The sequence below is a fragment of the Magnetovibrio sp. genome, assembly GCF_036568125.1.
Lineage (GTDB): Bacteria > Pseudomonadota > Alphaproteobacteria > Rhodospirillales > Magnetovibrionaceae > Magnetovibrio.
Genome location: NZ_DATCTF010000010.1, coordinates 286301 through 747673, shown reverse-complemented (window position 1 = coordinate 747673; position 461373 = coordinate 286301). Strand labels below are relative to the sequence as shown.

Genomic DNA, 461373 nt, shown 5'->3' with positions numbered 1-461373 from the left:
TCGAACGACGGACCGTCATCCAACGGTGCGGTGGTGAGGTCGATTGTGTGACCGCCCTCAAGCGCGAACTTCACCGCCGTGGACAGCACCGTCAGGGTTTTTAGGCCCAAGAAGTCGAACTTCACCAGCCCCGCTTGTTCGACGAACTTCATGTTGAAGCCGGTTACCGGCATGTCGGAACGTGGATCGCGATAGAGCGGCACCAACTGATCGAGCGGCCGGTCGCCGATCACCACGCCTGCCGCGTGGGTCGAGGCGTGGCGGAAGAGCCCTTCCAGCGGCTTGGCGATCTCGATCAGGCGCGCGACTTCGTGTTCTTCACGGATCATGCGCTTGAGTTCGGGTTCGGCCTCGACCGCTTCGGGCACCGTCATCGCCTTGCCGGGGTCGTTGGGCACCATTTTGCAGATGCGGTCCACTTGGCCGTAGGGCATTTCCAACACCCGGCCGACGTCACGCAACACCGCGCGGGCCTGTAACTTACCGAAGGTGATGATCTGGGCCACGTGATCGCGGCCGTATTTGTCTTGCACGTAGCGGATCACCTCGTCGCGGCGATCTTGGCAAAAGTCGATGTCGAAGTCGGGCATGGACACGCGTTCGGGGTTCAAGAAGCGTTCGAACAGCAGACCGAAGCGCAACGGGTCCAAATCGGTGATGGTCAGCACCCACGCCACCACCGAACCCGCGCCCGAACCACGGCCGGGACCGACGGGAATGCCGTGATCCTTGGCCCATTTGATGAAGTCGGCCACGATCAGGAAGTAACCGGGAAAGCCCATCTGCACGATCACGCCAAGCTCGAATTCCAAGCGTTCGCGGTATTCGCGGTCCTTGGCCTTCTTGTCAGCTTCGGACATCTCGGGGGTGAAGACCTGGGTTTGCAGACGCATGTCCAAACCTTCGTGGGCCTGGGCGCGCAGTTCGTCTTCTTCGCTGCGCCCTTCGCCGCAATCGAACGGCGGCAAGATCGGGTCGACCCGCGGCACCTTGAAGGCGCAGCGCTGGGCGATGACCAATGTGTTGGCTATGGCCTCGGGCACGTCGGCGAACAGCACCTTCATTTCCTCGGGCGACTTGAAATAATGGTCCGGGGTCAGGCGGCGGCGCTGGTCTTGGCTGACATACGCGCTTTCGGCGATGCAAATCAGCGCGTCATGAGCCTCGAACATATCGCGGCCGGGAAAGAACGCTTCGTTGGTGGCGACCAACGGCAGGTTCTTTTCATAGGCCCAATCGATCAGGCGCGCCTCGATCTGCGCTTCCTCCTTGAGGCCGTGGCGTTGCAATTCGACATAAAGGCGCCCCGGGTACGCTTTGGCGAGACGGTCCAAGCATGCCTCGGCGTGATCGAATTGGCCGCCCACCATCAAGCGCCCCACCGGGCCGTGAACACCGCCGGTCAGCAGGATCAAACCGTCGGAATACGTTTCCAAATCGTCCAGGGTGACCTGCGGATCTTCGACGTTGTCGCTTTCCATATAGGCGGTGGACAGCAATTTCAGGATATTGCGATAGCCGGTGTCGTTTTGCACCAGCAGCACCACCTTGTCGGGTTGCTGGACGCTGACGGTGCGTCCCATGGACGGATTTTCGCCGCCTTCGCGACTGACCGCGATTTGTCCGCCGATGATCGGCTGCACCCCGCTGTCGCCGGCATACAGCGAAAATTCCAACGCGCCGAAAAGGTTGTTGGTGTCGGTCACGGCGACGGCGGGCATCTTGTGGTCTTTGCACAAGCCCATCAGATCCTTGATGCGGATTGCACCTTCGGACAGGGAATACGCGCTGTGAACGCGCAAATGGACGAAATCGGCGTGAGACATGGGACAAATCAAACCACACCCGCGCCGATTCTGCCCACTTAAAAGTTATCCCCAACGCCACTTGAATCATACGCCAAACCGTCGGCCCAGTAACATCGCGTTACACATGAATGATTCATTCTGTAACGCCCAGAGCGATACGCTGACTTCGCTATCTCAACCAACGCCTGACGGAGCTTCACCCCATCGACGCGCTTCGCCACGAATAACCTCCTCATCCCTTTTGGATAAGTACGCCTTTCATTTCACAACGGCTTGCGCGCGCCGTCATAAAAGGGAGCTATTAAGAGGGGGTGCTCATGCCTGAAACGATGCCACAGCAAACGCCGCCCGTATCGCCTGCCCCAACGCCACCCCCATCACCAACCGTGCCACCAAGCGCTGCCCCTGCACCGGCGCCCGAGCAGGCGTCGCACAACGAACCGCAAACGGAATCTGACACCAAGAACGGCCAACGACTGCGTGACGCCATCGCGGACGCCCACGCCTTGTTGGATTTCGCAGCACGCCATGGCATGCATCTCGAACACGCCATCACCGGTCCGATCATCGCCTCGCACGACAAGATGGCGCGGGGCATCCCCCTCGACGCCCCGGAACAAGAGCAACTGTGGAACGCCTTTTCCGCCATCATGGACCGGGTCAAGCCGGTGACGGTCGAAAGCATCCGTTTCTCCAAGCCCGGCAATGGCGTTGACGCGCAGCTAAGTTGGTTGAGCCGGATGTTCGCCAGCAGCACCCCGGCTGAGCGCGTCTTGCGGCGATACCTGACGGTGGCCGTGATTTCGCTGCTGTCACTATTGTCGTTGCAGGTCGAATGGGCCATCGGCATGGCCATTTACAACGACGCCTACGAGGTCCACAGAGGCTATCTGAGCAGCACCGACCAATTGCTGGATGCCCGACAAATCAGTTCATCTCTCAAGGACACGAAAACAGTCGCTGCAGCAGATGCATTGGCCAAACTGGAAAAGATCGAAAGACGTCATGCGCAAAGTGGCTCATGGGACGATGTTTCGTACGTGCGCCTGTGGTGGTGGAACCGTCAGGTTGCCGCCTTGTTTCCGCCCTACGATCTGAAAATCAACGCAAAGGGACCGCGTACCGAGGCCGGTGACGTCAAACTCGACACTGTGGGCGAGCGGCGCATCGAATTCACCCGCGCCCAGCTGACTTTGGAAGTCATAGCCAACTATGTTTTGGTGGCGCTGTTTGCGTTGCTGGGCTCCATGACCCAGGCACTGCGCAGCCTGTCGGCGGACATAGATACGGTGTCGTTGACCGCCAACCGGCTCTACGCCATCCGCACACAGATCATTCTGGGCGTGATCTCCGGTGTGTGCATGGGATGGTTGGTGATCATATCGGCGGGTGACGGTTCGTTGACGCCCCCGGCGGAACAATTCACCCCGCTGACCTCCATCAGCTTCCTCGGCGCGTTCACGCCCTGGGCGCTGGCGTTCATTTCCGGCTACAGCGTCGAGATCTTTTTCACCGCGCTGGAACGCATCATCAACGTGATCACACGCCGCATCGAAACACCGACCGACGACCAGCCTTCACTGAGCCCTTCGCCCGACGCCACCGCGAACCAACACGACGACGAGGCAGGCAGCAAACAGCCGCCATCCGCCAAGCCGATACAACAGCCGCAACAGGTGGCGTCTGCCTCCCCTGCTTCACCCGCCACACCTACCGTGCCGACGACTTAGAAATCGCCCTTTTCAATGCGCGCCTGCTCAGCCTGCAGGCGGTCTAGCAATGTGGTGGCGTAGGTGTCGTCGGCGCTTTCGCCAAAAGCTTCGAAATGGGTCAACTCGTGGGCGGGCAAGCGTTTGCGCCAGCCAGATGTTTCCAGTTCCGGTTTGTCGTTGAAATGTGACACATGGCCCAGGCACAAATACGCCACCGGCTGAACATTTTCAGGGATCGCCAAAACCTCTTTCAAGCGCTGTTGGTCTAAGATGCTCACCCAGCCCATGCCCAGCCCTTCTGAGCGCGCCGCCAGCCACAAGTTTTGAACCGCGCACACCGTGCTGTAGAGGTCCATTTCCGGGATGTGGGTGCGGCCCAATACTACCGGACCGGCGCGGTCCTTGTCGCAGGTGATGCACAGGTTGATGGGCGCTTCGAGAATGCCTTGAAGCTTGAGATTGCGATACGTTTCGCGCTTTTCACCTTCGAACATCAGGGTCGCCTCGGCATGGGCCTTTTCGAACAGAGCATGGACCTTACGCTTGGTTTCCTCGGCGCGCACAACGATGAAGCTCCACGGCTGCATGAAGCCCACCGACGGCGCGTGGTGTGCAGCCATCAAGATCCGCGCGAGCAGATCTTCGTCGATGGGTTCCGACGTGAACTGACCGCGTACGTCGCGGCGCGAATAAATGGTGCGGTACAAGGCATGGCGCTCCGCATCGCTGAATACGTGATCGTTGGATTGGCTCATGGTGTCCCAGGGGTGTTGGGGTGGGCAAAAGATATGGCGTCGGTGGTCAGCCCACCGACGCCAGAGATACCTTAAGCCCGAGTGCGGCGAAGAATCAATCTTCGACCACGCATATGCGGTTGCGCAACATTGCTTCGATGGTGCGCGCCGCCAGCAGCGCCAAAACCATATTCAGGATGATGAACAGTCCCACAGCCACAACCTGGAACCAGTCCTTACCCGTCGCCTCTGCCATGACGAATGCCGCGACGGTCATCGCCGCCAGCGGGAACGAATAGGCCCACCACGACAAGAAGAATTGCAACCGCGCGAATTTCATCATCTGGGTTGAGATCATCAGCGTCAAAAACAGTGCGGTGTGGAACAAAACCGTCGCGAACGCATCGATCCCGCCGCTCAATTTGACGTACGACAGGAAACCCACCGCCGGCGGCGCGATCAAAATAAAGAACGTCGGCAGCAGTTTGTCGGGCAACGGATTGTGAAAGATGATGCGGTAGAACACGATCACCTTCAGCACCAGCCAAAACACCAAGCCGACGGAAAAGAAGAACCACGAGGCATCGATAAACCCGTGCTGAACGCCGCCGAGCGGCGCGACGATATTGCCCACGATGGGAATGAACCAAGACGGGTTCATGTGCTGGATTTCAAAATGGGTGTGGTTGATCCACGACGCCAAGACGAACAGCGTTAGCAGCAGATGCAAACCGGCCCCCACCAGCCACAGAATTTTGGAGATTTGCGGGTCGAACGGATAGGCGACCACGGAGATCAATAGCAAGCTGATCGAAATGGCGGGAAAGAAGCTCAACCGCACCGGATGGCGTAGTTCCTTGAACACCGCATCGCGATGCAAAACGTACTTGGCGAGGTAACCACCCAACAGCAAAACGAACACCACTGCTGTAATCGCGGCGTGATAGGGGCTGACCATGAACGGCATGATCATCACCTGCTCGGCCTTTTCCCACGCCAAGGTCAGGCCGCACAGGCCCATCACCACGGCAAAAAACGAGATCGGCATGTTTTCAAGGCGGGTCGTGGTCGCGGGCACTTGCGGTTCGGGGTTCATTGCGTCAGTCCTTCTCGTAACCTCAGACAAATCAAGGCGTTGTCACGTTTGAAAACGTGGGAAAGGCAAAGCAACATATCAAGGATTGTGTGACGCGCAGATGAATTTAGACCTCGCGCAGATGACCGTCATCGACACGTACGGTGCGGTCCATGCGTGCGGCCAGATCGGGGTTGTGGGTCGCGATCAGCGCGGTCAAACCGGTCTGGCGGGTGAGGTTCAACAACATGTTGAAGACGTCGTTTGCCGTTTCGGGGTCTAGGTTTCCGGTCGGCTCGTCCGCCAGCAGCAACGTCGGCGCGTTGGCCAACGCCCGGCCGATGGCGACGCGTTGCTGCTCGCCGCCCGAAAGCTTGGCCGGGCGATGGCTGGCGCGATCCTTCAGGCCCAACATCTCCAGCAATTGCGCGGCGCGTTGGCGGGCCTCGCTTTTGCTGAGACCGGCGATGATTTGCGGAATGACGATGTTTTCCAAGGCCGAAAATTCCGGCAGCAAGTGGTGATACTGATAGACGAAACCCAAATGCTTGCGGCGGATTTCCGTGCGCCGGTCGTCGCCCAGTTGCGAACACGCCTCGCCGGCAATGTGAATTTCGCCCGAGTTGGGTTTTTCCAGCAATCCGGCGATTTGCAGCAAGGTCGATTTGCCGGAACCGCTGGGCCCGACCAGAGCGACGATTTCGCCCGCATTGACCGTCAATTCCGCACCTTTGAGGACGTGAAGCGCGGTGTGCCCGGAACCGAAATGACGCTTGATATCGTTCAGGTGCAGGACCGGGTTTTGCGGCTTATTCATAGCGCAGCGCCTCCGCCGGGTCCAAACGCGCGGCGCGCCAGGATGGATAAATGGTGGCGAGGAACGACAAGCCCAGCCCCATCAACACCGTGGACAGAACTTCCGTCGGATCGACCTTGGCGGGCAATTGGGACAGGAAATAGATTTCAGCGGCGAACAGCTCGGTTCCGGTCACAGATTGGATCCACTGGCGGATGCTTTCGATGTTGAGTGAAAACCACAGCCCCAACGCAAAGCCGCCCAGTGTGCCTATCACGCCGATGCTGGCGCCGGCGAGGAAGAACACCCGCATGATCATGCCGCGCGTCGCCCCCATGGTGCGCAAGATGGCGATGTCGCGCCCCTTATCCTTGACCAACATGATCAGGCTGGAAATGATGTTGAACGCCGCGACCACGATGATCAGGGTCAAAATCAAAAACATCACATTGCGTTCGACCTGAATGGCGTTGAAAAAGCTGGCGTTGGTCTTTTGCCAATCGAACACCCGCGCCTGATCGTCGAGCGCGCGCTTGATGTCGTTGCCGATACCGCGGGTGTCGCCGGGATCGTTAACGAACACTTCGAGATTGTTGACGCTGTCCTTCATCTGGAAATACACCTGCGCGGCGTGCAGCGGTATGTAAGCGAAGCCGCTGTCGTATTCGAACATGCCGATGGAGAACGTCGCCACCACCTCGAACGCACGCATGCGCGGTACGGTGCCGAACGCGGTGGCTTGGCCGTTGGGCGAAATGATGGTGACCTTGTCGCCCACCCGCACGCCCAGGCGCTGCGCCAATTGCGCGCCGAGAATGATGCTGTCGTCGGGGCCGAACGCATCGAGGCTGCCCGCTTGGATATTGCCGGCGATGATGTCGCGCGCCATCAGGTCGGTGGATTTGATGCCGCGCAGCACCAGACCGCGCGCTTGGCCGTTGTGGGTGGCCATGACCTGACCTTCGATCAACGGCGTGGCGCTGACCACCCCCGGCACTTTGGCGACCAGAACGGCCTTGGCGTCGTAGTCGGTCATCTGGCCGATCGGGGCGTAGATATTGACGTGCCCATTGAGGCCCAAAATGCGGTTCATCAACTCGGCGCGAAAACCGTTCATGACGCTCATCACGATGATCAGGGTGGCGACGCCGATGGCTATGCCCAACAAGGAAAACCAGGCGATCACGGAAACGAAACCCTCTTGCCTGCGGGCACGGAGGTATCGCACGGCCATCATCCACTCGAACGCGGAAAACATCGGTATCACAATTCCTTATTGGGTCTAGCCTTGAAATGTCCCGCGACTTTAGGGGAAGCCCCAAAGCGAGGCAAGACGCGGCGCAACGGTGAAAAGGTATAATCGCAAAATGAGGCCCTATTGTGCCCCATCGTCGTTTTGTAGGCGCAATTTACAGGCGCGCTCGATGGCGCGTTGATCGTCTTGCAGCAGTTCCTTGCCGTTGAACGTCAACGTACCGCTGGCCAGATCGTATTGAATGGTGGCGATGCCCGCTGTGACGTCGAACAACGCCGCCGCACCGAAGCCATAGCGCCCCGCCAGATCGAGACCGAAATCGATGACGATTTCATCGGGAACCTTGATCGCGCCGAGCGGTTGAATGTCGGCGGGTGCGACCGCGTTGCCGTGAACATCGACACCGGCCTTGTAAGTCACGTCGTCGCGAGCCTCATGGCGCAGCAAACGCCGACAATCGTCCAAACTGACCGACATGTGGGTAACGGTCTTGGCCTCTTGCGGCTCGCCTTGCTGGGCCAACGCGGGCGCACAACTAATGACGAGAATGGCGGCGGTCAATAAACGGTTCATATCAATCTAAGTTATTGTTTAATCGGAACTCTTCGCTTGCAGCCAGGGTGGATTTCTGTTCAGAACGGCCCGATAAACCGGGCAGTCCTCGGCATGTGCCCCATCAAGATAGCCGGTGCTCATGAGAAATTCGTTAACCACTTCTGGTCCGGTGAATTTGAAGGTCTTTTTAAACAACTTCACCCACGCGCCCAAATCCTGCGGGTGATGCGCCGCCAGCCAATTGGCGAAGCCATCGTGCGTGGCGCGCAGGCCTTGCACCACGCCGGCATTGTGAATGATCGAGGTGATTTTGAGCCGGTTGCGAATGATCCCGGCATCATTGAGCAAGCGTTCGACATCCTGCTCGCCATAGGCCGCGACCGTGTCGATGTCGAAACCGTCGAACGCCGCCACCATGCCCGGGCGTTTTTTCAGCACCAGTTCCCACGACAAGCCCGCTTGGAAAATTTCCAGGCACAGCAACTCGAACAACGCCCGGTCGTCTTTGCCGGGAAAGCCGTATTCACTGTCGTGATACGGGCCGTGGATGGGATGGTCGGCGGCGGATTTGCAGTACCAGTTCATTTCACCACCAACTGTTGCGATACGCGGCATGAATGAACAACAGCGAAAAGCTCACCAAGGCGATCATCGAAGCGCAAAACACCACCCACATAGCCACCTTGCGGTCGATTTTCACCACCCGCGCCTGTTGCAGGCGTTGCGCGGGCTTTGCGTCATGAGAATGGGTCATGCGTTCAATACCCGCCTGTGTGTGCAGTCGCCGGGCGCGCCGTCGCGGTGACTTGATACATCCAGCCGACGCCCAGCGTAAACACGACCACGATCGCGACGATAATGGCGACCCATTTTTTGTTGATCGTGATCTGGCTTTCGCCGGTTATGACGATTTTTTGCGGCGTTTCGCCGGTTTGGTGTTGTTGTTCGCTCATCTTTTCCTCCCATCAGGTTGGAGAAAGACGTCAGGCTTGCTCCAACTCGATCAGGGTAGCGCAAAAATCTTTCGGATGCAGGAACAAAACTGGCTTGCCGTGCGCGCCGATTTTCGGCTCGCCGCCGCCCAGGATGCGCACCCCGTCGGCGCTCAGCTTGGCGCTGGCGGCGTCGATGTCGTCGACTTCGAAGCACAAGTGATGGATGCCGCCGTCCGGGTTCTTGGCCAAAAAGCCGTTGATCGGCGAGTTATCGCCGAGCGGTTCCAACAGCTCGATCTTGGTGTTGGGCAATTGCACGAACACCACCCGCACGCCGTGATCGGGTTCGTCTTGCGGTTCGGACACCGTGGCGCCCAGTTGGTCGCGATATTTAGCGGTGGCGGCTGCCAGATCCGGCACGGCAATGGCGACGTGATTGAGATTACCGATCATGGGGAGGTCTCCTGTCTGTACGCGTCACACCCGGACCAAGTGAACGGTGGTGACCGCGTTTTTGTTGAAGGTTGCACGGCAGTATCGGCGCACCGCCATGCGCACGGCTTCGGCGACGATGTCGTCCTTGCGCAGATCCTTTTTCGACAACCGCTCGACCGCATCCTCGGCGGCGTCGAGGATGTCGTCTTCAAAATCGCAATCGTCGGGTTCAAGCAGACCATGGGTGGTCAAAATCGGGTCGCCCTTCACGTTGCCGACCTTGTCGATGACCATGGTGATGGTGGCACTGCCGTTCCACAGCGCGCGGGCGCGGCCGCGCACCAGTTCGCCGTCCAGCGGCACCACGCGGCCGCCTTCCAAGGCCAGCCGTCCCGAAGGCACCTGTTCGATGACGCACGCCGGTCCCGGCGCGATGCGAATCATGCCGCCGTTTTCATTGACGATGGCTTCCTTGACCTGGGCGGACCGCGCCAGTTTGGCGTGTTCGGTCAAATGGCGGATTTCGCCGTGCACGGGGATCGAAATTTGCGGCTTCACCGCCTGATACATTTCCAGCAGTTCATCGCGGGCCGGATGGCCCGACACGTGCACGAACTCGTCCTTGTCGGTGACGATGTTGATGCCGCGCCGCACCAGACGGTTTTGCAATCGCCCGATCGACACTTCGTTGCCGGGGATTTGGCGCGACGAAAAAATCACCGTGTCGTTTTCATTGAGGTAGATGCGCGGATGTTCGTCGGCGGCGATGCGCGACAACGCGGCGCGCGGCTCGCCTTGTGAACCGGTGCAAATCAGCAGGACTTTGTCTTTGGGGATGTCGCCGAAATAGTCCTCATCCAAAAACGTCGGCGCATCCTGCAGGTAGCCGTTTTCCTTGGCCGCGTCGATCATCCGCCAAAACGACCGCCCAGCCAGAACCACATCGCGACCGACCGCCTTGGCGACCCGCGAAATGGTGTCCAGACGCGCCACGTTGGACGCAAAGCACGTCACCACCACCCGCCCCTCGCACCCTTCGACGACTTGCTTCATGCTCTCGAAGATATCGCCCTCGGACCCGCTGGTGCCTTTGGTGAAAACGTTGGTGCTATCGCATACGATAGCCAACACCCCGTCGTCGCCCAGTTTGCGCAGCGCGGGCATGTCATAGGGCTCGCCGATCACCGGATCGGGATCGAGCTTCCAGTCGCCGGTGTGCAGAACCGTGCCCAGGGGCGTGCGGATCGCCATGCCGTTGGGTTCGGGGATCGAATGGGTCAGCGTGATCAAGTCGATTTCGAACGGGCCCACCTGGAAGGTGCCATTAAGCGACACTTCGACGATCGGCACGATGTCCAACAAGTTCACTTCCGCCAACTTGCGTTGCACGATCGAAACCGTGAACGGAGTCGCATAGATGGGACAGCCGAAGCGTTCCCACAGATACGGCACCGCGCCCAGATGGTCTTCGTGGGCATGGGTGAGCACGATGCCCGCCAAGTCTTCCTTGTGTTTTTCGATGTAGGCCGGGTCGGGCATGATGACATCGACGCCCGGGTGGGTGCCGTCGCCAAATGTGATGCCGAGGTCGACCATCATCCAGGTCGGCTTGCCCGGCTTGCCGTATCCGTAGAGGTTGAGGTTCATACCGATCTCGCCGGCGCCGCCGAGCGGCAGGAACAGAAGTTCTTCGTCGGCCATAGACCTAACCTTTGTTTCTTTTGTGGATCAGATAGAGGCCCCTGAGCGTCAGGTCCTTATCGGTCCAATTGATGATGCGGGTCGCGTCGGAAAACATCTGCGCCAATCCGCCGGTGGCGACCACGTCCATGTCGGCGCGGAATTCCTCGCGAATGCGCGCCACCATGCCTTCGATCATCGACACATATCCCCAATAGATCCCCGACTGCATTGCCGATACGGTGCCGGTGCCGATCACTTTGGCGGGGCGTTCGACCGCCACGCGGGGCAATTTCGCCGCCGCCATGTGCAGGGCTTCCAACGACAAATTGATGCCCGGCGCGATCACCCCACCGGCGTAGTTGCCGTCGTGGTCGATCACGTCGAAGGTGGTCGCGGTACCGAAATCGATGCAAATCAGCGGCCCGCCGTACTTGGCATTGGCAGCAACGGCGTTAACCAGACGGTCCGCGCCGACCTCGTGGGCGTTTTCGATCTTGATCTCGACGCCCAGGTCGACGCCCGCTTCCCCTACCACCAGCGCCGTGGTCTGAAAATACTTTTCGCACAAGCTTTTGAGGTTGTAGAGCGTTGCGGGCACCACGGTGGCAATGATCGCGTCGGTGATGTCGGCGGGATGGATGCTTTCAAGTTCCATCAAACGCAACAGCCACACACCGTATTCATCGGACGTGCGCGTCGCGGTGGTGCTGGCGCGCCACTCGCCTTTGATTTCGCCGTCGTCGGTAAAGACCGCGAAGACCGTGTTGGTGTTGCCGGAATCAATCGCTAATAACATGATGCATATCTACCATTCATGCCCCCGCGCGCCAATCCATTTCGCACCTGCAAAAAAACTAGAGTTCGCGGGGGATGCTCGGAATGAACACGTCGCCTGCGGTGATCAGGCGGTTGGGATGGCCGTCGCGATGCAACACCAGTGCGCCGTCTTCGTCCAAAGCACCGAAAATCCCTTCCAGGGTTTCGTTGGGCAGGCGCACCGTCACCGGCCCGCCGACGCCGCGCGCACGCGCCAGCCAATGGCGGCGGATCGGGCCGAAGCCCAAATTGCGCCACGTCGCCACACCGGCCAAAAAGCGTTTCGCCAAGGTGTCGAGCAACAAGGCGACGTCCAGCCCCTCGCCCAACACCCCTTGCGCTGCCAAGGATGTGGCGGGAAAGCCGCCGTCTTCGACCACCGGATGGGTGGCGACGTTGACGCCGATGCCCAACACCAGCCACTCGAACTGATCGGCTTCGAAAGCGGGTTGTGCTTCCATCAAGATACCGGAGATTTTAGCTCCTTCGACCAGCACGTCGTTAGGCCATTTGACGTTGACGAAGGTGCCGCTGGGGCATACCACCTGGACCGCGTCGGCCACCGCGTTGGCGGCGACGAAGCTCAACTGCGTCATGACCCGCATCGCATACGGCATGCGCAAAATAATCGAAAAATAGAGATTGCCTTCGACCGAGACCCATTCGCGGCCCCGTCGTCCGCGCCCCGCGGTCTGGCGCTTGGCCCACACCAAGGTTAAATCGGGCGCGCCCTGCTCGGCCAAGCGCTTGGCCTCGGCATTGGTGCTGTCGACGCACTCCAGCTCCACAAGCACATAGGGGCTTGGGAGCTGGAGGCTCGATGCGGTTGTCATGGTCGGTGTCTTAGAACAGCGAGGCTGCTGCCGCACCCGCCAAGTTGATGATCGGGGCCGGAGCCAGGAAGAACAAGATCACCACGGCGCCGGTCACCGCCAACACCCCGGTGATGGAGCGTGGCAACGGGCTTTCCAGCGGCTCGATCCCGGCATCGTCGAAATACATGATCTTGATGATGCGCAGGTAATAATATGCCGACACAACGCTCGCCAACACACCGATGATCGCCAGCGTGTAAAGCTGCGCATCGATCGCGGCGAGGAAGATGTAGAACTTGCCGAAGAAGCCAGCCAGCGGCGGAATACCGGCCATCGAGAACATGAACACGGCCAAAACCGCTGCCATGCCCGGATGGGTCTTGGCCAAGCCGCCCAGCTCGAAGATGTTTTCCACGTGCCGTTCGCCGCGACGCATCGCCATGATGCACGCGAAGGTGCCGATGTTCATGAACACGTAAATCGCCAGATACACCAGAACGCCCGTGACGCCCGCTTCGTTACCGACCGCCAGGCCAATCAGCGCATAGCCGACGTGGCCGATGGAGCTGTACGCCATCATGCGCTTGATGTTCATCTGCACAATCGCGGCGAACGCGCCGATCGCCATCGACAGCACCGAAATCACCACCACGACCTGATGCCATTCCGCGACCATCGATCCGAACGGACCGACCATGACGCGCAGCAGCAGCGCCAGGGCGGCGACTTTCGGCGCGACGGCGAAAAACGCCGTAACCGGGGTCGGCGCGCCTTCGTAGACGTCCGGCGTCCACATGTGGAACGGCACCGCGGAAACCTTGAACGCCAGCCCCGCCATGACGAACACCAAACCAATCACCAAGCCGATGGGCGCATGTTCTTGCGCCGCGATGGTCGTGGCGATGGTGTCGAAATCCGTGGTTCCGGTGAAGCCGTAAACCAACGACGCGCCGTAAAGCAAAAAGCCCGACGCCAACGCCCCCAGCACGAAATACTTCAAGCCCGCTTCGGTCGACCGGCTGTCGTCGCGATGAAACGCCGCCAGCACATACAGCGACAGCGACTGCAGTTCCAAGCCCATGTACAGCGACAACAGGTTGCCCGCCGACACCATCATCATCATGCCAAGCGTCGCGAACACCACCAAAATGGCGAATTCGAAACGGTGAGCCCCCCGGCGTTCCAGCCAGTCCTGCGCCAAGATCAACGACAGCGTCGAGGCGATCAAGATCAAAACCTTGGCGAAGGTCGCGAACGGGTCGGACACGAACATCCCGTCGAACGCGATGCGCGTGTCACCCGAAACCGTGAACACCAAAAGCAGGGCCAAAAACAGCGTCAAAACGCCCAACCCCGACGTCAGGCGCGAGGCACGCACGATACCGTCAGGCGTGGTCGCTTTTTGGAACACCCCCAGCATCAGCAAGGACATGGCCGCCAGCGCAAGGAAGATTTCCGGCAATGCCGGGGCGATGTTGGGAACTTCAGCCATAAACCTAACTCTCCCTTACTGGCCGGCCACGACGGCGGCCTTGCTGGCATCCAGCGCCATATGCACCTGGCCCAGCAGATTATCGACAGAAACATGCATGACGTCCAAGAACGACGCCGGATAGACCCCCATCCACAGCGTCAACACGATCAGCGGGGCGAACACCGCCATTTCGCGCGGGCTCATATCGAGCATCTTCTTGACCTCTTCCTTCTTCAGCGCGCCGAACACGACCCGGCGATAGAGATACAGCATGTACGCGGCCCCCAAGATCACACCCGTGGCGACGAACGCCGCCACCCAAGTGTTAGCTTTGAACAAGCCGACCAGGACCAGGAACTCGCCAACGAACCCGCCGGTACCCGGCAAGCCAACGGACGCCATCATGAACAGCATGAACACCAACGCATAGGCCGGCATCTTGTGCACCAAGCCGCCATAAGCGGAAATCTCGCGCGTGTGCATGCGGTCGTAGATCACGCCGACGCACAGGAACAACGCCGCCGAGACCACGCCGTGGCTGAGCATCTGATAGATCGCACCTTCAACGCCTTGGATGGTCAAGGTGAAGGTGCCCGCCGTCACAAAGCCCATGTGGGCGATGGACGAATACGCGATCAGCTTTTTCATGTCGTGCTGCACCAGCGCCACCAACGAGGTGTAGATCACTGCGACGATGGACAGACCGTAGATCAGCGGCGTGAAATAGACCGAGGCATCGGGGAACATCGGCAACGAGAAGCGGATGAACCCGTAACCGCCGAATTTCAGCAGCACGCCGGCCAGAATGACCGAACCCGCCGTCGGCGCTTCGACGTGGGCGTCGGGCAGCCAGGTGTGCACCGGCCACATCGGCACCTTGACCGCGAACGAGGCGAAGAACGCCAGCCACAGCCAGACTTGCAGGCCCGGATCGAAACGGGTCGTCATCAGGGTCGGGATGTCGGTGGTGCCCGCCTGCAGGTACATCACCAAGATCGCCAACAGCATCAACACCGACCCCGCCAGCGTATAGAGGAACAGCTTGTACGATGCATACACCCGGCGCTGACCACCCCACACACCGATGATCAGGAACATCGGGATCAGGACGGCTTCGAAGAAGATGTAGAAAATCACGATGTCGAGCGCGGAAAACATGCCCACCATCATGGTTTCCAGGATCAAGAACGCGATCATGTATTCCTTCACGCGGGTCTTGATGCTTTCCCAGCTGGCCAGAATGCAGATCGGCGTCAGCAGCGTGGTCAACATCACGAACAGCATCGAAATGCCGTCCACGCCCAGGTGGTAGCTGATGTTGTAGGTCGGGATCCAGTCGGCCTTTTCGACGAACTGGAAATCGGCCGTGTTGGGGTCGAAACCGAACCACAAGAACAACGACATCACGAACGTGAAGGACGATGCGAACAAGGCCGTCCGGCGCACGTTGCGCACGGCGATCTCGTCGTCCCCGGAGATCATGAGGATGAAACCCGCCCCCGCCAATGGCAGGAAGATCAGGACCGAAAGTAGGTGCTCAAAGCCAAACATCCATCACCCCGCGATAAACAAATACCAGCCCACCATGCTGACGACGCCGATCAACATGGCGAACGCATAGTGGTAGAGATACCCCGTCTGCAACACACCGACCTGTTCGGCGGTGTCTTGCGTGGCTTGAGCGACGCCGTTGGGCCCCAGACCATCGATGATGGCTTGGTCACCCACTTTCCACAAACTGGTTCCCAGGCGGAACGCAGGCTTGACGAAAATGGCGTCGTACAACTCGTCGAAGTACCACTTGTTGAATACGAATTTGTGCACCGGTTTGATCGCGCTGACCACCTTGGCCGGCAGGCCCGGTACGAACATGTACATCACGTACGCCAGTGCGATACCGGCTGCACCGACGACCAACGGCAGGTACTTGACCCACGCCGGAACGTGATGGGCGTTTTCCAGCGCCGGATGGGTGTCGAGCACCAAGATCGCGTTGCCCCAGAAGTGCGCCGCGTCGTGACCGACGAACCAGTTGTAACCGACCCAGCCCGCGCCGCATGCGCCCGCCGCCAGCAACAGCAACGGCATGATCATGATCTTGGGGCTTTCGTGCACGTGCGCCATGGTCTTTTCATCGGCGCGCGGTGCGCCGTGGAAAGTCATGATGATCAGACGCCAGCTGTAGAACGCGGTCAGGAACGCCGCCGCGATGCCCAGCCAGAAGGCGTAGTTGCCGACGCCCGTATGCGCGCCGTAAGCGGCTTCCAAGATCATGTCCTTGGAGAAGTAGCCCGCGAACGGGAACACGCCGGCCAAAGCCAGGGAACCGATCCACATCAAAGTGTAGGTCACCGGGATCAATTTCCAGGTGCCGCCCATCTTGCGCATGTCTTGTTCGTCCGACATGGCGTGAATGACCGAACCCGCACCCAAGAACAGCAACGCCTTGAAGAACGCGTGGGTCATCAGGTGGAAGATCGCCGCCTGATAGGCCGACACGCCGATGGCGAAGAACATGTAGCCGAGCTGCGAACAGGTCGAATACGCGATCACGCGTTTGATGTCGAACTGGGTGCAGCCGATGGTCGCGGCGAAGATCGCCGTTGACGCGCCGACGATGGTCACCACCTGCAACGCCAAGTCCGAATATTCGAACAGCGGCGACATGCGGCTGACCATGAACACGCCCGCCGTGACCATGGTCGCGGCGTGGATCAATGCGGAAACCGGCGTCGGGCCTTCCATGGCGTCCGGCAGCCAGGTGTGCAGGCCCAACTGCGCCGACTTGCCCATAGCGCCGACGAACAGCAGCAGACAGATCACCGTGATGGCGTGGAACTCGCCCGAGAAGATCGAAATGGTCTCGTTGGTCATGGTCCCCGCCTGAGCGAAAATGCTGTCCAAGTTGACCGTGCCGAACATCACAAAGGTGGCGAAGATGCCGAGCGCAAAACCGAAATCGCCGACGCGGTTGACCACGAACGCCTTGATCGCGGCGGCGTTGGCGCTGGGCTTGTTGTACCAAAAGCCGATCAGCAGGTAGGACGCGAGGCCGACCCCTTCCCAGCCGAAGAACATCTGCACCAGGTTGTCGGCGGTCACCAGCATCAGCATGCAGAAGGTGAACAACGACAGATAGCTCATGAACCGCGGCACGTCGGGGTCGTGGTGCATGTAACCGATGGCGTAGACGTGCACCATGGCCGAAACCGTGCACACCACCACCAGCATCACCGCCGTCAAGGTATCGACCTTGAGCGCCCAGTTGAGATCCAGATCACCCGATTGAATCCACTGCACGATGGTCACGGTGTAGCTGTCGCCACCCAAACCGACCTGCTGGAACGTCATCCACGACAACACCATGGTCACCAACAGCAGGCCCGAGGTGACCCACTGGGCAATGGTGTCGATCTGGTGCTTTTTGTGTTTGTCTTTGCCGCAATCGACGAACGCGAGCGCCCCCGCGATCATCGAGGCCAGAAGCGGCAGGAAGACAATGGCTTTGATCATGCTCATCTTGGTCTCCTCAGCCCTTCATGGCGTTAATGTCGTCGACGGCGATCGAGCCGCGAACGCGGAAGAACACCACCAAGATGGCCAGCCCGATGGCGGCCTCGGCGGCGGCGACGGTGAGGATGAACAGCGAGAACACTTGCCCCACCAGATCCCCCAGTTCGACGGAGAACGCCACCATGTTGATGTTCACCGCCAGCAGCATCAGTTCAATCGACATCAAGATGACGATAACGTTTTTGCGGTTGAGGAAAATCCCGAACATGCCGGTGGCGAACAAAATCGCCGCAACCGTCAGGTAATGACCCAGTCCAATGTCAGCCATCAGATGCCCCTCCCCGTTTCGACTTTCTTGAGCACCACGGTCTCCTTGGCGTTGCGCGCCAACTGATCGGCGATGACCTGTTTCTTGCTGTCCTTGCGCTTGCGATGGGTCAGCACGATGGCACCGATCATAGCGACCAGCAGCACCAGCCCCGCGGCCTGGAACAGATAGACGTAGCGGGTGTAGATCAGTTCCGCCAAAGCCGAGGTGTTTTGCACATCCGGCGTCTTGGCTTGGATGTTGGCGGCCGCTTCGGGCGCCATGTGCCACGCCACCGACGAGGCCAGAATTTCCCCGGCGAAGATCGCCACCACCAAAAGCCCGATGGGCAGATAGTTGAGGAAGCCTTGCTTCATCTCGACCACCGTGACGTCCAGCATCATGACCACGAACATGAACAGCACCGCGACCGCGCCGACGTAGACGACGATCAACAGCATGGCCAGGAATTCCGCCCCCGCCAGCACGAACAGACCGCCCGCGTTGAAAAACGCCAAGATCAGGAACAACACGGAATGAACCGGGTTGCGGCTCGTCACCACCAGCACGCCGGATGCGACGCAGGTGATGGCGAACATGTAAAAGACCAAAGTTTCGATCATCTGTTCCCCCGGCTCCTAGCGATACGGAGCATCGGCGCGCAGACGAAGGTCGAGTTCGACCTCCCACCGTGCGCCGTTGTCCAGAAGTTTGGCTTTGTCATACATCAGCTCTTCACGCGTTTCGGTCGCGTACTCGAAATTGGGGCCTTCGACGATGGCGTCCACCGGGCAGGCTTCTTCACAAAACCCGCAGTAGATGCATTTGGTCATGTCGATGTCGTAGCGCGTGGTGCGGCGCGAGCCGTCGTCACGCGGTTCGGCCTCGATGGTGATGGCCTGGGCCGGGCACACCGCTTCGCACAGCTTGCACGCGATGCAGCGCTCTTCCCCGTTGGGGTAGCGGCGCAGCGCGTGTTCGCCGCGAAAACGCGGGCTCAGCGGGCCTTTTTCATACGGATAGTTCAGCGTCACCTTGGGACGGAACATATAGCGCAAGGTCAACAGCATGCCTTGCAGCAGTTCGATCATCAGGAACGGGCGGATGTTGCGGTCGATGAAGCTCATGTCTCGGTCTCCCCTCAACCTGCGCCCAAGGCGGTTTGCGGCAATAAGTCGAACGTCACCAGCACGCCCGAAACGATCACCACCGCCGCCAGCGACATCGGCAGGAACACTTTCCAGCCCAGACGCATCAATTGGTCGTAGCGATAGCGCGGGAAACTGGCGCGCACCCAGATATAGATGAACAACAGCGCCGCGATCTTGATCGCGAACCAGATCGGTCCGGGGATCAGGTTGAACGGCGCGATGTCGATCGGCGGCAACCAGCCGCCTAAGAACAAGATGGTGGTCATGCCACACATCAAGATCATATTGGCGTATTCACCCAAGAAGAACAGTGCGAACGTCATCGCCGAATATTCGACGTTGTAGCCCGCGACCAGTTCAGCTTCCGCTTCCGGCAAATCGAACGGGTGACGGTTGGTTTCCGCCAAGGTCGAGATGAAGAACACCACCGCCATCGGAAACAGCGGAATGACGAACCACATGCCGCGCTGGGCTTCGACGATGGCGCTCAGGTTCAGCGAGCCCACGCACAGCAACACGGTTATGATGACGAAGCCCATGGAGACTTCGTAAGACACCATCTGCGCGGCCGAGCGCAACGCGCCCAAGAACGCGTATTTGGAGTTGGACGCCCAACCCGCCATCAAGATGCCGTAGACGCCGAGGCTGGACACCGCGAACAGGTAAAGCACGCCGACGTTGATGTCGGCCAACACCAGACCCTCGCCGAACGGGATCACCGCCCACGCGATCAAGGCCAGGAAGAACGTCACCATCGGCGCGATCAGGAACACCGCCCGGTTGGCGCTGGACGGGATCACCGTTTCCTTCAAAAACAGCTTGGCGCCGTCCGCCAGCGGTTGCAGCAAGCCGAACGGCCCGACCACGTTGGGGCCGCGGCGCAGTTGCATGGCGCTGATCACCTTGCGTTCGACATAGGTCAGGTACGCAACGGCGATGAGAATGGGCACGACGATGACCAGGATCTTGATGACGATCCAAATCAGCGGCCACAGATAGTTATCCCAAAGTTCAACCATCGGTGCCGGTCCTTTCCGTCTCGCCCCCAGAGATCCCAAGGATCTCGGCGGTGCACGCCGCCATGGTTTCGGAGGCGCGTGAAATCGGGTCGGTCATGTAATAATTCCGAATATGCGATGACAACGGTTTCGATTGCAGATCACCCTGCTGGCCGAAATCCCCCCACTCGGCGGGTTGGATTTCATCCACGGTGGCGAACAGCGGATTGATTTCCGCCATGCGCGCGCGCACCTGGGGCAACGTGTCGTACTTCAACGGCTTGCCCAAAACGGCCGACAAGGCGCGGATGATGGCCCAGTCTTCCTTGGCCTCGCCACGCGGGAACACCGCCAGTTGACCGCGTTGCACGCGGCCTTCGGTGTTGACATAGGTGGCGTTCTTTTCCGTGTACGCGGCCCCCGGCAAGATCACATCGGCGAGATGCGCGCCGCTGTCGCCGTGATGGCCTTGATAGATGATAAAGGTGTCGGACAACTTGGCCGCTTCCATGCCGTCGGCGGCCAGCAGGTAGAGAACCTCGACCTTACCGTCACCGCACGCATCCAAGATGCCCGCAGTGTCCAGTCCGCCGTCCTTGGGTGAAAAGCCGATGTCCAAACCACCGACGCGCGAGGCGGCGGTTTGCAGCACGTTGAAGCCGTTCCAGCCGTCTTTCACCATGCCGGTGGCGTCGGCGATGGCCTTGGCAGCGGCGAGTACGGCACCGCCGTCTGCGCGCATCAACGCGCCCGCGCCGAGGATCAGCATTGGTTTCTTGGCCTTTTTCAAGACCTTGGCAAACGCATGCTTGCCCGAAGCCAGTTCGTTCAGCAACGCCGGATCGTCACCGAAGTTTTCGTGCTTGTAGGTCAAATCCGCCGCCGGACCAACCACGCCGACCGGGAAACCGCCCATCAGGTAGCGCTTGCGGATGCGGGCATTGAGCACCGGCGCTTCGATGCGCGGGTTGGAGCCGATGATCAACAGCGCGTCGGCCTCTTCGATCCCGGCGATGGTGGTGTTGAAGATGTAGCTGGCGCGCACGTTCGGATCGACCGCACTGCCTTCTTGGCGGCAGTCGTGGTTCTTGGACCCAAGCACATGCAACAGGTCTTTGAGCGCCGTCATCGCTTCGACGTCGACGGTGTCGCCCGCCAACGCGGCGATTTTGGAGCCGTCCAGGCCGTCGAGCTTGGCCTTGATGGCCGCGAACGCTTCGTCCCAGGTGGCCGGTTGCAGCTTGCCGTCCTTTTTGACGTACGGCTTGTCGAGACGCTGACGCCCCAAGCCGTCGCAGGCAAAGCGCGACTTGTCGCCCAGCCATTCTTCGTTCACGTCTTCGTGCAGGCGCGGCACAATGCGCATCACCGCACCGCCGCGGGCATCGACGCGGATGTTCGCGCCGACCGCATCGAGCACATCGACGCTTTCGGTCTTTTTCAGTTCCCACGGACGTGCCTTGAATGCGTAAGGCACCGACGTCAGCGCGCCGACCGGGCACAAATCGATCATGTTGCCCGACAGTTCTGAGGTGATGGCATTGTTCACATAGGTGCCGATTTCCAGGTGCTCGCCGCGATAGACGCCGCCCAATTCCGGGCTGCCGGCGATTTCGCTGGCGAAGCGTACACAACGGGTGCAGTGGATGCAGCGCGTCATCACGCCGCGGATCAGCGGACCGAAGTCCTTGTCGTCGACCGCGCGCTTGTGTTCGTGAAAGCGCGAGTCGCCGCCGCCGTAGGCCATGGCTTGATCTTGCAGATCGCATTCGCCGCCCTGGTCGCAGATCGGGCAATCGAGCGGATGGTTGATGAGCAAGAACTCCATCACCGCTTCGCGCATCTTTTTGACTTTTTCGGTGTTGGTGTGGATCACCTGACCTTCGCCGACCGGCATGCAGCACGACGCCACCGGCTTGGGCGCGCGTTCCATTTCCACCAGACACATGCGGCAGTTGCCCGAAAGCGGCAGCCGTTCGTGATAGCAGAACCGGGGGACTTCGGCGCCCGCCAGTTCGCAAGCCTGCAGCACGGTCAAACCGGCGTCGACTTCGATTTCCTTGCCGTCAATGGTGAGCTTTGGCATGGCTCCCCTTCCTCTAACTTAGCTAATTATTCCGCAGCGCGATCGGGCGCGTCGGCCTGGGTTCCAGCTTTTTCCAAGATGCGAGCTTCCATTTCCGGGCGGAAATGGCGGATCAGACCTTGAATTGGCCAAGCGGCCGCGTCGCCGAGAGCGCAAATGGTGTGCCCTTCGATCCTGCGGGTGACATCTTCGAGCAAGTCGATTTCATCGATGTGGGCGTTGCCCTCGCTAATACGTTCCATCATGCGCCACATCCACCCGGTGCCCTCGCGGCACGGCGTGCATTGGCCGCAGCTTTCGTGTTTGTAAAACGCGCTCAAGCGGGTGATGGCACGCACGATGTCGGTGGACTGGTCCATGACGATCACCGCCGCCGTGCCGAGGCCCGAACCGTGTTCTTTCAAGCCGTCGTAATCCATCAACGCGCCGTCGCATTGGCCTTTGGTCATCACCGGAACGGACGAACCGCCAGGGATAACGCCCTTGAGGTTGTTCCACCCGCCGATCACGCCGCCGCAATGCTTTTCGAGCATTTCCTTCATCGGAACGCCCATGGCTTCTTCGAAGGTGCACGGATTGTTGACATGGCCGGACACGCAAAACAGCTTGGTGCCGGTGTTGTTTTCCCGTCCGATGCCCGCGAACCAGGCCCCGCCGCGACGCAGGATTTCCGGCACCACGGCGATGGATTCGACGTTGTTGACGGTGGTCGGGCAGCCGTACAGGCCGCAGTTGGCGGGGAACGGCGGTTTCAAGCGCGGTTGGCCTTTTTTGCCTTCCAGGCTTTCGATCAACGCGCTTTCCTCGCCGCAGATGTACGCACCCGCGCCGAGATGGACGTAGATGTCGAAGTCATAACCCGATTTGCAGGCGTTCTTGCCCACCAATCCTGCCGCATAGGCTTCGTCGATGGCGCGTTGCAGGGCTTCGGCCTCGCGGTAGAACTCGCCGCGCACATAGATGTAACAGGTGTGCGCACCGATGCCGACGGACGCCAACAGCGCGCCTTCGACCAGCTTGTGCGGTTCGGAACGGAGGATTTCGCGGTCCTTACAGGTGCCCGGTTCGCCTTCGTCAGCGTTGATCACCAGGTAATGCGGACGGCCGTCGGTTTCTTTGGGCATGAAGGACCACTTCATACCGGTACCGAAACCTGCGCCGCCACGGCCGCGCAGACCCGATGCCTTCATTTCCTCGACGATCCACTCGCGGCCTTTTTTGATCAGGCTCGCGGTTTTGTCCCAATCGCCACGCGATTGCGCGCCTTTCAGGCCGACATCGTGAATGCCGTAGATGTTGGTGAAGATACGATCGCGATCGTGCAGCATGGCTCAGTCCTCCCCGGTCAACGTGGTGAGGCCGCCCGCGGGCTGACAGCCCACGCGTTTGCCTGCTTGCGAACCCGGCGTCGGCGTTTCGCCACGGGCAAAGGCGTCGAGCACCTTTTCCGTGCTGGCCGCATCCAGGTCTTCGTAATAATCGTCGCCGATCTGCATCATCGGAGCGTTGACACACGCGCCCAGGCATTCGACTTCCAACAGCGTGAACATGCCGTCCGGCGTGGTTTCGCCGTTTTCGATGCCGAGCTTTTTCTTGCACACCTTGAACACGTCGTCGGAGCCCTTGAGCAGGCACGAAATGTTGGTGCACACCTGGACGAAGTTTTTGCCCACGGGTTTGAGGTTGTACATGGTGTAGAAGGTCGCGACCTCGTAGACGCGCATCGGCGCGAGGCCGACCATTTCGGCGACCACGTCCATGGCCGCGCGCGGCAGCCAGTTGTCGTTTTGGCGTTGCGCCAAGGTCAACAGCGGCATGGTGGCGCTGGCTTCACGGCCTTCGGGATACTTGGCCATAATGGCCTTGGCAGCCTCCAGGTTTTCCGCCGTAAAGGCGAAGGTCTCAGCGTGTTCACTCATCGGTCGATCTCACCAAACACAATATCAATGGAACCGATCACGGCGACGGCGTCGGCCAACATGTGGCCTTCGCACATCATGTCCATGGCTTGCAGATGGGCGAAGCCCGGCGCACGGATTTTGCAGCGATACGGTTTGTTGGTGCCGTCCGACACCAAGAAGACGGCAAACTCGCCCTTGGGCGCTTCGACCGCGGTGTAGGTCTCGCCCGCCGGAACGTGCATGCCTTCGGTCATCAGCTTGAAGTGATGGATCAACGCTTCCATCGAAGTCTTCATGTCAGCACGGGGTGGCGGCGCGACCTTGCGGTTTTCCGTAATCGACGGGCCATCAGGCATGTTTTCAATGGCTTGACGCATGATCTTGAGAGATTCCCTCATCTCCATCATGCGCACCAAGTAACGATCGTAACAGTCGCCGTTCTTGCCCACGGGAATGTCGAAATCCATTTTGGCGTAGGCGTCGTAAGGCTGCGACTTACGCAGATCCCAAGCCATGCCGCTGGCGCGCAGGTTGGGGCCGGTAAAGCCCCAGTCGAGGGCCTTTTCCTGGCTGACCGTGGCGATGTCGACGGTGCGCTGCTTGAAGATGCGGTTTTCGGTCAGCAGCGTTTCCATGTCGTCGATCATCTGAGGGAATGCATCGATCCACTTCAAGATGTCTTCGGCTAGACCGTCAGGCATATCGCGAGCCACGCCGCCGACGCGGAAGTAGTTCATGTGCATGCGCGCGCCGGACACCCGTTCGCAGAATTCCATCAACCGTTCGCGGTCTTCGAAGCTCCACAGCATCGGCGTCATCGCGCCAACGTCCATGGCGTACGAGGACACGTTCAAGATGTGGTTCAAAATGCGGCCGATTTCGCAAAACAACACGCGGATGTACTGGGCGCGTTCAGGAACCTCGACGCCCAGCAGCTTTTCCGCCGCCAGCACGAAGGCATGTTCCTGGTTTTGCGGCGCGACGTAGTCGAGACGATCGAAATACGGCGTCGCCTGCTGGTAGGTCTTGTTTTCAATCAGCTTTTCGGTGCCGCGATGGAGCAGACCGATGTGCGGATCGGCGCGGTCGATGATTTCGCCGTCCATCTCCAACACCATACGCAGCACACCGTGCGCCGCCGGGTGCTGGGGGCCGAAGTTCAGCGTCATGTTTTTGATTTGGTTCTGAGCCATGACTTAAGCGCCCTCCCCATTGCCATTTTGTTCGGCTTTTTCGTCGCCGGGCAGCATGCTCGGCTGACCTTCCCAGGGGCTGAGGAAATCAAAACTGCGGAATTCCTGGGTCAGTTTCACCGGCTCGTAGACGACGCGCTTTTTCTCGTCGTCGTAGCGCATCTCGACAAAGCCCGACAACGGGAAGTCCTTGCGCAGCGGATGACCTTCGAAACCGTAATCGGTGAGAATGCGGCGCAGATCGGGATTGCCGGTGAACGGCACGCCGAACAGGTCCCAGCATTCGCGCTCGAACCAGCCGGCGGTGGAAAACACCTCGACCACGCTCGGCACCGCCTCGCCCGCCGTGCGCACCTTGACGCGGATGCGGCGGTTCAGCGTCATGGAGAGCAGGTTGTAGACGACCTCGAATCGCTCTTCGCGTTCGGGGTAATCGACGCCGCACAGGTCCACCAACTGCTTGAACTGGCAATTGACGTTGTCGCGCAGATAGGTGAGCACGCGCACGATGTCGTTGCGCTGCACCTGAATGGACAATTCGCCACGGGTTTCGCTCATGCTCAAGGTCGCGTCCACGACGGACGCACCCAAAGCTTCCGTGACGATCTCTTTCAATTCTTCAAGGGCTGGATCCATAGGTCCAAAAACTCCCGATCTCTTGCTCGTCTGCGCGACTTAACGAAACAGCGTGCCTGTCCGTTTGATTTTCTTCTGCAATTGCATGATGCCGTAAATCAGCGCTTCCGCCGTCGGCGGGCACCCCGGCACATAGATGTCCACCGGCACAACGCGATCGCAGCCGCGCACCACCGAATAGGAATAATGATAGTAGCCGCCGCCGTTGGCGCACGAGCCCATGGAGATCACCCAGCGCGGTTCCGACATCTGGTCGTAGACCTTGCGGAACGCCGGGGCCATCTTGTTGGTCAGCGTGCCGGCGACGATGATCACGTCGGACTGGCGCGGGCTGGGACGCGGCACGACGCCGAATCGGTCCAGATCGTAACGGCTGACATAGGCGTGAATCATTTCCACCGCGCAGCACGCCAGACCGAAGGTCATCGGCCACATCGAGCCGGTGCGCACGTAATTGACCAGCTTGTCGACGTTGGCGACAACGAAACCGCGTTCGTTCAGTTCGTCGGCGACTTGGGACAAAAGCGCGTCTTGATCAGCGCCCGGTTTGGTTTCTACTCCCATTCCAAAGCCCCTTTCTTCCATTCATAGACAAAGCCGATGGTCAGTACGGCGAGGAAAATCATCATCGACCAGAAACCGAACAGGCCGATGGAGCCTAAGTTGGCCGCCCACGGAAACAGGAACGCGACTTCCAAATCGAAAATGATGAACAAGATGGCCACCAGATAGAATCGCACATCGAATTTAATGCGCGCGTCTTCGAACGCCTCGAATCCGCATTCGTAGGCCGAATCTTTTTCCGGGTCCGGCTTTTGGCGTCCAATGAGCCAGCTGGCGGCGACCATGAAGACCGACATCACGCCAGCAATGCCCAAGAACACCAGGACCGGAAAGTAATCAGATAAAAGCGCGTCGCTCATGCACAGGCTCCCACAGGGGAGCCCCATGAACCGTAGCGCCATTTGTCGCGCATTCAGATCCCGCCAACGAACGCGTTTGGCGCGTTACACTGGTTTTCACAAGGCGCAAAAATGGTCTCACAGTCATAGGATTTTGGAACTCCCCAGGACGTTCCGTTGAAAAAATTCAGTATGTCAGCAGCAGATGCGCACGTTTGTTTTTTGTATCGCATGCATCCATACCTCCCCACGAGGTGTAGAAGCTTTATAGGCTATTTCCTTGCAGCAACATATCCCCGATTGGGTAGGGCCAGACTACCCCGTTTACAGGGCCGTTCAAGTCAAGAATGCGTGTTGGGGATGTTTTTTTGTGCGCCGCAACAAGAAGCCGCACGCGAAGGGTGAAAGAGTGTCCGAAAAACAAAAAACCGCAACCCGAAGGTCGCGGTTTTTGGAGGAGACGGCGCCTAGAATGGCGGGAGTGACGGGACTCGAACCCGCGGCCTCCGGCGTGACAGGCCGGCGCTCTAACCAACTGAGCTACACCCCCTTCGCCGTTCTCGTTCTTCGCGTTGCGAAGGTCGGTGTGAACCAGCCTTGCCGCCCGAAGACGCGTCTATGTAATGCAGCCCCCGCCGGGCGTCAAGCGTTGTGCGGACGCTTTTGTGAAAAAAATGAAACAGCGGCGATTTTGTAAGGCTTTCGCGACGTTCTATGAAAATTTTGCAGCTCTTTTCAGGGCCTGAACCCAGCCAAAAACCAAGTCGTTACGGTCGGTTGGCGGAAAAAAGTGCGCGAAACTCGAATCAACCGCGACAAAAATCGCTCAACATTCGACCACGTTGACGGCCAAACCGCCTTGGGAGGTTTCTTTGTACTTCGATTGCATGTCCAGGCCGGTCTGGCGCATGGTTTCGATCACTTGATCGAGGCTGACGAAATGCGCGCCGTCGCCTTTGAGCGCCAAGCGTGCGGCGTTGATGGCTTTGACCGCGCCCATGGCGTTGCGTTCGATGCAGGGAATTTGCACCAGCCCGCCGATGGGATCGCAGGTCAGGCCCAAATTGTGCTCCATGCCGATTTCGGCGGCGTTTTCGATCTGTTCGTTGGTGCCGCCAAGCGCAGCAGTCAAGCCGCCTGCCGCCATCGAGCACGCCACCCCGACTTCGCCTTGGCAGCCGACTTCGGCCCCGGAAATCGACGCGCGGGTCTTGTACAGCACGCCGATCGCCGCCGCGGTGAGCAGAAAGGACCGGATACCGTCGCGTGCGGTGGGCGCACGATGGGGGCAAAAACGCTCGTAGTAGCGAATCACCGCCGGAATGATGCCCGCCGCCCCGTTGGTCGGCGCCGTCACCACCCGTCCGCCGGAAGCGTTTTCCTCGTTCACCGCCAAGGCATACAGGTTGACCCAGTCCATGATGGTCAGCGGGTCGCGCAGATTGCGTTCCGAATTGGCGTTGAGATCCGTGAGCAGTTTTTTCGCCCGCCGCGGCACATTGAGCCCGCCCGGTAAATTGCCCTCGCCTTGCAGACCGTGCTCGATGCAATCGTCCATGACCTGATGGATTCGGTCGAGAAAGGTGAACGTCTCGGCCTCTTCGCGCCACGCCGTTTCATTGATGAGCATGATTTGGGCGATGGAAAGGTTCTCTTCGCGGCCAATGCGCAGCAATTCTTCGGCCGACGAAAATGGGTAGCGAATGCGCACGTTGTCGCCGGTGATATAAGCGTCGGCTTCCGAATCGCCGTCGGCCACCACAAAACCGCCGCCGATGGAATAGAACGTCTTGCTTTTGATGGTGTCGCCGGCCCCGTCCATGGCGTCGAAGCGCATCGCGTTGGTGTGGCGCGCCAAGACCTCGTGGTCGAGAAACACGATATCCGCGTCTGGATCGAAGGAAATGTCCTTCTGCCCGCCCAAAAGCAGGCCTTTGCGCGCGGTGATATCCGCGACGATGTTTTCCACCTCGTGCGCTTCGATGGTCCGTGGGCGCTTGCCCGACAACCCCAGCAACAAAGCCTTGTCGGTGTGGTGACCGCGCCCGGTCAGCGCCAAGGACCCGTACAAAGTCACGCGCACATGATGAACCCGCTGCACATCGCCCTGCTCGCCCAGTTCCGTGACAAACCGGTAAGCCGCGCGCATCGGCCCCACCGTGTGCGAGCTGGATGGTCCGATGCCGATGGAAAACAGATCCACAACGCTGAGGTTGGCGTGGTTGTCGGTTGCGGTCGGCGGCTGGGTCATTGCGGTCGGTCTTTCCGGACAGTCAAATGTGAGTTTATTTTGTTTCACAGTGCATGGCGCTGTTATTTTTTATTCAAACACAGTTTACCGTTTCGCGCATCTGTCCATTTAGACAAAAGAAATCGCGCCGCCGTTACGCGGAAGGAATGCGAATACAGGCCACGGTGCCGCCTTGGGGCGCGTTTTCGATTTGCAAAACTCCGCCCAACAGCGCGGCCTTGTCACGCACCAACTGCACCCCCTTGCCCCAGCCCTTTTGGTCCGATCACGCCGACGAGGTGGTCATCGAGGCACCTTGCAACATGTGCATCACGATCGAGGCCGGGATCCCCTTTCCGGTGTCCTGAATGACCAAAATCAGGCCTTTGCTGCGCACATCGACCTCGCCTTTGATTTTCACCATCCCTCCCTTGGGGGTGAATTTCAAGGCGTTCGAGATGAGGTTAGAAAGCATTTCGTACAGCAGCACCGGATCGGTGACGAGAACCGGAAAATTTTGCGCGATCTCGTTGACCAACCGAATGCCGCGGGCTTCGGCGTCGGCCTCGAAGTTTTTGACGATTTCGTTGCTGAAAGCGGTGAAATCGACATTTTCCTTCTTCACCCGCGCCGTGCCGCTGACGGCTTCGTCGAGCACACGCTCGGTGATTTGCAACAAACGCTTGGTCGATGTGTGCAGGCGCTCGGCGAAATCCTTGACTTGAAGAGGCGTCAGCTCGACCTCCCCATCACCTTTGAGAAACGATGTGTATCCCAGCATGGCCGTCAACGGCGTGCGAATTTCGTGAGCGAATTCGCTGAGCAATTCCATGCCCCGCTGTTTGTCGGGAGAGGTCTCATCGCTCATGAGCGGCGCCTTTTCTGCACATTGCGATTTATAGCCGCAATACTACACGCGAACGGGCATTGAGCTGAAAACTATTTTGTGCTGGGCATGCGAATGCACGCAACGGTACCGCCGCTCATGGCATTTTCGATTTCCAACGTGCCGCCGAGCAATTTGACCTTGTCGTGAACGAACTTGATGCCTTGCCCCCAGCCCTTGCGATCGGAATGGGCATAGGACGTCGTCACCGCGCCGCCTTTCATCAAACTCATCAAGATCGTCGCCGGGATGCCTTTACCGGTGTCTTGGACAATGAGAATCAAGCCGTCGTTTTTATAATCCCGCTCGCCTTTGACCGTCACCACACCGCCCTTAGGCGTGAATTTGATGGCGTTGCTGATGAGGTTGGACATGATCTCGTACAACACCACCGGATCGGTGTGCAAAACTGGGAAATCTTCGGCAATGGCGTAGTTCAAGGTGATGCCGCGTTCTTGCGCATCGACTTCGAAGGTGCGGATGATTTCCGGGCAGAAGCTGTGAAAATCAATGTCTTCCTTGTTCACCGAGGCTTGGCCCTGGATGGCCTGATCCAAAACCCGTTCGCACACTTGCAGCAGACGGCGTGTCGAAACATTGATGCGGTCGGCATAATCGAAAATGCGATCTTCCGACAAAGGCTGCGGCAGCGCGCCTTTCTTCATCATCGCCGAAAACCCCAGCATGGCGTTGAGCGGCGTGCGAATTTCATGAGCGAACTCGCGCAGAAGTTCCATCTCGAGCTGTTTCTCGGTTGATTTCGTCTCACTCATGACCGTCTCACTCGCATTTTCGTTGTGCAGATACTAATCCATTTGCATGGCCCTGAACACTTAAAGATACAAATCGACAAGCTGAAATAAACGTCACAAAGGCGTATAATGTATGACGAAAGAGTTCTCTGGTTTTTTGCTCTCTGCATTTAGGAGGTCAGCATGAAACATTTCAGAGCAAACACATTTTGGCGGCACCTAAAAGCTGTACTCACCGCCTTCGTCGGCTTGATCGTTTTGGTCCAAGCCCCCGTATGTCAGGCGACAGAAACCGTCGGCAAAGTCGTTAAGCAGCGCATGGATGCGTACGGTACCGCGCCGGGTCAAAGCCGCGAACGCAAGTTTCCGCGCTACAACGTGGTCTTCGGTGAATTGATCGAAACCGATGGCGGCGCCGCGATTTTGATCGAGATGAACGACGACACGGAGTTGTTCCTGGGCGAACGCGCCAGTCTGGTCATTGACGAATTCGTCTACGATCCCGGCAGCGCATCCATGAGAGCGGTCTACAACTTCACCCTTGGCACGTTGCGATTCGTTTCTGGTAAGATGGCCAACGATGGCATTTCGATCGTCACCCCCAGCGCCGCCATCGGCTTGCGCGGCTCTGACGCGGTGATTTTCGTCACGCCCGACGGCGGCACCATCATCAATGTCCTTGAAGGCACCTTTACGGTGAGATCGCGTGAAACCGCCGACGGCCCCGTCATCGACGTCGGAGCGAAAGAAAATGTCTCCATTGCGCGTGGCGGGACGATCACGCCCATTAGCGAGGGTCTGCAATTGCCCGATTACACGCACGAATTCGAGGCAAAAACCCCGGACTATAGCGACGATTATTACGATCTAACCGTCGGCGGCGCATTTGAAAGTGCGCGCCCCGGAAAAGTAACCGGCAGCGCCGGTGCCGATGAAGGACACGGCGACGGCGGCGGTCATCACGATGCGGCGGACTAATCGTGGACTAATCGTTTAGAGCCCCAAAGAGCCCCGGCATGTCACCGCACATCCTTGACCCATTTTGTGCACTTGGCGTCTTCGAGTTGGTAGTTCGTGGGGGTATCGATTTTGTCATGCAACGGGATCGAAAAGAGATACATCTCCTGAATCAATTCCCTGAGCACGGCGTTCACCAAGTCGCGATATGCCTGCACTCCCTGGCTTTGCTGGCGGACGACCGCCACGCCGGATTTCGCCAGCTTTGTTTCCAACCTTTGCTTCAACGTCGCGCCAAATTTTTCCATCGCCTTGCGGTTGATTTGCACATGAGTGCGTTCATGGGCATACACGACCTTGTATTCGCACGAACTGGGCGCATAGATCCGCGGGATGAATACCGCATGTTCGACGTAGCCAAAGTTGAGGGTCAATTCCTTGGCGCTATAACAGAAAGTGCCGCTGCTCTTAACCCAGTAAGGCGCAAATGAGAAATTTCCGCCCAACTTGGCCCGGGTCAGGCCACGGATCACGCTATTTGGGCCACCCGGCGCATGCCAACCGTTCAGTCCCCCGCCGACGGATTTGGCCCGTACGCCGAACATGCGGTTGATTTCGGTGATGGTGTTGGCGTGCTGCAGTTTGGCCGGTGGGTTGAGCAAATTGACCGTAATCTTGGTTTTCGCCATCTTAGGACAGCTTTTGGCCAGAGCGGTATTAGCCCCAAGCACCATCATCGCCCCAAACCCTGCCACTGCGATCACCTTGATCGAACGTCCGATATTCATCTGCCCCCTCGCGCAAGCCTGATATACCATTAGCGCAAGCCTGATATACCATTAGGCGATTATTCTATACCTGTACGACCATGACAACACACCATTCGGCGCGAAAGCCCATCGCATTTTCACAATGAACCAGGCACAAAAAAAGCGGCGCACATGGCGCCGCCTTTGAAATTATGGTGGGCGGTGACGGGATCGAACCGCCGACCCTCTCGGTGTAAACGACGCCAACCTAAAGCAAACCTTACCAAACCTGTCCAAACCTACATTTTCCTGAATGGCGGAATTGCGCGCTTTTTCAAGCGTGCCGAAATCGTTTTGCAAACTGGTTTGCAAAACCCCTGCCTGATTGCGCCCGGCTCAACCTTCCTAACCTGGGAGGTGTGCCATGTCTGAGCGCGGACGCCCTGGATACATTACCCTCACCCTGGAAATGCCCATTGAGGTAGCTGAATGGCTTTCAACCAACGCTGACCGCCTAGGCCAAGCCGCACGAATCGCCGCCGCTAAGCAGGAACGTGCATCCGAAGAACACCAGCGCCAGCAGGTTGAACGCATCCGGCAACGTGACACCGAACACGAACGCCTGGGCCGTATCGGCTACCGCCATCATCGACAGGCTGGCAGCGGAACCAAAATTGTCGGCAACCGCGAAACCACCCGCACCATTGCGAACCTTCTCGGCGTGGACTGGTATCTGCTGGAACTGGTCAGCGTCCGTTTCAAACGCACCCTGCATTGCAAGGTCCGCATCCGTCGCGCACGCGAAATCAAACGCCTTTACGACAATGGGCAAAGCAACCAGCAAATCGCCGCCCGTTACCGTGTTCATCCGGTCACGGTTGCGAACATTCTCCGGGACGCCAAAGAGGCCACTTTTCCCTTAGCTAAGGAAAACTCCAATTCTCAGGGAGCGGTCCCCGAGAGCGCCCCCCTTGCTCCCCAGGTCATTTCCTGGGAGGCTATCAAACAAGTCGGGATGCGCGCATGAGCGGTCTCCCTGGCAACAAATTCAGTTTTGCCCGCGGGGAGGTAGTAGCCCCTGTGGGATTTTGGGAGCGCGGCTCCGAGGCCTCGGGTTTCATCCCGCCCTCGGGCCGCTCTTTCACCCCTCCCCCCCCTGCCCCGGTTTCTGCGAGCGCCCCCGATCAAAGCCGCGCTCCTAAAACCGCTGCTACTTCGCCGTCAGGCGAAACCCACTCTCTCCCCCTCTCTGTTGCCCAAGGCATGGGCAACGCCCTGCCCCTGCCCAAGCAGAACACCAAAGCGGACGACTTCGGATGGAAGGCAGGCCCAAAAGAAATCTCGTGCAAAGAAATCAATGAAAGCCTGATCGGGCGAGAGGTTGCGCGAGACACCTACCTTGATGGCCGCATCCGTGAACGCCAGCTTCGCGAACAGTCCGAAGCCATCATCGAGCGTTTGGAGCGCATGGGTATTCAAGGACGGTTGACCCGTGGCGATACGGCAGTGGTCGGCCTCGTGTCCGGCCAAGCGGAACTGGCGACGGACTATCGGAACTGCAACCTGATCCCCTACCAGCAATCGCGCAACGTTCACACCATGCTCAAGAACGTCCGGTATTTGGTCGACACCACCAAAGCCAAGCGTATGCGCATGCTCGTTGTCTCTGCGGGCTGGTGCCGACTGGAAAGCTACCGCGAGCACCACAAGGCGCACACCCGGCGCATGTCCAAATTTGCGGCACATCCGAAGCTCAAAGACTTCGGGATTGAGGTGCAGTTCTACAACGTCGAGAACACGATCCACCGTGCCGACGATGGCGCGGCCATGATGAACTTGCACAGCCATGTTCTGTTTCGCAGCAACCGTTACCTGGGCAAACAGAAGTGGACTGAGTTTCTGGACTTCGCCAAAGGCTACTTCCCCAAAGGATATGTCCACGACAGCAAAATCCAGAAGGCCAATGAGGTGGTGAAGTATTGCTTCAAGCCCGCCGAGTTTGACCTGCTGAGCGACGACGAATTTGCGGAACTGTTCCATCAAGTTTCCGGTGGCCGTCCGAAGTTTGATCCGGAAACGGGCGAGGTCGAAACCCGCAAAGGTGAGAACGGTGAATTGATCGCCGTACACGAAGGCCCGCTCAAATTCTTTCATCCCCTGGGAGCGCTCCGGGAATTCCGTTCAACGCTCCACAAGAACCGCCAAAACCTGATCCAAGTTCCTACGGTTGATGGCCGGTGGATTTGGCGTTTGACGGAACGCAAGGAACGCCAGCCGCGCCCCGAAAGCGAAGCGGGCGAACGTCCGAATGTTGTCCTGGCTATCACCCGCCCCATGCCGAAATTTACGCGACGCATGGAACCGTGTGTGATCGTCCATGACTACACTGGAAACTTCGAAGAGATGGTCACTGCAAACGGCTTAGAAGGCGTCGTGAGCGAAGCCAAGAGCATTTTTGCCAAACGGGAGGCAGAAGAGAAGAAGGCCGCTCAGAAGGCAAATACGGACTCCCAGGGCGCAAGCCCCTCTATGCAGCACACTACAACGACAACTGTCCCAGAACGGAACGCTCCCTCGTGGGGACAAGACTGGTCGCCTCCCCCTCAGAACCCGCATGGGCATGCGGGAGGACGGCTCCAATGAACAAAACAGGTTTTCAAGTCCCGGGGACGGTCCCCGGAAGCAGTCCTCTGCCTTCGTATACGTAACGAAAGGCTCGGGGAATTCTCCAACTCAAACTGATAGGTGAAACAATGGCAGTCAAAATGAAGGAAGTAATCGAAGGCACGGAAGAAACCGCAGGCATGCGTCTGCGTAAAGCACGTGACGACAAGGGCCTTACCCGTTCGCAGGTGTTCGAGCAAACGAACATTCCCGTTCGGTCTCTTGAAAAAATTGAGGGTGGACAGCAAGAACCTTCCCTTGCTCGCGTTCAAACACTGTGTGAACTCTATGGCGTTGCCATGGAGTGGGTAACGAACGGCGGCACGGCCAAGGCTGAAACTTCCGTTCAACCGGAAACGACCAGCCCGAAAATTGCGCCGGCGAATGAAAACGATCCGGTCGAAACCTTGCGCGGCATGTTGGCCGATCTGGACGACATGCGTGAACACGCTTTTGAGAACGTGCAACGCGGTGCCATGGCTCTGTCCGCCGACATTCACGACGCGCTGAAATATCTGGAACCGAGCGACTTGCTGATCTTGGCGGTTGAACGTGGTTTGAGCGAAGACGAAAGCCACAACATCGACACCTTCTTCGACCTCTTCAACGATGACGCCGACAAGGCCCAAGCGTTTTGCGGCAACATCGAGGACCGGATCGTGGACACGGCTTTGATCGGCATCGACCTCTACGCGATGGAAGAAACGAAGCTGGAAGCACTGGCCGACGAACTGGGCGTCGAACTGCCGGGGAACAACTTCTGGGAGTGGTGGGATGCCCCTGACAAAATGGAACTGATCGTGGCCTTGCGTCCGAAACTGCGCGCCATGTCCATTGTGGACAAACTCAAAACCTATATAGACTGACTTCGCAATAGGGGCCCGTTATGGGCCCCTATTCAGTATGAGAAAGCGAAAATGTCAAACACCCAGGACTTGCCACTCACGAATATCTAGAAGGATAGGAACATAAGTCCTTTCTCTCCACATTGGATTGCTCTTGCCCCAATAGAAAAAATAAACCGTCGCTCCATTTTTCAAAGCCTTTGTACTCGTTGTCCCATCTTTAGAATAAAGAACAACGAGGTCTCCTGTTTTTACTTTTTGATCTGGAAACCAAAAGGCCTCTTGATCACCTGCTGTTGGAGCATCATTGTTCACATATGACCTCAACATTGCATATTGCCCAACATCATCATCTTGAAGAACAGATATTACAATCCGCTCTTTGTCCAAATCTGAACTGTTTGAAATTTTGTCAAGCTTCAGGGTCATTATTTGCCCCCCCGATGTTTGACAATTTTTGAAATAACAGCGCCGATAATCAATGCCGTCCCCACAACGCCAAAAGTCCAAGAGACCCATGCGGGAACAGCAGGAATCGCAGAGATACCAGGAACGGCTCCCAGGGCAAGAGCACCAATAGAGAGGGTAGCGCCATAAAGAATTTCATTTGAACTAAGGGCCTTAATTTCACTTTCCAAAATGGCGGCCTTCTTATCGCTGGCGTGAAAACTGTCACGAAACGAAGAAAGCGTTTCGACCTGATGTTCCAAGTCCTCAACCCTATCCAACAATAATTGCACACCCGTGACCGTGGCCAGTTGCTCAGCCTCGAGGTCTGCGTGTGCTTTTGTGTATGACTTTTTGGGTTTTGCACCACTGCTTTCGAGAAACGGCTCACTGCCGATTTCCTCAGGAGCTTCAGTTTGTTCTTCGTCAATGGACATAAATCAACACCATTTTCCAAAACACCTAAGCAACATATCGTAATGCCACCCATGCCACAATGAGCAGATAATCAAGTGTTCTGCACAAGATATCGGCCTCACGCCCCCCGACAACACAACATTCATGATGGCATTTGACAAAACCACCAAATAGGTGTAATTGTTTTTACATCATTATGGCACACCATAAGTGCTGGGGGATTAAATGGACCAGGGGCTACCCGGATTGCATCAGCTAATTAGGACGCATCGAGAGCGGAAAGGCATCGCGAGAACGACCTTTGCCCGCATGATCGGTATTAGCCCAAGCTCCATGGTCAAATACGAATTGCCCGAAAATGAAGGAGGGAAAATCCCGTCGGCGCCAAACTTAGTGAAAATTTGTGAGCACCTGGAAATTGACCCTCGTGAAGCATTCGATGCAATCCAGTTAGGGCGTTTAGCTCAGGAGGAGCTAGAAAGCGAAGAACCACGATCATGGCCTCCTAAAAGCAAAGATTATTTTCGTTTCACAGATTTCTTTGCGTCCGACGCTGATTGGATGAAGTTCGAATACAACATCAAGTCTATTGAGGACTTACATCAAAACCTTGCCCAGATTGGGGGGGAGCTGCATTGGTTGAACAGTAAAGTTGAGCGCATCAACACGGTTTTGGAAGGAAAGGACCCTTCTGAAGAAGCTCAGAAAGAACACGAAGAATTCCGCGCCCGCATGGAAAAGGCAAAAGCCGAGTACCTGAGTGGCGGAATAGAAAACGGCCCGGATCAAAAAGACCCGAGCCGTTCTGCATTGTCATCTACCGAAACTGAGGCTGTTGACGCAGCCTCTACAGAGCAAACGAAAGGAAAAGCTCCATGAGTTCGATTTATGATCAACATCATACACACGCACTGCCTCACCCTCAAGTCCATATGCACGAAGTTGGAAACCGGCTGGTTTTCAAACGCTATGAGACATCACGTAATGGCGATTGGGCCAAAGGCCCCTACTACACCCTCCGCGACGTGGCTGGAATGCTTGGCTATTCGTATGAGACTGTTCGAAAGCTTGTCCATGACGGCAAGTTGAAGGGCTACCAACGTGCATTTTCTTGCGCTATTCGTATTGCCCGCGAACACCTTGACGAATTTCTGGAGCAGAACCAATGCCACGCCCGCGCAAACCAGCCCGACTTGTCCGAATTCGGGACAAAGAAAACTGGTATGTCCGGGATGGACGACAAGTCCTTAGCACAGGCACTCCGCATGAAGGGGCGGCTCAATGCTTCCTAAGCGAGTACCTTGCTGCGAAATCCACGCCGAAAACTCCAACAGTGTCCGCACTGTTGGAGTTGAGGCTGGACGATTTGAAGTCATCCGGCAAATCGCGTGCGGCAAAAACGCCCACATTTCACAATCAGCTCAAAGCGCATTTCGGCCCCATGCGACCGGAACGGATTACTCCGCCCTTCGTCAAGGAATACTGGACGAAGCGCAAGCACGTTCCTTCCTCTCTCCGGGAGGAACTATTCGAACTGCGGACAACTCTTCGCATGGCCGTCAAATGCGGTTGGATCGACAAAGCCCCCTACATCGAAATTCCGGCCAAGAAACCACCCAGGGAGCGCTTCTTGACGCGAGTGCAAGCCAAGTCCTTATTCGAAGCGGCGGAGCCGATGCACCTACGCCTGTACCTTCTGATCGCCATGACGACTGGGGCACGCAGGGGTGCCATTCTCGGGCTGACCTGGGATCGTGTGGATCTGCAACGTGGACGGCTGGACTTCACGGATCCCGAGATGGCGATTACGAAAAAGCGCCGCACGGTAGTGCCCATCAGCACGGACGTGGTATCCGCTTTGAAGTCGGCAAGCGCGTACGCGCAATCACCCTACGTGGTCGAGTACAAGGGCAACCCAGTGCAAAGCATCAAGCGATCATTCGGGGAAGCCGCCAGCAAGGCTGGCGTTCCCTGGGCCTGTCCGCACATCCTCAAGCACTCGGTCATATCCTGGCTTTCGGAGGACGGCTACTCGGTGGACAAGATCGCGGATTTGACGGCCACGCACCCCATCACGGTGCGCCGCGTGTATCGCAAGTTCTCCCCCGACTATTTGGAGGATTTGTCCGAAACACTGGGGCAAAACATGAGTTTTGCAAACCAGTTCGCAAAACCCTAAAACCTCTAACTGCCAGTCACTCCCCCCAGAACATCAAAAAGCCCCGGTTTCCCGAGGCTTTTGAATGGTGGGCGGTGACGGGATCGAACCGCCGACCCTCTCGGTGTAAACGAGATGCTCTGCCAGCTGAGCTAACCGCCCTGAGGTGTCTTTTTCAAAACGTCGCGACACTACTGTGCCGTCTCGCCGAACTCAAGTCTAAACGCAACCCAAGTTCCGAAAATGCGAAACGGCCGCCCCCGATGCGGGAGCGGCCGAAAATCGCAAAGGCGCTGTCTTAGTTGACGGCGTCTTTAAGAGCCTTACCAGCTTTGAACTTCGGCTGGTTGGAGGCCGGAATTTTGATGGATTCGCCGGTACGCGGATTGCGACCGGTGGAAGCCGCGCGAGCGGCAACGCTAAAGGTGCCGAAACCGACGAGGCGGACTTCGTTACCGGACTTCAGAGAACCCGTGATGGCGTCGAGAACACCGTCAACAGCCTTCGTGGCGTCTGCTTTGGACAGGTCCGTGCTGCTCGCAACGGCGGCAATCAGATCATTCTTGTTCAACTTAAGGCCCCCTTCATAAAATCAAGGATTATACAGGTATGCGCCGTTTGGGCGGCGCAGTGATTCGTTGATGCAGGACTCTAGTGTTGAAACGCGAACCGCGTCAATCACACATGTTGAGTTTTCCCCAGTTTTTTGCGGGTTTCAGCACATTTTTATGCAAATTCATGCAACCGGATCGCTCAATCTGACAAGATCCTGACAAAAACAAGCCCGGCGAAGCTTTTGCTTCGCCGGGATAGCTTGCTTTGGGTTGCAAAACAATTCGCGGAAAACGCCTAATGCGTGATCACGCCGTTCTGATCTTCTTCACCGGCATTGGTCGCCACGGCGGCTTCCAATTCCTCTTCTTCCCATTCGACGGGTGTCAAAGGCGCGGCCAAGGCATGTTCGAGAACCTGCTCGACGCGTGAGACCGGAATGATCTTCAAGCCCTTGGTCACATTGTCCGGGATTTCCGCCAAATCCTTTTCGTTATCGGCGGGGATCAGCACCGTTTTGATGCCCGAGCGCAACGCGGCGAGCAGCTTTTCCTTCAAGCCGCCGATCGGCAACACCCGACCGCGCAAGGTGATTTCGCCGGTCATGGCGACATCTTTGCGCACCGGGACGCCGGTGAGCACCGACACGATCGAGGTGACCATACCGACGCCGGCGCTGGGACCGTCTTTCGGGGTCGCGCCCTCGGGCACGTGAACGTGAATGTCGCGCTTTTGGAACAACGGCGGCAAGATGCCGAACGTCGTGGCGCGCGATTGAACGAATGATTTGGCGGCCTGGATCGATTCGGTCATCACATCGCCGAGTTTACCGGTGATGGTCATGCGGCCCTTGCCGGGCACCATCAGGGCTTCGATCTGCAAAATCTCGCCGCCCACTTCGGTCCATGCCAAGCCGGTGGTGATGCCGACCTTGTCTTCTTCTTCCAACTCGCCATACCGGAAGCGTTTGACGCCGGAGTACTTCTCCAGGTTCCGCGAGGTGACCTTGACGTGGTCGATCTCGCTGTCCATGAGGATTTCCTTGGTCGCTTTCCGCACCAGCTTGGCGATTTCGCGTTCCAAGTTACGCACGCCCGCTTCGCGGGTGTAGTAACGGATCAAGTCGCGCAACGCACCGTCGGAGATGCTCCACTCTTCTTCCTTGAGGCCGTGCGCTTCGATCTGCTTGCGGATCAGGTGGCGCTTGGCGATTTCGACCTTTTCGTCTTCGGTGTAACCCGACAGGCGAATGATCTCCATACGGTCCATCAACGGTCCGGGCATGTTCATGGTGTTCGCGGTGGTCACGAACATCACGTCCGACAGATCGTAATCGACTTCCAGGTAGTGATCGTTGAAGGTCGAGTTCTGTTCCGGGTCCAACACCTCCAACAAGGCAGAGGCCGGGTCACCGCGCCAATCCGCACCCATCTTGTCGATTTCATCAAGCAAGAACAAGGGGTTGGAGACCTTGGCCTTCTTCATGCCTTGGACAACCTTGCCCGGCATCGAGCCGATATAGGTGCGGCGGTGGCCGCGAATTTCAGATTCGTCGCGCACCCCGCCCAAAGACATGCGCACGAACTTGCGACCGGTCGAACGCGCGATGGATTTACCCAGCGACGTCTTACCGACGCCCGGCGGGCCCACCAGACACAAAATAGGGCCTTTCAGTTTCTTGGTGCGGGTCTGCACGGCAAGATATTCGAGGATGCGTTCTTTGACCTTCTCCAGACCGTAGTGATCGGCGTCGAGAATTTCCTGCGCTTCCTTCAGATCCTTTTTGACCGGCGACTTCTTCTTCCACGGAATGCCCAGCATCCAATCGAGGTAGTTGCGCACCACGGTGGCTTCGGCGGACATCGGGCTCATGGACTTGAGCTTCTTGAATTCGCCCATGCATTTTTCGCGCGCTTCCTTGGACAGGCGGGTTTTCTTGATCCGCTCTTCCAGTTCGGCGTTTTCGTCCTTGCCCTCTTCGCCCTCGCCGAGTTCCTTCTGAATGGCTTTGAGTTGCTCGTTCAGATAATACTCACGCTGGGTCTTTTCCATCTGGCGTTTGACGCGGGAGCGGATTTTCTTTTCCACCTGCAACACGCCGATTTCGCCTTCCATGTAGGAATAGACGCGTTCCAAGCGCTCGCCGGTGGTCTGAATTTCCAACAGTTCCTGCTTTTCGGAAATCTTCAACGCCAAATGCGACGCCACGGTGTCTGCCAGTTTCGAAGGATCTTCGATCTGGTTGATGGACACCAGGGCTTCGGGCGGGATTTTCTTGTTCAGTTTGATGTATTGCTCGAACTCGCCAACCACGGAACGCGACAGCGCTTCCAGCTCTTTCTCGTCACCGTCTTCTTCGTCAATGAATTCGACCTCGGCTTGGAAGAAATCGGTCTTGTCGCCGTATTTCATGATCCGCGCGCGGCGGCCGCCTTCGACCAGCACTTTGACCGTGCCGTCGGGCAGTTTCAGCAATTGCAGAACCGTCGATACGGTGCCGACCGAATAGATGTCTTCGGGTTGGGGTTCGTCCTGGGCAGCGTTCTTTTGCGCCACCAGCAAGATCTGCTTGTCTTCGCGCATGACATCTTCCAGCGCCCGCACCGATTTTTCGCGACCGACGAACAGCGGCACGATCATGTGCGGGAACACAACGATATCGCGCAAGGGCAAGACAGGCAGCATTTCGCCTTGGGATGAATAGATGCTCATATCGACACGAAGTCCTTATGAAAAGATTTGATCACCGGCTGTTTGGTTTTTGAGATACCGGTATGGGGGGTGCTAGGGAAAAGATGGCCCCCTTTGGGCCCCTCTTCAAGGGCCATGGAGGCGATTTCGATGAATTTTTGGGGATAAAAGGCAATAAATGGCGTTTAAGCACCCAAAAACGACAAAACCGCCGGACTTTTGAGGGTCCGGCGGTTTGATTTAAGGGCTGAACGCCCGATTTAAGTCGATTGAACGCGATTTAGGCGCTCGATTCCACTTCTTCGGTGCGATCAGCATAGATAAACAGCGGCTTCGCGCCTTCGCCCACGACTTCGCGATTGATCACCACTTCCTCAACGCCATCGAGGCCGGGCAGATCGAACATGGTGTCGAGCAAGATGCCTTCCATGATCGAGCGCAGCCCACGGGCGCCGGTTTTGCGTTCCACGGCCTTCTTGGCGATGGCGGTCAACGCGCCGTCGGTGAAGGTCAGTTGCACGTCTTCCATCTCGAACAAACGCTGGTACTGCTTAACCAAGGCGTTTTTCGGTTCGGTGAGGATCGTCACCAGGGCGGCTTCGTCGAGATCTTCCAACGTCGCCAACACCGGTACGCGGCCGACGAATTCGGGGATCAGGCCGAACTTGAGCAGATCTTCCGGTTCCAGTTCATGCAGAACCTCGCCCACGCCACGGGTGTCGGGGGCTTGAACGTCGGCGCCGAAGCCGATGCTGGAGCCCTTGCCGCGCGACGAGATGATCTTGTCCAAACCGGCGAACGCGCCGCCGCAGATGAACAAGATGTTGGTGGTGTCGACCTGCAGGAATTCCTGCTGCGGATGCTTGCGGCCACCCTGGGGCGGCACGGAGGCGACGGTGCCTTCCATGATCTTCAGCAAAGCCTGCTGCACGCCTTCGCCCGACACGTCGCGGGTGATCGACGGGTTGTCGGATTTGCGGCTGATTTTGTCGACTTCGTCGATGTAGACGATGCCGCGCTGGGCGCGTTCGACGTTGTAGTCAGCCGACTGCAGCAGCTTGAGAATGATGTTTTCCACGTCCTCGCCCACATAACCGGCTTCGGTCAGGGTGGTGGCATCGGCCATGGTGAACGGAACGTCGAGGATGCGCGCCAGGGTCTGCGCCAGCAAGGTTTTGCCGCAACCGGTCGGGCCGAGCAGCAAGATGTTGGACTTGGCCAATTCGACATCGTCGGACTTGGAACTGTGGCCCAGGCGTTTGTAATGATTGTGCACCGCCACCGACAGAACCCGCTTGGCGTGAGACTGGCCGATCACGTAATCGTCGAGGACGTCGCAGATTTGCTGCGGAGTGGGCACGCCTTCGCCGGATTTCACGAGTGAGGTTTTGTGCTCCTCGCGAATGATGTCCATGCACAGCTCAACGCACTCGTCGCAGATGAAGACCGTCGGGCCGGCAATAAGCTTGCGGACCTCGTGCTGGCTCTTGCCGCAAAACGAGCAGTAAAGCGTGTTCTTGGAATCGCCACTACTGGACTTGCTCATAGGTTCTCCGTTCGTGTTATTCCCCGCCGCGTTGATGGACCCTTGGCGAGGTTTGTAGATCATATTAGCCACTGGCGGCAGGACGGGACAATCCCCTTGTGGATTATTTCCATTTACGGCCCCATGGGTTGAGGTCCGTATCCGCCGCGCCGCTGTGGCCTTGTTTCAGCTATATGGGGCGGGCGTCAGCGCTTCGCCAGCTTTTACAATATGTTGATCGAAATGACATCCTGACGTGATACCCGCACTTCGCGGTTCGGGCAGGACGACTGAAACAATGCAATAGCAGGTATTTTTTTTCGATTTCCTTAAAAAAACCGATCTGCACGGTGACGAATCAAAACAAAAACCCCTGCCCGGCGACTTTACAGACGCGTCCGGCAGGGGTTTCGCGCTGTTGAGATCAGTCTTTGGCGGTGTCTTCTTCCGCGTCGAACGGGCGTTGTGTCACCACCTCGTCGATCAAGCCGAAGGCTTTGGCCTCTTCCGGACTCAAGAACTTGTCGCGTTCCATCGCGGACTCAATGGCCGAAAGCTCCTGTCCGGTGTGCTTGACGTAGATGTCGTTCAAACGCGCACGCAGCGAGAGGATTTCGCGGGCTTGGATTTCGATGTCGGTGGCTTGGCCCTGTGCGCCGCCGGACGGCTGGTGGATCATCACCCGTGCGTTGGGCAGCGCGAAGCGTTTGCCCGGCGCGCCGGCGGCCAGCAACAGCGAGCCCATGCTGGCGGCTTGGCCGATACACACCGTCGAAACCTTCGGTCCGATGTATTGCATGGTGTCATAGATGGCCAGACCAGAGGTAACGATGCCGCCGGGCGAGTTGATGTAGAACGAGATGTCCTTTTTCGGGTTCTCGCTTTCCAAAAACAACAGCTGAGCGCAGATCAGGCTGGAAACGTGATCGTCGACGCCGCCGGTCAGGAAGATGATGCGCTCCTTGAGCATGCGCGAATAGATGTCGTATGCGCGTTCGCCCCGGTTGGTGGTTTCAACCACCATGGGCACCAAGCTGTTCATGTAAGTGTCGATGGGATCACGGTCACGCATGGCTTGAGCTTATCCTTAAAACGTTCAATGGCAGAAAAAGAAGGGTCCGGAATCGAAACCCGCCCCCAAGAGTATGGGGGCGGGAAACGAAAAGAAAAGACCCAATTGGCAATTAAAGCGCGAAATCAGTCCGCTTTTTTGGCCGCAGGCTTTTTCGCCGGGGCTTTTTTGGCGGGAGCTTTCTTCACGGCGGGCTTGTCGTCGCCGTCTTCGGAAGCAGCCTTCTTGGCCGGAGCTTTTTTCGCCGGAGCCTTTTTGGCGGCGGCTTTCTTCTTCGGCTTGGCCGGCTCTTCGTCTTCGGCCATCAGTTCCTCGACGGACACGACCTTATCGGTGGTCTTGGCCAATTCCATGATGAAATCGGTGACCTTGTCTTCGAACACCGGACCCGACAGCTGTTGCATGGCTTCCGGGTTTTCCTGATAGTACTTGAACACCATCTGCTCTTGGCCCGGATAGTTCTGGGCTTCCTGCAAGATCGCCTTCTGCAGGTCGTCTTGGGTGATCTCGATCTTGTTGGTGCGGCCTACTTCGGCGAACAGCAGACCCAGCTTGACGCGGCGTGTGGCGATGTCGCGGAAGTCCGCTTCACGCTCTTCGTCGGTCATGTCTTCGACGTCTTGACCGGCTTCCTTAGCCTGTTCATAGGCCTTTTGGATGCTGTCGTACTCGGCTTCGACCAAACCCTTGGGCAGCTCGAAATCGTAAGCATCGTTCAAAGCGTCAAGCAATGCGCGCTTGGCTTTTTGGCGCGAAATTTGGTTGAAACCCTGGGTGTGCTGATCGCGAATGGCGGTCTTCAGCGCTTCGAGGTTTTCCATACCGGCTTTTTTGGCCAGTTCGTCGTCGATTTCCGAAGGCTTGGATTCCTTCAGCTCGTTGATCTTGACCGTGAACACCGCGTCTTTACCGGCGAGGTTTTCGGCGCCGTATTCGTCCGGGAACTTGACGTTGACGTCGAGCTCATCACCAGGGTTTTGGCCGATCAATTGATCTTCGAAACCGGGGATGAAGCTGCCCGAACCCAATTCCAGGTCGAAACCTTCGGCCTTGCCGCCGGGGAACTCTTCACCGTCGACCTTGCCGACGAAGTCGATGTTGACCACGTCGCCGGATTTGGATTTGCGCTTTTTGGCGACCGGTGCGGACGTTTTGTAGGCATCGGCCATACGCTGCAAGGTGCTGTCGACTTCGGACTCGTCGGTTTTGGCGACCAGGCGTTCTACAGAAATCTTGGAAAAATCGCCCAGGTCGATTTCCGGCATGACGTCGACGGCCATGGTGTATTCGAGGTCTTTGCCCTCTTCGAAGCTGGTGATTTCGATCTTCGGCTGCATCGCGGGACGCAGGTTGTTGTCGGTCATCACTTTGGTCGAACCGTCCTGAACGGCCTTTTCCAGGGCTTCGCCCATGATGTTGGGGCCGTATTTCTTGCGCAGAAGGCTGACGGGCACTTTGCCCTTGCGAAAGCCCGGCAACTGCATGGTTTTCGACAGCTCTTTGAGACGGCTGGAAACCTGCTCTTCAAATTCGTTCGCCGGAACGACGATGGTGAATTCGCGGCTGAGGCCTTCGTTTTTGGTTTCTGTAACCTGCATGGTGGAACCCGTTCGCATTCTAATAAAAAACATAGGGGGGCGCTGGCGCGTATCGCTTTTGGATACGGCGAGCACCCTGCTCAATCTCAATCGGTATCCGGGGACCGGCTTATCGTGGTGCGGGCGGAGGGACTTGAACCCCCACGGCGTTTCCGCCACCAGAACCTAAATCTGGCGTGTCTACCAATTCCACCACGCCCGCCGAAGGTCCCGGTAACCGGGCGTGGCGCGCACTTTATACAATTCGCCACCCCTGTCAACGGAAGCGTAAGCGGATGCTTCGCCTGGCGCAAAAGCCGGATTTGGCGCGCTTAGGCCAAGGTCTCCATCAGCCACTGCAAAACGTCGGGAAGTTCTTCGGCGATGTCCTCTGCGATCAGCCCTTCGCCGAAAGCGGTCGCGGCCTCGCCGTGCAGCCACGCCGCGGCGTTGGCGGCTTCGAACCCCGGCATGCCCTGGGCCAGCAACGCGCCGATAATTCCCGCCAAAACGTCGCCCGCCCCTGCCGTCGCCAGGGTTCTGGGCGCGTTCGTGGTCAGCGCGGCGCGACCGTCTGGGGCCGCGATCACGGTATCGGGCCCCTTGAACAGCACCACGCAGCCGGCGCGGCGCGCCGCTTCGCGGGTAACGTCCAATTTGCTGAGGCCGTTCTCACCGTTCTTTTCCAGATTGGCGTAGGCCTGGGCCAAATCGGGAAACAGCCGCGGAAATTCACCACCGTGCGGCGTCATCACCACCGAATCGATCCCGCCGTTGGCCTTGAGGTTTGCTTTCACCGCCTTGAACAACGCTTTGGCGTCGTTTTCAAACACCGTCAGGGCATCGGCGTCGAGCACGCAGCGTTTGCCTGTTTCGAGCGCCGTCAAGGTCATCCCCCGGGTGGCTCGCGACACTCCCGCGCCCGGCCCAATCACGCAGCTGTTCTTACGCGGATCGGCGATCAGCTTGCGCCAGCCCTTGGCTCCCTTGAACGACGGCGTCAACGTGCCGGGATCGACGCTGGCGGCGTATATGGCGAACGCGTCTTCGGGTGCGGCGATGCTCACCAGTCCCGCGCCCGCACGTCGCGCGGCGCCCGCCACCAGGCGCGCCGCGCCGGTCATCACGCCACCGCCCAGGACCACCATGTGACCACGCACATATTTATGAGTATCTGCCTCTTGGCGCGGATAGGCCTCGCCCCAAAGCGCCGAGGTGTTGAGGCTGACGCCATCGAACACGCCTGCCACCACCGCGTCGTCGATGCCGATGTCGGCAACCACGATTTCGCCGCACACACTGCGCCCCGGCATCAACGCGTGCGCGGGCTTGGGACGGCAGAACGTCACGGTGAGGTCGGCGTGAAAACAGATTCCGCCGCGTTTACCGCCCAACGCGCGCGCCGTATCGCCGCACAATCCGCTGGGCACATCCACAGCCACGACCACGGGCGCCGTGCCCTGGGCCTGCGACACGGTTACCAATTCGGCCAAAATCTTGGGCACGCCGTCAAGCGGACGGCTCAGTCCGGCGCCAAACAGGGCATCGACGACCAACAGATCGTCGCCATTTTCGAGTCCCGCAATGACATCTAAAGCGGCTTGCAACGGCTCGACCTTGCTGCGCCAGCGTTTGGCGTTGGTCAGGGATTCGCCCGTATATGCACTTTTATCTCCGAATATATAGACCGTGACCGGCCAGCCGGCCTTTTTCAGCAAGCGGGCGACGACGAACCCATCGCCGCCGTTCTTGCCCGGCCCCACCAGCACGGCGACCGCGCGTTTTTCCCAACGCGCCAGCACGGCGTTGCACACGGCCTGCCCCGCAGCCTCCATCAATCGCTTCGCACCGACTCCTTGGCTGATCGCAGCTTCATCGGCGGCACGCATCTGAGAAACGCTCAAGACTTCCATTTGGAGCCCCTCCTTAAATAAAAAAATCGCCCCGACCTCTAGAGACGGCCACCCAAGATCACACGCAACACTTTTTTAGTGTAACGCCGATTGCACAGGCACCGAAAGCACGATTCCATTAAGGGGAATACATTCCTTCACATTAGAAAGGCCCCAAAAACCATAGGGGGAAGCTGAACGTTAGCTGAACAGAGCGGTATTAACGTATTCTAATTTAATACTTTACGGTTTTCTAATTAATGCGGTGCACAACAAATTTTCACCCCACCCATCAGGGTATTTTTTGGGTAGCATTGTGGCAAAAGTGTGTAAGCTTTGAAAATATACCTTGAATTTCTGAGCGTTTTCCGCTTCTTTTTAGTGGCGCGTTTCGGGAGGGACGTGACTGATCGCACCGTTCAGGTGCATTAGACGTGTTCAGAAACGCACGTTTTTCGAAAAACGTTTCATCAGGGGGAGCAACCTAAATAATGGGGCAACTTCACATGGCTAACACTGCAAAACGCTTGGGCTTTGCAGCCCTTGCCGGCTTTGCCGTTCTCGGCATGGCCATCACCTCTTCCACTCCGGCAGCTGCCGAAGGCGAAGAACTCGACCAACACGTTCAGGCTGTTTTTGACAACGTCATCAAAGCCGACATTCCTATCTCTTACGAGCGTGTTGCGACGCTGATGCGCGCGGATAATGCGTTCGGCGAAGGCGCGGCTTGCGTCGTTTGCCACAACTCTGCGAAAGCCTACAACGGTCTCGACCTGTCGAGCTGCGAAGGCATTCTCAAAGGCGGCGTAACTGGCGCGTTCGTGACTCCGGGCAAAGGTTCCGGCGGCACCATGCGTCGTTCCTTGCGCGATAACCGCATGCCGCTCGGCATTTCTCCGGCTTATCCGTCCAACACCAAGAACCACTTGGTTGTTTACGATTGGATCAAAGGCGGCTTGAAAAACGACGATAATTTCAACAAGAACGTTCTGCCGTTGTTTGCTGCGGCCGGCGCATTCGGTGGCGACACCAAGTGTACCGACTGCCACATGTCCAACCAAGAACCGCCGTCGTTCCACGAAATGGACCTGACCAGCTGGTCTGGCATCGTGGAAAAAGGTGCTGATTCGGTTGCGAAAGCCGCCGAAGGTCTGCCGCCGGTCATGATCGTCAAAGCCGGCAAGCCTGAGAACTCGAAACTGTGGCTGCGCTTGACCGAAAACCGTATGCCTGCGGGTATCGCTTCGGACGCCGATCGCGACCCTTACAACCTGCACATTCTCATGAAGTGGGTTGATCAAGGCGCGAAGTGCAACTAATCGCACTGCACCTCATATGAACGAAGGGGACTCGGGCAGCCGGGTCCCCTTTTTTCATCGTTCTTGTCCAAGCTTAAGACTTGTCAGGCCCCGACGTTTCGCGCTTAACTTCGGGGTGGCTCCACGCTTTGCAGTGTCCCATCCGGGGCGGCACAAAAGCAAAAACCAAGCAAAAACATAGACCCAACAGGCGGCATTGATGACCTTACACTCGAACACCCTCAGCCAAATCTCGCGCACCTTCATGCGCACGGCCGTACTGTCGCTTGGCGGCGTCGCGATGTTGACGGCCGCGATCCAAGCCCAAGCCGCGGGACGCGATCCCAGCGAAATGAAACGCGCCGTCGATGAGCCCGCCAAGGTCCTCGGCGAATGGCAGACCGGCAACGAACAGCTGCGCCCGTTCACCTGCACGACGGACCGCATCTATTTATCGGGCGACACCACCGCGGAACTGTGGGACACCAACGGCAAGCAGATATGGCAGACCAAACTGCCGGTTCCCAGCCATTTTCGCCCCCGCGTCGGCGACGGGGTGATGGTCGTGGCCGGACGCAAGGGTTTGGCGACGATCAACGCAGAAACCGGTGAAACGCTTTGGACGTATACGGTCAGCGAAAAAGAACAGCTCAGTGTCCCGCTGGTCGCCGCTGGTAAGGTGATCGTCGGCCAAGACAGCTGGCTCAAGGCCTTCGATGCCAAGAGCGGCGAAGAGCTGTGGGAATTCGAAATCGTTGTGCCGCGCCAGATCGCCTACCCACCCATCGCTTATGATGACAAATGGGTGCTGATGGGCCCCGGCGACGGCAATCTTTACGCCATCGACATCGAAGATGGTTCGTTGGTATGGAAGAACAACACCGGCAAACGCAACTGGCAGTACCTTCGCCAACTTTACGTCGCCAAGGACACCAACGGCCAAGATATCTTGGTCGCGGGCGGCTACAAGGACGACGTTTACGGTATCAAAATCGAAAACGGCGAACCGCTGTGGCGCTTTTATGGCGGCAATTTCATCAACAGCCACATGGTCGTCGATGATCAAACCTATTTCTGGTCGCCCACCGGCTGGCTGTACTCGCTGAACGTAACCAACGGCAACATGCGCTGGCGGCACCTCACCGACGATCACCGTGCGTCGTCCGGCTACAAAAAATGGGGTCACTTCATGGCCGAGTTGGTAGCCGACGACAAAGTCGTTTACGCCTTGGACATGCGCGACACCCTACATATCCTCGACCGCACCAACGGCGACGAACTGAAATCTTACGAACTGCCGTTCAACGCACGCTTTTTCACCTGCACCACCGGCGACAACAAAACCGTATTCGTCGGCTCCACGGATGGCGAGATCATCAAGCTGGGCGTGGACTTCTAGTCGTCCTGGCATTAAACACATCGTTGAAGACATTGGATTTGGCGAGAAGAGATGAAAGTCGTTGTCCTTGGCGCAGGTGTCATCGGCGTAACCAGCGCATACGAATTGGCCTGCGACGGCCATGAAGTCATCGTCGTCGAACAACGCGAAGGCGTTGCCTTGGAAACCAGTTTCGCCAACGGCGGGCAATTGTCCGCCGACCACGGCGAACCACTGGCCGCCCCTGGCGTGATCGAAAAAGCCATCAAGTGGCTGGGCAAATACGATGCGCCGCTGCTGTATCGTTTGCGCCTGGACCCGGCGTTATGGTCGTGGACCTTGCGGTTCCTGTCCAACAGTTCGGGACCGAAATTCTGGCGCAACGCGGCACGGGTGCTGCGCTTGACGCTGTATTCACGCCAGCGCATGGCCGAAACGCTCAAACGCGAAACCATCGCCTTCGACCATCTGAGCACCGGCATCGTCAGCATCTACCAAGACGCCCGCGAATTCGACCGGAGCCTGGAAGACGCCCGAACCATGAAAGAGCTGGGTGCCGAGCGGCGTTCATTAGACCGCCGCGGCTGCATCGAACTCGAGCCCGCCCTTGCCCATAGCACGCTGTTGATTGCCGGCGGAATATTTACTCCGCTGGATGAAAGCGGCGATTGTTTCGAATTCACCAAGTCCCTAGCGGAACGCTGTACCAAACGCGGCGTCGATTTCAGGTTCAACACCACCGTCAAAGGCTTTAACCGCGAAGGCTGGCGCATCACCTCCGTCGAAACCGACCGCGGCACCATTACCGGCGACGTGTTCGTGATGGCGCTGGGCAGCTACAGCCCGCTGTTGCTCAAAGGCCTAGACCTGAAACTGCCGATTTACCCCGCCAAAGGCTATTCGGTGACGATGCCGGTGATCGACGACGCCATGGCGCCGAAATGTTCCGTGACCAGTCAAAGCCACAAGCTGGTGTTCAGCCGCCTAGGCAACAAGCTGCGCGTCGCGGGCATGTTGGAATTCAACGGCTACGACACCCACCTCGACGACCGCCGCGCCAACATTGTGCTAAAAAATGCCGTCCAGGTGTTTCCCCGCGCGGTCGAGGAAGATCATGCCGTGTTGTGGACCGGCTTGCGCCCGATGACGCCGGACGGCTCGCCGGTGCTGGGCCGCGCCAAACAGGAAAACCTCATCCTCAACACCGGACACGGCATGCTGGGTTGGACCATGGCCATGGGCTCGGCGCGCATCACCGCCGACTTGGTTGCCGGTCACGCGCCGCACATCGACATGGACGGCTTGGGCTGGGAACGTTTTTCTTAAACGCTTCTAAAGTGCTGGCGAATACCTTAAAAAGACATACTACACTTGCAAGGTACCATCACACTGCCAGGAAGGACAAAACCTATGGACCTGATCGAAATTCTGTTTCCCATCGCCAGCACCGCCCACACCCTAGCCGCTGTGATCTGGGTGGGGGGCATGTTTTTCGCTCATATGGCCCTGCGTCCGTCCTTGATGGAAGAACAGCCCCCCACCCGTCTGCGGGTGTGGAGCAACGTGTTTCCACGCTTTTTCGCCTGGGTATGGCTGAGCGTGGTGATCCTGCCCGCCACCGGTTACGCCATGGTGTTCGTCGACTTCGGCAGCTTCGCCGCGGCCGGCCACCACGTCACGCTGATGCACGGCGTTGGCTGGGTGATGGTGATCCTCTATGCGGTCTTGTTCTTCCGCCCGTTTTCTAAATTCAAAGCCGAAGTCGCCGCCGAAAATTGGCCCGCCGCAGCCGCGCATCTCGCTGTGATCCGTCGCATCGTCACCATCAACTTGATTTTAGGTCTGCTGGTGATTGTTGCTGGGGTTTCGGGACGTTTTTGGGGATAGATTTACCTGCCTCGCACAACCCGCTATCGTATTGTCGGATCAATTGGGTGGGAGGCTCCGATGTTCATGGGCCAGGTTTTGTGCGCGTGTCTTGCGGCGTTCGTGCTGTTCCTTGCGCCGAGTGACGCTCACGCCAAACAAGTGAAAGACCGCGTCAAACGCGACTTCCGTCACGCCGATGAAAACGGTGACGGCGAACTAAGTCGCGCCGAATGGAAACGACGCGGCAATTTCGAACGCCTGGATCGAAACGGCAACGGCGCCCTGAGCCTCGATGAAGTACGCGCCATCTATAAAGACCATGATCAACGAAATTACGACTGGCCGCCCAAAGACATGGCCGCCATTGCCGAGGACATCGATCCCACCATCGCTCAAGACCGAATGAACCGCGATGCCCTGGACAAGGAAACCATGTGCGGGATCGGCCGTGCGCTCAAGTGCGACATTGAGCCCCAAAAAAACCGCGGCCTGATCGAAACCGGAACCGGTCCGCGCTTTCCCGATAACGCCAACTGCCCCGGCATCGACGACTACTGGGCCATGGATTACGCCTCCAAACGCGAAAGGCAAAGCTTTCACGGCGGCATAGACCTTCCGGTCCCTTGGGGTACGCCGGTGCGCGCCGTGGCGGACGGTTCGGTAGTCACCCTGTACACAGCCGACAATTCAAAGCGCGGCGCAGAAGTCGTGGTGCGCCACAGCCCCGCGCAAACGGACCTGCCCATGTGGACATACTCCGCTTATGGTCACCTTGACGTCCTTCCCGACCTAAAAGTCGGGCAAAAACTCAAGATGGGGCAAATCATCGGCCCGACGGGCAATACCGGCATAACGGCGATGGGCTCCAAGGGCGATAGCCAGTCGTCCACCCGCCGTCCGGCCATCCATCTGGCAATGTTTTACAGCGCCACCAACACCTACAGCGAAGTCAACGACACCATCGTCCCTGTGGACGGCTACTGGTTGGACCCGATGGCGTTTTACCGCCAGAAGGAACCGTTCGAATCCCACGCCGTGAAAGCCCTGCCGGAATCCGAAAAGGACGTCGACATCCCCATCCTGTTCGACGACGGCATGACGTGGCCACCAGACACCAAAGTGATTTGGCCCTACACCTGCAAACGCAATTAGCCTTGTTGCGTTGGTTGCGGTTCGCCTTCGTGGGTGACGATCTTGACCTCGGCGTGCAGGGTCTTGTGCACCGGACAACGGTCGGCGATTTCCAATAAGCGCGCGCGAGTGGCGGGATCCAAGTCGCCTTCCATCACCACTTCGCGTTCAATCACGTCGACCTTGCCGTTTTTGGTTTGGCATTCATGACAGTCTTCGGCGTGTATCTTGTCGTGGCGTAGGCGCACCGTGACCTTATCGAGCGGCAACTTCTTGTGATCGGCGTACATGCGCAGGGTCATCGAGGTGCACGCCCCCAAGCCCGCCAGCAACAGATCATAGGGCGACGGCCCGGATCCGAGCCCGCCATAGGCGACGGGTTCGTCGGCCATCAAATAATGGCGTCCGCCGATGGCGGCGTGTTGCTGAAACTTGCCGTTGCCCGTTTCCCACACCACCACGTCGCCTTCGGTGCCGGGCAACTCCTCGCCCCCCTCTGCTTTTGGGACTTCGATATAGCTTTCTGCCCACGCGGCGATCACGCCGGATACGTACAGCGCATCGTCGGGATTGTGCAGCAGATGGTCGGCATCGTCCAACGACACAAAGCTTTTGGGATGCTTGGCGGCAACGAAGATTTTTTCGGCGTTGTCGATGCCGACGACTTCATCGCGAGGGGCGTGAAAGATGATCAAAGCCCGGCCGAGTTCGGTGATCGCTTGGCGCATGTTGTGCGCGGAAATATCTTCCAGGAAATGACGCTCGATGGTGAACGGCCGGCCGCCGACGCTGACCTCGGCGGAACCGTGATCCAAAATGCGGTGCAGATCGTCGCCGAAATGCCCGGTGACGTGTTCTGGATCGAACGGTGCGCCGATGGTCGCGACAGCCTTGCATTCGGGCACACGGTGCGCACCGGCCAACACCGCCGCACCGCCCAAGGAATGACCGATGAGGATTTGCGGTGCTTGGTGATGGGCGCGCAGCCAATCGGCGGCAGCCACCAGGTCGTCGATGTTGGAGGTAAAGTTGGTGTTGGCAAATTCACCTTCCGAGCTGCCCAAGCCGGTGAAATCGAATCGCAGCACCGCAATGCCGTGCCCCGTCAGCCCACCGGCAAGACGGCTCACCGCACGCAGATCCTTGGTGCAGGTGAAGCAGTGCGCGAACAATGCAAAAGCTCTCGGTTCGCCATCCGGCATATCCAGGCGCGCCGCCAGCTGCGCGCCCGTACCGCCGGGAAAGGTCACTTTTTCGCTGCTGTGGGGTGCTTGCACCATGGGGAGCTCCTTTACCTTACCAATGGCCACAGGTTGCGCGAGCACGGGCACGAACGCAACCGCATTGTAGGCCCCTTGATCAACTGGGCGCGGCGCGCTCTACTGAGCCGCGCTGACAGAGGACCGGATCGCATGAACGACGATTTCGATAAACTTCAAGCCACGGAGAACTTCACCGTCGACGATGTTGAGGTGGTGGAGAAAGTGCGTGCCCATGATGGCTATTTCAAGGTCGACCGTTATCAGTTGCGTCATCGCAAGCACGAAGGCGGTTGGACCGAGGTGATGAGCCGGGAAATTTTCGAACGCGGCCACGCCACCGCCGTGTTTCTGTTCGATCCGGAACTCGACAAGGTGGTGTTCATCGAACAATTCCGCCCCGGTGCTTTCGCCGCGTTCAACTCGCCGTGGTTCGACGCCAAGACCCATTCACCATGGGTGTTGGAATGCGTCGCCGGAATCATTGACGAAGGCGAAAGTCCCGAAGACGTCGCCCGTCGCGAATGCATCGAAGAAGCCAATTGCGCCGTGGTCGACATGGTGCCGATTACCCACTACCTGGCCAGCCCCGGCGGAACCACCGAAAGCATTTTTCTGTTTTGCGCCCGCATCGATGCCAGCAATGTCGGGGGCGTGCACGGCCTGGAGCACGAACACGAAGACATTCGCGTCATCAGCGTCGATACCGACACCGCCATGGCGTGGCTCGACCAGGGCCGCTTCATCAACGCCATGACGCTGATCGCGATGCAGTGGTTCAAACTCAATTTGTCCGATTTGCGCGCGCGCTGGTCATAATTTCGCCTTTTATTTCCCGATAGTATGCCCCGTTCATGCGCCGCGGCGCCTTGGGCGGGATGAGATATGGGGACACACTTCACAATCTTTTGGCAAAGCGCTTGATCGTAGCGACGTTGCTCCCTATCTTTCAACACAACATATGGATTGCTAATATTCTTTATACAGAGATTGGTGTGTAAATAATGAACGTCCGTTCTGGTTTTCCCGACACAATCGGCAACACCCCGCTGATCCGCTTGAACGCGGCATCCGAAGCGACCGGTTGCGACATTTTCGGCAAGGCCGAATTCATGAATCCTGGTGGTTCGGTGAAAGACCGGGCGGCGCTGTTCATCATACGCGATGCGGTTGAACGCGGGCTCTTGAAGCCCGGCGGCACCATCGTCGAGGGCACCGCGGGCAACACCGGCATCGGTCTGACATTGGTGGGCAATGCACTCGGCTATAAATCGGTGATCGTCATCCCCGACACGCAAAGCCAGGAGAAGAAAGACACCATCCGCCTGTGCGGTGCAGAGCTGATCGAAGTCCCCGCCGTGCCCTACAGCAATCCCGAAAACTACGTGCACGTGTCTGAACGCAAGGCCCGGGAACTCAATGACCGTGAGCCCGGCAGCGCCATTTGGGCGCGTCAGTTCGATAACGTCGCCAACCGCCAAGCCCATATCGAAGGCACCGCCCCGGAAATCTGGGCGCAAACCGACGGCAAGGTCGATGGTTTCGTATGCGCGGTGGGTACCGGCGGTACGCTCGCGGGTGTGGCCATGGGGCTGAAGGACAAAAACCCAAACATCGTCACCGCACTGGCCGACCCCATGGGTTCGGCCCTGTTCGGCCATTACAAGAACGGGCAATTGAAGGCTGAGGGCTCGTCCATCACCGAAGGCATCGGCCAAGGGCGTATCACCGACAACCTCAAAGACGCACCGATCGACGATGCCTTTCAGATTTCCGATCAGCAGGCTCTGCCGATCATCTTCGACCTGCTGAAACACGAAGGATTGTGCCTGGGCGGGTCCAGCGGCATCAACGTCGCCGGTGCGATCGCATTGGCGAAACAAATGGGACCCGGCCACACCATCGTCACGGTGTTGTGCGATTTCGGCACCCGCTATCAGTCCAAATTGTTCAATCCGGCGTTTTTGACCGCGAAAGGTCTGCCGGTGCCCGAATGGCTGGCATAGCATTTCAGTTTTTGCTAATGTCCGCGCCTATCGAATGAACAGGCGAAGGCACGTGCAATGAAATTCAAACACCCAGAGGCCCTGGTCAGCGGCGAATGGCTCCAAGCGCATCTCGATGCGCCGGACGTGCGCATCGTCGACGCCACCTATCACCTGCCCCACGCCGACCGCGACGCTTATGAAGAATGGACCTACCGCCATATCCCCGGCGCGGTGCATTTCGACATCGATAAAATCTGCGACAGCGACACCGATCTGCCGCACATGTTGCCGAGCGCGGAAAAGTTTTCATCCCACGTGCGCAAGCTGGGTCTGGGCGACGGCAACAAGATCGTCATTTACGACAGCAACGGCGGCTATATGGCGGCGTGCCGGGTGTGGTGGATGTTCCGTTTGTTCGGTCACAAAGACGTGTGCGTGCTCGATGGCGGTTTGGTCCGCTGGGGCAAGGAACGCCGTCCCATCGAAACCGACGAACCGATCGTGCAAGAGCGCCATTTCACCGCGCGCATGAACAATGCCCTGGTCAAAACCAAAAAGCAGATGCTCGACAATCTGGAAAGCCACAAGTTCCAAGTCATCGACGCCCGCAACGAAGGCCGCTACAAGGGCGTTGACCACGAACCGCGCCCAACCGAACGCATGGGCCATATTCCCGGTTCGGTCAACCTGCCGTTCACCTATATCACGCCACCGTCCCAGGACTTCACCTTTCGCAGCCCCGAAGACATCTGCGAATTGATCAACGGTGTCGGGATCGACATGAACAAGCCTGCCGTCGCCACCTGCGGTTCCGGCGTCACGGCTTGTGTTGTCGCGTTCGCGCTGTATCTGTTGGGCAAGGAAGACGTCGCCGTCTACGACGGATCGTGGGCTGAATGGGGCGACGACCCCAACGTGCCGATCAACGTCTAATCGACCTCCGGTGAAGAGGCCTGGTTGTCTTTCGCAAAAATGTCCTGCATGACCTTGAACAAGCGATCAATTTGAAACGGTTTGGTCAAATAGTCGTGAAATCCTGCTTCTAGCGCCTGAGCCACATCGTTGGGCATGGCGTTCGCGCTCACCGCGACGACCGGTATGTGCTTGGTCTTTTCCATTTGCGCCAATGCGTGCATGGCGGCGACACCGTCCATGCCCGGCAGGTTGATGTCCATAAGGATCAGGTCGGGCTGCTGTTTTTCGGCCACGGCAATGCCAATCTCGGCAGTATGGGCTTCCAGAAGCTTATAGTCCGGCACCATCGCCAAGACGTGCGCCATCAAGGACAGGTTGGCCGGATTGTCCTCGATGTAGAGAATGGTCCGCGGGCCCACGCTGCCCTGAACAACGCTGTGACCGGGCGTTGCGTCCTGGTCGACATCGCTCGCGGACGTGTCAACGCTGTGGCTTGTCATCGGCAATTCGACCCAGAACAAACTGCCCTTACCGACGTGACTGATCACACCGATTTCACCGTCCATGCGATGCAGCAATTCGCGGGTGATGGTGAGGCCGATACCGGTTCCCTGGACATCCGAGTTTTCATAGCCCAATCGTTCGAACGGCTCGAACAGGTGTTCCAACTGTTCCGGCGCAATGCCGATACCCGTATCGGAAAATTCGATGTGAGCCTTGTTGTCGCCTTCAACCCCGATCGTGACGGAAACGCTGCCCTGCTCGACGTTATATTTGACCGCGTTGGACAAGAGATTGAGGATGACCTGCTTAATGCGTAGCGCATCGGCGCGGACGAAAACATTATTACTGCCCGAAATCACCTTGTTGAGCTTGATTTGACGTTTTGTCGCAACCGGCTCGATGATGGACAGACATTCGTCGATCAAGGCATCCACGTTCACATCGACGAAATCCATCGTGTAATGGCCGGATTCGATTTTCGCCAATTCCAGAACTTGGTCGATCAAATTTAAAAGGTGATTGCCGCTATCGATGATCAACTGCGTGTAGTTGGTTTGCGCCTCGTTCAACGGAGCTTTCTGGTCGAATTGCAACAGCTGGGCAAAGCCGAGTATGCCGTTCAAAGGGGTGCGCAACTCATGGCTCATCGAAGCCAAGAATTCCGTCTTGGCTTGATTGGACTTTTCGGCAGCTTCCTTACTGCGGCGCTGCGCTTCTTCGACCTTCAAGGTGTGGGTGATGTCACGGGCGACACCGTGAACGCCCTGGAATTCTCCGCTTGAAACGTGAAAATACGGCGTTCCGCTGAGCAAAAACGTATATTTTTCACCGTTGCGGCCTGTGACGATAAATTCTTGATCGCGAAAAGGCTTGCGCCAATTTCGAATGGGTTGAGCGGTCTCGGACGGATGGGCGAACTCACCGATCTCTTCCAAGGTTTTGCCAATCCACTCGTGTGGAAAGAAGCCCGTTATCTCGTGCAACCGCGCAGAAACGCTACGCAATTTGAGATCCTGGTCGACGTCCCAAATCAAGTCGGAAACAAGCCGGGTGATGTCTTCGAAATGCTGCAGCAGTTCGTTGTAGGCTTGGTAGATATCTTGATGTTGCTCAGCGCCCATTTCAGTCATCCCGTATGCCAACAGCACGCAAAGCCGACAAATAGTCTTGATTGCGGCGCCAATGATTTAAAACGCGTTCCGCAACCTCTTTGGTGAAGCTATCGTAAAAAACCAAGGCCGTTCGCACATTGTTTTTGAATTGGGAACTGCTTTCCATTTGTGTACGCCCAAGCAGGCCTAATAAGGATGCATAGACCTCTTTGTCGTAGCCAAGTCCCTTGCAGATGACGGCGAGCCCTTCCCCTTCGGGTTCCAGGGTCAGCTTCAAAATCAAATTTTCCCGGACCCCCGATATGGTCGACAGCAAGGACACAAACAGATGCACTTCTCCGACCGACAGCACATTAATCAACAGCTCGCTATTGGCTTGGCCGCCTCGCACCAGTTCTTCGGCGAGGTGTTTCGATTTACCGCTATACTCGCTCTCACCTATCTCCGAGGTGTAAAGATCCATGGCCGTCTGCTCGAGCACCTCATCGATAATGCCCTCGTCTAAGTCATAGTTCTGAGCGATCATTTCGCGCAAAGCCGCGGATACCCACAAGTACATACGTTGGGCAATTTTGGGCGGAAGGTCTTCACGACGCAACAACGGTTCTTGAAAGGTGTCGACCCGTCGTGATTCCGCCTCCAGATACTCGTACGCCGCTTGCGAAATCGACGCGTTGGCATTGTTCAGCAACGATACGATGACTTTTTCACTGCCCGTATTGATGAGCTCTTGGGACACGTCCACGCTGACTTTGCGGCGCATCGAAATCGCGATCTGGTGCTCTTGAGATCTTTTCTTGATGATCTCGATCAGATCCTCATCCTTGAGAACACCGCTGTCCTTGAGGATCGGGAACGCGACCTCGGACGTATCGTTCGCCAAAAATGAAATGAGGCTTTCAGGAACATCGGGCATGGCTGATAATCGCACGCTGATCTGCGCCCGCACGGATTGTTCGATTTCGCTGATTGTTTTTTCCAAAATCTCCAGAATCAGATTTTTTTCTTTGTCGGAGATTTGGCCTCGTTCGTCAGAAAAAAGCTCGCCAATCAACGTGACCAGACGGCGCCGTCCCTCGGCCGACCTGTCACGAGATAAAGCCAGAAGCCTGCTGACATCGGAGTCACCTTGCACTCTAGTCATCCTTTTCGCGTTCTTTCTGAAAGACCATTGCAGCACATATCCTGCACAAACAGCAATCTACATAACACCGTATGTGATTCATGGCGGTTAATCTAGCTATCATCTCGCAATAAGCCACCGGCGTATTACCGGGCAAAAATCATCGCCTCGTCACGCCTTCTTAATTCATACTACTATTATTCAATCCAGACATTAACGTTCGTCATCAAATGAAAAACCCCGGCTATTTGCCGGGGTTTCGTTAACGAACCAAAGTGGAACGGCTCAGCGCATGCTTTCCAAATTCGCCGCCAGGGCATTTCGGATGCGTTTGATTTCTTCCGAAACCTTGTGGGCGCGGTCGCGGTCTTCTTCGCAGACGTGATCATAGGCGATCGCGGCGCAACGTTCGCGCTCTTCCAGCAAAGCATCGATAATGGTCTGCTCGATCGCCTTGATCACCTCTTCATCGTGACCGGCGCACGAAACGTCGAGAATTTTCTGGATCTTCAGTTTCGTTTCCTCGGCGCGATCCCGCAGGCTCTTGGGTGTCGGTGACATGCTCATCCCTCCCCGTTCAATGGTTCAAGATTTGGCTGAGGAACAGCTTGGTGCGATCATTTTGCGGATTGTCAAAGAACTCATGGGGTTCGTTTTCTTCGACGATCTGACCGGCATCCATGAAGATCACCCGATTGGCGACCAGCTTGGCGAAGCCCATTTCGTGGGTGACGCACAACATGGTCATGCCTTCGTTGGCCAGCTCGACCATGACGTCGAGCACTTCCTTGATCATTTCCGGATCGAGCGCCGAGGTCGGCTCGTCGAACAGCATGATTTTCGGGTTCATGCACAACGAGCGCGCAATCGCCACACGTTGTTGCTGACCGCCGGAAAGCTGACCGGGATACTTGCCCGCCTGTTCCGGAATCTTCACGCGTTCCAGATAATGCATGGCGATTTTCTCGGCTTCGGCCTTGGGCATCTTGCGCACCCAAATCGGCGCCAAAGTGCAGTTTTCCAACACCGTCAGATGCGGGAACAAGTTGAAGTGCTGGAAGCACATGCCGACCTCGCGGCGCACCTCGTCGATGCGCTTGAGATCTTCGGTCAGCTCGATGCCGTTGACGATGATTTGCCCCGCCTGGTGTTCCTCCAGACGGTTGATGCAGCGGATCATGGTCGATTTGCCGGACCCGGACGGCCCGCAAATAACAATGCGTTCACCCGGCGAGACATTGAGGTTGATGTTTTTCAGAACATGAAACTCACCGTACCATTTGTTGACGTCCACCAGTTGGACGGCCAGTTCGTTCGAAGTTGCGTTTTCCATAGCCATACTCTTCCTACTGAGGACTTAACGTTTGTGCCCGGTGTGCAGTTTGCGTTCCAATTTTTGGCTGTAGCGAGACATGCCAAAACAGAACACCCAAAAGCATGCCGCCGCGAAGACATACCCTTCGATCGCGACATTGCCCCATGCGGGATCGGTGATCGCCGCTTGAACCGTCGCCAGGATGTCCAGCAGGCCGATGATCAGCACCAGCGTGGTGTCCTTAAACAATGCGATGAAGGTGTTGACGATGCCGGGGATCACCAGCTTAAGCGCCTGAGGCAAAATGATAAGCCCCATGCTTTTCCAGTAGCTCAAACCCAGCGCCTTAGCGGCCTCGTATTGACCGCGGGGAATGGCTTGCAAACCACCGCGGATCACTTCGGCCATATAGGCGGACTGGAACATGGTGATGCCGATCAAGGCGCGCAGCAGCTTGTCGAAGTTCATGCCATCGGGCAGGAACAACGGCAGCATCACCGACGACATGAACAGCACCGAAATCAACGGAACGCCGCGCCACAATTCGATAAACGCGATACAGAAAGTCCGGATCACCGGCATTTCCGAACGACGCCCCAACGCCAGCACAACGCCGAACGGCAGCGCCGCGACGATGCCGACGTAGGCCAGCATCAACGTCAGCGCCAAGCCGCCCCATTTTTCGGTTTCGACATGTTCCAAACCGAACATGTCGCTGCCCGCGATCAAGAAGAAGCAGATCACCGGGAAACCGGTCAGCGAGAAGATGCCCAACGGCAGTTTGTATGGAAACTTCTCGAAAAACTGTGGACCGAAAGACAAGATCAACAACAAGAAGCACAGATCCAACCGCCAATACTCAGTCGCTGGGTAGCTGCCGTACGTGAAGATGTCCAAGCGGTTGCCGATAAACGCCCAACACGCGCCACCGGTCGCACACACGGTTTTGTCGTCACCGGTGAAATTGGCCGAGAAAATCGCCCAATCCAAAACCGGAACCAGCGTGATGTACAAGAGGTAAGCCACCGCAATGGTCAACACCGTATAAAGCGGCGTCGAAAACAAATTGGTACGCATCCAACCAACGACCCCGGTCGTCGCAGCGGGCGGCGGAAGGTCGGGAAGTGATTTGAATTCGTTCATAATCCAGACTCTCCTTCTCTATCTTTCGACCAGGGACATTTTTTTGTTGTACCAGTTCATCAGCGCCGAAATGGACAGGCTCATGATCAAGTAAACCGCCATGGTCATCGCGACGATTTCCACGGCTTGACCCGTTTGGTTCAAGGTCGTGCCCATGAACACACCGACCAAATCGGGATAACCGATGGCGGTTGCCAGGGACGAGTTCTTGGCCAAGTTCAAATACTGAGACGTCAGCGGCGGAATGATCACGCGCATGGCCTGGGGAATGACGATCAAACGCAGGGTCGGGCCGTTGCGCAGGCCCAGCGCATGGGCGGCTTCGGTCTGGCCGTGACTAACGGCGAGAATGCCCGCGCGCACGATCTCGGCGATGAAGGCCGCAGTGTAGAGCGACAAGGCCCACCAAAGCGCCATCAGTTCGGGAATAACCCGGATGCCGCCTTGGAAGTTGAAGCCCTTCAGTGCCGGATAATCAAAGCTCATCGGCATGCCCATAACGGCAAACACCAACAGCGGCAAGACGACAATCAATCCCAAAGAGGTCAACAACGAGGGAAACGGCTGGCCGGTTTCCATCTGGCGCTTGTTGGCCCAGCGCACAATCACGAACGATGCCACGACCGCCATCAGGAAGACTGCGGTAACGATACCAAAGCCGCTTTCGGGAATGGGCCCCGGAATGTACAGGCCGCGACCGTTGAGAAACACGCCGTCCAACAGATTGATGCTGTCGCGCGGGTGCGGCAAGGTCGACAGAACCGCGAAATACCAAAAGAAGATCTGCAGCAGCAACGGAATGTTGCGCAGGATTTCAACGTACACCGAGGCTATCTTGGCGATCAGCCAGTTGCTGGACAACCGCGCCACGCCGATGATGAAGCCCAAGATGGTCGCCGTCACGATGCCCATCACGGACACCAGAAGCGTGTTCAACAAGCCGACATAGAAGGTGTCGCCGTAGGTGTGTGTCTCATCGTATTCGATGAGCGACATCAAAATGCCGAACCCGGCGGTGCTGTCGAGGAACGCGAAGCCGGTGGTGATACCGCGGCGTTCCATATTGGTCAGCGTGTTGTCGAAAATCGTGTAGAAAAACCAGCCGATCGCAAGGGCCGCCAACACCTGAAAGGTGATGGATCGAAACGTGGGATCGTTCCAAATCGCCGTTTTGCCGTGACCGGATGTGCCGTGAGTTTTTGTCGGGTCCGCCATGTGCCCGTATCTCCCGTCCCCAGTGCGCTCAATAAAATTGAGACTTGAACATTCAGGTTAATAGCAAACCGGCCATGCCCCCTGAGGGAACATGGCCGGATCACCATTATGCTTTAGCGGATCGGCGGAGCGTACTGCAGGCCGCCTTGGTTCCACAGCGCGTTCAGACCACGGGAGATGGCCAGCGGTGTGGCGGGACCAACGTTGCGCTCGAACATTTCGGCGTAGTTGCCGACCTGAGAGATCGCGTTGTAAGCCCAGTCGGCGGTGAGGCCCAACTTGGTGCCAGCGTCGCCTTCGGTGCCGAGCAGACGTTTGACGTTCGGATCGGCAGCGCCCTTCATTTCAGCGGCGTTGGCGGACGTCACGCCCATTTCTTCAGCGTTAACTTGGGCAAACAAGGTCCAGCGGACAATGTTGAACCAAGCGTCGTCGCCCTGACGGACCACGGGGCCGAGCGGCTCTTTGGAGATGACTTCCGGCAGCACCATGGCGCTGTTCGGGTCAGCCATTTTGGAGCGGATCGCGTAGAGCTGCGATTGGTCGGAGGTCAGGATGTCGCAACGTGCGGATTCGAAACCTTCGCGGGTTTGGTCGGACGTATCGAACACGACGGCGGAGTACTTCATGCCGTTGAGGCGGAAGTAGTCGGCGAGGTTGAGCTCAGTGGTGGTGCCAGCCTGAATACAGACAGACGCGCCGTCGAGTTCTTTCGCGCTTTTGACGCCGAGAGCTTTCTGAACCAGGAAGCCCTGACCGTCGTAGTAGTTGACGCCGGCGAAGTTCAGACCCAGCGAGGTGTCGCGGGTGTGGGTCCAGGTGGTGTTGCGCGACAGCATGTCGATTTCACCCGACTGCAGCGCGGTGAAACGTTCTTTCGCGGTCAGCGGAACGAAGCGCACTTTCTTGGCATCGCCCAAAACGGCGGCGGCGACGGCACGGCAGGTGTCGACGTCGATACCGGTCCAGTTGCCTTTTTCGTCCTGCAGGGAGAAGCCCGGCAGACCGGTGCTCACGCCGCAAGACAGCGTGCCGCGCTTTTGAACATCTTCAAGGGTGCCAGCCGAAGCCGACGTGGCGATCATGGCTGCAGCCACGGCGCCGAGAACGGTAATGGATTTTTTCACGGTTGTTTCCTCCGAAATTCCCAATTCAGTTTTTTTTCGATACCGCCACATGTGAATCACATGACGATATGATATTGAAGATGAACTCTCCGGTTCCCCAACCGTTTTGCCTTACAGCATGAGAGTCCGTCTCGCACCAGATGGATCAGGCGTAACACGATTGTTTCAAACACCTCAAGCCTGAATTGTAACGAAACAATCCACAAGTGCGATACACCGTTTGAACTAGATGGTATGTTTATCGGCATATACCAGGGTCGGCACTGGCATATTTGTGCGGTTTAAGCCACAATTGCTTGATCTCATTGATTGTTTTAATTTCTTAATGACGCGCAAAACGCACCAACTTTAACAACCCAAGAGCGGTCTTTAGTATGACTATTTCACCTAAAAACAAGCATGGCGACACCCGACTCACGACATCAGGTCGCAACCCCGAAGCCAATTTCGGTATCGTCAATCCGCCTGTGTATCATGCTTCGACCGTAACCTTTCCGACCGTCGCCGCGTTGCGCGATGCGGAGAAGCACCGCTTCGACCGGGTCTATTACGGACGTTACGGTACCCCGACCACGTTCGCCTTCGAAGAGGCCGTTGCCGACCTGGAAGGCGCGGCCCACTGCGTTGCGGTGCCGTCCGGCATGGCGGCCATCGCTGTGTCGCTGGCGGCGACCTTGCACGCGGGCGAACACGTCCTGGTCAGCGACAGCGTCTATTTCCCGACCATTTCCTATTGTAAGGGGTTCTTGAAAAAATTCGGCGTCGAGGTGTCGTATTTCCCGCCAATGGCAAGCGCGGCGGAACTGAAATCCCTGATGCGCGACAACACCAAGATCGTATTCACCGAAGCACCAGGCTCTATCACCTTCGAAGTCCAAGACATCCCGATGATCGCCGACATCGCCCACGCGGGCGGTGCCAAGGTGGTGATGGATAACACCTGGTCGGCCGGATACCATTTCAAACCGTTCGAACACGGCGTGGACATTTCGGTGCAGGCCGCGACCAAGTATATCGTCGGCCATTCGGACGCCATGCTCGGCACGTTGACGGTCAACGACCGCAGTCTTTACGAACACATCAAGATCACCCAGGTGGGGCTCGGCTATTCGACCTCGCCGGACGATTGTTATCTGGGGCTGCGCGGACTGCGGTCCCTGGCGACGCGGCTGCCGCGTCACGAAAGCACCGGCCTCAAGCTGGCCGAGTGGCTGGCGGCGTGTCCCGAAGTCGAAACCGTTCTGCACCCCGCCCTACCCAGCTGCCCGGGCCACGATATCTTCAAGCGCGATTTCACCGGGTCATCGGGTTTGTTCGGCGTGGTGCTGAAGGACGGCCCGACGGAACAAGATCTGGCGCGTATGCTCGACGGCATGGAACTGTTTGCCATGGGCTACAGTTGGGGCGGTTTCGAAAGCCTGATCATCCCGTCCGATCCGCGCACCATGCGCACCACCTACGACTGGCCGTACAACCAGCCGGTGCTGCGCATTCATGCCGGTTTGGAAGACCCCGACGACTTGCTTGCCGATCTGGAAGCGGGGCTCAAGCGTCTTTCGACCTGACCAGCAGGCCCAAGACGAACAATGCCGAGGCGCTGGCGACGATACTCGGCCCGGCGGGAAGATCGTATTGATAGGATGACCACAAGCCGACCACGACGGAGATCAACCCCGCCCCCGCCGCCAATGCGCCCATAGCCTCGGGCGTGCGCGACAGGCTGCGCACAGCAGACGCGGGAATGATCAGCATCGACGTCACCAGCAAGATGCCCACCACCTGCATCGCCAGCGCCACCACGATGGCCAGCAACAGCATAAACGCCAAATCCGTGCGCCGCACGTTGACGCCTTCGACCTCGGCCAGATCGGCGTGCACCGTGGCGCTGAGCAACGGCCGCCACAATCGGACCAGCACGGCGAAAATCAACGCCATGCCGCCCCAGGTCCATGCCACGTCGGACCAGCCCACCGCCAAAATGTCGCCGAACAAATAGCCCATCAAATCGATGCGCACCGAGTCCAAGGTCGAGGCGACGATCAGACCGACCGCCAACGCCCCATGGGCGAGGACGCCCAACAAAGTGTCGAGCGACAGTCCGCGCACCCGCTGCAAGCCGCTCAAAATCAACGCCATCGCCACGACCACGAACCCGACGCCCAGCACCGGATCGACGCCGACGACGAAACCCAGCGCCACCCCCAACAACGCAGTGTGCGACAACGCGCCGCCGAAATACGCCATCCGCCGCCACACCACGAACGCGCCCAGGGGTCCCGCGACCAGCGCCACCGCACACCCCGCCAACAGGGCGCGCACCAAAAATGTGTCGAGCTCAATCATGGTCGCAACTCTCAGAATGTACATGCCCGTCCAAGGCGTGCTCGTGGTCGTGATGGTGGGCATACACCGCCAGTGTCGAGGCGACCTCGTCGCCGAACAAGGCGACGAATTCGGGATGACGGCTGACCGCGTGGGGATGGCCGGCACAACACACATGACGGTTGAGGCAAATGACGTGATCGGTCTGCGCCATCACCACATGCAGATCGTGCGACACCATCAGCACCGCGACGCCGTGCTGCTCACGAATGTTTTGCACCAATCGGTAAAGTTCCGCCTGACCGGTCAGGTCGACACCTTGAACCGGCTCGTCCAGAACCAACAAGTCGGGCTTGCGCAGCATCGCGCGCGCCAACAGCACGCGCTGCATCTCGCCGCCGGAAATGCCTTGCATGGGCTGGTCCATGACATGCCCTGCGCCGACCTCGCCCAAGACGTCTGTATAATCTTCGGCGCGCAATCCCCGCGGCGCGCCCAAATCCAAAAACCGTTTCACCGTGATCGGCAATGCCGGGTCGATGCTGACGCGCTGGGGCATATACCCGATGGACAAGCCCTTTTTGCGCGTCACTTTGCCGACGCTAGGCTTAACCAAGCCAAGCAACACCCGCACCAAGGTCGTCTTGCCCGCGCCATTGGGACCGATCAGCGTGACGATTTCGCCCTTGCGCACCGTGACGTCGCCACCGGACAAAACCGTGTGTCCGCCAAAGGCGACTTCGACACCGCGGGCTTCGATCAAAACGGAAGGGTCAGTCATGGCGGTGTGACAGTTTTTGACATTGCGCGCATACGCCTTCCAGCTCAACCGTCGGGTGTTCGATACTAAATCCGACCGCCCGCGCGCCCTTGCCGATGGCGGCGTCGATGGTGCGGTCGATCAATTCCGCCGCCCGACCGCAATCGCGGCAAATCAAGAATTGACCGTCGTGGTCGACATCGGGTTCCGCACAACCGATGTAGGCGTTCAAACTTTCGATGCGGTGGATCAAGCCTTGGGCCAACAGAAAGTCGAGCGCCCGGTACACGGTCGGCGGCTGGGCCTTGCGCACCCCATCACTGAGGCGTTCCAAAACATCGTACGCCCCCACCGGACTGTGGCTTTGCCACACCAGTTCGAACACTTGGCGGCGAATGTCAGTCAAGCGCACCCCGCGCGACGCACATATCTGTTCGGCGCGCGCCAAAGCGCTACGCACGCATTTGGCGTGATCGTGATGGGCATCGGGAAACGAGCCGGGCTTCACGGGCGCTGTCGGCGTGGTCGATGCTTGGGACTTGCTTGGCGGTTGGGGCATGGGTGGTCCGCTCCTTAACAATTGTTATGTTATAACATTTATCCTTTCAGCGCCAAACGTTATATTGTAACTTGCTTCTCCTACCACTCAGACTACGTCCACATGAGGATCGCCAACCATGTTCAAGCCGCGCTTTGTCCGCCCCTTCCCCTCGTCCGTGCCTGCGCTTTTGATTGCAGCCATTTTGACATTGGGATTGGCGCCGACGTCAACGCTCGCCGCCCCGCCAACGGTTGCGACCTCGATCAAGCCGGTGCAGGCGCTGGTCAAGATGGTAATGGGCAGCCTGGGCGATCCGGAACTGGTGATCCCTGCGACCGCGTCGCCGCATATGTTTGCGCTCAAGCCATCCCAAGCCACCACCCTTGAGCAAGCCGACGTGGTGTTTTGGATCGGCCCCGATATGGAAACGACGCTGATCGGCCCGCTCGACAAGATGGCCGCCAACGCCCGTGTGGTCGAACTGATGAAAACCCCGGGTCTGCGTCTGATTCATTTCGACGAAGAAGCTCAAAACGATGATGGCCACGCGCACGGCAATGTCGACCCGCACATCTGGCTGGCGCCCAGCAATGGCCGCAAGATGATCTCCTACATCGCCGAGGTGTTGAGCGAGATCGATCCCCCCAATGCCGACACTTACGCCAAGAACGCCAAAAAGGCCCGCCAACGCATCACCATCTTGTCGCGCAAGACCATGGATTACGTGGTGCAGATGCGTTACACGCCATACTTGGTTCAGCACGATGGCTACGGATACTTGGCGCTGGAATTCGGCATGAACGAAGTCGGCCACATCCAAACCACACCCGGCCGCGAACCGGGCGCCAAGCACGTCGCAGACATCATCGAACTGATCAAAAGCAAAAACGTCAAATGCCTGATGCACGAACCGCAATTTGCGCCTAAATTGGCCGAGCGCCTGAAGCAAGAAACCGGCATCGCGTTGCGCGAAATCGATCCCATGGGCATTCATTTGTCCTTGTCCGACACCACATATGTGCGCATCATTCAGGGCATCATCGTATCCATGGAACCATGCCTGCAACCGCGCGCACCCAAGCAACCGGCGCAACCGGCGCCGACACAATAACGGACCCCGTCATGAGCAACGACTTTCCCATCTCGCCCGAACTGGCCGCCCAGGTCGCGGATCAACTGAACTATAACTCTGATGGTTTGATCGCCGCCATTGCGCAACAGCACGACGACGGCGAAGTTCTCATGATGGCGTGGATGAATCGCGACGCGGTGGTGGAAACCTTGACCACCGGGCGGGTGTGTTACTTCTCGCGTTCGCGTGCCAAATTGTGGCGCAAGGGCGAAAGCTCCGGCCAAGTGCAGAGCTTGGTGGATTTTCGCTGGGACTGCGACAGCGACACGGTGTTGGCGTTGGTCGATCAAAAAGGCGTGGCGTGCCACACCGGGCGACGCAACTGCTTTTACAAATCGATCCGCAACGGCGAAGTGAGCACCATCGCCGAGGTCGAGATTTCTCCGGACGAGCTGTATGGCTGACGCACAAGCCGAGGGCCCCATCACCGCAGTCGCCGTGACGGTGCTGACGGGGTTTCTCGGCAGCGGCAAGACCACCTTGCTCAATCACCTGCTCGACGATCCCGACCTGGGACAATCCGCCGTTCTCATCAACGAATTCGGCAGCGTTTCCATCGATCATCTGTTGGTCGAAAAGATCGACGAAAGCACGGTGCTGCTGGAAAGCGGTTGCGTGTGTTGTTCTGTGCGTTCCGATCTGGTCGAAGCCATGCGCGGCCTGATCGCCAAGCGCGCCGACGGGCGCGTGCCTGCGTTCGAACGGCTGGTGATCGAAACCACCGGCCTCGCCGATCCTGCGCCGATCGTGCACACCTTGATGAGCGATCCGATCATCGCCGGTCAGTTTCGCCTCGACGGATTGGTGACGACGGTGGACGGGGTGCTCGGCTTCACGACCTTGGACGAACATTCGGAAGCCGTCAAACAGGCCGCCATCGCCGATCGCATCATCATCACCAAATGCGACATCGCCACCGATCTCGAACCGCTCGAACACCGCCTCAAGAACCTCAACCCCGCCGCCCCATTGATCAAAGCCGAACACGGCCGGGTGGCGGCGCGCGATCTGATCGATGCGGGATTGTTCGACAAAAACTTCGTGCCTCATGCGCAACGCTGGCTGGGCGACGCCGCCATCCACGACTACCATGACCACCATGACCACGGTCACCGCCACGACCAAAGCATCCGCACCTTCGTTCTGCGCGCCGACGGCCCGATCGATTTCATGGCGTTTCAGGAATGGCTGGAAATGCTGCTCGCCACCCAAGGGGCGAACGTGCTGCGCGTGAAAGGCATTTTGGACGTCAAGGGCGTCGACCGCCCGGTCGCGATTCACGGCGTGCAACACGTCTTCCATCCGCCCGCCGCGTTGCCGTCGTGGGACGGCATCGAAAAGCGCTCTCGCCTCGTGTTCATCACCCGGGGCTTGGGCGAACAGGCGGTGCGCGACACCTTCGCTGCGCACATGCCGGGGCAACTGCTAGACGACTGATCGCGCACCCACGACAGGGCGTCATATGCCCGTCAAGGGAGCGTCATTTGACATTCCCGACGAAATCCGTAGGGTATGCCCCGATGTTTGAAAATGATCCCAGCACCGAACAAGTCGAAAACCTCATCGCTGAAGATGAGGTCGCAACCTTGCGCGACAAAGTCAACGAGGTGCATGCGTGCCTGCGCAAAAGCGTAGCGGTTACGTGGATCTTCACCGGCAAATATTCCATGCCGCTGTCGGAACATCTGATCCCCTTTAGAACCTAAGGTTCTTCCCAGCTGGTTTCAGTGCCGGCAATTGACATGCGCGTTCGCATTCGTGGACGCGCCCTTCCGCTCATCCCCATCTCAGAACACAGCAATAGGACATCCTATGCCCGACCTTATCGCATCGAACGAATCTATCGACCCTTCAACTACCAGCGGCAATGCCGCCCCTGCACCGAGCAGGGTCGAAGGCATTGCCGCAGAAGCCATCCTCGACACGGACGGGGTGGGCATCCGCGCCCCATCGCACAACGAAGGCGCCTTGATGTGGGAACTGGCCCGCGACGCGGGTGGTTTGGATTTGAATTCCCCCTACGCCTACATGATGGCATGCCGTCATTTCCCCAACAGCTGCGCCATCGCCGAAATCTACGGCCAACCCGCCGGGTTCGTCATGGCGCACCGCATACCGGCGCGCAACGACGTGCTGTTCATCTGGCAGGTAGCGGTATTGCCCGAATTTCGCGGTCTCGGCATCGCCAAGCGCATGTTCGACAGCATCGTGGAGCGTGACGTCAACGCCGGCGTGCGCACCATCGAAGCCACGGTGACGCCGTCCAACACGTCATCGGCGGCGCTGTTTTCCGCCTTCGCCAAGGGCCGTGATGCGCACCTCGACATTCGTTCGTGTTTTGGTGCGGACGACTTCCCAGAAGGTCAAGGGCACGAAGCCGAAGACCTTTACGTGATCTCGCCGATCACCTCGATTGCTTGAAACCAGAGAACGAAAGGACAAGACGATGAACACTTTTGAAACGCACGAATCCAACGTTCGAGGTTACATCCGCAGCTTCCCCACCGTATTCACCACGGCCAAGGACGCGCATCTCGTCGATCAGGACGGCACCAAATACATCGATTTTTTCGCGGGCGCAGGCGTCCTGAATTACGGCCATAACAATGCCAAACTTAAAGACGCGGTGATGAGTTACATGGCCGATGACGGCATCATGCACGGACTCGACATGGGCACCGCCGCCAAGGAAACATTCCTCGAAACCTTTTACGAGGTAATCTTGAAACCCCGCGGCATGGACTACAAGGTTCAGTTCCCCGGCCCCACCGGCACCAACGCCGTGGAAAGCGCCTTGAAATTGGCGCGCAAGGTCACCGGGCGTACCAACGTGGTCAGCTTCACCAACGCCTTTCACGGCATGACGGCGGGCTCACTGGCGCTGACCGGCAACGCCGCCAAACGCGCCGGCGCGGGCATACCACTCAACAACGTCTCGACCATGCCGTTCGACGGCTACATGGGCCAAGATGTCGACACGCTCGCATACTTCGAGAAGACCTTGTGCGATTCCGGCAGCGGCATCGACAAACCCGCAGCTGTGATTGTCGAAACCATCCAAGGCGAAGGCGGCATCAACGTCGCTGGGTGGAAATGGCTGCGCCGCCTGCGCAGCATCTGCACCCAGTACGATATCTTGATGATCGTCGACGACATCCAGATGGGCTGTGGGCGCACCGGTCCGTTCTTCAGCTTCGAACCGGCCGCCATCAAACCCGACCTGATCTGCCTGTCCAAAGCCATCAGCGGCTTGGGGCTGCCGATGGCGTTGGTGCTGATCCGTCCCGACTTGGACATCTGGAATCCCGGCGAACACAACGGCACATTTCGCGGCAACAACCTGGCGTTCGTGTCGGCGACCGAAGCGTTGGACTATTGGCGCGATGCTAGGCTGGAAGAAAACGTCGCCATCAAGGGCCGCCGCATCCGCGAACGTTTGTCGGACGTCGTGCGGGCCAATCCGCAAGCCAACTTGAAGATCCGCGGACGCGGCATGATCCAAGGCCTGGTGACCGACGATGACAATCTCGCCGTCGACATTTGCGCCGCGGCGTTCAAGCGTGGCTTGATCATGGAAACGGCCGGGGCGAACGATCAGGTCGCGAAAATCATGCCGCCGTTGACCATTGATGAACTGACCCTGGAAAAAGGCCTGGAAATTTTCAATCAGGTCGCCACCCAGGTGATCCAAAAGCGCCTCTCGGACGCTGCCTAAGGAGAGATGTAAATATGATTGTGAAGAAGCTCGACGATGTTTTGGGCACCGAGCACGAAGTCAAAGGCGGCAATTGGACCAGTCGGCGCTTGATCCTCAAAGATGCGGGCATGGGCTTTTCCATGCACGACACGTTGATCCATGCCGGAACGGAAACCTTAATTTGGTACAAAAACCATCTCGAAGCGGTCTACTGCATCGAAGGCAAGGGCGAGATCGAAGTGTTGCCGGACGGCCCGACCTATCCGATCGAACCGGGTACGCTCTATGCCCTGAACGGTAATGAGAAACATCTGCTGCGAGCGGAAAAAGAAATGCGCATGATCTGCACCTTCAACCCACCGCTCACCGGGTTGGAGGTACACGATGACGAAGGTGTCTATCCGGTGATGGATTAAACCAGATTGCGCATTTCACCGCATTGGTTCAGTGCGTCGGTCAGGAAGTCATAAGCTTTCGCATCGAGGCCCAAATAGTTCACCGCGATGACGCCATCATCGGTGCGCACCACGCGGGCGGGCAGTTGGACATCGTGCATGTCGCCTTTGCGACAGCCCAGTCCCGCCACCGTCACCAGTGCACCGGGTGTCAGGCGGCCTTGGTAATCGTCGAGCAAAAAGCCGCCCATGCTCCAGTTCGTGACCTCATAGGTCTGGCCATCCAAACGCACGACAAGACCCATGCGCCCAGCGCGTGGATGCTTGCGACGGTCTTCATTCAGATGCAGTTCCATGTCTCAATTCTCTGTTCGTGTGGCCATGAGACCTGCGTCATTTCAGATCACCAGCCACATTAGCCCCGATGAAGAGTTTACGCAAATATGACAAGATGGGTGTGACGAACGTCACAGTTGGCTATTTTTCAGCCAACGCCTTGACATTGAGCAACAAAAGCTGCCGTTATTCATTTAATAATATAACGCTTTCAATGGGGACGCATATGAAGCTGAGACGTTTGTCGGCGTTGATCATTGTGGGACTAGGCCTCGCCTTAGCCAGCGGCTCTCTGGCGCAAGAACGGGCGCAAAAAACCGTGACGGTATTCGCCGCCGCCAGCACTCAACCGGCCTTAAACGCGCTCGTGCCCGTGCTCGAACGGCGCGGCATCACGCTCAAGGCGGTCCATGGCGGAAGCTCGGCCTTAGCGCGCCAAATCGAACATGGCGCACCAGCCGATATTTTCCTATCTGCAAACGTGCGGTGGATGGATTACCTCACCGACCTCGGCTTAATCATTTACGACAGCAAGCGCACCGTCGCCACCAATCAACTGGTCTTGATAGCAGGCCCCAAATCCTTTACCGCGCCGAAGTTGGCGTTCGGTCCCGGATACCCGCTTGACGCGGTGCTGCAGGGCGAACGTCTGGCGATTGCCGACCCCGACCACGTACCAGCCGGCATTTATGGCCGCGAAGCCCTGGGCACCTTGCGGATGTGGACCAAGGTGCAGAGCAATTTGGCGCGCACCAGCGACGTCACCTCAGCGTTGATGCTGGTGGCGCGTGGCGAGGCGCGCCTGGGGGTGGTATATGCGTCCGACGTCAAAAGATCGGACCGCGTGTCGCAGTTCGCAGCGTTCCCCCCGTCGAGCCACAGTCCCATCACCTACCCCGCCGCGATCGTGCGCGGCCAGGATCGCGACGCTGTGCGCACGGTGATGAACCTGTTTATCAGTCCGGAAGGGCAAGCGGCATTCAAGGCCGCCGGTTTCGAGGGGGCGCCGTGAGCTGGAACCTGTCGCCGCTGGAATGGGAAGCCCTGCGCCTGAGCCTCAAGGTCGCAGCCTGGGCCACGGCGGCGAGCCTTCCGGTCGGTATTTTCATCGCCTGGCTGCTGGCCCGTCGCCGCTTCGTCGGACACGGCATTTTGAACGGCATCGTGCACTTGCCCTTGGTGCTTCCGCCGGTGGTGATCGGGTATGCGTTGTTGATCTTGTTGGGGCGCGGCGGCCTTGTCGGCGGATGGTTGTATGAGACCTTTGGCGTAAGCCTGGCATTCACCTGGAAAGGTGCTGCGGTGGCTGCGGCGGTGATGGCGTTTCCGCTGATGGTGCGCGCTATGCGCCTGAGCCTCGAAGCCGTTGATCCCGGCTTGGAACAAGCCGCGCGCACGTTGGGGGCATCACCGCTTCGGACGTTCACCACCGTGACGCTACCGCTGATGCTGCCCGGCGTGATCACCGGGGCGGTGCTGGCGTTCGCCCGGGCGTTGGGCGAGTTCGGCGCGACCATCACGTTCGTGTCCAACATTCCCGGCGAAACCCGCACCTTGCCGCTGGCGCTGTATACCTTCACCCAGGTGCCGGGCGGCGAAACCAGCGCGCTGCGCCTTGCGGTGTTGGCCGTGGTGGTAGCGCTGATCGCGCTGATCGCCAGCGAGGCCTTGGCGCGCCGAGTGCGACACGTGACGCAAGGAGGGGATCGTGACTGAGCCCAACGCCTCCTCCCCCACATTGCTGTCCGTCGATGTGCAACGGCGCAGCGGCGATTTTTCCATCGACGTCCAGATCGAGGCTGGATCCGGAATCACCACCTTGTTCGGTAAATCGGGCGCTGGCAAAAGCACCGTCGTCGGCATGTTGGCGGGCTTGCTCAAACCCGACAGCGGTCACATCCGGGTGGGTGGACAAACCCTGTTTGACAGCACCCAAAGCATCGACATTGCACCCGAACACCGCCAGGTCGGTTACGTCTTTCAAGACGCACGGCTGTTCCCACACATGAACGTGGCGAAGAACTTGCGTTACGGCCAAAGTCGCCTGCCAGCCCCCAACCGCGCAGAAAGCTTCGATCGGGTGGTGGCGCTGTTGGGACTGGAAGGCCTGCTGGAACGCCGCCCCGCCAATTTATCCGGCGGTGAAAAGCAGCGCGTCGCCATCGGTCGGGCGTTGCTGAGCAACCCGCGTATTTTACTGATGGATGAGCCGTTGGCGTCCTTGGATGCGGCGCGCAAAAGTGAAATCCTGCCTTACATCGAACGTCTGGCGAGCGAATTCGACCTGCCGGTGGTGTACGTATCGCACGCGGTGGAGGAAGTGGTGCGGTTGTCGGACACCTTGGTGCTGATTTCGCACGGACGCGTGGCCGCGCAAGGCGCGGTCGAAGACATCATGGGGCGCATCGACTTGGGCCCGCTGACCGGACGCTACGAAGCAGGCGCGGTGCTGACGCCGACCGTCGCGGCGCCCATCGCGGAACACCACCTCACCAAGTTGACGTTGCTCGGCCACGACATGTACGTGCCGTCGGTCGACATATCCGTTGGCGCACAGGTGCGCTTGCGGGTGCGTGCACGCGACGTCTCGCTCGCCCTTGCGCGGCCCGAGGGCACCTCGATCCTCAACATCTTGCCGTGCACGGTCCATGAAATCCAAGCCGGCGCGGGTTCTCATGTCGAAATCGCTTTGCGCGTCACGCCACATGACACGTCGGATGAACACGGCACCCCGCAAACGGTCCTGGCGCGAATTACGCAAAAATCGTTGAAAGACATGGGATTGGAACCGGGTAAATCGGTGTACGCCCTGATCAAGGCCGTCGCCATCGACCGCCACAGCCTCGGCGGACATGGCCCAGGCACCAATCGACGCTCTTAACATCACAATCATTGCCTACGTACATTTGTACTATTGTAGGATCGGCATGCTAGTCCTTTAATATGATACAATTATCATTTATACATAAATTTCCGGGCAAATATCATGGCAACACCGAATTCCATAAAACCTACCGGCAAGGCGGGACCTAAGCCGAAGAGCAAATCCGCTCCGAAAAAGAAGGGTATGGATTCAGATACCAAGACCATCCTCAGCATTGTGGGTGGCTTGGGCGGCATTTTGGTGCTCATTCTCGGCGGTTTGGGGTTGTATAATTATCTCTCTCAGACCGAGAAACCCCAGAACGTTGCAACCGTCAACGTCGATGCACCTGATGCAACCGCAGCCCAAAACTTACCTAGCGCAACGACCATGACGGCATCGCAATTGGAGGCCTTCAAGGCCTTTGAAGGCATGCGCTCGACGTTTTCGCCGGAACACGCCTATGAACCGGGCGAAGTCATCCTCGCTGCGCCGCCTGCGGGTTTCGAGGACAAGATCCGCCCCGCCGGCTTTCATGTCTTGGAACACGTCAATTTGGGCCGTTTGGGCCTGAAGGTCGTGCGGGTCGCCACGCCCACCGGCATGAGCGTTCCCGACGCTTTGAAAAAGCTCGCGATTTTGTTGCCCGGCGTGACCATGGACGCCAACAACCAATTCGAAGACAGTTCCTCTGGCGCGGCCACAGCCGGATCGAACCCGCGCGCGATGGCCGGATGGGACAATTTGTCGCCAAACTGCGGCTCGGGCCTTGTACTGGGGCAGATCGACAGCGGCGTAGACATGACGCATCCGGCGCTGAAGGGACAACACATTCAATATCAGGCCTTTACCAAATCAGGACGCGAACCCGGCCCGCCTGACCACGGCACCGCCGTCGCCGCCATGTTGGTGGGCAGCGTCGATTGGGGTGGCCTGTTGCCCGGCGCACAGCTTTACGCCGCCAATATGTTTGAAATTAATGAAAAGGGCCAGAAGGTGGGCTCGGCCATCGGTCTGATGAAGGCCGTCGACTGGCTGGCGACCCAAAAGGTTCATGCCGTCAACCTGTCCATTGCCGGTGGCGACAACAAGGTCGTGCGCAAAGCTTTCGACCTTGCCAAAAACGCCAACTTGCTGCTGATCGCCGCGGTCGGGAATTGGGGTCGATCCGACAAACCGGCCTACCCTGCCGCTTATGACTATGTGGTGGCGGTGACCGCAACAAAGGGCGCGGAACTGATTTACAGCCACGCCAATCAAGGCAAATACGTCGATTTCGCCGCACCCGGCGTCGGCATCTACACCGCGCTGGCCGGTGGCGGCGGCAAACCGCAAACCGGCACCTCGTTCGCCACGCCGTACATCACGGCCATGGCCGCGATCCTCAACAAAGCGGGCAAAACCCCCACGGCCACGGATTTGCGCCGCTTGCTCAGCACCGCGACCACCGATCTCGGCAAACCCGGCAAGGATGAAGTGTTCGGTTATGGCTACGTCAAAGCCCGCCCGGCCTGCAAATAACCGCTTGGGGCTTATTGCAAAACCTTGAATTCGCAACAGCGGGGTTGATTTTTCGCGCCATCACGCCGCATAGTGCCACTGCGGCCCCGCCTTGTTACGAAAATGTAATGTTGTGAATGCTTCTTCCAAAAGGTTGCCGCAGATTGCGCACATTGCGTTCCTGGCACGTTGTGCGCTCGTGATTGCGTTTCAGCTTTCCGTGTCCTCCTCGTCCCTGGCGCAATCGAACATCGTTCCCGACGAAACCGGAATCTCCCCGCGGAATGCTCCCGAAGGTGAGGTCCGCGGACCGCAGCCACCAACACAAAACGAGCCTGGCGAAGTCTTGGTTCTCGATCCACCTGAGGGACTGGAACCCCGCCTCGCCGCCCTTGGCTTTCATGTTATAGAAAGCGTGAAAATGGAAGGGTTGGGAATCCGCATGTTGCGCGTATCGACACCGCCAAACACGAGCGTTTTTCAAGCCATTGAACGCTTAAGTCGGGAATTTCCGGACGTCACCTTTGACGCGAATACTTACTTCAACGCAAGCGCCGGGCCCATTTAAGCACGGGCGACGTTTAGGCGCTGATTGGAGACATGGCGGGATACGCTCATCACGTTGATGACCGCGTTCAACAACTCTTCACCGCCGAACGGTTTTTCCAAGGTGGTGCTGGCGCCGAACAGTTCCGCCGCTTCGACGAAGTTCTTTTTGACGATCGCGCCACCGCCGGAAATCGCAATGATGGCCAGATCGGGAAAGTCCATCCTCAATTCACGGATGGTTTCCAGGCCTTCTTTTTGAGGCATCACCAAATCGACGATGGCGATGTCAAAAGGCGTCGCACGCTGTTTATCGATGCCGCTATCGGCATCGCCGGCATCCGACACTTCGTGCCCGGCACTCTCCAATACGGCGCGAATGGATGTGCGAACGAACTTGTCGTCGTCAATAACCAGAATACGGCTCATTTTTCCTCGCCATACATCGTCATCACTCCCGACCCATGTCAAAAAACATATCAACTTTCAACGATTACGGGAATCATCCTAATGGATGAGACATATAAGCGGTCTGTTCACAGCGTAAACTACGGACAATTCGCACTCATACCAGCGCTTGATGATGCCTTGCCCCTATTATGCTGAAACAAAAAGCCCCCTGACCACAGTCAGAGGGCTTTGGCGTTGGTGCTCCCGGCGCGACTCGAACGCGCAACCTGCGGATTAGCATACCCACCACGACTTTCGCCGCCGCATAAGCGTTTGGGGTCTGGACCATCCCTTGGCCGTACCGCCTTCACACGGCGACTTAGGCCCCGACCGTCTGGCCTCTACACCTTCCCCCGTGGGCGACTCCCCTTGGAGGCTTGGCTCGGGATTGCCACGTTGCGCTCGGCGCACAGAGGTTTCCCCGAATTTGGCCGGATCTACGTCGGTGGTTTCCCACCGCGCACTCCTCAATCAAAGTCCGCTGCTCTATCCAGTTGAGCTACGGGAGCGAAGCGCCTACACAACCACTGTTATACATAAGCGCAATTCATGGCGTTCACCTAGTCGCTGCGACGTTGCGCTCAACGCACTCTGTCGTAAGCGAAACGGTCCGCGTAGGATTTGAGAATTCTTTTGGGTTCGTGTGGGGCGATCACCTGGGCGTCGAGACCGACGCGCTCGGCATAAGCTTCGGCCTCTTGCTGGGTATCAAAGCGCAGTTTGACCTGACCGCGGGTATCGCCGGATCCGGTCCACCCCATCAGCGGGTCGAGGGTTTTCGCCTCACCGGGTTCAAACTCCAACACCCACTTCTTCATGCGGGCCTTGCCAGATTGCATCGCGTTCTTAGCGGGACGATAAATGCGCGCATTGGCCATTGCTTGGCACCCCCAGTCTTAACTCTCAACCCAATCGAACAGTTACTTTCCAATCACCGTCGCCGACATGCAAGAGCCGACTTTAGGTGAATGGTCGGGGAGACAGGATTCGAACCTGCGACCCTCTGGTCCCAAACCAGATGCGCTACCAGGCTGCGCCACTCCCCGACTGGGACGCAAAGTATGCGTTTTATTCATCGGGAGCAAGCCTTCAACGCAGAAACTATTTATCCCCACACCTGTCAAAACTACGTATTGCCATTTACGCATCTGCAGGTCACATTTTATACGGAACCTATAATTAATAAATACTACTTATGAGTTCTGCTTGGGGGTTTGTTTTATATTGGGCAATAATGCGCCAGCGGTGCATTCAGAAAGTTGATGTTTCAGGATTTTAATTCGACTAACCATCCAATATTGCAGGCCATAGCTTTCTCGCTGAAGGTCATCATCGTCGTCGCGGCGCTGGCGTTCGTGTGGCAATTCGGTATCTCCGACAATTGGCGGGCATTTTCCGCCACCAGCATTCCCCCTGAAACCTTTCGTGCGCATATGAGTTTTGTGCTCATCATCACCTCATTCGCGTTTTTAGCCCTGATCGCCCCCACTTACACCTTGTATCGTTACATCATCCGCCGCGATTTGGCCGAAGCGCAAATCAAACACATGGCCACCCACGACACCCTGACCAACGTCCCAAACCGCAACCTGTTCTTCGACCGTCTTGAACTGGCAATGGCCAGCGCCAACCGCCATCGTGAAAAACTCGCCGTTCTGTTCATCGATCTGGACGGCTTCAAGGCCGTCAACGACCGACTGGGCCATGACGCAGGCGATCATATTTTGAAGACCACGGCCAAGCGGCTGGTCGGCGCGTTGCGTGATTCGGACACCGTCGCGCGGTTTGGTGGCGACGAATTCGTCGCCATTCTCACCGACGTCAAGGATGCCGCCAAGGTCGACGCCGTGGTGCAAAAGCTGAAAGCGGAAATCGCCGCCGAGACCGTCTTCGAATCCAAGACGATTTCCGTCGGCGTCAGTATCGGGGCGGCCGTGTATCCCGATCATTCGGTCAACATGGACAAGCTGGTCTGCATGGCGGATCGATCCATGTACAACGACAAACAGATCGAGGCCGACGCTGCGGTTCCGTTAACGCAGCTCCAATCGGTCGCCAAGGCTTAAGCCCAGCCTCTCGGCCGTGCCCGCAGGAACTTCCAAGACGTAGCGGGTCAATCCCGGCGCAACGATGAACTTTTGGGAAAAAGGTTCCGTGTGCGCGGCGATGTGCGCGATGCGGAAAGCGGAATCGAAAAACAGCATATCCAGCGACAAAAACGTGTTCTTCATCCACATCGTGATGGCGCGCGGAGGATTGTAATCGAACAGCATGCCGTGATCGGCCGCGAGGTTTTTACGAAACATCAAGCCGCGCCGCTGTTCCGCCATCGTTTTCGCCCATTCGACCTGAAAGGTGTGGCTTTGGCCCGATTGCGAGACGATGGTGATCGGCGTCGTCGCCATCATCGCCGATTCGCGTTGCGCACCCTGCTGGGTGTCGCCAGCCTGCGCTGGGGTGGTCGCGGACAAATAAAACCACACCAACATGAACAACGCCGCAAACACAGCGACGAACAACAGGACAAATCTTACAAAAAAAGAGCTCATAGAGACGGATCATAACGCCGGACGCGCCACCCGCGCCACCCCATAGCATCGAATATCCCATTCTGTGGGAATGTGGCGATTTCTAGGCCGATCGCGCTTGCTTCACCGGGGCGCGGCTCCTATTCTCGCGAACAGTCATGAATCGCGTCTGGGGAGCCACTCTACGTGTTGCACGCCATATCACTGGGCACAGCCCTGGCCATCCTGTGGATGTTGCTGTCGGGCATGTTCGAACCCTTGCTGCTGGGCTTGGGCATCGCATCAGTGGTGCTGACCGTGTGGATCGCGCACCAAATGGACGTCGTCGATCATGAAGGTCACCCCATCCATTTGGGGGTTCGCGGAATATTCTATTTTCCGTGGCTGGCCATTGAAATCGTTAAGGCCAACTTGGATGTCACTCGTATCATTCTCAGCCCGAAAATGAACATTCAGCCGCACATATTCAAAACCAAGGCATCGCAACTCAGCGACGTCGGCCTGACCGCCTATGCCAACTCCATCACCCTGACGCCCGGCACCGTCACCATCACCATGGAAGACGACGCCACGTTCGAAGTCCACGCCCTCACCGTTGCCGCGCGCGAAGGCGTCGAAAGCTTGGAAATGGATCGCCGCTGCACCGCCATGGAAGCCATGCGCAAGCCCGATGCGGATGGGGAGACGAAATCATGACCGTGACCATGTTCTCCGTCGCCTCGATCGCCGTATTGGTGGCCATGGCCCTGAGCATGATCCGCGCACTGGTCGGACCGACGGTGTTCGACCGCATCCTTGCCGTCAACGTTACCGGCACGCTTACGGTGGTTTTGATCGCGGTGTATGGCTTCTTGGACGGACGGCCCGACTTTCTGGACATTGGCCTGTTGTATGCGTTGATCAATTTCATCGGCACCATCGCGGTGAGTAAATACGTCAAGTTCCGTGACCTCGGCCATCCCATGGATGGCCCCGACGAGGGTGACGTGTAATGCCCGACATCTTGAACACCATGATCGGACCGCTGGTGTTGGCCGATTGGCTGAGCTGGTTCTGCATCGTCACCGGATCGTTTTTTGCCATTGTCGGTGCGTTGGGCATCGTGCGCTTGCCGGACGTGTTTTCGCGCATGCATGGCGCGGGCATCATCGACACTTTGGGCATCATGATGATCCTGACCGGGCTGATGTTTCAGGCCGACGAAGCCATCGTGGTGATCAAATTGGCGTTGATCTTGTTGTTCATCTTCTTCACCTCGCCGACCACCACCTTTGCCCTGGCGCGCGCAGCGATCCACGGCGGCGTCACCCCCGGCCCGACCGCCGAAGAAATGGCAGAATCTCAAAAAGCCAAAGCCAGCGCCAAAGACAATAAGAACAAGGAGGCGGCATCATCGAACACCTAATCGACATCGCCTTGCTGCTGTTCATGGTCGTCACCGCGTTTTGGCTGGTGTGGCTGCGCAACCTGTTCGCCGTCGTGATGCTGACGGGCATTTATTCGCTGTTCGCCGCCGCGCTTTACGTGGTGATGGACGCCGTCGACGTGGCGTTCACCGAAGCCGCCGTCGGCGCGGGCATATCCACGGTGCTGATGCTCGGCACCCTGTCCATGACCACCGATCAAGAAAAGGTCCACAAGGGCCCGTCGCCATTGGCTTTGTTGCTGGTGTTCGCGACCGGCGGGGTGTTGATTTACGGCACCTTCGACATGCCGCGCTACGGCGATGCCAACGCCCCGATCAACCAGCACGTGGCCAACCGCTACGTTGAAAAATCCGGCGAAGAGGTCGGCCCCCCCAACATCGTGACATCTGTTTTGGCCAGCTATCGGGGCTATGACACCCTCGGCGAGACGGCAGTGGTGTTTACCGCTGCGGTCGGCGTGCTGGTGATCATCGGACGGTCCAAGGGTGGATCCATGCCGGGATCGCGCGCGGCGCGGCGTCGGCGCGAAGACCAGGATCAAGCCCCCGACGGCGTGCACCCCCAGGTTGCCAAATCGACCGATGAGGAGACCCCGTCATGATGGTCGAAAAGCCGCTGTTGCGGGTTATTGCCAAACTTCTGATTCCGCTGATCATGCTGTTTGCTTTTTATGTGCAGTTCCATGGCGATTTCGGCCCCGGCGGCGGCTTCCAAGCCGGGGTGATTTTGGCCGTGGCGTTCATCCTCTACGCCTTGATCTTCGGCGTTAGGGTGGCGCGCCGCGTGATCCCGGCTGCCGTCAGCCGCAATCTTTTGGCGTTGGGCGTGTTGATTTACGGCGGCACCGGTGTGGCGACGTTGCTTCTGGGCGGCGAGTTTCTCGACTACAACGTCTTGGCCTCGACGGTTCACGGCGGCCAGCACCTGGGCATTTTCGTGGTGGAATTCGGCGTCGGCATGACGGTGGCGGGCGCGATGATCACCATTTTCTATACCTTCGCCGGACACGTGAACGACGAACTGCCGTTCCGCAAGGGTGGGCGCTGAGATGATCGATTTCAACACCTTGATCGACTGGCTTGGCCTATTCAACGACTGGATCGCCATCGTGTTGATGATGGTCGGTTTTTACACCGTCATCGCCCAACACAATCTGACCAAGAAGGTCGTCGGACTGAACATTTTCCAGGTCGCCGTGTTCGTGTTCTACATCTCCATGGGCAAGATCGAAGATGGCTCCGCGCCGATCTTGAAAGACGGCGTCGAGATCTATTCCAACCCCCTGCCCCATGTGCTGATTCTCACCGCCATCGTGGTCGGCGTGGCGACCACTGCACTGGCCTTGGCGTTGGTCGTGCGCATTCATCACAGTTACGGCACCATCGAAGAAGACGAAATCCAAGTCATCGAGCACGGTGAGGAGGATATCGCATGAGCCCCGCTGAATTCACCTCGGACCCCTGGCTGATCTTGCTGGTGGTGGTGCCGTTGCTTGCGGCGCCGGTGTGCGTCATGCTGCGCAGCGCGGGTGGCGCGTGGTCGGTCGCGACCGCGGTGTCGTGGGCGGTTCTCGCCATCGCCATCAAGCTGTTGATCACGGTGCTGGACCATGGCCAAGTGGTCTATCGCATCGGCGGTTGGGATGCCCCGTGGGGGATCGAATATCGCCTCGATCCGGTGGGCGTGTTCGTGGTGCTGATCGTCGCCGCCATCGGTGCGCTGGTTCTGCCTTACGCCAAACGCAGCGTGGAAAAAGAAATCCGCCGCGACCGCATCTATCTGTTTTACGCCATGCTGCTGTTGTGTCTGTCGGGCTTGCTCGGCATCACGGTCACCGGCGACGCGTTCAACCTGTTTGTGTTCTTGGAAATTTCCAGCCTGTCGAGCTACGTGCTGATTTCCCTGGGCCAAGATCGCCGCGCCCTGACGGCAGCCTTTCGTTACTTGATCATGGGCACCATCGGCGCGACCTTTTACATCATCGGCATCGGGTTGCTGTATCAAATGACCGGCACGCTCAACATCGCCGACCTCAAGAGCATCATGCCCGCCGTGGTCGATACCCGCACCGTGCATGCCGCGCTGGCGTTTCTAACCGTCGGCATCAGCTTGAAGCTGGCGCTGTTTCCGCTGCATTTGTGGCTGCCCAACGCCTACACCTTCGCACCCAGCGCAGTGACTGCGTTCTTGGCCGCGACCGCGACCAAGGTTTCGGCATATGTGTTATTGCGCATCCTCTTCACCCTGTTCGGCGACGTCGATCTGTTCGCTGCGTTTCCGCTGCAAGAGATTCTGATCGCGATGGCGCTGGCGGCGATGTTCCTCGCCAGCCTCAGCGCCATTTGGCAAGAAAACATCAAGCGCATGATGGCCTATTCATCGATCGCGCAGATCGGCTACATCGTGCTCGGCATCGCCTTGGCCACAGAAACCGGCCTCACCGGTGGCATCGTGCACATGTTCAACCACGCGCTGATGAAAGGTGCTGCGTTCATGTCCATCGGCGCGATCGTGTTCGCCACCGGGGCGGTGACGTTGCAACAGCTGGAAGGCATCGGCAAACGCATGCCGTTCACCATGGCCGCGTTCGTGGTCGCCGGTCTGGGACTGGTCGGCATTCCGCTGACGCCGGGTTTCATCAGCAAATGGCAGTTGGTCACGGCGGCCCTGGAACTGGATATGTGGCCGCTGGCGGCGCTGATCTTGCTGTCGAGCCTGCTGGCCGTGATATACGTGTGGCGAGTCTTCGAAGTCGCCTACCTGCGCGAGCCCGTCATCGGCATCCATAAACCCCAAGACGTGCCGCTAAGCATGCTCATCCCCACCTGGGGTTTGGCGCTGGCGGCACTGTATTTCGGATCCAACGCCAGCTTCACGCTGGATTTGGCCCACACTGCGGCGCGTCATTTGATGGGAGGGCTGTAAATGTTGTTGTCCTTCATCACCGAAGCCCAAGCCATTCAATTGGCCGTGGCGATCCCGCTGTTGGGCGGCCTCATCGTCATGTGGATGGGCGAGCGCAACCGCAACCTGCGCGAAGCCGCATCGCTGATCACAGCGGTGTTGGAATTCGCCGTGGTCGCGTCGCTGACGCCGGAAGTGTTGGAGGGTGCGCGACCTTCGGTCGATCTGTTCGAAATGCTGCCGGGCCTGACCATCACCTTGACGGTTGAGCCGTTGGGTCAGCTGTTCGCGTTGATCGCGTCGGGTCTGTGGATCGTCAACACGGTCTATTCCATCGGCTACATGCGCGGCAACGGCGAGGCCAACCAGACGCGCTTTTACGTCTGCTTCACCATCGCCATTTCCGCCGCCGTGGGCATTGCCTACGCCGGCAATCTGTTGACCCTGTTCCTGTTCTACGAAGTGCTGACCATTTCGACCTATCCGCTGGTCACCCATTCGGGCAAGGCCGAAGCGATCCGCGGCGGACGCGTTTATCTGGGCATCTTGATGGCCACCAGCATCGGCTTTTTGTTCCTCGCCATGCTGTGGACCTACAACATCACCGGCACCTTGGATTTCGTCGAAGGCGGCATCCTGGCCGACAAGGTTCACGGCCCCGAGCTTGCGGTGCTGATGTTCCTGTACATGTTCGGCATCGGTAAAGCGGCATTGATGCCGGTGCACCGCTGGCTGCCCGCCGCAATGGTCGCGCCGACCCCGGTCAGCGCCTTGCTGCACGCCGTGGCGGTGGTCAAGGCGGGCGTGTTCTCGGTGGTCAAGGTGATCGTCTATATCTTCGGCCTCGACCTGCTGACCGAAGCGCAAAGCGACGACTGGCTGCTGTTCATCGCCGGCTTCACGATCATTTCCGCGTCGATCATTGCGCTGCGCCAAGACAACCTCAAACGCCGCCTTGCGTATTCGACCGTCAGTCAGTTGAGCTATGTGATTCTCGCTACCACCATCTTGGCGCCGATTTCGGTGGCCGGTGCGGTGATGCATATCGCCGCCCACGCGTTCGGCAAGATCACGCTGTTCTTCGCCGCCGGGTCCATCTACACCGCCGCGCACAAGACCGAGATCAGCCAGCTCGACGGCATCGGCAAGCGCATGCCGTTCACCATGGCGGCGTTCGCCATCGGCGCGCTGTCGATGATCGGCGTGCCACCCACGGCGGGTTTTATCTCGAAGTGGTACATTCTCAGCGGCGCACTGGAAACCGGCGAAGCGTTCGCCATCTTGGTGATCGTCGCCTCGACGCTGCTCAACGCGGGTTACTTCCTGCCGATCGTCTACGCGGCGTTCTTCAAGGACGAACAACCCCGTGATGAAAGCGATCCGTACCATAAATACGATGACCACGGCGAAGCGCCGGTGGCGGTGGTGATGGCGCTCTGCTTCACCGCGCTGGGCACCGTGGTGCTGTTCTTCTATCCCGATGTGCCCCTGGCGCTCGGCCGCGCCCTGGTGGGAGGTTGACGATGAGCGAAGCCCCAAAGCCCGCTGAAACGAAAACGGACAAGACGCCCCTGCTCGACGTCAACGGCGAGCCGATGCACTGGCTGGTGCGCCCCACCACCATCAAACTGTTGTGGTTGGGTGGCATCGCGTTGCTGGCGTTCGTCACCTGGCTCGGCACCACGGTGCATCCGCACGTCAAGTTCGGCATCGAAGGCACGCTCGGTTTTTATTCGTGGTACGGCTTCGCGACCTGTGTCGCCATGGTGATCTTCGCCAAGCTGTTGGGCGTGGGGTTGAGCAAGAAGGACACTTACTATGACAAGTGACTTTCTCATCTCGCCTTCGTTCATTCTGATCATCGGCGCGTTTTTGCTGCCGATGGTGCGCGGCTGGGCGCGTAGCACATTGATTTTAGCGCTGCCGCTGCTGACGCTGGGCGCGATCTGGCAGGTCGGCGACGGCGTGCAGATGACGGTGCCGTTCCTCGAATACGAATTGGAACTGGTCGACGGATCCAACCTGTCGCGCCTGTTCGCCACCATCTTCGCCATCATGGCGTTCGCGGGTGGCTTGTTCGCGCTCAACCAAACACGGGTGATCGAACTCAGCGCCGCCTTTGCCTACGCCGGCAGCGCCATCGGCGTGGCGTTGGCGGGCGACATCATCACGGTGTTCATGTACTGGGAATTGATGGCCGTCGGCTCCACCATGGTGGTGTGGTCGGGTCGCACACCGGAAGCGGGCCGCGCGGCGATGCGTTATGCGCTGGTGCACCTGTTCGGCGGCGTGGTGTTGATGGTCGGCGTGATCGCCTACATTCAAGAGACCGGCTCCATCGACTTCACCTTGATGGGCGCGCACAGCTTCGCCACTTGGATGATCTTGATCGGCTTCCTCATCAACACCGGCGCACCGCCGCTGTCGGCGTGGCTGCCCGACGCTTATCCCGAAGCGAGCTGGTCGGGCACCGTGTTCTTGTCGGCGTTCACCACCAAGACCGCCGTGTATGTGCTGCTGGTCGGGTTCGCCGGGGAGCAGGTCCTCATTTGGATCGGCGTCTACATGATCTTTTACGGCATCGTTTATGCGTTGTTGGAAAACGACATGCGCCGCATCTTGTCATATTCGATCATCAACCAGGTCGGCTTCATGGTAGTCGGCGCGGGCATCGGCACCGAGATGGCGATCAACGGCGCGGCGTCGCACGCCTTCACCCACATCATCTACAAGGCGCTGCTTTTGATGAGCGCCGGTTCGGTCATGTACATGACCGGCGGCAAGCGCAAGTGCACCGACTTGGGCGGCTTGTTCCAATCCATGCCGTTGACCACGATCGCGGGCATCGTCGGTGCGCTGGCGATTTCCAGCTTCCCGTGGACCAGCGGTTTCGTGTCCAAATCGATGACCAACCAAGCGGCATTCGACGGCGACATGATGGTGGTGTGGTTTTGCCTGTTGGCGGCCAGCGCGGGTGTGTTCTTGCACGCGGGCATCAAGTTCCCGTGGTTCGTGTTCTTCCAAAAAGACAGCGGCCTGCGGCCCAAGGACCCGCCGTGGAACATGAAGGCGGCGATGGTGTTGTTCGCGTTCCTGTGCATCTGGCTGGGCGTGCAACCGGGCCCGCTATACGCCCTGCTGCCCTATCCGACCGCGTACGAGCCCTACACCACCGCACACGTGTACGAGATGCTGCAATTGCTGCTCTACGCGGGCTTGGCGTTCTTCGTGCTGTTGCCGTTGATGAAACGCAAGCTGACCATCACCTTGGACTTCGATTGGTTCTATCGCAAGCTGGCGGTGGACAGCGCGGCAAGCATCGCAACGACCATTTCCAAACTGCTCGGCGGGTGCGTGTGGATCCGCGACAATCTGGTCAACGCAGTGATCGATCTGGCATCGCACCACCATAATCCCAAGGGCATCTTGGCCCGCACCACGCCTGCCGGGGTGATGATGTTTTGGGTGGTGATCGTGCTGTTTGCGTATCTGGTCATGTACCTGTTCGTATGATTTCATCCCCGCCTAAGCATGCCCCGATGCTCGGCATTGCGTACCTGTGCGCCGGGGTGTTGCTGTTCGTCATCGGCGACGCGTTGTCGAAATCGTTGGTCGCTAATTACAGCGTGCCGCAGATCGCCTTCGTCAAATCGCTGGCGACGCTGATCGTGTTGTTGCCGTGGATCGCACGTGCCAACACCCGTGCCCGCCTGAAAACCAAGCGTCCGTGGATGCATGCCATGCGCGCCACGTTCGGTCTGGCGGAAATGGCGTGCTTTCTGTTGGCGCTGCGCACCATCCCGTTGGCCGATGTCACGGCGGTCTATTACGCCGCACCGCTGATCGCCACCGCGCTGTCGGTGGTGTTGCTCGGCGAACGGGTCAGCGTGCAACGCTGGGGCGCGGTGGTGATCGGCTTCATCGGCATGCTCATCATCGTACAGCCCGGCAATGGCCTGGGCTTAGAGCTCGGCACCATTTACATCACTGCGGGCATGGCCCTTTATGCGGGACTGATGATCGTCAACCGGATCATGGGCGCGACCGAAAGCACCACTTCGATGGTGCTCTATGCGGTGATTTCCGAAACCGTCGTGATGGGCCTGCTGAGCCCCTTTTACTGGACCCCGATGTCGGCGTTCGACGCCTTACACATGGCGGCGTTGGGCTTGGTCATCACGTTGGGCATTTTCGCGTTCACCCGCGCCTACAAATGCGCGCCGGTGGCCACGGTGGCGCCGTTCGATTACACCGCGCTGATCTGGGCCGTGCTGTTCGGTTATCTGTTTTGGAATGAGCTGCCAGCCTTGAGCGTGTGGCTGGGCGCGGGCTTGATCTTGGTGTGTGGACTGTATGTGCTGTATCGCGAACACATCGAAGGCGTGATCGAAAACGACAAAGGCCGCCCCTACGACCACCACGAATGACCGACCCCAGGCTTCTCATGAGGGTGCGAAAATGCTAAAAAAGATGTCAGCATTTCTATGTGAGGGGAAGCTATGCTCTTGTCATTGATTGTCGTGGTGATGTTCATCGCGGCGCTCATCGTTTTCATCGCCGCCTATTTCGCGCCGACGCTGATTGCGCTGCAGCGCGACCATGGGCGCGCCAAAATGATTTTCAGCATCAACACGTTGACCGGTTGGACTTTTGTCGGCTGGCTTGCCGCGTTGGGCTGGAGCCTGAGCGCGTCGTAGATTTCAATCGTTAGGTTTTGCTGCCCGGCATCCAGGACTTCACCTTCACCGGCGCACCGCTTTGCGTGACCATGACGCGATGACCATCGGCATCGCGAAAGTGCCGCGCGACCTTGGAATCCTTTTTCTCGCTTTCGGCCTTGAACGCGGTGACCATGCTGTCGAGCAGGATTTCGGTGCGGTTGCCCTTGCGCAACGCGATCGAGTAGGCCGTGTTCGACGTGGTCAGGCGTGCCAACTGGTCAGGTTTGAGATGGCCGAAACGCCGCCATATACTGGACAGAAACATCTCCACGTCGGTAGGCAGAAACAGCTCGACATCGACATCGGGACGGCCGCGCGAAAAGGCGTGATAGACCGTCGGTTCCAGCGGGCCTTGCTCGTCAGCGACGAACACCGCGGGCATCAACTTGCGTCCACCGTAAGCAATCGCGTAGAACGCCTGGGCCAGATACAAAAGTCGATGCATTTTTTGCGGTTGCAGGTACTCGTTCTCGTTCAGCGCTTGATCGGCGAACCAGATGGCGACATCGAACGTGGAGTTAACGGCAAAAGTCATATCGTGTATCTTTCGCGCCCCTTTGGCGGCGCAGGGTTTCGTGGCCCAATACTCGGGCGGATTCGTCCTTTACGGCAACGGGATTTTATCACGAGTGAAGATCAAAATCGTTAACGCCTTTGCCAGGCTCGCCCCGTACCGGCTTAAGCGATTTCGTCGAGCAGGCTTTTCGACAGCTGATCGGCGGCTTTGAGAACCTCGAGGCTGGCACGGTACGAGGTTTTGGCAACGAGCAAATTCGCAAACTCGGTGCCCAGATCGGTGGTCGACAACTCCAACGCACCACTTTGCACCTGCCCTGCGCCGCCAGAACCCGCCGCCAAATAGGTCGGCGCGCCGGAGGCGTCGGTGGCACGATAGACGCCGCCGCTCTCAGTTAGCAAACCCGATGGATTGGTGAAGGTGGCGACCGGAATACGCGCAATATCGCGCGTTTCGCCATTGTCGAACACCGCCGTCACCTGCCCATCGGTGGAGATGGTGACGTTTGAGACCGCCCCGAAACGCGCGCCGTCGGATTGCACCGAACCTAGTTGAAATGCGGTGCCATAACGGGTCAGGCCGTTGGCCTCGCCCACCGTGCCCAAATCGATCTGAATGTTGAGATCCTGCGCCCCACTGGACAGGCCGGCAATGTTGAGCACCGGCGGCTGCGTCCCACCGTCGAAGCCGGCAACGGTGCCGTCAGCCGAAAATTGCACGGTGACGTCATAAGCCGGACCGGCGTTGCTGCCTTCTCGTGCAACGGCCACTGTCGCGCCGGTGGCGGTTTCGGTGATCACACCGATGCTCAGGCGATACGCCCCGCCCGCCTGGGCCTCAAACGTCAAGGGAATGTCCAACTGCGCACCCAAAGAATCCGTGGCCCGCGCGTTGACCGTAAAACGTTCGCCCACATTGGCCGTGGCGGGCAGATTGGCACCGACCTCAATGGATGTGGTCGCGGCGGCGGTGCCGCCGATGGTGTGGACGTTCACGGGCGACAGTCCGCCGCTGCCGTCGGGTCGGTTGGCCAACAGATAGTGTCCGGAATTGTTGACCAGATAACCGCGATTGTCGGCAGCGAACGAACCGTCGCGCGTGAACAGGCTCTCATCGCCAGAGGCGCCCTGGGGTGAGACCGTTGAAACAGATGTGGAAACGGCGAAATACCCGGCCCCCGACAGGGCCAGATCGGTGTTCGAGGTACTGGATGCCAGCAAGCCCTGGACGCCGTTTTGCGGACGCGCGACCGTCTGCACACCACCCGGCGCATAAGCCGTGGTGGTTTGGCGCGTCGCAATGCTCTTGGCGTTGAGGTCGGTGCGCTTGTATCCGGTGGTGCTGACGTTGACGATGTTGTCCGCAGCCGCGCCGATATGCTGAGCGTTGAGGCTCAGTCCCGAAACCGCGGCGTTGAGAATGCCAGAAACCACATGTCCCTCCTTTTACCCTCTCGTCGCGCTGTAAGCACACGGGGGCTTAGGATGATGATGTCACACGCCCACCATAAGCGCAGTGACATCCGTCACAGGAGTGATTGTCTTATAAAGAAAAGGAAATGCTCGCGCCGCGCTTGTGCATCGCCCCACCGATCACATCGGCGGTGCCTTCATACGCACGAATGGCTTTGTTTACAATACGTTGTAGACCCGGCCCATCCTTGATGCCGCCGGGAGCGTTGAGATCGGAATCGCGCTGCTGCTGACTCAACAAATGCAAAAAGGTCGTCGATGAGGTTTCAAAATTGCTGGCCGTGCTGGCAGGCAGCCGAGGAGGCTCCGGCCTACGGTTCTGCATCCACTCGGTAAAACCTTGGAAATTATAGTTGGGATCGGCGAAGACCTCAGCCTTGGGGCTGATCTCGTCAATTTGCGCGTAGGTGACGGACGCAACGTTTCGCCCTCCCGCTGGCATATGCGCGGAAGAAACGTTGGGCCCTGAAGGCGCGCTCAAGGGTCTGGCGGATAGTGCCATGACCGTTCCTCATCAATCCCCGGCGCCGTGTCTTTGCCGACACCCGCACGCCAAACAGGCGAACGCAGCATCGAACGCGACCGGCGCGTTTATAAAGTTCACGGATTTTCTACGCCCGACAAATCCTGCAAAAACAAGATCTTGGACGCAAAAAAACCCTCGGTCATGACCGACCCATTCTGGGCTCAAGACCGGGAACTTCCATTTCTTGGATCAACGAAAACAAGTCGCTTCTGCGCAAGCCCGCTGATTATGCTTAATATTGTACTAAAATATCAGTGGGTTGTGCCACTGTTTATTCGCGACGCGACATTTAGTGCCGCTCTGCACTCTGTCCGGTGTGGCTGGCGAGAAACTCCAGCACGCGCTCCCCCATTCCAAAATCGTACAGATCATTGTGACCGGCATCCGCGATCCACATGTGTTCCTTGGGCGGATTGGCGGCAGCGAACAATCGTTTACCGAATTTCGCCGGCACGACACGGTCTCTTTCGCCGTGTACGATCAACAGCGACGTGTGAATATCGCGAATGCGTGCAAGGGACTCATAGCGGTCCTTCATCAGCACGCGCACCGGCAAAAAGGGATAATGGCCGGCCCCCACGTCGACGGTGGACGTGAACGGCGCCTCCAAGATCAACGCCGCGACCGGTTTGGCGTTTTGCTGCGCTTCCAAGGCCATCGCGGTCGCCACGCCGGTGCCAAGCGATTCACCGTACAGCACTACCAAGACGTCGCCGCCCGCCCGATCACGTAAGCGCGCCAGCGCCGCGCGCGCATCGGCGTAAAGCCCTTGTTCAGTGGGCGTGCCGGGATTTCCGGCATATGCGCGGTATTCCACCAACATCGCGCCGTAGCCCGCATCCAGAAGCAACCGCGCCTTGTGGCCGCGATCGCCCAAAGTCCCCGCATTGCCGTGGAATATGACCACGGTGGGCTTGGCCGGGTCTTGAGGCGGTGCGTACCAGGCGAACAGTTCGAGACCGTCTTCGGTGGTGAAGCCAAGCTCTTCCATTTCCGCCACGCCACTTTCGGCGCGGGTCGGCTTGGGACTGTTCGGGTAATAGAGCAGACTGCGTTGATAGGCGTACATGAACACCACAACCGCCAAATAGATCACCCCGGCGGTGACGAAAACGCTGATCATGGTCGATTTCAAACCTTTGTCCATCTGCACCTCTTTGACAACATAGGCTATAACACAAGCCATGAAGTTTCTCTGCGATGAAATGTTGGCGGGGTTGGCGCGGTGGCTGCGTGCTGCCGGCCATGACGCGGCGATGGCGGCGACGGGCGACGCGGACCGCACCGTGTTGCAACGCGCCCTGGACGAAGGCCGTAGGTTGCTAACCCGCGACCGCGCCCTGTTGCAAATCAAAGACGCCGCGCGTTCGACCATCTTGTTGCACGGCGAAAACCTGAACGCATGGGCGTATGAGCTTGCCCACGAGCACGATCTGAACTGGCTTGAACGGCCGCTGTCGCGCTGTTTGGTGTGCAACGTCGAACTGATAGACGCAGACGCCGATACCCTGTCACGCATGCCGGAAGATTCCCGCACCCTGCCCGGCCCGTTCAAGGCATGCCCCAAATGCGGGCGCGGTTACTGGCCCGGCAGCCATGCCAAGCGCATGATGGCGCGGTTGCACGATTTCGCCGCTAAGTGTGGACACGCCCCGACGAAAAGGCCATGATCCGCGCCATGAACAGCGAAACCAATAAAGCCCCCCTGATCGTCGGCATAACCGGCGCCACCGGCGCGGCGCTGGGCGTCGAAACCTTGCGCGCGTGCCGCGACTTGGGCGTGCCCGCACATCTGATCATCACCGAAACGGGGGTGCGCGCGCTCAATCTGGAAACCGATTTGAGCCTTGAGGACGTCAAGGCCATCGCCACCGAGACCTATCCCAACAAGGACGTCGGCGCGGCAGTGGCGAGCGGATCGTTCAAAGCCCGGGGCATGATCGTTGCGCCGTGCTCGATCAAGACGCTCTCGGGCATCGCGGGTTCGTTCTCGCACAACCTGATGATCCGCGCCGCCGACGTGTGCCTCAAAGAACGCCGCCCGGTGGTCTTGATGGTGCGCGAAACGCCGCTGCACAAAGGTCACCTCGACCTGATGAGCCGCGCCGCCGATTTGGGCTGCCACATCATGCCGCCGATGCCGGCGTTTTACGCCAAGCCGCAAAGCATCGAGGATCTGGTCCGTCACACGGTTGGCCGCGCCCTGGACCTGATCGGCATCGAGCACGAACGGGTCGAGCGCTGGACCGGCCAAGGCTGAACTTTTTCTGATCTCACCTGACCACGGTCAAGGCCCCGCGAATGTTCGCGCACAATCATGGCGCAAACACACTGTGGGATACACAAATCATCATGACTCTCATCAATTGGACCGACGAGCTCAAACGCGGCATTGCCTTTCAAGACCAAGACCATGAAGAAGCCGTCGCGGTGATGAACGCTCTGCATGGCTGCGCCGAAGCCGACCTGGCGCCACTTTTCAAAAAACTGTTCGACCACACGAAAGCCCATCTGGCACGCGAAGACGAATTGATGGATCGCATCGGTTTCTTCGCCGCAGCAGTACACAAGGGCGAACATGCCCGCGTCCTGGCGGAAATGCAGGAATTCCAAGACAAGCTCGACGCCGGTGACATCGATGCGGTGCGCACCTATGTCGAACAGACCGTGCCCGACTGGTTTCTCAATCATCTCGACAGCATGGACACCGCCACCGCCATGTTCGCTCGTCAAATGGGTGAAACCTGACCTTCCCGAAGGTTGTCATAATTAGATCCCACATTTCGAAACACTAACCGGCTAAGACAGGCCTCACATCACCTTAAGATATGCCAATACGACTTTGAGTTGATTTTGTGTTGGGTGAGATCTTGACCATGGCGGACAAATCCAAATGCCCGCCGCAAATGTCAGCAGCGCAACTCGGCGATATTCTGGCCGAGCAACGCAAGAATCTGGCCGATATAATCGACGTGATCTCCGAAGAAGTTTTGTCGGGCTGACTTAAGCCGCCGCTAAGGCGCGTTCGCGAATGGGCAGATGGATCAGCGCGGCGACGATCCCCAACGCTATGGCGATGTTCCACGACCCGCCGTAATCGCCCATCAGATCGAACAGATAACCGCCGATCCACGAGCCGAAGAACGCCCCCACCTGGTGGCTCATCATCACGATGCCGAACAGCGTCGCCACATAACGCGGCCCGAACAGATGCGCCACCAACCCGCTGGTCAACGGCACCGTGCTCAACCACAACATTCCGAACGCGGCGGCGAACATCAACACCGAGGTTTCAGTGACCGGCAAGTTGATGAACACGATGATGGCGACGGAACGCAGCGCGTAGATGCCCGCCAACAGGCCCTTTTTGACGAACCGCCCGCCCAGCCATCCAGCCAGCAGCGTGCCGCCAATATTGAACAGCCCGATCACCGACAGCGCCCAGGCGCCGACGCTCGGCTGCAATCCGCAAAAGCTGAGGTAGGCCGGAAAGTGCGTGGCGATGAACGCAACATGAAAACCGCACACAAAAAAGCCCGCGTTGAGTAACCAAAACCCCGGCGCCCTAGACGCCTCGTTCAACGCTGCGCCGAGCGATAGGTCGATGGGCCTATTGATGCTTGTGTGCGGCGCATCGACATCGGGACGCACCAGGATCAACGCCGCCGGGATCATCGCTACCGACACCGCCGCGATGGCGTACAGCGACCCGGCCCAATCGTTGCCGTCCATCACCCACACGATGAACGGCGGCAACAGAAACTGGCCGACCGAGCCGCCCGCCGCCACCATGCCCAGCGCCAGGGACCGGCGACGGTCAGAAACGATCCGCCCCACTACAGCCAGAACCAACGGAAAGCCGGTCGCCCCGGTGCCGAGCCCGATCAACGCGCCGACCCCACCGATATAACCCAACGGCGTCACCGCCAAAGCCATCACCACCAGTCCGACGCTGAACAGGACCGCGCCGACCACCAAGACCTTGAGCGAACCGAAGCGGTCCGCCAGCGCACCGGCGAACGGCGTGAATACGCCCCACACCAGATTTTGCACCGCCAGCCCCATGGCAAAGTCGGCGCGGCTCCAACTGTTGGCGACGACCATCGGTTCGAGGTAAAGCCCCAGGCTTTGGCGCACCCCCATATTGATGGACAGGATCAACCCGCCCGCCAGCGCTGCGAAAACGACCAGGGCGTGGGACTGTCGATGCGTCATCGCCACCACCTGAGCAGCCACCGGATCGGCAGCCCGAACGGTCGGCTCCACTCGCGTGGGTAGCCGTGTTGCTCGCCGATCAGTTCGATGGGCAGCGGTCCCATGGCGGGCGATTGGCGCAAAATGCGACTGACGCGTTCCTGTGTAACGGGATGAGAACGCAGCAAAGACGGCTCGGTCCCGGGGCGATGAGGAAAGTACGCGTGTTGCAGCAAACTGCGGCCCTGGATTTCCAGTTTCTCCAACGCCACCGCCAAAGCTTCCGGGTCTCCGCAAATGTCGACCGCGCCGTGATCGGCCTCGAACTCGCGCACCCTGGACAGGCCCATCTGCAACAAAAAGCTCAGCAGCGGCGCCATCATCAACAAAAGCAGCGCGCCCCACGGGATATAGCCGCCGGCCGTGCTCGACAGGGGAATGTTGAACACGATCAAGATCAAACCGATCATCGATAAGGTGCGGGTCATGCGCGTGATCATGTCCGCCAGTCCCATCACCGCCAAATCGCCGGACGCGATGTGGCTGACTTCGTGGGCCAGCACCCCGGCCAATTCCCGTGCGTTCAAGCCTTGCACCAACGGCCCGCTGAGCACCACGGCGGCGTCGTCTTGCGACGTGCCGGTGGAAAAACCGAGCATTTGTTCCGCATCCATCAGATAGACATCGGGGACGCGATCCAGGCCCGCGCGGCGCGACAATTCCGCCAAAATGGCATGGATCGCCGGGGCTTGGTCGGGGCGCAACTTGACCGCGCCGATGGCCATCAGCATCCAGGACTTCGACGCCCTGCGCCCGAACATCAAAAAGGCGAACACGAACACGGCCGTGATGAGCAACCCGTCGCGTCCTGCCAAGATGAAGCCGATCACCGCCAACAACGCCGTCATCGTCGCCAGCATCGCGGCCGATTGCATGAGGTTGTGCAGGTTCACGGCATCATGTCCTTTCCCGCCCTACCGGCGTTTTTAGGAGCTGCGGGCCTTGACGATCAAATCGCAGATTTCACGCACAGCGCCCTTGCCGCCCGCCTTTGAGGTGACGTAACGCGCCGCGTGGATGGCTTCGGGGACGGCGTCGGCCACCGTCAACGGCAAGCCGATGGCTTCCATCAATGGCACGTCGGTGAGATCGTCGCCAATATGCGCGACTTCGTGCAAGTCGGCGCCGACCTGTGCGGCGATTTCGCGCAAGTGTGTGAGCTTGTCTTCCGCACCTATGCGCACATGCTGTATGCCTAAGTGCTCGGCGCGCTTGATGGTCGAGGTAGCCTTGCTGGCGGAAATGATACACATCGCCACACCCGACTTGATGGCGCGCTTGATGCCCAGGCCATCTTTGACGTTGAATTTGCGAAACTGGGTGCCGTCGTCGGTGTAATACAGTCCGCCGTCGGTCATCACGCCATCGACATCCAAAGACAGCAGCTTGATTTGGCCCAGACGCAGTTCGACGTCGCGGGTGGAAAGTTTTTCGCTCATCAGATCCTCTTGCTTGGTGTTCGGCGATGTTAGCACGCGGGCCACAAACGTAGCGTGACACCACATAGGGGTTTATTCTATGGTCAGTTTTAAAATAAGAACAAAGAAGATTGGGGGGAAATCGTGACATTCGTTAAATTATGGCGTTCGTTATGAGCGTGTTATCCCTGCGCACCAAACTGATTGCACTCGTCACACTGATCTTGGTGGCCGGATTCGTCGCCACCAACGTGCTGAACTATGAAGTTTCCAAGGGTGCGCTGCGCACCACCATCTTGGAAAACGAGTTGCCGCTTTCCAGCAACAACGTCTATTCCGCGATCCAGGCGGACTTGCTGCGCCCGATTTTCATATCGTCGATGATGGCCAACGACACCTTCGTGCACGAATGGGTGCTCGACGGCGAGATCGCCCCGATCCGCATGAAACGGTATTTGTCGCAAATCCGCACGACCTACAACACCACGACGGCCTATTTCATTTCCGGCAAAACCCAGCGTTATTATCACTATGAAGGCGCAGGCCAGATCTTGAGCGAATCCAACCCCGATGACAGTTGGTTCTTCGCTGCCCGCGACATGAAGGAACCTTATGTCGTCAACGTCGATTTCAACTACCAGATCGATGGCAACATCACGATTTTCATCAATTACCGCGTCACCGATGAAAACGGCGACTTCATCGGCGTGACCGGCGTCGGCCTGGGTCTGAAATCGGTTTCCGATCTGGTCAAGACCTACCAAGAAGAATTTCGCCGCAATGTCTATTTCGTCGACGACGCCGGATTGATCCAGGTGCACGCCGAGGCCGATGTCGTCGGCTCTCGAAATATTCATGACATCGACGGGCTCGACGCAATTGCCGCAGATGTGTTGTCGCACGATCGTGGCTCTTACAGTTACATCACCCAAGACGAACGCATCCTTCTTACCACGCGCTTCATCCCGGAACTGAAATGGCACCTGTTCATCGAATTGCCCGAATCCGAAGCGCTGAAGATGATGAAACGCGGGTTCATTCGCAACTTGCTGATCGGTCCGATGGTGATTTTGATCACCATCTTGCTGATCGCCTACACCATCAACATCTTCCAACGCCGATTGGAAGACATGGCCATCACCGACAAGCTCACGGGCCTTTACAACCGCGAGCATTTCGATCTGTCGCTGACCCAGGCCATCAAACGCTACAAACGTGACGGACGGCCCTTTTCCCTGTTGATGCTGGACATCGACCACTTCAAACCCATCAACGATGAGCTGGGCCATCTGGCCGGCGATGACGTCATTCGCCGCACCGCCGACATCATCCGCGCCCAGGCTCGTGAAAGCGACCTGATCTGCCGTTGGGGCGGCGAGGAATTCATCATCTTGGCAAGCGACTGCACCGCCACTGACGCCCAGCGTCTCAGCGACGCAATCCGCGAAGCGTTACGCTCGGCCCGGTTCTTCCCCACCATGCCGGACAGAACCGTCACCGGCAGCGTCGGCGTTTGCGAAGTACGCCCTGGCGACGACGAGGTCGTCATGATCGGCCGCGCCGACCAAGCCATGTACGCGGCCAAGGAAAAAGGCCGCGACCGCACGGTCATTGCTTAAAAGGCCCGAGTGAGGACGTATCGATGAAAGACACCCTGCGACCCGGCATCGTGTACGAGCACGCCTACCACGTCCCCGACAGCAAAACCGTGCCGTCGCTGTACCCCGACGCGCCTGAATTTCAAGAAATGCCCGAAGTGTTCGCCACCGGCTTCATGGTCGGATTTTTGGAATGGGCATGCATCAAGGCCATCGAACCGCACTTGGACTGGCCCCGGGAAATGACCGTCGGCACCCATGTCGACGTCAGCCACGAAGCCGCGACCCCGCCGGGCTTGACCGTCACCGCCACCGTAAAATTGATTGAAGTGGACGGCAAACGGCTGGTGTTCGAGGTCGAAGCCCACGACGACGTCGACACCATCAGCCGCGGCCGCCACGAACGCTTCGTCATCGACCGCGACGCGTTCACCGCCCGCGTGCACCGCAAACGCGACACCGCGTGATCTTAAGCTAAACTGTGCCTATGACGCCCCAACCGCCCTATGTCCTGATTGATGACGCCCGCTTGCCAAACGATGGCAGGCTCGGCGCACGGCTGTTCGCCAATCCGTCACGCGTGATCACCTGCACACGGCCCGAGGACGCCCCTGCCGCACTGGCAGAGATCGACCAAGCGCTGGCGGACGGCCATCATGTCGCGGGATACTTGGCATATGAGCTGGGTTACGTGCTGGAACCGAAACTCGTTCCGCTGTTGCCGCAACCGCTCGACGGACCTTTGATCTGGATGGGGGTATTCGACGCGCCAGAGCCCCTGCTCGCAGACGTGTTCGATTCGTGGGCGCAGCACCCCCATGGCATCGGCCCCATGCGCATGGACTTGAGCCGCGAAGACTACATCGAACAAGTCGAGCGCATCCGCGAGCATATCCGCGCCGGTGACGTCTATCAGATCAACCACACCTTCAAGCAACGCTTCGACTTTTGCGGCGATCCGCTGGCGCTGTATGCGCATCTGCGCCATAAGCAACGCGCCCGCTACGGCGCGGTGATCGCAACGGGTGAACGCCATATCCTGTCGCTTTCGCCGGAACTGTTCGTCGAAAGCCACGCCAACCTGATGCGTACCCGACCGATGAAAGGCACCGCCGCGCGCGCCGCCACATTGCAAGACGACGAAGCGCGCAAGCACTGGCTTTGTCATGACGAGAAATCCAAAGCCGAAAACCTGATGATCGTGGATTTGCTGCGCAACGATCTGGGCCGCATCGCGTTGGTGGGCTCGGTCAACGTCACCGATTTGTTCAGCGTCGAGACCTATCCGACCCTGCATCAAATGACATCCGGGATCGAAGCCAAGATGCGCCCGGGAACACGCTTTTCACATGTCATCGACGCGCTGTTTCCATGCGGCTCCGTAACCGGCGCGCCCAAGGTCAAGGCCATGGAAATCATTCGCACCCTGGAATCTGAGCCGCGCGGCGTTTACACCGGCGCGGTGGGTTACGCCTCACCCCAGGGGCTGCGCTTCAACGTTGCCATCCGCACCATCGAAATCAACCGCGACCAGGGTCAAATGGGCATCGGCAGCGGCATCGTCTACGATTCCGACCCCGTCCAGGAATGGCATGAATGTCACCTCAAGGCGCAGTTTGTAACCGCGCCTCACCAGCCGTTTGATCTGCTGGAAACCCTGTCGTGGCATCCGAGCGAAGGCTTCGCTCTGCTCGATCGCCACATGGCACGGTTGGCGGCGAGCGCGGCGTACTTCGGCTACCCGTTCGACGAAGCGGCGGTGCGCGCCGCCTTGCACCGCGCCATCCCCGACGACGCACAAGCCCCATTACGAGCGCGATTGCTGGTCGATGCCGCCGGAAAGATTGCGGTAGAAACGGTCCCCTTGGCTGCAATGGAACGACTACGGTTCGTCGTTTCCGACCGACGCATCGACCGCGACAACCGCTTCGTTTACCACAAAACCACCAATCGGGCGTTTTACGACGACGAACGCGCACGCCAACAGGCTCTGACGGGGTGCGACGAAGTCCTTTTCCTCAACGACGCCGGTGAGCTTACGGAGGGCTCGTTCACCAATCTGTTTGTCGAGCTCGACGGCCGATTGCTCACCCCATCGGCCTCGTGCGGGCTGTTGGCGGGCACCTTGCGCCAAGAACTGCTCGACAGTGGACGGGCCGTCGAAGCGGTGCTGAAACGCGACGATCTGAAGCGTGCCGAGCGCATTTTCCTGGGCAATTCGGTGCGCGGCTTGATTGTGGCGCAACCGCTCTGACCCCCACGCTGTGACGTCCGACACAGCCCTGCTCGCGACGTTTGGGTATCTTTTAAAAAACGTCGATTCCCAACCGACATGCTCAGCAGGAAAGAACCATGGCACACACCAACACCTCATCGCGAAACTACACCATCCCCGATTACGATTTCGGCGACGACGTGCTGTACAAACAAGACAAGCCGAAACCGAAACGCAAGCGGCGCGACAACGACGTCGCCATCTTGTTCGCCATGTGTGTGTTCACGTTTTTGGTGTTGGGCACCTATGTGATGATCAAAGTCACGCCCGGCATGGAATTCAAGCTGGGCTCGTTCTTCACCATGATCAGCGGCGAAGGTTCTTCCGGCTATCAGTTGGGCAACGTCAAACTGGGCACCACCATGGACGTATTGCGCACCAGCCAGCCCGGCGCGCAAAAGTCCATGGCGTCCAACGGCGCGATCTTGATGTCGTTCACCGACGAAGACGCCCAGTACGTCGTCTGGTACGGCGAAGACGGTCCCTACCACACCGCTTACAAAGTGCGTCAGAACCGCACCATCACGGGCATGAGCGAAGACGAATACATCGGCACCATCGCCAAACGCTACGGTGCGCCGTCCGTGTCCACGTGCTCCAAACGCATGTCCGACGGCCTGCGCGATTGCCGCTTCAGCTGGTGGATGCCCGGCGAAGTCCGCTTGGATTTGATCAGCCGCCAAGACACCAGCCAGCCCACGCCGCGTCTGGAGGTCACCTTGATCACCACCGACACCCGCCTGGAAAGCCGCATCCTGCGTGGTCAAATGACCACGACCGTGCAAGGCCCGAACTAAACGCTTATTGCTTCTTCCTGAACTAAGAAATTAGGCTTCGCTTCACCGGCGAAGCTTTTTTTTCGGCTTCGAACCGGTGCCGGTAAATTGCTAAAATTTTATCCAAATTTTCGTTAGTTTGCGGACAACTTGAGAGCAAAATAACCTTTCGATAACAATATGTTAACTTGTTATAATAAAGGCCTAACGGAAGCTTGAAACTCCCTCTAAAAACAAGCGCGTAACGGCATTAACCCGAGGTCAATTATGAACAGCGCACGCCACCTGCCCGGCCACCACACCAAACTGCCGAACATTTTGGTCGTTTTCAGCGTGTTCGTCCTGATGATGTTTGGCGGCTATTGGCACATTTTCGGATCGCCGTTTAAATTCGCCCTCAAACCCGGCTCCATGCCGATGGTCGAAGGAGTCCTTTCGGATCGCCATATCAACAAACACTTCACCATGAACGGCGTGCGTCTGGGCATGACGCCGGAGATGGTGCGTCAATTGCACCCGTCCACAAAGAACGCCGCAGGCCGCGACGGCGAACCCGTGTTGACCGTCTCCACGCCCCGCGGGCTGATGGTGGCGTGGTTGTTTAATAACAATGAAGTCATCGAGGTGAACGACAAACCCTTCGCTGTCAAACCTGCGCGCATCTACCGTTTGCGTTTGGACGAAGCGTACGCAGATCTCAGCGAACAAACCCTGATCGACAACTACGCCCGCGTGTACGGGCGCCCCATCGATGCGAACTGCAATCGCAACCAATTGGGCGACACGCCACGCTGCACCTATCGTTGGTGGGGCGGCGACGGCATCGAACTGGTCGCCATCATGAAACGCAAGATCGACGCCAACGGGCAAAGCTACGTGTTGCTGACGACCATTGCGACCAACACCTTGAAAACGTCGAAGCTGGTCTCGATGCCGTTGCGCCGGGCCAACGGCTGAACTTTCCCTACACCAATTTCATGACAGATGAAATGCGACCTGTTAGGTATCGTGGGTTCTGATTTTTCAATCTTGGAGCCCGATATGACCTCCCCATCCAGCAAGCCGCATTTTCAATGGGAAGACCCGCTGTTGCTCGACGCGCAGTTGAGCGAAGAAGAACGTCTGGTGCGCGACACAGCGCGCGACTACGCCCAAGACCGTTTGATGCCGCGCATCATCGAAGCCAACCGCGAAGAAATCTTTCACCGTGAAATCATAACCGAAATGGGCGCATTGGGTCTGCTGGGCCCGACCATCCCCGAAGAGTACGGCTGCGCTGGCGTTTCGCATGTCGCCTACGGGCTGGTGGCGCGCGAAGTCGAACGCGTCGACAGCGGCTACCGCTCCGCCATGAGCGTGCAGTCGTCTTTGGTGATGCACCCGATCTACGCTTATGCCAGCGAAGCGCAAAAGCAGAAATACCTGCCCAAACTGGCCAGCGGCGAACTGGTCGGTTGTTTCGGCCTGACCGAACCCGACGCCGGTTCCGATCCGTCGTCGATGCGCACCCGCGCCGAAAAGGTCGATGGCGGCTATGTGCTGACGGGATCGAAGATGTGGATCACCAACTCGCCCATCGCCGACATCTGCATCGTGTGGGCAAAGCTGGACGGCGAGATCCGCGGCTTCATCGTCGAACGCGGCGCGGAGGGTTTGAGCACACCGAAAATCGAAGGCAAGTTCTCGTTGCGCGCCTCGATCACCGGCGAAATCGTCATGGACCGGGTGTTCGTGCCCGAAGACAATATGTTCGCCGACGTGCGCGGCCTCAAAGGTCCGTTCGGCTGCCTCAACAAGGCGCGCTTCGGCATTGCCTGGGGCGCGCTGGGCGCCGCCGAATTCTGCTGGATGGCGGCACGGGAATACACCTTGGAACGCCAACAGTTCGGCCGCCCCCTGGCGGCGACACAGTTGGTGCAAAAAAAGCTCGCCGACATGCAGACCGAAATCACGCTGGGGCTGCACGCCTGCCTGCGCCTGGGCCAAATGATGGACGAAGGCACAGGCGCGCCGGAAGCGATATCCATGCTCAAGCGCAACTCGTGCGGCAAGGCCTTGGACATCGCCCGGGTCGCGCGCGACATGCATGGCGGCAACGGCGTCGCGGATGAATTCCACGTCATCCGCCACGTCATGAACCTGGAAGCCGTGAATACCTATGAAGGCACCCACGATATTCATGCCTTGATCTTGGGTCGTGCGCAGACGGGTCTGGCGGCGTTTGGCGTCTGAACTTTCAAAACCTGATACCTTCGTATAGGGCTCCCATACTTAATACAGGGCGGATAACCTTTCGCGCGGTTGAGCTTTGGCTCAAACCGCGCGATGTTGGTCATACAAAATGAGCGCCGCCAATGGAGCCGCAATATGACCCCCGCCTTACAAAAAAACGCGTCACTGCCGGACAAGATTTTCAGCTTGTCGCTGGATGACGCAACCGTGCCTTTGGTCTTGACCCGCAAAGCCCAAATGGAATTCGAGCTGCAAGGTTTGGAAGCCATGGACGAGTGCTTGATGACCATCAGCGACCACCTCACCCCGGCCAACGAACCGGCTCTGCGGCCCCAGCCGTTGGATTTGGTTGGCCAAATGATGCTCGACAGCGCCCACAGCGGCAACATGCGCAAATTGATGCTGTGCGCCCTGTGGGTCGGCCATCACTACCCGTCGCTCAGCGGTTTGACCGCTCACGGCCCAACGTACAGTTTCGAAACCCACGACTGATTTCACAATCCCGTTCACGACCCCTAGGGGCCAGTCGGGGCGCCACGCCAGAGAAACGAGGACCTTGCCCAGGTCCTCGTTTTCTGTTTCAAGGGCATTTCACAGCTTGTTCTCAGGCTCTTTCCCAACCACATCTAGGCCGTTAAGATAGAGCCTTGCAGATTCCCCGTAATGAAAGATGACGGCCCCGGCCGGACCCACCATGACCGATACCGTAATCATGCCCGCTGACACGGCGAAAACCTTAACCGACATCGACCCGCACCTCGACCTGGAGGCGGAGATCGAACGCCTGCGCCGTGAAAAGAACGCCATCATCTTGGCCCACTACTACCAAGACGGCGAAATTCAGGATTTGGCGGATTTCGTCGGCGACAGCCTGGACCTGTCGCGCAAGGCCGCCGCGACAGACGCGGACATGATCGTGTTTTCCGGCGTGCGCTTCATGGCCGAAGTGGCGAAAATTCTCAGCCCGCAAAAGACCGTGGTGATCCCCGACGCCGACGCCGGCTGCTCGTTGGAAGACAGCTGTCAGGCCGAGGCCTTCAAGGCGTGGCGCGATGCGCACCCCGATCACATCTCGCTCACCTACATCAACTGCTCGGCCGAGGTTAAAGCGTTGTCCGACGTGATCGTGACGTCGTCGAGCGCCGAGCACATCATCAACAACCTGCCTAAGGATCAGCCGATCCTGTTCGCCCCGGACCGCCACCTGGGCGCGTACCTGCAACGCAAGACCGGGCGTGAAATGGTCCTGTGGCCGGGCACCTGCATCGTGCACGAACAGTTTTCGGCGCGCGAAATCACCCGTTTGAAAAGCCAGCATCCGGGCGCCTTGGTCGCCGCGCACCCCGAATGCCCCGAAAGCATCATCGAGGTTTCCGACCACGTCGGATCGACCAGCCAGATTTTGAGCTTCGTGCACGACAATCCGGCCACGGAATTCATCGTCGCGACCGAACAGCACATCATCCACCAGATGGAAAAAGCTTCGCCGGACAAGACTTTTTACGCCGCACCCGGTGCCGACGGCGGGTGCAGCTGTTCGAGCTGCCCGTACATGGCGCTCAACACCATGGAAAAAATCTACCTGGCCATGCTCAACGAGGCCCCGGCCATCACCATGCCCGAAGACTTGCGCGTGCGCGCCTTGAAGCCGCTGGAACGCATGCTTGAGCTGGCCCCCGCCTCTTCGCCCTCCAAATCCGCGGCCTGATCATGAACCCGACCTGTCCTGAAGGCGTCAGCGCCGCTGTCGTCGAACGCTTGATCCGTGACGCCCTGGCCGAAGACCTCGGCACCGGTGGTGACATCACCTCAGCCTCCACCATCCCCGCCGACCTGCGCTTTCACGGCGTCATGGCCGCGCGCCACGACATGGTGGTCGCCGGGTTGGGGCTGGCGGGCTTGGTGTTCAAGACCGTCGATCCCAGAATCGAATGGCGCAGCGACGTGCAGGACGGCGATACGGTCAAAGCCGGCGACGTGCTCGCCCGCGTGTCCGGCCCCGGCCGCGCGTTGTTGACGGCGGAGCGCACCGCGCTGAATTTGTTGCAGCACCTCAGCGGCATCGCCACCTTGGGCCGAACCTACGTCGACGCCGTCGCGGGCACCGGCGCGACCATTTTGGACACCCGCAAGACCTTGCCGGGGTATCGCGAACTGGCCAAATACGCCGCGCGCATGGGCGGTGTGACCAACCACCGCATGCGCCTGGACGACGCGGTGCTGATCAAGGACAACCACATCGCGGTCGCGGGCTCCATCACCGCCGCCATCCAAGGGGCGAAGGATGCCGGGCACAGCCCCATCGAGGTCGAATGCGACACTCTGGAACAGGTGCACGAAGCCTTGAGCGTCGGCGTGGACGCGATCTTGCTCGACAACATGAGCAACGAGCAACTGCGCGAGGCCGTCGCCATCATCGGCGGCCAAGCCCGCACCGAAGCGTCGGGCGGCGTAACCTTGGAAACCGTGCGTTCGATCGCCGAAACCGGGGTCGACAGCATCTCCATCGGGCGCATCACCCAATCCGCCCCGGCGGTCGATATCGGTCTGGACTGGACGACGGATTAGGCTACGGACTGGCGTTCTGTAGCTTAACACCTTATAACCTAGTCCAAATCCATTACGAGGTGACGTCCGTGAGTCCGCAAAACCAATTCGACGTGCTGGTTGTCGGCAGTGGCGCTTCGGGGCTGAATTTGGCCTTGGAGCTTGCGGCGTTCGCGCGCGTCGCGGTGATCACCAAGTCCGAACTGCACGAAAGCAACACCTACTACGCCCAAGGCGGCATCGCCGCGGTGCTGGACGAGCACGACAGCGTGCAGTCGCACATCGCCGACACCTTGAATGCCGGCGCGGGCCTGTGCGACGAGGACGTGGTCCGTTTCATCGTCGAACATGGCCGCGAGGCAATTGAAAAACTGGCCGGTTACGGGGTCGAATTCACCACCCAGACAGACGCGTCGGGCAACGCCGAATACCACCTGACGCGCGAAGGCGGGCACAGCCATCGCCGCGTGGTGCACGCCGCCGACGCCACCGGACAAGCCATCGAAACGACCCTGGAGGACCGCATCCGCGAAGCCCAAAACGTCACCGTATTCGAACATCACAACGCAGTCGATTTATGGTGCGACCGCGACGCCCAAGGGCGTTCCAAGCGCGTCACCGGTCTGCACGCGCTGAACACCCAAACGGGCGAAGTGCGGGCCTTTTCCGCGCCGTTCGTGGTGCTGGCGACCGGCGGGGTGAGCAAGGTCTATCTCTATACCTCAAACCCCGACATCTGCACCGGCGACGGCATCGCCATGGCGTGGCGCGCGGGGTGCCGGGTGGCGAACATGGAATTCACCCAGTTCCATCCGACCTGCCTGTTCCATCCCCAAGCCAAGTCGTTTTTGGTGTCCGAAGCGGTGCGCGGCGAAGGCGGCTTGCTCAAGCGTCCCGACGGCACCCGGTTCATGGACGATTTCGATCCGCGCGGCGAACTGGCCCCACGTGACATCGTGGCGCGCGCCATTGACCATGAAATGAAGCGCCTGGGCGCGGATTGCATGTATCTGGACATCAGCCACAAGGGCCAGGCCTTCATCGAGGAACACTTCCCGATGATCTACGCCAACACCAAAAAATACGGTTTCGACATGGCCAAGGAACCGCTGCCGGTGGTGCCCGCCGCGCACTACACCTGCGGCGGCGTGATGGTCGACATGCACGGGCGCACCGACGTGAAGGGCTTGTACGCCATCGGCGAGGTCACCTACACCGGGCTGCACGGCGCCAACCGCATGGCCAGCAACTCGCTTTTGGAATGCCTGGTCTATTCCACCGCCGCCGCCGAAGACATCCGCGCGCGCCTGCACCGTGCCAAGCTCGAAGCCGAGACCTTGCCGCCGCAGACCCCGCCGTGGGACGAAAGCAACGTCACCGGATCCGACGAACAGGTGGTGATTTCGCACAACTGGGAAGAACTGCGCCGTTTCATGTGGGATTACGTCGGCATCGTGCGCACCGACAAACGCTTGGCCCGCGCGCGCACCCGCATCGACATGCTACAGGCGGAAATCGTCGAATATTACGGCAACACCCATGTCACCAGCGATTTGCTGGAACTGCGTAACTTGGCGGTGTGCGCCGAGCTGATCATCCGTTCCGCCCAGGCGCGCAAGGAAAGCCGCGGCTTGCACTTCACCTTGGATTACCCGGATCTGGACGACAGCCATACGCCGACCCCGACCACCTTGATGCCGAAACGCTTTCCGGCGACGAACGAGGCATCGTAACCATGCGCGGTCCCCTCTCAAATAAAACCGCCCTGGTCACCGGTGCGGCAGGCGGGATCGGCTTGATGGCGGCTCGCGCCTTGGCCCAGACCGGATGCAGCTTGCATATGGTCGGTCAGAAGTTCATGCCCATCGAACAAGCCGCCAGCGACATTCGCAGCGATTTCGGCGTCAACGCCGAAGCCCACACCGGCAACCTTGCCATCTCGGTCGATGCCGAAGCCATCGCCATGGCCTGCGCCGACGCGGAAATCTACATCAACTGCACCGGCAACCTGCCCAGCGGCGCACTGGAAGACATCGAAGACGAAGCCTGGCGCAAAAGTTGGGAAGCGGCGGTGTTCGCGCCGCTCAACATGGTGCGCGAAATGATCGGCCACATGACCGACGAAGGCCGCGGCCTGATCGTATTGGTCATCGACGCCCCGGCAAAAACCGTGTCCGACGACATCTGCGCCAGCGCATCCGGTGCGGTGTTGAAAACCATCGTCGAAGGCCTTAGCCAGGACCTGGCCCAGGGGGTGCGCATTCTGGGCCTTTGCACCGAGCGCAACATCGACGCCAACCGGCTATCCGAAGCCATCACCCGCCTCGCCATCGATCCCGGTCGCTTTGCCACCGGCTCGCTGATCACCGCCCAAGACGCAATCACGGACGACGAAGACAACGCATGACCACCTATCCCGAACCCAAAGCCTTTCCCATTGGCGCACAGTTCACCGACGGCGTGTGGACCCAGGCGTTGAGCGCCCGCGCCGCGACCGAGAACCGCCCGGCGCTGTTTCTCGACCGCGACGGCGTTGTAGTCGAAGAAGCCCATTACCTGCACAATGTCGAAGATGTGCAGCTGACGCCAAACGCCGCGAAAACCATCAAGACGGCCAACGACCGTAACATTCCGGTGATTTTGGTGACCAACCAAGCCGGTGTGGGTTACGGCTACTTCGGCTGGGACGACTTCGTCGCCGTGCAGGAACGGATTTTGAGCGACTTGGCGCAAGACGGCGCGCGTGTGGACGGCGTGTTCGCGTGCCCCTTTCACGCCAAAGCCAAAAGCGTTTACATCCATGACGACCACCCGGCGCGCAAACCCAATCCCGGCATGCTGCTGCTTGCCAAAGACATCTTGGGCGTCGATTTGCAAAAATCATGGATTGTCGGCGACCGTTCGCTCGACGTCATGGCGGGCAAGAATGCCGGACTAAGCGGCGCGGTTCACGTGCTGACCGGCCACGGCACCAAAGAGGGAGAACGCGAGGCCGCTCTGGCTGTCGCAGACGACACCTTCACCGTCACCCCCGCCACCAACTTGGGCGAGGCGCGTGCACTGATTCCGATTTTGGCTTAGTCGGCTTTCACAACCTGATTGCGCCCGCCGTGCTTCGCGGCATAAAGCGCCTTATCCGCCGCATCCGACAGCGACGTGGCGGTGTTATGGTCCGCAAACGAGGCAACACCGCAACTGATGGTGACGTTGAACTGCGTGCCATCCGTATGAAAAACGATCTCTGAAAACGCCTTGCGGATTTGATCGAAAACGCGCGCTGCCTCTTCTAGGCCGCTTTCAGGCAAGATCGCCGCGAATTCCTCGCCACCCATGCGGCCGATCACGTCCGCACTGCGCAGACGCTGACGCAGCATGCGGGCCAAGGACTTGATCACCCGATCGCCCACCGCATGGCCATAAGTATCGTTGACGTTTTTGAAATGATCGATGTCGAGCGACGCCAACGCCAATTCCGCACCGCTGCGCCGAACGCGGGCGATTTCGGTGTCCAGCATCTGTTTGGTGGTGGTGTGATTGAATAGGCCCGTCATGCTGTCGCGCACCATGAACGAGCGCAATTGGCGAAATCGTCCGGCGCGAATGCGCACCGACGATATCAAATGCGAGGCCTTGATCGGCTTGGTGAGGAAATCGTCGCCGCCCATCTCCATCGCCGACAACTGCTTGGTTTTATCGGCTTCACCGGACAAAAACACGATCGGAATGCCCGCATACTCTTCGCGTTGACGAATGACGGCTGCGATATCTTGACCGTCACAGCCGGGCATATAAAGGTCCAGCAAAATCAACTCTGGCGAAAAATCATCCAAAATCTCGAAAATTTTTTGCGGGTCGGTGGTCTTTTGCGCGTCCATGCCTGCGCCTTGCAACACCAACTCGGTATGTGTCGCCAGGCTTTCATCGTCGTCGACGACCAACACGCGAAACGGCTCGTCCTCGTGGCGCATGGTGACGTGGTCCAAAATATCGACGAGATCCGCCATGTCGATGGGCTTGATCAAGTAAGCCTTAACCCCCACACGAACCGCACCAAGTCTTGCCGACATGGTGTCCACGGTGGTGTGCACAACGACAGGCGTCGCTTTGTAATCGGCTTGTTGGCGCAGCTCGGCCAGCACCTTGAGCGCCGCCTCGTCATCGCCGTCGAAGGCCAGCCCGGTCACGATCACATCGACGGCGCCGTTGCTGCGCAAATCGTCAAGCAGTTTTGCCGGGTGATCGATAATCCGCGCATCGAAACCGAAGTGGTCCATCTCGAGCAGTATCTGCATCGCGGTAGGACCGTCGTACTCCATGATGAACAAAACTTTTTGACGCGAGCTGTTGTGTAAATCGGGAATTTCCGGGCGATAGGACGCAGGTTTTGGATCCACATCCTGTTGCTCGTCTTCCTGGGCCGATTGACGCAGTTGTTCGCACAAAACGTTTAACTTTGCGATCAGTTCAACAGAAACCGGAAGCCCCTGTTCCAACGTCTTCACACACATCTGTTCAATCTTGCGCGCATAGTGCGTCACACCGGGAAAGCCGAACGTCGCCCCCGATCCCGCCAGCTTATGCGCGCCATCGCGCAACTTCTTGAGGCGATCATTGTGCGCGTTGTCCTCAGTGCGTTTCAAATCATCAACATGAACCTGTAATTCATCGACGCGGTCGGCAATTTTCAAAGCGTATTGGGCCCGCAGTTCGGCGAGTTTTTCTTCCATGGTCGCAGGTTCATTAGCCATGGCATTCGCTCCAGATCGTCTGGATGCGGGCAGCCAGCGTCATCGGATCGAACGGTTTTGAGATAACATCAACCGCCCCGAGCTGTTTGTAGCGCTCAACATCCGACGGCATCACCTTGGCGGTCATAAACACCGCAGGCGTGCTCTGTAGGTGTTCGATGGTGCGCAAGTTGGCCAGCGTCGTCGGCCCATCCATGTCCGGCATCATGACGTCGAGCAATATAATATCCGGTTCGAAATCGGCAGCTTTGTCAATGGCCTCCTGGCCAGAACTGCACACTGAAAGTGTCAAACCGCCAACCGTTTCCAGGGCCATTTGAGCCACGACTTGAATGTCGAGATCATCTTCGACATAGAGAATTTTGTTGAGCTTGCCGTTACTCATACCCGTCCCTAACGGTCCCGCCACAAATAAAAAAATCCGCTCTCATCTATCATACGACAATATCAGAGATTTTACAGTTTTGTCCAAATGCGAATATCTCCCGCATTCTGTTAAACAGATTGTGCGAGAGCTCATCGCGTTCAAGTTTCTAGTTATTTATTTTTGCTGATGAATTTATTGAATCGGCGACCGGCGACGCCGTCAGTCCTCAATCTCCGCCATAACGAATGTAATCGGCCCATGTGCGCTCGATTTTCCGCAGACATTCCCCGGCCTGGATCATGTCTTCCGATTGCAACCCCGACTTTTCTACCGCGTCGGCGTTGGCGTCTTCCAATTTGCGCACGTTTTCCACAACCTCCAGAGCTTTGGCGGTCAGCCGCACCGTGACGGAACGGCGATCGTGCTGAGAACGTTCTTGTTCCAAATAGCCCATGTCGGTGAGCTTTTTGATGTTGTAGGACACGTTGGAGCCCTGATAGTAGCCCCGTTCGATCAAATCGCGGATGGCGATTTCCTCGCTGCCGATATTCGACAGCAGCAGCGCCTGAACCGCGTTCAGTTCCTTCACCCCCATGCGCCCCAACTCGGCACGCAGTACATCCAAGAAGCGCCGATGCAAGCGCTCGATCAAGCGGGTCAATTCCAAATAGTCTTTTTTCACGTCTCGGGCGCCCCTTACGTCGGTCGTTTCACAAAAGTATGTAGTGGGCCCTTCCCTGCTGATTTTTCAGCTTTGAGCTTAAGTCTATAGTCGTCCTGTCTCGACGCAACCAAATCCGGCTTCAAGTGAGCCTTATTTTCGGCCATGCTCACCACATGCACACATCGATTCCCGCCCCGACCTTCTCCAAAACCACGACCCGGCTGGTTCTCGGCGGTACGGGTCTGTTCGCTTTGGCGATCATTGCGCTGCGCGTTTACGTCGGCAGCGACGTCGATCCGCTGATGGGGGAATGGTTTGTCGGCCCAGATTCTTACATGCGCATGGTGCGGGTGTGGGACTGGCTGCAAGCCATGTCGTCGGGCGGCTCGTGGTACGACACCGTGTCCGCGCGCTCCAACTGGCCGGACGGCGAAGTTTTGCACTGGACCCGGCCGCTCGATGTGGCGCTGGTTACACTGGCTGCTCCGATGTGGCCGTTCATCGGCCTCCACAAGGCTTTGTTTTACGCCGGTGTGATCGTCAGCCCGGTGATGGCAATGGTGTCGATGTGGGTATTGATGCGCGGCACCCGCGATCTTCTGGACCTGCGTGGACAAGCCATGTTGCTGGTGTTGTTCGCCTTCCAGCCCATCACGCGGGCTTACTTCCTGGCCGCACGACCGGATCATCATGCCCTGATTTTGCTGGCGTTTTGCATGGTGCTGGCGTTGCTGCTGCGTTACGCCTTCGATCCCGATACGCGCCGCAATGCCCCTGCGTGGGCCGGCGTGGCGGTGGCGTTCGGCATGTGGGTGAGCGTCGAATCGCTGACCACCGAGCTGTTCGCCCTCGCCGCATTGGGCTTGGCTTGGCTGATCACCGGCGATGTACGCTGGCTGCAAGGTTTGCGCCGCTTCGCCGTCGCCGGTGCACTGGCGCTGGCGGCGATGCTGGCCGTCGAGCGCCCGCCTGGAGAATGGCTCGGCAGCGAAGAGTACGACCGCCTGAGCAGCGTTCAGGTGGTGCTGTTCGCCCTGATCGCGCTGGGTATAGAATTCATGTGGCGTCGCCGCGTAGGTCTGGGATGGACCAACCGCATCGCCCACGCAGCCCTGGCCGCGTTGGGCGCAGGTATATTGATGGCGGCGCTGTTTCCCGATTTTTTCAAAGGCCCGTTTGGCGCGGCGATGGACCCGCGCCTGGACGCCATGTGGCTGGGCAAGATCCAAGAACTTCAGCCGTTGATAGGCGCCGATTGGCAATCCGCCGTCGGTGCGGCGCAGGTGCTCAGCCCCGTGATATGGCTGGCGGTGTGGGCGGTGCTGCGCCAACGCGAGCGCCGCACCGGCACACCGTTCGATGAAACCATGCTGATTTTGGTGGTGGCTGGGCTTTTGTATCTGCCGCTGAGTATGTTCCAACTGCGTTGGGGGGCTTATTTCGGCGTCACCGTGAGCATCGCCTGGGCGGCGTTGTTCCAACGTCTGGTGGACTGGCGCGGCGGACCGTTGGTCGGCCCCGCCCCCGGCACGCCGATCTTGCGGGTTCCGGCGGTGATCGGTTTGGTGGTCGCGCACTTGGCGCTCAGCGCCGCGATTTCGCTGGCCGCCCCGGATGACGTGAAAGACGAGCCCAAGGCCTGTAAATGGCGCGATCTCGCCCCGGTGCTGAACAGCGAAGCGTTCAGCGGCGGCAGGCCTTTGGTGCTGCTCAGCCATATCCATCAAGGGCCGGAGATTCTCTATCGCACCTATCTCAGCGGTCACCGGGTGATCGGCACCCCCTACCATCGCAACACCGACGGCATTCTTGATGCCTACACCGCGTTGACCACAACCGATGAAGCCGAAGCCCACGCCATCATGACGCGGCGTAACGTCGATTATGTGGTGTTGTGCGTCGATTCGGCAGAGGAAAAACACGTTTTGAAGGTCGAAGGCGACACCCTGGTGCGCAAAATCGTTACCCAAAGCGCGCCCAGGTGGCTCGAAAAAGTGTCCTTGGCGGACGGTTTGGATGACGCCTTTCGCATCTATCGCGTTTTGCTGTCCGGACCATGATCGCCCCCGACACGCAGAGTGAAGATTTGGCTGGGGGCGAACGCGGCTCACATATGCCTCAGGGCCGACTTCAAGGTCTTGGCGAACATGATCGAAAGCGTCACTGCGCCGAAAGACGCGATATAAGGATCGCCGTAAGGAAGCGGCGAAAACAAATGTGCCCACATTGCCCAGATGGCCATAAAGGTGTTCATGACACGCGACCTTTTCTCAAATGCACATCGCCCAAGAACGATCAGGGATGGCGACGGCTGCTTTAACGTTGAGATCAAAATAGCGCGTTGAGAGACATGTTTCAGTGATAGGCGTCACAGAATTTAAGTTAAATTTTTAGATAAATTAATCGATGCAATTATCTGATTATTATTAATATTTTTATATTTTTCTAAACACCTCTCACCTTATTGAGCAACTCTTCAAGGGTCATATTGACCTCCACCACGCCTTGCAGCGACATCTCGATCTGGTCACCTTCCAACACCCACACATCGGTCCTCAACCGCGCGATGGTGTTTTCGCAAAACGACCGATAATTGCCCAGGGCACGGCGGTCCCCGACCTCATGAGCGAGGATATCCAAAGCCAATTGATACGGCCCGCTTCCGACATAGCCCCACTCATATCCGTCGCTGGACAGTGCGCGCAGATCCAGGCGCGGCTGCAGCGGAACGTCGTCAACAGTGACGCTGATCACTTCCGTGGTGCGAATACCTTTGTACGTTGTCACAGTTTCTTGCTCCGTCCCGATGGGTATATGATATGACTTTAACGGCAATTTTACGATGCCCTGGGATCATAAACCGGTGTTTGAACGTTGTCTTGAAAATGGTCTGACCAGGAAGTTGCAGTTGTGTGGGTGTTCGCGGTGTTATACTCTGAAAGAAAAAGAACTTTTGGCGTTTGCGCTCATCAAAACAGCAGCTTGGCTTACACAGGCGGTGGTGCTGATCATGAGGGGGTCTATTTGTACGCTTCACAGGTAAGTCCATATTGGGAACGTCCGGCTTCGAATGTGCGCGGTCTTGCGCGTTCGGTCGGTGTTTGCCACGTCGCCTCTAATTGCGAGGACCAGGTTACGTCATGAGAATAGTCATCATCGGCCTCGTGTTCGCCGCAATTATCTTGGCGGGTGGAACGGCCTACCTCCTCAATACCTATTTGTCCTCGCAAGAGGCCGAGATCGCTTCGAAGGCGCCGAAAGCGCCAACCACTCAGGTCTTGGTCGCCAAGGCCGACTTGCCCACGGGGACCGTGGTCAACGACAGCAACACCCAATGGGTGCCGTGGCCGGAAGACGCCGTGCAGGAAGCCTATCTGGTCAAAACCCGCGACAGCAACCCGATGAGCGAAATCATCAAGGACAAGCATGTCACGCGGCGCGCCATCAGCAAGGGCGATCCGATCACCATGGTGAAACTCTACAAGGCCGACAACGCGGGCTTCATGCGCGGTTCCTTGCGCCCGGGGATGCGCGCCATAGCGGTCAAAGCCAGCGCCGACAGCGCATCCGGTGGTTTCATCCTGCCCGGCGACAACGTCGACGTCATGCTGACCCACAACCTGCTGCGCCGCGCGATGGAACGCACCGGTTCGACCAGCGACGACTTCGTCGCGCTGGAATACACCAGTGAAACCATCATGGAAAACCTGCGTGTCCTGGCCATCGACCAAAACGTTAGCGAATTCCAGGGCGGTGCCGTGCTGGGCAAAACGGTGTTGTTGGAAGTGACACCCAAGCAAGCGGAAAAACTCAACACCGCCAAGGTCATGGGTACTCTTTATCTGGTGCTGCGCTCGGCCGAAACCGGCGAAACGGAACATGTCACCAGCTTCACCACCGACGTTGAAGTCAGCCCGCTGCTGAGCAGCTTCAAATCCTTCATGTCGGGCACCGACCCCCGCCTTGACGGGAATCTCGGCGCTACCGCGGACGAAATGGCGGACGGCGGCGGAAAACCAATCCCGGTTGCAAAGTCCCCAGCACCCGAGGTGAAGCCCGCTCCGGCTCCCCAGCCCAGGGCCGCGCCAAAGCCCAAAGCCAAACGCGACATCACCATTTACCGCGGCGCCGGCACGCCTGCGCAAGCCGTGGCCCTACCCAGTGACGCAGGGGACATTATCCAATGACAGCGAGCATGACCAAATTTCTCATCGCCTCCAGTGTGCTGTGCGTCTTTGCGTCTTCCACCATGGCGCAACAGGTTCCCGGACGAAACGCGACCATTAGCGAACCGCTGCCAACGGTCGCCGTTAGCCAAGAACCGATCGCAGCGCGCACCAAGGCCGAGTGGCTGATGAGCGAAGACGCCGAACTGGTGCGTGTACCGCTGAGCAAAGTTGTGTCGGTGCGTTTGCCCGGCGAAGTGCGTAACGTGGTGGTTGCCAATCCCGACGTCGCCGACATCATCCTTCCCCAGGATGGTGCGCGAACCCACGTCTACATCCTGGCCCGCGCGGTGGGGTCGACTTCGGTGATTTTCGAAGACATCGACGGCAACATCCTGTTCCAAGGCGATGTTCAAGTCGATGTCGATGTATCGGGCATCCAGGCTGCACTCAAAGAAGTCATGGGCGATGAAAAGATCGTAATTTCATCGCAGCGCAACGGCGTGTTCCTCAAGGGCTTCGTGCGCGATGCCGGAACGTCTGCGCAAGCGGTCAACATCGCGCGACGCTTCGTGCCCGACAACCTGGACATCGTCAACAACCTGGAAATTCTCGGCAGCCGCCAAGTGATCATGCAGGTGCGCGTTTCGGAAATGAAGCGCTCTGCGACCAAGTACCTTGGCATCAACACTAATTATTCATTCGACTTAGGGCATGGGTCTGGAAGCATCCAAGGTACATCACCAATTCCTACAGATGTCACAGCCTTCGCTACGGGCTCAATTTTGCCCGCAGTTACAGGTTTTGGAAGCATAACTTATCGTGCTCTGGAACAAAATGGCTATGCAAAAACCTTGGCTGAACCGACGTTGACAGCTATTTCCGGTGAAACCGCTTCGTTCCTCGCGGGCGGTTCATTCCCGATGCCCACTGCCATCGACAATAATGGCACCGTGACGTATGAACAGCAGCCCTATGGCGTGCGCCTGAACTTTACCCCAACCGTAATGAGCAACGGACAGATTAGCCTGCACCTCGCCACTGAAATTTCAGACCGAGATGCTTCCGTAGCTGTGGGTGGTTTCGATGGCTTAACGGTAAAACGCACAGAAACGATCATTGATTTACCATCTGGTGGCTCGATGATGATTTCCGGACTGATTCAAAACGATGCCAGCAATACAATTGATGGAGTTCCGGGCCTAAAAGACATTCCCATCCTCGGCGCGCTATTCCGTAGTGAGGCGTTCAAAAACGAAGAGACTGAATTGATCATTACTGTGACCGCTTATTTAGCCGAACCGGTCGGCCATGACGCACGTCTCTCTATGCCTACAGATGGTTTTATCTCCTCGAGCGATTTAGATCTTTATCTACTTGGTCATCTGCACAAGCAGTACGCCAAGACCGAGCTTCCGCCCTACGCCACCCCACTGGCTGGCCCTTACGGCTACATCATGGAGTAAGTGGTCATGAGCAACTTTTTTACATCCCCTATCAGCCGTCTCGTGCTTGCCGGTTTTGTCGCCGCCGCCCTTTCCGGTTGCGCAGACCAACCCAAGCCTGAAGGTCACGATTTCCGCCAAAACCACAAGGTACAAGTCACCAATGAGCAGGTGTCGATTTCCATCGCCCTGCCACAAAGCGGCACGGAACTCAGCCCCGCTGATGCTTCCCGCTTCAAACGCTTTTTGCGCGATTATGTGCAACGCGGCCGCACGGCAGTGACGGTCGAAACGGTCCAGCCGACGGTGGCGCGCGATGTGCTGCTGAGTCTCGGTTTGCGCGACAACGAGATTTTCCTTGCTCCGGCAGCAACCGTGAAAGCACCCAACGCCCTTCTGAGTTTCACCGCTAACAAAGCCATATCGCCCGAATGCGGCGATTGGAGCAGTTCGCCGTCGCTCATATGGGACAACAAACCGCACAGCAATTTCGGCTGCTCGATACAACGCAACACCAGCAAAATGGTTGCCGATCCAGGCGACTTCATACAAGCGAAACCTACCGCTGGGGGCAGCGCTAGCCGTACCGACGCTGATATATTTACCCATCAATCCGGTGCGCCGAAAACACGCCTTTTGGATGGCAGCGGTGCTGCGATTACGGGTCAATGACGATGAATATTTTCAGCCGCAACCACGGCCGCAAAGAACATGACTTAGGGAGGTCCTCTTGATTCTCAGAATCAACATTGGCGCATTCGTGTTGACGGATGCCGTGCGCGACGCGGTCAGCGCCCTGAACGAGGACCGGCTGTTTTTGCGTTCAACCGTCGCCGTGCAAGAAGGCGGCATGGCTGCGGCGCTCGATTACCTGTCGCAACGTTCCACGCCGGAACTGCTGGTGGTCGAAACCACCGCCATGGACGAAGAGCTGTTCAACGAGTTGAACGCCTTGGCCGAGGTATGCCAACCCGGCACCAAGGTCATCATCATCGGCGCGGAAAACGACATCAACCTGTTCAAAACCCTGATCGACCAAGGCATCAGCCAGTACTTCCTGGAAACGGTCACGGCCGAAGAATTGAAAACCGCCATCGTCGACGCCTTCGCCGATAAAACCCTCAACGCCAAAAGCCGCACCATCGCCTTTGCCGGCTTGCGCGGCGGAGTCGGCAGCTCGGTGCTGGCGCACAACGTCGCGTCTGAACTGGCGCGGCTCTACGACGAAGACGTCATCATCGTCGACCTGGACATTCCCTACGGCACCGCGGCGCTGAGCTACAACCTGCAACCGTCGCAAACCATCGCTGACGCCATTGCGCAAGCGGGTTCCTTGGACGAAACGATGCTGATGCGCTACCTGGAAACGGGCGGCAAGAACGTTTCGTTGCTGTGCGCGCCGGGCAACCTGAACAGCGGCATCGAAATCACCCCCAATGCGCTTGAAGCGGTGCTCAACATCGTCAAGCAGATGGCCAGCTATGTGATCCTCGACGTGCCGCATATGTGGAACGCCTGGGTGCAAGACGTCGTCGTCGACGCCGACGACACCGTCATCGTTGGCGCACCGGATCTGTACAATCTGCGTGACGGCAAGAACGTGTTCGAGTTCCTTTCGCCCAATCGCGGCATGGAAGCCCCCACCCGCCTCGTGTTGAACAAGGTCGGTGAGCTTAGAAAAGGCGAGCTGACCGAGAAAGAGTTCAAGGAAGTGCTCGGCACCAAACCGTCCTTGAGCATCCCGTTCGATTCAGACGCTTTCGCCGGCGCCATGAACAACGGCGAGATGCTGCGCAAGGTTGCACCGAAATCAAAGGCGACCCAAGAGGTCGAAACCTTGGCGAAGATGGTCAGCGGCAAAGAGAGCCTCAGCAAATTGACGAAAAAAAGCGGTGGCGGACTTTTGGGTTCTCTCTTCAAGAAATGAGCCTAATGGGCTTAAAATAATATCTTCGCCTCGCTCTGAGGCTCACGACAAAGCGGATATTTACAACGGATATGTTTGGACGACGCGGAACAGCAGGACCAGGATCAACACCACCGAAGCCTTTTGGCGGCGGTGCAGCCAAGACCACACCCACCACACCGCCTGCTTCTCCGGCCCCTGCAGCCCCGGCCGCGGAACCGCCAAAGGCGGACAAACCAGCCGCCGCAGCCAAGCCCGCCCCAAAGCCTGCAGCCAAGCCCGCCCCTCAGCCGGACCCCACGGCCAAGTCGAACGCGCCGCTCAGCGCCGAGGCGAAGCAAAAGCTGGACGAAGTAAAAGTCAACGTCTTCAATGACCTGATGGAAGCCGTCGACCTCGGTGAATTGAGCTCTCTGACACCTGAGCAGGTCCGCGAAGAAATCAACGACATGGTCAGCGAAATCATCTCCATGCGGGGATTGGTGCTGTCCATCCAAGAGCAGCAAACCGTCATTCAGGACATCTGCAACGACATTCTCGGCCTCGGCCCCCTGGAGCCGTTGCTGGTGCGCGACGACATCGCCGACTTGATGGTCAACGGTCCCAACGTCACCTACATCGAAGTCAACGGCAAGATGGAGATGACGGACGTTAAATTCCGCGATCAGGCGCAGTTGATGAACATCTGCCAACGCATCGTGTCCGCCGTGGGCCGTCGCGTCGACGAAGCCAGCCCCATTTGCGACGCCCGTTTGGCCGACGGTTCGCGTGTCAACGTCATTGCCCCGCCACTGGCGATCGACGGCACCGCGCTGACCATTCGTAAGTTCAAGAAGGACAAGCTGACGCTGGAAGACCTGCTCAAGTTCGGCTCTATCACGCCGGAACTGAAAACGGTGCTCGAAGTCATTTCGGCGATCCGCTTGAACACCCTGATTTCCGGCGGCACGGGTTCGGGCAAAACCACCTTGCTCAACTGTATGACCGGCCACATCGACAGCGCCGAACGCATCATCACGTGCGAGGATTCGGCCGAACTGCAACTGCAACAGCCGCACGTGGTGCGCCTGGAAACCCGCCCCCCCAACTTGGAAGGCAAAGGCGAAATTTCCATGCGCGATCTGGTTAAGAACTGCCTGCGCATGCGCCCTGAACGCATCATCGTCGGCGAAGTTCGTGGGCCCGAGGCCTTTGACTTGCTGCAAGCGATGAACACCGGCCACGACGGCTCCATGGGCACGGTTCACGCCAACAACCCGCGCGAAGCCATCAGCCGTATCGAAAACATGATCATGATGGGCGGCTATAACCTGCCGTCGAAAGCCATGCGCGAACAGATCTCCGGCGCAGTGCACATCATCGTTCAGGCCGCCCGCTTGCGCGACGGTTCGCGCAAAATCACCCATCTGACAGAAGTGGTCGGCATGGAAGGCGATGTCGTCACGCTGCAAGACATCTGCGTCTACGAGATCGAGGGTGAAGACGCCAACGGCAAGTTGGTCGGGCGGCATAAGTTCACGGGCATGCGTCCTTCGTTTTGGGATAAAGCCCGTTACTATGGGCTCGAAGCGAAGCTCGCCGACGCCATGCAGTTCACGATGAACTAAGGGATGGACCGGTCATGAACAACATCGACCTTCCCGTTCTGCTGGTGATCGTCGGCGCCATTGGCATATTCCTCATGCTGATGATCGGCGCGATGGCTTCCCTCGCCATGAAACCGAAAATGCGGCTGAAAAAGCGCATCGATTCTATTGGCTCCATCGCCAGCAGCGGCAGCGTTTCGGCCAAGGCCGAAAGCCGTCGTCAAAAACGTATTCAAGACAAGCTCAAGGGTGTCGGCGAAACCCAGAAAAAAGAGGGCATCGGCGACAAAATCGCAGCAGCCTTGCTCCAGGCCGGTTTGCAAATCGAAGTCAAAGTCCTGGTGTTGATTTGCATCGCGTTGGGCATCGCCGGCGTGGTGGGTGCGATTGTGGTCAATGCGCCGCCGCTGGCGATCCCCGCAGCGGGCATCATCGCCGGGGCGGGTTTGCCGAAATTCGTCCTTGGGCGCATGGCGCAACGTCGTCAAAACGAATTTACCAAGCATTTCGCCGAAGCCATCGACGTCATCACCCGCGGTATCCGCTCGGGCCTGCCGGTGGGGGAATGCCTAAACGTCATCGCCCGCGAATTCGAGGGCCCGGTGGGCGAAGAATTCACCATGGTGGTCGAAGGCCAGCGCCTCGGCATGACGTTGGAAGACATAATGTCGCGCGCGCTCAAACGCATCCCCACGGCGGAATTCAAGTTCTTCGCCATCGTCTTGCAGATCCAAAAGCAGACCGGCGGCAATTTGGCCGACACCTTGGAAAATCTGTCGGAAGTGCTGCGCAGCCGCAAGCGCATCAAGGACAAGATCAAGGCCCTGAGCTCTGAAGCCAAAGCATCCGCCGGCATCATCGCCAGCTTGCCATTTTTCGTGCTCGGCATGCTGTCGTTGGTCAATCCGGCCTATGTGGCGACCCTGTTTACCGACGGCATTCACTTGGTGTTCATCGGCCTCGGCATGATGGGCATCGGCATTTTCGTGATGTCGCAAATGATCAACTTCGAGGTTTGAAGCATGTTCGGTATCCCAACTCCTACCCTGATCGTGTGGATGGCGTCGTTGGCCGCCATCATCACTGTGGTGGCGCTGGCCCTGCCGTTCATCTTCACCGACGGTTCGTCTAAACGCGTCAAGATGGTTGCCAACCGACGCCAAGAGTTGTCTCGCCAACAGATGGAAGGCTTGGCAAGCAAAGGCTCGTCCATCCGTCAGCGCAAGGCCCAAAGCCGCACCGATTTGATGAAAAAAGTGCTCCATGCCTTGAAGCTTGACGAGGCCTTGTCGTCGAAAGAGCTCAAGGAAAGTCTGGCGCAGGCCGGCTATCGCAATCAAAACGCCTTGGTCATGTTCACCTTCATGCGCTTCGCTCTGGCGATCGGTATGTTCATCGTCGCCGTGGTGATCATTTCGGCCTGGAAAGACTTTCCCTACCCCTTGCCGGTCAAGGCATTGATGATGGCTGGCGCTGCGGCGGTGGGCTTTTATCTGCCGAAGATTTTCGTCACCAATGCCGCGCAAAAACGTCAGGTCGAACTGAATAAAGGCTTCGCCGACGCGCTCGATTTAATGGTCATTTGCGTGGAAGGCGGCTTGTCGGTTGAGGCCGCATTCGATCGCGTGACCAACGAAATCGGTGACAAGTCCCCCGCCCTGGCCCAGGAATTCGGCCTCACCTCAGCGGAACTGGCGTATTTAGGCAACCGCCACAAGGCCTATGCCAACTTCGCCGACCGCACCGGCCTGCCCGCGATCAAGTCCCTCGCCACCACCTTGGTGCAGTCGGAAAAGTACGGTACCCCGGTCGGCCAAGCGTTGAAGGTGCTGTCCCAAGAACGACGTGAAGAACGCATGTCGGCCGCGGAAAAGAAAGGCGCGTCGCTGCCCGCCAAGCTGACTGTGCCGATGATCTTGTTCTTCCTACCGCCTTTGTTCATGGTCGTGATCGGCCCGGCGGCGATCCGCATTTCAGGCATGTAAACTAGCGCTACGCTCATAAAGCGCGCGGCGCACGATCAGGGCGAACACCACCGCCATGGCGATCAGGCCCAGCGGCACATGGGTGAGCAGCGCAAACGGCCGCGCCACCAACGGCACCGCCCAGGCAACCGCCAAGGCGCTTTTTTCCCCCGGCAAAAACCCCTGCTGCAGTCCCAAGCCCGCCAACCACGCCAGGGCCAACCCCAAAATCACAAAGTCGTAATCGACCATATACGGCGTCACCAGCAAGGTGGCGGTAACCAAACCGGCGGCCTTGAGCGAAAAGTCGACCTGTAAGCGCCACAGCCATACGGTGACCGCCGCGACACCGACGCCTAAAACCGCCTGAAACGCATATGCCAACGACACGCCGCCGCCCACCGCGCGCACGGCGGCGAACAGACTTTGCTTTTGTTCCCACGCCATGGCACCACTTTCCAGCACCACTGCGCGGGTGAAGCTGGTGTGGGCGAAAAACGCCGGCCACATCTCGACGCCGAACGCCAAGGCGGATACGCCGATCATCGCCACCACAGTCACCGCCGCACAAACGAACACTTTCCACCGCGCGGTGGCGATCAAGACCAACGGGATCAACAAACCGAATTGCGGTTTGTAGGACAGCAGACCAAAGGTGATGCCCGACAGCACAGGACGGCGGTCCAACCACACCAACCCGGCACCCAGGAGACCGGCGCTGAGAAAGGCGTTTTGGCCGTGGCCGATATTGATCGCCACGGCGGGAAACGCCAGCGCCGCCAGAACCGCCAAACGCTGCGCCACGATGGCCCTGATTGCCACCACGTACATCGGTAGCGTCAACGCCAACCACACAAACAAAGCCCCCCCGTACGGCAACAGCGCCAACGGCGTCGCGATGAGCAAAAACGTCGGCGGATAGAGCCACGGATAGTGCCAGTCGAACTGCGAAATCTCGGCGGTGGCAAAGGCCGCATGCTGCGCGGCGCGCTGGGCATCTAAGTCATAGACCGCCAAGTGCTCGCCAGCCAAGGCTTGCAGACCCGAAGACCAAGTGTTGGCGAAATCGGTGCCCAAAGGGCGGCCAAAAACATCGAGATTACCATCGGCGGTGAGGATCAAGGCGGCGAAGGCGACCGACCACAAAACGATCAGGATCCAGCTATAGACGCGCAAACGCTCAATCGTCAGCCAGTCGCCACTGATGAGCCTGCCCATCCTCTACCCCACGATAAAGGCGAAGATGTCGGGCCACGCAGGAGGCAACACGTCCATGCGCGGAAGCATCAGCAACGCGCCCGCCGAAATGGCGATACCGTACGGCACCGCCTTACCGGGCTCGAACAGCCCCTTGGCGGCGTTCACCAGCCAGTCCGGCCACAGTCCCAAGCCTTTACGCAGCAAAATCACCAAGATGGACAACGCTCCACCGACCAAAATCACTGCACCGACCAGCCAGGTCACCTCTGGCCAACCGACCCAAAGTGCGCATCCAGCCAACAATTTGGCATCACCGCCACCGAACAGGCCAAATGCGAACAAAACGATGCCCACCACCAACACCGCCACACCGCATACCAAATGCCACGCAATGCTTTCCAGCGGCAGACCGGCGACCAGTGCTGTGGGCACGAACGTCGCCAACAACGCCAGCGACACCGAATTGGGAATACGCAGCGAACGCGCGTCGGACCATGCGCCATAAAGCACCAATGCGATGTAGCTCACCATCAATGCCGAATGCAAAACCGTCACGATGACGCCCCTGTCTTTGCTTTAAAATAATTCAATGAATTCAGATCAATAGACGGAATGATAGTAGATCCCACATCCCGTCCGACATAACAAATAGAGAAAAAAAGAACCGCCCTCAACCGATCGGCTGAAGGCGGTTCCATTCGCAAGCGCGATGCGCTTCCGTAAGCCTTAGTTGTTCAAGCTATTGCTTACTTCGTTGAACTTCGTCTCCAGGGTGGTGCCCAAGAGGGTCAGCGCACCGATGATGACCACGGCGATCAACGCGGCGATCAGACCATATTCGATAGCGGTCGCGCCATTTTCATCACGCGTAAAACGGGTCATAAGCTTAGAAAACTTAGCCATTGTCACAACTCCTACGTCTTGCTCAAGGCCAAAAAAAAAAGACCGGACACTCCAATCAAGTGAACTAAGATTGGCCCAACGAAACCGGGAAGTCAAGCTTCCGTATCCAATTCCCCTTATAAACCAAGCCGTTAATATTAGCTAAACGAAGGCCCGGTCTACATGCTGGGGCATGCGTGGAAGGCGTCCCATCATTAACCATATTAATTGCAGGGTTTAGGGGTTTTTCGCATCGGATTGCTTTCGTTTTCTTTGTCTCCTCCACTGGATTGGCTCATTCAGCCTAGGTGCTTTTTGAGTTCCCCCGTATGACGCTCATCACACACGCATAAAATCGTATTTTATGATGTTGGCCCCTTGGGCGACAACAATACCCATGGCACGACGCCGGGTTTGAACTGTGCACGCTGCGTGCGCGACCACAGTGGCGGTGCATGATCGCCAACGATCAAGATATCCATGTCAGCCTCGCTCATCGCCAACTGCGCCACCCCGCTCAACAGATCGACCCACATGCCCGCCATGTCGCAAACCTCGACATCGCCGAACGCGCCGCCGGATTGACAATCGACACGCGCGCTATGCTCACCCGGCGCAATGGGAATGTGGGTGTTAAGCGTCAACCAATAGAGAAACAGCGGCTCGTGCGACGTCTCGATGACGTCTTGCAGCCGCCCGACCAACGCCGAATCGCACGCACCTTTGAACACGGCCCCACACTGGGCGATGCCCGATGCGGCAAAATCACGGGCGAACAGGCTCTGTTCAAATCCGATGTTCGGATACCATCTTTCGCGCTCGAACATGGTTGCCGAAAATCCGTGCACGGCCACGGTGCGATAACCTTGTGCCTTCAGATTCGCCGGCAGGCATGCAGACTGAGGGCCGTTCATGACACTTTGATACGGACTTCTGCTGGCGCACAACTCTCGCATTTCCGCCGCCGTGGTCGAACCGAAATACGCCGTTTGGCCGCTGCGCACGTCATAGCGCGCACGTACTGCTGGGGTTTGAAGCGGGCCATCGACGATCCTTTGTCGTACGGGATCTTCAAACACACCCAAACCTTCGACCATCACCACCATAACAGTGCGCCGCCCCTGCCCCCGGTCCAATTTGGCTTCAAGACCGGACGAACGAAGCCCGGATTCGAACGGCTGGCCCGCGGCAAAGGCGCTGGCGAAGTGATAATGCGGCAAGCTGTTGACCGATACATCCAGGACGATCAAGGCGAATGCCGCCAACACCGGCGGCATCAGGCGCGCACGGCGCAAGACCGCCCGTTCGCGCACCAACATCTTCAGCGCGGCGACGGCGCTGAACGCGATGCCCAAGCCGATCGCCACATACATTATTGAGGCGAACAGCTTCACCTCGAGGGCGAATTTCAGCACTGCGAACATTTCCACGAACGACAGGCCGAACAACAGCGCAACGGTGCTGGCGAGATCGTAGATCAGCACCGTCAAATAAGTCCCGACGACAACGGGCGGCGGCACATTACGTGCCAATAGCCCTACAACCAGATAGGCGACGATGGCGGCGAACCGTTGCGGCGTGCCGATACCCACGGCGATGGCGGCTAAAAACACCGCGTTGGGGATCAGCAACGCGACGCAAATGAACAGCAACGTGGGACGCGCGCGCAACCCAGCGAGAGCCTTGGAATACGGCCCCGAGATTAGGGCGCGGGATAAGCGGTTTTGCATTTCGGCAGACGCCTCACAACTGCGCGGCGCGGGAAGCGTTATAAATTGAGCAACATTTGCAAGCGGCCGTGGTCCTTGATGACCAAGGATTTGTGCTTGCGCCCGACAATGCCTTCGCGCGCCAGATGGCCGATGGCCATGGCCACGTCTTCGCGCGAGGTGCCGCTCCAACTGGCGATTTCTTCATGCTTGGGCAGGAAATGGATCATCCACGTGCCATCCCCCTGGGCATTGGGTTCGGACATCCGCAGCAACTCGTAATAGACGCGTTGATGAGGGCTCAAGGTGCTCAACGACGTCACGCGGTTGTTCAAGGTACGGATCAACCCAGCAAATCGCTTGAGCAACATCATCGCGATGCCGGGGCAATCGATCAGTAGGCGGCGAAAATCCTTGCTGGGCAAGGCCGCCAGGGTGGTTTCTTCAACCGCCGTGACGCGCGCTGAACGCCTGGATGCGTCGATGGCGGACATTTCACCGAAACTGCTGCCGCTACCAAGCTCCGCCAAAGCGATTTCCTGGTCGTTGGCGAGAAAGTCCATGACCTTGACGCTGCCCTTGACGATAAAAAACACCTCGGTGGATTCGTCGTCGCGGTCGACGATGACCTGGTTGGGCTGGTAGTGCACCCACCGGCAACGTTCTTCCAGCTCGCGCTTCATCGCAGGCGGCGCCTCAACGAGAAGTTCGATGCCGTCCAACTTTCGATCTTGCGGTGCGACTATCTGGTCTTGCTCTTCGCTCATGAACCTAGGCTTTGTCTGGCGCGGTAATCATTCATCATCTTGGCAATAAAATCCCGCCGTTTCAACGAGTTTGACGCCCACTTACAGTTTATTAAATGTCCTCAGACGGAACGCCTTCCGTGTCATGGCGCGCCGCGTGTTCGTTTGCGATACGCCAGCGATTGGGCATCAATCGTTTTAAAACCATGCGGCGGCGCAACTCTGGGTCCGAAAAAGTCATTCCCACCACGAATTCGCTTGGCCTCATCCATGCCAATTCGCCGTTCAGGGCCTTGTAGTCGGATAGACGATCGAACACCAACTGTACGCTTTGATCTTTCACCAAAACCCCGAAATCGCGCGGATCCTTCAGCTTCACTTTCGCCCCACCCACGGAAATATCGGAAATCGTGCAGGGATAGGCCTTGCCGAATTGGCTGATGCGGCCGCCATAAACGGTGGTCAAACGCACGCTTTGACGGCGCTTGGCCAGTTCGGCTAAATCTTCCGCCGTTGGGTTTTGTGCAGGCTTTTGCGGGGTCTCGGAAGGCGCATCGTCGGTCATTGGTTCAGTCCTTCGAAACGGCGATAGAACGACAGGTTCGTCTCCACGTCACTGACGTCGAGATCCATGGCCGTCAAGGCGCGGGCCCGTTCGACATCGCCGTTGATGGCGTAGAGTAACGCCAAGTTTTGACGTACATGGGCGTTGCTGCGGTTGATGCCTGCGGCCCGTTCCAAAACGGCGATGGCATCGGCCAGCTTGCCCGACATCGCCAGCGACATAGCCATATTGTTCATCACCACGACATTGTTGGGCGAACGGTTCAGCGCTGCCGTATAGACCGCAATCGCCTCGTCAAAACGCCCCATCGAATCGTACGCGATGCCCAGCGCCGAATAGACTTGCCAATCGTTGGGCAATATCGCCAGCGACTCGTTCAACGCCACGACGGCTTCCGCCTTACGCCCAGCAGCCAACAAGGCTTTGGCGTATTCGAATTTCACCCCGGGATCGGTCAACATATGTGGAGTCTTGGCCTGGACGTAATCAACGATTTCGGGCGCCCGTCCGCTATAGCGCATGTTACGTACAAACGCGCTCAAGATCGTCGGATCGTCAGGACGGCGTTCGAACAAACGGCCGTACACGCCTGCCGCCATTTCATATTTGTTAGAGGCTTCGGCTTCACGCGCGGCCTCGTACAGCGTCAACTGCACGTTATCCATCTGGGCTTGAGCGGTTTGCGGTCCCGCAGTCGTATCACCGACGGTCTCGCACCCGGCCGCCAACATCAGCGCGCCGCCAACAATCGCTACGCGTAAAATCTGGCTGACACCAGCACGGCTATTCAGCTTAAGCATCCTAAAAGTAAGCCCCATCCAAACCGAAAACACTCATTAATATTTCACCTTACAGCAATCAACATTGTTATTCAGCACCCATCCTCGCCATCCGACGCGGTCCCCCGATCATAGAAGCTGTCGACCGCACGTCGCGTGATGGGCGTCACTGCTATCGCGGTCACAAACCTAAACAATGATAGGCCTCAGAAACACTTTAAAGATCACCTCACAGATCACCGCGAGAGATTAAGCATGATCGACTTGCCCCGCCCCTTCAAACGCTTTTTGAACCGTTTTTTCCGCGCGTCCGACGGTGCGGCCGCCGTTGAATTCGCGCTAATATCGCCGGTGCTTGTCTTCGTCTTCATGGCCATCATGGAAGTGTCGGTGATGTTTTTCGCATCCGCCAACATCGACGGCGCGGCGATCGATGCCGCACGACGCATCCGCACCGGCCAGAACCAAAGCAGCGCCGATCCTGCCAGCGATTTTTCCACCGCGCTATGCGGTTCGCTCAGTTCCGCGATCAACTGCGGCAGCTTGTTTCATGACGTACGCACCGTGACCTCGTTCGCCACGATCGATCTCTCAACCGAGATCGATCCCGTGACCGGCGAACCCATCACATACGGATACAGCAGCGGCTCCGCCAGCGACATCGTTGTCGTGCGGGTGATGTATTACTGGGATTTCGTCACCCCGTTCATCGGCAGGTTCCTCAGCGACGCCGGCTCGAACCGCCGCTTGCTGGCCTCTACCGTTGTGTTTCAAAACGAACCGTACAAGTGAGGTCCGACATGACCCGCATTCGCCATAAAATCCACAACATATCAAAGCGTTTCAATGCCAGCGACCGCGGCATTGCCGCAACCGAATTCGCTCTGGTGCTGCCGTTTTTGCTGCTGCTGTTGATGGGCGTCATCGAACTGTCGAACGTCATGACGGTGGAACGCAAGCTGCTCAATTCCATGCAAACGGCGGCTGATTTGATCGGCCAGCAGACGGATGTCACGGACGCCGAACTCAACGACATCTTCACCGCCGCCGAACTGACCATGTCGCCGTTCAACACCGCGCCGTTAACCGTGGGAATCGCCAGCGTCGTGTTCGACGAAACCACCGGCGCACCCAGTGTGGGTTGGTCCAGCGGCTTGAACGGCGGCGAAGTGCTCAACCCAACCACGCTGGCCGTTGGTCACGGTGAGCCAGGCGCCAGCATCATCATCGTCAGCGGCGTCTATACATATACGCCACTGATCGACCTGATCTTGCCCAATGCGCTGACGCTTCAGGAAATTTCCTACATGCGCCCCCGCAAGGTTATGTCGGTGTTGAAGTATTGATGTCGAGGAGACGTCTCATGCGAACCATGCCAAGCATTTCCGGTGTTCATCAACATCTGCGTACTTTCATGATCCGCGCGTGGCGTGCTGAGCGCGGTGCGGTGGCGGCCATTGTCGCGTTGTCCATGATCCCGTTGATGATCGGAGGTGGTTTGGCTGTGGACTTGTCACGCGCCTATCTGGTCAAGTCACGTCTTAGCCACGCCTTGGACGCCGCAGGACTGGCGGTCGGCACCATGCGCACCAATTCAACCTCGACGACATACCTGGAAACCCAATTTCAAAATTTTTTCAACGCCAACTACGCGGCTGGCGAAGTCGGAACCCCTCATGACCTGATCTTCGTCGATAACGGCGGCATTCTAACCGTCAGCGGCAAAACCACCGTCAACACCGTGTTCATGAGCATCGTCGGAATCGACACCATCACCGTGTCTTCCACAGCTGAAATCCAAGTTGAGACCAAGGGACTTGAACTGGTCATGGTGCTCGACAACACCGGGTCGATGTCCGGCAGCAAACTGTCGTCGATGAAAAGCGCGTCACTGGATCTGATCGACATCGTGTTCGGCGGCGAAGCCACGCCGGACTTCGTCAAAGTCGGTCTGGTGCCGTTTTCCGGCAGCGTCAACATCGGCAGCACCAACACCGCCTATGTCACCGATCTGACGGCTTTCGACTGGGGCACCACATCGTGGGAAGGCTGCGTCGAAGCACGTGCGTACCCCGAAGACGTGCGCGATTCCACGCCATCGCTGGGTGGTTTGTGGACGCCGTACTATTGGGCCGACCACAATTCTTACAACAATTGGATCGACGGCGGCAGCTACTCCATTGACAGTTCACCACCCAGCAACAAAGGTCCCAACAAGTACTGCCCGCGCGCGGTGACGCCATTGACCAACAACCGTGCCCTGCTGGAATCGGAAATCAATGCCCAGTGGGCGTCGGGTTACACGCACATCAATTTCGGCGCAGCGTGGGGCTGGCGACTGATATCACCAGGCGAACCGTTCACCCAAGGCAGCGCTTATGGCGATCCCGACTGGACCAAGGCGGTAATCATCTTGACCGACGGCGAGAACACAACCAGCGATTACGTCGATACCGCTTACGGCTATCGGTGGGAAGGCAACCTGGGCTCGACCAGCGGCTCGGGCACCACCGCTGAACTGAACAGTCGTTTGACGGAAGTTTGCACCGCGATGAAGAACAAAGACATCTTGGTCTACACCATCACCTTCAACGTCAGTTCGACCACTACCCAGGCCCTGTTTGAAAATTGCGCCACCAGTTCGGACAAGTATTTCAATTCGCCCGACAGCACCACTTTGACCCAGGCCTTTCGCGCCATCGGCGCAGAACTGAAAAGTCTTCACTTGAGTAAATAACGCGGATCATCAATACTCGTCAAAAGTGATACAGTTGCGATAAAGCAATAATATTATATTACTTTTGAATTCGACGATCCGGGGCCCACTTGACTTTAACGCGCGAAAATATTCGTCATTTCCCTTGCCACGACCGCGGGGCTGCCGCTGTTGAATTTGCCCTGATCGCTCCGGTTTTGGTCTTTTTGTTCATGGCGATATTGGAAGTGTCGGTGATGTTTTTTGCCACCGCCAACATCGACGGCGCAGCGATCGAAGCGGCAAGGCTCATCCGCACCGGCCAAATTCAATCCAGCGCCGATCCGGTTAGCGATTTTTCCACCGCGCTGTGCGACGACCTCAGTTCCATCATCAACTGCGCCAATCTGTTTTACGATGCCCGCACCGTCTCCACCTTCGCCAGCGTCAGTCTGACCACCGAAATCGACCCTGATACCGGGGAGCCCGTAACCTACGGATTTTCCGGTGGCTCGGCGGGCGACATCGTCGTGGTTCGGGTAATGTATTACTGGGACTTCATCACCCCCTTCATCGGCACGTACCTGAGCGATGCGGGATCATCCCGCCGTTTGCTGACCTCTACCGTGGTGTTCCAAAACGAGCCCTACGAGTGAGGCCCCCGATGATGCGCATTCATGCCCCGTGTTTTAACCTTCTCGCCGTTATAAAACGGTTCGTACGCCATGAACGCGCCATCGCGGCGACCGAATTTGCACTGATACTGCCCTTTTTGCTGTTGCTGTTGATGGGCATCATTGAGTTTTCCAATGTCATGACGGTCGAACGCAAACTGCTCAATTCCATGCAAACTGCGGCGGATCTGATCGGTCAATACACTGATGTCAGCGATGCGGACCTTACCGAAATTTACACCGCCGCGCGCCTGACCATGTCGCCATACAGCACCACGCCGATGACCATCGGGATCGCCAGCGTGCGCTTCGACGACACCACCGGAGCACCGAGCCTGGATTGGTCCAGCGGCTGGAACGGTGGGGCGGTGGTCAACCCGACCACCCTGGCGGCAGGTCACGGCGAGGCGGGCGCCAGCATCATCATCGTCAGTGGTGTCTACACCTACACACCATTGATCAGCTTGGTCATGCCCAGCAACCTGACCCTTGAAGAGATCTCCTATATGCGTCCTCGCAAAGTTCAATATGTGTTGAAGTATTGAGTGCCAGGAACCAAGCCATGGCGAAATTCAACCAGTTACGACGACATACCTTTCAATTGGCCCATGAATTTGTGGACCGTTTTTGTCGTGCGGAACGTGGCGCGGTGGCGATCATTATCGCCTTGGCTGTGGTGCCGCTGGTTATCGGCGGCGGCTTGGCTGTCGATTTGTCGCGCGCTTATCTGGTTAAATCGCGCCTTAGCCACGCCTTGGACGCTGCGGGTTTGGCGGTCGGCACCATGCGCACCGCGTCATCAGACCCCACTTACCTGGAAGCCCAGTTCACCAGCTTCTTCACCGCCAACTATGCCGCATCGGACATCGGCACGACCCACGACCTGACATTTAGCGACGCCGGTGGGATTCTCACCGTGACCGGCAAAGCCACGGCCGACACCATTTTCATGAGGATCGTCGGTATCGACACCATCACCGTGTCGTCCAGTGCCGAAATCACCGTCGAAACCAGCGGCCTGGAACTGGTGATGGTGCTCGACAACACCGGTTCGATGGGCGGCAGCAAGCTTGCATCGATGAAAACGGCTGCGCTGGATTTGATCGACATTATTTTTGCCGGGGAAACAACTCCGACCAACATCAAAGTCGGCTTGGTGCCGTTTTCCGGCAGCGTCAACATCGGCACCGGCATGTCCGCGTACGTCAACGACACCTCCGTATACGATTGGGGCACCACATCGTGGGACGGCTGCGTTATGGCGCGCGCCTATCCCGAAGATGTCAGCGACAGCACTGTCGTGGCGGGCGGCTATTGGGATCCGTTTTATTGGCCCGACCACAATTCCTACAACAACTGGGACCGCGACACGTACTACAGCATCGACACATCGCCCCCCAGCACCAAAGGCCCCAATAAATACTGCCCGCGTGAGGTCACGCCTCTGACCAACAACCGCACAACGCTGGAATCCCAAATCAACGCCCAATGGGCATCGGGCTACACCCACATCAACTTCGGTGCGGTGTGGGGCTGGCGGTTGATTTCACCGTCGGAACCGTTCACCCAAGGCAGCGCCTATGGTAATCCGGACTGGAACAAAGCCGTCATCATCCTCACCGATGGCGACAACACCACCAGCGATTCCGTCTACACCGCGTATAAGTACCGCAGCAACGGGGTGTTGGGGTCCACCAGCAGTTGGGGCACGACATCGGAACTCAATAGTCGCCTGACGGAAGTGTGCACCGGCATGAAAAACGCCGGCATCACGGTTTACACCATCACCTTTAACGTCAGTTCGATCAGCACCCAAAACTTGTTTCAAAACTGCGCCACGGATTCCAATAAATATTACAACTCACCGGACAGCGCGACCTTGGCCCTGGCGTTTCGCGCCATCGGCGCCGAATTGAAGAATCTTCACCTGAGCAAATAACAAAAAATCATGCGCATTGGCCGTATGCGTCATAGCTAAAATATTGCACCCTCCCCATAATTTGTAATATATTTTACATTCATATCATAAGACATTTTCAACAGATAATCTGAGACTGGATGAGCATTGCCGCGAAACACACTCCAGCGTTTTTTTCGCCAAGAACACGGCGCCATCGCCGTCATGTTTGCTTTGATGCTACCGGTCATCGTCGGCTTCATCGGTTTGGGTGTGGAAGTCGGCATGTGGTACAAGGAACGCCGCGACATTCAAACCGCTGCTGACGCTGCCGCGCTGTCGGGCATGTTCGAAAAAAACGGCGGTGGCACAGATGCCGAAATCATCGCGGCGGCCACCGCCGACGCTACGCGCAACGGTTATAGCGCCGCCACGGACACCATCGCGGTCAATATCGGCCCCACATCGGGCCCACACCTCGACGATACCGCTTTTATCGAAGTGATTATCAATCGCCAACTCACCACCATGCTATCGCAAATCGTCCTCGACACGGCGCCGAAGGCATACGCACGTGCAGTATCCGGCATTACCGGCGGCAATGACGAGGCCTGCGTTTTGGCATTGTCCCCCACAGCGCAAGACGCGATCAGCATGAACGGCGCGGGCTCGACCGTGAACATGAACGGTTGCGGGGTGTTCTCCAACTCGTCACATGCCAGCAAGGCTGTGAACATTCAAAACGGTACGTTTGAAGTCGATTGCATAGCTTCTGTCGGCGGCATCAATGTCGGCGGCACCATTTCCACCTCATGCGCCGGCACCAAAACCGGTCAAGCGGCGCTTGACGACCCATACAGCGCAATCGACGTGCCGGCCTATTCCGGCTGTGACCAGGACCCTTCAGGTAACCAAGCATACGCCCCGACGTCCAGCGATCCAGATCTCAGCGAAGGGGTCTATTGCGGCGGGATTACGATCTCTTCGGGCGAAACCATTTTCATGAACCCCGGCATCTATATCATGGACGAGGGTAATTTCACGGTGAACGGCGGCGGCACCATCACCGGCAGCGGTGTCACCATCATCCTGACCGCGTCGGACGGATCAGGCTACGGCACCATTTCGATCAACGGCGGCGGCACGGTCAATCTGACGGCACCGACGTCCTCCGACAATTCCGGATCGATCCAGGGCGATTATACGGGCATGCTGTTTTATCAAGACCGCGCAGCCGGATCATCATCCAGCCTCAACGGAACGATCAATGGCAACTCCAATGTCGAGTTGGGCGGTGCGATCTACATGCCGGAAAACAACCTATCGTTCACTGGTGGTGCCGAAGTCGGCAGCGACGGTTGTTTGCTGCTTGTCGCCCAAGAAGTGTCGTTCACCGGCAATGCCGACATCGACAACGATTGCGACATCTACGGCGGCAATCCGATCACCTACGGCGGCGTACCGGGGTTGGTGGAGTAATCGTGCTATGAGCCCTACCTCAGCCCCCTTGCTGATTCGATTTAAACACTCGCAAAAAGCCGCGGTGGCGGTCGAGTTCGCCTTGCTGGTCCCTGTCATGGGGGTGATGCTGTTGGGCTTGCTGGATTACGCCATTGTGGCGTTTCACAAAATGGAACTGGAAAGCGCGACCCGCTCCGGTGCGCAGTACGCCATGCTGGATTCCAGCGACACGTCTTTGATTTCCACAACGGTCAAAAACTCGACCAACCTGGACACAGATTTTCTTGAGGTGGATATCGCCGAGTTTTGCGAATGTATCGACGGTTCATCGATAACGTGCGCGGACACGTGCGCGACCGGCAGCGTACGCTCGTTCATGCGGATCACCGCGACATACACCCATAACCCGATTTTCATCCCCGTCACCATGACGCTGACGGGCGAAAGCATCATCCGCACACAGTAGGAAAGCCCTTTCAAGTATGAGCGCACGCTGGCTATTGAATGGATGGACAACGACCCGCACAGCCGCCAAAAATCGGCACGGTGCCGTCACGGTCGAGTTCGCCATCGCCGCACCGATGTTTCTCATCTTTGTCATGGGCTTGATCGATTTCGGCCGCTTGTACTGGATCAAAAGCACCATGCAATTTGCCGTCGAACAAACGGCCCGCTACGCCATGGTCAATCCCAGCGCCAGCACCGCGACCCTGGAAAGCTATGCTGAGGGGGAAAGCACCGTTGGCGGGATTACTTTTTCCGCCACCACCAGTGCCTCGGGCGGAATCAATTTCCGCACCATCACGGCTAGCTACACGTTTTCGTTTCTCATCCCCATCGTGCCCATCGGCAACATTTCGCTGGCGGCGAAATCCTCGACACCGATTAACAATTTGTAGATCAAATCGGATAACGCCACGTGCTTGCACTTGGTCCACGGGCACCTTAGGTTAGGGGCTAAGATAACACACCGCCTAAATCCCGTGACGGAAAGCCGAACCAGCGCATGAGCACCGATCTGATCAACAAGTACGACCTGCGCGTTCCGCGCTACACCAGCTATCCCACCGCGCCGCATTTCAGCGACCAGGTGAACGGCCAGGTGTACAAGACTTGGCTGTCGGAATTGCCGCCGGATACGGAGCTTTCGCTGTATTTCCACATCCCGTTTTGTGACGAAATGTGCTGGTTTTGCGGCTGTTACACCAAAATCGTCAAACGCTACGACCCGGTGAAGGAATACCTGGACGCGTTGCTGGCCGAAATCGATCTGGTTGCCGACGCGCTACCCGGGCGTTTCACCGCCAAGCACCTGCATTGGGGCGGTGGTTCGCCGACCATGCTCAAGGGCGAGGACTGGCTGGCGATCATGACCAAGCTGCGCGAACGCTTCGACGTCGCCGACGACGCCGAAATCGCGGTCGAGCTGGATCCCCGCACCGCGACCGAGGATTACGTCCGCGAGCTGGAATTGGCCGGCGTCAACCGCGCGTCGATCGGCGTGCAGTCCTATGAACCCAAGGTCCAAGAAGCCATCAACCGCATCCAGCCCTACGAAACCACCAAGCAGGTGATCGAATGGCTGCGCGCGCACAACATCACCCGTATCAACATGGACTTGATGTACGGCCTGCCCTACCAAGACACCGACGAGATAGAGCGCATGATCGACATGACCGTCGAGTTGCAGCCCAATCGCATCGCCCTGTTCGGCTACGCCCACGTGCCGTGGATGAAATCTCATCAAAAGCTGATCAAGGAAGAAACCCTGCCCGACGCGGCGGAACGCTGGCAGCAGTTCACGCTGGCGGTCGAACGTTTGAAGGAGCGCGGCTACGTGCAGATCGGTTTCGATCACTTCGCACATCCCGACGACCCCATGGCCAACGCCGTGGAAACCGGCGAGTTGCATCGCAATTTCCAAGGCTACACCACCGACACCGCGCCCGCCATGCTGGCCTTCGGCGCGTCGGCGATCGGTTACCTGCCGCAAGGCTACGTGCAGAACGAGCTGCCGTTGAAGGCCTACCGCCAAGCGATCTATTCGGGAATTTTACCCGCCGCCAAAGGCATCGCGCTGAGCGCCGACGACAAGCTTCGCCGCGACATCATCGAACGCATCATGTGCGACCTGACCGTCGATCTGGGCGAAGCCTGCGCCGCACATGGCATCGACGTCGCAACGCTGGACAAGGATGTCGAGAAACTCGCCCCATTGAGCGCCGATGGCATCTGCACGGTGGATGGGCATCGCATCACCGTCAGCGAAGACGGTCGCCCGTTCATCCGGCTGGTCGCCAGCGCCTTCGACGCCTATCTGGAGTCCGGCCAAGGGCGGCATTCGAAAGCGGTTTAAGCTGAGGCTGTTAGGCTGGGGCCGTTTATGATGCCTAGGCGCGATAGTAAACGAACGAATCTTTCGTTTTGATCTTCTGCTTGGATGCCTTGGTTTCCAGCGTATTCACCGCGACGGCTTTCAGGCTGTCGAGGCTGTCTGCGTCGTCGGGATAGGTGGATGAACCGATGTTGGTGCCGATCTTCAAGGTATAGCCGTTGACGTTATAGGGCTTGTCCGCGATCACCCCGGTGAGCGTGCCAGTGATGGTGTCGACCACCGACGGGGACGCAACCTTCACCAGCACCACGCCGAATGAATCATCGCTGAGGCGCGCCACCACGTCGGTGGAGCGGACCTTGCCGGCGATGCGTTCGCCCACTTGTTTGAGCAATTGATCGCTGACTTCGTCGCCGTAATCTTCGAACACCGGCTCCATGCCGGTCAGACCGATCATCAACAAGCCAACCTTTTCCTTGCCCCGCTTGGCAACTTCCAGGGCGTGGTGCAAGTGCTCGTCGAACAGCGGCACATTGCCCAAGCCGGTGACGTGATCGCGCACCGCGGTGGCTTCCAGCTCGATCTCGCGGTACTTCCAATACAGTGCATAGGCGATGCTCTTGGCGATATCGAAACTGGTCATATGGGATTTGACGAGGAAATCCTTGCCGCCGAAATTGAGCGCGCGCAACGCCGCAGCCTTGCTCGCCGTGTCGGCGACAAACACCAATGCCGTCAGGATTTTGCTCAACCGCGCCAAAGCTTCGTTGTGAAAGCCATAGCTTTCCGCCAACGCGTAATCCAAGAAGCACACATCGAAGGTTTGCTCGGCGAGTTTCTTCAGCGCTTCGTCGATCGACGCCGCCACATGCACGCCGGTACGCTGTCCGCTGCCTTTGAAGATCATATGGCGCATCATATCCGCGCCCTCTCGATCGCCGTCGACAATCAGGAATTTCAGCCCGTCCCTTGCAACAGTGCCCACTGGGGGATTTTTCGCGCCCATGACACATCCCCTCATTCTGAATTCGGATATCGGTCCATACTTCAGTATGGGCGCGCGCAAATGACCTTTCAATATCAAAGGCAAACGAGCGCAATACGACTATCCGTTGAACTTGGAGGAACGTTTTAATCCATCACAGAGGCGTCTAGATGCTCGATATAAGCCGCCAAGTCCTTGCGCCATATATCGACCGAGGCGCGAATGTTGGCCCATGACACGCCATTCTTGACGTTTACAAACCACGCCAGGCGGGGAACATCGTCTTCGACGAACGCGCGTGTCCGTCCAAGATCCCGATTCCAGTCGGCATACACCTTATCCTTGATCGGAAAACCCGGCTTGATGTAAGCGCGAAATTCGAAACCGTCGCAGCGTTTTTGCATGAACATGGCGTCTTCGGGCGCACAGCCGCTCATGCGCATGGCGAAGCCCTTGCGTTCCTCCACGCCCTGATCGGTGGGGCTGCTGACCAGCAGTTGCGGGCGGTCTTCCTCGTCTTCGTGGGCGAACACCTTGTAGCCCCAGCTTTCCAACTGGGTTTTGAGCTCGGCGGGGGACATGTCGACGCGCATGTCTTCAGCCGCGACAGGTGCGGCAAACAACATCAACACGGCAAAACCAAGCCTGCGCATCAGCCATCCAATCCCAATCTTTTGCGCAGCTCGTCGGCGACCTCAAAGGCGGCGTTGAGCGGCGCGTGGCTCCAATCTTGCAAACTGTCCACACCGTCGAAAGTCCGGGCAAAGCCCTGGGCGTAAAGATCTTGGTGCAGCTTGGCATGCTTGTGGGCGATCATCTTTTTGGGCGCGAAGATATAGACCGGCCGTCCCGTCGCGCAGGCTTCCGAACACATCGATACGCTGTCGCCGGTGACGATGATGTGGTCGGCCAGCGCCAGATAGGCCATGTACGGATTGTCGCCATCGTCGCCCCATTTGAACACGTTGGCGGGTACGTCGCCCAGGGCGTCGATCAACGCCGCCGTGGCCTCGGGGGTCGAACGACGCGACGTCGTGACCAACAACGAACCGCCCGCGTCGCGCGCCAGTTTCGCCGCCTGCGCACCCAACTCACGGGCCATGTCGGGGGTGAATTTCTTGCGCTTGGTGTCGCCGCCGACGATCAGGGCGATGCGCGGGCTCGGCAAATGATCGAATGTTCCGCCCCATTTCTGCATCGCCTCGGCCAAACTTTCCGCCGTCACGCCGTGCGGTGCGCCGGTCATGGTGAAACGGTTTTCCGCCTCGCCCATACCGTCGTGACGGGGAACGCAGATCAGCGAAAAATCATCCTCGCCGGTCGATCCGGGGTGCATGACCTGCACCAGATAGGTCCGCCCTTTCGACAGCTCCTTGATGCGCCGCGCCACCGGCGCGGTGCGCCGACCGGCGGCGATGACGATATCGGGCCAAGGGGCTGCCAGATTGACCCGGCACGACTGGGTCAGCATCGAAAACGACGCCATCAGCATGTAATTGGGCAACGCCGCCGCGGCGGTGTATTCGATGTTCTTGATTTCGAACGGCAAACCCAAAGCGCGGGCCACGCCCAACACTTGAGACCGGTTGCCGGCGCGATCGTCGATCAGAAGCCAAACGCGTGCATGTTCGCCTTGAAAGGCCATAAAGATTGGTGTCCCGTTTAGGATTGTTGTGTATCCAAAGCCTTCTGCCGGATGGCGTCGAGCGTGGTGCTGGTCGAGATGATATTGGCATCATAGCGCACGTCAAGCACCGCGACCGTGTTTGCTGCAATCGCGCTTTCCAACGCCGGCTTGAACTGCGCGGTGGTTTCGACAACCTCGCCGAATGCGCCGTTGGCGCGCGCCAAGGCCGCATAGTCGGGATCGACCAAATCCGTGGCGATGACCCGTGTGGGATGGTTGCGTTCCTGGTGCATGCGGATGGTGCCGTAAACACCGTTGTTGAACACCAGCACGATCAGGTTTTGCTTTTGTTGCAGGGCAGTGGCGATTTCTTGGCCGGTCATGCCGAACCCGCCGTCGCCGACGAACACCACCACTTGGCGGCCCGGATATGCGGTTTTCGCCGCCACCCCGCCCGGCACGCCGAAGCCCATCGCACCGTTGGTCGGACCGATGAATTTGCGCGCCTTGCCATAGGTCAGATAGCGTTGCGCCCAGCCGCTGAAGTTACCGGCGTCAACCGCCACCACGGCGTCGTCGTCCAGCAGCGCGTCGAGTTCCTGCATAGCCTGGGCCAGATCCAAAGACCCTGGAACAGATCGCGGACGCCGCCACGCGTCGTAATCGGCGCGCGCCTGGGCGCGCCATGTGGCCCAGTGATCGGCCGCCGGGGCCAAGTTCTTGGCCGCCTTGGCAAATCCTTCGGGTGTGCAGGCCACGCCGATGGCGGGAGAAAAGACCTTGCCCAACTCCGACGCATCGACGTGGACGTGAACCAGCTTATGCGCGGCATCCTCCGCGCTCAGCAGCGTATAGCCTTGGGTGGTCATTTCCCCCAGGCGCGCGCCGACCACCAGCAACAGATCGGCATCCTTGATGCGTTGCAGCAAATTGGGATTGGGCGCGATGCCCATTTCGCCGACGAAGCACGGATGGATGTTGTCGATGATGTCGAGGCGCCGCATCGAACAGCACACAGGTAAATCCATTTTTTCCGCGAATTCTAAAATGTCGGCACGCGCCTGCTCGCTCCAGCGGCTGCCGCCGACCATCAACAGCGGGCGTTTCGCTTGGCACAGGCGATGATGGATGCGTTCCAGATCGCCTTCGTCCATGTGCACCGGGGCTTGCGGAATCGGTGCGGGCACGCAGGCCTCGACCGTGTCGCGCAGCATGTCTTCGGGCAGCACCAACACCACCGGGCCGGGCCGGCCAGAGGCCGCGACGTCGAACGCCCACGCCACGTCGGCGGCGGCCTGTTCGGCCTTGTCGATCATCCGCACGGCCTTGGCCAGTGGCGCGAACATTTGCGCGAAATCGACCTCTTGAAAGGCTTCGCGTCCGATGTCCTCGCGCCGGACATGGCCGACCAGCAGCACCATCGGCGAAGAATCCTGAAACGCCGTGTGCACGCCGATGGACGCGTTGCACGCCCCCGGTCCGCGCGTGACCATGCACACCCCGACCCGCCCGGTCAGCTTGGCATAGGCTTCGGCCATGAACGACGCGCCGTTTTCGTGGCGACAGGTGACCAGACGCACGCGGTCTTGAACGTCATACAGCGCATCGAGCACGTTCAAATAGCTTTCGCCGGGCACGCAGAATACGGCTTCGACATCATGGGTCACGAGCGCTTGGACGATCAACTGTCCGCCCGTGGCCGTATGAATAATGGAGTTGTCGTCCGTGTGGCGCGGATCTTGATCTGACATGGAAACCTCGAAAGTGGGAGTGTATGAGCCCTGTTTTCAGTGCCTTGGCATACAAAATGCCACGATCGGAGCGCACTGCATAGCCGTGGTTGCGCGCTTGAGGTTGACCGGGCGCAAAAATCGCGAGAAGCTAGAGAAGTCCTCGGCCTTTCACGTTTTGGAGCATGCCCGTGTCGCACAATTCGTCAGAAAACGACCCGACGAAAGTCAGCCTGACGAAAGGCGATTACGCCAAATACGCCGTCGGCCAAGTGATCCATCACACCCTGTTCGATTACCGCGGCGTGATCGTCGACGTCGACCCACAATTTCGCGTCGGCGCGCAGATGAAAGCCCAGGAACAACGTCCCAAGTTTCGGTCCGACGACAGCCGCCCGTGGTATCACGTTTTGGTGGACGGCACCGCCAACCGCGCCTACGTGTCCGAACAAAACCTCGAACTCGACTTCGAAGGCGGCCCCATCGACCACCCCGACGTGATCGATTATTTCGACAATTTGGCCGGGGGCGTCTACATCAGCCACCCGCACAAGGTTCACTAGCCCCTCTTTACAAGAGCCACCGTCCCGGCCATAAACGCCGAAACTGTTCCACTCAAAGCCTGGAGACGTGCCCGTGAGCGTCAAACGCAATCCCGCCGGCCTGGAAGCGGCCAAAATCCTTCTCGACATCGAAGCCGTGAATTTCCGCCCCGAAGAGCCGTATATCTTGACCGCCGGTTGGGCCAGCCCGGTTTACATCGATTGCCGCAAGCTGATCTCGTTTCCCACCGAACGCACGCGGATGATGGAAATGGCGGTGGAAACCTTGCGTCGCGATTCCAACTTGGCGGCCGTCGATGCGGTGGCCGGCGGTGAAACCGCGGGCATCCCCTATTCGGCCTGGATCGCGCATCTGACCGGCAAGCCGATGCTGTATGTGCGTAAAAAGCCCAAGGGTTTCGGACGCAACGCGCAAATCGAGGGTCACATGCCCGAAGGCAGCCATGTTTTGCTGGTCGAGGATTTGGCCACCGATGGCGGCTCAAAAATCAACTTCGTCAATGCCTTGCGCAAAGCCGGTGCTACGGTTTCCGACGCATTCGTGGTGTTTTTCTACGGCGCGTTCCCGGGCGCGCTGGACACGTTGGAAAAAGAAGGCGTCACCATGCACTACCTCGCCACCTGGCAGGACGTTCTGGAAGTGGCCGAAGAACGCCAAGCCTTCTCCCCCGCTGCCATCCAAGGGGTTAAAGATTTTCTCAAAGATCCCATCGGTTGGTCTGTCGCCCACGGCGGCAAAGGGGCCGATTGAAGTCAAATACGCTGAATACGTGAAAAAGTTTTAAGACCGAAAAGAGCCGTTTTTACGGCTCTTTTCGTCAAAAAAAGACGTGTGCAGTCTGTTGTATTCGTTCACGATTGTAAGAAAAAAGCTCACAAATACTTTGAGCCTCCTCTGCACTTTTTTGTTTCGGCATTTTTGGGCAATCTATTCTAGCGTATTGACTTATCGGTAAAAACCTCTACATATCATCCATACGTGTTGCATTTGACTTGTGTTACTTGAATAACCGGTACGCCGATTAGCTTAGTTATCCCCTGACAGTGTGAGCGTTACACCGACATGCCACCACATGCAGTGGGGCATGCAACTTATACTCCTGTTTGAGGAAACGACTATGACGATTGGTACTGTAAAGTTTTTCAACACCGCTAAAGGTTTTGGCTTCATCGAGCCGGAAGACGGCTCCAAGGACGCTTTTGTGCACATTTCCGCCGTTGAACGCGCCGGTTTGAGCTCCCTGAACGAAGGCCAGAAGGTCAACTACGAACTTCAGCCGGGTCGCGACGGTAAATCTTCCGCCGAGAACCTGTCGCTCGTCGATTAATTCATCGACCGACTGACTGTACGACTTGAGAAAGGCCTGCTTTCGCAGGCCTTTCTTGCTTTACTTTTCTCGTTCAAAGGACGATCGATGGCTCGAAAGCCCAATTACGACTTTGAACGCAGAGAGCGCGAACGCCAGCAGGCCGAAAAAAAGGCCCAGCGCGCCGCCGCGAAGAAACAAGCCAAAGAAGCCAAGAGCGAACTCCCTGACGACACCGAAGGCGATACGAAAACGCCGTCCGCGTCGGAGACCTAATGCCACAGCCGCACGGACTTGCGTAGCGCAATTCCGGCCCGCATATGGCACCCCGCCCTTTTCTTTCGAGAATTCGTCCCCATATTCACATCAACCGAGTGATGACGTCTTAACGTTGTCGTCTAACGACTAAGCCGCGTTCCTTCTCCATACCGGAGTAGCCGCCGAGCTTCTCGGAATTTTAACATTTCCGTCATCATAGCGCTGGCATTGTCAGAGCAAAATGCACAAAGCCCGCTGATGGCGTATAGAAAATTGAGATACAAAAACAATGAGCAAAGAAGAAAACTTCCTGATCCGCTATGCCTTGCATAACTTCGTGACCTGCGCGTTCAACCGTGGCCGGCGCGTCTTCACCATCAAATGCAAGGAAAGCCAGACCATGATCCGCCACGCCACCTATCTGATCAAAGAGAGCTTCGGCGACAGCGCCGACATCAAGCTCGCCTAAGGCGTCGCGTCAGGTTTCGGCACGCGGCAACACCACCCGCACCTCCAAACCGCCACGATCGGGATTGATCAATTCGACCTTCCCGCCGTGGGCTTGAACGATGGACTTGACCGCCGTGAGGCCAAGCCCGGTGCCGCCGGTTTCGCGCGAACGCGACCGTTCGACGCGCACGAACGGATCGAAGACGCGTTCCACCATGTCTGAAGGAATGCCGGGGCCGTCGTCATCGACGATGAGACGGACCTCATCCGGCGTCTCTTCGAGACGCACCCGCGCCCGGTCGCCATAGCGCACGGCATTGCCGATAAGGTTCGAGGTCATGCGTTTCAAACTGACCTCACGCCCCGTAAATGCCAACGTCTCTGGCCCGTTATAGGCCACGTCATCGCCCGCACGTCGGGCATCGGCGCACAGCTCGCTGACCAAAACAGCCAGATCCAAGATTTTGCTCGGTTCGCCGGTGACATCATCGCGGGCGAATTGCAAGGTCGCCGAGATCATCGCCTCCATCTCTTCCAGGTCGCTGAGCATTTTTTCGCGCTGTTCGTCGTCGTCGATGAATTCGGCCCGCAGTCTCAGCCGCGTGATGGGGGTACGCAAATCGTGGCTGATTGCCGCCAGCATGTGGGTGCGGTCTTTAACGAACGCCTGCAAGCGCCGCTGCATGCGGTTGAACGCGGTGGCGGCGCGGCGCACTTCGCGCGGGCCGTCTTCGGCCATCGGCGGCGCATTGACGTCCATACCCAACCGCGCCGCCGCCAAGGCGAAGCGGTTCAACGGCTTGGTCGAACGCCTCACCGCCCACACCGAAATGGCGATCACAATCAACAGCGACAAAACGCTGGGCAGGAAAAAGCGCGTGTTCCACACCGGATTGACGGGGGCCGGCGGGGTGAGGAACGTCAACCATGAACCGTCGTTCAAACGATAGCTGATCAACAGCACGGAACGATCCAGGTCGCGTTCCAGCAAGGCTTCCGGCACCATGAAGGGCGCGCCGTGACCTTGCATCATGCGCCCCATGGATTCTGCATGACGCTGCATTTCCAGACGTTTACGCCATTCCTTCATGCGCGTATGCGGCACTGCGGTCGAGGCATTGCGGTAACTGGTTATTTCGATGCGCAGGCTGTCGGGCGAAATATCGCCGAGGAACTCTTCCAAGGCGCGTTTCACTTGTCGGCCCTGCCAGTCCAGGTCCATTGGCGCCAACGAGGTTTCCAAGCTCCATGCGGCGCGAAATCCGGGGGTTTCGAATGACCGCGCCAAGGTCGCGCGGTCGATGGGCTGGGCCAGTTCGACCTTGGCGATGATGTCCGAAATGCGCTCCGCCCCATGCCAGCCACCGATGGTCGACAGCAACGCACGGCGTTCCATGAACTGATAAGCGAACGAGATCATCGTGGTCAACACGATGCCCATCAACAGCACCGTCAAGGTCCGCCCCATGATGGTTTGCGGCCACGGTTTCATTCCTGCACCTCGTTGCGGCCCTTTTCTTCGGGCTTGGGGGTCGTGACGGACGGCGTAAACATATAGCCGCCACCGCGCACGGTTTTGATGAAGGTGGGGGTCTTCGGATCAGGCTCGATCTTTTTGCGCAACCGGCTGACCTGCACGTCAACGGCGCGGTCGAACGGTTGAGCATCGCGCCCGCGCGCCAGATCCAACAATTGATCGCGGTTAAGAACCCGCCCTGGATGGGTGACGAAGGCGTGCAGGAACTCGAACTCGCCGCCGCTGATGGTCACCGTTTCACCATTGGGATTGCGCAAAACCTGCGAACTGAGATTGAGCGTCCAGCCCGCGAAGCAGCGCACACTGTCGCTGGTGCCGGAGTTTACGTACGACGCCGGCAAGGTTTCGAATCGGCGCAGCACCGCCTTGATGCGCGCCAGCAGTTCACGCGGATTGAAAGGCTTGGCCAGATAGTCGTCGGCACCCATTTCCAAACCGACGATGCGGTCCATTTCCTCGCCCATTGCGGTGAGCATGATGATCGGGATCGCGCCGCCCTGGGTGCCGCTTTGCGCCGCGCCGCTGGCGCGCAGATTGCGCGTCAAGGTCAAGCCATCTTCGCCGGGCAGCATCAAATCCAAAACGATCAGGTCGATGGCGCCGCCTTGAAGCGCCATCAACATTTCGCGACCGTCCGCAGCCGTGCTGACCCGCAAACCGTGCTTCACCAAAAAGCGGTTCAGCAAGTCGCGAATTTCGCGGTCGTCATCGACGATCAATATGTGCGGTGTTCTTTCCATGATCCCAATATAGCGCTTTTAGATAAAGCCGTGATGGGAACTTGGTAACCAAATGTTACCCGAACGTGGCCTGCAACACGGCGTTACAAAAGCCCCCTTTTCAGTCACACGCCAGCAACGCCTCGGGCGCACGCTTAAAGCTGCAAAGGATGATCCCCATCCCCCGATATTTAGGAGACACGCCATGAAAACCTCAACCCTCATCGTCACTGCGATTGTCGCCACCGTTGCCGTGGGCGCATTGAGCATCGGCAGTACTTATGCACACGGCCCGTTCGGCGGCCCTGGGTATGGACCTCGTACCGGCATGCATCAAGGTTATGGCCGTCATCAGGGTTTTGGCATGATGAACCAAAATGGCCCCGGCTACGGCCCCGGCATGATGCAAGGCTATATGAACCGCGGCGATTGCCCCTACGGCCAGACCCAAGCCCTGGCAACGCCGTTGACGGTCGACGATGTCCGCGCCAACATCGAACAACATCTGCAATGGCGCGGCAACGACCGTCTCAAAGTCGGCGCAGTCACCGAAGTGGACGACAAGACCATTGTCGCCGAAATCGTCACAGTCGATGATTCTCTGGTACATAAAATCCAGATCGACAAAGCGACCGGACAACGCACGCCGCTGCGCTGACGCGCATTTCAACACCCCCGCTCACGCCTAAGTGGGCTGCGACGACCTCCCCCTCCCCCACGCGGGTGGGGGGGAAGTCGTTTTATGGCGCGTATAATGTCTAAATTCATATACATTGGACGCGATACGCTTACATTCGCGTGGAACTTTTTTGCGAAATTAACTAAAAAGGACTATGCGATTCAGTGAACCATTTTCGAGAATGCGCTTGAAACCGACAAACCCTTCCTTCGCGCGTTCGATTGCGGCCACCTTGACGACGCTCCTACTCTGCCTGCCCAGCGCCCTCGCGTCGCAAGAGAGCTGGCGCGGCAGTCCCGTATCGCCCTTGCCCACAGATGCCGCCGATTTGGACCCGCGCAAAGTGCGCTTGGGCGAAGAAATGTTTCACGATCCGCGTCTGTCCGCCGACGACACCATCAGCTGCGCCAGCTGTCACGATCTTGCCAGCGGCGGCGTGGACGGCTTGGTAAAACCGATTGGCATCGGCGGCGCACAAGGTTTCGTCAACACGCCAACGGTGTTCAACAGCGCTTACAATTTCACCCAGTTTTGGGATGGTCGCGCCGAAAACCTGAAAGAGCAGGCTTCTGGCCCGGTGCACAACCCGGTCGAAATGGGGTCCAACTGGTCTCAGGTTGTCGACAAATTGAAGCGCGACGCGCGTATTGTGGCGGCATTCGACGCCACCTACGACGACGGTCTCACAAGCGATAACATCGTCGACGCCATCACCACGTTCGAGCGCACCTTGGTGACCATGGACGCCCCGTTCGACCGCTATCTCAAAGGCGACAAATCCGCCATCAGCAAACAAGCGGAATTCGGATACGAACTGTTCCAGTCTTACGGCTGCGTGGCGTGTCACCAAGGCGTTAATGTCGGCGGAAACATGTACCAAACCATGGGTGCGATGGGCGATTATTTCGGTGACCGCGGCAATGTGCAGAAAAGCGACATGGGCCGATATCAGGTCACGGGGCGCGACGAAGACCGACATGTATTCAAAGTGCCCAGCTTACGCGTCGTGGCGCACACCGCCCCCTACTTTCACGATGGCAGCGCCAAAACACTCGAAGACGCGATACGTCATATGGCGAAGTATCAGTTGGGCCGCGATGACATGCCGGAAACCGATGTTCAAGCCATCATCGCGTTCCTCAACAGTTTGGCCGGCGAGTACAAGAGGTTCGATCCCAAATGACGCGAACGTCCGGCCCTCTTCCCTTTCTGCTTTTGGCCGCCACTGCCGTTCTGGTGTTGGTGTTTTCATTCCAGACCCGACTGATGGACCTGGACCGTCACAGCGCCGCTGCGCAAGACCTCCTACACCTCAAACAACTCGACACCCAACTCGACGAGCAGACCCTCAAGGCCGTGTCTTTGCAGTTGATGCATTACGACAGCATCGTCGGCACCGTGGCGCGTATGAAGGAACTGAACGAAAAGCTGCACAACCCGACAACCGGACTTTACGGTCTGATCAGCCCAGCGCTGAACAAACAGCTCAATATCTTCAAATCCTACATGCAAACCAAGTTCGATCTGGTCGAGTCCGTCAAATCGCGCACCGCCATCGTGCGCAACACCATCAATTACCTGCCGTTGGAAATTGCCCGCATCACGGCTCATCGGCACGACCCGCAAACGGTCGACATGCATCGACTGCTCAGTGCCTTGCTGTTTCACAACATCACACAAAGCGAAAACAGTCGTCTCGAGATTCTCGACATCATCGACGACTTGAAAAACGCGAACCTCACTGCCACGGACCGTGTCGCCATCGATAAGGTCCTGGTCCACGTCGCAGCGAATTTGAGCGCAAACGACGACATCGCCAAAAGCATGACACGGCTGACGCAATTGCCGACCACGGAAACGCTCGACGACATCTACGAGACCCATATGACCTTTACGGTCGAACGCATCCGCAACGCCAACACCTTTCGCGTCGTTCTTCTGGTTCTGACCCTGATCTTGTTCGCAGGCCTTGCCTTTGCACTGATGCGGTTGCGCAAAGCGCACGACTTGTCCGAACGCACCTCCCGCCAGTTCCGCGATGCGGCGCAAAGCATAGGCGAAGGCTTTGCGTTCTTCGACGCGGAAGGCCGGCTGTCGTTCTGGAACGCTACATTTGAAAAGCTGCACGCAGACATAGGTGATGCGCTTACCCGTGGCGTCACCTTCGTCGACTTTCAACAAACCTGTCTTGAACGCAACATATACGAGGATCTGGTCTTCGACGAGGATGCGGGCAATGATGCCATGCGCCAAGCCCTCGGTCATCCCTATATCATCAAATTCGGAGACGGCTCTTGGATTCTTGCCAGCGACAGCCCCATGGCCGACGGCGGCACCGCCAGCGTGCGCATCGACATCACCGCCACCAAACACGCTGAAGAACAACTGCGCAAACTGTCGCGCGCCGTCGAACAAAGCCCAGCCAGCGTGATGATCACCGACACCCAGGGCATCATCACCTATGTCAATCCGAAGTTCGAGGACGCCACCGGATACAGCGCCAACGAGGCCATCGGCCAACGCCCGCAACTCATCAGTTCGGGTGAAAAGAACACCGAAGAATACGAGCAGCTATGGAAAACCATCACCAGCGGCGGCGAATGGCGTGGTGAATTTCATAACAAGCGCAAGGACGGCACCTTGTTTTGGGAATACGCGTCGATCTCACCGATCAAGAACGAGCGCGGCGAAATCACCTCCTATGTCGCCGTCAAGGAAGACATCACCGATCGCAAGAAAGTCATCTCCGAATTGATGACGGCAAAGGAGCAGGCGGAAATGGCCAGCCACGCCAAGACCCAGTTCCTCGCCAACATGAGCCACGAACTTCGCACGCCGCTCAACGCCATCATCGGCTTTTCGGAAATGATCAAGGAGCAGATGTTCGGCCCCATCGGCAACGACAATTACGTCGAATACAGCAGCAACATCCTGACCTCCGGCCAGCACTTGCTGGGCGTCATCAACGACATCTTGGATGTATCGCGCATCGAAACGGGCACCATGGTCATCCGCGATGAACACATCGACATCGTCGAGCTGTGCCACACCTGTCTAGACATGGTGAAACCGCAAGCCGAATTCGCCAAGTTGGCCCTGCATGGCACGGTGCAAGACGACTTGCCGAAGCTGCACGGCGATGCGGTGCGCATGAAGCAGGTCATCCTCAACCTGCTCAGCAATGCGATCAAATTCACGCCCCAAGGCGGCAAGATTGATTTTATCGCGCATCGAGAAGAAGACGGCGCGCTGGCCTTGATCGTGCGCGACAGCGGTTACGGCATCCCCGAAAACAAACGCCAAAGCATTCTCGAGCCGTTCGAACAGGTCAGCGACATCTACACCCGCAACCACGAAGGCAGCGGCATGGGTCTGTTCCTGGTGAACTCGTTCGTGACGCTGCATGGCGGCTCGTTGGAGATTGACAGCGAAATCGATACCGGCACCACCGTCACCGTTCGCTTCCCCATCGAGCGCACCATCGCAGCCTAACGCCAGCTAAACCGCTGGCGCGTCGTCAATGCGACATCAAAACCGGTATGGTCATGTGTTCCAGCATGTGCTGGGTGACGCCGCCCATCACCAGCTCGCGCCATCGTGCGTGGCCGTATGCACCCATCACCAACATGTCGGCACCAAAGTCCGCGGCGTGTGACAACATCATCGCGCCGGGTTCCATGTCGCGGGCCTGAACCGTGCGTGCCACGGCCTTGATGCCGTGACGCGACAGATGCGCGACAGCGTCTTGACCACCGCTGTCGCCTTCTTCGACGTTGACGCCCAAAACCTCTACCGCGTCGGCCTGACGCATCAGCGCCATCGCATCGCCCATGGCCCGCGCGGCGGCGCGGCTGCCATCCCATGCAACCAACACCCGCTTGCCGACCGTGGCGAACGATCCCGCATACGGCACCGCCAAAACCGGCCGGCCCAACGACAACGCTAAACGTCCGGCGACGTCCTCGCTGCTCGACATCGCGGGCTCGTCGGGGTTGACCTGACCGACGATGACAAGATCGGCATAGCGTCCGTAAGCTTGGATGCCTTCGATCAGATCGCCGCGCATCGTTCGCCATTCGGTGGAAATATTATTCGCGCCAAGCCCCTGATCGAACGCAGCCTTGGCCTCTGCTGCCATTTCCTCGCCAAAACGCACCTGGGCATCGATGACGTCTGCGCCCAGCTGGGCTTCGATGTAGGGAGGAATATCGGGTGGGGTGGTGACGTGCACACCCATCACATGGGCACCATGCTGGGCGGCCAACGCGGCGGCGACGTCTACGCAGCCTTGACGGGCGGAATTCCCGACATGAACAAGAATGTCTTTAATCGCCATTGCAATTCTCCTTGCGGCGTTACCTACCCTCTGGCCCTATTTAAGACCGATCGTGAAGACGCTGTCCATGCTTGAAAAGAATAGGAAAACGATTGCCCTCGGACGCACAATGATCGAAGCTGTGAACCCTTATCAACTCGACCACGAAGGCCGCGCACCATGTCCTCCCCATCGTCCCCCGCCCTGCCCAATTCCACCGCTCAACGCGATGTGGAATCGCTGATCCACCCCTACACCAACCTGAAACTTCATCAGGAAACCGGACCGTTGGTGATCACCCGCGGCGAAGGGGTTCATGTCTATGGCGAGGATGGCACGCAGTACATCGAGGCCATGGCCGGGCTGTGGTGCACGTCGCTGGGCTGGAACGAGCAACGCCTTATCGATGCTGCGACCAACGCGCTACAACGCCTGCCGTTTTATCATTCGTTCACCCACAAGGTGCCCGACGTGACCGTCGATCTGGCGGAAAAACTGTTGGAACTGGCGCCGGTCAAGATGGGCAAGGTGTTCTTCGCCAACTCCGGCTCCGAGGCCGTCGACACCGCATTGAAGCTGGTGTGGTACGTCAACAACGCGCGCGGCAAGCCGAACAAGAAAAAGGTCATCGCGCGCGAAAAGGCTTATCACGGCGTCACCGTCGCGGGCGCCAGCCTGACCGGTTTGCCCGCCTGTCAAAACGATTTCGACGTGCCCATCGCGGGCGTGCTGCGCACCGGATGCCCGCATCATTACCGTTTCGCCAAGGACGGTGAGACCGAAGAACAGTTCGCCACCCGCCTTGCCGACGAACTGGAGCAGTTGATCGTGTCCGAAGGTCCCGACACGGTCGCCGCCATGTTCGCCGAACCGGTGATGGGCGCCGGCGGCGTGATCGTGCCGCCCGCGACCTATTTCGACAAGATCCAGGCGGTGCTGAAAAAGTACGACGTGATGCTGATCGCCGACGAAGTGATCTGCGGCTTCGGACGTACCGGTAACATGTGGGGCAGCCAGACGTACAACCTTAAACCCGACATGATGACCATGGCCAAGGCGCTGTCATCGGCCTATATCCCCATTTCCGCGCTGATGGTCAGCGACGAAATCTTCGCCGACATGGTCAAGGAAAGCGAAAAGCTGGGCGTGTTCGGTCACGGCTACACCTACGGCGGCCATCCGGTGGCCTGTGCGGTGGCGTTGGAAACCCTGAAAATTTACGAAGAACGCGATATCGTCGGTTACGTGCAGGACATCTCCCCGGCCCTGCAGATGGGCCTACGCGGTTTCCATGGACATCCGCTGGTTGGCGAAGTGCGGGGCGTCGGTTTGGTCGGCGCGATCGAACTGGTCAAAGACAAAGCCAGCCACGCCAGCTTCGATGCCAAGCTCGGCGTCGGCATGAAATGCGCCAAGTTCATGCAAAACAACGGTGTGATCAGCCGGGCCATGGGCGACACCCTGGCGTTTTCACCGCCGCTGATCATCACCCAGGACGAAATCGCCGAGATGCTCTCGCGTGTCGCCGTGGCCTTGGACCAAACCTTGGAATGGCTCCAGAGCGAGGGCCATTTCGCCCCTTAATCGCCCCATTGCCGCCGCAATGAGGCACCAACATCGGAAAACAACACTATTTGTGTGCGAAATCTTGCAGTGAATCATCCGATTCGAGTAAGATAGCCGCAACAAAAAAGAATATGCATGAGCCGAGCGTGGCCAACACACCACAAAAGTTCAATAAATCGGCCTTGCCCTTGCGGAGGATTCCATGGACTACCAGCAGTTCTTTACCGACAAAATCGCTGAATTGAAGGCCGAAGGCCGTTATCGGGTGTTTGCCGACCTGCAACGCCAAGCAGGCAAATTTCCAACGGCCTTTGTGCATAAGGACGGTGAGGTAAAGGAAATCACGGTGTGGTGTTCCAACGACTACATGGGCATGGGCCAAAATCCCGGCGCGATCCAGGCCATGCAAGAGGTCGCGGGCAGCTATGGCGTCGGCGCAGGCGGGACGCGCAACATTTCCGGCACCATGCACGAACACGTGCTGTTGGAAGCCGAACTGGCCGACCTGCACAACACCGAAAGCGCGCTGCTGTTTCAATCGGGCTGGATCGCCAACATGACCACCCTGTCGACCGTCGGCTCGATGCTGCCCGGCTGTGTGATCGTATCCGACAGCAAAAACCACAATTCGATGATCGAAGGCATCCGCCATTCGCGCGCGGAAAAACACATCTTCCGCCACAACGATGTCGAAGACCTGGAAAACGTGCTCAAAACCATCGACCCCGCCCGTCCCAAGATGATCGCCTTTGAAAGCGTCTATTCGATGGACGGCGATATTTCGCCGATCAAGGAGATCTGCGATCTGGCCGACAAATACGGCGCGATGACGTTCCTCGACGAAGTGCACGCGGTGGGCCTTTACGGTCCGCGCGGCGCGGGCGTGGCGGAACGCGATGGCCAAATGGACCGCATCACCATCATCCAAGGCACGCTGGCCAAGGCGTTCGGCGTAATCGGCGGCTACATCGCGGGCACCCAGTCGATGTGCGATTTCGTGCGCAGCTACGGCACCGGGTTCATCTTCTCCAGCTCTATGCCGCCGGCCGTCGCCGCAGCCGCACGCACCAACGTCAACCACTTGAAAAACCACAACGAACTGCGCGAACGCCACCAGGAACGCGCAGCCACGCTGAAGCAGCGCTTCCGCGACGCGGGCATCCCGGTGATGGACAGCGTCAGCCACATCGTGCCGGTACTGGTCGGCGATGCGGTGCTGTGCAAACAGGCGTCCGACGATCTGATGGAACGTCACAACATCTACGTTCAGCCGATCAACTACCCGACCGTCGAACGCGGCAAAGAACGCCTGCGCTTCACCCCCACCCCGCACCACACCGACGCACACATCGATCACCTAATCGAAGCGGTCAAGGAAGTGTGGGGGCGACTGGGCCTCAAAGCCGCCGCATAAGCGGTGTAATAGTGTTTCGTAAGATTATCGCAGCCTAAGCCGAAATCGCCATTGCCCTTCGCATGACATGGCAACTTCAAGACTGACGGCGACCATCGAAATGGTCGCCGTTTTTCCATGCCTCAATCATATCCCTTTAGAATGTTACGTATTTGTTGCAGATTTAATACACAAACGCCCCGTATTTATTTACAATTGTCTATTGTGATTTCTACAAAGGCGGATTGAGGGGGATAGACTGCATGGAGCTGAAAAATCTGGCCGATATTGAGCACGCGACCATCGCCGCGCGCCAGGAGTTCTTGCGTCTAGGCACCGCGATCTTGTTTCTGGTCGGGGTGCTGATTTATGCGGGGGTGATGTTCAAGGGCATCCCCAACGCATACCTGATGATCGCCGCGGCCATGGTCGGCGGCTATATGGCCATGAACATCGGCGCCAACGACGTCGCCAACAACGTCGGCCCCGCCGTCGGCTCCAAGACTGTGACCCTCACCGGCGCGATCATCATCGCCGCGACATTCGAATCCGCAGGTGCATTGATCGCCGGCGGCGACGTGGTCGGCACGATCAAGAACGGTATCATCGATCCGGATTTGATCAATGATCCCGACACCTTCATTTGGGTGATGCTGGCGGCCTTGATGGCGGGCGCGCTGTGGTTGAACATCGCGACCATGAACGGCTTGCCGGTTTCGACCACCCACTCCATCGTCGGCGGCGTGTTGGGTGCGGGTATCGCGGCAGCCGGTTGGGATGTCGCCAACTGGGGCAAAATGAGCGCCATCGCCGCCAGTTGGGTGATCTCGCCGATTTTCGGCGGCATCATCGCGGCGGCGTTTTTGTACATCATCAAACGCACCATCATGTACCAAAGCGATATGCTGGAATCGGCGAAAAAAGTCGTCCCGGTCCTGGTCGCCGTGATGGTGCTGGCCTTCACCACCTACCTGATGCTCAAGGGCGTGAAAAAAATCGTCAAGGTCGATTTCGTCACTGCGCTCGGTATCGGTAGCGCCTTGGCGGTGGTTGCTTACCTCGGTCTCAAACCGATGATCGCCAAGCAGACCCTCGATTTGTCGGCCGACAAAAGCGGCGTCAACAAGCTGTTCGTGCTGCCGCTGATTTTCGCTGCGGCGTTGTTGAGCTTCGCCCACGGCGCAAACGACGTCGCCAACGCGGTCGGCCCCTTGGCAGGCATCTACGACGCCATCATGACCGGAGAAGTCGTCAAGAAAGCCCCGATCCCCATCTGGGTGATGATGATCGGCGCCTTGGGCATTTCGTTCGGTCTAGCGCTGTATGGGCCAAAGTTGATCCGCACCGTCGGCTCGGAAATCACAGAATTGGACCAAGGCCGCGCTTTTTGCATTGCCATGTCCGCCGCCATCACGGTGATTATTGCAAGCCAACTGGGATTGCCCATCAGCTCCACCCACGTCGCCATCGGCGCGGTGTTCGGGGTCGGCTTTTTGCGTGAATACATCAAGAAAAACTACCGCCGCATGCTCGACGAGATCCGCGAACACCATGCGGGCGCGGACGAAGCCGAAGTCGAAGCCTTTCTCACCAAGTTCGAGGCGGCACCTTTGATCGAAAAGCAAAACATGCTCGCTGACCTCAAGGCGCGCAAAGCGCAATCGGCCTTTACCAAACACGATCGCAAGAGCCTCAACCGCGAGGTTCACAAAGCCTTGGTCAAACGCTCGATGGCGCTGAAAATCGCTTCCGCTTGGATCATCACGGTGCCGTTGTCGGGGGTCATGGCCGCGCTGTTGTATTTCACCATCAGAGGCTTCATGTTGCCTTAAAGAGTTGCCCTCAACGCCAAGTCTGTAACCGTAGAGACGATCCGGTGCACCGATGCTGAAACGAATTGTACTGCCGACCATTTTAATCATCCTGGCCTACAGTTTTTGGCTCAGCCCGAATTTCAAGGAAATCGCCGCCGGCGTCTCGATCTTTCTGTTCGGCATGCTGTTTTTGGAAGAAGGCTTCAAAGCCTTCACGGGCGGGTTGCTGGAAAAGCTGCTGCAACGCACCACCAGCAATTTGTGGAAAAGCATATCCTTCGGCATCGCAACCACCACGGTGATGCAATCGAGCTCTCTGGTGTCGGTGATCACCATCTCGTTTCTCAGCGCAGGTCTGATTGGCTTGGGGTCGGGCATCGGCATCATCTTCGGCGCCAACATCGGCACCACCACCGGCGCATGGCTGGTGGCCGGTTTTGGCTTGAAGGTCAACATTTCCGCCTACGCCATGCCGATGCTGGTGTTCGGCGTGATCTTGGTGCTGCAATCGTCCAAAACCCTTAAGGGTATGGGCTACGTGCTTGCCGGTTTGGGCTTTTTGTTCTTGGGCATCCACTACATGAAAGAAGGCTTCGAAGCCTTTCGCGACACCGTGGACCTAGCGTCCTTCGCCATGAGCGGATACATGGGGCTGTTCGTCTACACCGCCATCGGTCTCGCCGCCACCGTCATCATGCAATCGAGCCACGCCACATTGGTGCTCATCATCACGGCGCTGGGTTCCGGTCAGATCACCTATGAAAACGGTCTGGCACTGGCCATTGGCGCCAACATCGGCACCACCATCACCGCCATCATCGGTTCGATCAGCGCCAACCATCAGGGCAAGCGCTTGGCCGGGGCGCACTTGATTTTCAACGCCGTCACCGGCTTGATCGCCATCGTCTTCATTCACCAACTGATTTGGGCCGTGGATGGGGTCGCCGCCAATGTCGGCATCGCCCACGACGACTACACCATGAAGCTGGCGGTCTTTCACACCATATTCAACGCCATCGGCGTCGCCGTCATGACGCCGTTCACCGCCAAGCTGGTGACGTTTCTCGAACGCGCCATCCCGACGCCCAAGATCACCGTGGTCGAACCCGAATACCTCAACAACGCCGTCATCGAGTTCCCTGAAACCTTGCTGGAAGCGGTGCGAAACGAAACCATTCACCTGTACGACAATGCGTTCGAAATCATGGCCCACGGCCTAAGCTTGCATCGCCATCAAATTCTGTCCGATATCGACCTCGCACAACACACAGAATACAGCCGCGAGGTGATGAATTTCGATCTTGACCAAATCTACATGACCAAGGTCAAGACGCTCTACGCCGCGATCATCGAATTCATCAGCCAGGCGCAGAACCAACTGCCGCCCGATTTCGCCAACAACTTGTACGAACTGCGTCACGCATGCGGTAACATCGTTCAAAGCGTCAAGGAAATCAAACATCTACGCAAAAACATGTCGATCAACATCGTGTCCGAAAATGACGATGTGCGGCGTGAGTACAATCGTATCCGCACCGAATTGGGCCAGTTGATGCGCACCATTGACGCCTTGCGCCAACCCGATGGGGAGAGCGCCGACGTTCTCGACCTGGACGACTTCAAGGTTCGGACCGAAGAGCAGAGCACCGCGTCCATCAATACCCTCGACAGCTTGATACGAGAACGTCGCATCACCGCGACGGCGGGAACATCTTTGATGAACGATCTGGGTTACGCCCGCAATGTAATTTGGAATTTGGCCGAAATGGGCGCCATTTTGTTCGGTGCTCGCGACTCCCACGACCACGCCGCGGCGATGCTGGTGGCCTTGGATGAGGACGACATTGACGACATGTCCACCACGGATGAGCTCGCCGAAAGCCCGCCTCCCGAGGCCAATTCATGAAGTTTTTGTAACGTCTGCGTTTCAAGGGATCAAAATGTGCACAATCAGGATAAAATGGGTAGAGTAACAGGGATGGAGATGAGCGCATGACCACAAGCGAACTTCTAAAAAAGCTCATGCACGTGCTTGAAACGGTCGAAGAATCCAAAGGCCGCAAGCGTCGCGATGCCCTGAAGAAAATCCTCAAAAAACTGAAAACCAAACAAAAGCACCTGGAAGAAAAGTGTGAAGACGCATCCGGCGAAACCAAAAGCAAGCTGGCGCAGAAAATCGACGTGGTCCGCGCGCACCGCAAAAAAGCCATCAAGACCTTGCGCGATTTGAAAAAGAAATAACCGCCCTCTTCTCTTGATCTAACACATCCGGTCATTACGGTTGAATTGCACGGGCCGGATTTTCGCCCCATATTGAGGTGCAGCTCAATCGTGACCGCCATCCGGCACTTCGCTATAATGGCCGCGATTCTCAAGGAGACGTGCGCCTTCCATGTTTGCCGACAACACCCTGACGCCCAAGGAAGCCATCCGCCTGTGCGCGCTCGGTACGCTCGCGCTCGCCGATCACCCCTTGCGCTATAGTGAACTGGCTGGCGCCATCCGCCATTTCACCAGCCGCATCACCGGACCGTCGCTGGATATCATGGGAACCTCGATCGAATTGTTGAAATTCGAAGGTTTGGTCGAACCGATCGACGGCATCGGCATGGAAGACGACGCGCAGTTGCGCCTGACCACCAAAGGCCACGCCGAACTCAAGACTCTGATGACGTCGCGCATCCGTTCCGCGGGCGGCGAGGTCAACAAGCTCATCACCACCTTAAAGCTCCGCTTCCTGCATCTACTGGATGCCGACGCCCAATACGAGCAAATCGATTTGCTGATTGAAAATTGCGACACGGAACTGGCGCGTCTGGATGACCTGCGCAATCACCATGGCAAGGATCCCGGCCATCTCGTTGCGTGGTTGGACCACGACATAGATCAGCTTGAGGCGCATTTGGACTGGTTGGAGGCGTTCCGTGCACGTCTCTCAAGCGACTAGGCCGCCATTGGCAACCTGAACCAAAACGTACTGCCGTGACCGGTTTCGCTGTTGACGCCGATTTCGCCGCCCATCACATCCACCAGTTTCTTGGCGATGGTCAGGCCCAGCCCCGTACCTTCGATTTTCGTTTGTTCGGCGCCCAGCCGAACATAGGGACGGAACAGTTTCTGCAACTGCTCGCTCGACAAGCCCTGACCGGTATCTGTGACGCTAATGCGAACGAAACCGTCATCATCGTGGCATTCCAACTGCACGGTGCCATGATCAGAATTGTACTTGATGGCATTGGTGATGAAATTCAGAAGCACTTGGCGCACCCGTCCCATATCGGCGAAAACCGGCGATATGGCATTGCCTTGGGTCAGGTTGATCAGCTTTATATCGGCGGATTCGGCCTGCATCGCGGTCAAATGCAAGCACTCCTCGATCAGCGGTTGGGGATCGAACGCTTCTAGGTCGACCTGAAATGTACCCGCTTCGATTTTGCTGAGGTCGAGCAATTCGTTGATCAGATCCAGCAAGTGCTGACCGCTTTGCTTGATGATCGCAATACCCTCTTCCTGGGAGGGCGTCAGGGGGGAGTGCTTATCGAACTCCATCAGTTGAGAAAAACCCAAAATGGCGTTGAGCGGCGTGCGCAGTTCGTGGCTCATGGACGACATGAACCCACCCATCGCGGCGCGGGCGTTCTCCGCATCGATCCGCGCCCAGTTCAGGTCCTCAGACATGGCGACCAGTTCCACGGCTTGTTTTTCGAACTTGTCTTTGGCCATTTCCAACTCGACGTTGCGGATCGCCATTTCATCGTTGAGGTCGCCCAATTCAACGAAATAGTCCCTGATTTTGCGCACCATGGGACGAAAGATCGCCAGCCCGGCAGTCAATAAGACCGCCAGCGTGGCAAACAGGCCAGCTTGTTGGATGGCTTTGAGCTTGGATATCTTGGTGTCGGTTTCCAATTGGTAAGCCGCGACCACTTGATCGAGCCCGGCATCGATTTCCGGACGCATTTGGATCAACGCCTGCAACCCCAGACGAGCTTTGCGGATCGCGCGGGTGTCGTTCTCATCGGCAAAGCTGATGGCGAAACCATTCTCTATGTAGGCGCGGATTTTTCCATCCAGGTTCGATTGGGCGTCGAAGAACAGTTCTTGAACCTTCTCCGACATCGGCAGTGTTTTGCCATCACCCAGGTCGCCATAGGCCAAGATAAGGTGAGTGCGCTCCAGGTTCTCCAGCGCTTCCGTCAAACGGTCTTGTAAGTCCAAACGGGCCTGTTCGTCAGCGGCGTACAGCAATTGTCCGCCAAGCATTTCGATTTCCAGCGCCAAGGTCCGTTGTTGACCGCTGACACGGATCACCTCGCCGTCTTTTTGTTGTTCAAGAGTAACCGAATAGGAGATGGCGAAGATCAGCGCCGCCAACAGCGCAATCACCACCAGCACCCCGACGTAGCGTAGCGTCAGGTGGAGGTACCTCGGTTCTGGCAGATGAGCGCGTGGGGGGGGCACTGCTATCTTGCTCCTGCTGTCTCAGTTATTGCATCAGATGAGATCCGCAAGTATCTGTTTTGTAAACACTTTGATTTCTGGATGGTGTTATTTGGCCTTATCGCCAACCAACGTCAAGCCCATCAAAAGCTGGCGTCCTTCGTTGCCGCCATCCCCCTTGAGGCCCTTGGTGATGATCACGCGCATGGCGTCGATATGAACGCGGATCATATTCAGTTGGCGAGGGCCGACAGTGTCCATTTTCTCCACCAACCGGCACAACTGGTCGCCGATCGCGGTCATTAGGTCGTAACCGAAGCTGCCGCCTTGGCCCTTCATATCGTGCGCGATCTGGAAAACACTTTCCAAGTTCGCGGCGTCGTCACCACCCTGAGTTTTCAGTTTTTCGTAGGCTGCTTCCAGACGCACCAGATCCTCTTTGACCCAATCTAAATAATCGTCTGCAAGATTGGCGATCACTTCTTCCGCTTTCGCCAAAGCTTCCAGGTCAACCGCACCGGGGCCGCCTTTTTCGACCTTACCCTGCAAGGTTTGCGGCGGGTTGATCACTTGAGCCTTTTGAGGGGTATCGTCAGACATCCGTCAATTTTTCCTATGCACACATGCGCCCCGTCAACCGTTCAACAGGGCATTGATTTCATCTTGGGACAATTCGGGCGTATCGCCGCCGCCACTGCCGCTCTCGGCCTCTTTTTCGGATTTGCGCCGTTCAGGCCCATTGTAATTGGGATTGCTTTTGCGCCGCCGGTCGGGACCGAAATACAGCCCTGCTCGCACGAACGGGCGAGGATTCTCAATGATGGAACGAATGCGCGAGTAAAGTTTCTTGGCGGAAATGGGTTTGGCCAGAAACTCGTGAACGCCGCTGTCGCGGGCTTCCATCACCCGGTTCATTTCGGTGTGCCCGGTCAACATGATGATCGGCACGAACGGGTTGGGACTGTCAGAGCCGGTGCGCACCATGCGCACGAAATCCAAACCGTCCAAGGGCGACATGTTCCAGTCGCAAATGATCACATCGGCGGGAAAGTGGCGCAATTCCTTGAACGCGTCCGCACCGTCAGATGCTTCCAGAACGTTTTTCACCCCAAGCGCGTGCAAGATGCTCTTAACCAAAGCCCGCATGTGCTTGTTGTCATCGACAATCAAGAAGTTCAGTCGTGACAGATTATAATCAGACATACACTCTCACACCCAAAGGGTCGTTCAGGGGATTGCCGACATCGGGGCCAGCATACGACCTAATTGGCGTATTGTCCCCCATCGCTTATTAAGCAATGCCTAAGCGCTCCCATATAGGGGTATTCTCCCCATTTAACATCTCTAAATCCAGTGATTTCTGTAAGATTTCAGTCAACTGACCAAGCTTATCTGAGCAGCCCCTTTACGCACACCGGACATAAGGCTACATCTTGCAATCCAGGCTTTTGCTGAGCCTCCCCCCCGAAACCGGCAAGTTGCTCGAAAATGCACGAATTCATCCACGTCAGCGGCGCCCGCGAACACAATTTGAAAGATATCGAGGTCAAGCTCCCCCGCGACAAGCTGGTCGTGATCACCGGCCTGTCCGGTTCCGGCAAGTCATCTTTGGCGTTCGACACCATCTACGCCGAAGGCCAGCGCCGTTATGTCGAAAGCCTGTCGGCCTATGCACGGCAGTTTTTGGAACTGATGTCCAAGCCGGACGTGGATTCGATCGAAGGCCTGTCGCCGGCCATTTCCATCGAACAGAAAACCACCAGCCGTAATCCGCGGTCCACGGTCGGCACGGTGACGGAAATCTACGATTACATGCGCCTGTTGTGGGCGCGCGTCGGCGTGCCGCATTCCCCCGCCACCGGCCTGCCCATCGAAAGCCAGACGGTCAGCCAGATGGTCGACCGGGTGATGGCCATGGAGCCCGGCACGCGGCTTTATCTGCTGGCGCCGATCGTGCGCGGACGTAAAGGTGAATACAAAAAAGAGCTCCAGGAACTTGCCAAAAAGGGCTATCAGCGCGTCAAGGTCGACGGCGAAATCCACGACATCGACGCCGTCCCCGCGCTCAACAAGAAGATCAAGCACGACATCGAAGTGGTGGTCGATCGCTTGGCCGTGAAAGACGGCATCGCCACCCGCTTGGCCGACAGCTTCGAAACCGCGCTGGGGCTGGCCGACGGCTTGGCCTTCACCGAAAACGCCGACACCGGCGAGCGCACCACCTTTTCCGCCAAATTCGCTTGCCCGGTTTCCGGGTTCACCATCGACGAGATCGAACCTCGGCTGTTTTCGTTCAACAACCCGTTCGGCGCCTGCCCGTCATGCGACGGTTTGGGCACGGAAATGTATTTCGACCCCGAACTGGTGATCGCCGACGACCGCCTCACCTTGGCGCAAGGCGCGATCCAGCCGTGGTCGGGGTCTTCATCGCCCTATTACAACCAAACCCTGGAAAGCCTCGCCACCCACTTCGGCTTCGATTTGAAAACGCCGTTCGCGGAACTGGACGAGAGCGTGCAGAACAAACTGCTGTATGGCACCGAGGGCGAAGACGTGCTGATGCGCTACGATGATGGCCGCAAAAGCTATCAGGTCACCAAACCGTTCGAAGGCGTGATCCCCAACATGGAACGGCGCTGGCTGGAAACCGACAGCAACTGGGTGCGCGACGAGCTGAGCAAATACCAGACCGTGACCAAGTGCGAGTCGTGCGGTGGGCATCGCCTCAAACCCGAAGCTTTGGCGGTCAAAATCGCCGGCCTCAACGTGTCGGAAGTCACCGACATGTCGATCCTGGAAGCCGCGCAATGGTTTTTGGGCGTCGAAAAGACCCTCACCAAGCAACAAAGCGAAATCGCCCGGCGCATTTTGCGTGAAATCAACGAACGGCTGGGCTTTTTGGTCAACGTCGGGCTGGAATACCTGACCCTGGCGAGGGCTTCGGGCACGCTGTCGGGCGGCGAAAGCCAGCGTATCCGCTTGGCCTCGCAGATCGGTTCGGGATTGACCGGCGTGCTCTATGTTCTGGACGAGCCATCCATCGGCTTGCACCAGCGTGACAACGACCGGCTGCTCGAGACCCTCAAGCGCCTGCGCGATCTGGGCAACACCGTGATCGTCGTCGAACACGACGAAGACGCCATCCGCATAGCGGACTATCTGCTCGACCTCGGCCCCGGCGCTGGCGTGCACGGCGGCGAAGTCATCGCCAGCGGCACCCCCGAAGAGGTGATGAACGAGCCCAAAAGCCTAACCGGTCAATACCTTACCGGCAAACGCTCCATCGCCGTGCCAAGCAAGCGCCGCCCGGGACGCAAGGATCAGCACATCTCGGTCATCGGCGCGACCGCCAACAACCTGCAAAACGTCACTGTGGACTTCCCGCTGGGCACGTTCACCTGCGTCACCGGGGTATCGGGCGGCGGCAAGTCCTCGCTGGTGATCGAAACGCTCTACAAGGCCTTGGCGCGCCGCCTGCACGGTGCACGCATGCACGCGGGCGCGCACGAACGCATCGAAGGAATCGAATTCATCGACAAGATCGTCGATATCGACCAGTCGCCCATCGGCCGCACGCCGCGTTCCAATCCCGCCACCTATACCGGGGCGTTCACCCCGATCCGCGAATGGTTCGCGGGCTTGCCGGAATCGCAGCGGCGCGGCTACAAACCAGGGCGTTTCAGCTTCAACGTCAAGGGTGGCCGCTGCGAAGCCTGCCAAGGCGACGGCGTGATCAAGATCGAAATGCATTTCCTGCCCGACGTCTACGTCGAATGCGATGTGTGCAAGGGCAAGCGCTACAACCGCGAAACCCTGGACATTCAATTTCGCGGCAAATCCATTGCCGACGTGTTGGATATGACCGTCGAGGAAGGCGTCGAGTTCTTCAAGGCCGTGCCTTCGATCCGCGACAAGCTCGCCACGCTCAATCAAGTGGGGTTAAGCTACATCCACCTCGGCCAGCAAGCGACCACGCTTTCAGGTGGCGAGGCGCAGCGCGTCAAACTGGCCAAGGAACTGTCCAAGCGCGCCACCGGCAAGACCCTCTACATCCTCGATGAACCCACCACCGGGCTGCATTTCGAAGACATCAACAAGCTGTTGGAAGTGCTGCACACCCTGGTGGATCAGGGCAACACCATGATCGTCATCGAGCACAATCTGGAAGTCATCAAGACCGCCGATTGGATCATCGACATCGGTCCCGAGGGCGGGTCGAAAGGCGGTGAAATCATCGCCGAAGGCACGCCAGAGGCCGTCGCCAAGGTGAAACAGAGCTATACCGGGAAATATCTCGCCCCCCACCTCAAACAACGCGCCTCAACGAAAAAAAGCTAACCCGCACTTTTTCGCTTAGCGTGCTCTAAACCGCCCTTTTCAGCGCAGCTGCGACACGTGAAACTCGCATCGCTCAATCATTTTGCGCGCCCAGACCAGCACCGACCGTCAAAAACCTGTAAGATGTGACAGTAGCCTTAAGACAGCAATCACCGCTATCTAATCAACCTTTCATAGCAAAGGGGGCGACTTGGCATGGCGCAGAAAGCGATGCGTTATCTCCGTGCGTTGTCGGATCGAGAGGCTGAGTGTCTGTCCTGGGTCGCCAACGGCAAAACGTCATCGGAAGTCTCTCAAATCCTGGGCATATCCACGCGGACGGTGAACTTTCATGTGAACAACTCGATGGAAAAGCTGGATGCGATGAACCGAACGCATCTCATCGCCTTGTTCGTCAAATCGTATCTGATCGGCGCCATCGAGGAATCCACACGACACAGAAAATGCGGTACATGCCCGCTGCAATACGGCGATGTCGTCCTCGGCCCAGAAATGATCGAAATCATCTGCACAGGCATTTGCCGAAAAAAGTCATAGAATACGGACGGTTTGAAACGCACCATGGTGATCATCGATCGCACACAGTTAATGGCCTTGTTCGAGCGCATTCAAACCAACAGTTTGGACAGCGTGCTCGACCTGTGGCGACAGATCAGGGGCAAAATTTCGCCGCGCTGCGAAGACTGCGCCGTTGAACGCATCCTCGGTCGGCGTTGCTGTTGCATGTGTCTGGAATCGGCTTTGAGCGAAACCTCGCTGTGCGTCGACCTCAATGATTTCGACGACGTCCGCGTGCGCACGACCATCTCGTCGCTAAAATCCCATCGCACACGCGACTGCGCGATGTGCACCCACGGTGTGGACACCTAACCTCACCAAAAGGTCTTGGCCTTGGTGAAGTCCTTCCACGCCGAAAGCAGGTCGTCTTCGCGCAGGATTTGCGCATGCATGTACCACCCTTCGACCATGCCCGTCGCGCGGTGCAGCGCTTGACCATCCGCGCCGCCGACGCCGCCAACCAGACCGGCCATCAATCGCTCGGCAGTGGCCAGATCGTTTAAATGCCCAAGGCTTTCTTGCAAGGTCTTGAGTCCGCGTAAGTACGACCGCGTTGTCTTGGCAGGGTAGAGTTCGGCGAAAAATTCCGCCGCATAGCGGGCTTTTTTGATGGCGATGCGCAACATATGACGCTGTTCAATGGGCAGGTTCTTCAACCCCTTGCCCGCACGCAGCAGCCGGGCGTGGCGCTTGTCCAAGATGCTTTTGGCGACGTCCGTTGCCGGGGCATGTAGATGAGTAGCCGACACCGCCGGACCATCGCCACGCCACGCCGAATTGCCAACCCATAGCAAACCATCGCATAACAGCCGCGCGTATTCATGGCTGGCGATAAGGTTGTGGGCGTCGCGGTATGCTTGATCCAAGCGTCGCTCGGCGTGCGTGCGCATCACTGCAAGGGCGGTATCGTGTTCAAAACCGATTTCCACCGCCGCCAGAACCTCGTCCAAAAACACGTCCCAATCGCGCGCCGGTCCCAACGCAGAACCGGCGTCTTTCAGCCCCTGGCTCAAGCTTTCATAGCTGCCTTTGGGCAGCAGCTTTTTATAGGTGGTGATCACCGAACGCATGCGCCGCAGCGCCACGCGCATCTGATGGACCCCTTCGACGTGACAACGCGTCAACACGCAGTCCTCGTTGGCGATGAGATGTTTGAGGCCTTCCAGAACCGACGCGCGCAAGACGTCCTCGGCGCTGGCTGATTTGCTCAGTTTGGGATTGCGCGCCTTGACCCACGTCGCCCCGGCCCCGCGCGCCAGTTCCAGGCCGCGACCCGCTTTGGTGCGTTCCGACAGCCGCGCGGGCACCGCCTGCACGATCAACTGGGCGGTGTTCAACAGCTCGCGCACGTCGCCGGAGTTCAGTTCCAGTTCAAGCTCGACCAGCGGGGCTTGGGCTTCGTCCGCAAGAATATTGCCTTGGTCGATGGCGCATTCGATCACCGCACCGCCAGGGGTGCGCAGCATGCGGACTTGACGCTTGATGTCGGTGCCGTAAACGCGCACCAACTTGGTCAAGTTGATGCCTTTGAGCAACGCCATGACATCGTCGTCGCGACGCAGCAACGCTGCGTCCAAATCCGGCCCCGGGACGGGCCATTCCCATTCATGGCGGGCTAATCCGGTGCTCGACGCCAATCCGGCGTCGGCTTTCAGGCACTGCACATAGCGCCGACTTTCCTTGCGCACCCGCAAAGACAGACCGCGCGCGGCAAGCTTGGCGTCCGTTGTGTCATAATAGGACGCCCGCAACGTCTGGGAACGCGGTCGCTCGCTTTGCAGGGCTTGAAACGATGGTGTCCTGCACAATTTGCGCACATCCGCCGCGCTGAGCACGAATTTGAGCTCAACTTCCAAGTTGGACTGTTCATTCCGCGTTGCGTGTGCCATGTGCTTGCCCGCTCTGTTTTTGCCCGAACCCCGTTCGAAATTGCGTTGGTCCGTCATCGCAACCTGAGCATAACACCCATCATCAACGACAATGTGACAGTGATGTTACAGGCCTTATATTTTCTCTATTTTTTCAGCATGTTCGTTGCTTCGCAACCGTTACGACGGTTATAATGAACGGAGTACGAAAGTATTCCCCTCCCGGGCTCATTTGTTGGTCCCAACATTACCTTTTAAGCCCGACTTTCGCGCTCTTTGATCTCTCATGGGCTGGGGGGTCTCTCTTGGGCAGGAGCTAAATCATGACCTCCAAAGAACTTGAATGGTCGGATAAATTTTCCACCGATGTATCCTCCATCGACCGCCAGCATCAGGAACTGCTTTACCTTTCGCAGAAATTGCTCGAGGTGCTTTCTTCCGACACGGCCCCCCTGGCCGAAAAGCAGGCCGTGTTCCAAGATTTGGTCGAACACGCGCTAGAGCACTTCGCCTACGAAGAGCGCATCATGCAAAACATCTGCTACCCCAATCTCAGCCATCACAAACGCGAGCATGATGAACTGCGCAAGGAAATCGCGCAAATCAGTGAAAGCGTGATGAACGGTGAAGGTATCGAAGATTGGAAAGGTTTGGTCAGTCTGGTGCAAGTTTGGCTGCTGCGCCATATCGTCGCCAGCGACACGCCGATTCGCGAACACATCCATCGTGAAGACGACGAAACCTTATAATAATCATTATATATCAATGCGCTACAAGATTCACCCTGAGGGTGTGACATCCATCACACTCGCAATCCACAAAAATCTTTACAAAACGTAAAGATGACGACGCAATGTTGTCATATTGAACGGTTATGTGAAGAGCATGAACGATATTCAGTGCAACAAATCGAGCTGCTTTTATTGGGCTAAGGGCCTGTGCTCCAGCATTACGGCTGTAGATGCCATCGGCTGCGCGCAGTTTCGCGCTAAAGAGCAGATCTACAAGATCACGCCGCCGCGACGCGTCGACTTAACGCAAATCCGCAAGCACCTCGAAGAAGCGTTCAATGCCAGCAAGTCCGCTACGCAACTGCATCCGCAGACGCGGCCAATGCCTTGCGCGTCGGCCCATAACGACCTCAACGCCGATATCAGGCTGCTGGCCAGCTAACGCGGATCAGCGCTTATAAGTGACTGGATAGCCCGCGCGGTTCCAGCTGCTCATGCCGCCACCCATGATCATCAGGTTTTTGAAACCCTTCTGAAACAGAATGCGCGCCGCGCCCGGTGAACGGTTGTCGGTACGGCAGGTGACCACGATGGGGTCGTTTTTGTATGGCTCCAACTGATCGGCCAAAGCGGCCAATTTGACACTGAGCGCCGATGCATCGAGGTTCAGCGCCCCTTCAATGTGGCCCAGGTTGCCGGTGAATTCGCCCGGCGTGCGCACGTCGATGACGATCAGGTCTTCGCCCGCATCCATGCGTTTTTTCACGTCTTCGGCTTTGACAAACGGAATGCCCAGCATTTTGGCCTTGATCCGCGGCAAAAAGCGCATGAAGACGATCACGGCCACGCCGATCAGGACGAATTTGTAGGTTTCGGTCTGAAACTGCTCCACGGTGGTTCACTCCTCGTTTGACCCGTCGCGAGAGGTAGCCTTCTCCCCCCAAGCTGTCAAGAGCGCCAACGCAGGGATTGCAACGCGGAGCCGGTGAGATTAAGACATCTGCCATGACAAACGATACTCACCCCATCCATATCATCGGCGGCGGGCTCGCGGGTTCCGAAGCCGCGTGGCAAATCGCGCAAGCGGGTATTCCCGTCGTCCTGCACGAAATGCGCCCCGTCAAGACCACTCCAGCGCATCAAACCGGCGGATTGGCGGAATTGGTCTGCTCCAACTCGTTGCGCGCCGACGATCACACCGCCAACGCGGTGGGCTTGCTGCACGAAGAAATGCGCCGCCTCGGCTCTCTGATCATGCGCTGCGCCGATGAAAACCGCGTCCCTGCGGGCGGCGCGCTGGCGGTTGACCGCGAGGGTTTTTCCGCCGCCGTCGAAAAAGCACTCGGCGAGCATCCGCTGGTGACCATCACCCGCGAAGAGGTCACCGATCTGCAAAACCTGGATTGGGACAGCGTCATCGTCGCCACCGGACCGTTGACGTCCGACGCGCTGTCGCAGTCGGTCCGCGCCTTGACCGGAGCGGATCAAATGGCCTTTTTCGACGCCATCGCGCCGATCGTTTACAAAGACAGCATCGACTTTTCCAAGGCCTGGTTCCAGTCGCGCTACGACAAGGGCGACGGCAACGACTACATCAACTGCGCCATGGACAAAGAGCAGTACCACGCCTTCATCCAGGCACTGTTGGACGCCGAAAAGCAGGATTTCAAGGACTGGGAAAAAGACACCCCCTATTTCGAAGGCTGCCTGCCCATCGAAGTGATGGCCGAGCGCGGCGCCGAGACGCTCACATTTGGGCCGATGAAGCCGGTCGGACTGACCAACCCCAACGCACCGGACAAGCGTTCTTACGCCATCGTGCAACTGCGCCAAGACAACGATCTGGGCACGCTGTGGAACATGGTCGGCTTTCAAACCAAACTGACGTACGGCGAGCAAAAACGCATCTTCCGCACCATTCCCGGCCTGGAAAACGCTGAATTTGCACGCCTGGGCGGTATGCACCGCAACACCTTCATCAAAAGCCCGGAACTTCTCGACCGCACCCTGCGGCTCAAATCCAAACCAACCATCCGCTTCGCTGGGCAGATCACCGGCTGCGAAGGCTACGTCGAAAGCACCGCCATCGGGCTTCTCGCGGGACGTTTCGCCAGCCGCGAACGCTTGGATCAAGACTCCACCCCGCCGCCGAACACCACCGCGCTGGGCGCGCTGCTTGGTCACGTTACCGGCGACGCCCACGCCGAAACCTATCAGCCCATGAACATCAATTTCGGCCTGTTCCCGCCCGCAGAAATCGATGACCGCCCGCCGGAATTGCGCGGCAAGCGCTTGAAGCGCGGCGACCGCAAAAAAGCCCGCAAAGCCGCCGTGTGCGCCCGCGCGCTCACCGCCCTCGCCACCTGGATGGAGGACACCAAAGCATGATCGAGCTTTACGGACACCCGACCCAGAACGTGCTCAAAGCGAAGATCCTCATCGCCGAATTGGACCTCGAGCATCGCCTCATCGACGACCGTTTTCTCGAAGACGGTAGCGTCGAGCAAGAGCGTTTTCGCAGCGCCAGCCCCACCGGCCAAGTGCCCGGCCTGTTCGATCCCGACACCGGCGCGGCGCTGTTTGAATCGTCCGCGATCATGATTTATCTGGCGGAAAAGTGCGGTCGCTTCCTGCCCGGACCGGACCGTCCGGCGGACCGCGCCGAAACGTTGAAATGGTTGCTGTTCGAAGCCGCCAGCCTGACGCCGGCGATGCTCGACATTTACCACTACACCCTGCAAGCCGACGCGCCGCAGATCTATTCCGAAGAACGCGCACGCACCCGCACGCGGCGGGCGCTGAGCGTTCTGGAGGGCGCACTGGCCCAAGGACGGGATTATCTGGCGGGCGAATATTCCATCGCCGACATGATCTTATATCCGTGGATGACCATTATGGAAGACTTCGCCGACATCCCGCTCAGCGACTATCCGCTGCTCGAGGCGTGGACCGTACGCGTCGGCGCGCGCGAGGCGATCAAAAAAGCGGAAGCGTCCTGAACGCTTCCGCCCTTTGCTTTACTGAATAAACTCGGCAATGCGATCCGCAGCATCCTCGGCATAGAAATCGAGGAAGAAGTGGTCGGCACCGTCGATCACCGCAAGCTGGATTTTTTCGCCGTCCGCCAACGGTTCGACCGCATCGATCAAACCTGCGACCACCGTGTCCTTGGTGCCCGCAATGACCAGAACCGGCACATTGATCATCGGCAACAGGTTGGGCGTGTGGCGACGATCGTCATTGACATAGTAATCGACGATACTGTCGGCGGTGACATCCGCCCCGGGGCAGTACAACACCCCTACGCCCTTCATGAATTCAGCGCCCTTGCCCGCCGCGACCATGGCTTCGGCCTCGCCATAGACTTTGGCCAGCGGCTGTTTGTGGCTCTTTTCGAAGCTGATGGCCATGCCTTTGGCATTCCACGTCGCGGGTGCGATCAACACCACCTTGGACACCGCCGGGTCGTTTTCGCGGGCGGCGAACCATGCGGTCTGGTTGCCGCCACGCGAATGACCGGCGAGGACCACGTTGGTCGCGCCTTGACCCTTCAACCAATTCAACCACAGGCCGATTTCAACCATCGCGTCGGAATGCTTGTGGGTCGCGGGGACCTTGCAGTCGTACATGCCGGTACGGCTGTCCAAGCCGAGGCTCAGCGTCGGGGCCAGTGAACTGACGCCGCGTTCCGCCAACAGCTTTTGCAAGTTGACGATGATTTCCATCTTGTTGTGCGCCAAGGTGCCGTGAGTCAACAAAACCACGCCATCGGCCACGGTTTTGCCATCGGCCAGCTCTAAACTGGCGCCCAAGGTCAAGCCATCGGCGTTTTTGATGCTGACCTCTTGCGCGTGTGCGGCGAAGGTCGCACAGCAGACCGCCACAGCAGCAACGAGGCCTGTTTTCAAAGTCTTAAACATCTTTTGTCATCCTCCCGCACAGGGCTGTTGGTATTTTTTTAGGGGCCCTGTCATTCACACCGTGGTATAGCATTTTCAGGAATTCGGCAAACATTGTAGCCGCAAAATCAAAGGCCGTATCCCACCACTTGAGGCAAGGGTATAATCGGGACAGATGCCCCGCACGACGAAGACACCCAGAACTTATCCACCCCGCGCACGGCATCGCACGCGGGTCGGTGGTTTGTTGTGCGCCGTATCCGTGCTTGTGTTGGGGCCGTCCGTGCTGTCGACGCATGGACCGTCCGCGTTGAGCTTCGTCGCTCAAGCCCACGCTCAGCAGCTTCCCGACGCGGCCACCGAAGAGCTGTTTTTGGCCGTCGACAGCAACGACCTGGACGGCGTGCGCGCCGCCATTGGAAAAGGCGCAGACGTCGAAGCGCGCGACTTTTCCGGCACTCAACCCGTCGATATGGCTATCGATCGCGGCTATTTCGACATTGCCCACTATCTGATTTCCGTGCGTAACGCCGCGCAAGCGAAGCAAAGCGGACTGCCCGCCCAACCGACGCCCACCGTCGAGGAATTGGCCCAATCGCAAAGCCCGGTTGTAAGCGCGCCGGACGCTCCGAGCACAGCGATGAATTCGATGGAAGATGCCAACCCGTTCGACATCGCCACGCTGCCGCCGGAACAACCGTCACCTCAAGCGGAAGCTCCCGTCGATCCGCTGCTGGAGGACCTCCCCCCAGCCGCCCCCCAAGTATCTGACGCCCCCATTGCCGTGGAACCCGACCCGTTCGCCGTGTCGCAACCCAGCGACAACCTGGCCGAACCCAACGTCAAGGCGACGCCGCAGATTCCCGACAGCCCCTATAAGAGCGCGATGCAAATCAATCCCGACCCGGCGTTTGGATCGATGCCTGAAGTTGCACCCGAAACGGCCCCAGAAGCTACACCTGAAACGCCACCCGAGCCCGCCCCCATCGTCCAAGTCATGTCCGAGCCGCCAGCATCGCCCTCGCCGGCCATCGACGTGGTCACACCTGAACCCACCAAGGAAGAAACGGCCAAGGAAAACGCCAAACCCTCCGCGGCGAAGACCTTCATCACCACCTTTTTCGACTTTTTCAAACCGCCCAACGTCACCGGCGTGGTCCGCCGGGAACACGATCGCGCGCAAACGAACGGCAGCGTTTCCGAAGAAGAGTTGGCCAATCAACTGCACCAAATCGAGGCAGAACGCGGCGACGCCGTGATCAAAGGTCCAGAAGTACCGATCTCGCCGGAAGAACTGGCCAAGCAATTGCCGCCGTCGCCGGATCTTGGCGAACTGACAGACGAGGAATTGGCTGCGCTTCAGGTCGAGACTCCTGCCTTGCCGCCTTATGCGGTCGGCTCCCCTCCGCCCGCAACCGGTGCTCCCGCTGCCGGCGGCGGCGATGCCTTCGGCGACTTGCAAATCGACGACGCCACACTCGATGACGAGCAGCCTCTGGAAGGCTTGCCTCCGGCTGCCGCACCGAAACAACCCGCATCGAGCGGCACCGCCGCGCCCCCCCCCGCACCCGATTTCAAGGAAGCGCCAGGCGTGCCGGGTAAGCGTTACGACCCCACAAAACCGTTCGGCGGCGGTGTGGACCCCGACGTGCTGGCTTGGTTGGGGCTTGACCCCCGCACCGCCCTTGTCATCAAAGACGGCGAGGTCAAAATCAAAGACCCTGAAATCGCGCTCAAGGCCGCCCCAGGTACCCCCGCACCTGCGCCGAGCGCTCCCGCAGCCGAAGACCCGTTCGCGGATCCGTTTGCGGCCATGCCAGAAGATACCACCAAAGCACCGGCTGTTTCGGATTTGCTCGAAGGCCTGGGCGACGCCCAAGAGGTCGCCAGCAAAGAGCCCAAAAGCCCGCCGTCGCCCGAAGGCATAGCCGACGATCCGTTCGCCGCACCGCCGTCTCAAGGCGCTCCAGACGATCCGTTTTCGTCTCCTCCACCACCGACAGGGGGAGATGTAGACGAACTCGCCGGGTTGCTCGAAAGCACCCAGGAAAGCGTCAGCGGCACAAAAGGCTGGGACGTCACCAAAGTCGAAGGCGCGGACCTGCCCAGCGAGGCAGTGGTGCTCAGCGAGATCGAACCCAGCGGTCAAGTTCTCGATGGGGTGGAACTGGCGCTCGGCTCCGACACCAAGGTCGGGCAAGAAGTCGGCGAGGATCGCCTCAAACTTCTGGATCAAGAAAGCATCCACAAACCGTGCATTTCTAAAGGCGGCACCGAGACGGTTTTTTGCATCGACACGGTCAGTTGGCCGTTCGAGCTGGAAGAGTATTTCCTGGTCGACACCATCATGTATCAGGGCACCCGCGCGGTGGCGCGCTATGACGCCGGTCGAGCGACCAACTTTCACAGTCTCTTTCGCAGCGAAGCGTTTGAACACGTCATTGGCTATTACACCAAACGTTACGGCCCGCCCACCGAGATGATCGAACGCGCCATCGCGCCGCTGGCCGCGCCGCGCCAAGCAAACCCGACCTATCTGTGGCAAAGCCGCGAGCCGGGCACGGACACCGTCGTAACCCTGGAAATTCGCAAATTCGACGACGCTCTGTCCGGCTTTCCGGATACCAATCGCGGCGCACTGCTGCTGTATCGAAGCCATGCCAAGCCGATCTTCCCGCAACTGTCCCAGTTGGAGCTGATGGTGCTGAAAGCCGACGCGCCAATTGCGGTCGAATCGACCGCGCCGACGCCCGGCGATGTGTGGAATTAACCCGCCTGCGAAACCGCTTTTAATAGCGCCCGGAAAGTTTACCCAACCAAATGGATGCCACCGCGCCCACGCCTGCGGGTGGCTCTTCGATCAAGGCTGGGTCCCAGTTCTGCTTTTGCAGCCGCGACAGATGGCGGTCCGCCAAACGCCCCACCAACACGGCGGGCAGCGCGGCTTTCGGCACGGTATTTTGACGCGCATCGCTCAGCATCCGTTGCGCGCATTCCAGCACCTCGCGAACCGTGGTGTCGGCGGGCAACATGTCACGGCGATGCGCGGTGCGATAAGGCAACGCCCGCATCACGCCGATCAGCGCCCACGCCGCGCCGACATCGCGTGCAATGGTGAGCACAGCGTCATCCGTAATGCCCAAAACATCCAACATCAGCCCGTGCAGCGCCCCGCTGGTGGCGTATGCATATGCACGAAGTTCGTTTAAGGAGGCGGGTTTTTCAGGTTCCAGGTCAAAATTGCGTGCCTCGATCAAGGCCCGCAACGATTTCGATGGGTCCTGAAGCGCGCCACCTGTTTCGGCGAGCGCGCGGGCGACGGGATGGGACGGCGGGCGGCCTTGCAAAATGCCCGGCACCACGTCGATCCACCATTGCAGCTTGATTTTGCCCAACATCGGTTCGGATGCCGTCTGGCCGATGCGCGCCAGTTCCTGATTGAACGCGATCAGCGCCATCAGACCGGCGCGCTTGTCATGCGGCGCGGCCAGCGCGCACAAATAGCGTTCGCGATCCTGACGGCTCAGTTCAAGCACGGAAAAATCGGATGGGGGCATCTATTTTTTTCACCCAATTGAGGGACGATTTGCGCTTATTGTAGGGTAAATGCCCGTTGATGCGGAAAAATTCGCTTGTTACCCATTGTTCGTTTGAAATTCCTGACGAAGCCCCTATGTTTTGGGCAATCGTTTAGAACTGTTTCAATCATAGCTAACTTAATGAGGTCTAAAATGGCTTTTGAACTTCCCGCCCTTCCCTACGCCAAGGATGCCCTGGAGCCGCATATCTCCGCCAACACGTTCGACTTCCACCATGGCAAGCACCACAACACCTACGTTGTGAACTTGAACAACATGGTTGCTGACACGGACATGGCGAGCATGTCTCTGGAAGAGATCATGAAAGCGACCGCAGGCGACGCGTCCAAGGCCGGCATCTTCAACAACGCCGCACAGGTCTGGAATCACACCTTCTTCTGGAACTCCATGAGCCCCAACGGCGGCGGCGAGCCCACCGGCGCGATCGCCGACGCGATCAACGCGTCGTTCGGTTCCTACGCTGAATTCAAAGAAGCCTTCAAAACCGCCGGCATGACCCAGTTCGGCAGCGGCTGGGCCTGGTTAGTGAAAAAAGGCGACAAGCTTGAAATCGTCAAAACGCCGAACGCCGAATGCCCGCTGACCGGCGGCGCGACCCCGATCATCACCTGCGATGTGTGGGAACACGCCTACTACCTCGATTACCAGAACCGCCGTCCGGACTTCCTGGAAGCGTTCTTGAACAACCTGGTCAACTGGGACTTCGCCAACGCCAACTTCGCTGGCTAAGCGTATCTCTCTGCACCATTGAAAAGGCTCGAAGGGCAACCTTCGAGCTTTTTTTTGTGCATCCGCCTACGGGTTCAGACCCAACGCCCGCGCGCCGGCGAGAATCGCAAACAACAAAAACAGCGCCGCCCCCAAACGATGCAACCAAAACAGCGGCAAGCGCTGCAACACAGTGCGCCCCGCCCACACGCCCAACGCAGACACCGTCACCAATGCTGCCGTCGCACCGATCCACACCGACAACGGCGCTAGGCTGCCCGCCAACCCGGCCACCGCGATCTGGGTCTTGTCGCCGAATTCGGCCACGAAAATCAGCAGCAAGGTGGTGACGAAAATGCCGTAGCCCGGTTTTTCCACCACATCGCCATCGTCGTCGTCGTCCTTTTGCAAAAAGGCGTGCACGGCGAACGCAAAGAACAAAATTGCCACAATCGTTGCGGCGACCGGTTGCGGCAACCACGCGGCGGCGGCGGCGCCGAAAACGACGGCCAACACATTGAGCAACGAAAACGCCAGCGCCGCGCCCAATATCACCGGCCAATGGCGATGGCGCGACGCCAGCGTCATGCACACGAGTTGGCTTTTATCGCCAATTTCGGCAAGCGCGATGAGGGCGAAGGTGGACGAGGATGCGGCAAGGGTTTCGGATGCGATCATGATGGTCCGTGTCTAGCCGAAAACAGCGAGCCAACCAAGCGGCAAAACCGGGACAAAAAAGAGGGAGGCTTGCGCCTCCCTCAAGTTGGGTCGGACCTTGCGGTCCCAAAGTCTGTCTGTCGTCGAACGGAAAGGTGCGTTTAGTTGCCGCCGTGCACCAAAACGCCATCGGTGATGATCACCGTGTCGTCCGCAGCCGCGGCGACTTTTTCGCCTTCGGGCAAAGAGATTTCGCAACCGTCGCACACGCCCATGTTTTCGCTTTCCGCAGCGATGTCCAGGGTGGTGGTACCGTCGGCGGTGGTCAAGGTCACCGTGTAACCGACCGTATCTTGGTTGAAAAGGTCGGTCGCACCGGCGGCCAACGGCATCACGGCCACAGCGCTGATTACGGCGGCCACGGCGAATGAATACTTCATGATTTGTCTCCAATATCACGGCCACTATGGCGCGTGAGGCGAGCAAATTGCGCCTTGGCGATTAAGTTTTCAAATGAATTTATCAGATCGATAATATTGAAGATTCGAATTAGATATTTGCTCGAAATCAACCCGTTCGCGTGCTGAAAAGGGAGTTTAAAACGGCTTCGGTCTACACGAAATCGACGCCCTTGGCGCCGTGAAAATAGCCGTTGGAAAAGGCCACATCGCCCATCAACGCGGTCAATTTCTCATCGGCCTCATCGGACGTGAGCGCACGGTCGAGAATGTGACGGTACACTTCTGCCACCGCCACCATGTCGACGGTGTGCGGCGACAGGCGGAAATGATGGATGCCGAGGTTTTGCAACTCGGCCAACTCGGCGCTCAAGTTCTGATAACTGTACGACATCGTCTGCACGCCGTTGACGGCCAGGAACGGCTCGTGGTCCAAGGTGTCGACCTCCAGGCCGTCGGGATCTTGCTCACAGACGAATTGGCAGTTGTCTTTGTGCAGCATGTGCGCGCGGGCGTGATAACAGCGCGCCGAAATGGCCAGCGGCAGGCGTCCGAACACCTGCACCTCCAACTCTGCGGTCGTGTCGGCAGCCAACGCTGCCAGCGCCGTGCGGTTCAATTCCACCGGCAGGCACACCCGCGTCGCGCCGCGCTCGGTGAAGTATTTGAGCGTGCCTTCGTTGTAGATGTTGACGTAAGGCCCGATGGCGTGGGGACGCCCCGCCAACAGCGCGCACGCCGACACGTCGTTGGCCTCGACCATGAGGTCGGCATCACCGGCGGTGTCGCGCAGTTCGTTCATTTCCCGCCCGTTCATGATCAGCGCCAAGGTCGATACGATCACCTCCTTGCCCGCGCCTTGCAGACGTTCGATCACATCCACCATATGCGGGGCGTAGAACGGTGCGCGTTTGGAACACACCGCCTCGCCGACATAGACGGTGTCGACATCTGCCTCGTCGGCGATGCGATAGTAAAAATCGCGCCACCTATCGGGCTTCCAATTGAACAGCACCGGACCGAGGGTGAGTTTCGCGTTCATGCCCCTGCCCCTCTCATCGCCAGGTTTTGTCATAAGCGCCGGACGTCTTGGCCTGACCTTCGGTGATCGCTTCCAAGCCCAGCGCCGGGGGCGTTTCGCCCGCCGCGACCGCGTCGGCGGCGCGGCGAAACGCAGCCACCACTTGGGCGACATAGGCGCGGCCGCGCTGACGGCCTTCGATCTTCAGTGCCGTGACCCCGGCGGCTGACAGTTCCGGCAGCATCGACGCGGCGTTCAGGCTGGTCGGCTCTTCAAACAGATAAGACGCCTTGCCATCGGCGACGAAACGCCCCTTGCACAAGGTCGGATAGCCCGCCGCCTCGTTTGGCGCAAACGCGTTGATGGTAAAATCGCCGAGCTTGGAGACCATGCGGTCACCCTCGTCCTCGTAGCGCACGTGACTGGCGGGCGAACACACGCCGTTGATGTTGGGCGATTGCCCGGTGGCATAGGACGACAGCTGACAGCGGCCTTCCGCCATCACGCACAGGCCGCCGAACACGAACACCTCCGTTTCCACATTGATGTGCGCGTTCAACGTTTTGATTTCGGGCACGCTTAAAACGCGCGGCAACACCACCCGTTTGACATCGAACGCGTCGACGTAAAAGTTGATCGAGTCGGGATTGGATGCCGACGCCTGCACCGACAGATGACGACGCAAAGCGGGATGATGTGTCGCGGCGTAATCCAACAAGCCGATGTCGGCGAGGATCACGCAATCGACGCCTAGCGCCGCCGCGTCATCCACGGCCTTGCGCCAGGGACCGGGATTGCCAGTCTCGGGAAAGGTGTTGACGGCGAGAAACACTTGGCAGTCTTGCGCATGGGCGAAATCCAAGCCCTGTTCCAACTCATTGCGGCTGAAATTCAGGCCGGGAAAGTTGCGCGCGTTGGTTTCGTCGCGAAAGCCCAGGTACACCGCGTCCGCGCCGTTTTCCACGGCGGCGTGCAACGAGGCCGGGGTGCCCGCCGGACAGACCAGTTCCAACACTTTGCTCATGTGCGCGCCGCCCGTTGTCTTTGTCGCGATGCGGACTGTACGGAACCCGCCAATCTGGCTTCCAGTTCGCGGATCTTCGCCGCCTGCACATCGACGCGGCGTTGGGTCGGCGCAACCAAGGCGCCGTGTAAAATCGCGAGATCGTCCGCCGCGCGGCGAAACAGCCCTTGACCGAAACGCGCCAGACCGCGTACCGGCCGCGCCAACGGACCGAACGCGGCGGTCAGCTCGGCGACCAGATCGACCTCGACCCCGTCCACCGCGTTGCGCAATGCCACCACCGCTTCGGTGTCGCCTTCGATCACCAGGTCGCGCGAAAAAAACAACGCGTCGCCGTCGATGTTGCCTTCCAGCAAGTCGATCAACGTCAGCAGCGGGCCGCGGATGGTGGCGCGCACCTCGGTCCCCTCGCCCGACTTCACGGCCTTGACGCGCGGTTTGTCGGCATCGGTCGTGAGGATGAACGCCAGCGGCAAATCGACCGGATCGATCAGATAGACCGGTGCGCCCAACTGCGACAATCGTTCGAACAAACCGGGATGGCTGCGCGCGATGGCCGCCATCGCCGAATTCAACGCCGGTTGCAACAAGCTTGGCGGCAAGGGGCGGGCAAACAGGCCGCCGATCAGAACCGGTGAAAATGGCGGGGTCGGTGCAGAAGAGAACATCGCGGCCTACCTTAGAACCATACTAATTCAACACTATTTGTGTGTAAATTATACATGGGCTCAAGGCTCAAGCAAGACGAAAGCAGGTCTTCATGCTGATAGGTTAGTTTTTAGCGACGACTTTGTAGGTGGCGTGACATCCCGTGCAGTTGGACATCAACGTGCCGAGGTTTTCCAATACCCCTTCGGGTCCGAATTCGGCGGCTTGTGCCAGTTCTTCAAAGGCCATGTGCGTACCGCGTGCCATTTGGCGAAATTCCAACGGCAACACTTGGCCCATGCCCATGGCCGCGCCGCCGCCTTGGCCCATACGCATGGAATGCCCGGCCTCGGCCACCGCCGCCATGTCGTTTTCGGCCATGGCCAGCACGATGTCTTGAACGACGACCAGGAACTGGCGCATTTCAGCCATCATGAAATCGCGCTGTTCGGCGCTGACGACGATCTCTTGGCGGTCGTCCTCGGCCCTGGCGGACGAAGCGCCGCTCACAGATGCAACCAACAAAGCTGCGGCAAATGTCAGGGAAAGTCCGATTGTCTTCATCGCTGTACACCTTTGTGGAAAAAGCTCATTCGACCGCGATCAGCGCCGCCGCGACGGCGCGCTCTTCGATGGCGAGCACGTTGTAAGTCCGGCATGCCGCCGCCGTGTCCATCCATTCCAGCACCACGCCATGCGCGCGTAAATCTTGGCGTAACGCCTCATCTGGCAATGCGAACGTGGGACCGCAACCGATCACCAGAATTTCCGGCTTGGCGGGATGGTCGATCACCGCCTGCAGGGCTTCCAGGCTCAACACCCCCGACCATGGCTGCGTGCGGTCGAGAAACACCAGCACCGATCCGTCATGAGCGACGCCGCTGACGTTGAAGCCGCCCTCGCCGTACGCCTTGACGATCTGGCGGCCCTTGGGAACGTCCGGGGTGATGTCCAGCGACACGCGTGCGGCTCCTCAATCGATCACGATTGCTGTTCGGCGGTTTCTTCTTCTTCCATGGTGCGCCGTTGCACGCCCATGTGCAGCAACAGCGGCACCGCCAAGCAGACCGAGGAATAGGTACCGATCACCACGCCCCAGATCATCGCGAAGGCGAAGTCGCGAATGATTTCGCCGCCGAGGAAGTAGAGCGCGATCAACGCAAGCAGCGTGGTCAACGAGGTCATCACCGTGCGCGACAAGGTCTCGTTGGCGCTCTGGTTGAGCAGTTCGTCCATGGGCTTGGTTTTGTATTTGCGCAGATTTTCGCGCACCCGGTCGAACACCACCACGGTGTCGTTGATCGAATAACCCGCGATGGTCAGCACCGCCGCCACTGTGGCGAGGTTGAATTCGTGCTGGATCAGCGAGAACACGCCAATAGTGGTGATAACGTCATGGCTCAACGCAATCACCGCACCGAGACCGAACTGCCATTCGAAGCGGAACCAGATGTATACCAAGATTGCCAAAATCGCGGAAACCACCGCGTACATGCCGTTCCAAAACAGTTCGTCGGACACCTTCGGCCCGACCAGTTCGGTGCGCCGGTACTCAATCCCGTCGCCCAGTGCGACCTTGACCGCGTTGACCGCCGCTTGATTGGCTTTCTCGCCGCCTTCTTGGGCCGGAATACGGATCAAGATGTCGTCGGGCGCGCCGAATTCCTGCAATTCGATCGATCCCAGATCGAGCTGATTGAGCTTAGAACGCATTTCGCCGATCTGGTTGGGTGCGGGCGTGCGGACCTCGATCATGATACCGCCGGTGAAGTCGATGCCGTAGCTCAGGCCCTTAGTGAAGAACAATCCAATCGATGCCGCCACCAAAAGCGCGGAAAAGGCGAAGAAGATCATCCGCTTGCTGACGAAGCCGAAATTCGGATGTTCGGGGAGAAGCTTAATGCGCATGAGAGTGTCCTTCTCCTCAAACGATCAGTGTTGTCGGCCGGGTGCGGCGCAACCAGATCGAAACCAAAATACGCGTCACCCAAATGGCGGTGAACATCGACGACATGATGCCAAACGCCAATGTGACGGCGAAGCCCTGAACCGGGCCGGAACCGAACGCGAACAGCAACGCCGCCGCGATCAAGGTGGTGATATTGGCATCCATGATGGTGCCGAACGCACGCTTGTAGCCAGCATCGACCGCCGACATCACCCCGCGTCCGGTGCGCAGTTCTTCGCGAATGCGCTCGAACACCAGCACGTTGGCGTCCACCGCCATACCGATGGTCAACACGATACCGGCGATGCCCGGCAGCGTCAGCGTCGCGCCGAAGGCCGACAGCAACGCGACGATCAACACCATGTTCATGGCCAGCGCAATGTTGGCGAACACGCCCAAGCGGCCATAATAAATGATCATAAAGGCAACCACCAACACCAAGCCGACGATCGAAGCGATCTTGCCTGCTTCGACGCTGTCCGCCCCAAGGCCGGGTCCGACCGAGCGTTCTTCCAAAACCGTCAACGGCGCAGGCAATGCGCCGGCGCTGAGCAGCAAAGACAGTTCCTTGGCGCTTTCGGTGGTGAACGATCCGCTGGTGATCTGGCCGGACCCGCCGGGGATGATGCCCTGAATGGTCGGCGCGCTGATGACCTTTTTGTCCAGAACGATGGCGAACGGCTTACCGAGGTTTTGGCGGGTAATGTCGGCGAATTTCTTACCGCCCACCGCGTCCAGGCGGAAATTCACCGCAGGCCGGTTGCCTTGATCAAAGCCCAACGACGCGCTGACCAAGGTATCGCCGCTGACGGCGACGCGCTTTTTCAGCAAATACATGCGCGGCTTGCCCAAGGAGTCGTATTCATCGACGGACGGCAGCAACATCGAACCCGGCGGCACCCGGCCTGCCATCGCATCGGCGAGCGAGCCTTTGTCGTCCAACAGGTGGAACGTCAGCTTCGCCGTTTGGCCCAACAGCTTCTTCAGCTTTTCCGGATCGTCCTCGCCGGGAACCTGCAACAAGATGCGGTCGTCGCCCTGGCGGGTGATGGTCGGTTCCTTGATGCCTTGCGGGTCGACGCGGCGGCGCACGATTTCGATGGATTGTTCCACCGCCGCGACGCGCCGTTCCTTGAGCGCCTGCTCGGTCAAGTTCATGACGATGTGACCGCTATCGCCAAGGTTGGTTTCAAAGCCGACATCGAGCTTGCGGATGATGTCGTAGGCCTTTTCGGCCTCGGCCGCATTCTTGATGGTGACGTTGACGCCAGTTGCGCTCGCGCCCAGGCCGCCGTAAAGGATGCGTTCCTTGCGCAGTTCGGTGCGAATGGCGTCGACCAGCGATTCCAGGCGTTCCTTGACCACCACGCCGACTTCGACCTCCAACAACAAATGCGAACCGCCTTGCAAATCGAGGCCGAGGTTGATCTGGCTCTTGGGCAAGAAGTCGGGCAGCGCGCCCGCCGTGTCGCTGTTGAGCAGGTTGGGCGCCGCAAACGCAAAGCCCAGCGCACACAGAATGCCGACCACGGCAAGCTTCCAGGTTTCGATCTTGAGCATGACAGGCTTTCTATTGTGGTGAGTTTAAGTCGGAAACGATGGTGGGTTCGTTAAACCGCCGGAGGCCTCAACCGCCAAGCAGCTTTTTCAGACCGCTGCTTTTGCCTTTTCCGTTGCCACCTTCGGGTGCATCGTCGTTGTCGGACGTGTGATCGGCCTTGTCGGCGGGCTCGGTCTTGGCCATCACCGTGGTAATGGTGTCGCGCACCACGGTGACGCGGATGCCGTCGGCGATTTCGACCTGAACTTCGCTGTCGCTTTTGACCTTGGTCACGGTGCCGATGATGCCGCCGCCGGTAACCACCCGGTCACCGCGCCGCACTGCCGCCAGCATTTCCTTTTGCATCTTCATCTTTTTTTGCTGCGGACGGATCAGCAGGAAATAAAAGACCACGAAGATCAGCAGCAAGGGCATGATCTGAGCAAACAAGTCGCCACCGGGAGCGGCACCTGCGGTTTGGGCGAAGGCGGGCGAAATCAGCATTGGAAACTCCTAAAGACCCCGCCGGACGCCGGAATGGCGCGCACAAGCACGGTCATATAAAAAAGACTGCGGAATATATAGCCGTATCGGCCTTATATGCAAACTGTGAAAGGCTTTTTTAGGGCATCGTCGCCATTGACGGCACGGTTTTCGCCAATTACCGTCCCTGCCCATGACAAACCAGAACTATATCCCCGTTTTGGAGCGCATCGCCGACGCCTTGGAGCGCTTGGCCCCCGCGCCCCGCGCCGCCCAGGATCTCAACGCCGCCGACGCCTACGTCTGGCATGCCGACGGCGAGCGCCTAGCCCCGGTCGAACGCGTCAACCGCGTCGATTTCTCGTTGCTCAAAGGCATCGAATCCCAGGCCGAGACGCTGTTGCAGAATACCCGCCAGTTCGCCACCGGCAGCCCCGCCAACAACGCCTTGCTGTGGGGCGCACGCGGTACCGGCAAAAGCTCGCTGGTCAAAGCCGTGCATGCCGAAATCAACCGTGACGCGACCAACCCGCTGTTGTTGGTGGAAATTCATCGCGAAGACATCCCCACCCTACCGCGCTTGCTGGAAATTCTGCGTGTGTCAGCTCGCCGCACGGTGATCTTTTGCGACGATCTGTCGTTCGATTCCGATGACGCGGAATACAAGTCGCTGAAAGCCGTGCTCGACGGCGGTATCGAAGGCCGCCCCGACAATGTGATTTTCTACGCCACATCCAACCGCCGCCACCTGATGGCCCGCGACATGATCGAAAACGAACGCTCGACGGCGATCAATCCATCCGAGTCGGTGGAAGAAAAGGTCTCCCTTTCCGACCGTTTCGGCCTCTGGCTGGGGTTCCACAACTTGGTCCAAGCGATCTATTTCGAGATTTGCGAAGGCTACGCGGCGCATTACAAGCTCGATATCGGCACCGAAGAGCTGCGCGCCGCCGCACTGGAATGGTCCATGACCCGCGGGGCCCGCTCCGGCCGCGTGGCATGGCAATTCATCCAAGACCTTGCCGGCAAACAGGGCAAAAGCTTGGATTAGGGCTTAAACGTTCAATTTCCGCTGTATGAGCGCGAATACGACGGCTTTTTCATCAGCACCGACTGCTTGATGGCGATGTTCGCCACCACCGCGCCCAAAACGACCACCGCCATCATGAACATCAACAACGTGTAGCGATGCGCGTTACCTTCGCGGCGCGACTTCGCGTTGCGGATTTTTCGGTACAGGGTAGAGAACTGCTGCTCGATCTTGTCGATGCGCGCGAACTCGTTGAACTGCCAAAATTGATACATCAACAGTACAAAAATCACCCCGCACGTCAGCAAAATGGTCAGGGCCGAAAGAAGATTGGCGAACGTTTTATCGGCCGGAATAGACACAGCAATGGCGATGCACGCACCAAAAACCAGCAACGATGCCCCGACCGAACGCCACTGAATATTTTTGGCGAACAGCACCGCCGTCGATGCCTCTTCGTGCATGAGGCGCAGTTCTTGATGGGTCATTTCGTCCAAATCGGATGGGCGGTTGTCAAAGGGCTCTTCCGCGGGGCCTGCGTCATCGGGTTCTTTGGTGTCTTTGGCCATGATGAAAACTCCACTCAAAAACATCAAAATGAGAGCACTGCAACCGGAAGCATATCATACCGAGCACACTTCAGGGGATCGTAATTCTTTTCATACACTTATGGTCTTTGGTTCGGTTTCCAAGACGAAACCGCGTTTTTTGCACACCGTGCGCATGGCGAAGATCGAGCGAATGCGCGCCACCCCCGGCAAGCGCGAGAAATACGATTTGTGGATGCGTTCGTAATCTTCCGCCGACGACACCGCGACGCGCACCAGGTAATCCGCCTCGCCGGCCATCAAATAGCATTCCATCACGTCGGGGATTTTGGCGATGGCAAGTTCGAACGCGTCCAAAACGGCCTCGCTCTGGCTCGACAGGGTGATTTCGATAAAGATGTTCGACGACCGCCCCACCTTGGCCGGATTCAAAAGCGCGACGTAACCGTTGATCACACCGCTATCTTCCAAGCGTCGCACCCGGCGCAAGCACGCCGACGGCGACAAGTTCACTTTTTCGGCCAAATCCTGGTTGGTGATGCGCCCGTCGCTCTGCAGCGCATCGAGCAAGCGCATATCCGTGGAATCGAGGCCCAGAAAATTTTGGGGGGTCATTGCACACATCTTTCTAATATTCGCAAATTATTGCGTCATGAAACAATTAAGTCGAATTATCTTCATAATAATCGAAAAAATGGCGCATCTTTGCAAGCACATTTCTCAGCTTCGCGCATATCCTGGTTACAGATTTAACGGACATGCCTGTATGGCTAACCCAGGGAGTTGCTTAGAATGTTGATCGGTGTTCCGAAAGAGATCAAAAACCACGAATATCGCGTCGGCCTGACGCCGGACAGCGTTCGTGAGTTCGTCAACCGCGGCCACAGCGCCATCGTCGAAACCAATGCCGGTATCGGCATCGGCTGCCCCGACGCACTGTACGAAGCCGCCGGCGCAACCATCGTCGGCACCGCCAAGGAAGTCTTCGATCGCGCCGACATGGTGGTGAAGGTTAAAGAACCCCAGGCCGTCGAACGCAAGATGCTGCGCGAAGACCAGATCCTGTTCACCTATCTGCACCTGGCGCCGGACGCCGAGCAGACCCGCGATCTGGTCGACAGCGGCGCGGTGTGCGTGGCTTATGAAACCGTCACCAGCGCAGCGGGCGGCCTGCCCTTGCTGGCGCCGATGTCCCAGGTTGCCGGTCGCATGTCGATCCAGGCCGGTGCACATGCGTTGGAAAAAGCCCACGGCGGCGCGGGCATGCTGCTCGGCGGCGTTCCGGGCGTGGCTCCGGCCAAAGTCGCCATCATCGGTGGCGGCGTGGTTGGCGAAAACGCCATCCAGATGGCGCTCGGCATGGGTGCCGACGTCACGGTCCTGGACCGCAACGTCGACGTTCTCGACCGCCTGAACGGCCGCTTCGGCCCGGCGTTGAAGACGCTCTACTCCTCCGCCTCCGCTTTGGAAGCCACGGTTCTGGATTCCGACCTGGTGGTCGGCGGCGTGCTGATCAAGGGTGCGGCCGCACCGAAGCTGGTCACCGCCGAAATGGTCAAGGCCATGCGCCCCGGCTCCGTGCTTGCCGACGTCGCCATCGATCAAGGCGGCTGCTTTGAAACCTCGCACGCCACCACCCACGCCGACCCGACCTACGTCGTCGACGACGTCGTGCACTACTGCGTCGCCAACATGCCCGGCGCGGTGCCGCGCACCTCGACCTTCGCCCTCAACAACGCCACCTTGCCGTTCGGCCTGGAACTGGCGTCCAAGGGCTACCGTCAGGCGTTGCTGGACAACCCGCACCTGCTGGAAGGCCTCAACGTCTACCACGGCCAGATCACTTACAAAGCCGTGGCCGAAGACCAAGGCTACGATTTCGTCGATCCCGCAAAGGCGCTGGCAGCTTAAGACAGACTCCTCGCGCCCAACTGAAAAGGCGAAGCTTTCGGGCTTCGCCTTTTTTTTTCGTGCCTATCTCGCAACCGAGAGCGATTGCCAACACCCACTCCATGAAAGGTCGCCTGATCGTCGGCAGCAACCGTTATGGTTCCAGAGGCGTCAGTTTGTCGGTCCGTTTGCCAATGACATGGGGCTTGTATTGCATATCCTCTTTCACGACATGATCGATCAGCCAGGACCTCAGGAATGACGATAATGCGGCGAGGTCGATGTCGCCCCCTTTTTTAACTTCCTGATGCTTTTCTTGAACCCCTTTCAGGAGCAGCCTGTGCTTCTCACGATGATCACGCAGACCTGGAAAATACACAGCCTCCATGAGATTTTCCTCGCGTTGAAAATGCTCTTTCGCGTACTGCTCAAGAGCCTCAAATGCGGGTCCGAGAAGTTTGAGGTTTCCCGTTGAGATTGCCATTTCATATGCATTGATCAGTTTGATCAGGTGCTTGTGATCATCATCGATAAGTTCGTTGCCAACCGATAGCTTGTCGTTCCACTCAATGGCCATAGCCTGAACCTTTGTATGTTGCAGGTTTTTGCAAATGCCCCGTTTGAGCATACAGTGTTTTAAGGACATAGTGACAATCAGATGGAACGTCCGTGTCTCCGCACGGCGCGTCCTTGCCGCCCACAACAGCGGGTGTGCGCTCATCAATGAAGTGATGGCACGCCATGCTCTGGAGTAGCTACTGCCCCAGAGGGGGCCTTTTACCGTTATTCAGGCTCGCTCGTCTTCGGCGGGGCCTTTTTCGTTGCGGGTTTCTTTTTCGCTGCGGGTTTGCGCGTCGTGGTCTTTTTCGCAGCCGGTTCCGGGGCCGGTTCGGGCTCAGGTTCCTGCTGCCCCCAATCGCTGACCGGATACGGCATATGGTCGGTTTGGAAGGTCAGAAACGCAGTCACGTCGCGAATGTAGCCGCCCAGATCGCCGCCCAGGGTTTGCAAACGGGCGTTGGGGGCCTTGGTGAACAGAACGGTGAAGAACTGCACCACGGTGATCATGGCGATGAGGATTTCGGCGATGTTGAAGGCGATGGCGAACAGGACGATGTAGATGAGCCGCATCCACGTCGACTTGTCGGTGAGATTGTCGCGGGTCTGGTCTTGCATATCCATCTCCTGGTTCCATTCCGGCCCCAAGAACATCGATGGGGCCTGCTACATGAGGTATTTGTGGGGATCGACGGCGGTCGAACCCTTTCTCAATTCAAAATGTAGTTGCGGTTCGCTGACGCTGCCAGTGCTGCCGACCCGAGAAATTTTCTGGCCCTTGGCGACCTTGTCGCCACGTTTGACCAAAAGCTCGTCGTTATGAGCGTATGCCGTGACCCAGCCGCCGTCGTGCTTGATCAGCAGCAAGTTGCCGAAGCCGCGAATTTCGTTGCCCGCATAGGCCACCACGCCGTTTTCCGACGCCTTCACCAGCGTGCCGCGCGGCGCGGCGATGTTGATGCCGTCGTTGTGCAGGCCCTTGTCCTTGCTGCCGTAGCTGGAAATCACTTTGCCATCGACCGGCCAGCCGAACTTGCCGCCGGAGCGCTTGGGCGGTTGGGGCACCGGGGTCTTGGACGGCGGCGTCGCGCTGGGCCGGGTCGGCGTCACCTTAGCGCTCGGCGCGGCACTGGGCGCGGGCGGCGGCGCGCTGGCGACCTCCGTCCCCCCGCTCCCCCGCGGAATGCGCAATTGCTGGCCCGGATAGATGGTGTACGGCGCGCGAATGCCGTTGACGCGCGCGATGGCGAAGGCGTCGGAATTGTAACGCTTGGCGATCAATGCCAGATACTCGCCGCTTTGCACCGTATGCAGACGCCCACGGGGCAGTTCCAAACGCTGACCGACGGTGAGTTCATAGGGCGGGCGCAGATTGTTGGCGTCGATGATGTCGCGCGGCGACAGTTTGTGACGCCGCGCGATCGAATAGACCGTGTCGCCACGACCGACCTTGACGGCGGTGGCGTTGATGAACGCATCGCTGCTGGCCCCGGGACGATTGACCGAACGCGGACCGTCGCTCGACGACGGGAACGACAGCCCGCCGCACGCCGACAGGGCCAGCAACGCGAGCAACGCAAATCCTTGTTTCAAAAATCGTCCGGAATCCATCACCATAGGCGGATTATGGCCTTAGCCGCGCTTGGCATCAATGCCTGGAACGCGCCAAGGGTCATGCCGGGGCTTCGCCTTCGACGAACGGCACGAACCGCACCCATCCAAGGTCGGTGATTTTGGTATCGTCTTCGCGCCGCACCACCTTGACCAGACGCTGATCATGCTGGTCGTCGCCGATCGGCACCACCATGATGCCGCCGACGGCCAGTTGATCCACCAGCACCGGCGGAATGTCGATGGCCGCCGCCGTGACGATGATGCGGTCGAACGGCGCCTGTTCGGGCCAGCCCTTCGATCCGTCGCCGCACCGCGTGGTGATGTTGTGGATGCGCAGGGCCTCGAACCGCTTGATGGCTTCGTCTTGCAGGTTGCGGTGACGTTCGATGGTGTAGAGCCGCCGACACAGCGGTGCCAGCACGGCGGCCTGATAGCCCGACCCGGTGCCGATCTCCAGCACCTTGCAGCGATCGCTGAGTTCCAACGCCTCGGTCATCTGCGCCACCACCAGGGGTTGGCTGATGGTCTGATGATGGCCGATCGGCAAGGCCGCGTTTTCGAACGCGCGGTCTTGAAAGGCTTGGGGCACGAACATCTCGCGCGGGGTCTTTTCCATGATGTCGATGATCGCGGGCGCGACACCGTTTTTGCGCAGGTCCAAGACCAACTGCATCATGCCGGGATTGCGCGGCGCGGAAGGGGCAGCCATCAAAGGGCCTCCTTCAAGGTCTTGATCATCGCCCGGTGGGTCAGGTCGAGGCTCAGCGGCGTGATCGACACCGCGCCGCGACTGACCGCTTCCAGGTCGGTGCCTTTGAGCGACTTGTCCTCGTCGCGCTGCGCGCCGATCCAATAATACGGCGCGCCCTTGGGGTCGCGGCCTTGCAACAGCTCGCAGCCGATCTTGCGCCGCCCTTGGCGGGTGGTCTCGATCCCCGTGACCTGATCGGCAAGGCAATCGGGAATGTTGACATTGAGCAGCACGCCGCGCGGGAACGACACCCCGGCCAACTGCTTCATGACCTTTTCGACGTAGACTTCCGCCGTCTTCCAATGAGCTTTGGCTTCATCGGGGGTGACCAGGGAAAAGGCCACCGACGGAATGCCCAGCAGCGTCCCCTCCATGGCCGCCGCCACGGTGCCGGAATAGGTTACGTCTTCGCCCAGATTGCCGCCGCGGTTGATGCCTGAGAGCACCAGATCGGGCGGGCAGTCCTTCATCACTTCGTGCACCGCCAGCATCACGGAATCCGTGGGCGTGCCGGTGACGGCGAACTTGTGCTTGGAAACTTTGTGGATGCGCAGCGGCGAGCGCAAGGTCAGCGAATGTCCGGCGGCGCTTTGTTCCGTTTGCGGCGCGACCACCCAGACCTCGCCGGCGATGCGCTTCATCACCCGTTCCAGGGCCTTGATGCCCGGCGCGTTAACGCCATCGTCGTTGGAAATCAGCACCCGCGCGCGGGACAGGTCGGGCACGCGCTCGCGCATGGTCAGCTCGATCCCTTGATGACCTCGAGCCCACCCATGTACGGACGCAAGGCTTCGGGCACGGTGATGGAGCCGTCTTCGTTTTGATAGTTTTCCAACACCGCCACCAAGCAACGACCGACCGCCAGACCCGAACCGTTCAGCGTGTGGACGAATTCGGGCTTCTTTTCCCCTGCCCGCTTGAAACGCGCGTTCATACGCCGCGCTTGGAAATCGCGGGTGTTGGAACAGCTGGAAATTTCCCGGTAGGTGTCTTGCGCCGGCAGCCACACTTCGATGTCGAAGGTCTTGACCGCGCCGAAGCCCATGTCGCCGGTGCACAGCGCCACGGTGCGGTACGGCAGTTCAAGCGCTTCCAGGATGCCTTCGGCGCAGCTGGTCATGCGTGCGAGCTCGGCGTCAGAGTCTTCGGGTTTGACCACCGACACCATTTCCACCTTGGTGAACTGGTGCTGGCGGATCATGCCGCGGGTGTCCTTGCCCGCCGAACCCGCTTCGGAACGGAAGCACCACGTCATCGCAGTGTAGCGGCGCGGCAGGTAATCCTCGGCGATCATTTCCTCGGCGACGATGTTGGTCAGCGGCACTTCGGCGGTGGGGATCAGCCAGTAATCGTCTTCGGTGTGAAACAGATCTTCGGCAAATTTCGGCAACTGGCCGGTGCCGAACAGCGCGTTGTCTTTGACCAACGCGGGCGGGTTCACTTCGGTGTAGCCGTTGTGCAGGGTTTGTTGGTCGAGCATGAAGTTCGCCAACGCCCGTTCCAGCCGCGCCAGTTGACCCGACAAAATCACGAACCGCGCGCCGGACATCTTCGCCGCCGTTTCGAAATCCATCATGCCCAAGCCTTCGCCCAAATCGACGTGGTCTTTCACGGCAAAATCGAAGCTCTTGGGCGTGCCCCATTTTTTAACCTCGACGTTGTCGTGTTCGTCCGCGCCGTCGGGCACGTCGGCGTCGGGGATGTTGGGGATGCCTGCCAGGGCGGCGTTGAGCTTGTCGGTCGCGTCTTTGGCCTTGCTTTCGGCGTCGGCCTGGGCGTCCTTGGATTTGGACACCTCTTCGATCAAATCCGCCGCGTCTTCGCCCCGGGCTTTGCGCTGGCCGATTTCCTTGGCCGCCGCGTTGCGTGCGGACTGGATCTCTTGCGCCAAGGTGCCCAGCGCCTTGCGCTCGTCGTCCAAGGCGATCAGCTCGCCGCTCAACGGCTCCAAGCCACGGCGCGCCAATCCGGCGTCGAAGGCTTGCGGGTTTTCGCGAATTTTGCGGATGTCATGCATCGGCCGTCTCCCCTGAACCGAACTTAAGGTTCGGGTACTTCATCAACTTTGTTTTTGTCGCCGTGTTCGGGCTTTTTTTCCGGTGCGGGCTTGGGCTCGGTCGGTCCGGTTTCGTCTTCGTCGAACACCAGGCCCTTGTCCTCGTCGTCGCTGTCGTCTTCCAGTTCATCCTCGTCTTCCTCGCGACGCTTGTCGACCATGGCGACGGACAGGATGGAAATTTCGTACAGCATCAACGTCGGCACCGCGAGGCCGATTTGGGTGATCACGTCGGGCGGCGTCAAGATCGCGGCGGCGATGAACGCGATCACCACCGCATAGCGGCGTTTTTCGCGCAAGCCCTTGGCCGTGACCATGCCCGCGCGGCCCAGCAGCGTCAGCACCACCGGCAGTTCGAACGCCAAACCGAACACGAAGATCAAACGCATCACCAACGACAGGTATTCGCTGACCTTGGTTTCCAATTCGATCGGCAGACCGCCCGCGCCCGTGGTGCTTTGGAACCCGGCAAAGAACTGCCACGCGACGGGAAACACAAAATAGTACGCCAGCGCCGCGCCCAAGAAGAACAAGACCGGCGAAGCAATCAAGAACGGCAGCAGCGCTTTCTTTTCATTTTTATACAGTCCCGGCGCGACGAACTTCCAAAACTGCGCGGCGACGAACGGGAAGCTGATGAAGACCGCAGCGAAGAACGCCACCTTGATGCGGGTGAAGAACGCTTCGTGCGGCGCGGTGAAGATCATGCGCTGGTTCCCGCCGCCGTGTTCGCGCAAAACATCGGCCAATGGCTGGGCAAGGAACGAATAAATGTATTCCGACACACCGTAGCAGGCGAAGAACAGCACCAACACCACGCCCAATGAAACCATCAGACGTTTGCGCAGCTCCAGCAGATGCGACATCAGCGGGGCTTTATCCTCTTCGACAGGATCGGCGGTGACGTTGCTGTCGCTCACGATGTCTGTTCCGTCTTCGGTGAAGTGGTGGCGATCGGCATCACGTCGTCATCGTCAGCCGGCGCGGACGGCATGGCCGCCGTGCGGTCGGCTTCGGCGCTGTCGCCCGGTTCCATCACCTCGGTGACGTCGACGTTGGATTTGGAAGTCACCTTGGCGGTTTCGTCGTCGCTGAGGTCAAGATCCTTGGCGAGATCGGTGCCGACGGTTTCTTCCAACTCTTTTTTCAGGCTATTGCTGCCGTCGGTGAGTTGCTTTTTCACATCGTCCAGTTCGGCTTCGCGCACCATCTCGTCGACGCCCGACTGAAAGTCGCGCGCCATCATGCGGGCTTTGCGAATCCACGATGAAACCATCTTGATGGTTTTGGGCAAGTCCTTGGGGCCCACGACGATCAACGCGAGCACCCCAATCACTAACATTTCCGGCAAGCCGATGTCGAACATGGCAGACTACCGCCGATTACTTGATGCAAGGAAAGAAAGAGAAATGCTGCCGCCTCTTTTGCAAGGCGACAGCACGCGAGACGACAAAGCCTTAGGAGGCTTTGTCCTTGTCTTCGGCTTTCGCGTCCACGGTCTTGGTGGTCTTTTCCTCGATCGCTTCGGTTTTGGCTACCGGTGCTTCATCGTCGTCGTCACCCTTCATGCCTTTCTTGAAGGACTTCAGGCCTTTGCCGAAGTCACCCATGAGGCCAGAAATCTTGCCTCGGCCGCCAAACAGCAGCAACACGATCGCAAGAACGATCACCCACTGCCAAATACCCATAACACCCATGTCGTTATCCCGTTCGTCTGGTGTCTTAAAAACTGTGCGCAATCTCGTGAAATCGGGGATTTCTCCCCCTCAGCGCCGGTTCGGCGCCTCGCCGCGAAATCGCATGAATGACTTTCATACAGAGCCGATGGTCCCGGATCAAGGGAAACGGTGCAGTGCAGCGAAAACAACTCCAAGTTTTCGCATAAGTGATTGCCTTTTATCGGTTCTCGTCGTCCTCGTCGTCGAGGTCGTCTTGATCCTTGTTTTCTTCCCGCTCCAAGGCCTGAACCGCGCTCTTGACCGCATCGGCGACCGCGCCCATGGCCGCGTCGAGCTTGTCCGCCGTAGCCTTGGTGGTGCCGGAATAGTCCATTTCGACCTCGGGCTCCGGCTCGGGTTCAGGCTCCGGTTCGGGGCGGGTCGCGTCGATGGCGTCTTCCAGCGGCGTGTTGTGCAGCGGCGGCACGGCGATGTCGTCGTCTTCGTCGTGGTGTTGAGCGCGCACGATCTCGGCTTCGCTGAGCACCAGGCTTTCTTGAACTTCCGCCGAGGTCTGCATGGTGCCACGCACCGAATAGGCTTCGATGGCGGGACGCGAATCCAGCAGGCCCATGGCGCGCAGTTCCTTGAGCCCGGGCAACTGGCTGACGCTTTCCAAACCGAAGTGATCCAAGAAATTGTCGGTGGTGCCCCATTGCATCGGCCGCCCCGGCGTGTCGCGGCGTCCGCGCGGTTTGATCCAGCCTTCTTCGAACAGCAGATCGAGCGTGCCCTTGGACAGGCTGACGCCGCGAATTTCTTCGATTTCGGCGCGGGTGACGGGCTGGTGATAAGCGATGATGGCGAGCGTTTCGATGGCCGCACGCGACAGCTTGCGCGACACTTCGACTTCCAGATTCAGCCGTTGGCCCAAATCCGGCGCGGTGCGAAACGCCCACGAACCGCCACGTCGCACCAAATTGACGCCGCGTTCGTCGTAAAAGCCGCGCAGTTCGCGCAACAACGCCTTGACGTTGACGCCATCGGGCAACCGGTGCGCAAGGGCACGTTCCGACACCGGTTCGCTGGACGCGAACATCACCGCTTCGAGCAGACGCACCAGCTCGGGGTCGACCTCTTCGTCGTTCTCGGCCTCGTCGATGTCGGCCATGTCGTCGCCATCCAGCTCGTCGAAGGCCGCATTGGCGGCCTTGATTTCGGCTTCGCGCTGCTGCGCGCGATTGACCGGCGCGGCTTCGACCTCGTTGTCGTCGGGGGCGTCGGCCTGTTCACTTTCGACCTGGGCGGACTCGTCGCCGTCCATGAGATCTTCGGGCATTTCGTTTTCGATTTCGTTCATGCTTCGTTACCGGGTTCGTATTCGCCCAATCCATCGTATTCGGCCTCGCCCTCGTCATCTTCGGGTTTGGCGTCGTGAACGAAGGGCTTGTCCCAGTCCTCGGTGGTTTGGAAATAAATTTCGCCGAAGGTGCCATCCTGACGGATTTTCAACCGCCCTTCCTTGGCCAGTTGCAGCACCGCGCCGAAAGTGCTGGCCATGGCCGAACGGCGGGTCAGCGGGCTTTGCAGGTTGTCGGGCAAAAAACTGATCAAGGTCCGCCAATCGGGGGTGTGGCCGACCAGCGCGCGCAACCGCATCAGCGCATCCTCGATGGCGTGCAATTCCCACGACGATTCGATGTGCAGGGTCTTGCCCTTGGTGCTGCGGCTTTTCTGACGCGCATAGGCGCGGATCAGGTCCGTCAAACTGGCGTCGAAGATGGTTTTTTGCGTGGTGTGGAACCGTTCGCGCGCGCCGCGTGAATAAAAGTCCTGGCCCAGGCGCGCCAGCGCCATCAACTTTTCGCCGGCGTTTTGCATCGCCTCTAGGCGTTGCAACTGAAATTGCAGCGCGGCGGCTAGCTCTTCGCCCGACGGCTCGTCTTCCTTGCTCAAATCCGGCAGCAACAGGCGCGATTTCAAGTACGCCAGCCACGCCGCCATGACCAAATAGTCGGCGGCCAGCTCCAGGTTTTTGCGGCTCGCCTCCATAACGAACTTCAAATACTGGTCCGCCAACTGCACGATGGAGATGTGGATCAGGTCGACCTTCTGTTCGCGCGCCAGCGTCAGCAGCACGTCAATGGGCCCGGCATAGCCGTCCACCTCGACCTCGAACGGCGAGACGGAGGGCATCTCAGGCAGCCCATCCTCTTCAAAATCAGAAAATCCCGACGTGTCGTCTATCATGCGACTCTCAACATTCATCCTTTTGGCGACGTTATCTGATTCCCGTCACGGTGACGATGATGTCCATCACCGCTTGCGCCGGAACCAAGACCAAAACCCGCAGCACATTCAAATCGAGCCCGATTTTGTCACCAATCCACGGCAGAATAAACAGCAGGAAGATCAAAATGGTGAACCCGGCGCGTTCCAGCCGCGCCAACATACCCGAAAACGGCTGCGGCAACAGCCCCACGGCGATGCGTCCGCCATCCAACGGCGGCAGCGGCATCAGGTTGAACACCGCCAATATGATGTTGACCTGCATCGCATTGACGAGATTTTGCGCGGTCCACAGCACCATCGCATCAGGCAGATACTGGGCCACGTGCAACAACAAGGCAGACACCGTGGCGATCAGGATGTTCGCCCCCGGCCCGGCGGCGGCAACCAAGATCATGTCGCGACGGGGATGGCGCAGACGAAAGAAATTCACCGGCACCGGCTTGGCGAACCCGAACATGAACTGCCCACCGCTGAGCAGCAACAACCCCGCCGGCATCAAAATGGTGCCGAACAGGTCGATGTGCTTGATCGGATTGAACGTCACCCGGCCCATGCGCAACGCGGTATCGTCGCCCAATTTCGACGCCACCCAACCGTGCGCGGCTTCGTGCAAGGTCACGGCGAGGACGATCGGGATCACCCACACCGAGGCGATAATCAATATCTGATACGGATCGAAGTCCATCATGGGCGTTGTGCGGCTTTCTGGGTTCTTGGGGGACGTTATCCCAACAAGGTGTCGAAACGGCGGCGGGCCGCAGCGTGCTCAGCATCCGTTTCGAAAGGCTGGGCAGCGGCGGTGCGGTGAAGTTCACCCAGTTTATAGCGCGACCAGGCGGCCCGCGTCATCTCTGATGCGCCGTCGGCCACTTGAACCATTTCGTTCATGTCGCCGTTGCAATGCAGCGCGACGTCGCAGCCCGCCGCCAAACTGGCGCGGGCGCGGTCCGCGAAGCCGCCGCTCAGCGCCTTCATGGACAGATCGTCGGACACCAAAACCCCTTGAAAACCAATCTGTTTTCGGATCACGTCGGCGATCACCGCCGCCGACAAGGTGGCCGGTTGACGCGGATCGAGGTCGCTGTAGACCACATGCGCGGTCATCGCCCACGCCGCCATGTGCAAGGCGCGAAACGGCGCGAAATCGGTGTTTTCCAGATCTGCGCGCGGGGCGTCAACCAGCGGCAGGTCCATATGACTGTCCACCAGCGCGCGGCCGTGACCGGGAATGTGCTTGATGATCGGGGCAACGCCGCCTTTCATCAGGCCGTCCATAAACGCCTTGGCGAGGGTGGAGATGGTTGCGCCGTCCGCGCCGAACGCCCGATCGCCGATGATCGGGTCCGCGCCCGGTTGCGGCACGTCGAGCACCGGAGCGCAATCGACGTTCACCCCCAGCGCCGCCAATTCGTGCGCGATCAAACGCCCGCCCAGCGTGCTGGCTTCAACGCCCTTGGCGGGGTCTTGGGCGTAGAGGTCGGCATACGCGCGCGCGGCGGGAAATTCCGGCCAATGCGGCGGTTTGAGGCGCGCCACGCGGCCGCCTTCCTGATCGATCAGCACCGGCGCATCCGGGCGGTCCACGCACGCACGCAGATCATCGACCAGGGCGCGCACCTGTTCGGGGCTGTCGCAATTGCGCTGAAACAAGATGAAACCGAGCGGATTGCAGGCTTGAAAAAAAGCGCGTTCCTCGGCGGTCAACGCCAACCCAGAGCACCCGAACACGACCGCCAAGGGTTTCGTTCGGGGCTTGGCATCTGACTTAAGGCTTGGCAATCAAGCACCCCACGTTGCGCTTGGCGAGCTCATCGCAAATGGCCTTGGCTTCGTTTCGATTGGCGAACCAGCCGCCGCGCACGCGGTAAAAGACCCCCTTCACGCCCAAATCGGCGCGCTGGATCACCAACTCCAGACCGCCCAGGACATCGCTGTGCTTTTTCACCATGCGCGCCCATTCGTTCTTGGCGTCGGCTTCGTTGCGCACCGCGGACAACTGCACCATGTAGCCCTGCCCTGCGGTTCCGGTGGCTTTGGCGGCCGCTGGAGAAGGCTCGGGCTCGGGCGCGGGTGCCGGTGCGGGCTTAACCTCCGGCGCGGCTTTCGGGGGTGGCGCTGGTGCGGGTTCCGGCGCGGGCTGGGCTTTCGCCACCTCTTGAGGAGCACTCGGCGCGGCAGCGGGCGGTGCGGGCGGCGGCGTGGGTGCGGCCTCGGGTGTCATTTCGGGTGCGGGCGCAGGCGCGGCATCGGCGACAGGCTCAAGCGCTTGGGGCATGGCCTGGGGCGGCTCGATCGGCGTTTCGGGCGGCGGCAACAAGCGTTCCACCTGCCCCGCGCCACCGCTGTCTTGCTCGCCGGCCATACGGTCGTAAACCAACTTGTCGCGGTCGGGTACGTTCATGCCGCCGGGATCGGCCGGTTTTTCCTTCAAATCGAACTTCGGCGCCAAGATCATCGGCACGTTGCCCGCAGAGGCCTGATCGTCCGCGGCTTGGTCTTGCACGTACATCCACCCCGCCCAGCCGCCACCGGCGAGGACCAGCACCAAAACGACCCACAGCCACAGGCCGTGGCCCTTGTCGGGCTGGCTTTTGGCGATGAGTTCAAAGTCCAACAGTTCCGACGCGTCGGGGACGTTCTCGTCGTATTGGTCGTCGTATGGATCGGGCGAATCGGGTTGCTTGTTCATGGCTCGCATACTAGCGCTAAATGGTTAACGCATCTCTTTCACAGGGGTTACGCCGAACACGTTCAGACCCGAAGCGATGACGTTGGCGACGGCGCGGATCATCGCCAGGCGCGCCAGCGTCAGCTCGGCGTCGTCGGCAATGATGAAACGCAGCGCCTTGTCGTCCTTGCCCTTGTTCCACAAGCCGTGGAACTGCGCCGCAACGTCGCCCAGATAGAACGCGATGCGATGCGGTTCATGTGCCACCGCCGCACTTTCGACGATGCGCGGCCACTGGCACAATTGCTTGATCAACTGCAGTTCGTTGTCGTCGTTCAAACGGCCCAAATTGGCGCCGTGCACAGCGTCGTCCGTCACCGCGTCGGCACCCAGTTCGTCGGCGGCCATGCGCATCACCGAATTGACCCGCGCGTGGGCGTATTGGACGTAGAACACCGGGTTGTCCTTGGATTGTTCGGTGACCTTGGCGAAGTCGAATTCCAAACCGGCGTCGTTCTTGCGCGTCAACATAATGAAACGCACCACGTCCTTGCCGACTTGATCGACCACGTCGCGCAGCGTCACGAAGGTGCCCGCGCGCTTGGACATCTTCACCGGCTCGCCGCCGTCCATCAACGACACCATTTGGCACAATTTGACGTCGAGCGCCGCGTTGCCGCCGCTCAGCGCCTTGATCGCCGCCTGCATACGTTTGACGTACCCGCCATGATCCGCACCCCACACGTCGATCATGTCAGAAAAGCCGCGCCGGTATTTGTCGAGGTGATAAGCCATGTCGGTGGCGAAATAGGTCCAGCTGCCGTCCGACTTTTGCACCGGACGGTCGACGTCGTCGCCGAACTGGGTAGCCTTGAACAACGTCTGTTCGCGCTCTTCCCAGTCATCGGGCAGCTTGCCCTTGGGCGGTTCCAGAACGCCTTGATAAATCAGCCCCTGGTCTTTGAGGAAGTCGAGCGCCTCGGCGACCTTGTTGTCGCTCACCAACTGGCGCTCGGACGTAAAGACGTTGTGTTGAACGCCCAGCGCCGCCAGGTCGTCGCGGATCATTGCCATCATCGCATCGATGGCGAAATCGCGCACGGCGGGCACCCACTCGGCCTCGTCCGCGTCTTTCCACTTGTCGCCATCGCGCGCCGCCAACGCTTCGCCCGCGGGGACCAGATAGTCGCCGGGGTACAAGCCTTCGGGAATGTCGCCGATCTTTTCGCCCAGCGCTTCGCGGTAGCGCAGATGCAGCGAGCGCGCCAACACGTCCACCTGCGCGCCGGCGTCGTTGATGTAATATTCGCGGGTGACGTCGTAGCCCGCCTTGTCCAACAGCGCCGCTAAGGCATCGCCGAACACCGCGCCACGCGCGTGACCGACGTGCATTGGACCGGTCGGGTTGGCGGACACGTATTCGACGTTAACCTTGTGGCCTTGGCCCGCGGCACTGTCGCCGTAGGCCGCGCCCGCATCCAAGATGTCGCGCAACCGCGATTGCCAGAAATCCTCGCTCAAACGCATGTTGATAAAACCCGGCCCGGCGATTTCCACACCGGTGACGCCGCTCATGCTTTCGGCTTTGGCCGCCAACAGCGCGGCGATATCGCGCGGGTTTTTCCCCGCCGGTTTCGCCAGCACCATGGCCGCGTTGGTGGTGATGTCGCCATGGGACGTGTCGCGCGGCGGTTCCACCGTGATGCGGCTGAGGTCCAATCCGCCCGGCAGTTCGCCAGCGGCGGCAAGGTCTTCGATCAGGGTGGCGATTTGATCGCGAAAGTGGGTAAACAAGTTCATGTGGGGTTCTCAGATATCCCAGGGTGTTTAAAGACTTAACCCAGCGTGAATTCGCTGGTGCGCGCTTGCAAGTCGAACAATCGTCGGTGTTCGTCCAGGGCATAGCGATCCGTCATGCCGGCGATGTAATCGGCGACCACGCGCGCCGTGATCTCGTCGCCCGGCGCGCCTGCGCCCGCCTGCCACTCGGTCGGCAGCGTTTCGGGTTCGCGCAAGAACAACTCGAACAGATCCTTGACCACGCGGCGCGCCTTGGAGGTCATGCGGTTCAGTTTGTAATGGCGGTACATGTTCGGAAACAAGAATTCTTTCAGTTCGCGGTCGTTTTTCGCCATTTCAGCGGAAAATCCGACCAACGCCGCGCCATAACCGCGCACATCGTCGACCGTTATGGGCTTGGCGTCGGCCAGGCGCGCACGGGATTCGGCCAAAATGTCTTCGACCATCAAGCCGATGGTGCGGCGCACGACTTCGTGCACGGTGCGCGAAAAGTCCAAATCCGGATACAGCTTTTCCACCTCGGCAAAGGTGCGCCCGACGAAATCGACTTGGCGAATGTCGTTGATAGAAAACAGGCCCGCGCGCAAACCGTCGTCGATGTCGTGATTGTTATACGCCACATCGTCGGCAACGGCGGCGATTTGTGCCTCGGCTGAAGCATAGGTGGACAATTCCAAGTCTTGCAGCTTGGCGTATTCGACGATCGCCCACGGCAGCGGCGCGGCACCGTCGAAACCGGTTAGCGGTCCGTTGTGCTTGACCACCCCTTCCAAGGTTTCCCAGGTCAGATTGAGGCCGTCGAAATCGGCGTAGCGGTGTTCCAGGTTGGTCACCACGCGCAACGACTGGGCGTTGTGGTCGAAACCACCGTACGGCGCCATCAGCTCTTCCAGTTCGAACTCACCGGCGTGGCCGAACGGCGTGTGGCCCATATCGTGGGCCAACGCCAAGGTTTCCGCCAAATACTGGTTAAGGCCCATGTTCTGAGCGATGGAACGCGCAATTTGCGACACTTCCAGGGAATGCGTCAGGCGGGTACGGAAAAAATCGCCTTCGTGATTGACGAACACCTGGGTTTTGTACTGCAAACGGCGAAACGCCGCCGCATGGATGATACGGTCGCGGTCGCGCTGAAAGCAACTGCGGGTGGCGCTTTCCGGCTCATCGTGCAGGCGGCCCCGGCTTTGTTCGGGGATACAGGCGTAGGGTGCGAAATTTTCGGTCGAATTGTCCATGGGGGGAACCTACCCTTACACAACAAGCCCCGCAAGCGTTTGACATTCGCCGATTGCATATTACATGAAGGTACAAATACGCTATGATTAGCAAAACCTGATGAACGAGGACATCATGCCCGATACCACCGATATGCAAAACGCCCTGAAAATCGGCGACGGCGCGGTCACCCGCATCAAGGCGCTGATCGAAAACGAAGGCAACCCGGATCTGAAACTGCGCATTGGCGTTTCAGGCGGCGGATGCTCGGGCTTTCAGTACAATTTCAGCCTCGACGACAAGGTCAACGACGACGACGTGGTGTTCGAACGCGACGGCATCAACGTGGTGGTCGACGAAACCTCGATCCCGTTCGTCGGCGGCGCGACCATCGACTTCAAGACCGATCTGATGGGCGCTTACTTCACCATGGACAATCCCAACGCCAGCTCGACTTGCGGTTGCGGCACCTCGTTCTCCGTCTAAGCGCTTAAGTCGTTTTAAGAATCGTGTTACCAAAAGGGCTCGTGATCGCGGGCCCTTTTGCCGTCTGGAGTCTCCATGAAAATCGCCACCTGGAACGTCAATTCCCTCAAAGCCCGACAAGAGCACCTGATCCGCTGGTTGGGTGAATTCAACCCCGACGTGGTGCTGTTGCAAGAACTTAAGGGCGTGGCAGAAAACTTCCCCATGCTGGAGGTCAACGCCGCCGGTTACGAGGCCGCCGTGGTCGGGCAAAAGACCTACAACGGCGTGGCGATCTTGTCCAAGACCCCCATCGAAATCACCGCCGAGCGTCTGCCCGGCGAAGAAGACGACGAACAGGCGCGCTACGTTGAAGGCATCGTGCAGGGCGAAAACGGCGGCGTGCGTGTGGGCTGCATCTACCTGCCCAACGGCAATCCTGCGCCGGGCGACAAATACGACTATAAACTGCGCTGGATGCGCCGCCTGTACGCCCACGCGAAAGAGCTGTTGAAAACCGAAGAGCCGTTCGTTCTCGGCGGCGACTACAACGTCATTCCCGAACCCGAAGACGTTTACGCGCCGCAAAAGTGGACGCGCGACGCTCTGTATCTGCCCGAAAGCCGCAACGCCCTGCGCTGGATCGTGAATTTGGGCCTGACCGATGCGTTCCGCGCCTGCAACGCGGAAGGTGGGCGTTATTCATGGTGGGATTACCGCTCCGGTTCGTGGGATCGCGACGAAGGCTGTCGCATCGATCATTTATTGCTTAGCCCGCAAGCGGCGGATCGGCTGGTCGATAGTGGCATCGACAAAACGCCGCGTGGATGGGACAAGCCATCCGATCACACGCCGGTATGGTGTGAACTGTCGAGCTAACGCCTCAGTTCAGCCCAACCCAACCGCCGCGAACGGCACCACCATGGCGACGCGGGAAATGGTTTCCAGCAAATTGCGCGCCTTGATCGGTTTTTCCAGGTAATCCGCGACCATCAAGTCGCTGGAACGTTCTTTTAAGACGTCGGTGGAATAGCCCGTCAACATCACCACGCGGGTGGGCAATTGCATTTCCCCCACTCTACGGGCGAACTCGGTTCCGTTCATGTCGTCCATGACCCAATCGCACAAGACCACGTCCGCAGGACGGTCAGCCAAGCGGGAGATACCCTCGGCGGCGTTGTCGACGATCTGAATGTTGCGAATGCCCACGGCACGTAAAATGGTGCGGATCAAGCGACAGAAGTTGGGATTGTCGTCCACCAGCATGACGCGCAGATGTTCCCATTCGTTGAACGTCACACCGTCGCCCAAAAAACCAACTTGTCCAGCTGCGTCAGAGGCTGCAGCGTTGTTCAGACAAGTGTCGCGATAAGCAAAATCGGACCCCATGATGTGATCGACCAGCCACGACTGAAGGAAATCGCGCACATGGACGGGATCGACGTTCCACGGACTGGCTTGAAAATCTTCATAAACGGCACGGACTTGACCGCTGAGCACCCGGTGAGTGGTTTTGTGGGTTTCGAGGCCCGAATAACCGCTCAACTCCATCATCTTTTCTTCGCGCAGAAAGTGATAGTCCGTGTATTCGACCAGCGCATCCAACACGCTGCCGAGAACCGTCGATTCCTCATTGTCGGAAATGCAGTCATTGACCTGATTGAGCAGGTTGATGAGAACCTTGTGATCGGCATCGACGAATGTGACGCCGGTCTCGAGTTTACTGGTCCATTCTACAAGCACTGTTTCACTCTCACCTGCGGGTTTTCCCGTATTGATGATCAGTGTTGTGCAACTCGACGTTGACGCAACATCCAGGGCACAGGACGCCATTCAAGTACATTGAAAGGTTATCTAAATTGAGGGCCGCCCACACTTAATCGACGAGACATAAGGCTCATCTACGCCAATATGCGTACTGCAAATTAGATTGACGATCAATCAAAATACACACTTTCGTTACAATGGATGATGGGCCAAATACCGCATAAGTTGCACTCATTCGTGCGGCGCAAAAATATTACCCACACAACAAGTGTGGATAACAAAGGCAAACCAAGGTATCGACGAGATTGGCCAGCCCATCGCACCACACGCTCTACACGAGAATTTCAAGAACGCTTATTTTAACATCGGGGAAAATTTTACGTCGTTTTTTGTGAGAATTGCGTCTCCGCCACCTCTGCAAGACGGCGAAAACGCAAAAATCTCATCTGATTTCGACTTCGTGTCAGCTTTCGACCTGGCTGACATCACGAACCGCGCCACGGTCCGCGCTGGTCGCCAGCGCGGCATAAGCGCGTAACGCCGCGCTGACTTTACGCGGGCGGTCTTTGGTCGGTTTCCAGGCCTTCGCGCCACGCGCGACCATGGCGTCGCGGCGTGCGGACAGCACCTCATCACCGACCGCAACGTTGATGGAACGGTTGGGGATGTCGATTTCAATGATGTCGCCTTCTTCAACCAAGCCGATGGCCCCGCCTTCGGCCGCTTCGGGGGATACGTGACCGATCGAAAGTCCCGACGATCCACCGGAAAAACGCCCGTCGGTGAGCAGCGCGCAGTCCTTGCCCAAGCCCATCGATTTCAGGTAGCTGGTCGGATAGAGCATTTCCTGCATGCCGGGACCGCCTTTGGGGCCCTCGTAAACCACCAGCACCACGTCACCCGCAACGATGTCGCCGGCGAGGATTTTCTCCACCGCCTCGTCTTGGCTTTCGCAGATGCGCGCGCGGCCCTTGAAGGTCAGGATTGACGCGTCGACGCCTGCGGTTTTCACGATGCAGCCGTTTTCGGCGATGTTGCCATACAGCACCGCCAAACCGCCGTCGGCGCTGTAAGCGTGTTGCTTGTCACGGATACAGCCCAATTCGCGGTTGGTATCCAAAGTCTCGTAGCTGCTGTTTTGGCTGAACGCGACCTGGGTCGGCACGCCACCGGGGGCGGCGCGGTAAAAGGCTTTCACCAACTCATCGTCGGTGTTCATGATGTCCCAACGATCCAGAGCGTCGCCCAAGGTCTTGGAATGCACAGTAGCGACGTCGCGGTGGATCAACCCGGCGCGGTCCAGTTCCGCCATGATGCCCATGATGCCGCCGGCGCGGTGCACGTCTTCCATGTGGAACAACTGGGTCGACGGTGCGACCTTGGCCAAATGCGGAACGCGGCGGCTCATGGCGTCGATGTCTTTCATGGTGAAATCGACCTCGCCTTCGTTGGCGATGGCCAGAATGTGCAGCACGGTGTTGGTCGAACCGCCCATGGCGATGTCCAGCGCGATGGCGTTTTCAAATGCTTTTTTGCCGCCCAAGTTACGCGGCAGGACGCTTTCGTCACCGTCTTCGTAATAGCGCTTGGTGATTTCCATGACGATGCGGCCGGCTTCCAAGAACAGGTCCTTGCGCGCAGCGTGGGTGGCCAGCAAAGAGCCGTTACCCGGCAACGCCAAGCCAAAGCCTTCGGCCAGACAGTTCATCGAGTTGGCGGTGAACATGCCCGAGCACGAGCCGCAGGTGGGGCAGCTGGCGCGTTCGAAATCCATCACCGTTTCGTCCGAAACGTTGGGGTCGGCGGCCTGGATCATGGCGTCGATCAGATCGACGGCGATTTCCTCGCCGTTGACCACCACCTTGCCTGCTTCCATCGGTCCGCCGGACACGAACACGGCGGGAATGTTCAAGCGCATCGCCGCCATCATCATGCCCGGCGTGATCTTATCGCAGTTGGAAATGCACACCATCGCGTCGGCGCAATGCGCATTGACCATGTACTCGACGCTGTCGGCGATGATTTCGCGCGAAGGCAGCGAATAGAGCATGCCGTCGTGGCCCATGGCGATGCCGTCGTCGACCGCGATGGTGTTGAATTCCTTGGCCACGCCGCCGTGCGCTTCGATTTCACGCGCCACCATTTGGCCCAGGTCCTTCAGATGCACGTGACCGGGCACGAACTGGGTGAACGAGTTGACCACCGCGATGATCGGCTTGCCGAAATCGCCGTCCTGCATGCCCGTGGCGCGCCACAAGCCGCGCGCGCCCGCCATGTTGCGGCCGTGGGTCGAGGTGCGGGAGCGATATTCGGGCATGATCTAAATCCTTAAGCTGAAAGGCTTGAAAGCCGTTGTGTTGATCGAAAAATAACGGTCGGCGGCAACAATTGCCAGTGCGAAAATGCCCTGCACCTCGCCCTTTCCGGTTCCTGGAAACGGCTATTTTCATCCCAGATATCAACCGCCGAGCATGGCCCTGATTTGCGTATCGGGGTCCAGCGGGTCGTCTTCGTTGCGTTCGCGGCGGCTGTTTTCGTATCCGGCGGCGTTTTCCAGGTAGGCCTCATACACCTCGACGGCGTGCTGAAAATCGAAAAACGTCGTCGCGATGCCGCCGTTCCAGGTGATCGCTACCGGCCGTCCCGGATGCGCCTTGAGCAGCGCCAACAGCCCCAGTGCGGTGCGCTCGCCGGGATATTCGTTTTTGACGATGCCCGGCGCGATGAATGCACGCACGTTGGCGCTGAACTGCGCCCATGGCACCAATGAAATGCCTTCCAACGTCGCATAGCCCGCCATTTCCTGGCGTGCGGCCAATGCAGTGTCCTCGGCCACGCCTTGATAGATGACGTAAGCCGGTTCGCGGGCGTCAATGAAGACCTCGACCAAATCGCCGTTCGCCGCCATGGCCGGATGCACGCCGCCCCACAGGACGATCGCGAGCAAAACCAAGGCACAGGCACGCACGACGCTTTTCATGGCCGGGATACTATCACACCCAAATGAAAACGGGGCGTCGCCAATTGCCGACGACGCCCCATCAATCAAGCGGATGTTTAACGCTTAAGCCGCCGCTTCGAGGTCGGCTGCAACGGCCTTGAGCAGGTCCTGAACTTCCATCGCCACCGCGCCGAGCGACTCGTTTTGAATGGCCGCCATGGACGCGATCGGATCGACGATCGAGACTTCAATCTTGCCGTCGTCGCGCTGCTGGACCAAAACGTTGCACGGCAACATCACACCGATTTTGTTTTCCGCCGAGATGGCCTTGAAGGCGTGCTTGGGGCTGCACGCGCCGAGGATGGTGTAGGGTTTGATGTCTTCGCCCAACTTTTCCTTCATGGCGTTCTGCACGTTGATGGTGGTCAGCACGCCGAGGCCCTTTTCCTTAAGCGCCGCCGTGGCTTTTTCGATGGCTTCGTCGAAGGTGCAGTCCAAGGTGACGGTGAAGTGATAGCTCATGGTCGCTCCGATACGGTTCAAACAGTGTGGGGGATTTAACACAGCGAAAATGGGATTAGTAGCGCATCATTTCAAGCCCCTTTCAACGACTTTATCGTGCGACACGGTCCACCCATTTATATTGATTACACAAATTCTACGCAGTACCGTATCGCCATGAGCGAGCACATCGATTCCTTGAATGATTTGCAAATCATGGCGCGGTACAACCGCTGGGCCAACCAGCGCCTCTACGACTGTGTCGCAACGCTTTCTGACGATGAATATCGCCTGGATCGGAGCGCCTTTTTCGGCTCCATTCACGCCACGCTGAACCACATCTTGGTCGGCGACCGGGTGTGGACCAGCCGCGTCATCGGCGAATATTCAGGGATCAAAAGCCTCGACGAGATTCTCCATGACGACTTCGCGGCGCTGAAATCTGCCCGCACCGCCATGGACGAACATATCGTGCGACTGGTGGACCGGTTGTCGGTCGGCCTCGACGGCGGTCTTAACGGCGAGGTGCGCTATCGTTCCCTGGCTGGTGGCCCCAAACACGCCTCGCCCGCACGACACGTTTTTCTGACCCTGTTCAATCATCAAACCCATCATCGCGGTCAGATTCACTGCATGCTCACCCAAGCCGGTTGCGAGAATCCGCCCGCGTTGGACGTGATCATCATGCTGCGCGAATTCGCCGACAGCGATCAAACGATCTAAAAACGCTCTAATTTTTGCGATAAATCGCCTTTTACATGCGTTTTTTCTCATATAGAGCTTGAACGCCGCTTAATTCCGACTTATTTAGTCAGGTAACAGCCCTTGGTATTTTTCGCCAGCGGGCAAAACCGATATTGTTACCCAGGAGGGACACATGGATTTTCAAACCGATGGTGAAGGCTTCTTGCTGAACCGCGACCAATGGACGCCTGAAATCGCCGCCGAAATCGCCAAGCGCGACGGCCGCGAAATCACCGACGAAATCATGGGCTACATCGAAGCCGCGCGTCGCATGTACGACGAAAACGGCACCGTGCCCGCCATCCGCAACTTCACCAAAGCGATGGGCGTGGACAAGAAAGAACTGTTCAACGTGTTCGAAACCGGACCGATGAAACTGATCTGCAAATGGGGCGGCTTGCCCAAGCCGACCGGCTGCGTCTAAGTCGTCTACGGCGACAAATAATCAAAGGGGATGGCTCAACCAGCCATCCCCTTTTTTGTTGGCAATTTGGTTGCGGTTCAATCCGCTTGACGTTTGGCCGCCACAGCCCGCAATCCCGACAGGGCCTGGGCGAACCGTTCTCCCTCGGCGCGTTCAGTGGGATAGATCATGTAGATCGCGCGCGAAAACGACGGCGCATCGGCAACGCGGGTCAATCGTCCGGCATCGACCTGCTTTTGCACGAAGCGTTTGGGCAGGTAGCCCGAACCGCCGCAGTTGAGAATGTGCTGCAAGCCGAGCATGCCTTGACTGACGGAGATCGCCGGGTAGGTGCTGTCCATATAGGCCATGTCGTGTTCGGCCTGAAATTCCGGCCCCCAGTCGATGAACACGTAGCCGTCTGTACCCGGCCCGCCGCCTTCGGCGCTGGTCGACACCAACACCAACTTGTCCTTGAGCAATTCTTCGATCGTCAAGCCACCGCGCGCCTGGGGCGTGTACATCACGCCGATGTCCAGCAAGCCCTCTTGCAGCTGTTTGATCAAGTCTTGGGGAAAACCCACTTCCGCGCGTAACGCGACTTCGGGAAGGGTTTGGCGCATCCACGGCAGCCAACTGAGCAGCAGCTCATCCCACAAGGTGAACTGACCGCCAATGGAAAACACGTCGCGAATCGTTTCCGGCAACACCAAGTCGTGACGCGCCTGCTGCCAGATGCGCAGCAGATGGGTGGCATGAGGGTAAAAACGCTGGCCCGCGACTGTCAATTCCGTGCCTGCACGCGAGCGCACGAACAGGGACCGGCCGAGCTGCTGTTCAAGATTTTGAATGCGGATGCTCACCGTCGATTGGGTGACGTTGAGCTTTTCGGCGGCGCGGTTGAAGTTTCCCGTCTCGTAGACGGCGACGAATGTCTTGGCGAGGTTCACATCCATGATGGCGTTTCCCGATTACAGATTTGGGCGCAGATCATTCTAATCGAATTTATAAATTTTAGTAATAAGATAATTTCGTTTGTATAATGATGCATTGCGGCGCAAATTTAATTCGAAGCAGATCCCCTTCAGACTGACTTCACGCAGAAAGCGACAGCCTCACTCACACTGCGGGCGTCGGTTTCTCACACAACGGCTTGTTCTGCTGCCAAGGATTTGGCCGTTGGCCGCAGGTGGGGCCTGCTGACCCCGCCCCACCTGCGGCGCCCCTAACACTTGAATAAGGATGACTTCGATGACGAAGCTCTCACCGTTTGATGCAATGCCCCCGGATGGCGCACAGATGCTTTCCCTGGCCACCGCCATCGTGGAGCCTCAAATGCACGCGACCGCCACCGCCCACCCAGGCGAGGCGATCGAGGCCATCCGTACCTTGCTCAACGATTTCGAACCGGCCATGGAGAGGAAGATCGTGCGCCCGATGCGCATCCATCGCTACCGCCACGGCTGATCCTTTTGATCGGGGGAAAGAGGGGTTGAAACGTCGTTTCGCCCCTCCACCCTGGAACACTTCAGGAGCTTTTCTTACTGAACGTGCGCAAGCGTTTTTCGACACGCCTCTGACGATTTGATGCGCCCAAACAGGGTGTCGAACGGAACGGGTTTCCATGCCTTTACCGCATCGGTGTTGGCTTGAATTTGTTGCGGCGTCATTTTTGTTTCAAGGTCATCAATATACTGGACGGTTTCCCAGTCATGGCCAAGGTAGCTAAGATCTTGCAAAAACAGTAAGTTCAGCCAAAAGTGGGCTTTTACCGGATCCTTTGGCAAGCTGCCTCCCTCCGCATACTCCCTCGCCAGAATGAGTTGCCCGAAAGGTGCGTTCAGATCCGCAGCCATCCGATACCATTGCATGGCCTTCACCTGATCCGAAGGCATCCCCAAACCGTCTTCATACATCACCCCTATGAATGAAACCGCGTTTTTATCGCCCCCATAAGCGGCACGGCAGTACCATCGCATGGCTTCAACATAATTCTGTGCCGTGCCATGTCCCTGGCGGTAAAACTGGCCGAGGTTGAATTGCGCATCGGCACGACCGGCCTCAGAAAGCGCCAGCATCTTCGCATAAGCTTGCTCGTAATCCCCTTGCTCGTAAGCTTGCATACCTTTCTCAAATGTCGTTTGCGCCTGCTGGACGCAAGCCGTGGCCAAAGCCATGATCGTCATCAGAAACAGATGTCGCATGTTCGTCCCTGCGCTTTTGCTCAATGGTATAGACATATCTTGAACCCGGCGTCTATGAACACGCCTTGGACGAACGAACCCACGCCGCCATCTCATCGGTGAAGGGAGAAGGCTTCCACGCTTTGACGGCGGCGTCACCAGACATAATCTGTTCGCTTGTAAGCAGTTGCTCTACATCGTAGATCAGCAATGCGGCATCCCGCTCCAAGCTGAAAGTTTGTTTATGGGCGAGATTCAGCCACAGATAGGCTTGTTCAAGATCCTTTGGCAGGTATTGTCCCCGCAGGTAAAATTTCCCTAATTGATACTGACTGAACGGATTGTCCAGATTTGCCCCCAGGCGATACCACTCAATCGCCTTGTCCAAGTCGCGTGCAACGACAAAGCCATTCTCGTGAAAATATCCAATGTTGTTGATCGCGGCACCTCTACCGCTCTGAGCCGCACGGCAGTACCAATCCAAGGCATCGAAACGATTTTTCGCCACGCCGAGGCCTTCATTGTACATGTAGGCGACACGGAGCTGAGCACTGCTGTGACCGGATTCAGCCAAAGGCTTCAAGATGGTCATGGCCTCTGAGTAATCCCCCGCGCGATATGCAAGGTTTCCGCGTTGATAAGCCGTAACGGGTTTCTGCGCGCATGACGCGGCCAGCGCCACAACGCAAATCAGCACCAACAATCTCATAAGCTTCCCCTGGTCACAGTCCGCATTCGAACGACTGTCTCACAGTCGGCGGACTCGATCAAGAGATGCCCACAATAAGAGAAGCAATCGCATAGATTGCTTAGCTCGCGCACGCTAAGTATAAGACTATCGGGGGATAACGGTCGCGGTGCCCCCGCGACCGTTTCTTACAGATCTGCCAAACGCGCGAAGGCTTCATCCAACTTAGCGCGGTCCGCTTTCAAGCCTTCCAGGCGTTCGGTCTGCTCGGCGACCACTTCCGGCGGAGCCTTGGCGAGGAAGCCTTGGTTGGAAAGCTTCTTTTCGTACTTCATGATTTCGGGATCGAGCTTCTTGATCTCTTTGTCCAGACGCGCCTTTTCGGCGTCCACGTCGATGATGCCGGACATCGGCAGCACCACGGTGGCTTCGTCCAGAACCACCGAGACCGAGCCCTTTTGCACCTCGCCTTCGAGCGCGGCGCTGTCTTCGATGCGCGCCAGACGGTGGATCAGATCGCGGTGCGTTTCCAAGCGTGCCAAGGTCGCCGCGCTGGCGTCCTTCAAGCGCAAGGTCAACTGCACCTTGGGCTCGACGTTCATTTCCGAACGCACCGTGCGCACGGATGAAATCAAGCGCACCACCCAGTCCATCTCGGCTTCCGCGTCGGCGTTTTCCAGACCCTGAAGGCGCGGCCAGTCGGCCAGCATCAGCATGGAATTGCGCTGAGCAATCTGGCTCCACAGCTCTTCGGTCACATACGGCATGATCGGGTGCAGCATCAACAGCACCTGATCGAACACCCATGCCATGGTGGCGCGGGTTTCGGTTTTGGCGGCTTCGTCGTCACCGTTCAAGATCGGCTTGGTGAATTCCAGGTACCAGTCGCAGAACGTGCCCCAGGTGAAGTGATAGCCCGCGTCGGCAGCTTCGTTGAAGCGGTAGCTTTGGATCGCGGTTTCGATCTTGGCGACGGATTCCGCGGCCTTACCGATGATCCAGCGGTTGACGGTCAGGTTGACGCCCGCCGGATCGAAACCGGCGACCGGCTTGCAGTCGTTCATTTCCGCATAGCGCGCGGCGTTCCAGATCTTGGTGACGAAATTGCGATAGCCTTCGATGCGGCTGGTCGACAGTTTGACGTCGCGCCCCTGCACCGCTTGGCTGGTCATGGTGAAGCGCACCGCGTCGGCGCCGAACTGGTCGATCAGTTCCAGCGGGTCCAGGACGTTGCCCTTGGACTTGGACATCTTCTGACCTTTTTCGTCGCGCACCAGGGCGTGGATGTAGACGTCCTTGAACGGCACCTCTTTCATGAAGTGCAGGCCCATCATCATCATGCGCGCAACCCAGAAAAAGATGATGTCGAACCCCGTCACCAAGCAATCGGTGGGGTAGTACCGCTTCACTTCCGGGGTGTCGTCGGGCCAGCCGAGCGTCGAGAACGGCCACAGCGCGGACGAGAACCACGTGTCCAACACATCCGGGTCGCGGGTGATGTCGGTGGCGACGCCGTAGTGCTTCTCGGCTGCGGCGCGGGCCTCCTCTTCGGTGTATTCGACGAACGGGTGACCGTCGGGGCCGTACCACGCGGGGATTTGGTGGCCCCACCAGATTTGCCGCGACACACACCACGGTTGGATGTTGCGCATCCAGTCGAAGTAGATGTTTTCATAAGATTTCGGATGGAAGGTGGTGCGCCCGTCCTCGACCGCTTTGATGGCGTCGACGGCGAGCTTCTTGGCATCGACGAACCACTGATCCAGCAGCCACGGCTCAATGACCACGCCGGAACGGTCGCCGTAAGGCACCGTCATGGGGTTTTCCTCGATCTTTTCGAGCAGCCCCAGGCCTTCCATTTCCTTAACGATCGCATCGCGCGCTTCGAAACGATCCATGCCGCGCAGGTGTTCCGGTGCGACGTCGTTGATAGCGGCGTTGTGATCCAACACGTTGATGACCTCGAGCTTGCAGCGCTTGCCGACCTCGAAATCGTTGAAGTCGTGCGCGGGCGTGATCTTCACCGCACCGGTGCCCTTTTCAGGATCGGCGTATTCGTCGGCGACGATGGGAATCAGGCGCCCGACGATCGGCAGCACGACATTCATGCCGACCAGGTCCTTGTAGCGTTCATCATCGGGGTGTACCGCCACGCCGGTGTCGCCGAGCATGGTTTCCGGGCGCGTGGTGCCGACGGTGATGAATGCGCCGTCGCGGCCTTCGATGGGGTACTTGAAGTACCACATCTTGCCGTTCTGCTCTTTGTTTTCGACTTCCAGATCCGAAATCGCGGTGTGCAGCATCGGGTCCCAATTGACCAAGCGCTTGTCGCGATAAATCAGCCCTGCCTTATGCAGTTCGACGAACACCTTTTGCACCGCCTTGGACAGACCTTCGTCCATGGTGAAGCGTTCGCGCGACCAATCGCACGACGCGCCCAGACGGCGCAGCTGACCGGTGATGGTGCCGCCACTTTCGGCTTTCCATTTCCACACCCGTTCGATGAATTTGTCGCGGCCCAAGTCATGGCGCGTCAGGCCTTCGGCTTCCATCTGGCGTTCGACCACCATCTGCGTGGCGATGCCGGCGTGATCGGTGCCGGGCTGCCACAGCGTATCCTTGCCGAGCATGCGGTTGTAACGGATCATGATGTCTTGCAAGGTGTTGTTGAGCGCGTGGCCCATGTGCAAGCTGCCGGTCACGTTGGGCGGCGGAATGACGATGGTGTAGGCATCTTGGCTTTCGCCACCATCCCTTTTCTGGCCGCAAGCGAATGCGCCGGAATTTTCCCACATTTCGTAGGTCCGGGCTTCGACGTCTTTGGGGGTATAGGTCTTATCCAACATGATGTGCTGTCCGTGGCTTGAACTCGAATAGATGAAGCTCTGGTTTCTATAGCAAAAACGCCGCCCGGGGAAGCCTGGGCGGCGTTTTGTTTGAGGTCTTAAGACGTTCAGTCGTCCAACCGCTCCGCTCGATTGATCATGCGGTCGATTTCCTTTTTGACAAGACGCTCGATCAGGTACGGCAGGTTCTGGTCCAGCCACTCTTTCAGCAGCGGACGCATCATTTCGCGCACCATGCCTTCGAGGGTGACGTCCGATCCGCCGATTTGCAGTTCGCGCTGGCTTAAGATGGCGCGCGCCAAATCGGCCAAGACGTCCGTCGAGGCCCGGTAAGCCCCGGCAGAGATGATCGCGTTGGCCATTTCCGCACCTTCCGGAAGCGTGGTGATCATCTCTTCGGTCAAATCGAGGATCGAAGAGATATCGGGCTCGCCCCCCGGACGCGGTGGTGGTGGCGGCGGCGGCGGTGGTGGCGGTGCGGCTTCGCGCACCGGTGCCGGAGCAACGGGCGGTGGCGGCGGAGCGACCGGTTCTGGAACGGGTTCCGGCTCGGGCTCGTCCTCGGCCAATTCGATCATCGGCGCCGGTTCCGGCTCGGATGCCTCTTCGGCCTCCATTTGCGCCATAAGCGCGGCCATGTCCATTTCTTCTTCGGGTTCCGGCTCGGGCTCGGCTTCCATTTCGGCCATGGCGGCAGCCATGTCCATTTCTTCTTCCGGTTCAGGTTCCGGTGCTGGCGCGGGCTCGGCCGCCATTTCCGCCATGGCGGCAGCCATATCGTTTTCCGCAGGTGCGGGCTCTGCAGCCGGAGCCTCTTCCTCACCGTCCTCCGATAGGATGCGGCGGATAGAGGCCAGGATGTCCTCCATCGATGGCTCTTCGCCGTTTTGTCCTTGCGCGTCTTCGCTCATAAAAAGCTCGCTTATCCCCCGAGGTGATTCTGACCCGGTATTATCAACAATTTACTTGACGGCATTGTCCCCAACATCGCCACCAAACCACTTATCCCGGACCCCCTGATAATGCCCTTGTGCATCATATAAATCCACAGCGAGGTTCAAATCCGCTGCGGTCAGACTGCCGATGGACGACAACAGAGTCAACTCCGCAACTGTCTCATCCCTTTGAGATTTAACAAGATTTACGCGCGCGTCCAGCAATTCCTGCTCGGCATCGAGAACGTCGAGAACCGTTCGCGAGCCCACGCTGGCTTCGCGTTGAACGCCTTCCAGAGCCGTTTCGGCGGCCAGAACCTGGGTTTTGATGGCTTCGATTCGCGCCCGCGTGCTGGCCAATGTTTCCCATGCGGTGCGCACCTGTTCGGCCACGTTGCGGCGCGTTTGATCGGTGGTCAGGCGCGAGGCCGAGGCCGTTTGACGGGCTTGCCGCAGCTTGGAATAGACCGTACCGCTTTGGTACAAAGGAACGCTCATGGTCACCTTGGCTTCATAAGCGTTGGCCCAATAGTCCTTCGATGCCGTGTCGAGCGAGCGCGATGCGCTGCCGCTCAGATCCACCGAAGGCAACAACTGTCCGCTGGTGCTGTCGATTGCATCCACCGCGGCTTTTTCATCGAATTCGGCGGCGACCACGCTGGGGTTGGCTTTATCCGCCAGTTTCAAGGCTTCGGCCAAGCTGGGGGGCAACGGCAAAGACAAGCGCGGTGCCTCCAAAGAGGCGGCGGCCTCGCCCATCAAGTTCGCATAGGCGGCGCGGGACGATTCCAGGGTGCCTTCGGCCTGGATGCGGTCGGCGGCGGCGCCGGCCAAGCGCGATTCGGCCTGGTGCACGTCGGTGCGGGTGATTTCACCGACGTTGAAGCGGTCCTGGGTCGCTTCGAGCTGACTGGCCAGAACCTGTTCGTTCTTGACGTTAAGTTCCACCACGGCCTGATCGCGCAACACGTTGAGGTACGCCGTCGCGGCGTCCAACAGCACCGTCTGCTCAGACGTCAACAGCCGCGCCCGTTGCGCGCGCACTTTGTTTTCAGCTGCGGAAATGTCCGCCGTGGTCTGACCACCGGCAAACAGCGATTGGCTGATGTTGAGCGACAAGGTCTTTGGACGGGTGTCAATTTCCCGCCCGGGATTGGTGCTGGTTTCTTGTTGCTTGAGCGACGTGGTGCCGGTCGCGGACACCGACGGACGCCAGCCCGAAAGCGCCTGGGCGACGCCTTCGTCGGTGGCGCGGGTGGTGGCGCGCGTCGCTTGCAAGGTCGGGTTGGTCGCATAAGCCTTGGCCAAGGCATTCAACAAAGACTCGGCCTGCGCCGGAGCCGCACTGGCGCCGACAACGCAACCGATGAGAACTGCCCGAGAAACCGTGCTTTTGAGATTTTTCATCATGCCTTGCATCATTATCTTCGCGCTTTTCATGTATGTCCGGGCCTCGGCGGCCCGAAAGGGGAAGTCCAACGGGAAACCGCCCGTCAAAAAGCCGAAACGAGAATCCCAATACAAACCGAAGCCAAGACTATACATCGCCCGATGTAAAGACCATAGCCCTCAGGTGTTAACGTTTGGTGAGTCTATACGCTTAGGAAATCAGCGCTTTTAAGCGACCATTTCCTGATAGCGGCGCCACGACGCCATGCCGCCCATCAGCGACTGCGCGGTGTGGAAGCCGTTTTGGCGCAACCACTGCGCCGCCATCATCGAACGATTGCCATGCGCGCAAATGATCACCAGATGGTCGGCCTTGGGCAGCTGATCCAAGTGCTGCGGCAACTGGTTGAGCGGAATGTTGGGGCTGTCGCCGGCCGGGGCCTGGGCCACTTCCCAGGGCATGCGGACATCGATAAAGGCGGCGTTGAGCTTTTCGGTTTGGATCTTGTGCAAACCGTGAGCGTCGATTTCGAGGGGCAGCGGCGCATTCGTCATAAGAGGATCCCACATATTGTTGTCTCTTTCACACGCATTGTCGGAAACTGGCGCCGCAAAGACGGCGATAACCGCCCTGCGCACCAGATTTCAATATTAGATAATTCTTAAATAAGGGAATATCAAGTCCCACAAGCATTTTGTCCGCCGAACCGGCGGATGTGCTCTTAGAAGCTGAACTGCGGCTTGGCGGCGAATTCCGGCAGCGCGGGCACGTTGGCGTCGAACAATTCGATTTCGGACACCACGCCGTCGGCCTTGCTCACCAGCATGGCCTTACCGGTGCCGGGAATGCCCTGAGCGCCGGGCTTGACGTAAACCAGACGCCCGCCGTCGGCCAGTTGATCGATCAGGCTGGCCGGCACTTGGGCCGCCGCGCCGTTGATGAAAATGACGTCGTAAGGGCCCTGTCCCGGATGACCTTTGGCGAGGTCGCCTTTCAACATCGAGACGGTGTCGGCACCCTGCGCGGCCAGATTCTCCATCGCCGCGCGGTGCAGATCGGAATCGGATTCGATCGCCACCACGGCGGATGCGATTTTCGCGATGGCGGCGGCCTCGTATCCAGTGGCGGCGGCGATCACCAGGGCCAAATCGGTTTCCTCGATGGCGGCGGCTTGCATCATGCGCGCCAGGACCATCGGCTCCATCAAAATGCGTCCCGGGCCGACCATCAGGTCTTCGTCGATGTAAGCGAGACTTTTCAAAGAGTCGGCGACAAAAACCTCACGCGGCAATTCGTCCAGCACGTCGACGACCAAGGTGTCGGTGACTTTATTGGTGCGAATCTGGCCTTCGACCATATTGTGGCGAGCGCGCGCGAAATCCATGGGCTGAACCCCTCCGTCAAGAAGCCGCGCAGCACGCGCGGCGTAAGCGTAAATCGGCAATTTTCGTCCCCCAGGCGCGAAAACCACCCCAATTGACCGGCACTATAGCCCGAGGCAGGCGCGCCGCACAATGGAGTTGATGGGCTGTTTCAAAGCGACCCCAGCGTCACTATCGGTCGCGAAGAACCACCACGAAGGCCTTGAAAAGCACCATAATTCACCCGAAATCCGGGGCCGTGCGGGAGGTTACAAAAAAAATTCAAAAACCCCAACTCGGGTGCTTGACCGGGAGGGATGAGCGTTCTATGTTCCAGCGCCTTCGCGAGGAGGACCTTCGCAAGAAGGAACGGAGCCTCACGGCTCCCCTTGCAAACCAAGCCGATAGCCACGGTTTGCAAAGGGCGGGATGGCGCGGTGGCGGAGTGGCTACGCAGCGGCCTGCAAAGCCGTGTACACCAGTTCGATTCTGGTCCGCGCCTCCATCCCCGCCTCGCAACGGCACGCTTGATCCGGCGTAGCTCAGTGGTAGAGCAATCGACTGTTAATCGATCGGTCGTAAGTTCGAATCTTACCGCCGGAGCCAATAAAAGGGCCAGCCCAGAGATGGGCTGGCCCTTTATTTTATTCTGTAGCACTGGTTTTGATGCGATACTGGCGACATGAAAACGATGTGGGGCATTCTGACCGTCATGGGTTGGGGAGTGCTTGGCCTAATGATTGTCGTGCTTTGGTAGTGCGCAGCCGCGAAGAGCTGGCCCTCTGAACCCTTTTTTTTCATATACCAGCTTTTGGCTGAAATAACGCAGACCTGTGAGCGATTGCACAGGCCGTGCGGTCGTCCTCGCGCATAATCGTGTCAGCAAGTCCGTTTCCCCAAAGGCGGATTTGCCGACCTTGCCAAAGTCCGCGTCTCCAGCGGCAGCGGCCCCGGCTCTCCACCGGGGCCGTTTTCTTTATGCATCAGAAATGCTTTCTTTTAAGTGCATAACTGACATGCAAATTACGCATACCAAATGGTTACTTATTACTATTTTTGTTTATTATCAAAATTTTGAACCCATTATATGCGATTTTTCTAATGCAACCTGAACGCAAGCTGAACGTAGGTTTCAGGTTCGGTTCAATTCCACGTGTTTAGAATGCCTCCAACGAACAAAACATTAAACAAACGCAATTCAGTCCCCCGAAAGGATCCAAATTATGACCCAGACCAACAAACTCGTTTATGCCCTCGTCTTTGGCGCCGCTGCTTCCTTCTTCATCGCGATTTCCGCGGGACAAGCCCTGGCCGCTGACACCTATGCACAGTACGAAACCCAGGCCGACCTCGGCATCATCACGCAGATGCCCGGCAAAACCGCCAAAAAGGCCGAGCCGCGCAAGGTCAACCACGCCCGTTACGAAGTGATGGCGGAAAAAGGCATCTTCATCCAGCCGAAATCCGATAAGCCGAACGCTTCCGAATTGGCCAAGCGTCTGAACCACGCCGAATACGACGCATACAACGACATCGACGGTTAATCCCTCCCCCCCTCCTCCCTGACCGTCGTTGTCAAAAGAAGCGCGACCTCGAAATCATCGGGGTCGCGCTTTTTGTTACGCCCAAATCCTTCACACAACCGTCACATAACCTTCGTTTGCCTTTGTCCCGCGCATTTTCTAGCGTGCGGATGCAAATTTGGCCCCAAGAGCTCTGGACCGACAAATGCGGCTTATGTCGATCATCAAGACCCCCATCGCCTCACGCTGGAACACCATCAGTTCTCTCGCCATGGTGCTGATCGTCGCGACCGCCATCGGCGGGGTTTATATCGGCGCGAACGCCATCCGCCTGTTCAGCGACATGCGCGCCACATGGCATCACTACGACCAAGTGTCTGAGCAAAAGATCACCTACCTGACCCAAATGCACCAGTATCTGGGCTATTCCGGTTTCGCCCAACACCTCAAGGACTATCTGTTGCATGGCAAAGATCATGTCCTGACGTGGATCGACATCGATCTGGACCAAGCCAAAAACGCCATCGACTCATACCGCTTACTCGAAATCAACGAGGCCGAAACGGCGGCGCTCGACGATCTCAAAGCCCTGGTGCTCAAAAGCCGCGCCCAGGTCCAGGAAATTCCCAAATTGCGCCAAACCGGCATGACGCCGGCACAAATCGACACCCGCATCGACCTCAACCCCGACGCCGCCATCGCGGCTTTGGATCAGCTGCGCTGGGCTTGGCGCCAACAGGCCGGGGTTGCCGAGCAGGCGCTGAACGAAACCTCCGACACCGGCGCCAATCTGGTCTATTTCGGCTGGGTGTTCATCCCCGTCATGGGCGTGATCGGTTTGATCGTGTTCGGTTTGGTCAACCGTTTGCGCAGTCAAATCACCGCGTATGAGCGCGAAAAGGCCGCGTTGGAAACATCGGAACGCAAGTTCCGCGACATGGCCGCAAACGTGCCCGGGGTGATTTTCCAATGGTACGAACGGCGCGGCGGCGAACGCGGCTATCTTTATGTCAGCCCGCGCTGCAAGGAATTGTACGGCGTCAGCGCCGCCGAACTGCAAAGGAACTGGCAGGCGCTTTCTATCCACCCCGACGACGAGGAACGCTATCTCAAAACCGTTCAGGACGCGTTCGAAAAACGCACAGACTGGTCGTTCGAAGGCCGTTTCCTGACGCCGTCCGGCGAAGAAAAATGGTGGCGCGGCATCTCCAAGCCGGTGCCGGTCAGCGACGAAGAGATCGTGTTCAACGGCATGATCATCGACATCTCGTTGCAAAAGAAAATGGAAGAAGAGCTGCGCGCCCTGGCCACCACCGACGGCCTGACCGGGGCCTACAATCGCCGCCATTTCATCTATGAGGCCTCCACCGAAGTGCCGCGCGCCAAACGCTACGGCCATCCGCTTTCGGTGTTGATGATCGACCTCGACTTTTTCAAGAAGATCAACGACGCCTTCGGTCATGCCGGCGGCGACGAGGTGCTGCGCCGCTTCGTCACCTCGGTCAAAAGCATCTTGCGCGGGCCCGATGTGCTGGGACGCATCGGCGGCGAAGAGTTCGCCCTGATGCTGCCCGAAACAGACTTGGTTGGCGCGATTGCGCTGGCGGAACGCATCCGCAGCGACATTCAAGACCTCAACATCCGTTGGGACAAACGCACCATCAAGGTCACCGCGTCGATCGGCGTGGCGATGCTGCAAAAGGACGACACCGACATCCACGCCATCATGGCCAAGGCCGACAAGGCGCTCTACACCGCCAAGGCCGAAGGCCGCAACCGGGTGATGGTCAGCGGCGGCACCGTCGAACTGTCCGCCGACGCGGCGCCCGAACTCATCGGTCTTACCGCCACCGGACCGGGGCCGCACGGCGCGAACTGACGGTTTCGTCCCGACACCTCACCCGTTTCCCCAAACCTTTCCCAACCGCGAACGATTTACGCGACCTAACCTTGCGAAATATAAGGATTTGTCGTTAAATCGTGCTACGAATTTGAAACTGGGTTCCCCCAAGCACATCATGGGACGGTCATGGGCGTCACACTGCAAGAAACGGACGAGCTGCTTGTCGCGCAAACGGAAATCCGCCACCTGAAAAATACCATTCAGGCCCTGCGTGATGAGATGGAGAAGGTGCGCTTTGAACGCGACGAAGCCATCGCCGCCGCCGTGTCCGAGGCCAACCAGGAAATCCAGCAATTGCGCGCCACCGCGGGCGCATTGCGCGACGAATTGGAAAGTCTGCGTTTCGACAAGGACGAAGCCGTGCACGGCGCAATCAAGGACGGCCAGGACGAAGCCACTCAACTGCGTCAAACCATTCAGGCGATCCGCGACGAAACCGACGACGTTAAATTCAAGTACGAAGACCAAATCGAACAGCTGACGCGTCACGCGCGCGATGAAACAAAACAGCTGCATGACACCATCCAGGCGCTTCGCGACGAGCTAGAAGCCCTGAAAAAGAACAACGCTTAGAGCGGGGGAAAATCATGGCCGGCACACAGTCGACCCAAGGGGTAACCAAAAAAGCGCGCGCAAAAACCACCGCGCAGGCAGCGGGCTCATCCAAGGCCGCCGCCGCAAAAAAAACCAAAGCCAAAACCTCCACAGCCAAGCCCACCACGGTCAAGGCCGGCGCACGCAAAGCAACGGTCACGACAGTGCCGTCCAAGGCCAAAGCCGCCCGCCCCAAACCCAAGGCCCGCGACGTCACGCGCCTAAGCGAAGCGGAAATTCACCGCCTGCAACGCGCCGATTTGCTGCTTGGCATCTCGCGTCACATGGCGGGGATCGAAACGCTCGACGAAGTGTTGCGTGAACTGGTCGAAATCGTCAGCCGCGAAACCAATGCGGAACGCTCTTCGTTGTTCCTGAACGACCCGGAAACGGGCGAGCTGTACACCCGCGTGGCGCAAGGCAAGAACATCCGCGAAATCCGCATCCTCAACGACAGCGGTATTGCCGGTTGGGTGTTTTCTTCGGGCAAAGGCACCATCATCGACGACGCCCACGCCGATGCGCGGTTCAACAAATCCATCGACGAGCAGACCGGCTTTCGCACCCGATCCATCTTGTGCGCACCGATCAAAACCGTCAAAGGCGACGTCATCGGCGTGGTCCAATCGCTGAACAAAAAGAACGGCCGTCAACACACCCATTTCGACAAAGACGATCTGGAGTTCCTGCAAGACATCGCAACCCAGGCGGCGGTGGCGCTGCAAAGCACCGAGTTCGTCGAGCGCATGCAAAAGAAGCGCAGCCAGGAAATGGAATTCCTGGACGTGGTCTCGGACGTCACGTCGGAAATCAACTTGAACGCCTTGCTCGCCAAGGTCATGGGCGAAGCGACACGAATGCTGAACGCCGAACGCTCGACCCTGTTTCTCAACGACGAAAAAACCAACGAGTTGTGGTCGATGGTTGGCGCGGGATTGAACGCGCTGGAAATCCGATTACCCAACCACCTCGGCATCGCGGGAACGGTGTTCACCTCGGTCAAGTCCATCAACATTCCCTATGCCTATGCCGATCTGCGGTTCAATCCGGCGTTCGACAAGAAGACCGGGTTCTTCACCCGTTCGATCCTGTGTACCCCGGTGGTCAACAAGGAAGGCAAATGCATTGGCGTCACCCAGGTGCTGAACAAAAAGGGCGGGCCCTTCACCGACGAAGACGAACAGCGCCTCAAGGCGTTCACCGCGCAGATTTCCATCGGCCTGGAAAATGCCAAACTGTTCAGCGACGTCCAGAACATGAAGAACTACAACGAAAGCATGCTGGAAAGTATGTCCAACGCTGTGGTCACCACCGACGAAGACGGCAAGATCGTCACCTGTAACCGCGCCGGCCATCGCATCATGAAGCTGGAAAGCGACGCCGACGTGATCGGCAAGACGGCGGAAGAATTCTTCACCGGCAAAAACGATTGGGTGATCAAGAAAATCAAGAAGGTCGACGAAAGCCAAGTCGCCGACATCTCGATGGACGCGGAACTGTTCTTCGGTGAGGAACCGACCTCGGCCAACGTCACCACGCTACCGCTGATTTCCAGCAATGGCGAAAAGCTCGGCTCGATGGTCATGATCGAAGACATCTCGTCGGAAAAGCGCATGAAGTCGACCATGAGCCGCTATATGGACCCGGGCTTGGCCGATCAGTTGATGGAAGGCGGCCAAGGCGACGATTTTCTCGGCGGGCGCAGCGCCGACGCGACGGTGCTGTTTTCCGACGTGCGCTCCTTCACCACCATCACCGAAGCGCTCGGCCCGCAGGGCACGGTGGCGCTGCTCAACGAATACTTCACCATCATGGTCGATTGCATCACCGAAGAAGGCGGCATGCTCGATAAGTTCATCGGCGACGCCATCATGGCGGCGTTCGGCATTCCGGTCGCGCACGGCGACGACGAAGACCGCGCCATGCGCGCCGCCATCAAGATGCTCACCAGCCTCAACGAATGGAACATCGTGCGCGAAGCGCGCGGCGAAATGAAGATCGACCACGGCTTGGGGCTCAACACCGACAACGTCGTGTCGGGCAACATCGGTTCGCCCAAGCGTATGGACTACACCATGATCGGCGACGGCGTGAACCTCGCCGCCCGGCTGGAAAGCGCGTGCAAGCAGTACCACGCCCATCTGTTGATTTCGGAATTCACCTACAAGCGACTCAAGGGCACGTATCGCATCCGCGACGTCGACGACGTGATCGTCAAAGGCAAAACCAAGCCGGTGCGGGTTTACGAAGTGCTCGACTACCACACCGACGAAACATTCCCCAATCTGATGGACGGGGTGAACTATTTTTCCGAAGGCCGCAAACACTACACAGCCGGCAATTGGGACAAGGCCATTTCATCGTTCAAGGAAGTGCTCAAAGCCAATCCCAAGGATGAATTGTCCAACACTTACATCGAACGCTGTACCCATCTGAAAGCCGAAAAGCCTAAGGATTGGAATGGCGTTTGGGTGATGAAGTCGAAATAAATGCATGCGTTCCGCTGAGGGGAACCTACATACAATAAAATAGAACGTGCTCAATTCGTGCCATGCCTTGACGCGGGCCTTGACGGGGAGTGAAGCTGATGAAGATCGTACTTGTCGATGACGACCCAGACTTAATCGAAGTCATGTACCTATCGCTTCAACAAGCCGGTCACGAGGTGCTCGCCTCGCCCGCCGGCGGTCCTATCGTTTCCAACCTCAAATACGACCCGCCCGACGTTCTGATCACCGACTTGGTGATGGCGGAACTGACCGGGCTGGAGCTGTGCGAATTGGTCAAGGCCAATGCGCGATTGTCGGGTATGAAGATCATCTTGATCTCGGCGCGCACCGACAAGCTGTGGAAAGAGAAAGCCCGCGCCTGCGGCGCTGACGGCTTCATCGACAAACCCATCGACCCTGTGACCTTTGCCGCCGACGTGGAACAGATCGTCGCGCAAGCGATTTGATCCAACCCTACTTCGTCGTCGCGGTGAACACGCCGTCCCAGCCTTCGCCCGGTGGGTTGGCTTCACCGGCCGCGATGCGCTCTTCGTAAAGATCGAAGAAGGTGTCGTCGATGTCGAACGGTGCGTGCATGGCGCGGGCCTCGTCACACGCGACTTTCGCCCCCGCCCAATCTTGGCCGCGGTACTTGGCCAGCAGTTCGTCGATCTTGAGCTTGAAGGCTTGGAAGTCGGACTGTTGGGCCAAATCCTCATCGCCGAGCAAGGCGAAGATACGCACCGCTTCGGTCTTGCCTTTGACCTTGATCAGGTCCAGCTCGATGGTCGCCATGGTCGGCACCTGGGCGTGGGTGCTGTCGCCGATCACAATGCGCACACCGTAGGTTTTCGACTGGCCTTCCAGACGTGACGCCAAGTTCACGGTGTCGCCCAAAACCGAATAATCGAAGCGCTGATCGGACCCCATGTTGCCGACGACGCACTCGCCGGAATTGAGGCCCAAGCCGACCTTCAACGGGATGTGCTTGCGCCCTTCTTCCTTGGCTTCTTGCTCCAAACGTTGGTTGAGCGGCTCCATTTCCTCGAGCATCTTCAGCGCCGAAATACAGCCGTTCTTGGCGTGTTCGGGATCGTCCAGCGGGGCGTTCCAAAACGCCATGATGCAATCGCCCATGTATTTGTCGACCGTACCCTTGCGCGCCAAGATGACGTTGGTCAACGGCGTCAAAAGTTTGTTGATCAGTTTGGTCAGACCTTCGGCGTCGAACTGTTCGGAAATGGTAGTAAAGCCGCGCACGTCGCAGAACAGCAACGTCATGTCGCGCTTCTGTCCGCCCAATTTCAACTGGTCGGGATTTTCCGCCACGACATTGACCATGTCGGGCGACAGGTATTTGGAGAACGCGTCGCGGGTCTGGCGCTTGGCCGCTTCTTCACGGGTGAAACTCATGTACGTCAACGTCGAATAGAGCAAGAACGTCGAGATCACTGCGAACGTCGCGTCCAGCAGCATGCGTTTTTCTGTAAACAGATACCAAGACAAGCCAACGGCGCTGACCGACAGCACCAAAAACACCATCAACGAACGCGTCGCCCCCAACATCGGTGCAATGATGATCATCAACAGGCCGCCAAAGGCGATCAACAGCATTTCCGCGCCCTTGGTTAAATTGGGGCGGGTGAGGAAGAACTCCGCCGCCACCACGCCAACGTTACGGTCGATCGCCAAGGCGTTTTCGATCACTTGCGCGTGAACCTCGACCCCGGGAATGATGGGGTCGATCGGCGTCGAGCGAATATCCAAAAGCCCCACGGCGGACGTGCCGATGAACGCAATCTTTCCGGCAATCTTCGATTTGTCCGCCTTGCCGTTCAAGACGTCCGCGGCCGACACGTACATGCGCTGATCATGGGGCGCAAAATAAGGACGAACCATGCCCTTTTCGTTGGTGGGAATTTTCAGGCCCTTAGGCTTGACCTTGCTTTTCGGCGCGACGCCGATGGCGCTGAGGCCAAACGGGTTGACCTCCGCCATCAAGGTCGAAACTGCAAAACCGACGCGAATGGCTTCGACCGACAAGGCCGGATAGAGATGCCCTTCATGCTTGGTGACCAAAGGAACTTGGCGAATGATACCGTCGATGGATGGGTTGAGTGAGAACATCCCAACCCCCTTGGCGCCTTTTTCCAACACCGGAAGATTGCGGATCAGTGTCGGCACGCCGGTGAGGAAGGCCGTCGGATCCGGCGTATCTTTGGTCAATTTGCGCACCGCAACGGATTTTTTAAACGGCTCGCCCGCATTATTGGGCAATTGGTCCCAATAGCCGGCTTGCCCCAGCACCACGTTGGCCTGAGAGACGATGCGACCAAAGATTTCGTCATTGCTTTCCAGCTTCAAAATCTTTTCGCGCACGTCTTCGTCGATACCCACCAAAGAATCTACCACGCCTTCGGGATTCATGCGGTCGGGTTCGGCGAACACGATATCGAAAGCGGTCACACCAACACCATAGTTGTGCAACTGGGCGACCAATTGCGCCATGATTTTTCGCGACCAGGGCATTTGACCGACTTCACGCAGACTGCGCTCGTCGATGTCGATGATGGTGACGAGGCGGTCTTCGGGCTTGGGCAGAGGACGGGGTTTGATCTGCTGATAGATGTCGAAGCTCTTTTCGCGCAGAAATTCGACCGGATACGGGTCCAACCGCGACAGCACCAGCAGCGCCAAGAGCATCACAATGCCCACCATGCGCTCGACGCTGAATGCCTTTTTCAAAAACGACTTCATCTGATTGTGCCCTCAAAACCCGGCCAAGCGGCACAGGCTTTCCTCTCCCCAGAAACGTCTTCTCGATCGCATCGCTATGATCTTGTCTTAACTAGACAATTTCCCCACGCACCCGGTCAAGGGAAATTGCCGTACATTTTCGAGAAAGCTGTTTGCAAATCTTAAAAAGCTCAAAAAAGTCGCCTCATCCCACAAGCTGCATAGGCGTCCCACGCCGATAAAGCCAGCCGACAGACTCTTCGCCGAACCCTTTGGAATCATGAAAAAAATAATACTTGTATTTTTCAGTTTCTCTTTACCCGGCGTTAACCCGATTCTATGATGATATCCGTGGACGTTTACATTAGCCCTTTAAAGGTCCACGCGCCATCAAAAGCCCAGAATAAGGCTTACTTTTCAGGCGCTTGACCGGAGAAACCGCATTGGACCCGTCGACCGAACCGTCGGCCAAAAGTTGGCTTAAACCTTTTCTGAAGCCTTTGACGCCCGTCTTCCGCGAAGTCGTGGCGATGTCCTTTTTCGTCAATTTGCTGGCGCTGGCGGTGCCGGTTTTCACCATGCAGGTGTATAACCGCGTGGTGAACAGCAACGGCATCAGCACCTTGCAGGGCTTGGTCGTCGGCATGTTCCTGGTTATCGCCTTCGATTACGTCTTGCGTCAATCGCGTGCCCGCATTCTGCAAACCGTGGCTTTGCGTGTCGATGTCGATCTGGGGCGTCGACTGTTCCGCAAAATCATGCGCATGCCGCTGCAAAATCTGGAAGCGCAGCCGTCGGCGTACTGGTCGTCGCTGTTTCGCGATGTCGACGTCGTACGCAATACCCTGTCGGGTTCCACCGCGCTACTGGTCGCGGACTTGCCCTTCGCAATCTTGTTTCTCATTCTGATTTTCGTCATCGCCGCCCCGGTCGCTTGGGTGTTGCTGGTGATGTTGCCGGTGTTCATGTTCATCGCGTGGCGTTCGTCCAACGTCATGTCGGATGCCAGCGGTCAAGAACGCAAATCCACCCAAACCCGAGATTCATTGGTCGGCGAAATGATCGCCGGACGCACCACCATCAAAGCCTTGGGGCTGGACCGTTCGATGGAGCCGGTGTGGGAAGAAAAACACGCCGAAAACATCGAAAGCGCCATCAACCGCGGCTCCAAAACCGACGGCTTTTCCAACCTAGGCGCGTCGCTGGGCCTGATCACGTCCTTGTTGCTGACCACCGTGGGCGCTTTGGCGATCATCGACCAAAATCTCACCATCGGCGCATTGATCGCCACCAACATGCTGTCCGGACGCATCATGGGGCCGCTCAACCAATTGGTCGGCACATGGCGCTTGTATGCCGGTTTCAACCAAGCAACGGAACGCCTGGGCACCGTGTTCCTCAACACCTCCGAGCGTGAAGTCAGCGAAGTCAAACTGGAAAAACCCAAAGGCGCGCTGAGCATCGAAAACGTCTTCTTCTCCTATGGCGAGGATCAAGCGCCGGTGGTATCCGGCATCACCGTGGAAATTCAGCCCGGTGGCGTGCACGCCTTGGTGGGGCGAAACGGTTCGGGCAAAACCACGCTGTTGAAAATCATTCAGGGCCTCTATCAACCGCATAAAGGCCGCGTCACCTTGGACGGCGCCGACATGGCGCAGTTTACGCGATCCGAACTGGCCGACTGGTTGGGCTATGTGCCTCAAGAAAGCGTGCTTTTCGCTGGCACAGTGCGCGACAACATCACATCGCGCAAACCCGATGCCTCGGACGAAGAGGTCATCAAGGCCGCAACCGAGGCCGGCGTGCACGAATTCATCATCGACTTGCCGGACGGCTACGCGACCGAAATCGGCGAAGCCGGTGGGAGGTTGTCCGGCGGTCAACGTCAACGTATCGCCATCGCCCGCGCGTTGGTCGGCGATCCGCCGGTGGTGCTGTTGGATGAACCGTCGTCGAGCCTCGACCGTCATGCAGAAACCGAGTTGAAAAACACTCTGATCGAAATCGCCAAGACCCGCACCGTGATCATGGTCAGCCACAGCCCGACTTTGCTGTCGGCGTGCGACTATCTCTACGCCTTGGATCGTGGCAAACTGGCGCTTGCTGGCCCTGCACGCGAAGTTTTGCCGCGCCTATTCGGCGGCAAGGCGCCGCCACCCAAAGGCGATGGCCCCACCCCCGCCACGCCTGGTCCTGGCAAAGGCAAAAGTGCTCCCGCTGCCTCACCCGCTTCGGGCAAAGCCACTGCTCAGGCTGCGGCATCGACTGCGCCGGCGGTTCAGTCGACACCGGAAACGCCGTTGCAAAAGCTTGCCGATAACGCAATTGCGGCTGGCGCATCGGCATCGGCCGACCTAGCAAAAGCTTCAACGAAGCCCGCTGTCAAAGCGTCGGCGCCCCCTCAGGCCGCAACGCCCAAGCGTCAGGTGAAGGCCGCAGCAACCCCGCGCGGCAAAGCCCCGTCGGTTGCGCGCAGCCAGGATCTCGCCAGAGCCGTCAAACCCACAGCCGCCACCCAAGCACGCAAGTCGAAAGCGACGCCGCGTTCGGTACCAAACTTACGTTCGCGTCAAGAAGCATCGTCGATCTCGCTCGAAGGTGTCAAACCGGCTACCTCGGCGACGGTGCGCAGCCCTGCGGCGACCAGCAAGACGCTCCCCAAAGCGACGCCGCATGTCCGCCCGCCCGCACCGAAAGCGAACGCCAGCGTCCAGCTACGCGGCAAGGAACGCCCGCACACGCGCGTAGGAAAAACCAAAACGCCATCGCTTTCATCCGCTTCAAAGAGTGCGCCCCCGACAGTCCCATCCGGTGCAAACCCCACTGTGCGGGGACCGAAACTTGTGCGGGCCTTGCCAAATCTGGACCCCCATGCCGGAAACAGTGCGCCGCGCGCCGAAGCCTCAGCCAAGAAGCACCCAAAAATCAAGACCGGTGCGACTTTGCGCCCCACCACCCAATCCATTTTAAAGGAATGGTCTGAGGGATCGGGATCCATCACGTCGCTACGCAATGACACGAAGGGTCGTGGCGTCGGCGCACGGGCACGTTCCACACCGAGCCTGCGCTCCAAGGGACCGGTCGGAGAATAGCCCATGTCGACGACGACGGAAATCAACCCGCTCGACAAACTGATGACCGAGCACCCCGTGCCGACCTGGCGCAATGCCGCATGGCCGGTGATGGCGCTAATTCTATTCGGTTTGGCGTGGTCGAACTTTGCCAAATTGGATGAGGTGTCCGTCGCCCCCGGCGAAGTGATCCCGTTGGGCAAGTCCAAGGTCATTCAGCATCTGGAAGGCGGCATCGTCCAGGACCTGTTCGTCAAGGAAGGCGATGTGGTGCGTGCGGGGCAAACCTTGATGCAACTCGACCTCGGTTCCGGCGGCGCCAACCTGCAAGAACTGCAAGTACGACTGGACAGCGAATTGTTGACCCGCGCCCGACTGGCCGCCGAAGCGGAAGGCCTGGAAACGCCAAACTTCCCCGCCGACGTCTCGGTCCGCGTTCCCGATCAAGCGCTCGCGCAACGACAGGCCTTCGATGCGCGCAAGCGCCAATTGGCTGCGGGCCTTGCGGTCATGCAGGAACTGGTCAAACAGCGCAAGCTTGAAGTCCAGGAACTGGAAGCCCGCTTGCGTGCCACCACCAACAACCTCGCCAGTGCGCAGGAACGCTTCAAGATTTCCGAAGATCTGTTGAAAGACGGCCTGACATCGCGCGTCGATCATTTGCAATTGGGCGCGGAAGTCGAAACCTTGAAGGGTGAACTGGGGTCGATCCGCGCCGGCATTCCGCGTGCACGCGCCGCCGTGTCCGAAGCCGAGCGGCGTGTCCAAGAAGACGAAAGCCGCTTCCGTCGCGAAGCCCAGGACGAGCTCAACAAGACCGAGCAAACCATCGGCCGCATTACGGAACTGCTGAAAAAAGCCACCGAACAAGGCGTTCGCGCCGAGATTAAAAGTCCTATTGACGGCGTCATCATCAATTTGGCGTTCACCGCCGAAGGAAACGTGGTCAAGCCCGGCGAACCGATCATGGAAATCGTCCCGACCGGCGACAATCTGGTGATTGAAAGCCGGCTCAAACCGACCGATCGCGGCTATGTCGCCGAAGGTCAAAAGGCGCTGGTAAAGATTTCCACTTATGATTTTGCCCGCTACGGCGGCCTGGATGGTGAAGTCATCTTGGTGGCCGCGGACACCAGCCTCGACGAAAACGGCATGCCGTATTTCCGCGTCGTGGTGCAACCTGAAAAATCTTATTTGGGACAAACCAAAGGTTTTTTGCCCATTATGCCGGGCATGGAAGCGACCGTGGATATCCACACCGGCCAAAAGACCGTCATGGATTACCTGATCAAACCGGTTTTGAAACTTAAAGACGAAGCCTTCCGTGAGCGCTGAAACACAGAGCCCTTTCCCCGTAACGCAAACTTTGGATATGATTGACGCAGAGGGGCGCGATTCGCGCAGTTAAGAACGTAACAAGTTATTCTTGCACCTATGTTTTGGTGGGTGCGGGGTCCGCCAGAATGGCCTGGACAAAGAGGGGTAGAGCCCAATGGGCGTGTCGTTTTCCACAATCATCTCACTGCTGATCGCCTTCGGCATGTTCATTGGTGCCATCGTCTGGGAAACAGACCACTACATCATCTTCTTTAGCCTCACCAGTTTCGTTATGGTTGTCGGCGGCACCTTGGCGGCGGGCTTCGTGTCCTATGAGCCCCGCTACGTGATTTTGTCTCTGAAACTGATCGGCCGCATCCTGTTCACCCCCAAGGTCGGCCGCGACATCCTCAAGGCCGAGGTCGGCCGCATGATCCGCTGGGCCTACATCGTGCAAAAAGGCGGCCCGCCGGCGTTGGAATCCGAAGCTTCCAAGGCCGTGCAAGGCGACAAGTTCCTCAAATTCGGCATCGAAATGGTGGTCAGCGGCTATTCCGGCGACGAAGTGCGCGACATCATGACCAACCTCATCGAAACCACCTTCGGGCGTAACACGGTGCAGGTGCACATTCTCAGATTCTTGGCCTCGACCTCACCGGCGTTCGGCATGATCGGTACGCTGATCGGTCTGGTCATCATGCTCGACAAAATGGGCGAAGACCCCACCAAGCTGGGCCCAGGTCTGGCCATCGCGTTGATCACCACCCTTTACGGTGTGTTGTTCGCACGCTTGGTCTATATCCCGGCGGCCAACAAGATCATGCAGCGTGAACAGATCGTGCGGTTTCGCAATTATCTGGTGGCCGAAGGACTGATCTTGATGGCGGACCGCAAAAGCCCCCGCTACATCCAAGACAAGATGAACAGCTATCTCGATCCGGCGATCCACTTCAACATCGACAAAGCGCGCAAAAAATAAAGACGCGCGCCCGCAAATAAGACCGACGGAGAAGGCATCGTGCCCCCACCACCGCCACTGACCGAAGAACCGGAAGACGAAGAATGGCTGACGACGTATGCCGACGCCATCACCCTTCTGATGGCGTTCTTCGTCATGCTGGTGTCGTTTTCGAAGATCGACTTGCCGCTGTTTGAAGAGGTGATGTCGGGGATTCAGCAAGAAATCGGCATGGGCGCGGCGAAAGAGACCACCACATCCGAGGTCAAAACCAAGATCGAGGAAGTCGTCTTTCAGATCGGCATGGAGCAGATGGTCGAGGTGCAAAAAGACACCCAAGGCGTGACCATCGAAATGGCCAACGCGGGTTTCTTCAAGCCCGGCACCGCCGACATCAAAGAAGAAGCAATTCCCTTGATTTACGAATGGGGTAAACTGCTGACCAAGGAAGAATACAAGTACTTCCTCATCGAAGTCGAAGGCCACACCGACGACGATCCAATCCACACCGCAATGTTTCCCAGCAACTGGGAACTGTCATCAGATCGCGCCGCGGCGGTGGTGCGCACCATGCAAAGCGGCGGTGTGCATCGCTTCCAGCTTAAAGTCGCAGGCTTTGGCGATTCCCACCCCAAGGTGCCCAACCGCGACATCGACGGCAACCCCATCAAGCTCAATCAGGCCAAGAACCGCCGCGTGGTCGTGCGCTTGGTGCCAATGGACAAAAAGCTCAAGGACGAATTCATCGAGATCTTGCTCGAAGAACGTTTGGCCGAAGAAGAGCGCAAACGCCGCCAGGAGGAAAAGGCCAAGCAAGATGCCATCCAACAACGCCTGAAGGCCGCGGAATCAGAACAACAGATGCAAGACCAGATCAACGAAAACCTGGACGGGATGAACCAAACCCCTGCCAATTGATCACTGCGCATTGTTGGTTTCCCTGCGACACAAAAAAAGCCGCCTCTCTCGGGCGGCTTTTTTTTATGTGCTTCATGAGAGCTCGGATCAGTCGTCGCCGTAGCTCAGTTCCATGCCCTCGCGCGCGACGAAGGTTTCGCTCCACTCTTTTTTTGCTTCCTCGCCGAGCTTGTCCATGAAGTCGTCTTCATGCTCGGGGTCATGGTGGAAGATCGCCATAGACTTGGCGCCGGCTGCGCGGCACAGCTTCACACCTTCATTCCAGGTCGAATGCCCCCAACCGATCTTGGTGGGGAATTCTTCTTCCGTGTAGGTGCTGTCGTAAATCACCAGGTCTGCGCCTTCGATAAGACCAAGGATGTTTTGGTCCATCTTGCCCGGTACGTGTTCGGTGTCGGACACGTAGCAGATCGCATGGCCTGCGTGCTCGATACGGTAGCCGGTTGCGCCGTTGGGGTGGTTGAGCGGCGCGGTGCGCACATGCACGTCGTCGTAGATATTGAACGACATGCCGGCTTCGAAATCTTCGAAACGCATTTTCGCCTGCATCGCCGACAGCGGCACGGGAAACATCGGATTGTCCATTTGCGCCGCGAGCACGTTCTGAATGCCTTCGCCGCCACGCAGGTGCCCGGCCATGATGTGCACAGAACGGCGCGGATCGTATGCCGGCACGAAGAACGGGAAACCGTTGATGTGGTCCCAATGGGTGTGGGTCAGCAAGATATGAATTTGACTGACGTCGTCTTTGAGAAACGTTTGGCCAAGACCACGAATGCCGGTCCCGGCATCCAAAACAAGACGGCGGTCGCCAACTTTTATTTCAAGACAGCTGGTGTTCCCGCCGTACTTGATATGATGGGCCGAGGGACATGCGATGCTCCCACGCACGCCCCAGAATTTGACCTTCAAAGCCATTCGGATCCCCGTAGCACAAACTCGTTTGCGGCGCCCACAAGTCCCCCCCGATCTTGTATCGGACCAGATGATTATCGATTCGGGCCAGCCGACTGAATACTAACGCATATTCTGCCGGAAAAGAAAGTGATCGACATCACACCTTATTGATTAATAAGCGCGTTCCGGGTCCAATATCCAGAATTTTCTGCGCATTTGCCAAATTGGCGGCGATTTCCACCAGCCCAACGGCGTTTTCATAGATGAATAGCGTACCCGGCTCGACGTCCGAAAAGGTTCGTGCACGGGGCAAAACCCAGCCCAGAACCTCGATTGTGTCGTCTTCGTCGAGGCTCTGCCACCGCACCCCGGTGAATAAATTGCCGAAATCATCGGCGTAAATCACCTCGGCCACGTCGTCCGTGAACTCCGGGTGTCGAATCTCGTCCAAATTCAATTCGACCAAGCCTTCTGTATCGACTCCGTTGCAGGCAATTTGGGCGGCTATGGGTGAAAACAGATCGCGGCCGTGAAAACTCGCCGACAGGTGTTTCGGTCGCCAGGTAATCTCAAAAGCCATCGCACCATCAGGCCAGCGGCGCAAAACGTGCTCGAACAATCCGTTCAAGGGACCGACGAACCACCGCCCGCCCGCAAAGACAGCCCCCGGCTTGCGCGTTTTGGACCCCACACCGGGATCGACCACGCACACGAACACGCTGCCCGGCGGAAAGTCACCCGCATGGGCAGCCAACAACACGGATCCCGCCCGCACGTCGTGGGCTGGCACGTCATGAAACAGATCGATGATCGGATGGTCCGAGGCCGCCGCGCCCAGCACGTTAACAATGCGGCCTTTCATCTGCCCCGTGTAAGGCAGACCGAAATCGCAAAACAGAACGATGGGCGCGCGCGGCGCTGAGGTCGACGACGAAAAAGCCATGGCGCAATTATCACGCCATGGCTTTCATATTCCAAGAGAATTTGAGCGCTGAACCTTAGTCGGCAAAGGCCGCGTCTGCGACCATGGCGTCTTCGGCGGCTTGCTCACGCCCCGACATTTCCGTGGTCATGGCTTTTTGCACCTTGTCAAAGGCGCGCGCTTCCAACTGGCGAACGCGTTCGCGCGAAATGCCGTAATGCTGGCCCAATTCTTCCAACGTCACCGGATTGTCTTTCAGGCGGCGTTCGATGAAGATGTGGCGCTCGCGCACATCCAGGCTGGCGATCGCGCTTTGCAGCATTTCGTGCTGCAAGCCGCGCATTTCACCGTCGGCGAGAACCTCTTCCGGTGACGCCCCTTCGTATTCCAACTGGTCTTGAAACTCGACCGTGGATCCTTCGTCCTGACCGACCGGCGCATTGAGGCTCAGGTCCTTGGACGCCAAGCGGCGGTTCATGTTGACGATTTCATCCGCCTTCACGTTCAACTCTTCAGACAGCAGTTTGGCCTGATCGGGATTGAGCTCGCCGGTGTCTTGAATGCCAAGGCGCTGCTTGTGACGGCGCAGGCTGAAGAACAGTTTCTTCTGTGCCGCCACCGTGCCCATTTTGACCATGGACCACGAACGCAGGACGTATTCCGTAATCGCCGCCTTGATCCACCACATGGCGTAGGTCGACAGACGGAAGCCGCGTTCGGGCTCGAATTTCTTAACCGCCTTCATCAGGCCGATGTTGCCCTCAGACACCAAATCGGCGACCGGCAAACCGTAACCGCGATAGCTCATGGCGATTTTCACCACCAGACGCAGATGCGACGTCACCAAGGTGTGCGCGGCATCCACATCGCCCTCGTCGCGCCAGCGTTCCGCCAAGGTGCGTTCTTCCTTGGCTTCCAGCACGGGATAGGACCACGCTTCCTTGAAATAGCGCGCCAGGCCACTTTCGGCGATGGAGGTTGGCAGGTTCGTTGCGGTCATGGCGAGTTATACTCCCAAATCAAAACAATGACTCATCGACAAGACGTCTGAACTCAACGCTGGTGAACGGCACGGTCGGCGTTCCGCACGCAGCTGCGCACAGGTGCCGGTTTGAGTTCAGTTTGCAAAGAAAGGAAATGCACCCACAAAACAGGTGCGGCCACAGCCAAAATAAGTGCAATCAGCACATCAATCGTCAACATGGCTATCCTCCAATCGAAGCAATAGTCCCGACAAACTTGTCTTTGTCCATAAAGCCCGGACAAAATGGCAATTGAATGGCAACGCGGTCTTCGGCAACCAACTTTTGGGTTGGCTCCTCCCGGCTGCATTCGTAGCCTAGACAAGCCGGTCCGCCTCTTCAGGCCGGACCGCCGTTTGTGCTTACCTCTTGGTTTCTGGCCTCACGCCACACACAAACGCAATCAGCCCCACTCAGGGCACCGATCAACGATATATTTCCACAATACCCAAGCGCCGTCAAGGGTTAAAGCCATTTCAACCGAACAGCTACAGTTACATTCACCATACTATTCATAGGGTTACACTGTTCTTTCAGATCGGTTACAATCAACCAAATGAAGCCGCGAGGCCCCTTTGCAGCGCCGCCAAAGCGGTTTAAGGTCCCTCTCACCGCAACATCAAACACATGGAACGCTCATGAGCGCCCCTCTTCGCGTCATCTTGGCCCAGCCGCGCGGTTTTTGTGCCGGCGTCGATCGAGCCATCGCCATTGTCAAAAAGGCCTTGGCGAAGTACGGCGCGCCGGTCTACGTGCGCCATGAAATCGTGCACAACAAATTCGTTGTCGATGAATTGAAAAGCCTGGGTGCGATTTTCGTCAAGGAACTGGACGAAGTGCCCGACGGCGCTCACACCATTTTCAGCGCCCACGGCGTTTCCGATGCGGTCGAAGACGAGGCCAAGCGCCGCGCCCTGCCCTATATCGACGCCGCCTGCCCGTTGGTCACCAAGGTCCACCGTCAAGGCCAGAACCACGCCGATCAAGGCGAAGAGGTCATCTTGATCGGACACGAAGGCCATCCGGAAGTCGAAGGCACGCTCGGGCGCATTCACGGCAAGACCCACTTGGTCGCCACGGTGGACGACGTCGCCAAGCTGGACATCGCACTGGACACCCCGCTCGCCTACGTCACGCAGACGACGCTCAGCGTCGACGACACCCGTTCGATCATCGATGCGCTGACGGAACGCTTCCCCCACATTCAGGGTCCTGACCTCAAAGACATCTGCTACGCCACGCAAAACCGCCAGCAAGCCGTTCGCGACTTGGCATGCGGCGATCAGCAAGCGGATTTGGTGTTGGTGATCGGCGGTAAGAACAGTTCCAATTCAAACCGGCTGCGTGAAATCGGCGCCGATTGCGGCGTGCCCAGCTATCTGATCGACGACGCCGACGGATTGAACCCGGCGTGGCTCGACGACGTCGACACCGTGGGGGTGACCGCAGGCGCATCTGCACCGGAAATTTTGGTGCAAGGCGTGCTGGACCGCTTGGCCGAATTGCGCGATACCCGAGTGGAAGTCCTCACCGGAATCGAAGAAAGCATGCACTTCAAGCTGCCGGTCGAACTGCGCGATTAATCGCAAACGATACGCCGCAACTCCGCCAACGCCATGCGTTTGTAACCGGCGACCAGCTTCTCCCCCTCGTCCCGCTCAACCGAAATCGCCAGACGCATCGTCGCCTCGCCCAGATGCATGACCAAAAAGGCGGAAACGTCCCGCTCTTGCGCATCCAGGCCGGACGCAAAGCGCGCCAGAACCGCCGCCAAATCGGCCCCGTTGTCGCGGCTGTTGGCCAGTTCGATATCTCTGAGCGCCTTGTCGGCCTGCGTGCCGGACCAGATATCGCGCATCACCGGTTCGGCCAAAAACAGCGCGTAATATTCGTCGACCAATGCGCCGAACGCGTCGCACAACTCGTCCACGGTGCGCACATGGGCAAGCCCCGACTTGATGCAATCCTTGCCTTGGGCGTTATAGCGTTCGGCCAAGGTCTGGATGATCGCGCTTTTGTCGGGAAAGTACTGATACAGCGAACCGATCGACACCCCCGCCCGTTTCGCCACGTCGCTCATGCGCATGGCGTCGCTGCCGTTTTCTTCGATCAGCGCGATCGCACAGTTCAGCATGTTCTCCACCCGCTCTTTGGAACGGCGTTGATTCGGCGTCCGACGCAACGACGAAGCATCGTTGAGCGGCGCTGAGGCCGGGTCTTGCATGGTCAAATCTCCAATCGCAGGGGCATGTCCGTTCCCGACTATAAAAATTATGTGAGCAAATGTCACATTTTAAATTGACTCATTTAATGTGAGGGGTTATCACTTTTTTCGCGCAATATGAGCTTTTATCACATTTGGAGGTCGACATGAACACCCCATCGCATGCGAATACAATCTTGGTACTGGGCGGCACCGGCAAAACCGGGCGGCGCATTGCCGAACGGCTGATCGAACTGGGTTATGACACCCGCATCGGATCGCGTTCCGCCCCCACGCCGTTCGACTGGCTGGACCGCGACACCTGGTTGGCGGCCGTGCGCGGCGTCAATTCCGTCTACGTCAGCTATTTTCCCGATCTCGCGGTTCCCGGCGCGGTCGAAACGGTCCAGGCGTTTACTGATGTGGCGGTAAGCTGCGGGGTTCAAAAGCTGGTTTTGCTGTCGGGACGGGGCGAAGAGGAAGCCGAACGCGCAGAAGACGTGATCAAAAACTCCGGCGTCAACTGGACGATCCTCAGAGCCAGCTGGTTTTCACAAAACTTCAACGAGAGCTTCCTGCTTGATGCCGTACGTAGTGGCGTGATCGCCCTGCCCGTCAGTGATATCGGCGAGCCGTTCATCGACGTCGAAGATATTGCCGATGTCGCGGTCGCCGCTTTGACAGAAACGGGCCACGCCGGTCAACTCTATGAGCTCACCGGTCCCCGATTGCTGACTTTCGCCGATGTCGCCCGGGAAATCTCCGCTGCCAGCGGACGCCCTGTGCGGTTCGAATACATCGACGCCGCCCTCTACATCGACGGGCTGCACCAGCACGGTATCGATCAAAATTTCATCGATTTGCTGATGTATCTATTCAACAACGTACTGAATGGACGCAATGCTTATACGACCGATGGCGTACAGCGCGCACTCGGTCGGGCGCCGCGCGACTTCGCCCAGTACGCCAAGGATACGGCTGCAACCGGCGTATGGGATGCGCCCGCACTACAGGCGGCTCTCGCCTAGTCCCAAGCCTCCGTGAAGGGGGACAAAACATCGTCGCAGCTATCGCGCCTCTTACGGTTGGGCGTGATAGCTACGGCGAAATTCTTCGATCACGCCGAGGATCTCTTCGTCGGGGGTATCCACCTTGTTCAGCGCCACGCGCGCCAGCTCGATGCTGGTTTCCAAGGTTTCCGATACCGCGACGGCAACGCCAAGCGACTTCAGCTTATCGCACCGCGCCCGGTTATGCCCCCGCGCCAAGATCGCCAAATTGGGGAAATTGGCGCGCAAGATGGCGACCAGTTGTTCGGTCACATCGTAATCGTCCAGCGCGATGATGGCGATGCGCGCGTTTTCCGCGCCCATGGCCTTCAACACCGCAGGCCGTTCGGCGTCGCCGTAAAACACCGCCATGCCTTGCCCGTGGGCTTTCGCAACCAAGGTCGGATTGTTGTCGATGGCGGCGAACGGAATATTGGCCAGGGTGAGAATGTCGCCGATCTTGTGCCCCACCCGGCCGAACCCGATGATCAGCACCGGCTTGGCGCCGTGTTCTTCGGCTGCCGCTTGGTTCACCGAAACGGTTGAGGCCGCCGTCGCGTCCGAGGTCTTGATTTGACGCGCCAGCCGCGCCAGCAACGGCGTCACCAACATGCTGAAAATGACCACCAGCAACAACTGCTGAAACAGCACCGGTTCCAACAAATCCGCACCGAGCGCCACCGTGAAGATCACCAATGCGAACTCGCCGCTTTGCGCCAGCAGCAATGCCGCCGTCAGCGCGTTCTTTCCATCCAACCCGAACAACCGCGCCAGCGGCCAAATCACGACGGCTTTGAGCGCGACCAGCGCCGCCACCAGCGCGAGAATGAACAGCGGCTGGCTGAGGAACTGGCCAAGGTCCAAAGTCATGCCCATCGACATGAAAAACAGCCCCAGCAGCAGCCCGCGAAAGGGTTGGGTTTCGGCGATGACTTGGTGACGGAAAGACGAATCCGCAATCAACAATCCAGCCAAAAACGCCCCCATGGCCATCGACAAGCCAACGTGTTCCATCAGCACCGCCGCGCCGAGAACCAGCAACACCGCCGACGCCGTGAACACTTCGGCGTTGCCCGACTTTGCGACCCGATGCAGCACCGGCTGCAACAGATAACGCCCGCCCAAAATGACCGAAACGATGATCAACACGGCCTCGCCCATGGCGATGAACAGGTCTTCGGCCACGGTCATTTCCGGCATCGCCAACAAGGACACCAACGCCAACAACGGCACCACCGCCAAATCCTGCAGCAGCAAGATGGCGATGGATGCACGTCCCGGCTCGGACGTCAGCATTTTATGTTCAGTCAGCAACTGCAACACGAATGCCGTGGACGACAGCGCCAACGCCGGGCCGATCAGCACGGCGGCGCGAAAGGAAACATCGAAAAGGTAATGAGCGATCAGCGCCAAAGCCACGCTGGTCAGCACCACTTGCAGCGAGCCCAGCCCAAACAACAACCTGCGCATCATCCACAAGCGCCGGGGATTGAGCTCGATGCCGATGATGAACAACAACAGCACCACGCCCAGCTCGGCGAACTGGCCGACTTCTTCGACATTGCCGATCAGCTCGAGGCCGTATGGCCCCACCACCATGCCCGCGACGACGAACCCCGGCACCGCGCCCATGCGCATGGATTGAAACGCCGGCACCGCGACCACGGCTGCCGCCAACAAAATGGCGATATCGGACATATAGGTCATGGTGGTCGTCACGGTGTTCTCCCCACAGATCGATGCGACACCCATATCGTAAAACTGAGGCCAGAATGTGGACACCTCACACGATAATGCATTGTCGCAGATGCAGACTTATCGCGCCATGTCCCGCATCACCGCCTCAGCCGCCAGCCGCCCGGACATAGCTGCGCTTTCCAACGTCGCGGGCAATCCCGTGTCGGTCCAGTCGCCCGCCAGATAGAGGTTTTTCAGATGGGTACGCGTTGCGGGCCTCAACGCCAACGCTTCCGGGGTCGCGGCAAAGGTGGCGCGGCGTTCCTTGATGACCCGGTACGCCAATGCATCCCCATTGATGTCGAGGGCTTGGGCGACTTCCGGCCACAGGGTGTGGGCGATAGCGTCGGTATCTTTGTCCATCCAGGCGTTGGCCGCGCTGATGGTCACGGACACGATATCGGCGCGCTGAAACAGCCATTCGGTCTCGCCGCCGACGATGCCCAGCATGCGTGGCTCGTCGACGGTTTGGGCGATGCGGTAATGCACGTTCAAAATCGCGTTCGATCCAGGCGGCGCATCGACACCTTCGATCAACTCAGCCACGTTTTGATGGGGAACCGCCAAGATCACCGCGTCGTTTTCGCTGAGCACTTCGGCGGCGTTGGCGAAACGAATCGAACCGACGTGCGCACCTTCGATGTCGAGCTTGGTGATGCGACGTTGAAAATGCACCTCCGCGCCAAGGCCGCTAAGCACCGCCAATGCCGGATCGACCAACGCAGCACCTAGTCCGTCGGGTGCGAACACAGGCTTTGCGAACGCACCGCCCTTGAGTACGGATCTGCGCAACATCGCCCACAGCAGATACGCCGAACTTTCAGTCGGTTCGCCATTGAGCACCGCAAGGCACAACGGCCGCCAAAAGTTCCGCGCCAAATGCGACGATGAATCGATACACGCCGCGACGCTTTTGTCCCGGCCACCGCGTAAGGCCCAAACATCGCTTAAGAACCCGGCCGGTTTTAGTCCAGGTGGATGACGTCGCGTATCCCACAGCCATCGGATCAAGGACAAACCACCCGACGCGCCCAAATCGACGCACCACGAATCCTTGGCCTCTAGATCTTTAAATTCAAAGGCCGCGCGCGGTGCGTGGTGCAATTCCCCTGCTCCACCGATCAAGTCCGCATAATCTAAAACCTCGCGGTTACCGCTGAGCAACAGATGGGTGCCGTTGTCGATGGTGGCGTCGAGCGCATCGTCGAAAAAGCTGCGACAACGCCCGCCCGCATGCTTGGCGGTTTCATGGACGCTGACGTTGAGCCCGGCGCGAGACAGCCGCACCGCAGCCGACAAGCCCGCCAGCCCCGCACCGATGACATGAACGCGGCCGCTCGCCAGCTCCATCGTCACAGCACTCCGTAACGCAGGGCGAACCATAGCTTTTCCAGCGCGTTCAGTCGCACCGGCACATTGACCCGATCCAAACCGCGCGCTTCCAGCTTTTGCAACAACCGGGAATAAACCGCCATCATCATCCGTGCGGGACGGGTCTTGGTTGCGTCCAATTGATCGAGCGCTGCGCGCGCCGCAGCGAAGTGTTCGTGCGCGCGCACCGCCAATGCCGTCAACACCGCCCCCAGGTTCGCATGAGCCAACACGGTGCGTGGATCGTCGCTGTCGATGCCATGGCTTTTCAACAGATCCAATGGCAGATACAGGCGATTGCGCGCGGCGTCTTCGGCAAGATCGCGCAGAATGTTAGTGATTTGCAAGGCCCGTCCCAGGTGATGGGCAAGACGCTCGGCCTGCGGACCGCTGAGGCCGAAGACCTTGTCCGACAACCGCCCCACGGACGACGCCACCCGATCGATGTAGAGATCGAACGCCGCCGCATCGGCCATACGCACCGCCTCGGATGCGTCGGTCAGCATGCCGTCGATCACCGCGATCAAATCGGCTTTGTCCAAGCCGTAGTCATCCACCACCGGTTTCAGGCAACCGATCGCCGCAGACGGCGGCGCGGCAACGTACAGGCTTTCGACATCGCGCCGCCACGCTTGCAATCGCGTCTGTTTCGTCGCCGCGTCGTCCGCGCCGTCGGCGATGTCATCGATTTCGCGGCAAAAGGCGTAGATGCGAAACATCGCATCACGTCGCGCGCGCGGCATCAGGCGCAGCGCCCAATAAAAGGAACTGCCAATCGCTTTGGCCGCAGGCGGATGTTCGCACAGCAAGGATGCAGGCGCGGACGGATGAACGGGCGGTTGCAGGCGGTTGGTGTCAATCATCGCTCTTGGATACACCACTCACGCACGAAGCGCACCCCACAGAAACCGTATCGCCATCGTGGTCTTGTTCAGTTCCACTCGTTCAGCCAGCGGATCGCTTCGGCGTAGCGCTTTTGACAGCGTCCGCGCCACCGCCAAAATGCCGCCTGCTTCCCGCGCCAGGGCCCGCGAGCGGATCGTTTTGGGCAAAGTCCCGGCCTCGTCCAACAAGTCATCCACGCCATCGAGCATGCGTAGCATGACCCGGCGCAAGCCCTCCGTGCTCACCGCCCGGCCGAGGTCGGCATCGCTAACACCGTGTTCCGCCAGCCAATCGTCGGGCACATAAATGCGCTGCAGATCGAGGTAATCGGCTTTGACGTCTTGGAGGTGATTGAGAACCTGCAGCGCCGCGCACAGGGCATCGGACGGGGCGTAATCGTCGCCTTCGACACCGCCCAACAAATCGATCAAATAGCGCCCCACCGGTGCCGCCGACAACTGGCAATAGACCATCAGCGCCGCCCAGTCCGGCGTGCGCGGATGTTCGACATCCCACATAAAGGCTTGCAGCAGGTCTTGCGCGTGGCGAGGCGAAACACCGGTTTCGCCAAGACTGCGGTGCAAAGCCAAGACCTGCGTGGACGGCCCGGACGCGCCGTCTTGCAGTTGCGTGCGCATGCTGTGAAGGCGGCTGAGTTTTTCGGGAGCCGGCAAATCCTTGGCGTCCGCCACATCGTCGGCGGCGCGGGCGAAGGCGTAAAACGCCATGACGTGGGGACGCGACCAAGCGGGCAAAAATTTCGAGGCCACGGGGAAATTCTCATCCCCCGCCCCCTTGGGCTTCAGCCCTTCTGCCGCGTCATGTGCCAATGCGACACATCAGTTCGACAGGCTTTCGACTTTCTTGCGCAACACGCCGATCAGACCGGCAACCGTGCCGCCGTTGGCGCGGATGACGGAGGTAAACTCCTTGCGTTGAGACTGGCTCATGGAAATGCCTTCGACATAGACGTCGATGATTTTGTAAACGTCGGCGTTGTTGCTCACCCGCCAATCGATGCGGATCGGCTCGCCACCCGTGGGGCGATGGATTTCAGAATAGACCAGTGAATCCTTGCCCGGATCGGACACCGATTTCACCACCTTGATGACTTCACCGGAATACTGATCGAAGCGTTCGACGTAGGTGATGACCACGTAGTCTTCAAACAATTTCAGATATTCTTCCTTTTCCGCGTCCGTAGCGGTGCGCCAATAACGGCCCAGCACCCATTTTCCGATCAGCGGAACGTCGAAGTTATGGCTCAGCAATTCGCGAAACCGGGTGATGCGGTCGGCGCGGGTGACGCCTTCGGCGGTCAACGCCTGAACGGCCTCGTCGGCGAGACCTTCAATGAATACCTGTGCGGTCTCAGCGCCCGTTTGCGCAGCGCTTGCCGCAACGGGGGTGTACCAAAGAGCCAGCGCCCAAACGATCAGCGAAGCCCATGCAAAGCGGCGTATCATCATCTATCAGCGTTCCCAGACTTAAACATTAAAACTCTACGGTCGAAAGTCCTGCCCACATGCCTCGACCCAGGCCCATCATCGAATTGCCCCACGTGCGGATCATAGGGTTTTCATCACCGAATGGCAAATGCGCCAATTCACGTAGGCGCAAGAAAAAATACCCCTCACCGTCAGCTCAATTGACGCCGCACATCATCCGTAAAACCTTGAAGCAAAACACTTTTATCTTCAAACACCGGACGTTTCACCAAGGTTGGGTGAGCGACCATCAAATCCACGGCGCGCGCCGCATCTAGGCCGTCTTTGTCTGCGTCGCTCAATTGCTTCCACGTCGTGGAGCGTTTGTTGAGCACCGATTCCCAGCCCAAAGCATCGACCCAGCGGCCAACCGTGGTCGCGTCCAAACCGTCCGTTCGAAAGTCGTGAAAGGTGTGTTCGACACCTTCGGCTTCCAACCATTTCAGAGCTTTGCGCACGGTGTCGCAATTTTTGATGCCGTAGACGGTGATCATCCCTATATCGTCCTCATCGCTGTTTTTGACCTTGGGTCCGCTTTTGGCCTAACGTGTCTTCACCTTTGGAACAAGTCTAAACGAGAATCCACCCATGCTCTGCGTCATCTCCCCCGCCAAGCGCCTCAACCTCAAGGACTGGGACCGCGAAACCCCCGTCCTGACCACGCCGGACTATCCCGACGACACCACCAAACTGGCAAAGATTGCGGGCGCGCTGGACACCACCGAGATGGAGCGTCTGATGCACATCAGCGCCAAGCAGGCCGTTCAGGTTAAAGAAGACTATAGTGTGTTTTCTTTTCCCCACACCCCCGACAACGCCAAGCCCGCATGCTGGATGTTTTCCGGCGACACCTACGTGGGCCTGGATGCCGAAACCTTGAGCGCCGAGGACCTCGCCTACGCCCAAGATCACTTGGTGATCTTGAACGGCCTGTACGGCAAGCTGCGGCCGTTGGATCTGGTCCGCGCGCATCGCCTGGACATGGGCGCGCGTTTGGAAAACCCCAAAGGCAAGAACCTGTACGAATACTGGGACGACCGCTTGTCCGACGCCATCATCGAACAAGCCAAGGCGAACAAAACCGACACCGTGGTGTGTCTGGCCAGCATCGAATATTTCAAGGCCGCGCGTGGCGAAAACCTGATCGCAAATGGGCTGCGGGTCATCACCCCGGTGTTCAAGGAAATCCGCGAAAACGGCGAGATCAAGATCATGAGCCTGTTCGCCAAACGCGCCCGCGGCATGATGGCGCGCTGGATCGTGCAGAACCGCATCACCGACGCCGAACAGCTCAAGTCCTTCAATGTTGATGGCTACACCTTCCAAGAACAGGCCTCGGAAGGTGACGAGTGGGTGTTCGCCCGCCCGCAACCGAAGAAAAAAACAACACCGCCGAAAAGCAAAGACGATCACACACCGCGATTGCGCAAGTACCGCGAAGGCGCGGACGCGTAAGCGCCCCAGGTCGCGAGCAAGCCCACCGCGACGGTGACCAGGGTGGCGATCAGCGCCAACTGCACGCCGCCGCCGATGGCGATGGTCGCATCCGCAAGCCCCGCCGCGCGGCTGACACCCGCCGCCACCGTCATACCCAACGGCACCGCGATCAACGATACCAACACCCCCAGGGTCGCGAACTCCACCGCCAAGTGGATGAGCATCTGACTGCGCTTGGCGCCCAAAACCTTGAACAACAGCGCTTCATCCAGGCGCGCACTGAGCCCTTGGACCACACTGCCCGCCAGCACCACCAACGCCGCCGCACCGGTCATCAATGCCGCGATGCGCAGCCCCGCGACCAGTGCGTCGAGGGCCGAGGCCAAGGCCTGGATCACGCCTTCGACGCGCACCCGTGCCACTTCGCCGAACTGCACCGCGATCAGGCGTTCCATGTCTGGGCCCCGTCCCGGTTTGGCTTTCACGGCTGCGGCGTAGGTGTGGGGCACGTCTTGCAACGCACCAGGGCTGGCGAGGATGGGAAAATCCAGATCCAAGCGGGTCCAGTCGATCCGGCGCAAGTTGGCGATGCGCCCCGTCACCGGCAAGCCCGAGACGTTGAGCGTGATGGTGTCGCCCACCCCCACCCCCAACTTGGCGGCGATGGCGGCGTCGACGGACAGCAAACGCCTCTCGTCTTGCGGCGGCCACCACGCGCCGTCGGTCAGGGTGCTGCCTGCCGGCATTGAGGATGCGAACGAAACGCCGCGGTCGCCGCGCACCACCCAGTTCAAGGATGCGGGGATATTCAGATCGCGCACCGCCACGCCGCCGATGGCTTCGACGCGGGCGTGCAGAAAAGGCATGATGCGTTTGGACTGCAGGCCGTCCCAGCGCGCCAAGGCGGCGTCCAGGTCATCGGCACGATCCTTAGGCATGGAAAACAGCACCAGATCGGGCGCGGTGGCCGGCAAGGTGGTGGCGACGTGCCGGGTCGCCGCACGTTCGATCCCGTCCAAGGCCACCAGCAGCGTCAGGGTCAGGCCCAACGCCATCGTCACCGCAGCGGTTGGCGCGCCGCCGCGATGCAGATTGCCCAACGCCAAGCGCAACAGGACACTGCGTTTCGACGCGCGGCGCGACAGCCATTGCGCCATGCGCATCAACGCCCGCCCCAAAGCGTAAAACAATAGGGCCAAGACCAACCCGCCCAACAAAAACGCGCCCGTCAGAACCGCCATGGGCGAAACCCAGAACACCAGCGCGACCAATCCGGACAAGATCAAAAGCACCCCGAGTGCGCCGCCACAACCGATGCGCCCCGGCACATGGTCAAAACGTTCGCGCAGCAATTGGCGGGTGGTGACGCTGCGCACCGCCATCAACGGCCACCATGCAAACAACAGCGCCACCAACAAGCCAAATCCCGCCGCGCCGACCAATGCTTTCGCCGACGGCCAGGGGCTCAAATCAAACGGCAATTGATCGGCCACCGCGCCAACGGCCAGAGCCGGACCGAACGCCCCCACCGCGACACCCAGCAGTGCGCCGACACCCGCGCCCGCCAGCACCTCGAAACCCAAGGCGTAGGCGATCACATTGGGCGGCGTGCCGATGCTTTTTAAAATGGCGATGATGTCCATCTTGGCGGTGATGTGCGCGCGCACCGCGCCGCTGATGCCCGCGCCGCCGACCAACATCACGCCGAGCCCCAAAAACAGCAACAACACATGCGCCATCGCCAAGGTGCGCTCCACCCCCGGCACGCCGTCACGCCCGTTGACCATGCGCCAGCCCGAACCGGGAAAGCGTGCATCGATACGCTTGAGGGCTTCGCCCGCATCCGCGGTGGGGGCCAATTTGACGCGGGTGTAGAAATAGATCTCCGCGCCCGGCGCGGCCAATCCGGTTTCGGCCAATCCATCCAGGGCCACCATCACACGCGGGCCTAGGGAAAAGGCGCGAAAGGCGCGGTCCGGTTCGCTCACCAACTTGGCGCGCAGCGTATACGTTTGCGCGCCGACGACGATCTCGTCGCCGATGCTCAATCCCAAGTCGTCGAACACCGCCGCGTCCGCCACCGCACCCCGATCTTGCAACAGCGCCGCCAAAGGTGTCGGGGATGTGGTCTGGACCTCGCCGTAAAGCGGATACGCCGCATCGACGCCCTTGAGCTCGACCAACAGGCTCCGGGTTCCGAATTGCACCATCGGGCGCAATTCGGCGGTGACGCTGGCTTGGCCTTCGCGGGCGATCGCCGCCAACTCATCGACGGATGGCGCGCGATGAAACAATCGTAACGACAAGTCCCCGCCCACCGCTTCCAGACCGCCCTGACGCGCGCCGTCGCGCAGGCTTTGCGAACAGGCCCCGACCAACGCCACCGCGGCGACGCCGACCAACACGCCCGCGACCAACAGGCCCAACGTCCGCGCACGTCCGCGTAAGCCGCCGCGCAAGTCGCGGCGCGCGATGTTTATCGCCAAAAGGATGGATTTAAAAAACGACACGACCCCTCACGCGGTTGCAGATATCCGCGTTCAAGATGGTCGTGTTGTGCCCCGCTGTCCAGCGGTCGCTGCCAGACCGTCGTTACTAGACCGGCGTTACTGGTAGCCGGTGCCGCTGATGTAATCGCGCATTTGCACGCTGTCGACCTGACACTCCGCAAGGCTGTGCTTGATCAGGTCGCCGATGCTGACGATACCGATCAATTCGCCCCCGTCTTTGACCAGAACGTGGCGGGTGCGGCGTTCGGTCATCAGTTCGCGGACCGTCTCCAACGGTTCCTCGGGGCCGACGCTGACGAGATTGCGGGTCATCACGTCGGCGACCTTCATACCATTGATATCGGCATAAAGGGCCAACGCCTGGACGATGTCGCGTTCGGAAACGGTGCCGATGGGGTCGTGATGATTGTCTTCGACGATGGCGAACCCGATCCGTTCGATCTTGAACAACTGGGCCGCATCGCGAATGGAAGCGTTGTGCGAAATTCTGATCAGTTCCGGGCCTTTCTCGGCCAAGATGGTTTTCACAAACATTGGTCGTTCCTCCGCTTGCGCGTTAAACAGGAACCCCCACACCAACGATGCTCTTTATATGGGTATGTGAAAGGCCGTTTTCCAGATCTTTTGCTCCTTATCCTTTTTCGCATTCCTTCATAAAATATGAAATAATCAGCACAGACACTGAGCCGCAATCTCGAACCAGAGAAGTTGAACCCCATGACCGCTATCGATAAAAAAACCGTGCGCAGCCAATTACTTGCCGAACGCCAGGCGCTGCTCCACGACGCCGAGGTAACAGCGGAAGAACGCGGTGTGGTGGAACTCGACCAAACCACCGTCGGGCGTTTGTCGCGCATGGACGCGTTGCAAAATCAGGCCATGCAGGTCGAAACGGAGCGCCGTCGCGCTGTCGAGCTCAAACGCATCGACGCGGCGTTGGCGCGCCTGGACGCGGGCGATTACGGCTATTGCGTCTCGTGCGGCGAAGAAATCCAGGCGAAACGCTTGGAAATGGACCCCGCCACCCCGGTGTGTGTCGATTGCGCCCACAAAGCCGACTGATGGCCCACGCGCGTTCATGAACACCCTGACCTTTCTAATTCAAAACGCCCGTTTCCTCGGTTTCGGCTTGGCCTGCACGCTGGCGAGCAACTTCGGCCAGACCTTTTTCATCGCATTATTCGGCGATCACATCCGCGCCGATTTCGACCTCAGCCACAGCGATTTTGGCGGCCTGTACGCGGTCGCCACCTTGCTCAGCGCCACGGTTATTTTGTGGGCCGGACGCAAGATCGACCGGGTGGATTTGCGTCTGTACACAGGCGTGGTGTTCGCCGGACTTGCGCTGTCGGGCGCATTGATGGCTGCGACTTATTCGCCATGGGTCTTGGTCGTCGCGTTTTTCGGCCTAAGGCTGTTCGGCCAAGGCCTGTTGCGCCATACCGCCGTGGTTTCCATGGCGCGCTATTTCGACGCCGCCCGTGGCCGCGCCATGAGCGTCGTGGGGCTGGGCTATCCCATTGCCGAAGCCACCTTTCCCGCAGCCCTGGTGGTGATCTTGAGCGCCATAAGCTGGCGCGAAGCCTGGGGCGGTTTTGCACTTTATATCTTCACCGTGCATCTGCCGTTGGCGCTGTGGTTGCTCAAAGGCCACGGCGTGCGCCATGCGGCGTTGCAAGAGCGACTGAAAGCCGAAGATGCCGACAAGGGCGACCTCACCCAGCGCCGCCTGATGAGCGACTGGCGCTTTCAAATGATCGTGCCGGCCTCTTTGATGGGGCCGTTCATGATGACCGGGTTGTTTTTCCACCAACTCGCCATCGCCGATTCTAAGGGCTGGGACATCGGTTTGCTCGCCGCCAGCTTCCCCGCTTTCGCCGGCGCCAGCGTCGCCGCCAGCCTGATCAGCGGCTGGGTGGTGGACCGTTTTGGCCCCGGCGTGGTGTTGCCGGTGTTCATCGCGCCGTTGACGCTGGCCTTGATCGTTGTCGCCAGCCTGGATCAAACATGGTCGGCGCCACTTTATTTTAGCCTCGGCGGCCTCACCGTGGGCGCCAGTGGAGTGTTGATCAGCGCGGCGTGGGCGGAAACCTTCGGCGTGCGCCATTTGGGCGCGATCCGTTCGTTGACGTCTTCGATGGCGGTGGTGTCCACCGCCCTGGCCCCGGCGCTGGTCGGCTGGCTTTTGGATGCGGGAATATCGGTTTCCGCCATCGCTTACGGCGGCGCAGGCGTGGCCCTGTTGACCAACGCGCTGGTGCTGTTTCCGGCCAAAGAACTTCGGCGTAAAAAAACAAAAGCGAGCAATTGAACAATTTCTTTAACATCTGTTTTGTTAAAATAGCTGCATCGGTCGATTCGCAAGGAGAGACACTTCGATGCCAAATGGCTCAACAGCCACATCAAGCCCAGGACTTCAGACAAGTCCGCCCTGTGCGACTAGCGCAACGCCACATTATGTAACGGGCGCTTTGGCATTCCTCTCTTTCGAGTCCGCCGCAGCGATTTTCGACTTCACCACCTGCACACGTTTCCAACGCCTCCGCTTCGGGGGCGTTTGTCGTTTGTGCCCAACCTCAACCATCGGAGAGCATCATGGGTAAGAAGTACCGCCGCAACCAAGCCGCCAACACCGCTGACGTTCACACCCTGCATCCGGCTGACGGAAATGGAAAATGGCATCCGCTGATGGACGCCCCCGGGGAAGCCGACAGTTTGAGGGATCAGCGTTACGTCAAAAACGTATCGCCCCGCAGCGAAGGCCAAAAACGCCTGATGAAAGCCATCGACGATCACAATCTGGTCATGGCGTTGGGACCGGCGGGCACCGGCAAGACCTATCTGGCGATTTCCAAGGCCGTAGAGGCGTTTGAAAAAGGCGAGGTCGGGCGCATCGTGCTAACCCGCCCGGCGGTCGAAGCGGGCGAGAGCCTCGGCTATCTGCCCGGCGAGATGGAAGAAAAGATCGCCCCATATCTGCGGCCGCTGTTCGACAGCCTCACCGACCGCATGGGCGGGCGCAGCCTCAAGGCGATGATGAAAAACGGCGAAATCGAAATCGCCCCGGTGGGCTTCATGCGCGGACGCACCCTGAACAACGCGTTCGTGGTCATCGACGAAGCGCAAAACTGCACCTACACCCAGATCAAAATGCTGCTGACCCGCATGGGCTGGCATTCGACCATGGTGGTCACCGGCGACCCCGACCAGACAGACCTTTTGCCCGGCATGTCGGGACTGGCCGACATCGCGCATCGCCTGGAAGCGCTCGACACCGTCGGCGTGGTGCGGCTCAAGGACGAAGACGTGGTGCGTCACCCGCTGGTGGCGGAAATGCTCGCCGTCATCTGACGGCAATAACACTCATGACGCAAAGCCCCTGTCGAATTGACGGGGGCTTTCGTGTTATAAACCTTTCAACACGATCCAATTTTCTGAATGTAGGACGTCACCATGCCGACTATTTCTCGCCGTATCCTCACCGCCGCCGCCCTCGCCAGCCTGATCGCCGCTGCCCATCCCGCCCACGCGATCGACTTCAACCCGCTGTCCTACGTCAAGGGTGCGGTCGAAGCGGTGGTCGAAGACCGCAGCGCCGGCGACATCGCCAAGGACGCGGAAATCAAAGCCAAGATCATCGCCACCATCACCGACCAGATGGGCAGCGACGTGATTTCCTTCAACACCGACGTCTACGAACAAGACGTGATGATCACCGGGGTGGTGGAAACCGGCGACCTGAAAGCCAAGGCCGGGCAGATCGTCAAAACCATCGAAGGGGTTAAGCGGCTCTACAACGAGGTGTTGGTGATCCCCAAGGTCAAGCAGGACAAAGGCGTGGTCGAAGGCTTCGTCGACGACACCGTGATCGAAACCAAGATCAATGCGCAATTGATCGACGCCAAGGCCGTCAACGTCACCAATTTCCGCTGGCGTTCCATCGGCGGGCACGTGTTCCTGTTCGGCCGCGCCTTCACCAAGGACGAACTCGACAAAGCCGTCAAGGTGGTCAAGGGTATCGAAAACGTCACCAAGGTCACCAGCCGGGTGAAGATCAAACCGAAAAGCTGAGCGGGATATGCCCTCGCCCCTCATCCACCTGGACGCCTTGCCCTCCGCAGTTGAATTTTACGCCCGCTATTGGAACAGGCAGCCGTTCGTGGTGCGTGGCGCGATCGCCCCATCAGACATGGACGACTTGATTTCCGCCGATGAGTTGGCGGGACTGGCGATGGAAGACGCGCCGCGTTCACGGCTGCTCAAAACCGCTGGCGCGACGCAGGATTGGAGCTGCGCCTACGGGCCATTCGACGAGGACGACTTCGCCGCCGCCGGTCAATCACATTGGAGCCTGCTGGTACAAAACGTCGAACAGTTCCATCCCGCGACGGCGGAGCTGCTGCGCCATTTCGACTTCGCCCCGCGCTGGTTGCTCGACGACATCATGGTCGGCTTTTCCGCGCCGGGCGGATCGGTGGGCCCGCACTTCGATACCTACCACGTGTTCTTGGTGCAAGGCCCCGGCAAACGGCGGTGGAAGATCAGCCGCGACGCGATCGTCGATCGCGATTACATCGACGGCATGGATTTCAAGGTGCTCAAAAACGGCTTCGACGGCGACGAGATCGAAGTCACCTGCGGCGACGTGCTGTACGTGCCGCCCGGCTTCGGCCACGAAGGCACCACCGTCGAGGACGCGCTGACGTATTCCGTCGGCCTGCTCGGCCCGAAGATGTCGGAACTCTTGACCGGCTACGGTCAATATCTGGCCGAATGCGAAGACCGCGATCCGCGATACGTCGCCGACGGGCTTGACACCGACAGCGCCGGGTTCACCGTCAACCGCACCGCTGTGGGCGAACTGCAAGCCAGCCTCGGTGCACTGTTGAACGCCCAATCGTTCGAAAGCTGGTTGGTGGAATTCCTGACCCAATCGTCGCACGAAGATTTCGGCGTTTATACCGAACGCGAAGACCTCCTTTCCGCCGACGCGTTGCGCACCGCATTGAACCAAGGGAACGGCTTGATCAAGCCCGCCTACGTCAAATTCGTGCTGACGATGTCTTCTCGGGGCGAAATGCTGCTCGGCTTCGACGGCCACAGTTTCACGCTAACACCCGAAAGTATGGCCGTAGTGCGCAGCCTCATCAAAGAAAATCCGGTGCGGCCCGAGGCCCATCCCGACATGCTCGCCGACCCCGCTACGTTCGACCTGTTGCTGACGCTGTACAATCACGAAGCGCTGGAACTGGCGTAACAAAAAAAGGGGGAGCCGCGCTCGAGCCATTAACCGTATGTGGGAAATCCGTATCAGCATTCGGTTGAGGCGGCTTTTCTTACGATGTCTGCTTAGAGATACAAAACGGTCGACTTTCACGCTTGCGTCCTTCGTTCGCATATGCCCCCCGAAGCAGACGTTCGGCCTGTGCTAATGTATGGTCAAATTTTGCCCCCTTGCGGTCTCAGCGCTAACAAAGGGGACAAACATTTTACAGCTTGGAAGACGGATAAACGTACTACCCAGATGATGCGGCAAGGTGACATCATGGATGAACCATAGTGTTTCTTGTGGTCGGTGATGCAAGACGATGTAGAGGATTCAGATGGTTGAGAATTCAGGGGGTCTAACTCCAATGACGATTTCCCGGGAATGGGGCGCATATCTTGTAAAGGCAACAATGTCTGAGGACGAATTGGCTAAAAAGGGAAGGTTTTGGCCAGATCTATCGGAAGCCGAAAAATCAACGTACGAAGAAGACCTGTTGCTAGATTTCGAGACGCAAATCTATCTTTTCCCCAATCCGATTTGGGTGAAAATTGACGAAGTGTTGGATGTCTTGAGGTTTAAGGGCGATGGTGGGGAAGTAAGAATTTACCCACCATTCGAAGTCAGTGATAAGTCCGAAACCTCTGGCGCATTTGATGAGGTATTAATTCCGGAAGGTGTAGAAAAAGTTGAACATGCTGTACCTCTTCCGGAAAGCGCAGTGCGCGGTGTGCGAATGGTCCATGGAACCGACAAGCAACTGAAATGGTGTAGAGGCATCAGAGTAGATACACAGTCAGGCGTGGACAGTTTTAAAATTCTAACCCTTTTGCTTGAGCACATTTGTCAATTTACGCATCAATGGTGGATACGTGCGCCGCATAATCCCATGCACGGCCCTCTGTGCATGGGGGGGGGCAACAACAAAAGATTTTAAGATTCTTTCAGAGCTAAAACACAAAGGAGCGGGGGATGTTGAATCTACTTGGCATGGCATCTGCCAATATCAACCTGAACTCGGATTTGGATCGCCGCTCACTCATGGAACGTGGCTGCTTTCGTGTCATCATACCCAGGAATCTAGAAGAGCGGATACTGGCTTACTCTCCTTCTATGATGGAATGGCAAGCTACATGGCGGGCTGGGACGAAAAGGCCATCTTGAATCTGTGCATTGCGACAGAGATCATGTTGAGTAAACACAGCCTTAAAGTACTTGACCAAAGCCCGTCAAACCTAGGTCGCGCAATACGAAAAACGAAATTAGTTGGACGACAAACACGAGAAACGCTCGCCAATTTAAACACTGACAGAAACTGCGTTGCACATGGTCGGGGACCATCTATTGTAGGGAAAAAGGATGGGGCAACAATTGAAAATTATATTCAAGCTGTTCGAGATCTCATGACCGCGTATTTGAGTTCAATGCCAACTGGAACATGGCCAGACATCATGGATACGAGACTGGAAAATCGAACCAGTCGATAGTCATGGTTCCATTCACGAATTCGCCTATGGTGACAAGCTATGGATACGCTAACTTTCATTTCAACAATAGTCAGTGCTGTCGTTTGGCCGTTACTAATTCTTGTCCTAGCACTCGTAGCATTGCACAAAGCTCCAATATTGGCCTCGCTCATTAAGACCATCCGGTACAAGGAAGTGGAGGTTACATTCCAGGAAGCCAGAGAAATATTGGAGCGCACCTCCCTAGGGCTTCATCTTGCTGAAATTCCGCCCCTTAATCCGAATGACAAGATTCTCAAGCTAGCTGCGGTCGATACTGGTGCTGCAATCATGGAAATTTGGAAGTCACTAGAGGCAGTTCTCTACCGACTGATTCAGAACAACGGAATGATGCGGTTTACAAATCCGACAAAATTCGTGGATGTACTTTGCAGCGAGGGAAAAATTTCGGACGGCGAGAGAGAACTGTTTCACAGTTTACGGCGCCTCCGAAATCAAAGCGTACACGCATTGTATGAGCGTAGTCCGACGATTGCGGAAGTAGTAGAGTTTCAAGACTTCGTTACCGCCTTTTCTGAGAGGCTTGAACAGATCAGGGAGGAACCGGAATACATTAACGTTCCGATAAAGGATGAGGGTTCCTAGACCAATCTACGGACGGGAAAAAGCTTTTAAGTCTTAGTCGATTAAGACGAAATAGCTCGTGCAAAGGTGTTTGAGGATGACTGCAATTGGCTACAGGCAGACATTATGGCTTGAAGGCTCAAACGTCTGCTTACGGATTTAAAACAGCCGTAAGCCGCATGTTGTCGAGCCCCCTAACGGCATTTGGGATTTAGTCGATTTCGTCAAAAAATCATCATGAGACGTCAGCAGAACAAACGCTGCCAGAACAACTTGTTAATGAAATGGGAGCCAACGCATAAAGCGATGGCTCCCCCCACTTGATCTCGTCAACGGCCGTTCATCAAACCAGCGATTGTTCCTTGGTCTTTTGCAAACGGATGTTGGGGAAGTCGTCTTGCGCCTTGTTCAGGTGCCAGGCGTTGCGCGCCATGTAGACGGGTGCGCCGTCGTGGTCCACGCCGGTCGCGCCGCGGTTGGCGTCGAGGAATTCCTTGAGCTGGCGCTCGTCGGGGGCTTCGATCCAGCGCGCGGTGTAAAGCTCGGTCGGTTCGAAATGCACCGGAATTTCGTATTCCGTGCGGATGCGATCGGCCAGCACTTCAAATTGCAGCGGGCCAACCACGCCGACCACCCAATCTGAGCCGATGGTCGGCTTGAACACGCACGCGCCGCCCTCTTCGGCGATCTGCTGCAACGCCTTGCCCAGATGCTTGGCTTTCAGCGGATCGGCGGGACGGGCTTTTTGCAGGTATTCCGGCGCGAACGTCGGCACCCCGGTGAAGCGCAGTTCTTCGGTTTCCGACAAGGTGTCGCCGATGCGCAGATTGCCGTGGTTGGGAATGCCGATGATGTCGCCGGCCACGGCCTCTTCCGCCACTTCGCGGTCCTGGGCCATGAACAACACCGGATTGTGCAGGCTGAGCGTCTTGCCCGAGCGCAGGTGCTTGAGCTTCATGCCACGCTTGAAGTGACCGGAATTGATCCGCATGAAGGCGATGCGGTCGCGGTGTTTGGGGTCCATGTTCGCCTGGATCTTGAACACCACGCCCGTGACCTTGGGCTCGAACGGATCGACGGTGCGTTTGTCGGCAACTTGCGGGCGCGGCGACGGGGCGTACTTGGCCAGCCCGTCGAGCAGCTCGCGCACGCCGAAGTTATTGACCGCCGAGCCGAAAAACACCGGCGTCATGTTGCCTTCCAGATAGGCCTGATGATCGAACGCCGGGCACAGGCCGTGGACCATTTCCACGTCTTCGCGCAGTTTCGCCGCCGCATGGGCGGGCAGCAGTTCGTCCAACAGCGGATCGTCGAGACCGGCAACCTTGATGCCCTCGCCCACCTGACTGCCCTTGGTGCGTTCCATCAAGATCAGTTGGTCATTGATCAGGTCGTAACAGCCCAGGAAATCGCGTCCCATGCCGATCGGCAAGGTCGCGGGCGTAACGTCGAGCGCCAGGCTCTGTTCGATCTCGTCCAAAATCTCGAACGTATCGCGGCTTTCGCGGTCCATCTTGTTGACAAAGGTGGCGATCGGCACGTCGCGCAGGCGGCACACTTCGAACAGTTTCTTGGTCTGGCTTTCCACACCTTTCGCGCCGTCGAGCACCATCACCGCGCTGTCCACGGCGGTCAGCGTGCGATAGGTGTCTTCGGAAAAGTCTTCGTGACCGGGCGTATCGAGCAGGTTGAAGGTCTGCTCGCCGTAATCGAACGTCATCACCGAAGACGCGACGGAAATACCGCGTTCCTGCTCGACCTTCATCCAGTCCGAACGCGCGCGCCGCGCGTCGCCACGCGCCTTGACCGCACCGGCCAACTGAATCGCGCCGCCGAACAACAGCAGCTTTTCGGTCAGTGTCGTCTTGCCCGCGTCGGGGTGAGCGATGATGGCGAAGGTGCGCCGGTTTTCAATGTAATTGACGAGGTGCGTCATAAAGTCTCGAGATCAGGATTGAGGTCGAGGCGAACATAGGCAATTCGACGAAAAACGCCAATGAAAAAGGCGTTGGCCCTCTATCTACGGCGTTTTCCTCGTCCATTTGATGCATTGCTATGCATTCATAACACTGTGATAATAACAAATGATTCTTGTTATTCATATGACAATTAGTCACACCACAGAAGTGTCGAAGCAAAACTAGGAATGCCAAATGGGATCGCAGAGTCAGAAAAACACGGATGAGAGCCGTGCCTCCACCCGTCGTGACGACATTGAACAGCGCAGCAATACGGACCGCCGCACCAAAGCCGAAGACCGCCGCCAAGACAACGTTCCGGTGGTGATCGAACGGCGCAGCAACGCGGACCGCCGTGCGGCGTCGGATCGGCGCGAGTTCGAACGCCGTTCGGGCCGCGACCGCCGCGACGAACCGTGGTCGGCTTAAGCGCTCAGCTTCCCGCTGGTACGTGTTTCCACCAGGCTTTCTGATTGATGGAGAAAACCGGTAGGTAGTGCTTGATCTTGGTGGTCGGCACCACCTGCTTGATTTGGTTGTCGAGCACGTAAGGCTTGCCTTTGTAATAGACCACCAAGATGGCGTGGCCGATCTTGAGGTTGAGATCCTTGACTGCGACGACGCGCAACTCATCCTCGCTATAGCCCAGCAGACGCAGGGACATGTATTTTGCGATGGCATAGTCTTCGCAATCGCCGAACTTGGCCATGAACTCACCCGGCGTGGCCCAAAAGTCCTTTTGCCCCCAATTGACCGGGTCGGTGATATAGGGCGCGCGGTTCATGTAATCGTTGATCTCGCGGATCTGGCTGACGGCATCCTTGTCCTTGATGCCTTTGAGAAACTTGATCCACTTGTCGAAATTGCACTTGTTCAGTTCTTTATCGTCGCAAGTGCCTTTTTTCGCCGCGGCCTCTTCCTTGGAATAGCGCGCCAACGCTTCGTTCCACTTCTTGAACGCATCCATCTTGGTGGACATCTGTTCGGTGGTATCGAAAAAGCTGGCTTCCCCGGCAGCCGCCCAGGTCGGCGACATGTCGAATGCGGCATAGACGGCAACAAACACCGCGAAGAACGCCACCCGCATCAAGTGCGGTGTGTGGGTCCGATGCGGCGTCATATCCCCTCTGTCTGGCGCACAAAGCGGCATGCAACGTCTTCCAGTGCAATCAATTGCAACGATGGCCAGTATATATGCAGCTTTGAGACCGGCGCAAAGCTATATTCCCCATTTGCCAGGGTGATGGATTATCGGTAGAGTCCCGTAATTGTTGATGTTTAGCATGTTTTGCTTGGGGAGAGACCGGTGTCGGACAACGCGTCAGAACAAAAGCAGCAAACCAGCAGCGACGCCGCCGCTCAAAAGGGTGATCAACAACTCGAAGATGTAAAACGCCCCGTCAACAAATTCGTTTTTATCGGCGTGATCGTGATGCTTGCCGCTGTCGGCGCATCGATTTTCGGTGCGTTCAAGTTCGTGGAAGACGAACGCGCCCGCTCGCTTCAAGAATGGCAAATCCGCCTTGGCATTGTCGGCGATTCCCGCTCCGCTGCCGTCAACGAGTGGCTGGCCGGGAACTTCAAAACCATGCGCGAACTGGCGGAAAACGCCTCTTTGCAGCTGTATATGAGCGAAATCGCCGCCGCCAAGGCCCCATCGGAAACAAGCATTGAGGACGACCCCTTTGCGACCTCGGACGGTGGCGGTGCCGCGGAAACCACCTATCTGCGCAACATCCTGACCGCCACGGCGGAACGCACCGGCTTCAAACCGCCTGTGGAAGCCGCCGCCGTTTCCGCCAACATCGAACGTGTGGGCGTCGCAGGATTGGGCCTGGTTGACGCCGAAGGTCTGCCGGTGGCCTCGTCGCCCGGCATGCCGCCGATGATCGGCAAACTCAAAGACGCCGCCATGCAGGCCCTGGAAGGTGAGCCGACCATCATCGACATCTACATGGGCCCTTCCAACCAGCCGACCATCGGCTTCGCCCTGCCCGTTTACGGTATCCAGGACGACGGCCGCGGCGCCAAAGGCATCGGCGCGGTGATCGGCGTCAAGATCGTCGATGAAGACCTCTACGCCAAGTTGGTGCAGCCGGGTGAGACGTCGGAAAGCTCTGAAACCTATTTGGTGCGCAAGCAAGGCATCACGGCGGAATACCTGACCCCGTTGAAGGACGGCACACCCGCCCTCAAACGCGCCCTGGCCATGGACACCCCTGAACTGGCCGCCGCCTATGCTCTCACCGCACCCGGCGGTTTCGCGCTCAAACGCGACTACCTGGGCGAAGAGGTGCTGATGTCGTCCCGCCCCATTTCCGGCGCGCCGTGGGTGCTGGTGCGCAAGGTGAACCGCGCCGAAGCGTTGGCGGAAACCGAAACGCGTCTGAAAACGATACTGACCGTATTCATCTTGATCATCGTCGGCGTCACCATCGCGGTGTTCGCGGTGTGGCGACATGGCTCGTCGTTGCGCGCCACCCAGGCGGCTCAAAATTTCAAGATCTCCGCCGAACGGTTCGAGAACCTGTCGAAGTTTATGAACCTGATATCCAACTCCCACCCCGCCGGCATTGTCGCGGTGGGTGGCGACACGGTCTACACCTACGCCAACGAGCCCGCGGCCAACGATGCCGGCATCCCGGTCGGCGACATGGTCGGCAAAACCATGGCCGCCGTGATCGGCCCCATCAAGGCGCAGGTCTATGCCGACATCAATGAAAAGGTTCTCAAACGCTTCAAGGAAACCGAAGACCGCGACGCCTGCCGTGAAATGCACATCAGCACTTTCGGCGACGACGACGACGACGAGGCCGACGATTTGCAGGTGATCAAATCCGATCACATTCCCTTGCGCGGTGACCGCGACCATCCGCCGGGTGTGTTGATGATTTTGGAAGACATCACCGAACTGACCCGCGAACGCCGCCGTAGCGAAAAAATGCTGCGTCAGTTGATCGACACCTTGGTCAGCGTCGTCGACCGTCGCGATCCCTTCTCCGCGAACCATTCCAAGCACGTCGCCGAAGTCGCCAAGGCCATCGCCTTGGAAATGGGTCAAGACGACTTGGCGGCCAAGACCGTGGACATTGCCGGCAGCCTGATGAACCTGGGCAAGATCTTCATTCCCCCCGAACTGCTGACCAAGACCGGCGACCTGACGCCGCAAGAACGCCAGACTTTGATGTCGAGCTATCTGGTCAGCGTCGATCTGTTGAAGGACGTCACCTTCGAAGGTCCGGTGGTCGACACCATCCGCGATATGGGCGAAACCTGGGACGGCAATGGGCCATTGGGAAAAGCCGGCGAGGACATCTTACAGTCGGCGCGCATCCTGGCGGTCGCCAACGCCTTCGTCGGCATGGTCAGCGCGCGTGCATACCGCGACGCCATGACGTTCGAAAAGGTTTCCGACATCTTGCTATCGGACACCGGCAGCAAGTTCGACCGCAAACCGGTTTCGGCGTTGATCAATTTCCTGGAAAATCGCGACGGCAAGGAAAAATGGGCGCATTACCGTGAGCGCCCGGAAGCGGTGAGCGAAGCGGAATAGTACCAAGACGTCGTCTTGATGAGCGTGACGAGAAACCTGCGGACCATGCCCGCAACGTACGTGCCCGCAGTTAAGCTTTAGACGCGCGTGATGTCTTCGACCACAAAACCGTCGCGTTCGGGATAGCGCATTTGCACCTTGGCCAAGGCACTGTTTTCGTCGTCGGCCTTGATCTCGATGTAATGACTGTCGCCCCAATCGTCACTGAAGCGCTTGTGGTGCTCTCCATCACGGAGAAGCTCTCGGACTTTTTCGTTATAGACGATGACTTCAAAGGTCAACATAGCACACTCCTTGCACTCCTATTGAACGCGCTTGGCATGCATTTGTCTGTGATGGTGAACACAGTCTTCACGTTCGGCGCACATCCTACCGGATCAGATACGCGTCACACCAAAGATTATAACACAAATACGGCGGCCATGGAGGCCGCCGTATTGTTCATAATCGCCGATGTGTTGACGCTTAGCAGTTGTCGTCAGGGGTCCAATCGTCGGAACCACTGTCGGAGCTGGAATACCCATCGCTGCTGTCGTCTTGATACGATGTGTCACCGCCGTCGCTGCTTTGGTCTTGCGACGAGCCGCTACCCAACGGGGTGATTCCGCCGTAATCATCCTTGCTGTCACCGTCGGTGAGCGAGCTGATGTCGTATTCCTCGCCTTCGAAGTTCAGCGTATCGCTGTCTTCGAACATCGCCGCCAGCGGATCCAGGGCATCGACCGAGGTGTCGCCTTCGACGCTGATGTCTTCCGGCAGCACCACATCGATGGTCGACGTGCTGGTCGCCGTGTCACCGTTCGATGCTTCGACGGACGTCACAGAAACGCTGAGCGAGAAGTCTTGACCCACCGTTTCATCGACTTGCAGGGTCAATCCATCGAGATCGCTTTCACCCAGGGTCCAAGTACCGTCGCCATTGTCCGTACCAGCGCTGAAGGTCGCGCCTTGCGGGACGCCGGAAACGGTGATGTCGGTCAGGGTTTCCGACCCGTCGACATCGGTCAAACCGGTGTCGATGGTGATGTCGTACGTCAGCAGCAAGTTCTCTGCCGGGTTGCTGGCCATCATGTCGTTCAGGCCGAACTGCCCGTCGGTGAATTGGAAGGTTTCGATGTTTTCAACCAAGTTCACGCCGTCATCGCCACCGTTCAGGTGCTCGATCACGTACTGACCGCTGGTGCCCGGCATTTCGGTGAACAGGTAATCTTCCCGTGCACCGCTGAGCACCATGACGTCCGAACCGGCGCCACCATTGACTTTGTCGTAACCGCCGCCAGCGAAGATCACATCGTTGCCGTCGCCGCCATCAATGTCGTCGTTGCCGGAACCTCCGATGAGGAAGTCGTTGCCGGAACCGCCTTCGATATCGTTGTTGCCGGAACCGCCGAAGATGATGTCGTTGCCTTCATCGCCTTCGAGGTTGTCGGAACCCGCGCCGCCGAAGATCAGGTCGGCATCGCGACCACCTTCGATATCGTCGGCACCGCCCATGCCGGCCAGGACATCGTTGCCGCTCTCGCCGTCAACGTCGTTGTCTCTCCAGTCGCCGGTCCACTCGTCATCCTTGGACGACAGGTCGTTTTCCTTCTCGTCCCAGCCCGCGCCATAACCCGCACCGGCACCGAAGTTGATGTTGGAGTAGTCGGACCCTTCGACGGTATCTCCGCTAACGCTCACGCCGCCGATACCGGTGGTCAGATCAGGCGCATCCGCCACAGCCGTGACCGTCACGGTCGAAGACCCAGTCGCCGTCTGTCCGTCCGTGCCGGTGGCCGTGATGGACAGGTTGAACGCACCCGAGTAGTCGTTCGGCGGGGTGATGGTGAGACCACCCAGGTCGCCGCCATCCATCGTCCACGTGCCGTCACCGTTGTCGGTACCAGCTGAGAACGTCGCGCCCGAGGGCACGCCCGAGATGACCACAGAGGCTAAGCTGCCACCAGCAATCGCCGCGGAGATATCGACCGGAATGGCCGTGTCTTCGTTGCCGGTCACGTCGCTGGTTTCGACCGTCGGCGCCTCAGGCAAGGACGCCGTAACCGTCTGCGAGACGGATGCGGTGTCACCGTTGGGTTCGGTCGCCGTGGCGGTTACCGTCAGATCCAGATCACCGGATACATTTTCAGGCACCGTCACGGTCAAGCCGGACAGCTGATCCGTGCTCAGCGTCCAGGTGCCGTCGCCGTTGTCCGTACCTGCGGACAGTTCAGCGCCACTCGGCACACCACTGACGAGAATCGACAGGGTTTCGGAACCGTCGGTGTCGTTCAAGCTGGACGTGATATCCAGGTTGAAGACGTTGCCGTCGGTCGCCACCCAGTCATCGCCCGAAGCGACCACGAAGTTGTCGATCAACAGGCCTTCTTGGCACGCCGTCGCATCCACGCCCATATTGAGCTGGAGTTGACCGTTTTCGTCCAACGTCGCCGTCAGCGTCTGCGTGCCATCACCGTCCGTGGTGTTGAGAATTTGCTCGCCGTTGGCCGTAACGGTGAAGTAATCCGCATGGGACCCGCTTTCGTCCCAACCGCCGTAATTGGCGACATCGAACGAAATGGTGATCGTCTTGCCAGCGTTTTCTGCGCCGAAGTCGAAGGTCTTGGTCGCGGTATCGTTATGGTCGATGTTCATCTGACCGTAGTAGCTCGAAACTTCACCGCCCCATCCCGACACGCCGTCGTTGAAATCGTCGGAAGCAAGTGTTTCACCGGCTCCGGTGTCGCCGCCACCTTCGACTTCTGTGAGACTCACCGAAAGCGTCGGCGCATCCGCCACGGCCTCAACCGTCACGGTGGTGGTCGTGCTGGTGGTTTGGCCGTCGCTGGACGTTACGCTCACGCCCAGATCGAACGCACCGCTATAGTCTTCCGGAGGCGTGATGGTCAAACCATCCAGATCTCCGCCACCCAACGTCCACGAACCGTCGCCGTTGTCGGTACCGGCCGACAAGGTCGCACCCGTGGGCACGCCACTGATCACCACAGAAGCAACGGAACCGCCATCGACGACCGCCGTAATGTCGACCGGAATGGCCGTATCCTCGTCGCCGGCCGCATCGCCAACGTCAACCGTCGGGGCATCCGGCAAATCGGCCGTAACCGTCTGCGAAACCGATGCGGTGTCGCCATTGGGCTCGGTCGCCGTTGCCGTCACCGTCAGATCGAAATCGACCGTGACATCGCTTGGCACCGTGATACTCAGCCCGCTCAATTGATCGGGGCTCAGGCTCCATGTGCCGTCACCGTTATCCGTACCGGCAGACAGCGTGGCGTTAGCCGGAATTCCGGCCACAACCAGTGACAAGGTTTCCGAACCGTCCGTGTCCACCAAGTTCGAAGTGATGTTCAAATCGAACGACGTGGTGGCGGTGCCACTGCCAGCTTGCGTGGTGAGGTTCAAATTGACGTCGTTGAAGTCTTGATCGCCGCCGCCATTGAGGTCTTCCCAATTCATGTTGCCGATAGCACCGCTATCGCTTTCATGGTCGTAACCATCTGCGTTCAGGGTCTGGTTGGTGAAGAACAAGCCACCACCCGAAGCCGAATCGAGCACGTTGCCACCGGCGTCCATAACCTGCCAGGTGCCGCTGCTGTCTTGAGCGAAGGTGACGCTTTCACCGTTCGACAAACCAGGGTTCTGCGTGCCGCCATCGGACAACAGGAAGAAGCCGATGGTGCTCGGGTCGATATCATCCAGTGTGAAGCTGTCGCCAACACTTTCCTTAGCATCGGCCCAAATCACGCCACCTTCGACAGGATCGCCGTTTTCATCCATCCGATACCAGCCAATGGTGTTTTCATAACCCGCGCTGGCTTGGCCCATGTTTTCAAGGGTCAAGCTGCCGCTAACGTCGTTGACGACGGCTGCGCCAATGCTCACGTCCAGCGTCGGTGCGTCGGCCACTGCGATCACCGTCACCGGAACGTCGACCGAAGCCGTACCGCCCTCGGATGTGGTCACCGCGACACCGAGTGTCGGCGTACCGCTGTAGTGTTCAACCGGCGTCATGGTCAGGTTGCCAAGGTCGGCCAAATCGGCGCCGTCAATGGTCCAGGTTCCATCACCGTTGTCGGTACCCAGTGACAGGCTCGCACCCGTCGGAACGCCGCTGATCACGACGTTGGTCAGGGTTTCGCCACCCACCGGCGTCACCGTGATGCCGATCGGGATGTTGGTGTCCTCATCACCGATCCCACCACCCACAACCGCGATGCCCGGGGTGTCGCCGACCGGCGTCACCGTGACAGATAGCGATTGGGTGGCGGTAGCCGTGTCCGAAGGCAGGCCGGTTGCCGTGTCGGTGACCAGAGTGGTCACGGACAGATCGATAGTGCCATTGAAGTTGCTCGGCGGCGTCAGCGTCAGACCGTCCAATTGCCCTTCGCTCAACGTCCAGGTGCCGTCACCGTTATCGGTACCGGCGCTCAGCTTCGCACCGTCCGGAACGTTGGAGATGGTGATGGAGGTGATGCTTTCAGACGTATCGGTGTCCGTAACGGCCGTTGTGATATTCAACGCGATCACCGTGTCTTCCGCGCCACCCGAGGTGGTCGCGCTCAAGGTCGGCGCATCGGCATCAGGTGTCACGCTGACGCTCAAGGTGGCGGGGGTTTGCGTGGTCGCCGTGGCGGTGCCGTCCGTCGCCGTCGCCGTTACATTGAGATCGAAGGTGCCGCTGTAGTCACCCTTGGGCGTAATGGTAAGGCCGGTCAGATCGCCCGGCGCCAACGTCCAGCTGCCGTCGCCATTGTCGGTGCCGGCGGACAAGTTTGCGCCGTCGGGTACGCCGGAAATGGTGATCGAAGCAATCGTGTCGCCCGCGTCAGAAGTCGAAACGGAAATATCGAGGGCGACGGTGCCGTCTTCGTTGACCGTAGCGTTGTTAACGGAAATCGCCGGCTCGCCTGCCACAGGCGTCGGAGCCTCAACGACGACGCCAACCGTTTGCGTTGCCGTGGCCGTATCGGAAGGCAGGCCCGTGGCGGTATCGGTAACCTCAGTTGTGACTGACAAATTGATGGTACCACTGTAGTCCGCAGCCGGAGTGATGGTCAGGCCTGCCAGATCGTCCGCGGACAGAGTCCAGGTGCCGTCACCGTTATCTGTACCGGCGCTCAGCTTCGCACCGTCCGGAACGTTGCCAATGGTGATCGAGGTCACGGTTTCAGACGTATCCGTATCGGTTACAGCCGTCGTAATATTCAATGCGATCGCCTCGCCGCCCTGGCCGGTGCCCGCCGTCGCGCTCAACGTCGGGGTATCGGCATCCGGCGTCACGCTGACGCTCAAGGTGGCAGGGGTTTGCGTGGTTGCCGTCGCAGTGCCATCCGTCGCCGTCGCAGTGATCTTAAGATCGAAGGTGCCGCTGTAATCGCCCTTAGGCGTAATGGTGAGGCCGCTCAACTGACCGGGAGACAGAGTCCAGGTGCCGTCGCTGTTGAGCGTGCCGGCCGACAGGCTTGCGCCTTCTGGCACGCCGGAAATGGTGATCGTCTCGATCGTATCGCCAGCGTTCGTTGTTGCCACGGTAATGTCGAGAGCGACGGTGCCGTCTTCGTTGACCGTCGCATCGTTAACGGAAATCGTGGGCGCGCCAGCCGTGTCCTCGGGTGTATCTTGAGGATTGTCTGTCGGCGGAGTTCCTTCCGGAGGTGTGCCTTTGGGAATATCTTGGGAGGGCGAGCCCTGCTGCCCGCCGGTCAATTGCGAAAGACCGACAGCCGCGGCGTCCACGGCCACGGTAATTGGGTCGTCGGCGCCGTTGATTTGATCGGAAGCACCCGCGGCGGTGTCGAAGTTGGCAAGTTCGTCCTCAACCGTTTGAGCGCCCGCAGCGGTGTCGAAGTCTGCCAGACCGTCGGCTTGAATATCAGAGGCATCTTCGCCGGAAGAGGTTTCAAAATCAGCCAAACCATCGGCATTCAGCCCCTGGCCTTGCTGAATTTGAGCCTGAAGACCAAAGTCGTTGACGTTATGTTGGTTCAACGGCAAGTAACGCAGAGAACCGGAGAACGAGTTGATCATGCTCTCGGTATTCATGACCGAACTTGCGCTCGGCGCGGACAAGAAACTGTTCACCACGGTAAATTCGTTGGCGCCGTTCAAGACCGTCACGCCACCAGTGTTCGTCACCACGACTTCGCCGACGAAGCCGTCGGCTTCTTCCATCAACACGATGTCGAGGTTTTGACCGTCGGACAAATCCAAGCCCACCTGGGTGCCGCGAATACCAATGGTCGCGACCGGGGTGTGCAAAGTCATGGCGTCGGGATCGGTCTTGGCGACCTGACCGGACACAAAGGTGAACACACCTTGCATCACAGACATGGACACGGAACCTTCCTGGGTGCCCGGATCGTAAACCATTTCATCCAGAACCATGCGACCGTCTTCAGCCATGGAGAACGTGGTTTCGTCGGCCAAGATCACGCCGATGGCACCGTCGGGACCGGTTTCGAGAATGTCACCCTGATAAACGGGATCGCCCGCTTGCAGTTCGACGCGTGTACCGTCCGCGCGCACCGCCGTGACCGTGCCGACAAGCTTTTCAACCTGACCGATAGGTTGTTCGGTGACACCTTCCGCACCGGCCTGGGCTACCATTCCAGGGGCGACGGGACCGGCCAAACGAGCAGCAAGATCTCCTGGCACCTCGGCGCCTTGCTCAGACGCCAATGTCGGCTGCGGATCGACCATGAAGTAATCCTTCACGACCACTTCGCTGCCGTCAGGCCAGGTCAAGATCAGATCGGGGCCCTCATGCGCATAATCAGCCGTTGCCGGGTTGAGCCCTTCGGGGATCACAATCGTATCGCCAGAGGTCGCCTCTACGGAGAAGCTTGTGCTTTCGCCGGAGGTGAGGTCAACAGTGCCGTTGCCTAAATCGTTGGTAGCCATGGTTCGAAACCTTCCGATATCGAAAAACCCAGGGAACCCAAGTCAAATCGGTCATTCGACCCAGTCCCTAAAAACGCAAAATGCCGCCCAAGAGCGAGAGACCGAAGCGTTCGGTCACTATCAAGGTCGCGGCAAAAAGAGCGGAAAAATAGTGGTGTTCCTTATTAAAAGCATACATCTGTGGCGATTCACGCGTCAACACGAGCACACTTTTATGGCGATATAAGAAAAGCTGTTGATCTTGGCGACACACTTGAGCAACAGAAGCTAACCCGCCATGATCAAACGGTTTTTCTTAAGGTTACCATTTTCGATAAAAAAACCATCCTGGCGTAAGGGTGCGGTGCGCGCTCCGTCCCCGGGTCGCACCAGTGTGCATCGCTACACAACCTGCACAACCACTTGATTTTACACAGTTTTGAAAATCAGCGAAAGCTTATAGCCTTGGCGTCGCGGAAACTTCGTGCGCGATGGTGGCAAGAAAGGCCTCGGTCGTGCCAGCATGCAGATAGGCCAATGCACATCCTAGCTCTCGATCTTCGCCATCAGGTCCCGCCGTCGGGCACGTTTCACGGTCCAGCGTCGCGCGAGCAGGTTTTTCGGCAAGAGAATCGCCGTTCAGCGCCCCCGGCAAATCGGCTTCGCGTTTGTAAGTTTGCGCTTCTTCCGCATTGGCGGGCAACGGGCGACTCAACACGATATCGGGTCCGACGCCGCGGGCCTGAATGGTGTGCCCGGACGGAGAGTAATACCGAGCCGTTGTGAGCCGCAACGCGCCTTCAAGCGGTAACGGCTGGATCGTCTGCACCGAGCCCTTGCCAAACGAACGCCGCCCCATCACCACCGCGCGGCCTTGGTCGCGCAACGCACCGGCAACGATTTCGGACGCCGAGGCGGAGCCTTCGTTGATCAACACGACCACCGCCGCACCATTGCTCAAATCGCCGGGCTTGGCCATAAACACCCGATCCCGTCTCCTGTCGCGCTCGCGCACCGAGACGATTTTGCCGCGATCCAAAAAGCTGTCCGACACGAATAAGGACTGGAACAACAAACCGCCTGGGTTGTTTCGCAGGTCCAACACCACGCCCTTGAAGTTGGGACCGGCTTGGGCGTGCAATTCCTGAAAAGCCTGTTTCAGCTTGGGTTCGACCTTTTCGTTGAAACTGGCGATGCGTACGTACGCGATATCGTCTTCCATATGCCAACGCACGGAGCGCACCTCAATCACCGCACGCACGATGCGCACGTCGAACGGGGCCTCTCCATCGCGCATGATGGTCAACACGATCGGTTCGCCCGGGCGTCCGCGCATCAATTTGACCGATTGGGACAGGGTTTTCCCACCAATCGGCTCACCTTCAATGTGCGAAATACGGTCGCCAGCGATGATGCCCGCGCGGTACGCGGGGGTATCCTCGATGGGCGAAACCACCTTGACCAGTCCCTTCTCCATCGTCACCTCAAGTCCCAAACCACCGAATTCGCCCCGGGTAATGACTTGGGTGTCGCGTAACTCGTCGGGATTTAGGTAGCTGGAATGCGGATCAAGAGTGGCGATCATCGCGTCCAACCCCGCCTCGACCACCGCGCGCGGTTCCAAACTGGCCGGCTCGGCATTCAGGTCCTTAACGCCCTGGATTGCGGCATCGATCAATTGGACGCTGTCGGTTTCAACCACATAATTGGCGCGCACTTGGCGAAAGGCATCGCGAAAATGATCGCGCTGGCGCAAATTTCCAGGATTGTTCGAATACAGGTCGTACGTTTCGTAGAAACGCACCAACTCTTTTTCGCCTTCCGGGTCGGCAGGCGTCATCGAGCCGAACACACGAACGACCTGATCTATGGCGACACGGCCATCCGAACAGGCGCTGAGTGTCTGCAACAGACCAAAAGCCATGGCCCCGCCCAAAACGAAGGCCATCAATTGACTAAAGCGGTTCATCCGTCGGCGGTTATGCGGGCAATCAGTTCAGCCTGCACGCGTTCTGAGTCATCGTTGTCGATCTGGCACGTGCCTGCGTTCAAATGACCACCGCCGCCATATTCCAGCATCAACGAACCGATGTCCGTCTTCGAACTGCGATTGAGCACCGATTTGCCCACCGCGAACACGGTATTGAGCTTGTTCAGACCCCAGATCGCATGAATCGAAATATTGGTATCGGGATACATCGCGTAAATCATGAAGCGGTTGGTGGCGTAGATGGTGTCCTCGGAACGCAGGTCCAACACCGCCAAATTGCCATGCACCGTGGTGCAGCGTTCAATCTGGTCACGAGCCCGGGCGGCGTGGTCCATGTACAACTCGACGCGTTCCCGGACATCGGGCAGGTCCAAGATCTCATCGATGCTGTGATCGCGGCAATAATCGATCAATTCCATCATCAACTGATAGTTGGAAATGCGGAAATCTTTGAAGCGCCCCAGACCGGTGCGCGAATCCATGATGAAGTTGAGCAACACCCAACCGTCGGGATTGAGAATTTCCTGTTCGTTGAACTGAGCGCTATCGGCTTTGTCCACGGCTTCCATCATATCGGTGGAGATGTTTTTAAACTCAACATGGCCGCCGTAATAGTCATACACCACCCGCGCCGCGGACGGGGCTTCGGGATCGATGACGTGGTTGGGCGGAATGTCGTCGAGACGAATCATCTCGCTGGCGTGGTGATCGAACGCGATATGAACGCCCGGCACATACGGCAGATTGGTGGTGATATCGTCTTCGGAAATCAGGATGGTTCCATCCTGCATGTCCTTGGGGTGAACGAACTTGATGTCTTCGATCAAATCCATTTCCTTGAGCAGCACCGCGCACACAAGACCGTCAAAGTCGCTACGCGTTACCAGTCGAAATTTTTTATGGTCGCTCATCCAGTCTGTTCCCTTAACCGACGTTATGACCTTATCCCCGAACCATCCCTAGAGCTGCCGGGCAAGGCTCACTCACTCTCAATTACTAAACGTAGAAGATAGACAGCTACGCTTCGCTTTACGCGTTCGTCATGCATTCTATCGGAATTCATTCAACACTCACAAGGCGTTCTTGCCCATATGACGTATGATCTAGCGTATGGCCCCACAAATCACCGCATGACCGACATGTGTCGCAGGATTTGCACACCATATGGAACACGCATTGCCCCACAGGGCCAACTGCATTTTCACCCGAAATCGTCACAAGTAATTGAGTGACGACTGTTTTTTTTGCCGTTAAGCTAACGCCGCATGGAGTTAAAGCGAACCTCACGGAGATGTGAGGGACGTTGAAGTGGGAAAAGGCTGGGGAGCCTCATCAATCACATATCTGCAGGTAACGGCTTGCGGTTTGACGGGTGCATCAAGGTTTGACAGCGGTCAAATACGACCGGCTGAGCCGGATGCCATCCTACCCCCCGCGCTTTTTCCTTATTTATAATTGATTAGACAGTGCGAAACGACCTGAGTTGGAGAAAATAATGCTCGCAAACATGAAAATTGGATCACGAATTGCGTTGGCACTGGTGTTGCCAATCGTGGGCTTACTTTTCTTTTCCGCTTATTCGATTTATCAAAAACATCTGGTTTTTTCCGAGATGGAAGCGCTCCAGGGACTCGCTAATGTCGCCCCCGACATCAGCGGCGTGGTCCATGAACTGCAAAAAGAGCGGGGCACTTCGGCTGTTTACATCGGCTCCAAAGGTGCAAAATTCGCCAAGGAACTCCCCACCCAACATACCGCTACCAACGCCGCCATCGAAACGATGGACATGGCATTGAAAAGTTTCGACGCACGGGCCTTCGGCGCGACACTGACCACCAAGCTCGAGACCGCGCAAAAAGCCCTGTCCGAGCTGAACGCCAAACGCACCGGTGTGACGGGTTTCGATCTCACCGTTCCGCAGATGGCCTCGTACTATACCGGCACCATCGCCAAGTTGTTGTCCATCGTCGAGGAAATGGCGGTCATCAGCACCAACGCCCAAGTGACCAAAACCATCACCGCCTACACCAGCTTTTTGCAAGCCAAAGAGCGCGCGGGTCAGGAACGCGCCATGGGTGGCGCGGGCTTCGGCGCGGCTAAGTTCGCCCCGCCCGTCTACCGCCGCATGACCGAACTGATCGCGGAACAGAAGGTGTTGTTGTTCACGTTCAACATCTACGCCAGCGAAACCCAGCGCGCCGCCTTGAAAAACATCGTTCAAGGCAAGGAGGTCGATGAAGTCGAACGGATGCGCAAGATCGCCATCGACAGTCTCTACAGCGGCACCACCGAAGGCGTCGAAGGTCCCTACTGGTTCGGCACCATCACCAAGAAAATCGACAAGCTGAAAGAAGTCGAAGACGTCATTTCGGACGAATTGAAAGGCCAAGCCGAAACCATCAAAGGCGCAGCATCGACCTCGTTCTATCTGTTCCTGGCCGCCACCGCCGTGCTGTTGTTGATCACGGCCGGATTGGTTTACGTCATCGTCACCGGCATCACCCGCCCGGTTGTCGGCTTGACCGCCACCATGCGCACCTTGGCCGACGGCGACACTTCGGTTCACGTATCCGGCACCCATCGCGGCGACGAAATCGGTTCCATGAGCCAAGCCGTCGAAGTGTTCAAAGAGAACATGATCAAAAACCAACACATGGCCGCCGAGCAGGAAAAAGAAAACGCCGCCAAAGAACAAAAACGCATCGCCATGGAAAACATGGCGAGCAGGTTCGAAACCGATGTCACCGGCGTTCTGCGCGAGGTGTCCAGCGCGTCGAGCACCTTGCAAGGCACAGCCGAAAGCATGGCCGCCACGGCGGAAGAAACCTCCAAGCAGTCCACCGTGGTCGCGGCGGCGGCGGAAGAAGCCTCCACCAACGTACAAACCGTGGCCTCGGCGGCAGAAGAGCTGTCGAGTTCGATTTCCGAGATTTCGCGTCAGGTGTCCCAATCCACCCAGGTTGCGGGCGCGGCCGTGCACGAGGTCGAAGGCGCCAACGAAAAGGTCCAAGGCCTGGCTGAAGCCGCCAACAAGATCGGCGAAGTGGTGGCGTTGATCACCGACATCGCCGACCAGACCAACCTGCTGGCGCTCAACGCCACCATCGAAGCGGCGCGCGCCGGCGAAGCGGGAAAAGGCTTCGCCGTGGTGGCGTCCGAGGTCAAGAACCTCGCCAACCAGACCGCCAAGGCGACCGAGGAAATCTCCAACCAGATCGGCGGCATCCAAGGTGCGACCCAGGACGCGGTGCAGGCCATCAAATCCATCGGCGGCACCATCGGCCAAATGAGCGAGATCGCCTCGGCCATCGCCGCGGCGGTCGAAGAACAAGGCGCGGCGACCCAGGAAATCGCCCGCAACGTCGAACAAGCGGCGGCGGGCACCGGCGAGGTGACGTCCAACATCTCAGGCGTCAACGAAGCCGCCAACGAAACCGGCCAAGCGGCGGAAATGGTGCTCAGCGCGGTGACCACGCTGACCGCCGAATCCGACAAGCTCAGCCATCAGGTGCAGGACTTCCTGACCGGCTTGAAGAAGATATAAATCAAACGAAGACACGACCCGCAGGCGCGAGGAGCGCCTGCAAAGACCTTATAAAAAAGACCTTAAAAGCTGCGCGCATCCCCCCGGGGGGCGCGCAGTTCGTGTATGCACCACAGCGCCAGGGAAAACAACACCACCGCGCCCACTTGGTGCAGGCTCGCCAACGCCACCGGCACCACCAGCAACAACGTCGAAATGCCCAGGCCGACTTGCACCAGCGCCATAAGGCCGAACAGCTGGATCGCACGCCGCGTGCGCGGGGCCAGGTGCTTGTCCACCGACTTGACCCAAAACACGATGATCAGCACCACCGTCAGCTCAGCCAAGGTGCGATGATTGAACTGCACCGTGGTGATGTCTTCGAACGGCGCGCGCCACGCCGGCTGGTGATCGAACAGGCCGCCCGGCACCAGTTCGCCGTCCATCAGCGGAAAGGTGTTGTAGGCGAAGCCCGCGTCGGTGCCCGCGACGAATCCGCCGGACAACGCCGTCAGGGCGATCAACGCGAACAGCCAAAACGCCCACTTGCCCAGGTTTTCGGGGTCTTGGTGGTGGTTGTCGTACGGTTCGCGCTTGAGCAGCCCCATCGCCACCCACAGCAACGCCGCGATGATCAGCAGCGCCAAGGCGAAGTGTGCGACCAAACGGTACTGGCTGACGTCGGGCCGGTCGACCAGGCCGCTCATGACCATGTACCAGCCCATCACGCCTTGGCTGCCGCCGAGAATGAACAGGCCGAGAAACTTCCAAAACAAGGCGTCGGAAACGCGCACCCAGCGCATGATCAAAAAGGCCGCGAACGGCAAGAAGAACGCAAAGCCCATCAACCGCCCCCAGACGCGGTGGACGTATTCCAGCCAGAAAATGCCCTTGAAGCCTTCCAAGGTCATGTCCGGGTTGACCTTATGGAATTCGGGGAAATGGGTGTATTTGTAAAACAGGTCCGCCCAGTCGGCGTCGTTGAACGGCGGGATCCAGCCGGTGAACAGCTTCCACTCGACCATCGACAGGCCGGAATGGGTCAGGCGCGTCAACCCGCCCAAGATCACCATGATGAACACCATGCCCGCGACGCTCAAAAGCCACCCCGCCATCCAATTGGCGCGCTTTTGGTCCAGTCGAGCACTGGCCGGTATGGTCGTGTTGGTCACGGCGGTCTCCCCAAGTTCGTCGGTCTTTGTGTTGGGGAAAGGTTATACGGCAGGTCCAAGGGCGGGGCAAATGATCTGCATCAAGCCCACGCGATCTCCCCTCACCCCGGCATGTTGTCCTTCGCCCAGGTGCCCATCAAATCCGCGATGTGGGCGGCGGTTTCGGCGTCGAGTTCGAGGTCGGTGAAGCGTTTGCCTTCCTTGATGCGCACATGGAACATCTTGAAGCCGCCTTCGTAGGTCGATTCCGAAATCGTCACTTCCTTGTGCCACGGTGCGTTGATGACTTCGATTTCGCGGCTGGATTCTTTGGTGCTCATGGGAAATTCCTTGTACTTAAAGCTGTGATGCGGTGCCTGCGACGCGCTCTAAGTAACGCGCGCGCAGCATCATGCGGTGCCCCGATTCATCCCCGGCTTCGCCCTCGCCGTCTTCGAACGCGGTGCGGGTGTGCAGGACGTTGTTGCAGATCAGGCCTTGGCCCGGGGCCATGCGGTGACGATAGATATAGGGCTCGCCGGGGCCGCCGTCCGATAAAATTTCTTCCATGAACGCCACCGCCTTTTGCGTTGCCGCGTCCGGCGCCCAGTCGATGTTGCGCTTGCGCGCGGTGTAGCGCATGTACAAGGTGCCGTCGGCTTTGTTGAGCGAAAACACCGGCCCCGTCACGTCGCCGCGCGAAACCTCGTCGTCCATATCGTTGCCGGGGATGGTCATGGCGTCGGCGGCGCAAAACGCCGCGACCATGTCGGGGTCGCGTTCGCGCATCAGCAAATAGGCCATTTCCGGATCAAACAAGGCGTTTTCCCCGCCCCGCATGCCCGCTTGGCGCACACAATGCAGCACCATGCCGCGAATGCGCCGCGCGGGGGTGTTGTAATAGCCGTCGGTGTGCCAGTTGATCGGGCGGCTGGTGTAGGGAATGTACATCTTGCGCCCAGCTTCCAAACGTTCGTTCCCCGCCGCGACGTGCAACGGGGTGATGGCGTCTTCATCGGCGTAGGGGTTGTGATCGATGTGCTCCAACCCGAAATGACGGCCGAGCGCGCGCACCTGATCTTTGGAGTCTTCGACGCCATCGCGCGCCGGGCCGACATAGATCGCCATCCCGGTGCGGCGGATTCGGTCGCGAATCGCCTCGCGTTCGGCTTCCGTTGGATTCGCGGTGTCCTTCAGTTCGACCACCAATTCGTCGGCGCGGGTCGGCATGCCGGCAAGCTTAGCGTCGCGCCACCGGGCGTATTCTACACTGTTTTTCAAAGAAAAAGGCCCATCCGCCCCCGCTTCGGGGGTCAGGGAAACGGCTTCGCGGACGAATTCGTCGTGCTGGCCGGGCTCTAAAAATCTATCGTTCATCGCCTATCTCGCCTTCTTTTCGCCGTTTTTTCAAATTTCTCAACGCAGACAGTCAGTTACAGCCCATTTTAGGCTTATTTTACAGTGATCATTTGGGCATTTAACTCACTGATTCGAAAGAAAATTTCAGAATTGGTGCGTTGCAGCACATTTCCTATTGGACATATTAGATTGCGGTAATATAAAATCCAGTCAAAATAACAACCAGACGCGTGGCGACACGCACACGAAACTTACAGAAAAAATTCTGAAGATCGTGCATAACAAAATAACAGGCGTTGGCTGTAACGGGGTAACAAAACCCCACTGGCATATCCGCTAACAGACACGTCCTGGTGTGTCCTGTATGGGCATACCGTTTTTTTGGCCGGGTTTCCGGTCTAGGAACGGGGGGACCTCTATTCAACTCCTGACGGTTCAGGAGTGGGGACCCTTTTGTGTCCTTTTTGGGATCGAACGAACTCTGCGGAGGAATGGAATAAAATGGCGACCAATAAACCTGATACTCCTCTTCTTGATCAACTCGAAGGCGGCCCGTGGCCGAGCTTCGTCACCGGCCTGAAGCGCTTGGCTGACGACGAAGGCAAAGCCTATGCCCCGATCATGAAGAGCCTGCTCGGCCAGCTCGAGCACTCCTACGAAACCCGCAAGGGCTACTGGAAAGGCGGCACCGTTGGTGTGCGCGGCTATGGCGCTGGCGTGATCCCCCGCTTCTCGGAAGTTGCCGGTAAGTACAAGGAAAGCGCAGAGTTCCACACGCTCCGCATCATGCCCCCCGCCGGTATGCACTACGACACCGGCACGTTGCGCAAAATGTGCGACATCTGGGAAAAGTATGGCTCCGGCTTGATCGCTTTCCACGGCCAGTCCGGCGACATCATGTTCCAAGGCATCAGCACCGACAACGTGCAGCCCGCTTTTGACGAGCTCAACGAAATGGGCTTCGACCTCGGTGGCGCTGGCGCTGGCGTGCGTACCTCCATGAGCTGCGTGGGTGCTGCCCGTTGCGAACAGTCCTGCTACGACGAAGGCAAGGCGATGCGCATGGTCATCAACAACATGCTCGATGACATGCACCGCCCGTCCCTGCCGTACAAGTTCAAAGCCAAGTTCTCCGGCTGCGCCAACGACTGCGTGAACGCCACGCACCGTTCGGACTTCGCGGTTCTGGGCACCTGGGCCGACGACATCAAAGTCGATCAGGAAAAGATCAAGGAAAAGGTTGCGGAATTGGGCCGCAAGGCGTTCAACGACCAAGTCGTGAACATGTGCCCGACCCGTGCGCTGTCGCTCAACGACGACGACACCTTGGACATCGACAACGAAAGCTGCGTGAAGTGCATGCACTGCATCAACGTTTGCACCAAAGCCCTGTCGCCCGGCGACGAAAAGGGTGTCAGCGTCCTGATCGGTGGTAAGCGTACGCTCAAGATCGGTGACCTGATGGGCACCATGGTCGTTCCGTTCCACAAAATGGAAGACGAAGACGATTACGAATGGCTCGTCGAGCTGTCCGAAAACGTTCTCGACTTCTTCGCTGAAAACGCTCTGGAACACGAGCGCACCGGCGAAATGATCGAGCGCATCGGCCTCGTCAACTTCCTCGAAGGCATTGGTGTCGAGGTTGACCCGAACATGGTCAGCCACCCGCGCACCAGCTCCTACGTCCGCATGGACGGCTGGGACGAAGAAGTCGAAAAGTGGAACGCCCGCAAAGGCGCGGCAGCGGCTGAATAAGCTTAGCCGAACCCACTGTTTTTAAAACAAACCCCCGCCGGGTCTTCACCTGGAAACCCGGCGGGAGTTGACTGATACGAGAATATTGGAGGACTAACCATGAGTGAGGCGCAAGAAGCTCCGCGTATGCCGGATGAATGCGGCGTCCCGGATGGCATGCAGTACATGCACCCGGCTCTGAAGAAAAACTACGGCAACTGGGCTTGGCACGACCGTCCCCAGGTCGGCGTTCTTCACCACGTTGCCAAAGACGGCAGCGAAGTCTGGACCATTAAGGCCGGTACGCAGCGCCAGATGGACGTTTACACCATCCGCAAGCTGTGCGACATCGCCGACGAAATGGCCGGTGGCCACGTTCGTTTCACCACCCGCTCGAACATCGAATACATGGTCGAGTCCGAAGCTGAAGTTCAGCCGCTGATCGACCGTCTGGAAAGCGAAGGCTTCCCCGTCGGCGGCACCGGCAACTCGGTTTCGATGATTTCCCACACCCAGGGCTGGCTGCACTGCGACATTCCGGGCACCGACGCTTCCGGCGTTGTGAAGTCCCTGATGGACGCGATGTATCACGAGTTCAAGCACGAAGAGATGCCGAACCGCGTGAAGATCACGACCTCTTGCTGCCAGATCAACTGTGGCGGTCAAGGCGACATCGCGATCAACGTTCAGCACACCAAGCCGCCGATCATCAACCACGATCTGGTGTCCAACATGTGCGAACGCCCGGCCGTTGTGGCCCGTTGCCCCGTGGCGGCTATCCGCCCCGCGCTGGTCAACGGCAAAGCAACCCTGGAAGTCGACGAAAAGAAATGCGTGTGCTGCGGCGCTTGTTTCCCGCCCTGCCCGCCGATGCAGATCAACGACCCGGTGAACTCCAAGATCGCCATCTGGGTTGGTGGTAAGCACTCCTCGACCCGTTCCAAGCCGTCCTTCCACAAGCTGGTTGCGGCTGGCCTGCCGAACAACGCTCCGCGTTGGCCGGAAGCCACGGAAGTGGTTCTCAAGATCCTTGCAGCCTACAAAGAAGGCGGCAAGCCCTGGGAACGCATGAACGAATGGATCGACCGTATCGGTTGGCCGCGCTTCTTCGAAGCCACGGGCCTGCCGTTCACGAAGTTCCACATTGAAGACTGGCGCGGTGGCCGCAGCACGTTGAACGCTTCTTCGCACGTTCACCTGTAAGGCACCACCAAAGTCGACTGACTTTCTTGCGGGGGCGGCAATTGGCCGCCCCCACATAGAAACCAAGATTGTGAAACAAGGGATTGTTTTATGAAGTTCGGTATTTTGATCAACGAAGGACCGTTCACGCACCAAGCATCCGACACGGCTTATCACTTCACCAAAGCCGCGTTGGAAAAAGGCCATGAAGTGCCCCGCGTGTTCTTCTATTACGACGGCGTGAACAACGCCAACAAGCTTTCCGAGCCGCAGGCTGACGACCGCAACCTGGTCAAGCTGTGGGGCGAATTGGCCGCCGAAAAGAACGTCGATCTGGTGGTGTGCGTCGCCGCCGGCATGCGTCGCGGCATTAAGGACGAGAACCTGGCCGACGGGTTCCGCATTTCTGGCCTCGGCCAGTTGGTGGAAGCCGGCATGGGCTGCGACCGTCTCATGATGTTTGGAGACTGATCCCATGGCTGAATTCGAATTTGATACCGAAGGCGTCAAAAAGACCTTCACCTTCATGAACCGCAAGGCGCCGTACGGCACCGTCTACGCTCTCGAAGTGTTGGAAACGGTTCTGATCTCGGCTGCTTTCGAACAGCACGCCAACATCGTGTTCGCCGACGACGGCGTGTACCAGCTCAAAGCCGGTCACGACACCACCGAAATCGGCATGAAGAACTTCTCGCCCACCTTCGGCATCATCGAAATGGAAAAAGAAGATGCCGACGAGGACGAGGACATCGATATGGTCTGGCGCATCATCGTCGAGAAGGAATCCATGGAAGCCCGCGGGCTGACCGAGGACGATTTCAAGGTCGACGTCGAAGTGCTCAGCGCTGCTGAACTCGCCGACATTCTTGACGCATCCGATTGCGTCATCAGCGGCTAACGAAGGAGAGACGTGATATGCTTCACACCGTGAACAAGTCGCCCTTCGAGCGCAACTCGCTGGACACCTGCCTGCGTTTGGCGAAAAAAGGCTCCGCGATTCTGCTCATCGAAGACGGCGTCATCGGCGCTGTTAAGGGCACCGTGCAGTCTTCTAAAATCGAAGGCGCCGTGGCTGACCACGCTGTATTTGTTCTGGGTCCGGACCTTAAAGCCCGCGGCCTTTCCGAAGACCAAGTTATCGATGGCGTGAAAGTCGTCGATTACGCCGGCTTCGTGGACCTTGCTGAGGAACACGGCGCGCACAACGCTTGGCTCTAAGGCAAATATTTCGCCCCGCCCCATGCAAGTATGGGGGGGCTTTTTGAAGCCCACTGAGGGCATTGCATCCCGGTTTCACCCCCAGGGAACCGGCCTAAACAGGAGACTGAACTATGGCTGCATACACCGTAAACGGCGTTGATTACGAACACGACGAAGAAGGCTACATCCTCGACGTCACCAACTGGAACGAAGACCTCGGCAAAGTGATCGCCGAAGCTGAAGGCCTGGACATGACCGAAGAGCATTGGTCGGTTGTGAACTTCCTGCGCGAATACTACAACGAATACCAGATCGCTCCGGCTGTTCGCGTGCTGGTCAAAGCCGTGAAGAAAAAATTCGGCCCCGAAAAGGGTTCCAACAAGTACCTGTACGAACTGTTCCCGTACGGTCCTGCAAAGCAGGCTTGTAAGGTTGCCGGTCTGCCGAAGCCCACGGGCTGCGTCTAAGACGTCTTGAATTCCAGGGGCGGGCCACCCGATGAGGTCCGGTCCGCCCCCGGTTTTCACAAAAACAATAATAAACACCACTGTCACGGCCACGCGGGCAATTACGCCTGAACGGCCTTCGATTACCCAAATGGGTCGATATTTTTGACCCCGTTGCACGCACTATTCGTTTTGTACTTTTGCTAAGTTTATGACTGTAAGGACTGATACGTGATGTCGACCTTGTCGGTGATCTACGCGCTTCTCTTCTACTCGGCGACGGCATTGCTCGTCGTTGGCTTGGCATGGCGAATCAAGATTTACGCCTCTACGCCGACGCCGTTGAAGATCCCCACCATGCCGGCTCCGCTGACGAAGTCAGGCGCCGCCCTCCGCGTTTTCCGCGAGGTTGCGTTTTTCGAAAGCCTGTTCAAATCCAACCGTTGGATCTGGATTTTCGCCGTGCTGTTCCACGCCGGCCTCGCCCTGGCCCTGTTGCGCCATGTGCGTTACTTCCAGGCCGACGTTTGGATGGTCATCGAACTGATCCAGCCGTTCGGCATTTACGGTGGTCTGGCCATGGTCGCCGGCCTTCTCGGCCTGTGGGCGCGCCGCGTGGTGCAAGAACGCATTCGCTACATCACCGGTCCGTCCGACCACCTGATGCTGGCGTTGCTGGTGCTGATCGGCATTTCCGGGCTGAACATGAAGTTCCTCAGCCACACCGACATCATTCAAGTGAAAACGTTCTTCTTGGGCCTGCTGCGCTTCAACATTCAGGAATTGCCCGCAGATGGCCCGCTGCTTATCCACTTGGGCGCGGTTGCCGTTCTGATGATCGTGTTTCCCTTCAGCAAGCTCTTGCACGTGCCGGGCGTGTTCTTCAGCCCGTCGCGCAATCAAGTCGATGACGCTCGCGATAAGCGCCACCTGGCGCCGTGGGCGGCACACATGGACGCGGATCGCGAAGCCTAATCGGCGCGCGAGTTAGAGAATTCGATCGAGGAGTTTGATCGTGGCAGACCAAAAATTCGAAACCCCGGCGTTCCGTGAGTTCAGGGACAATCCCGCCATTCAAGACGGCGCGATGGACCACTCGCAGCCGTTCATCGCCAAGCCGGAGCATAACGAGCCCCTCGGCTTCCCCGGTGAATTGGTGGACAACTGGGAAGAAAAGGCCGTCGAAAAGCTCGGCGATCTGCTCGAAAAGAACCGTGCCCTGCGCGTGTATCTCGACAGCTGCGTGAAATGCGGCGCGTGTACCGATAAGTGCCACTACTTCCTCGGCACCGGCGACCCCAAAAACATGCCGGTTGCGCGTCAGGATCTGCTGCGTTCTCTGTATCGCCGCCACTTCACCCTGGCCGGCAAGATCGCACCGGGCCTGGTCGGCGCGAAAGACATGAACAAGGAGATGCTGGACGACTGGTACAAATACTTCCACCAGTGTTCCCAGTGCCGCCGTTGCTCGGTGTTCTGCCCCTACGGCATCGACACCGCCGAAATTTCCATGGCCGCCCGCGACATCATGGACCACATCGGCGTCGGCCAAAAATATTCCAACGAAATTCTCGCCAAGGTTCACGTCATCGGCAACAACCTCGGCCTGCCGGAACCGGCACTGGTCGACACCTTGGAAGGCCTTGAAGAAGACGTCCTCGACGACACCGATGTCGAGGTCAAATTCCCGCTCGACGTTCACGGCGCCGACGTGCTGCTGGTGACCCCGTCGGCCGACTTCTTCGCCGAGCCCCATGTGGACGGCCTGATCGGTTACGCCAAGGTCTTCCACCAAGCGGGCATCAGCTGGACGCTGTCGTCGTACGCATCGGAAGCGGCCAACTTCGCCATGTTCATCGGTTCGTACGAACAGATGCACAAGGTCGCCAACCGCATCCGCAAGGCCGCGTTGGATCTGGGCGTCAAGCGCATCGTATTCGGTGAATGCGGCCATGCCTGGCGCGTCGCGTATTCGTTCTTGAACACCTTGGCCGGTCCGTGGGACTTCCTCGATCCCAAGTACCCGGTGCCTCAACACATCCTCGAGGTCACCCATGGCTTGATCCAGTCGGGCGGCATCGTGCTCGACCCGGAAGCCAACGATGACAAGGTGTTGACCTTCCACGACAGCTGCAACGTGGCCCGCGCCTCGCGCATGGGCGACATGGAAGGCGGTCAATTCATCATCCCGCGCGCCGTTATTCAGGCCAGCGTGAACAGGTTCGTCGAAATGGACCCGCAAACCACGCATGAGAAAACCTTCTGTTGCGGCGGTGGCGGCGGTTTGTTGACCGACGATTTGATGGAGCTTCGCGTCAAGGGTGCGCTGCCGCGTATGGAAGCGCTCAAGGACGTTGTTGAGAACCATGGCGTCACGCACATGGCCGCAATCTGCGCCATTTGTAAGAGCCAATTCACCAAGGTGATGCCGTATTACGGTTTCTCCATGGACATGATTGTGAGTGTGCACCAGCTGGTCAGCGAAGCGATCCAGCTCGGCGCTAAGGAATAAACGAACAGGCAAGGCGGGCATCATCCCGCCGCCCCCTGACAAACAGGGCATCATCACAGAGGGGCTGAAGCCCCCTTGCGAAGAAGGAAGAAAAAACATGACTGCGGAACAGGCTTTGAATTGGCGACGTTACACCGACGGTGAATCCGAATGGGATGACTTCCAAGAAAAAATTTTCCAGGCGGGCTGGTCGCACAAGTGCCCGACCTACGTCCACCGCACCCCGCCGTGCCAAGGTTCGTGCCCGTCCGGCCACGACATCCGCGGCTGGCTGGCGATTGCCCGCGGCATGGACAAATCCCCGGTCGAAGGCCAGGCTTGGCAGGAATATGCGTTCGAACGCATGGTCGAAGCCAACCCGTTCCCGTCGGTCATGGGCCGCGTTTGCCCGGCACCGTGCGAAGACGGCTGCAACCGTAACGAAGTCGACGATCAGATCGGCATCAACGGCGTCGAACAGCACGTCGGCGATTATGCCATCGAACACAATCTGACCCTGCCCAAGCCGGAAAAAGAAACCGGCAAGAAAATCGCCGTCATCGGCGGTGGACCGGGCGGCTTGGCCGCTGCGTGGCAGATGCGCCGCAAGGGCCACAGCGTCACGGTTTTCGAAAAGCAGGACAAACTGGGCGGCATGATGGCGTTCGGTATCCCCGGCTATCGCGTCCCGCGCGACATCTTGGATGCTGAAATCCAGCGTATCCTGGACACCGGCGTGGAAGCCAAGTTGGGCGTGACCATCGGTAAAGACGTCACCGTCGAACAGCTCGAAGCCGACTACGACGCCATCTTCTGGGCCGTTGGCGCACAGAAGGGCCGAGGTCTGTTCCTCGACTCCTGGGAAGGCACCGAAAACTGCATCACCGGTGTTGCGTTCCTCGAAGCGTTCAACCAAGGTCGCTTGCACTACACCACCAAGAAAGTGGTCGTGGTCGGCGGTGGCGACACCTCGATCGACGTTGCATCCGTTGCCCGTCGTCTGGGTCACATCTCCACCATGGCGGAAAAAGATCGTCCGGAAGCCGTCGTTCTCGGCCACACCGCACACGACGTGGCGTCCGCTGCGCAGCGTGAAGGCGTGCAGTCAGTTCTGACGTCGCTGTTCCCGCTCGAAGGCATGACCGCATCCGAGCGCGAACGTGAAGACGCCACCCGCGAAGGCGTGGAAATCAAAGGCGGCGTGATGCCGGTCGACATCATCAAAGATGCCAACGGCCGCGCCACCGCTCTGCGCATGTGCGAATGCACCATGGACGGCATGACCCCGGTTCCCGTCGAAGGCACCGAATTCGACATCGAATGCGACCTGATCGTGTCCGCCATCGGTCAGATGGGCGACTTGGCCAACGGCCTGGAAGCTCTCGACAACGGCCGTGGCTTCATGGACATCACCCCGGTCTACCAAGTCAAAGGCACCGAAAAGCACTTCGCCGGCGGCGACATCGTCCGCCCGCACCTGCTGACCACCGCCATCGGCCACGGCGCGATCGCTGCCGAAAGCATCGACCACATGCTCGCCGGTCACCCCGACGAGCGTCGTCCGAAGGTCGACGTGCACCACTTCAACCTGTTGAACGAACTGCACCAGCGCCACAAGGACCCCGAGCCGTATTCCAAAGAACCGGTTCGCGGCACCTCGGAAGCCAAATTCGCCGTGCACAACTTCGAAGACCGTTCTTCTTCGCAGATCATCCCGCACGACGAGCTGTTCTTGGGTCACTACACCTACGATCCGGTGCAAAAGCGCGAAGAAAAGCACATCAGCGCGGATGAGGTTCTCGGCAACTTCGAAGAACGTCTGGTTGGCTTCACCGCCGAACAGGCGCAACACGAAGGCGAACGCTGCATGAGCTGCGGCATGTGCTTCGAGTGCGACAACTGCGTGATCTTCTGCCCGCAAGACGCCGTGTTCCGCGTCAAGCGCGACGATGTCACCGTCGGCCGTTACGTCGACACCGACTACACGAAGTGCATCGGCTGCCACATCTGCCGCGATGTGTGCCCGACCGGCTACATCCAGATGGGTCTTGGTGAGTAACAAGACGGACTAGACTTAAGGAGGAACGTCGAATGCGTTCGGCTTCTCGAATTCTGAGCCTCACGATTTTGGGGTTTGTCCTTGTCGCCTTTGGGATTGGGAGCGGCCTGATGGCCGCTCCCGCCCATGCCGGCGAAGTGCCTGTGCCGAAACCGGCCAAGGCCTTCAAGGGTGAGCAATGCGTCGAACCCACAGACGTGATGCGCCGTAATCATTTTGAGTTCCTTAAACACCAGCGCGATGAAACGCTGCGCGAAGGTATTCGCGGCAACAAGTACAGCTTGAACGAATGCATCGATTGCCACGCGGTGACGTCTCCCGACGTCGCGGGCGGCAAGGTGCGCACGCTCAAGCCGTTCTGTGCGGAGTGCCACACCTACGCAGCCGTTTCCATCGACTGTTTCCAATGCCACACCGGCGCAGCCCAGCCGGGCATGGGCAAACAGTCCGCCCTGCCCGCCGACCATGCCGACAAGGCGCTGATCGCGGCCCTGGAAAAACATCTCGACAAGGGGGCCAAACAATGACGGACACGTCTCGTAATTCCGTAGGCATGAACGCTGTTGATACGTCCCGCCGCAACCTGCTCAAGGGCGGTGCAGCGGCTGCCGTCATCACCCTGGCACCGGGCGTAACGCTGCAAACGGTGCAAGCCGCCGTGACCGGGCCGGCTACCTCGGCCAAGCGCTGGGGCATGCTGGTCGACGCCAACGCGCCGGAAGGCGTGTGGGATTTGGCGATCGATGCCTGTAAAGCCGAACAGGGCTGGGGTAAAGACGAAAAAGACGCCAACCCGGCGACCGATCCGCAATGGATCCGCAAGGTTTCCATCAAAGACCCCAAGACCGGCGCCAAAGCCAGTTTGCCGGTCATGTGTCAGCACTGCGCCAACCCGCCGTGCGTCGACGTGTGCCCCACCGGCGCGTCGATGAAACGCGCCGATGGTATCGTTTTGGTCGACAAGCACATCTGCATCGGCTGTCGCTACTGCATGATGGCGTGCCCCTACTCCTGCCGTTCGTTCGTGCACGAAGACGCACACGGGCAACGTCCGCACATGCCGCGCGGCAAAGGCACCGTCGAAGCCTGCACCATGTGCGTGCACCGCGTCGACAAGGGTCAAAAACCCGCGTGTGTCGAGGCGCTAAACAAAGCTGGCTCCAACGCCATCATGTTTGGTGATCTCAACGATCCGAATTCCGAAATTTCGCGTGCTGTATCCAAGTACGTGACGCAACGCATCCGCGCCGACCTCGGCGTCGAGCCTGGCGTCCATTACCGGGGGATTTAAGGTCATGGCTGCTGATACGACCGTTTACAAAGAAATCGAAGGCAAGGGCGGGGATTATTATTCCCTGATCGGTTGGCTGGGCGCGATGATCGCTGTCGGGCTCTACGCTGTCTATAATATGGAACACCATGGCCATGTCATCACTGGCATGAACAACGCCATCGTGTGGGGCACCCCGCATGTGTTCGCCGTGTTCTTGATCGTAGCCGCATCCGGTGCGTTGAACGTCGCGTCGATCTCGTCGGTGTTTGGTAAATACCACTACAAGCCCTTGGCGCGCCTGTCTGCCGTCTCTTCATTGGCCTTGCTGGCTGGCGGTTTGATGGTTCTGGTGCTCGATCTCGGCCGCCCCGATCGTTTGATCGTGGCGATGACCCACTATAATTTCAAGTCCATCTTCGCCTGGAACATCATTCTCTATAACGGGTTCTTCGTCATCGTGGCGGCATACCTGTGGATGATGATGGAACGGCGCATGGTGCCCCATTCCAAGAAAGCCGGTTTGTTTGCTTTCGTGTGGCGCTTGATCCTGACCACCGGTACCGGCTCGATCTTCGGTTTCCTGGTCGCCCGTCCGGGTTATGACGCCGCCATCATGGCGCCGCTGTTCATCGCCTTGTCCTTTGCCTTTGGTCTCGCCTTCTTCATCATTTTGGTGTCGGTGGCGTATAAGTCATCGGGCCGTCCTTTGGGCGACCTGATCTTGTTCAAGATGCGCAACTTGTTGGGCGTATTCGTCGCAGCGGCGTTCTACTTCACCGTGGTGCAACACTTGACCAACTTGTATGCAGCCGAACACGGCGGTGTTGAATCTTTCATCTTGATGGATGGCGGTATTTACACCTTCTTGTTCTGGGTGGTGCAGATCGGCCTGGGTACCGTTTTCCCGCTGGCGTTGCTGTTTAACCCGGCCACCGGTCGAACCTGTCAGGGCATCGTGATCGCCTCGATCTTGGTGATCATCGGCGGTTTGGCGCAGATGTATATCATCATCATCGGCGGCCAGGCGTTCCCGCTGCAGCTGTTCCCAGGCATGGAAGTTTCATCAAGCTTCTTCGATGGCGCGATCCACCCTTACACCCCGAGCCATTGGGAAGTAATGCTTGGCTTGAGCGGCTTTGCCGTGACGGTCTTGATCATTGCGGTGGCGGTCAAGTACCTGCCGTTGCTGCCGACCAGCTTGTCCGACGCCAAGGTCGATCCGCATCACGCGTCCGACGACGCCTAAGGTCGTCAGCTTCACAATCTTTCATTTGCTGGGGGCAAATGACTGGTTTTTCGGGGGGGCCCAGGTCATAGTGCCTGGGTCCCTTCTATTTTACAGGACTTCCCTCCCCGAAATGATTCGGGGACTTTGAAAACGTGGATTGAGACGACATGAGCACCGAGCATCCTTTTGCCCAGTACATCCGCATCATCGGCCGTGGCCCCAACCTGTCGCGGCCGTTGGACGAAGAAGAAATGTACGACGCCGCGAAACTGATTGTTTCCGGCGACGTCGAACCGCTGCAGCTAGGCGCGTTCTTGTGCATCTTGCGCATGCGCACCGAAGTTCCGGGCGAAGGCGCCGGTTTCGTGCGCGCCGTGCGCGACACCATCACCGTGCCGGCCAACGCCCCGGTGGTCGATGTCGACTGGGCATCGTACTCGGGCAAAAAGCGTCAATTGCCGTGGTATCTGCTGTCGGCGATGCTGTTGGCGCAAAACGGCATCACCATCTGCATGCAAGGCACCGAAGGCCACACCGAAGGCCGCCTGTTTTCCAGCGAAGCGCTCACCGCCCTGGGCATCCCCCTCGCGGGCTCCATGGAAGAAGCCGCCGAGCAAATCCGCGCCACCAATTTCGCCTATCTGCCGCTGCGTAATTTCGTGCCGCGCCTGCAAGAGATCATCGAGTTGAAGCCGATCCTCGGCGTGCGCTCGCCGGTCAACACCTTCGCGCGCATGATCAACCCGTTCAACGCCGCGCATGAAATGCAGACCGTGTTCCACCCCAACTACCGCGACATCCACCGCGACACGGCCGAATTGTTGGGCCAAAAACACATGGCGGTGTTCAAGGGCGAAGGCGGCGAAGCCGAACGCCGTCCGCACAAGCCGGTGGTGGTGCAATACCTGCACGACGGCATCAAATCCGAAGAGCAATGGCCCGCCTTGATCGAGGAAAGCGCCTTCTACAAAGACGAGACCATGGACATCACGCGCCTGCCGAAGATCTGGTATGGCGACGAGACCGACGTCTACGGCGAAGCCGCCGTGATCGGCACCGCCGCCTATGTGCTGCGCATCATGGGCCGCGCATCAAGCCCCGAAGAAGCCGTCGATCACGCCCGCAACCTGTGGAATACGCGCAACCGCGCGCAAATGTTCCGGGCCGCATAAGCCGAAAGGTCGCCATATGGGCCACGTGCTGATTTCCGCCGCGCACAAGTCTTCGGGCAAAACCATGGTCACGACCGGGTTGGTCCGGGCCTTGGCGCTGCGCGGACGCACCGTGGCGACCTTCAAAAAAGGCCCCGATTACATCGATCCCAAGTGGCTGGGCGAGGCGGCGGGCCGACCGTGCTACAACCTCGACTTCCACACCCAGTCGGATGATGAGATCAAGGCCCTGTTCGCCACACATGCGAGCCGCGCCGACATCACCATCATCGAAGGCAACAAGGGCCTACACGACGGCGTCGACGTGGAGGGCTCCAATTCCAACGCCGCGCTGGCAAAGATGTTGAACGCCCCGGTGATTTTGGTGGTCGACGCGTCGGGCATCACCCGCGGCATCGCACCGTTGCTCAAGGGGTACGAGGTGTTTGACACCTCCATCACCATCGCCGGCGTGATCTTGAACAAGGTCATGGGGCCGCGTCACGAAGAAAAGCTCATCGCCGCGGTTGAGCGCTACACCAATATTCCGGTGCTCGGCTCGATCCGGCGCAACGCCAAGCTGGGCGTGGACGAGCGCCACATCGGCCTGATCCCCAGCAACGAACACCCGGCTGCCCGCGCGCGCATCGACACCTTGGCCGAAGAGATCGCCGCCCAAGTAGATCTCGACCGTATCGAGGCCATTGCCGCCCAAGTCCCCACGCCCATACCTGCGCCGCAATCCGATGCGCCGCTTGCGCGCCCCGATGTGCGTATTGCCGTCGCCAAGGACCCGGCGTTCGGTTTCTATTATGCCGACGATCTCGATGCCCTGAAGAAATCGGGGGCGCAATTGGTCTATTTCAATGCGCTGAACGACGTCTATCTGCCCACCTGCGACGGCCTGTTTTTGGGCGGAGGCTTTCCCGAAACCCAGATGAAAAAGCTGGAAGCCAACAAGACCCTGCGCGCCCGCATCAAGGCCGCGATCGAAGCCGGTCTGCCGACCTATGCGGAATGCGGCGGGTTGATGTATCTGTCGCGATCCATTTCGTGGCACGAAGACACCCATCAGATGGTCGGCGTGATCCCCGCCGACAGCACCATGCACGCCCGTCCGCAAGGCCGTGGATACGTGCATTTGCGCCCCACGGACGCCCATCCGTGGAACGGCACCGATAACGCCTGCACGTTTGAAGGCGATTACATCCCCGCCCACGAATTTCACCATTCACGGCTTGAAAATATCGATGCAGACCTCACATTCGCATTCGAGGTCTTGCGCGGCCAAGGCGTCGATGGGCACCATGACGGGATCGTCATGCACAACATGGTGGCAGGCTATGCGCATTTGCGCTCAACCAGTCGCTGCCGTTGGGCGGAGGCTTTCACCGCCTTCGTGCGACAGAAGAAACAACAACGTGGCCGCGCCGCTTCCCCGGCGCAAATCGCCGGTTAATTCGCCATCCGTGGCACAGGCATTCATTTAAGGATACGACTTTGAGCAAGGTAAAAACCAAATCGGATAACGTCAGTGTGTTTATCGTCGGCGCCGGTCCCGGCGATCCCGGCCTGTTGACGCTGAAAGCCGCTGCGTGCCTGAAAAAGGCCGATGTGGTGGTATACGACCGCCTGGTATCGGACGAAATCTTGGACATGGTTCCCGACGCTTGCGAAAAGATCTTCGCCGGCAAGGCGGCGCGCGACCATTTCATGCCGCAAGACGAAATCAACCAGACCCTGGTCGATCTCGCCCGTCAGGACAAGACCGTGGTGCGCCTCAAGGGCGGCGATCCGTTCATTTTCGGGCGCGGCAGTGAAGAAGCCATGTTCCTGGCCGAACACAACATCGACTTTGAAATCGTGCCCGGCATCACCGCATCGGCGGGCTGCGGCGCGTACGCGGGCATTCCGCTGACCCATCGCGGCTACGTCACCGGCGTACGCTTCGTCACCGGCCACTGCCAAGAAGGCAAGCACCTCGATCTCAACTGGAAAAGCATGGCCGATCCCGACACCACGTTGGTGATCTACATGGGCTTGATCAACGTGCAAAAGATTTCCGACGAATTGATCAAGGCCGGCTTGCCCGCCGACATGCCCGCCGCCGGGATCGAACGCGGCACCACCGAAGAGCAGCGCACCATTCTCACCACCTTGGAAAAACTGCCCGCATGCATCGAACGCGCCGAACTGAAAGCCCCGTCGTTGCTGATCATCGGCAAAGTGGTCGATCTGTCGAACACCATCGCTTGGCACACCCAGGCGCACCAATGCCTGTTGGAAGACGATCAGGCTTCTGGTCCCTCGAATGGCTAAGGACGACGCGCCCGCCGTACTGGATTTCAGCCGCGCAGGTCTGTTGATCGCCGCTCACGGCTCGCCCAGCACCCCTGGTGGGCGCACGTCGTCGCGCAAGCACGCCGAGACCATTCGTAAATTGGCGTTGTTCGCCGATGTGCGGGCCGGATTTCTCACCGAAAAACCGTTCGTCAAGGACGTGCTCGACGATATGAACACCCCGGAAATCTTCGTGGTGCCCAATTTGGCCTGCGCCGGGTTCATCACCACCAACAAGCTGCCGATGGCGCTGAGCCTGACCGGCCCGGTGACCGAACGGATCACGCCCAATGGTCACCAGCGGATATTTCAGACCGCGCCGGTGGGAACCGATCCGGCCATCGCCAAGACCTTCGCCATCCGCATCCGCGCGGCGATGGCCGATTTGGCGATCGATCAAGACGGCGACACCGCCGTGGTGGTGGTCGGTCACGGTTCGCAGCGCAGCCGGGCGTCGTTCGAGCACACCACCCGTATTGCCGGAGATCTCGGCCGTCATGGCGTCAGCGCTCCGATTTACACCTCGTTTCTGGAAGAAACGCCGTTCATCAAGGATTGGCGCGCCTTGAGCGACGCCCAAACGGTCGTGTTCGCGCCGTTCCTGATTTCCGATGGCTATCATGGCGCAGACGAAATCCCCCGCGAGATCGGCTTCGACGTAAAGTCGGATGATTTCATCAGCCGCCTTAGCGCCATCCAGCCCAATGAGCTGACCGTCAACGGCCGACGGCTGGTGTATCTGCCGCCGCTGGGCGATGCCCCGGAAATGGCGGAATTGATCCTCACCCGCGTGCGTGCGGCGCAAAGCGAAGCGGCCTAATCCATCCCAAATAAAAAAGGGGCGGAAACACATACGGTTTCCGCCCCAAGATGGGTCCCCTGATTATGGGGACCTCCCCCGAAATGTAAAAAGCTACACAGCTTACAAAACAATACCTTACAAGTCGCGACCAAGCGCCTTGGAGAGCACCATATACAATTTCCCCATGTCCGACGACATGAATGTGCTCTCAAGAACCCCATCATGATCGCGTTCGCGCGCTTTGTCCATCATTGCGTTAAATTCACTGACATAACGCCCGACGTAGTCGCGGAATTCGCCGTCTTCTTGATAGACCGCCTTAATCGACGCCAAGGTATTCTTTTCTTTGAAGCCCAGCATTTTGCGCACGAAAATGCCCTTCTCGCCCTTGTTGAAGCGGCGCCAGTCGTCTTCGGTGATCGGCACTTCGACGATGCGCGCCAAATCGACCGCCAAGGATTGCAGCTTTTCGGTGATAAACGCCGAACGGCGCATGAAATCGTCCACATGGGCGCGGTCCAAGGTCGCGTCCAGGCTTTCGTTAAGCGCCTGGGCCTGACGAGCCGCCAGCAACAGGTCGCGGGTCCCCTGATCGACCTTGTCGCCGACCCCGGCAAGCTGCTGAGCCACGGTTTCCGAGGCGCGGGTCAAATCGCCGACCCGGTCGCGCAACGTCTTGTCCCACGACACCACCCGTGCCAGCGATTGTTCGGTGGCGCGGGCGACGTTGTGGCTTTGTTTTTCCAGCGCTTCGCCAAGCAAGCCCGCGCCCTGTTCGGCACGGCCGTACATGCGGTTGAGCTCGTTGAGCTGGCCGCGCGTGCGGTTGTGCGCCACATCCAAATGTTCGCTGATTTTCTCGGCTTCCAGCACGGTGTCCTTGGTTTGGCGCTCGACCTGATCGAGGAACACACGGACCTTTTCCAAGCTGCTCTCGGTAAGCTGCGCGATGCCCTCGTTTTGACGGTTGAGACTATCGCCGACTTGATTGATTTTCGACAAGGCTTCATCGGAAACCGACAGGATTTCGCGGCCCTGGTAACGCAACGCGTCGGCTGCGCCTTCCATTTTCGCGGTGGCTTGGGTGGATGCGGAACTCAAATCGCCCAAGTGCTGGCGCAAAGCATCGCCGGCAGTGCCCAAATCGCGCACGGTGTCGTCGGAAATGCGCGACATCTCGCCAGCCGAACGTTTGACCAGTTCGCTGACCCGTTCCAATTCGCCCGCCGCACGTTCCGACGCCGCGCCCAGGTCGGAGGTCTGATGATGGAACGCATTGGTCACCAGATCGATCAGCTTGGTGGCCTTGTCGACGGTTTTGTTGACGCCGTGGACCTCTTCGTTCAACCGTGCGCTCACCTCGCCCAGTTTTCCGGCGGCGCGATCGGACGCTTCCATCAAGCCATTGGCCTGCTGGTGCATGTCGTCGGAGAACGTGCGGATGTGTTCCGAAGCCCGTGTATAGGACGTGGTCAAATCGTCGGTGCGCCGTGACAGCAAATCGCCGACGTCTTCCAAACGGTCGCTGGCGCGGTCCAGCGCGGTATCGAGGCTTTCGGTGTGGCGGCGGAAAGTGTCGGAGATCCCTTCCAACCGGTCGCCGGCCTGGCCCGTGACGCGCGCGGCTTCGTCGGCGCGCTCGTTCAAACGCCGGCCGATCCCGTCGAGTTCGCGTTCGGCCGTTTCTATGCGTTGCGATACCAGCCGCTCGCCATCGACCAAGGCGTCGGTGACGGTGCGCACGCGGCTCACGGATTCGTCCGTCACGCTTTGCAGGCTGAACGCGCTGTCTTTGAGCTTTTCGCCGGTTTCCAGCAATCGGTCAGTGGCGCGGGTACCCAAATCATCCAGTTCGCGGGCGTGCTCCTTGATGGTGTCGCCCATCACGTCAATGCGTTCCGCCGCCTGCTTCGACGCGTCAGTCAGGCCCGCCGTCTGGCGGTGCAGGGCGTCGGACACCAGCGAAATCAAGCGCGCCGCACGGTCCGAGGCCGAGCCCACTTCGCGGGAGCGTTCCATCAGCGCGGCTGTGGCCTTGTCGACGTCTTCTACTGCCGACGCCGTCACCCGCGAGACATTTTCGGTCTGGTCTTCCAGCGTTGAGCTGACGCTGTCGAGACGATCGGATGCCTGATCGGAACTTTCCATCAGTTGGTTGAGACTTTCGCGCACCGCGTCGCCGAGTTGACGCAGACGGTTTTCGGCGCGTTCCGAAGTGTCTTCCATCATATCGGTACGCTGATCGAGGTTTTCTGTGGCGTTGGTCACCAGTTTACCGGTGCGCGCAGCGACATAGATCATATGTTCGGTGCGTTTTTGCAACACATCGCCCGCATCCGACAGCTTGTTGGTGGCGTGATCGGTGACCCCTTCCAACAAATGGGCGCGGTCTTGCACCATGTCGCTCAAATCGGAAATCGAATTGACCGCGTCGTTGGACGTGCTTTTGAAGTCGATCAAGTGACGGCGGAACGCTTCGGTGATTTGGCCGGTGCGTTCCGACGATGTGTTGATGCCATCCAGGCCGTCCTTCATTGCACGGGTCGCCGTGGCGATGGAACTGGCGCCGGTTTGCGCGCTGACCGCAATTCGGCTCGCCCCTTCTTCCAAGATGCGGGTGGCTTCGGATAAGGCCGATTGCGCCGTATTCGACGCACCTTCCAAGTTCACGGAACCATCGCGCATATGATCGACGACCGCGTCGAGGCGCGCGATGGAGGTTTCCGTCGCATCCTTGATGTTTTGTGTTTGCAGCTTCAGCGTCGCCGCAGCATCCATCACCTGTGCCTCGGACTCGTCACCGGTCTTGGCCAGTTCGTCCGCACGGCTTTGCAGGGCTTTGCCCACCATTTCAACCTGATCGAGGGCCTTGGCGGAAATGTTGCTCAAGTCCATCGAGGTCTTGCGCAACAATTCACGCACCTGAGCGGTGTGCTGATTGGCGTTTTCGGCGGTTGCTGATAAGCCTTTGGCTTCGGCCTGGAAGGCCTCGCCCGCCGCCTTCATACGCAACGCCACCAAATCGGACGCTGCAACCAGTTCATGAGCATGCTCGCCCATGGTTTCGGTCATCGACTTGACCCGTGACGAGACATTGTCGGCGGTGTCGTTGAGCGCCTGGGTCTGGCGCTGCAGATGACCTTCGACCTCGTGCGCATGAGTGGCGGCATCCAACGCGGCGCGTTCCAAATCGGACTGTTGGCGACGCAGTGTTTCGCCGATGCGATTGGTCTGCGCTTCGAAGCGATCGCCGCGCGCACCCATTTCAGCGCCTGCACCGGCCAGCAGCTCCGATCCCGTTTCGATGCGTTGCACCGCGTCTTCGGTGGCGGCGTTCATATCGGCGATGCGGGTGGCGAGCACTTCGCCCACGCTTTCCGCACGCGCCGCCGTCTCGGCGGAGATGCGCGCCATGTCTTCGCTGCGCTGGTGGAAGGTGTCGGCGACCTCAAAGGCATGGCGCGAACCGGCCTCGGAGACCTCGGCCAATTCCTGAATGCGCCGTTCCAAAACCTCGACCAGATCTTCGCTGCGTGCGCTGGCACGATCAGTGGCGGTGGCGATGTCGTGGCCGCGACGGTGCAAGACATCGCCGACATCGCGCGCCCGGCTTTCGGCCTTTTGCGACACCAGACGCAATTCCTCGGTTTCGCGCGACAGGGCCTCGGCCACCGCACGGGCGCGCAAGTCGGCGTCTTCGGACACCCGCGCCAATTCCAACGCCCGTTCGCGCACTTGATTGGTGATGGCTTCACCGCGTTTATAGGCTTCGTCCGAGGCTTGGCTCAAATCGCGCGCCTGGCGGCGCAAGCTTTCGGTGATTTCCTTGACCCGGCTTTCGGAACGATCAGACGGGTACGTCAGTTGGCGGATCTGCCAGCGCAGGTGCGCGGTTTCGCTGCGCAAACCGTGGCCTCGTTCGAACAACGCAATGACCATCCACAACAGCGCGACGGGCGTAAACACTCCCGCCGCCAGACCGCCCAATTCGTGGGGCAGCAGCTCGTACAACACGTCCCAACCGATGTTGTCGGCAATATACGTGTAAGTCAGCCACAGCCAGACGCCGCTGAGCACCCCACCCAAACCGGTGGCCAGCTTATAGCGCAGATAGAACGGCTGTTTCCATTCATCGAATTCGCTCGGCGACGGTTCGCGTTCAGCGGGCGCGTTGACACCCTCGATGTCATCGGCGACGGAAAGGCCGAGTTTGTCGAGTGCGCTGGTATCGTCGCCGGTTTTCCGGCTGTGCGGCTCTTTGACCATGTTCGTGCCCCGGGCAAGCCCGAGCTTTGCCTGTTAAGCTATGGCGCAGATCATACACCCGCTATATGGGGACGGTAAATAGCGAGAAGCCACTACATATTGTGCCTTGGGCGCTTTTTCCGCCTAGGAAAAGCGCAAATTGTGCACAAATCGACGCGCAGGTTGTGGATAACCTGGGATTGAAGCGATCTGTGGAACGAAATGGTTAGGGGGACGGTGTCTCGGCAACGGCGGTCTGCTGTGCTTTGCGGTCTGCCGCGATGCCTTTGACCAGCGCCATGAGAATGGCCCCAGCCCCTGACACCAAGGCCAAAGCCAGAGTTGAAAAACTGGCCGTCGAGAGCAGTTCGCTGGTGGCGGCGGGCAGCGTTTCGATCATGCCGAGGTTGGAAAAATAAACCGGCAATTTGAAAAAGCGGCTGACCAACACGATCAACATGATCATCGCCATGATCAGCTTGACCACCCAATCCTTGACGTAGGTGGTGCCGATGGCGCCGATCTGCACGCCAAACAGGGAGCCTGCGAGAATGATCATCGCCAAGCGGATGTCGACGAAACCGTCCCAGGCGTACAGCATGGTGCCGCCCGCGCCCATCACGAACGCCACCACCAGTTCGGTCGCGGTGGCCATAATAGCCGGAACGCCTAATACGTAGATCATCGCCGGAACGCCGATGAAGCCGCCCACCGCGATGGACGCCGCCAGCATGCCGGTGGCAAAGCCCAGCGGGGCGATGAACAGCACGGATACTTCCTTGTTGCCGATCGACTTGAAACGCATCATCGTGCCGGGAATGCGCACCGACTGGACCCATTTGGCGAGTTTCGGGGTTTTGTGCTCACTCTCACCGGTTTCACCATGGCGGCTGCGCAACGCATCGCGCAGCACGAAACCGCCAACCACCGCCAGAACCACCACGAACACCGCTGAGACGTACAAATCGGTGCCCGCGTCGCCGAATTGCTTGCGGATGTCGGTCATCACGCCCTTGCCGTAAAACACCCCGGCTTCGGCGAAGACGCCCATGATGACGCCCAACTTGACATCCACCTGACCGTATTTGGCGCGCTTGATCGAGCCCACCAGCGCTTTGGGAAACTTGTGCGCCATGTTGCTGGCCACCGCGACGATGGCGGGCGCGCCCAGGCTCATCATCGCCGGGGTCAGCACGAACGCACCTCCGGAGCCGATGAAGCCACTGACCATGCCACCGACAAAGCCGACCAAGAACAGCAGCACCACGATGCCGGGGGTCAGGTCGAGAAAGATAATGGCTTCCATTGAGCGCTCCTCAATAGCGGCGCGTTAGGCCCGCTGGGTCAATAAGTTACGCGAGGGGGGAGGAACCTCGAAAAACGATATATTTTTTTATCTCATCCGCCTCTGGCGATGAAAACCGGTGTCGAGGTCTGATTGATGACCCGTTCGGCTTTGGAGCCAAATAACATGCGGCCAATGCCGGTCCGACCGAAATTCCCCAATACGATCAGACCGGATTGGCGGTCCTTGGCGACTTCGACGATGGTGTCATCCGCCGGACCCTCCTCAACGACCCCGCGGGCCTGTATACCCTTGTCGCTGAGGAATTCGAGAACGCGATCAACGATCGGCTGAGCTTCTGCCTGACGTCGTTCGCTGTGAACCGGAACCTTGACCGACAACACGGTCAGCGGCACGCCACCTGTCTTGGCCAATTCCGCGGCGGCCACGGCAGCCATGTCGCTAAAGCGCGAGCCGTCGGTGGCGACCAAAATCGAGCTCCACATGTTGGCGGTTTCCGGCACCACCAAGACCGAGCACGGCGCATAGCCAATGACCTTTGCTGTGGCGTCGCCCAACATCAAGCGCGCCAAACCGCGGCGCCCCTTGCGGCCCATAACCACCACGTCGACGGACAAATCGCGAGCGGTCTCGACAATCACTTCGTAAGGATCATCGCCGGAACGGATATGGCCAGTGCATTTCACGCCAGCGTCCGCTGCAACCTTTTCAAGACGTTGGATGGTTTCATCGGTCTTGCGTTCGGCTTCGATGTCGTTGGGTTTGCCCATCCATCCAGCCTCGCCGGGCGTGGAAATGGCCGACAGAATATGAAGATGGGCTTCATGTTCCGCACACATCGCAATGGCGATGCGTTCCGCCCCGGCGCTCCATTCCGATCCATCCGTGGCGAGCAAAACGTTCTCGAACCGCCCCACGGGCGAGAGCTTTAAATGCGGCACGGCGACATCCTCCTGCATGATCACACCGGAGGTCATCATATCACCGCTTGGCCTTCAAGCCCAAGGCCTCCCAGAACCGGTCGGTGAACAAGCCGTGGACAACGGAAAACAGAAAGGCGATACCGATCGGCAGCAGAAAATAAGTTTTATCGCCCTGATTGGTCATCTCGGCGATGTGGCGGATGTCGTCGTTGAAGGTGTAAAGGCCGAAGTACAGCCCCATGCTCAAAAGGCCATAGCCAATGGCCGCTTTGGCCTTGGGCCGTAACATCAAAAGATTGCGCAATCGCCACGGCCGTTTCGGCTCGGACTGGGAAATCATGGCGCTGTCGACGTGTGTGACCATGGTGTCGGTCATCCTTTACTCCTAAGACAAATATCCGTGCGCTCAATCTTCATTCCAAAATGGAATTAGTCCACATGGCATGAGGCTTTGTGGAATCTTGAGAATGGATGAGCAAAAGACGATAACCCATAGATTCCGCAGACATACGCGCAATATAATTAATCAGGAGTATCTTCGCATAAATGATTATTTCCTAATCAATTATTTTTCGCTAATATTCCTTTATGGAATATAAAAATCTTCCCGACATCCGCGGCTGGGCGGCATTGCGCGCGGTTGTGGAAAAAGGCAGCGTATCGGCCGCCGCCCATGCCTTAAACGTTGGCCAACCGGCGGTCACCAAACGCCTGCGCACTTTGGAAGAGTGTTACGGCCTGGCGTTGACGGAACGTGTGGGCGGGCGCCTGCGATTGACGGCCGCTGGGGAAAAGGTCTACCTGCTGGCGGTTCAGACTTTGGACCGGCAACTGTCATTGCGCCGCGAACTCAATGAGATGGCGCGCGGCAAGACGTCGCTGCACCTGGACGTAACCATTGCCATTGGCGAGCATTTTCTGCCTAAGTTTCTGTTGGAGTTCGCGGAACTTTACCCACAATACCGCATCGACAGCCGCCTCGTTTACGGCCGCCAGAGCGAAAACAACCTCGCCAGCGGGCTCACCGATTTGGCGTTGCTGGAACGCCCGCCCGAGCACCCCGACCTGATGGTGCAAAAGTGGATGGACGACGAACTGCTGTTGGTGTGTGGCATGAACCATCCGCTTGCCGAAGAAGACATGATCCCCATCACCATGCTGCTGGATCTCAGCTATGTGTTGCGTGAACCGGGCGCGGCATCACGCCGCGATCTCGAAGAAGCCCTCGACGCGATCGGCTTCAACGCCCTGGACGTGGTGTTGGAGGTCGGCGGGACCGACGCCCTGGTCGATGTCTTGATCCCCGGCCGTCACGTCAGTTTCCTGCCTCGTTTCGCGGTGATCAAGGACATCGAGGCCGGACGCCTGCATCACATCAAGGTCAGCGGATTTCGCATCATGCGCACGCTGTGGATTGCACGCCACCGCAACAACATCGACCATCCGGTCGCCGATGCGCTGATCTCCATCATCCGTAACGAGCAGAGCCCTGTGATTTAGGCCGCATGAACGTCCTTCAAGAACGTCTCGACCTGCGATTTGAGGGCATGCATTTCCTGCTTCAAATCGCTGGCCGAACTGCTGACTTGGTCGGCGGCACCTTCGGTTCGATGCGCGGCGTCGGACACGCTGACGATGTTCGAGGACACCTCTTGCGAGCCGGCTGCGGCTTGTTCCACATTCCGGGCGATTTCCTGGGTGGCCGCACCTTGTTCATCGACGGCTGCGGCGATTTGCTCGGAAATGGTGTTGAGCTCGCCGATCACGTGGGTGATGCTGTCGATGGCTTCGACCGCTTCGCGGGTGTTATTTTGCACCGCAAGGATTTGCGATGAGATCTCTTCCGTGGCACGCGCCGTTTGGTTGGCGAGATTTTTCACTTCCGACGCCACAACAGCGAAACCTTTACCGGCTTCGCCGGCACGTGCCGCTTCGATTGTCGCGTTCAAGGCCAACAGGTTTGTTTGATCGGCGATATCGGTGATTAAGGCCAGAACTTCGCCAATTTTGTTGCCAGAAACGGCCAAACCCTGCACGGTTTCACCGGTTTTTTCCGCCTGCCCCACGGCCTTTACAGCCAATGATGTGGAATGCGACACTTGGCGGCGGATCTCCTCAATTGATGCACTCAATTCCTCGGCCGCCGACGCCACCGTCTGCACGCTGGCAGCGGCTTCTTCCGTCGCTGCGGCCACAGTGGCGCTCCGCGAACTGGTGTCCGTGGCGATGCCCTTCATTTCCTGTGAATAGCCCTGCAATTGCTCGACCGCACCGCCCACGGTGCTCAGCAAGCCTGAGATATGATCGCCAAAATCGTCGGTGATTTTGCTCATGCGTTCTTGGCGTTGCGCCTTGCGGGCCTCTTCTTCGCGTTGCTCGCGCTGAATGCGTTCGCGTTCAACGGCGTTGTCACGGAACACCACCAATGCATCGGCAATGTCGACCACTTCGCGAATGGATGCGTTGCTTTCGACGTCGACGTCCAATTTGCCATTGGCCAGTGTGCGCATCGCGCCGGTAATTTGCGTCAACGGTGCGGATATGCCACGGCGCACATAGAAAATAAACGCCGCCGCAATGGCCATGGTCAGAACCAACAGGCCCGCAACGATCATGTAAATGGTGTTGGTAGCATTGACGTAATAGCTGATGTCCACAGCCAACTCGACGATGCCGATGGGCTTGCCGGAAAAATCTTCGATCGGTGCGATGATCACGGCGACCGGAACTGCGCCGATTTTCGACGTCACGGTGCTCTGCTCGCCGTTCAACGCGGCTGCGAATTGCGCGTCGGTGCCAAAGCGCACATCTTCCAAGGTCGACGCAAAGGTGGCGTAAGCCTCATCTTTGGGAATAAACAAGCTGGCGTCGACGCCGTATTGGGCCTTGAAAGCATCCATGAACGGTTTACCGAAGCTCAAGCCGAATTCGACTGATCCGACATGTTGACCTTGATGCACCACCGGCGACAAGCCACGGATGCCGAGCCCAGCGACGCCGCGCTCAAGCCCCCAGATTACGGATTTCTTGGCATTGGTCTCGACCACCGTTTTGCGAAAACCGCTCAAATCGTCGCCAAATTTTTCAGGTTTGTGCACACGCAAAAACGAGGTTGCCGGCGGGGTGTGAAACTGGAACTGGCGGACGCCGTATTGTTCCTTCATCACCTTGAAGGTCGGCACCGTCAATGCGGCCAAGCCGTCCCTGTCACCCACAGCGAATTTTTCGGCGACATCGGGGATATTGGCGATCATGGCGCTGAGCGCCGTCGCTTTGAGCGCCTCGGCTTCCAATGACGCCTTGAAGGTGTCGAAATAACTACGCAGCTCGCGGTGTTGCGCTTCCGCATTGAGGTTCCCCATCACTGACAGGATGGTCGGCGCGCCGATGGCGAAAAACACCGATAAGGCGAGAACAAAGCCAATACCGACACGCGAACCGATGGTTCCATTGCGAAGCGACAGCATCCCAAAACTCCCAAACATGAAAACCCAGCGTCACAAACCGGTAACACTGGCGATTGCTTCCATTTGGTGAGTTAAAAAAATCATACAAGCAAATTTGATGCATACTGAAGTATGCCATGCACACAACCTTAGTGGGTAGGCTCAGTACATATGCTGGCCGCCGGTGACCCAGATTTCGGTGCCGGTGACGTAATTGCTGTCTTCCGAACACAGATAATAGACCGTGCTGGCGACGTCGCGGGGCGCGCCCATGCGGTCTAAGGGAATGCGCGGGATCAGGGCTTCGTATTCGGGTTGGATCATCGACGTTTCGATCTCGCCCGGCGCGACCGCATTGACGCGCACGTCGAGCGCCGCGAACTCGCCCGCCATTTCCCGGGTCATGGCGCTCAGCGCCGCCTTGGAGATGGAATAGGCCGACCCGGCGAACGGGTGGATGTAATGGCCTGCGATCGAGGTGATGTTGACGATCGCCCCGTGACCGTTGTGCAACGCCGAGGCAAACCCGCGCGACAACCGCAACGCGGCGAAGAAATTGATCTCGAACACCTCGCGCCAAGCATCGAGATCACCGTTGAGACATCCGAGACGCTCCTTATAAGGGGTTTTGGGCGACAACCCCGCATTGTTCACCAATGCATGCAGTGGGCCGCCATCGAGCAGCTTGGTGGCCTCGACGATAAAAGCCTTGATGCTGTCGGCCTTGGCCAGATCGGTAGGAATGTGGGCGAGCCAGTTTTCATCCGTCGCGGCCTCGGGCGGGGCATCGCCGCGCGCGCAGGTGATGATGCGCCAGCCGCGTTCCAAAAACAAAAGCGCTGTGGCGTGGCCGATTCCTCGGGACGCGCCTGTGATGATGACTGTTTTGCGTTGCTCGGTCATAGTGAGACGTTAGGCTAAACCGGATTTTCTTTCCAGTGGGTTAAGTGGGCATGTGCGGCAAATTCGAAGTCAAGGCGGCGATGGAAAAGGTCAAGGAGCGCTTCGGCCTGAAGCTCTCGCCGCCTCCCCCGCCCCAGTCCCTGCACGGGACAGAGATGAACCCGACGAATCGCATCCTCACCATCGACGGGCAAAGCGGTATGACGCGCGGACGGCTGCTCGGCTGGGGGCTCCAGGTCGACTGGGACGCCAAGCCGCTGATCAACGCGCGTGCTGAAACCTTGATCACCAAGCCGACCTTCCGCCCGCTACTCAACAAACGCTGTCTGGTGCCCGCGACGGCATACTTCGAATGGGCGCGTCCTGCCGGCGGGGCCAAGCAAAAAATGCGCATTCATATGAAAAGCGCCGCAACCGGTGAAGATAACGAAGACGGGGAGCTATTCGCCATGGCCGGCTTGATCGGCGCGGACGACGACACCGTCACCATCGTCACCTGCGCCCCCGCACCCGACATCGCATCGATCCACGATCGCATGCCGGTGATACTCAAACCCGAAGACGAAGCCGCCTGGATCGACACCCGGAACACTTTCGATCAGGTCAACGCTCTGTTGCGTCCTTACGACGGCGGCTTGCGCGCCGACAATGTCGATGACCGTCCGGTTCTGCTTTAAAGAGCTCTACGCGATGTTTTTAAAATCGTAGGGTGTCTTGATCACGATTTCAGGCGATAATGGCGCCCGGATTGGAGTCCATCACACATCAACAGGGGGACCTTATGAAGCAGATCGTATTCGCCGCCATCGCGACCGTGGCCCTGACCTTGAGCGCGACAAGCCCAACGCTTTCCGCCGATTACGCCCCTCAATACGGATCACAATACGGCCAACCCTATCAGCCCCAGCGCGGCCCGCAATACGGTGCGCCTTATGCTCCCCGTTACGGTTCGCAGTTCGGGCAAAATTACGATCCCCGTTTCGCGCCCCAGCCCAAGCCGAAACCCGCGGCGCCCCAAGCCGACGGACCTTCGGCCAAGGTCGCGGCCCAGTTGAGCAACTTGCGCACCTTCCTCAGCCAAAGCCAAGGCGGCGCGGCCGGCGCGAACGGCACCGGCCTTAACCCCAGCCAAATTCTCAGCTACGTGGAAAAGCAAATCGCCCCGGACATCGATTTCGAAACCATGACGCAAATGGCGCTGGGACGTCTGGGCACGCGCATGAGCGACCAGCAACGCGCCGCCGCGTTGAGCGCCCTGCGCAGCAACTTCACCGCCAAATTGGTTGAAGCCATGGGCGATATCCGCGCCACCCGCTTCACGGTCGGAAAAACCCGCCCCGGCTCAAGCCGCGGCGAGCTGGTGGTGCCGGTGCGATTGGATCGCTGGCGTGGTCAGCCTTTGACCATCAATTTCCGGTTTTATAAATCCAAAAACGGCTGGAAAGTCTTCGACGCCGAAGCGGGCGGACAAAGCGCGGTGCTGTTTTATCGCGGCTTTTTTGCCCGTCAATGGCGTCAAGGGTGATGTTTTGCAGCCCTAGTGGCTAAACAACACCGGGATATCGGCGGTGTCCATCAGCGCGCTGGTGACGCCGCCCATAACCGTCTGCATCAGACGCGAATGAGAATACGCTCCGCTCACCAACATGTCGGCGTTTAGGTCGTGGGCGTGTGCCAGCAAGCTTGCACCGGCCCCTTCGGGTCCGGGGGGGAAATTCACGACTTTGGGCGTCACCCCCCACCAACCCAGATATTCGGCCAGTTCGTCACCAGCGGTCGGCTCGGTGCGGGTGCTTTCGCATGTCAGCACGTTGACTTCATACGCACGCGTGATGAGCGGCATCGCTGCATGCACAGCACGCGCGGACTGAGCGGTTCCGTTCCACGCGATGGCGATCACTCGGCCCATTTCACCGACATTGGGATTTACCGGCAAGGCCAACACCGGACGGCCGCACTCGAACAACGCCGCGTGCATGGTCAAAGCCCGCATGGGAGAGCTGTCTTCGCCAGGACGCGCACTCACCACCAGATCCGACAGACGACCGCGCCACGCGACCAGTTCGTCTTCCCGACCGATCGTTTCACGCCATGTGGCGGTGATGGAATCTTCGCCCCCGCCAGGACCGGTGACCATGGGGACGTCACGGCTTTGGCACAATTTCTCAACCATTGCCTTGAGCTCGGCGGCCTTCGCCGCGCCTTCACGTTCGGCGGACGTGATCATTTCCTCGACCATATCGCCCGACAGCCCCTCGCCGAACAGCGGCACCGCATCACGGGCATCTGGGCGCACATGCAACACATCCACATGCGCGTTGAAGGTTCGGGCCAATTCCAACGCATTTTCAACGATCGCGCGATTGTCCGAAGCCCCGTCGACGGGTGCAAGAATGGAACGGATCGACATGGCAGACTCCTCACCTTTTGCCTCTATCCATGATGGACCCGAAGCGGTGAAAGATAAAGCCTTGTAATGTATGGTTTTGGCTCTAGAGATTGAGTATTTGCAACGCCTGGGCGTCGGTTTCTTCGCGGCTGCCCGAGGAATCGACTTGGTGCCAGGTGATGTCGCCCAAATCATAGCCGAGCTGCATGCGCACAACCTCGGCATCGGCGTCGGACGCGTTCTTTTCACGCGCCGTCACCCGCGCCTGCATGATTTCCGGCGATGCGCTCAGCCAAAACCCGTCGAACGGCACGCCCATTTCGACCGCCACCGTTTCGATGGCGGCACGTTCTTCGGGTTTGGAAAACACGCAATCCGCAATCACCGAATGGCCGGTGGCGAGCACCGCACGGGCTTCGTCATAAACGGCTTGATAGGTCTGCGCCGTCATGTCGGCGGTGTAACCTTCGGGCCCCAACCTGTCGAGCGGATGCTTGCCTGCGATGCGCTTGCGCAACACGTCGCTACGCACCACCCGCGCGCCCGGCGCGGCGCCGATGTGTTGGGCCAAATCACGGCCCAGACGCGACTTACCGCTGCCCGACAAGCCGCCCACAGCAATCAGGCGCGGTTCGGGAACGGACAAATAGTTCAGTGCCATGTCGAGATAGGTCTGCGCTTGGCGAGCTTGGTCTTTCTTGAATTCTGGGTCGTCGACACTTTTCGCCGCCGCGCACGCGACAAACGAGCGCACGCCCGCGCGCACACTCAAAAACAAAGGCAGCGTCGCCAATCCCCACGCCGAACCGGTGATGTCCATGTAGCGGTTCATGGTCACGTTGGCGAGCGTGCGCAGGCCGCGATAGTCCAAATCCATCAACAAGAACGCCAAATCGTAAAGCACGTCGATGGTCGAAAACGTCTCGTTGAATTCGATGCAGTCGAACAGCACCGGCTCGCCGTCATCCAAGAAGATATTGCGCAAATGCATATCGCCGTGGCAATGGCGCACGCAACCGTGCATGCGGCGGCTTTCAAGCAGCTCGAAAATCTCGTTGGTGGTCTCGAGAGAGCGGTCGGTGAGTTCCGCGACGCGTCCCATATCCAACAAACCGGGAGCATTTTCGGCGAACGACTTGGCGTTGCTTTCAATCGTCAAGGCGATGCCAATGCGACCGCCGCCGTCCTGGCGAGCTTCGCTGGCGGCGTGAAACGTGGCGATGTTGTCGGCCAGATGTTCCATCAGATGACGGTCGAGCTTGCCTTCCGCCGCCAAATGATCGAACAGCGTGGCTTCGTCGAAACGCGCCATTTCAACCACCCAGTCGACCACCTCGCCCGGTTTGTCGAGTTGCAGACGGCCATCCGCATCGCGGGTGATCGGCTTGACGCCCAGATAGAGGTTGGGGGCCGTGCGGCGGTTGAGCGCAACCTCGGCCTCGCAGTACTTCAATCGCTTGTCGCGGTCGGAGTAGTCCATAAACGGAAATTCCACCGCACGCTTGAGCTTGTACACACGGGTCTTGCCGATGAACACATGCGACGCGTGGGTGGTGACGCGCTTGACGTCATCGGTCCCGTCGCCGAACACGGCCGGGTCCGACAGCAAAGCCACCTGGGCGGATTGGTCTTCTTTGATCATGGGTTCAAGATACCGGACCTGGGCAAAAAGAAAAGCCGCCCAACTTGGTTATTTCAAGCTGAGCGGCTTTTGTTTTTATTTGTTTGTCATTTCCCGACCGTCGTCGCGCAACACCACGTAGATCGCCGGGATCACCAGCAATGTCAACGCGGTCGAACTGGCCAAACCGAACACCATGGAAATGGCGAGGCCTTGGAAAATCGGGTCGGCCAAAATGAACGCCGAACCGATCATCGCCGCCACTGCGGTCAGGAAGATCGGCTTGAAGCGAATGGTGCCCGCTTCAACCAACACGTCGCGCATCGGCTTGCCCGATTTCTGGCGGTGCTTGATGAAGTCCACCAGCAAGATCGAGTTGCGCACGATGATGCCCGCCAACGCGATGAAGCCGATCATCGAGGTCGCGGAGAACGGCGCGTTGAACAGCCAGTGGCCGAACATGATGCCGATGAACGTCAGCGGCACCGGGGTGAGGATCACCAACGGCAGTTTGAAGCTGCCGAACTGGCCCACAACCAGCAAATAGATGCCCAGCAGCGCGAAGATGAACGCCAGTCCCATGTCGCGGAAGGTCACGTAGGTGACTTCCCATTCGCCATCCCACAGCAAAGTGATCTTGCTTTCGTCCTTGGGCTGGCCGTGATAGCCGATGGTCGGCGGACCTTGATCGCCCCAATCCATGGCCTTGAGTTTTTCTTCGACCGCGAACATGCCGTAAATCGGCGCTTCGAATTCGCCCGCCAATTCGCCGGTGACCAGCACCGCGTAATGGCCGTCACGGCGGAACATCGGATAGGACGCCTGTTCGTGTACCACCCGCACCACGTCGCCCAATTCGACCACGCGGCCGCTGTCGCCCGCCGGTCCTGGCGCGGGAACGGGGATCGACAACATCCGTTCCGACATCGCCAAGCCTTCCTTGGGCAGGCGGATGGCGATTTCGATCGGGTTCACGCCTTCGCCACGCTGGGAATAGCCGACCGTCTTGCCGCCCACCACCGCTTGGATGGTGTCGTACAAATCGTTTTCCTGCACGCCGTGGAATTCCAGATTGTCCTGATCGATTTCCAAGCGCACCCGGGTTTCGGGCTGACCGTAGCTGTCGTCCACGTCGACGACATAATCGACTGACTGGAACGCCTCGCGCACCTTGGCGGCGGCGGCGCGACGGGTTTCGGGATCGGGCCCATAAATTTCCGCCATCAAGGTCGCCATCACCGGCGGCCCAGGGGGAACCTCGACCACCTTGACCGAAGTGCCAGGAGGCACATCGAGACCATCGAGCAGTTCACGCACGGCCAACGCCACTTCATGGCTTTGACGATTACGTTCACCCTTGGGCGCGAGATTGATCTGCAATTCGCCCTGCCACGGTTCGGAACGCAAATAATAGTGACGCACCAGACCGTTGAAGTTGAACGGCATGGCGGTGCCGACATAGGCCTGCATGCTGATCAATTCGGGCAGATCCTTGATGCGGTCTGCAATGTTCAACAGCGCGCGCTCGGTCACTTCCAGCGACGAGCCTTCGGGCAGATCAAGCACCACCTGCAATTCCGACTTGTTGTCGAACGGCAACAGCTTGACCGTCACGTCCTTGGTCGCAAACAGCCCCAACGAGGCCACCGTGGCGATACCGGTGATCACCAGCAGGCGGATGGAGTTCTTGCGCCCGGTCAACAGCTTGGTGGCCATGCGTTTGTAAAAATTACCCAACGCCCCGGGACCGTGGTCGCCATGGCCGCCCATGTCGACGCCTTCATCATAATCGGCGTTTTCATCGGTCATGGAATCTTCGGGCAGATGCTTGCGCCAGCAAGTGATCTTGCACAGCAGCCACGGCGTGATGATCATCGCGACGAAAAACGAAAAGACCATCGCGGCTGATGCGTTGGCAGGAATCGGGCTCATATAGGGCCCCATCAGGCCGGACACGAACATCATCGGCAGCAACGCCGCGACGATGGTCAGGGTCGCGATGATGGTCGGGTTGCCGACCTCGGCGACCGCCTCGATGGTGGCGCGCAACGGCGTGCGGCCGTCCTTCATGGCCCAATGGCGAACGATGTTTTCCACCACCACGATGGCGTCGTCGACCAAAATACCGATGGAGAAGATCAACGCGAACAAGCTCACCCGGTTGATGGTGAAATCCATCATCCACGCCGCGAACAGGGTCATCAAAATGGTTGACGGCACCACCACCATGACCACGATGCCTTCGCGCCAGCCGAGCGCCCAGCCCACCAGCAACACGATGGAAACCGTCGCAAGGCCGAGGTGGAACAACAGCTCGTCGGATTTTTCCAACGCCGTTTCGCCGTAGTTGCGGGTGATCGTCGCTTCGACATCGGCGGGCAACAAGCCGCCTTTGACTTGCTCCAAACGGCGGGTGATTTCATCGGCGACCACCACCGCATTGGCGCCCTTGCGCTTGGCGATGGCAAGGGTCACGGCGGGCTTGGCGTCCAACGTCGCGACTTGCTCGCCGCCCGGCTCAGCGCCTTGCGCTTTTTCCATGTGCCAGACGCGATATTCTTCGGGTTTCGCCCCGACCACCACGTTGGCGACATCCTTGACGTACACCGGGCGCCCATCGCGCGCGGTGATCATCAACAATCCGACGTCGGGCATGCCCACCAGGGTTTGTCCCGCCATCACGGTGATGGCCTTGCCGCCTTCGCGCACGCGGCCGACGCGGAACGAGCGGTTGGCGCTTTCGACCTTGCCGATCAATTGCTGCAGGGTCACGCCGTACAGCGACAGACGTTCGGGATCGGGCTCGACGCGGATTTGGTCGGCGCGGCCGCCGACGATGAAGGTCAGACCGACGTCTTCGACCTTGACCAATTCGTGCATCAATTCTTCGGCGACGTTGTAGAGCGCATTGTCGTTCCACCGCCCCGCCTGATCGCCTTTCGGCGCCAGCGTGATGGTGACGATGGGCACGTCGTTGATGCCGCGTCCGATGATCAGCGGATCGGGGATGCCGACCGGGATGTGGCGAATGTTGGCGCGAATCGCGTCGTGCACGCGCAGCACCGCAACGTCTTCGTCGGTGCCGACGTCAAAGCGTGCGGTGACCATGACTTGGTCGTCTTGGGACATGGAATAGACGTGTTCGACGCTGTTGACGCCCTTGACGATGTCTTCCAGCGGTTTGGTCACCAACTCGACCACGTCGGGGGCCTTCAAACCGTTGGCGTCGACCAAGATGTCGACCAGCGGCACAGAAATCTGCGGTTCTTCTTCACGCGGCAGCGCCATCAACGCGACCACGCCCAGCGCCACGGAGGCGAGCAAGATCAACGGCGTCAGCGGCGAGCGCAAGAACGCTTTGGTGAGATGCCCGGAAATGCCGAGGTTGTTCATCGCTTATCTTCCCTTCGGCCTTACGGGCGCGCCAAAACGTCGCCGGGTTCGAGACCGGACAGAACTTCCACACCGCCCGTTTGCGGCAGGCCCGGCTGCACCACCACTTCGCGCCCGTCGATGAGTTTGGCGAAGGTCAGATTGTAGCGCGAATAAAGAAAACCCTCGGGCACCACGATGGCCGGGCGCGGACCGGTGCCGATCCACACGCGGATGCGCTCACCGACGAAGAAATCGCCAAGGCCTTCGACCTCGACGTCCGCCGACACACGGCCTTGTTTGATTTCCGGGTAAACCTGACGGATCACACCGCGGCGCAGATCCCCGCCGCTGGTCGGCGTCAGCGCACCGAGACCACGCTGGGCAACCTGGACCTCGTCACCTTTCTCGATGAACATCGCATGACGTTCGGGAAGTTGCATGCGCAGAATATAGGCTTCCGCCGCCAACGTGGCGACCGGTTCGCCGGGCAGCACCACCGAGCCCTTGCGCACCAACACCGTCAACACACGGCCACTGGCGGGCGACAACACGTCGCCTTCGATGCGGGTCTGTTGCAGCACTTGGCGTTCGGCACGCGCCGACGCCAAGGAGCGGTCGGCGACGTCCATATTGGTGCGCGCTTCGTCCAACCGCGCCTTGGGTATCGCGCCGGTGGCATAGAGTTTTTCCGCACGCGCCAACGCCGTGGTGGCGAGTTCCTTTTGCGACACGAAAGACTGAATTTGGGCTTCCACCGACTTGACCTGCAGCGCCAGTTTTTCATCGACCACGCGGGCGACCTTTTGGCCGGCTTCGACCGGCGAACCTTCGTCAACCAGCAATTCGGTTACCGTGCCACCGATACGCGCACGGGCGGAGACCACATCGACGCTTTCCACCGTGGCGAATACAGATTTGCGGTCTTCGACCTGGCCCGCGTCGACGGTGAACGTCGTAGCGTTGTCGGCAGACGTGTCTTGAGACCGGGCGGTACCGCCCGAAAGGGCAAATCCGGTCAGAACCAAAACAGGGATCAAGCTTTTGATGGTCGGTTGCATAAGAAACCTCTTGGCTGCAAAACGGTGTTTAAGGTCTTATATATCATGTATATATTGCGCATGCGAACATAACGCTTGCCTTTATATATAAGTATTTACTAATTTAGCAACACCTTAAGGATAAAACCTTGGCGCATGCAGCCCATTCGCCAAGCGCATAGGTGGCGAAAACCAAGGCCTACAGCTCAAAAAGATGTAGCAACCCGGTACCACCACCAGTGCGAGATTTTTGACTAATGTGCCGGACCGGTCCGTCCTCCGGTGAACATAAAGCGGGGTTGGCCGTTCCCTTCCCCCAACCGTACAGAGATGAACAAGGAGTTCACTATGAGCATCGATCGTATCATTTTCGCCTTTGCCGGCGTGGTCATCTGGGCCGGCCTCGGCGCGTTTTACTTCACCCAGGAAATCCTGTGGCTGATCGTTCCAGCGTTCGTCGGCTTGAACATGTTCCAAGCCGCATTCACCAAGTTCTGCCCGCTGGCGATGATCTTGAAGAAACTTGGCGCAAAGCCGGGCCAGGCTTTTAACTAAGCCCTCACCGGTCACTGCACCACCAGTGCATGCCCCCCGAAACTCTGAGAGTTTCGGGGGGCATTTGTTTGCGCAATCGAACCCCGTACCGACGCCAACCCCTTGCCTACACATTTCGGTTCTTGACAGTTACAAGTGCGGCAGCTATTTATTCGTTATTCGACGAATTACGGATTCGAGGACATGAGCAAACAAACCGACACCGACACGGAACTCGCCGCCTTGTGCAAGGCGCTTGGACATCCCGCTCGGGTCAAGATCGTGCGTCATATGCTTAAGGTGAATGCATGCTATTTCGGCGGTCTGACCGAGGTGTTGAATTTGGCGCCCTCAACCATCTCACAGCATGTCAGCGCCCTGAAAAAAGCCGGCATCATCACAGAGGGGGAAAAGGACTGCCGAAGCTGTCACTGCATTGAGGCCGACAAACTTCAGCGCCTCAAAACCTTGATCGATGCGCTCTAGCTAACGCCTCGTTCATCACCGAGTAATTCTACCGCCCGCGCCTCCTGGGTATTTTTTTGGCCACGTTATTCGCCCTTCTACGAACTACGAATAACGATATAACCAGCAGAGTTTGAAAGGACATGCCTCATGGCACACCACGCACAAAACGCAATTCCCAACATCACCCACATCCCCTTGCCCGTGGTGATCATCGGCGCAGGCCCCGTCGGATTGGCCGCAGCAGCCCATGCACTGGAAGAAGGGCTTGAGCCGATCGTCTTCGAAGCGGGCAAAACCGTCGCCGACAGCATCAACGATTGGGGACATGTCCGCCTGTTCTCGCCGTGGCGGTTCAACATCAACGCGGCGGCGCGCAGATTGTTGGAAACGAACGGTTGGTCCCAGCCCGACCCGGATGATCTGCCCACCGGCCATGAACTCGTCAGCCGCTATTTGCAGCCGTTGGCCGAACACCCCCTAATCGCGGGTCGCTTGAAATTGAACGCCCGTGTCGTTTCCGTGACCCGGCAAGGCCGCGACAAGGTGATCAGCCAAGGGCGCACTGACCATCCGTTCCTCGTGCGTGTCCATCTCGCGGACGGCACGCAGCTGGACGTCGAGGCCGCAGCGGTCATCGACGCATCGGGTACCTGGAAAACGCCCAACCCCATCGGCGACGGCGGCATCGAAGCCATGGGTGAAGCGGCCGCACGAGATCATATCCATTATGGAATACCTGACGTTCTAGGCCGCGCGAAGCATCGCTACAGCGGTCGTACGACATTGGTCGTGGGCGCCGGTCACTCGGCGGCCAACGCGCTGCTGGACCTGGCGGCGCTGGCCGAAGACGACCCCGCCACCAAGATCGTCTGGGCGGTGCGCGGCAACAACTTGGCACGTGTTTTCGGCGGTGGGGACAACGATCAACTTCCGGCACGCGGTGCTTTGGGCGATCGTCTAAAAGCGCTGACCGAGCGAGGCGCGTTGACCTTGATCACCAATTTTTCCGTGACCAAATTCAGCACCGCCGCCCACCCGCGCCTGACGGTGACCGGCGGCACCCCGAGCGGCGAACGCCATTTGACCGACATCGACGAAGTCATCGCCGCAACCGGACAACGACCGGACTTGGACATGATCCGCGAGGTTCGCACTGATTTGAACAGCGCGTTGGAAAGCGTGCGCGATCTTGCGCCGCTGATCGACCCGAACGTCCATTCGTGCGGCACCATTCGGCCACACGGCGCGAGGGAACTGACACAACCCGAGCCGGGATTCTTCATCGTTGGCATGAAGAGCTATGGACGCGCCCCGACCTTTTTGATGACGACAGGCTATGAACAGGTGCGATCGATCTTTGCCGCGTTGGTCGGCGATCACACACGCGCCAACACGGTGCAGTTGGCGTTGCCGGAAACGGGCGTGTGCTCCAGCTCCATCCCTGGCGTGGTGTGCTGCGAGGGCGGAAAGGACACGCCGATCAACGAATTTGCGGACCCGCCGGAACCGGCCGCACCGGCCGCTGCACCCGAAACCGCCAACGCCGCAAACTGCGGTTGCGGATGTTAAGGGATGGAAAATTGGGAGCCGCCGCGAACTGCGGTGGCTCCCGGTCCATATAAGGGCTAAGTCCGCGCGCCCGGCTCCGTTTGGCGCAGATAGGTGTAGCTGGCGAGACATTGTTCGTAAAAGTCGACCAGCTTGACCCCGTCGCGAGAGCGCAACCCGCCTTGGGCGACGGTGCGATCAATCATCGCCTTGACCTGTCCGGCCATGGCTTTGGGATTGTATTGCATGATCTCCAACACCTGCGCGGCGGAAGACCCGTGCAGCAGTTCCTCGATGTAAAAGCCGGTCGGATCGTTGGGGTCGCTGTAGATGTGCGCTTCGTTGAGGCGGCCGAACAGGTTGTGCATGTCGCCCATCACGTCTTGATACGCACCGGTCAAAAACAGCCCGATGAAATAGCTTTCGTCAGCCTTGAGGTTGTGCAGCGGCAACACCGAGCGTTCCCCCTGCTCGCCGATGAACTGGGCGATGCGCCCATCGCTGTCACACGTGATGTCGGCCAGCGTGCAATTGCGCGACGGCGCTTCGTTCAAGCGGGTCAGCGGCGCCACCGGCAACACCTGCTGAATGGCCCAACTGTCGGCAGCCGACTGAAATAGCGAAAAGTTGCACAGGTACTGCGAGCCCAAAAGCGATTCCACGTTGCGCAAATCTTCGGACACGAACTCTTCCGTTTCCAAACCCTTGGCGACCGCGCGCATCAGGCGCCAATACAGGGTTTCGGTGCGCGCCAGTTCTTCCAGCCCGATGACGCCGAGCTTGAACGCGCTCAGCACATCTTCCAACAGCAACGATGCTTCGTTGTAGACGTCTTGGTAGTTCTTCGCCTCGGCCAAGCTGCTGAGCAGGTCGCGCATGTTGGTGACGAGTATATGTTCGCCCTCCACCGGGTCGGTGGCGATGGGGTTGGCGTCGTTGGCGATCTCACCCATCACGCGGATGACGACGCACGAATGGTGCGCGCTGATGGCGCGGCCGCTTTCGGTCACCAGGGTCGGATGGGGAACCTCTTCCAGGTCACACACCTGTTTGACCGCATAGACCACGCCGTTGGCGTAATCGTCCATGGTGTAGTTCATCGACGAATGGCCGCTGGAACGGCTGCCGTCGTAATCGACCGCAAGCCCGCCGCCGATGTCGAGATAGGTCAACGGGATGCCGCGTTTGACCAGGCGGGCGTAAATCCGCGCCGCTTCTTGAACCGCTTCGCGCACAAAGCGGATTTCGGACAACTGGCTGCCGACGTGAAAATGCAGCAGGCGGATCGCGTCACCGTAGCCACGCTTTTCAATCAGCGCGATGGCGTTGAGAATTTCCGAGGTGGTAAGGCCGAACTTAGCGCGCTCGCCACTGGATTCGCTCCACCGTCCCTCGGTCTTGACGCGCATCTTGATGCGCAGCCCGATGATCGGTTCGACCTCCATTTCGGCGGCCAGCTTCAGCAACGGTTCGATCTCGCTGTACTTCTCGATCACCACCACCACCTTGCGGCCCAGCTTGCGGCCCAACAGCGCAAGGCGCAAAAAGTCCTCGTCCTTGTAGCCGTTGCAGATGGTCAGCGCCTCCTCACCGGTGTCATAGGACAGCACCGCCATCAATTCCGGCTTGGAGCCCGCTTCGAGGCCATAGTGAAACGGTCGACCGGCCGAGACGATCTCGTCGACCACTTCGCGCATCTGGTTGACCTTGATCGGATAGACGCCGCGATAAGGCGCTTGGTATTCGGCTTCGGCAATGGCTGTGGCAAAGGCTTCGTTGAGCTGACGCACCCGATTCTTGAGGATGTCGTGAAAACGCATCACCACCGGGAACTGCACGTTCTGTTCGCGCAACTCATCGACGACGTCTTGCAAGGCGACCGGAACTTCGCGCTTCCCCACATCGGGCAAGGCGAGCAGCTTGCCATCGTCGCTGATCCCGAAATAACCGTCGCTCCAGCGCTGGATGCGGTAGAGCTCCTCAGCGTCATCGGTGGTCCACTCAGCCATCATCCATTCCTTTGCTCATGCCCGCGACATCGCCACAGCCTATTCATATCATATTGCCGTTTTCTTGCGAGCCTTGACCTCGCCACAATCAACAACCATTTAACCGTGACGTTTTTTTGCCATGTATAGTCGTACCATATGGAAACGAACCTTGTTTTCCATTAAACCCGGCACCACCTGACCTGGAAGAGAAGCAACACGACGAAATGGCCATCCCCTCTCCCGAACTGTGGCTGCTCATCATAACCTCGATGATTCTCGGGGCCGGTTTACATGCGTTTTTAAAACGCGGGACACACGCATGCCGGCGTAAACCCGACGACGGCCTGATGACCGCGCTGGAGCGCACCGGCATCGGCTATGTCCGCATCGACCGCCACGGAGAGTTGGTGTCGTTCAACGCGGCCCTGGAAAACCTCACCGGGCTGAACGGCGACGAACTGGAAAAGCAGCGCGTTGCATCGCTGTTCGTCGATCATGAGCTTTCCGATTCCGGACGTTTGATCGCCAACATCGTGTTCACCCCGCCCTACGACCGCACCCACAGCTACGCTCTTTCTATCGTCCACAAGAACGGCCAACGCCTGCCTGTCGAAATCTGGTTCGCCGGCGAGGTGCCGGCAACCAACGGGCAAACCCAATGGCTGATCCACGACATCAGCCAATCGCGGGAACTAGAGCGCCTACGCCTTAGCGAAGAGCGCTACAAAAGCAGCCGCACGTTCGCCAACATCGGCACCTGGGATTGGATCGTCGGCACCGATGAACTGCACTGGTCGGAAGAAGTCGCGCCGATGTTCGGTTTACCCGCTGGCACCACACCGTCCTACAGCCTGTTTTGCGAAGCCGTGCATCCCGACGACCGCCAACACGTCAAAGACAACGAAAACGCCTGCATCGCGCAAAACCTCAAACACGACGTCGAATACCGCGTGGTTTGGCCGGACGGCACCGTGCGTTGGCTGCGCGAAACCGGCAACCTGCTGCGCGACGAGCGAGGCGGTTTGATGCGCATGATCGGCGCGGTGCGCGACATCACCGAACAAAAAGAACTCGAGCAGCGCTACCAGCACATGGCTTATCACGACCCGCTCACCGGTCTGCCCAACCGCGGCTTGTTCGAACAGCGTCTCGACCTCGCCGTTCAGCGTGCCACCCGCCATCACGCCAACACCGCGCTGATGTTCATCGATCTGGGCAAATTCAAATCGATCAACGACAACTATGGTCACGTCGTCGGGGACGAGGTTTTAGTTGAAGCCGGATCGCGCCTTAAAGCTGCCGTGCGCGCCACCGACACCGTGGCGCGCATCGGTGGCGACGAGTTCGTGCTGATTCTCGAAGATCTCAAAAACCTCGATGAAGCTGAAAATCTGGCGCAAAAGGTGCTCGCGGCGTTCCGTGAACCGATGGAGATTCTCGGTCACAGTTTGGCCATCGATCTCAGCATCGGCATCAGCATCTGCCCCGACAACGCCGCGTCGGCCCACGAACTGATCGACTTGGCCGACAAGGCCATGTACGCCGCCAAGGCCGCCGGCGCCAATCAGGTGCGCACCGCCTAAGGCGACGATCAATCTTCGAAAGCGTGGTCTTCTTCGATGCCGGCGGGGTCTTGGTGGATCAGCACCTCGGCGCGCGGATAAGCGGCTTGCACCCGGTACATGACGTCTTCGGCCACCTCGTGGGCTTCGACCAACGGGATCTCGCCCTTCATCTCAAGATGCATCTGGATAAACATATCCGGGCCCGATTGGCGGGTGCGCAAATCATGCATGCTGATGACCTGTGGATGCTTCATCGCCAGGGCGCGGATCTTCTCGCGGTCTTCATCGGGCAGTTCGCGGTCCATCAAGACATGATAGGCCTCGATCCCGATTTCATAGGCGCCGTGCAAAATGTAAAACGAAATCGCGATGGCGAACAGCGGATCGGCGATTTGCCAGCCCATCTCGGAAGCCAGGTACAGCGACACGATGACGCTGAGGTTGACCAGTACGTCCATGGTGTAGTGCGCGCTGTCGGCGCTGATGGCCAGCGATTCTGTGCGCTTGGCGACGTACTTTTGAAACATCACCAAGGCGATGGTGGCGACGATGGAAAACACCATCACCCCATAGCCGATCGTGGTGTTGTGCACCGGGCTGGGATTGAACAGGCGTTCGCCCGCCTGCAACAGCAAAAACACCGCCGAGCCACCAATAAACGCCGACTGCGCCAAGCCCGCCAGGCTTTCGGCCTTACCGTGACCGAAGCGGTGCTCTTCGTCGGCGGGCTCCAACGCGTGGCGCACGGCCAACAAATTCACCGTCGACGCGGCGACGTCGAGCAAGGAATCGATCAACGTCGACAGTAGGCTGACGCTGTCGGTCATCAACCACGCCACGAATTTGACCGCGATCAGAGTCGATGCCGTGCCCACCGCCGCATAGGTGGCCAGACGCATCAAGCGTCCGGCGGCGGCGCGGTCCAATTGTTTCGGTCTGGCGTTGGGTTCTCGGGGTGCGGTCGTATCGTTCATGTTTTTATGCGTCTCGTACCTCTACGGATAAAGACGCTCTTTTTCCCAGCCATCAGGTCCTTGAATATAGACCACCCGTTCGTGCAAACGAAACGGCCGGTCGTGCCAAAATTCCATGCGCGCGGGTTTGATGCGAAAACCCGACCAGAATTCGGGGCGCGGAATGTCGCCCAGGGCGAATTTCGCGGCGTATTTGGCGACCCGCGCTTCCAGTTCGAACATGCCGTCCAACGGCTGCGATTGTTTCGACGCCCATGCGCCGATGCGCGAATCCCGGGCGCGGGAGGCGTAGTATTCATCGGCTTCCGCGTCGGAAACAGGTTCCACCGGTCCGGTGATGCGGATTTGCCGACGCAGGCTTTTCCAATGAAACAGCAGCGCCGCGTTGGGGTTCGCCGTCAGTTCGCGGCCCTTTTGGCTGCCTAGGTTGGTGTAAAATACGAACCCGCGCTCATCGAAACCTTTCAGCAGCACCATGCGCAACGACGGCACACCGTCATCGCCCACCGTGGCAATGGCCATGGCGTTGGGATCGTTGAGCTCTTTTTCTTCGGCCATCGTCAACCAGTCTTGAAACAGTTCGAACGGATTGGCGTCGGTGGGTATGGTGGTCATGAGCAGGCCTGCTTTATGTGTCTTTCGAGGATTTTATCGGCGCGTTAAGGCGTTGTTTACCATGAATGCATTGTAATCAAAATTGCCGTGTTCCGCACACCTTGAAGCCATACATATAACAAGGCGGCGCGCACGGCCACCGGATAAGCCCCGAATGAAAGATTCAATCCAGGGAGACGGCCAAAAGCCACCGCAATCGATGACCGTTGTTGTTCGCACCACCCTCTGCCTCGTCGTGACGCTCAGCCTTGGCGCGTGTTCGTGGAACGAAAGCCGCAGCCAGACTTTGGGCGGGGTGCTCGGCGGCATCGCGGGCGCGGTGGTCGGCTCCAAGTTGGGCAAAGGTACCGGGCGCGGCGTGACCACCGTGATCGGCGCGACGCTTGGCGCGATGTGGGGCCAAGACATCGCCAAAGGCTTGAGCGACGCCGACAAGATGTATTCCCAGCGCACCACCCAAGACACCTTGGAATACGGCAAACCCGGCGAACGGGCCGTGTGGAGCAACCCCGACAGCGGCAATTCCGGCACCGTCACCGCCGATGAGCCCTACACCAACGACGACGGCCAAGGCTGCCGTCAATTCGAAACAACCGTCAACGTCGAAGGCGACGAACGCACCGCCACCGGCACCGCGTGCCGCAACGCCGCCGGCGAATGGCAAATCGTCGACACCCCGGAGGCTTCTATCTGATGCTCGATCCCTACAGCGCGCTCGGCGTAAAGAAAACCGCCAGCCCGGAAGACATCAAAAAGTCCTACCGTCGCTTGGCGCGTGAGCACCACCCCGATCACAAACACGGCGACAAGCGCGCGGAAGAACGCTTCAAGGACATTTCCAGCGCCTACAACCTGTTGTCCGATCCGATCAAGCGGCGCAAGTTCGACGCCGGAGAAATCGACGCCATGGGCAACAAGCTGCACGCCTATGCCAACGCACACGGTTTTGGCGGCGCGGCACACGGCTATGACGCGTACAAGCGCAATCCCAACGCGGGGCAAGCGCGCAAGAACCCCTTCAACAGCTTCTTCAAGGACCGCGCACAGAAGGAACACCAGTCCATCAAGGCCCGGGGCGCGGATGTCAGCTACACGCTGAAGGTCCCGTTTCTCGAAGCCGCCAAGGGCGCGGACAAATCCGTGCGCATGACCTCCGGCAAGACCCTCAAGGTGCGCATTCCCGCGGGTACCGAAACCGCCCAAGTTCTGCGCCTCAAAGGCCAAGGCATGGCGGGCATGGGCGGCGGCGCAGCGGGCGACGCATTGGTGGAAATCATCGTGCAAAACGACGCCAAGTACCGCGCCGAAGGCCTCGACGTCTACAGCGACGAAGCGGTGACGCTGGCCGAAGCGCTGCTGGGCGGGCGGATCGAAGTCCAAACCATCCACGGCCCGGTACTGGTCACCGTGCCGGAAGGCTCGAACTCCGGCACCAAACTGCGCCTCAAGACCAAGGGCATCCACCGCCACGGTTCGGACTTGCGCGGCGACCACTACGTATCGCTCAAGGTGATGCTGCCCGAAGACGAAGATTCGGATCTCAAGAAATTCGTCAAAAAATGGATCGGCAAGCGCCCCTACAAGGTGCGCAAGGAAACGCTCAATCGAACCGCCGCTGAGTAGCCGGAACTGGGCGAAACTAATAGTCCTCGAACACCTGGCGCAAGGTGCGGCCATAGCCGCTGCCCGTTGCGCCGCCGAGGTTTTCCCTCAATTGCTTGCGCCACGGCGGACCGCCCGCGGGCAGATCGTCAGGATTGGGCGCCAGTCCTAGCCCGTGGGCCACGTCGGCGATGCACAAGGTTTCGGGATCGCGGATCAGCATCCACTCTTCCTTGTCGCTCAGCGCCACGAATCCCGCTTGGCGCAACGTTTCCAGCGCTTGTTCCAGCACTTCCTCGCGCTTGGGGTTGCGGGTCGGGTGGTGCACCTCTTCGCCGCGGCCATGCCGCCACAGCCGTTCGATCGCCACCAGCGCGGCATCCAACTTGCGGGCCGACGCCATGTCGTCGAAGTTTTGAGCGGTGCGCGCGCGGCCCCATTCGGGCATCAAGGCGGTGATTTCCGCGCCGATCAGCACCACCGCCCAACTGAGGTACATCCAGATCAGGAAAATCGGCACCGTGGCGAGCGCCCCGTAAATGGTGTGATAAGCCGGGAACGCGGCAATGTAGAGGCCGAACAGGCGGCGCAACAGACCGAACAACAGCCCCGCCGATATACCGCCGATGAGCGCGTGGCGCATTTGCACCGGACGATACGGCACGATGGCGTAAAACACCGAAAAGGCGAAAATCGCCAGCACCGCCGGCAGCATCTTCGCCATCATCCAGCCAAGGCCGGAAATCTGGCTCGCCCCCGACCACTCTGTCAGCGCAAACAAATAGGTCGCCAGCGACAGGCTGCCGCCCAACAACAACGGACCCAAGGTGATCACCGCCCAAAACATCATCAGGCGCGGCACGAACGGGCGCGTCGCCTTGACGTGAAAGATCGAATTGAGCGCCGCTTCGATGGTGCTCAACAACATGATCGCGGTCGCCGCCAGAGCGACGATGCCGATTGCGGTCAGGCCTTCGGCCTGGCCGATGAACTGGTCGAAATAGGTTTGCGCGCCCTCCACCGAATCGGGCAGGAAGTTTTCGAACAACAGCGCCTTGATCTGGTCTTGGATGTTGTCGAAAACCGGAAAGGCTTTGAGAATCGCAAACGCGATCGCGCCCAACGGCACCAGCGCCAACAGCGAGGTGTAGCTCAGCGCGGCGGCGATGCGCATGCACTGGTCGTGGCCAAATCGCTTCAAAACCAAGCGGATAAAAGCCCGCAGTTCCGCAGTAAAAGATTGGCTATCGTTCAGGCTGACGTCGTGGGGCATGTTCGTGCCGGTCATTTGTTGGTAACAACACTCTATTAACGCGCTTATATCATGATACACACAAGCGCACCTTTAGAGCCAATCCTTGCTGCAACCGCATCTTTTCAGCTTGGGGGCGTTTCGTGTAGGATGCGCGCACTGAAATTTAAGTGATAGGGATACCAAGAACCATGACCGCTGCCACCGCGCTGATGGCTGGAAAAAAAGGCATCGTGATGGGCGTTGCCAACAACCGCTCCATTGCTTGGGGTATTGTTCAGCAATTACACGCCCACGGGGCCGAAATCGGTTTCACCTACCAAGGCGATGCGTTGAAAAAACGCGTTGCGCCGCTGGCCGCCGAAGTCGGTTCGGATTTCCTGATCGAATGCGACGTCACCGATATGGACAGCGTCGATAGGGTCTTCGCAGAAGTCAAAGAGCGCTGGGGCAAGATCGACTTTGTGGTTCACGCCATCGCGTATTCCGACAAGGAAGAGCTCAAGGGCCGCTACGTCGACACCACCCGCGAAAACTTCCGCCGTTCCATGGACATCTCGGTCTATTCCTTCACCGCCGTGTGCCAACGCGCGGCGCCGTTGATGAACCCCGGCGGCGCGCTGCTGACGCTGACCTACTACGGTGCCGAAAAGGTCATCCCCCACTACAACGTCATGGGCGTCGCCAAGGCCGCGCTGGAAGCCAGCGTGCGCTACTTGGCCGAAGACCTCGGCCGCGAAGGCGTGCGCGTCAACGCCATGTCGGCCGGCCCGATGAAGACCTTGGCCGCAAGCGGCATCGGCGATTTCCGTTACATCCTCAAATGGAACGAACTCAATTCCCCACTGCGCCGCAACACCACCTTGGAAGATGTCGGCGGCGCGGGGCTCTATCTGCTGTCGTCGCTGTCGAGCGGCGTCACCGGGGAAATCCATTACGTCGATAGCGGTTACAACACCGTCGGCATGAAGGCCGTCGACGCGCCCGACATCTCCACCGTTTAATTTTACTGGCGTCTAACGTCCAACGGGAATCAAAACATGGCCGGCAATACGTTTGGCGAACTCTTCCGTCTCACCACATTCGGTGAGTCTCACGGTCCCGCCATCGGCGGCATCGTCGACGGCTGTCCGCCGGGCATCAAATTGTCCGAAGCCGACATCCAGCCGTTTTTGGACAAGCGCCGCCCCGGCCAAAGCAAGTTCACCACCCAGCGCCAAGAAGCCGATCAGGTGAAGATCCTCTCCGGGGTGTTCGAGGGCAAGACCACCGGCACGCCCATCGGCCTGTTGATCGAAAACACCGACCAGCGCTCCAAAGACTACGGCGACATCAAGGACAAGTTCCGCCCCGGTCACGCGGATTACACCTATTTCACCAAATACGGCGTGCGCGATTATCGCGGCGGCGGACGTTCCAGCGCGCGCGAAACCGCGGTGCGGGTGGCGGGCGGCGCGATCGCGCAAAAGGTCCTGTCGCACATCCTCGGCAAATCGGCGAAAATTCGCGGCGCTTTGGTGCAAATGGGCCCCATCGACATCGATTATCGCAACTGGTCGTGGACGCAGATCGCCAAAAATCCGTTCTTTTGTCCCGACGCCGCTGCGGCCAAGCAGTGGGAAGCCTACCTCGCCGATATCCGCAAGGCCGGCTCATCGGTCGGTGCGGTGGTCGAAATTCAGGCCAGCGGCATGCCCGCGGGTCTGGGCGAACCGATTTTCGACCGTATCGACGCCGACATCGCCAAGGCGCTGATGTCGATCCCCGCCGTCAAGGGCGTGGAAATCGGCGAAGGCTTTGGCGCGGCCTCGTTGACGGGCGAAGAAAACGCCGACGAAATCCGCCGCGGCGCGGATGGCCGGGCCGAATTTCTCGCCAACCACGCCGGCGGCACGCTGGGCGGCATCACATCGGGTCAAGACATCATCGCGCGCTTTGCGGTCAAGCCGACCAGTTCGATCCTCACCCCGCGCCAAACCGTGACCACCAAAATCAAAAACACCGACATCGTCACCAAAGGCCGTCACGACCCCTGCGTCGGCATCCGCGCCGTGCCGGTGGGCGAAGCGATGATGGCTTTGGTTTTGGTCGATCACCTGCTCCGCCATCGCGGCCAAGTCGGGTAATCCGCGTACCTTTTATTATCTGAAAACGTCCGATTTCACCCGGCCTATTGTACACAAGCGGTGTGCACAGCCGTCACTATAGGGTGTTTTCACCCCCTTTCTTTTTTAATCAGCCCCCGGACAAAGACGACCTTATTTCGACATAACCAATTGAAATATAATAATTAACATCCTTTTTGTACTATTTTTTTATGTTATATATGTTATATTGACATTTGTTTGTGGATTTTATATATTATTCACACACAATATGGCGAATTGGATAGCCAATGCCGAACCCACGCAACGACGTAACCCCGAACTCTGAAGCAAATGGAACTCAGATCATGGCATCCCAAGTCTTACGCATTGAAGACGCCACCCAGTTGATCGAACACGATCCCCGTGACGTGCAAAGCCAGTTGCAAGCCGGCAAAGCCGTGCTGGTCGACGTGCGCGAAGTGAGCGAATACGAAAACGAACGCATCCCCGGCGCATTCTTGATGCCGCTGAGCTTTTTCGACGCCACGCGCTTTCCGTTCCTGCCCGACACCCGCGTGATCTTGATGTGCGCCATCGGCAAGCGCTCCGCCGCCGCAGCCAAACAATTGATGGAAAACGGTTTTCGCCAGACCCACCACATGAAGGGCGGCCTGAACGGTTGGAAAGAATTAGGCCTGGAAACTGAAACCGACTGAGTTCCGGCCCCGCAGGTGAACTGTCCCGGGCGTTCGCGCAACCCCCTCGCGCAAGCCTTTCGACGCCAGGGACGGTTCATATTCCCTAGATCCCGGACACAAAAAAAGAGCCCCGATTGGGGCTCTTTTTTCGATCGCAGAGCTATTGCGTTAGGCGCGGCGACCGCGCACGACGGCTTTGATGTCGCCGCGGCTGATGCCGATGTCTTCCAGGCTGCGGCCATCCAGGCGGTTCAGCTCGGAGATCGCGGCGCGCACATCCAGCTCGTAGCGGATGCGGTTCTTGAGGTGCTCGGCCCACGCGAAAGAGATCAATTTAACCACACCGTTCACAACGTTATGGCCGACGGGCAAGTGGTTAAAGGTCAAAGCGGACATTTTAGGCTTCCTTATTTTTTCGCCCTCGGGGGTGGGCGTTTGTGAGCAGCCATATACGCCCGTTACGCGCAAAGGAGCAGCGCTGTTCTCGCGGCTTAGGTATGCAAAATACGCATATCTAAGTGTTGTCCCGCCGCGCGCAAATCAAAAATTCGATATTGCCTTCCGGGCCCTTGATCGGGCTTTCGGTGATGCCGAGCACGGACCAGCCGGGCAGACCGTTGAGCCAAGCCTCGATACGCTCGCAGACTTCTTGGTGAAGCTCCGGGTCGCGCACCACACCGCCTTTGCCGACACGGTCTTTGCCGACCTCGAACTGCGGCTTGATCAGCGCGATCAGATGCGCGCCGGGCACGGCGAGGCTCAACGCGGCCGGCAGCACCGTTTGCAAACCGATGAACGAAGCATCGCACACCACCATGTCGATGGGATCGGATATATCGGCGGCGGTGAGATGGCGGGCGTTGGTTTTCTCCATCACCACCACGCGCTCATCGCCGCGCAGTTTCCACGCCAATTGGCCATGGCCGACATCGACGGCGTAGACCTTGGCCGCGCCGCCCGCCAGCAAAACGTCGGTAAAGCCGCCGGTCGATGCGCCGACGTCGATACAGACCTTGCCCGCGACGTCGATGGCGAAATGCTTGAGCCCTTTTTCCAGCTTGAGTCCGCCGCGCGACACCCACGGGTGGTCCTGGCCCTTCAGCTCGATGGCGATATCGGTTTTGACCTGTTGGCCGGCTTTGTCGAGGCGCTTGGTGTCCGAATAGACGTTACCCGCCATGATCAAAGCCTGAGCGCGGGTGCGGCTTTCCGCCAGTCCGCGTTCGACCAGCAATTGGTCGAGACGCAGCTTTTCGACTTTGCTCATGGATCAGGCTCGTTCGGACAGACTGGCCGTGTCCAGGCCCAACGCCATCATCGCACTGGCGGCGATGTCATGGGCGCTGAGGCCCGCTTGGATCAATTGCGCGTCTTGGCTGTCGTGTTCGATGTAGAGATCCGGCAGATGCAAGGTGCGCACCTTCAGGCCGCCGTCGAGCAGACTTTCACGGGCGAGAAATTGCAGCACCGCCGCGCCGAAGCCGCCTTGGCTGCCCTCTTCCACCGTGATCAAGACCTCATGATTGGCGGCCAGGGTGGCGACCAGTTCTTCGTCCAGCGGCTTCAAGAACCGTGCGTCGGCGACCGTGGCGCTCAGCCCCCGCGCGGCCAGCATCTCGGCGGCGTCCAGGCATGCGCTCAAGCGCGTGCCGATGGCCAGAAGCGCCACCGCCGTGCCCTCTTTAACGATGCGCCCACGGCCGATTTGCAACACCTCGCCCTTCGCCGGAAGCTCCACCCCGACGCCTTCGCCGCGCGGATAGCGCAACGCGCTGGGACCGGCGTCGTACGCCGCGGCGGTGGCGGTCATGTGCTTCAGCTCGGCCTCGTCGGCGGGCGCCATGACGACCATGCCGGGGATGCAGTTCATATAAGACAGATCATACGCACCGTGATGGGTGGCGCCGTCCGCGCCGACCAGACCGGCGCGGTCCAGTGCAAAGCGCACCGGCAAGCCTTGCAACGCCACGTCGTGGATCAGTTGATCGTAGGCGCGCTGCATGAAGGTCGAATAGATGGCGCAAAACGGTTTGTAGCCTTCGGTCGCCAGTCCGGCGGCAAACGTCACCGCGTGCTGTTCGGCGATGCCGACGTCGAAGAACCGCTCAGGGTAAGCTTCGGCGAACGCATCCAGGCCGGTGCCCGACGGCATCGCGGCGGTGATGGCGCAAATCTTGTCGTCTTCGCCGCCCAAACGGTGCAGCTCTTCGGAAAACACTTTGGTGTAACTGGGCGCGTTGGACTTGGCCTTGACCTGCTTGCCGGTGACCACGTCGAAACGCCCCACCCCGTGGTATTTGTCGGATGCGTTTTCGGCCGGCGCATAGCCGTGGCCCTTTTCCGTCACCACGTGCAACAACACCGGGCCTTGGCCCTCGTCGTCACGGATGTTCTTCAACACCGGTAGCATGTGGTCGAGATTGTGGCCGTCGATGGGACCGACGTAATAGATGCCCATTTCCTCGAACATGGTGCCGCCGGTGACCAGCGTACGGGCGTATTCTTCGGCCCGGCGCGCGGTGTCTTCGAGCATCTTGGGCAGTTTTTTGGTCAGCTGCTTGGCGATGTCGCGGGCGGTGCGGTAGGTCTTGGACGTGGTCAGGCGCGACAGATAGGCGCTCATGCCGCCGACCGGCTGGGCGATCGACATGTCGTTGTCATTCAAGATGATGATCAGCCGCGATTGCTGCGCCCCGGCATGGTTCAGGGCTTCGAACACCATGCCCGCGCTCATCGCGCCGTCGCCGATCACCGCCACCACGTTGTTGGCGCCGCCTTTGAGGTCGCGCGCCACCGCCATGCCCAGCCCCGCCGAAATCGAGGTCGAGCTGTGGCCCGCGCCGAACGGATCGTATTCGCTTTCGGAACGGTTGGTGAAACCCGACAGACCGCCGCCTTGACGCAAGGTCGGCATGCGCTCGCGCCGACCGGTCAGAATTTTGTGCGGATAACATTGATGACCGACGTCGAAAATCACCCGGTCGTCGGGGGTGTTGAACACGTGGTGCAACGCCACCGTCAGTTCGACCACGCCCAGCGACGAGCCCAAATGCCCGCCGGTGAATGACACATTGCGGATGGTGTCCGCGCGCAGTTCATCGCTGAGCGTTTTCAGCTCGGCGATGCTCAGCCCCCGGATGTCTTCGGGTTTTTTGACCCGATCCAGAAGCGGCGTCTCCCCCCTGGTGGCGAGATCTGTAGCGGACACAGTGGATCCTCTTTAAGTGACGAATGCTGGCTTTAGGATACGCGATTTACCACAAAATGCGCCATATCGCGTAACGGATCGGCTTTATCGCCGAAAATATCAAGCTGATCAATGGCTTGATCGCGCAATAGCGCGGCTTGCTCGCGGGCCTGTTCGACCCCCATCAACGAAACGAAGGTCGCTTTGCCTTGAGCCGCATCCTTGCCGGTGCGTTTACCCACCTGTTCGGCGTCGCCCGTCGCGTCCAACAGATCGTCGGCGATCTGGAACGCCAAGCCGACATCGTGGGCGTAACTGTGCAGCTTGTTCAACGCGCTTTCCGACGCCTTGCCGAGGATCGCCCCCGACACGCATGCGAAGTTGATCAGCCCGCCGGTCTTCATGCGTTGCAGGCGCGCGACCTCGCTCATATCCAATTCGTGCTCATGGGCGACCAAATCCAACATCTGCCCCCCGACCATGCCGAACGCACCGGACGCCTTGGACAATTCCTTGACCAAATCGATACGGATGGTGGCGTCTTGATGGGTGCCTTCTTCGGACAACACCTCGAACGCACGCGTTAGCAACGCGTCGCCGGCCAAGATCGCGGTGGCTTCGTCGAACTTGATGTGACAGGTCGGCTGACCACGACGCAGATCGTCATCGTCCATGGCCGGCAGATCGTCGTGCACCAACGAATAGCAATGCACCATTTCAACCGCCGAGGCGACTCTCAGCGCGCGCTTGACGTCGACGTTGAACAGAGCCGCCGTGTGTAGGGTCAAATACGGACGCACTCGTTTGCCGCCCATCAGCGCGGCGTAGCGCACCGCTTCCATCAACCGGCTCTCGGGGCCTTGGTCGATGGGCAATAGGGTATCCATGGCGCGGTTTACGAACTCGGCGTCTTGGTTGAGGCGCGCTTTGAAAACGGCTTCGTCGAATTGATAGGTCACGTTAGTCGAACTCCGCCGTTTCCAGCCCCTCGGCCCCGCCGCCCGCCGCCGGGTCGCCGGGTAGAATTTTTTCGATCCGCGCCTCGGCTTCCTTGAGCTTGGCGGCGCAATGGCGTTTGAGCAAGGTGCCGCGTTCGAACGCCTTGATCGCACCTTCGAGTTCGCCGCGCCCATCTTCCAGATCGCGCACGATGCCTTCCAGCTCGGCCAGCGCGTCTTCGAAGCTGAGTTTCTGGATGTCTTTGGGAATTGCAGTGGTCTCAGAGGTATCGGCCATGTGCCCGCCTTTCTTTTGCCGGACTCTAGGGTGCCGACACCGAACTCGCAACCCTTAAGCTATGCGCTCATCAACGCCGCGACGTGCGCCGCGCTCGATCGCGCCAGCGCCCCCAGGTCGTAACCGCCTTCCAACACCGACACCAAGCGCCCATGAGCGTAAGTTTCGGCGAGAATCACAAGTTCATTGGTGATCCACGCGAAATCGCCCTCATGGAAGTCGAGATTCGCCAACGGATCGTCGGTGTGAGCATCGAATCCGGCCGACACCAAAACCAGATCCGGAGCGAAGGTTCTCAGCGCCGGACGGATGAAGCCGAACGCATCGCGCATGTCGTCGCCGGTGCTGCCCGGCGGCAGCGGCGCGTTGGCGATGTTGTTGAATTTGCCGCGTTCGCGCTCTGTGCCGGTGCCGGGAAAACACGGCGATTGGTGGATCGAGGCGTAAAACAGGTTTTCGTGATCCCAAAACGCATGTTGGGTGCCATTGCCGTGATGAACGTCGAAATCCACCACCGCCACCCGTTCGATGCCGTCCAATTGCAGGGCATGAAACGCCGCGATGGCGATGTTGTTGAACAGACAAAAGCCCATGGCGCGGTCGCGCTCGGCGTGGTGGCCGGGCGGACGCAGGGCGCAAAAGGCATTGTCGGCCTCGCCCGCGACCACCGCGTCGACGGCGGCGCACACCCCGCCCACGGCATACAACGCCGCTTCGCCGGAACCGGGTGACAGCACCGTATCGGGGTCCAGTCGTTCATAGCCGGTTTCAGGCACGGCGGCGAACACCGACTGAATATAGGCGTCGTCGTGCACCCGCTTGATGTCCCACACGGAGCCGCGCGGCGCTTCGCGGCGGATCAGCGCGTCGAACTCCGGTCCCGACAAGCCGTCTTCCACGGCGCGAATACGGTCGATGCGCTCGGGATGGCCGGGGCCTGTATCGTGTTCCAAAGAACTCGGGTGGGTATAAAAAAGCGTGCTCAAAACGGATCATTCCCTACATATGTCTGAACGGTATAAGCTGCGGCGATACGTTTGGTTACAATTGTGAACTTGACCGCGAATTCAAGCTCCCACTACAACATTCTCGGCATTTTATTGGGGTTCGGAGTTTTTTCATGAGTCTACGTGCGTTTGTACGAACCCTGTTGGTCGCGGTTCTCGGCCTGCATATGGTCGCGGCTTCCCCCGCGCTTGCGCAAGAAAAAAAGAAGAACGCCCCCAAGGCTGCGCTGATCGGAATCGATGCCGTCATTGAAGAACGCGCCAGCCAGACCGTGCCGGTGATCGGGCGATTGGTTGCGCAGCGCTCGGGCGTGGTTTCGGTGCTGTCCAAAGGCGTGGTCGCCGAAGTGCTGGTGCGGGTCGGCGACCGGGTGCAAGCGGGCGACGTCATGGCGCGCCTGTTGGCCAACAGCCTGACCTGGTCGCGTGAGTTGCGTGCCGCCGAAGTCGACAGCGCCAAGGCCAGCCTCGCCAATGCCCGAACCCAGGCCAGCCTGCGTCGCCAGGAACTCAAACGCCTGGACAACCTTAAGAAATCCGCCGCCTTCAGCGCCGCACGCTATGAAGACGCGCAAAAAGAACTGGCCAAGGCCGAAAGCGATGCCGCCCGCGCCGAAGCCGAGCTGGCGCGCAATATCGCCAACCTCAATCTGGCGCAAATCGACCTAGACAACGCCGAGATCAAAGCCCCCTATCCCGGGGTGGTGTCGGCCGTGCACACCGAAGTCGGCACATATCTCAACACCGGCCAGCCGGTGGTGACGCTGGTCGACGATTCCACCATGGAAATCGAAGCCGACGTGCCCGCGAACCGCACCGCCGGTCTGGTGGCGGGCACCCAGGTCACGTTCACCACCGGCGGCGGCCCGCAACAGCAAGCCACCGTGCGCGCCGTGGTGCCGGACGAAAACCCGTTAACCCGCACCCGCGCGGTACGCTTTGCCCCCGATGCGAACGCCATTCTCGAAGGCGCGGCCTCGAACCAGACCGTCGCCATCAGCATTCCCGCCGGTCCTGCACGCATCGTGGTGACCGTGCACAAGGACGCGGTGCTCAATCGCAACGGCCGCCAAGTGGTGTTTTTAATGAAAGACGGCAAGGCCGAACTGCGCCCAGTGACCTTGGATGAAGCGGTATTGGGACGTTTTATCGTCATTTCCGGGCTGACCCCGGGTGACAAGGTGGTGGTGCGCGGCAACGAGCGTCTGGCCCCCGGCCAAGAGATCCGCGCCGAGGCATCCGCCGACGCTGCCAAAGTCTCCAACGACCAGTAGGGGCTACACGCCATGAACCTGATCAAGACATCGATCGACCGCCCCATCGCCGTGGTTGCGGCGGTTCTGATGGTGGTGCTGTTCGGCTTGCTCGCGCTTGACACCATCCCCATTCAGCTCACCCCCGACATCAACAAACCGGTAATGAGCGTGCGCACCCATTGGAGCGGCGCCGCGCCCGCCGAAATCGAACGTGAAATCCTCAACCGCCAGGAAGACGCCCTACGCGGGCTTGAGGGCCTCGACAACATGATCGGGCGCGCCGAAGAAGGCCGCGCCACGGTGACCTTGGAATTCAATGTCGGACAGGACATGGACAAGGCGCTGTTGCTGGTGTCCAACCGCCTGGACCGCATCGACGGCTACCCCGACGAGGTCGACAAGCCGACCTTGGCGACACGCGGCAGCGAAGACACCCCGATCGCATGGTTCTCGCTCAAACGCCTGCCCGGCAACGACCGCGACATGCACACCTACGGCGATTACGTCGAAAACGTCATTCAAGATCGCTTCGAGCGCGTTCCCGGCGTCGCCGGAACAAACGTCTACGGCGGCACCCAGCAGGAAATGCGCGTCATCGTCGATCCGGTCCGTTTGGCGAATTTCGGCCTGACCGTGCCCGAAGTCTTGGGCGCGCTACGCGGCGCGAATTCGTCGGCTACCGCGGGGACCGTGGACGAAGGCAAGCGCCGCTATGTGGTGCGTACCGAAGGCGAACTGACCACGCCCGAACAGGTTCAGGCCGTGGTGGTGCGCTCTCTCAAAGATCCCGTTACGGGTAGCGTGTCGCGCGTCACCGTCGCCGACATCGGCATCGTCACCACCGATTACAAAGACCCCACCGCGTTCATCCGCCGATCCGGCGAGCCGACCATGATGGTCAACGTCGAACGCGAAACCGGCGCCAACGTGATCGAAATCATGGACGAATTGCGTATCGCCGTGGCCGAACTGAACGCTGCACCGCTGGCGTCCGACAAGCTGGTCTTGGAACAGGTCTACGACGAAACCATCTACATCAAATCCGCCATCGACCTAGTGCAACAAAACATCTGGGTCGGCGGCACCTTGGCGGCGATCATCTTGCTGTTGTTTTTGCGTTCCGGCGCGGCGACCCTGATCATCTCCATCGCCATTCCGGTTTCGGTGATCGGCGCGTTCGTCGCCATGGCGGCGATGGGCCGTTCGATCAACGTGATCTCGCTGGCAGGCATCGCGTTCGCCGTCGGCATGGTGGTGGACGCCGCTATCGTGGTGCTGGAAAACATTTTCCGCCTGCGTCAAGAAGGCTCCAGCCAGCGCGAAGCCGCCTACAAGGGTGCGGCCCAGGTGTGGGGCGCGATCTTGGTCTCGGCGCTGACCACCGTGATGGTGTTCGTGCCGATCTTGATCATGCAATTGGAAGCCGGGCAACTGTTTCGCGACATCGCCGTGGCGATCTCGGTGGCGGTGGTGCTGTCGCTGATTGTTGCGGTAACCGTAATCCCCGCGCTCAGCAACCGCCTACTGACATCGGTCCCCGAACACAGCCCCACCGGCGTGTTGCACCAGGTCGATGTGCTGGCCGGACGGTTCACCGCCCTGATCGTCAGCTTCACCCATTCTGTGGCGCACAACCGCGCCAAAGCGTTGCTGGTGGTGATGACGCTGCTGATCGTCGGCGGCAGCACGACCTGGTGGTTGGCGCCGCAAAAGGAATACCTGCCCACCGGCAACCGCAACCTGATTTTCGGCTTCATTCTGCCGCCGCCCGGCTACAATCTGGAAACCACCACCAAGACGGCCCAGGAAATCGAAGATTCGGTGCGCCATTTGTGGGCGTCGGTGACCGGGGCTGAATCCAAACCCGGCGAACCGCCCAAAATGGAAGACTTCTTCTTCATCGCCCGTCCCGCCTCGACCATCGTCGGCGCGCGCGCGGTGGAGCCCGAACGCATCGCCGAATTGATCCCGGTGCTGCGTGAACCGGTGTTCAAGGAACCGGGTACGTTCGGCTTCATCCGCCAACCATCGCTGTTCGGTCGCGGCATCGGCAGCGGGCGCAACATCGAGCTGAACATTTCCGGCCCGGAACTCGAGGTGGTTTTGGCCGTCGCGCTCAAAGCCACCGGCCTGATCGAAGGCGTTTTGCCGCGCGACGACGGCCACCAGATGCGACCGCGACCGGGCCTGGAATTGGGCGCACCGGAAGTGCGCATCGTGCCTGATCCGTTGCGTTTGGCCGACAACGGCGTGTCCGCACGCGATTTCAGCCAAACCGTCGATGCCTTCAACGACGGCCTGCGGGTCGCGGAAATCACCGTCGACGGCAAGCGCATCGACCTTACCTTGGCGGGCCCGGAACGCAAGGTCACGACGACCCAAGGGATCGACAACCTGCCGGTGGTCACCCGTTCGGGGGCGATCGTACCGGTCAGTTCGCTGGCCGACGTGGTTGTGACCTCGGGCCCCACCGAAATCCGCCATATCGAACGCGAACGAACCGTTACTTTGCAAATCAGCCCGTCAAACGCCGTATCCCTGGAAGCCGCGATCAAGCTGATCAACGAACAAGTTGCCCAACCCCTGCGCGACGAGGGCTTACCCGAGGGCGTCCGCATCCGTCTGGCGGGCACCGCCGATCAGCTATCGCAAACCTGGGACGCAATGACGTTTAACCTGTTGCTCGCCATCGTCATCGTCTATCTGGTCATGGCGGTGCTGTTTGAGAGCTTCCTTTATCCGTTCATCATCATCTTGTCGGTGCCGTTGGCGACCGCGGGCGGCATGATCGGATTATGGGTGGTCAACCTGTTCACCCTGCAATCGTTGGATATGCTGACGATGCTGGGGTTCATCATCTTGGTCGGCATCGTCGTCAACAACGCCATCTTGATCGTGCACCAAACCCTCTATCACCGCCGCGAAGACGGCATGGGCCTGGAAGACGCCATCGTCGCAGCCACGGAAAACCGCATCCGCCCTATCTTTATGTCGACGTTGACCTCGGTGTTCGGCATGTTGCCGCTGGTGATGTTCCCCGGCGCGGGATCGGAACTCTACCGCGGTTTGGGCTCGGTGGTCGTAGGCGGGTTGACCCTGTCTGCGATTCTAACTTTGGTTATCATCCCGCCGCTTTTGACCCTGTTCGGCGGAGTCTTGGATCAAGGCCTATTGCAGGTGTTTAAACCTAAAAAAATTCGTAACAAAGCAGCGACTTAGCTCCAAATTGCAGTCGAACCTCATAAAAATAAACGATTTCCGCTGGCCCCTGTCGCCTGACAACGATAGTATATGCGTTTATTAGGATACAAAAATAAATACCCTTGCGGGAATCGTGGGTCAGACACTTCAGTTCATGAAGGCCACGTTAGGGGGGAGACGAGGGGAGTCGGCACCAACATGCGCCGTTATAACTGTCGGCGCGTCCGCGCAAATGCGGATCAAACCTGGGGGAACAGATAACCGTGGTTACGGAAAGACTAAAAACAATTCAGGCCAACGCACTGCGTGCGAGTACCCTTCTAAAGGCCATGAGCAACCAGCATCGAATGATGATTTTGTGTCAATTGGTGCCAGGTGAGAAATGCGTCAGCGATCTGGAAGAAATCATCGGACTGAGCCAATCGGCACTGTCCCAGCATCTTGCGCGCCTGCGCAGGGATTCACTGGTGCAAACGCGCCGTGAAGCCCAAACCATCTATTATTCACTTTATGGCGAAGAAGCCAGCGCGGTGATCGAAACCCTTTACGGCCTCTATTGCGGCCAAGACGCCACCTTGGTGGTGCACGACGCCGAAGAACCGAAAGTTAAAGCCATTTAAGGCTACCTTGGTGCGTTGCGCACTAGAGAGCTTTGCGTAACGGGTGCTGCCTAAAGGGTCAAAATGAAACGGGCGGGGAATATTCCCTGCCCGTTATTTTTTGTCCTAGAGGTGAGCGTTCAGTGAACGCCTGCCGAGCCGGAGCGCGTCTTGCGTTTGACGACCAGCTTCTCAGCTTGGCGCTTTTGCTTTTCGTGCGACACGATCCAACGCAACTCTTCCTTAAGCACATCGATGTGACGGCTTTCCGGTGCGCTGGCCACGGCTTGAATGATGCCTTGGCGGGTGGGCATGGGAAAGCTGTTGAAGTGTTCCAGCATTAAAAATTTGATACCCGGACGCACCGTTTCCGACAGCAACAGACTGGTGACCAGTTTTTGCCGCACGTCGCTTTGCAGGTTGCCGGCCTCGGTCAGCTTGATGAACTGCTGGACGAAATCGCTGGGCGTCATGTCACCGTCCAAGAGGGCGCGCAAGATGACCTTCAATGCGTGCGCATACTGGCGACGCGTTTCGACAATGAATTGCGACGTGCGGGTGCGCACGAACGCGATCGCCTTGGGCGAAAAGTCGTTTTCGGTAATCAGGTCGATGGATCGTTTGACCAGCGGATGGCGGGTCGTTTCGCCGACCAGCGCGCACACCCCCGCGACAAGTTTTTGATGTTCGGCCTTAGGCGACAAACGCGTCGCAGCGGCCAGCGCCATCGGGGATTCCGGATCGCGAGTAGCCATCAACGCCAACGGTAGCGGATCTTCGAATTCGGTCAAATCCAGATCGATGTTGACCAAGTGTTCCGGCAGCAAAATGCGCGTCGGATCGCCAGGCACACAGATCGGTTCCCCGCTGCGATAGCTCTCTTTGACCTGCATGGCGATATCGATACCGCCTTTGCTGATGCCTAAGTTGGCGCTCATCGTTTGGTCCTCATTTTCTTCAACACATCCAAAATGTCCGCATTGCTGGACGGCTGGAAACGTTTGTCTTGCAGTTTCAAAGCTTCGCCTGACGACCACCAAGCGCGAAAGCGCTGTGCGCCGACGCGCACGTCGCTTGGGTCCAAGTCGCGGTTGAGCACATCTTGATAGACCAGCGCGGCGTGCGCGGCCTCGATCGGTCCACGTGTAGAAGAACTGCATTCGCCCCCATTGTTCGCCACCTTATCCGCCTCATCCAGAAGATGCGCAAGCACCAAGGTTAAAAACGCCAGCTTTTCGCCCGGGATGTGCACCTTGGCCGAACGCCATTTGCTCACCGTGGGCGGGGTGACGCCGACAAGTTCCGCGACATCTCGCCCCGTCAGGCCTAAGCCGTCGAACGCATCGAAAACAGGCAAATGCCCGGATGCACCGGACCGCTCACCGTTCCCCTCGCGTTTCGCTTGGGCCACCTCGCATTCTGCTTGGGGTGCCACCGTTGCCGCCGAATCGGCTGCAGACGTCATGGCTATTCTCCCTTTTTAGCCCCTAAGAGTTATCAAACCCTTGATGATGCCTCAGACTTTTTCACCGAAATGCTGAAAGCGATTCGCCCAATCAGGGTCATATTTCGCCTCTCGATGCACACCGACACAGTCAACTTATGGGCCATTCTGGCAATCCGAACCACTACATATAGTGCTCAACCTCTGTTTTCTCCAGAGACAGTCTCAACTTGGTTTTGACTTACGATATATTGTAGGCCGTACAATATGGAGTAGTCACTCCATTGACACTACACTCCATCTATTATAGTTAAGAAGTCGTTTACGGACCTTTGATTCGGGGGCGCAAACCTTTGGAAAGCCGAAGGAAAACGTGCGCACCACAACCTGGACGCGGTCCGTCGTCGATGAATTCCTGGCCTGGGGGGCTGGATCGTGAAAACACCATTCGAACGCAATGTGCTCGGCAGCGAAGCCGACTTGAATGTGAAATCGCAGGAAAAGCGGTACACGGTTACTTTGGTTCGTCCCGGTGATTCGGAACACCTCAGTTACGAGATGATCACCGCGCCGGGCGCCACCGTCGCCGCGGTGCGCGCACGTCAATTTTTCCCCGGCGCCGATATTCTGTCCGTCACCCCGGTGCCCGATCCCTTGCCGGTGCGTGCCGCCAAGGACGCGCCGCACGCACCCAGCGCGCGGTTTATCCGCGGCATGTTTCGTCCGGCGCTGTTTTCCGACGAAAAAACCCTGCACAAACTGCTCGACTAACATGACGGGGGCGTTGTGACCGCAGCCTCGCCGTCCATAAACTCACCGTCCAAGCGCATCGGCATCGATCTCGGCGGCACCAAGATCGAGGGCATCTTGCTCGACCAAACAGGTGCTGAGGTCGAACGCACCCGCGTCCCCACCCCGCAAGGCGATTATCTGGCCACCGTTCAAGCCATCGCCGACTTGGTGAAGCGGTTGGACGCCCTTGCCGCCGAAATGGACGGCATCGAAGTGCCCACGGTTGGCGTGGCGATTCCCGGCGCGGCGTCGCTGGCGACAGGACTGATCAAAAACGCCAATTCGGTCTGCCTGATCGGCAAACCGCTGGACCACGATTTGGCTGAGGCGATCGGGCGCACGGTGCGGCTCGCCAACGACGCCAATTGTTTCAGCGTTTCCGAAGCCGTCGACGGTGCGGCGGCGGAGGCTTTACGCGCAAACCAACAAAACGGGCCGGCCGTGGTGTTCGGCGTGATCCTCGGCACCGGGGTCGGCGGCGGCATCAGCATCGGCGGCCATCCGCTGACCGGCGTCAACGCCATTGCCGGGGAGTGGGGCCACAATCCCCTGCCCTGGCCCGAAGATTCCGAACGCCCGGGTCCGCCATGCTATTGCGGCAAACACGGGTGCATCGAAACGTTTTTATCCGGCCCAGGTATGGAAAACGACCACCACGCCGCCACCTGCGCGCGCTTGGTAAGCCCAGAAATCGTCGCGCGCGCCGCCCAAGGTGACGCCGCCTGCGAAGCCACGCTGCAACGCTACGAACAACGTCTGGCGCGGGCGCTGGCCAGCGTCATCAACGTCTTGGACCCCGACGTGATCGTTTTGGGCGGCGGCCTGTCAAACATCGCCCGGCTTTACGAGCGCATCCCCAAACTCTGGGGGGACTGGGTGTTTTCCGACAAAGTCGACACCCAACTGGTGCAAAACCGTCACGGCGACAGTTCCGGCGTGCGTGGCGCGGCGTGGCTGTGGGCTTAGCTGGCTTACGCAACCTCCATTTGGGTGTGCGGCGAAATCATTACACAACCATAGATTATCGTAATCGCTTTCAGCGAGTATTGCTTCCCCCTTGTTCCATAATGTCCTAATGTTAGGGCGCAAGGTCGGACAAGGGTTCGAAACAAGAACCTAACGCACTGGAAAACTATAATAATATTTCGATGGGCTTTGAGTTCATGGGACAATTCTACATTCGCTATTTTCGCGTCCTGAACGCGAAACTCCACATGGCCGCTTGGGCTGCAGCAATCACTCTGCTTGGTTTGCCGTGGTCAGCACTCGGTCAGGATGCCGGGTCGTATATGTCGGTTGACACCTTTGTCACAACCCACCCAGGCCAGGGCACACTAATGTCGCACTTCGCGCAGGTGGTGCGTCAGTCAGAACCTCCACGCGCCGTCGCAGATGCCAAGCCGGTACGTATCGCGTTGATTTATCCGGGGCTGCAAGCGTCGGATTACTGGCGGCGATCAGTGGACTCGTTCGAAGCGCGCCTCAAGGCTGCGGGCCAACCCTATGTGCTCGACAAGTACTTCACCAAACCGACCATCGAAGTGCGCAAACAAGCCGAGCATTTGGCCCAGGCGTTGGAACAAAAGCCCGACTATCTGGTGTTCACTTTGGATGCACAGCGCCACAAGTTGCTCATAGAGCGCGTGTTGGCACACGGCACGCCGAAGCTGATCTTGCAAAACGTCACCACCCCGCTGAAAGCCTGGAATAACCGCCAGCCGTTTCTCTATGTCGGCTTCGATCATGTCACCGGCACGCGCATCCTTGCCGATCACTTCGTCAAGGCGACCGGCGGATTCGGCGATTATGCAGTGGTGTGTTGGTCGCGCGGCTACATCAGCGAAATGCGCGGTGAATCGTTCGTCGCTGCGATGAAAAACGTACCCAACCTGAACTTGAAGGCCTTTTTCTATGCCGGCTCGACCCAGGAAGCGGGACGCACGGCTGCGTTGGCCGCGCTGAAAGATTTTCCCGATTTGAAATTCATCTACGCCTGTTCGACCGATCTTGCCTTAGGCGTCGCAGACGCTTTGCGCCAGGAAAACCGTCAAGATCGAGTCATGGTCAATGGCTGGGGCGGCGGCAGCTCGGAATTGGCCGCCATCCAAAAAGGTGAGCTCGACGTCACCGTGATGCGCATGAACGACGACAATGGCGTCGCCATGGCCGATGCGATCGTGCTCGACCAATCGGGCACCCCAGGGGCGGTGCCGACCGTGTACACGGGCGATTTTGCTTTGGTGACGAAAAATCTCACGCCTGCGGCCATCGACGACTTAGAGATCAGGGCTTTCCGCTACAGCGGCCAATGAGGCACATGCAAAAGAACGACAACAACACTCCTGCGCCACGCCGCTCGGTATCACTAACGACCTTGGTGTTGGCCTTGGTCTTGGCGCCACTGATCATCCTATCGGCGGTGCAAGTCTCTCTGTATTACTTCAGCTCCAAGGAAACACTCGAAGCCGAAGTGCAAAGGTCGTTCGATCACAGTAACAAAACCGCCCACCTGTTGACCAAGAACAAACTCGATTATCTCGCCCACCTGATCGTGGACGAAGCCGAAAGCCCGCGCCTGATCAATGGCTTCAAATCCAATGACTCCGCGGCTCTTCAAGCGGCCTTGAGCGAATGGACCAACGGCGAAGCGGGACAGCACTTCGAGCTATTGATGCTGCATGACAGCACTGGCGCGATGCTAGCGGATTTAAGCCCCCCACTGATCAACAGCAAGGTCTTGCATAAAGCCATCAACTGCAGCGTGTCGGCGATCGGACAACGCGCTTGGCGCATCGTCACCGCAAACGACAACGGTAAGGAGCTGGCGGCGCTGATCTATCAGGTGCCCGTGATTGGCACCACCATCGGACGCGTCCAAGGTGTGCTGTGCGCGGGCATTCTGCTCAACGACAATTTGGCCTTCTTGCGTGAATTGAAGGATGCCTCATCGGCATCCGGTGTGGCGCTGTTGGCCGATGGGGTATTGCTGTCGACCGACACATATGGCGCGGCGCAATCCATCGAACAGCTGACCGCGGCCGTCAAGCTGGCCGAAACCGGCGACATATTGGAAAGTGGCGCGTACTTCTTGTCGCACACGCCCCTATTTCAAGACCAGGCCGGCACGCGCCTGACCATGGTCATCGCCCTACCCAATACCGGTTTTCAAAATCTGCGCCGTCACTATCAACAAGGCACCTTGATCGTACTCGCCCTGACGATTGTGTTTATTTCCCTTGCCGCGTGGATATTCCGGTTTGTCGCGCTGCCGTCGCTTTCCGGCTTGATGGATTACGCCGCACGCGTACACAGTCAGCAAAGCACCGTGTCGTATAGGGACGGCATGGTTCGGGAATACAATCACCTGGGCAAAACCTTGCAAGTGATGGTCCAAGAACTGCAACACAGCAAAAATCACTTGGAATTCCTGCTCAACGAAATTCCCGTCGGATTGGTTCTCGTCGACGACCAGCAACGCATGCACTTTCGCAACAAACGCTTCCTCGAGATGTTCGGCTACACCGAAGAGGATGCGCCGACGTTGGATTCATGGCGGCGCCAAGCCTACCCCGATAACGCCTATCGCGCCAAAGTCATCGAAACGTGGAATGACGCCGTCGGACGCTCGGTTCGCGAAGGCACCGAAATCCCGCCCATGGAATACAATGTCACCTGCAAGAACGGCGACATCCGCACCGTAGAATTTTCCGGGATCACATTCGACGGCCAATTCCTCGCCACCCTGATCGACTTGACCGAGCGCAAACAGGCCCAAAAATCCCTTTATCTCTACGCCAACGCATTCGAGCATAGCGGCGAGGCGATGCTCATCACCGACGCGCACAACCGCATCCAGGTCGCCAACCCGGCTTTTTGTCAACTAACGGGATACAGCCTTGAAGATGTCATCGGGCAAGATCCGAAAATCCTTTCGGCGGGACGAACCCCGCCCGAGACCTATCAAGATATGTGGGCCGCGCTCAATCACAGCGGATTTTGGCAAGGCGAGATTTGGGACCGCGACAAATCCGGCACCATTCATCCAAAGTGGGCGGCAATTTCCACCATCCGCGACGACAACGGGCATTTAACCCATCACATCGCCAGTTACACCGACATCAGCGAACGCAAAGCCGCCGAGGAACGGATTTATCGTCTGGCTCACCACGACCCGCTAACCGGCTTGCTGAACCGTTTCAGCCTCGAAAGCCGCCTCGAACAAGCCTTGATGACGGCGCGGCGCGAAGGCAAACGCGTCGCCGTGATGTTCATCGACCTCGACCGCTTCAAGGTCATCAACGACACCCTTGGTCACCACATCGGCGACAACTTGCTGGTCGAGGTCGCCCACCGGCTCAAGGACTGCGTACGCGAAAGCGACATCGTCGCGCGCCAGGGCGGAGACGAATTCGTCGTGGTCATTACCGGCATGGACGATCCCTCGACGGCGGCGACGATTGCGTCGAAGATTTCACGAAATCTCGCCGCGCCCTATGCAATCAGCACCCACGACCTCTACTCGACCCCCAGCATCGGCATCAGCTTGTATCCATCCGACGGCAAGACTGTGGACGAGCTTATGAAAAATGCCGACACGGCCATGTATCATGCCAAGGATCTGGGGCGAAACAACTATCAGTTCTTCTCCACCGCCATGACCGAAGAGGCTCAGGATCGTCTGGACATGGAGCGCGACCTGAGCACCGCGCTGGTCGACGGCCAGTTCCAACTTTACTACCAGCCGCAAATTCGCACCGCCACCGGCGAAGTGATCGGCGTCGAAGCGCTGGTGCGCTGGAACCACCCGACCCGCGGCCAAGTCCCACCGTTCAAGTTCATCCCCATTAGCGAAGAAAGCGGCCTGATCGAACCACTGGGCAGTTGGGTGCTGGATGAAGCCTGTCGACAGTTGGCTGAATGGAAAGGTCAAGGCATCGCTGGCATCCGCGTCGCGGTCAATCTGTCGCCGCATCAATTGCGTTCGGCGACATTGGTGGCTCAGGTGGAAAATGTGCTACAAACTCATGGTTTGTCCGGGCCTGACCTGGAATTGGAAGTGACGGAATCCGCCGCAATGGACGATCCCCACTTGGCGGTCGAACAGTTGAAGGCATTGCGCTCTCTGGGCGTCAGCCTCGCCATCGACGATTTCGGCACCGGCTATTCGTCGTTGGCCTATCTGAAGGTGTTGCCGATCCAGGTGCTCAAGCTCGACCGCAGCTTCGTCGCCGACATCGGCACCGGGTCCGACGACGACGCGATCAGCGCCGCAACCATGGCGATGGCGCGCAACCTCAAGCTCAAGGTTGTTGCCGAAGGGGTCGAAACGGAATTGCAAAGCGAATTTCTCGCCAGCCACGGCTGCGACATTTTGCAAGGCTACCTGTTCGGCAAGCCCCACCCGGCGGAGGTCTGGACGGAACAGTGGCTCGCAGAAAAAGCCCGCGCGTCCGACACAAAGAAATCCACGGCCACCGCATCCTGATCTCGGCCACGGCGCGATCCAATACCCCTACGAACATCTCCCGGAATTCGCTGCCCACAGGGCGGCAGATTTTGCCGCACTCGGCATTTTTTGCCGAGCCGATGCCAAGCTAACATATTGTTTTTAAACAAATTTTATTTTGGCACAAAGGTTGCCTCTTTCCACAAGCAACATTCGCGAGCTGCGCGGATCAAAAAAACGCCGTCCATATCAAATCAACCGGACGGTGAAAGTGTGGGAAAAGGATTGGGATCATGGGCAACCTCTTGAGCTTTCCGGTCAACGCCTGGGATCTGGCGCGCGACACGGACGCCACGTCCAACGAAAGCTTGCTTTCCGCGTTGGCGTTTTTGCGCGATTGCCTGGAAAACGACGCTCATACCCTGGACCATAAAACCCTCGCCCGATGCAAGGACGCGACCGAAAGTGCGCTCGGCGCCGCCCTGGCGACGGATCGCACACTGCGTCACCAGGCCCTGCGCATCGACGAGATGGAGCGCCTCGCCTATACCGACGACTTGACCGGGGCGTATAATCGCCGCGGCTTTCAGCAGGAGTTCCGGCGCGTCTTGGCCGCCGCCGCACGCTACGGCGAAACCGGGGTTTTGGTGTACGTCGACCTCGACGGCTTCAAACCGATCAACGACACCTACGGCCATGCCGCCGGCGATCATGTGCTGCGCGAAGTGGTCCGCACATTGAACGAAAACGTCCGCCCCAACGATCTGGTGGCACGCTTGGGCGGGGATGAATTCGCCGTCCTATTGACCCGCACCGATTGGCAAAACGGACTGGAGCGCGCCGAAGTTCTCAAGCACATCCTCAACACCAAATACGTCAACTGGAACGGCAAGCATATCGCGGTGCGCGCCAGCCTCGGTTTTCAACGCTTCGGCCCCGACGACCAACATGACCACCTGCTGAGCCAAGCCGACAGCGCCATGTATGAAGCCAAGCGCGTACGCACCGGCGGCACGCCCTTGAAGGAGCTGCAATAACGCTAAAACCACGCCCCCATCACCGATCGGAACGGATAAGCCTTCCATGACCGCTTTACCCCTCAAGCCCCAACTCCCGCCCTCAGCCACATTCGTGGCCGGGCGGTCTTTTTTTCCGTCGGTTTCGGATGGAGGTTGAAACCGTGAGCACCCCGACCAAGCCCGTCATTTGGCCGCCAAAAAGCAAGCCCGCGCGCAAACCGGGCCGCAACGTGGTGGTGTTCGAACCCGCCAAACCGCCGCAAGAGGTGCCCGGCAGCGGCCGCGTGCTGATGGAAAGCCCGCTGAAGCAAATCCTCGCCAACATCAATGCCCGCGCCATCACGCCGCGCCAGATGCAGGCCCTGAGCCTCGATCTTTACGCCAGCGGCATCTTGAGCTGGGAAGAACACGTCGAATTGGTTTTTCAGCCCGACCTGCATCCCGATTTCGCCCGCACCATCGGCGCGCTCACCGGTGAAAAAGCATTGCCCGACCAGCCCCGAGATTTCGTTCAGGTGTGGGAACAAAAGCTCGACTTCGAACGCCGCTTCGCCCCCGCCACCAGCCAAGCCAAGGAACGCGCCTTGTACATCCTATCGATTTTGCGGCGTATCGAACCGCCCGCGAGCTTGCTCGCCTAATGTCGGTTCCCTGACCTCAGGGGACCTTCCGTCCCGCCCCCATGCCACGCTCCGCTCAGCCCCGGCATGGTGGCGGGACGCCTTACGCCCAGCGTACAACCGTGACATACTCGACGTCCGCACCCTTGGGAGAAACCGCATGTCTTTTATCCGCACCCTACTACTCGGTGCTAGCATTATGGGTACCGGCGTTGCAGGCGTCAGCGCCTGGGCTCAACAGGGCGGCCCCGGCATGGGCCCGCCCCCCGAAGCCCGCCAAGCCTGCGTCGGAAAATCCCAAGATGCGCCGTGCCGTTTTGTAACGCCACGCGGTCAAATGTCCGGCATTTGCGGCATGCCGCCGAGACAAGCCGGCACGTTACTGTGCATGCCCCGTGGTGGTGGTCCTGGCGGCAGCCCGGGAGGAGCACCGGGAGGCAGCCCACAAACCATGCGCCCCCACGGTGCGGACATCGCGGCCAAATTCGCCGGCGCGAAGACGGTTTCCAGCCGCGTGCCCGACACCCAGCAAGGCAGTTGCTTTTCCACCACCGCCAAAATTGCCTGCCCCGGCAAAGGCCAAGCCTTGTATGGCCAAGACGCGCACTATCACGGCCCCGCCCCCAGTTACACCGACAATGCGGACGGCACCGTGCGCGACGCCGTCACCGGATTGTTGTGGGAAAAAGCCCATCACGCCAAACGGTTGGGATATGGCGAGGCGAAAGCCGCATGCCAGCGCTTGACGATCGGCGGACGCACCGACTGGCGGCTGCCGACCATCAAGGAATTGTTTTCCCTGGCGGACTTTCGCGGCTCGCAACGCCGACGTTTTTTCATCGACGATGTCTTCGACCTGGCCGAACCCGACGCCAGCGTGCTGCAAGGCGACCGCTTCGCCGCGACCCATTCCACACAAATGATGGGCCAGACGTGGTCTTCGACCCTCTACACAGGGGTGCATTACGGCCGCCCCGGCGTGGAGGCGGCGTTCTTTTACAATTTCCTCGACGGCCACATCAAACAAGCCCCGACACACGGCCCCACGGGATTGTTCTACCGCTGCGTCAGTGGCCCCGAATGGGGCGCGAACGATTTCGTCGACAACGGTGACGGCACCGTCACGGATCGCGCCTTGGGTTTGACGTGGCAGCAATCGGACGACGGACAAAGCCGCGACTGGCCCCAAGCTTTGCGGTATTGCGAAAACCTCGCGCTCGCCGGGCATGACGATTGGCGCTTGCCCAACGTCAAGGAACTGCAATCGATCGTAGATTATACCAAAAACGATCCGGCGCTCGATCAACGTTACCTGCGTCAAAGCGACAAGGGCGCGTGGTTTTGGTCGTCCACCACCCACGGCGACAACATTTCGATGGCGTCTTACGTGTGCTTCGGCAAATGCGTATCCTCGAGCGGTATCGATACCCACGGTGCGGGCGCGCAGCGGAGCGATCCGAAGACCGGCGACCCCAGCCGTTGGACATCGCTGGGCGGACAGAAAGACGCGGTGCGGATTTACAATGCGGTGCGCTGCGTGCGCTGAAGATGAGGAAGCGGAACATGAAAGCAGCATCGCCCGTAGTGGCCATCTTGATCGGCGTGATGTTGTCGTTTGGCACCGAAGCGGCGGAACACCTCAAAACGCCCCATCAGATCATCGGCCAGTTGCGCCTGCGCATCACCTCGATCGGCCAGACCACCAAGGACGTGCACGACTATGAGATCGCCACCCAGGCCGCCTTGGACGACCTGCACACGTTCATCGAAACCGGCCCCGACCTCACCGGACTGACGGAAAAAGACAAGTGGGGCAAGACGCCGCTGAACCTCGCCGCCTATCTGGGTTTCAGCGAAATCGTCACGGCCCTACTGGCCCAGCCGAGCGTCGCGATTTCACTCAACGAGCCCGACGACACCGGCGTCACGCCTTGGACCTACAGTGTCTTTGCCGCGCGCCAAAGCGCGTTTGCGTGCAATCCGAAAATCTTCACCAGTCCGTTTTCATGGGCCCCGTTGCATCAAAGCCAGGCCTATTACACCGCGCGCGATCCCTACCCCGTGGTGCGCAAATTGCTCGAAGACGCGGGCGCGCATCAAGACATGGCCCAGGCCAAACGGCAATGGAACGAGATCTGTAAATACCAATCCGACGAGGTGCGCGCCGAGCTCGAAGCCACCCCGGATTTACAGCCTGCCGTCATCGAAGCCGGACGACGCGCGTTGGACGCGTTTTTGAAGAAGATTCAACGTCGATAAAATCAACCGTGCTTGTTCGCCCTCATCCACGCCAATTCGCTGTCCGCAGCGTGGGCGGCGGTCAGGGCGCTGTGCAGTTCGGCGTGATCGGTCATGCCGTCTTGGTCGATCATGCGCGCCGTGACTTCGGCCAGGGCTTGGCGCAATTGTTGGGCGCGCAGCATGCGCACGGCGTCGGCGGGGATCGGCTGATCGTGATCGAGGTTCGCGGTCGAGAGGTTGCATGCATCCAGATCGTTGCTGTTGTAGCCCCGGCACGCCAGCGGGCGCACGGGATAAATGGTGCACGACTGGCTATCGGGGTCGAGAAACGCGCAAAACACCTGCTTGACCCAACGCGTACCGGGATCGAGCTCGCCGACCTCGGCGGCGATCTCCGCGACCCGCGCCATCAGCGCGGTGAAAACGTCCGGGGTGCGCGTTTGGTGCAGGTGGCGCACGATGGCGAAGGCCTCGGCGACCTCCACCCCGACGTGGGCGGCGCAGCAGCTGCCGCACCCGGCCTTGCACGCCAGCTCGTACGTCGGCATGGACGCGGTGTTGGTTTCATAAAGATCGAAGGCGTACGCGCCCGCATCCGACAATTGATGACGTTTGGGACGTTTGCGCAGGTGGCTGCGCATGTCGCGCACCAGCCACTCAACCGCAGGGTCCCGCTCAGGCATCATTTGCTGTCTTCAGGGGCCTTTTCAGCGTCACCCGCATCGGCGGTTTTCTTTTCCGCCTTCGGCAGCGGCGCGAGCTTGATGTGCAGTTCGCGCAATTGATGATCGCTGGCCACGGCGGGCGCGCCCATCAGCAAGTCCTGAGCCTGCTGGTTCATCGGGAAGGCGATGACTTCGCGGATGTTGGGCTCGTCGGCCAACAACATCACCATGCGGTCGATGCCCGGTGCGGAACCGCCGTGGGGCGGTGCGCCGAATTTGAACGCGCTGAGCATGCCGCCGAACTGTTCTTCGACCACCTGGTTGGAATACCCGGCGATCTCGAACGCCTTGTACATGATTTCCGGCAAGTGGTTACGAATTGCGCCCGAGCTCAATTCCACGCCGTTGCACACGATGTCGTACTGATAGGCCAAAATGTCCAGCGGGTTGTCGCCCATCAACGCATCCATGCCGCCTTGAGGCATGGAGAACGGGTTGTGCGAGAACTCGATCTTGCCGGTTTCTTCGTCGAGTTCGTACATCGGGTAATCGACGATCCAGCAGAATTTGAACTTGCCGCTTTCGCGGATATCCAGCACGTCGCAGACCTTGTCGCGGGCGAACCCGGCGAACTTGGCGGCGAGGTTTTCCGTCTGACAGACGAAGAACACCGCATCGCCGTCGTTGGCGCCGGTTTGCGCCTTGATCGCGGCGACGCGATCGGCATCCAAGTTCTTGGCGATGGGGCCTTTGGTTTCGCCGTCTTCGCCGTAGATGATGTAGCCGAGGCCGCCCATGCCCTCTTCACGCGCCCAGTCGTTGAGCTTGTCGAAGAAGCTGCGCGGGTGGCCCGCCGCACCCGGCGCGGGAATGGCGCGCACCACCGAGCCCTTTTCGATGTTCTTGGCGAACAGACCGAACCCGCCACCGGCGAAGTGTTCGGTGACGTCGGTGATGATCAGCGGGTTGCGCAGGTCGGGTTTGTCGGAACCGTACTTGAGCATGCTGTCTTTGTAAGCGATGCGGGGGAACGGCAACGGGGTGACTTCACGCTCGCCACCGAATTCCTCGAAAATGCCGTGCAGCACCGGTTCGATGGCGTTGAACACGTCGTCTTGGGTACAGAACGCCATTTCGTAGTCGAGCTGATAGAACTCGCCCGGCGAACGGTCGGCGCGGGCGTCTTCATCACGAAAGCACGGTGCGATCTGGAAGTACTTGTCGAAGCCCGACACCATCAGCAACTGCTTGAACTGCTGCGGCGCTTGGGGCAGCGCGTAGAACATGCCCGGATGCTGGCGCGACGGCACCAGATAGTCGCGCGCGCCTTCCGGCGAGCTGGCGGTGAGGATCGGCGTTTGCATTTCCAGGAAGCCCTGATCGGTCATGCGCCGCCGGATCGAAGCGATCACCTGGCTGCGCAGCACGATGTTGGCGTGGACCTTTTCGCGGCGCAAATCCAGGTAACGGTGCGTCAAGCGCATCTCGTCGGAATAATCTTCGTTGCCCGCAACCTGCATCGGCAACACCGCGGCGGCGCTTTCGAGATGGAAGTCCTGCACCACCACTTCGATTTCGCCGGTGGGCAGATCGCGGTTAACGGTGTCTTCGGTGCGCTGCACGACCTTGCCGGTGACGGTGATCACGCTTTCGGGACGGGCGCTTTCGATCTGGGCAAACAGCTCGTGAGACGAATCGATCACCACCTGGGTGATGCCGTAATGGTCGCGCACGTCGACGAACAACAGACCGCCGTGATCGCGCTTGCGGTGAACCCAGCCCGAAATACGTGCCTCAACGCCCGCATCTTCAAGACGGAGCGCGCCACAGGTGTGTGTACGGTAGGGGTGCATCGATGATCCTTACATCTCAAAAACAAAGCGAAAACGGCGGCGGAAACGGACCCGCCGTCACGCGTGAAATCGGCGCAAAAGCACACCTTTGAGGGCGGTTTGTCAAGGAAAGACTGTGCAAACGAGGCAAAAAGTCCGATCAGGCGGGCAGCTTCATGGAAATGCCGATTTCCACGCCGCGCCCGCCCGGGCCGACATCGACGCTGAGACGCCCGTCGACAAAGCGCGAAACGGCATTCGCGGCGGCCAAAAGACCGTTCCCGGTTCCGTCGGCGCGGGTCGAAAGATCTGGGTCGTAGGCGCGGTTTTTCAGCACCCTGCGCACCTGTTCCAGCTTTGCCGCGCTCATGCCCGGACCGTCGTCCAACACCGTCATGCACAAGTGATCGCCGCGCCCCACGGCGCTGACGCTGACTTTGCGCGCCCCGTTCAAAAAAGCGTTGCGGGTCAACTCTTCCATCGTGTCTTCCATTTCCGACGGCGCGCGGGTGTACACCGTGCGGTCGATGCCGTCGCATTGGATTTCGACCTCGCCTTTAAGCTCCTCGCCGACCCGCTTGGCCGCCGCCAACCATTGGGCAACGGTTTCCGCTTGGTGCAGGCGCGCGCGGTGACCGGTTTGCGCGATGGCGTCGAGGTCCGCGAGACGCTCAGTGATTTTTCGCGCCGCCTCGCTCAATCCGGCTTGCACCTGATCCACATCGGCGCGGGTTTGCACCACGTACAAGACCTGAAGATGCAGCAGCAGGTTTTTGAGACCGTGAAACAACCCACGCACATCGACGCCGTCTTGCATCGACTGTCCCGCACCGTGGGCGGGAACCGGCACCAGCATGGCTTGCCACCCGCCGTAAAGCCCTGGGCGCCCCCAAGCCTCGACGTTCTCGCCGCCGACGGCAAAGAGACTTAGCGCCGGTTCGTTTTTCAGGTTGGAGAAAAATTCGACCGCGGTACGGGTGGAGTTTTCTTCCACGCCGATGGCGCGCACCAAATCTTCGACGGTGGTGAAGTGACGTTCCGCCGCTGGACCGTTGAGGGCGAAAAATCGGTCTTCGGTGGGCGCGATCAACATGGTGCTGGCGGCGTTCGTGACGAAACTGTGCGCGTGAATGACCTGTTCGGAAATGTCCGGTATCAACGCCGGTGCGCCATCGACCGTACGCAACACCTCGCCATGTAGTTCGTGCCAGTCGTTGATCGGCGCGTTGTGGGCGGAAATAATCGGCCGCAAACTGGGATTGAGGTCGATCGGCCGCCAGTGGTCGCTGGCATCGCCCATTTCAAAGGTGCGCAGCATCGCCACCATGCGTTCCGCCACCGTCGTGACGCGCCCGCTCATGTCGGCGCTCAACCGTGAAATCTCGCTGTCGCCTTGCCCGGCGAACAGGCGCGGCAGATCTTCGATCACGCTGTCCAGCAACGCCCGCGTACTGGGATGATCACTTGTGGGAACATCCAGCCCTTTCACCAACGCCTGCGCCAAAGTGCGGGTGCGCCGCGCCACATCCTGAAACGCGGTGACGTCGAACAGGGAAAACTGCACCTGATCCTGCCGCCCGCCATCGCGGCGGCGCAACACCATGCGAAACCGTTTCCCGTCCGTGCCCGACAACGGCTTGAGGATCGTCATCGCCGCGCCCGGCGACAATTGGCTGGCGTCTTGTACGATCAAGCTGGAAACGCCCGAGGCGATGCCAAACGCCGCCATCAACGGTTCGAAATCCGTAATCGCCCCATCGGGATCACCGCCATCCAAAAGGCCGTGAAACTCGGCCCCGCCGGCGGTCCAGATCAATCGTCCGGTTTCGGTGCAAAACACACCGAACAAAGGCCGCGCGTTGGTGACATGGGTCAAGCACGCCAACAGGTAATCGGCGACATCCCAGGATTCTTCCACGCTGACGGGATGACCGACGATGTCTTCAAGCTTCACCGCGTTGGACGTATTCATCTCAAATGCTTCCCGATCCACCACAAGCTGAATGCCGGGGCGGAATTTACCACAATTTCACAAGGGATATTAAGGGCTCAAACGTGGCTTTTATTTGACGGTTCCGAATCTAACCAAAACCGTGTAAAAGCGGAACCATCATGATTTTAATCACCAAAACGGCAGACCTCATCCAGTTCTGCAATTCGCTCAAAGGCACGCCCTTCGTCACCGTGGACACCGAGTTCATGCGTGAAAGCACCTATTGGCCGCAGTTGTGCCTGGTCCAAGTCGCGGGTCCCGATGACGCCGCCGCCATCGATGCGCTGGCGCCGGGCATCGACCTAGCGCCGCTGTTCGATCTGATGGACGCGCAGGAAACCTTGAAGGTTTTTCATGCCGCGCGCCAGGATCTGGAAATTTTCTACCACCTGATGGGCCACGTTCCCGCCCCCTTGTTCGATACCCAAGTCGCGGCGATGGTGTGCGGCTTCGGCGATCAGGTCGGTTACGAAAACCTCATCGCCAAGTTGACCAAGGCGCGCATCGACAAGTCGTCGCGCTTCACCGATTGGTCCCGCCGCCCATTGTCTGACAAACAGATCCATTATGCGCTGTCGGACGTCACCCACCTGCGCGACGCCTATCGCAAGCTGGCCAAGCAACTGGAACGCAACGGCCGCGAAACGTGGTTGGAATCGGAAATGGAGGTGCTGCGCTCACCCGCCACCTACGAAGGCGATCCCGATCAAGCCTTCAAACGCATCAAGGCGCGCAATCCCAAACCCCGCGTGGCCGCACTGCTCAAGGAACTTGCCGCGTGGCGTGAACGCGAAGCGCAGCGCCGCGACGTGCCGCGCAACCGCATCCTGCGCGACGACGCCTTGATGGAAATCGCCCACCACGCGCCGAAAAACGCCGGCGATCTGGCGCGCACCCGCGGACTGGGCGATCGCATGGCCAACGGTCCCGCCGGCGCGGAAATCCTCAAGGCCGTCGAGCGCGCGCTGTCGATCCCCGAAAACGAGTTGCCGCAAACACCCAAGCCCGTGGACCTGCCGTCGGGCATCGGTCCGGTGTCGGACCTGTTGAAGGTGTTTTTGAAGATGATCTGCGAAGAAACAGGCGTGGCGCAAAAGCTCATCGCCAATTCCGCCGACATCGACAAAATCGCCGCGTTCGGCGCGGATGCCGACGTCGAAGCGATGAAGGGCTGGCGTTACGAGATGTTCGGCGAAGCCGCCGTCAAACTGCGCTCAGGCGAAATGGGCCTTGCCATCAAAAACAAAAAAGTCGTTCTGCTGGACAACCCCAACGGCGATTGAGCTTCCAGCGTTGCTGAAGCCTTCAAGCACCCCCATATAAGGCCAACCCTCACGCTTCTTTTCATTGGGATTTGAGCATTGGCCAGAAACAGCGCCGCATTCGACCGACCCAAAAGTCGCGACTTCCGTTATCTTCGCCGCACGGCCGGGTTCTTGAAACCCTATACGCCGCGCGTCATCGCAGCGGCGGCGGCGCTGGTCGTTACCGGACTGGCGGTACTGGGGCTCGGCCAAGGGCTCAAGGGCCTGATCGACGGCGGCTTTGCCGACGGCGACGCGCAGGCGTTGGACCGCGCGCTGTATCTGCTGCTGGCGCTGGCGGTAATCATGGCGCTGGGCACCTATGCGCGGTTTTATCTGGTGTCGTGGTTGGGCGAACGGGTGGTGGCGGATTTGCGCCGGGCGGTGTTCGACCAGGTGATGAGCCTGCATGCGGGATTTTTCGAAACCACCAAGACCGGCGAGGTGCTCTCACGCCTGACCACCGACACCACCTTGCTGCAATCGGTGATCGGATCAAGCGCCTCGGTGGCATTGCGCAACGCGCTCAATCTGGTCGGCGGGGTGATCATGCTGTTCATCACCAACCCCGGCTTGACCGCGATGGTGTTGCTGGTGGTGCCGGTGGTGGTGGTGCCGATTTTGGTGTTCGGACGGCGCGTGCGCAAACTGTCACGCGCCAGCCAGGACCGCGTCGCCGACGTCGGCGCGTTCGCTGAAGAAACCATCAACGCCATGTCCACGGTGCAGGCCTTCACCCACGAAGACGTCGACCGCAAACGCTTCGGCGCGGAAGTCGCCAATGCGTTCGACACCGCCATCATTCGCATCCGCACCCGGGCCGCGTTGATGGCGGTGGTGATCGTGTTGGTGTTCGGCGCCATCGGGGTAATCTTGTGGATCGGCGGTCGGCAGATGCTGGCCGGCGACATCACCGGCGGCGAATTGGCGGCGTTCATCTATTACGCCACGCTGGTGGCCTTTTCCGTCGGCGTGATGAGCGAAGTCTACGGCGAACTCCAACGCGCCGCCGGCGCGACCGAACGCCTGATCGAATTGCTGGAATCCGAATCAGACATCAAGGCCCCGGCACAACCGCAAGCCCTGCCCCAGCCTGCGCGCGGCGAGGTCCGTTTCGACGACGTCACCTTCCATTACCCTTCGCGCCCCGACCGAGCGGCGCTGAGCAACTTCACCCTCGACGTCAAGCCGGGCGAGACCCTGGCCCTGGTCGGCCCGTCTGGTGCGGGCAAGTCGACGGTGTTTCAGTTGCTGCTGCGCTTTTACGACCCCAGCGGCGGGCGCGTGATGCTCGACGGCGTCGACGTGCGCACGGCGGACCCCAAGGACCTGCGCGAACGCTTCGCCCTGGTGCCGCAAGATCCGGTGCTGTTCGGCGCCAACGGTTGGGACAACATCCGTTATGGCCGCCCCGACGCCGATGACGCCGCCGTACGTCAAGCGGCGGAGGCTGCGGCAGCGGCGGAATTCCTCGACCAATTGCCCGAAGGCTTCGCGACGTTCTTGGGCGAAAAGGGTGTGCGTCTTTCAGGTGGCCAGCGCCAACGCATTTCGCTGGCGCGTGCGTTGCTGCGCGACCCAGCGGTGCTGTTGCTGGACGAAGCCACCAGCGCCCTGGATGCGGAAAGCGAACGGTTGGTGCAAGCGGCGTTGGAAAAACTCAAGGCCGGGCGCACCACCTTGGTGATCGCCCACCGCCTCGCCACCGTGGTCGGCGCGGATCGCATCGCGGTGGTCGACCATGGCCGCATCGTCGCCACCGGCACGCATCAGGAGTTGCTCGAATCCAGCCCGCTTTACGCCCATCTGGCGGCGCTGCAATTCGACGTCAACGTCAACGGCAAAGGCTCATAAAGAGGATTCCAACATGTCCGCGAAATTGACCGATGACGATGTGGCCCGCGCGGCGGAACGCACGCTCAATCATTACAACCGTTCCGCCAAGGGCTTTCGCGAAGGCACCTGGGATCACGACGTGACGCAAAACTACGACGCCTTGCTCAGCGAACTGCAGGGCGAGCCGCCGCACAGCGTGCTCGACCTCGGCTGCGGGCCGGGGCGCGACTTGGCCTACTTCAAATCCCAAGGGATCGAAGCCGTGGGCCTGGACGGGTCCAAACAGTTCGTCGCCATGGCCCACGCCGAAACCGGCTGCGACGTGTGGCACCAAAACTTCCTCGCCCTCGATTTGCCCACTGAGCGCTTCGACGGGGTGTTCGCCAATGCATCCCTGTTTCACGTGCCCAGCCGCGAACTGCCGCGCGTGCTCAGTGAACTTTACGCCACGCTGAAACCCGGCGGGGTGTTGTTTTGTTCCAACCCGCGCGGCGACAACCAGGAAGGCTTCAATCAAGAACGCTACGGCTGTTACCACGACATCGACACGTGGCGCGATTTCGTCACCACCGCAGGCTTCGTCGAAATTCGTCACTATTTCCGCCCGCCGGGTTTGCCCCGTCATCAACAACCGTGGCTGGCGACGGTGTGGCGAAAACCCCTTTGACGTCGCGGTTGAAACCGCCCCCGCCTCACCTCACATATAGCGCACATTCCTGCCCCAACGTTTAAAGGCTGACCATGCGCGCGCCATCTAAATACACCGCATCCCAAACTCACCTTGATCTGGGACCGCGCTTTTTTCAGCCCGTACCCGCCGCGCAATTTCCCAAGCACGAGCTGCGCTTTCGCAATCAGCGCTGGGCCCATCACGTCGGTTTGGACGATTTGAACGACGACGCCTGGGTTGATCATTTCGCCCAATTCAAGGCCTTGCCCGACAACCTGCCCGAACCCATCGCGCTGGCCTATCACGGCCACCAGTTTCGCCACTACAACCCCGATCTCGGCGACGGGCGCGGTTTCCTGTTCGCCCAGTTGCGCGATCCGCTCGACGGCCGTTTGCTCGATCTCGGCACCAAGGGCAGCGGACGCACACCGTGGTCGCGCGGCGGAGACGGCAAATTGACCTTGAAAGGCGCGGTGCGCGAGATCCTCGCCACCGAAATGCTCGAAGCATTGGGCGTCGACACCTCAAAAACCTTTTCCGTGGTCGAAACCGGCGAGGCGTTGACCCGCGGCGACGAACCGTCGCCGACCCGCAGCGCGGTGCTGGTGCGTCTGTCCCACGGCCACGTGCGCATCGGCAGCTTCCAACGCCACGCCTACCACCAAGACTTGGACGCAATCGAGACCTTGGCCCGCCACGTCGCCAAGCATTACCTGACGGATATCGACGCCGACGCGCCAATGGCCGAACTGTCCGTCGAGCTGGTGCGCCGCGTGGCGACGAACACCGCCCGCACCGCCGCCGACTGGACCGCCGCGGGCTTCGTGCACGGCGTCTTGAACACCGACAACATCAACGTCACCGGGGAAAGTTTCGACTACGGCCCTTGGCGGTTCTTGCCCCAGATGGACCCCAATTTCACCGCCGCCTACTTCGACGATTTCGGCCTCTACGCCTTTGGCCGCCAGCCCGAAGCGGTGCTGTGGAACGTCTCACGCTTGGCGGAATGCTTCGCCCCGTTCGCCGCTGAACAAGACCTCTCCAACGCCCTGGCGGGCTTCGACGACGCCTTCAACCGCGCGCTCAACACGGCGTTGAGCCGCCGCTTTGGCATCGACGCGCAAGACGGCAAGCGCCTGGAACTCGGCCTGCGACTGTTCCCCGCCATGCACAAAGCCGAAGCCCCGTTCGAACAGGTGTTTTTCGATTGTTACGGCGGCACCGCAGCGACCCGTAAAGACATCGCGCGTCAAACCTATGCCGACGGCCCCCTGAAAAACCTGGTCCGGGACCTCGCCACCTGCGCGCCTGCCGACGGCATCACGCCGGATCACGCCTACTTCCAAGGCGACCGGCCCTGCACCATGTTGATCGACGAGGTCGAACACATCTGGGACGCCATCGCGCAAAACGACGATTGGTCGAGACTGGAACAAAAACTCGCAGCGATCGCGGCGATGCGGGCGGCGTATGAGGGATAGAGACCTTATTCCATCTTGCCCTTCAGTCCCAAGGCGCGGCCCAGGGTTTTGAGGCGGCGTTGCACCGCTTCGCTGAGCAGCGCGTCGCGGTCTTCTTCGTCGACCAGGAGTTGGAGGTTGTCCTCGCCGAGTTCCAATCTGGTTTTGTTGAGCACGCCCGGCGCACTGCCGGAGATGGTGTGGGCGAGGCGCAACGCCAGACCGGTGACCTTAATCCACGACAATTGACCGACGTCGAGCAAGCCGAGGATCGGACGGATCAGCGGATCGCCGAGATCGCCGTTTTGGCGCACGTACACCGTCGACGCCAACAACGCCCGGTCGGCATGGGTCAAGCCGGCATAGGGCACGCGCAGCACGCGCAGGAACGAGTGTTCGGCCCGGTAATCGGGATGTTCGTTCCAGCCGATATCGCTCATCAAACACGCGGCGTAGCGCAAGCGTTGTTCGGCCGGGGTTTCGTCCGGATAGAGCGGCGCCATCCATTCCAGCATCTCACGGCCTTTGACGGAAAACCGCCCGGTGCGCTCGGCCATGGTTTTGCACGCGCTGAGCAATGGATCTTGGTGACGCATGGTATCGGGCAGGCACGACAGCAACACCCCTTCGCGCATACCGAAACCGGAAAACTGCAGCTTCGCGGCTTGACTGACGACGAGCATGCCTTCCAGCGCGGCGGCGGCGAACGGTAACGTCTCGACACGTTTTTTCGGCACGCCGGGAATCAGGTCCAGCGAATGCCGACCTGCACCGCTGATCAGATGCATGATCTTCAACGCCGCCTCGGCACCGATGGTGAAGTTGTCGACCACGTGCAGCGGATGGCTGGTCTGATCGATGAGGATGCGCGCCAGCGCGCGCCATGAACCACCCGCAGCGTACAATGTGCGGCCCTTGACCGATTTCAACCATTTGAGTTCGGACAGGGCCTCCAGCACGATCGCGCGGGCGCGCTCCGGGTTGCCTTCGGCGGCTTCGGATAACCGAATGTGACCGAACGGCAAGGTCGCCGAATGGGTGAACGAACCGCTTTCCAAACCGACCAGATCGAGCGAACCGCCGCCCAGATCGCCAATCACACCATCGGCACGCGGCACCCCCATCAGCAAACCCAGGGCCGCGTATTTGGCTTCGTCCTCGCCACTGAGAATTTGGATATCGTGACCGATGGAATCGTGAATGCGGGCGACGAATTCTGGACCGTCAGCGGCCTCACGAACCGCCGCCGTGGCGACCAGTTCCAATTCCGCCACGCCCATCGCCTTGGCCAAGCCGACGAAGCGCTTGATCGAGCTCAGCGCGCATTCCACACCGGCCGGATGCAGCACCCCGCTGGCGCCGAGGCCTCGCCCCAGCGCGCATTGAGCCTTTTCGTTGTACATGGGGATCGGCAAGCGCGTCGGCGCATCGTAGACCACCAGCCGCACGCTGTTCGATCCGATATCAACCACGGCGACGCGACCATGCGCCTCGCCGGGTTTTGCGCTCGCAATCTTATTCATTCCCACCCCGCTGCGTTAGGTTTAGTCGTCGTCGGTCCGCTTGCTTTTGGCTTTCGCCGTCCGGCCGGATTTGGGACGGGTGCGGCGCGCCGCCGTGCCCCGGCCGGAAACGCTTTGGTTGGTCATGAAGTAGTGATGCACGTTCAGACCGCCGTCGGTGTTGATGCGTTGATACGATCCGTCCGGCGCGAGGGTCCAGCTTTGTTCGGTATCGCGGAAATTCAACACCATAATCTCGTCGAGCACTTGGCGGTGCACGGTCGGGTTTTCGATCGGCACCAGGGTTTCGACGCGACGGTAAAGGTTGCGCGGCATCCAGTCGGCCGATGAAATATAGACCTTGGCGCTGCGCGAGGGCAGTTCCTGGCCGTTGGCGAAGGCGACGATGCGCGCGTGCTCCAGGTACCGCCCGACGATGCTCTTGACGCGAATGTTTTCCGACAACCCCTTGACCCCAGGACGCAAGCAACAAATGCCGCGCACCACCAGGTCGATCGGCACACCTGCGTTCGAGGCCCGATACATGGTGTCGATCAACACCGGATCGACCACCGAGTTCATTTTCGCCCAGACCCCAGACGGCTTGCCGGCCTTGGCGTTGGCAATTTCGTTTTCGATCAGCGACACCAGTTTGTCGCGCATGGTCAGCGGCGAATAATAGAGCTTTTCCATGCCTTCGGGGCTGGCGTAACCGGTCATGTAGTTGAACAGTCGCGCGGCATCCGCCGTCAGTGCCGGGTCGCAGGTGAAGAACGACAAATCGGTATAAATCTTCGCCGTGATCGGATGATAGTTCCCGGTGCCGTAATGCACATAGGACCGCAAGCCCTTGGCCTCGCGGCGCACCACCAGGTTGACCTTGGCATGGGTCTTTTTGTCCATGAAACCGTAGATGACCTGCACGCCGGCGCGCTCCAAATCGCGCGCCCAGCGGATGTTGGCTTCTTCGTCGAAGCGTGCTTTCAGTTCCACCATTGCGGTGACCGACTTGCCCGCTTCTGCGGCTTCGATCAGGGCTTCGATGATGGGGCTGTCGTTGGATGTGCGATACAGCGTCTGCTTGATCGCCACAACCTTGGGATCGCGCGCGGCTTGGCGCACGAACTGCACCACCACGTCGAAGCTTTCATAAGGGTGGTGAACGATCAGGTCTTTTTTGCGCACGGCCTGGAACACGTTGCCGCCGAAATCGCGCACTCGTTCGGGGAAGCGCGCATTGAACGGTTCGAACAACAGGTCGGGGCGTTCCTTGACGATCAATTGCGACAGGTCCGCCATACCCAAGATACCGCCCAGGCGGAACACGTCTTCTTCGTCGACGACGATTTCATCGCAGACCACCGAACGCAGTTCATCGGTCATGCCTTGGTTCAACGTCAAACGAATGACCGAGCCGCGGCGGCGACGCTTGAGTGCAGTTTCGAACGTGCGCACCAAATCTTCGGCTTCTTCGTCGATTTCCATTTCGCTGTCGCGGATGATGCGGAAATTGCCGATTTGCAGCGGTGCATAATTGGGGAACAGACGGTCGAGGAACATCTCCACCACTTCTTCGATGGGAATGAAGCGGATCGCCGCGCCCGGCAAGCGCACGAACCGTTCGACCAGGTGCGGGATCGGCAAAAGCGCGCGCAGTTGTTCTTCGGTGTTGCGCCGTTGCAGCAACATGACCAACGAGAAACCCAGATTGGGAATGAACGGGAACGGGTGCGCGGGATCGATCGCCAGCGGGGTCAAAACCGGAAAGATGTGGTCGAGGAAATAGCTTTCCAGCCACTTAGTGTCGCGGTCCGAAAGCTCCTTGTGCTTGAGAACCTTGATGCCCTCCTTATGCAACAGGTCCTTGAGAACGATCCAGCAATCTTGCTGGCTTTTCATCAACTGCTGCGCCGCTTCGTTGATGGCGATCAACTGTTGGGCCGGGGTCAAGCCGTCTTCGGAAATCGTCGAAATACCCGCACGCACTTGGCCTTTGAGACCGGCGACACGGACCATGTAGAACTCATCGAGGTTGGCGGCGGAAATGCTCAAAAACCGCACCCGCTCCAACAGCGGATGAGATTTGTTCATGGCTTCTTCCATCACACGGGTGTTGAAGGCAAGCCACGACAGTTCGCGGTTGATGAAACGGTCGCTGGAATTCAAGCTGATCCGGGAAATATCGAGGGAGTTCATAGATGGGACCCTTGCGCGCAAAATTTTTGCATATCTCTTGAATGTGCATCCCGATGAGGGACGCGTAAGTGGACATACGGCATGGAGAATTTCCCGGCTGGACACATCACAGGATGCATCACCGTGGGGATATGAAATTCCCCCACCACTTTAATCGCTTAGAAGCAAAATGTCATGCCCGCGCACGCCCTATCGGCGCGTGACGCAAAAAATTCAAATACCTCGCTCAAAAGACGATTGAAATCTTGTTTGCGCTGCACCACATTCTCTCTATATCCGACTAAATTTGTCGGAAATATTTCGAGTTATGCACGAAATATAAACTCAGGCCGTCACCCTAACTGTCCCCCCAGGGTGACGGCCTCTTTTTTGTCCTGCGTCAGCTGATTTTATGAGTGGTTTAGTGTTCGTGACCGCACCCGCAACCGTGTCCGTGCGCATGATCGTGATCATGATCGTGGTCGTGCTGGGCGAACTTCAAGTCGTTGACGGAAGCGTATTCAACCGACGTCAACGTGCCATCTAGATCTACGACGACGATATCGCCGGTGATGACGCGCGACGAGTCGGGGTTGGTGTTGAAAAAGTTCCAGATGAAGCTCGCCCCCAAAACCTCGCCGGTCCCTTGCACGATGGTTTGGTCTTGCTGGGCACGGGCCATAAAATTGTCCAACAGGGTACGCGCTTTCAGCAGGTCCTCTTCGCCGTAGCGATCGATTTCCCCTTGGGCTTCGTTCAGATCGACCAGGAACTTGTCGAAGGCCTGATCGGAAATGACGAAGTCCGCAAGCAGCCCCGCGCTGAAATACGTCACTTTACGCATGGTGTCCTCGCGATGCCCCCGGAAGCCGAGGGCTGAAAAAGTTAAAACGTGCCGGGATAAGCCCCGCCGTCGATCAGGAAATTCTGCCCGGTCAGATAACCGGCTTGGGCTGAGCAGATGTAGGCGCACAAATCGCCGAATTCTTCCGGCTGGCCGAAACGCCCGGCCGGGTTTTGCGTGCGCCGCGCGTTGGCGACTTCTTCGGCCGTTTTTCCTTGTTGCTTGGCACCGGCTTCGATGGTCGCGTGCAGACGGTCCGTATCGAAGGGCCCCGGCAGAATGTTGTTGATGGTCACGTTGCGACAGACCGTCTTGCGGCTCAGCCCGGCGATGAACCCGGTCAAGCCCGAGCGTGCGCCGTTGGACAGACCCAAGATATCGTTGGGCGCTTTGACGGCGGCGGACGTGATGTTGACGATGCGGCCAAACCCTTTGTCCATCATCGGGTCGACGGTCGCTTTGATCATGAAGATGGCGCTGAGCATATTGGCGTCGATGGCTTTGATCCAATCATCGCGATCCCAATCGCGAAAATCGCCCGGCGGCGGACCACCTGCATTGTTGACCAAAATGTCCGGGGTCGGGCATGCGGCCAGAACGGCGGCGCGGCCTTCTTCGGTGGCGACGTCGGCGATCACCGGGATGACCTTGACGCCGGTATCCTCGGCGATGAAACGCGCGGTATCCATCAGAGGCCCTTCGGTACGCGCCGCGATCACGACATCGACCCCTTCGCGCGCCAGGGAATGCGCGCAGGCGCGGCCCAATCCTTTGCTGGCGGCGCAGACAATCGCGGTTTTACCTTTAAGTCCCAAGTCCATCTGTCATTCCATATCGTTAGGTTTTTGATTTTCCAACACGCTTCGCACCAAGGGTACGGTGATGGGGCGTTTTTGCGCCAGCGCTTGCGCATCGATGGCGCGGATCAAGTTGCGCACCGCCGAAAACGACCGGTCCATGCGCGCCAGCATATACGTCAAAACATCCGGGTCCACGCCCAATTGCCGATCGGCGAACTGCTTGACGATCAAGGCGGTGATCAGGGCGTCGTCGGGCGGGCTGATTTCCGCCACCGGCGCGGTGTTCAAACGCGAGCTCAGGTCTTTCAAGTCAATAGACCAGCGCGACGGCGGGCGTTCCGCCGTCATGAGGATTTTAACGCCCTCTTCGCGTGCCAAATTATAAAGATGCAACAGCTCTTCCGCCAACCCCGCGTCGAGAAACGTTTCCACGTCTTCCAACACCAAGGCCGTCGCGCCGGACAATACGCCATCGGCGCGCAACGTCCGCAAGTCGTCCACGCCGACCATGCGCGCACCGCTGTGGGCCTGAAAGACGTGCGCCAAGTGGGTCTTGCCCGCCCCCTCGGGGGCGGCAATGGCCAACACCGGGCCCGGCCAGTCGGGCCAGCGCTCGACCCATTGGATCGCGTCTGCATTACACGGCGCAACCAAAAAGTCCTCGCCGCCCAACGCCGGTCTCAGGTCGAAATCAAAGGGGATTTGCTTCACAGGCTGTTTCATGAACCCGTATATAGTGCGCATTGGCGGTAACGGCCAATGGCGAAACGCACCAAGACGCCAATCACCGAGGCGACCGGCACGGCCAACAACACCCCGGTGAAGCCGAACACCGAACCGCCCGCCATCAATGCGAAGATGATCCACACCGGATGCAGCCCGACGCGTCCGCCAACCAGATTGGGGGTGAGAAACGCCGCATCGACGGTTTGCCCAAAGCCAAACACCGCCGCCACCAGAAGGAACGACAGCGGATCGCTGAACTGCATCAGGGCCACGACGAACGCAACCAACAGGCCGATGATCATGCCGACATAGGGCACGAACGCCAAAAGGCCGGTCAGCAAGCCGATCAGCAATCCGAAATCCAACCCCACCAACGTCAGGCCGGTGGCGTAAATGGTGCCTAGCGCCAAGCACACGGTCGCTTGACCGCGCACAAACCCGGCAATGGTGGCGTCGATGTCGCGAAACTGGGCGCGGATCGTCTCAGCCGATGAACGCGGCAACAGGTCGTCGACCTTAGCCACCAAAATGTCCCAGTCGCGCAACAGGAAAAACGCCACCACCGGCATGATGAACAACAGCGACAGGGCGTTGACGAAGGCTTTGCCACCGAGGAACAAGCTTTTCAGGACATCCAGCAGCCACGATACGGCGGCGCCGGTGAAGGCACCCGCGCTGTCTTTGAGCTTTTGAATTTCCGCCGCGCCAAGTTCCTGTTCGATCTGCTTGACCAACGGGTCGAGCAAACCATGCGCCGCGTCCAGCGCCTCGGGGATACGCGCGACCAGCCCCGTGATCTGGGCCTGCAACAGCGGAAACAAAACCACGCCAAGGGCGAACACTGCGACGAAAAAGGTCAGCAGAATAAGTGCCGTGGCCGCCGAGCGCGATTTCAACACCGCTTCCAAGCGGTCCGCGAGAGGGTCGAGGAAATAAGCCACCGCAAGCCCCGCCACAAACGGCGTCAGCACGCTGCTGAGGGCGTAGAGCAAGAATACGAACACCGCAAAGCCGAAGACCCACACCACGGTCTGCTTTTCGCGGCTCATCCGCTGGGTCATTGATCGTCCTCCAACTGCGACCATCGGCGGATCCACACCACCGCGTAGCTCAATCCCGACAGCACCGTCGCCATGGCGGTCAAGATCACCACCGCGTCCAGGGCCTGGGCGAGATCGATGCCGTAACCGACGCTAGCCATCACCGCCGCCGCCAACACAATCTGCAAGGTCGTGTTGACCTTGCTGATCATCAACGGTTGCATGGTAAGCGAATGCGTCATGGTTTCAAAGAGCAACGCTCCGCCGACGATGAACACGTCGCGAAACACCACCATGATCACCAACCAATTGGGCAAATAGCCTTCGATACCCAACGACACGTAGACCGACACCAACAGCGCCTTGTCGGCCAGCGGGTCGAGATACTTGCCCAGTTCGGTTTCCATGTTGAAGCGCTTGGCGATAAACCCGTCCAAGGCGTCCGATATGCCCGCCGCGACGAACACCCAAAACGCCCACATCAGGTTGTTTTCCAGGATCAGCCACACCGCGAACGGTGTCGCGGCTATGCGCAGCAGCGTGATGATATTGGGGATGTTCACCTAAACGCCACCATCACTGCGCAGTGGGTTCAGGGGAAGCAGAAGTAGCCGCCGACGGCGCGATTTTCTGCGCCAGATACCACTGCCCGGCTTCTTCCCACAGTGCCAAGTCCGCTTGGTCGAGCGACAATGCCAATTGTTCCGCGTCACCGATGAAATGCAGGTTCAAACGCACCTGATCGCGGCGCAGCAACACCAGATCGGCGCGGCGCACCACCGCGACACCGTTGAGACGGTCGCGCACCCGGACCCAATCGCTCAAGCCGCGCACCGGCACGGACACCGGCAGCAGTTGCGCACTGCCCGCCTGGATCAGGTTGTCCTGCTTCCAATTGTCTTCGACCTGAGCGGTCAGTTGCTCGGCGGCGCGCTTCAGCAAATTGGGAATGTCGTCGCCCGGTTCCGAGGTAAAGCTTTTGACCACCGTGTGTTCTTGAAGGGCTGAGCCGAAGCGCGTCAAATAGACTTCCAGTTCCGGCAGGCCGTTGAACGAGTCCATGCGCAAAATGCCATGCGCCACCACCACGTCGCCGGCCTCGTAACGCCGGGCGATTTCTTCCAGGCGCGCCATGTCGCCTTCGATGGCCTGTTCCGCGCCGATGGTGCGCACGTCGTTCAAATCGCCGACCGGCAGAACCATCGGCACCAAACCTTGGCCGGGTCCGTTTTCGGCGTAGGCGCGCCACGCCGCGCGCCACGGATTGGGGTCGTCCCACAGCAGCAACGCGCCCGCGGCTTGGTAGACCGGCAGCAACAGCACCGGCTTGGACGCCGTTTCGGCGAACGGCAGACCATGTTCGTCCAGCAGCGCGCGCACCCCTTCGGCGTGAAAGCGGTAGGTGAGCTTGGCGATGTAGCGCACCGATGAGGTTTTTTCGTCCGTCACCGCAAAATCTTGCACCAATTCGGTGATTTGGTTGGTGGGGATGTCGGGCAGACGGTTGTGATAGGCTTGCAGGGTCAGACGCTTCAACAGCAGGTAAAAAGCCTTTTTCTCGCCCTGGGCCAAGGCCTCGACCCGCGCGGTGGTGGCCGAATCGGCGGTGACGTCGACGGTGACGTTGGAGACCTCGAACAGGCGCGGCGCATCGGCCCGGGCGTCCGTGCCCAAGAGCGCGAACAGCACGGCAAATACAAGCCCGTAAGCAGTTCCAATTCTCATCAACCGCGTCCCCTTATTCTGCGCCATTGCAAAGCGTCCCTAAATGGGTATGTTTCACCTGAAGAACACAGGCTAGGCACTGTTTTACCACGCTCAGCCATCATTACCAGAGCGGCGTTTGCGTCCGCCCCGTATAGCCATACGAGAACCAAGAGGAGCCCGCCATGTCCGGGGCAAATTACAAAGACGCCGGTGTCGACATCGATGCGGGCAACGCGTTGGTCGAAGCGATCAAGGGCGACGCCAAATCGACCTCGCGTTCCGGTGTGGTTTCCGGTCTGGGCGGTTTCGGCGCCATGTTCGACCTCAAGGCCGCTGGCTACTCTGACCCGATCTTGGTCGCGGGTACCGACGGCGTGGGCACCAAACTGAAGGTCGCCATCGCCATGCAGAGCCACACCACCGTCGGCATCGATCTGGTCGCCATGTGCGTCAACGATCTGGTGGTGCAAGGCGCGGAACCGTTGTTCTTTCTCGATTATTACGCCACCGGCAAGCTCGACGTGAAGGCCGGCAAGGACATCATCGCGGGCATCGCCGAAGGCTGCCGTCAATCCGGCGCGGCGCTGATCGGCGGCGAAACGGCGGAAATGCCCGGCATGTACGGCGGCGGCGATTACGATCTGGCGGGCTTTTGCGTCGGCGCGGTCGATCGCGACGCGGTGCTCACCGGCGACAAGGTGCAAGACGGCGACGTGATCCTCGGCTTGGCGTCCAGCGGCTTGCATTCCAACGGTTTTTCCCTGGTGCGCAAGGTCGTTTCCGACGCCGTGATCGGCGGCCCCGCCGACACCAAGATGCAAGCCGCGGTGCGCGACCACATCGTCGACAAAGCGCGTCTGGCCTATCAGGTCGAAGCGCCCTTCGCGCCTTTCAACGCCCAGGGCAAGACGCTCGGCGAGGCGCTGTTGGTGCCGACCAAAATCTACGTCAAATCGTGCCTGGCCGCGATCAAGTCCGGCGGCGTACATGCGCTGAGCCACATCACCGGCGGCGGCGTTTTGGAAAACATCCCCCGCGTGCTGCCCGATGGTCTGGCCGCCGAGGTCGACGCCACCGCGTGGGACACGCCCGATGTGTTCCGCTGGCTGCAACGCGAAGGCAACATCGCCGCCACCGAAATGGCCCGCACCTTTAACTGCGGCGTGGGCATGGCCGTGGTCGTCGATGCAACTAAGGCCGCCGAACTCAAAGCCGTGTTCGAAGCTGAAGGCGAAACGGTGTTTGAAATCGGCCGCATCATCCCCCGTCCGCAAGGCAACGAGGGCGTGGTGCTGCTGAACGCAGACAAAGCCTGGGGTTAACGGCGATGAAGCTTGCGGTGCTCGTTTCCGGTCGCGGTTCCAATCTGCAAGCGTTGATCGACGCCTGCGCGGCGGAAGACTACCCCGCCGAAATCGCCCTGGTGCTGTCCAACAAGGCCGACGCCTACGGTCTGGAGCGCGCCCGTCAAGCCGACATCCCCACCGCAGTGCTCAGCCACAAGGATTTCGCCGACCGCGAAAGCTTCGACGAAGCCATGAGCGCCAAGATCGAAGAAGCCGGCGCGGAACTGGTGTGTCTGGCGGGTTTCATGCGGTTGCTGTCTGACGGCTTCGTGCGCAAATGGCGCGACCGCCTGATCAACATCCACCCGTCCCTGTTGCCGGCATATAAAGGCCTGCACGTGCACGAGCGCGCAATCGAGGAAGGCGCGCGTTTTTCCGGCTGCACGGTGCATTTCGTGCGCCCGGCCATGGACGAAGGCCCGATCATCAGTCAGGCCGTGGTTCCGGTGCACCCAACCGACACCCCCGACGATCTGGCCGCGCGCATCTTGGAACAAGAACACGTCATCTATCCCCGCGCGGTCAAATTCATCGCCGAGGGCCGGGTCAGGGTCAGCGCCGAGCGCGTGCTGATCAACGATCACGCCGTGCCCGACGGCGCGATGAGCAATCCGGCTGGCTAATGCCTAAACGAACGCCGGGCCGTGAACCCAGGCGACCAGGGAGTGGCGCAAACCGCTGAGCACCGGCGCCACGCGGTGCAAGGTGGTGGCGGCAAACACCACCGCCGTGCCTTGGTCGCGCGGGGCTTGAAAGGGGCGGCCGTCGGCGTTGATTTCCAATTCACCGCCCGCATAAGCGTCGGGTTGGGTGAGTTGCACCGAAAGGGTCAGCTTACGCCGCCCCGCCGTGCTGCCCTGGCCGCGATCGATGTGCCAGTCGTAGTAATGACCGGGACCGTATGCGGCCATTTGCAACTGCTCGTCGAAACCGTCCAGCGCGTAATTGAACAGTTGGCGATTGGCGTCGGCGGCCAGACGCGCCATGCGCGTATCGACCCAGGCGAGGTCTTCGCGTTCGGGCACCCACACCAGCGCCGACTGGCGGACGTTTTGGTCGAAACGCCCCGCCACCAGACCGCCATTGACGGCGTCCAGTTGCGCGAACACATCGGTAAGATGTCGGCATTCGTCGGCGGAAAAGGCGTTCGGGATCACGATCCAATAGGCAAGGGAGTTCCCCCCACCCGCAGAAGGCGGCAAAACAGGCGTGACCGACCCGTGAGCCATATTCGGTTTTCCATGTAAGAGCCCGCACAACGCGCGCCGTTCAATGGCCTATATGCTCATTTCAGGCGTTTGGCGAGCCTTATTCATGGGCACGGCGCGAATCTTCCGGAGCCTCTACGCGCGCGTGCATCCCGTAATCGCGCATTACGGCCGCGACCCGCAGGCGGTAGTCCTTGAAAACGCCGCCCCGGCCTTCGGTTTGCGCGGCGCGGTGGCGTTCCAAAGCACGCCATTGCGCAACCGCGTCTTCGTCGCGCCAGAACGACAGCGACAGGATTTTGCCGGGTTCCGACAGGCTTTCGAACCGTTCGATCGAGATGAACCCGTCGATGCCGTCGAGCAGCGGGCGCAGCTCGGCGGCGAGATCGAGATAGTCCTGTTTGCGCACGGGGTCCGGCCAGACTTCGAAAATGACGGCGATCATTACCTATTCACTCCTGTTTGCTCAGCGATGCCCGAAAGGCTGCGCCAGTCATATTCCATTTGCCGGGCGACGCGCCGGGCCAGATCCAGACCTTCCAAGCGACGCACCAAGTGCAGAGACATGTCGATGCCAGCCGAAATGCCGCCCGACGTGACGACGCGGCCTTCGTCGACCCACAAACGATCCCGCAAAACATGGAGATCGGGGTAGCGGCGTTCAAGCTCGTCGATGTCTTCCCAATGCGTGGTGACCTCCAGCCCCGTCAACACGCCCGCCTCGGCAAGCAAAAATGCACCGGTACAGACCGATGCCGTCAATTCAGCGCCATCGTGGGCTTGGCGCAGCCACGCAATGACATCTGGGCGGGCGCATTCGTGATCGACCACGCCGCCGGGCACCACCAACACATCGGCCGGAGGGACGTTGGCAAAGTTGTGCGACGGGCAAAAACGGTATCCGCCCCGCGCTTGCACGATGTCCGCCCCGCTGCTGACGGTCACGACATTGAATGGCTGGTCTCGCCCGTCCTTGGCCGCCAGTCGATTGGCGACGGAAAACACTTCGAACGGACCGCCGAGGTCGAGCACCTCGATCTCGTCGAAAACGTAGATGGCAACGGTTTTGCTAATGATCACCCTGCTTTCAAAACCACAAAACTTATTGTTTTCAAAGGTTATTTCACAACCCAGACCACGCACCTATTTTTTGAGCTTCACCTGTGAGCACCCTCACTGGTGATTGCTCGAAATTACGCTATATCCTCGTGCGACGACAGATCCAATCAGAGGAATACTCAAAAGACCAATCAGGGGAACCGACATGCGCATTGGCATTCAAACCTGGGGCAGCCGCGGCGACATCATGCCCCTATTGGCGCTTGCGGATGGGCTGCAAGAAGCCGATCACGACGTCACCGTGTCGATCACCAGCATCGATGACACGGACTACAGTGAAACGGCGCAACGCCTCGCCCTAACGGTGCGGTATGTCGGCGGGCCGGTGATCGAAAGCGCGCCGGAACGCGCCCGCGTCCAAGCCGCGGTGTTCGCGCAAGCAAACCCGCTGAAACAGGCGCAGATGATTGTCGACAACCTGTTGGAACCCGTCGCGGATCAGATGTTCGGTGAAGCCGAGCGGTTGTGCCGCGAAAACGATCTGGTCATCGGGCATTTTTTTCATTATCCGTTACGCATCGCCGCTGAATTGGCGGGACGCCCCTACGCCAGCGTCATGCTCGCCCACAGCGTCATTCCATCGCGCTTCGCGCCGCCGTCAGGCTTGCCCGACTGGGGACAGACAGTCAATCGGGCATGGTGGTGGATAACCCGAAAACTCTTGAACAAATACATCAAGCCGTTCCCAGATCGAATGCGCACCGCGCACGACATGGCACCGGCGCGCGATCTGATCGACGATGTGTGGACATCGCCGGAACTCAATCTCATCGCCGTCAGTGGGGTTTTGTGTGCGCATCAGGACGACTGGGGCGCTCAGCACCGCATCTGCGGCGAATTCGGATTTCGCGACGCCACCGCCGAGCACACCCCGGATGCGCGATTGGAGGCATTTCTCAACGCCGGGCCGCCCCCCGTCTACGTCAGTTTCGGCAGCGTCATGAGCAACCACGCGACCCAGCAAAAAGACACCATCGACGTTTTGATGCAGGCCGCGCACTTGGCGTCGTGCCGGATGATCATCCAGGCCCCTTTGAGGCTCGCACACGAACCCGAGTCCCGCGATACGGTGTTGTTCGTCGACCAGAGCGCACATCATGCAGTCTTTCCACGTTGCGGCGCGGTGGTTCATCACGGCGGTGCGGGCACAACCCACACGGCGCTTCGCGCCGGGGTTCCGTCGGTGGTGGTGGCGCACATCGACGAACAGCAGTTTTGGGGCCGCGAGCTCCACCGCATCGGCGCGGCGCCAGCCCCCTTACTCAAGCGCACATGGTCCGCCCAAGCGCTTGCCCAGCGCATCCAGACAGCCTTGAACGACGAAAACATCCGCACCCGTGCGCGCACGGCGGCCAGCGTCATGCGCACGGAAACCCCAATCGCCCGGGCGGTGGCAGCGATTTCGGATCATTTTCGTATCCTGAAATAAAAAAGGCCGCCCCAATCCGGAGCGGCCTTTTAAATCTGAGGCGCTTTGACTTAACCGGCGATTTCGATGCCGGAGAAGAAGAAAGCGGTTTCGACGGCAGCCGTTTCCGGCGCATCGGAGCCGTGCACCGAGTTGTTCTGCACGTCGATGGCGAAGTCCTTGCGGATCGTGCCTTCGTCGGCGTTGGCCGGGTTGGTGGCGCCCATGACTTCGCGGTATTTCGCGATGGCGTTTTCACCTTCCAGGATTTGCACGACCACCGGACCGGACAGCATGAAGTCCACCAGTTCGCCAAAGAACGAGCGTTCCTTGTGAACCGCATAGAAGGCTTCGGCCTGATCGCGGGTGAGACGGATGCGTTTCTGGGCGATGATGCGCAGACCCGCGGCTTCGATGTAGGAATTGATCTTGCCGGTAAGGTTACGCTCGGTGGCGTCCGGTTTAATGATCGACAGTGTGCGTTCGACAGCCATGCTCAAGAGCCTTTTGCTGTTAAAGGAAATTTCGGCCCCGATCTCTAATATGCCGGGTCGCGGGGTTATAACCGGATCGTTCCGTGCTGACAAGAGGGGGTTTTCAGAGCCACGATCCCTGCGCGCGTGAGATGTTGTTTCCAGCGGCCGATCTGCGTGCTAAAAGCCCCGCCATGTTACACATCAACGACCTCACCTATCGCATCGGCGGGCGACTTTTGCTCGAAAACGCCACCGTCGCCGTCCCCAAAGGCCACAAAGTCGGTTTGGTGGGACGCAACGGCACAGGCAAATCGACCCTGTTCAAGCTTATCGCTGGCGACATTGCGCCCGACGGCGGCACCATCAACCTGCGCCAAGGGGCGCGGTTGGGCATGGTCGCACAGGAAGCGCCGAGCGGCCCGGTGAGCCTCATCGACACGGTGCTGGCCGCCGACACCGAGCGCACGGAGCTGCTGGCGGAATCGGAAGTCGTCACCGACCCCAACCGCATCGGCTACATCCACACCCGCCTGGCCGACATCGGTGCGCATTCCGCCCCGGCGCGCGCGGCGCGAATCCTTTCGGGTCTCGGCTTCGACGAACAGGCGCAACAAAGCTTCTGTTCCGACTTTTCCGGCGGCTGGCGCATGCGCGTGGCATTGGCCGCAGTACTGTTCGCCGCCCCCGACCTGTTGCTGTTGGACGAACCGACCAACCACCTGGACCTGGAAGCGACCCTGTGGCTGGAAAACTATCTGGCCAATTGGCAAGGCACCGTGATGGTGATTTCCCACGATCGCACGCTGCTCAACACCGCCGTCGACGAAATTATCCATTTGGAAGAGCAAAAGCTGGTCCGCTATACCGGCAACTACGACTTTTTCGAAAAGACCCGCCGCGAACGGCTCAGCCAGCAGGCCAAGAACCGCACCAAGCAATTGGCCGAACAGCGTCACATTCAAGAATTCGTCGACCGGTTCCGCGCCAAGGCCTCGAAAGCCCGCCAAGCGCAAAGCCGTCTCAAGCTTTTGGAAAAGATGGAGCCCATCGCTGCGGTGATCGAAGACAAGACCACCAGCTTCATCTTCCCCAACCCATCGCCCCTGTCGCCGCCGCTGGTGGCGCTGGACGAAGTGGCGTTGGGGTACGAGCCCGGCAAGCCGATTCTCAGAAACCTGGATCTGCGCATCGACATGGACGACCGCATCGCGCTGTTGGGCGCCAACGGCAACGGCAAATCGACCATGATGAAGATGCTGGCGGGCCGCCTTGCCCCCCAAGACGGTAAAATCGTCAAGTCCAAGAAACTCGAAGTCGGTTACTTCGCGCAACACCAGGCCGAAGAACTGCCCGAAGAAGAAACCGCCTACGAATACATGCAAGAACAAATGGAAGGCGTAATCGAACCCAAGGTCCGCGCCCAACTGGGTAAGTTCGGCTTCAACAAGGACAAGGCCGACACCCCCATCAAGAACCTTTCGGGCGGCGAAAAGGCGCGCTTGCTGTTCGCCAATATGAGCCGGTCCGCCCCGCACATCATGCTGCTGGACGAGCCCACCAACCACCTCGACGTTGATGCCCGCGAAGCGCTGGTGGCCGCACTCAACACCTACGACGGCGCGGTGGTTCTGGTCAGCCACGACCCCCACTTGGTCGAGTTGGTCTGCGACCGCCTGTGGCTGGTCGATGGCGGAAAATGCACCCAGTTCGATGGCGACCTGAACGATTACAAGCGCTTGTTGTTGGATGCTAGGCGCGGTCGCAAAGACGGTTCCGATGCATCAGAGAGCGCAGCCAAAAGCCCCAAGGGGGACAAGAAGGCCGAGCGAAAAGCCCGCGCCGACGCCCGCGCCGCCTCGAGCCAATTGCGAAAAAATGCGCAAAACGCAGAAAAAGAAGTCACCCGCCTGAGCATAGAGAAAGAAAATATCGAAAAGAAATTGGCTGATCCAAGTCTCTATTCCGGTGCCAGCGACGAACTGACGCGGTTGCAAATCCAACTTGGTAAAATCGAGAAAAGCCTGCAAACCGCTGAGATTGCCTGGCTTGAAGCCGAAGCGGCGATGGAAGAAAGTGACGCCGACAATTCATAATACCAATAAAGGGGTATTATTGCGTCACAAAAACGATTCAGAACCGCCAATATTTATCGTTGCGCGGATCTTGTAATCGGTTAAAACACGCAGCAGATGTAGAATGTGGGCGCTGGTAACTTTTTCTTCATTCAAGCCAGACAGTATTGAAGCAATAGAATCGCGCCGATTCGCAAGGGCATATTGCGAGGTGCGCGGGTTTGATATCTGTGATCGATTGAGCGCCTTTCAACGGCCTCATCTGGATTGCTTAGGGGCGCCCCCACAAGGGCATAAGGAAATGGTCAACTAGACCACATAATGGAGGTGGCCATGGCGGAAGCTTATTTAGAGCTGCTCAAGGCCTTTAATTTTACGGAAATGCAGGCGTGGATCGCCGTCATCAGTGCATTTCTGTTCACGAGTTGCTTGCTGGGCGGGTTTTTGAGCGCACTTGCGTACATCAACTCCAATCTGTTGCACCCTCGCCCGCTGAAGGAGCGCATCTCGTTTCGTCTGTTTATCCTCGCCGAAGTGGTGCTGTGGATTTTTGTATTCTTCTACCACGTGTTCATGATCGAAGAGATCATCTTGGCTCACGTTGTCTATTGGGTTTCGGCGACGATCATGATGGCGCTGCTGGCGATCATCGGTAGCCAGTTGATGATGGTGATCTTCAGCGGCAAGATGAAAGCGAAAGACGACGAGTACAAACGCCGTCAACGCGCCATCCGCGAGCAACGGCGCAAAGAGATGGACGAAGGCGTCGGCTCCAATCCCGCCGAGCGCGCCATGGCGCGTCGCCAACACAAACCCGGCTGATATAGATCTAAAAAAAGTCATAAAAAAAGCGGCGCCTGGAGCGCCGCTTTTTTATATCCGTATCGGTCTAAACTCAGGTTTCTTTTTTGCTCCACCCGCCCTGCTCGGTTTGTTGCCAATAGGTCAAGGTGTGGCCAGCGCTCTTGTACGCCTTCCAGCGTTCGCGCGCGACCTGCACGCTGTCGATGCTGTTGCCGTCGAACAGTTCGAAACAACGCTCAAAACCGTCTAAGTCCGCCACGGCGGCCCCATCGGTCAAAAACAAGAACTGGGCATCGTTGGGATTTTCATCGGTGTCCGTCAACCACACCGGCTGCTCTGTCGGATGACCGTCCTTTTTCGAACCGTGCGGCAACCAGGAAGCGGAATCGAACGTCCACAGCGCGCCATTGAGATGCTCGACCCGCTGGGCGGAGCCCGCCATCACCACCGCGCGTTTGCCGGCCTGAAGGGTCTTGTCCAACAGTTTGGGCAAGGCCGCTTCGAGAGGCGAACGGGTCAGGTGGTAAAAGGCGATCTCCGTCATCATCCAATCTTACTTTTCGAGCTGATTGGCAACCCAGCGATCCAACAGGCGTACACCGAACCCGGTACCGCCTTTGGGCGCAACGGGCTTGCCCGCTTTCGACCAGGTCACGCCCGCGATATCGAGGTGCGCCCACTTGGTGTCGCCGACGAAGCGCTTGAGGAACTGCGCCGCGGTGATGCTTCCGCCCCACCGTTCGCCGATGTTTTGCATGTCGGCCACCGAGGAGTTGATCATCTTGTCGTATTCGGGCCCCAGCGGCAAAGACCACACTCGTTCGTCCACCTCACGTCCGGCCTTGATCAGTTCCCACGCGAAATCGTCGTCGTTGGAAAACAGCCCTGCGTAGTGCGAGCCCAACGCAACCATGATCGCGCCGGTCAACGTGGCGAGATCGATCATGGTGTGCGGGTTGAAGCGTTCCTTGGTGTACCAAAGCGCATCCGCCAGAACCAGGCGGCCCTCGGCGTCGGTGTTGAGCACTTCAATGGTCTGGCCCGACATCGACGTGACGATGTCGCCGGGGCGCTGCGCGGTGCCGGAGGGCATGTTTTCCACCAGGCCCACAACGCCAACCGCGTTGACCTTGGCTTTGCGACCGGCCAAGGCTTTCATCAGGCCGATCACGACGCCCGCGCCGCCCATATCCCATTTCATGTCTTCCATGCCCGCCGACGGCTTGATCGAGATGCCACCTGAATCGAACGTCACGCCCTTGCCGATGAACGCCACCGGTTGATCGGCCTTGGCCGCCTTGGCGCCTTTGCGCGTAGGCTTGCCGTTGTAGTGCATGACCACCAGCTTGGGTTCGTGCGCACTGCCTTGCGCCACGCCCAACAGCGCGCCCATGCCCAGGCGTTTCATCTGCGCTTGGGACAGGACCTCGACCTTGATGCCCATTTTGCTGAGCGTCTTGGCTTGTTCAGCCAGGGTTTCCGGATACAGCACATTCGACGGTTCGGAGACCAGATCGCGGGTGAAGAACACACCATCCGCGACTTTGTCTTGCGGCGCGAACAACGCTTGTGCCTTGGCCGACAGCTTGCAATAGAACTTCACGTCGCGCAGCAACGGCGTGTCGTGGGCTTTCTTCTTGGTTTTGTACTTGTCGAAGGCGTAAGAGCCCAAGCGCGCGCCCAAGGCCACTTCCGCGGCCATTTCGTGGGCCTTAAGTTCGCAGCCTTCGATGTCGTCAACCAACACTTGGGCGCTGGTCGCGTGGGCCTTCAACGTCGAAACGATGCGTCCGCCCAAATCCTGCAACGCCAGGGCGTCGACCTCTTTGGCTTTGCCCAGCCCCATGCACACCACGCGGCTCAAACGTCCGCCCGGCGTCATCACCGTCAACGAATGATGTTTTGCGCCCTTGAACGTGCTGGCCTTGATCGCACGGGTCAGCGCTCCGCCTGTGGCATCGTCGATCGCCTGAGCACTGTCGGTCAGCTTGCGTCCTTCGAGAACACAGACAACGACGGCGCCGGCTTTGGGAACGGCGAGATTGGCGAACGAGATCTTCATGGAAAACTCCGTAATCGATAATGAGGTTGGCTGTCCCGAATATGGGGAACGCAAGGATCGTTTGCGAGCACTCTAACAACTCGGATCACCGGGCGGCAAACGTAAAAGCGCAACCGGGTTACCGTTCGGCGAAGGCCTCCGCTTGTTCCACGGTCTTGCGGCCCGCCGCCAGCCAAAAAGCGGAGCCCGGCAAGCTGGCCAAAATCATGACAAAACCGTAGAGGATCGAAATCGCCAACGCGCTTTGCGCGCCGACCCCCGCCAAAGCGAACATCGCCACCATGGCCCCCTCGCGCACGCCCCAACCGGCCAGCGAGATCGGAAGCGTCTGCGCCAACAGCACCGGGGGAAACAACAACAGACAATCGACAAGGGTGATATCCACCCCCAAGCCCATCGCCAGCACAAAAATGATCGCAGACAAATTCACGTGACCGAGCGCAGACCAGAACATCACATGCAGCGCATGACCTGGTTGCAGAAACATGCATCGTGCATCGGTCGCCAAGACGCTCAACCCGGCGACCAGACGAAAGCGGCGCAGGCCAAGGGGCAGACGGTCCAACACCATGATGGTCGCAACGCCGGCCACGGCCAAGACGGAAACCAGCCAAACGGTGCGCGCGAACCAATCCCCAACATTCAGTTCCGCCACGCCGAACGGCGTCATCACCGCCACCAGCATAACCAGCGCCAAAACCGTGGCGATGCGATCCAGCAACACACCGTTCACCGATGGCCCCATCGCCAAACCGGACCGATAAGCCATATACCCGCGCACGGCATCTCCACCGACAGCGGACGGCAAAGTCTGATTGAAAAATGCGCCGATATAGGTAAACCGAAAAAGCTGCCACCAAGGCAAATGCGCTTTGATGGCGATCAGAACCGCGCGCCAACGCAACGCACCGACGACCGTCTGCACAAAGCCGAGAATCAGAGCCACGGCCAACCACTCAGGGCGCAAGTCTAACATGCGTTCCACGGCGTCCCCTCCGCCAACCGCATGCATCAACGCCCACACCAAAGCGGCAGATATAACAAATTTAAGGATAAGCCCTGCCCTGTGGCGGTTAATCATATTCGAAATTCACTTCGCATCTATTCGTTTCAACCCATGTTCACGGGCATGCGCTTTGCCCCCCACGTTCCGGCCGGACCATCGAAAACGCCGCCGCACCGCGCACCGCACTTGGTGCAATGACCGTCGTCGGTCAAATTCCACTCCGACAGCACATACCAATCGCGTCCGATCAGGCGTTCGCCGCAACTGTGACAGTAGGTGCTTTCGGCTTCCAGGTCGTGGACGTTGCCGACATAGGCGTAGCGCACCCCGTTGCTGAGCGCAATGGCGCGCGCGCGCAACAGTGTTTCGTGCGGGGTTTTGACGATGTCGCGCATTTTCCAATCGGGGTGGAACGCCGTGAAATGCATCGGCACGTCGGGGCCAAGCTCCTTGGCCACCCATTTGGTCATGGCGTCCAATTCTGCATCCGAATCGTTTTCGCCGGGAATCAACAATGTGGTGAGTTCGAACCACACGTCGGTTTCATGCTTCAGATAAACCAAGGTGTCGAGCACGTCCTGCAAATGACCGGTGCACAGGCGTTGATAAAAGTCTTCGGTGAAGCATTTCAAATCGACGTTGGCGGCGTCCATGTGGCTGAAAAATTCCCGCCGCGGTTCGGGCGAAATATAGCCCGCCGTCACCGCCACGGTCTTCACCCCCAGTTCGTGACACGCGATGGCCGTATCGACCGCGTATTCGAGGAAGATCACCGGGTCGTTGTAAGTGAAGGCGACGCTTTTGCAGCCCAGGTCGTGGGCCGTGCGGGCGATCTGTTGCGGGCTCGCCTTGGCCGCCAACACATCGAATTCACGGGCCTTGGAAATATCCCAGTTCTGGCAGAACTTGCAGGTCAGGTTGCAGCCCGCCGTGCCGAACGACAGCACCGGCGTGCCGGGGAGAAAATGATTGAGCGGCTTTTTTTCGATCGGATCGATGCAATAACCCGACGAGCGGCCATAGGTGGTCAACACCACCTCACCGCCGCGCGCGGCGCGCACGAAGCACAGCCCGCGCTGGCCGTCGTGAATTTTGCACGCACGCGGGCACAGGTCGCATTGCACCCGCCCGTTATCGAGCGCATGCCAATAGCGCCCGCTGACGACGCTGTTGTTTTGGAACGTTTCGGTCGTGTTTTGCTCGCTCATGACACGCTCCCGGTTTCCTATTTGCTCCAATCAGTATACCATATAAAGATCATGAGCTTGGTACGTTCCCCCGCCGTCGCGGGTGCTTTCTACCCCGCCGACGCAGTTTCTCTTTCCGGCCAAATCCGCGCCTTTCTGGCCGAGGCCGGCGAAGAGGTCGGCGTTGCGCCCAAAGCCTTGATCGCGCCGCATGCTGGCTACATCTATTCCGGTCCCGTCGCCGCCCACGCCTACGCCCACCTGCAACCCTTGCACGACGTCATCACCCGCGTGGTGCTGTTGGGCCCGTGCCACCGGGTGCCGACCTTGGGACTGGCGCTGTCGAGCGCGGAGACCTTCCTCACCCCTCTCGGCCCGGTCGCCATCGACCACAGTCTGGACCAGACCTTATTGGACCTCCCCCAAGTTCACGTCTATGACGCAACGCACACCGCCGAGCACAGCCTGGAAGTCCACATCCCGTTCCTGCAAGTGGTGCTCGACGATTTCAAGCTGGTGCCCATGGTGGTCGGCCAAGCCAGCCCTGCGGAGGTCGCGGAGGTTTTGGATCGCGTGTGGGGCGGGCCCGAAACCCTGATCGTGGTCTCAAGCGATCTCAGCCATTATCTCAGCTACGACGCCGCGTGCGCCATCGACCGCAAGACCTGCGACGCGATCGAGCATTTGGACGTCGACGCCATCGGCGACGCGCAAGCCTGTGGGCGCATGCCGGTAAAAGGCCTGTTGCATCTGGCCAAGCGCAAAGGCATGTGCGTGCGCACCCTGGACCTGCGCAATTCCGGCGACACCGCCGGGCCGCGCACTCAGGTTGTCGGTTACGGTTCGTGGGGCTTTTGGGAGGACACATCCCAATGAACGTCACCTCAGAAACCGACTTCGCCGCCAAGACCCGCGCATTGCTCGACGCCCACGGCGATGTGTTTTTGCAGATCGCCAAGAATTCCATCGAGCAGGGTCTTAGCGCCCACGGTCCGTTATCGCCCGCTCTCGATACCTTGCCCCCGGAAATGGTCGAGACCGGCGCATGCTTCGTCACCTTGAACAAGGCCGGGCGGCTGCGCGGTTGCATCGGATCGCCCGAAGCATGGCGGCCGCTGGCCACCGACGTCGCCGAAAACGCCTTTCGCGCCGCGTTCAAGGACCCGCGCTTTGCCCCGCTGCAAAGCGACGAAGCCGATCAGCTCGACATTCATCTGTCCGTACTCAGTCCCGCAGAACCGTTCACCTTCACTGACCAGGCCGACCTGATCGCCAACCTGCGCGTCAACGAAGACGGCCTGATCATCGAAGACCAAGGCCGACGCGCGCTGTTTCTGCCGTCCGTGTGGGCGCAATTGCCCGATCCGGCGCAGTTTCTCGCCCACCTCAAGGCCAAGGCCGGTCTCGGCGCCGGACACTGGTCGGATAGTTTTAAAGCTTGGCGCTTCATCGCCGCCGAGACCGGCGCCGCGTGGCGAGACATCCCTGCCGAGAAGCATTGAACTGAAGCCAGCCTGCGCTTACTCTGCGTTCACTTCTTTCATGATTCTGTGCAGAGGCCGCCACCATGATACTCAACATCCCGCTTTCCATGCTCGATAGCCTGCACCTGATGGCGGTGCGCGCCGGCAAGGAGATCATGGAAGTCTACAACAGCGATTTCGAGGTCGAGTACAAGGGCGACGATTCCCCCGTCACCGCCGCCGATCGCCGCGCCGAAGACCTGATCACTAAGGCCATCAAGGAAGAGATCACCGCCGAGTTCCCCATCATCGGCGAGGAAGCGTTTTCCGACGGCAACGTCCCGGCCATCGGCGACGGCCCGTTCTGGCTGCTCGACCCCCTGGACGGCACCAAGGAATTCGTCAAAAAAACTGGCGAATTCACCGTCAACATCGCCCTGATCAACTTAGGCATGCCGGTGGTCGGCGTGGTCCACACCCCCGCCACCGGGCATGTCTATATGGGCAGCCCCCACGGCGCGTTCGCCGATTTGGGCAGCGGACCGAAACCGATTTCGTGCCGTGCGTGGCCTCCGGGCGGGCTCACCGCGTTGGTCAGCAAAAGCCACAAAAGCCCCGAAACGGATGAATTTCTCAAGGACTACGACATCCGTGAAGAAACCAGTGCCGGCAGTTCGCTGAAATTTTGTGTCATCGCACGCGGCATCGCCGACATCTACCCGCGCCTGGGCCGCACCATGGAATGGGACACGGCCGCCGGGCATGCGGTGCTGCGCGCGGCGGGCGGAACGGTCACCGACCTGGACGGCAAACCGCTGACCTACGGCAAACCGGGCTTCGAAAACCCGCATTTTGTCGCCAAGGGCAAGCAACAGGGCTAAACGTCAGCACCTCTGACCGGAAAATCTCCCAAAACCTACCCGTTTAAGGACTCCCGGCATGTCAAGCGGCCTATGTTCCTCGGCCAAGCGGTTGACGGTCCTAGGACGGTGGGTTCACAATTCCTCTTACCGGTTCAGGGGACACGTTCCCGATACCGCGACAAAGCCGCAGCACCTCAGTGCTGTGACTGCTGGATAGGCCATCACCCGCCCCCTGGGCAGAGGATCGTGACGACGCGGCACGGGCTGCAGACAATTTAGGCCATTGCTGGAACCAGTGGCGAAAGCCATAGCCGAGGTCCCGAACGAAGACAGGTAACCGGGCGACCTCATCCAAACGCAGAATAAGTGAAAAAACACGGAAGCCGCCGGAACAAGCGCCCGGCGGTTTTCCTTATGCGTCCCTTGTGCTCCCGGAACACCCCGTCTGCCTTTAATACCTTGAAGCGTCTGGACGCGGACCCCACTTTGCGCGTAGAACCCCACCTGAAACGCACAGTTGAGACCGTGGATCACATGAACGAAGCAATCGAACTTCCCGATTTCAAGGTTGTCGAGGCGACCGAAGGCCCCGCCGCCGCCCTGGCCGCCGCCCAAGAAGGCGGCGCAATCCTGCGCGCGGGCGGCTTGGTCGCGTTCCCCACCGAAACGGTTTACGGCCTCGGCGCAGACGCCACCAACGCCAAAGCGGTGGCGACGATCTTCGAAATCAAGGGCCGTCCGACCTTCAACCCCTTGATCGTGCATGTGAAAGACGAATTCCAAGCCGCTGAGTTGGCCGAATTCAACGACATGGCGCAAAAGCTCGCCCACGCCTTTTGGCCCGGCGCGCTGACATTGGTGTTGAAGCGCAAGCCCGACGGCCCGCTGGCGCTGACCGCCACCGCGGGGCTCGACACCGTCGCCCTGCGCGTGCCCGCCCACCCCATCGCCCAGGCCTTACTGCACGAAGCGGGTGTGCCCATCGCCGCGCCCAGCGCCAACAAATCGGGCTACGTCAGCCCCACCCAGGCGATCCACATTTTGATGCAGTTCAAAGACCGCGAAGGCCTCAACCTGATCATCGACGGCGGCCCGTGCCCCATCGGCCTGGAAAGCACCATTCTTGACCTCACCGGCGACGCGCCCGTTCTGCTGCGCTCCGGCGGCATTGCGGTGGAAGACATCGAAGCCGTGGTCGGCCCCGTCAAAACCGACGACAGCGGTGACGTCAAGGCTCCCGGCCAGCTCAAAAGCCACTACGCGCCATCGATCCCGTTGCGCATCAACGTCAAACCCGAAGACCGTATGAAGGGCGAAAGCCTGATCACCTTCGGCCCCGACATGCCGCGCCGCGCCGCAGTCAACCTGTCCAAAACCGGCGACCTCAAGGAAGCGGCGGCGAACCTGTTCACCATGCTGCGCGCGCTCGACATGCCCGGCATTCGCGGCATCGCCGTGGTGCCGATCCCCAACGTCGGCCTGGGCCGCGCCATCAACGACCGCCTGGAACGCGCCAGCGCCCCCAAAGACGGCGAGAACCCGGGCGGCCCGCCCAAACCTCACGACCCCATCGGGAACATTCAAATTTAGAGCTTTTGGCTGCGTTTTGACAAAACGCCGTGCAGCACGAGTGGCCTACGTTCAGCCCTCAATAATCTTAACCGCCTCAAAGCCTTTACGTTTGATTTGGGATTTTTTACTGAGGACATCCGGTTCAATTTGCCCGTGCGTCATTGCCCGTCGAATGTGCTCTTCAAGAATCTTGCGGCTCACAGGCTTCACCAAGAATGAATTGATCCCTAGCTTCACCGCTTTGTGAAGATTTGCTTGCTCGCTATGCCCCGTGAGCACCACGACGGGCACCCCGGCATGCTGGCTGTGCTTATTGTGACGCAACATTTGAATAAACTCTAAGCCGCCGATGATGGGCATTTCCAAGTCACAGACGATCACATCAATGACACTGGTGGTGGATTCGACCAACTTCAACGCCTCGGCACCATCTTCGCAGGTGAGGACCTTATCAAAGCCGATTTCGTGAAGCAGCAACGCCAATAGCTGGCGCATCGACGGAACATCTTCGATCACCAGTACGCTCTTGTTGCCATATTCAAAATCAGTTTTGGGCATTAAACTTCACAATTGACTGTTATTTCGGTGTTTCTTCAACGGCCAACGCCCCGCCAAAACCAGCACATTATGAGTTCAACAACCAGACGCCTTTGCGTCCCAAGGGGACTTGGCTGAAGGGTATTGTAAGACATAACCTCACTCACACAAAACGCGCAATTGAACAAAGGCCTGCGTCCGTGTGTGCGACCCTCAGCTCTACAATAAATAAATCAAAAATGAAGGGGTGGATGGTGCGTGTTATCAGGATTGCTGAGACCTTGCTAGTTCCCCCCCTCCTCCGTCATTCCCGCGCAGGCGGGAACCCAGACGGCGGATGAGCTAGGCTTCCGCCTGTGCGGGAGCGACGTACGTGTGCTTCATGACGGACTGGCTCATAATTCCTGCATCTTCCGTCCCAGCCCCCCAACGTGGTAAGGTCCGCGCCGCATTAGGATTTAAGGGGTTGGACTGTGAACGCATCCGCTGAAAACTGGCGGCCGCCGGTGTCTTTCGAGGAACGGCTGCGCGGCGTTTTGATACCGCCGTCGCTGTATTACGTGGTGCGCGCGCGCCGTGAGTTGAAGCGCGGCGAGGCGGAATTGCGCATCTTGCCGTTTTTGGTCGACCACAAGCGCGTATCCGTGGACGCGGGCGCGAACAAGGGCGTTTACACCTATTGGCTGGAACGTCTGTCGGCGCATGTGCACGCTTACGAGCCCAACCCGAAGATGTTCGACGTGCTCAAAGGTGGGGTCGGATCCAAGGCCACCGTGCACCACGCAGCGTTGTCCGACCAAGCTGGGTCGTTCGCGTTGCGCATCCCCAAGACCGCGCGCGGCACCTATTCGAACCAAGGCGGCAGCCTCAACCACCAAAAGGTCGGCGACAGCTACGGCGAAGTGATCGTCGAAACCCGGCGCCTGGACGACGAACCGATCCGCGACATCGGCTTTTTGAAAATCGACGTCGAAGGCCACGAAATGGCGGTGCTCGACGGGGCGCGCGCGGCGATCGAACGCGACCGCCCGACCTTGCTGATCGAAATGGAACAACAACACACCGGACGGCCCATCGAAGACGATCTCAAACGCGTCACCGACCTGGGCTATCGCATGCTGTTTTTGCATCGCGGCGTGCTCAACAGCGGCGACCGTTTCGACCCCAAAGCCCACCACACCGATGCGCCGGGCCCCGCAGATTACGTCTTCAACTTCATCTTCGTTCCGCGTGAAAAGGCTTCGCCGCTATGAGCACCGACGCCTTGATCAAGGCCCTCAAGGAGGCGCTTGGCGAAACCGGCGTGATCACCGACGCGGCCGATTTGGCCCCACACCTGGTCGAGGAACGCGGCCTGTATCAGGGCACGTCCCCGGCATTGGTCAAACCGGCCAATACAGAACAAGTATCTGAAATCGTTAAACTATGCGCCGCCCACAACACCCCCGCCATCGCCCATGGCGGCAACACCGGGTTGGTCGGCGCTGGCGTGCCTGACGGGGCGGTGATCGTCGATTTTTCACGCATGAACAAGATCGTGTCCATCGACGCGGTGAACCTCACCATGGTGGTCGAAGCGGGTGCGATTTTGGCCGATGTGCAGCGCGCAGCCGAGGATGCGGGCGCGTACTTTCCCTTAAGTCTGGGCGCAGAAGGCAGCTGTCGCATCGGCGGTAATTTGTCGACCAATGCGGGCGGCGTGCATGTGGTGCGGTACGGCAATGCGCGCCAATTGGTGCTGGGGTTGGAGGTGGTGTTGGCCGACGGGCGGGTGTGGGACGGCCTGCGCGCGCTGCGCAAGGACAACACCGGCTATCAGTTGAAAGAGCTGTTTTTGGGCGCGGAAGGCACACTCGGCCTGATCACCCGCGCGGTTTTGCGGCTCTATCCCAAGCCGTTGAGCAAATCGGTGGCGTTCGCCGGCTGTGCGTCGTTCGATCACGCCCTGAACCTATTTCAGGTGGCGCGCGGGCGCGCCGGCGACGTGTTGATGGCGTGCGAGGCCATGAGCGACTTTTCCGTCGCCATCGCCGAAAAGCACATCGAAGGCACGCAAAGCCCCCTGGAAGGGCGCCACGGCTGTTACGTGTTGTTGGAATTCGGCAGTTCCGACCCGCAAGCAGACCTCGATGCGCTGATGGAAAAGGTTTTAGGCGACGCGTTCGAAGACATGGTGATCGAAGACGCGGTGATCGCGCAAAGCGGCGCGCAAGCCGAAAGTCTATGGAAAATCCGCGAAGCGATCCCCGAGGCGCAAAAAAAGGAAGGCGGCTCGATCAAGCATGACGTCGCGGTTCCGGTCTCGAAAACCGCCGAAATGATCGCGCGGGCGTCCGAACTGGTGGAAAAGTTGATCCCCGGCGTGCGCGTGGTGGCATTCGGCCACCTGGGCGACGGCAACATCCATTTCAACCTCAGCCAGCCCGAAAACGCCGACAAGGCCGAGTTTCTCGGCCACTGGCATGCGGTCAACGAACAGGTCCACGATCTGGTCGTTTCCATGGGCGGCAGCTTTTCCGCCGAGCATGGCGTCGGCCAACTGAAAACCGGTGAAATGGCGCGCTTTAAGTCCGAAGTCGAGCTGGATTTGATGCGCACGTTGAAAACCGCGCTGGATCCGCAAAACCTGCTCAACCCCGGCAAGGTCCTGCCGCCAAAAGGTTAAGCCGCTCCCGCCCGATTATCTTAGCCTTTTCAGGCTGTTTTCCTTGATTTCGCCGCACTTTTCACGCACTTTGCGTGCTCGGCTCGCGCGCTCCGTACAGGGGCATGGCCGGACACCGCAACAGACGTTTTCGCGAAGGGGCGAGCGAGCGAATATGATGGGGCTCTCCCGCTACATGTTTTGGCAGTTGTTTGTCGGCTTGGCACTGGTCGCGTCGGCGCTGACGTGCGTGGTATGGCTGACCCAATCGCTGCGCTTCGTCGACCTGATCGTCAACAGCGGTCTATCGGCGGGCACCTTCGTGTTTCTGACTGGGTTGATGATGCCCAACTTTCTGACCATCATCTTGCCCGTCAGCCTGTTCGCCATCATCACCTTTACCTATCACCGCATGATCATGGACCGCGAACTGGTGGTGATGCGCGCCGCCGGATTGGGACAAATGGCCTTGGCCAAGCCCGCGATCTTGCTGAGCTTGGTGATCGTCGCCATCGGTTATCTGCTGTCCACCTACATCGTGCCGACCTCCTACGCGCAGTTTCGCGCGCTGAAATGGGACGCACGTTACAACTTTTCCCACGTTCTGCTGCGCGAAGGCACCTTCAACGACGTGTCGCGCGGCATCACCGTCTATGTCCGTGAACGCACCGACGACGGCCAGCTTTTGGGCATCATGGCGCATATCGAAAAGAACGACCTGCGCAGCGAAACGTGGCTGGCGGAACGCGGTGCGCTGGTTGAAAACGACGATGGCGCACGGGTGGTGATGTTCAACGGTTCGCGCCAGGAATTCACCAATGACAACAAACAGCTGACGATCTTGTATTTCGACCAGTCGGTGCTCGACCTCGACCCGCCCACCGAACAAGGCGAGGTCCGTCACCGCGAACCGCGCGAACGCTCGATGTCGGAACTTTACAACCTCGACACCACCGGGTTGGATGAAAACGGCATCGGCAAATACAAAGTCGAAACCCACCGCCGCCTGGCCTTTCCGTGGAGCGCACTGGGCTTCGCCATGATCGCCTTGAGCGTGTTGATTTCCGGCGCCTTTACCCGGCGCGGTGAAGGCAAGCGGGTGTTCATTGCGGTCTTGCTGGCGGCCGGATACCAAGGCGCGATGCTCGCCATTCTCAACGCCGCGGCAAAGAACGAGGCGTTGTTTCCCGCCGTTTACGCCATCACCCTCGCCCCCATCGCGTTGGGACTGATCGTTTTGCTTCTGCCGCGCCTGTTCATGGGCCGCGTATCCCGTTCCCCATCGGTGCCCCGTTCGGGCACGCCGGCATGAGGACGCGGTGAGATGAAACTATCCGGCACCTTGTCGCTGTATATCGGGCGCAACTTCCTGATGAGCTTTCTGGGCTTTTTCTTAGGCCTTTTGACGTTGATCTTGTTGCTCGACAGCATCGAGCTGCTGCGCCGCGCGTCGTCCAAACCGGACGTCACGCTGTTCGTGGTTTTGCAAATGGCGCTGCTGAAGCTGCCGCACATGGGGCAATTGCTGTTTCCGTTCGCCGCGCTGTTCGGCGGCATGACGGCGTTCTGGCGGTTGTCGCGCAGCCAGGAACTGGCCGTCACCCGCGCCGCCGGCATTTCGGTGTGGCAATTCCTGTTGCCCGCGCTGATCCTGGCGGCACTGCTGGGCGCCTTCAAGATCACCGCATTCAATCCCCTGGCGTCCGCGACGTTGGCGCGGTTCCAGGCCATGGAGGCCATCCATCTTAAGGGGCAAAAAAGCGTTTTGGCGATTTCCGACAACGGCTTGTGGTTGCGCCAAGGCACCGCCGAAGGCCACGCGGTGGTCCACGCCGTTAACCTGCTGCAACAAGGCGAGCGGGTCGAACTGCAAAACACCATCACCTATCTGTTTCAGGGCCAAGACACCTTCATCGGACGCGTCGATGCGGCACGTGCGGTGCTGGGAGACGGGTTTTGGCGTATGGAAGACGCCTGGGTCAATTCCCCCGAGGCCCCGCCGGAACATCTGTCCGAATATTGGCTTGAGACCGATTTGACCATGACCAAAATTCAGGACAATTTCGCCGCCCCCGAAACCATGTCGTTTTGGAAATTGCCCGAATTCATCAAAACCCTGGAAGATGCCGGGTTTTCCGCCATCCGCCACCGGTTGCAGTGGCATGCCTTGTTGGCCTCGCCGTTGCTGATGTGCGCCATGGTGCTGATCGCCGCCACCTTCACCCTGCGCCATGCGCGGCGCGGCGCGACGACCTTCGTTATCGCCGCGGGTGTGTTCACGGGTTTCGTGTTGTACTTTTTTTCGGACGTGGTGTTCGCGCTGGGACTTTCGGAAAGTATCCCCGTGACGCTGGCCGCATGGGCGCCATCTGGGGTCGCATCCATGTTGGGGCTTGCCATGTTGCTTCATCTTGAGGATGGTTAGGCCGCAATGATTTTGAAACGCACCCTATTGGCATCTTTGAGCGCCGCCGCACTCCTGTTGGGCGGTGCGTTGGCGGCCGTACCGGCGCATGCCCAGCAAGCCGCCGCGACCCCGGCCGAACAGCCGGCCACCTTTGCCGCCGACGAAATGACCCACGACCAAGAACAAAGTGTGGTTACCGCCCGCGGACACGTCGAGGTCAACCATGGCGAACGCACCTTGTTGGCCGATTCCATCAGTTACAATCAAATTACCGACACTTTGCGCGCCGACGGCAACATCGCTTTACATTTGCCGTCTGGAGAAATTTTGTTCGCCGACACCATGGAAATCACCGGGGACCTGAAAAACGGCGTGATTTCTGACCTACGCGCCGTGATGCAGGACCGCTCGCGGTTCGCCGCCAAGCAAGCCACGCTGGTCAACGACGAGACCCTAACCATGGACCGGGCCGTATATTCGCCCTGCGAACAGTGCAAGACCGACCCCAAGCGGCCGCTGTTGTGGCAGTTGAAAGCGGTCAAAATCGTCCATGACCGGACCAAAAAGATCATCAGCTACTACGACGCATGGATGGAAGTCTTAGGCGTCCCCGTGATGTATACGCCGTATCTGAGCTATCCCGACCCCACGGTGAAGCGCAAGTCCGGGTTCTTGACGCCGAGCTGGGGCGGGTCCAGCGATCTTGGTTTTTTGGTGCGTGCGCCTTATTTTTATGCCCTCGATGATTATTCCGACGTCACCGTCACCCCGATCGTAACTTCGAAGGAACGCGGTGCGCTGGCGGGCGAGTACCGCGAACGCTTCACTAAAGGCGAGATCAATGCCGCCGCCAGCGTGGCGTACGATTCCAACTCGCGGGCCTATGGCCATATCAAGTCCGAAGCACGCTTCGACATCAACAATTCATGGCGTTGGGGCGCGGACGTGAACCGCTCGTCTTCCGACACGTACATGCGCCGATACGGCTTCGGCGGCGAGGACAGCCTTACCAGCCGGGCCTTTTTGGAAGGGTTTCGCGGTAAGAACTACACCTCTGTATCGACCCTGGCGTTTCAGGGTCTCCGCGCCGAAGACGATTCCCGCACCAGTCCGCTGGTGCTGCCCGTGGTTCAATTCAACCACCAGGGCGATCCGAACAAATACGGCGCATACAACACCTTCGACATGAACCTCACGGCCCTGACCCGCGAACAAGGCACGGACGCCACCCGCATCAGCTTGAGGCCGAGTTGGAATGTCTCCCACATCGCACCTAAGGGCGACATTTACAAATTGCGTGCGACCATGGGCTTGGATTTCTTCAATGCCCAAAAGCTTCCCGTGCCGCAAAACCGGGGAACGACATACAACGGCTCGGCACTTCGAATTTACCCGGAACTGGCCCTGGATTGGAGCTGGCCGTTCGCCCGCCGGACCGCCAGCGTCACAGAAACCCTGGAGCCCATTGCCCAGTTGGTGGCCAGCCCATACGGCGGCAATTCCTACAAGATGGCCAACGAGGACAGTCAGGATTTCGACTTCAACGACACCAACCTGTTCAGTGCCAACCGCTTCACCGGGTATGATCGCGTCGAAAGCGGCCCCCGTGCCAACTACGGCCTTAAATGGAGCGTGGTCGGTGACGGCGGCGGCAGCACTTCGGTGCTGTTCGGGCAAAGCTATCGCTTGAAAACCGACAGTACATTCCAAGCCGGTTCAGGCCTTGAAGACAATTTTTCCGACTATGTCGGCCGACTGAAAGTGTCGCCGGGCGATTATCTGAACCTGCTGTATCGCACCCGTATCGGCAAAGACAGTCTCGACTTCAAACGCAACGAAATTGGCCTCAACGGCACTTATTCTGTGGTCAACTACAGCGCCGATTACGTCTTCTTCGACAAGCAACAAGGCAGCGAATTCGATGGCCGCAAAGAACTCAGTTTCACCTTCGGCAGCGAACTCACCGAGTTCTGGCGAACCAAGTTCTCAGGGGTGCGCGACATGTCCGACAACGGTGGACAGCGTTCGATGGCGTTGAGCTTCGTTTACGAGGATGAATGCCTCACATTCGACACCACGCTTGGCCGCACGTTTTATCTAGACCGGGAAGTTCGCCCCACGGATGCCGTAATGTTTCGCATAGTGTTCAAGACGCTGGGCGAAGTGAGATCTGATGTCACCACAAGCAACTGACGAGACCTCGCGACGTCACTGAATTTGCAGCCGCAGCATTGGCGCATGTATGATGCGAACACAACACAAGAGAATGCCAGGAACCATGCAACGCACCACACCACAAGCATCACGACACCGCGCGAACTTCGCTTGTCAGCTCGCTTTCAGCCGTGCGAAATGGTGCTTGTTCGGCCTCATTTTATGGGCGTTCGCCTTGACTCAACTGTTTACCCCCACAGCCCACGCGCAAACCAGCTCCGGCTTAGGCATCGCCGCGGTGGTCAACGACGACGTCATCTCGATGCTAGATCTGAACGCCCGCATTTCCATGGTGATGGAATCGGCCCAGTTGGAAGACACCGCCGAAAGCCGCATGCGGATCGCGCCCCAGGTTCTACGCGGCCTGATCGACGAGAAACTCAAGCTACAAGAAACCCGCGATAGCGGCGTCAAGGTGACGCAAAAAGACATCGAACTCGCCTTGAAAGACATCGCCGAAAAAAACAAAATGAGCATCGCGCAGTTAACGGCGCATCTTCAAAGTATCGGCGCACCCATCTCCACATTGTCGGCACGCATCGAAACGGAGCTGGCGTGGAATTATTACGTGCAAAGCCGCCTGGCCAAAAAAATCCAGGTCGGCGCGGAAGAAATCAAAGACGAAATCAACCGTATTCAGACCAATGCCGGCAAACCGGAATACCTGCTGGCTGAAATTTTTCTGCCCGTCGAATCTCCTGCACAAGAATCAAATATCCGCTCCATGGCCGATGGCTTGCTGATGCAAATGCGTCAAGGCGCACCGTTTTCCGCGTTGGCGAAAAACTTCTCGCGCGCGCCGTCCGCTGCGCTCGACGGCGACATGGGATGGGTTCAGTTCTCGAATTTGGATCCGGCCTTGCAAAGGGTCGTGACCCAATTGAAGCCTGGCAACGCAAGCCCGCCAGTGCGCACCTTGGGCGGTTATTACATCATCTACCTGCGAAACGTCCGCACCAGCCCCGGCCTCGGCGGCAGTGACGCAGCGGTAAAGCTGTCGCAGTTTCATATTCCTACGCCAAAAAACAGTGATGCCGCAACGCTGCAAGGCTTGGCCCAGCAACTCGTCGCCACCACCCGCAACATGACCAGCTGCGCCCAATTGGAAGCGGCCGGAGCAAAATCCGGATCTCTGATGTCGGGATCTTTGGGGGAAATGAAAATCAGCAGCTTGCCCGAAACCATGCAAAAGGTGCTCGCTGAGCTCAAGGTCGGCCAACCCAGCGCACCCATTCCCACCGGCGGTGGTTTGGCGGTGTTGATGATTTGCGAACGCACCGACGACAACGTGGACATGGAAAAGGTTCGTGCGGACATTCGCGAACGACTGATTCAAAGCCGCCTCAACGTTGCGGAACAGCGCAAGCTGCGCGACCTGCACCGCGACGCCTTTATCGACGTACGCATATGAGCGCGCTCAAGCCACTCGGCCCCGATACCCTGCCCCTTGCCCTGACCATGGGCGATCCGGCAGGCGTCGGCGGCGACATCACCCTCAAAGCGTGGCTGCGGCGCATGGAAAACCTACCGGTATTCTTCGCCATCGACGACCCCGGCCGTTTGATCCGCCTCGCCAAGCAGTTAGGCCTGGACGTGCCCGTGCGGATCATTTTCGACCCGCTGGAAGCGCTGGATCATTTTTACGATGCCTTGCCGGTGCTCAGCGAGCCCTTGGCGACGCCGAGCGTTCCGGGAAAGCCGGATGCGCAAAACGCCCAAGCCATCATCAATGCGATTGAGCGTGCGGTTGCGTTGACGGTATCGGAACGGGCCGGCGCGGTGGTCACCAACCCCATCGCCAAGGACGTGCTATACGGCGCTGGGTTCAAATTCCCTGGCCACACCGAATTTCTCGCCCATCTGGCGGGCGAAGACATCAAGCCAGTGATGATGCTGGCGTGCGACAAGCTGCGGGTGGTTTTGGCTACCGTGCATGTGTCCGTGCGCGATGCGGTCCAACAGCTCAACGCCGACACCATCGTCGAGGTAGCGCGCATCACCCACGCAGCGTTGAAGCGCGATTTCGCCATCTCTGAGCCGACCATCGCGGTCGCCGGCCTCAACCCGCACGCGGGTGAAGGCGGCGCCATGGGCCGCGAAGAAATCGACATCATCGCCCCCGCCATCGCCCGGCTGAAATCAGAGGGCATCAACGCTGTCGGGCCGATGCCGCCCGACACCATGTTCACCGCCAAAGCCTTGCCGACTTACGACGTCGCGCTGTGCATGTATCACGACCAAGGCCTGATCCCGGTGAAGACGCTCGACTTCAACGGCGTCAACATCACCTTGGGCCTGCCGTTCGTGCGCACGTCCCCCGATCATGGCACCGCGTTCAACATCGCAGGCACTGGTCAGGCCTGCGAAGACAGCCTCATGGCGGCGTTGCGCACCGCCGCCGAAATGGCCGACGCCCGCGCCCAATTCGGGACGTGAACCATGGCCGGCGAATTCATCGACCATCTGCCGCCGTTGCGCGACATCATCGCCGAACATGGCTTGGCGGCAAAAAAGCAATTGGGCCAGAACTTCCTGTTGGATTTGAATCTAACCTCGCGCATCGCACGCACGGCAGGCGACCTGACGAACACCACCGTGATCGAAATCGGACCGGGACCGGGTGGCCTGACTCGCGCCATTTTGGCGGCGGGCGCGAAAAAGCTCGTCGCCGTTGAACGCGACGATCGCTGCATCGATGCGCTCAACGCCTATCTTGCCCCGGCGTATCCCGATCGTTTCGACATCATTGCCGGCGACGCCTTGGAACAAGATTACGAGGCCCTGGCCCCCGCGCCGCGCCGGATCATGTCCAACCTGCCCTACAACATCGCCACGCCGTTGCTGATCGGCTGGATGAAGAGCACCCGCAAGGACGCCGGCGCATTCACCGGGTTCACCTTGATGTTTCAAAAAGAGGTCGCCGACCGCATCACCGCCAAGCCGCGCACCAAGGCTTATGGACGTTTATCGATCATGTGCCAATGGCTGTGCGAGGTGCGTCCCGAATTCAACATCGACGCGCGCGCCTTCACCCCGCCGCCGAAAATCCAATCCACCGTGGTCAGCCTGATTCCGCGTCCCGCGCCCCTGGCCCCGGCCAGCTGGGACGCGATGGAGAAAGTCACCGCTGCCGCGTTCGGTCAACGCCGCAAGATGCTGCGCCAAAGCTTGAAATCCTTAGGTCTCAACCCCGAAGCCGTCGGCATCAAGGAAACCGCGCGCGCCGAAGAACTCGGCGTTGAAGAGTTCGCCGCGCTGGCGCGCTTGCTGGACGCACGATGACCACCGCATTGTTCGCGCAGGGGCTGGGGCTTGGTGCGGGGCTGATCATCGCCATCGGCTCGCAAAACGCTTTTGTGCTGCGCCAAGGCTTGAAGCACGAACATCACTTCGCCATCGCCACGTTGTGCTTCGCGATCGACGCCGCCTTGATCACGCTGGGCGGTCTTGGGGTCGGCACATTGGTGGCCAGCACGCCCGCACTCGCCACCGGCGCAGCGGTGTTCGGTGCATTGTTTTTGTTCGTTTACGGGCTACTGGCGTTTCGCCGCGCCTGGGTCGGCGAAGCGCTAAAGACGGAGAACGGCGAAAAGGTGCGCATGAGCCTCAAAGCCGCACTGCTGACTGCGCTCGGTTTCAGTTTGCTCAACCCACATGTTTACCTGGATACCGTGGTGCTGCTTGGTGGCATCTCCGGCCAACATCCCTGGCCGGATCGCGCCTGGTTCTTGACTGGCGCGGTAAGTGCGTCGCTGATGTGGTTCTACGCCCTAGCCTTCGCCGCCACTAAACTCGCACCGCTGTTTCGCGCGCCGGTCACCTGGAAAATCCTCGACGCCGCCATCGGCGTGGTGATGTGGTCAATCGCCATTAGCTTGCTTAAGCCGATGATTTCGTGAGACCAGTCACATAATCACGAATACTTCTAAAATAACTTATCGTCTCATCGTATATTACTAATTTATGTATATTATGATTTGATGCACATCAATGAATTCCACTCATTGGTGTGAGCATACTTCCGTTCGTGGGCAGATTTACTTTTATCATTTTCGCAATTACTAACCTCACAGGGGGAGTGTTGGAATGAACAGCTCACACACAATTCGGACGGCACGCAAATGGATCACATGCGCAGCCGTCTTCAGCACCGTCCTCGGTGCGTCCTTCGCATCGTATGGTGCAGAACCAAACCTGACCCTCAGCGCGGAAGAACAGGCCAAGGCCAACCAGATTTTCTTCCAACGCTGTGCCGGCTGTCACGGGGTTCTGCGCAAAGGCGCTACCGGCAAACCGCTGACCACCGACATCACCAAGGAACGTGGTTACGAAACCCTGGTGGCGTTCATCACCTATGGTTCGCCAGCCGGGATGCCCAACTGGGGCACCTCCGGTGAATTGAGCGAAGCCGAAATCGACTTGATGGCGCGCTACCTGCTCAACGAACCGCAAACCCCGCCGGAATTCGGCCTGACCGAAATCAAGGCCAGTTGGGATTTGCGCGTTCCGCCCGAAAAACGTCCAACCAAGAAGATGAATGACTGGGACATCGACAACCTGTTTTCGGTGACCCTGCGCGATGCCGGTCAGATCGCCCTGATCGACGGCAAAAGCTATGAAATCAAAACCATCATCGATACCGGTTACGCCGTGCACATCAGCCGCATTTCGGCCAGCGGCCGTTATCTGTTCGTGATCGGCCGCGACGCCAAGATCAACATGATCGATCTGTGGATGAAGGTCCCCGACACCGTCGCGTCGATCAAGGTCGGCATGGAGGCGCGCTCGGTCGAATCGTCCAAAATGAAAGGTTACGAGGACAAATACACCATCGCCGGTTCGTACTGGCCGCCCCAATACACCATCATGGACGGCAACACGTTGGAACCGCTGAAGGTCGTGTCCACCCGCGGCATGACGGTGGGCAAACAGGACTACCATCCCGAACCGCGGGTTGCGGCCATCGTCAGTTCGCACTACCGGCCCGAATTCATCGTCAACGTCAAGGAAACCGGCAAGATCTTGCTGGTCAATTACGAAGACATCAAGAACCTCAAGACCACCAGCATCGAGGCCGAGTTGTTCCTCCACGACGGCGGGCTGGATTCCACCGGGCGCTATTTCATGGTCGCCGCCAACGCCAGCAACACCATCGCCGTGGTCGACACCAAGGAAGGCAAGCTGGTCAAGTTGATCCGCGAAGCTGATGGCGTCGGCATCACCCCGCATCCCGGACGCGGCGCGAACCTCAAGCATCCGAAATACGGCCCCGTTTGGGCGACCAGCCACCTCGGCGACGAAACCGTGGCGCTGATCGGCACCGACCCGAAAGGCCATCCCGATCAAGCGTGGAAAGTGGTGCAAAGCCTGGAAGCCCAAGGCGGCGGTTCGCTGTTCGTCAAAACCCACCCCAATTCGACCAACCTGTGGGTGGACAGCCCGCTCAACCCCGACGAAGAGGTCTCGTCTTCGATTGCGGTGTTCGACATGACCAAACCGGACGCCCCGTTCGAGGTCATCCCCATCGCCAAGCTCGCAGGCCTCAAGGAAGGCGCGCGGCGCGTTGTGCAAGGGGAATACAACAAGGCCGGAACGGAAGTGTGGTTCTCGGTGTGGAACGGCAAGGATCAAGAATCCGCGATCGTGATCCTCGACGACAAAACCCGAAAGGTGAAAAAGGTCATCAAGGACAAACGGTTGATCACCCCAACCGGCAAGTTCAACGTCTTTAATACGCGCGAGGACGTGTATTAAAGAAGGTCAGGCGCCAACTCCTGACCAGCAAGCCGCCAGTCTGCCCCAGACTGGCGGCTTGTGTTTGGAAACTTCAGGAACAGAGTTTATGCCTCGTCGTCTTCATCTCGGCCGCACAACACACGCACAAAATCGTACAGCCCTTCGCGGCGGTCTTTTTTGAGGCGCTCGGCGGTGAGGATGGCTTGGACTTCGCGCACGCTGTCTTCGACGTCGATGTTGACGACGATGTAATCGTATTCGTCGTAGTGATCCATTTCCGACGCGGCTTTGTCCATGCGTTTTTTGATCACGTCTTCGGGGTCTTGAGCCCGGGTGCGCAGGCGGCGTTCAAGTTCGTTTTTCGACGGCGGCAGGATGAAGATGCGCACCAAGTCGGCGGGAGCGCGACCACGCAATTGCTGGGTGCCTTGCCAGTCGACGTCAAACAGCACGTCCTTGCCGCTGGACAACGCCGCTTCGACGGGGCCGCGCGGGGTGCCGTAGGAATTGTCGAACACGGTGGCATGTTCCAGGAACTCGTCCTTGGCGACCATGTCGTGGAAGGTGTCCTTGGTGATGAAATAATAGTCCTTGCCGTCCTCTTCACCCGGGCGCGGCGGACGGGTGGTGGCGGACACCGACATGGTCAGTTCCGGCTCGCGACTGAGCAGTTCGCGTGAAATCGTGCTTTTGCCCGCACCAGACGGCGACGACAGCACCAGCATCAGACCACGGCGTTTGATATTTTGCGGATCATTCAATGTTTTGCACCTGTTCGCGAAATTGTTCGATAACGGCTTTCAGTTCCAAGCCCACGCGGGTCAGTTCGGTGTCGGAGGATTTGGAACACAGCGTGTTGGCTTCGCGGTTGAATTCCTGACAGAGGAAATCCAGCCGCCGCCCCACCGGGGCATCCTGGCTCAACAGATCGCGCGCGGCTTCTATGTGCGCGGCCAAACGGTCCAGCTCTTCGCGCACGTCGGCCTTGGTCATGACGATGGCGGCTTCCTGCGCCAAACGGTCGGGGTCGATCGCGGCGACGTCTTGGACCAACAGCAAAATCTGATCGGCCAGGCGTTTGCGGATCGCATCCGGCTGCAACGCCGCCAGCTCGCCCGCTTCCTCGCTGAGGTTTTCGATCACCGCCAATTGGTCGTGTAGCACCCCGCCCATGCGCTCGCCTTCGTCGTTGCGCACTTCCGCCAATTGATCCAAAAGCTGATCCAGGCCTTCGGTCAACGTCGCTTCCAGGGCGCGCGCCTGTTCGTCGCCGGTTTCGTCGTCGGATTGTTCCAACACCCCGCGCAACGCCAAGATGCCGTCGACCGACGGCGGCCGCACGCCGGGCACCGCGGCTTGAATTTTCGGGATCGCGCGCAACACTTCGGCCAACACGTCTTCGTTCACCGCGACGTTGGCGCGTGCCTGGATCCAGTTGACGTCCAGATTCAGCGACACGTTGCCGCGTTTGAAGCGTTTGGCGACCCGGTCGCGCACCACGGCATCGATAAAGTCGAAGCCGCGCGGGTAACGTAGACGCACGTCGAGGCCCTTGCCGTTGACGCTTTTGGCTTCCCACCCCCAGGTGCAGGTGTCGGTGGCGCCCTCGGCACGGGCGAATCCGGTCATGGATGAAACGCTCACAAGAATCCCCTCTGAAAGGTTATGTACTTTTATAACCTCCCCCCTGCCCGGCAACAAGAACCCGCGATGCGTTGCCATTTGCACGTCGCGCCGGGATGGGGCAATCTGCCGATCATGAAAGATCCAAAATCCATTTTGATCACCGGCGCCAGCAGCGGCATCGGCGCGGCATTGGCCCTGGAATACGCCGCCCCCGGCGTGCATTTGACCCTGACAGGTCGCGATGCTGCGCGTCTCGAAGACGTGCAGAGAGATTGTGTCGACAAGGGGGCCAGCGTTCGCGCCAAAGTCCTATCCGTGACCGACCGCGCCGCCATGGCGGCATTTATCGGCGAGACGGATCGTCTTCAGCCGCTCGACCTGGTCATCGCCAACGCAGGCATTTCCGGCGGCAGCGGCGGAAACGGCGAAAGCGAAGAACAGGCCCGCGCCATCTTCGATGTCAACTTCACCGGCGTGCTCAACACCATCTGGCCGGCCATCGATGCGATGAAATCCCGAAAGCGCGGACAGATCGCCATGGTCAGTTCCATCGCCGGTATGACGCCGCTGCCCGGCGCACCCGCCTATTCGGCGTCCAAGGTCGCGGTCAAAGCGTATGCCGAAGCCTTAAACGGCGCCCTGCGCCCGGAAGGCATCGTCGTCACCGCCATTTGTCCGGGCTTCGTCGAAAGCCGCATCACGGCGAAAAACAATTTTCCCATGCCATTGTTCATGGATGCGCCAAAAGCCGCGCGACGCATCCGCAAGGGTTTGAGCAAAGGCCGCATCAGCGTGTTCTTCCCCAGACGACTGGCCGCCGTCACGTGGGCAATCGGTATGCTGCCGCCGTGCTGGCGGGTGTGGATCTTGTCCCGGGCGCCAAAAAAAGGCTAAAACTTTCCTGACCTTACCCCGGCGCGGTCAGATCGTGATATACTTAAAGCCGGAACATCCCCTAACGGATTGGAGGCGGCACGATGACCTGGGCCCTCCGCGCGGCAAGCGCGCTTCTTCTCTTCGCCGCCCTAGCACTACCCCCACACTCGGCATCGGCCACCGAGGCCTTTTCCGGCGCGCGCGATCTGCGTGGCTGGTGCGGCAACATGGCCGTCGACGACGTGCATTGGGGCCTGTGCGTCGGATCCATCACCGCCGTACACGACACGGTGATGACCTATCAGGGCTTCGACGACATGAACCAACTGGTGTGCACCAATGAAACGACGACACGCGGCGACGTAGTCACCCGAGTGATGCAGTATATGGACGATCATCCCGAGGATATGGAATACAGCCTGGGCGACGTCGTCCTGGCCGCCCTGATCGAATACTATCCTTGCGAATAGGAACGTCAGTCGCTGCGGTCACGCTTGATCTTGCGCCAGCGCTGAACGTTTCTGTTGTGCTCTTTCAAGGTGTTGGCGAACACGTGCCCGCCGCTGCCGTCGGCGACGAAGTAGAGCGCCTCGGTCTCAGCCGGATGGATCACCGCGCGGATGGCATCGCGCCCCGGATTGGCGATCGGCGTGGGCGGCAAGCCTGCCACCCGGTAGGTGTTGTAAGGGCTGTCGATTTTCAAATCGGCCCGCGTCAACGCCCGGCCCAACGCTCCGCCGCCGTCGGTCAGCGCGTATACCACCGTCGGGTCCGATTGCAGGCGCATGCCCTTTTTCAAGCGATTGAGAAACACCGCCGCGATCAAGGGGCGTTCCGCCGCAACGGCGGTTTCCTTTTCGACGATCGAGGCCAGAATCAACACCGCTTTGGGCGAGGTGAGGATGAAGTTTTCCGCCCGTTGGTCCCAAAGTTCGCCCAAAACCTTACCCATGTCGTCAGCCATGCGCGCGATCAGGTCGTTGCGCGTGTCGCCCCATGAATAATGATAGGTTTCGGGTAGCAGCCAGCCTTCATCGGGAATGGTGGATATGTCGCCCTCCAAGCCTTCCGCATCCTGGATCACCAACAGGGCCTCGGTCAGCGACAGGCCTTCGGCCAAGGTCAGCTTGCGCACCACGGTTTTGCCGCTTTGTAGAATGTCCAGGACCTCGACCGCGCTGGCGCGTACGGGCAGTTCATATTCGCCGGCGCGCAGTTTGGTGTGTGCTTCCGTCAATCGCGCCCAGATGCGAAACACCAGCGGTTGATGGGTAACGCCGACCGATTGCAGCCGCGCCGCGATGGCGCTCACGCCCAAGCCCGGTTCGATCAGGATGCGCACCGGCTGTTCATTGAGCCCCGGCGCATGGGCCTTGGCTTTGACATAGAAAAAACCACCCCCGCTGGCGCCTAGGCCAGCGAGGGCGATCAACACGAGAGCGAACAGGGCGGCGCGTTTCATGCAGCCTCCCCCTTACTCACATTCAGTCGAAAGCTTTGACGATCAGCGACGCGTTGGTGCCGCCGAATCCGAACGAGTTGCTTAACGCGGCGCGCACTTTGCGTTCCTTCGCTTGGTGCGGCACCAGGTCGATGTCGCAGCCTTCATCCGGATTGTCGAGATTGAGCGTCGGCGGAACCACGCCGTTCTTGACCGCGAGGATCGAGAAGATCGCCTCAACCGCGCCCGCCGCGCCCAACAAGTGACCGATCGCCGACTTGGTCGACGACATCGACAGGCTGTTGGCCGCATCGCCGAACGCACGCTTCACCGCGCCCAGCTCGATCACGTCGGCCATGGTCGAGGTGCCGTGGGCGTTGACGTAGTCGATGTCTTCGGGGTTGAGACCGGCACGCTTCATCGCGGCTTTCATGCAGCGATAAGCGCCGTCGCCTTCGGGTGACGGGGCGGTGATGTGATACGCATCGCCGGTCAGGCCATAGCCGACCACTTCCGCGTAGATCTTCGCACCGCGCGCTTTGGCGTGCTCGAGTTCTTCCAAAACAACCACACCGGCGCCTTCGCCCATGACGAAGCCGTCACGGTCGCGGTCCCACGGACGCGAGCCTGCGGTCGGGTTGTCGTTGTAGGTGGTGCACAAGGCTTTCGCCTGGGCGAACCCGGCCATGCCGACGCGGCAGCACGCCGCTTCCGCACCGCCCGCGATCATCACGTCGGCATCGTCCCACATGATCAAACGCGCGGCGTCGCCGATGGCGTGCGCGCCCGTCGAACACGCCGTAACCACGGCATGGTTGGGGCCCTTGAAACCATATTTGATCGATACTTGGCCGGAAATCAGATTGATCAAGCTGGCGGGGATGAAGAACGGGCTGAGACGACGCACGCCGCCGCCGCCTTCACAATCGACCGTGATCGCGCCGCTCGACAACACCGGCAAGCCGCCGATGCCCGAACCGATCAACACGCCGGTACGGCATTGCGCTTCGTGGTCCTGAGGGGTCCAACCGCTGTCTTCGACCGCCTGCTGAGCGGCGGCCATGCCGTAGACTATGAAATCGTCTACCCGGCGGCGATCCTTTGGTGAGATATACGTATCGGCATTGAACTGGCCGGGGCCGTCGCCCAAGGGGACCTGCCCGGCGATTTTCGCCGGAATGTCCGAAACATCGAAACTCTCGATGGCATTGAGACCGGATTCCGCATTGATCAGCTTTGTCCAAGTGGCTTCGACACCGTCTGCCAACGGCGAAACCATCCCCATACCCGTGACCACTACTCGACGCATGCTGACCTCATGTCAAATTGGCGTGTCAAACTTGTGCGAGACGCAACAGTATACAAGCTTCACCCATATGTGGGAAAGGCGGAGGACCGCACCCCAAAGGGTCCTGCAATCCCCCGCCCATCAACCACAATCGAACTCTTAGGAGTTCGCGGTGATGTAATCGATGGCATCCTTGATGGTCAGGATTTTTTCGGCGGCATCATCCGGGATTTCACAACCGAACTCTTCCTCAAAAGCCATCACAAGCTCAACGGTGTCCAAGCTGTCGGCGCCAAGGTCGTCGATGAAGCTAGCATTTTCAGCAACCTTGGAGTCGTCCACGCCAAGGTGCTCGATGACGATTTTCTTAACGCGGTCTGCGACATCACTCATGTCTGAATTCCTCGAACTAAAACGTTGTAAATACTAAAGAATCCTTGCCCCACCATCTACTTGAGAAGTCGTTTTCCCACGTAGCTTCCCGTACGGCACGGGCTCAAAACTCAGGCTCCCTCGGGGAGAAAGCACCGTTTCCTAACACACTTTACCTGCCATTGCCAGCATCCGAAAAGCCAAAGTTTTCACGGCTTTGCGGATACGTGCATCGACCGATCAAATCATCGCCATGCCGCCGTTGACGTGCAACGTTTGGCCGGTGACGTAATTGGCTTCATTGCTGGCCAAATAGACCACTGCGGCGGCGATATCTTCGGGCGTTCCCATGGCGCCTGCCGGGATGTTGCCGAGGATCGCCGCTTGCTGTTGTTCGTTCAGCGCTTCGGTCATCGGCGTGGCGATGAAGCCCGGCGCGACGCAGTTGACGGTGATGCCGCGCGAGGCGACTTCCTGGGCCAACGATTTCGACATGCCGATCAAGCCCGCTTTCGACGCCGCGTAGTTGGCCTGGCCGGGATTTCCGGTCACGCCGACGATCGAAGTGATCGAAATGATGCGCCCGAACCGCGCCTTCATCATGCCCTTGAGGCACGCGCGCGACAGTTGGAACGCGGACTTGAGGTTGACGTTGAGAACCTGGTCCCAATCTTCGTCCTTCATGCGCATGGCCAAGGTATCGCGGGTCAGGCCGGCGTTGTTGACCAAAATGTCGACTCCGCCTATGGCGGCGGTGGCATCCGCGATCAGTTGATCGGCCGCGCCCTGTTCGCCCAAGCGCGCGGGCGTCACGTGGGCGCGCGCGCCCAACTCGGCCGCCAGCGCTTTCAACGCGTCTTCGCGGGTGCCCGACAAGGCCACATCCGCGCCCAAGCCATGCAAGGCCTTCGCGATGGCGCCGCCGATTCCGCCGGATGCGCCGGTGACCAGGGCTTTTTTGCCGCTCAAATCAAACATATAGCTGTTCCCCAACAGGTCCGAATCTAGTTCTTGCCTCAGATTGTGCCGATTACAGCGCGGCGAGGAAAGCCTCAATCTCATCGGGCGTGCCGACGTTGGCGCCTTCGATGTCCGGATTGCGCCGCACCAAGCCCGAAAGGACCTTGCCTGCGCCGACTTCGACCATCTGATCGACGCCCAGTTCGACCATCTTCAACACGCTTTCGCGCCACCGTACGGTGCCGGTGACCTGTTCGACCAACAGCTTGCGAATCTCGTCGGGATCGGTGGTCGGCGTGGCGGTAACGTTGGCGATCAGCGGCACCACCGGGGCGTTCATGGTCGCGCCCGCCAGCGCTTCGGCCATGGCGTCGGCAGCGGGTTGCATCAACGCGCAATGGAACGGCGCGCTGACGGCCAGCATGATGGCGCGCTTGGCGCCCTTTTCCTTGGCCAGCTCGGCGGCGCGCTCCACGGCGGCTTTCGCGCCGGAAATCACCACTTGGCCGTCGACGTTGTCGTTGGCCGGGGTGCAGACCTCGCCTTGGGCGGCCTCGGCGGCGACCGCGGCGGCGGTGTCCCAATCCAGACCCAGCAGCGCGGCCATCGCGCCCTCGCCCACCGGCACGGCGGCTTGCATGGCGGAACCGCGAATCCTCAACAGCTTGGCCGCGTCGCCGACGGAAAACGTGCCCGCCGCCGCCAGGGCCGAATATTCGCCCAGCGAGTGCCCGGCCACGTAAGCGGCTTGGGACGCCAGGTCGAAACCGCGCTCGCTAAGCACCGCGAACGCCGCCAGAGACACCGCCATCAATGCGGGCTGGGTGTTGGCGGTCAGCGTCAGTTGATCCTCGGGACCGTCGAAAATGACGTCGGAAAGCTTTTCGCCCAGCGCCTCGTCGATTTGATCGAAAACGGCCTTGGCGGCGGGGAAAGCGTCATAAAGCGCCTTGCCCATGCCCACAGCCTGCGAACCTTGCCCCGGAAAAACCAATGCACGCGTCATATCCGACCCCTTATATGATATAGAATGCGATGAGTTGCGCTGTTCCTACACGAGCCGCGCCCAGAGTCAAGCCACAGTCAAACGCAGTCAAGTTTTGCTGTAACCAAACAGAAGGTGAAACCGAATTGGATTTCATGAGACACAAACTTCTGTTTTTGCCGTTTTTGGTCGCCATCGTCGGCCTGTCGCTGCTCGGCCAGCGCGACGACGTGGACGCCGCCCCGCTTCCCGCCCCCGCGCTCGATGGCCCGGTGGTGGTGGAACTGTTCACCTCGCAAAGCTGTTCGTCGTGCCCGCCCGCCGATGCGCTGCTGGGCGAACTGGCCCAACACGACAACATCATCGCGCTGGGATGCCATGTGACCTATTGGGATCACCTGAACTGGCGCGACACGTTGAGCCGCAAGTTCTGCACCGAGCGCCAGCGCGCCTACGCCCGCCACATGGGCGCGGCCCAGGTCTACACCCCGCAGATGGTGGTCAACGGCCGCACAGAGTTCGTCGGTTCCAACCGCACCGAGGCCACTCGCGCCATCGCCGCCGGAACGGTGGTGCCGATCCAACTGACCCTCGACACCGACACCCTCACCGCCACCCTGCCCGCCTTGGCAGGCGGCCCCAGCCTGCAAACGCTTTGGCTGATGCGCACCGGCTCGGAACACACACAAGCCATCAAATCCGGCGAAAATCGCGGCAAAACCATCACCTACGTGAACGCGGTGGAAAGCCTGGAGCAACTCGGCACCTGGTCTGGGGCCGCACAAACGCTGAGCTTCCCGCTGCCCAAAGGCGAGGCGAAAAACCCCAGTTATGTGCTGATCGCCCAGCCGCAGGGGTTTGGGGCCATTTCGGCGGCGGGGCGTGTCGGCATCCCCTATCCCTAACCCCCTTGCAATCCCCCAATTACCCTGTATATTGCGCGCCTTCATAACTCCTTGCTGGGGGACGTCCCTCAGCTATGCCCCGGTTTCTAAAGGCATTGAAACCACGTCGCTTGCGGCACGGGGCTGAGACAATCCGAGAGGAGAGCAAATATGCCTTTATACGAGAGCGTGATCATCGCTCGTCAGGACCTTTCCACCCAACAGGTTGAAGCCCTGACCGAACAGATGACCGGTGTTATCACCGACAATGGCGGCAAAGTCGAAAAGACCGAGCAGTGGGGCCTTCGCTCCATGGCCTACAAAATCAAGAAAAACCGCAAGGGTCACTACTTCCAGCTGACCATGGACGCGCCCGCAGCGGCTCTGTCCGAGCTGGAACGCCAGTTGGGCCTGAACGAAGACGTTCTGCGCAGCCTGAGCGTGCGCATCGACGCCATCGACATGGAACCGAGCGCGATCTTGAGCGCCAAGGCCAGCCGTGACGAGCGCCCGCGCCGTGACGAACGCCCCGGTCGCGACGACCGTCCGCGCCGTGACGACCGTCCGCGTCGTGACGAAGCCGAAACCGACAGCGAGGGAGAAGAATAATGGCCCGTCGTCCTTTCTTCCGTGGTCGCAAGTCCTGCCCGTTCCAGGGTCCGAATGCACCGACCATCGACTTCCGCGACACCAAACTGCTGAGCCGTTACGTGTCCGAACGTGGCAAGATCGTCCCCAGCCGCATCACCGCCGTTTCTGCGAAGAAACAGCGTGAGTTGGCGATCGCGATCAAACGCGCCCGTTACCTCGGCCTCCTGCCTTACGTGATTAAATAAGGCTTTGGCTTACCGCTTTGGGTGCGCAACGCGCAGCCAAAGTAACGCTGCATGGGGCAAACCGGCATGAAACACACGCTTCTTGCCATTGCAGCCGGGATTGTAAGCGGCATGCTGGCGTTGGCATCTTTGTCAGGCGCCAGCATCGCCATTTTCTATCTCTCCTTGGTGCACCCGCTTCCGCTGTTTTACGCGGGGCAGTCGCTGGGGGTCCGGGCGGCGATGATCGCGTCGGCAACCGCCGTTTCGATCCTGTCGCTGGCCAGCCTGCAAATGGGCTTGGTGTTCGGATTGCTGTATGCCGTGCCCGTATGGGTGATGATCCGCCTATGCCTCATCGGTCCCAACGGGATGGTGTGGCAAATAGCGGAAGATCAACCGCCCCATACGCCCGAAGGGCCGAACACCCGGTCGACCTTCGCCGATCGCATCACCGGTCGCGGGGTGGATTGGGGCTCTCAAGAGGGTCAACCGCCCCGAGACATCGGGTGGTTTCCCGCAGGCTCCATCCTCGCCGTGGTTGCGGCGGTGGCAAGCGCCTACATCGTCGCCTTGTCGGTGATGACCGGCGGCGGGCTGGAAGATAAAGTTACGGAGGCGTTGACCGAATTGTCGAACGCCTTCGCCGCCCCGCAGGGCGAAACGGTCCTGCAACAGGCGGTGCTGACCTTGGTGCCCTATTTCGCCGGAATGGCGGCGGGTATGTGGGCCTTGGGTCTGGTGTTGAACATGGTCATCGCCCAAGGGCTGTTGGCCAAGGGCGGACGAAACATCCGCCCGACCCCACGGTTGCGGGAGCTGACGCTCCCCGACTGGTTGAGTTGGGCCCTGGTGGGGGCGGCGCTGGTGGCGCTGATCGCACCGGGGGAAATGGAATACCTCGGCCGCAACATCGCGATTGTGTTGGCCGTACCGTTCTTTTTCCTGGGCCTCGCCGTGGTGCATAAGCTGGCCGCGCAGACCCCGTTTCCCGGGGCGATGCTGGGGCTGATGTACTTGGTGGTCATTTTTTCGGGCTGGTTTGTCCTGGTGATCGCCGCGATTGGAATTTTAGAGCAGTGGATCGGTTTGAAAAAACGCATAAAACCGTCCGCTTAACACCTAACGTTTAGACCGCTCCCAGAGGGAGCCGGAGGACTATCATGGAAGTGATCCTGCTAGAACGCGTCGAAAAACTCGGCCAGATGGGCGATGTCGTCAAAGTCAAACCCGGCTTTGCCCGTAACTACCTGTTGCCGCGCGAAAAAGCTCTGCGCGCCACGGACGCCAACAAGAAGCGCTTTGAAAGCCAACGCGCCCAGTTGGAAGCCGAGAATCTCAAGCTGCGCGAAGAAGCCGACGCCGTGGCGAAGAAGATGGAAGGCCTGTCGGTCATCCTGATCCGTCAAGCTGGCGAAGCCGGTCAACTGTACGGTTCGGTCAACGCGCGCGACATCGCCGCCGAGATCACCGCTGCGGGCTTCACCGTTGCGCGTTCGCAGGTCAACCTGGTCCATCCGATCAAAACCTTGGGCTTGTTCGACCTCAGCGTCAGCCTGCACCCGGAAGTCACCGTCACCGTGACCGCCAACGTTGCACGCACCACCGAAGAAGCGCACACCCAGGCCGAAACCGGCAAGGCCGTCGTCGGTGAAGAAGAAGACGAAACGCCTTACGAAATGGAAGCTGTCTTCGACCCCAACGCCGAAGAAGGCGAAGCTGAAGAAGGCGAAGCGGCCTCTGCCGACGCCGGTGAAGAAGAAACGGCTGAATAATAAGCCCGTTTTAATTTCGCGACATGACGAAACGGCGCGTCCTTGGGGCGCGCCGTTTTGCTTTTCGAACTGTTAAGCGAATCGGGTTATAGTTTTCCCCACATTTAACATCCTGGGAGTAACCGGGAACTGACGTAATCTCTGAACCCATGACGACAGACAACATCATTCCCATTCCCGATTCAGGCCCGCCCCCCGAATACGACGGCCCAGATTATGACGGTCACGACATGGCCGGATTGGACCCTATTCATCACGATGCGGGGCCTGCATCCCAAGGCACGCCCGCCTACCGCACCTTGCCGCACAATCTGGAAGCGGAAAAGGCGCTGCTGGGTGCGATTTTCACCGACAACCGCGCCTATGAACGGGTGTCGGAATTTCTCCGCGCCGAACACTTCGCGGTGCCAGAACACGGCAAAATTTTCGAAGCCGCGCAAAAACTGATGGAAAACGGCCAGATCGCCGACCCGGTCACGCTGGCGGGCTTTTTCGAAGGCAACGACGAACTGGTCGCCATGGGCGGGCCGCGCTACATGGCCGAACTGGCCGCCAGCGCGGTGACCATCATCAACGCCGGCGAATACGGCAAGATCATCTACGACCTGCACATGAAGCGCGAACTGATCGCGTTGGGCACCGAAATGGTCAACGACGCCTATGACTTGGGAAATCAGATCCCGGCCACGGCACAGATCGAACGGTCCGAACAACAGCTTTACGACCTCGCCACCCAGGGCGATCACGAAGGCGGCTTTCAGGACTTCCGCACCGCCGTGCTGCAAGCCATCCATGTGGCCGAGGCCGCGCACAAACGCGACGGCGCGCTGGCGGGCGTGACCACCGGCCTGCGCGACTTGGACCAGATGCTCGGCGGCCTGCACAATTCCGACTTGCTGATCCTGGCCGGGCGTCCGTCGATGGGCAAAACCGCGTTGGTCACCAACATCGCCTACAACGCGGCGTACTCGTACCATAAATCGGGCGGTGAAGAAGGCGCTGTGGTGGGCTTCTTCTCGTTGGAAATGTCGTCCGAACAGCTCGCCGCGCGTATTTTGTCCGAACAGGTCGAAATTTCGTCCAACAAGATGCGCAAGGGCGAACTGGCCAACGACGAGTTCACCCGCTTGGTGGTGGCGTCCCAGGAACTGCACCGCATTCCGCTGTTTATCGACGACACCCCGGCGCTCACCGTGTCGGCGCTGCGCACCCGCGCGCGGCGGCTCAAGCGTCAGCACAATCTGGGCCTGATCGTGGTCGACTATTTGCAGCTGATTTCCCCGCCCGCCGGCAAGTCGGACGGCCGCGTCAACGAAGTTTCGGAAATCACCCGTGGCCTCAAGACCTTGGCCAAGGAACTCAACGTTCCGGTGATCGCCCTGTCGCAGCTGTCGCGTGCGGTCGAAAGCCGCGACCCGCCGCGTCCGCAGCTGTCGGACTTGCGTGAATCGGGCTCGATCGAGCAGGACGCCGACGTGGTCATGTTCATCTATCGCCCCGAATATTATCACGAACGCCGACGCCCCGACCCCGACAACCTCGACAAGTTGGCCGAGTGGGAAGAAAAGCTCGAAAAGATCAAGAACATCGGCGACGTGATCATCGGCAAGCAACGCCACGGTCCGATCGGCGACGTGCGACTTTCGTTCATCGGCGAGTTCACCCGCTTCGCCGATCTCGACCCCCACCACCCCAGCTACGAGGGTCCATGAACGACATCCTGACGCCGCCGCCGTCCCCTCTGCCGAATACGCCGGACGTGCGTCGCGCAGGTGCGTTCTTGACCATCGACCTCGATGCGCTCAAGACCAACTGGCTGACCTGCGACCGACAATCCGCCGATGACGTCGAAACCGCCGCCGTGGTCAAGGCCGCGGCGTACGGACTGGGCGCGGAACGCGCCGCCCTGGCCCTGCAAAGCGCGGGCTGCAAAACCTTTTTCGTCGCCACCATCGACGAAGGCATCCATCTGCGCGAAGTGTTGGGCAGCGGGCCAGCCATACACATCTTCAACGGTTTGATGGATGGCGCGGAACGCGATTTCACCCACCACCAGCTTACGCCAGTGCTCAATTCCTTGGCCGAGATCGACGCATGGCGGGCGTACTGCACCGGGGCGGGCGAAGCGCAACCGTGTGATATCCATGTCGACACCGGCATGTCGCGCTTGGGCCTGCCCGACGACGAACTGCAAAAGGTCATCGACGACCCCGATCACCTGACGCATCTGAAGCTGGACATGATTCTCAGCCACCTGAGCGTGTCCGAAATCACGGATCATCCCAAGAACGCCGAGCAACTGGCGAAATTCCGCCAAATTCTTGTGCACATGCCGCCCACGCGCGCGGCGTTTGCCAATTCGTCGGCGATTTTCCTCAGCCCCGAATATCACTTCGACGTCACCCGCCCGGGCGTGGCGCTGTACGGCGTCAACCCGACCCCCGGCCAGCCCAACCCGATGGCCCAAGTACTTCGACTACAAGCGAAAATCCTTCAGGTGCGTACAATTGACACCCCTCAAACCGTGGGCTACGGTGCCACCCATACAGCCCAAGGGTGCGAGCGCATCGCCACCGTTTCCTTGGGCTACGCGGATGGTTATCGACGCAATCTGTCCAATTCGGGGGTGGCCTATATCGGTGAATATCCGGCACCCGTCGCGGGGCGGGTTTCCATGGACCTTCTGACCTTGGATGTGTCGAATGTTCCCGAAGCGTTATGTCGTCCGGGCACACTGGTGGATCTGATCGGTCCGCACAACCCGGTCGACGACGTGGCCGAACGTGCAGGTACGATCGGCTATGAACTTCTGACCGGTCTGGGAACGCGCTTTCATCGCGTGTATTTGGACTCAGAGACTTGAAACGTTAAGAGATTTGAGACCATGAATCCGCTGCAAGCCATCGGTCGCGTCGTTCTAAAATTCCTGGAAACCACCGGGCGGTTGATCACGTTCATGTCGCTGAGCCTCAGCCACGCCGTGCGCCCGCCGTTTTATCCGCGCATCATTTTCCGTCAGATGATCGACATCGGTTATTACTCCCTGCCCGTGGTCGGCTTGACCGCCGTGTTCGCGGGCATGGTGTTGGCGCTGCAAAGCTACACCGGGTTTTCACGCTTTTCCGCCGAAGGTGCCATCGCCAACGTGGTGGTGCTGTCCATCACCCGCGAACTGGGCCCAGTGCTGGCTGGACTGATGGTGGCAGGACGCATCGGCGCAAGCTTGGCTGCGGAAATCGGCACCATGCGCGTCACCGAACAGATCGACGCGCTGACCACCCTTTCGACCAACCCGATGAAGTATCTGGTCGCGCCGCGCCTGATCGCGGGCGTCGCCATGTTCCCGCTGCTGGTGATCGTGGCCGACGTAATCGGCGTGTTTGGCGGCTATCTGGTGGCGGTCTACAAGCTTGGCTTCAACCCCGCCAACTACCTGCAAAACACCTGGGACTTTCTCACCGCAGAAGACGTCAACTCGGGTCTGGTCAAGGCCGCCGTGTTTGGTTTCATCGTCACGTTGATGGGCTGCTATCACGGCTACAATTCCAAGGGCGGCGCGCAGGGCGTGGGCCGGGCGACCACCAACGCGGTGGTGTCGGCGTGTATTCTGATCCTGTGTTCCGACTACATCCTCACCGAAATGTTCTTTGCGAAATAAGGGAGGATGAGATGAGCGAGCAACCTAAAATCCAAATGCGCGACGTCGCCAAGTCCTTCGGCCGCAAAGTGGTGTTGGACGGTGTCGACCTCGACGTCGGCGTCGGCGAAAGCGTGGTCATCATCGGCGGTTCGGGCACCGGAAAATCGGTGACGTTGAAATCGATCCTCGGCCTTTTGAACCCGGACCGGGGCTCGATCAAGGTCGACGGCCAAGAGGTCATCGGCATGAGCACCTCGGACCGCGAAGAGGTCAACCACAAGTTCGGCATGCTGTTCCAAGGTGCGGCGCTGTTCGACAGCTTACCGGTGTGGGAAAACGTGTCGTTCGGTCTGTTGGCACAAAAGCGCTGCGACCGTCACGAAGCCTACGACATCGCCATCCAAAAGCTCGCCATGGTCGGCATGAATGCCGACGTCGCCGACTTGATGCCCTCGGAGCTGTCGGGCGGCATGCAAAAGCGCGTTGGTTTGGCGCGCGCCATCGCCGCCGATCCTGAAATCATCTTCTTTGACGAACCGACCACCGGGCTCGATCCGATCATGGCCGACGTCATCAACGATTTGATCGTCAAGGTCACCCGCGAAGTGGGCGCGACGGCGCTATCGATCACCCACGACATGGCGTCGGCGCGCAAAATCGCCAACCGCATTGCAATGTTGTACGACGGCAAAATCATCTGGCAAGGCCCGGTGGATGAAATCGACAATTCCGGGAACGCCCACGTCGACCAGTTCATCCATGGTCGTGCCGAAGGGCCGATCCAAATGGCAGTGCGGGCATAAGCCATGCCGCATCTGATCGTCGAATACGCCGCGCCGCTCGCCCAAGACGTTGACATCCAAGCGCTCACCGAAGCGGCCTTCACGGGCGCCAAAGCCACCGACCTGTTCACCCCTGCCGCCATCAAGGCGCGCGCCCACCCCGTCGATGCGTACTGGATTGGCGGCGCCAAGCAGCCGTTCGTGCACATCGAGGTCAAGTTGTTGCCCGGGCGCACCGATGCGCAAAAGAAAGCACTGTCGACCAGCGTGTTCGACCACGTCGCAGAGCTGCTCGAAGATGACATCGCGCTGAGCGTCGAAGTCAACGACCTGGATGCCGACGTCTATACCAAACGCGCCTAAATTTTTTCCATGACCAATGTGTAACACATGGGCAATTGCGGCCCTTGCCGTTCGACGTTGTACCAGGTGTTGGAAATGTGGTGCGGATACTCGGCAAAATCGCTCAGACCGAGCCCCGCCTTGACCCCGGCCATGATGACAGCGGACAAGGTGTGCTGGATTTCGTAGACCGGCTTGGCTTCATACGTGGTGCCGCCGAAATAATCCAAACCCTCGGTATAGACACGCGGGCCTTGGCGAAAATACGGGTAGTTCCACGCCACCGGATCGCCGGCCGCACCGGGCTCGACCATGTCCATGATCGGGTGCTGTTCATAGATGAACAGCGCGCCGCCGGGACGCAACAGCCGTGCGGCGACGGCGAAAAATTTGTCGACATCCGGCATCCAATTGAGCACCCCGATGGTCACGGTCACCACATCGAACTGTTCATCGTATGCGGTGGGAATTTCGTAAACATCGCCAAGCATGAATGCGCAGTCGAGCCCTGCGGCCGCGTTCAATTCGCGCGCTTGTTCGACAAAGCCCGCCGCCCCTTCAAAACCAACGCAGCGCCGCGCGCCCAGATTGCGCACCGAAATCAATTCACGGCCATTGTTGCAGCAAAGCTGCGCGACATCCTTGCCCACCACGCCCAGGCGCGTCAAAACGGCGGTCTCGACCTCGTCCAGCTCCGAGTGGCCGGGCTCGGCAAAGCGTGCTAACAAATCAGCTTGATTGTGCGCGCGGTGCAAAGGTGCGGCCTCGTCCCAGGCGGCACGGTTTGACGCGGTGATGTCGTGGTGCTTCATGACCGATGCCTTGTTCCGTTTAACGCACAACGGCGCAATTATAATGAGAACTCGATCCGGGTCCACACCCCCGATATCACAGCAGGAGCATTTGATCTTGTCCGCAGCCGAAGCCGAAATCCTGTTTGCCAACGACGCCTTCTATGCGGCGTTCACGAGCGGCGATATCGATGCCATGAACGCCATCTGGGCCGAAGCCGCGCCGGTCAGCTGCATCCACCCCGGCGGTCCGGTGCTCGAAGGCCGCGCGGGTGTGCTGGAAAGCTGGGGACCCATTTTGCACAGCGGCCAAACCCAAGGGTTCGCATGCCACGATGCCAAAGCCCACGTGGTCGGCGACTTGGCATGGGTGACATGCTTGGAAGTGATCGGCGACGGCGCGTTGGCGGCGACCAACATCTTCGTGCGCGAAGGCGGAAGATGGAAAATCACCCATCACCAAGCCGGTCCAACCAGGGCCCAGCCCCAACACAACAGCGGCACCGGCGAGCCAATAGGGCGGGTGCACTGATGCTGTGCGCTCTGTTCGGTCTGTTGGTCGCAAGCGTGGCGTGGGCTTTGCTCGGCCCCGCGCATGAACTGGCGGCGGGATTGATCGGCGCGGCCAGCGCCGCAGGGCTATTTCTCGCCCTGCGTTATTGGCCGTCGAAATCTCAGAAGAAATAACGCAGATAGATGTAGGCGTTGGCGATAACGATGCTCAGCAGCATCAACGGCAGGCCGACTTTGAGGAATTTCATGAAGCTGATGGGATAACCCGCGCGCTCACCCATGCCCGAGACCATGACGTTGGCCGCCGCCCCCACCAATGAGCCGTTACCGCCCAAGCACGCGCCCAGAGCCAAGGACCACCACACCGGTTCCAACGCCGCCGCGCCGCCGACGGCGGCTCCCATGCTTTTGACCAGCGGGATCATGGTGGCGACGAACGGGATGTTGTCGACCGCCGCGGACACGAGCGCCGATAGCCACAGCGTCGAGATCGCCGTCATGGCCGCGTCGCCGCCGGTGAAGTCGACCAGGGCGTCGCCGAGAATGTTCAAAAGCCCGGCGTGCTCGACACCCGCGACGATGATGAACAAGCCGATGAAGAACAGCAACGCCGCCCACTCGACTTCCAGCAACGCTTGGTGCAACCGCTCGGTCTGCTCTTCCGTTTCCAGGCCGACGCTGGTGATCAACAACAACACCGCCGCACCGAACATGGCGGTTGTGCCGGGTGGAATGTGGTAATGCTCGCCGACGATAAATCCGGCGATGACAAGCACCAAAACGCCCAACGACATCACCAGCAGGCGCTTGTCGGTGATCGAATCGGTTTCACGAAAGCGCATGATGCTTTGGCGATCCTTTTCCGATGCGACCAATTCCGCCCCCCACATGAACTTGAAGATCGGCACCATCACCAACAGCACCAACAGCGCCACCGGACCGAGGTTGGTGAGAAACTGCATGAAGCTCAACCCCGTGGCCGAACCGATCAAGATGTTGGGCGGATCGCCGATCAGCGTCGCGGTACCGCCGATGTTGGACGCCAAAATCTGCGACACCAAAAACGGGTACGGCGATACTTTGAGTTTTTCCACGATCAGCAACGCCACCGGCACCACCAGCAACACCGTGGTCAAGTTATCCAAGAACGCCGAAAACAGTGCCGTCACCAACGACAGCACCACCAAGATGCCCATCGGGTCGGCCTTGACCTTTTTTGCCGACCAGATGGCGACGAACTCAAACACGCCGGACGTGCGCGTCACCGCGACGATGATCATCATGCCAGTCAGCAATGCGATGGTGTTGAAGTCGATCGACGCGATGGCTTGGTTTTGCGACACCACCCCGGTGATGATCACCAGTCCACCGCCCAACAACGCCACCACCGTGCGGTTGAACTTTTCGCTCAGCAAGACGGCATAAGATACAATCAGCAAAATAGTGCTGAGCCACAGCGGGTCCATGCCGAACATCACCGCGTGGGCAGCGACTTCCGCAGTTTCATGTGGACTCATGGTCAATCCCTCTTAAGCTCTTTCTCGCGTTCTCTGGCTTCCCGTTCGGCGGTTTTGAGTTTTTCCACCGTCTCGCGATCGTATTCTTCGTTCAGTCCATAAAGGACCGAAAAAAAGGAGATGGCGCCAACCAGCTTGCGGTTCGCATCCACCACCGGCACCACATATTGCTTGTCCTTGATCATCATCAGCGCATCGATGAGCGGCATTTCGGGGGTCGCGACTTTGACTTTGCTGTCGAGCATTTCGCCGATCGGGCGTTCGCGCAACGCGTCGAGGCGCTCTTTCATGTCTTCGGCGGTTTCGTGCAGGAAACTGACCCGCTTCATCGCACCTTGGCGAAACAACGAGCCCTGGGCGCTCAGCGATTTGGGCAGCAAGAACGCCATCAGACTGTCGCCGCTGATCAAACCAGCGAAAGTGCCGTCGCGTTCCGTCACCGGAACCAGACCCATATGCTTTTCGACCATGAAGTCGATCACTTGGCCCGCGGGTTCGTCGGTATAGAGACAGACCTTGATGGGAGCCATCACCGTTTTGCAATCCATGGCCCGCTCCTTATGCCGTGATCATCACGAACTTTATTGTATCACGAATGAACAAAAAAAACCCGTCTGAGCAAAGCTACAGAACGGGCTTAAGGGATGTTGTATTCGTCTTCCCCTGATCGGGGGAGTGTTGCGATCATGTGATGTCAACGTGCTGGCTGAGAGCAAAGCCGATCCAGGCCAGGGCGAAGAACCAAACGGCAAAATCGATACGTTTTGACATGTTGTATTTCCTTATTTGTCTAGGCCGCATTTAAGCGGTCGGGGTGTAAATGGAATAAGCGTTGTAAAAATCAGCGAACACCGTGACCTTGACGAGGGCGCTCATCACCATGGCCGCAGAAGCCGCGCCGCATGCATAGACGGGTTTCATCGTCAGCTTGTTGATTTCTTCGTCGCGCTTGTCCAAGGACCGCTTGGCGAAATACAGCGTGATAGCAACGCCGGCCAACATTGCCGCAAAACCAAAGATGTAAACCATTCCGGGGTCGTGCATTTTCTGTGTTCCTTTCGGGTTACGCTTATTGGGTACTCTGGGCTTGGGCCCTTGTTGTCACCTTCAGGGATATAACGACCCGCAGGTCTGGTTTAATCCCCGATATTTTCTTCGACATCATTTCTTGATGTTGCATACGTTTTACCTGGACGGTGTTGAACCAAGTCTGAGTGGCGTATTCAGGTTTCATTTATTTCGGGTTCATTTACCATTCAGCTTCACACCTGACCTTCAGTTAACACTCTGAAGGTGTGAGTACTTTTTGCCACCATTCACAGCGCGGCAAAGTGATACCCATCACAACGAAATGGTTTTTTTTCAAAAAAATCACCCGCCACGGAGAAAACTCCGGGACGGGTGAAAAATGACCAGACGTGAACAGGTGAGCGTCAGCCGAGACGGTCTTTGACGTCGCTGGCGAAATCTTCATAACGGCGCAAAGCCGTGACATCGACCTGCACGTGCTGGCCGTGTTGTTTCATGATCGGCAGGTCGAGCAGAATTTGATCCAGCGTATCGGGGCCATCGACGTTGACCACCGCGATCACCCGCCGCGAGCCGACGGCTTTCCACAGGTCGACCACCACACCGGCCTCTTTCGCGCCCAGCGCCGCATCGGCCTCTTCGGCCCAAATGCGAAACAGGTCCTTTTGCTCCATGTCGGCGGGGTATTCGACGTAAAAATCCAAGTGAAACAGCATTTGACTTCTCCCTATGTGAATTGCGTTTTCAGACGTAACGGCCGTGCTTTTGCAGCACTTCGATTTTGTAGCCGTCGGGGTCTTGGACAAAAAAGAACTTCGCCATCAGTTCGCCTTCGCGGTTGAACGCGACGATCTTGTTGGGTGACAGACCGGCGGCTTCGAAACGGGCATGTTCGCCTTCCAGGTCATCCACCACGAAAGCAATGTGACCGTAGCCGTCGCCCATCGCGTAAGGGTCGGTGCGGCCGTGATTGACGGTGAGTTCAATCTCGAACCCACTGTCGGCATCGCGCAGATAAACCAGCGTGAAATCGTCGAACTCAAAACGTTCGGCGACGTCGAGGCCAAACGCGGTTTGGTAAAATTGGACCGATCGCGCCTCGTCCAAGACGCGGATCATGGTGTGAATTGCTTTCGCCACGGCGGCTTCCCCGATACGTTTTCAGTTGATCGAGGCGCAATTTTAAGCCGAACGCATGGCGCGCGGGTGTTATAGGTATACTACGAAGCTTGCGCGGCTTCGGCCAAATCGTCCCCCGCACCGCCTTGCAGGTAAACGATGCACGCACAGCGCAACAACGAGGTGAAATTGCTCACTTCGCCGTGCAGCAGCAACGCTTCCTTATGCACCGTAGAGACGAATTTCGGCACGCTCAGACCTTGGGATTTTGCGATCTTTTCCAGCAAGCCCCAAAACGTGGCTTCCAAGCGAATGCTGGTGCTTTGCCCGTTGAGACGAATGGACCGCGTCTGATAGCTGTAGCTTGCGGGGTCCTGTCCCGCGAAAACCTGACACATATGATCCTCCCGACTGATCCACCCTGTGTGACTATGGGTTGCGCCATTTGATCACAACTGCCCCAAGCTCGCAAAGCATCCCGCATGCGCCTTGAGCTTTGGTGCCGAATCACGCTACATATTTGAGCGTCGGCGCCGGGCTGTGGCCGCTGGCGTCATCTCATCATTTCAGGGTTCGGAAACGCCTGTTGGCCAAGTCAAAAACCCAGTTCGTCTGCGCGGAATGCGGCGCCACTTACCCAAAGTGGAGCGGCAAGTGCGACACCTGCGGCGCGTGGAACTCACTCAGCGAAGAAGTCGCCGCCGACGACACGCCCAAGGGTTTGGGCGCGAAGAAAGGCCGCAAAGTCACCTTCGTCGGCCTTGAAGGCCAGGAAAAGAGCCCGCCCCGGCGCAAAACCAACATTGAAGAGTTCGACCGCGTGCTCGGCGGCGGAATGGTCGCGGGCTCGGCCATTTTGGTCGGCGGCGAACCCGGCATCGGCAAATCGACCATCTTGCTGCAAGCCGCGGCGCAACTGTCCAAGGGCGGGCGGGTCGCCTACATCAGCGGCGAAGAAGCCGTCGATCAACTGCGTCTGCGCGCCAGCCGTCTGCATTTGGAAAAAAATCCGGTCGAATTGGCCGCCGCCACCAACGTGCGCGACATCGTCACCACCTTGGACGACGACCCGCCCGACGTGGCGATCATCGATTCCATCCAAACCATGTTCGTCGACAGCCTGGAAAGTGCGCCCGGCACCGTGGCCCAGGTGCGCACCTCGGCCCAGGAACTGATCCGCTTGGCCAAGCGCAAGGGCTTTCCCGTCATTTTGGTCGGCCACGTGACCAAGGAAGGCCAAATCGCCGGACCGCGGGTGCTGGAGCACATGGTCGACACGGTGCTATATTTCGAAGGCGACCGCAGTCACCAGTTCCGGATTTTGCGCGCGGTGAAAAACCGTTTCGGCGCAACCGACGAAATCGGCGTGTTCGAGATGTCGGACGCGGGCCTCAGCGAGGTCAGCAATCCGTCCGCCCTGTTCCTGTCCGATCGCGATCAAGAGGTCAGCGGATCGGCGGTGTTTGCGGGCATGGAAGGCACGCGCCCGATGCTTATGGAGGTCCAGGCCCTAGTCTCGCCTTCGACGTTGGCGACGCCCCGGCGCGCTGTTGTCGGGTGGGACAGTTCGCGTTTGGCCATGGTCATGGCGGTGATCGAAACCCGATGCGGGGTTGCCATCGGGGCCAACGACGTGTACTTGAACGTCGCAGGTGGATTGCGGGTCACCGAACCCGCCGCCGACTTGGCCGTCGCGGCGGCTTTGCTGTCCAGTTTAAGCGGTATCGCGGTGCCGCGCGGCAGCCTGTTTTTCGGCGAAGTCGGCCTGTCCGGCGAGGTCCGTGCGGTCAGCCACGCGGAAGGACGGCTCAAGGAAGCCGCCAAACTCGGGTTCACCCGCGCGGTCGTGCCGAAAAATCGTGGCAAGACCAAGGTTGCGGCAAAAGGCATTACGTCGAACGAATTGGGCCACATTCAAGAACTGGCGCAGATGTTCGAAACCGAAGATGGATTTTGAGGTCACATGCACTGGATTGACATCCTCGTCATTGGCACGCTGCTGATATCCGGCGCTTTTGCGTATGCGCGCGGGTTCGTCCATGAGGTTCTGTCCATCGCGGGCTGGATCGGCGCAGTTTTCGCCACCCTTTACGGCACCCCGGTGCTGGAACATTTCACCCTGCAATTCATCGAAGACCCGTTCATCGCCACCTTGGTGACCGGCATACTGGTGTTCGTCGTCACGCTGGCGGTCCTTTCCATCACCACCCGGCGCATTTCGCGCGGGGTAAAGGAAAGTGCACTAGGCCCACTGGACCGGGCCCTGGGCTTTTTGTTCGGTTTGCTGCGCGGCGCGGTGATCGTCGCCCTGGTGTGGATCGGCTACACCTGGATGGTGCCCGCCGACGAACAGCCGGAATGGATTTACGAGGCCCGCACCCTGCCCTTGATCATCCAAGGGGCCGACATGCTGAAGGCCCTGGCCCCGGCAACCGAAGAACCGGACCCGAACGCCCCCGCGACCAAGGACAAACCCGCGGCAAAACCTGCACAAAAAGACCAAAACCAATCGCTGCTCGACAAAGCCATCAACGCCATTCCCAAAGCCCCCGCCGGATCGACCACCGACGGGTACGGTCAGAAGGAACGCTCGGAGATGGACAGGCTCTTTGAAACCAGCCAGTGACCTCACGTTAAACTGGCTCTTAACTCGGATCGCAACGCCCATGGACACCCCCCGCACCGCACCGTGCACCACCGCATCGCTTCCCGAAGACGACCATTTCCACGACGAGTGCGGCGTTTTCGGCGTCTATAACCATCCCGACGCATCCGCGCTGACGGCGCTGGGCCTGCATGCGCTTCAGCACCGCGGCCAGGAAGCCGCCGGGATCGTGTCGTTCGGCGGCAAGCACTTCCACAGTCACCGGGCATTGGGCAGCGTCGGCGACAACTTCAATTCCGAAGAGGTCATCAACCGCCTCGAAGGCCCCATGGCCATCGGTCATGTGCGCTACTCGACCGCCGGCGGCACCGTCATGCGCAACGTCCAGCCGCTGTTCGCCGATCTGGTCTTCGGCGGCTTCGCCATCGCGCACAACGGCAACCTCACCAACGCCCGCACCTGCCGCCGCGATCTGGTCGAACGGGGCAGCATCTTCCAGTCCACGTCCGACACCGAAACCATCCTGCACCGCGTCGCCACCAGCGAATACCGCAAGGTTCTCGATCGTCTCACCGATGCGCTGAGCGGGGTCGCGGGGGCGTATTCCATCGTCGCATTGACGCGCCAAAAACTGATCGGCGTGCGCGATCCGCACGGTGTGCGTCCGTTGGTGATCGGCAAAATCGGCGACGGCCACGTTTTGGCGTCGGAAACCTGTGCGCTGGACATCATCGGCGCCGATTACGTGCGCGACGTCGAGCCGGGTGAAATCGTGATTTTCAGCGAAGCCGGCATGCAGAGCCTGAAACCGTTCCCCAAGCAAGCATCGCGCTTTTGCATTTTCGAACACATCTACTTCGCCCGTCCCGACAGCGTCATCGAAGGCCGCAACGTCTACGAAGTGCGCAAGAACATCGGCAAAGAGCTCGCCCGCGAAAGCCATGTCGAAGCCGACATGATCGTTCCGGTGCCCGATTCCGGCGTTCCCGCAGCCATCGGTTACGCCGAAGAAAGCGGCGTGCCGTTCGATCTGGGCATCATCCGCAGCCACTACATGGGACGCACCTTCATTCAGCCGTCCGATACCATTCGCCATTTGGGCGTCAAGCTGAAACACAACGCCAACCGCGCCTGGATCAAGGGCAAGCGTTTGGTTTTGGTTGACGATTCCATCGTGCGCGGCACCACCTCGGTGAAGATCGTCGAAATGATGCGCAACGCCGGGGCCAAAGAAGTGCATATGCGCATCTCCAGCCCGCCGACCACGCACCCGTGTTACTATGGCATCGACACCCCCGATCAGGAAAAACTGATGGCCCACAACATGAGCGTCGAGGAAATGGCCAAGCACATCGGCGTTGATTCGCTGGCGTTCATTTCACACGACGGCCTGTATCGTGCAGTCGGCGAAAAACAACGCAATGCCGAGTGCCCGCAATACTGCGATGCATGCTTCACCGGCGATTACGCCATCCCGCTGGTCGACAAGGAAGGCAACCCGGGGCCGGAGCAACTGACCCTTTTGTCCGAGGACTAAGAGAGCGAAACCATGGCTGACAAAATTCTCGAGGGCCGCGTCGCCCTGATCACCGGCGCATCACGCGGCATCGGCCGCGCGCTGGCCAAATGTTTCGCCGAACAGGGCGCACACCTGATCCTCACCGCGCGCACCCAAGGCGCACTGGAAGAACTGGACGACGAACTGCGCGCCGCCGGCCATGGCAAGGCGACTTTGGTGCCGTGCGATCTTACCGACTTCGACACCATCGATAAAATCGGCGCTGCGATTTATGAACGCTTCAAGAAACTCGACATCTTGATCGGCAACGCCGGCGACCTGGGCACGTTGGCGCCGATCTCGCACATCGAACCGCGCGAATGGCAAAAGGTCTTGGACATCAACCTCACCGCCAATTGGCGTTTGATCCGTTCCATGGATCCGCTGCTGAAAGCGTCCGACGCTGGGCGCGCGATTTTCGTCACCTCCACCGTCGGCCATGTGGCGCGCCCTTACTGGGGAACGTACGCGGTATCCAAGGCGGGTTTAGAAATGACCGCCAACATTTATGCGGCGGAATGCGACAAGACGTCCGTTCGCGTCAACCTGATCAATCCCGGCGGCACCCGCACCGACATGCGTGCAGAAGCCATGCCAGGAGAAAATCCCGAAACGGTCAAAACGCCGGAAACCATCAATCACCTGTTTTTGGAACTCGCCTCGCCCGCATGCACCGCCAACGGCACCATCGTGGAAGCGGAACAAGAACTGGCGGCGGGACACACCAGCTACGCCCTCTAAAGGATCGGTCTGATGTTAGCGCAGTTATCGACGATTTTCGGCTATGTCGCGGGTGCGGTTATCTTCATCGCCACCATTTTCATGCTGCGCGCGATTTTGAGCGGACCGAACGAGAAAAAATCCGATTCCGATGGCGACGATTAGGCGTTAAGCGCCGCTTCCAACCGCGCCCAATCAGCCTGCGTGCCCGGCAAGCCGAACCGCAGCCAGCGCGGCTGATAATCGAACGGCCGCACCAAAATTCCGGCCTGGCCAAGTTTTTCGAACACCGCCGGCGCATCGTCGCTTTCGCCAAGACGAAACAAATCCGTCCCACCGACAATTTTGAACCCGGCGCGCTGCAAAATATCATCTAAACGCCGCGCGTCAGATTTGAGCCGCACACGCGCAGCTTCCGTCCAATCACGGTCATCGAGCGCATGGGTGCCCGCCCACAGCGCCGGGCCAGACACCGCCCAGGGGCCTAATTTTGCGCTCAAGCGTTGGGCGATATCCGGTGTGGTCACGGCGAAGCCCAAACGCACCCCGGCGAGTCCAAAAAACTTACCGAACGAGCGCAGCACCACCAGCCCATCGCTGCCCGCGTGCGGCGTCACCGAAAGTTCGGGCGTGACGTCGGCGAACGCTTCGTCGACCACCAACACCCCACCGCGATCATGGAGTTCTTCGCTGAACGCCAGCAGGCCTTCGACCGTCTGGGTGCGTCCATCGGGATTGTTGGGGTGCACCACCACACCGAACGGCGCGGGCTGGGCGGCTTGGGCACAAATGGACCGAACGTCCTCGACCCGGTGCCCTGCCACCGACCACGCGGGAGCATGCTCGCCGTAAGTTGGCCCCATGATCGAAACGCTGGACGGCGCAAACAAGGTCGGCACCATCTGGATCAAAGCCTGGGTGCCGGGGCTGGCGACGATGGCGGCGCGATCCGGCACGCCGTACGCGCGCCGCGCGGCGTCCAACAAAGCCTGCAAATCGGCCTGCAAGGGCAGCCGCGCAAACATTTTACCTGGAACCGGGGGCAGCGGATACGGCACCGGATTGATGCCTGTGGACAAATCCAGCCAGCCGTCTTTGGGCGCGGGGAAACGCGCCTCGACGGCCTTAGGGTCGCCACCGTGCTGAATGGTCTTTGTGTGGCCGAGATCGGTTACAAGCGTGTCCATGCCCCTCACTTAGCAGATCGTGATCCAGCGTGCGAGTGGAGATCGTGGATCTGCTTGATCTTGTGACCGTATCCCGTGTTAAGGTGCCGCCATGGACAATGCACAATTGATCGAAATCGCGCTGGTTGCGTTTACCACCTTTTTCGCCACCATCGGCCCGGTCGATGTGGCGGCGTTGTTCGCCGCGCTGACCCAAGGCACTGCGCCTGCGCAACGACGCGGTTTCGCGTTCAAGGGCGTGCTGATCGCAACCACCATCTTGATGCTGTTCGCGGTGTTCGGCGAAGCGGCGCTGGCGCGGTTGGGCATCACTTTGGCGGCCATGCGCACGGCAGGCGGGATTTTGCTGCTGTTGATCGCCATCGACATGGTGTTCGCGCGTCATTCCGGCGGCAGTTCCACCACCGACGACGAAACCACCGAAGCGAAAAGCAAGGAAGACATCTCCGTCTTTCCCCTCGCCACGCCGCTGATCGCGGGGCCCGGCTCCATGGGCGCGGTGGTGCTGCTCAGCGCCGAAAGTGCCGGAAATCTTATGCACTGGGCGGTTACCGTCGGCGCACTCTTGGCGGTATTGCTGATCACGCTGGTGTTGCTGTTGATGGCAGGCCAAGTGCAGAAATTGCTCGGCGTCACCGGACTCAACGTCATTTCACGCGTGGTCGGGGTCTTGCTGGCGGCACTGTCGGTGCAATTTATGTTCGACGGTCTGTCCGCCAGCCCGCTGTTCTCTTAGAAAACCGATTTTCGCAGTATTTCCGGTTTTCCCTTAATTAGTTAATACTGCAACACCTTGATTGTGCGCACGCCTTAGACGTTTTCCGCGCACCTCGAAACCGATAATATATGAGGGTAAAATAACCTCAAAAGGGACACCTCGCCCCGGCTGCGTGCCGGATAACGAGCGTGGGGGAGAAGCTCATGGCCACATTCGATGAACTGCACCAGCAAAATCACCAGATCGCAGAACTGGCGAAGACGTTATCCTACCTGTTTCAAGATCGCGAGATGTGCGATTCCGGCATCACCTGCGAATTGTTCGAACGCTACCGCGACAAGTTCGACGCCCACATGAACCACAACAAGGAAATTTATTCCAAGTTACTCAATAACAACAACGGCTCGGTGCGCGCCACGGTCGACCGCTTTATCGAAGGCGAACGCGAAATCAAACGCCTGTTCAAGTCATATGCCGACAAATGGTGTAAAAATGGACTGCACATCGGTGATCATGACGCCTTCATCAAGGAAACCGATGAGATGTTCGAATTGGTGTGGAGCCGCATCCAGGCGGAAAGCGAACAACTTTACCCTCTGGCCCGCAATCAAGACCAAACCGCAGCCTGACGAACCCCAACCGTCACCGCAGTCTTGAACACCTCTAAAGGCGCATATGTGTCGACGTGTTCCTTATCTGCAAGATAAAGGGCGTGAACTTCACCTTGGTCGGTGCATAAAAGGTTCACCCTGACACTGATCAGGTGAACATGAGCGAGGGTCCAGTATCGATTAAGATTTTCTGGTCATCGCCACCATGAAAGTCGGGCACATTTTTGAATGTGTCTGGCTATGGTGTTTTGCCCAAGACAGCGCCGTAAAAGCGTGATAAACCCCGCCCATGACTGATATTGATACCGAAGAAAAAGCCCCCGCCAAGGACGATCCCGTCGCCGTCGCCATTTTGGCCGCGCTGACAGGCGCTTCCTCGTTGAGCTTTAAAGACATCGCCATGAAAATGGCGGATGCCCGTCGACGTCCCAAGGACGGGCCGGATTTGTGGAAACGTTATCTCACCGCCGTGAAACAACAGGCCGTGTTTTTGGCTCGCCAAGGGCGGATCGAAATCGTGCGCAAAGGTGAAGTCGCCGATCCCAACGATTTCAAGGGTATCGTTAGGCTGCGTCTGCCCCAGGACCCGAACAAAGCGACGGCCAAACCGAAACCCGGGTCTCAATAAAACGGTGTGATCGCTCAGCGTTTGGCCGCGGCCATTTCGCGCATGCGTTTTTCCGCTTCGCCGATTTGATATTGGTTCATTTTCGGCTTCAAGCGCGCCATTTTCTGCACCGGATCGAATTTTTTGTTCACCGCCATGGCTTCGTCGCGCTTGCTGCTCGCCAGCTTCAGCCAAATGTAGGCTGAGATCAAATCGCGCTTCACCCCCCACCCCTCTTCATACATCGAACTGAGGATGTACTGCGCCGCCGCGTGTCCTTTGCTGGCAGCTTGGGTGTAGTAGGAAATGGCTTTGCCGTAATCGTGATCCACGCCCCGGCCGTTAAAATGTAGTTCGCCGAGACGAAACTGGGCGTCGGCGTGATTGTTAAAGGTCGCCGCCAAGCGGTAGTATTTGGCCGCCAAGAAGAAATCCTGACGCACGATGATACCGTTGGCATACATCCAGCCGAGCTTGTAGCGTGATTCCGCATGGCCTTGCTCAGCCGCTTTCAGCAGCCATTTGAGCGTCTGTTTGGTGTCGATCTTGGTGCCGTCACCGATTTCATACATCAGCGCCAGTTCATACTGCGCCTGTGCATCCCCGGCTTCCGCAATGGGCAGCGTTTGCTTGAAACGCGACACCATTTTCATTTTTTTGAGAACGTCCGGACTGACTTCCGGCTTTTGTTCCAAAACCCAGAAGGTAACTCCCGCAAGAAAGAACAGAGCCAAAGTCGCAAAGATAAGTTGCTTCATGGTGCTTGCGAGTACGACGCTTTTCAAGATTCATGGGAAACAGCAGTAAACGCCAAGCTTTTGCTTGGGTCAATACGGCAAGCCGATTAAGTGTGATGAAAAGACTTAGGGTTGACCGCCGATGCGTTCATCGGGGCGGCGCGCCGGATTGGCCTCGCCGTAGCACGTCACGTCGCCGATCGAAGGATAACAATGAACCTCCGCCACCGGATTGGGCTCATCTTCCCGGCAATAGGTGCGTCCTTGTTCGACGCGCACCGTGGAACAGTCCTTGCCGGTGCGGTACGAAACCAGATGATCGGTCAACGTTTTGTCCGTGCCCATGGTCAAAGCGGTACTCACCACGCTCAAATTGCCCGCCGTCTTGAGGGCATCGCGCGGCACGATCGAGTAAAAATCACACGCCGAAACCAGCGTTGCGAGACCGACGAGCATAATGAATTGACCAACGCGCATGGGCGAAAAGCTCCGATTAGCGACATGAACACCGCGCACAAGCGCAGCCGTCCAGCCTTTTAGTTTGGACCACCTTAGTTAACGCCACCTTAACATTCCCTTTTAAGGCGCGGGTTGATCCTGCCCCCCGCCGACGCTATCTAATGGAGCACGGTTCCCACCAACGAGACAAAGTGAGCAAGAGAAACCATGGCGGTAGAAACCCCGATTTGTAATTTCGGCTGGAAAGCCCCGGACTTCAACCTTCCCGGTGTGGACGGTCAAAACTATACGCTTAGCAACGTGCAAGGCGAAAACGGCACCCTGGTGATTTTCATGTGCAACCACTGCCCTTACGTCTTGGCGGTGATCGAGCGCTTGATCCGCGACGTCAAGGACCTGCAGGCCCAGGGCATCGGCGTGATCGCGATCAATTCGAACGACCCCCAGCAGTATCCTGCGGACTCGTTCGACAACATGAAGGTGATGGCCGAAAAACACGGTTTTACGTTCCCTTATGTATTCGACGAAAGCCAACAGGTGGCGCGCGCCTATGATGCTGTCTGCACGCCGGATTTCTTCGGTTTCGACAGCGAATTGGGGCTGCAATACCGTGGCCGCCTGGATGCATCGCGCAAGGAAACAGGTCCCGCAGATGCCCGCCGCGAACTGTTCGAAGCCATGAGCGCCGTGGCCAAAACCGGCGTTGGCCCCAAAGATCAAATCCCGTCCATGGGCTGTTCCATCAAGTGGCGCGAACAAGTTTGAGCCTCTAAAGCTTCTTATGCATTGTTATAAAAAGATTTTTGCGTCCCTTAAGAGGGTTTGCCATCGCGGGCGCGCTTAGCTATGTTTGGGGGCCTTGGCGCGTGCCGCGCCAAGGCCCTGAAAACTCGATCAAACTGCTGGAGACATCCGTGGCCGACCACACAGAAGATGCCCTGATCCGCGAGGTCAACGACGAACTTCGCGAAGAACAGATGATGAAGCTCTGGCAACGCTACGGAAGTTACGTTGTTGGCGTTGCGGTGGTGATCGTGGCCATCGTGGCAGGCTATCAGGGCTGGAAGGCCTACGACATCTCCACCCGCACGGACGAAGGCAATCGCTTCTATTCCGCCATGCAAATGGCCCAAGCGGGCGACACGGCGGGCGCGATCGAAGCCGCACGCAAATTAGCCGACGACGCGTCGAGCGGATACGGAATTTTAGCGCGCTTCCAGCAAGCCGCGCTTTTGGCCAAACAAGGCGATGCGGCCGGCGCGGCGCAGCTGTACCACGACATCGCCCGCGACAACATCGGCAACGTCGCATTTTCGGGCCTGGCCAACATTCTCGGCATCATGACCGAAATCAACTCTGGCGGTTACGACGCCAAAGCTTTGGAGTTCCGCTTGTCCTCCATCGCCGAAGACGGCCACCCCTACCGCCACAGCGCGCGTGAGCTGCTCGGAATCATCGCGCTGGAATCTGGGGATACCGACAAAGCAAATGCCACCTTCAGCGAACTGGCCAGCGATCTCACCGCGCCCAAGGGCATCCGCGATCGCGCCAAAAGCCTGATCCAACGCCTTGGCGCGTGAGCGGATCTTTAATATTGGCCATATGGGGAAAACCGTTTCCGTGAACAGCAAACGCACCATCATTCGTCTTTTAACCGCGACCGTATTGGCCGCCGGATTGAGCGCCTGCGATACCTGGCTGGGCGGTAACGAGGCCCCGCCGCTTCCCGGTGAGCGCATCTCGGTTTTGAAGCACGAAAGCGCCTTGCAGCCGGAAACCGGGCTGGACACCTCCGCCATCCGCCTGCCCGCACCATCGCCGACCCCGGACTGGCCGCAAAACGGCGGTTACGCCAATCACGCCATGCATCACGTCGCCGCCGCGCCACACCTGCGCCCGTATTGGAGCACCGACATCGGCGCGGGCGCCGGGTCCGGCGAACGCTTGACCTCGACGCCGATCATCGCCGACGGCCGCGTCTTCACCATCGATACCGACAGCGACGTCAGCGCCTTCGACGCCCAGACCGGCACCTTGTTGTGGCGCACCGCACTCACCCCCGACGAAGAAGACGACGGACACATTTCAGGCGGTTTGGCCTATGAAAACGGTCGCGTGTTCGCGGGCACCGGGTTCGCCCAGGTGATCGCGCTCGACGCCGCCACCGGACAAATCGCGTGGCGAAAGTCCGTCAGCGGCCCGGTTCGCTCTGCGCCCACCGTGCGTGGCGGACGTGTGTTCGCCGTGGCGTTGGACAACAAACTGCACGCCCTCGCCGCCCATGACGGCAGCTTGCTGTGGACCCATACCGGCTCGGCAGAATTGGCCATGCTGTTGGGTGCCGCCAGCCCCGCCGTCGATCAAGGCGTGGTGGTCGTGCCCTACACCTCGGGCGAACTGGTCGCATTGAAAGTCGACAACGGCCGCCAATTGTGGATGGACAGCCTGACCTCGCGCCGGCGCACCGACGCCACCGCAGCATTGGCGCATATCCGCGCAAATCCGGTCATCGATCGCGGCGTGGTGTTCGCCATCAGCCACAGCGGCTTGATGGTCGCCATCGATCTGCGCAGCGGCAGCCGTTTGTGGGAAAAAGGTATCGGCGGGCACGAATCGTTTTGGGTTGCGGGCAACTATCTGTTCACCCTCACCGGCAATGAAGAATTGGTGGCGATGGAACGCGACAGCGGCCGCATCTTGTGGGTGCGGTCCTTGCCGCGTTGGGGCGATGTCGAGGCCCGCGAAAACCCAATCGTGTGGACCGGCCCATTGCTGGTCAGCGATCGCTTGATCGTCGCCAGTTCCGACGGCATTGCTGTTGCGATTTCTCCCTACACGGGCAACATCCTAGGATCCGAAGACATGCCCGACGGCGTGTCGGTTCCGCCGGTGGTTGCCGGGGAAACGGTCTATTTCCTGTCCGATAACGCCACGCTGTCGGCCTATCGCTGATCAGCGCTAAACACCTCAACACGCACGGAGCGTGTTGAATTTTGAGCGCGCCGCGGCGCGCATGGACCAAAAAATTATGAGCCTTACCGTCGCCATCATTGGCCGCCCCAACGTGGGCAAATCGACGCTGTTCAACCGCTTGGTCGGCAAGCGGGTGGCGATCGTCGACGACATGCCGGGCGTCACCCGCGACCGCCGCGAAGGCGATGCCACGCTCAGCGATTTGCACTTCAAGGTCATCGACACCGCAGGTTTGGAAGACGTGCACGACGACAGCCTGGAATCACGCATGCGCCAACAGACCGAAGCGGCTTTTTTGGAAGCCGACGTCGGTTTAATGATGATCGATGCGCGCACCGGGCCGACCCCCATCGACGAGCACTTCGCCAACTGGCTGCGTCGTCACGACACCCCGGTGATCCTGGTCGCCAACAAATGCGAGGGCGCGGCCGGCCAACCGGGCTTGCTGGAATCCTATGCTTTGGGACTGGGCGAACCGGTGCCGCTTTCGGCGGAACACGGTCAAGGCCTGGTCGACCTGTACGAAGCGCTGCGCCCGTATGCCGATGCGGCGAGCGAAAAAGAGGCCTGGGAAAAGCGCAAGCGAAACGACGAGCTACCACCACAAGACAGCGGTGAAGAAGACGACGACGAAGCGGTGCTTAACCGCCCGCTTCAGTTGGCCATCGTCGGCCGCCCCAACGTCGGCAAATCAACTTTGATCAACAAGCTGTTGGGCGAAGAACGTCTGCTCACCGGCCCCGAAGCGGGCATCACGCGCGATTCCATCCTGGTGCCGTGGCAATACAAAGGCCGCGAGATCAACTTGGTCGACACCGCCGGCTTGCGCCGCCGCGCCAAGGTTACCGAAAAGGTCGAGGCCCTGTCCGGCGCCGAAACACGCCGTGCCATCGACTTCGCCCAAGTGGTGGCGTTGGTGCTGGATGCCCGCGACATGCTGGAAAAACAGGACCTGACCATCGCGCGCAACATCATCGAAGAAGGCCGCGCGCTGATCATCGTCGTCAACAAATGGGACTTGATCAAAAACACCAAGGAAGCCTTGGACAAACTGCATGACCGCTTGCAGACGTCCCTGCCCCAGGTGCGCGGCATTCCCATCGTCACCGTGTCAGCCAAGACCGGGCGCAATCTCGACAAAATCCTCGATGCCGTTTTGGATGTCTTCGAAGTGTGGAACCGGCGCGTTTCTACTGCCAAGCTGAATCGCTGGCTGGAGCATATTCTCGAGCATCACCAGCCGCCGCTGATCGGGGGACGACGGGTGAAGGTGCGTTACATGACCCAGCCCAAGACCCGTCCGCCAACCTTTGCGTTGTTCGTCAGTCACGCCAAGGGCCTGCCAGAATCGTACGTGCGCTATATGTCCAACGCGATCCGCGAGGATTTCGATTTGTGGGGTGTGCCGCTGCGCGTGGTGGTGCGCAAAGGCCACAATCCTTACGCCAAGGACTAGGCTACAGGGGACTAGGCGACAGGGATTGAGGCCTTCGCCGCGTCCTAACCTTGATCCGTGCTGTCTTTGTCGAACGTCACGACGATCGAGTCGCCATCTTGGGTGACCGTATAGCTGCTGGTGTCTTCGACATAAACGTCGTTCAACGTCACCGACACCCCGGTATCCGCACCGAAGGTGATGGTGGTGACGTCGTTCTCGCCATCCGATTGCAAGATGAAATCGTCCATATTGAATTCCTGACCTTCGAAACGCAGCACGTCTTGATGGCCAAGGTCGAGCACGATGTCGTCTCCGTCGCCGGCATGGAAGACGAACTCATCCGCACCGGCGCCGCCGGAAAGGATATCGTCCCCGGCGCCGCCGTCGATATAGTCGGCCCCTTCATCGCCGCTGATGGTGTCGTCGCCGGATTCGCCGTACAACTGATCAGCACCGGTGCCGCCGATGATCGTATCATCGCCGCCGCCGCCATAGATTTCGTCGCTGCCTGCGCCACCGTCGATGTAATCGTCGCCACCGCCCGTGCCGCCGTCGAACGTCACGTCGATGGTTGCCGTGGTGGTGGCGGTTTCACCGGTTGCCAACTCGCTCGCCGATGCGCTGACGCCAAGCTCGAAGTTTTCCAGATCGCTGCCGGCGGGCAAGGTCAAGGTCAGGTCGTCGAGATTGTCCAAATCGTCCGCCAACAAGGACCACGTGCCGTCGCCGTTATCGGTGCCGAGGCTCAATACGCCACCGTCGGGTACGTTTGAAATCTCGATGCTCAAGGCTTCGGAACCATCGATGTCGGTCAACGCGGCATCGACATCCAGTGCGATGACGATCGGCTCGGTCGAGCCGGGAAGCTCGCCACCGCCTTCTTCACCACCGCCTTCGTCATGGCCGTGGCCGTAACCATGGCCGTGACCGTGGTCGTCGTCATCCCATTTGTCATCGCCTTTACCATCATCCCATTTGTCATCGCCTTTGCCATCATCCCATTTGTCATCGCCTTTGCCACCGCCCTTGCCGTCATCTTCGGGCGCACCTTCGCTGTCGCCATAGATCACGTCATGACCGCTGCCGCCATCAATGACGTCGGACCCCATGGTGCCGTAAATTTCATCGGCACTTGGTGTTCCGTCGATCACCTCACCCGGGGGTGCTTCGATGGTCACCACCACATCGGACACTTGCAGCACCGGCACGTCGGCCACCGGCGCGACCGCAGCGTTAAACGTTGTGGTCGCCGTACCGCCATCGGACGACACCGCCGTCACGTTTAGCGAGATAACACCGCTGTAGTTCGCGGGCGGCGTCAGGCTCAAGCCCGCAAGGTCTTCCGCCGAGACGCTCCAACTGCCGTCGCCATTATCAGTGCCAGCACTTAAGCTCGCACCATCGGGAATGCCGGAAATGGCGAGACTCTCCAGCGTCTCCGTCGTGCCCGCCGGCATGCTCGCGGCGATGGTCAAGGCAATGGCGTTGTCTTCGGCACCCGCCACGTCGCCAACCGCGATCACCGGTATGTCGCTGACGGATCCGACGTTCACCGACAAGCTATCGCTGCTGACGCTGCCGTCGGTGGAAATCACACTGACGCCGAGATCGAACACGCCGTTGAAGTCTTGCGGCGGCGTGATGGTCAAGCCATCCAACTCGAAACCGTACAGCGTCCAGGTGCCGTCGCCATTGTCGGTGCCAGCGCTCAACACCGCTCCGACTGGAACGCCGCTAATGACGACGCTGTCGATCGTTTCGGTAGTATCGCCCGGCATGCTCGCGGCAATGGCTAGCGTGATGGAACTGTCCTCGGACCCGATGGCGTCGGCCACCGCGATGATCGGCGTATCGGCGATCGGTGTCACCGTCACGCCCAAGGGGGCCGTCGCCGTGCCGCCGTCGGTCGAGATCGCGATGACGGTCAGGTTGATCGTGCCGTTGAAATCTTGAGGCGGGCTCAACGTCAAACCGTCGATCAAATCGGGGGTCAAGGTCCACGTTCCATCACCGTTGTCCAAGCCCGCGTTGAGGCTTGCGCCGTCAGGCACCCCTTCGATGGTGATGGTGTATACCGCTTCGGTGGTATCGGCCGGCATGCTCGCGGCCAGGGTCAAAGCAATGGTGCCGTCTTCCGCACCGACTGCATCCGCCACGGCCAATTGCGGTACGTCGGCCAACGGTTCGACGACGATGTCGAAATTGCCGCTGGTGGTCGCGCCATCGGTGGAGGTCGCGATCACGCCGAGGCTCAGCGTCCCGTTGTAATCCGTAGGCGGCGTCAAGGTCAGGCCCGCGAGCTCATCGGGGCTCAAGGTCCAGGTGCCGTCGTTGTTGTCGGTACCCGCCGACAGCACAGCGCCGTCGGGCACGCCCGTGATGGTGATGGTGTCAACCGTTTCACTGGTGTCGGCCGGCATGCTCGCGGCCAAGGTCAGCGCGATGGTCGCATCTTCGCTGCCGCTGACGTCGGCGACGGCGAGCACAGGCAAGTCGGCGACCGGATTGACGCTGACGGCGAAGCTGTCCGTCGAAACGCCGCCATCGCTCGACGTCACGCTGACGCCGATGTCGATCACGCCGTTGAAGTCTTGCGGCGGGGTCAGGGTCAAGCCCGCAAGTTGATCGGGGCTCAAGGTCCAAGTGCCGTCGCCGTTATCGGTACCGGTGTTCAACATGGCACCGTCCGGCACGCCGGAAATGGTGATGCTGTCCACCGTCTCTGATGTGCCGCCGGGCATGGAGGTTGCGATCGTCAACGCGATGGTGCTGTCTTCGGCACCGCTGACATCGGCCAACGCGATCACCGGTGTGTCGGCGACCGGCGTCACGGTGACGCCCAGCGGACTGGTCGCCGCACTGCCATCGGTGGATACTGCGACGATGTTGAGCGCAAACGTGCCGTGGTAGTCCTGCGGCGGCGTCAAGGTCAGGCCACTCATCTGTTCGGGCGTCAGCGTCCAGGTGCCGTCGCCATTGTCTGTGCCGGCGCTCAAACTTGCGCCATCGGGCACACCTTCGATGGTGATGGTGTCCAGCGTTTCGGTGGTGTCGGCGGGCATGCTCGCGCTAAAGGTCAACGCGATGGTGCCGTCTTCCACGCCCAGAGCATCGGCCACCGCCAACTGCGGCAGATCGGCGGACGGTTCGACCTCGACGGCCAAACTACCGCTTGCCGTGCCGCCGTCCGATGACGTCGCCACCACCCCCAGGCTGAAGGTGCCGTTGTAATCAACCGGCGGCGTCAACGTCAGACCGGTCAATTGATTCGGGGACAGCGTCCACGTGCCGTCGCCGTTGTCCATGCCGGCGCTCAGGCTTGCGCCATCTGGCACGCCGGTGATGGTGATGGTGTCCAGTGTTTCGGTGGTGTCGGCGGCCATGGTGGCGGCCAAGGTCAACGCGATCGCGCCGTCTTCCACGCCGTAGGCATCCGCCACGGCCAATTGCGGCACGTCGGCGGACGGTTCGACGGCGACGTTGAAATTACCGGTCGACGTGCTGCCGTCCGTCGAAACCGCGACCAAGCCAAGGTTGAAGGTGCCGTTGTAATCGGCGGGCGGGGTCAAGCTCAGATAAGCCAGTTGATCCGGGCTCAGCGTCCACGTGCCGTTGCCGTTGTCGGTACCGGCCGACAGGACCGCACCGTCGGGCACCCCCACCACGGTCACATAATCGATGGTTTCCGAAGTGCCCGCGGGCATGGCGGCCGCCAGGGTCAAGGCAATCGCGCCGTCTTCCGCGCCGCTCACATCCGCAGCCGCGATGACGGGTGCATCGGCGACCGGATTGACGGTAACGGCGAAGGTGTCGGAACTGACGCCGCCGTCACTCGACGTGACGCTGACGCCAAGGTTAAATGCGCCGTTGTAATCCATCGGCGGGATCAGGGTCAGGCCGCTCAATTCGCCGGGGCTGAGCGTCCAGGTGCCGTCGCCATTGTCGGTACCGGCGCTCAAAAACGCGCCTTCGGGGAGGCCGCTGAGCACCACATTGTCAATCGTTTCACCCGTGCCGCCAGGCATCGCCGCCGCGATGGTCAACGCGATGGCGCTGTCTTCGGCGCCGCTGGCGTCAACGACCGCCAGTTGCGGTTGATCCGCGACCGGGCCAACGTGCAGCGTGAAATTGCGCAACGCCGTCGCGCCGTCTGTCGAGGTGGCGCTGAGGGCCAAGGCGATGGTGCCGCTGTAGTCTTGGGGCGGCGTCAAATTCAGGCCGGAAAGCTGATCGGGGCTCAAGGTCCAGGTGCCGTCACCGTTGTCGGTGCCGGCGGACAGGCTTGCGCCCTCGGGGACGCCGCTGATGGTGAGAGACGCCACCGTTTCCGTAGTGCCCGAAGGCATGACCGCGGCAAGCGTCAAGGCGATGGCGCTGTCTTCAACGCCTGAAACGTCGGCGACCGCGAGCTGCGGCACGTCGGCGACGGGGGTGATCGTGACGCTGACGGTGGCCATCGCCATCGCACCGGCATCGTCCGTAACCATGTAGGTAAAACTGTCGCTGCCGCCAAAGTCGGCATTGGGCGTATATGTGAAGGTACCGTCGGGATTGATGGTGACCGTACCGTTGGACGGTGCGCCGTCATCGGCCAAATCGAAAGTCAGCTTACCGCCTTCCAAATCGGATGCCGACAATTGACCGCTGAAGACGTTGTCTTCGGCGACGATCATCGTGCCGGGTTCGGCGACAGGCGCAACGTTAACGGGTTCGGGCGGGAGGACCGGCGCGACGACCGGTTCCACGGTCTCCGTCGCGGGCTCGGCAGCCGGTTCAGGTGCGACCGGTGCCCCCCCCTCGGATTGCGGTGCAACAACATGTTCTTCAGGTTCAAGCGGTTTGAGTTCCTCGCCGAACACAACCGCGGCTTCGCTGGCCAATTCTTCCGCCGTCAAGACGTCCCCGGCGTCCGTGACGAATTCGCCGCTCGGCTCTTGTCCCTCCTCAGAGACTTCTGCTGCAACCATATCGAAATCGGCCAAGCCTTCGGCCGCGATTTCCGTATCAGGAGAGATCACCTCTTCAGCTTCAGCCTCGAACGTGGCCAAACCTTCTTCGCTCACCGGCTCTTCAGCCCCGGCAGTCCCGGCCGCCGTTTCAAAATCGGCCAGGTCGGCGCCGAACGCGGCGCGCAATCCGTAATCGTTCGCGTTGGCATTGCCCATCGGCAAGTGGGACAGCGCGCCGCCGAACGTATTGATCACGTCATCGTGCGTATACATCGGCGCTGCCATTGGCGGTGCGTCGAAAGAACTGATCGTGACGGCATGATAAGCTTCGTTCAGCGTCATCGCGCCACCGGCGTTGACGATCATAACTTCACCGACGAAACCGTCGGCTTCTTCCATCATCACCAAACTCAGATCGCGACCGTTGCTGAGGTCCAAGCCGATTTGCGTACCGCGAATACCGATGGTCGCCACCGGGGTGTGGATCAGCATCGCTTCGGGATCGACCTTGGCGACTTCGCCCGAGACCATGGTGAAGATACCCTTCATCACCGACAGCGCGATGGAACCTTCCTGCGTGCCGGGGTCGTAGACCATTTCGTCCAACACCATGCGGGCGTTCGCGCCCATCGACAGCGACGCGCCATCGGCCAGCAAAATGCCGATAGCACCTTCGGCGCTGGTTTCCAAGATGTCGCCCTGCAACACCGCATCGCCGTTTTGCAGCGTCGCGCGCGTGCCGTCGGCGCGGATCACCGTCACTTCGCCGTTGATGTCCGTAACGCGCCCGATCACTTCACCGGTTTCGGGGAACTCGCCCGCGACCATGCCCGGCGCGGCAGAGCCTGCCAAGCGCACGGCCAACCCGCCGACAACGCGCGCACCCAAGGTGCTGAGCAAGTCGGGCGGTGTTTCCATCATGAAGAAATCGGCGACCAGAACTTGGGTGCCGTCCGGCGCGGTCAACATCAAATCGGGACCGATCCGTTCAAACGCGGCTTCGGCGGGATTGAAGCCGTCGGGCAGGACCACTTCGCCTTCGGTGGCCTGTACGAACAACTCTTCGCCACCGATCATCGCATCGGAACCGCTTGCAAACTCATCGGCAGGCGCGCGGAAAATCATCGGTAACATGGCTCTCATCCCTTTTTTCAATGCACACGCAGACACATCCGGCGCTCTTGCGGCGCCTTTTCTCATACCTTAGTGTAGCATTTTTTCACCCCCATGAGCCCCCATTCGCACGTCGGCTACGATAAGCTCAACGATGATTGCTAAGGGGTTTCGCATCGAAACAAGCGTGATAAGCTGCTCGCCTCATTGAGAATTTAAGGTTTCGCACAGATGATCGAAATCACTGACGCGTTCTCGACCGCGTTGATGCTGATCCTCACCCTCGACAGCGATCTGGCGGAAATCGTCGGACTGTCGCTTCATGTGAGCTTGAGCGCCGTATGCATCGCCGCAATTGTCGGCATACCGTTGGGCGCGGCCGTCGCGCTGCTCAGATTCCCTGGTCGCGGCGCGATCCAGATTTCGCTCAATGCCATGATGGGCCTACCGCCGGTGGTGGTGGGGCTGTTGGTCTATCTGACCCTGTCGCGCGCCGGTCCACTGGGCGTTTTCGGATTGCTCTACACCCCGGCGGCGATGATCATCGCCCAGGTGCTATTGGTCACCCCGATCGTCGCCGCGCTGACCCGTCAAGTGATCGAAGATTTGTGGAACACCTATGCCGACCAGCTGACGAGTTTGGGCGCGACGCGATTGCGCGCGTTGCCTACGCTGATCATCGATGGGCGCTTCAGCCTGCTTACCGCCGTACTGGCCGGTTTCGGCCGCGCCATGGCCGAGGTTGGTGCGGTGATGATGGTCGGCGGCAACATCGATCACGTCACCCGCGTGATGACCACGACCATCGCCTTGGAAGTCAGCAAAGGCGACTTGGCGCTGGCGTTGGCGTTGGGCATCGTGTTGCTGAGCCTATCCATCGCCATCGGTGCCGCCGCACAACTGTTCACCAATCACCGCGAACGCAAGGCCCGCGCATGATCTCCGCCACGACAATTCTCCCCTTGAAACTCGACGCCGTCTGGTATCGCGGGCGTGAGGGCATTCCGCTGATCAAGGATCTCAACCTTGAATTCAGCGCCGGCACGCGCACCATGGTCATCGGCCCCAACGGCGCGGGCAAAAGCCTTCTGCTGCGACTGTGTCACGGTTTGCTCAAGCCCAGCGAAGGACGCATCACGTGGGCGGTCGACACGGCCCGGGCCGCCAAGGCCCAAGCCATGGTGTTCCAGCGCCCGGTGATGCTGCGCAGAAGCGCCCGCGCCAATATCGACTATGCCTTATCGCTGCGCCACGTCGCGAAATCGCAACGCGCCGCCATCATCGACGACGTGTTGATCAAAACCGGCCTCACCCGCCAAGCCGATGCGCCCGCGCACGTGCTGTCGTTCGGTGAGCAACAACGCCTCGCCATCGCCCGGGCTTGGGCGTTGCGGCCGCAGATTCTGTTTCTCGACGAGCCGACCGCCAGCCTGGACCCCAGTGCCACCCACCAGATCGAGGAACTGATCGAAACGTTGCACCGCCAAGGCACCAAAATCGTCATGACCACCCACGATTTGGGTCAAGCCAAGCGTTTGGGCGACGAGGTTCTGTTCATGCATCGCGGACGCCTGTTGGAACAGTCTGCCGCCGCACGGTTTTTCGAAAATCCCGAAAACGACCTGGCGCAAGCCTTCGTCAAGGGCGAACTGTTGTGGTGGAACCGCGGCGAAGGGCCGCGCCGCGACCCCAAGCACAGCCGTTAAGGCGCATTGATCGGCAATAACCCTACTGAAAATGACGACGACATCGCCGCAAAAAAGCGCTATGAATCCATAAGCGTTATATCCAATTGGACACAACGCTTATGGACAACAAAGAAAGCCATGCAAGACACATTTGGACGGCACATCACCTATCTGCGCGTTTCGGTCACCGACCGATGCGATTTTCGTTGCTTTTACTGCATGTCCGAAGAGATGCAGTTCCTGCCGCGCAAGGATTTGTTGTCCATCGAAGAACTCGACCAAGTGTGTTCGACGTTCATTGAACGCGGCGTGCGCAAAATCCGTCTGACCGGCGGCGAGCCCTTGGTCCGGCGCGGCATTATGGAACTAATCGCCCGGCTGAGCGAACACAAAGACAGCGGCTTGCTGGATGAAATCACCCTGACCACCAACGGCAGCCAACTGGCCAAGCACGCCCATGAGATCAAACGCCTGGGGGTGGAACGCATCAATGTCTCCGTGGACTCTCTTAATCCGGAAAAATTCGCCGAAATCACCCGGCGCGGCAATCTCAACCAAGTGATCGAGGGCTTGGAAGCGGCCAAGGACGCCGGGCTTAAGGTCAAGATCAACACCGTCGCCTTGAAGGCATTCAACGAAGACGAGTTGAGCGACATGTTGGGTTGGTGCGGCACGCATGGTTTCGACATGACCATGATCGAAACCATGCCGCTGGGCGAAATCGGCGGCAACCGCAGCGACCAGTACCTGCCGTTGACGGAAGTTCGCGCCCGCCTGGAAGCGGACTGGACGCTGAGCCCGTCCGATCACACCACCGGGGGGCCGTCGAAATACATGACCGTGGCCGAAACCGGGCAAAAGGTCGGCTTCATCACCCCGCTCAGCGATCATTTCTGCGACAGCTGCAACCGCATGCGGCTGACCTGTACCGGCACCTTGTATATGTGCCTGGGCCAAGACAGCGCCGTGGACTTGCGCGCCGCGTTGCGCGCCGATGCGACGCTCGGCAAACTCAACGCGGCCATCGATCAGGCCTTGCACCTCAAGCCCAAGGGCCACGAATTCGTCATCGAACCGGGCAACGACGGCCCGGCGCTGAAACGCCATATGAGCGTCACAGGTGGTTGACGCACGCGCCTGAAACACACACATTCGCTGCATCGACCTTGAAAACGAGGAATGCGGCCCATGTCGAAAACCACCGCCACCTATTGGAATCCCTTGTTCGCGGAAAGCGCTGGCGCCTGGCAGCCCATTGCGGGTCTTGAAGGCATCGCCGAAGAACTAACCTTGAGCATCGATGACGACAGCGGTGAATACACCCGCCTGACGCGCTTTCACCCCGGCGCCGACACACAGGATTTCGGTGGCAAGAGCCACGATTACCCGGAAGAAATCTTCATCGTCAGCGGCCGTTTGTACGATCAGGCGTTCGACATGTGGCTGGAAACCGGGCATTACGCCAGCCGTCCGCCCGGTGAAGTCCATGGGCCGTTCAAGACCGATGAAGGCTGCGTGGTGCTCGAAGTTTCGTTTCCCAATAAAAGTACCCCTTAATCTGGGCATTTGAGGGCGGACGGGGTTATACTCCCGACCGAACCGAAGCCCTCAAGCAGGATGCTCTCACGATGAAATACAAATCCGTCGCCTTCGTCGCGGCGCGTCAAAAACAAGCCCAAGAGGCTCTCGCAAGCCTCAAGGAACGCTACCCCAGCGTCCCGCCGTCCAAGGCCGACGTGATCGTGGTGCTGGGCGGCGACGGGTTCATGTTGCGCACCTTGCACAAATACCTGCACCGCAATGTGCCGATCTACGGCATGAACCGCGGCTCGGTCGGCTTTTTGATGAACGCCTTTCGCGCAAATGGACTGATGCGGCGTCTGCAGCGCGCGCAACCGATCACCCTGCATCCGTTGCGCATGATCGCCACGGATTCACGCGGAAAACAGCACGAAGCCCTGGCCATCAACGAAGTGTCTTTGCTGCGCTACACCCGACTGGCGGCGAAGTTGCGCATTTTGGTGGACGGTCACGTGCGCCTGGAAGAAATGATCTGCGACGGTGCCTTGGTGTCGACGGCCGCCGGCAGCACCGCCTACAACCTATCGGCCAATGGCCCGATCATTCCCTTGGGTGCGGAACTGCTGGCCTTGACCCCAATCAGCGCATTTCGCCCGCGACAGTGGCGCGGCGCTTTGTTGCCTGCCGAAGCCAAGGTCACGTTCGAAGTGCTCGACGCCAAGCAACGCCCCGTCAGCGCGGTTGCCGACGACATGGCGGTGCGCAACGTGCGCCGCGTGGACGTCGTCGAAGACCGCACCATCGCACCGGTGCTGCTGTTCGATCCCGAGCACAATCTGGAAGAACGCATCCTGCGCGAACAATTTATGGTCTAAGCGCTAAGCGCCCTTCTGACCGGCCGCGTGCAGGACGGACGCGAAACCATCGGCTTTGAGAATTTCAGCCAGCTCGCGGTTGATCCGCGCCGCCAGGCCCGGTCCGTGATAGATCATCGCGGAATAAAGCTCGACCAGCGATGCACCGGCGAGGATTTTTTCATACGCGTCGCGGCCGTTCTCGATCCCGCCGACCCCTACCAGGACCATCTTGCCCTTGGTGGCGGCGTACATTTCCCCCAGCACGCGGGTCGAGGCCTCGAACAACGGCCGGCCGCTCAAACCACCGCCCTCGCCTTTGTGCACGCTGGTCAGCGTGGCTGGGCGTTCGATGGTGGTGTTGGTGACGATCAGACCATCGATAGCAACATCCAATGACACTTGGGCGATGTCGGCCTTATCTTCGTCGGTCAGGTCGGGGGCGATCTTCAACAACAACGGCGGACGCTGGACGCCGTGCTCCGCCGCCCCCGCACTCAGGGCTTCCTTCGTGCGCACCAGCAGGTCGCGCAACACCTCCGCCCCTTGCAGGGCGCGCAGCCCCGGCGTGTTAGGACTGGAAACGTTGATGACCATGAAGTCCGCAAGATGAGCGAAAGTCCGCGCACCGATTTCATAATCCGCTGCGGCGTCTTCGGTGTTTTTGTTTTTACCCAAGTTGACGCCGACGATGCCGCGTGCGCGATCACGGTGCTGCAAACGCGCCACGGACGCGGCGTGGCCTTCGGAATTGAAGCCCATGCGGTTGATCACCGCGTGATCGCTTTCCAGACGGAACAAGCGTGGCTTGGGGTTGCCGGGTTGCGGCTGCGGGGTGATCGAGCCTACTTCGACGAACCCAAAGCCTTGATCGAGCATTTGCCCATACACGCGGGCGTCCTTGTCGAAGCCTGCCGCCAATCCAACCGGATTGGGAAAGAGGAGGTTCCACAGGCGCACCTTCAAGACATCATCGTCGACCGGCGGCGGCGTGGGCACCAATCCAGTTTCCAGCGCGCGCACGGCCAAGCCATGAGCGACTTCGGGATCGAGCATACGCACGATCGGCCAAGCAAAACGATACGGGTCAAAGGGCAAACGAGGCATGATGGAACCTTATCTGGTTGCAGACCCGCTTGTAAGCGGATTCCCACGCAGATGCCAGAGGGCTGATGCGCTGCAAAATGCAAATTGCTGCGCTGCAAAATAGAATGTGTATTGAAATATTCTCAAAACGCAACGCAGGACCGCGCACATCCCCGGATGCAAATTGTTTTAAATCATATAGTTACGAACATGCCAAAAAGTTGGCACAGGCGTTGCTTTGTTTATGGCGAGAGTGGAACGTCTTACAAAGGAGCTTACCGATGGCATCCTCTTCGCCCCCCAGCAACGCCATCACGGCACGGGCCTTTCCCCCCAAGACCCAATCCTTGGACGTTCCACTTTCCAATGCTCTGAACTTCATCGAGACCCTCAGTCAGCAAGGCGTCGCTTTTGCTCCGGCCATGCCCGAAGCGGAAGCTTTACAGGCCGCTGCGAACAGAGCCGGGATCACCCCCCAACAGGCTTTGCGCGCCTATTTGACGATCTTGGATTACGAGTAGAGCTAGAAGTCGGTGCATTTTGTCACCAAAAAATTTCCAGATCATACTTGACTAAATTAGTCGGAATTACCACATCTCCTTTAACATTAGCTCTTGCTAATATGAAAAGGCCATTAAAGGAGACACAACATGTCCGGTTTCATCCCCGATTTCCCCAGCGACGGCGTGATCACCGTCAATCGCGTCATTTTAAAGCCCGAGTACGATACCGACGACTTACAGGAACGCGTTGCCGTTCTATGTGAAAACGTCAAAACCTACCATTCGGAAACCGGCTTCTTCGGCGGTTTGGTGATGCTGAATTCCGGCGCCGTTTCCAATGAAGGCAGCACCATCGGCCAAGCGGTCGAAAGCCCGCTGAAAGAACGTGAAGCCTTGATCGTCACCTTCTGGCGTTCTTTCGAAGATCACGAATTGTCGCACAAGAGCGATACATTCCAACCCTTGTTCGCCGAAGTTCTGGAATTGTGCGAAAACGGCAATGAGGAAATCGCATACGAAATGCTTTGGTCCGGCAAAGCGTATTCGGCCGAAGACGCCCGCGCGGCCCGCGAAGCCAAGCAAGCCTTCGCTGCTTAACGCACAGCTCTTCCACTTCTCTCGGACACACGAAAGCCCCATCGCCGCAAGGCGTGGGGCTTTCCTTATGCCGAACTTGGTTTTAGCACCCGTCAGGCTTTGTCGTCGTTGTCATCGTCGCTGGCGTCCTGGCCATCCCCATCGGCATCGCCCGTATCGGTATCACCATCGTCACCATCGTCACCATCGCCACCGTCGCCACCGTCGCCACCATCGGCATTTGAACCGCCGTCACTCTCTCCCCCGCCGTCGTCACTGTCCGAACTGCCCTCTCGTTCGCCACCGTCATCACTTTCTTTGCCATCGTCACGGCCTTCGTCATCGTCATCGTTTGCGGCCAAATCTAAGGTGTGTTCCTGACCGTCTTCGTCTTCGATGCCATTGAAGTTCCCATCTTCGTACTCATCGTCTTTGTTCTGCTTCCCGTGTTCATCTTCTCCCACACGGCCATCTTCCTCATCGTCTTCGGTCTCGGTGAACTCACCAAATTTGCCGTCCTCGTCTTCTTCGGACTGGGCGTCGTACCAGTCCGATACGCCGGGAATATTACGGTCGACGTTGTCGTCGCCGGTGAGGTCGATGCCGGGAAAACTTCTACCGACGCGCCCATTCGCATCGCTGCGCGCGGTATTGCCGACTTCGATTTCGGCGCGGCCACCACCTGCGGAACGTGAATCCATGAAGGCATGGCCCTTGGAAACACCGACCGAAGTGCTGCCGTCTTGAGACACATTGATCACAAGTTCCGTGCCGCGAATGCCGATGGTCGTGGTCGGGGTTATGATGGTGACTTTGTCTTTCGCAACCTGCCCCGAAACGAAGTAGAATGCCCCCACGCCCAGGTGCAAGACGACACGATTACCTTGGGCGTCATTCGGGTCATACACCATTTCATCGACCATGATTTCGGCGTCCGAACCCAGGCTCATGGTGGTGCCGTCGATGAAGGTCAACTTCATATTCGAATTTCGCCCGGTGCCGAGAACTTCGTCCATAACCACCAGATCACCGACAAGTTTGTCGTAGCGACCGCCCACGGCGCCTTTGCCCCAGCCCTTGCCTTTCAACGCATCAACAGCGCCGATGGGTGCGGGTGGAAGCGCCGCGATGGCGCTCATCGTCGACCACGCGATCACCGCCAGCAACACCGCCGACAGTGAAAGAAGTGATACCCATAGGGTCGGTCTCTGTTTCATGTCTGATTTCCGGGCACATTATTATAGGCAAGCGCAAAGACAACGCCCAACAGCAGCGTTTTAATCCCTACTCTGAAATGTGACGGCTACCCTCGCAATCGATAAGCCGCTATAGTTTTGAAAATTATGCCCTTTATCTAATAAGGCTGGCGCGGTCCATGCTGAAGCTGAAAGTCAAACATAAGCTTCTCTTAATCTGGCTGGGGTCAATCGTTTTGACCCTGTCCGTCATGGCGATGCTGTTTGAGTATCAAATCGGCGCACTACACCAAGAAGAGGCCCGCTCGGCCGTCTCCAACGCCATCAATATTTTGCACCAAGATCTTGAACTGCAGGCCCAACAGGTCGATCAGAGTTCGCAAACCCTGTCCGCGCGCGGCGATTTGATTTCATCGATGAGCATGATCAACAGCTACCAAGACATCGACAATTATCAACCCAGCGTCTTCGATATTGAAAAAAGCAAAATTGCCTTGGAACTGGCGCAACACGCCACCGCCACGGGCATGGACACCCTCGCCTTGTTCGATACCAAGGGCGTTCTGGCCGCATTTTATTTATCACCCACGGCGGGCGGAAACGGCGCCGGTTATGTCAGCTTTCAAGACGGAAAGATGGTGCCCTTTGTGCAAAATGCGCAAGGCGGCTTTACCGCCACGGATGACGCCTACATGGCCGCCGTAATGCGCCAATTGAGCCCTCTGGACCGCACGCCGTCGTTACATGCGCAAATTTACCACACCACAAACAACAGTCTGCTGATCAGCACGGCACGCCCTATGGAGCGCAAACGTCCCACCGGGCAGATTCAGCAAGTCGGCGCGATCATTGTCGGCCGGGCTTTAGGCGACACGTTCAGCCGGTCATTATCGCGCGCAACGGGCATGAATTTACGCATCTTGTTTCCCGAACATCATGACCCAAGCGTCGAAATGAACGAACTGGACGCAATGATCATTGCCCATAATGTGCCGCGTATGGTTCTCAACGGTAATCCCGCCCCGGACCACAGCACCGCGCATATCTGGTTTTCAACACAAAACCTGTACGTCGGCACCGTGCGCATGGAAAAACGCAAGGGACCACCGTTCTATTTCGTTTTCACTCAACGCAAAGACACCTTGCAAAGTACCTTGAACGCTTTTCGCAACACCGTCCTCTTGGTCTTGTTCGCCACCGGCCTGACGCTCATTCCCGTGGGCGTGTTTTTTCTCAACCGCTTCATCACACATCCCATCGAAAATCTGGTCGAGAGCGCTGACAATTTGCGGCGTGGCCAGCACCGCGCCATGGAGGGCCTCACAAGCGCGGATGAGTTCGGCAAACTGGCCTCCGCGTTTCAAGAGATGTCGGCCGCCGTGTTGGCACGTGAGAAGTCCCTCATTGAAAGCCAAGCCAGTCTCAAAAACGCTCAGCGCATTGCTCACATCGGCAACTGGGAATGGGACCTACAATCAGACGTCATCAGCTTGTCGGACGAACTTCATTTCATTTTGGACCGTCATCCCGAAACCATGTCCACGACCTTCGAAGCCTTAATGATGAGCGTGCACCCCGATGACGCCGACAGCCTCAAACATCGCATTGATGCAGCGGTCGAAACCGGCAGCGGCTTTAAGATGGAACATCGCATCGTTCAGCCCAACGGCAATGAGCGTTACGTCCTGCACCACGGTGAAATTCAATATGATGGCGCCGTCGCCACGCGTCTCAGCGCCACTGTTCAAGACATCACCGAACGCTATTTGCTGGAACGCGCCAAAAGCGATCTGATTTCCACGGTCAGTCATGAATTGCGCACGCCTTTGACGTCCATCACTGGCACTTTGGGGCTGGCTGTCGGCGGCGTCCTGGGCGAGCTTCCCGACCAGTTGAAATCCATGCTCACCACCGCTGACAAAAATGCCCAAAAGCTTGGTCTGCTCATCGACGATTTGCTGGACATCGAAAAAATCGCCAATGGCTCGATGACGTTCGCATTTAAACCCGTATCTGTGGCCGAAGTCTTCCAAAGCGCGATGGACGTCACCGAAACGCTGGCTCAAAACCACAAGGTCACCCTTTCGGTCGAAGGCGATGTCGATAACATTAAACTTTACGCTGACCCGGGCCGCATCACGCAGGTCATGGCGAACCTAATCTCCAATGCGATTAAATTTTCGCCCACTGAGTCTAAGGTCCTTATTCGTGCGAGACGCACCGGCAGCGCCGTTACGATATCTGTCTCCGACCGTGGCGCCGGCATTCCGGAAAACTTCCGCCCACACGTTTTCGAGCGCTTCGCACAGGCTGATCAAACGCAAACCCGATCCGATCAAAAGGGCGGCACAGGCCTTGGCCTTTCGATTACCAAGGCTATCGTCGAAATGCACGACGGCAACATTTCTTTTGAAAGCATCTGCGCCCCGGCCCCCAACCACGGCACCACGTTTAAATTCAGCATACCGGCCTGGAACGAAATTTCACCCCAGACAGAAAATACCCATAGTTGACATATATTTTACAATTGCAATCTAATCGGTATTGGCAATATGCAAGGCACGACCTTTGCATTACATTTTCAGACATCAATTTCTTCCATGGAGCTCATGCATGACGATCAAATTGAAAGATTTCGTCCTGATTGCACTCGTTCTGTTGTTCGCCTTTGGTGTGCCAATGAATTGGGCCTTGGCCCAGGACAAAACATTTATCGTCGGCTTTCCCCAAGACAACATGGCCAATGATTGGCGGCGCGCTCAAGTTATGGCAGTCGAGGCTGAACTACGCATGCACCCAGGCTACACGTTCGTGCATTCCGATGCCCAAGGCGACACCGCCAAGAACATTCAAGACATCGAAGACATGATAGATCGCGGCATCGATCTTTTGATCGTCAGCCCGCGGGACACGGCAGCCATGACGCCCGTGATCGCAAACGTGCGTGCCCAGGGCATCCCCGTGGTGCTGTTGACACGACGTATCCTCACAAACGATTACACCACCTTCGTCTCACCCAACGACGATAAGATTGCACGCCGTGCGGCGACATACATGGCGGAGCAGTTGAACGGCGCCGGGAAGATCTTGGTTCTGCAAGGCGTCCCCACTGCCAGCACCGCAATCAAACGCACGGAAGGTTTTTTGGATGAAATCGCCAAATACCAAAACATCAAAGTGGTCGCGGTGAGGCCTGCGAATTATTTGCGATCGGAAGCCATCAAGGTGGTCGAGACCGTTCTCGACGAGGGGTTGTCGTTCGACGCCATCTATGCGCAAAGCGACAGCATGGCAACCGGTGCGCGCTTAGCGCTAAAAGCCGCGAATATCGACCCCAAAAGCAAACTGATTGTCGGCATCGACTACATTCCCGAGGCTCGTGAAGCCATCCGCGCAGGAGAACAGAACGCGACCTTCACCTACCCCACCAGTGGCAAAGAAGGCGCTCAACTGGCCGTTCAAATTCTCCAGGGACAAGCGGTCGAACGAGAAATTGAAGTCCACTCAGAGATGGTCACCATTTTCAATGTCGAGACCATTGAACCGGTTTTTTAGGCCCGCTTAAACCGGAAGCAGGTTTTCCACCAATCGCACCCAATAGCTCGCCCCGATGGCCAGCGCTTCGTCATTGAAGTCGTATTTGGGGTTGTGCAGCATGCATCCGCCGGTGCCAGGACCATTACCCAGCCATACGTAGCAGCCGGGGCGCTCGTTGAGCATATAGGCGAAATCCTCGGCCCCCATGCTCGGCGCGGGGTGATGGTTGACATTGTGCGCGCCGACCACTTCCGCCGCCGCCAAGGCCGCCAATCCGGCTTCGGTATCGGTGTTGATGGTCGCGGGATAGCTGCTGTGCAGCGCCCACACAAACCGCGCACCGAACCCTGTGCAAATGCCCTGGGCGAGTCCCTCCATGCGGTCCCACACACGATCGCGCACGTCGGCACTAAACGACCGGATCGCGCCTTTCAGACGCACCGCATCCGGTATGACGTTAAAGGTATCGCCGGCGTTCACCTGCGTCACGGAGATGACTGCGGAATCATACGGATCGATGTTGCGGCTGACGATACTTTGCCAGGCACTGATCACCTGAGCCGCCGCCACCACGGGATCGACACCCAAATGCGGCATGCCGCCATGGGCGCCATGGCCGATGATTTCGGCTTCGAAGGAATCGTACGCCGCCATGATCGGACCGGCCTTGACCGCGATCGTTCCCAGATCCATGCCCGGCCAGTTGTGCAGACCGTAAACCGCATCGACGGGAAACTTTTCGAACAAACCATCGGCGACCATTTCCTGCGCGCCGCCGTCATCTTCTTCGGCAGGCTGAAAGATGAACACCACCGTGCCCTTGCATGCGCGCGTGGCGGCCAAATGCTTGGCCGCACCCAACAGCATCGTCGTATGCCCATCATGGCCGCAGGCATGCATCTTGCCCGGGTATGTGGAAGCATACGGCAGCCCCGTTTGCTCAACGATGTTCAAGGCATCCATATCCGCCCGCAAGCCTACCGACGGTCCGTCACCGTTTCGCAAAACGCCGACCACGCCTGTTCTCGCCAAACCGGTATGCACTTCGAGGCCGAACGCCCTGAGTTTCTCCGCGACGATGGCAGCGGTTCGATTTTCTTCGTAAGCCGTTTCCGGGTGGGCGTGCAAATCGCGCCGCCAAGCCGTCATTTCGTCGACCATGGCGGCAATGGCGGGGATCAAGTTCAGGTTCTGGAGTTGGCCGTGGATCATGCTTTTCACTCCCAAGGGGTGGAGCGATGATATATCACCGTTGGCAAACTTCAACGGGCGTAAACGATGTCCTTGCACGCTTTCAAAAACGCCCGTTTGGATACGCGGTCGCACAGTTCCGGTGACGGACATTGCTCTTGAATCAGGCCATAAAGTGCCGGGGCCTGTTCAACCAATTCTTCCAGATGCCAGGGGAACCGTTGGAACGCATCGCGGGCGGTGCGAATGGCGTCGTAAAGGCGTTCTTCGAGTTCCTCATCCGCGCTTCCCTCGACACCAATACGTCCAACGACCTCGGCGATCGCCAGCAACGCAGCCTTGGTCCAACAATCGCGTGACACTTGGGCGTCGCACAGCTCAAGCGCCTCCTCATCGTCATCGTTGAGCGAAAACAAAATGTCGAATTTGTCGCGCACGCCACTCACATAAAGGTCGAACACCCGCACCAAGATGGGATGCAGATGCACGCTGGTACATTTCACGGAGCCGGGACAGTCATCGCAAGATTGCACGTTCAAGGGTACTCCTAAGTCATAAAATCCGCTAGAATATGTGGGCAATGCGTCGGGCATTATCAATGCAAGACCGCCCGATCGCCACATCGTATTTGTATAACGTCTGATGACGCCGCACAGCACCCGAGCTTTTAACGTGGACGGCGTTGAGTTTTCATCACGGATGAGAAAAGCGGGAATACACCATATGCAATCGGCCCCACCACCACCGACATGCAAGCGCGTGCTCTTTCTCGGTCTCGGTTGGTTGTTCTTCTGCCTTGGCGTGGTCGGTGCGTTCTTGCCGGTGATGCCGACGACCGTATTTATGATCATGGCTTTGTGGGCCTTCGCCAACAGTTCGCGCAACTTGCACACATGGCTTTACACCCACGAAAAATTCGGCCCGGCGTTACAACAGTGGGACCGTGAACGGGTTATCCCCGTGCATGCCAAGCTCGCGGCGCTTGGCGGCATGCTCATCAGTCTGATCTATGTGACGGTGTTCAGCGGCGCACCGCCCCTGGCCATTGCCGCCGCCGTGGCATTCATCGCGTTTGGCGCCGTCTATGTGATCAGCAAGCCCAGTCGCATCGCCCAGGCCGTCCCAGTATCGCAGAACGACAACAACGACACGCCTTAAACATGGACCAATGGCAAAACGCAAAAAAGCCGCCCAAGCCTATAACTTGGACGGCTTTTATGTGTCGAGCGCCCCTTACTTCTTAGCAGGGGCCTTGCGTGCCGGAGCTTTCCGAGCAGGTGCTTTCTTGGCAGCCGGAGCTTTCTTGGCCGGGGCCTTCTTAGCAGGAGCCTTCTTCGCAGGTGCCTTCTTCGCAGCCGGAGCTTTCTTAGCCGCAGGAGCTTTCTTGGCAGGTGCTTTTGCAGCCGGAGCCTTCTTCGCAGGCGCTTTCTTAGCCGGAGCCTTCTTAGCAGCCGGAGCTTTCTTGGCTGGGGCTTTCTTCGCAGGTGCTTTCTTCGCCGGAGCTTTCGCTGCGGGAGCTTTCTTGGCAGGCGCCTTCTTTGCTGCCGGAGCTTTCTTAGCAGGTGCCTTCTTCGCAGCCGGAGCTTTCTTAGCCGGAGCTTTCTTAGCCGGAGCCTTTTTGGCCGGAGCCTTCTTAGCCGGAGCTTTCGCTGCGGGTGCTGCGCCGCCTTTGAGCGCAGCACTTGCGGCTGCGATGATGTTCTTTGCCGACACCAAACCGATACCCGGAGTCTCGGAAAGTTTTTCCGGAGTCATGGTTGCGATTTTTGCGACGGTAATACGTTTAGCTTTCAGTGCTGCCGCAGCAGCCGGGCCAATGCCCTTAACGTCAGTAAGTGACGGGTTCGCCATAATTGAGTTACTCCCCTGGTTCCGATCGATCCCCACGATACGCCACGAATGTGCGACGTGTCTCCACCAATAGTAAGACATGCTTGCTCGCAACGAAACAGTTACGAGCAGATTTAGAAGGTATAGCTGAATTATTGATGATTTGTGAAGAGATAGACGTGAGCACCGTCACACATAAATAAACAGCTTCCAATGTATCGTGATGTCTTACATTGATCCGATCGCATTTGAGATGTTATAAATACACATCACATCAACCGAGGCTTTATGTCAGAGCTTGCACGTTAAGCGGAAGCGTCAGACATCTTCCGCGAACAAATCAAAAAACGGTCTTCTCAACCGTCAAGCCCGCACCGTGCGCGACTGCGCATTGATCGTGCGGAGCATGATTTCACGTGCATTTTGCGGCGCACGCGCCGCTTAGTCTCGGACCACAATCTCATGGATATATCACGCGCCGAGCAGCGCATTCTGCACCTGCTCGCCCAAGGCGGATGTATAAAATACAATCGCAATAACAAAGAGTTATCCTGCATAACACGTGAGGGCTATGGCTATGGAATGCTCTCTCTTCGACTGTTTCAGCGTATGAGATACCGCAAATTGATCGCCTCCAAACAGGGCGGTCCGTATCGCATCACGTCGTTCGGCTTGCGCATCGTTCGCTCGCAACCGGACAACCGTTGAAGCACAAATAACACCCCGGCCCGCGGATGCGAACCGGGGTGTTTTTCAAACAGTTCAATATATGTGATCAGATTATATTTAAGACCTTGGCACGTCCGGCAACGTCAGTTCGATCGGATCCTTATCGTGTGTCATTTCCGCATGCGTCATCATCGTCGCCATCAATGACATAGCTGTTTCGATCGTCCACCGAACTTGTCGTTCACCGACATTATTTTTTGCCGCGACGACTTCAGGCAGGATGTGTTGTTGCAAAAAACCTGCGACTCCGGCGAGGGCGCGTGCACCCAAACGAACGTTGCGAGCATCCACTACGAACATTTCACGGTCATCGATTTGTTTCGCGATGGACGTCAGCACCTGCATCATATCATCGATCTCTGAACTGACGCGTTCGGTTTTGGTGGCCGCGAAACGCAGTTGCGCGGTGAAAAAATCATATTGGCTCATGAGGGCATTCACGTGTTCGACGGGTTGGAAAGTTCTGCGCGTTTGTCTTTGACCTGCTGCTTGAGCTTATCGCGCAATGTATCCGCTTCTTTTTCGAGTTCCTTTTCCATGCGCTTGATGCGCCGGGTCAGGTCTTCGATGCGGCGCATGGATTTTTCCCGCTGGCGCGCCTGGTGACGGCGAAAGTATTTCATGAACCGCCATTCGCCGACAATCGCCAGGGTGATCAAACCGGTGATGGTGAAGATAAACGCGACAACAAGATAAGGCGCTTTATCGAACGAAAACACCGTACCCCAAAACCCCACCGTGACCAACGCGGCGGCGAGCGTAAACATCACCCGGCGCGTCACTTTGTCATCATCGCGCGCGGCATTTTCCGCCGCTGAAACGGCGTTGGCGATTTCAAACCGCGCCATGTCCTGCCATTGGCGCAAGGACATCCCTTCGGACAAGGTGCGGCCTTCGCGGATAAACTGCTCAAGTCGTTTGACGACAAAATCGGCACGCTGCTCGGGGCTCGGATTGCTCGCCTCATCCGGTGGCGGATTGTTTTTTTCGTGTTCGGGCAAAACCGGTCGCGGTGCGGCATCGTTCCCGCCCCCACCATTGGTTCTCGCTTCGTTGCTCATATTCAAAACGGGCCGCACCTGTTGTTAGCCATTGCATCACATCATAGTATATATCATGCCATCTTCAGAACAGCGATCTACGGATTAGACCTATATGGTAAACATCTATATCGACGCCGACGCTTGCCCCGTTAAGGACGAAACCCTGCGCGTCGCAACGCGCCACAACCTCAAGACCTATATGGTCAGCGACGGCGGCATTCGCCCCAGCCAAAATCCATTGGTGGAATTGGTCATCGTCGCCCAAGGCGCGGACGCCGCCGACGATTGGATCGCCGAGCACATCGGCAAAGCCGATATCTGCATCACCAACGACATCCCGCTTGCTGCACGTTGCCTGGAAAGAGAAGCCTTCGCCCTAAAACCCAACGGCGAACGGTTCACCGAAGACGGCATCGGCATGGCTTTGGCCAATCGTGAACTCATGGCCAACTTGCGTGAAAGCGGTGAAATCACCGGCGGCCCTCGACCGTTTGGAAAATCCGACCGCTCGGCTTTTCTCAACGCATTGGAAACTACGGTCCAAGCTGCAAAACGACGGTGAATATATTAAAAATAATATATACAATTAATGGGTGACTAACGACATCAGAAACACCAGATTAGGTTAACAACATCAATCGAATAGGTGATCACCGTGTTCAAACAGCAATCGATATCACCGCACCGCTTCATTCTTTCAAGCCTTTCTTTATGCGTTCTCAGCTTGTGTTTTTTGCTGTCCGCACATGTCGAGGCCGCCAATCGAAAAGTCAACATCACCATCGGTACCGGCGGCACAGCGGGGGTCTATTACCCTGCGGGTATGTCGCTGTGTAAATTCATCAATAAGAACGAAGGTCGCCATGGCATCCACTGCACAGCCCAGACAACTGCAGGATCAGTCGAAAATGCCCAAAAAGTCCGCACCGGGGCTTTCGACTTCGCGATCGTGCAGTCGGATGTGCAGTACTACGCCTTGAAGGGATATGGACCATTTAAAAAGAAGGGTCCGGACACCAAGTTGCGTTCCGTGCTGTCACTTTACCCGGAACCCTTCACCATCATCGCACGCACGGATTCCGGCATCCGGGTGCTCGATGACCTTATGGGCAAGCGCGTGAATATCGGCAATCCGGGTTCCGGCCAGCGCACCAGCATGGAACTGGTCATGCACGCCAAAGGCTGGAAGAAAGAAGCCTTCGCCTCGGCCATGGAACTGACCTCTGACGAGCAATCCGCTGCATTATGCACAAACGAAATCGACGCCATGGTGATGACCGTCGGGCACCCCAACCCAGACATCAAAAAGACCCTGACAACCTGCAATGCCATCTTGATCAATGTTGACGGCCCCGTTGTCGAGCATTTGGTCAAGACCTATCCCTATTACAGTGCGATGAGCATTCCCGGCCGGGCGTATCCAGGCTCGTCGTTGAGCACCCGCACGTTTGGCGTCACTGCGACATTGGTGGCATCTGCGAAAACCCCCGATCGGGTGGTGAAGGAACTGCTCCAGGCGTTGTTCAACAATTTCACCGATTTCAAGTTTTCCCACCCGGCATTTTTCAGTTTGGTTCCGACGGAAATGAACGAGAAAGGCTTGACCGCGCCGATGCACACTGCCGCGAAAGACTACTTTCAAAGGGCTGCGGATCTCACCAAGCTGCTGAACGTCAAGCCACCACCGGGCAGGTAAGTCTTAAATTTGGATGTTTGATCACGTCAGGGGCAGATCGAACCAAAATGTTGTGCCTTCCCCTGGGGTGCTTTTGTAACCGATATCCCCGCCGAGTATCTTCACCAGTTTCATGGTGATGGTGAGGCCGATGCCCGTGCCTTCAATGTTTTGAGTTTCCCGGCCCAAGCGATTGAAGGGGAGAAAGATTTTGTCCTCTTGACCCGGCTCGATCCCTTCTCCGGTATCGGCCACGCTAAACCGTACGCGCTCCCCGGGGATTGCGCCCCACGATACCGTTACCTGTCCGCCTTCGCGATTGTATTTGATGGCGTTGGACATCAGGTTCACCAAAATCTGCTGCAACCTGCTGGCATCCGTTACCACTTCATTCACCGGCACGTCGGGCGGTTGTACGTTCAACGCCACGTGACGTTCTTGCGCCATCACACCCATCAACGCCATGCATTCATCGATCAACGGTGCGACCGGCACCGTTGCCCGATTGATCGTCACATGACCGGTTTCGATCTTGTTGAGCTCCAACACCTGGTCGATCAAGTGCACCAAAAGATTGCCACTGCGTAGAATATGCTTCACCGACTTCGCTTGAGATTCGTCCAGCTTGCTGATTTCCAACAATTGCGCGAAGCCCAACACGGCGTTCATCGGGGTGCGCAGTTCATGGGACATATGCCCCATAAAATCGGATTTCGCGCGACTGCCGGCCTCGGCGGCGACAAGGGCGGATTCCAATTGGCCAGATAGTTCCTTCAATTCGGCTTGACGACGCACGGCCACGGTCTGTTGGCGCCAGATGATCACGGCGAACCCGCCCCCCGACATCACCAACCCGCCGATCACCCAATAAAACCAACCAGCAATATTCTCGAAGCTTTTGGTCAATGCCGCGCGGCGCTCGGATGCGATTTGCACTGGCTTGTGGGCTAAGCGTTCGATGGACAGGCGCAACGGCGCTAGTTTTGCGTACAAGCCCCTCAATGCCTCCACATCGCCCTCGGCGGCACGGTCGATATTGGGCAGCAGAGACGTCAGAACGTTCAGAGCCTTGGCTTGAATGGCCAAAGTTTCCTCATCGAGCAAGATATCGTAGGAGGGCCGGCTGGGCAACGACGTGAGGCGTTCGAACAAGATATCAAACTGCAACACCACATCGTCGACGGCGGGACCAAGATGGGTAGCCTCTACCTGCGCCAAACTCCCCATCAATGCTTCGTAATGCAGACGGATCTGGACCGCCGCCATGCCGGTTTCGTCATAAGTCTTTTGACGCAGGTTGTCTTGCTGATCTTTCAAAAGCACGAACGCGAACAACACCAGTCCCAAAAAGGAAACGGTGAGCAGACCAAAAACGGAAGCTAAAAGTTTACCGCGGCTGCGAGCGTCCATAAGCACTACTTCACGGTCAACGTCGTCAATTGCCAGATGGAATACCCGCTATAACTTTCGGCTTTCAAATCTTCGTGTTGATCGACGGGAAGGATGATCCACAAAGGCCCCTTGGACCGCACCCGCATCGCCTTGCCGTCCATTTTCATGGCGAGGACAACCGGATATTTCTGCACGATCGCATAGGGAATATCGACGTTGTAACCATCTAAGGCGCGAGCCTGAATCACCTCGCCCTTGGCGCCGGCTTGACCCAAAACATCCGCCAACAAAGGTCCTTCGAACGTGTGCACGCCTTCGATGAAAGGATTGCTGGTCACCAACGTGTGCAGGCCCAACGCCTCGAGCTGCGCACGGTCGAAAACGGCCGCCTTGCCATCGCCTCGGTTGGCGTTGGCGACATTGCCGTCAACGGTCAAAAGGATTTGCCCTGTCGGCTGCGCTAAGTCTTCGGCCTGGGCATAAGGCGCCGACATCAAGAACAGCACGCTCAACAAGGTAACGGCGCAATTTCTGATGGCCGAAATTGCAATCTTCATGGTCGTTCCTCCTGTCTCGTCAAGCGCATCACCATATTCCCATATTCACGCAAAGTGGGGCAAGCACCTTCGCTGCCCGCATCTGTCCATGAATTTTCTCGACAGACGCCCCCGGGTCGCCCTTGAAAACTGCCCAATAATTAATCGACAATCTTCCATTTTTTTAGAGCGACTACAACTTGTGCAATTTTTTGTTTCGTCTAATATTGCCGCATGAGTGATTCAATCAGGCCATTCGACGAAATGTCTGGCGCGGACGAAAGCGTCCGAGAGCCATACAAGGTTTACCGCAATTGGATGGATGGGGAAAACCCCAGCCGATTGAAGAAGAAAACAGCAGAATCAGAAGCCTTCTTCCGACGAACCGGCATCACCTTCAACGTCTACGGCCAGGAACAAGCCGCCGAACGGCTGATCCCCTTCGACGTCATTCCGCGCATCATTTCAGAACGCGAATGGAGCCGCTTGTCGCGCGGCATCGAGCAACGCGTGCGCGCCATCAACGCCTTCCTGCATGATCTTTACCACCGCCAGGAAATCATCCGTGCCGGACGCATCCCTGCGGAACTGATCGCACAAAACGATGCCTTCTTGCCGCAAATGATCGGCGTCTCGCCACCGGGCAACGTCTACACGCATATCGTCGGCACCGACATCGTGCGCACGGGCGAGGATGAGTTTTTCGTTCTCGAAGACAACGCGCGCACGCCGTCCGGGGTTTCCTACATGCTGGAAAACCGCGAAACGATGCTGCACATGTTCCCCGAACTGTTCGCCAAGGTGAAAGTGCAACCGGTCAGCGATTATCCGACCAATCTGCGCCGCTCTCTTGGCGCTTGCGCGCCCTCGGCCTGCGTGCGCAGCCGTCCTCTGGTCGCGGTGCTCACCCCCGGCATTCACAACTCGGCGTATTTCGAGCATGCCTTTTTGGCCGATCAAATGGGCGCGGAACTGGTCGAAGGGCACGACCTGCGCGTGGTGGATGGGCGCGTCGCGATGCGCACCACGTTGGGCTATGAACCCATCGACGTTTTGTATCGGCGCGTGGACGATGAATTTCTCGACCCTCTGAACTTCAATCCCAATTCTCTTTTGGGCGTGCCGGGCATCATGGATGTCTACCGCGCGGGCGGCATCACCATCGCCAACGCCCCCGGCACCGGCATCGCCGACGACAAGGCGATCTATTCCTACATCCCGGAAATCGTCGAGTTCTACACCGGTGAAAAAGCCATCCTGAAAAACGTCCCGACATGGCGCTGCGCCGAGCCGGAGGCGCTGGCGTATGTGCT

At 58.9% G+C, this 461373-nt stretch carries 449 protein-coding genes and 6 tRNA genes (2 of these 455 only partly in view); 232 read left to right on the top strand and 223 right to left on the bottom strand.

Annotated elements, in window-relative coordinates:
* A protein-coding gene (gene dnaE, locus VIN96_RS08355) for a DNA polymerase III subunit alpha (RefSeq protein WP_331895360.1) crosses the window boundary here: on the bottom strand, nt 1-1826 show its 5' portion. 1648 nt of this gene lie to the left of the window's left edge; the window shows 1826 of its 3474 coding nt (coding positions 1-1826); its start codon is at nt 1824-1826; its stop codon lies beyond the left edge, outside the window.
* 299 nt (nt 1827-2125) lie between these two features.
* Between dnaE and VIN96_RS08350 the strand changes: the two genes are divergently transcribed.
* Nucleotides 2126-3538, top strand: a complete 1413-nt coding sequence (locus VIN96_RS08350; RefSeq protein ID WP_331895358.1) for a hypothetical protein — start codon at nt 2126-2128, stop codon at nt 3536-3538.
* Here the strand turns inward: VIN96_RS08350 and bluB are convergent.
* From bluB to VIN96_RS08200, 30 genes are all read right to left on the bottom strand, one after another.
* Nucleotides 3535-4275, bottom strand: coding sequence for a 5,6-dimethylbenzimidazole synthase (bluB, locus tag VIN96_RS08345; RefSeq protein WP_331895356.1), 741 nt, complete (start codon nt 4273-4275; stop codon nt 3535-3537). The two genes, VIN96_RS08350 and bluB, sit on opposite strands and share 4 nt — an antisense overlap.
* A gap of 94 nt (nt 4276-4369) precedes the next feature.
* On the bottom strand, nt 4370-5350 hold the full coding sequence (locus tag VIN96_RS08340) for an SLAC1 anion channel family protein (protein WP_331895354.1): 981 nt from the start codon (nt 5348-5350) through the stop codon (nt 4370-4372).
* A 106-nt stretch (nt 5351-5456) separates the two neighbouring features.
* On the bottom strand, nt 5457-6146 hold the full coding sequence (locus VIN96_RS08335) for an ABC transporter ATP-binding protein (RefSeq protein WP_331895352.1): 690 nt from the start codon (nt 6144-6146) through the stop codon (nt 5457-5459).
* Nucleotides 6139-7383: a lipoprotein-releasing ABC transporter permease subunit gene (locus VIN96_RS08330; protein ID WP_331895350.1), complete on the bottom strand. Its 1245-nt coding sequence runs from the start codon at nt 7381-7383 to the stop codon at nt 6139-6141. Before VIN96_RS08330 ends, VIN96_RS08335 begins: the two co-directional genes overlap by 8 nt.
* Before the next feature lie 117 nt (nt 7384-7500).
* The gene (locus VIN96_RS08325; RefSeq protein WP_331895348.1) at nt 7501-7953 is read right to left on the bottom strand and encodes a hypothetical protein; all 453 of its coding nucleotides are present in this window, start codon (nt 7951-7953) and stop codon (nt 7501-7503) included.
* Between the two features lie 18 nt (nt 7954-7971).
* Complete coding sequence (locus tag VIN96_RS08320) at nt 7972-8520, bottom strand: DNA-3-methyladenine glycosylase I (protein WP_331895381.1); 549 nt, start codon at nt 8518-8520, stop codon at nt 7972-7974.
* A gap of 1 nt (nt 8521) precedes the next feature.
* Entirely contained in the window at nt 8522-8689 is a 168-nt protein-coding gene (locus tag VIN96_RS08315; protein WP_331895347.1) for a hypothetical protein, read from the bottom strand.
* A 4-nt stretch (nt 8690-8693) separates the two neighbouring features.
* Nucleotides 8694-8888, bottom strand: a complete 195-nt coding sequence (locus VIN96_RS08310; RefSeq protein ID WP_331895346.1) for a hypothetical protein — start codon at nt 8886-8888, stop codon at nt 8694-8696.
* Between the two features lie 30 nt (nt 8889-8918).
* A complete protein-coding gene (gene mce, locus VIN96_RS08305) occupies nt 8919-9323 on the bottom strand; it encodes a methylmalonyl-CoA epimerase (RefSeq protein WP_331895345.1) in 405 nt (134 codons plus the stop codon).
* Between the two features lie 24 nt (nt 9324-9347).
* Nucleotides 9348-11006 (bottom strand): ribonuclease J, encoded by a 1659-nt coding sequence (locus tag VIN96_RS08300; RefSeq protein WP_331895344.1) that lies wholly within the window; start codon nt 11004-11006, stop codon nt 9348-9350.
* A gap of 4 nt (nt 11007-11010) precedes the next feature.
* Nucleotides 11011-11784 carry a type III pantothenate kinase gene (locus VIN96_RS08295; protein ID WP_331895342.1) on the bottom strand — a complete coding sequence of 258 codons (774 nt, stop codon included), beginning with the start codon at nt 11782-11784 and terminating at the stop codon, nt 11011-11013.
* A gap of 58 nt (nt 11785-11842) precedes the next feature.
* On the bottom strand, nt 11843-12637 hold the full coding sequence (locus VIN96_RS08290; protein WP_331895340.1) for a biotin--[acetyl-CoA-carboxylase] ligase: 795 nt from the start codon (nt 12635-12637) through the stop codon (nt 11843-11845).
* Between the two features lie 10 nt (nt 12638-12647).
* A complete protein-coding gene (gene nuoN / locus VIN96_RS08285; RefSeq protein WP_331895339.1) occupies nt 12648-14111 on the bottom strand; it encodes an NADH-quinone oxidoreductase subunit NuoN in 1464 nt (487 codons plus the stop codon).
* Between the two features lie 15 nt (nt 14112-14126).
* The gene (locus VIN96_RS08280; RefSeq protein WP_331895338.1) at nt 14127-15644 is read right to left on the bottom strand and encodes an NADH-quinone oxidoreductase subunit M; all 1518 of its coding nucleotides are present in this window, start codon (nt 15642-15644) and stop codon (nt 14127-14129) included.
* Nucleotides 15645-15647: 3 nt separating this feature from the next.
* Nucleotides 15648-17606, bottom strand: coding sequence for an NADH-quinone oxidoreductase subunit L (gene nuoL / locus VIN96_RS08275; RefSeq protein ID WP_331895380.1), 1959 nt, complete (start codon nt 17604-17606; stop codon nt 15648-15650).
* 16 nt (nt 17607-17622) lie between these two features.
* Nucleotides 17623-17934, bottom strand: coding sequence for an NADH-quinone oxidoreductase subunit NuoK (gene nuoK / locus VIN96_RS08270; protein WP_331895337.1), 312 nt, complete (start codon nt 17932-17934; stop codon nt 17623-17625).
* Nucleotides 17934-18536 (bottom strand): NADH-quinone oxidoreductase subunit J, encoded by a 603-nt coding sequence (locus VIN96_RS08265; protein WP_331895336.1) that lies wholly within the window; start codon nt 18534-18536, stop codon nt 17934-17936. Before VIN96_RS08265 ends, nuoK begins: the two co-directional genes overlap by 1 nt.
* 15 nt (nt 18537-18551) lie before the next feature.
* Nucleotides 18552-19040 carry an NADH-quinone oxidoreductase subunit NuoI gene (gene nuoI, locus VIN96_RS08260; RefSeq protein WP_331895334.1) on the bottom strand — a complete coding sequence of 163 codons (489 nt, stop codon included), beginning with the start codon at nt 19038-19040 and terminating at the stop codon, nt 18552-18554.
* A gap of 14 nt (nt 19041-19054) precedes the next feature.
* The gene (gene nuoH / locus VIN96_RS08255) at nt 19055-20083 is read right to left on the bottom strand and encodes an NADH-quinone oxidoreductase subunit NuoH (RefSeq protein ID WP_331895332.1); all 1029 of its coding nucleotides are present in this window, start codon (nt 20081-20083) and stop codon (nt 19055-19057) included.
* Complete coding sequence (gene nuoG, locus VIN96_RS08250) at nt 20076-22148, bottom strand: NADH-quinone oxidoreductase subunit NuoG (protein WP_331895331.1); 2073 nt, start codon at nt 22146-22148, stop codon at nt 20076-20078. Before nuoG ends, nuoH begins: the two co-directional genes overlap by 8 nt.
* A 26-nt stretch (nt 22149-22174) precedes the next feature.
* Nucleotides 22175-23476, bottom strand: a complete 1302-nt coding sequence (gene nuoF / locus VIN96_RS08245; RefSeq protein WP_331895330.1) for an NADH-quinone oxidoreductase subunit NuoF — start codon at nt 23474-23476, stop codon at nt 22175-22177.
* 3 nt (nt 23477-23479) lie between these two features.
* The gene (nuoE, locus tag VIN96_RS08240) at nt 23480-24067 is read right to left on the bottom strand and encodes an NADH-quinone oxidoreductase subunit NuoE (protein ID WP_331895328.1); all 588 of its coding nucleotides are present in this window, start codon (nt 24065-24067) and stop codon (nt 23480-23482) included.
* Entirely contained in the window at nt 24064-25242 is a 1179-nt protein-coding gene (locus tag VIN96_RS08235) for an NADH-quinone oxidoreductase subunit D (RefSeq protein WP_331895327.1), read from the bottom strand. The genes nuoE and VIN96_RS08235 overlap by 4 nt, the downstream gene beginning before the upstream one ends.
* 3 nt (nt 25243-25245) lie before the next feature.
* The gene (locus VIN96_RS08230; protein WP_331895326.1) at nt 25246-25878 is read right to left on the bottom strand and encodes an NADH-quinone oxidoreductase subunit C; all 633 of its coding nucleotides are present in this window, start codon (nt 25876-25878) and stop codon (nt 25246-25248) included.
* Between the two features lie 39 nt (nt 25879-25917).
* Nucleotides 25918-26463 carry an NADH-quinone oxidoreductase subunit B family protein gene (locus tag VIN96_RS08225; RefSeq protein ID WP_331895325.1) on the bottom strand — a complete coding sequence of 182 codons (546 nt, stop codon included), beginning with the start codon at nt 26461-26463 and terminating at the stop codon, nt 25918-25920.
* Nucleotides 26433-26801, bottom strand: coding sequence for an NADH-quinone oxidoreductase subunit A (locus tag VIN96_RS08220; protein WP_331895324.1), 369 nt, complete (start codon nt 26799-26801; stop codon nt 26433-26435). The genes VIN96_RS08225 and VIN96_RS08220 overlap by 31 nt, the downstream gene beginning before the upstream one ends.
* Nucleotides 26802-27253: 452 nt before the next feature.
* Nucleotides 27254-27330 (bottom strand) — tRNA-Asp (locus VIN96_RS08215).
* A 276-nt stretch (nt 27331-27606) separates the two neighbouring features.
* On the bottom strand, nt 27607-29031 hold the full coding sequence (locus tag VIN96_RS08210; protein ID WP_331895323.1) for an L-serine ammonia-lyase: 1425 nt from the start codon (nt 29029-29031) through the stop codon (nt 27607-27609).
* A gap of 265 nt (nt 29032-29296) precedes the next feature.
* A complete protein-coding gene (locus VIN96_RS08205) occupies nt 29297-29878 on the bottom strand; it encodes a HAMP domain-containing sensor histidine kinase (RefSeq protein WP_331895322.1) in 582 nt (193 codons plus the stop codon).
* A gap of 71 nt (nt 29879-29949) precedes the next feature.
* A complete protein-coding gene (locus tag VIN96_RS08200) occupies nt 29950-30669 on the bottom strand; it encodes a HAMP domain-containing sensor histidine kinase (RefSeq protein ID WP_331895320.1) in 720 nt (239 codons plus the stop codon).
* Nucleotides 30670-30831: 162 nt separating this feature from the next.
* Here VIN96_RS08200 and VIN96_RS08195 point away from each other — a divergent pair, with 162 nt between their 5' ends.
* Nucleotides 30832-31626, top strand: coding sequence for a FecR family protein (locus tag VIN96_RS08195; RefSeq protein ID WP_331895318.1), 795 nt, complete (start codon nt 30832-30834; stop codon nt 31624-31626).
* A gap of 41 nt (nt 31627-31667) precedes the next feature.
* On the opposite strand, the gene VIN96_RS08190 is transcribed toward VIN96_RS08195, so the two are convergent.
* The gene (locus VIN96_RS08190; protein WP_331895317.1) at nt 31668-32393 is read right to left on the bottom strand and encodes a hypothetical protein; all 726 of its coding nucleotides are present in this window, start codon (nt 32391-32393) and stop codon (nt 31668-31670) included.
* Nucleotides 32394-32778: 385 nt separating this feature from the next.
* On the opposite strand from VIN96_RS08190, the gene VIN96_RS08185 reads away from it, so the two are divergent.
* From VIN96_RS08185 to VIN96_RS08175, 3 genes are all read left to right on the top strand, one after another.
* Nucleotides 32779-33381 (top strand): hypothetical protein, encoded by a 603-nt coding sequence (locus VIN96_RS08185; protein ID WP_331895316.1) that lies wholly within the window; start codon nt 32779-32781, stop codon nt 33379-33381.
* Nucleotides 33378-34997, top strand: a complete 1620-nt coding sequence (locus VIN96_RS08180; protein ID WP_331895315.1) for a hypothetical protein — start codon at nt 33378-33380, stop codon at nt 34995-34997. Before VIN96_RS08185 ends, VIN96_RS08180 begins: the two co-directional genes overlap by 4 nt.
* Nucleotides 34998-35107: 110 nt before the next feature.
* Nucleotides 35108-35884: a helix-turn-helix transcriptional regulator gene (locus VIN96_RS08175; protein WP_331895314.1), complete on the top strand. Its 777-nt coding sequence runs from the start codon at nt 35108-35110 to the stop codon at nt 35882-35884.
* Nucleotides 35885-35938: 54 nt separating this feature from the next.
* Here VIN96_RS08175 and VIN96_RS08170 read toward each other — a convergent pair whose 3' ends face one another.
* Both VIN96_RS08170 and VIN96_RS08165 read right to left on the bottom strand, forming a co-directional pair.
* Entirely contained in the window at nt 35939-36292 is a 354-nt protein-coding gene (locus VIN96_RS08170; protein ID WP_331895313.1) for a hypothetical protein, read from the bottom strand.
* Nucleotides 36292-36747, bottom strand: coding sequence for a hypothetical protein (locus VIN96_RS08165; protein WP_331895311.1), 456 nt, complete (start codon nt 36745-36747; stop codon nt 36292-36294). The genes VIN96_RS08170 and VIN96_RS08165 overlap by 1 nt, the downstream gene beginning before the upstream one ends.
* Nucleotides 36748-37036: 289 nt before the next feature.
* On the opposite strand from VIN96_RS08165, the gene VIN96_RS08160 reads away from it, so the two are divergent.
* The 3 genes from VIN96_RS08160 (at nt 37037) to VIN96_RS08150 (ending at nt 38906) form a co-directional block, all read left to right on the top strand.
* Nucleotides 37037-37606 (top strand): helix-turn-helix transcriptional regulator, encoded by a 570-nt coding sequence (locus tag VIN96_RS08160; protein WP_331895309.1) that lies wholly within the window; start codon nt 37037-37039, stop codon nt 37604-37606.
* Nucleotides 37603-38019, top strand: coding sequence for a helix-turn-helix domain-containing protein (locus tag VIN96_RS08155; protein WP_331895307.1), 417 nt, complete (start codon nt 37603-37605; stop codon nt 38017-38019). The genes VIN96_RS08160 and VIN96_RS08155 overlap by 4 nt, the downstream gene beginning before the upstream one ends.
* A gap of 74 nt (nt 38020-38093) precedes the next feature.
* Nucleotides 38094-38906, top strand: a complete 813-nt coding sequence (locus VIN96_RS08150; protein WP_331895306.1) for a site-specific integrase — start codon at nt 38094-38096, stop codon at nt 38904-38906.
* 65 nt (nt 38907-38971) lie between these two features.
* Here VIN96_RS08150 and VIN96_RS08145 read toward each other — a convergent pair.
* From VIN96_RS08145 to VIN96_RS08110, 8 genes are all read right to left on the bottom strand, one after another.
* Nucleotides 38972-39047, bottom strand: a tRNA-Val gene (locus VIN96_RS08145).
* 136 nt (nt 39048-39183) lie between these two features.
* On the bottom strand, nt 39184-39456 hold the full coding sequence (locus VIN96_RS08140; RefSeq protein WP_331895304.1) for an HU family DNA-binding protein: 273 nt from the start codon (nt 39454-39456) through the stop codon (nt 39184-39186).
* A 278-nt stretch (nt 39457-39734) separates the two neighbouring features.
* Entirely contained in the window at nt 39735-42149 is a 2415-nt protein-coding gene (gene lon, locus VIN96_RS08135; RefSeq protein ID WP_331895302.1) for an endopeptidase La, read from the bottom strand.
* Between the two features lie 259 nt (nt 42150-42408).
* A complete protein-coding gene (gene clpX, locus VIN96_RS08130) occupies nt 42409-43674 on the bottom strand; it encodes an ATP-dependent Clp protease ATP-binding subunit ClpX (RefSeq protein ID WP_331895301.1) in 1266 nt (421 codons plus the stop codon).
* A gap of 403 nt (nt 43675-44077) precedes the next feature.
* A complete protein-coding gene (gene clpP, locus VIN96_RS08125; RefSeq protein ID WP_331895299.1) occupies nt 44078-44725 on the bottom strand; it encodes an ATP-dependent Clp endopeptidase proteolytic subunit ClpP in 648 nt (215 codons plus the stop codon).
* Between the two features lie 125 nt (nt 44726-44850).
* Nucleotides 44851-46323: a trigger factor gene (tig, locus tag VIN96_RS08120; protein ID WP_331895297.1), complete on the bottom strand. Its 1473-nt coding sequence runs from the start codon at nt 46321-46323 to the stop codon at nt 44851-44853.
* Between the two features lie 115 nt (nt 46324-46438).
* Nucleotides 46439-46525: transfer RNA gene (locus VIN96_RS08115), tRNA-Leu, on the bottom strand.
* 109 nt (nt 46526-46634) lie between these two features.
* Nucleotides 46635-48215, bottom strand: coding sequence for an NAD(P)H-hydrate dehydratase (locus VIN96_RS08110; protein WP_331895295.1), 1581 nt, complete (start codon nt 48213-48215; stop codon nt 46635-46637).
* A gap of 485 nt (nt 48216-48700) precedes the next feature.
* Between VIN96_RS08110 and VIN96_RS08105 the strand changes: the two genes are divergently transcribed.
* The 5 genes from VIN96_RS08105 to VIN96_RS08085 all read left to right on the top strand — a co-directional run bounded on the left by VIN96_RS08105 (nt 48701) and on the right by VIN96_RS08085 (nt 53891).
* On the top strand, nt 48701-49513 hold the full coding sequence (locus VIN96_RS08105; protein ID WP_331895293.1) for a c-type cytochrome domain-containing protein: 813 nt from the start codon (nt 48701-48703) through the stop codon (nt 49511-49513).
* Nucleotides 49514-49712: 199 nt separating this feature from the next.
* Complete coding sequence (locus VIN96_RS08100) at nt 49713-50891, top strand: PQQ-binding-like beta-propeller repeat protein (protein WP_331895291.1); 1179 nt, start codon at nt 49713-49715, stop codon at nt 50889-50891.
* A gap of 51 nt (nt 50892-50942) precedes the next feature.
* Nucleotides 50943-52196 (top strand): D-amino acid dehydrogenase, encoded by a 1254-nt coding sequence (locus VIN96_RS08095; protein WP_331895289.1) that lies wholly within the window; start codon nt 50943-50945, stop codon nt 52194-52196.
* Nucleotides 52197-52280: 84 nt separating this feature from the next.
* Nucleotides 52281-52757 (top strand): CopD family protein, encoded by a 477-nt coding sequence (locus VIN96_RS08090; protein WP_331895288.1) that lies wholly within the window; start codon nt 52281-52283, stop codon nt 52755-52757.
* 60 nt (nt 52758-52817) lie between these two features.
* Nucleotides 52818-53891 (top strand): peptidoglycan DD-metalloendopeptidase family protein, encoded by a 1074-nt coding sequence (locus VIN96_RS08085; RefSeq protein WP_331895287.1) that lies wholly within the window; start codon nt 52818-52820, stop codon nt 53889-53891.
* Here VIN96_RS08085 and VIN96_RS08080 read toward each other — a convergent pair.
* Complete coding sequence (locus VIN96_RS08080; RefSeq protein WP_331895286.1) at nt 53888-55150, bottom strand: bifunctional alpha/beta hydrolase/OsmC family protein; 1263 nt, start codon at nt 55148-55150, stop codon at nt 53888-53890. The genes VIN96_RS08085 and VIN96_RS08080 overlap by 4 nt on opposite strands.
* Nucleotides 55151-55282: 132 nt before the next feature.
* Between VIN96_RS08080 and VIN96_RS08075 the strand changes: the two genes are divergently transcribed.
* The 3 genes from VIN96_RS08075 (at nt 55283) to sseA (ending at nt 58050) form a co-directional block, all read left to right on the top strand.
* On the top strand, nt 55283-55948 hold the full coding sequence (locus tag VIN96_RS08075; protein WP_331895285.1) for an NUDIX domain-containing protein: 666 nt from the start codon (nt 55283-55285) through the stop codon (nt 55946-55948).
* Nucleotides 55949-56133: 185 nt separating this feature from the next.
* Entirely contained in the window at nt 56134-57135 is a 1002-nt protein-coding gene (locus VIN96_RS08070; protein ID WP_331895284.1) for a cysteine synthase A, read from the top strand.
* A gap of 57 nt (nt 57136-57192) precedes the next feature.
* Nucleotides 57193-58050 carry a 3-mercaptopyruvate sulfurtransferase gene (gene sseA, locus VIN96_RS08065; protein WP_331895283.1) on the top strand — a complete coding sequence of 286 codons (858 nt, stop codon included), beginning with the start codon at nt 57193-57195 and terminating at the stop codon, nt 58048-58050.
* Here the strand turns inward: sseA and VIN96_RS08060 are convergent.
* From VIN96_RS08060 to VIN96_RS08030, 7 genes are all read right to left on the bottom strand, one after another.
* The gene (locus tag VIN96_RS08060) at nt 58047-59657 is read right to left on the bottom strand and encodes a PAS domain-containing hybrid sensor histidine kinase/response regulator (RefSeq protein ID WP_331895282.1); all 1611 of its coding nucleotides are present in this window, start codon (nt 59655-59657) and stop codon (nt 58047-58049) included. The two genes, sseA and VIN96_RS08060, sit on opposite strands and share 4 nt — an antisense overlap.
* A 1-nt stretch (nt 59658) precedes the next feature.
* A complete protein-coding gene (locus VIN96_RS08055) occupies nt 59659-60783 on the bottom strand; it encodes a DUF2336 domain-containing protein (protein WP_331895281.1) in 1125 nt (374 codons plus the stop codon).
* A gap of 273 nt (nt 60784-61056) precedes the next feature.
* Complete coding sequence (locus VIN96_RS08050; RefSeq protein ID WP_331895279.1) at nt 61057-61332, bottom strand: hypothetical protein; 276 nt, start codon at nt 61330-61332, stop codon at nt 61057-61059.
* 16 nt (nt 61333-61348) lie between these two features.
* Nucleotides 61349-62104 (bottom strand): amino acid ABC transporter ATP-binding protein, encoded by a 756-nt coding sequence (locus tag VIN96_RS08045; RefSeq protein WP_331895278.1) that lies wholly within the window; start codon nt 62102-62104, stop codon nt 61349-61351.
* A gap of 24 nt (nt 62105-62128) precedes the next feature.
* Nucleotides 62129-63229, bottom strand: a complete 1101-nt coding sequence (locus VIN96_RS08040; RefSeq protein WP_331895277.1) for an amino acid ABC transporter permease — start codon at nt 63227-63229, stop codon at nt 62129-62131.
* Nucleotides 63230-63247: 18 nt separating this feature from the next.
* Nucleotides 63248-64444, bottom strand: coding sequence for an amino acid ABC transporter permease (locus VIN96_RS08035; protein ID WP_331895275.1), 1197 nt, complete (start codon nt 64442-64444; stop codon nt 63248-63250).
* A 113-nt stretch (nt 64445-64557) separates the two neighbouring features.
* On the bottom strand, nt 64558-65571 hold the full coding sequence (locus tag VIN96_RS08030; protein ID WP_414675599.1) for an amino acid ABC transporter substrate-binding protein: 1014 nt from the start codon (nt 65569-65571) through the stop codon (nt 64558-64560).
* 374 nt (nt 65572-65945) lie between these two features.
* On the opposite strand from VIN96_RS08030, the gene metC reads away from it, so the two are divergent.
* Nucleotides 65946-67136 carry a cystathionine beta-lyase gene (gene metC, locus VIN96_RS08025; protein ID WP_331895273.1) on the top strand — a complete coding sequence of 397 codons (1191 nt, stop codon included), beginning with the start codon at nt 65946-65948 and terminating at the stop codon, nt 67134-67136.
* Here the strand turns inward: metC and VIN96_RS08020 are convergent.
* Genes VIN96_RS08020 through VIN96_RS08010 form a run of 3 tightly spaced genes read right to left on the bottom strand, consistent with a single transcriptional unit; the run spans nt 67117 to nt 69212 of the window.
* A complete protein-coding gene (locus VIN96_RS08020) occupies nt 67117-67914 on the bottom strand; it encodes a metal ABC transporter permease (RefSeq protein ID WP_331895272.1) in 798 nt (265 codons plus the stop codon). The two genes, metC and VIN96_RS08020, sit on opposite strands and share 20 nt — an antisense overlap.
* A complete protein-coding gene (znuC, locus tag VIN96_RS08015) occupies nt 67907-68674 on the bottom strand; it encodes a zinc ABC transporter ATP-binding protein ZnuC (protein ID WP_331895270.1) in 768 nt (255 codons plus the stop codon). Before znuC ends, VIN96_RS08020 begins: the two co-directional genes overlap by 8 nt.
* Entirely contained in the window at nt 68667-69212 is a 546-nt protein-coding gene (locus tag VIN96_RS08010; protein ID WP_331895269.1) for a Fur family transcriptional regulator, read from the bottom strand. Before VIN96_RS08010 ends, znuC begins: the two co-directional genes overlap by 8 nt.
* A 118-nt stretch (nt 69213-69330) precedes the next feature.
* On the opposite strand from VIN96_RS08010, the gene VIN96_RS08005 reads away from it, so the two are divergent.
* The 7 genes from VIN96_RS08005 to VIN96_RS07975 all read left to right on the top strand — a co-directional run bounded on the left by VIN96_RS08005 (nt 69331) and on the right by VIN96_RS07975 (nt 74439).
* On the top strand, nt 69331-70305 hold the full coding sequence (locus VIN96_RS08005; protein WP_331895267.1) for a zinc ABC transporter substrate-binding protein: 975 nt from the start codon (nt 69331-69333) through the stop codon (nt 70303-70305).
* 11 nt (nt 70306-70316) lie between these two features.
* Complete coding sequence (gene hisI, locus VIN96_RS08000; protein ID WP_331895266.1) at nt 70317-70730, top strand: phosphoribosyl-AMP cyclohydrolase; 414 nt, start codon at nt 70317-70319, stop codon at nt 70728-70730.
* A complete protein-coding gene (locus VIN96_RS07995; protein ID WP_331895265.1) occupies nt 70723-71763 on the top strand; it encodes a GTP-binding protein in 1041 nt (346 codons plus the stop codon). Before hisI ends, VIN96_RS07995 begins: the two co-directional genes overlap by 8 nt.
* An 83-nt stretch (nt 71764-71846) precedes the next feature.
* Complete coding sequence (locus tag VIN96_RS07990; RefSeq protein ID WP_331895264.1) at nt 71847-72032, top strand: hypothetical protein; 186 nt, start codon at nt 71847-71849, stop codon at nt 72030-72032.
* 106 nt (nt 72033-72138) lie between these two features.
* Nucleotides 72139-72747 (top strand): diaminobutyrate acetyltransferase, encoded by a 609-nt coding sequence (gene ectA, locus VIN96_RS07985; protein WP_331895260.1) that lies wholly within the window; start codon nt 72139-72141, stop codon nt 72745-72747.
* A gap of 25 nt (nt 72748-72772) precedes the next feature.
* A complete protein-coding gene (ectB, locus tag VIN96_RS07980) occupies nt 72773-74041 on the top strand; it encodes a diaminobutyrate--2-oxoglutarate transaminase (protein WP_331895259.1) in 1269 nt (422 codons plus the stop codon).
* A 14-nt stretch (nt 74042-74055) separates the two neighbouring features.
* Nucleotides 74056-74439, top strand: coding sequence for an ectoine synthase (locus VIN96_RS07975; RefSeq protein ID WP_331895257.1), 384 nt, complete (start codon nt 74056-74058; stop codon nt 74437-74439).
* Here VIN96_RS07975 and VIN96_RS07970 read toward each other — a convergent pair.
* A complete protein-coding gene (locus VIN96_RS07970; protein WP_331895256.1) occupies nt 74436-74774 on the bottom strand; it encodes a PilZ domain-containing protein in 339 nt (112 codons plus the stop codon). The genes VIN96_RS07975 and VIN96_RS07970 overlap by 4 nt on opposite strands.
* Nucleotides 74775-74980: 206 nt before the next feature.
* Here VIN96_RS07970 and modA point away from each other — a divergent pair, with 206 nt between their 5' ends.
* From modA to VIN96_RS07945, 5 genes are all read left to right on the top strand, one after another.
* Nucleotides 74981-75766, top strand: a complete 786-nt coding sequence (modA, locus tag VIN96_RS07965) for a molybdate ABC transporter substrate-binding protein (protein WP_331895255.1) — start codon at nt 74981-74983, stop codon at nt 75764-75766.
* Nucleotides 75763-76470 carry a molybdate ABC transporter permease subunit gene (gene modB, locus VIN96_RS07960; protein WP_331895254.1) on the top strand — a complete coding sequence of 236 codons (708 nt, stop codon included), beginning with the start codon at nt 75763-75765 and terminating at the stop codon, nt 76468-76470. Before modA ends, modB begins: the two co-directional genes overlap by 4 nt.
* A complete protein-coding gene (modC, locus tag VIN96_RS07955) occupies nt 76463-77635 on the top strand; it encodes a molybdenum ABC transporter ATP-binding protein (protein ID WP_331895252.1) in 1173 nt (390 codons plus the stop codon). Before modB ends, modC begins: the two co-directional genes overlap by 8 nt.
* Before the next feature lie 186 nt (nt 77636-77821).
* Nucleotides 77822-79138, top strand: a complete 1317-nt coding sequence (locus VIN96_RS07950; RefSeq protein WP_331895250.1) for a S8 family serine peptidase — start codon at nt 77822-77824, stop codon at nt 79136-79138.
* A gap of 112 nt (nt 79139-79250) precedes the next feature.
* A complete protein-coding gene (locus VIN96_RS07945; RefSeq protein ID WP_331895248.1) occupies nt 79251-79685 on the top strand; it encodes a hypothetical protein in 435 nt (144 codons plus the stop codon).
* On the opposite strand, the gene VIN96_RS07940 is transcribed toward VIN96_RS07945, so the two are convergent.
* The 3 genes from VIN96_RS07940 to VIN96_RS07930 form a co-directional block, all read right to left on the bottom strand.
* Nucleotides 79682-80092 carry a response regulator gene (locus VIN96_RS07940; RefSeq protein WP_331895246.1) on the bottom strand — a complete coding sequence of 137 codons (411 nt, stop codon included), beginning with the start codon at nt 80090-80092 and terminating at the stop codon, nt 79682-79684. The genes VIN96_RS07945 and VIN96_RS07940 overlap by 4 nt on opposite strands.
* Before the next feature lie 602 nt (nt 80093-80694).
* Nucleotides 80695-80991 (bottom strand): ETC complex I subunit, encoded by a 297-nt coding sequence (locus VIN96_RS07935; RefSeq protein WP_331895245.1) that lies wholly within the window; start codon nt 80989-80991, stop codon nt 80695-80697.
* Between the two features lie 91 nt (nt 80992-81082).
* Nucleotides 81083-81159, bottom strand: a tRNA-Pro gene (locus VIN96_RS07930).
* A gap of 216 nt (nt 81160-81375) precedes the next feature.
* On the opposite strand from VIN96_RS07930, the gene VIN96_RS07925 reads away from it, so the two are divergent.
* The gene (locus VIN96_RS07925) at nt 81376-82179 is read left to right on the top strand and encodes a GGDEF domain-containing protein (RefSeq protein ID WP_331895243.1); all 804 of its coding nucleotides are present in this window, start codon (nt 81376-81378) and stop codon (nt 82177-82179) included.
* Here VIN96_RS07925 and VIN96_RS07920 read toward each other — a convergent pair.
* A complete protein-coding gene (locus tag VIN96_RS07920) occupies nt 82147-82662 on the bottom strand; it encodes a DUF192 domain-containing protein (protein WP_331895241.1) in 516 nt (171 codons plus the stop codon). The two genes, VIN96_RS07925 and VIN96_RS07920, sit on opposite strands and share 33 nt — an antisense overlap.
* Before the next feature lie 165 nt (nt 82663-82827).
* On the opposite strand from VIN96_RS07920, the gene VIN96_RS07915 reads away from it, so the two are divergent.
* The 12 genes from VIN96_RS07915 (at nt 82828) to VIN96_RS07860 (ending at nt 91669) form a co-directional block, all read left to right on the top strand.
* Nucleotides 82828-83337, top strand: a complete 510-nt coding sequence (locus VIN96_RS07915) for a Na+/H+ antiporter subunit E (protein WP_331895239.1) — start codon at nt 82828-82830, stop codon at nt 83335-83337.
* Complete coding sequence (locus VIN96_RS07910) at nt 83334-83633, top strand: monovalent cation/H+ antiporter complex subunit F (RefSeq protein WP_331895238.1); 300 nt, start codon at nt 83334-83336, stop codon at nt 83631-83633. The genes VIN96_RS07915 and VIN96_RS07910 overlap by 4 nt, the downstream gene beginning before the upstream one ends.
* On the top strand, nt 83633-84046 hold the full coding sequence (gene mnhG / locus VIN96_RS07905; RefSeq protein ID WP_331895237.1) for a monovalent cation/H(+) antiporter subunit G: 414 nt from the start codon (nt 83633-83635) through the stop codon (nt 84044-84046). Before VIN96_RS07910 ends, mnhG begins: the two co-directional genes overlap by 1 nt.
* An 11-nt stretch (nt 84047-84057) precedes the next feature.
* The gene (locus VIN96_RS07900; protein ID WP_331895235.1) at nt 84058-84669 is read left to right on the top strand and encodes a DUF4040 domain-containing protein; all 612 of its coding nucleotides are present in this window, start codon (nt 84058-84060) and stop codon (nt 84667-84669) included.
* Nucleotides 84666-85115 carry a Na(+)/H(+) antiporter subunit B gene (locus VIN96_RS07895; RefSeq protein ID WP_331895234.1) on the top strand — a complete coding sequence of 150 codons (450 nt, stop codon included), beginning with the start codon at nt 84666-84668 and terminating at the stop codon, nt 85113-85115. Before VIN96_RS07900 ends, VIN96_RS07895 begins: the two co-directional genes overlap by 4 nt.
* 1 nt (nt 85116) lies before the next feature.
* The gene (locus tag VIN96_RS07890) at nt 85117-85503 is read left to right on the top strand and encodes a cation:proton antiporter subunit C (protein WP_331895232.1); all 387 of its coding nucleotides are present in this window, start codon (nt 85117-85119) and stop codon (nt 85501-85503) included.
* Nucleotides 85500-86993, top strand: coding sequence for a monovalent cation/H+ antiporter subunit D family protein (locus tag VIN96_RS07885; RefSeq protein WP_331895230.1), 1494 nt, complete (start codon nt 85500-85502; stop codon nt 86991-86993). The genes VIN96_RS07890 and VIN96_RS07885 overlap by 4 nt, the downstream gene beginning before the upstream one ends.
* A complete protein-coding gene (locus tag VIN96_RS07880) occupies nt 86994-88493 on the top strand; it encodes a monovalent cation/H+ antiporter subunit D family protein (protein ID WP_331895228.1) in 1500 nt (499 codons plus the stop codon).
* Between the two features lie 2 nt (nt 88494-88495).
* Complete coding sequence (locus VIN96_RS07875) at nt 88496-88801, top strand: hypothetical protein (RefSeq protein WP_331895226.1); 306 nt, start codon at nt 88496-88498, stop codon at nt 88799-88801.
* Nucleotides 88791-90485, top strand: coding sequence for a Na(+)/H(+) antiporter subunit D (locus VIN96_RS07870; protein WP_331895224.1), 1695 nt, complete (start codon nt 88791-88793; stop codon nt 90483-90485). Before VIN96_RS07875 ends, VIN96_RS07870 begins: the two co-directional genes overlap by 11 nt.
* 26 nt (nt 90486-90511) lie before the next feature.
* Complete coding sequence (locus VIN96_RS07865) at nt 90512-91399, top strand: DMT family transporter (RefSeq protein ID WP_331895223.1); 888 nt, start codon at nt 90512-90514, stop codon at nt 91397-91399.
* 72 nt (nt 91400-91471) lie between these two features.
* Nucleotides 91472-91669 (top strand): superinfection immunity protein, encoded by a 198-nt coding sequence (locus tag VIN96_RS07860; RefSeq protein WP_331895221.1) that lies wholly within the window; start codon nt 91472-91474, stop codon nt 91667-91669.
* A 10-nt stretch (nt 91670-91679) separates the two neighbouring features.
* On the opposite strand, the gene VIN96_RS07855 is transcribed toward VIN96_RS07860, so the two are convergent.
* The 4 genes from VIN96_RS07855 to VIN96_RS07840 all read right to left on the bottom strand — a co-directional run bounded on the left by VIN96_RS07855 (nt 91680) and on the right by VIN96_RS07840 (nt 95355).
* Nucleotides 91680-92228 carry a hypothetical protein gene (locus tag VIN96_RS07855; RefSeq protein ID WP_331895219.1) on the bottom strand — a complete coding sequence of 183 codons (549 nt, stop codon included), beginning with the start codon at nt 92226-92228 and terminating at the stop codon, nt 91680-91682.
* A 143-nt stretch (nt 92229-92371) separates the two neighbouring features.
* Nucleotides 92372-93643 carry a flagellar hook-basal body complex protein gene (locus VIN96_RS07850; protein WP_331895218.1) on the bottom strand — a complete coding sequence of 424 codons (1272 nt, stop codon included), beginning with the start codon at nt 93641-93643 and terminating at the stop codon, nt 92372-92374.
* A 109-nt stretch (nt 93644-93752) separates the two neighbouring features.
* Entirely contained in the window at nt 93753-94184 is a 432-nt protein-coding gene (locus VIN96_RS07845; protein WP_331895217.1) for a hypothetical protein, read from the bottom strand.
* A gap of 313 nt (nt 94185-94497) precedes the next feature.
* On the bottom strand, nt 94498-95355 hold the full coding sequence (locus VIN96_RS07840; protein ID WP_331895216.1) for an alpha/beta hydrolase: 858 nt from the start codon (nt 95353-95355) through the stop codon (nt 94498-94500).
* Nucleotides 95356-95392: 37 nt separating this feature from the next.
* Here VIN96_RS07840 and VIN96_RS07835 point away from each other — a divergent pair, with 37 nt between their 5' ends.
* The 4 genes from VIN96_RS07835 (at nt 95393) to VIN96_RS07820 (ending at nt 97210) form a co-directional block, all read left to right on the top strand.
* Entirely contained in the window at nt 95393-95878 is a 486-nt protein-coding gene (locus tag VIN96_RS07835; protein ID WP_331895214.1) for a DUF5615 family PIN-like protein, read from the top strand.
* Nucleotides 95848-96468 (top strand): UbiX family flavin prenyltransferase, encoded by a 621-nt coding sequence (locus VIN96_RS07830; RefSeq protein WP_331895212.1) that lies wholly within the window; start codon nt 95848-95850, stop codon nt 96466-96468. Before VIN96_RS07835 ends, VIN96_RS07830 begins: the two co-directional genes overlap by 31 nt.
* Nucleotides 96469-96560: 92 nt before the next feature.
* A complete protein-coding gene (locus VIN96_RS07825) occupies nt 96561-96956 on the top strand; it encodes a hemerythrin family protein (protein WP_331895210.1) in 396 nt (131 codons plus the stop codon).
* Between the two features lie 128 nt (nt 96957-97084).
* The gene (locus VIN96_RS07820) at nt 97085-97210 is read left to right on the top strand and encodes a hypothetical protein (protein WP_331895208.1); all 126 of its coding nucleotides are present in this window, start codon (nt 97085-97087) and stop codon (nt 97208-97210) included.
* 1 nt (nt 97211) lies between these two features.
* Here the strand turns inward: VIN96_RS07820 and VIN96_RS07815 are convergent, their stop codons facing one another.
* The 3 genes from VIN96_RS07815 to VIN96_RS07805 are packed head-to-tail and all read right to left on the bottom strand — an operon-like array spanning nt 97212 to nt 99901.
* On the bottom strand, nt 97212-98474 hold the full coding sequence (locus VIN96_RS07815) for an MFS transporter (protein ID WP_331895207.1): 1263 nt from the start codon (nt 98472-98474) through the stop codon (nt 97212-97214).
* A complete protein-coding gene (locus VIN96_RS07810; RefSeq protein WP_331895206.1) occupies nt 98420-99355 on the bottom strand; it encodes a zinc metalloprotease HtpX in 936 nt (311 codons plus the stop codon). Before VIN96_RS07810 ends, VIN96_RS07815 begins: the two co-directional genes overlap by 55 nt.
* Nucleotides 99356-99388: 33 nt before the next feature.
* Complete coding sequence (locus VIN96_RS07805) at nt 99389-99901, bottom strand: KdsC family phosphatase (RefSeq protein ID WP_331895204.1); 513 nt, start codon at nt 99899-99901, stop codon at nt 99389-99391.
* Nucleotides 99902-100053: 152 nt separating this feature from the next.
* On the opposite strand from VIN96_RS07805, the gene VIN96_RS07800 reads away from it, so the two are divergent.
* The 12 genes from VIN96_RS07800 (at nt 100054) to VIN96_RS07745 (ending at nt 112389) form a co-directional block, all read left to right on the top strand.
* Entirely contained in the window at nt 100054-101499 is a 1446-nt protein-coding gene (locus VIN96_RS07800) for a sensor domain-containing diguanylate cyclase (protein WP_331895202.1), read from the top strand.
* A 23-nt stretch (nt 101500-101522) separates the two neighbouring features.
* Nucleotides 101523-101945: a thioesterase family protein gene (locus VIN96_RS07795; protein WP_331895200.1), complete on the top strand. Its 423-nt coding sequence runs from the start codon at nt 101523-101525 to the stop codon at nt 101943-101945.
* A gap of 20 nt (nt 101946-101965) precedes the next feature.
* Nucleotides 101966-103732, top strand: a complete 1767-nt coding sequence (pabB, locus tag VIN96_RS07790; protein ID WP_331895198.1) for an aminodeoxychorismate synthase component I — start codon at nt 101966-101968, stop codon at nt 103730-103732.
* 98 nt (nt 103733-103830) lie between these two features.
* A complete protein-coding gene (locus VIN96_RS07785; RefSeq protein ID WP_331895196.1) occupies nt 103831-104550 on the top strand; it encodes a hypothetical protein in 720 nt (239 codons plus the stop codon).
* 246 nt (nt 104551-104796) lie between these two features.
* Nucleotides 104797-105486 (top strand): hypothetical protein, encoded by a 690-nt coding sequence (locus VIN96_RS07780; RefSeq protein ID WP_331895194.1) that lies wholly within the window; start codon nt 104797-104799, stop codon nt 105484-105486.
* Nucleotides 105487-105570: 84 nt separating this feature from the next.
* Nucleotides 105571-106761 carry an acyl-CoA dehydrogenase gene (locus tag VIN96_RS07775; protein WP_331895192.1) on the top strand — a complete coding sequence of 397 codons (1191 nt, stop codon included), beginning with the start codon at nt 105571-105573 and terminating at the stop codon, nt 106759-106761.
* Between the two features lie 135 nt (nt 106762-106896).
* Nucleotides 106897-107253, top strand: coding sequence for a hypothetical protein (locus VIN96_RS07770; protein WP_331895191.1), 357 nt, complete (start codon nt 106897-106899; stop codon nt 107251-107253).
* A 202-nt stretch (nt 107254-107455) separates the two neighbouring features.
* On the top strand, nt 107456-108469 hold the full coding sequence (gene nadA, locus VIN96_RS07765) for a quinolinate synthase NadA (RefSeq protein ID WP_331895189.1): 1014 nt from the start codon (nt 107456-107458) through the stop codon (nt 108467-108469).
* Nucleotides 108470-108471: 2 nt separating this feature from the next.
* A complete protein-coding gene (nadC, locus tag VIN96_RS07760; protein ID WP_331895188.1) occupies nt 108472-109329 on the top strand; it encodes a carboxylating nicotinate-nucleotide diphosphorylase in 858 nt (285 codons plus the stop codon).
* Between the two features lie 68 nt (nt 109330-109397).
* Nucleotides 109398-111041 carry an L-aspartate oxidase gene (nadB, locus tag VIN96_RS07755; protein WP_331895186.1) on the top strand — a complete coding sequence of 548 codons (1644 nt, stop codon included), beginning with the start codon at nt 109398-109400 and terminating at the stop codon, nt 111039-111041.
* A gap of 2 nt (nt 111042-111043) precedes the next feature.
* Nucleotides 111044-111715, top strand: a complete 672-nt coding sequence (locus VIN96_RS07750) for an SDR family NAD(P)-dependent oxidoreductase (RefSeq protein ID WP_331895184.1) — start codon at nt 111044-111046, stop codon at nt 111713-111715.
* Nucleotides 111712-112389: an HAD family hydrolase gene (locus VIN96_RS07745; RefSeq protein WP_331895182.1), complete on the top strand. Its 678-nt coding sequence runs from the start codon at nt 111712-111714 to the stop codon at nt 112387-112389. The genes VIN96_RS07750 and VIN96_RS07745 overlap by 4 nt, the downstream gene beginning before the upstream one ends.
* Here VIN96_RS07745 and VIN96_RS07740 read toward each other — a convergent pair.
* The 3 genes from VIN96_RS07740 to VIN96_RS07730 all read right to left on the bottom strand — a co-directional run bounded on the left by VIN96_RS07740 (nt 112386) and on the right by VIN96_RS07730 (nt 115105).
* Complete coding sequence (locus VIN96_RS07740) at nt 112386-114056, bottom strand: diguanylate cyclase (protein ID WP_331895180.1); 1671 nt, start codon at nt 114054-114056, stop codon at nt 112386-112388. The two genes, VIN96_RS07745 and VIN96_RS07740, sit on opposite strands and share 4 nt — an antisense overlap.
* On the bottom strand, nt 114049-114441 hold the full coding sequence (locus VIN96_RS07735; RefSeq protein ID WP_331895178.1) for a response regulator: 393 nt from the start codon (nt 114439-114441) through the stop codon (nt 114049-114051). The genes VIN96_RS07740 and VIN96_RS07735 overlap by 8 nt, the downstream gene beginning before the upstream one ends.
* A 208-nt stretch (nt 114442-114649) precedes the next feature.
* Nucleotides 114650-115105: a MarR family transcriptional regulator gene (locus tag VIN96_RS07730; protein WP_331895176.1), complete on the bottom strand. Its 456-nt coding sequence runs from the start codon at nt 115103-115105 to the stop codon at nt 114650-114652.
* Nucleotides 115106-115260: 155 nt separating this feature from the next.
* On the opposite strand from VIN96_RS07730, the gene VIN96_RS07725 reads away from it, so the two are divergent.
* Complete coding sequence (locus tag VIN96_RS07725; RefSeq protein ID WP_331895174.1) at nt 115261-117147, top strand: hypothetical protein; 1887 nt, start codon at nt 115261-115263, stop codon at nt 117145-117147.
* A 47-nt stretch (nt 117148-117194) separates the two neighbouring features.
* Here VIN96_RS07725 and VIN96_RS07720 read toward each other — a convergent pair whose 3' ends face one another.
* The gene (locus tag VIN96_RS07720; RefSeq protein WP_331895172.1) at nt 117195-117341 is read right to left on the bottom strand and encodes a hypothetical protein; all 147 of its coding nucleotides are present in this window, start codon (nt 117339-117341) and stop codon (nt 117195-117197) included.
* A 191-nt stretch (nt 117342-117532) separates the two neighbouring features.
* A complete protein-coding gene (locus VIN96_RS07715) occupies nt 117533-117874 on the bottom strand; it encodes a DUF6166 domain-containing protein (RefSeq protein WP_331895171.1) in 342 nt (113 codons plus the stop codon).
* 353 nt (nt 117875-118227) lie between these two features.
* On the opposite strand from VIN96_RS07715, the gene cpaB reads away from it, so the two are divergent.
* The 7 genes from cpaB (at nt 118228) to VIN96_RS07680 (ending at nt 126175) form a co-directional block, all read left to right on the top strand.
* The gene (gene cpaB, locus VIN96_RS07710) at nt 118228-119274 is read left to right on the top strand and encodes a Flp pilus assembly protein CpaB (RefSeq protein ID WP_331895170.1); all 1047 of its coding nucleotides are present in this window, start codon (nt 118228-118230) and stop codon (nt 119272-119274) included.
* 8 nt (nt 119275-119282) lie between these two features.
* On the top strand, nt 119283-120719 hold the full coding sequence (locus VIN96_RS07705) for a type II and III secretion system protein family protein (RefSeq protein ID WP_331895168.1): 1437 nt from the start codon (nt 119283-119285) through the stop codon (nt 120717-120719).
* Nucleotides 120720-120725: 6 nt separating this feature from the next.
* Nucleotides 120726-121370 (top strand): CpaD family pilus assembly lipoprotein, encoded by a 645-nt coding sequence (locus VIN96_RS07700; protein ID WP_331895167.1) that lies wholly within the window; start codon nt 120726-120728, stop codon nt 121368-121370.
* Between the two features lie 58 nt (nt 121371-121428).
* Nucleotides 121429-122625 (top strand): AAA family ATPase, encoded by a 1197-nt coding sequence (locus VIN96_RS07695; protein WP_331895165.1) that lies wholly within the window; start codon nt 121429-121431, stop codon nt 122623-122625.
* 71 nt (nt 122626-122696) lie between these two features.
* Nucleotides 122697-124211 (top strand): CpaF family protein, encoded by a 1515-nt coding sequence (locus VIN96_RS07690; protein ID WP_331895163.1) that lies wholly within the window; start codon nt 122697-122699, stop codon nt 124209-124211.
* Nucleotides 124212-124225: 14 nt separating this feature from the next.
* Nucleotides 124226-125209: a type II secretion system F family protein gene (locus VIN96_RS07685; protein ID WP_331895161.1), complete on the top strand. Its 984-nt coding sequence runs from the start codon at nt 124226-124228 to the stop codon at nt 125207-125209.
* Nucleotides 125210-125212: 3 nt separating this feature from the next.
* Entirely contained in the window at nt 125213-126175 is a 963-nt protein-coding gene (locus tag VIN96_RS07680) for a type II secretion system F family protein (RefSeq protein ID WP_331895159.1), read from the top strand.
* Here the strand turns inward: VIN96_RS07680 and VIN96_RS07675 are convergent.
* From VIN96_RS07675 to VIN96_RS07645, 7 genes are all read right to left on the bottom strand, one after another.
* Entirely contained in the window at nt 126164-127372 is a 1209-nt protein-coding gene (locus VIN96_RS07675) for a glycosyltransferase family 87 protein (protein WP_331895158.1), read from the bottom strand. The genes VIN96_RS07680 and VIN96_RS07675 overlap by 12 nt on opposite strands.
* 3 nt (nt 127373-127375) lie before the next feature.
* Complete coding sequence (locus tag VIN96_RS07670; protein ID WP_331895157.1) at nt 127376-127909, bottom strand: A24 family peptidase; 534 nt, start codon at nt 127907-127909, stop codon at nt 127376-127378.
* 171 nt (nt 127910-128080) lie between these two features.
* Entirely contained in the window at nt 128081-128257 is a 177-nt protein-coding gene (locus tag VIN96_RS07665; RefSeq protein ID WP_331895155.1) for a Flp family type IVb pilin, read from the bottom strand.
* Between the two features lie 341 nt (nt 128258-128598).
* A complete protein-coding gene (locus VIN96_RS07660) occupies nt 128599-129966 on the bottom strand; it encodes a sulfatase-like hydrolase/transferase (protein WP_331895153.1) in 1368 nt (455 codons plus the stop codon).
* Between the two features lie 38 nt (nt 129967-130004).
* The gene (locus tag VIN96_RS07655; protein WP_331895151.1) at nt 130005-130712 is read right to left on the bottom strand and encodes a Crp/Fnr family transcriptional regulator; all 708 of its coding nucleotides are present in this window, start codon (nt 130710-130712) and stop codon (nt 130005-130007) included.
* A 91-nt stretch (nt 130713-130803) separates the two neighbouring features.
* Complete coding sequence (locus tag VIN96_RS07650; protein WP_331895150.1) at nt 130804-131256, bottom strand: PilZ domain-containing protein; 453 nt, start codon at nt 131254-131256, stop codon at nt 130804-130806.
* Nucleotides 131253-132056, bottom strand: coding sequence for a tetratricopeptide repeat protein (locus VIN96_RS07645; RefSeq protein WP_331895148.1), 804 nt, complete (start codon nt 132054-132056; stop codon nt 131253-131255). The genes VIN96_RS07650 and VIN96_RS07645 overlap by 4 nt, the downstream gene beginning before the upstream one ends.
* Nucleotides 132057-132290: 234 nt before the next feature.
* Between VIN96_RS07645 and VIN96_RS07640 the strand changes: the two genes are divergently transcribed.
* The 10 genes from VIN96_RS07640 (at nt 132291) to hemN (ending at nt 141118) form a co-directional block, all read left to right on the top strand.
* The gene (locus VIN96_RS07640) at nt 132291-132827 is read left to right on the top strand and encodes a TadE/TadG family type IV pilus assembly protein (RefSeq protein ID WP_331895146.1); all 537 of its coding nucleotides are present in this window, start codon (nt 132291-132293) and stop codon (nt 132825-132827) included.
* A gap of 8 nt (nt 132828-132835) precedes the next feature.
* Nucleotides 132836-133381 (top strand): TadE/TadG family type IV pilus assembly protein, encoded by a 546-nt coding sequence (locus VIN96_RS07635; RefSeq protein ID WP_331895145.1) that lies wholly within the window; start codon nt 132836-132838, stop codon nt 133379-133381.
* Nucleotides 133382-133398: 17 nt separating this feature from the next.
* Nucleotides 133399-134772: a pilus assembly protein gene (locus tag VIN96_RS07630; RefSeq protein ID WP_331895143.1), complete on the top strand. Its 1374-nt coding sequence runs from the start codon at nt 133399-133401 to the stop codon at nt 134770-134772.
* A gap of 89 nt (nt 134773-134861) precedes the next feature.
* Nucleotides 134862-135386 carry a TadE/TadG family type IV pilus assembly protein gene (locus VIN96_RS07625; protein ID WP_331895141.1) on the top strand — a complete coding sequence of 175 codons (525 nt, stop codon included), beginning with the start codon at nt 134862-134864 and terminating at the stop codon, nt 135384-135386.
* Between the two features lie 8 nt (nt 135387-135394).
* Entirely contained in the window at nt 135395-135949 is a 555-nt protein-coding gene (locus VIN96_RS07620) for a TadE/TadG family type IV pilus assembly protein (RefSeq protein ID WP_331895140.1), read from the top strand.
* A gap of 17 nt (nt 135950-135966) precedes the next feature.
* Nucleotides 135967-137343, top strand: a complete 1377-nt coding sequence (locus VIN96_RS07615; RefSeq protein ID WP_331895139.1) for a TadE/TadG family type IV pilus assembly protein — start codon at nt 135967-135969, stop codon at nt 137341-137343.
* A gap of 126 nt (nt 137344-137469) precedes the next feature.
* On the top strand, nt 137470-138780 hold the full coding sequence (locus tag VIN96_RS07610) for a Tad domain-containing protein (protein ID WP_331895137.1): 1311 nt from the start codon (nt 137470-137472) through the stop codon (nt 138778-138780).
* Nucleotides 138781-138787: 7 nt separating this feature from the next.
* A complete protein-coding gene (locus VIN96_RS07605) occupies nt 138788-139228 on the top strand; it encodes a TadE family protein (protein WP_331895136.1) in 441 nt (146 codons plus the stop codon).
* 16 nt (nt 139229-139244) lie between these two features.
* Entirely contained in the window at nt 139245-139661 is a 417-nt protein-coding gene (locus VIN96_RS07600; protein ID WP_331895134.1) for a TadE family protein, read from the top strand.
* 107 nt (nt 139662-139768) lie between these two features.
* Nucleotides 139769-141118: an oxygen-independent coproporphyrinogen III oxidase gene (hemN, locus tag VIN96_RS07595; RefSeq protein WP_331895132.1), complete on the top strand. Its 1350-nt coding sequence runs from the start codon at nt 139769-139771 to the stop codon at nt 141116-141118.
* 34 nt (nt 141119-141152) lie between these two features.
* Here the strand turns inward: hemN and VIN96_RS07590 are convergent, their stop codons facing one another.
* From VIN96_RS07590 to VIN96_RS07575, 4 genes are all read right to left on the bottom strand, one after another.
* Nucleotides 141153-142103, bottom strand: a complete 951-nt coding sequence (locus VIN96_RS07590; protein WP_331895130.1) for a GGDEF domain-containing protein — start codon at nt 142101-142103, stop codon at nt 141153-141155.
* Nucleotides 142104-142228: 125 nt separating this feature from the next.
* The gene (locus tag VIN96_RS07585; RefSeq protein WP_331895129.1) at nt 142229-142735 is read right to left on the bottom strand and encodes a hypothetical protein; all 507 of its coding nucleotides are present in this window, start codon (nt 142733-142735) and stop codon (nt 142229-142231) included.
* On the bottom strand, nt 142735-143727 hold the full coding sequence (locus tag VIN96_RS07580; RefSeq protein ID WP_331895128.1) for a mitochondrial fission ELM1 family protein: 993 nt from the start codon (nt 143725-143727) through the stop codon (nt 142735-142737). Before VIN96_RS07580 ends, VIN96_RS07585 begins: the two co-directional genes overlap by 1 nt.
* A gap of 17 nt (nt 143728-143744) precedes the next feature.
* Nucleotides 143745-145460: a thiamine pyrophosphate-dependent enzyme gene (locus VIN96_RS07575; RefSeq protein WP_331895127.1), complete on the bottom strand. Its 1716-nt coding sequence runs from the start codon at nt 145458-145460 to the stop codon at nt 143745-143747.
* A gap of 170 nt (nt 145461-145630) precedes the next feature.
* Between VIN96_RS07575 and hspQ the strand changes: the two genes are divergently transcribed.
* The 5 genes from hspQ (at nt 145631) to VIN96_RS07550 (ending at nt 148036) form a co-directional block, all read left to right on the top strand.
* Complete coding sequence (hspQ, locus tag VIN96_RS07570) at nt 145631-146002, top strand: heat shock protein HspQ (protein ID WP_331895126.1); 372 nt, start codon at nt 145631-145633, stop codon at nt 146000-146002.
* Between the two features lie 67 nt (nt 146003-146069).
* A complete protein-coding gene (locus tag VIN96_RS07565; RefSeq protein ID WP_414675598.1) occupies nt 146070-146753 on the top strand; it encodes an orotate phosphoribosyltransferase in 684 nt (227 codons plus the stop codon).
* A gap of 367 nt (nt 146754-147120) precedes the next feature.
* Nucleotides 147121-147330: a cold-shock protein gene (locus VIN96_RS07560; RefSeq protein ID WP_331895123.1), complete on the top strand. Its 210-nt coding sequence runs from the start codon at nt 147121-147123 to the stop codon at nt 147328-147330.
* An 87-nt stretch (nt 147331-147417) separates the two neighbouring features.
* A complete protein-coding gene (locus tag VIN96_RS07555) occupies nt 147418-147585 on the top strand; it encodes a hypothetical protein (protein ID WP_331895121.1) in 168 nt (55 codons plus the stop codon).
* A gap of 271 nt (nt 147586-147856) precedes the next feature.
* The gene (locus VIN96_RS07550; RefSeq protein ID WP_331895119.1) at nt 147857-148036 is read left to right on the top strand and encodes a hypothetical protein; all 180 of its coding nucleotides are present in this window, start codon (nt 147857-147859) and stop codon (nt 148034-148036) included.
* Between the two features lie 9 nt (nt 148037-148045).
* Here the strand turns inward: VIN96_RS07550 and VIN96_RS07545 are convergent, their stop codons facing one another.
* Both VIN96_RS07545 and VIN96_RS07540 read right to left on the bottom strand, forming a co-directional pair.
* Nucleotides 148046-149509, bottom strand: coding sequence for an ATP-binding protein (locus VIN96_RS07545; RefSeq protein ID WP_331895117.1), 1464 nt, complete (start codon nt 149507-149509; stop codon nt 148046-148048).
* A complete protein-coding gene (locus VIN96_RS07540) occupies nt 149506-150294 on the bottom strand; it encodes a response regulator (protein WP_331895115.1) in 789 nt (262 codons plus the stop codon). The genes VIN96_RS07545 and VIN96_RS07540 overlap by 4 nt, the downstream gene beginning before the upstream one ends.
* A 184-nt stretch (nt 150295-150478) precedes the next feature.
* Between VIN96_RS07540 and VIN96_RS07535 the strand changes: the two genes are divergently transcribed.
* The 3 genes from VIN96_RS07535 (at nt 150479) to VIN96_RS07525 (ending at nt 154444) form a co-directional block, all read left to right on the top strand.
* Nucleotides 150479-150931 (top strand): hypothetical protein, encoded by a 453-nt coding sequence (locus VIN96_RS07535; RefSeq protein ID WP_331895113.1) that lies wholly within the window; start codon nt 150479-150481, stop codon nt 150929-150931.
* A 208-nt stretch (nt 150932-151139) separates the two neighbouring features.
* Nucleotides 151140-152135 carry a cytochrome-c peroxidase gene (locus tag VIN96_RS07530; RefSeq protein ID WP_331895111.1) on the top strand — a complete coding sequence of 332 codons (996 nt, stop codon included), beginning with the start codon at nt 151140-151142 and terminating at the stop codon, nt 152133-152135.
* Entirely contained in the window at nt 152132-154444 is a 2313-nt protein-coding gene (locus VIN96_RS07525) for a DAHL domain-containing protein (protein WP_331895109.1), read from the top strand. Before VIN96_RS07530 ends, VIN96_RS07525 begins: the two co-directional genes overlap by 4 nt.
* A 25-nt stretch (nt 154445-154469) precedes the next feature.
* On the opposite strand, the gene VIN96_RS07520 is transcribed toward VIN96_RS07525, so the two are convergent.
* On the bottom strand, nt 154470-155288 hold the full coding sequence (locus tag VIN96_RS07520; RefSeq protein ID WP_331895108.1) for a universal stress protein: 819 nt from the start codon (nt 155286-155288) through the stop codon (nt 154470-154472).
* Nucleotides 155289-155447: 159 nt separating this feature from the next.
* Between VIN96_RS07520 and VIN96_RS07515 the strand changes: the two genes are divergently transcribed.
* From VIN96_RS07515 to VIN96_RS07490, 6 genes are all read left to right on the top strand, one after another.
* Complete coding sequence (locus VIN96_RS07515; protein WP_331895107.1) at nt 155448-156851, top strand: aspartate aminotransferase family protein; 1404 nt, start codon at nt 155448-155450, stop codon at nt 156849-156851.
* Between the two features lie 184 nt (nt 156852-157035).
* A complete protein-coding gene (gene hemA, locus VIN96_RS07510; RefSeq protein WP_331895105.1) occupies nt 157036-158247 on the top strand; it encodes a 5-aminolevulinate synthase in 1212 nt (403 codons plus the stop codon).
* A gap of 242 nt (nt 158248-158489) precedes the next feature.
* Nucleotides 158490-160058: an inorganic phosphate transporter gene (locus VIN96_RS07505; RefSeq protein ID WP_331895103.1), complete on the top strand. Its 1569-nt coding sequence runs from the start codon at nt 158490-158492 to the stop codon at nt 160056-160058.
* Nucleotides 160059-160110: 52 nt separating this feature from the next.
* Nucleotides 160111-161946 (top strand): Na/Pi symporter, encoded by a 1836-nt coding sequence (locus VIN96_RS07500; RefSeq protein WP_331895101.1) that lies wholly within the window; start codon nt 160111-160113, stop codon nt 161944-161946.
* 86 nt (nt 161947-162032) lie between these two features.
* The gene (locus VIN96_RS07495) at nt 162033-162281 is read left to right on the top strand and encodes an iron-sulfur cluster co-chaperone HscB C-terminal domain-containing protein (protein WP_331895100.1); all 249 of its coding nucleotides are present in this window, start codon (nt 162033-162035) and stop codon (nt 162279-162281) included.
* A 151-nt stretch (nt 162282-162432) separates the two neighbouring features.
* The gene (locus tag VIN96_RS07490) at nt 162433-162987 is read left to right on the top strand and encodes a hypothetical protein (protein ID WP_331895099.1); all 555 of its coding nucleotides are present in this window, start codon (nt 162433-162435) and stop codon (nt 162985-162987) included.
* Here VIN96_RS07490 and VIN96_RS07485 read toward each other — a convergent pair.
* The 3 genes from VIN96_RS07485 to VIN96_RS07475 all read right to left on the bottom strand — a co-directional run bounded on the left by VIN96_RS07485 (nt 162984) and on the right by VIN96_RS07475 (nt 165683).
* Entirely contained in the window at nt 162984-164501 is a 1518-nt protein-coding gene (locus VIN96_RS07485; RefSeq protein WP_331895097.1) for a sensor histidine kinase, read from the bottom strand. The genes VIN96_RS07490 and VIN96_RS07485 overlap by 4 nt on opposite strands.
* Nucleotides 164502-164588: 87 nt before the next feature.
* A complete protein-coding gene (locus tag VIN96_RS07480; protein WP_331895095.1) occupies nt 164589-165080 on the bottom strand; it encodes an Hpt domain-containing protein in 492 nt (163 codons plus the stop codon).
* Between the two features lie 33 nt (nt 165081-165113).
* The gene (locus VIN96_RS07475; RefSeq protein WP_331895094.1) at nt 165114-165683 is read right to left on the bottom strand and encodes a response regulator; all 570 of its coding nucleotides are present in this window, start codon (nt 165681-165683) and stop codon (nt 165114-165116) included.
* Nucleotides 165684-165968: 285 nt separating this feature from the next.
* Here VIN96_RS07475 and uvrA point away from each other — a divergent pair, with 285 nt between their 5' ends.
* The 3 genes from uvrA (at nt 165969) to VIN96_RS07460 (ending at nt 169688) form a co-directional block, all read left to right on the top strand.
* The gene (uvrA, locus tag VIN96_RS07470) at nt 165969-168818 is read left to right on the top strand and encodes an excinuclease ABC subunit UvrA (protein ID WP_331895093.1); all 2850 of its coding nucleotides are present in this window, start codon (nt 165969-165971) and stop codon (nt 168816-168818) included.
* A 195-nt stretch (nt 168819-169013) separates the two neighbouring features.
* A complete protein-coding gene (locus VIN96_RS07465) occupies nt 169014-169355 on the top strand; it encodes a helix-turn-helix transcriptional regulator (protein WP_331895091.1) in 342 nt (113 codons plus the stop codon).
* 24 nt (nt 169356-169379) lie between these two features.
* The gene (locus VIN96_RS07460; protein ID WP_331895089.1) at nt 169380-169688 is read left to right on the top strand and encodes a hypothetical protein; all 309 of its coding nucleotides are present in this window, start codon (nt 169380-169382) and stop codon (nt 169686-169688) included.
* A 2-nt stretch (nt 169689-169690) separates the two neighbouring features.
* On the opposite strand, the gene VIN96_RS07455 is transcribed toward VIN96_RS07460, so the two are convergent.
* A complete protein-coding gene (locus VIN96_RS07455; RefSeq protein WP_331895088.1) occupies nt 169691-171265 on the bottom strand; it encodes a CYTH and CHAD domain-containing protein in 1575 nt (524 codons plus the stop codon).
* A 302-nt stretch (nt 171266-171567) separates the two neighbouring features.
* Between VIN96_RS07455 and VIN96_RS07450 the strand changes: the two genes are divergently transcribed.
* Together VIN96_RS07450 and VIN96_RS07445 are read left to right on the top strand one after the other, a co-directional pair.
* Nucleotides 171568-171993, top strand: coding sequence for a bacteriohemerythrin (locus VIN96_RS07450; protein ID WP_331895086.1), 426 nt, complete (start codon nt 171568-171570; stop codon nt 171991-171993).
* Nucleotides 171994-172129: 136 nt separating this feature from the next.
* Nucleotides 172130-172417 (top strand): hypothetical protein, encoded by a 288-nt coding sequence (locus VIN96_RS07445; protein ID WP_331895084.1) that lies wholly within the window; start codon nt 172130-172132, stop codon nt 172415-172417.
* 6 nt (nt 172418-172423) lie between these two features.
* On the opposite strand, the gene VIN96_RS07440 is transcribed toward VIN96_RS07445, so the two are convergent.
* Entirely contained in the window at nt 172424-172867 is a 444-nt protein-coding gene (locus VIN96_RS07440; protein ID WP_331895083.1) for a rhodanese-like domain-containing protein, read from the bottom strand.
* 113 nt (nt 172868-172980) lie between these two features.
* Here VIN96_RS07440 and trmFO point away from each other — a divergent pair, with 113 nt between their 5' ends.
* On the top strand, nt 172981-174363 hold the full coding sequence (gene trmFO, locus VIN96_RS07435) for a methylenetetrahydrofolate--tRNA-(uracil(54)-C(5))-methyltransferase (FADH(2)-oxidizing) TrmFO (RefSeq protein ID WP_331895082.1): 1383 nt from the start codon (nt 172981-172983) through the stop codon (nt 174361-174363).
* Nucleotides 174360-174974 carry a glutathione S-transferase family protein gene (locus VIN96_RS07430; protein WP_331895080.1) on the top strand — a complete coding sequence of 205 codons (615 nt, stop codon included), beginning with the start codon at nt 174360-174362 and terminating at the stop codon, nt 174972-174974. The genes trmFO and VIN96_RS07430 overlap by 4 nt, the downstream gene beginning before the upstream one ends.
* 18 nt (nt 174975-174992) lie before the next feature.
* On the opposite strand, the gene VIN96_RS07425 is transcribed toward VIN96_RS07430, so the two are convergent.
* Complete coding sequence (locus VIN96_RS07425) at nt 174993-175895, bottom strand: alpha/beta hydrolase (protein ID WP_331895078.1); 903 nt, start codon at nt 175893-175895, stop codon at nt 174993-174995.
* Nucleotides 175896-176049: 154 nt separating this feature from the next.
* On the opposite strand from VIN96_RS07425, the gene VIN96_RS07420 reads away from it, so the two are divergent.
* Nucleotides 176050-178644, top strand: a complete 2595-nt coding sequence (locus tag VIN96_RS07420; RefSeq protein ID WP_331895076.1) for an ankyrin repeat domain-containing protein — start codon at nt 176050-176052, stop codon at nt 178642-178644.
* 19 nt (nt 178645-178663) lie between these two features.
* On the opposite strand, the gene VIN96_RS07415 is transcribed toward VIN96_RS07420, so the two are convergent.
* On the bottom strand, nt 178664-179431 hold the full coding sequence (locus VIN96_RS07415; RefSeq protein WP_331895074.1) for a squalene/phytoene synthase family protein: 768 nt from the start codon (nt 179429-179431) through the stop codon (nt 178664-178666).
* 174 nt (nt 179432-179605) lie between these two features.
* Between VIN96_RS07415 and VIN96_RS07410 the strand changes: the two genes are divergently transcribed.
* The gene (locus tag VIN96_RS07410) at nt 179606-180202 is read left to right on the top strand and encodes a superoxide dismutase (RefSeq protein ID WP_331895072.1); all 597 of its coding nucleotides are present in this window, start codon (nt 179606-179608) and stop codon (nt 180200-180202) included.
* 66 nt (nt 180203-180268) lie between these two features.
* Here VIN96_RS07410 and VIN96_RS07405 read toward each other — a convergent pair whose 3' ends face one another.
* The 10 genes from VIN96_RS07405 to yajC form a co-directional block, all read right to left on the bottom strand.
* Nucleotides 180269-180859, bottom strand: a complete 591-nt coding sequence (locus tag VIN96_RS07405) for a TMEM165/GDT1 family protein (RefSeq protein WP_331895070.1) — start codon at nt 180857-180859, stop codon at nt 180269-180271.
* Nucleotides 180860-180999: 140 nt separating this feature from the next.
* Entirely contained in the window at nt 181000-181278 is a 279-nt protein-coding gene (locus VIN96_RS07400) for a hypothetical protein (RefSeq protein WP_331895069.1), read from the bottom strand.
* Between the two features lie 172 nt (nt 181279-181450).
* A complete protein-coding gene (gene ubiV / locus VIN96_RS07395) occupies nt 181451-182338 on the bottom strand; it encodes a ubiquinone anaerobic biosynthesis protein UbiV (RefSeq protein ID WP_331895068.1) in 888 nt (295 codons plus the stop codon).
* A 13-nt stretch (nt 182339-182351) separates the two neighbouring features.
* Entirely contained in the window at nt 182352-183341 is a 990-nt protein-coding gene (ubiU, locus tag VIN96_RS07390) for a ubiquinone anaerobic biosynthesis protein UbiU (RefSeq protein ID WP_331895067.1), read from the bottom strand.
* On the bottom strand, nt 183338-184009 hold the full coding sequence (ubiT, locus tag VIN96_RS07385) for a ubiquinone anaerobic biosynthesis accessory factor UbiT (protein ID WP_331895065.1): 672 nt from the start codon (nt 184007-184009) through the stop codon (nt 183338-183340). The genes ubiU and ubiT overlap by 4 nt, the downstream gene beginning before the upstream one ends.
* Nucleotides 184010-184112: 103 nt before the next feature.
* Nucleotides 184113-184553 carry a hypothetical protein gene (locus tag VIN96_RS07380; RefSeq protein ID WP_331895063.1) on the bottom strand — a complete coding sequence of 147 codons (441 nt, stop codon included), beginning with the start codon at nt 184551-184553 and terminating at the stop codon, nt 184113-184115.
* A 25-nt stretch (nt 184554-184578) separates the two neighbouring features.
* Nucleotides 184579-184950: an Mth938-like domain-containing protein gene (locus VIN96_RS07375; protein ID WP_331895061.1), complete on the bottom strand. Its 372-nt coding sequence runs from the start codon at nt 184948-184950 to the stop codon at nt 184579-184581.
* Nucleotides 184951-184970: 20 nt separating this feature from the next.
* On the bottom strand, nt 184971-185897 hold the full coding sequence (gene secF, locus VIN96_RS07370) for a protein translocase subunit SecF (RefSeq protein ID WP_331895059.1): 927 nt from the start codon (nt 185895-185897) through the stop codon (nt 184971-184973).
* A 16-nt stretch (nt 185898-185913) separates the two neighbouring features.
* The gene (gene secD / locus VIN96_RS07365; protein WP_331895057.1) at nt 185914-187497 is read right to left on the bottom strand and encodes a protein translocase subunit SecD; all 1584 of its coding nucleotides are present in this window, start codon (nt 187495-187497) and stop codon (nt 185914-185916) included.
* Between the two features lie 67 nt (nt 187498-187564).
* Complete coding sequence (gene yajC / locus VIN96_RS07360; protein WP_331895055.1) at nt 187565-187981, bottom strand: preprotein translocase subunit YajC; 417 nt, start codon at nt 187979-187981, stop codon at nt 187565-187567.
* A gap of 172 nt (nt 187982-188153) precedes the next feature.
* On the opposite strand from yajC, the gene VIN96_RS07355 reads away from it, so the two are divergent.
* Entirely contained in the window at nt 188154-189011 is an 858-nt protein-coding gene (locus VIN96_RS07355; protein WP_331895053.1) for an ATP-binding protein, read from the top strand.
* Between the two features lie 11 nt (nt 189012-189022).
* Here VIN96_RS07355 and VIN96_RS07350 read toward each other — a convergent pair whose 3' ends face one another.
* Complete coding sequence (locus VIN96_RS07350; RefSeq protein ID WP_331895051.1) at nt 189023-189559, bottom strand: hypothetical protein; 537 nt, start codon at nt 189557-189559, stop codon at nt 189023-189025.
* A 90-nt stretch (nt 189560-189649) separates the two neighbouring features.
* Nucleotides 189650-190153 carry an Lrp/AsnC family transcriptional regulator gene (locus VIN96_RS07345; RefSeq protein WP_331895050.1) on the bottom strand — a complete coding sequence of 168 codons (504 nt, stop codon included), beginning with the start codon at nt 190151-190153 and terminating at the stop codon, nt 189650-189652.
* 177 nt (nt 190154-190330) lie between these two features.
* Between VIN96_RS07345 and ald the strand changes: the two genes are divergently transcribed.
* Nucleotides 190331-191449, top strand: coding sequence for an alanine dehydrogenase (ald, locus tag VIN96_RS07340; RefSeq protein WP_331895049.1), 1119 nt, complete (start codon nt 190331-190333; stop codon nt 191447-191449).
* 133 nt (nt 191450-191582) lie between these two features.
* Here ald and VIN96_RS07335 read toward each other — a convergent pair whose 3' ends face one another.
* From VIN96_RS07335 to VIN96_RS07260, 16 genes are all read right to left on the bottom strand, one after another.
* On the bottom strand, nt 191583-192005 hold the full coding sequence (locus VIN96_RS07335) for a hemerythrin family protein (protein WP_331895048.1): 423 nt from the start codon (nt 192003-192005) through the stop codon (nt 191583-191585).
* A gap of 206 nt (nt 192006-192211) precedes the next feature.
* Complete coding sequence (locus tag VIN96_RS07330) at nt 192212-192604, bottom strand: DUF4389 domain-containing protein (protein ID WP_331895047.1); 393 nt, start codon at nt 192602-192604, stop codon at nt 192212-192214.
* Nucleotides 192605-192652: 48 nt separating this feature from the next.
* Complete coding sequence (locus tag VIN96_RS07325; RefSeq protein ID WP_331895046.1) at nt 192653-193579, bottom strand: M23 family metallopeptidase; 927 nt, start codon at nt 193577-193579, stop codon at nt 192653-192655.
* Nucleotides 193580-193658: 79 nt separating this feature from the next.
* The gene (locus VIN96_RS07320) at nt 193659-194309 is read right to left on the bottom strand and encodes a protein-L-isoaspartate(D-aspartate) O-methyltransferase (RefSeq protein ID WP_331895044.1); all 651 of its coding nucleotides are present in this window, start codon (nt 194307-194309) and stop codon (nt 193659-193661) included.
* A complete protein-coding gene (gene surE, locus VIN96_RS07315; protein ID WP_331895043.1) occupies nt 194309-195088 on the bottom strand; it encodes a 5'/3'-nucleotidase SurE in 780 nt (259 codons plus the stop codon). The genes VIN96_RS07320 and surE overlap by 1 nt, the downstream gene beginning before the upstream one ends.
* A 2-nt stretch (nt 195089-195090) precedes the next feature.
* Nucleotides 195091-196368 carry a serine--tRNA ligase gene (serS, locus tag VIN96_RS07310; protein WP_331895042.1) on the bottom strand — a complete coding sequence of 426 codons (1278 nt, stop codon included), beginning with the start codon at nt 196366-196368 and terminating at the stop codon, nt 195091-195093.
* Nucleotides 196369-196391: 23 nt separating this feature from the next.
* Nucleotides 196392-197327 (bottom strand): twin-arginine translocase subunit TatC, encoded by a 936-nt coding sequence (gene tatC, locus VIN96_RS07305; RefSeq protein ID WP_331895041.1) that lies wholly within the window; start codon nt 197325-197327, stop codon nt 196392-196394.
* Nucleotides 197324-197773, bottom strand: coding sequence for a Sec-independent protein translocase protein TatB (gene tatB / locus VIN96_RS07300; protein WP_331895040.1), 450 nt, complete (start codon nt 197771-197773; stop codon nt 197324-197326). Before tatB ends, tatC begins: the two co-directional genes overlap by 4 nt.
* A 91-nt stretch (nt 197774-197864) precedes the next feature.
* Nucleotides 197865-198104: a twin-arginine translocase TatA/TatE family subunit gene (locus VIN96_RS07295; protein WP_331895038.1), complete on the bottom strand. Its 240-nt coding sequence runs from the start codon at nt 198102-198104 to the stop codon at nt 197865-197867.
* A gap of 199 nt (nt 198105-198303) precedes the next feature.
* Nucleotides 198304-199425, bottom strand: a complete 1122-nt coding sequence (gene scpB, locus VIN96_RS16695; RefSeq protein WP_414675597.1) for an SMC-Scp complex subunit ScpB — start codon at nt 199423-199425, stop codon at nt 198304-198306.
* Nucleotides 199422-200315: a ScpA family protein gene (locus tag VIN96_RS07285; protein ID WP_331895037.1), complete on the bottom strand. Its 894-nt coding sequence runs from the start codon at nt 200313-200315 to the stop codon at nt 199422-199424. The genes scpB and VIN96_RS07285 overlap by 4 nt, the downstream gene beginning before the upstream one ends.
* A 31-nt stretch (nt 200316-200346) precedes the next feature.
* Nucleotides 200347-201045 carry a site-2 protease family protein gene (locus VIN96_RS07280; protein ID WP_331895036.1) on the bottom strand — a complete coding sequence of 233 codons (699 nt, stop codon included), beginning with the start codon at nt 201043-201045 and terminating at the stop codon, nt 200347-200349.
* 35 nt (nt 201046-201080) lie between these two features.
* Nucleotides 201081-202085 carry a beta-N-acetylhexosaminidase gene (gene nagZ, locus VIN96_RS07275; RefSeq protein WP_331895377.1) on the bottom strand — a complete coding sequence of 335 codons (1005 nt, stop codon included), beginning with the start codon at nt 202083-202085 and terminating at the stop codon, nt 201081-201083.
* A 37-nt stretch (nt 202086-202122) separates the two neighbouring features.
* A complete protein-coding gene (locus VIN96_RS07270) occupies nt 202123-203046 on the bottom strand; it encodes an SPOR domain-containing protein (RefSeq protein ID WP_331895035.1) in 924 nt (307 codons plus the stop codon).
* A gap of 24 nt (nt 203047-203070) precedes the next feature.
* Complete coding sequence (gene argS, locus VIN96_RS07265; RefSeq protein WP_331895033.1) at nt 203071-204825, bottom strand: arginine--tRNA ligase; 1755 nt, start codon at nt 204823-204825, stop codon at nt 203071-203073.
* A 35-nt stretch (nt 204826-204860) separates the two neighbouring features.
* Entirely contained in the window at nt 204861-206060 is a 1200-nt protein-coding gene (locus tag VIN96_RS07260; RefSeq protein ID WP_331895031.1) for a deoxyguanosinetriphosphate triphosphohydrolase, read from the bottom strand.
* Between the two features lie 115 nt (nt 206061-206175).
* Here VIN96_RS07260 and erpA point away from each other — a divergent pair, with 115 nt between their 5' ends.
* Together erpA and xth are read left to right on the top strand one after the other, a co-directional pair.
* Complete coding sequence (gene erpA, locus VIN96_RS07255; protein ID WP_331895029.1) at nt 206176-206526, top strand: iron-sulfur cluster insertion protein ErpA; 351 nt, start codon at nt 206176-206178, stop codon at nt 206524-206526.
* A 75-nt stretch (nt 206527-206601) separates the two neighbouring features.
* Nucleotides 206602-207384, top strand: a complete 783-nt coding sequence (gene xth / locus VIN96_RS07250; protein ID WP_331895027.1) for an exodeoxyribonuclease III — start codon at nt 206602-206604, stop codon at nt 207382-207384.
* A 9-nt stretch (nt 207385-207393) separates the two neighbouring features.
* On the opposite strand, the gene VIN96_RS07245 is transcribed toward xth, so the two are convergent.
* The 4 genes from VIN96_RS07245 to VIN96_RS07230 form a co-directional block, all read right to left on the bottom strand.
* Complete coding sequence (locus VIN96_RS07245; protein ID WP_331895025.1) at nt 207394-208248, bottom strand: bacteriohemerythrin; 855 nt, start codon at nt 208246-208248, stop codon at nt 207394-207396.
* 487 nt (nt 208249-208735) lie between these two features.
* A complete protein-coding gene (gene ilvD, locus VIN96_RS07240) occupies nt 208736-210589 on the bottom strand; it encodes a dihydroxy-acid dehydratase (protein ID WP_331895023.1) in 1854 nt (617 codons plus the stop codon).
* 141 nt (nt 210590-210730) lie between these two features.
* Nucleotides 210731-211252 (bottom strand): hypothetical protein, encoded by a 522-nt coding sequence (locus VIN96_RS07235; RefSeq protein WP_331895021.1) that lies wholly within the window; start codon nt 211250-211252, stop codon nt 210731-210733.
* 84 nt (nt 211253-211336) lie between these two features.
* On the bottom strand, nt 211337-211735 hold the full coding sequence (locus VIN96_RS07230; RefSeq protein ID WP_331895019.1) for a DUF302 domain-containing protein: 399 nt from the start codon (nt 211733-211735) through the stop codon (nt 211337-211339).
* Nucleotides 211736-211891: 156 nt separating this feature from the next.
* On the opposite strand from VIN96_RS07230, the gene VIN96_RS07225 reads away from it, so the two are divergent.
* On the top strand, nt 211892-212437 hold the full coding sequence (locus tag VIN96_RS07225; protein WP_331895017.1) for a DinB family protein: 546 nt from the start codon (nt 211892-211894) through the stop codon (nt 212435-212437).
* 154 nt (nt 212438-212591) lie between these two features.
* A complete protein-coding gene (locus VIN96_RS07220) occupies nt 212592-212882 on the top strand; it encodes a TusE/DsrC/DsvC family sulfur relay protein (protein WP_331895015.1) in 291 nt (96 codons plus the stop codon).
* Nucleotides 212883-212959: 77 nt separating this feature from the next.
* Here VIN96_RS07220 and VIN96_RS07215 read toward each other — a convergent pair whose 3' ends face one another.
* Entirely contained in the window at nt 212960-213817 is an 858-nt protein-coding gene (locus VIN96_RS07215; protein ID WP_331895013.1) for a LysR family transcriptional regulator, read from the bottom strand.
* Between the two features lie 295 nt (nt 213818-214112).
* Here VIN96_RS07215 and VIN96_RS07210 point away from each other — a divergent pair, with 295 nt between their 5' ends.
* Nucleotides 214113-214328, top strand: a complete 216-nt coding sequence (locus VIN96_RS07210; protein WP_331895011.1) for a hypothetical protein — start codon at nt 214113-214115, stop codon at nt 214326-214328.
* A 74-nt stretch (nt 214329-214402) separates the two neighbouring features.
* Here VIN96_RS07210 and VIN96_RS07205 read toward each other — a convergent pair whose 3' ends face one another.
* The 7 genes from VIN96_RS07205 to VIN96_RS07175 form a co-directional block, all read right to left on the bottom strand.
* Nucleotides 214403-215047, bottom strand: coding sequence for a tetratricopeptide repeat protein (locus tag VIN96_RS07205; protein ID WP_331895010.1), 645 nt, complete (start codon nt 215045-215047; stop codon nt 214403-214405).
* 70 nt (nt 215048-215117) lie between these two features.
* Nucleotides 215118-215753 carry a tetratricopeptide repeat protein gene (locus VIN96_RS07200; protein WP_331895008.1) on the bottom strand — a complete coding sequence of 212 codons (636 nt, stop codon included), beginning with the start codon at nt 215751-215753 and terminating at the stop codon, nt 215118-215120.
* 167 nt (nt 215754-215920) lie between these two features.
* Entirely contained in the window at nt 215921-218578 is a 2658-nt protein-coding gene (locus VIN96_RS07195) for a valine--tRNA ligase (RefSeq protein WP_331895006.1), read from the bottom strand.
* 107 nt (nt 218579-218685) lie between these two features.
* On the bottom strand, nt 218686-219489 hold the full coding sequence (locus tag VIN96_RS07190; protein ID WP_331895004.1) for a DUF2497 domain-containing protein: 804 nt from the start codon (nt 219487-219489) through the stop codon (nt 218686-218688).
* A 51-nt stretch (nt 219490-219540) separates the two neighbouring features.
* Nucleotides 219541-220923 carry a TolC family outer membrane protein gene (locus tag VIN96_RS07185; protein WP_331895002.1) on the bottom strand — a complete coding sequence of 461 codons (1383 nt, stop codon included), beginning with the start codon at nt 220921-220923 and terminating at the stop codon, nt 219541-219543.
* Between the two features lie 207 nt (nt 220924-221130).
* On the bottom strand, nt 221131-221457 hold the full coding sequence (locus VIN96_RS07180) for a rhodanese-like domain-containing protein (RefSeq protein ID WP_331895001.1): 327 nt from the start codon (nt 221455-221457) through the stop codon (nt 221131-221133).
* Nucleotides 221458-221624: 167 nt separating this feature from the next.
* On the bottom strand, nt 221625-222287 hold the full coding sequence (locus VIN96_RS07175; RefSeq protein WP_331895000.1) for a protein-L-isoaspartate O-methyltransferase: 663 nt from the start codon (nt 222285-222287) through the stop codon (nt 221625-221627).
* A gap of 408 nt (nt 222288-222695) precedes the next feature.
* Here VIN96_RS07175 and VIN96_RS07170 point away from each other — a divergent pair.
* The 7 genes from VIN96_RS07170 (at nt 222696) to VIN96_RS07140 (ending at nt 229240) form a co-directional block, all read left to right on the top strand.
* Nucleotides 222696-222769: transfer RNA gene (locus VIN96_RS07170), tRNA-Cys, on the top strand.
* 26 nt (nt 222770-222795) lie between these two features.
* Nucleotides 222796-222870: transfer RNA gene (locus tag VIN96_RS07165), tRNA-Asn, on the top strand.
* Nucleotides 222871-223487: 617 nt separating this feature from the next.
* On the top strand, nt 223488-223808 hold the full coding sequence (locus VIN96_RS07160; protein ID WP_331894998.1) for a hypothetical protein: 321 nt from the start codon (nt 223488-223490) through the stop codon (nt 223806-223808).
* Nucleotides 223809-224001: 193 nt separating this feature from the next.
* The gene (locus VIN96_RS07155) at nt 224002-225666 is read left to right on the top strand and encodes a diguanylate cyclase (RefSeq protein ID WP_331894997.1); all 1665 of its coding nucleotides are present in this window, start codon (nt 224002-224004) and stop codon (nt 225664-225666) included.
* A gap of 150 nt (nt 225667-225816) precedes the next feature.
* Entirely contained in the window at nt 225817-226263 is a 447-nt protein-coding gene (locus VIN96_RS07150; RefSeq protein ID WP_331894996.1) for a hypothetical protein, read from the top strand.
* 14 nt (nt 226264-226277) lie between these two features.
* On the top strand, nt 226278-228773 hold the full coding sequence (locus tag VIN96_RS07145) for a GAF domain-containing protein (protein WP_331894995.1): 2496 nt from the start codon (nt 226278-226280) through the stop codon (nt 228771-228773).
* Nucleotides 228774-228871: 98 nt separating this feature from the next.
* Nucleotides 228872-229240 carry a response regulator gene (locus VIN96_RS07140; RefSeq protein WP_331894993.1) on the top strand — a complete coding sequence of 123 codons (369 nt, stop codon included), beginning with the start codon at nt 228872-228874 and terminating at the stop codon, nt 229238-229240.
* A 7-nt stretch (nt 229241-229247) separates the two neighbouring features.
* Here the strand turns inward: VIN96_RS07140 and VIN96_RS07135 are convergent, their stop codons facing one another.
* A complete protein-coding gene (locus VIN96_RS07135) occupies nt 229248-231530 on the bottom strand; it encodes an adenylate/guanylate cyclase domain-containing protein (protein WP_331894991.1) in 2283 nt (760 codons plus the stop codon).
* Between the two features lie 404 nt (nt 231531-231934).
* Here VIN96_RS07135 and VIN96_RS07130 point away from each other — a divergent pair, with 404 nt between their 5' ends.
* The 4 genes from VIN96_RS07130 (at nt 231935) to VIN96_RS07115 (ending at nt 237773) form a co-directional block, all read left to right on the top strand.
* A complete protein-coding gene (locus tag VIN96_RS07130; RefSeq protein WP_331894989.1) occupies nt 231935-234601 on the top strand; it encodes an ATP-binding cassette domain-containing protein in 2667 nt (888 codons plus the stop codon).
* A 3-nt stretch (nt 234602-234604) separates the two neighbouring features.
* Nucleotides 234605-235915, top strand: coding sequence for an HlyD family type I secretion periplasmic adaptor subunit (locus VIN96_RS07125; RefSeq protein ID WP_331894987.1), 1311 nt, complete (start codon nt 234605-234607; stop codon nt 235913-235915).
* 157 nt (nt 235916-236072) lie between these two features.
* On the top strand, nt 236073-236876 hold the full coding sequence (locus VIN96_RS07120; protein WP_331894986.1) for a motility protein A: 804 nt from the start codon (nt 236073-236075) through the stop codon (nt 236874-236876).
* Between the two features lie 39 nt (nt 236877-236915).
* The gene (locus VIN96_RS07115) at nt 236916-237773 is read left to right on the top strand and encodes a flagellar motor protein MotB (RefSeq protein WP_331894984.1); all 858 of its coding nucleotides are present in this window, start codon (nt 236916-236918) and stop codon (nt 237771-237773) included.
* 87 nt (nt 237774-237860) lie between these two features.
* Here the strand turns inward: VIN96_RS07115 and VIN96_RS07110 are convergent, their stop codons facing one another.
* The 4 genes from VIN96_RS07110 to VIN96_RS07095 all read right to left on the bottom strand — a co-directional run bounded on the left by VIN96_RS07110 (nt 237861) and on the right by VIN96_RS07095 (nt 240795).
* Nucleotides 237861-238691 (bottom strand): MBL fold metallo-hydrolase, encoded by an 831-nt coding sequence (locus VIN96_RS07110; RefSeq protein ID WP_331894983.1) that lies wholly within the window; start codon nt 238689-238691, stop codon nt 237861-237863.
* Between the two features lie 136 nt (nt 238692-238827).
* Nucleotides 238828-239613, bottom strand: coding sequence for an SAM-dependent chlorinase/fluorinase (locus tag VIN96_RS07105; RefSeq protein WP_331894982.1), 786 nt, complete (start codon nt 239611-239613; stop codon nt 238828-238830).
* 55 nt (nt 239614-239668) lie between these two features.
* A complete protein-coding gene (gene rpoH, locus VIN96_RS07100) occupies nt 239669-240592 on the bottom strand; it encodes an RNA polymerase sigma factor RpoH (protein ID WP_331894981.1) in 924 nt (307 codons plus the stop codon).
* Between the two features lie 53 nt (nt 240593-240645).
* On the bottom strand, nt 240646-240795 hold the full coding sequence (locus VIN96_RS07095; protein WP_331894980.1) for a hypothetical protein: 150 nt from the start codon (nt 240793-240795) through the stop codon (nt 240646-240648).
* 457 nt (nt 240796-241252) lie between these two features.
* Here VIN96_RS07095 and ispH point away from each other — a divergent pair, with 457 nt between their 5' ends.
* On the top strand, nt 241253-242197 hold the full coding sequence (gene ispH / locus VIN96_RS07090; protein WP_331894979.1) for a 4-hydroxy-3-methylbut-2-enyl diphosphate reductase: 945 nt from the start codon (nt 241253-241255) through the stop codon (nt 242195-242197).
* On the opposite strand, the gene VIN96_RS07085 is transcribed toward ispH, so the two are convergent.
* The gene (locus tag VIN96_RS07085) at nt 242194-242838 is read right to left on the bottom strand and encodes a TetR/AcrR family transcriptional regulator (protein ID WP_331894977.1); all 645 of its coding nucleotides are present in this window, start codon (nt 242836-242838) and stop codon (nt 242194-242196) included. The two genes, ispH and VIN96_RS07085, sit on opposite strands and share 4 nt — an antisense overlap.
* A 146-nt stretch (nt 242839-242984) precedes the next feature.
* Here VIN96_RS07085 and VIN96_RS07080 point away from each other — a divergent pair, with 146 nt between their 5' ends.
* A complete protein-coding gene (locus VIN96_RS07080; RefSeq protein WP_331894975.1) occupies nt 242985-243845 on the top strand; it encodes an NAD(P)H-binding protein in 861 nt (286 codons plus the stop codon).
* A gap of 51 nt (nt 243846-243896) precedes the next feature.
* Here the strand turns inward: VIN96_RS07080 and VIN96_RS07075 are convergent, their stop codons facing one another.
* From VIN96_RS07075 to VIN96_RS07050, 6 genes are all read right to left on the bottom strand, one after another.
* Nucleotides 243897-245585, bottom strand: coding sequence for a monovalent cation:proton antiporter-2 (CPA2) family protein (locus VIN96_RS07075; protein WP_331894973.1), 1689 nt, complete (start codon nt 245583-245585; stop codon nt 243897-243899).
* A 96-nt stretch (nt 245586-245681) separates the two neighbouring features.
* Nucleotides 245682-246953, bottom strand: a complete 1272-nt coding sequence (gene hpnE, locus VIN96_RS07070) for a hydroxysqualene dehydroxylase HpnE (protein WP_331894971.1) — start codon at nt 246951-246953, stop codon at nt 245682-245684.
* A 2-nt stretch (nt 246954-246955) separates the two neighbouring features.
* A complete protein-coding gene (hpnD, locus tag VIN96_RS07065) occupies nt 246956-247837 on the bottom strand; it encodes a presqualene diphosphate synthase HpnD (protein ID WP_331894969.1) in 882 nt (293 codons plus the stop codon).
* Nucleotides 247838-247855: 18 nt separating this feature from the next.
* On the bottom strand, nt 247856-248689 hold the full coding sequence (locus tag VIN96_RS07060) for a squalene/phytoene synthase family protein (RefSeq protein ID WP_331894967.1): 834 nt from the start codon (nt 248687-248689) through the stop codon (nt 247856-247858).
* 9 nt (nt 248690-248698) lie between these two features.
* Nucleotides 248699-249328: an ABC transporter substrate-binding protein gene (locus tag VIN96_RS07055; protein ID WP_331894966.1), complete on the bottom strand. Its 630-nt coding sequence runs from the start codon at nt 249326-249328 to the stop codon at nt 248699-248701.
* Nucleotides 249329-249498: 170 nt separating this feature from the next.
* The gene (locus VIN96_RS07050) at nt 249499-249840 is read right to left on the bottom strand and encodes an ArsC family reductase (protein ID WP_331894965.1); all 342 of its coding nucleotides are present in this window, start codon (nt 249838-249840) and stop codon (nt 249499-249501) included.
* Between the two features lie 94 nt (nt 249841-249934).
* Here VIN96_RS07050 and yaaA point away from each other — a divergent pair, with 94 nt between their 5' ends.
* Nucleotides 249935-250801: a peroxide stress protein YaaA gene (gene yaaA, locus VIN96_RS07045; RefSeq protein ID WP_331894963.1), complete on the top strand. Its 867-nt coding sequence runs from the start codon at nt 249935-249937 to the stop codon at nt 250799-250801.
* Here yaaA and VIN96_RS07040 read toward each other — a convergent pair.
* Together VIN96_RS07040 and VIN96_RS07035 are read right to left on the bottom strand one after the other, a co-directional pair.
* Nucleotides 250756-253293: an ABC transporter permease gene (locus VIN96_RS07040; protein WP_331894961.1), complete on the bottom strand. Its 2538-nt coding sequence runs from the start codon at nt 253291-253293 to the stop codon at nt 250756-250758. The genes yaaA and VIN96_RS07040 overlap by 46 nt on opposite strands.
* 96 nt (nt 253294-253389) lie before the next feature.
* Complete coding sequence (locus tag VIN96_RS07035; protein WP_331894959.1) at nt 253390-253827, bottom strand: CBS domain-containing protein; 438 nt, start codon at nt 253825-253827, stop codon at nt 253390-253392.
* A 183-nt stretch (nt 253828-254010) separates the two neighbouring features.
* Here VIN96_RS07035 and VIN96_RS07030 point away from each other — a divergent pair, with 183 nt between their 5' ends.
* The 7 genes from VIN96_RS07030 (at nt 254011) to VIN96_RS07000 (ending at nt 260670) form a co-directional block, all read left to right on the top strand.
* On the top strand, nt 254011-254355 hold the full coding sequence (locus VIN96_RS07030; protein WP_331894957.1) for a TraR/DksA family transcriptional regulator: 345 nt from the start codon (nt 254011-254013) through the stop codon (nt 254353-254355).
* A gap of 16 nt (nt 254356-254371) precedes the next feature.
* Nucleotides 254372-255604, top strand: coding sequence for an MFS transporter (locus VIN96_RS07025; protein ID WP_331894955.1), 1233 nt, complete (start codon nt 254372-254374; stop codon nt 255602-255604).
* 284 nt (nt 255605-255888) lie between these two features.
* Nucleotides 255889-256644 (top strand): PhoH family protein, encoded by a 756-nt coding sequence (locus VIN96_RS07020; RefSeq protein ID WP_414675596.1) that lies wholly within the window; start codon nt 255889-255891, stop codon nt 256642-256644.
* 102 nt (nt 256645-256746) lie between these two features.
* Nucleotides 256747-257364 carry a BON domain-containing protein gene (locus tag VIN96_RS07015; RefSeq protein ID WP_331894954.1) on the top strand — a complete coding sequence of 206 codons (618 nt, stop codon included), beginning with the start codon at nt 256747-256749 and terminating at the stop codon, nt 257362-257364.
* Between the two features lie 7 nt (nt 257365-257371).
* The gene (locus VIN96_RS07010) at nt 257372-258550 is read left to right on the top strand and encodes a cupin domain-containing protein (RefSeq protein ID WP_331894952.1); all 1179 of its coding nucleotides are present in this window, start codon (nt 257372-257374) and stop codon (nt 258548-258550) included.
* A 376-nt stretch (nt 258551-258926) separates the two neighbouring features.
* A complete protein-coding gene (locus VIN96_RS07005) occupies nt 258927-259496 on the top strand; it encodes a hypothetical protein (protein ID WP_331894951.1) in 570 nt (189 codons plus the stop codon).
* A gap of 589 nt (nt 259497-260085) precedes the next feature.
* Nucleotides 260086-260670, top strand: coding sequence for a hypothetical protein (locus VIN96_RS07000; RefSeq protein ID WP_331894949.1), 585 nt, complete (start codon nt 260086-260088; stop codon nt 260668-260670).
* A 322-nt stretch (nt 260671-260992) separates the two neighbouring features.
* Here VIN96_RS07000 and VIN96_RS06995 read toward each other — a convergent pair whose 3' ends face one another.
* Nucleotides 260993-262585 carry a peptide chain release factor 3 gene (locus VIN96_RS06995; RefSeq protein WP_331894948.1) on the bottom strand — a complete coding sequence of 531 codons (1593 nt, stop codon included), beginning with the start codon at nt 262583-262585 and terminating at the stop codon, nt 260993-260995.
* Between the two features lie 217 nt (nt 262586-262802).
* On the opposite strand from VIN96_RS06995, the gene VIN96_RS06990 reads away from it, so the two are divergent.
* Nucleotides 262803-263036, top strand: coding sequence for a hypothetical protein (locus VIN96_RS06990; protein ID WP_331894946.1), 234 nt, complete (start codon nt 262803-262805; stop codon nt 263034-263036).
* Nucleotides 263037-263040: 4 nt separating this feature from the next.
* On the opposite strand, the gene VIN96_RS06985 is transcribed toward VIN96_RS06990, so the two are convergent.
* Nucleotides 263041-263727, bottom strand: coding sequence for a transglutaminase-like cysteine peptidase (locus VIN96_RS06985; RefSeq protein ID WP_331894944.1), 687 nt, complete (start codon nt 263725-263727; stop codon nt 263041-263043).
* A gap of 186 nt (nt 263728-263913) precedes the next feature.
* On the opposite strand from VIN96_RS06985, the gene VIN96_RS06980 reads away from it, so the two are divergent.
* Nucleotides 263914-266160, top strand: a complete 2247-nt coding sequence (locus VIN96_RS06980; protein WP_331894942.1) for an HD domain-containing phosphohydrolase — start codon at nt 263914-263916, stop codon at nt 266158-266160.
* 77 nt (nt 266161-266237) lie between these two features.
* Here VIN96_RS06980 and VIN96_RS06975 read toward each other — a convergent pair whose 3' ends face one another.
* The 4 genes from VIN96_RS06975 to VIN96_RS06960 all read right to left on the bottom strand — a co-directional run bounded on the left by VIN96_RS06975 (nt 266238) and on the right by VIN96_RS06960 (nt 275940).
* Complete coding sequence (locus VIN96_RS06975; protein ID WP_331894940.1) at nt 266238-266444, bottom strand: hypothetical protein; 207 nt, start codon at nt 266442-266444, stop codon at nt 266238-266240.
* A gap of 181 nt (nt 266445-266625) precedes the next feature.
* Nucleotides 266626-273060: a DUF4114 domain-containing protein gene (locus VIN96_RS06970; protein WP_331894938.1), complete on the bottom strand. Its 6435-nt coding sequence runs from the start codon at nt 273058-273060 to the stop codon at nt 266626-266628.
* 436 nt (nt 273061-273496) lie between these two features.
* On the bottom strand, nt 273497-275008 hold the full coding sequence (locus VIN96_RS06965; protein WP_331894937.1) for a S41 family peptidase: 1512 nt from the start codon (nt 275006-275008) through the stop codon (nt 273497-273499).
* Nucleotides 275005-275940 carry an exopolyphosphatase gene (locus VIN96_RS06960; protein ID WP_331894935.1) on the bottom strand — a complete coding sequence of 312 codons (936 nt, stop codon included), beginning with the start codon at nt 275938-275940 and terminating at the stop codon, nt 275005-275007. Before VIN96_RS06960 ends, VIN96_RS06965 begins: the two co-directional genes overlap by 4 nt.
* Nucleotides 275941-276581: 641 nt before the next feature.
* Between VIN96_RS06960 and VIN96_RS06955 the strand changes: the two genes are divergently transcribed.
* Nucleotides 276582-278573: a methyl-accepting chemotaxis protein gene (locus tag VIN96_RS06955; protein WP_331894934.1), complete on the top strand. Its 1992-nt coding sequence runs from the start codon at nt 276582-276584 to the stop codon at nt 278571-278573.
* Nucleotides 278574-278635: 62 nt separating this feature from the next.
* Here VIN96_RS06955 and VIN96_RS06950 read toward each other — a convergent pair whose 3' ends face one another.
* The 3 genes from VIN96_RS06950 to VIN96_RS06940 form a co-directional block, all read right to left on the bottom strand.
* Nucleotides 278636-279724, bottom strand: coding sequence for a COX15/CtaA family protein (locus VIN96_RS06950; protein ID WP_331894933.1), 1089 nt, complete (start codon nt 279722-279724; stop codon nt 278636-278638).
* 101 nt (nt 279725-279825) lie between these two features.
* Entirely contained in the window at nt 279826-280044 is a 219-nt protein-coding gene (locus VIN96_RS06945; RefSeq protein ID WP_331894932.1) for a DUF6967 family protein, read from the bottom strand.
* A 16-nt stretch (nt 280045-280060) separates the two neighbouring features.
* Nucleotides 280061-281080 (bottom strand): TauD/TfdA family dioxygenase, encoded by a 1020-nt coding sequence (locus VIN96_RS06940; protein ID WP_331894930.1) that lies wholly within the window; start codon nt 281078-281080, stop codon nt 280061-280063.
* 483 nt (nt 281081-281563) lie between these two features.
* On the opposite strand from VIN96_RS06940, the gene dsrA reads away from it, so the two are divergent.
* The 16 genes from dsrA (at nt 281564) to VIN96_RS06860 (ending at nt 296986) form a co-directional block, all read left to right on the top strand.
* Nucleotides 281564-282817 (top strand): dissimilatory-type sulfite reductase subunit alpha, encoded by a 1254-nt coding sequence (gene dsrA / locus VIN96_RS06935; protein ID WP_331894929.1) that lies wholly within the window; start codon nt 281564-281566, stop codon nt 282815-282817.
* Between the two features lie 99 nt (nt 282818-282916).
* A complete protein-coding gene (dsrB, locus tag VIN96_RS06930; protein WP_331894927.1) occupies nt 282917-283999 on the top strand; it encodes a dissimilatory-type sulfite reductase subunit beta in 1083 nt (360 codons plus the stop codon).
* A 90-nt stretch (nt 284000-284089) separates the two neighbouring features.
* A complete protein-coding gene (gene tusD / locus VIN96_RS06925) occupies nt 284090-284449 on the top strand; it encodes a sulfurtransferase complex subunit TusD (protein WP_331894925.1) in 360 nt (119 codons plus the stop codon).
* A 4-nt stretch (nt 284450-284453) separates the two neighbouring features.
* Entirely contained in the window at nt 284454-284876 is a 423-nt protein-coding gene (locus VIN96_RS06920) for a DsrE family protein (protein WP_331894923.1), read from the top strand.
* Nucleotides 284877-284893: 17 nt separating this feature from the next.
* Entirely contained in the window at nt 284894-285196 is a 303-nt protein-coding gene (tusB, locus tag VIN96_RS06915; RefSeq protein ID WP_331894921.1) for a sulfurtransferase complex subunit TusB, read from the top strand.
* Nucleotides 285197-285309: 113 nt separating this feature from the next.
* A complete protein-coding gene (locus VIN96_RS06910) occupies nt 285310-285645 on the top strand; it encodes a TusE/DsrC/DsvC family sulfur relay protein (protein ID WP_331894919.1) in 336 nt (111 codons plus the stop codon).
* Nucleotides 285646-285858: 213 nt separating this feature from the next.
* Nucleotides 285859-286599, top strand: coding sequence for a respiratory nitrate reductase subunit gamma (locus VIN96_RS06905; RefSeq protein WP_331895373.1), 741 nt, complete (start codon nt 285859-285861; stop codon nt 286597-286599).
* Between the two features lie 40 nt (nt 286600-286639).
* Nucleotides 286640-288136: a sulfate reduction electron transfer complex DsrMKJOP subunit DsrK gene (gene dsrK / locus VIN96_RS06900; RefSeq protein WP_331894918.1), complete on the top strand. Its 1497-nt coding sequence runs from the start codon at nt 286640-286642 to the stop codon at nt 288134-288136.
* A 97-nt stretch (nt 288137-288233) separates the two neighbouring features.
* Nucleotides 288234-290174 carry an NAD(P)-binding protein gene (locus VIN96_RS06895; RefSeq protein ID WP_331894916.1) on the top strand — a complete coding sequence of 647 codons (1941 nt, stop codon included), beginning with the start codon at nt 288234-288236 and terminating at the stop codon, nt 290172-290174.
* A 110-nt stretch (nt 290175-290284) separates the two neighbouring features.
* Nucleotides 290285-290701, top strand: coding sequence for an Hdr-like menaquinol oxidoreductase cytochrome c subunit (locus VIN96_RS06890; RefSeq protein WP_331894914.1), 417 nt, complete (start codon nt 290285-290287; stop codon nt 290699-290701).
* Complete coding sequence (gene dsrO, locus VIN96_RS06885) at nt 290698-291465, top strand: sulfate reduction electron transfer complex DsrMKJOP subunit DsrO (RefSeq protein ID WP_331894913.1); 768 nt, start codon at nt 290698-290700, stop codon at nt 291463-291465. Before VIN96_RS06890 ends, dsrO begins: the two co-directional genes overlap by 4 nt.
* Nucleotides 291466-291469: 4 nt before the next feature.
* The gene (nrfD, locus tag VIN96_RS06880; RefSeq protein ID WP_331894911.1) at nt 291470-292693 is read left to right on the top strand and encodes an NrfD/PsrC family molybdoenzyme membrane anchor subunit; all 1224 of its coding nucleotides are present in this window, start codon (nt 291470-291472) and stop codon (nt 292691-292693) included.
* A gap of 149 nt (nt 292694-292842) precedes the next feature.
* The gene (locus VIN96_RS06875) at nt 292843-293847 is read left to right on the top strand and encodes a glycosyl transferase family protein (protein ID WP_331894909.1); all 1005 of its coding nucleotides are present in this window, start codon (nt 292843-292845) and stop codon (nt 293845-293847) included.
* 16 nt (nt 293848-293863) lie between these two features.
* Nucleotides 293864-295285, top strand: coding sequence for a cobyrinate a,c-diamide synthase (locus tag VIN96_RS06870; protein WP_331894907.1), 1422 nt, complete (start codon nt 293864-293866; stop codon nt 295283-295285).
* A 41-nt stretch (nt 295286-295326) separates the two neighbouring features.
* Nucleotides 295327-296145 (top strand): uroporphyrinogen-III C-methyltransferase, encoded by an 819-nt coding sequence (gene cobA / locus VIN96_RS06865; RefSeq protein WP_331894905.1) that lies wholly within the window; start codon nt 295327-295329, stop codon nt 296143-296145.
* Nucleotides 296138-296986 carry a CbiX/SirB N-terminal domain-containing protein gene (locus VIN96_RS06860; protein ID WP_331894904.1) on the top strand — a complete coding sequence of 283 codons (849 nt, stop codon included), beginning with the start codon at nt 296138-296140 and terminating at the stop codon, nt 296984-296986. Before cobA ends, VIN96_RS06860 begins: the two co-directional genes overlap by 8 nt.
* 117 nt (nt 296987-297103) lie before the next feature.
* Here VIN96_RS06860 and VIN96_RS06855 read toward each other — a convergent pair whose 3' ends face one another.
* From VIN96_RS06855 to VIN96_RS06840, 4 genes are all read right to left on the bottom strand, one after another.
* Nucleotides 297104-301234, bottom strand: coding sequence for a hypothetical protein (locus VIN96_RS06855; RefSeq protein WP_331894902.1), 4131 nt, complete (start codon nt 301232-301234; stop codon nt 297104-297106).
* A 205-nt stretch (nt 301235-301439) separates the two neighbouring features.
* Nucleotides 301440-302519, bottom strand: a complete 1080-nt coding sequence (locus tag VIN96_RS06850) for a sulfite exporter TauE/SafE family protein (RefSeq protein ID WP_331894901.1) — start codon at nt 302517-302519, stop codon at nt 301440-301442.
* Nucleotides 302520-302611: 92 nt separating this feature from the next.
* A complete protein-coding gene (locus VIN96_RS06845) occupies nt 302612-303499 on the bottom strand; it encodes a universal stress protein (RefSeq protein WP_331894899.1) in 888 nt (295 codons plus the stop codon).
* A 1-nt stretch (nt 303500) separates the two neighbouring features.
* A complete protein-coding gene (locus VIN96_RS06840) occupies nt 303501-303818 on the bottom strand; it encodes a hypothetical protein (protein ID WP_331894897.1) in 318 nt (105 codons plus the stop codon).
* Between the two features lie 212 nt (nt 303819-304030).
* On the opposite strand from VIN96_RS06840, the gene VIN96_RS06835 reads away from it, so the two are divergent.
* A complete protein-coding gene (locus VIN96_RS06835; RefSeq protein WP_331894896.1) occupies nt 304031-304942 on the top strand; it encodes a LysR family transcriptional regulator in 912 nt (303 codons plus the stop codon).
* Here the strand turns inward: VIN96_RS06835 and VIN96_RS06830 are convergent.
* Nucleotides 304939-306909: a methyl-accepting chemotaxis protein gene (locus VIN96_RS06830; RefSeq protein ID WP_331894894.1), complete on the bottom strand. Its 1971-nt coding sequence runs from the start codon at nt 306907-306909 to the stop codon at nt 304939-304941. The genes VIN96_RS06835 and VIN96_RS06830 overlap by 4 nt on opposite strands.
* 141 nt (nt 306910-307050) lie before the next feature.
* Complete coding sequence (locus VIN96_RS06825) at nt 307051-307791, bottom strand: SDR family oxidoreductase (RefSeq protein WP_331894892.1); 741 nt, start codon at nt 307789-307791, stop codon at nt 307051-307053.
* Nucleotides 307792-307841: 50 nt separating this feature from the next.
* Here VIN96_RS06825 and VIN96_RS06820 point away from each other — a divergent pair, with 50 nt between their 5' ends.
* Both VIN96_RS06820 and VIN96_RS06815 read left to right on the top strand, forming a co-directional pair.
* Nucleotides 307842-308468, top strand: coding sequence for an SOS response-associated peptidase (locus VIN96_RS06820; RefSeq protein WP_331894890.1), 627 nt, complete (start codon nt 307842-307844; stop codon nt 308466-308468).
* Nucleotides 308469-308572: 104 nt separating this feature from the next.
* On the top strand, nt 308573-309316 hold the full coding sequence (locus VIN96_RS06815) for an ABC transporter substrate-binding protein (RefSeq protein ID WP_331894888.1): 744 nt from the start codon (nt 308573-308575) through the stop codon (nt 309314-309316).
* A gap of 12 nt (nt 309317-309328) precedes the next feature.
* On the opposite strand, the gene VIN96_RS06810 is transcribed toward VIN96_RS06815, so the two are convergent.
* The 4 genes from VIN96_RS06810 to VIN96_RS06795 all read right to left on the bottom strand — a co-directional run bounded on the left by VIN96_RS06810 (nt 309329) and on the right by VIN96_RS06795 (nt 316234).
* Nucleotides 309329-310201, bottom strand: a complete 873-nt coding sequence (locus VIN96_RS06810; RefSeq protein ID WP_331894887.1) for a universal stress protein — start codon at nt 310199-310201, stop codon at nt 309329-309331.
* Between the two features lie 82 nt (nt 310202-310283).
* Nucleotides 310284-311822: an AAA family ATPase gene (locus VIN96_RS06805; RefSeq protein ID WP_331894886.1), complete on the bottom strand. Its 1539-nt coding sequence runs from the start codon at nt 311820-311822 to the stop codon at nt 310284-310286.
* A 75-nt stretch (nt 311823-311897) separates the two neighbouring features.
* Nucleotides 311898-315194: an efflux RND transporter permease subunit gene (locus VIN96_RS06800; protein ID WP_331894885.1), complete on the bottom strand. Its 3297-nt coding sequence runs from the start codon at nt 315192-315194 to the stop codon at nt 311898-311900.
* Nucleotides 315195-315214: 20 nt separating this feature from the next.
* On the bottom strand, nt 315215-316234 hold the full coding sequence (locus VIN96_RS06795; RefSeq protein WP_331894884.1) for an efflux RND transporter periplasmic adaptor subunit: 1020 nt from the start codon (nt 316232-316234) through the stop codon (nt 315215-315217).
* Nucleotides 316235-316561: 327 nt separating this feature from the next.
* Here VIN96_RS06795 and VIN96_RS06790 point away from each other — a divergent pair, with 327 nt between their 5' ends.
* From VIN96_RS06790 to VIN96_RS06780, 3 genes are all read left to right on the top strand, one after another.
* The gene (locus VIN96_RS06790; RefSeq protein ID WP_331894882.1) at nt 316562-316768 is read left to right on the top strand and encodes a DUF2892 domain-containing protein; all 207 of its coding nucleotides are present in this window, start codon (nt 316562-316564) and stop codon (nt 316766-316768) included.
* Between the two features lie 183 nt (nt 316769-316951).
* Nucleotides 316952-317233 (top strand): ArsR/SmtB family transcription factor, encoded by a 282-nt coding sequence (locus tag VIN96_RS06785; protein ID WP_331894881.1) that lies wholly within the window; start codon nt 316952-316954, stop codon nt 317231-317233.
* A gap of 129 nt (nt 317234-317362) precedes the next feature.
* Nucleotides 317363-318784: an NAD(P)-binding domain-containing protein gene (locus VIN96_RS06780; protein ID WP_331894879.1), complete on the top strand. Its 1422-nt coding sequence runs from the start codon at nt 317363-317365 to the stop codon at nt 318782-318784.
* Nucleotides 318785-318840: 56 nt separating this feature from the next.
* On the opposite strand, the gene speA is transcribed toward VIN96_RS06780, so the two are convergent.
* Nucleotides 318841-320772, bottom strand: a complete 1932-nt coding sequence (speA, locus tag VIN96_RS06775; RefSeq protein ID WP_331894877.1) for a biosynthetic arginine decarboxylase — start codon at nt 320770-320772, stop codon at nt 318841-318843.
* A gap of 206 nt (nt 320773-320978) precedes the next feature.
* Between speA and VIN96_RS06770 the strand changes: the two genes are divergently transcribed.
* Entirely contained in the window at nt 320979-322337 is a 1359-nt protein-coding gene (locus tag VIN96_RS06770; RefSeq protein ID WP_331894875.1) for a diguanylate cyclase domain-containing protein, read from the top strand.
* Between the two features lie 8 nt (nt 322338-322345).
* On the opposite strand, the gene VIN96_RS06765 is transcribed toward VIN96_RS06770, so the two are convergent.
* A complete protein-coding gene (locus VIN96_RS06765) occupies nt 322346-323293 on the bottom strand; it encodes a cation diffusion facilitator family transporter (protein ID WP_331894873.1) in 948 nt (315 codons plus the stop codon).
* Nucleotides 323294-323314: 21 nt separating this feature from the next.
* Entirely contained in the window at nt 323315-323908 is a 594-nt protein-coding gene (gene pdxH, locus VIN96_RS06760) for a pyridoxamine 5'-phosphate oxidase (RefSeq protein WP_331894872.1), read from the bottom strand.
* A gap of 154 nt (nt 323909-324062) precedes the next feature.
* Between pdxH and VIN96_RS06755 the strand changes: the two genes are divergently transcribed.
* Nucleotides 324063-324602, top strand: a complete 540-nt coding sequence (locus VIN96_RS06755; RefSeq protein WP_331894871.1) for an RT0821/Lpp0805 family surface protein — start codon at nt 324063-324065, stop codon at nt 324600-324602.
* A complete protein-coding gene (locus VIN96_RS06750; RefSeq protein WP_331894869.1) occupies nt 324602-325531 on the top strand; it encodes a DnaJ C-terminal domain-containing protein in 930 nt (309 codons plus the stop codon). Before VIN96_RS06755 ends, VIN96_RS06750 begins: the two co-directional genes overlap by 1 nt.
* A gap of 16 nt (nt 325532-325547) precedes the next feature.
* On the opposite strand, the gene VIN96_RS06745 is transcribed toward VIN96_RS06750, so the two are convergent.
* Complete coding sequence (locus tag VIN96_RS06745; RefSeq protein WP_331894868.1) at nt 325548-326798, bottom strand: YihY family inner membrane protein; 1251 nt, start codon at nt 326796-326798, stop codon at nt 325548-325550.
* A gap of 155 nt (nt 326799-326953) precedes the next feature.
* On the opposite strand from VIN96_RS06745, the gene fabI reads away from it, so the two are divergent.
* The 3 genes from fabI (at nt 326954) to VIN96_RS06730 (ending at nt 329565) form a co-directional block, all read left to right on the top strand.
* Entirely contained in the window at nt 326954-327766 is an 813-nt protein-coding gene (gene fabI, locus VIN96_RS06740) for an enoyl-ACP reductase FabI (RefSeq protein WP_331894866.1), read from the top strand.
* 36 nt (nt 327767-327802) lie between these two features.
* The gene (gene aroC, locus VIN96_RS06735) at nt 327803-328888 is read left to right on the top strand and encodes a chorismate synthase (RefSeq protein ID WP_331894865.1); all 1086 of its coding nucleotides are present in this window, start codon (nt 327803-327805) and stop codon (nt 328886-328888) included.
* 326 nt (nt 328889-329214) lie between these two features.
* Nucleotides 329215-329565, top strand: coding sequence for a rhodanese-like domain-containing protein (locus tag VIN96_RS06730; protein WP_331894864.1), 351 nt, complete (start codon nt 329215-329217; stop codon nt 329563-329565).
* A 150-nt stretch (nt 329566-329715) separates the two neighbouring features.
* Here the strand turns inward: VIN96_RS06730 and VIN96_RS06725 are convergent, their stop codons facing one another.
* The 6 genes from VIN96_RS06725 to VIN96_RS06700 form a co-directional block, all read right to left on the bottom strand.
* Nucleotides 329716-329943, bottom strand: a complete 228-nt coding sequence (locus VIN96_RS06725; RefSeq protein WP_331894862.1) for a DUF1127 domain-containing protein — start codon at nt 329941-329943, stop codon at nt 329716-329718.
* Between the two features lie 118 nt (nt 329944-330061).
* On the bottom strand, nt 330062-330814 hold the full coding sequence (locus VIN96_RS06720; RefSeq protein ID WP_331894861.1) for a TlyA family RNA methyltransferase: 753 nt from the start codon (nt 330812-330814) through the stop codon (nt 330062-330064).
* A gap of 3 nt (nt 330815-330817) precedes the next feature.
* Nucleotides 330818-332755, bottom strand: a complete 1938-nt coding sequence (gene dxs / locus VIN96_RS06715) for a 1-deoxy-D-xylulose-5-phosphate synthase (protein WP_331894860.1) — start codon at nt 332753-332755, stop codon at nt 330818-330820.
* A 32-nt stretch (nt 332756-332787) separates the two neighbouring features.
* Nucleotides 332788-333693: a farnesyl diphosphate synthase gene (locus VIN96_RS06710; RefSeq protein WP_331894858.1), complete on the bottom strand. Its 906-nt coding sequence runs from the start codon at nt 333691-333693 to the stop codon at nt 332788-332790.
* A 1-nt stretch (nt 333694) separates the two neighbouring features.
* Nucleotides 333695-333970 (bottom strand): exodeoxyribonuclease VII small subunit, encoded by a 276-nt coding sequence (locus VIN96_RS06705; protein WP_331894856.1) that lies wholly within the window; start codon nt 333968-333970, stop codon nt 333695-333697.
* Between the two features lie 59 nt (nt 333971-334029).
* Entirely contained in the window at nt 334030-334956 is a 927-nt protein-coding gene (locus VIN96_RS06700; protein ID WP_331894854.1) for a histone deacetylase family protein, read from the bottom strand.
* Between the two features lie 134 nt (nt 334957-335090).
* On the opposite strand from VIN96_RS06700, the gene VIN96_RS06695 reads away from it, so the two are divergent.
* The 3 genes from VIN96_RS06695 (at nt 335091) to VIN96_RS06685 (ending at nt 340054) form a co-directional block, all read left to right on the top strand.
* Nucleotides 335091-336251 (top strand): efflux RND transporter periplasmic adaptor subunit, encoded by a 1161-nt coding sequence (locus VIN96_RS06695; RefSeq protein ID WP_331894853.1) that lies wholly within the window; start codon nt 335091-335093, stop codon nt 336249-336251.
* A gap of 12 nt (nt 336252-336263) precedes the next feature.
* The gene (locus tag VIN96_RS06690; RefSeq protein ID WP_331894851.1) at nt 336264-339452 is read left to right on the top strand and encodes an efflux RND transporter permease subunit; all 3189 of its coding nucleotides are present in this window, start codon (nt 336264-336266) and stop codon (nt 339450-339452) included.
* 245 nt (nt 339453-339697) lie between these two features.
* Complete coding sequence (locus VIN96_RS06685; protein ID WP_331894849.1) at nt 339698-340054, top strand: metalloregulator ArsR/SmtB family transcription factor; 357 nt, start codon at nt 339698-339700, stop codon at nt 340052-340054.
* 119 nt (nt 340055-340173) lie between these two features.
* Here the strand turns inward: VIN96_RS06685 and VIN96_RS06680 are convergent, their stop codons facing one another.
* Together VIN96_RS06680 and VIN96_RS06675 are read right to left on the bottom strand one after the other, a co-directional pair.
* A complete protein-coding gene (locus tag VIN96_RS06680; RefSeq protein WP_331894847.1) occupies nt 340174-340971 on the bottom strand; it encodes a hypothetical protein in 798 nt (265 codons plus the stop codon).
* Nucleotides 340968-341498, bottom strand: a complete 531-nt coding sequence (locus VIN96_RS06675; protein ID WP_331894846.1) for a helix-turn-helix transcriptional regulator — start codon at nt 341496-341498, stop codon at nt 340968-340970. Before VIN96_RS06675 ends, VIN96_RS06680 begins: the two co-directional genes overlap by 4 nt.
* Before the next feature lie 414 nt (nt 341499-341912).
* On the opposite strand from VIN96_RS06675, the gene VIN96_RS06670 reads away from it, so the two are divergent.
* The 8 genes from VIN96_RS06670 (at nt 341913) to VIN96_RS06635 (ending at nt 351613) form a co-directional block, all read left to right on the top strand.
* Nucleotides 341913-342248 (top strand): hypothetical protein, encoded by a 336-nt coding sequence (locus VIN96_RS06670; RefSeq protein WP_331894845.1) that lies wholly within the window; start codon nt 341913-341915, stop codon nt 342246-342248.
* A gap of 15 nt (nt 342249-342263) precedes the next feature.
* Nucleotides 342264-343235 (top strand): ROK family protein, encoded by a 972-nt coding sequence (locus VIN96_RS06665; RefSeq protein ID WP_331894843.1) that lies wholly within the window; start codon nt 342264-342266, stop codon nt 343233-343235.
* Between the two features lie 371 nt (nt 343236-343606).
* On the top strand, nt 343607-344581 hold the full coding sequence (locus VIN96_RS06660; RefSeq protein WP_331894842.1) for a substrate-binding domain-containing protein: 975 nt from the start codon (nt 343607-343609) through the stop codon (nt 344579-344581).
* 5 nt (nt 344582-344586) lie between these two features.
* Nucleotides 344587-347754 (top strand): EAL domain-containing protein, encoded by a 3168-nt coding sequence (locus VIN96_RS06655; protein WP_331894841.1) that lies wholly within the window; start codon nt 344587-344589, stop codon nt 347752-347754.
* A 254-nt stretch (nt 347755-348008) separates the two neighbouring features.
* Entirely contained in the window at nt 348009-348752 is a 744-nt protein-coding gene (locus tag VIN96_RS06650) for a GGDEF domain-containing protein (protein ID WP_331894840.1), read from the top strand.
* A 143-nt stretch (nt 348753-348895) separates the two neighbouring features.
* Entirely contained in the window at nt 348896-349375 is a 480-nt protein-coding gene (locus tag VIN96_RS06645; RefSeq protein ID WP_331894838.1) for a hypothetical protein, read from the top strand.
* Nucleotides 349376-349514: 139 nt separating this feature from the next.
* Entirely contained in the window at nt 349515-350900 is a 1386-nt protein-coding gene (locus tag VIN96_RS06640; protein ID WP_331894836.1) for a DUF1566 domain-containing protein, read from the top strand.
* A gap of 17 nt (nt 350901-350917) precedes the next feature.
* Entirely contained in the window at nt 350918-351613 is a 696-nt protein-coding gene (locus VIN96_RS06635) for a hypothetical protein (RefSeq protein WP_331894835.1), read from the top strand.
* A 2-nt stretch (nt 351614-351615) separates the two neighbouring features.
* Here VIN96_RS06635 and VIN96_RS06630 read toward each other — a convergent pair whose 3' ends face one another.
* From VIN96_RS06630 to VIN96_RS06620, 3 genes are all read right to left on the bottom strand, one after another.
* Nucleotides 351616-352281 (bottom strand): YkgJ family cysteine cluster protein, encoded by a 666-nt coding sequence (locus VIN96_RS06630; protein WP_331894833.1) that lies wholly within the window; start codon nt 352279-352281, stop codon nt 351616-351618.
* Nucleotides 352278-354113 (bottom strand): aspartate--tRNA ligase, encoded by a 1836-nt coding sequence (aspS, locus tag VIN96_RS06625; RefSeq protein WP_331894831.1) that lies wholly within the window; start codon nt 354111-354113, stop codon nt 352278-352280. The genes VIN96_RS06630 and aspS overlap by 4 nt, the downstream gene beginning before the upstream one ends.
* Nucleotides 354114-354252: 139 nt before the next feature.
* The gene (locus VIN96_RS06620; protein ID WP_331894829.1) at nt 354253-356064 is read right to left on the bottom strand and encodes an ATP-binding protein; all 1812 of its coding nucleotides are present in this window, start codon (nt 356062-356064) and stop codon (nt 354253-354255) included.
* A gap of 140 nt (nt 356065-356204) precedes the next feature.
* On the opposite strand from VIN96_RS06620, the gene rnd reads away from it, so the two are divergent.
* From rnd to VIN96_RS06600, 4 genes are all read left to right on the top strand, one after another.
* Nucleotides 356205-357368: a ribonuclease D gene (gene rnd / locus VIN96_RS06615; RefSeq protein WP_331894827.1), complete on the top strand. Its 1164-nt coding sequence runs from the start codon at nt 356205-356207 to the stop codon at nt 357366-357368.
* Nucleotides 357369-357446: 78 nt separating this feature from the next.
* Complete coding sequence (locus tag VIN96_RS06610) at nt 357447-359243, top strand: ABC transporter transmembrane domain-containing protein (RefSeq protein ID WP_331894825.1); 1797 nt, start codon at nt 357447-357449, stop codon at nt 359241-359243.
* 13 nt (nt 359244-359256) lie between these two features.
* A complete protein-coding gene (locus VIN96_RS06605) occupies nt 359257-359892 on the top strand; it encodes a class I SAM-dependent methyltransferase (RefSeq protein WP_331894823.1) in 636 nt (211 codons plus the stop codon).
* A gap of 74 nt (nt 359893-359966) precedes the next feature.
* Complete coding sequence (locus VIN96_RS06600) at nt 359967-361376, top strand: protein adenylyltransferase SelO family protein (protein WP_331894821.1); 1410 nt, start codon at nt 359967-359969, stop codon at nt 361374-361376.
* A gap of 5 nt (nt 361377-361381) precedes the next feature.
* Here the strand turns inward: VIN96_RS06600 and VIN96_RS06595 are convergent, their stop codons facing one another.
* The 8 genes from VIN96_RS06595 to VIN96_RS06560 form a co-directional block, all read right to left on the bottom strand.
* Complete coding sequence (locus VIN96_RS06595) at nt 361382-362878, bottom strand: Ppx/GppA family phosphatase (protein WP_331894819.1); 1497 nt, start codon at nt 362876-362878, stop codon at nt 361382-361384.
* Between the two features lie 21 nt (nt 362879-362899).
* A complete protein-coding gene (locus VIN96_RS06590; RefSeq protein ID WP_331894818.1) occupies nt 362900-365053 on the bottom strand; it encodes an RNA degradosome polyphosphate kinase in 2154 nt (717 codons plus the stop codon).
* Nucleotides 365054-365453: 400 nt separating this feature from the next.
* Entirely contained in the window at nt 365454-365876 is a 423-nt protein-coding gene (locus VIN96_RS06585; RefSeq protein ID WP_331894817.1) for a hypothetical protein, read from the bottom strand.
* 41 nt (nt 365877-365917) lie between these two features.
* Entirely contained in the window at nt 365918-366697 is a 780-nt protein-coding gene (locus tag VIN96_RS06580; RefSeq protein ID WP_331894816.1) for an SDR family oxidoreductase, read from the bottom strand.
* A 3-nt stretch (nt 366698-366700) separates the two neighbouring features.
* Nucleotides 366701-367387, bottom strand: a complete 687-nt coding sequence (locus VIN96_RS06575) for an HdaA/DnaA family protein (protein ID WP_331894815.1) — start codon at nt 367385-367387, stop codon at nt 366701-366703.
* A gap of 8 nt (nt 367388-367395) precedes the next feature.
* Entirely contained in the window at nt 367396-368463 is a 1068-nt protein-coding gene (locus VIN96_RS06570) for an AI-2E family transporter (RefSeq protein ID WP_331894814.1), read from the bottom strand.
* Nucleotides 368460-369005: a CDP-alcohol phosphatidyltransferase family protein gene (locus VIN96_RS06565; RefSeq protein WP_331894813.1), complete on the bottom strand. Its 546-nt coding sequence runs from the start codon at nt 369003-369005 to the stop codon at nt 368460-368462. The genes VIN96_RS06570 and VIN96_RS06565 overlap by 4 nt, the downstream gene beginning before the upstream one ends.
* Before the next feature lie 13 nt (nt 369006-369018).
* A complete protein-coding gene (locus VIN96_RS06560) occupies nt 369019-370167 on the bottom strand; it encodes a DUF2066 domain-containing protein (RefSeq protein ID WP_331894811.1) in 1149 nt (382 codons plus the stop codon).
* A 164-nt stretch (nt 370168-370331) separates the two neighbouring features.
* Here VIN96_RS06560 and purM point away from each other — a divergent pair, with 164 nt between their 5' ends.
* Both purM and purN read left to right on the top strand, forming a co-directional pair.
* Nucleotides 370332-371471 (top strand): phosphoribosylformylglycinamidine cyclo-ligase, encoded by a 1140-nt coding sequence (gene purM / locus VIN96_RS06555; protein ID WP_331894810.1) that lies wholly within the window; start codon nt 370332-370334, stop codon nt 371469-371471.
* A 5-nt stretch (nt 371472-371476) separates the two neighbouring features.
* A complete protein-coding gene (gene purN / locus VIN96_RS06550; protein WP_331894809.1) occupies nt 371477-372118 on the top strand; it encodes a phosphoribosylglycinamide formyltransferase in 642 nt (213 codons plus the stop codon).
* A gap of 3 nt (nt 372119-372121) precedes the next feature.
* Here the strand turns inward: purN and VIN96_RS06545 are convergent, their stop codons facing one another.
* From VIN96_RS06545 to VIN96_RS06535, 3 genes are all read right to left on the bottom strand, one after another.
* Complete coding sequence (locus VIN96_RS06545) at nt 372122-372724, bottom strand: 2OG-Fe(II) oxygenase (protein WP_331894808.1); 603 nt, start codon at nt 372722-372724, stop codon at nt 372122-372124.
* A 79-nt stretch (nt 372725-372803) separates the two neighbouring features.
* A complete protein-coding gene (locus VIN96_RS06540) occupies nt 372804-373148 on the bottom strand; it encodes an antibiotic biosynthesis monooxygenase (RefSeq protein WP_331894807.1) in 345 nt (114 codons plus the stop codon).
* Nucleotides 373148-373783, bottom strand: coding sequence for a DJ-1/PfpI family protein (locus VIN96_RS06535; protein WP_331894806.1), 636 nt, complete (start codon nt 373781-373783; stop codon nt 373148-373150). Before VIN96_RS06535 ends, VIN96_RS06540 begins: the two co-directional genes overlap by 1 nt.
* 184 nt (nt 373784-373967) lie before the next feature.
* Between VIN96_RS06535 and VIN96_RS06530 the strand changes: the two genes are divergently transcribed.
* Nucleotides 373968-375251, top strand: coding sequence for a glycosyltransferase (locus VIN96_RS06530; protein ID WP_331894804.1), 1284 nt, complete (start codon nt 373968-373970; stop codon nt 375249-375251).
* Between the two features lie 50 nt (nt 375252-375301).
* On the opposite strand, the gene ndk is transcribed toward VIN96_RS06530, so the two are convergent.
* Complete coding sequence (ndk, locus tag VIN96_RS06525) at nt 375302-375724, bottom strand: nucleoside-diphosphate kinase (RefSeq protein WP_331894803.1); 423 nt, start codon at nt 375722-375724, stop codon at nt 375302-375304.
* 173 nt (nt 375725-375897) lie between these two features.
* Here ndk and VIN96_RS06520 point away from each other — a divergent pair, with 173 nt between their 5' ends.
* Nucleotides 375898-377799 (top strand): ABC-F family ATP-binding cassette domain-containing protein, encoded by a 1902-nt coding sequence (locus VIN96_RS06520; protein ID WP_331894801.1) that lies wholly within the window; start codon nt 375898-375900, stop codon nt 377797-377799.
* A gap of 312 nt (nt 377800-378111) precedes the next feature.
* A complete protein-coding gene (locus VIN96_RS06515) occupies nt 378112-378600 on the top strand; it encodes a hypothetical protein (RefSeq protein ID WP_331894799.1) in 489 nt (162 codons plus the stop codon).
* A gap of 73 nt (nt 378601-378673) precedes the next feature.
* On the opposite strand, the gene VIN96_RS06510 is transcribed toward VIN96_RS06515, so the two are convergent.
* The 4 genes from VIN96_RS06510 to amrS form a co-directional block, all read right to left on the bottom strand.
* Complete coding sequence (locus tag VIN96_RS06510; protein ID WP_414675595.1) at nt 378674-379129, bottom strand: DNA polymerase III subunit chi; 456 nt, start codon at nt 379127-379129, stop codon at nt 378674-378676.
* A gap of 6 nt (nt 379130-379135) precedes the next feature.
* Nucleotides 379136-380644: a leucyl aminopeptidase gene (locus VIN96_RS06505; protein ID WP_331894797.1), complete on the bottom strand. Its 1509-nt coding sequence runs from the start codon at nt 380642-380644 to the stop codon at nt 379136-379138.
* A 118-nt stretch (nt 380645-380762) separates the two neighbouring features.
* Entirely contained in the window at nt 380763-381725 is a 963-nt protein-coding gene (locus VIN96_RS06500) for a lysylphosphatidylglycerol synthase transmembrane domain-containing protein (RefSeq protein WP_331894795.1), read from the bottom strand.
* A gap of 29 nt (nt 381726-381754) precedes the next feature.
* Entirely contained in the window at nt 381755-382858 is a 1104-nt protein-coding gene (gene amrS, locus VIN96_RS06495) for an AmmeMemoRadiSam system radical SAM enzyme (protein ID WP_331894793.1), read from the bottom strand.
* A 51-nt stretch (nt 382859-382909) separates the two neighbouring features.
* On the opposite strand from amrS, the gene amrB reads away from it, so the two are divergent.
* The 4 genes from amrB to VIN96_RS06475 all read left to right on the top strand — a co-directional run bounded on the left by amrB (nt 382910) and on the right by VIN96_RS06475 (nt 386753).
* Nucleotides 382910-383713, top strand: coding sequence for an AmmeMemoRadiSam system protein B (gene amrB / locus VIN96_RS06490; protein ID WP_331894791.1), 804 nt, complete (start codon nt 382910-382912; stop codon nt 383711-383713).
* Nucleotides 383710-384339, top strand: coding sequence for an AmmeMemoRadiSam system protein A (amrA, locus tag VIN96_RS06485; protein ID WP_331894789.1), 630 nt, complete (start codon nt 383710-383712; stop codon nt 384337-384339). Before amrB ends, amrA begins: the two co-directional genes overlap by 4 nt.
* Before the next feature lie 65 nt (nt 384340-384404).
* Nucleotides 384405-385181 carry a 3'(2'),5'-bisphosphate nucleotidase CysQ gene (gene cysQ / locus VIN96_RS06480; protein ID WP_331894787.1) on the top strand — a complete coding sequence of 259 codons (777 nt, stop codon included), beginning with the start codon at nt 384405-384407 and terminating at the stop codon, nt 385179-385181.
* Nucleotides 385182-385697: 516 nt separating this feature from the next.
* Nucleotides 385698-386753, top strand: coding sequence for an L-threonylcarbamoyladenylate synthase (locus VIN96_RS06475; protein ID WP_331894785.1), 1056 nt, complete (start codon nt 385698-385700; stop codon nt 386751-386753).
* Nucleotides 386754-386804: 51 nt separating this feature from the next.
* Here the strand turns inward: VIN96_RS06475 and VIN96_RS06470 are convergent, their stop codons facing one another.
* Nucleotides 386805-387293 carry a response regulator gene (locus VIN96_RS06470; protein ID WP_331894783.1) on the bottom strand — a complete coding sequence of 163 codons (489 nt, stop codon included), beginning with the start codon at nt 387291-387293 and terminating at the stop codon, nt 386805-386807.
* Between the two features lie 452 nt (nt 387294-387745).
* Between VIN96_RS06470 and VIN96_RS06465 the strand changes: the two genes are divergently transcribed.
* The 10 genes from VIN96_RS06465 to VIN96_RS06420 all read left to right on the top strand — a co-directional run bounded on the left by VIN96_RS06465 (nt 387746) and on the right by VIN96_RS06420 (nt 400291).
* Nucleotides 387746-388525 carry an FkbM family methyltransferase gene (locus VIN96_RS06465; RefSeq protein WP_331894782.1) on the top strand — a complete coding sequence of 260 codons (780 nt, stop codon included), beginning with the start codon at nt 387746-387748 and terminating at the stop codon, nt 388523-388525.
* Nucleotides 388522-389937 (top strand): FAD-binding oxidoreductase, encoded by a 1416-nt coding sequence (locus tag VIN96_RS06460; RefSeq protein ID WP_331894781.1) that lies wholly within the window; start codon nt 388522-388524, stop codon nt 389935-389937. Before VIN96_RS06465 ends, VIN96_RS06460 begins: the two co-directional genes overlap by 4 nt.
* Before the next feature lie 154 nt (nt 389938-390091).
* Complete coding sequence (gene lptF, locus VIN96_RS06455; RefSeq protein WP_331894779.1) at nt 390092-391228, top strand: LPS export ABC transporter permease LptF; 1137 nt, start codon at nt 390092-390094, stop codon at nt 391226-391228.
* Nucleotides 391229-391240: 12 nt separating this feature from the next.
* Nucleotides 391241-392341, top strand: a complete 1101-nt coding sequence (gene lptG / locus VIN96_RS06450; RefSeq protein ID WP_331894777.1) for an LPS export ABC transporter permease LptG — start codon at nt 391241-391243, stop codon at nt 392339-392341.
* A gap of 6 nt (nt 392342-392347) precedes the next feature.
* On the top strand, nt 392348-394516 hold the full coding sequence (locus VIN96_RS06445; RefSeq protein ID WP_331894775.1) for an LPS-assembly protein LptD: 2169 nt from the start codon (nt 392348-392350) through the stop codon (nt 394514-394516).
* 85 nt (nt 394517-394601) lie between these two features.
* The gene (locus VIN96_RS06440; protein ID WP_331894773.1) at nt 394602-395948 is read left to right on the top strand and encodes a peptidylprolyl isomerase; all 1347 of its coding nucleotides are present in this window, start codon (nt 394602-394604) and stop codon (nt 395946-395948) included.
* Nucleotides 395945-396973, top strand: a complete 1029-nt coding sequence (gene pdxA / locus VIN96_RS06435) for a 4-hydroxythreonine-4-phosphate dehydrogenase PdxA (protein ID WP_331894772.1) — start codon at nt 395945-395947, stop codon at nt 396971-396973. The genes VIN96_RS06440 and pdxA overlap by 4 nt, the downstream gene beginning before the upstream one ends.
* A 3-nt stretch (nt 396974-396976) precedes the next feature.
* A complete protein-coding gene (rsmA, locus tag VIN96_RS06430) occupies nt 396977-397819 on the top strand; it encodes a 16S rRNA (adenine(1518)-N(6)/adenine(1519)-N(6))-dimethyltransferase RsmA (RefSeq protein ID WP_331894770.1) in 843 nt (280 codons plus the stop codon).
* Nucleotides 397816-398436 (top strand): LysE/ArgO family amino acid transporter, encoded by a 621-nt coding sequence (locus VIN96_RS06425; protein WP_331894768.1) that lies wholly within the window; start codon nt 397816-397818, stop codon nt 398434-398436. Before rsmA ends, VIN96_RS06425 begins: the two co-directional genes overlap by 4 nt.
* Before the next feature lie 187 nt (nt 398437-398623).
* Complete coding sequence (locus tag VIN96_RS06420) at nt 398624-400291, top strand: cytochrome D1 domain-containing protein (protein ID WP_331894767.1); 1668 nt, start codon at nt 398624-398626, stop codon at nt 400289-400291.
* Between the two features lie 86 nt (nt 400292-400377).
* Here the strand turns inward: VIN96_RS06420 and gmk are convergent, their stop codons facing one another.
* Nucleotides 400378-400998 (bottom strand): guanylate kinase, encoded by a 621-nt coding sequence (gene gmk, locus VIN96_RS06415; protein WP_331895370.1) that lies wholly within the window; start codon nt 400996-400998, stop codon nt 400378-400380.
* A gap of 28 nt (nt 400999-401026) precedes the next feature.
* Nucleotides 401027-401917 carry a YicC/YloC family endoribonuclease gene (locus VIN96_RS06410; RefSeq protein ID WP_331894766.1) on the bottom strand — a complete coding sequence of 297 codons (891 nt, stop codon included), beginning with the start codon at nt 401915-401917 and terminating at the stop codon, nt 401027-401029.
* Nucleotides 401918-402031: 114 nt separating this feature from the next.
* Between VIN96_RS06410 and VIN96_RS06405 the strand changes: the two genes are divergently transcribed.
* Both VIN96_RS06405 and VIN96_RS06400 read left to right on the top strand, forming a co-directional pair.
* Entirely contained in the window at nt 402032-402793 is a 762-nt protein-coding gene (locus VIN96_RS06405; protein ID WP_331894764.1) for an SDR family NAD(P)-dependent oxidoreductase, read from the top strand.
* Between the two features lie 83 nt (nt 402794-402876).
* Nucleotides 402877-403245 carry a Rap1a/Tai family immunity protein gene (locus VIN96_RS06400; RefSeq protein ID WP_331894762.1) on the top strand — a complete coding sequence of 123 codons (369 nt, stop codon included), beginning with the start codon at nt 402877-402879 and terminating at the stop codon, nt 403243-403245.
* Nucleotides 403246-403250: 5 nt separating this feature from the next.
* Here the strand turns inward: VIN96_RS06400 and mltG are convergent, their stop codons facing one another.
* The 5 genes from mltG to fabD all read right to left on the bottom strand — a co-directional run bounded on the left by mltG (nt 403251) and on the right by fabD (nt 407842).
* Entirely contained in the window at nt 403251-404237 is a 987-nt protein-coding gene (gene mltG / locus VIN96_RS06395; protein ID WP_331894760.1) for an endolytic transglycosylase MltG, read from the bottom strand.
* Between the two features lie 22 nt (nt 404238-404259).
* Complete coding sequence (gene fabF, locus VIN96_RS06390; protein ID WP_331894758.1) at nt 404260-405525, bottom strand: beta-ketoacyl-ACP synthase II; 1266 nt, start codon at nt 405523-405525, stop codon at nt 404260-404262.
* Nucleotides 405526-405663: 138 nt separating this feature from the next.
* Nucleotides 405664-405897 (bottom strand): acyl carrier protein, encoded by a 234-nt coding sequence (locus tag VIN96_RS06385; protein ID WP_331894757.1) that lies wholly within the window; start codon nt 405895-405897, stop codon nt 405664-405666.
* 219 nt (nt 405898-406116) lie between these two features.
* A complete protein-coding gene (gene fabG, locus VIN96_RS06380) occupies nt 406117-406854 on the bottom strand; it encodes a 3-oxoacyl-[acyl-carrier-protein] reductase (RefSeq protein WP_331894756.1) in 738 nt (245 codons plus the stop codon).
* A 52-nt stretch (nt 406855-406906) separates the two neighbouring features.
* Nucleotides 406907-407842, bottom strand: a complete 936-nt coding sequence (gene fabD, locus VIN96_RS06375) for an ACP S-malonyltransferase (protein ID WP_331894755.1) — start codon at nt 407840-407842, stop codon at nt 406907-406909.
* A gap of 134 nt (nt 407843-407976) precedes the next feature.
* Between fabD and VIN96_RS06370 the strand changes: the two genes are divergently transcribed.
* From VIN96_RS06370 to VIN96_RS06325, 10 genes are all read left to right on the top strand, one after another.
* Nucleotides 407977-408726, top strand: a complete 750-nt coding sequence (locus VIN96_RS06370) for a DUF1223 domain-containing protein (RefSeq protein WP_331894754.1) — start codon at nt 407977-407979, stop codon at nt 408724-408726.
* Between the two features lie 150 nt (nt 408727-408876).
* Complete coding sequence (gene rpsF / locus VIN96_RS06365) at nt 408877-409314, top strand: 30S ribosomal protein S6 (protein WP_331894753.1); 438 nt, start codon at nt 408877-408879, stop codon at nt 409312-409314.
* Nucleotides 409314-409541 (top strand): 30S ribosomal protein S18, encoded by a 228-nt coding sequence (rpsR, locus tag VIN96_RS06360; RefSeq protein ID WP_331894752.1) that lies wholly within the window; start codon nt 409314-409316, stop codon nt 409539-409541. Before rpsF ends, rpsR begins: the two co-directional genes overlap by 1 nt.
* A gap of 66 nt (nt 409542-409607) precedes the next feature.
* Nucleotides 409608-410639, top strand: a complete 1032-nt coding sequence (locus VIN96_RS06355; protein ID WP_331894751.1) for a DUF2232 domain-containing protein — start codon at nt 409608-409610, stop codon at nt 410637-410639.
* A gap of 44 nt (nt 410640-410683) precedes the next feature.
* Nucleotides 410684-411295 carry a 50S ribosomal protein L9 gene (gene rplI / locus VIN96_RS06350; RefSeq protein ID WP_331894750.1) on the top strand — a complete coding sequence of 204 codons (612 nt, stop codon included), beginning with the start codon at nt 410684-410686 and terminating at the stop codon, nt 411293-411295.
* Between the two features lie 230 nt (nt 411296-411525).
* Nucleotides 411526-413007, top strand: a complete 1482-nt coding sequence (locus VIN96_RS06345) for a replicative DNA helicase (protein ID WP_331895369.1) — start codon at nt 411526-411528, stop codon at nt 413005-413007.
* Nucleotides 413004-414158: an alanine racemase gene (alr, locus tag VIN96_RS06340; protein ID WP_331894749.1), complete on the top strand. Its 1155-nt coding sequence runs from the start codon at nt 413004-413006 to the stop codon at nt 414156-414158. The genes VIN96_RS06345 and alr overlap by 4 nt, the downstream gene beginning before the upstream one ends.
* Nucleotides 414159-414179: 21 nt before the next feature.
* A complete protein-coding gene (locus tag VIN96_RS06335) occupies nt 414180-414953 on the top strand; it encodes an ABC transporter permease (RefSeq protein ID WP_331894748.1) in 774 nt (257 codons plus the stop codon).
* An 11-nt stretch (nt 414954-414964) separates the two neighbouring features.
* Entirely contained in the window at nt 414965-415738 is a 774-nt protein-coding gene (locus tag VIN96_RS06330) for an ABC transporter ATP-binding protein (RefSeq protein WP_331894747.1), read from the top strand.
* 3 nt (nt 415739-415741) lie between these two features.
* Nucleotides 415742-416080 carry a 5-carboxymethyl-2-hydroxymuconate Delta-isomerase gene (locus VIN96_RS06325; RefSeq protein ID WP_331894746.1) on the top strand — a complete coding sequence of 113 codons (339 nt, stop codon included), beginning with the start codon at nt 415742-415744 and terminating at the stop codon, nt 416078-416080.
* On the opposite strand, the gene VIN96_RS06320 is transcribed toward VIN96_RS06325, so the two are convergent.
* The gene (locus VIN96_RS06320) at nt 416077-416871 is read right to left on the bottom strand and encodes a class I SAM-dependent methyltransferase (RefSeq protein WP_331894745.1); all 795 of its coding nucleotides are present in this window, start codon (nt 416869-416871) and stop codon (nt 416077-416079) included. The genes VIN96_RS06325 and VIN96_RS06320 overlap by 4 nt on opposite strands.
* A 97-nt stretch (nt 416872-416968) precedes the next feature.
* On the opposite strand from VIN96_RS06320, the gene VIN96_RS06315 reads away from it, so the two are divergent.
* Together VIN96_RS06315 and VIN96_RS06310 are read left to right on the top strand one after the other, a co-directional pair.
* On the top strand, nt 416969-417382 hold the full coding sequence (locus tag VIN96_RS06315; protein ID WP_331894744.1) for a nuclear transport factor 2 family protein: 414 nt from the start codon (nt 416969-416971) through the stop codon (nt 417380-417382).
* Nucleotides 417382-417537, top strand: coding sequence for a hypothetical protein (locus VIN96_RS06310; RefSeq protein ID WP_331894743.1), 156 nt, complete (start codon nt 417382-417384; stop codon nt 417535-417537). The genes VIN96_RS06315 and VIN96_RS06310 overlap by 1 nt, the downstream gene beginning before the upstream one ends.
* Here VIN96_RS06310 and VIN96_RS06305 read toward each other — a convergent pair.
* The 6 genes from VIN96_RS06305 to VIN96_RS06280 form a co-directional block, all read right to left on the bottom strand.
* Entirely contained in the window at nt 417525-418880 is a 1356-nt protein-coding gene (locus VIN96_RS06305; protein ID WP_331894742.1) for an ArsB/NhaD family transporter, read from the bottom strand. The genes VIN96_RS06310 and VIN96_RS06305 overlap by 13 nt on opposite strands.
* Nucleotides 418881-418882: 2 nt before the next feature.
* Nucleotides 418883-419428, bottom strand: coding sequence for a CBS domain-containing protein (locus VIN96_RS06300; protein WP_331894741.1), 546 nt, complete (start codon nt 419426-419428; stop codon nt 418883-418885).
* 253 nt (nt 419429-419681) lie between these two features.
* On the bottom strand, nt 419682-419924 hold the full coding sequence (locus VIN96_RS06295; protein ID WP_331894740.1) for a hypothetical protein: 243 nt from the start codon (nt 419922-419924) through the stop codon (nt 419682-419684).
* 389 nt (nt 419925-420313) lie between these two features.
* The gene (locus VIN96_RS06290; RefSeq protein WP_331894739.1) at nt 420314-420625 is read right to left on the bottom strand and encodes a muconolactone Delta-isomerase; all 312 of its coding nucleotides are present in this window, start codon (nt 420623-420625) and stop codon (nt 420314-420316) included.
* Nucleotides 420626-420653: 28 nt separating this feature from the next.
* Nucleotides 420654-421049: a VOC family protein gene (locus VIN96_RS06285; protein WP_331894737.1), complete on the bottom strand. Its 396-nt coding sequence runs from the start codon at nt 421047-421049 to the stop codon at nt 420654-420656.
* Between the two features lie 80 nt (nt 421050-421129).
* Nucleotides 421130-421426 carry a ribbon-helix-helix domain-containing protein gene (locus tag VIN96_RS06280; protein ID WP_331894736.1) on the bottom strand — a complete coding sequence of 99 codons (297 nt, stop codon included), beginning with the start codon at nt 421424-421426 and terminating at the stop codon, nt 421130-421132.
* A 188-nt stretch (nt 421427-421614) separates the two neighbouring features.
* On the opposite strand from VIN96_RS06280, the gene radA reads away from it, so the two are divergent.
* From radA to VIN96_RS06255, 5 genes are read left to right on the top strand one after another with little or no spacing between them, the layout of a single operon-like run.
* On the top strand, nt 421615-422985 hold the full coding sequence (radA, locus tag VIN96_RS06275) for a DNA repair protein RadA (RefSeq protein WP_331894735.1): 1371 nt from the start codon (nt 421615-421617) through the stop codon (nt 422983-422985).
* A 6-nt stretch (nt 422986-422991) separates the two neighbouring features.
* Nucleotides 422992-423654, top strand: a complete 663-nt coding sequence (locus VIN96_RS06270) for a CvpA family protein (RefSeq protein ID WP_331894734.1) — start codon at nt 422992-422994, stop codon at nt 423652-423654.
* A gap of 40 nt (nt 423655-423694) precedes the next feature.
* On the top strand, nt 423695-425170 hold the full coding sequence (gene purF / locus VIN96_RS06265) for an amidophosphoribosyltransferase (RefSeq protein WP_331894732.1): 1476 nt from the start codon (nt 423695-423697) through the stop codon (nt 425168-425170).
* 12 nt (nt 425171-425182) lie between these two features.
* Nucleotides 425183-425932, top strand: coding sequence for an SDR family NAD(P)-dependent oxidoreductase (locus VIN96_RS06260; protein WP_331894731.1), 750 nt, complete (start codon nt 425183-425185; stop codon nt 425930-425932).
* Between the two features lie 12 nt (nt 425933-425944).
* Nucleotides 425945-426076 (top strand): hypothetical protein, encoded by a 132-nt coding sequence (locus tag VIN96_RS06255; protein ID WP_331894730.1) that lies wholly within the window; start codon nt 425945-425947, stop codon nt 426074-426076.
* Here VIN96_RS06255 and cobD read toward each other — a convergent pair.
* Nucleotides 426073-427098: a threonine-phosphate decarboxylase CobD gene (gene cobD, locus VIN96_RS06250; RefSeq protein WP_331894728.1), complete on the bottom strand. Its 1026-nt coding sequence runs from the start codon at nt 427096-427098 to the stop codon at nt 426073-426075. The genes VIN96_RS06255 and cobD overlap by 4 nt on opposite strands.
* 91 nt (nt 427099-427189) lie before the next feature.
* Between cobD and VIN96_RS06245 the strand changes: the two genes are divergently transcribed.
* The 3 genes from VIN96_RS06245 (at nt 427190) to VIN96_RS06235 (ending at nt 429055) form a co-directional block, all read left to right on the top strand.
* A complete protein-coding gene (locus VIN96_RS06245) occupies nt 427190-427834 on the top strand; it encodes a MarC family protein (RefSeq protein WP_331894727.1) in 645 nt (214 codons plus the stop codon).
* Between the two features lie 185 nt (nt 427835-428019).
* Complete coding sequence (locus VIN96_RS06240; protein ID WP_331894726.1) at nt 428020-428445, top strand: hemerythrin domain-containing protein; 426 nt, start codon at nt 428020-428022, stop codon at nt 428443-428445.
* Nucleotides 428446-428716: 271 nt separating this feature from the next.
* Entirely contained in the window at nt 428717-429055 is a 339-nt protein-coding gene (locus tag VIN96_RS06235; RefSeq protein ID WP_331894725.1) for a DUF3253 domain-containing protein, read from the top strand.
* 14 nt (nt 429056-429069) lie between these two features.
* On the opposite strand, the gene VIN96_RS06230 is transcribed toward VIN96_RS06235, so the two are convergent.
* On the bottom strand, nt 429070-429792 hold the full coding sequence (locus VIN96_RS06230; RefSeq protein ID WP_331894723.1) for a tetratricopeptide repeat protein: 723 nt from the start codon (nt 429790-429792) through the stop codon (nt 429070-429072).
* Nucleotides 429793-429897: 105 nt separating this feature from the next.
* Nucleotides 429898-430248 carry a hypothetical protein gene (locus tag VIN96_RS06225; protein WP_331894721.1) on the bottom strand — a complete coding sequence of 117 codons (351 nt, stop codon included), beginning with the start codon at nt 430246-430248 and terminating at the stop codon, nt 429898-429900.
* A gap of 189 nt (nt 430249-430437) precedes the next feature.
* Between VIN96_RS06225 and VIN96_RS06220 the strand changes: the two genes are divergently transcribed.
* The 4 genes from VIN96_RS06220 (at nt 430438) to der (ending at nt 434659) form a co-directional block, all read left to right on the top strand.
* Nucleotides 430438-430995, top strand: a complete 558-nt coding sequence (locus VIN96_RS06220) for a thioredoxin family protein (protein WP_331894719.1) — start codon at nt 430438-430440, stop codon at nt 430993-430995.
* Between the two features lie 149 nt (nt 430996-431144).
* Entirely contained in the window at nt 431145-431810 is a 666-nt protein-coding gene (locus VIN96_RS06215) for a tetratricopeptide repeat protein (RefSeq protein WP_331894718.1), read from the top strand.
* Nucleotides 431811-431850: 40 nt separating this feature from the next.
* A complete protein-coding gene (locus VIN96_RS06210) occupies nt 431851-433182 on the top strand; it encodes a PQQ-binding-like beta-propeller repeat protein (RefSeq protein WP_331894717.1) in 1332 nt (443 codons plus the stop codon).
* Nucleotides 433183-433258: 76 nt separating this feature from the next.
* A complete protein-coding gene (gene der / locus VIN96_RS06205; protein WP_331894716.1) occupies nt 433259-434659 on the top strand; it encodes a ribosome biogenesis GTPase Der in 1401 nt (466 codons plus the stop codon).
* A gap of 44 nt (nt 434660-434703) precedes the next feature.
* Here der and VIN96_RS06200 read toward each other — a convergent pair whose 3' ends face one another.
* Nucleotides 434704-440724 carry a tandem-95 repeat protein gene (locus VIN96_RS06200; protein WP_331894715.1) on the bottom strand — a complete coding sequence of 2007 codons (6021 nt, stop codon included), beginning with the start codon at nt 440722-440724 and terminating at the stop codon, nt 434704-434706.
* Between the two features lie 210 nt (nt 440725-440934).
* On the opposite strand from VIN96_RS06200, the gene VIN96_RS06195 reads away from it, so the two are divergent.
* From VIN96_RS06195 to VIN96_RS06175, 5 genes are all read left to right on the top strand, one after another.
* Nucleotides 440935-441642: an ABC transporter permease gene (locus VIN96_RS06195; RefSeq protein ID WP_331894714.1), complete on the top strand. Its 708-nt coding sequence runs from the start codon at nt 440935-440937 to the stop codon at nt 441640-441642.
* The gene (locus tag VIN96_RS06190) at nt 441639-442409 is read left to right on the top strand and encodes an ATP-binding cassette domain-containing protein (protein ID WP_331894712.1); all 771 of its coding nucleotides are present in this window, start codon (nt 441639-441641) and stop codon (nt 442407-442409) included. Before VIN96_RS06195 ends, VIN96_RS06190 begins: the two co-directional genes overlap by 4 nt.
* A 120-nt stretch (nt 442410-442529) precedes the next feature.
* On the top strand, nt 442530-443519 hold the full coding sequence (gene moaA / locus VIN96_RS06185; RefSeq protein ID WP_331894710.1) for a GTP 3',8-cyclase MoaA: 990 nt from the start codon (nt 442530-442532) through the stop codon (nt 443517-443519).
* Nucleotides 443520-443579: 60 nt separating this feature from the next.
* Nucleotides 443580-443948 (top strand): cupin domain-containing protein, encoded by a 369-nt coding sequence (locus VIN96_RS06180; protein WP_331894708.1) that lies wholly within the window; start codon nt 443580-443582, stop codon nt 443946-443948.
* Between the two features lie 71 nt (nt 443949-444019).
* Nucleotides 444020-444787, top strand: a complete 768-nt coding sequence (locus VIN96_RS06175) for an NAD kinase (RefSeq protein WP_331894707.1) — start codon at nt 444020-444022, stop codon at nt 444785-444787.
* 3 nt (nt 444788-444790) lie between these two features.
* On the opposite strand, the gene VIN96_RS06170 is transcribed toward VIN96_RS06175, so the two are convergent.
* Entirely contained in the window at nt 444791-445873 is a 1083-nt protein-coding gene (locus VIN96_RS06170) for a quinone-dependent dihydroorotate dehydrogenase (protein ID WP_331894706.1), read from the bottom strand.
* Between the two features lie 260 nt (nt 445874-446133).
* Here VIN96_RS06170 and VIN96_RS06165 point away from each other — a divergent pair, with 260 nt between their 5' ends.
* Nucleotides 446134-446373, top strand: a complete 240-nt coding sequence (locus VIN96_RS06165; RefSeq protein WP_331894705.1) for a hypothetical protein — start codon at nt 446134-446136, stop codon at nt 446371-446373.
* 129 nt (nt 446374-446502) lie between these two features.
* Nucleotides 446503-446952, top strand: a complete 450-nt coding sequence (locus VIN96_RS06160) for a ligand-binding protein SH3 (RefSeq protein WP_331894704.1) — start codon at nt 446503-446505, stop codon at nt 446950-446952.
* Between the two features lie 92 nt (nt 446953-447044).
* On the opposite strand, the gene VIN96_RS06155 is transcribed toward VIN96_RS06160, so the two are convergent.
* Entirely contained in the window at nt 447045-448148 is a 1104-nt protein-coding gene (locus VIN96_RS06155; RefSeq protein WP_331894702.1) for a FecR domain-containing protein, read from the bottom strand.
* 158 nt (nt 448149-448306) lie between these two features.
* On the opposite strand from VIN96_RS06155, the gene VIN96_RS06150 reads away from it, so the two are divergent.
* Complete coding sequence (locus VIN96_RS06150) at nt 448307-450640, top strand: HAMP domain-containing sensor histidine kinase (protein ID WP_331894700.1); 2334 nt, start codon at nt 448307-448309, stop codon at nt 450638-450640.
* A gap of 100 nt (nt 450641-450740) precedes the next feature.
* Nucleotides 450741-451682, top strand: coding sequence for a substrate-binding domain-containing protein (locus VIN96_RS06145; RefSeq protein WP_331894698.1), 942 nt, complete (start codon nt 450741-450743; stop codon nt 451680-451682).
* Between the two features lie 6 nt (nt 451683-451688).
* Here VIN96_RS06145 and VIN96_RS06140 read toward each other — a convergent pair whose 3' ends face one another.
* Nucleotides 451689-452876, bottom strand: coding sequence for a M20 aminoacylase family protein (locus tag VIN96_RS06140; RefSeq protein WP_331894696.1), 1188 nt, complete (start codon nt 452874-452876; stop codon nt 451689-451691).
* A gap of 50 nt (nt 452877-452926) precedes the next feature.
* Nucleotides 452927-453394: a hypothetical protein gene (locus VIN96_RS06135; protein WP_331894694.1), complete on the bottom strand. Its 468-nt coding sequence runs from the start codon at nt 453392-453394 to the stop codon at nt 452927-452929.
* A 184-nt stretch (nt 453395-453578) separates the two neighbouring features.
* On the opposite strand from VIN96_RS06135, the gene VIN96_RS06130 reads away from it, so the two are divergent.
* The gene (locus tag VIN96_RS06130; protein WP_331894692.1) at nt 453579-454013 is read left to right on the top strand and encodes a YbaN family protein; all 435 of its coding nucleotides are present in this window, start codon (nt 453579-453581) and stop codon (nt 454011-454013) included.
* A gap of 75 nt (nt 454014-454088) precedes the next feature.
* Here the strand turns inward: VIN96_RS06130 and VIN96_RS06125 are convergent, their stop codons facing one another.
* A complete protein-coding gene (locus VIN96_RS06125) occupies nt 454089-454706 on the bottom strand; it encodes a helix-hairpin-helix domain-containing protein (protein ID WP_331894690.1) in 618 nt (205 codons plus the stop codon).
* Nucleotides 454707-455147: 441 nt separating this feature from the next.
* Between VIN96_RS06125 and VIN96_RS06120 the strand changes: the two genes are divergently transcribed.
* Nucleotides 455148-455393, top strand: a complete 246-nt coding sequence (locus tag VIN96_RS06120; protein ID WP_331894688.1) for a YjhX family toxin — start codon at nt 455148-455150, stop codon at nt 455391-455393.
* 78 nt (nt 455394-455471) lie between these two features.
* Here VIN96_RS06120 and VIN96_RS06115 read toward each other — a convergent pair whose 3' ends face one another.
* Together VIN96_RS06115 and VIN96_RS06110 are read right to left on the bottom strand one after the other, a co-directional pair.
* Entirely contained in the window at nt 455472-455843 is a 372-nt protein-coding gene (locus VIN96_RS06115) for a hypothetical protein (protein WP_331894686.1), read from the bottom strand.
* A gap of 8 nt (nt 455844-455851) precedes the next feature.
* Nucleotides 455852-456475, bottom strand: a complete 624-nt coding sequence (locus tag VIN96_RS06110; protein ID WP_331894685.1) for a hypothetical protein — start codon at nt 456473-456475, stop codon at nt 455852-455854.
* A gap of 94 nt (nt 456476-456569) precedes the next feature.
* Here VIN96_RS06110 and VIN96_RS06105 point away from each other — a divergent pair, with 94 nt between their 5' ends.
* On the top strand, nt 456570-457019 hold the full coding sequence (locus VIN96_RS06105) for a YaiI/YqxD family protein (protein WP_331894683.1): 450 nt from the start codon (nt 456570-456572) through the stop codon (nt 457017-457019).
* Nucleotides 457020-457103: 84 nt separating this feature from the next.
* A complete protein-coding gene (locus VIN96_RS06100) occupies nt 457104-458153 on the top strand; it encodes a TAXI family TRAP transporter solute-binding subunit (protein WP_331894681.1) in 1050 nt (349 codons plus the stop codon).
* Nucleotides 458154-458174: 21 nt separating this feature from the next.
* On the opposite strand, the gene VIN96_RS06095 is transcribed toward VIN96_RS06100, so the two are convergent.
* Nucleotides 458175-459542: a sensor histidine kinase gene (locus VIN96_RS06095; protein WP_331894679.1), complete on the bottom strand. Its 1368-nt coding sequence runs from the start codon at nt 459540-459542 to the stop codon at nt 458175-458177.
* A 5-nt stretch (nt 459543-459547) separates the two neighbouring features.
* Nucleotides 459548-460081, bottom strand: a complete 534-nt coding sequence (locus tag VIN96_RS06090; RefSeq protein WP_331894677.1) for a molybdopterin-dependent oxidoreductase — start codon at nt 460079-460081, stop codon at nt 459548-459550.
* A 213-nt stretch (nt 460082-460294) separates the two neighbouring features.
* On the opposite strand from VIN96_RS06090, the gene VIN96_RS06085 reads away from it, so the two are divergent.
* Nucleotides 460295-461373, top strand: partial view of a circularly permuted type 2 ATP-grasp protein gene (locus tag VIN96_RS06085; RefSeq protein ID WP_414675594.1) — the 5' portion only. Its footprint extends 352 nt past the window's final position; only the first 1079 of its 1431 coding nucleotides appear in the window; the start codon lies at nt 460295-460297; its stop codon lies beyond the right edge, outside the window.

Coding starts and splice junctions, on each gene's coding strand:
- VIN96_RS06945 (WP_331894932.1), bottom strand. CDS start 280,044: ATGAGCACCAAAGAATCCAGCCGCGAAATCGAAGTCATCAACGCACCG.
- VIN96_RS07135 (WP_331894991.1), bottom strand. CDS start 231,530: ATGAAGTCGTTTTTGAAAAAGGCATTCAGCGTCGAGCGCATGGTGGGC.
- VIN96_RS06620 (WP_331894829.1), bottom strand. CDS start 356,064: ATGAATACGTCCAACGCGGTGAAGCTTGAAGACATCGTCGGTCATCCC.
- tusD (WP_331894925.1), top strand. CDS start 284,090: ATGAAGTTCGGTATTTTGATCAACGAAGGACCGTTCACGCACCAAGCA.
- VIN96_RS07475 (WP_331895094.1), bottom strand. CDS start 165,683: ATGTCTGATTATAATCTGTCACGACTGAACTTCTTGATTGTCGATGAC.
- VIN96_RS08190 (WP_331895317.1), bottom strand. CDS start 32,393: ATGAATATCGGACGTTCGATCAAGGTGATCGCAGTGGCAGGGTTTGGG.
- VIN96_RS06840 (WP_331894897.1), bottom strand. CDS start 303,818: ATGACCGACACCATGGTCACACACGTCGACAGCGCCATGATTTCCCAG.
- VIN96_RS07160 (WP_331894998.1), top strand. CDS start 223,488: ATGACCCAGACCAACAAACTCGTTTATGCCCTCGTCTTTGGCGCCGCT.
- VIN96_RS07020 (WP_414675596.1), top strand. CDS start 255,889: ATGGGTAAGAAGTACCGCCGCAACCAAGCCGCCAACACCGCTGACGTT.
- VIN96_RS06795 (WP_331894884.1), bottom strand. CDS start 316,234: ATGCAACCGACCATCAAAAGCTTGATCCCTGTTTTGGTTCTGACCGGA.
- VIN96_RS08330 (WP_331895350.1), bottom strand. CDS start 7,383: ATGTTTTCCGCGTTCGAGTGGATGATGGCCGTGCGATACCTCCGTGCC.
- VIN96_RS07545 (WP_331895117.1), bottom strand. CDS start 149,509: ATGAAACCGTGGCCGCAAACCATCATGGGGCGGACCTTGACGGTGCTG.
- VIN96_RS06690 (WP_331894851.1), top strand. CDS start 336,264: ATGAACCTGATCAAGACATCGATCGACCGCCCCATCGCCGTGGTTGCG.
- VIN96_RS06240 (WP_331894726.1), top strand. CDS start 428,020: ATGGCCACATTCGATGAACTGCACCAGCAAAATCACCAGATCGCAGAA.
- VIN96_RS07235 (WP_331895021.1), bottom strand. CDS start 211,252: ATGAAAAGCGTCGTGCGTGCCTGTGCCTTGGTTTTGCTCGCGATCGTC.
- VIN96_RS06295 (WP_331894740.1), bottom strand. CDS start 419,924: ATGCACGACCCCGGAATGGTTTACATCTTTGGTTTTGCGGCAATGTTG.
- VIN96_RS07010 (WP_331894952.1), top strand. CDS start 257,372: ATGCCCTCGCCCCTCATCCACCTGGACGCCTTGCCCTCCGCAGTTGAA.
- VIN96_RS07145 (WP_331894995.1), top strand. CDS start 226,278: ATGGCCGGCACACAGTCGACCCAAGGGGTAACCAAAAAAGCGCGCGCA.
- rpoH (WP_331894981.1), bottom strand. CDS start 240,592: ATGACCGCAACGAACCTGCCAACCTCCATCGCCGAAAGTGGCCTGGCG.
- VIN96_RS06875 (WP_331894909.1), top strand. CDS start 292,843: ATGAGCACCGAGCATCCTTTTGCCCAGTACATCCGCATCATCGGCCGT.
- VIN96_RS07855 (WP_331895219.1), bottom strand. CDS start 92,228: ATGACTTTTGCCGTTAACTCCACGTTCGATGTCGCCATCTGGTTCGCC.
- VIN96_RS06765 (WP_331894873.1), bottom strand. CDS start 323,293: ATGAACGATACGACCGCACCCCGAGAACCCAACGCCAGACCGAAACAA.
- VIN96_RS06155 (WP_331894702.1), bottom strand. CDS start 448,148: ATGAAACAGAGACCGACCCTATGGGTATCACTTCTTTCACTGTCGGCG.
- clpP (WP_331895299.1), bottom strand. CDS start 44,725: ATGCGTGACCGTGATCCCATCGACACTTACATGAACAGCTTGGTGCCC.
- VIN96_RS06370 (WP_331894754.1), top strand. CDS start 407,977: ATGAGACACAAACTTCTGTTTTTGCCGTTTTTGGTCGCCATCGTCGGC.
- VIN96_RS06325 (WP_331894746.1), top strand. CDS start 415,742: ATGCCGCATCTGATCGTCGAATACGCCGCGCCGCTCGCCCAAGACGTT.
- VIN96_RS06995 (WP_331894948.1), bottom strand. CDS start 262,585: ATGACGCACCTCGTCAATTACATTGAAAACCGGCGCACCTTCGCCATC.
- VIN96_RS06835 (WP_331894896.1), top strand. CDS start 304,031: ATGGAATATAAAAATCTTCCCGACATCCGCGGCTGGGCGGCATTGCGC.
- nrfD (WP_331894911.1), top strand. CDS start 291,470: ATGGCTGCTGATACGACCGTTTACAAAGAAATCGAAGGCAAGGGCGGG.
- VIN96_RS07535 (WP_331895113.1), top strand. CDS start 150,479: ATGAAAACCTCAACCCTCATCGTCACTGCGATTGTCGCCACCGTTGCC.
- VIN96_RS06220 (WP_331894719.1), top strand. CDS start 430,438: ATGGCGGTAGAAACCCCGATTTGTAATTTCGGCTGGAAAGCCCCGGAC.
- VIN96_RS07445 (WP_331895084.1), top strand. CDS start 172,130: ATGAACGATATTCAGTGCAACAAATCGAGCTGCTTTTATTGGGCTAAG.
- VIN96_RS07555 (WP_331895121.1), top strand. CDS start 147,418: ATGGCTCGAAAGCCCAATTACGACTTTGAACGCAGAGAGCGCGAACGC.
- VIN96_RS06345 (WP_331895369.1), top strand. CDS start 411,526: ATGGCCGGATTGGACCCTATTCATCACGATGCGGGGCCTGCATCCCAA.
- VIN96_RS07320 (WP_331895044.1), bottom strand. CDS start 194,309: ATGGCTGCCCCTTCCGCGCCGCGCAATCCCGGCATGATGCAGTTGGTC.
- VIN96_RS06190 (WP_331894712.1), top strand. CDS start 441,639: ATGATCTCCGCCACGACAATTCTCCCCTTGAAACTCGACGCCGTCTGG.
- VIN96_RS07920 (WP_331895241.1), bottom strand. CDS start 82,662: ATGAGCTCTTTTTTTGTAAGATTTGTCCTGTTGTTCGTCGCTGTGTTT.
- VIN96_RS06470 (WP_331894783.1), bottom strand. CDS start 387,293: ATGCCCAAAACTGATTTTGAATATGGCAACAAGAGCGTACTGGTGATC.
- VIN96_RS07410 (WP_331895072.1), top strand. CDS start 179,606: ATGGCTTTTGAACTTCCCGCCCTTCCCTACGCCAAGGATGCCCTGGAG.
- VIN96_RS07660 (WP_331895153.1), bottom strand. CDS start 129,966: ATGCAAAACCGCTTATCCCGCGCCCTAATCTCGGGGCCGTATTCCAAG.
- dsrB (WP_331894927.1), top strand. CDS start 282,917: ATGAGTGAGGCGCAAGAAGCTCCGCGTATGCCGGATGAATGCGGCGTC.
- moaA (WP_331894710.1), top strand. CDS start 442,530: ATGCAAGACACATTTGGACGGCACATCACCTATCTGCGCGTTTCGGTC.
- VIN96_RS08100 (WP_331895291.1), top strand. CDS start 49,713: ATGACCTTACACTCGAACACCCTCAGCCAAATCTCGCGCACCTTCATG.
- VIN96_RS07910 (WP_331895238.1), top strand. CDS start 83,334: ATGACCGTGACCATGTTCTCCGTCGCCTCGATCGCCGTATTGGTGGCC.
- VIN96_RS06850 (WP_331894901.1), bottom strand. CDS start 302,519: ATGGAAGCCATTATCTTTCTCGACCTGACCCCCGGCATCGTGGTGCTG.
- mltG (WP_331894760.1), bottom strand. CDS start 404,237: ATGAAACGCGCCGCCCTGTTCGCTCTCGTGTTGATCGCCCTCGCTGGC.
- VIN96_RS07205 (WP_331895010.1), bottom strand. CDS start 215,047: ATGACGATCATGGCTTTGGCCACGGCTTGCGTCCAGCAGGCGCAAACG.
- VIN96_RS06475 (WP_331894785.1), top strand. CDS start 385,698: ATGAACGAAGCAATCGAACTTCCCGATTTCAAGGTTGTCGAGGCGACC.
- VIN96_RS08005 (WP_331895267.1), top strand. CDS start 69,331: ATGTTCAAGCCGCGCTTTGTCCGCCCCTTCCCCTCGTCCGTGCCTGCG.
- VIN96_RS07640 (WP_331895146.1), top strand. CDS start 132,291: ATGATCGACTTGCCCCGCCCCTTCAAACGCTTTTTGAACCGTTTTTTC.
- VIN96_RS07050 (WP_331894965.1), bottom strand. CDS start 249,840: ATGATCACCGTCTACGGCATCAAAAATTGCGACACCGTGCGCAAAGCT.
- VIN96_RS06180 (WP_331894708.1), top strand. CDS start 443,580: ATGTCGAAAACCACCGCCACCTATTGGAATCCCTTGTTCGCGGAAAGC.
- VIN96_RS08170 (WP_331895313.1), bottom strand. CDS start 36,292: ATGACCCTGAAGCTTGACAAAATTTCAAACAGTTCAGATTTGGACAAA.
- hemN (WP_331895132.1), top strand. CDS start 139,769: ATGAGCACCGATCTGATCAACAAGTACGACCTGCGCGTTCCGCGCTAC.
- VIN96_RS06320 (WP_331894745.1), bottom strand. CDS start 416,871: ATGAAGCACCACGACATCACCGCGTCAAACCGTGCCGCCTGGGACGAG.
- VIN96_RS07460 (WP_331895089.1), top strand. CDS start 169,380: ATGGTGATCATCGATCGCACACAGTTAATGGCCTTGTTCGAGCGCATT.
- VIN96_RS06895 (WP_331894916.1), top strand. CDS start 288,234: ATGACTGCGGAACAGGCTTTGAATTGGCGACGTTACACCGACGGTGAA.
- VIN96_RS07590 (WP_331895130.1), bottom strand. CDS start 142,103: ATGGGCGCGAAAAATCCCCCAGTGGGCACTGTTGCAAGGGACGGGCTG.
- VIN96_RS08090 (WP_331895288.1), top strand. CDS start 52,281: ATGGACCTGATCGAAATTCTGTTTCCCATCGCCAGCACCGCCCACACC.
- VIN96_RS07185 (WP_331895002.1), bottom strand. CDS start 220,923: ATGATGAAAAATCTCAAAAGCACGGTTTCTCGGGCAGTTCTCATCGGT.
- nuoN (WP_331895339.1), bottom strand. CDS start 14,111: ATGGCTGAAGTTCCCAACATCGCCCCGGCATTGCCGGAAATCTTCCTT.
- amrB (WP_331894791.1), top strand. CDS start 382,910: ATGAGCTTGGTACGTTCCCCCGCCGTCGCGGGTGCTTTCTACCCCGCC.
- VIN96_RS07560 (WP_331895123.1), top strand. CDS start 147,121: ATGACGATTGGTACTGTAAAGTTTTTCAACACCGCTAAAGGTTTTGGC.
- VIN96_RS08200 (WP_331895320.1), bottom strand. CDS start 30,669: ATGAGTGAGACGAAATCAACCGAGAAACAGCTCGAGATGGAACTTCTG.
- VIN96_RS06985 (WP_331894944.1), bottom strand. CDS start 263,727: ATGACGCCGCATCGGACCCACACACCGCACTTGATGCGGGTGGCGTTC.
- VIN96_RS06530 (WP_331894804.1), top strand. CDS start 373,968: ATGCGCATTGGCATTCAAACCTGGGGCAGCCGCGGCGACATCATGCCC.
- VIN96_RS08110 (WP_331895295.1), bottom strand. CDS start 48,215: ATGGAAGTCTTGAGCGTTTCTCAGATGCGTGCCGCCGATGAAGCTGCG.
- VIN96_RS07935 (WP_331895245.1), bottom strand. CDS start 80,991: ATGGCCAATGCGCGCATTTATCGTCCCGCTAAGAACGCGATGCAATCT.
- VIN96_RS06860 (WP_331894904.1), top strand. CDS start 296,138: ATGGCTAAGGACGACGCGCCCGCCGTACTGGATTTCAGCCGCGCAGGT.
- VIN96_RS06540 (WP_331894807.1), bottom strand. CDS start 373,148: ATGATCGCCGTCATTTTCGAAGTCTGGCCGGACCCCGTGCGCAAACAG.
- VIN96_RS08310 (WP_331895346.1), bottom strand. CDS start 8,888: ATGAGCGAACAACAACACCAAACCGGCGAAACGCCGCAAAAAATCGTC.
- VIN96_RS08095 (WP_331895289.1), top strand. CDS start 50,943: ATGAAAGTCGTTGTCCTTGGCGCAGGTGTCATCGGCGTAACCAGCGCA.
- VIN96_RS06225 (WP_331894721.1), bottom strand. CDS start 430,248: ATGCGCGTTGGTCAATTCATTATGCTCGTCGGTCTCGCAACGCTGGTT.
- VIN96_RS07635 (WP_331895145.1), top strand. CDS start 132,836: ATGACCCGCATTCGCCATAAAATCCACAACATATCAAAGCGTTTCAAT.
- VIN96_RS07285 (WP_331895037.1), bottom strand. CDS start 200,315: ATGATAGACGACACGTCGGGATTTTCTGATTTTGAAGAGGATGGGCTG.
- VIN96_RS06140 (WP_331894696.1), bottom strand. CDS start 452,876: ATGATCCACGGCCAACTCCAGAACCTGAACTTGATCCCCGCCATTGCC.
- rplI (WP_331894750.1), top strand. CDS start 410,684: ATGGAAGTGATCCTGCTAGAACGCGTCGAAAAACTCGGCCAGATGGGC.
- VIN96_RS06640 (WP_331894836.1), top strand. CDS start 349,515: ATGTCTTTTATCCGCACCCTACTACTCGGTGCTAGCATTATGGGTACC.
- VIN96_RS08315 (WP_331895347.1), bottom strand. CDS start 8,689: ATGACCCATTCTCATGACGCAAAGCCCGCGCAACGCCTGCAACAGGCG.
- VIN96_RS08075 (WP_331895285.1), top strand. CDS start 55,283: ATGAACGACGATTTCGATAAACTTCAAGCCACGGAGAACTTCACCGTC.
- tig (WP_331895297.1), bottom strand. CDS start 46,323: ATGCAGGTTACAGAAACCAAAAACGAAGGCCTCAGCCGCGAATTCACC.
- VIN96_RS06270 (WP_331894734.1), top strand. CDS start 422,992: ATGCACTGGATTGACATCCTCGTCATTGGCACGCTGCTGATATCCGGC.
- VIN96_RS07585 (WP_331895129.1), bottom strand. CDS start 142,735: ATGCGCAGGCTTGGTTTTGCCGTGTTGATGTTGTTTGCCGCACCTGTC.
- VIN96_RS06990 (WP_331894946.1), top strand. CDS start 262,803: ATGGGATCGCAGAGTCAGAAAAACACGGATGAGAGCCGTGCCTCCACC.
- ubiT (WP_331895065.1), bottom strand. CDS start 184,009: ATGTTCTCTTCTGCACCGACCCCGCCATTTTCACCGGTTCTGATCGGC.
- xth (WP_331895027.1), top strand. CDS start 206,602: ATGAAAATCGCCACCTGGAACGTCAATTCCCTCAAAGCCCGACAAGAG.
- VIN96_RS06510 (WP_414675595.1), bottom strand. CDS start 379,129: ATGATGACGGAGATCGCCTTTTACCACCTGACCCGTTCGCCTCTCGAA.
- VIN96_RS07780 (WP_331895194.1), top strand. CDS start 104,797: ATGAACAGCGCACGCCACCTGCCCGGCCACCACACCAAACTGCCGAAC.
- nuoH (WP_331895332.1), bottom strand. CDS start 20,083: ATGGTTGAACTTTGGGATAACTATCTGTGGCCGCTGATTTGGATCGTC.
- cpaB (WP_331895170.1), top strand. CDS start 118,228: ATGAGAATAGTCATCATCGGCCTCGTGTTCGCCGCAATTATCTTGGCG.
- clpX (WP_331895301.1), bottom strand. CDS start 43,674: ATGAGCAAGTCCAGTAGTGGCGATTCCAAGAACACGCTTTACTGCTCG.
- nuoE (WP_331895328.1), bottom strand. CDS start 24,067: ATGAGTGAACACGCTGAGACCTTCGCCTTTACGGCGGAAAACCTGGAG.
- VIN96_RS06120 (WP_331894688.1), top strand. CDS start 455,148: ATGGATATATCACGCGCCGAGCAGCGCATTCTGCACCTGCTCGCCCAA.
- VIN96_RS06790 (WP_331894882.1), top strand. CDS start 316,562: ATGAGCATCGATCGTATCATTTTCGCCTTTGCCGGCGTGGTCATCTGG.
- ndk (WP_331894803.1), bottom strand. CDS start 375,724: ATGGCTGTCGAACGCACACTGTCGATCATTAAACCGGACGCCACCGAG.
- VIN96_RS07335 (WP_331895048.1), bottom strand. CDS start 192,005: ATGGCCATTGAGTGGAACGACAAGCTATCGGTTGGCAACGAACTTATC.
- VIN96_RS06335 (WP_331894748.1), top strand. CDS start 414,180: ATGAATCCGCTGCAAGCCATCGGTCGCGTCGTTCTAAAATTCCTGGAA.
- VIN96_RS06405 (WP_331894764.1), top strand. CDS start 402,032: ATGAAAGATCCAAAATCCATTTTGATCACCGGCGCCAGCAGCGGCATC.
- VIN96_RS08350 (WP_331895358.1), top strand. CDS start 2,126: ATGCCTGAAACGATGCCACAGCAAACGCCGCCCGTATCGCCTGCCCCA.
- VIN96_RS07280 (WP_331895036.1), bottom strand. CDS start 201,045: ATGATGGACTTCGATCCGTATCAGATATTGATTATCGCCTCGGTGTGG.
- VIN96_RS07270 (WP_331895035.1), bottom strand. CDS start 203,046: ATGAACAAGCAACCCGATTCGCCCGATCCATACGACGACCAATACGAC.
- VIN96_RS06280 (WP_331894736.1), bottom strand. CDS start 421,426: ATGTGTCAGGTTTTCGCGGGACAGGACCCCGCAAGCTACAGCTATCAG.
- VIN96_RS06090 (WP_331894677.1), bottom strand. CDS start 460,081: ATGAAGATTGCAATTTCGGCCATCAGAAATTGCGCCGTTACCTTGTTG.
- rpsR (WP_331894752.1), top strand. CDS start 409,314: ATGGCCCGTCGTCCTTTCTTCCGTGGTCGCAAGTCCTGCCCGTTCCAG.
- fabF (WP_331894758.1), bottom strand. CDS start 405,525: ATGCGTCGAGTAGTGGTCACGGGTATGGGGATGGTTTCGCCGTTGGCA.
- VIN96_RS07725 (WP_331895174.1), top strand. CDS start 115,261: ATGCACACATCGATTCCCGCCCCGACCTTCTCCAAAACCACGACCCGG.
- VIN96_RS07225 (WP_331895017.1), top strand. CDS start 211,892: ATGAGCGAGCACATCGATTCCTTGAATGATTTGCAAATCATGGCGCGG.
- rnd (WP_331894827.1), top strand. CDS start 356,205: ATGATTTTAATCACCAAAACGGCAGACCTCATCCAGTTCTGCAATTCG.
- VIN96_RS06810 (WP_331894887.1), bottom strand. CDS start 310,201: ATGTCGATCCGTTCCATTCTTGCACCCGTCGACGGGGCTTCGGACAAT.
- VIN96_RS06545 (WP_331894808.1), bottom strand. CDS start 372,724: ATGGCTCACGGGTCGGTCACGCCTGTTTTGCCGCCTTCTGCGGGTGGG.
- fabG (WP_331894756.1), bottom strand. CDS start 406,854: ATGTTTGATTTGAGCGGCAAAAAAGCCCTGGTCACCGGCGCATCCGGC.
- VIN96_RS07155 (WP_331894997.1), top strand. CDS start 224,002: ATGTCGATCATCAAGACCCCCATCGCCTCACGCTGGAACACCATCAGT.
- VIN96_RS07740 (WP_331895180.1), bottom strand. CDS start 114,056: ATGGCTAATGAACCTGCGACCATGGAAGAAAAACTCGCCGAACTGCGG.
- VIN96_RS07260 (WP_331895031.1), bottom strand. CDS start 206,060: ATGGACAATTCGACCGAAAATTTCGCACCCTACGCCTGTATCCCCGAA.
- VIN96_RS07805 (WP_331895204.1), bottom strand. CDS start 99,901: ATGAGCGAAAAACTTTCCACCCGCGACGTCGAACTGCGTCTGGGCCAA.
- VIN96_RS06655 (WP_331894841.1), top strand. CDS start 344,587: ATGCAAAAGAACGACAACAACACTCCTGCGCCACGCCGCTCGGTATCA.
- VIN96_RS08010 (WP_331895269.1), bottom strand. CDS start 69,212: ATGCCCCAACCGCCAAGCAAGTCCCAAGCATCGACCACGCCGACAGCG.
- VIN96_RS06675 (WP_331894846.1), bottom strand. CDS start 341,498: ATGACGTCTGCAGCCGATTCGGCGGCAACGGTGGCACCCCAAGCAGAA.
- VIN96_RS07520 (WP_331895108.1), bottom strand. CDS start 155,288: ATGGCGATTAAAGACATTCTTGTTCATGTCGGGAATTCCGCCCGTCAA.
- VIN96_RS07345 (WP_331895050.1), bottom strand. CDS start 190,153: ATGACCCCCCAAAATTTTCTGGGCCTCGATTCCACGGATATGCGCTTG.
- VIN96_RS08175 (WP_331895314.1), top strand. CDS start 35,108: ATGGCAGTCAAAATGAAGGAAGTAATCGAAGGCACGGAAGAAACCGCA.
- VIN96_RS07990 (WP_331895264.1), top strand. CDS start 71,847: ATGTTTGAAAATGATCCCAGCACCGAACAAGTCGAAAACCTCATCGCT.
- VIN96_RS06940 (WP_331894930.1), bottom strand. CDS start 281,080: ATGAACGATAGATTTTTAGAGCCCGGCCAGCACGACGAATTCGTCCGC.
- VIN96_RS06590 (WP_331894818.1), bottom strand. CDS start 365,053: ATGAACTCCCTCGATATTTCCCGGATCAGCTTGAATTCCAGCGACCGT.
- VIN96_RS07685 (WP_331895161.1), top strand. CDS start 124,226: ATGAACAACATCGACCTTCCCGTTCTGCTGGTGATCGTCGGCGCCATT.
- VIN96_RS06195 (WP_331894714.1), top strand. CDS start 440,935: ATGATCGAAATCACTGACGCGTTCTCGACCGCGTTGATGCTGATCCTC.
- VIN96_RS07480 (WP_331895095.1), bottom strand. CDS start 165,080: ATGTCTGACGATACCCCTCAAAAGGCTCAAGTGATCAACCCGCCGCAA.
- VIN96_RS07210 (WP_331895011.1), top strand. CDS start 214,113: ATGACGAAGCTCTCACCGTTTGATGCAATGCCCCCGGATGGCGCACAG.
- VIN96_RS07150 (WP_331894996.1), top strand. CDS start 225,817: ATGGGCGTCACACTGCAAGAAACGGACGAGCTGCTTGTCGCGCAAACG.
- VIN96_RS07525 (WP_331895109.1), top strand. CDS start 152,132: ATGACGCGAACGTCCGGCCCTCTTCCCTTTCTGCTTTTGGCCGCCACT.
- VIN96_RS07800 (WP_331895202.1), top strand. CDS start 100,054: ATGAGCGTGTTATCCCTGCGCACCAAACTGATTGCACTCGTCACACTG.
- VIN96_RS07095 (WP_331894980.1), bottom strand. CDS start 240,795: ATGTTGACGATTGATGTGCTGATTGCACTTATTTTGGCTGTGGCCGCA.
- VIN96_RS07495 (WP_331895100.1), top strand. CDS start 162,033: ATGACCACAAGCGAACTTCTAAAAAAGCTCATGCACGTGCTTGAAACG.
- VIN96_RS07230 (WP_331895019.1), bottom strand. CDS start 211,735: ATGAGCTATCACTTCACCGTCACCTTGGACTGCACCTTCGACGAAGCC.
- VIN96_RS06815 (WP_331894888.1), top strand. CDS start 308,573: ATGAAGCAGATCGTATTCGCCGCCATCGCGACCGTGGCCCTGACCTTG.
- VIN96_RS08325 (WP_331895348.1), bottom strand. CDS start 7,953: ATGAACCGTTTATTGACCGCCGCCATTCTCGTCATTAGTTGTGCGCCC.
- VIN96_RS07820 (WP_331895208.1), top strand. CDS start 97,085: ATGGCGGACAAATCCAAATGCCCGCCGCAAATGTCAGCAGCGCAACTC.
- VIN96_RS07970 (WP_331895256.1), bottom strand. CDS start 74,774: ATGGAACTGCATCTGAATGAAGACCGTCGCAAGCATCCACGCGCTGGG.
- VIN96_RS08180 (WP_331895315.1), top strand. CDS start 33,378: ATGAGCGGTCTCCCTGGCAACAAATTCAGTTTTGCCCGCGGGGAGGTA.
- VIN96_RS06200 (WP_331894715.1), bottom strand. CDS start 440,724: ATGTTACCGATGATTTTCCGCGCGCCTGCCGATGAGTTTGCAAGCGGT.
- VIN96_RS08195 (WP_331895318.1), top strand. CDS start 30,832: ATGAAACATTTCAGAGCAAACACATTTTGGCGGCACCTAAAAGCTGTA.
- VIN96_RS07035 (WP_331894959.1), bottom strand. CDS start 253,827: ATGTTTGTGAAAACCATCTTGGCCGAGAAAGGCCCGGAACTGATCAGA.
- nuoG (WP_331895331.1), bottom strand. CDS start 22,148: ATGCCAAAGCTCACCATTGACGGCAAGGAAATCGAAGTCGACGCCGGT.
- VIN96_RS06160 (WP_331894704.1), top strand. CDS start 446,503: ATGTCCGGTTTCATCCCCGATTTCCCCAGCGACGGCGTGATCACCGTC.
- VIN96_RS07350 (WP_331895051.1), bottom strand. CDS start 189,559: ATGGCCAAAGACACCAAAGAACCCGATGACGCAGGCCCCGCGGAAGAG.
- VIN96_RS08300 (WP_331895344.1), bottom strand. CDS start 11,006: ATGGCCGACGAAGAACTTCTGTTCCTGCCGCTCGGCGGCGCCGGCGAG.
- VIN96_RS06595 (WP_331894819.1), bottom strand. CDS start 362,878: ATGAATAAGATTGCGAGCGCAAAACCCGGCGAGGCGCATGGTCGCGTC.
- VIN96_RS08265 (WP_331895336.1), bottom strand. CDS start 18,536: ATGATCGAAACTTTGGTCTTTTACATGTTCGCCATCACCTGCGTCGCA.
- cobD (WP_331894728.1), bottom strand. CDS start 427,098: ATGGACACGCTTGTAACCGATCTCGGCCACACAAAGACCATTCAGCAC.
- VIN96_RS06580 (WP_331894816.1), bottom strand. CDS start 366,697: ATGGACTTGGGACTTAAAGGTAAAACCGCGATTGTCTGCGCCGCCAGC.
- VIN96_RS08050 (WP_331895279.1), bottom strand. CDS start 61,332: ATGTCACCGACACCCAAGAGCCTGCGGGATCGCGCCGAGGAAACGAAA.
- VIN96_RS07220 (WP_331895015.1), top strand. CDS start 212,592: ATGGATTTTCAAACCGATGGTGAAGGCTTCTTGCTGAACCGCGACCAA.
- lptG (WP_331894777.1), top strand. CDS start 391,241: ATGAAACTATCCGGCACCTTGTCGCTGTATATCGGGCGCAACTTCCTG.
- VIN96_RS07515 (WP_331895107.1), top strand. CDS start 155,448: ATGTCCTCCCCATCGTCCCCCGCCCTGCCCAATTCCACCGCTCAACGC.
- VIN96_RS07975 (WP_331895257.1), top strand. CDS start 74,056: ATGATTGTGAAGAAGCTCGACGATGTTTTGGGCACCGAGCACGAAGTC.
- aspS (WP_331894831.1), bottom strand. CDS start 354,113: ATGCACCCCTACCGTACACACACCTGTGGCGCGCTCCGTCTTGAAGAT.
- VIN96_RS06110 (WP_331894685.1), bottom strand. CDS start 456,475: ATGAGCAACGAAGCGAGAACCAATGGTGGGGGCGGGAACGATGCCGCA.
- VIN96_RS06870 (WP_331894907.1), top strand. CDS start 293,864: ATGGGCCACGTGCTGATTTCCGCCGCGCACAAGTCTTCGGGCAAAACC.
- VIN96_RS07600 (WP_331895134.1), top strand. CDS start 139,245: ATGAGCGCACGCTGGCTATTGAATGGATGGACAACGACCCGCACAGCC.
- nuoI (WP_331895334.1), bottom strand. CDS start 19,040: ATGAGCTTCATCGACCGCAACATCCGCCCGTTCCTGATGATCGAACTG.
- VIN96_RS07665 (WP_331895155.1), bottom strand. CDS start 128,257: ATGGCTAAGTTTTCTAAGCTTATGACCCGTTTTACGCGTGATGAAAAT.
- VIN96_RS07405 (WP_331895070.1), bottom strand. CDS start 180,859: ATGATCGCATCCGAAACCCTTGCCGCATCCTCGTCCACCTTCGCCCTC.
- VIN96_RS08085 (WP_331895287.1), top strand. CDS start 52,818: ATGTTCATGGGCCAGGTTTTGTGCGCGTGTCTTGCGGCGTTCGTGCTG.
- yajC (WP_331895055.1), bottom strand. CDS start 187,981: ATGCTGATTTCGCCCGCCTTCGCCCAAACCGCAGGTGCCGCTCCCGGT.
- VIN96_RS07380 (WP_331895063.1), bottom strand. CDS start 184,553: ATGAAGACAATCGGACTTTCCCTGACATTTGCCGCAGCTTTGTTGGTT.
- amrA (WP_331894789.1), top strand. CDS start 383,710: ATGAACGTCACCTCAGAAACCGACTTCGCCGCCAAGACCCGCGCATTG.
- pdxA (WP_331894772.1), top strand. CDS start 395,945: ATGAGCGCGCTCAAGCCACTCGGCCCCGATACCCTGCCCCTTGCCCTG.
- VIN96_RS07870 (WP_331895224.1), top strand. CDS start 88,791: ATGACAAGTGACTTTCTCATCTCGCCTTCGTTCATTCTGATCATCGGC.
- VIN96_RS06630 (WP_331894833.1), bottom strand. CDS start 352,281: ATGATGCCTGAGCGGGACCCTGCGGTTGAGTGGCTGGTGCGCGACATG.
- hpnD (WP_331894969.1), bottom strand. CDS start 247,837: ATGATTGACACCAACCGCCTGCAACCGCCCGTTCATCCGTCCGCGCCT.
- VIN96_RS07575 (WP_331895127.1), bottom strand. CDS start 145,460: ATGTCAGATCAAGATCCGCGCCACACGGACGACAACTCCATTATTCAT.
- VIN96_RS07190 (WP_331895004.1), bottom strand. CDS start 219,489: ATGAGCGAAGACGCGCAAGGACAAAACGGCGAAGAGCCATCGATGGAG.
- VIN96_RS07015 (WP_331894954.1), top strand. CDS start 256,747: ATGCCGACTATTTCTCGCCGTATCCTCACCGCCGCCGCCCTCGCCAGC.
- VIN96_RS07120 (WP_331894986.1), top strand. CDS start 236,073: ATGGGCGTGTCGTTTTCCACAATCATCTCACTGCTGATCGCCTTCGGC.
- VIN96_RS07620 (WP_331895140.1), top strand. CDS start 135,395: ATGATGCGCATTCATGCCCCGTGTTTTAACCTTCTCGCCGTTATAAAA.
- fabI (WP_331894866.1), top strand. CDS start 326,954: ATGACCGCTGCCACCGCGCTGATGGCTGGAAAAAAAGGCATCGTGATG.
- dsrO (WP_331894913.1), top strand. CDS start 290,698: ATGACGGACACGTCTCGTAATTCCGTAGGCATGAACGCTGTTGATACG.
- VIN96_RS06255 (WP_331894730.1), top strand. CDS start 425,945: ATGTTAGCGCAGTTATCGACGATTTTCGGCTATGTCGCGGGTGCGGTT.
- VIN96_RS07645 (WP_331895148.1), bottom strand. CDS start 132,056: ATGCTTAAGCTGAATAGCCGTGCTGGTGTCAGCCAGATTTTACGCGTA.
- VIN96_RS07295 (WP_331895038.1), bottom strand. CDS start 198,104: ATGGGTGTTATGGGTATTTGGCAGTGGGTGATCGTTCTTGCGATCGTG.
- VIN96_RS06515 (WP_331894799.1), top strand. CDS start 378,112: ATGGCGGAAGCTTATTTAGAGCTGCTCAAGGCCTTTAATTTTACGGAA.
- rpsF (WP_331894753.1), top strand. CDS start 408,877: ATGCCTTTATACGAGAGCGTGATCATCGCTCGTCAGGACCTTTCCACC.
- VIN96_RS08340 (WP_331895354.1), bottom strand. CDS start 5,350: ATGAACCCCGAACCGCAAGTGCCCGCGACCACGACCCGCCTTGAAAAC.
- VIN96_RS07080 (WP_331894975.1), top strand. CDS start 242,985: ATGAACACCCCATCGCATGCGAATACAATCTTGGTACTGGGCGGCACC.
- VIN96_RS07175 (WP_331895000.1), bottom strand. CDS start 222,287: ATGGATTTCGCGCGCGCTCGCCACAATATGGTCGAAGGCCAGATTCGC.
- purN (WP_331894809.1), top strand. CDS start 371,477: ATGAAGCTTGCGGTGCTCGTTTCCGGTCGCGGTTCCAATCTGCAAGCG.
- erpA (WP_331895029.1), top strand. CDS start 206,176: ATGCCCGATACCACCGATATGCAAAACGCCCTGAAAATCGGCGACGGC.
- VIN96_RS06500 (WP_331894795.1), bottom strand. CDS start 381,725: ATGATTAACCGCCACAGGGCAGGGCTTATCCTTAAATTTGTTATATCT.
- VIN96_RS06385 (WP_331894757.1), bottom strand. CDS start 405,897: ATGAGTGATGTCGCAGACCGCGTTAAGAAAATCGTCATCGAGCACCTT.
- VIN96_RS06830 (WP_331894894.1), bottom strand. CDS start 306,909: ATGCTGTCGCTTCGCAATGGAACCATCGGTTCGCGTGTCGGTATTGGC.
- VIN96_RS07180 (WP_331895001.1), bottom strand. CDS start 221,457: ATGACGAATGCGCCGCTGCCCCTCGAAATCGACGCTCACGGTTTGCAC.
- VIN96_RS06635 (WP_331894835.1), top strand. CDS start 350,918: ATGAAAGCAGCATCGCCCGTAGTGGCCATCTTGATCGGCGTGATGTTG.
- VIN96_RS06680 (WP_331894847.1), bottom strand. CDS start 340,971: ATGAGCGCCAACTTAGGCATCAGCAAAGGCGGTATCGATATCGCCATG.
- VIN96_RS07995 (WP_331895265.1), top strand. CDS start 70,723: ATGGCTGACGCACAAGCCGAGGGCCCCATCACCGCAGTCGCCGTGACG.
- ilvD (WP_331895023.1), bottom strand. CDS start 210,589: ATGCCCGAATATCGCTCCCGCACCTCGACCCACGGCCGCAACATGGCG.
- VIN96_RS07140 (WP_331894993.1), top strand. CDS start 228,872: ATGAAGATCGTACTTGTCGATGACGACCCAGACTTAATCGAAGTCATG.
- VIN96_RS07690 (WP_331895163.1), top strand. CDS start 122,697: ATGTTTGGACGACGCGGAACAGCAGGACCAGGATCAACACCACCGAAG.
- VIN96_RS06145 (WP_331894698.1), top strand. CDS start 450,741: ATGACGATCAAATTGAAAGATTTCGTCCTGATTGCACTCGTTCTGTTG.
- VIN96_RS07125 (WP_331894987.1), top strand. CDS start 234,605: ATGTCGACGACGACGGAAATCAACCCGCTCGACAAACTGATGACCGAG.
- VIN96_RS07655 (WP_331895151.1), bottom strand. CDS start 130,712: ATGAGCGAAGAGCAAGACCAGATAGTCGCACCGCAAGATCGAAAGTTG.
- VIN96_RS08070 (WP_331895284.1), top strand. CDS start 56,134: ATGAACGTCCGTTCTGGTTTTCCCGACACAATCGGCAACACCCCGCTG.
- VIN96_RS08020 (WP_331895272.1), bottom strand. CDS start 67,914: ATGATTGAGCTCGACACATTTTTGGTGCGCGCCCTGTTGGCGGGGTGT.
- VIN96_RS06890 (WP_331894914.1), top strand. CDS start 290,285: ATGGCCGCTCCCGCCCATGCCGGCGAAGTGCCTGTGCCGAAACCGGCC.
- VIN96_RS06800 (WP_331894885.1), bottom strand. CDS start 315,194: ATGAACAACCTCGGCATTTCCGGGCATCTCACCAAAGCGTTCTTGCGC.
- VIN96_RS07490 (WP_331895099.1), top strand. CDS start 162,433: ATGTTTGCCGACAACACCCTGACGCCCAAGGAAGCCATCCGCCTGTGC.
- VIN96_RS06975 (WP_331894940.1), bottom strand. CDS start 266,444: ATGTTGACCTTTGAAGTCATCGTCTATAACGAAAAAGTCCGAGAGCTT.
- VIN96_RS08295 (WP_331895342.1), bottom strand. CDS start 11,784: ATGTTATTAGCGATTGATTCCGGCAACACCAACACGGTCTTCGCGGTC.
- metC (WP_331895273.1), top strand. CDS start 65,946: ATGACTATTTCACCTAAAAACAAGCATGGCGACACCCGACTCACGACA.
- VIN96_RS06805 (WP_331894886.1), bottom strand. CDS start 311,822: ATGATCAAAGAAGACCAATCCGCCCAGGTGGCTTTGCTGTCGGACCCG.
- VIN96_RS07705 (WP_331895168.1), top strand. CDS start 119,283: ATGACCAAATTTCTCATCGCCTCCAGTGTGCTGTGCGTCTTTGCGTCT.
- VIN96_RS06125 (WP_331894690.1), bottom strand. CDS start 454,706: ATGGCGAACCCGTCACTTACTGACGTTAAGGGCATTGGCCCGGCTGCT.
- VIN96_RS07000 (WP_331894949.1), top strand. CDS start 260,086: ATGGATACGCTAACTTTCATTTCAACAATAGTCAGTGCTGTCGTTTGG.
- VIN96_RS08290 (WP_331895340.1), bottom strand. CDS start 12,637: ATGACAACCGCATCGAGCCTCCAGCTCCCAAGCCCCTATGTGCTTGTG.
- VIN96_RS06440 (WP_331894773.1), top strand. CDS start 394,602: ATGCAACGCACCACACCACAAGCATCACGACACCGCGCGAACTTCGCT.
- VIN96_RS06230 (WP_331894723.1), bottom strand. CDS start 429,792: ATGAAGCAACTTATCTTTGCGACTTTGGCTCTGTTCTTTCTTGCGGGA.
- fabD (WP_331894755.1), bottom strand. CDS start 407,842: ATGACGCGTGCATTGGTTTTTCCGGGGCAAGGTTCGCAGGCTGTGGGC.
- VIN96_RS06400 (WP_331894762.1), top strand. CDS start 402,877: ATGACCTGGGCCCTCCGCGCGGCAAGCGCGCTTCTTCTCTTCGCCGCC.
- VIN96_RS08205 (WP_331895322.1), bottom strand. CDS start 29,878: ATGAGCGATGAGACCTCTCCCGACAAACAGCGGGGCATGGAATTGCTC.
- VIN96_RS06910 (WP_331894919.1), top strand. CDS start 285,310: ATGGCTGCATACACCGTAAACGGCGTTGATTACGAACACGACGAAGAA.
- nuoL (WP_331895380.1), bottom strand. CDS start 17,606: ATGATCAAAGCCATTGTCTTCCTGCCGCTTCTGGCCTCGATGATCGCG.
- alr (WP_331894749.1), top strand. CDS start 413,004: ATGAACGACATCCTGACGCCGCCGCCGTCCCCTCTGCCGAATACGCCG.
- VIN96_RS07860 (WP_331895221.1), top strand. CDS start 91,472: ATGCTCTTGTCATTGATTGTCGTGGTGATGTTCATCGCGGCGCTCATC.
- VIN96_RS07450 (WP_331895086.1), top strand. CDS start 171,568: ATGACCTCCAAAGAACTTGAATGGTCGGATAAATTTTCCACCGATGTA.
- VIN96_RS07825 (WP_331895210.1), top strand. CDS start 96,561: ATGACTCTCATCAATTGGACCGACGAGCTCAAACGCGGCATTGCCTTT.
- VIN96_RS06855 (WP_331894902.1), bottom strand. CDS start 301,234: ATGGTCAAAGAGCCGCACAGCCGGAAAACCGGCGACGATACCAGCGCA.
- VIN96_RS07465 (WP_331895091.1), top strand. CDS start 169,014: ATGGCGCAGAAAGCGATGCGTTATCTCCGTGCGTTGTCGGATCGAGAG.
- purF (WP_331894732.1), top strand. CDS start 423,695: ATGGACACCCCCCGCACCGCACCGTGCACCACCGCATCGCTTCCCGAA.
- VIN96_RS07940 (WP_331895246.1), bottom strand. CDS start 80,092: ATGAGCCGTATTCTGGTTATTGACGACGACAAGTTCGTTCGCACATCC.
- hemA (WP_331895105.1), top strand. CDS start 157,036: ATGGACTACCAGCAGTTCTTTACCGACAAAATCGCTGAATTGAAGGCC.
- VIN96_RS06105 (WP_331894683.1), top strand. CDS start 456,570: ATGGTAAACATCTATATCGACGCCGACGCTTGCCCCGTTAAGGACGAA.
- VIN96_RS06750 (WP_331894869.1), top strand. CDS start 324,602: ATGCTCGATCCCTACAGCGCGCTCGGCGTAAAGAAAACCGCCAGCCCG.
- VIN96_RS07005 (WP_331894951.1), top strand. CDS start 258,927: ATGACGATTTCCCGGGAATGGGGCGCATATCTTGTAAAGGCAACAATG.
- VIN96_RS07420 (WP_331895076.1), top strand. CDS start 176,050: ATGCCCCGCACGACGAAGACACCCAGAACTTATCCACCCCGCGCACGG.
- VIN96_RS06560 (WP_331894811.1), bottom strand. CDS start 370,167: ATGAGAATTGGAACTGCTTACGGGCTTGTATTTGCCGTGCTGTTCGCG.
- VIN96_RS07110 (WP_331894983.1), bottom strand. CDS start 238,691: ATGGCTTTGAAGGTCAAATTCTGGGGCGTGCGTGGGAGCATCGCATGT.
- serS (WP_331895042.1), bottom strand. CDS start 196,368: ATGCATGACATCCGCAAAATTCGCGAAAACCCGCAAGCCTTCGACGCC.
- VIN96_RS07885 (WP_331895230.1), top strand. CDS start 85,500: ATGAGCCCCGCTGAATTCACCTCGGACCCCTGGCTGATCTTGCTGGTG.
- purM (WP_331894810.1), top strand. CDS start 370,332: ATGTCCGGGGCAAATTACAAAGACGCCGGTGTCGACATCGATGCGGGC.
- VIN96_RS06290 (WP_331894739.1), bottom strand. CDS start 420,625: ATGCTGTTTCACTTGGATTTTTACGTCGAATACCCCGCCGACATGGAG.
- VIN96_RS07880 (WP_331895228.1), top strand. CDS start 86,994: ATGTTGTTGTCCTTCATCACCGAAGCCCAAGCCATTCAATTGGCCGTG.
- VIN96_RS08280 (WP_331895338.1), bottom strand. CDS start 15,644: ATGTTTGGCTTTGAGCACCTACTTTCGGTCCTGATCTTCCTGCCATTG.
- VIN96_RS06780 (WP_331894879.1), top strand. CDS start 317,363: ATGGCACACCACGCACAAAACGCAATTCCCAACATCACCCACATCCCC.
- VIN96_RS06355 (WP_331894751.1), top strand. CDS start 409,608: ATGAAACACACGCTTCTTGCCATTGCAGCCGGGATTGTAAGCGGCATG.
- aroC (WP_331894865.1), top strand. CDS start 327,803: ATGGCCGGCAATACGTTTGGCGAACTCTTCCGTCTCACCACATTCGGT.
- VIN96_RS07105 (WP_331894982.1), bottom strand. CDS start 239,613: ATGGCTTTTTCGTCGTCGACCTCAGCGCCGCGCGCGCCCATCGTTCTG.
- argS (WP_331895033.1), bottom strand. CDS start 204,825: ATGAACTTGTTTACCCACTTTCGCGATCAAATCGCCACCCTGATCGAA.
- VIN96_RS06150 (WP_331894700.1), top strand. CDS start 448,307: ATGCTGAAGCTGAAAGTCAAACATAAGCTTCTCTTAATCTGGCTGGGG.
- VIN96_RS06605 (WP_331894823.1), top strand. CDS start 359,257: ATGTCCGCGAAATTGACCGATGACGATGTGGCCCGCGCGGCGGAACGC.
- VIN96_RS06115 (WP_331894686.1), bottom strand. CDS start 455,843: ATGAGCCAATATGATTTTTTCACCGCGCAACTGCGTTTCGCGGCCACC.
- VIN96_RS06585 (WP_331894817.1), bottom strand. CDS start 365,876: ATGCGTAAAGTGACGTATTTCAGCGCGGGGCTGCTTGCGGACTTCGTC.
- VIN96_RS07195 (WP_331895006.1), bottom strand. CDS start 218,578: ATGTTGGATAAGACCTATACCCCCAAAGACGTCGAAGCCCGGACCTAC.
- VIN96_RS07895 (WP_331895234.1), top strand. CDS start 84,666: ATGATGGTCGAAAAGCCGCTGTTGCGGGTTATTGCCAAACTTCTGATT.
- surE (WP_331895043.1), bottom strand. CDS start 195,088: ATGCGCGAGCGCGTGCCCGACCTGTCCCGCGCGCGGGTGCTGATTTCC.
- VIN96_RS07215 (WP_331895013.1), bottom strand. CDS start 213,817: ATGGATGTGAACCTCGCCAAGACATTCGTCGCCGTCTACGAGACGGGA.
- VIN96_RS06920 (WP_331894923.1), top strand. CDS start 284,454: ATGGCTGAATTCGAATTTGATACCGAAGGCGTCAAAAAGACCTTCACC.
- VIN96_RS06755 (WP_331894871.1), top strand. CDS start 324,063: ATGAAAGATTCAATCCAGGGAGACGGCCAAAAGCCACCGCAATCGATG.
- VIN96_RS08235 (WP_331895327.1), bottom strand. CDS start 25,242: ATGGCTCAGAACCAAATCAAAAACATGACGCTGAACTTCGGCCCCCAG.
- VIN96_RS08165 (WP_331895311.1), bottom strand. CDS start 36,747: ATGTCCATTGACGAAGAACAAACTGAAGCTCCTGAGGAAATCGGCAGT.
- pabB (WP_331895198.1), top strand. CDS start 101,966: ATGACGCCCCAACCGCCCTATGTCCTGATTGATGACGCCCGCTTGCCA.
- lon (WP_331895302.1), bottom strand. CDS start 42,149: ATGAGCATCTATTCATCCCAAGGCGAAATGCTGCCTGTCTTGCCCTTG.
- VIN96_RS07890 (WP_331895232.1), top strand. CDS start 85,117: ATGATCGATTTCAACACCTTGATCGACTGGCTTGGCCTATTCAACGAC.
- VIN96_RS06960 (WP_331894935.1), bottom strand. CDS start 275,940: ATGAGCGACCATAAAAAATTTCGACTGGTAACGCGTAGCGACTTTGAC.
- amrS (WP_331894793.1), bottom strand. CDS start 382,858: ATGAGCGAGCAAAACACGACCGAAACGTTCCAAAACAACAGCGTCGTC.
- VIN96_RS07785 (WP_331895196.1), top strand. CDS start 103,831: ATGGCACACACCAACACCTCATCGCGAAACTACACCATCCCCGATTAC.
- hisI (WP_331895266.1), top strand. CDS start 70,317: ATGAGCAACGACTTTCCCATCTCGCCCGAACTGGCCGCCCAGGTCGCG.
- VIN96_RS07505 (WP_331895103.1), top strand. CDS start 158,490: ATGGAGCTGAAAAATCTGGCCGATATTGAGCACGCGACCATCGCCGCG.
- modA (WP_331895255.1), top strand. CDS start 74,981: ATGAAGCTGAGACGTTTGTCGGCGTTGATCATTGTGGGACTAGGCCTC.
- VIN96_RS07605 (WP_331895136.1), top strand. CDS start 138,788: ATGAGCCCTACCTCAGCCCCCTTGCTGATTCGATTTAAACACTCGCAA.
- VIN96_RS06600 (WP_331894821.1), top strand. CDS start 359,967: ATGCGCGCGCCATCTAAATACACCGCATCCCAAACTCACCTTGATCTG.
- VIN96_RS08225 (WP_331895325.1), bottom strand. CDS start 26,463: ATGGAAGAAAGGGGCTTTGGAATGGGAGTAGAAACCAAACCGGGCGCT.
- VIN96_RS06175 (WP_331894707.1), top strand. CDS start 444,020: ATGAAATACAAATCCGTCGCCTTCGTCGCGGCGCGTCAAAAACAAGCC.
- hpnE (WP_331894971.1), bottom strand. CDS start 246,953: ATGGAGCTGGCGAGCGGCCGCGTTCATGTCATCGGTGCGGGGCTGGCG.
- dsrA (WP_331894929.1), top strand. CDS start 281,564: ATGGCGACCAATAAACCTGATACTCCTCTTCTTGATCAACTCGAAGGC.
- VIN96_RS08035 (WP_331895275.1), bottom strand. CDS start 64,444: ATGGCGGACCCGACAAAAACTCACGGCACATCCGGTCACGGCAAAACG.
- VIN96_RS07735 (WP_331895178.1), bottom strand. CDS start 114,441: ATGAGTAACGGCAAGCTCAACAAAATTCTCTATGTCGAAGATGATCTC.
- VIN96_RS06520 (WP_331894801.1), top strand. CDS start 375,898: ATGTTACACATCAACGACCTCACCTATCGCATCGGCGGGCGACTTTTG.
- ald (WP_331895049.1), top strand. CDS start 190,331: ATGTTGATCGGTGTTCCGAAAGAGATCAAAAACCACGAATATCGCGTC.
- VIN96_RS08335 (WP_331895352.1), bottom strand. CDS start 6,146: ATGAATAAGCCGCAAAACCCGGTCCTGCACCTGAACGATATCAAGCGT.
- VIN96_RS07720 (WP_331895172.1), bottom strand. CDS start 117,341: ATGAACACCTTTATGGCCATCTGGGCAATGTGGGCACATTTGTTTTCG.
- tusB (WP_331894921.1), top strand. CDS start 284,894: ATGCTTCACACCGTGAACAAGTCGCCCTTCGAGCGCAACTCGCTGGAC.
- VIN96_RS08045 (WP_331895278.1), bottom strand. CDS start 62,104: ATGGAAAACGCAACTTCGAACGAACTGGCCGTCCAACTGGTGGACGTC.
- VIN96_RS07925 (WP_331895243.1), top strand. CDS start 81,376: ATGTTTCAGGATTTTAATTCGACTAACCATCCAATATTGCAGGCCATA.
- yaaA (WP_331894963.1), top strand. CDS start 249,935: ATGCTCTGCGTCATCTCCCCCGCCAAGCGCCTCAACCTCAAGGACTGG.
- VIN96_RS07865 (WP_331895223.1), top strand. CDS start 90,512: ATGCTCGGCATTGCGTACCTGTGCGCCGGGGTGTTGCTGTTCGTCATC.
- VIN96_RS06460 (WP_331894781.1), top strand. CDS start 388,522: ATGAGCACCGACGCCTTGATCAAGGCCCTCAAGGAGGCGCTTGGCGAA.
- ectA (WP_331895260.1), top strand. CDS start 72,139: ATGCCCGACCTTATCGCATCGAACGAATCTATCGACCCTTCAACTACC.
- VIN96_RS06425 (WP_331894768.1), top strand. CDS start 397,816: ATGACCACCGCATTGTTCGCGCAGGGGCTGGGGCTTGGTGCGGGGCTG.
- bluB (WP_331895356.1), bottom strand. CDS start 4,275: ATGAGCCAATCCAACGATCACGTATTCAGCGATGCGGAGCGCCATGCC.
- tatB (WP_331895040.1), bottom strand. CDS start 197,773: ATGTTCGACATCGGCTTGCCGGAAATGTTAGTGATTGGGGTGCTCGCG.
- ubiU (WP_331895067.1), bottom strand. CDS start 183,341: ATGAGCAAAGTGTTGGAACTGGTCTGTCCGGCGGGCACCCCGGCCTCG.
- VIN96_RS06695 (WP_331894853.1), top strand. CDS start 335,091: ATGAGTCTACGTGCGTTTGTACGAACCCTGTTGGTCGCGGTTCTCGGC.
- VIN96_RS06505 (WP_331894797.1), bottom strand. CDS start 380,644: ATGAAGATCTCGTTCGCCAATCTCGCCGTTCCCAAAGCCGGCGCCGTC.
- nadA (WP_331895189.1), top strand. CDS start 107,456: ATGACCGATACCGTAATCATGCCCGCTGACACGGCGAAAACCTTAACC.
- uvrA (WP_331895093.1), top strand. CDS start 165,969: ATGCACGAATTCATCCACGTCAGCGGCGCCCGCGAACACAATTTGAAA.
- VIN96_RS06095 (WP_331894679.1), bottom strand. CDS start 459,542: ATGGACGCTCGCAGCCGCGGTAAACTTTTAGCTTCCGTTTTTGGTCTG.
- ispH (WP_331894979.1), top strand. CDS start 241,253: ATGAGCGCCCCTCTTCGCGTCATCTTGGCCCAGCCGCGCGGTTTTTGT.
- VIN96_RS06310 (WP_331894743.1), top strand. CDS start 417,382: ATGCTGTGCGCTCTGTTCGGTCTGTTGGTCGCAAGCGTGGCGTGGGCT.
- VIN96_RS06260 (WP_331894731.1), top strand. CDS start 425,183: ATGGCTGACAAAATTCTCGAGGGCCGCGTCGCCCTGATCACCGGCGCA.
- VIN96_RS07455 (WP_331895088.1), bottom strand. CDS start 171,265: ATGGCACACGCAACGCGGAATGAACAGTCCAACTTGGAAGTTGAGCTC.
- VIN96_RS06330 (WP_331894747.1), top strand. CDS start 414,965: ATGAGCGAGCAACCTAAAATCCAAATGCGCGACGTCGCCAAGTCCTTC.
- VIN96_RS06235 (WP_331894725.1), top strand. CDS start 428,717: ATGACTGATATTGATACCGAAGAAAAAGCCCCCGCCAAGGACGATCCC.
- VIN96_RS06745 (WP_331894868.1), bottom strand. CDS start 326,798: ATGACCGGCACGAACATGCCCCACGACGTCAGCCTGAACGATAGCCAA.
- VIN96_RS08160 (WP_331895309.1), top strand. CDS start 37,037: ATGATCGGTATTAGCCCAAGCTCCATGGTCAAATACGAATTGCCCGAA.
- znuC (WP_331895270.1), bottom strand. CDS start 68,674: ATGACTGACCCTTCCGTTTTGATCGAAGCCCGCGGTGTCGAAGTCGCC.
- VIN96_RS07950 (WP_331895250.1), top strand. CDS start 77,822: ATGGATTCAGATACCAAGACCATCCTCAGCATTGTGGGTGGCTTGGGC.
- lptF (WP_331894779.1), top strand. CDS start 390,092: ATGATGGGGCTCTCCCGCTACATGTTTTGGCAGTTGTTTGTCGGCTTG.
- nuoK (WP_331895337.1), bottom strand. CDS start 17,934: ATGGCTGACATTGGACTGGGTCATTACCTGACGGTTGCGGCGATTTTG.
- VIN96_RS06305 (WP_331894742.1), bottom strand. CDS start 418,880: ATGAGTCCACATGAAACTGCGGAAGTCGCTGCCCACGCGGTGATGTTC.
- VIN96_RS06730 (WP_331894864.1), top strand. CDS start 329,215: ATGGCATCCCAAGTCTTACGCATTGAAGACGCCACCCAGTTGATCGAA.
- VIN96_RS06820 (WP_331894890.1), top strand. CDS start 307,842: ATGTGCGGCAAATTCGAAGTCAAGGCGGCGATGGAAAAGGTCAAGGAG.
- VIN96_RS07550 (WP_331895119.1), top strand. CDS start 147,857: ATGAGCAAAGAAGAAAACTTCCTGATCCGCTATGCCTTGCATAACTTC.
- VIN96_RS06130 (WP_331894692.1), top strand. CDS start 453,579: ATGCAATCGGCCCCACCACCACCGACATGCAAGCGCGTGCTCTTTCTC.
- VIN96_RS06720 (WP_331894861.1), bottom strand. CDS start 330,814: ATGAGCAAAGTCGAAAAGCTGCGTCTCGACCAATTGCTGGTCGAACGC.
- VIN96_RS07030 (WP_331894957.1), top strand. CDS start 254,011: ATGACCGCTATCGATAAAAAAACCGTGCGCAGCCAATTACTTGCCGAA.
- scpB (WP_414675597.1), bottom strand. CDS start 199,425: ATGAACGAAATCGAAAACGAAATGCCCGAAGATCTCATGGACGGCGAC.
- VIN96_RS08155 (WP_331895307.1), top strand. CDS start 37,603: ATGAGTTCGATTTATGATCAACATCATACACACGCACTGCCTCACCCT.
- VIN96_RS06825 (WP_331894892.1), bottom strand. CDS start 307,791: ATGACCGAGCAACGCAAAACAGTCATCATCACAGGCGCGTCCCGAGGA.
- VIN96_RS07675 (WP_331895158.1), bottom strand. CDS start 127,372: ATGGGCAGGCTCATCAGTGGCGACTGGCTGACGATTGAGCGTTTGCGC.
- VIN96_RS08220 (WP_331895324.1), bottom strand. CDS start 26,801: ATGAGCGACGCGCTTTTATCTGATTACTTTCCGGTCCTGGTGTTCTTG.
- VIN96_RS07615 (WP_331895139.1), top strand. CDS start 135,967: ATGGCGAAATTCAACCAGTTACGACGACATACCTTTCAATTGGCCCAT.
- VIN96_RS07055 (WP_331894966.1), bottom strand. CDS start 249,328: ATGATGATACGCCGCTTTGCATGGGCTTCGCTGATCGTTTGGGCGCTG.
- VIN96_RS07745 (WP_331895182.1), top strand. CDS start 111,712: ATGACCACCTATCCCGAACCCAAAGCCTTTCCCATTGGCGCACAGTTC.
- VIN96_RS06660 (WP_331894842.1), top strand. CDS start 343,607: ATGTCGCACTTCGCGCAGGTGGTGCGTCAGTCAGAACCTCCACGCGCC.
- VIN96_RS07330 (WP_331895047.1), bottom strand. CDS start 192,604: ATGCAAGACCAGACCCGCGACAATCTCACCGACAAGTCGACGTGGATG.
- VIN96_RS06165 (WP_331894705.1), top strand. CDS start 446,134: ATGGCATCCTCTTCGCCCCCCAGCAACGCCATCACGGCACGGGCCTTT.
- VIN96_RS08185 (WP_331895316.1), top strand. CDS start 32,779: ATGTCTGAGCGCGGACGCCCTGGATACATTACCCTCACCCTGGAAATG.
- VIN96_RS07540 (WP_331895115.1), bottom strand. CDS start 150,294: ATGGAAAGAACACCGCACATATTGATCGTCGATGACGACCGCGAAATT.
- mnhG (WP_331895237.1), top strand. CDS start 83,633: ATGCCCGACATCTTGAACACCATGATCGGACCGCTGGTGTTGGCCGAT.
- VIN96_RS06785 (WP_331894881.1), top strand. CDS start 316,952: ATGAGCAAACAAACCGACACCGACACGGAACTCGCCGCCTTGTGCAAG.
- VIN96_RS08105 (WP_331895293.1), top strand. CDS start 48,701: ATGGCTAACACTGCAAAACGCTTGGGCTTTGCAGCCCTTGCCGGCTTT.
- VIN96_RS06970 (WP_331894938.1), bottom strand. CDS start 273,060: ATGGCTACCAACGATTTAGGCAACGGCACTGTTGACCTCACCTCCGGC.
- VIN96_RS06570 (WP_331894814.1), bottom strand. CDS start 368,463: ATGACCCAGCGGATGAGCCGCGAAAAGCAGACCGTGGTGTGGGTCTTC.
- VIN96_RS07200 (WP_331895008.1), bottom strand. CDS start 215,753: ATGAGATTGTTGGTGCTGATTTGCGTTGTGGCGCTGGCCGCGTCATGC.
- VIN96_RS07875 (WP_331895226.1), top strand. CDS start 88,496: ATGAGCGAAGCCCCAAAGCCCGCTGAAACGAAAACGGACAAGACGCCC.
- VIN96_RS06845 (WP_331894899.1), bottom strand. CDS start 303,499: ATGATGACCTCCGGTGTGATCATGCAGGAGGATGTCGCCGTGCCGCAT.
- nuoF (WP_331895330.1), bottom strand. CDS start 23,476: ATGCTGCACGATCGCGATCGTATCTTCACCAACATCTACGGCATTCAC.
- VIN96_RS06650 (WP_331894840.1), top strand. CDS start 348,009: ATGGGCAACCTCTTGAGCTTTCCGGTCAACGCCTGGGATCTGGCGCGC.
- VIN96_RS06170 (WP_331894706.1), bottom strand. CDS start 445,873: ATGCCTCGTTTGCCCTTTGACCCGTATCGTTTTGCTTGGCCGATCGTG.
- nadC (WP_331895188.1), top strand. CDS start 108,472: ATGAACCCGACCTGTCCTGAAGGCGTCAGCGCCGCTGTCGTCGAACGC.
- ubiV (WP_331895068.1), bottom strand. CDS start 182,338: ATGAACGCGAAACTCACCCTCGGTCCGGTGCTGTTCAATTGGAAGCCC.
- pdxH (WP_331894872.1), bottom strand. CDS start 323,908: ATGACCACCATACCCACCGACGCCAATCCGTTCGAACTGTTTCAAGAC.
- secD (WP_331895057.1), bottom strand. CDS start 187,497: ATGCTCAAGATCGAAACCTGGAAGCTTGCCGTGGTCGGCATTCTGTGT.
- VIN96_RS07500 (WP_331895101.1), top strand. CDS start 160,111: ATGCTGAAACGAATTGTACTGCCGACCATTTTAATCATCCTGGCCTAC.
- VIN96_RS06300 (WP_331894741.1), bottom strand. CDS start 419,428: ATGGATTGCAAAACGGTGATGGCTCCCATCAAGGTCTGTCTCTATACC.
- sseA (WP_331895283.1), top strand. CDS start 57,193: ATGAAATTCAAACACCCAGAGGCCCTGGTCAGCGGCGAATGGCTCCAA.
- VIN96_RS06725 (WP_331894862.1), bottom strand. CDS start 329,943: ATGTCCGCTTTGACCTTTAACCACTTGCCCGTCGGCCATAACGTTGTG.
- VIN96_RS06245 (WP_331894727.1), top strand. CDS start 427,190: ATGGACAATGCACAATTGATCGAAATCGCGCTGGTTGCGTTTACCACC.
- der (WP_331894716.1), top strand. CDS start 433,259: ATGAGCCTTACCGTCGCCATCATTGGCCGCCCCAACGTGGGCAAATCG.
- VIN96_RS07430 (WP_331895080.1), top strand. CDS start 174,360: ATGATCGAGCTTTACGGACACCCGACCCAGAACGTGCTCAAAGCGAAG.
- VIN96_RS07795 (WP_331895200.1), top strand. CDS start 101,523: ATGAAAGACACCCTGCGACCCGGCATCGTGTACGAGCACGCCTACCAC.
- cysQ (WP_331894787.1), top strand. CDS start 384,405: ATGATACTCAACATCCCGCTTTCCATGCTCGATAGCCTGCACCTGATG.
- VIN96_RS06770 (WP_331894875.1), top strand. CDS start 320,979: ATGGCCATCCCCTCTCCCGAACTGTGGCTGCTCATCATAACCTCGATG.
- VIN96_RS08320 (WP_331895381.1), bottom strand. CDS start 8,520: ATGAACTGGTACTGCAAATCCGCCGCCGACCATCCCATCCACGGCCCG.
- VIN96_RS06965 (WP_331894937.1), bottom strand. CDS start 275,008: ATGAACCGCTTTAGTCAATTGATGGCCTTCGTTTTGGGCGGGGCCATG.
- VIN96_RS07835 (WP_331895214.1), top strand. CDS start 95,393: ATGAAGTTTCTCTGCGATGAAATGTTGGCGGGGTTGGCGCGGTGGCTG.
- VIN96_RS07650 (WP_331895150.1), bottom strand. CDS start 131,256: ATGACCGACGATGCGCCTTCCGAGACCCCGCAAAAGCCTGCACAAAAC.
- VIN96_RS07425 (WP_331895078.1), bottom strand. CDS start 175,895: ATGTTTAAGACTTTGAAAACAGGCCTCGTTGCTGCTGTGGCGGTCTGC.
- VIN96_RS07750 (WP_331895184.1), top strand. CDS start 111,044: ATGCGCGGTCCCCTCTCAAATAAAACCGCCCTGGTCACCGGTGCGGCA.
- rsmA (WP_331894770.1), top strand. CDS start 396,977: ATGGCCGGCGAATTCATCGACCATCTGCCGCCGTTGCGCGACATCATC.
- VIN96_RS08080 (WP_331895286.1), bottom strand. CDS start 55,150: ATGGTGCAAGCACCCCACAGCAGCGAAAAAGTGACCTTTCCCGGCGGT.
- gmk (WP_331895370.1), bottom strand. CDS start 400,998: ATGCTGGTGCTGTCGTCGCCGTCTGGTGCGGGCAAAAGCACGATTTCA.
- VIN96_RS07025 (WP_331894955.1), top strand. CDS start 254,372: ATGAACACCCTGACCTTTCTAATTCAAAACGCCCGTTTCCTCGGTTTC.
- trmFO (WP_331895082.1), top strand. CDS start 172,981: ATGACAAACGATACTCACCCCATCCATATCATCGGCGGCGGGCTCGCG.
- VIN96_RS06420 (WP_331894767.1), top strand. CDS start 398,624: ATGAACAGCTCACACACAATTCGGACGGCACGCAAATGGATCACATGC.
- ectB (WP_331895259.1), top strand. CDS start 72,773: ATGAACACTTTTGAAACGCACGAATCCAACGTTCGAGGTTACATCCGC.
- VIN96_RS07085 (WP_331894977.1), bottom strand. CDS start 242,838: ATGCAAGACCCGGCCTCAGCGCCGCTCAACGATGCTTCGTCGTTGCGT.
- VIN96_RS07415 (WP_331895074.1), bottom strand. CDS start 179,431: ATGCCCCCATCCGATTTTTCCGTGCTTGAACTGAGCCGTCAGGATCGC.
- VIN96_RS07840 (WP_331895216.1), bottom strand. CDS start 95,355: ATGGACAAAGGTTTGAAATCGACCATGATCAGCGTTTTCGTCACCGCC.
- VIN96_RS06445 (WP_331894775.1), top strand. CDS start 392,348: ATGATTTTGAAACGCACCCTATTGGCATCTTTGAGCGCCGCCGCACTC.
- VIN96_RS07680 (WP_331895159.1), top strand. CDS start 125,213: ATGTTCGGTATCCCAACTCCTACCCTGATCGTGTGGATGGCGTCGTTG.
- VIN96_RS08040 (WP_331895277.1), bottom strand. CDS start 63,229: ATGAACGAATTCAAATCACTTCCCGACCTTCCGCCGCCCGCTGCGACG.
- VIN96_RS07775 (WP_331895192.1), top strand. CDS start 105,571: ATGACCTCCCCATCCAGCAAGCCGCATTTTCAATGGGAAGACCCGCTG.
- VIN96_RS07630 (WP_331895143.1), top strand. CDS start 133,399: ATGCGAACCATGCCAAGCATTTCCGGTGTTCATCAACATCTGCGTACT.
- VIN96_RS07580 (WP_331895128.1), bottom strand. CDS start 143,727: ATGGCCTTTCAAGGCGAACATGCACGCGTTTGGCTTCTGATCGACGAT.
- VIN96_RS08060 (WP_331895282.1), bottom strand. CDS start 59,657: ATGGGCGCTGAGCAACATCAAGATATCTACCAAGCCTACAACGAACTG.
- VIN96_RS08210 (WP_331895323.1), bottom strand. CDS start 29,031: ATGACCCAGCCGCCGACCGCAACCGACAACCACGCCAACCTCAGCGTT.
- VIN96_RS07700 (WP_331895167.1), top strand. CDS start 120,726: ATGAGCAACTTTTTTACATCCCCTATCAGCCGTCTCGTGCTTGCCGGT.
- VIN96_RS06705 (WP_331894856.1), bottom strand. CDS start 333,970: ATGGCCGATACCTCTGAGACCACTGCAATTCCCAAAGACATCCAGAAA.
- secF (WP_331895059.1), bottom strand. CDS start 185,897: ATGCGCATTAAGCTTCTCCCCGAACATCCGAATTTCGGCTTCGTCAGC.
- VIN96_RS07400 (WP_331895069.1), bottom strand. CDS start 181,278: ATGAAGTATTCATTCGCCGTGGCCGCCGTAATCAGCGCTGTGGCCGTG.
- VIN96_RS07845 (WP_331895217.1), bottom strand. CDS start 94,184: ATGGCACTATCCGCCAGACCCTTGAGCGCGCCTTCAGGGCCCAACGTT.
- mce (WP_331895345.1), bottom strand. CDS start 9,323: ATGATCGGTAATCTCAATCACGTCGCCATTGCCGTGCCGGATCTGGCA.
- VIN96_RS06905 (WP_331895373.1), top strand. CDS start 285,859: ATGTCGACCTTGTCGGTGATCTACGCGCTTCTCTTCTACTCGGCGACG.
- VIN96_RS08230 (WP_331895326.1), bottom strand. CDS start 25,878: ATGGATCCAGCCCTTGAAGAATTGAAAGAGATCGTCACGGAAGCTTTG.
- VIN96_RS07355 (WP_331895053.1), top strand. CDS start 188,154: ATGACAAACCAGAACTATATCCCCGTTTTGGAGCGCATCGCCGACGCC.
- VIN96_RS07770 (WP_331895191.1), top strand. CDS start 106,897: ATGACCCCCGCCTTACAAAAAAACGCGTCACTGCCGGACAAGATTTTC.
- speA (WP_331894877.1), bottom strand. CDS start 320,772: ATGGCTGAGTGGACCACCGATGACGCTGAGGAGCTCTACCGCATCCAG.